Origin of the sequence: Paludibacillus litoralis (assembly GCF_037646705.1) — a bacterium.
Taxonomy (GTDB): domain Bacteria; phylum Pseudomonadota; class Alphaproteobacteria; order Rhodobacterales; family Rhodobacteraceae; genus Pikeienuella; species Pikeienuella litoralis.
Genome location: NZ_JBBHER010000002.1, coordinates 346,030 through 731,776, shown reverse-complemented (window position 1 = coordinate 731,776; position 385,747 = coordinate 346,030). Strand labels below are relative to the sequence as shown.

Here is a 385,747-nt window from a genome sequence, read left to right as displayed (position 1 = left end):
GACCGAATGGCTCGCCGCGCGCTCCGGCGCCCCCGTCGACCCGCCCCCGATCGGACGAAAAGGGAAAAAACCCCTCGCAAAAGCCCCGGGAACCTACGTCCTCCAGAAATAAGGCGCCCAAATGCGCGCGACCGGGCCGGATACAGGGAGACAAGGGCCGCAGGGCGGGCGGCGGGCCCTCGCGGTGGCGGCGGTCCTTGTCGCGCTCTTCGGCGTTCTGACGGTCTTCTCGGGGGGGCGGGCGCTCTTCGGCGGCCCGGAGGCGCGCGCCGCGGTCGGCGACGCGGTTCCCTTCGTGCTCTGGTTCAATTTCATCGCCGGCTTCGCCTATGTCGCGGCCGGCGCCGGCCTGTTTCTGCGGCGGCCCTGGGCGATGCGGCTCTCGATCGCGATCCTCGCCGCCACGATCGCGGCGATGATCGCCTTCGGGGTCCACACAGCCCTGGGCGGCGCCTACGAGATGCGCACGGTCGGGGCGATGAGCCTCCGCATCCTCGTCTGGGCCGCCGTCGCAGCGATGGCCCTGCGCGCGGCCGGATGAGCGCGGCTTGCGCGGCGAATTGGTTTCCGGGCCGTCCCGGATAAGAAATCCGCCGACCCCGAGGCCCCCCTCCCCGGGGTCGGCGGCGGGCCGCGGCGCTGAAGAGACGATCTTCGCGCCGCGGCCCTCATGGCGCCGCGCAAGCGGAGGCTGTTTTCGCGCTCAAGGCCCGATCCGAACGACCGGCTCCCTGTTCGCGCACGCCCCCGCCCGCGGGCGGGCCATTCGTCAAACCCGTCCTTTCCATGGAATGAAGATCCGCTCCATGTATCGGATCAGCAGGTCGAAGCTGAAGGCGAAGACGCCGATGACGATGATGCCCATGATCACGGTGTCGCTGGCGAGGTATTCGGCCGCGTTCAGCACCATGAAGCCGAGGCCGCGTCTCGCGGCGATCATCTCGGCGGCGACCAGCGTGGTCCAGCCGACGCCGATGCCGATCCGCATCCCGGTGAAGATCTCCGGCAGCGCCGCCTTCATGATCACCTGAGTGATGACCTGAGCGCGGCTGGCGCCCATGGCGTAGGCGGCGTGGATCTGCTCGACCGAGACCGACCGCACCCCGGAGCGGGCGGCGATGGCCATCGGCGCGAAAATCGCCAGATAGATCAGGAACACCTTGGGGAATTCGCCGATGCCCAGCCAGATGATCACCAGCGGCAGATAGGCCAGCGGCGGCAGCGGGCGGTAGAACTCGATGACCGGGTCGAAAAGGCCGCGCATCACCCGGTTCACGCCCACGAGGATGCCGATCGGGATCGCGGTCAGGCAGGCCAGCGCCAGGGCCCCGAACACGCGCCCGAGGCTCGCCAGCGTATGCTCGGTCAGGGTGGAGTTGGAGACGCCCTCGGTCATGGCGATGATGAACTTGTCATACACGGCGAAGGGCGACGGCAGGAACAGCGGCTTCACCCAGCCCATCCCGGTGATGAGAAACCAGAGGCCGATCAGAACCAGCGCGGTGACGATGCTGATATTGCCGCTGTAGCCGTCGCCGGGCGCGCCGTAGATCTTGCCGGGCTGCGCCGATTTCGCGCGCGTGAGACGCTCAAACATGGACCAGCCCCGGATTTTCCGACGCGCGCTCGTCGCCATAGATGATCCCCAGGATGATCTCCCGCATCTCGATGAAGTCGGGGCTGGACTTGATGGCGCGCGCGTCGCCGCTCTCGAGGAAGCGGCGGTTGAAGTCGAGGTCGTAGGTATGGGTGATGCGGCCGGGGCGCGGCGACATCACGATCAGGCGCGAGCCGAGGAACAGCGCCTCCTCCACGCTGTGGGTGATGAAGAAGAACATCTTGTGGGTGTGCCGCCACACGCGGAGCAGCAGTTCCTGGATGGTCTCGCGCGTCAGCGCGTCCAGCGCCGCCATCGGCTCGTCCATCAGGAGCATGGCCGGATCGCAGGTCAACGCCCGCGCCACGCCGACGCGCTGCTGCATGCCGCCCGAAAGCTGATAGATCATGTGGTGGTGGAAATCCTCCAGCCCGACCAGCGCCAGGTTCGCCGCCGCCCGCTCGCGCCGCTCCGCGCGCGGCACGCCCTGCAGCTTGAGGCCGAATTCGGTGTTGCCCATGACGTCGAGCCAGGGCAGCAGCGCGTGCTTCTGGAACACCACGCCCCGATCCGCGCCCGGCCCCGTGATCAGCCGGCCGCCGAGCGTGATCTCGCCGGCGCTGGGCGCCATGAACCCCGCCATCAGGTTGAGCAACGTGGTCTTGCCGCAGCCCGACGCGCCCAACGCCACCACGAAGTCGCCGCTGTTGATCGTCAGGTTGACGCCTTTCAGCGCGACGACGGCCTCATCCGAATGAAGACCCGGATAGGTCAGGTTCACATCGCTGACGGTGAGAGCTTCCATATCCTGCCTTCGCATCGCATCCGGCCCCGGCGCGAGGATGGGCGCGTCTCGCCGGCCTCGCACGGGCCTCCGGAGAGGGAGCGCCGGCGGCGTCGCCGCCGGCGCCTGACGTCCTGGTCCGTCTAGTTCGCGGCGGCGTTGGCGAAATCCGCGTTCACGAAGCCGCTATAGTCCGGCAACACCGAGTCGATCTGCTTCTGGTCGACCAGAAACTCGGCCAGCCCCATCAGCGCCTCGCTCGCGCTTCCGCCGAGCCAGCGCGCCGACACCTGCTCGTCCAGCGTCGGGAAGGAGAGCAGGCCGAGGGTCTCGACCGCATCCTCGGGGCTTCCCCCGATGATGCGCACAATGCCCTGAACCTCGGCGGAATCCGCGGTCCAGGCCGCGCTGTTGGCGTTGAAGCCGTTATAGTGCTCCGCCAGAACCGCGGTGAAGGCGTTCATGAAATCGGGATGTTCGGCGGCGAACGCCTTGCCGACGACGAGCGTGTCGAATGTCGGAATGCTCGCCGCGCCGATCTCCTCGGAATCGGCCAGGACGGAGCCGCTCTTCTTGATCTCCGAAAGCGCCGGCGGCCACACATAGGCGGCGTCGATGTCGCCGCGCTGCCAGGCGGCGACGATCTGCGGCGGCTTCATGTTGAAGATGTCGACCTCGCGCGGGTCGATGTTCCACATCTTCTCCAGCGCGACCAGCAGGTGGAAATGCGAGGTCGAGACGAACGGCACCGCCACCTTCTTGCCCTTGAGGTCCTCCGGCGTCTCGATGCCGGAGCCGTCGCGCACGACGAGCGCCTCCGCCTTGCCGATATTGTTGAGGATCCAGAACGCCTCCAGCTCGACGCCGCGGCTGCTGGCCGACACCACGCCCGGCGCCCCCATGACGCCGATCGCCACCGCGTCGGACGCCATCGCCGTGCCGACCTCGCCGGCCGAATTGAACTGCCTCCAGTCGATCTCGTACCCGATCTCCGCCGCGGCCTTGTCGAAGGACCCGTCGGCGATCGCGGTGATGAACGGCCCGACCACCTGTTGGTAGCCGACCACGACCTCGGTTTGCGCCTGCGCCTCCGCGTGAAGGAACAAGCCGGCGGCGGCGAACGCCGCAACGCCTCCAAGCAGCCTGAATGTCATGAGTTCGCTCCCTGATATTATTGTCATGAGACCAGGCGTTCGGCCGCGTCAGGCGGCCCTCCTCCCTAAACCCGAGCCTCTCTCATGAGACAAAACCAACAAAATTTGAAAGTCAATAGAAGCTATATATCTCTAGAGGACCGAAACACGCTCCTGGTCGTTCCGAAACGACGGGGCTCTCGCGCGCGCCGCGGCGCGATTTCGGGCCGGAATGAAAGAAAGGCGCGGCGCGGCGGGCGCAGGAGCCGCTCCGCGACATCCACCTCGGAGCGATCGACGCCCGACGCGGAACCTCCGCCGGCCCGGCCGCGCAGGGCTCCGGCGAAGGCGCGGAGATCCGGGGCGCGCGCCCTCCCCCCGGGCCCGGCCAGACGGCCGATTTTGGGCCTCCACGCCATGCCTCTCGAATCCGCTGTTTTAGATAATCGTCATATTACAATGGCTTAGATACCTTATCGCGTGCGATAACGCGCGATAACGCGCGATAACGCGCGATAACCCGCGCCGCGCGGTCCAGTTGACCCCGCCTCTCGCCCTCTCTAATCTCGCTCTCGCCTCGGGGAGCCGCTGAAGCGGCTGAGACGCGCCTTGCGAACCCGCAGAACCTGAACCGGACCATGCCGGCGTAGGAAAGGCCAGGGGGAGTCCCTCCCGCCGCTCTTGCGCTGCGGCAGAGGAGACCAAGATGCCCCGCCTCTCTCATGTCTTTTTCGCCGCCGCCGCCGTCTCCCTCCCCCTCTCCGGAGCCGCGTCCGCCGCCGAGACGCTGACGGTCTACACCTATGACAGCTTCGTCTCCGACTGGGGGCCGGGGCCGCAGATCGAGGCGAATTTCGAAGCGGTCTGCGGCTGCGATCTCGAATTCGTCAGCGCCGGCGACGGCGCCGCCCTTCTTGGCCGGCTGAAGCTGGAGGGGAAGCGGAGCCGCGCCGACATCGTGCTCGGCCTCGACGCCAACCTCGCCGCCGACGCCGCCGCGACCGGGCTTTTCGCCCCCCACGGGCTCACCCCCGAGACCGACGTTCCCGGCGGCTGGGCCGACCCGCATTTCCTCCCCTATGACTGGGGCTGGTTCGCCTTCGTCTATGACAAGACCCGGCTGGCGACCCCGCCCGCAAGCTTCGAAGAGCTGCTGGCCGCGCCGGACGACGTCACCATCGTGATCCAGGATCCGCGCTCCTCCACCCCCGGGCTCGGCCTTCTCCTCTGGGTGAAGCAGATCTACGGCGACGAGGCCGGCGCGGTCTGGGAGCGCCTCGCGCCCCGCATCGTCACCGTCACCAAGGGCTGGTCGGAAGCCTACGGCATGTTCCTGCAGGGCGAGGCGGCGATGGCGCTCTCCTACACCACCTCCCCCGCCTACCACGTCATCGCCGAGGACGACCGGACCAAGGCCGCGGCGATCTTCTCCGAAGGGCACTACCTCCAGGTCGAGATCGCCGGCAAGCTGGCCTCGACGAAGCAGAACGCGCTCGCCGATCAGTTCCTCGCATTCATGCTTTCGGACGGATTCCAGAGCGCGATCCCCGAGACCAACTGGATGTATCCCGCGAAAACCCCCTCCAGCGGCCTGCCCGAAGAGATCGCCGCCCTGCCCGTCCCGGCGAAGACGCTGATCTATCCGGTCTCGGACGCGAAGGCCGCGCGCGACGCCGCGCTCACCGAATGGCTGGAGGCGCTGAGCCGGTGAGGCCCGGCGTCGACCGGCGCCGCCTTCATCCCGCCGTCCTGCTGTTCGGCGGCGGGGCGCTTGCGTTCGCGCTGGCGCTCACCTTCGGCGCGGTCGCGGTGCTGGCTCTGGCGGCGGCGCCCGGCGGCGGGATCTCCGCCCCCGATTGGCGGGCGTTCCGGTTCACCGCGCTTCAGGCGTTCCTCTCCGCCCTCCTCTCCGTCCTGCTGGCCGCGCCGCTCGCCCGCGCGCTGGCGCGGCGGAGATTTCGCGGACGGGAGGCGGTGCTCAGCCTGCTCGGCGCGCCGTTCCTCCTGCCGGTGATCGTCGCCATTTTCGGCGTCGTCGCGATCTGGGGCCGCTCCGGGCTCGTCAGCCAGGCGCTTCTCGCCGCCGGCTTCGGGCGGCTCGACATCTACGGCCTCCCCGGCATCCTGATCGCGCATGTCTTCTTCAATCTCCCGCTCGCCACGCGGCTGCTGCTTCAGGGCTGGGCCGAGATTCCGGCGGAGCGCTGGCGGCTCGCCGCGCAGCTCGGCGTCGAAGGGCGGGCGCTCTTCCGGCTGCTGGAATGGCCGGCGCTCCGCGCGACGGCGCCGGGCGCGTTCGCGCTGATCTTCCTCATCTGCGCGACCAGTTTCGCGGTGGCGCTGGCGCTTGGCGGCGGCCCGCGCGCAACCACGCTGGAGCTCGCGATCTATCAGGCGATGCGCTACGATTTCGACCTCGCGCGCGCGGCCGAGCTGGCCGGGCTGCAGTTCGCGCTCTGCCTCGCGCTCGCGCTTTTCGCCGCGCGGGTCTCGGCGCCGGCGGGGTTCGGGCCCGGGCTCGGCGCCGCGCCGCGCCGATGGGACGGGCGGCGCCGCGCGGCGCGGATGATGGACGGCGCGGTGATCCTGCTCGCCCTGCTCTTTCTCGGCTCGCCGATCGCCGCGGCCATCGCGCAGGGGCTGCCGGGGCTGACGTCGATGGGCGCCGGGATCTGGGCGGCGGCCGGGCGCTCGCTGATCGTCGCGCCGCTCGCCGCGGCCATCGCGCTCCTGCTCGCGCTCGCGCTGGCGGCGTTCATCACCGGGCTGGAGCGGCGGCGGCCGGAGGCCGGCAGGTTGGCGGAGGCGCTCGGCCTTCTCACGCTGGCGGTCTCGCCCTTCGTCGTCGGGGTCGCGCTTTTCATCACGCTTCGGCCCATGATCAATCCGGCCAGCGCGGCGTTGCCGCTGATCGCGCTCGTCAACGCGATGATGGCGCTGCCGTTCGCGCTCCGTCTTCTTCTGCCGCCGCTTCGCGAAGCGGTCCGGGATTACGGCCCGCTCGCCGCTTCGCTCGGCATGACCGGCGGCGCGCTGGCGCGGCTCGTCTATCTTCCCCGGCTTCGCCGCCCGCTCGGCTTCGCCGCCGGGCTCTCCGCCGCGTTGGCGATGGGGGATCTCGGCGTCGTCGCGCTTTTCTCCGCGCCGGGCGCGCCGACATTGCCGCTTTACATGTACGGCCTGATGGCGGCGCATCGGCTGGAGGCGGCGGCGGGCGCCGCGCTCCTGCTGGCCGGGCTCAGCTTCGGGCTCTTCATCATCTGCGACCAATGGGGCCGACATGCTGAAACTTGAGGGCGCGGAAGCCGGGCTCGGCGCGTTTCGCCTCGCCGGGGACCTGTCGCTGGCGCGGGGGGCGCATCTCAACCTGATCGGCCCCTCCGGCGGCGGCAAGAGCACGCTCCTCAATCTCATCGCCGGCTTCGTCGACCTCACGCGCGGGCGCCTCCTCATCGACGGGCGCGACATGGCCGGCGTTCCGCCGGCGCGGCGGCCGGTGACGATCCTGTTTCAGGAGCACAACCTCTTTCCCCATCTCGACGCGGCGGCGAATGTCGGCCTCGGGCTCGATCCGGGCCTGCGGCTCTCGAAAGCGGAGCGATCGCAGGTCGCGGCGTCGCTGGCGGAGGTCGGGCTGGCCGGGCTCGGCTCCCGCCGCCCGGCCGATCTCTCCGGCGGCCAGCGTCAGCGCGTCGCCCTCGCGCGGGCGCTCCTGCGCGATCGGCCGGTGCTTCTTCTGGATGAGCCTTTCGCGGCGCTCGGGCCGGCGCAACGGATGGAGATGGTGGATCTCGTCGCCACCCTTCGCGCCCGGCGCGAGTTGACGACCATCATGGCCACCCACGCGCCGGACGACGCGCGCCGCGCGGGCGGCGCGCTCTCATTCATCGACGCCGGGCGGATCGGCGCGCCGACGCCCGTGGCCGAAGCCCTGGATGCGCCGCCGCCCGCGCTCGCCGCCTATCTTGGCGGCGAGGACCCCGGGAGATCGCCCTGACCGCGGGCGCCTGAGCCGAGACGCGCCCGCCCGCCCGCCGCCGTCAGGCGTGGATCGCGCCGTCGCAGAGCGCCAGCGCCGCCTCGCGCACCGCCTCGGAATAGGTCGGATGCGCGTGGCAGGTGCGGGCGATATCCTCCGCGCTCGTGCCCAGCTCCATGCCGACGCAGATCTCGTGGATCAGATCGCCCGCGCCCGGCCCGATGATATGCGCGCCGAGGAGCTGCCCGGTTTTCGCATCCGCGAGCAGCTTCACGAAGCCGTCCGTGGCGAGGTTGGCTTTCGCCCGCCCATTGCCGAGGAACTGGAACTTTCCGGCCTTGTAGGCCCGGTCCTGCTCCTTCAGCGCCTCCTCCGTCAGGCCGACGGAGGCGACTTCGGGCGAGGTGTAGATCACGCTGGGGATCACCGCGTAATTCACATGGCCGGCGCCCTTCGCGATCTGCTCCGCGACCGCCATGCCTTCATCCTCGGCCTTGTGCGCCAGCATCGGCCCCTCGGTCACGTCGCCGATCGCGTAGACGCCGTCGACATTGGTGCGCCAATGCGCGTCCGTCATCACGAATCCGCGCTTCATCTCGACGCCGAGATCCTCGAGCCCGAGCCCCTCCGTGTAGGGCCGCCGGCCGGTCGCGACCAGAACGATATCGGCCTCGATCATGTGCTCGCTCTCGTCCTTCCGGCGCTGGAAGGCGATCTTCAGCTTCGTCTTCAAGGCCTCGACGCCGGTGACCGCGGCGCCCAGCTCGAAGGCGATCCCCTGTCGTTTCAGGAACCGCCGAAAGGTCTTCGCCACCTCCGCGTCGGCGCCCGCCGCGATCTCGTCCAGATATTCGATCACCGTCACTTCGGCGCCCAGCCGGCGCCAGACCGAGCCGAGCTCGAGCCCGATCACCCCGCCGCCGATGACGACCAGCCGTTTCGGAACGCTGGCGAGCTCGAGCGCGCCGGTGGAGGAGACGATCCGCTCCTCGTCGATTTCGAGGAACGGCAATGTCGCCGGCTCCGAGCCGGTCGCGATGACGATGTTCTTCGCGTTCAGCGTCTCTTCGCCGACCTGCACCGTCCCGGGGCCGGTGATCTGTCCCCAGCCCTTGATGTAGTCGACCTTGTTCTTCTTGAAGAGGAATTCGATGCCCTTCGTGTTCGCCTCGACCACGCCGCTCTTGTGCTTCTGCATCTGGGCGAGATCGGCGGAGAGGGATTTCGCGTTGATCCCGAGCTTCGCGAAATTCGTCTCCGCCTCATGCAGCATCTCGGTGGCGTGGAGCAGCGCTTTCGACGGGATGCACCCGACATTGAGGCATGTGCCGCCGAGCGCGCCGCGCCCTTCGACGCAGGCGGTCTTCAACCCGAGTTGCGCGGCGCGGATCGCGCAGACATAGCCGCCCGGCCCGCCGCCAATGATGATGAGGTCGTAATCGGCCATGATCAGGCTCCTTCGTTTAACCGTGAATCAGCGCCGCGATGAGCATCAGCGCCGTCGCTCCGAATCCGATCCCCCAGATCGCGGAGCGAAGATAGGGAACGCCGCTGACATAAGCCGGAACGTACAAGATGCGAGCGGCGAGATAGACCCAGGCGCAGCCGGCTGTGAAGCCGGTCCCCGCGCCGCCGAGGGTCACCGCGACGACGGCGATGGTGAAAAGGATCAGCCCCTCGAAATGGTTCTCCATCGCCCGCTTCAGCCGCCCCGCGGCGCCGGTGAGAAAAAGCGGCTCGTCGCGCGGCCCCGTGGTCTTCTCGGCGCCGAGCTGGCGGTTCGCGGCGACGGCCATCAGCGCGAGCTGCGCGACCTGCACGAGCCCGGCGAGGGCGAGAGCGGTGAGCTCGCTCGTCATGGCGCCGCCCGGCCGACGCAGATCCGCCGGGGCGCGGACGCGTTCGGCCCGCCCCCCGCGATGACGAAGACGCCCGCCGCCGTCATCACAGATCCATCAGCAACCGGCGCGGATCCTCCAGCGCATCCTTGACCCGCACGAGGAAGGTCACCGCCTCCTTGCCGTCGACGACGCGGTGGTCGTAGGAGAGCGCGAGATACATCATCGGCCGCACCACGATCTCGCCGCCGATCACCATCGGCCGATCCTGGATCTTGTGCATGCCGAGGATGCCCGACTGAGGCGGATTCAGGATCGGCGAGGACATCAGCGAGCCATAGACGCCGCCGTTCGAGATGGTGAACGTGCCGCCCTGCATATCGGCCATCGAGAGCTTGCCGTCGCGGGCGCGGAGCCCGAGTTCGCTGATCACCTTCTCGATCTCGGCGAAGCTCAACTCGTGCGCGTTCCGCACGACAGGCACCACGAGGCCGCTCGGCGTGCCGACGGCGACGCCCATATGGACGAAATTCTTGTAGATGATGTCCGTGCCGTCGATTTCCGCGTTGACCGCCGGAATCTCGTTCAGCGCATGAACGCAGGCCTTGGTGAAGAACGACATGAAGCCGAGCTTCACGCCATGCTTCTTCAGGAACTCATCCTTGTATTCATCCCTGAGCGCCATGATCGCGCTCATGTCCGCCTCGTTGTAGGTCGTGAGCATCGCGGCGGTGTTCTGGGCGTCCTTGAGCCGGCGGGCGATGGTCTGGCGAAGCCGCGTCATCCGCACCCGTTCCTCGCGCGCCTCATCCTCGGCCGACACCGGGGCGCGGGGAACGGCGGCGAGGGAGGGAGTCGACGGCGCGGCGGCGGGCGCCTCGACCGCCCGGGGCGGAACGCCGCGGGCCGCTTCGGCCAGAACCTCGGTTTTCGACTTTACGCCGCCTTCCGATTTCGCAACGGGTTTCGCGGGCTCGGCTTCCTTCTCCGGCGTGGATTCCGGCTCCTTGGCTCCGGCGGCGGCCTCATCGCTCTCGGGCGCGGCCTTCGCCGGCGCTTTCGCCTTTTCGGCCGGCGCCGCGCCTTCGGTCATCGTCGCCAGAAGCGCGTCGCGGTCGACGGTTTCGCCTTCCTTCGCGACGATCTCGTCCAGGCGCCCGGCGACGGGGGCCGGCACCTCGATCGAGACCTTGTCCGTCTCAAGCTCGACGATCGGCTCGTCGGCGGCGACGCTGTCGCCGGTCTTCTTCAGCCATTTCGCGATGGTCGCTTCCGTCACGCTTTCACCCAGCGTCGGCACGCGAATTTCGATGCTCATCGGAACCCCTTTCTCAACCCGTCAACGCATCGGCGACGAGCGTTTCCTGTTCATGCTTATGCTGAGCCGCGAGCCCGGTGGCGGGCGACGCGGCGGCGTGGCGGCCGACATAGCGCGGGCGCGTATGCTTGGCGTCGATCCGCTCCAGAACCCATTCGATGTTCGGCTCGACGAAGCCCCACGCCCCCTGATTCTTCGGCTCTTCCTGACACCAGATCATCTCCGCTTTCTTGAAGCGGGAAAGCTCCTTCGTCATGCTCATCGCCGGGAAGGGGTAGAGCTGCTCGAGGCGGAGCAGATAGACATCGTCCAGCCCCTGCGCGTCTCTGGCGGCGAGAAGATCGAAATAGACCTTGCCGGAACAGAGAACGACGCGCTTGATCTTGTCGTCCTTCTTCAACTTCATCTGCGACACTTGGCCGGCCATCTCCGCATCGTCCCAGAGCACGCGATGGAAGCTCGAATCCGGCCCCATCTCCTCCAGTTTGGAGACGCAATGCTTGTGCCGCAGCAGGCTTTTCGGCGTGAACAGGATCAGCGGTTTGCGAAAGCTCCGATGAAGCTGTCGCCGCAGGATATGGAAATAGTTGGACGGCGTCGTGCAGTTCGCGACGATCCAGTTGTCCTCGGCGGAAAGTTGCAGGAACCGTTCGATCCGGGCGGAGGAATGTTCGGGCCCCTGCCCCTCGTAGCCATGCGGCAGGAGCATCACCAGCCCGGACATGCGGAGCCATTTCCGCTCCCCCGGGCAGATGAACTGGTCGATCATGATTTGCGCGCCGTTCGCGAAATCCCCGAACTGCGCCTCCCACAGGGTCAGGCCGTTCGGTTCGGCCAGCGTGTAGCCATATTCGAAGCCAAGGACCGCGTATTCCGACAGCATCGAGTCGATCACGTCGAAATCGGCTTGCCCCTCCCGGATATGCTTCAGCGGGTAATAGCGCTCCTCGGTCTTCTGATCGACCAGGACGGCGTGGCGCTGCGAGAACGTGCCCCGCGAGCAATCCTGCCCGGAGAGACGGACCGGGAAGCCCTCCAGTTGAAGCGTGCCGAAGGCCAGCGCCTCGGCGGTGGCCCAGTCGATGCCGTCGCCGCGCTCGATCATCTCGCGCTTCGCGTTCATCAGCCGGACCACGGTCTTGTGCGCGGAGAAGCCGTCGGGGATCCGCGAGAGCGCGGCGCCCACCTCCTTCAGCATGTCGATCGGAGCCCCGGTGACGCCGCGCTGGTACTCTTCGTTGCCGACGCCAAGATGCCGCCAGCGCCCGTCAAGCCAGTCCGCCTTGTTCGGCCGGTAGACCTTGCCGGCCTCGAACTCCTCGTTCAGTTTCGCCTGAAACTCCGCCTTCATCTCATCGACCACGCCTTCGTCGATCAGACCGTCGGCGACGAGCGTTTCGGAATACAGCTGAAGCGTCGTCTTGTGCTTCTTGATCTCCCGATACATCCCCGGCTGGGTGAACATCGGCTCATCGCCCTCGTTGTGACCGAAGCGGCGATAGCAGAAGATGTCGAGCACGACGTCCTTGTGGAACTTCTGGCGGAACTCCGTCGCGACGCGGGCCGCGTGCACGACGGCCTCGGGATCGTCCCCGTTCACATGGAAGATCGGCGCCTCGACCATCAGCGCGATATCCGTCGGGTAAGGCGAAGAGCGGGAGTTGTGCGGCGCCGTGGTGAAGCCGATCTGGTTGTTGACCACGATATGAAGCGTGCCGCCGGTCCGGTGCCCCTTCAGCCCGGAGAGGCCGAAACATTCGGCCACCACGCCCTGCCCCGCGAAGGCCGCGTCGCCATGAAGCAGAACCGGCAGGACCATCGTCCGGTCGTGATCGCCGAGTTGGGCCTGCTTCGCCCGCGCCTTGCCGAGCACGACCGGGTTCACCGCCTCCAGATGGCTCGGATTGGCCGTGAGGCTGAGATGCACGAGATTGCCGTCGAATTCCCGGTCGGAGGAGGCGCCGAGGTGATACTTGACGTCGCCGGAGCCCTCCACCTCGTTCGGTTTGGAGCTGCCGCCCTGAAATTCGTTGAAGATGGCGCGGAAGGGCTTGCCCATCACATTGGCGAGCACCGAAAGACGGCCGCGATGCGGCATGCCGATGATGACGTCCTTCACGCCGAGCGCGCCGCCGCGCTTGATGATCTGCTCCATCGCCGGGATCAGGGACTCGCCGCCGTCGAGGCCGAACCGCTTGGTGCCAAGATATTTCACGCCGAGGAATTTCTCGAACCCCTCCGCCTCCACCAGCTTTTGCAGGATCGCGCGTCGGCCCTTCTTGGTGAAGGCGATCTCATTGCCGTAGCCTTCGATCCGCTCCTTCAGCCAACCGGCCTGCTCGCCGTCGGAAATATGCATGTATTGCAGCGCGAACGTGCCGCAATAGGTGCGCTGGACGATGGCCACGATCTCCCGGATCGACGCGGTCTCGAGCCCGAGCACGTTGTCGATGAAAATCGGCCGGTCCATGTCGGCCGGGCTGAAGCCGTAGCTCGCCGGATCGAGTTCGGGATGCCGCACCGGCGGCGCCAGCTTCAACGGATCGAGATCCGCGGCGAGATGCCCGCGGATCCGGTAGGCCCGGATCAGCATCAGCGCGCGAAGACTGTCCAGCACCATCTGATGAAGGCGTCCCTCATCGAGGGTCACGCCGCCTTCATGCGCCTTGGCGGTCAGCTTCGCGCCGATCACATCCGCCGTCGGCTCGGTCGGCCACCGCCCGTCCAGCGCCGCGATCAGATCGCCCGACGGCGTCGGCGGCCAGTCGGCCCGGGCCCAGGATGGGCCGCGCGCCTCGGCTTCGACAAGGCCGGGCTCGTCGCCGAGCGAACGGAAAAACGTCGCCCATGCGTCGTCCACCGCCTTCGGGTCCTTCGCATAACGCGCGTGGAGCTGCTCCATATAGGCCGCATTGTGCCCCTGCAGGAACGACGAGTTCTGGAATAACTTGTTAGCGCTCTGCTCGCTCATGATCCGTCCTCACCCGATTTGGCCGAAAACTCCGGTTATCGTCCCATCGCCTTCAGCACCGCCTCGCCAAGTTTCGCCGGACTTTCGGCGACAGTGATTCCAGCGGATCTCATCGCCTCGATCTTGTCCTCGGCGCCGCCCTTGCCGCCTGAAATGATGGCGCCGGCATGGCCCATGCGCCGGCCCGCCGGCGCCGTGCGCCCGGCGATGAAGCCGGCGATCGGCTTCTTCACCTTGCTGGTCCGGATGAATTCGGCGGCGTCCTCTTCGGCCGAGCCGCCGATCTCGCCGATCATGATGATGCTCTCGGTCTCGTCGTCCGCCATCAGCAATTCCAGCGCATCGACAAATTCGAATCCCTTGATCGGGTCGCCGCCGATCCCGATGCAGGTCGACTGGCCAAGCCCCGCGGCCGTGGTCTGCCCGACCGCCTCATAGGTCAGCGTGCCTGAGCGCGACACGATGCCGACGCGCCCGCGCCGGTGGATATGGCCCGGCATGATGCCGATCTTGCAGGCGTCCGGCGTGATGACGCCGGGGCAGTTCGGGCCGATCAGGATCGATTTCGACCCCTGAAGCGTCCGCTTCACCTTCATCATGTCCAACACCGGGATGCCTTCGGTGATGCAGACGATCAGCTCCATCTCCGCGTCGATCGCTTCGAGGATCGCATCCGCCGCGAACGGGGGCGGAACGTAGATCGCGCTCGCCGTCGCGCCGGTCTGGGCGCGGGCGTCCGCCATCGTGTCGAACACCGGCAGGCCGATATGGGTCGAGCCGCCCTTCCCGGGCGTCACCCCGCCGACCATCTTGGTGCCGTAGGCGATCGCCTGCTCGGTATGGAACGTGCCCTGGGAGCCTGTCAGGCCCTGACAGAGGACCTTGGTGTTTTCGTCGACAAGTACGGACATTTCAGTTCCTTCTGTTTCTTACCGAGACGCATTTTCGGCCGCCGGAAAGTGCGACTTTAGTCTCATGTTTCATCGCGGCCAGCCCCCCCAAAACACTCCGCGCCCCTTCCCGACCAACATATATCGGAGGCGCGGTCACAGCATTTGATTTTCAGGCTCGATCGCATCGTTCGCTCATGGGGCCGCGGCGCCCGGATCGGCGCCGCCGGGGCGCCCGGATCATTCAAACGCCGTTCTGACCATACGCGAAATTCCGACCAGTTCCCCGCTCCTGATTCGTCAGACGCGCAAACGGCCGACAGTGCGGCAATCGGAAATCCGGCGCGCAGAGGCACGCTTACCCCCGCACCGCCTTCACGATCTTTTCCGCCGCATCGCCAAGGTCGTCGCCCGAGAGCACGTTCAGCCCCGAATTGGCGATGATCTCCTTGCCGAGATCCACATTCGTTCCCTCGAGCCGCACCACCAGCGGCACTTTCAGCCCGACCTCCTTCACCGCGGCGACCACGCCCTCCGCGATCACGTCGCAGCGCATGATGCCACCGAAGATGTTAACGAGAATGCCCTTAACCTGCGGATCGGACGTAATGATCTTGAAGGCTTCGGTCACCTTGTCCTTGGTCGCGCCGCCGCCCACATCGAGGAAATTGGCCGGCTCCGAACCGCAGAGCTTGATGATGTCCATCGTCGCCATCGCGAGCCCGGCGCCGTTGACCATGCAGCCGATCTCGCCGTCGAGCGCGATATAGTTCAGGTCGAACCTGGAGGCCTGAAGCTCCTTCGGGTTCTCCTCCGACTCGTCGCGGAGCGCCAGAATCTCGGGGCGCCGGAACAGCGCGTTGGAATCGAAATTCATCTTCGCGTCGAGGCAGTGAATATCGCCCGCCTTGTTCACGATCAGCGGATTGATCTCCAGAAGCGAGCAGTCCTTGTCCGTGAAGAGCCGATAGAGCTGGCCGATCAGGTTCACGCACTGCTTCACCGCCTTGCCCTGGAGCCCGAGGGCGAACGCGACGCGGCGGCCATGAAACGGCTGCACCCCGGACGCCGGATCGACGGAAAAGGTCAGGATCTTCTCCGGCGTCTCCGCCGCCACCTTCTCGATATCCATGCCGCCTTCGGTCGAGACGATGAAGGAGACGCGCGAGGTCTCCCGGTCGACCAGCAGAGCCAGATAAAGTTCGCGGGCGATATCCGAGCCGTCCTCGATATAGACGCGGTTCACCTCTTTCCCCGCCGGGCCGGTCTGGTGGGTGACGAGCGTCCGGCCGAGCATCTTCTCGGCCTCGTCCGCCGCCTCCCCCACGGAGCGCGCCAGCCGGACGCCGCCACCCTCGCCCGCCGAGGCCTCCTTGAACTTGCCCTTGCCGCGGCCGCCCGCGTGGATCTGCGCCTTGACCACCCATATCGGCCCATCCAGCGCGCCGGCCTGCGACTTCGCCTCTTCCGCGCGCGTCACGACGCGACCGTCGGAAACCGGCGCGCCGTATTCCTTCAGAAGATGCTTTGCCTGATATTCATGGATGTTCATGGGGTTCGGTCCGTCGTCAGATCATCGACCCCGCGGGGCCAGGTTTATGTCGAGGCGCGCGCGGCGCCTGACGCTCGGTTGCGAATAGTCCTCAGCGCCGGATTCTGCAACGCATATGGGCGGCGCCGCCTCTTAACCACCCAAAAGGGTGGGCTGCGAGATGGTTTTCATTCAAAAGTTTCGGGTCTGAGCCGGCCGGGCGGCCCGCCCATCGCCGCGACTCGAGACAGGACGGGCCGGCCGCGCCCAGTGGCGGAATCGCCTCCGGGAGCGGTCGGCCCGTCCTCATCCGTTCAGGTCCGGGGCCCGCCAGGCGCGTCTTACGCCAGCGAGCCGTCGATCTCCTTGCACGCGGCGACAAGCCCTTTCACCGCATCGACGGAGTTGTCGAACATCGTCTGCTCGTCCTTGTTGAGCTTGATCTCGATCACCTTCTCGACGCCGCCCGCGCCGATCACGGTCGGAACGCCGACATAGAACCCGTCCAGCCCATATGCGCCCTCGACATACGCGGCGCACGGCAGAACGCGCTTCTGGTCCTTGAGATAGGCTTCGGCCATCTCGATCGCGGACGCCGCCGGCGCGTAGAACGCGGAGCCGGTCTTCAGCAGGCCGACGATCTCGGCGCCGCCGTCGCGGGTGCGCTGGACGATCGTGTCGATCCGATCCTGCGTCGTCCACTCCATCTTCACCAGGTCGGGCAGCGGAATCCCGCCGACGGTCGAATAGCGCGGGAGCGGCACCATCGAATCGCCATGGCCGCCCAGAACGAACGCGTTCACATCCCGCACCGAAACGCCGAACTCCTCGGCGAGGAAATACCGGAACCGCGCGCTGTCGAGCACCCCCGCCATGCCGCAGACCTTGTTCCGCGGCAGGCCCGAGAACTCCCGGAGCGCCCAGACCATGGCGTCGAGCGGGTTGGTGATGCAGATGACGAAGGCGTCCGGCGCATGCTCGGCGATGCCTTCGCCGACCGCCTTCATCACCTTCAGATTGATGCCGAGCAGGTCGTCGCGGCTCATGCCGGGCTTGCGCGGCACGCCGGCGGTGACGATGCACACGTCGGCGCCGGCGAGGTCGGCGTAATCCGTTGTGCCCGAAAACGCGGCGTCGAACTTTCCGATCGGGCTGGATTCGGCCAGGTCGAGGGCCTTTCCTTGCGGTGTGCCGTCGGCGATGTCGAACAGGACGACGTCGCCCAGCTCCTTCAGCCCGGCGAGATGGGCGAGCGTGCCGCCGATCTGACCGGCGCCGATCAACGCGATCTTGGGTCGTGACATAGGAAGCGCCTTTCGTAGCTCGTTTCTAAGGTCGCGAGGGGGGATACTCCTTGCCCGCCACGCTCGCAAGAGCGGCGAGTCTCCGGAGCGGAGGGCGCGGGCGCGCGGCTGTTGCGAAGTATCCCGCGTCAGCGCGCGCCGCATCTGCTATGATCGCCGGAGACATACCGCCGTTCGACGAAGGAGACCGCCTCATGCGCACATCCATTCTCGCCGCCGCCGCCGCGTCCGTCCTCTTCGGCGCGCTGGCGGTCAACGCGGTCGCGGAGGACCGCGTGCTCACCCTGCCGGAAAATTATCAGACCACATTCGAAAAATATCTGATCGCCGACCGGATGCTGAACGAGGATCAGGTGATCGCGGTCTACGCCGACGCGAAGACGCGCGCCGCCGCGCGGGCGGGCGAGCCCATACCGGATGGGACGGTCATCGTCGCGGAGCTTTACAAGGCGAAGCTCGATGAGGATGGCGAGGTCGCCGAGAGCCTGATCGGGCGGCGCATCCCCGAAAAGCTCGCCGCGATCGTGACCATGGAGCGCAGGGCCGAATGGGCGGAGCAATATCCGGACGATCTGAAAGTCGGCGGCTGGGAGTTCGAGGTGTTCAGCCCCACGGGGGAGAATCTCGGCAAGGACACCACCGCCTGCCGCGAATGCCATCAGCCGCTCGCCGACAGCGAATTCCTTTACACCTACGACCTGATGGCCGGCGCAAACTGAGCGGGGCCGCCGGCGCGGCCGGCGGAAATTGCGCGCCGCGCCGTTTCCGTCTATGCGGTGCGCCTCGCCAGACGCCGTTAGGGAGACCGCCTTGCCCGCCACGCCACGCCCCCGCCGCTCCGTCCTCTACATGCCGGGCAGCCGCGCCCGGGCGCTAGAAAAAGCGCGCACGCTGCCGGCGGATGCGCTGATCCTCGATCTCGAGGACGCGGTGACGCCGGACGAGAAGGAGAACGCGCGCGCGCTCGTGGTCGAGGCGCTGGCCGCGGGCGGCTACGGCGCGCGGGAGCTGATCGTCCGGATCAACGGGCTGGACACGCCATGGGGCGCGGCCGACCTCGCGGCGGCGGCGAAAGCGGGGCCGGATGCGATCCTGATCCCGAAGGTCGAGAGCCCGGAGATGATCGAGGCCGTCGCCGCCGGAATGGGCGCGGCCCCGGCCCGCACCGCGATCTGGGCGATGATGGAGACGCCGAAGGGCGTGCTGAACGCCGCCGCGATCGCCGGGGCGCATCCGCGCCTCGCCGGATTCGTGATGGGAACGAACGACCTCGTGAAGGAGCTGCGCGCCAGCCACGCGCCCGGCCGCGCGCCGGTCGCGGTCTCGCTCGGGCTTTGCCTGCTCGCGGCGCGGGCGGAGGGGCTCGTCGCGCTCGACGGGGTCTGCAACGCCTTTCGCGACGACGCGCTCCTGCGCGCCGAATGCGAAGACGGCCGCGCGCTGGGGTTCGATGGCAAGACGCTGATCCATCCGGGCCAGATCGCCATCGCCAACGAGATCTTCGGCCCGTCGGCGGAGGCGCTGGCCGAAGCGGAGGCGCAGCTTGCGGCCCATGAAGCGGTCGTGGCCGAGGGCGGAGGCGTCGCCGTCGTCAACGGCCGCATCGTCGAGAACCTGCATGTGGAGACTGCGAAACGCCTGCTCGCGGAGGCCGAGGCGATCCGGAATCTGGAAAGCCAGTCCGGCTGACGCCGTGAGTCCTTATGTTTTCAACGGGAGTGACGCATGGTGATCCTGGCTTGCGGCGTCGCGCTTTGGTCCGCCGCCCATTTCCTGCCCTCGGCGGCGCCCGAGGCCCGCGCGAAGGCGATCGCCATGGCCGGGCGGCGCCCCTACCGCGGCGCGTTCTCGGCCGTCGTCGCGCTTTCGCTCGCGCTGATGGTCTGGGGATATCGCAGCGCGGACTTCACTCCCGTCTACCAGCCGCCCATCTGGGGCGTTCATGTCAACAACCTCCTGATGCTCTTCGCGGTCTATCTTGTCGGCGTCGGCGGGATGAAGGGCCGGCTCGCGACGAAGCTGCGGCACCCGATGCTCACCGGAGTCCTTGTCTGGTCCGCGGCGCATCTTCTGGCCAATGGCGACCAGGCCTCGATTCTCCTCTTCGGCGGCATGGGCCTCTGGGCGGCGGGGATGATGTGGATGATCAACCGGCGCGACGGCGCCTGGACGCCGCCGGAAGCGGGCGGGCTCGGGGCCGAGATCAAGCTGATCTTCATCACGGTCGCCATTTACAGCGTCATTGTCTTCACGCATGGATGGCTGCTCGGCGTCAATCCTTTCCCGGTGTGAAACCATGCTCGCCTACCGCTTGCTGACCGAAGACGACACATCCGCGTTCTGCCACAAGGTGACCGCCGCGCTGGCCGCCGGCTGGTCGCTGCAGGGCCCGCCCGTCTACGGCTTCGACGCCGCGCGCGGCGTCATGCGCTGCGGTCAGGCCGTGGTGAAGGAGGTGGACGGCGCCTACGATCCGGAAAAGAAGCTCGGCGCGCTCTGAACGGCTTGCGTCCGGCGGCGTGGGGAGTAAGTTCGCGCCCGCAACAAAGAGGCGCGCGGTGAGCAGGACCAACCCGGCGAACAAGACCAATCCCGGAAACTTCTTCGAAGATTTCCGCGTCGGGCAGGTCATCGACCACGCGACGCCGCGCACCGTGACCGAAGGGGATCGGGCGCTCTACGGCGCGCTCTATCCCACGCGCTTCGCGCTGTCGTCCTCGGCCGCGTTCGCCGCCGCCGCCGGCCTCGCGCCCGCGCCGGTCGAGGAGCTGATCGGCTTTCACATCGCCTTCGGCAAGACCGTGCCGGACATCTCGCTGAACGCCGTCGCGAATCTCGGCTACGCGGAATGCCGGTTTCACCGGCCCGTGCGCCCCGGCGACACCATCTCCGCGCGCTCGGAGGTGATCGGGCTGAAGCAGAACTCCAACGGGAAGACCGGCGTCGTCTGGGTCCGCTCGACCGCGCGGAATCAACGCGACGAGATCGTGATCGACTGGGCGCGCTGGGTGATGGTGAGAAAGAACCGGCTCGAGGCCGACGCGCCCGCGACGGTGATTCCGAAACTGGCGGAGGCCGTGGCGCCGGCCGATCTGATCGTTCCGCCGGGGCTGGATTTCACCCGCTACGATTTCAGGGCGGCCGGCGAGCCGCATCGCTGGCGCGACTACGCCGTCGGCGAGAAGATCGATCATGTCGACGGCGCGACGCTGGAGGAGGCCGAGCACATGATGGCGACTCGGCTCTGGCAGAACACGGCGAAAGTGCACTTCAACGCCGAGGCCCGCGACGGCGCGCCGCGGCTGATCTATGGCGGCCATATCATCAGCCTCGCGCGCGCGCTCTCGTTCAACGGCCTGGCCAACGCGCAGCCGATCGCGGCGATCAACGCCGGCGCCCACGCCGCCCCCGCGCACGCGGGCGACACCATCTACGCATGGTCGGAAGTGCTTGAAAAAGCAGAGATCGACGCGCCCGGCGTCGGCGCGCTTCGCCTCCGCCTCGTCGCCGTCAAGGGGCGGGATCCGGACATGACGCTGCGGACCGAAGACGGGGCCTACGCGCCCGGAGTTCTGCTGAATCTGGACTACTGGACGTTCTGCCCGACGTAAGCCGGGAACAAGGATCACCGGCGGCGCGCCCTGTTTGATCAAATTGATCAAAAAACCGGGATGCCGCCTTTGCGCTGGCCGCGATTGTCTCGTAATGTCCGGGCAGCCACATCTCTGGCGGGGCCCGGCGCGCGAGCCGCGGCGGAATCTAGGGGGAGCCGACATGGCGAGCACAACCGGGGGCAAACGCCCACTTTCACCGCATCTTACGATATATCGACCCCAGATCTCTTCGGTCATGTCCATCTTTCACCGCGCGACGGGCTGCTTCATGGCGCTCACGGTCACGCTGATCGTCTGGTGGTTTCTCGCCGCCGCGGCGGGACCCGACTATTTCGCCTGCGCGGAAGGCTTTCTGACGAGCTGGCTCGGCATTCTGATCATGGTCGCCTCCGCCGCCACATTCTCCTACCATCTGATGAACGGGATCAGGCATCTCTGGTGGGATATCGGCAACGGCTTCGAACTGCGCGAGATGGCCGTCACCGGCGTCATCGCTCTGATCGGCGCCGGCGTGCTGACCCTGATCATTCTTTTCGTCGCGATGTGAGGGCGCCATGAGCTATCTGACAGACCGCAAGCGCGCCACCGGCCTCGGCTCCGCCAAGGACGGGACCGGGCATTGGTGGACGCAGCGCATAACCGCCGTCGCGCTCATCCCGCTGGGGCTGCTGTTCGTCTTTCCGTTCGTCGGCGCGCTCGGCCGCGGACACGACGCGATGATCGCGCTCTACTCCCAGCCTTATCACGCGATCATCGCGGGGCTTTTCATCATCGTCGCCACCACGCATCTCCGGCTCGGCGTGCAGGTCGTGGCCGAGGATTACATGCATGGCTGGCAGCGCAACGCCGTGCTCATCGCGAATACGCTTCTGTGCATGTTTCTCGGCTTCGCCGGGCTTTTCGCTGTCGCGAAAATCGCTTTCGCAGGCTGACGATCCGCCGGGCCCGCATGCGGGCCGGCGGGTGAATTGAGGGATCTGGACCATGGCCGCTTACGAATTCATCGATCACGAATATGACGTCGTCGTCGTCGGCGCCGGCGGCGCCGGGCTTCGGGCGACGCTCGGCATGGCCGAACAGGGGCTGAAAACCGCCTGCGTCACCAAGGTCTTCCCGACACGCTCGCACACCGTCGCGGCGCAGGGCGGCATCGCCGCCTCGCTGTCGAACATGGGGCCGGACCATTGGCAGTGGCACATGTACGACACGATCAAGGGCTCCGACTGGCTGGGCGACACCGACGCCATGGAGTATCTCGTGCGTCACGCGCCGAAGGCGGTCTACGAGCTCGAGCATTACGGCGTGCCCTTCTCGCGCACCGAGGACGGGCGGATCTACCAGCGCCCCTTCGGCGGCCACATGACCGAATTCGGCGACGGGCCGCCGGTGCAGCGCACCTGCGCCGCCGCCGACCGGACCGGCCACGCCATCCTTCACACGCTGTATGGCCAGAGCCTGAAGAACAACGCGGAATTCTACATCGAATATTTCGCGATCGACCTGATCATGACCGAGGACGGCGTCTGCCAGGGCGTCGTCGCCTGGAAGCTGGACGACGGAACGTTCCACCGCTTCAACGCGAAGATGGTGGTGCTGGCGACGGGCGGCTACGGGCGCACTTATTTCTCCGCCACCAGCGCGCACACCTGCACCGGCGACGGCGGCGGCATGGCCGCGCGGCAGGGACTCCCCCTCCAGGACATGGAGTTCGTGCAGTTCCACCCCACCGGCATCTACGGCGCCGGGTGCCTCATCACCGAGGGCGCGCGCGGCGAAGGCGGCTATCTGGTCAACTCGGAAGGCGAGCGGTTCATGGAGCGCTACGCGCCCTCCGCCAAGGACCTCGCGAGCCGCGATGTCGTCTCCCGCTGCATGACGATAGAAATTCGCGAAGGGCGGGGCGTCGGCCCGAACAAGGACCATCTTCATCTCTATCTCAACCACCTGCCGCCCGAGACGCTGCATGAGCGCCTTCCCGGCATTTCCGAGAGCGCGCGGATCTTCGCCGGGGTGGACGTCAACAAGGAGCCGATTCCGGTTCTGCCGACGGCGCATTACAACATGGGCGGCATCCCGACGAACTATCACGGCGAGGTTCTGAACCCGACCGCGGACGATCCCGACCGGATCCAGCCCGGGCTCATGGCGGTCGGCGAGGCGGGCTGCGCCTCGGTCCACGGCGCCAATCGACTCGGCTCCAACTCGCTGATCGACCTCGTGGTCTTCGGCCGCGCCGCCGCGATCCGCGCCGGCGAGATCGTGGATCCGAACGAGCCGAACCGCCCGCTCAACACGGCGTCCGTGGAAAAGGCGATGGATCGTTTCGACGGGATCCGCCACGCGAAGGGCGCGGTTCCAACCGCCGACCTCCGGGGCAAGATGCAACGCGCCATGCAGCGGGACGCCGCCGTCTTCCGCACCGAGGAGACCTTGAAGGAAGGCTGCGCCGCGATGAGCGAGATCTATGGCGAGATCAAGGATCTGCACGTCACCGACCAGACGACGGTCTGGAACACGGACCTGATGGAGACGCTGGAGCTAACCAATCTCGTGGCGAACGCGATGGCGACCATCTACGGCGCCGAAGCGCGCAAGGAGAGCCGCGGCGCCCACGCGCGCGAGGATTTCCCCGACCGGGACGACGAGAACTGGCGCAAGCACACGCTCGCCACGGTCGACACGGAGACCGGAAACGTGAACCTCAGCTACCGCCCGGTTCATGTGGATCCGCTCACCCCTGAGGCGGAAGGCGGCATTGACCTGAAAAGGATCGTGCCGAAGGTGCGCGTATACTAGGCCCGGCCAAGCCGGGCGGAACGACAAGGCCCGCGCCGTTCGCCGATGAGGCCGCGGCGCGAGGAAGAGAAGACGCCGAGGCCGTGGACGAATAGCCCCCGGCAGACGCGAACGCATTGAAAGGTTCGGGACGACATGGCCGAGTTCACGCTACCGAAAAACTCGAAAATCACCAAAGGCAAGACCTGGCCGAAGCCGGAAGGCGCGACCAATATCCGGACATTCCGCATCTATCGCTGGAACGAGGAATCCGGAGACCTCCCGCGGATCGACACGTATTTCGTCGATATGGACACCTGCGGGCCGATGATTCTGGACGCGCTGATCAAGATCAAGAGCGAGATCGATCCCACCCTCTCCTTCCGCCGCTCCTGCCGGGAAGGGATCTGCGGGTCCTGCGCGATGAATATCGACGGGATCAACACCCTCGCCTGCATCTACGGCCTCGACGAGGTCAAGGGCGACGTGAAGATCTATCCGCTGCCGCATCTGGAGGTGGTGAAGGATCTCATCCCCGACCTCACGCATTTCTACGCGCAGCACGCCGCGATCCAGCCCTGGCTGGAGACGAAGACGAACCGCCCGGAAAAGGAATGGCGCCAGTCGATCGAGGACCGGAAGAAGCTGGACGGGCTCTATGAATGCGTGATGTGCGCCTGCTGCTCGACGGCCTGCCCGAGCTACTGGTGGCAGGGTGACCGTTATCTCGGCCCGGCGGCGCTGCTTCACGCCTATCGCTGGCTGAGCGACAGCCGCGACGAAGCGACCCCGGAACGGCTCGACTTCCTCGAGGATCCGTTCCGCCTCTACCGTTGCCACACGATCATGAACTGCACCAAGACCTGCCCGAAGGGGCTGAATCCCGCCAAGGCGATCGGCGAGATCAAGAGGATGATGATCGAACGGCAACTCTGAGCTGGCGGGCGTCGTCTTCAGCAGCGCGCGCCGCGCGCTGCTTCGCCCGCACATGCTCACGCCAGAAGGCGAACACGCCCGCGCCGATGACGATGGCGCCGCCGGCGATGGTCCAGGGAGAGATGACCTCACTGAAGACGGTCACGCCGATAAACGACGAGAACACGGTCTGAAAATACGCGAAAGGCTGGATCGCGGAGGCCTCGGCCGCTTCAAACGCGCGGATCAGCAGGTAATGACCGATCATCCCCGTGCAGCAGAGCGCCGCCATCATCAGGATCTCGATCGGCGTCATCGACGACCAGAACCATGGGCCGATCAGCGTCACCACCACAGCGCCGCAAACGCCAGTGTAATAGAAGCTCGTGATCGCCGCATCCGTCCGCGCGACGCGGCGCGTCGCGATGCCGTAGAGCGCGAACATCACCATCCCCACGAGCGCGACGCCCATCTCGTAGCTGATCGCCTCCGAGCCTGGCCGGATTATCAGCAACATGCCGAGAAATCCGGTTCCGATCGCGGTCCAACGGCGCCAGCCGATCTTTTCTCCGAGCAGAGGCCCTGAAAGCGCGACGACCAGCAGCGGCCCGAAGGCGAAGATCGCATGGCTCCGGGCCAGCCCGAGAATGTCGAACGCCAGGATCGCGATGCAGATCTCGAGCGCCAGCGTCACCCCGCGAAAGATCTGCAGCGCCGGCTGCCCGCTTCTCATCCCGTTCCGGAACCCTGTCCGCCAGAGCAGGATCAGACAGACCCCGCCGAAGGCCCAATAACGCCACATGGTGATGAAGATCGGCGAATGCTCCGCCGCCAGCGCCTTGGAAAGGCCGTCCTGAAGCGCGAAGATGACGGTCGTCGCCAGCATGAAGACGACGCCGCGAATATTATTGTTTTCCAAAGCAGCCATGCGCCGCCTATGCAGCGTTCCTCCAGTATGGGCAACGGCGTTTTTTGCAGATCAGGTATCCGCTTTTGCGGATCAGGTCTCCACGTCGGACGCCTCGTCGAAGCCGACGAAGAACCGGTTCCAGGTCGGGCTGATCATCACCTCGTTGAAACAGACATGCGCCGGCGCCTCCGCGATAAACCGGACCGTCGCGCCGAGATCCTCCGCTTGCAGCATCCGCGCCATGTCCGCCTCGCTCGGCGGCGTCGGACGGTCGCGCATGATCGGCGTCGCCACTTCGCCCGGCATCAGCGCGGTGCATCTGATTCCGTGCGCGCATTCCTCGATATTGATGGCGTGAGAGAGAGCGACGACCGCATGTTTCGACGCGGTGTACGCCGGCCCGGTCAGCCGCGAGATGTGCCGGCCGGCCCAGGACGAGGTCAGGATCAACGTGCCGCCCCCGGCGGCGCGCATTCCCGGCAGCACCGCGAGAACGCAATTCATCACGCCGTTCAGGTTGAGGTCGACGACCTGCGCGAAATCCCGCGCGCTGACGGCGGCGAGGGCGCGGTTCGGTATGTTCCGGCCGGCGTTGGCGACGAGGATATCCACCCCGCCCCGCGCCGAGGCGATCGCCTCGACCACGGCCTGCGCCGCGTCGGCGTCCACGACATCGAGCGGGGCCGCCTCCGCCGCGCCCCCCGCGGCGGCGATCTCGTCGACGACGCGGCCGAGCGCGTCCGCGCGCCGCCCCGAGACGACGACATGCGCGCCCGCCGCCGCCAGCGCCCTGGCGGCGGCTTCGCCGATCCCGCTACCGCCGCCGGTGATCCATGCGGTCTTGCCTTCGAGCATAGCCAAGGTCCGATCTCCTTCTTTTCATTCCCGCACCCTGCCCCGGCGCGGCCCGCCCCTCAAGCCGGGCGGCGCCCGAAAACGACGAAGGCCCCGTCGCCGGGGCCTTCGCTGATCTTTTCAGAGGCGCGCGCGCCGATCAGTCGGCGTGCTGCTCGCGCTTGATCTCTTCGCCGGTCGTCTGATCGACGACCTTCATCGAGAGGCGCACCTTGCCGCGATCATCGAAGCCCATCAGCTTGACCCAGACCTCCTGACCTTCCTTGACCAGCTCCTTCGGGTTGGAGCCGCGCTCGTAGGTCATCTGGCTGACATGGACGAGCCCGTCCCGCTTGCCGAAGAAGTTCACGAAGGCGCCGAAATCCATGATCTTCACGACCTTGCCGCGATAGATCCGGCCCTCCTCGGGCTCCGCGACGATCGAGTTGATCAGCTCGCGCGCCTTGTCGATGCACGCCGCATCGGCGGAGGCGATCTTGATGATGCCCTCGTCGTTGATATCGACCTTGGCGCCCGATTCCTCGACGATGGAGCGGATCACCTTGCCGCCCGAGCCGATCACTTCCCGGATCTTGTCCGGATTGATCTGCATCGTCTCGATCCGCGGCGCATGCGCGGAGAACTCCGACCGCCCGGCCGACAGCGCCTTGCTCATCTCGCCGAGAATATGCTTGCGGCCCGATTTCGCCTGAGCGAGCGCGACGCGCATGATCTCCTCGGTGATCCCTGCGACCTTGATGTCCATCTGCAGCGAGGTGACGCCGGATTCGGTGCCCGCGACCTTGAAGTCCATGTCGCCGAGATGGTCCTCGTCGCCAAGAATATCCGTCAGCACCGCGAACTGGCCGTCATCCTGCAGGATCAGCCCCATCGCGACGCCCGCGACCGGCGCCTTCAACGGGACGCCCGCGTCCATCATCGAGAGCGACGCGCCGCAGACGCTGGCCATCGAGGACGAGCCGTTCGACTCGGTGATCTCCGAGACGATGCGGATCGTGTAGGGGAACTCCGTCGCCGGCGGCAGAACCGCCTGGAGCGCGCGCCAGGCGAGCTTGCCATGCCCGATCTCGCGGCGGCCCGGGCCCATCATCCGCCCCGCTTCGCCGACCGAATACGGCGGGAAGTTGTAGTGCAGCATGAAGTTGCTGCGATACATGCCTTCCAGCGCGTCGATCATCTGCTCATCGTCGCCGGTGCCGAGCGTGGTCACGACCAGCGCCTGCGTCTCGCCGCGGGTGAAAAGCGCCGAGCCATGCGTGCGGTTGAGAATGCCGACCTCGGAGACGATCGGACGCACGGTGACGAGGTCGCGCCCGTCGATCCGCTTGCCGGTCTTGATGATGTCGCCGCGAACCACTTCGGCCTCGAGATCCTTGAAGAGCCCCTTGGCCGCGATCTCGGCCTCCTCCTCGGAGAGCCCGGCCTTGATCGTCTCGCGCGCGGCGGCGACGGCGGCCTGCCGTTCCTGCTTGTCGGTGATCGCGAAGGCGGCGCGCATCGCCGCCTCGCCAAGATCCTTCACCTTCGCGTAGAGCGCCGAATTGTCGGCCGGAACGAAGTCATAGGGCTCCTTGGCGCACTCCTCGGCGAGGGAGATGATCATGTCGATCACCGGCTGCATCGCCTTGTGCCCGAAGGTGACGGCGCCGAGCATCTCCTCTTCGGAAAGCTCGCTGGCCTCCGATTCGACCATCATCACCGCGCTCTTGGTGCCGGCGAGAACCATGTTCAGCCGGCTATCCTTCGTCTCGTCCTGCTTCGGGTTCTGCATGTATTCGCCATCGGCGTTGAAGCCGACGCGCACACAGCCGATCGGGCCGCGGAACGGCGCGCCGGAGATCGTCAGCGCCGCGGAGGCGGCGATCATCGCCACCACGTCCGGGTCATTCTCCAGATCATGGGAAAGCACGGTGCAGATCACCTGCGTCTCATGCTTGAAGCCCGGCACGAAAAGCGGCCGAATCGGCCGGTCGATCAGGCGGGAGGTCAGCGTCTCCTTCTCCGTCGGGCGCGCCTCGCGCTTGAAGAAGCCGCCGGGGATCTTGCCCGCAGCGTAGTATTTTTCCTGATAATGAACGGTCAGGGGAAAGAAATCCAAGCCGGGCTTGGGCTTCTTTTCAAAGACCACCGCGGCGAGGACCGAGGTCTCGCCCAGGGTGGCGACCACCGCGCCATCCGCCTGGCGAGCGATCTTGCCCGTCTCCAGCGTCAGCGTCTCGCCGCCCCACTCGATGGATTTTTTCGTGATATCGAACATGCGTATCCCTTTCGGACGGTCGGCGCCCCCTTGGGCGCGTTCCGCGTTGCGGCCTCATATGGGCCATGGCTCCCTGAAATGATGATGCGCGGCGCCGGGGGCCGAAGACAGCGCGCTCGTGACTATTCCCTGACATTGCGCGCCCCGCCGCGGCGGGGCGCGCCGCGCCGAAATCTCTGCCGGAAAAATGGAAAAGCGCGCCGCAGCGGCGCGCTTCAACCTTCCGCCTTCAGCGGCGAATTCCGAGCTTCTTGATCAGACTGAGATACCGCTCCTCGTCTTTCGATCGGGCGTAATCCAGCAACTTCCTGCGCCGGCTGACCATCTTGAGCAGGCCGCGGCGGCTGTGGTTGTCTTTCTTGTTGGTCCGGAAATGCTCCGTCAGCGCGGCGATCCGATGCGTGAGAATCGCGACCTGCACCTCGGGCGAGCCGGTGTCGCCTTCCTTGATTGCATATTCCTTGACGAGCGCGGCTTTCCGCTCCGGTGTAATCGACATCGGGGTCTCCTTGAGAGAATGGCCCTTGCGGGCGGTTTTCCCGATCCGCCCGGCCGTCACCGGGATGTCGTCCAGCGAGGTCGAAGCGGTCGGCTTCAGAAGCGCGGCTTATGGCGCCTTTCGGCGGAAATTGAAAGAGGGGCCGTTCCGCGCCGGCGCCGAGGGTCAGGAGAAGCGAAAGACCCGGCGGATTTTCGTCTCCCCCCCCTCGCACCCGAGGATGGCGACCGGAACGCCGGCGGCCGCCGCCCAGTAAACCGGAGCATCGAGGAGCGGAGCGGCGCTTCCATCGCCGGCGGAGAGCCGCGCCGCCGCCTCGGGGCCGACCTCCACGCAAGGCGCGCCCGCGAGCCCCGCCGAGACCGGAAGAAGGCGCGCCGATGCGGCCGGGTCGCCGCGAAACCCTTCGAGCGCCTCGAGCCCGACCGCGTCCGCCAGAGAAAACCCGCCGGACGCAACGCGCCGAAGCGCGGTCACATGGGCGCGGGTTCCGAGCGCCTCGCCAAGATCGCGCGCCACCGCGCGGACATAGCCGCCCTTGCCGCACACCATCTCGAAAACCGCATGGTCGGCGTCCGGCGCGTCGACGAGAGAGAGCGTCTCGATAAAAATCGGGCGCGCCGCCAGCGCGACGTCTTCGCCTCGTCGCGCCAGATCATAGGCGCGCGCCCCGGAGACCTTGATCGCGGAGAACATCGGCGGAGTCTGCATCACGTCGCCGATGAATTCGGGCAGGACCGCGAGGATATCGTCGACCCCGGGTCTGTGGGCCGAGCGCGCGAAGACCTCGCCCTCGCGGTCGTCGGTCGTCGTCGCCTCGCCCCAGCGGAGCGTGAAACGGTAGGTCTTCAATCCTTCCTGCGCATAGGGAACCGTCTTGGTCGCCTCGCCGAGCGCGACGGCGAGCAGCCCCGTCGCCAACGGATCGAGCGTGCCGGCGTGCCCAGCTTTCTGCGCATCGAACGCCCAGCGCGCCCGACCGACGACCTGCGTCGAGGTCACGCCTTCGGGCTTGTCCACGATCAGCCAGCCATCGATCGCCTGTCCGCGCTTCCGCCGCGCCATATCGGCCCTCCGTTCGGAAAGAAAACCCGGCATGAGGCCGGGGGCGTCCTATTCCAGATACGCCCGATCAGGACAAGAAGCCGCCATGGCGCTTCGCGCCGCCGCGCCGGATGGAGGATCAGTCCTCCCGCTCGTCTCCGGCGTCCAGGTCGCGACGCACGCGCGGGTCATTCAGAAGCCGGCGGGTTTCATCGAAATGGTCAAAGACGTCATCGAGCCGGAACCGGAGATCCGGCGTGAACTTGAGCTGCGTCTCCCTGCCGACAATCCGCCTCAACTCGCCCTTCGCGCGCGCCAGCGCCTTCACCGTCGCCTGCCCGTTCGCGCCGCCGAGCGGCATCACATACGCGGTCGCGATCTTCAGATCCGGCGAAAGCCGCACTTCGGTCACCGTGATCGACGCGCCGTCCAGCTCCGGCTCGTGGGTCTCGCCCCGGATCAGCGCGTCCGAAAGCGCGCGGCGCACGACCTCGCCGACCCTGAGCTGACGTTGCGAGGGTCCGGTCGCGCCGTCTCGTCTCTGTTTCGCCATACCGAGCCCTCCCGAACGCGAGAGAGCGGGCCTCGCCCGCTCTCTCTCATACATGCACCGTCGTCAGAGATCAGAGCGTGCGCTCGATCGTCTCCGTCTCGAAAATCTCGATCACATCGCCTTCCCGGATGTCCTCGTAATTCTCGAAGGCCATGCCGCACTCCTGGCTCACCTGCACCTCTTTCACTTCATCCTTGAAGCGCTTGAGGGTCTTCAGCTTGCCGGTGTGGATCACCACATCGTCGCGCAGCAGGCGCACGCCGGCGGAACGCCGCGCGACGCCTTCGGTGACGATACAGCCCGCGACCTTGCCCGTGCCGGTGATCTTGAACACCTCCTTGATCGTCGCGTAGCCGATGAAGGTCTCCCGCACCTCGTCCGAGAGAAGCCCCGAAGCCGCGGCCTTTATGTCATCCACAAGGTTGTAGATGATCGAGTAGTAGCGGATTTCGACGCCCTTCTGTTGCGCCGCGCTCCGCGCCTGCGCGTTGGCCCGCACGTTGAAGCCGATGATCGGCGCGCCCGAAGCCTCGGCCAGCGTGACGTCGGATTCGGTGATCGCGCCGACGCCGGAATGCAGCACCCGCACCCGGACCTCTTCGTTGCCGAGTTTGTCCATCGCCTGGGCGATCGCCTCGGCCGACCCCTGCACGTCGGCCTTGACGACGATCGGCAGCTCGGACATCGCCTCGCCCGCCTTGGCCTGCGCCAGAAGCTGGTCCAGCGTCACGCCGGAGCCGATATTGCCCTGGAGCTCGCGCGCCTTGCGCTGGCGGTAATCCGCGATCTCCCGCGCCTCGGTCTCTCCCGAGACGACGTTCAGAACGTCGCCCGCCTGCGGCGTGCCGTTGAGGCCGAGAACCTCGACCGGGACCGAGGGGCCGGCTTCCTTCACGCGGTGGCCATTGCTGTCGATCAGCGCGCGCACCTTGCCCCATTGTTCGCCGACGACGAAGATATCGCCGCGGCGGAGCGTGCCCCGCTGCACCAGCACCGTCGCCACCGGGCCGCGCCCGACATCGAGCTGCGCTTCGATCACCGCGCCTTCGGCGGCGCGATCCGGGTTCGCCTTCAGATCCAGAAGTTCCGCCTGAAGCACGATGGTCTCGACCAGCTTGTCGAGCCCGGTTCCCTTCAGCGCGGACACCTCGACATCGAGAACGTCGCCCGACATCTCCTCCACGATGACGTTGTGCCGAAGGAGGTCGGTCCGGACCTTCTGCGGATCCGCCGCGGGAAGGTCGATCTTGTTGATCGCCACGATGATCGGCGCGTTGGCCGCCTTGGCGTGGTTGATCGCCTCCACCGTCTGCGGCATCACCGCGTCATCCGCCGCCACGACCAGCACCACGATATCGGTGACATGCGCGCCCCGGGCGCGCATCGAGGTGAAGGCGGCGTGACCCGGCGTATCGAGGAAGGTGATCTTCTGCCCACCCTCCGTCGTGATCTGATAGGCGCCGATATGCTGGGTGATTCCGCCGGCTTCGCCGGTGGCCACGTTGGTCTTGCGCAGCGCGTCGAGCACGGACGTCTTGCCGTGATCGACATGGCCCATCACCGTCACCACAGGGGCGCGCGGCTGCAGGGCGTCTTCATCGTCATCATCGCTGGTGATCGCCGTCTCCACGTCGGATTCCGAAACACGGATCACCTTGTGGCCGAACTCGCTGACGATCAACTCGGCCGTGTCCGCGTCGATCGACTGGTTTTGCGTCGCCATCACGCCGTTCGCCATCAGCGCCTTGATCACGTCCGCGACCCGCTCCGCCATGCGGTTGGCGAGTTCCTGCACCGTGATGATGTCCGGGATCGTCACATCGCGGACCACCTTTTCACGTTCGCCGCCGCCGCCGCTCTTGCGCTTGCCGCGCTCCTGCCGGCGACGCATCGCCGCCAGGCTGCGCTGACGGCCCTGTTCGTTGTCGCCGGTCGCCTGCGCGATCGTGAGCTTGCCGGACCGGCGCCGATCGCCGCCGACGCGGGGCGTGCGGGCGGGGGTGGGCTGCTGGCGTTTCGCGTCGCCTCCGGGCGCGCCCGGAGTCGCGCGCCGCCTGCCGCCGCGATCGTCTTCGGGCGGCGGTCCGGACGGGTCCGGCGCGCTGCTCGATTCCGTGCGCGCGGCCGCAGCCGCGGCGCGCGCCTTGGCCGCCTCTTCCGCCTTCTGGCGCTCAAGCCGCTCGGCTTCCTCACGCTCGCGGCGAATCGCTTCCTCTTCCTCGCGGCGGCGCGCCTCCTCCAGCTCGGCGCGGCGAGCTTCCCGCTCTTCCTCGCGCCGACGCGCCTCTTCAGCCTCGCGCTCACGGCGCGCGCCTTCGTCCGCCTTGGCGGCCTGCAGCGCCTTGATCCGGCGCTCGTACTCTTCCTTGGACAGCGTCTTCAGCATCGCCGGTTTCTCGCCGCGCCCACGGACGCCGGCGCGTTTCGGATCCGCGCCGCGACGAGGAGCGCCGACCGGCGCCCTCTCCGCCTTCGGCGCCGGCCGCGCGGCGGGCTTCGCCGCGGGTTTCGCCGGGCGGGGCTCTTCAACCGCAGGCTTGGCCGCCTTCGGCTTCACCGGGGCGGCCGCCGCTGGCGGCGTCTCCGGTTTCGTCTCCGCAGGCTTGGCTTCGGCGGGTTTCTCAGCGGGCTTGGCCTCGCTCGCCGCCGGCGCCGGCGCCGGCTTCGGCGCGGGCGCCGGCGTTGGCGTTGGCGTTGGCGAAGACTTCGCCTCTTCCGTCGCCGCCGGTTCAGGCGCGGCGGGCGGCTTCGCCGGCGCCGCCGCGGGAGCGGCGGGGGCGGGCTTCGGAGCGACGGTCGCCGCCGGCTTCGGCGCGGCGGCCGGCGCGGACGGCGCGCTCTTCGGCGCCGGCTCCGGCGCCTTAGGGGTCGCCGCCGCCGGCGGCGGGGCCGCTGGCGCAGGTTTCGGGGCCGCCGGTTTCGGGACGAGCGGCGTTACGCCGCCGCTCTGGCCCGCCACCACGACCCGCTTGCGTTTCTTTTCGACGACCACCGATTTCGTCCGGCCATGGCTGAAGCTCTGCCGCACACGGCTCGTCTCCGTGCCGCCGCCCCGCAGGCTGATCGTCCTGCCGCCCTTGCCGCTTTCGTCTTCGTTGTCGCTCATCAGACATCCATATCACTGGGCGGAGCCGTCCCCGCCCGTTTCATCTCGTATCCGTCCCGCAGCATAGCCTTGCGCGACGTTCCTTACCCCGACCGGCGGAAACCGTCCAGCCGACGCGCCTCCCGGACCACGCGATCGGTTGCGCCGCCTTCATCGAGCACGGCGTGTATCACCGAATCGCGGCCAAAGGCCAAACTCAACTCATCGCCTCGCAGCGTCTCGACCAGCGGCGTCGCCTTTCGGCCCGCCTGCTCGAGCGCCTTCGCCAGCGCGGCCAGCTTCCGGCGCCCGTCTTCCGCCCCGTCCGCCGCCGCCAGAAGCGCGCCAACCGGCCTTTTCTTGAGCCGCGCGCGCGCCTTTTCAAACCCCGTCACCGCCAGACCCGCCTTCCGGGCGAGGCCCAGCGCCTCGATCACCCGCGTCGCCAGAAGCGCCTCGAGGCGATCGGCCAGGTCCGCCGGCGCCTCCACCGGCTGGCGAAAGCCCCGCGAAAACAAGCGCTTCTTCACCGCCCGGTCGACCAGGTCCCGCTCCGCCGTAAGCCAGACGCCGCGACCAGGCAGCCGGCCCGCGAGATCGGGCGTCAACCGACCCTCCGGATCAAGGACGAAGCGGATCATCCGCTCCGTTCCCCCGCTATCGCCCGTGGCGATACAGCGCCGCTCCGGTTCGTCCCGATTCTTCAAGACGCCGCCCCGGGTCACCAGCCGGCTCCGTCCGGCGCTCAGCGCCGCGCGAAAAGCGCGTCCGCCGCTGAGGTCGGCTTCGGCGCGGGGGCTGGCGCCTCCTCTTCTTCAGCGACGCTTTCATAGACCACATCGTCGGCGTTGACGATGCCCAGCGCGACTCGCGCGTTCATCACCAGATATTGCGCCTCTTCCAGGCTGACGTCGAACTTCTCCAACAGCCCCTCATCCTTCACCCGCTTGCCGCCTATGGTCGACCAGCCGCCAGCCAGTTCCCAGTCCGCGCATTTCGCGAATTCGTCCAGCGTCTTTATGCCGTCTTCGGCCAGCGCCAGAACCATCTGCGGGCTGAGCCCGTCGAATTCGATCAACGCCTCTTCGACTCCGAGGCTCCGCGCGGTCTCCACCGCCTTGGCGTTCAGCTCTTCGAGGCTTTCGCGCGCGCGCGCCTGCAGCTCTTCGGCGGTCTCCTCGTCGAACCCTTCGATCGCCGTCAATTCGTCCAGCTCGACGAAAGCGACCTCCTCCAGCGTCGCGAACCCTTCGGAGACCAGAAGCTGCGCGACCATCTCATCGACGTTCATCGCGTCCTGGAACATCGCGGTGCGTTCCGTGAACTCGGCCTGGCGACGCTCGGATTCCTCCTGCTCGGTCATGATGTCGATGTCCCAGCCGGTCAGCTGCGAGGCGAGGCGCACATTTTGCCCGCGCCGCCCGATCGCCAGCGAGAGCTGTTCGTCCGGCACCACCACCTCGACGCGCCCGGCCTCCTCGTCCATCACCACCTTCGTCACCTCGGCGGGCTGGAGCGCGTTGACGAGGAAGGTCGCCCCGTCCTCGGTCCAGGGGATGATGTCGATCTTCTCGCCGTTCAGCTCCGAGACCACCGCCTGCACGCGGGAGCCCCGCATGCCGACGCAGGCGCCGACCGGATCGATGCCCGAATCATACGAGATCACGCCGATCTTGGCGCGCGAACCCGGATCGCGGGCCACCGCCTTGATCTCGATGACGCCGTCATAGATCTCCGGCACCTCCATCTTGAACAGCGCGGCCATGAACTCCGGCGCGGTGCGCGAGAGGAAGATCTGCGGCCCGCGGGCCTCCTCCTTCACCTCGCGGATATAGGAGCGCACCCGGTCTCCGGCGCGGAACGCCTCCCGCGCGATCAGCTGATCGCGGCGGATGATGCCTTCGCCCCGCCCAAGATCGACGATGACATTGCCGTATTCGACCCGGCGCACGACGCCGTTGATGATCTCGCCGACCCGGTCCTTGAACTCGTTGTAGGTCCGCTCGCGCTCCGCGTCGCGGACCTTCTGCACGATGACCTGCTTGGCGGTCTGCGCCGCGACCCGGCCGAAATCCATCGCCGGCAGCGGATCGGTCATGATCGAGCCGAGCTCGGCCTCCGGATTCTTCGCGTGGGCCTCCTCGAGGCTGATCTCGGTCGCGTGGTTTTCGACCTCCTCGACGACCTCGCGCGCCCGGAACATGGTCATCTCGCCGGATTTCCGGTCGATATGCGCGCGAATGTCCAGCTCCGCGCCGTAGCGCGAGCGCGCGGCCTTCCCGAGACTGTCCTCCATCGCCTCGATCACCAGCTCGGGGTCTATCAGCTTCTCCCGCGCGACCGCATCCGCGATCTGCAAAAGCTCAAGCCGGTTGGCGCTGACGGCGCTGTTGCTCATTTCAGGCGTCCTCTCGCTTGCCCGCGTCGCCTTTGCGCGCGGATCCATCAATTTCGTCATCGGAACCCTCCGGCTCCTCGCCCGGATCGAAACCCTGAGCCTTCCGCGCCTTCAGGCTCAGCGCGATCAGTTCGTCCGTCATCACAAGCTTGGCGTCGGCGAGCCATTCGAATTTCAGGCCGACGATTCCTTCCTCGATCTCGATCAGGATCTCGTCATCCTCGACGCCGCGCAATTCTCCCTTGAAGCGCTTCCGCCCGGCCACAAGCTCATCGGTCTCAAGCCGGGCCGTCCATCCGGCCCAGCGGTTGAAATCCTCGGGGCGCGTCAGCGGCCGGTCGATGCCGGGGGAGGAGACCTCCAGCGTGTATTCGCCCGAGATCGGGTCCTCGACGTCCAGAATCGCCGAGATCCTGCGCGACAACTGAGCGCAATCCTCAACCTCCATGCCGCCGTCCGGCCGTTCGGCCATGATCTGCAACATCGGGACGCGGCCGCTCATCAGCCGCACCCGCACGAGTTCGAACCCCATGTCGGCGACTGTCGGCGCGATGATGTCGGCGATTCGCCGATCCATCGGGGACTTGGCGAGCATGTCTGCCAAGAGTATCTCCTGAAACGCAAAAAGCGGGCCCCGCGGCCCGCTCCGTATCCGGTTCGACCCCCGTCCGCTAAAGCCGGGGACGCCGCTATTTGTCGGACATATAGCCCTGTGGCCGAAGATGCGCAAGGGCCTGCGCCCGTCCGACTTCACCGGCGGTCCGCCGCGGGGCCGGAGCGGGGCCGTAGCGCGAAAAGGCCAGGCGTCTCCGCCCGGCCCCCCAACCAGTCAGCGCGCCCGAATCAGATTGATTCGCGGATCCAGCTTTCGATCGCGGTTTTCGCCGCCGCGCCCACCTTGGTGGACGTCGCCTGCCCGTTCTTGAACAGGATCATCGTCGGGATCCCCCGCACGCCGTAGCGCGACGGAGCGTTTGGATTGTCGTCGATGTTCACCTTGGCGATGATCACGTCATCGCCCATTTCGGCGGCGATTTCCTCCAGCGATGGGCCGATCTGCTTGCAGGGGCCGCACCACTCGGCCCAGAAATCGACCACGACCGGCTTGTCTGACTTCAGAACGTCAGCCTCGAAACTCGCGTCAGTGACAGCGACGGTAGCCATGAGGGCCTCTCTTTCTCGAACTTGCGCGTTGTTGGGGATGTATCGCGCGAGGGCTAAATTAGGTAGCGGCCTCGCCATGGTCAAGACGCGGCCTCCTCCAGATGAAGCGCGGCCAGCGCCGCGTCGAGCGCGGACGGCGCCGCCATGTCGAGCCGCGCCGCCGCCGTCCAGAGGATATGCGCCGTCACCCGCCGCCCCGGATAGACGCCGCGCAGCGCCTCCCGGTAAACGGCCAACTGGGTCAGATAGGCGGCCGGAATCTCCGCCCCGTCGGCCGGCGGGGTCGCGTCGGACTTGAAATCGACGAAGGCGACCTCGTCCGCCCCGACCACCAGCCTGTCGATCCGGCCCGCCACCCGCGCGCCGCCGATCTCGACGGAGACCGCCGCCTCCGCCACCGCGCCCGGCTCGAAAAACCGCGCCGCGCCCGGCGCGGCGCGGGCGCGGCGCGCCTCCTCCAGCAGCGCCGCCAGCTCCGCATCGCCGAACGCGTCCGGCGGGCAGGCTGCGGCGACAAGGCGCCGGAACGCCTCCAGATCCGCCGGCCCGTGCTCGAACGCGGCGTGGATCGCCACGCCGCGGAGCCGCGAGGCCTCCGCGCCGAGCCCGGCGCCGCCCGCGATCTCCGCCGGGCCGAGGCTGCTCGCGCTCCGCCGCCGGAGCGCGCCGCGGGCGGCGGCGGCGGGCGGCGGCGCGTTCATCCAGCCTTCCGCTTCCGGAGGCGCGGCGTCGGCGCCGACCGCGCCGCCGGTCGTCTTGCCCGCGCCGGCGCCCTCATGGACCAGCATCTCGCCCGCGCCCGTCGGCGCCTCGGACGCCGCCGCGTCGAGAGAGAGGAGCCCCTCGCGGACCTGCCCATACCAGGTCTCGGCCAGCTTGTCCGGGTCGTCCTCGCCGGCGCCGGCGACGATCAGCCAGTCCTCCGCGCGGGTCATCGCGACGTAAAGCAGCCGGCGATGCTCCGCCGCCTCCGCCGCCGCCTCTTCCTCGCGCCGCCGGGAGAGCGCCGCCGGCTCGTCGCCCTTCGCGCCGCGCCAGACCGCGCGCGGGCCGGCCGGCGTCGCCAGTTCCGCGACCGGGTCCGGCCCCTGGGCGCCGACTTTCCCCGTCGTGTCCGGCAGGATCACGATCGGCGCCTGAAGGCCCTTCGCCCCATGCGCGCTCATCACCCTCACTTCGCTCCGCGCCGGCGCCTGCTCGCGCTTGATCTCGACATTCCCGGCGGCGAGCCAGCCGAGAAAGCCCTCAATGCTCGGGATCTCCGTCTCCTCATAGGCGAGCGCCTGCGCCAGCAGCTCGTCGATCGGGTCCTCCGCGTCCCGCCCGAGCCGCGCGATCAGCCGGCGCCGCCCATCCCGGCCCGGCCCGTCCGGCGTCAGAAGCGCCTTTTCGAGAAACTCGTAAGGCCGGAGGAAATCCGCGTCCCGCGTCGCCTGCGCCAGCAGCCTCACCTCCCGCGGCCAGCGCGCCGCCTCCGCCTGAAGCGCCCGCCAGAGCGTCCCGTCCCGGCCATGCGCGAGAGCGAAAAGCGCGTCTTCATCGACATCGAACAGGGGCGAGCGAAGCAACGCCGCCAGCGTAAGGTCGTCATCCGGCGTCACCGCGAAGCGCATGAGCGCCAGAAGATCGCGCACCGCCAGCGCATCGGCCAATTCCAGCCGGTCCGCCCCCGCCACCGGCACGCCGCGCGCCTTCAACTCCCGGATCAGCGGCGCCATCATCGGCGCGCGTTTGCGCAGCAGGATGACGATGTCGCCCGGCGCGACCGGCCGCCCGCCCCCCGGCAGCCGCTCGCCGGCGCAAAGCGCCGCCACATGCGCCGCGACCGCCTCGGCCAGCTTCACGCGGGCGTCGCGCCGGTTCGGCATGTCGACCGGGGACCAGGGCGCCGGCGGCTCCGCCTTCGGATCTGGCGGCGTCAGCGGCCAGAGCTCAACCCGCCCGGCCCGGTCCGCGAAAAACGCGGCGTGGCGCGGCGGCGCGCCCCGCGCCGTCAACCCTTCGGCGCGGTCGGCGGCGAAGGTCGCGTCCACCGCTTCAAGGATTGCGGGCGCGGAGCGGAACGACGCCTCCAGCGCCTCCTCCCGCAACCCGCCGACCGGCGCCAGTCCGGCGGCGAAACGGGCGCGCATCGTCTCGAACATGCCCGGCGCGGCGCCCTGAAAGGAATAGATCGACTGCTTCTCGTCGCCGACGACGAAACTCGTCCGCCGGCCCGCCCGCGCACCGGCCCCGGCGCGGAACTCCGCCGCGATGGCGTCGATCACGTCCCATTGCTCCGGCGAGGTGTCCTGCGCCTCGTCGACGAGGATATGGTCCACCCCGCCATCGAGCCGGTAAAGCGCCCACGCCGCCATCTCCGATCGGGTCAGCAGCGCCCGCGCGCGCCCGACGAGATCGTTGAAGTCGAGGAGCGAGCGCGCCGCCTTCGCCGCCTGATACGCGCGCCCGAACGCGGCGCCGAACCGCGCCAGCCGGATCGCGCGCTCCGCCGCCGCCGCCGCCAGCCGGGCCTCGCGCGCCGCCAGCGCCGCCGAAACGAGATGACCGCACAGCGCCTCCCAGTCCGGCTCCGCCGCCTGCGCGCCTTTCGTTGCGAGCTTCTGGAACGGCTCGCCGGTTTTCTTCAGCATCGCGCTTTCGAGCGCCAGGCCGAGCGCCGCGCCGCCCGTCTCCGCCGCCGCGGCCAGCGCCGCCGCCTTCTTCTGATCGCCCGCGGCGCCCTCGCGCCAGGCCGCGATCATCCGCGCCATGATCGTCCGATCCAGCCGATCCAGCGCCGCCGCAACCGCCGCCGCCTCGTCCGGCGGATTCGGAACGCCGAACCCGGCGCAAAGCCCCGCCTCATCCGCCGGGTCGGGAAAGAGCGCCGGCCGCGCCGCGACGGCGGCCGCCAGATTCGCGATTCCGCCCTCGTTCTTTTCCGCCGCGATGGCGCTGATGGCGGCGCGCTCATCGGCGCGCCCGGCGGCCATGCCGGTCAGAACCTCCTCGATCAACGCCGCGCGCTCGCGCTCCTCCATCACGCGAAAGCCAGGCGGCGCCCCGGCCTCGAGCGGAAACCGCCGCAGGATCGAATCGCAGAATGCGTGGATGGTCTGGATCTTCAGCCCGCCGGGCGTCTCCAGCGCCTCCGCGAACAGGCGCCGCGCGCGGGAGAGATCGCCAGGCGCCCGGCCGCCGGTCAGCGCCCGGAGCGCCTCGTCCAGCCTGTCGTCCTCCTCCATCGCCCAGCCGCCGAGCATGCTGAAAAGGCGGCTTCGCATCTCCGCCGCCGCGGCCTTGGTGTAGGTGAGGCAGAGGATCTTCTCCGGGCGCGCGCCCTCCAGCAACAGCCGCGCCACCCGCTCGGTGAGAACGCGCGTCTTGCCGGAGCCCGCATTCGCCGCAACCCAGGCCGAGCCGCCGGGGTCCGCGGCGCGGCGCTGCGCCGCAATCGCGCGATGGGTTCCGTCCGCGCTCATGACGCGCCCGGCGGCGCCGCGTCGGGCGCCGCGTCCTCCCATTCGCCGAACCGCGAGAGATGATCGTAATCCGAGGCGAAGCCCATCATCTCGGGATAGGCGCGCGGGAGATAGGGCCGCTCCTCCGTCTCATACGCCTCGATCAGCCCGATCAGCCGCTCCAGCGCGTCCGGTTCGAGCGCGACGGCCCGCTCTTCGCCTCCAGCGCCGGCGCCGGAAAGGCTGAGATAGGCGAGCGCGCCCACCGGCGTCGGCGCGCGCGATCCAAGCCCCGCCTCGGACGCGATCAGCGCCAGAAGCGGCAATTGCTTCTGGAAGATCTTGATCTGCTCCTTGGTGGGAATCGTCTGCGCCTTGTAGTCATAGATCGCCAATTCGCCCGTGTTCAGGAGATCGACCCTGTCCGCCCGGCCGTTCAGGGAAAAATCCCCCCCTCTGGTCCGAAATGTCAATTCTCCCGCCGCCTCCTGCGCGATGGGCCGCCCGGCCGCGCGCCGCTCCGCCTCCTTCGCCAGAAACCAATCCCTGACCCGGCCGAGCCGCGCCCCCCAGGCCAGCGCCTGCACCGGCGCCGCGGTCGAGGCGGCGACGGTCTCCGCGGTGATCCGGTCGAAAAGCGCCGCCGCCGGGCCGGCGCCCGGCCAGCCCGCCATCGTCTCGGCGATGAAGCGCTCCATCACCTTGTGCAGCACCTCCCCGCGGTCGCGCTGATCGGCCGGCGCGCCGGGATCGTCCAGCACGCGCAGCTTCAGCACTTCGCGCGCGTAAATCGCGTAGGGGTCGCGGATCAGCGTCTCGATCCGCGTCACCGAAAGCCGCCGCGGGCGCGCCGCCGCCGGGGGGCGCGGCGCCGGCCGGGGGGCCGGGTCCATCCGGAAATCGGGCGCGCCGATCCGGGCCGCGAGGCCGGTCCAGCGCGCGCCTCGCCGGCGCATCTCGGCCAGGCGCGCGCCGCCGTCGACCGCGCCCAGAAGCGCCGTCAGCCGCGACAGCCAGCGCGCCGGAGTGGTCGGCGCGCCCCCCGCCCGCGCCGCAAAGCTGAGGATCGCCCGGGGCGCGGCGGCGCATTGCATGAAATCATGCGCCGAAAGCCCGATCCGGCGCTCCGGCGGCGGCAGCCCGATCCGCGCCCGCATCGGCCGGCTGAGCCAGGGATCGACCGCCGGCGCCACCGGCCAGGCCCCCTCGGTCAGCCCGCCGAGCACCACCGTCTCCGCCATCTGGCTCCGCGCCTCCAGCGGGCCCCAGATCTTCAGCCGCGGATGCGGCGCCCAGGGCTCTTCGCGAACCTCGCCGGCTTCGGCCAGCGCGGCGGCGAAAAGCGCCGGATACTCCGCCGCGTCCGCGTCGCCATAGGCCGAATCTTCGGCCGCGCGTGCGAAGCGTTCAAGCGCGGCCCGGAGCGCTTCGCCGGCCTCCTTCTCATAGAGCGCCGGCCCCGCCAGCGCGAACGCCGCCTCCTGATGCGCGCGCACCATCTCCGCCAGCGGCTGGCGCCCGCTCCACGGCCGAAGCGGGGCGAGCGCGGCGCGGAGCGCCGCATCGGCCAGCGGCGTCTTCTCCTCGCCCTCGCGCCCGACCATCGCCGCTTCGATCTCCGCGATCGAGCCGAGCCGAAGCGCGACCTCCCGCCGCCGCAACCCGCGTCGCTCGAGCCGCGAGACGCCGCGAAGATGCGCCGCCCGCCCCGCGCCCGCCGCCGCCAGCGGATGTTTCAGGAGCGCGAGCAACGCGACCCGGTCGAAGGGCCGGCAGAGAATCTCCGCGATCATCGCCATGAAGACGCCGGGCGGCGTGCGCGCCAGAGGCGGGCCGCTGGAATCGTCCGGCGTCACCCCCCAGCGCCCGAGCGCCGCCGAGACCCGCCGCGCGAGGTTCCGGTCCGGCGTCACCAGCGCGACCCGGCCCTCGGGCCGCTCCAGCGCCTCGCGCATGACCAGCGCGATCGCCTCCGCCTCCCGCGCCGGGCTCGACGCCTCGATCAGCTCCAGCCCGGCGGTCGCCGCCTCCGCCTCCGCCGCCAGCCGCGGCAGCGCGGCGCGCCAGCGATGCGTGACCGGCGCGGGGCGGAGCGCCTCGGCCAGAAGCCGCGTCCGCGGGCCGGCGGCGCCCTCCTCCGCCGGCGCCCCGGCCCACGGGCGCACGTCCGCGGGAGCGAGCCCGAGGCGCGCCAGAAGCCGCGCATGGCCGAATTGCGGATGATCCGGCGAGATCTCGGCCCAGCCATCCGCATCCAGCGCGAAATCAAACCCCGACAGCACGATCGCCCCCTGCGGCGCGCGGGCGATGGCGACGAGAAGATCGGCCGTGATCCGGGTGGAGCCGGTCGAGCCGGCGGCGATGACCGGCCGCGAAGGGGGCGACGCCTCCCATTCGGCGATCAGCGCCGCCACCTCGTCCCGCCGGCGCTGGACCGGGTCGCTCATGGCCGGCTCGGCGGCCAGCTGCGCCGGCCACGCGTCGCGGAGCAGCTTCAGGAAATCGAGCGTCTTCGACCAGTGCGCCGCCGGATCGTCCTCCGCCGCGCCGTCCAGCGCCGAAAGCGGAACGCCTTCGTTCTGGCACTCGTCGAGAAGCGCCGCCAGCGCCTCCGCGAGAGGGCCGGCCGCCGCGGGCGGGCCCAGCTCCGGCCGCCTGGCCAGCATCGCGCCGACGAGCCGCGTCAGGGTCAACCGCCGGGTCAACCGGTCCACGGGCGGCGGCGCGTCCGTCCGGCCCGCCGCGAAGCCCTCGACGGTCGCGAGACGGGGCAGGAACACGGCCGGCCCCGCATCCTCGAAGGCGGCCCTCACCGCCCGGAGGCCGCGCCGCGTGTTGATGAGGAGATCGACCTCGGCCAACGCCTCCGGCGGCGCGGCGCGGAGCCGCCCGCGGAGCCCCCGCGCCAGCTCCGCCGCGAAATCGACCCCGGGAGGCGCCGCGAACACCCGCGGCCCGGGCGTGTCGAAAAGCCGGATCACGCGAGCGCCTCTTCGGCGAGGCGCAGCCCCTCCGGCGTGCCGACATCGACCCAGCCGCCGGCGTGCGCCACGCCGAAAAGCCGCCCCTCCCCGATCAGCCTGTCCCAGATCAGATTGGTGGAGAACGCCCCCTCCGGCGCGTCTTTGAACGCCCCCGGCGCGATGATCTGCGCGCCGGTGAAGACGAAAGGCGCCGTTTGCGCCGCGCCGCGCCGCGTCAATCCGCCCGCCTCATCCATGAAGAAATCGCCGGCCCCGGCGTGGCCGATCGCCGCCGCGCGCGGGACCAGCAGCAACCGCGCCGCCATGCGCGCGCCGTCCCAGCCCGCCGCCAGCGCCGGCAGCGGCGCCGGCCCGGTCCAGATCGCGTCGGAGTTCATGGTGTAAAACGGCTCCGGGCCGAGAAGCGGCAGGGCCAGCGCCACGCCGCCCCCGGTCTCCAGAATCCCGGCCTCTTCGGAGAAGACCACCTCCGGCGCGGTCCGGCCCGCCAGATGGCGGCGGATCTGCGCGCCCAGGTAATGGAGATTGACCACCGCCCGCGCCACGCCCGCGGCGGCCAGATGATCCAGCGCGTGATCGATCAGCGCGCGCCCCGCGACGCGGAGCAGCGGCTTCGGGGTCCCGGCGGTCAACGCGCCCATCCGCGTGCCGAACCCCGCCGCGAGGACCATGGCCCGACGCGGCCCGATCATGCCCGCGCGCTCCGGATTCGCGCCAGCGCGGCCGCGTCGGGCGCCGGCAGATGGCGGCGAACGAACCCGCCGAGCGGCGCGAGCGCCGGATGCGCCAGGTCGCGCGACAGATGCGCCCAGACCCGCGGGATGAGAGCGAGATATCCCGGCTTGGCGTCGCGCAGCCAGAGCCGCGCGAATATGCCGATGATCTTGAGATTCCGCTGCGCGCCGAGCGCGGCGTACCCCGCGCGAAACGCCGCTTCATCCTCGCCGGTCGCCGCGAGGCGGCGCCGGATCATCGCCTCGCGAAGGTCGGGCGAGGTATCCCGCCGCGCGTCCTCCAGCAACGACACGAGGTCATAGGCCGGCGCGCCGGCCAGCGCGTCCTGATAATCGAGAAGCCCGACGCGCGCGTCGCCCCGCCGCTCCGGCAGCCAGATCAGGTTCTCCGCGTGATAATCCCGAAGCGCCAGCGCCCCGCGCGCGTCGGCGACCGGCGCGCAGGCGGCGGCGATCAGCGCGCGGTATTCGGCGTCGAGGTCGGCGGAGAACGCCGAGCCCGCGCCCTTCGCCCACCACGCGGGCGCGAGCGCCGCCTCGCGCGTCAGCGCGGCGAGATCATAGGGCGGCACATCGGCGCGCGCGCCGGCGCCCGTCACCGCCGCGGGCGGCGCGGCGAGGCGCGGCAGAAGATCGACCGCGGCCGCGTAGATCTCCCTCTCGATCAGAGGCTCCGCCGCCGCGACCCGCGCGAAAAGCGCGTCGCCGAGATCCTCGATCAGCGCGAATCCGGCCTGGATATCGGCGCCGTAGATCTCGGGCGCGCTCAGCCCAAGATCGCGGAGATGGCCGGTGAAGGCGAGGAAGCGGCCGATATCCTCCCCCCGCTCCGCCGGCGCATCCATCAGGACCGCGCGCCGGCGGCCCGCCTCGACGCGCTCATAGCGCCGGTTCGACGCATCCCCCGCCAGCGGCCGAAGCGCCGCCGCGCCCCAGCCTTCGCGGGCGAGAAACGCCCGCTTCACCTCATCCCGCGGCGCCGTCACGCCAGCCCCCGGAGCGCCGCCGCGACCCGCTCCCAGCCGCCGCCCAGCGCCCGCCAGGCGAGCGACCGCCCCCCCGTCTCCGGCGCCGCCAGGGAAAGCTCGAGCCGCCGCGCCGGCGCCAGCGCGCCGAGGCGCTCCGGCCACTCCACGAACACGATCGCCGCCTCGAACGCGTCGACCAGCCCCAGCTCCCAGACCTCGTCCTCGCCGGGAAGCCGATAGAGATCGGCGTGCCAGATCGGCGCGTCGGCCTCATAGATCTGCACCAGCGTGAACGTCGGCGACGGAATCTCCTCGGCCGGCCGTCCGGCCGCCGCGAGCCTCGACGCGATCGCCGCCCGCGCCAGCGCGGTCTTGCCCGCGCCAAGGCCGCCGGCCAGCATCACCGCGTCGCCAGGCCGGAGCGCCGCGCCGAGGGCGGCGCCGGCGCGCGCCGTCGCGGCGTCATCGGCGAGACTGAGACCCCCGGCGGCGGGGGGATCGGCGGGTTCTTGCGGCATCGGCGTTCCAGTTCCTTGAACGCCCTTGTTAGCCCGAAGACGCCCGCCACGCGAGAGGCGCCGTCGCATCCCCGGCGCCGCCGGCGATTCGGCAATGGACGACGCGCCGGCCCGCGTCGTCGCGGCTGATCGTCACCTCGCCGCCGTTCAGGCGGACGAAACGGCGCACCAACGCCAGCGCCATGCCCTGCCCCGCCTCCGACGGATCCTCATCGGCCGGGTAGCCGCATTCCAGCACGAGATCGCGCCCCTCGGACCGGATCGCGAATCCGACGCGGCCGCCGCGCTCCGTTCTGGAGAAAGCGTCCGCCGCCATGTTGAAGATGATCTGGCGAAACCGCACCCGGTGGCCGAAGATCCGCGGCGGCGCCGCCGCGGCGTCGATCTCGATATCGCCGCGGCGATCCGCCCGGCGCTCGACCAGCGCCGCCACCTCGCGAAGCGCCGCCGCCGGGTCGAACGCCACCCGGGCCTCGCGCGGCGCGTCGGCCCCCGTGGAGATCAGATCGGCCATCCCGTCGATCGCCTCCAGAAGCTCGCCCGAGCTGGCGACGATGCCGCGCACGTAATCCGTCTGCACCGGGTTCAGCGGGCCGACCCGCCCATCATCCAGAAGCTGGCCGAAACCGAAGATCGAGTTCAGCGGCGTGCGCATCTGGTGCGAGATCTGATCGACCATGGCGCTGCGCATCTCCTCGGCCTGCTCCAGCGCGTCGTTGCGTTCTTTCAGCGCGGCGGCGACCTGCACGCTCGCGGTCACGTCGGTGAACACCGCGAGAGTCGCCCCGTCCGGCATCGGTGAGACCCGCCCCGAGAGCGAGCGCCCGTCCGTCAGCGCGAAGGCGTCCACCGTCACGCGCCGATCGGCGCCGCCCGACGCCGCGGCCTTCAGTTCGTCCCAGAACGGCAGCGGACCCGTCCGCATCCGGCAGATGGCGATCACCTTGTCGACATGATCGCCTGGCGTCGGGTCCGAATCCGCAATCCCCCAGAAGCCGCGAAACGCTCCATTGGCCATTCGGAACCGGCCGTCGGGGCCGAAGACGACGATCCCCTCCTCCAGCATGTCGGTGGTCGCGTCACGCGCCGCGCGCTCCACCGCGTTGACCCGCCGGAGCGCCAGAGATTCCGTCACGTCCTCGATCACGACGGCCAGCCCGCCCGCGGCGTGCGGCCGGAAGATGGCCTTCAGCGCGCGGCCGTCCGGGAGATGCCATCTGACGTCGAAGGGCTCGGCGGCGCCATTCGACACCCGTTTCAGAAGGTTGGCGCGCCAGCCCGCGTAATCGACCTGCTCGGGAAGCGCGCGCGCGCGGCGCATTCGGTCCAGAACCTCCCGCAGGGACGGCCGCTGCGCCAGCCATTCGGGGCTTTCGTCGCAGAGCGCGACGGCCACCGGGTTGAAGAGGGAGAGCCGGCGATCGGCGTCGAAGATCATCAACCCGACCTTCAGATGCGCGAACGTCTCGGAAATCGTGTCGACAAGCCGGCTCATCGCCCGCTCCGTCGCCAGGGCGCGCCCCATGTCGCGCGCGATGAATAGACCGTCCTCCGTTCGCAGCAGATCGTAGGCGATCTCGCGTCCTTCGTCCGTCTTCAGCGTCACGCGCCGCGGCTCCCCAGGCGCGGAGATCGACTTCGCCGCAGCCGTCAGCGCGGTGCGGACACGGCCGTCCAGACCGCCATCATACCCGGCGTCGCCGTCGCGCCAGATGATTCCGCGCACGGCCCGCCGCGCCTGGCGATAATCCGCCAGCTCGCGCTCCACCGCGTCGAGCCGCCCCTCGGCCGCCTCGGCCCGCCGCCAGAGCGCGGTCTGGTCATGCAGAACGATCGTGGCGTCGATCCCGTATGGCGCGCCGGCCACGTCCAGCACCTTGCCGTCGCGGGTGCCGATGACGACCTGGAACGCCTCTCCATCCGCCAGCAGGCGCCCCAGCGCCGCCTCGAGAGCGGCCCTGCCGGACTCGAGCTGGCCAAGGACGGCGTCGGAGCTCAGCGCGCCGCTCTTGCGCAGACCAAGGAGCGCGCGCGCATCCTCGGTCGCTTCGATCAGGCCGTCATGGTTGAAACGCAGAACCGCCGCGGCCGAAGCGGCGGCGAAGCCCTCATCCCGGGCCGCCGCGCCCGGCCTCCCGGAAGCGGCCGCGCGCATGCGCGTCAGCAAGGCGAGAAAACCGCAGCCAGCGACGAATGCGAAACACAAGGCTCCAAGCGTCTCAAGCCACGTCCACTGATGCACTGAGCGCCCCCACTCGATCGAGGCCAGGTCACCACCCCTGATTGCTGACCGATAAATATTACACTTAGAGGCGAGCTTTCTTCTTGTCAAACATCTAGAAGTCGAGTGTTGCAGTGATGAAAGCCGTGGATTCGCGGCCTTTCTCCGATTGCGGAGTCCCGCTCAGATGTTGTCGGCGGTGAACCGCTCGTTCTCCCCGAGCGGCCCGCGCGCCTCCGCTTTCGAGGCGACGATCGCTCCTTCCGGCCAGACCGCGGCCACGACCGCGCCCGGCGGGCGTCTTCGCTCCGGCGGCTGGCCGCTGTTCTCGCGCCGGACCGCCTTCGCCGAATTTGCGAAGGACACCCGCGCGCCGGTGCGCTCCAAAAGGGTCTTGGCGATGAAAAGGCCGAGCCCCATGCCCGTCACCGGCTTTTCCGCGCCGCCCGTCCGCCCCGGGAGCGCCGCCGGGCGCGCGCGGGAGGTCACGTAAGGGTCTCCGAGGCGCTGCAGCAGATCTTCAGGGAAACCCGGCCCGTCGTCGCCCACCACGATCCTGAGCCCGGCGCCCGCTTCGGAAACGTCGATCCAGATCGTCGTCTCGGCGAAATCGACCGCGTTCTGCACCAGATTCCTCAACCCATGGATCAATTCCGGGCTCCGCCTGATGATCGGCTGCGCCGCGCCGACCGTCTCCGCCAGCTCGCCGCCGATCCGCAGGATGATCCGCCGGCCGCGGTCCGCGTGGGGCTCGGCCGCCTCCGCGATCACCGCCGAGACCGGCGCCCGGCGCACCTGCTCATCCGCTTTTCCGCCATGCGCGAGATCCGCCAGAATCACCCGGCATCGGTCCGCCTGCTCTCGAATCAGCACGGCGTCGGCGAGCAGGTCCGGCCGCTCGGCCAGTTCATCCGCGAGCTCCTTGGAGACCAGCTTGATGGTCGCGAGCGGCGTGCCGAGTTCATGCGCCGCCGCCGCCGCGAGCCCGCCGATCGCGGTCAGCCGCTGCTCACGCGCGAGCGCCGCCTCCGCTTCGCTGAGCGCGCGCGACATCCGGTATGTCTCCACCGCGACCCGCCGGGCGTAGAACGTCATGAACAGAACCGAGATCGTCAGCGCCGCCCAGACCCCGAAAATATAGATCGGCGGCGCCGTCAGCACATCGCCGGAATCGAACCTGAGCGGCAGGCTCCATTGCGCCATGGCCGAGATGAGCCCGAGCGCGGCCAGCCCGACGATGATCGTGGCGCGCAGCGTCAGCGCCGACGCGGAGATCGTCACCGGGGCCAGCAGCAGCATGACGAAAGGGTTCGTCAGCCCGCCGGTCAGGATCAGCAACGTCGAGACCTGGACGAGATCGAACAGCATCGACAAGGTCGCCGCCCGCGGGCTGAGCCGCGTCGTCGCCGGGAAGAGCTGCGTCGTGATCACGTTGAAGATCACCGCGGCTCCGATCGCCAGCGCGCAGAACGTGCGCGGCAGCATGACGCCGAAGGCCTGATCCGCCGCCACCACCGCCGTCGTCTGTCCGGCCACCGCAAGCCAGCGAAGGGTGGCCAGCGTCTCCAGCCGCACCCAGCGGCCGGACGCCTTTTCTCGCGTGACTTCCTGGAACAATGCGCTCTCCATCACGAACCGGTAACATCGGCGCGAACTCACGCCCAGCCCCGGCGCATATCGCCGCGCCCATCTGGCGCGCGGTCGCGCCGGCGGCTATCCCCCGGGCAGTATGATGAGAGGGTCCGGGTATGGCTAATATAAAAATCTATGCGATTTCCGCCGCGATCGCCGCCGTCGCCGGGCTTGGCGCGGGCGCATGGCATCTGATGAACCCGACCGGCTCCTTCTCCGAATGCGGCGCCGGCGTCGCGACCGGAACCGCCGCGATTGGCGGCCCGTTCGAACTGATATCCGAATCCGGCGAAACGGTGACCTCCGAGATGGTGATCGACGGGCCGACGCTGGTCTATTTCGGCTACACGTTCTGCCCCGACGTCTGCCCGGTGGACGCGGCCGCGATGGGGCAGGCGGCGGATATTCTGGTCGAGTCGGGGCGTTCGGTGAAGACCGTGTTCATCACCATCGACCCGGAGCGCGACACGCCGGAGGCGCTGGCGGACTTCACCGCGAACATCCATCCCGACATGATCGGCCTCACCGGCGCGCCCGAGGCGATCGCCGCGGCCGCGAAGGCCTACAAGGTCTATTACGCGAAGCCCGAATCCGACGACCCGGATTATTACCTGATGGACCACAGCGCCTTCGTCTATCTGATGACGGAAGGCGACCGGTTCCTGACGATTTTCCGCCATGGCGACTCGCCGGAGAAGATCGCGGACGGCGCGGCCTGCTATATCGACGCGCTGGCCGCCGGCGCCTGAGCGGCGCGCCGAAAGGCCGAATGCGGCGCCCCCGCGCGGGATGCGGCGTTTGCGCGCGCCTCAACGCCGCGTTATGAAGCGCGCGCAGGCCTCTCCGCAGCCGCATTAATGGGAAAACACCGCATGGCTGACGACCTTACCGCCAATATCGGCCCCGACAGGTCACTATTGATCCTTGATGACGACGAAGCGTTTCGTCGGCGCCTCGCGAGAGCGATGGAGAAACGCGGCTTCGAACCGATGATGGCGGAAAGCGTCGCGGAAGGGCTCGGCATCGTCAGCAGCGCGCCGCCCGCCTACGCCGTCGTCGATCTCAGGCTCGAAGACGGCAACGGGCTCGACGTGGTGGAGGCGCTGCGCGCGGCCCGGGCCGGCGCGCGGATCGTCGTGCTGACCGGTTACGGCGCCATCGCCACCGCCGTCGCGGCGGTGAAGATCGGCGCGACCGATTATCTCTCCAAACCGGCCGACGCCGACGATGTGACCGCCGCGCTTCTCACGCCGACCGCGGCGAAACCGCCGCCGCCGGAGAACCCGATGTCCGCCGACCGGGTTCGCTGGGAGCATATCCAGCGGGTGTTCGAGCTTTGCGACCGCAACGTCTCGGAAACCGCCCGCCGGCTCAACATGCACCGGCGGACGCTGCAGCGGATCCTCGCGAAGCGGAGCCCCAAATAGGGCCGAAAGGCCCGGCGCCTCAGCGCGCGAACGCGGGTCCGCCCACGCGCGGCGCGGCGCCATCCGTCGCCCGCGCGGGCCGCCGTGAAAACCCGGATGTCGGGCGGGCGCCGCGCGGCTGACGGCCTGCCCCCCCCCGCGAGGGCCGCTAACCGGCGTCCCCGCGCAGCACCCAGCCCGCCAGATAGAGCGAGCCGCAGATCAGGATCCGCGTCGCTCCCTGATCGAGCGCGCGGCGAAGCGCGCTCTCGACGCCGTCCGCCGGCGCGGCCGGCACGCCGGCGGCCTGCGCGGCGGCGGCGAGCCGCGCGGGCGCGATCGCGGCCGTGTTGGCCGGAATCGCCACCGCGTGAAGCTGCGCCGCGAGCCCGCGAAACGGCGCGATGAACCCCTCGGGGTCCTTGGTGTCGAGCATGCCGCAGATCAGATGCGTCTTCGCCGGCGGCAGGCTGGCGAAATGCGCGGCGAGCGCCTCGCCCGCAGCCGGGTTGTGCCCGCCGTCGAGCCAGAGTTCGGCCCCCGCGGCCGCCGCCGCTTCGGCGAAGGCGCCTGTCGTCAGCCGCTGGATTCGGGCCGGCCAGACCGCGCCTCCCGGCGCCGCGGCCGCCGCCGCGTCCGCGAGCCCAAGCGCGCGCAGGGCCGCGACGCCGACGCCGGCGTTCTGAACCTGATGCCCGCCCGGAAGCGCCGGCGCCGCCATCTCCAGGCGGCCCGCCGCGTCGCGGAAGACCAGCCGCCCCGCCTCCAGCGCGATCGTCCAGTCCCGCTCATGGACCGAGAGAGGCGCGCCGACCGCCGCCGCCCGCGCTTCGATCACGTCGAGCGCGGCGCGCTGCTGCGGGCCGACGACGCAGAGCGCCCCCGGCTTCAGGATGCCCGCCTTCTCCGCCGCGATCTCGGCCAGCGTCTCGCCCAGATATTGCTGATGATCGATCGAGACCGGCGTGATCACGGTCAGCGCCGGCGCCGCAATCACGTTCGTCGCGTCCAGCCGCCCGCCGAGCCCGACCTCCAGAAGCGTGAAATCCGCCGGGCTCCGCGCGAAGGCGAGGAAGGCCGCCGCCGTCGTGATTTCGAAAAAGGTGATCGGCGCGCCGGCGTTGGCCGCTTCGCATTCGGCCAGAATCGCCGCCAGCGCGGCCTCGTCGATCAGATCTCCCGCGAGGCGGATCCGCTCATGGAACCGCGCGAGATGCGGCGACGTGTAGACATGCGCCTTCCGCCCGGCCGCCTCCAGCCCGGCGCGGATCACCGCGACGCACGAGCCCTTGCCGTTGGTTCCCGCGACATGAACCACCGGCGGTAGATCGCGCTCGGGATGGCCGAGCCGAACCAGCAGCCGCTCCAGCCGCTCCAGCGTCAGGTCGATGATTTTCGGATGCAGCGTCAGCAATCTGTCGAGAATGACGTCGGATCCGGCGGCCGGCGGCCCGTCGCTCATTTGGTCGGCGCAGGCGCGGCCGCCGGGGCCGGTTTCCCGTCCGGCGCGGGCGCCGGCGCATCCGGTTTGTCTGGCGTTCGCTCCGGCGCGTCGGGCGCCGGCGCGTCGGCGTCCGGCTCCGGCGGCGACAACTGGCCCGAGATCCGCGGCGGCAGGTTCAGAAGCAGCCTGAGCGTCACCGCCAATTCATCCCGCATCTTCCGGCGATCGACGACCATATCCAGCATGCCATGATCCAGAAGGTACTCCGCGCGCTGGAACTCCTCCGGCAGCTTCTCATGGATGGTCTGCTCGATCACCCGCGGCCCGGCGAAGCAGATCAGCGCGTTCGGCTCCGCGATCTGAATATCGCCGAGCATCGCATAGGACGCGGTGACGCCGCCGGTCGTCGGATGCGTCAGGATCGTGATGAAGGGAAGCCCCGCCTCCTTCACCATCTCGACGGCGACGGTGGTGCGCGGCATTTGCATCAGGGAGAGAATCCCCTCCTGCATCCGCGCGCCCCCGGCGGCGCAAAAGACCAGAAGCGGCGCGCGCGCCTTGATCGCCGCCTCCGCCGCCGCGACCAGCGCGTTGCCGACCGCCACGCCCATGGACCCGGCCATGAAGCTGAAATCCTGCGCCGCGGCGACCGTGTCGACGCCGCCGATCTTGCCGAGGCCGACCAGCATCGCCTCCTGCTCGCCCGTCGTTCTTCGCGCTTCGCGGAGCCGCTCGGGATATTTCTTCTGATCGCGAAACTGCAGCGGGTCCGCGTTCGCCTCCGGCGTCTTCACCTCGGCGAAGACCCCGCCGTCGAAGAGCGCGGAGAGCCGCGCGCGGGGGCTGATCGGCATGTGATGGTCGCAGGCGGGGCAGACGTTCAGGTTTTCGGCCATTTCCCGATGAAAATTCATCTGGCCGCACTCGTCGCACTTCGTCCAGAGATTCTCCGGCATCTCGCGCCGGGAGAAAAGCGAGTTTATTTTGGGTCGAACGTAGTTTGAAATCCAGTTCATGGCGTCCCCCGCGGTCATTCTGGCTGGCGCGCCGCGCGTCGGCGGTAAATAGTCGGGGCGCGGTGGAAATGCAACGCGGAGGCCCTGTGCTGAAACTGAAACGAACCTGTCCGGGCGCCTGGGTCGATTTCAACGGACATATGCGCGACGCGTATTATCTGCTTCTCGTCAGCTTCGCGAACGACCAGACGATGGACGAGCTTGGCATGGGGCCGCGCTATCTCGCGGCGACGGGCCGGACGCTCTACAATCTCGACACGCGGGCCAGATACCTTTCCGAGGCGCGCCAGGGAGACCCCTTGCGGGTGGAGATGCGCCTTCTGGCCGCCGACGCCAAACGTCTCCATCTGCACTCGATCATCCGGCATGACCTGACCGACGCGGCGCTGGCGGTGGTCGAAGCGGTGCTGCTTCACGTCGATCAGGCCGCCGGCCCGGCCGCGGCGCCGTTTCCGCCGGAGATCGAGGCGATGGTCGCGGCGCGCCTCGCGCGGGACGCGGGGCCGCCCCCGGACCTCAGGGCCGGCGGCGTCGGGCTCCGACGCTGAGCGGTCAGGCGGCTCACGACCCCGTATCCCCCCCTCTTGCCCCGTTCGCCGCGCAGATCTAGGAACTTTCATCGCAGCGACGGGAGCGCATGATGAGCGGACAGCGGATCTGGACCTATTTCGAAGGCGAATGGCGCGAGGGCAACACGGCCATCCTCGGCGCCGCCGACCATGGCGCATGGCTCGGCTCCATGGTGTTCGACGGCGCCCGCGCCTTCGACGGCATGACCCCGGATCTCGCTCTCCACATGGCGCGGGTCAACGACAGCGCCCGGCGGATGGGGCTGGCGCCGCCGCTGACGGACGAGGAAGTCCTCGGCCTCGCCCGCGAGGGGGTCGCGAAGTTTCCCGCCGGAACCGGGATCTACATCCGGCCGATGCTCTGGGCGAGAAAGGGCGCCTCCTTCATGGTCGCGCCCGATCCCGAAAGCACCGCCTTCGCGCTCTGCCTCGAAGAGATGCCGATGCCGGAGCCGACCGGGATCAGCCTCTGCGCCACGCGCTTTCGCCGGCCGACGCCGGACTGCATGCCGGTCGACGCCAAGGCGGCCTGCCTCTATCCGAACAACGCGCGAATGCTGCGCGAGGCGGTCTCGCGCGGGTTTCAGAACGCCATCGTCGCGGACGCCATCGGCAATATCTCCGAGACCGCCACATCCAACATCTTCATGGCCCGCGACGGCGTGGTGATGACGCCGGTCCCGTCCGGCTGCTTTCTCAACGGCATCACCCGCCAGCGGGTGATCTCGCTCCTGCGCGAGGATGGGGTCGAGGTCCGGGAGCTGAGCCTCCGGATGGAGGATTTCATGGCGGCGGACGAGATCTTCACCACCGGCAACGCGCTGAAGGTGATGCACGCGACGCGGCTGGAAGATCGCGACCTGCGATACGGCCCCCTCTCGCGCCGCGCGCGCGAGCTTTACTGGGATTTCGCCGCCAGCGCCGCCTGACCGGGCGGAGCCGCCCGCGCGGCGAGCGAGATGCGCGGCGCATGAGCGAAGGAGACGCTTTCCGATGATCGACTTTCACTACTGGCCGACCCCGAACGGCTGGAAGGTCGCGATCCTGCTCGAGGAGCTGGGCCTCCCCTACCGGCTTCATCTGGTGAACATCGGCGCGGGCGACCAGCTCAAGCCGGATTTTCTCGCCATCAGCCCGAACGGGCGGATGCCGGCGATCGTCGACCACGATGGCGCCGGGGCGCCGGTCCCGGTGTTCGAGAGCGGCGCGATCATGCTCTATCTCGCGGAGAAGACCGGCCGGTTTCTGCCCGCCGATCCGCTGGGCCGGAAAGAGGCGCTGGAATGGCTCTTCTGGCAGACCGGCAATCAGGGGCCGATGGCCGGGCAGCACAGCCATTTCTTCAACTACGCGCCCGAAGGCCAGAAGCGCGAGGGCTACGCCTTCGAGCGCTACCGGCGGGAGACGGTCCGCTGCCTCGACGTGCTGGAGCGGCGGCTGACCGGGCGCGCCTGGCTGGCCGGCGACGCCTATTCCATCGCCGACATGATGTGCTGGCCATGGGCGCTGATCATGAAGGCGATGGAGATCCCGCTCGACGGGCATCCGAACGTCGCCGATTGGCGCGCGCGGGTGAAGGCGCGCCCCGCGGTCCAGCGCGGCGTCGCCCTCGGCGCGGAGTCCCGTCCAACCGCGCCGCATGACGAAAAGGCGCGAAAGATCCTCTTCGGCGGCTGAGGGCGCGTCAGCCCCCGTGCGCGCCCTTCGCCAGTTCGGCGACGAAGGCGAGCACCGTCGCGGGGGCGTCGCCCGCGCCGATCCGCTCGACGATGGCGGAGCCGACGACGACGCCATCGGCGATACGGCCGATCTCCGCCGCCCGCTCCGGCGTCCTGATCCCGAAACCGACGCAGACCGGAAGCCCGGTCGCCGCGCGGATGCGCGCCACTTCAGGGGCGACGGCGGCGGCGTCCGCCTCCGCCGCGCCGGTGATCCCGGTGATCGAGACGTAATAGACGAAGCCGGAGGCGTTCCGGGCCACCGCCGGCAGGCGGGCGTCATCCGTCGTCGGCGTCGCGAGGCGAATGAAATGCAGCCCCGCCCGCCCCGCCGGCAGGCAAAGCTCGTCATCCTCCTCCGGCGGCAGATCGACGACGATCAGCCCGTCCACCCCGGCGGCCCGCGCGTCCGAGAGGAACGCCTCGACCCCGTGCGAATAGATCGGGTTGTAATACCCCATCAGGATGATCGGGGTCGCGTCATCCTCCTCGCGAAAGGCCGCGACCATCTTCAGAACGCCCTTCAGCGTCTCGCCCGCGTCGAGCGCGCGGCCCGCCGCGAGCTGGATCGAGGGGCCGTCGGCCATCGGATCGGTGAAGGGCACGCCAAGCTCGATCACGTCGACGCCCGCCCCCGGCAGGCCGCGCATGATCTCGAAGCTCGCCTCCGGCGTCGGGTCGCCCGCCATGATATAGGAGACGAAAGCGGGCTTTCCCGCCGCCTTCAGCGCGGCGAAACGGTCTGTCAATCGGCTCATCTCATCCCCCTCCTGCGCGGCGGGCGCCGGCCCAATCCAGCGTCAATCGTCCTTGCGGAAGAACTTCTTCTCGCGTGGCTTGCCATCCCAACCGGTCTTGCCGCGCGGTTTGGAGTCGCCTCTGTCGCCGCCACGCTCGCCGCCGCGATCCGGCCCCCTGTCGCCGCCGCCCCGGAACGGCTTGCCGCCGCCCTCGCGGTCGCTGCGGAACGGCTTGCCGCCGCGCGGCGCGCCGTGATCTTCGCGCATCTCCCATTTCTTCAGGAGCTTCGCGTCGAAGCTGTCGCGCCCGATCACGCCTTCGTTGCACCAGACCACGGCGACCTTGTCGCCATCGGTGGATTCGACCGCCATCCGCATCGAGCCCGAGACGAGGACCACGAGGTCCCCCAGTTCATAAGCCATGGAATGGCCCTTTCTAGATGTCGTAGCCGAGAGCCTCGGCCACGGTGAAAATGTCCTTGTCCCCTCGGCCGCACATGTTCATCACCATCAGGTGATCCTTCGGCAGGGTGGGGGCCAGCTTCATCACATGCGCGAGCGCGTGAGAAGGTTCAAGCGCGGGGATGATCCCCTCCGTCTCGCAGGAAAGCTGGAACGCGTCCAGCGCCTCGCGATCGGTCACGGAGACGTATTCGACGCGCCCCATGTCATGCAGCCAGGCGTGTTCGGGGCCGATGCCGGGATAGTCGAGCCCGGCGGAGATCGACTGCCCCTCCAGGATCTGGCCGTCGGCGTCCTGCAGCAGATAGGTGCGGTTGCCGTGCAGCACGCCCGGGCGCCCGCCGCTGAGGCTCGCCGCATGCTCCATGCGCTCGTCGACGCCGTGGCCGCCCGCCTCGACGCCGATGATCCGGACCGATTTGTCGTCGAGGAACGGATGGAACAGCCCCATCGCGTTCGAGCCGCCGCCGATGCAGGCGACAAGACTGTCGGGGAGCCGCCCCTCCGCCGCATCCATCTGGGTCCGCACCTCCTTGCCGATGATCGACTGGAAGTCGCGAACCATCGCCGGGTAAGGATGCGGCCCCGCGACCGTGCCGATGCAATAGAACGTGTCGCGCACATTGGTCACCCAGTCGCGCAGCGCCTCGTTCATCGCGTCCTTCAGCGTTCCGCGGCCGGCGGTGACCGGAACCACGTCCGCGCCGAGCAGCTTCATCCGAAAGACGTTCGGCTTCTGGCGCGCGACATCGGTCGCGCCCATGAAGACGACGCATTTGAGCCCGAACCGGGCGCAAACCGTGGCGGTGGCGACGCCGTGCTGGCCCGCGCCGGTCTCGGCGATGATCCGGGTCTTGCCCATCCGCCGCGCCAGCAGGATCTGGCCGAGCACATTGTTGATCTTGTGCGCGCCGGTGTGATTCAGCTCGTCGCGTTTCAGATAGATCTTGGCCCCGCCGAGCCGCTCGGTCAGGCGCGGCGCGAAATAGAGCGGCGAGGGGCGGCCGACATAATGCGTCCAGAGATCGTCCATTTCCGCCCAGAACGCGGGATCGACCTTCGCGCGTTCATATTCCGCCTCCAGCGCCAGAATCAGCGGCATCAGCGTCTCGGAGACGAACCGTCCGCCGAAAATACCGAAGCGCCCGCGCTCGTCGGGCCCGGTGCGATAGGAATTCAGCATTTCGGAAGCCATGCGCGCCCCCTGTCTCCAACTGGTCGGGAAGCGCGCTGTTTAGCGCCGCGCGCGCGGCGCGTCGATGGCCGATTTCACCGCAGCTCGGCGTAAACCGCCCGCTCGACCGCATCATAGACCGCCATGCAGCTCTCGTCGATGAACGGAAGATGCTGCATCATGATCACGCAGGCGACGCCCGCCGCCGGATCGAACCAGTAATGCGTGTTCAGAACCCCGGCCCAGGACTGACTCCCGGCGCGGCGCTTGCCCTCGATATCCTTCGTGTTCATCAGGCAGCCGAGAGAAAACTTGTTCTCCTGCTCGGGAAAGAAATCCACATCGGCCGAAAGCGGCGGCGCGGTGGAGATCAGCTTTCCGGCGGAAAGAGCGCCGATCTGGTTGGCGCGGAACATCGCGACGGTCTCCGGCTTCAGAACCTGCTCGCCGTCGAGCGCGCCGTTCAGCAGCAGCATCCGGATGAACCGCAGATAATCCGGCCCGGTCGTATAGAGCGCATGGCCCATGCCGTAAAATTCGGGGTTCGCGGGCGGCGCGAGCTCATGCTTGCGCCAGCCGCCGTCCGGGGTGTGCATATGCGCCTGACAGAGCCGGTCGGCCATGTCGTCCTCCAGCTCGAACCTGGTGTCCTTCATCGCCAGCGGCTCGAGGATGGTCTTGCGGCAATAGGCGTCGATCCGCTCCCCGGTCGCCGCCTCGACCATCTGGCCGAGCCAGTCCGAGCCGGTGCCGTAATGCCATTTCTCGCCGGGATCGAACGCCAGAGGATAGGATTTCAGCGCCTTTTTCTGGCCGGTCAGGATGGTGGGCGCGCCGGTCGCCTTCATGTATTTTGTCTGGTTGGCGTCCCAGAACTCGTAGACGAGGCCGGAAGTGTGCGTCGCGAGATGCCGGAGGGTCGCCTTCACCTTCGGCGCGCGAAGCTTCGGCGCGCCGTCCGCGTCGAACCCGTCCAGCACCTGCACGTCGCGCCACTCGGGCAGCACGTCCTCGACCGGCGTCTCGAGCGTGAGCAGCCCATCCTCGATCGCCTTCGCCGCGGCCGCGGCGCCGACCGCCTTCGTCATCGAGAACGCGCGAAAGACCGTGTCCATCGTCATCTTCTCGTCGCCGCCGAAGGCGCGGACCCCGGCCGCGCCCTCATAGGCCACGCCGTCCCGCGTCGCGACGGAGACGACGACGCCGGGCGTCCGGCCCGCCGCGACGCATTCCTCCAGAATCCGGTCCATGGCTTTCATCGCATCCTCCATCCGATTTCGGTGACAAGCTGCCGGAGAGCGGCCGGGAAGTCGAGCGCCGGATCGTCTCTCCGCGCGGCGCGGCCCCCGGCCAGGCGGTTAGGCCAGAGCCGCCGCGACGAACGCGCGAATCAGGGCCTCGTCCTTGACGCCGGGCGCCGTCTCGACCCCCGAGGAGACGTCGACCTGGCGCGCCCCGGTCAGGCGCGCCGCCTCGGCGACATTGCCCGCGTTCAGCCCGCCGGCGAGCATCCAGGGCGTCGTCCAGCGCCTGCCGGCGAGCAGCCGCCAGTCGAAGGTCAGCCCGTTGCCGCCCGGGAGCCCGCCCCCCAGCGGCGGCTTCGCGTCGATCAGCAGTTGATCCGCGACGCCGGCGTAGGCGTCGACGGCGTCGAGATCCGCCGCCTCCGCCACGCCGAGCGCCTTCATCACCGGCAGCCCGGCGCGCGCCTTGACCGCGCGGACGCGCGCCGGGCTCTCGCGCCCGTGAAGCTGGATCATGTCGATGGGAAGCGCCGCGACCCGGTCGATCAGCGCGTCATCCGGATCGACGACCAGCGCGACCTTCATCAGTCCGGCCGGCGCCTCGGCGGCCAGCGCGCCAGCCTCCGCCGGGGTCACGTTCCGCGGCGACTTCGGATAGAGGACGAACCCGAGATAGCGCGCGCCGGCCGAGGCGGCCGCGGCGACGGCGCCCGGGGTCCGGAGCCCGCAAATCTTGACGATCATCGCGAGGTGAGCGCGGGCAGGTCGTCATCCTTGTCGCCCGAGAGCGCGTTCACCTTCGTCTTGAGCATCGCCGCCTCGCGCTTCGCCCGCCGCGCGGTCGCGCGCACGCGCCCCTCGCGCATCCACTCCCGCGCCGCGCCGAGCAGGAACCCGACCAGCCCGCACAGAAGCCCGAACGCGAAGAGCGGCAACGTCGCCGTCGGCGCCTGAACCACGCCATATTCCGACAGATCCGGCCAGAGCCGGACCGAGATGTCAGCGCTGTTCGCGACCGCCAGAACGCCGATCACGACGGCGACGACGAGCGCGATGAAGAATTTCAGCGTGCGCAAAAGCCTCTCCCTCCGGGAATGGCCCCGGTCAACTGTTCATCCGGTCCCGGAGATCCTTGCCGGTCTTGAAGAACGGCGCCCTTTTCTCCGGCACATGGACCGATTCTCCGGTGCGCGGGTTCCGCCCCATGCGCGCGTCGCGGTGTTTCACCGAAAACGCGCCGAAGCCGCGAAGCTCCACCCTGTCGCCCCGCGCCAGCGCCTCCGTGATCTCGTCGAAGACGGCGGAGACGATGCGCTCCACGTCCCGCTGGAAGAGATGCGGGTTCTCGTCCGCAAGCTTCTGGATCAATTCGGACTTGATCATCTGCAGTCCCTCGGCCTACCGGCGGAATCGCGTTGTGGAGGCGAGAATTGCACGTTGTGGCCGCGCCGGTCAACGTGGAGCCGCGGCGCGCCGCCGGGCGCGCGTTCCCTTTCAGCCCCGCCAGGACCTCCGCCGGCGGAGCCGGCGGCCATGGGGGCCCACGCTCCGCATGTGAAAGCGGCGGCCCCGAGGGGCCGCCGTTCGCTCATCTCAGTCCCCGCGCGGCGCGGAGGGCGAAGCTTATTCGCCTTCCCGCTCCTTCAGCGCGGCGCCGAGGATGTCGCCGAGCGACGCGCCCGAATCGGACGAGCCGAACTGCTGGACCGCCTCGCGCTCCTCGGCGATCTGCAACGCCTTGATCGAGAGGCCGAGCCGGCGCGACGAACGGTCGATGCTGGTGATTCGCGCATCCACCTTGTCGCCGACCGAGAACCGCTCCGGCCGCTGGTCGCTGCGGTCGCGGCTGAGATCGGAGCGGCGGATGAAGGCCTTCATGCCGTCATGCTCCACCTCGATGCCGCCATCCTCGATCTTGGTGACCGTGACGGTGACGACGGAGCCGCGCTTCACGCCGGTGGTCGCCTCGACGAACGGGTCGCCGTCAAGCTGCTTCACGCCGAGCGAGATCCGTTCCTTCTCGGTGTCGACATCGAGCACGACCGCCTTGACCAGGTCGCCCTTCTTGTACTCGGCCATCGCTTCTTCGCCCGACCGGTTCCAGTCGAGATCCGAGAGATGGACCATGCCGTCGATATCGCCTTCGAGCCCGATGAAGAGGCCGAATTCGGTGATGTTCTTCACCTCGCCCTCGACCGGGGTGCCGGCCGGGAAGTTCTCGGCGAAGAGATCCCACGGGTTGCCCTGGGTCTGCTTCAGGCCAAGGCTGACGCGCCGTTTGGCCGGATCGACGTCGAGCACGACGACCTCGACCTCCTGAGAGGTGGAGACGATCTTGCCGGGATGGACGTTCTTCTTCGTCCACGACATCTCGGAGACGTGCACCAGCCCCTCGACGCCGGGCTCCAGCTCCACGAATGCGCCGTAATCGGTGATGTTGGTGACCCGGCCGGTCCATTTGGAGCCGAGCGGATACTTCGCCTCGACGCCGTCCCACGGGTCCGCCATCAGCTGCTTCATGCCGAGGCTGATTCGCTGGGTGTCGTGGTTCACCTTGATGACCTGAACCTTCACGGTCTCGCCGATATTGACGATCTCGGACGGGTGATTGACCCGCCGCCAGGCCATGTCGGTGACATGGAGAAGCCCGTCGACGCCGCCGAGATCGACGAACGCGCCGTAATCCGTCACGTTCTTCACGATGCCGTCGATGACGTCGCCTTCCTTCAGCTTGCCGACGATCTCGGCGCGCTGCTCGGCGCGGCTTTCCTCAAGCACGGCGCGGCGGGAGACGACGATATTGCCCCGGCGCCGATCCATCTTGAGAATCTGGAACGGCTGCGGCTGGCCCATCAGCGGGCCGATATCGCGCACCGGGCGCACATCGACCTGAGAGCCGGGCAGGAACGCCACCGCGCCGCCGAGATCCACCGTGAAGCCGCCCTTGACCCGGCCGAAGATCGCGCCTTCGACGCGCTCCTGCTTGTCATTGGCCTTTTCGAGCCGGTCCCACGCCTCTTCGCGCCGGGCCTTGTCGCGGCTCAGAACCGCTTCGCCCTTCGCGTTCTCGACGCGGTCGAGGAACACCTCGACGGTGTCTCCGACGCTGATTTCCGAATCATGCCCGGGCTTGGCGAATTCCTTCAGCTCGACCCGGCCTTCCATCTTGTAGCCGATGTCGATGATCGCCTGTCCGGCCTCGATGGCCAGCACGGTGCCGCGGACGACGGCGCCTTCTTCAGGGGTCTCCAGCTCGAAGCTTTCGTTGAGGAGGGCTTCGAATTCCTCCATGGTGGCTTTCGCCATGCGGTGCATCTCCAATTTCGGTTCACTGGCCTGCCGGTTGTCTCCGGCGGTCTATCGTCGAGTCATCGCCCGACGCCCGGTAAACACGACGAAAGGCCCGGGAAATCCTCAGGCCTTGCGGAGTTGTTCGTTGATCCAGCGCGCCGCCAAGGCGACCGCTGCGTCTATAGACATTTCCGTGGTGTCTAGCAAGCGCGCGTCGGCCGCCGGGGCCAGCGGCGCGTCGGCCCTGCCGGAATCGCGCGCGTCGCGAATGCGGAGATCCTCGCGCACCTCCGCCAGCGTCCGCGGATCGCCCGCCGCCGAGAGTTCCGCATGGCGCCGGCGCGCCCGCTCCTCCGCCGAAGCGACGATGAAGAGCTTCACCTCCGCATCGGGGCAGATCACCGTGCCGATGTCCCGCCCGTCGAGCACCGCGCCGCCGTCCCGCGCCGCGAAATCGCGCTGAAACGCCAGCAGCGCCGCGCGCACTTCGGGGAGCGCGGCGACGCGGGACGCCGCCTCCGCCGCCCCGGAATCCCGCAGATCGGGCCGGGCGAGGTCGGCTTCGGCGAGCGCGGCCGCCGCCGCGCCGGGCGCGGCCCCGCTCTCGCGCGCCTTCACGCCCACCGCGCGGTAAAGAAGCCCGGTGTCGAGATGGGCGAAGCCGAACCGCTCCGCCAGCGCCCGCGCGATCGTGCCCTTGCCGGAGGCCGCCGGCCCGTCGATGGCGACCGTGAACTTCACGCCGACGCGCCGAGCCGGGCGCCGAGCGCGGTCATCAGGCGGGTGAAATCCGGAAAACTGGTGTCGATCGGCGAGGCGTCGTCCACGCTCACCGGCTTTTTCGACGCCATGCCGAGGCAAAGGAAGCTCATCGCGATGCGATGATCGAGCCGCGACGCCGCGACGCCGCCGCCCGGCGCGCCGCCCGCGCCCAGCCCGTGAACGGTGAGGCTGTCCTCGGTCTCCTCGACCTTCACCCCCATCGCCTCGAGCCCGCGGGCCATCGCGTCGATGCGGTCGCTCTCCTTCACGCGAAGCTCCTTCACCCCGCGCATCACCGTCCGCCCCTCCGCGCAGGCGGCGACGACGGCGAGAATCGGATACTCGTCGATCATGCTCGCCGCGCGCTCGGGCGGGGTCTCGATTCCCTTCAGGTCCGGCGAGAACCGGGCGCGAAGATCGGCGACCGGCTCGCCCCCTTCCTCGCGCTCGTTCTCGAAGACGAGATCCGCGCCCATCTCGCGAAGCGTGACGTAAAGCCCGGCCCGCGTCGGGTTGAGACCGATATTCGGGACCAGCACGTCAGAGCCTTCAACGATCAGCGCCGCGCAGACCGGAAACGCCGCCGACGACGGATCGCGCGGCACCCGGATCCGGACGGGCCTCAGCTCCGGCTGGCCGACAAGGCGGATCACCCGCCCCGCCGCGCCGATCTCCGTCTCCACCTCGGCCCCGAAGCCGCGCAGCATCCGCTCGGTGTGATCGCGGGTCGGCTCCGCCTCGATCAGCGTGGTGACCCCCGGCGCGTTCAGCCCCGCCAGCAGCACGGCCGATTTCACCTGCGCCGAGGCCACGGGAGAGCGATACTCCACCGGAACCGGGTCGCTCGCGCCGACCAGGGTCAGCGGCAGCCGCCCGCCGGCGCGGCCATGAGCGCGCGCGCCGAACAGCGCGAGCGGATCCGTCACCCGCCCCATCGGCCGCGCGCGGAGCGAGGCGTCGCCGGTGAACGTCGCCGAGATCGGGGACGTCGCCATCGCGCCCATCACCAGCCGCGCGCCGGTGCCGGAATTGCCGAAATCGATGACGTCGTCCGGCTCGCGGAAGCCGCCGACGCCGACGCCGCGAACCCGCCACGCCCCCTCGCCGATCCGCTCCACCTCGGCGCCGAAGGCGCGCATCGCATCGGCGGTGCCGAGCACGTCCTCGCCTTCGAGCAGCCCCTCGATCCGGGTCTCGCCGACGCTGAGCGCCCCGAGGATCAGCGCCCTGTGGGAGACGGACTTGTCGCCCGGGATCACAGCCTCGCCCCGAAGCGGCGACCCCGGTCGCGCGGTCATCGGTTTCACGGCTCCTGATCCCGACATCGGCGTTCTCCCTTCGCGCGGCTCCATCCGCGTGGTTCATATCGGCGCCCCGGCCCGCCGTCCATGCCCGGGCGCCCGCGCCCGGGCGGCGCCGGCGCCGCTTCGGACAAAATAACACGATATTCAGCGCGGAATCTCTTGCGGAGGGTCGCGCGGTCCGCCACCATCCCGCGAAAATGGGCGGAGAAGCTGGAGACGTTTTGGCGAACACGACCTTGAATCCGGCGGAGACGAAAACCGCGACGGACGAACACCTGATTGAATTTTCCGATAACCGACTTCTGATCGATCTTTGCGGCGGCTTCGACCGCAACCTCGCCGCGCTGGAGCAGGGCTTCGACATCGTGATCGCCCGGCGCGGCAACCAGCTTTCGCTCAGCGGCGACGCCGAGGGCGTCGAGGGCGCGGCGGCGGCGCTCAACGCCCTCTATCAGCGCCTCGAATCGGGCCGGAGCATCGAAAAGGGCGATGTCGACGCCGCGATCCGCCTGCGCGGCGCGGCGCGGCCCCCGGACCCCGGCCAGCTTGAGCTTTTTCGCGGCGGCAGGGTCGAGATCCACACCAAGAAAAAGGTGGTCGAGCCCCGGACCGCGACGCAGCGCGCCTATGTCCAGGCGCTGTTCCGGTCCGAAATGGTGTTCGGCGTCGGCCCCGCCGGCACCGGCAAGACCTATCTCGCGGTCGCGGCCGCCGTCTCCATGTTCATCGAGGGGAAGGTGGACCGCATCGTCCTCTCGCGCCCGGCCGTCGAGGCGGGGGAGCGGCTCGGCTTCCTCCCCGGCGACATGAAGGAGAAGATCGACCCCTACATGCAGCCGCTCTACGACGCGCTCGGCGATCTTCTGCCCGGCAAGCAGGTGCAGAAATACATCGAGGACAAGACGATCGAGATCGCCCCCCTCGCCTTCATGCGCGGGCGCACGCTCTCCGACGCCTTCGTCGTGCTCGACGAGGCGCAGAACGCCACCCAGATGCAGATGAAGATGTTTCTCACCCGCCTCGGCGAAGGCGGGCGGATGGCGATCACGGGCGACCCGAGCCAGATCGACCTGCCGCGCGGCGTGGGATCGGGGCTGGTGGAGGCCGAACGCGTGCTCTCCGGCGTCGAGGGGATCGAATTCGTGCGCTTCGGCGCTGAAGACGTGATCCGCCATCCGCTCGTCGCCCGGATCGTGAAGGCCTATGACAGGGAGCATGAGCGCGGCGCGCCCCATCCAGTCAGATGACCATTTCGATCGAGTTCAACATCGAGGACGAAGCCTGGGCCGAGTGCGCGCCGTGGTATCGGGAGATCGCGCTCCGCGCCGCTGAACAGGCGTTGATCGCGGCCGGGATCGCGCCGCGGGACATCGAGATCAGCGTCCTTCTTTGCGGCGATGAGCGGATCGGCGCGCTCAACGCCGGCTTTCGCGGCAAGGCGGGGCCGACCAACGTGCTGAGCTGGCCCGCGCATCCGCTCGCCCCGCCCAGCCCCGGCGCGCGGCCCGCCGCGCCGCCCGACGGCGGGCTCGGCGACATCGCGTTATCGCGAGAAACCATTGAAAAAGAGGCGCGGGCGCAACATCTGACGGCGGAGCGGCATTTCGCCCATCTTTTCGCCCATGGCGTTCTGCATCTTTTGGGGTATGACCACCAGACCGACGCCGACGCCGCCCTCATGGAGGGGCTGGAGCGCCGGGCGCTGGCGGCGATGGGGATCGACGATCCCTACGCGGCGGAGCGGGAGTGAGGTCCGCGGCGCGCCGCGGCGGAACGGAGATGATGACGGAAGAAAAATCGCCCGACGCGGGCGCAACGGGTCCGGTCGACGATCAGACCGATTCCCAGGAAGACAGCGACGGCCGAGAGCCTGGGTTCCTCGCGCGTTTCCTCGGCTTCGCAAATGGCGCGCATGAGGACGAGGCGGACGGCGCCGACTCCGGCCAGACCGCCAATGAGCGCGCGCTGCTGAGCAATATCAGGACGATGCGCGACCAGCGGGTCGAGGATATCATGATCCCGCGCGCCGACATCGTCGCCGTGGAGGTCGGGGCGAGCCTGACCGAGCTGGCGGAGGCGTTTCGCGCCGGCGCGCATTCCCGGCTTCCGGTCTACCGCGAGACGCTGGACGACCCGATCGGGTTCATCCATGTGAAGGACGTGGCGCTCGCGCGGGGGTTCACCAACGGCGCCAGCTCGGCGCCTTTCCGGATCGAGGAGTTCATCCGGGAGATGCTGGTCGTGCCGCCGTCGATGCTGACCGTGCGGCTGATGCAGCGGATGCAGCAGCGGCGCATCCACATGGCGCTCGTCATCGACGAATACGGCGGCGTCGACGGGCTCGTCACCATCGAGGACCTGGTCGAGCAGATCGTCGGCGACATCGAGGACGAGCACGACGAGGCGGACGAGGCGGCGTGGCGGCGCGAGGCGCCGGGCGTCTATGTCTGCAACGCGCGCGCCGAGCTGCCCGATTTCGAAGCCGAGGCCGGGGTCGATCTTCTGCCGGACGATCTCGACGAGGAGGTCGACACGCTCGGCGGGCTCGTCTCGATGATCTCGAACCGCGTGCCGGAGCGCGGCGAGGTGATCCGCCATCCCGACGGCCACGAATTCGAGGTGATCGACGCCGACCCGAGGCGGATCAAGCGGATTCGCGTCCGGCTCTGCGGCGCGGGGCGCGAGGCGGCGAAGGCGGAGGGCTGATCCTGGCCATGCGCGACGCCCCTTTCGCCCGGCTTTCCGCGCGCGCGCGCGCCGGCGCCGCGGCGCTCGCGGGGGGGGCGATGGCGCTGGCGCAACCGCCGCTCGGCCTCTGGCCGGCGTTCTTCATCGCCGGGCCGATCCTCTATCTTCTCTGGCTGGCCGCCGGGGCCGCGCCGCGGCCCGGCCGGGCCGCGTTCATCACCGGCTGGGCGGCGGGGGCGGCGCATTTCGCGCTGGCGCTCCACTGGATCGTCGAGCCGTTTCTGGTCGACGCCGCCCGCCACGGGTGGATGGCGCCTTTCGCGCTTCTCGGGCTTTGCGGGGGGCTCGCGCTGTTCTGGGGGGCCGGGTTCTGGCTCGCCTGGCGGCTCCGGCGCCTCGTCGCCGGGCCGCTCGCGCTGGCGGCCGCCTGGGCCGCGGCGGAGTTCGCGCGAAGCTGCGTCCTCACCGGCTTTCCCTGGGCGCTGCCGGTCTATGGCTGGATGGAGACGCCGCTGGCGCAGGCCGGGGCGCTGATCGGCCCCTACGGCCTCAGCTTCCTCACGCTCGCGGCGATGCTGGCGCCCGGGGCGCTCCTCGTCAGGCCGCGCGCGGCCGCGCCGGCGCTCCTCACGCTTCCCGCTCTCGCCGGCCTCTGGATCTGGGGCGCGGCGCGCGTTCCCGCGGAGACGGCGGACGCCGCCCGGCCGCTGATCCGGATTCTGCAGACGGATGTGGACCAGGCGAGCAAATGGGACCCGGAGCGGGTGAAGCCGGGCTTCGATCGGCTCATCGCGCTCTCCACGGCGCCGGCGGAGACGCCGCCCGCGGTGATCGTCTGGCCGGAAAGCGCGATCACGTTCCCGATCGACATGGCGCCGACCGCCCGCGCCGCGATCCACGCCGCGCTTGGCGACAGCGCGCTCGCCCTCGGCTCGCTCCGCGCCGACGCGGGGCCGGACGCGCCTGTAAAAATCGGCGCGCGCTGGCGAAACAGCCTGTTCCTTCTGGAGGAGGACGCCATCTCCCCGCCCTACGACAAGGTGCATCTGGTGCCTTTCGGCGAATATCTCCCCTTCAGCGCGCTTTTCACGCGGATCGGGCTTTCGGAGCTGGCCGGCCCGGGCGGCGGCATCGTCGCCGGGGCGCGCCATGTCAGCATGCGCCCCGAGGCGGCGCCGCCCTTCGCGCCTCTGATCTGCTACGAGATGATCTTCCCGCGCGAGACCGCGCGCGCCGCGAAAGGCGCCGACTGGCTGATCCTCGTCACCAACGACGCCTGGTTCGGGAACTGGGCCGGCCCGGCGCAGCATCTCGCCATGGCGCGGATGCGGGCCATCGAGACCGGGCTGCCCGTCGCGCGGTCCGCGAACCGGGGATGGTCGGCGATGATCGACCCCTATGGCCGCGCCATCGGCCGCATCGGTCTCGGGCGCGACGGCGTGATCGACGCGCGGCTGCCTGATTCGCCGGAAGCGCCGCCTTATTTCGAACAAGGAGAGCTAATTACAACTTTCATGATCTGCGCCGCCCTGCTCTTCTCAACCCAAAGCCGGCGCCGCGACGACTCATAGGCGAGCGTCGGCGGAAACCATTTGGCAACCACATTTCCAAAGGGCTAGTTGCCTCCAAATCAAAGCCGCCAAGCGGCGAAGAGAGGGAGGCAGTTGTGGCCAAGGCGCCAAATCCGATCGACGTGCATGTCGGCTCGCGCGTGAAGTTGCGTCGGATGTCGCTTGGAATGAGTCAGGAACATCTCGGGCGTCTGCTCGGCCTCACCTTCCAGCAGATTCAGAAATACGAGAAGGGCGTCAACCGGATCGGCGCCAGCCGGCTCTTCGCCATCGGCGAGGCGCTCGACGCGCCGATCCAGTTCTTCTTCGACGAGATGCCCGACACCGCGCGCGCCGATCTGGCGCGGATGGACGCGGGCGCCCCGCGCGGCGCGGCGGCCGACATCCGGGTCGCCGACTTTGTCTCCACCGCCGAGGGGCTGGACCTGAACCGGTCCTTCCAGCGGATCACGGATCAGGCGACGCGCCGGCGTCTCGCCGATCTGGTGCGCTCCGTCGCGGGGGAAAGCTGACTCCTCAGGTTGACCGTGCCTTGACGCGCACTTACACCCTCGCATGGCTCTCAGATGGATCCATGAGCAGGGATCGACGCTTCAGTGCAGAGGACGATCACGATGGCGCGCGGCGACTATTACTTCACATCCGAATCCGTGTCCGAAGGACATCCGGACAAGGTTTGCGACCGGATTTCAGACGCCGTTCTCGACGCGCTCATCGCTGAAGAGCCCGAGGCCCGCGTCGCCTGCGAGACATTCGCGACCACCAACCGGGTTGTGATCGGCGGCGAGGTCGGGCTTTCGGACAAGACCAAGCTCGCGACCTATATGGGCAGGATCGACGAGATCGCCCGCCGCTGCATCCACGATATCGGGTATGAGCAGAAGAAGTTCCACTGGCGGAACGTCGAGATCACCAACCTGCTGCATGAGCAATCCGCGCATATCGCCCAGGGCGTCGATGCGGCCGAAAACCGGGACGAGGGCGCCGGCGATCAGGGCATCATGTTCGGCTACGCCACCAACGAGACGCCGGAGCTGATGCCGGCGCCGATCCTTTACGCGCACGCGATCCTGAAACGCCTCGCCGACGCCAGGAAAAGCGGCTCGGAGCCTGCGCTCGGCCCGGATGCGAAATCGCAGATCAGCGTGCGCTACCGCGACCACAAGCCCGTCGGCGTCAGCTCGATCGTCCTGTCGACCCAGCATCTGGACGAGGCGCTCACCTCCGACGACATCCGCGAGATCGTCGAGCCGCATATCCGCGCGACCCTGCCGGAGGGATGGATCGACGCCCAGACCGTCTGGCACGTCAACCCGACCGGAAAATTCGTCATCGGCGGCCCGGACGGCGACGCCGGACTGACCGGACGCAAGATCATCGTCGACACCTATGGCGGCGCGGCCCCGCATGGCGGCGGCGCCTTCTCCGGCAAGGATCCGACCAAGGTCGACCGCTCCGCCGCCTACGCGGCGCGCTATCTGGCCAAGAACATCGTCGCCGCCGGCCTCGCGGAGCGGTGCACGCTGCAGCTCTCCTACGCCATCGGCGTCGCGCGCCCGCTCTCGATCTATGTCGACACGCATTGCGCCGGCGGGGTCCCCGAAGAGACGATCGAGAAGGCGGTGGCCAAGGTCATGGACCTCACCCCGCGCGGCATCCGCACCCATCTTCAGCTGAACCGGCCGATCTACGAGCGCACCGCCGCCTATGGCCATTTCGGCCGGGCGCCGGAGGCCGACGGCGGCTTCTCCTGGGAGAAGACCGACCTCGTGGAGGCCCTGAAGGCGGCGATCTGACCCGGCCATGGGAGAGATGACCGAGCGCGACGACGGCGCGCCCTGGCGCAATTTCTACGGCCGCCGCCACGGAAAGACGCTCCGCAAGGGGCAGAGGCAGCTTTTGGAGACGCGCCTGCCGGAGCTCGCCCCGCCCGGCGTCTCCTGGGCCTCGAACCCGGAGCGCCGGCCCGTCGATTTCAGCGCGATGGCCCCGGCCGCCCGCGAGGTCTGGCTCGAGATCGGCTTCGGCGGCGGCGAGCATCTGGTGGCGATGGCGGCCGCCAATCCGGATATCCTGATGGTCGGCTGCGAGCCGTTCGTGAACGGCGTCGCCATGTGCCTCGCCGCGCTCGACGGGGCCGGACTCGACAATATCCGCCTTCACGCCGGCGACGCGCGCGAGATTTTCGATGTCGCGCATGACGGCGCGTTTTCACGGATCTTCGTCAACTACCCCGACCCGTGGCCGAAGGCCCGCCACCACCGCCGCCGCTTCATCGGCCCGGAGAACCTGCCCCACCTCGCCCGCATCGCGGCCCCCGGCGCCCGGCTCCACATCGCCACCGACATCCCCGACTACACCCGCCACACCCTGGAGGCGATGCGCGCCTTCCCCGAATTCCTCTGGACCGCCGAGCGCCCCCAGGACTGGCGCCGCCCCTGGCCCGACTGGCCCGGCACCCGCTACGAAGCGAAAGCGCTCCGCGAGGGCCGGGCACCATGTTATCTGACATTTGTGAGGGGGTGAGGGCGGCAGAGGTCAGGGACGCATCCACAGGAAGGCACGGTGGATATGCGGACAAAGCAGCCGTTTGATTCAACAGCTGACTATGTTACGGAGGTCTAGATATTATGCTGTTGAGTGCTAGATGATAGAAATCGTGACGTCCGTATGGCGTAGCCATAAGGCAAAGCTAGCACTCAGTATCTTTTGTGTTGCGGTAGCAAGTTTCGATACCTTCTGGAAAACGCTTTCCCCGGTCGCGGCAGGTGCCCTAGCCGTAGCCATAGTTCCTTGGATGCTTGGCATTATTGAGCGGATCTCTGCTCCAGGTGGCTTCGAGGTCGTTCTTGCAAAAGCTGAGCGTCAACTTGATGCTTCTGGGACAGCCCCGGACGAGGACGACCTCAACGCCTTCAAATACTTCGAGGGGAGCGATCCTAATCTCGCAATCGCAATGCTTCGTGTCCAGGTAGAGAGGCGTCTTCGTGAGATAGCTGAAGAAGTAATGCTTAGCCCCAATACGCGTGGCGGAGTCCCGACTCTCCGACATCTTACTGAAGACCTTGCAAAAGAGGGAGCAATACCGAAGGAAGCAGCAGTCCTCTTGAATAACCTCATGCCCGTAATGAACGCAGCCGTTCATGGCGTGGAGTTGCAGCCGAACGCTTCCGATTTTGCGCTCACCTACGGCCCAAAAATTCTTGCAATGTTGAAGACCCAGAAGGATTAGAGCGAGGGCAATATTGGATTCGAAGCGTTCAACTGATGTCTCGAGTCAGTCGACCCCCCCTACAGCGGCCAGAACACCAATATCGACGGGATCGCCACCGCGATCACCAGTATCTCCAGCGGCAGGCCCATGCGCCAGTAATCGCCGAAGGCGTAGCCGCCCGGGCCGAGGATCAGCGTGTTGTTCTTGTGCCCGATGGGCGTGAGAAAGGCGCAGGAGGCCGCCACCGCCACCGCCATCAGGAACGGGTCGGGCGAGACGCCGAGCGAGTCCGCCATCGAGATGCCGACCGGCGCCGCGACGATCGCGGTCGCGGTGTTGTTGAGCACGTCCGAGAGCGTCATCGTCACCACCATCAGCACGGTCAGCGCCACCCAGACCGGCGCGCCCACCGTCAGCCGCGTCAGCGCGTCCGCGATCAGCTCCGTCCCGCCCGAGGTCTCGAGCGCCGCGCCAAGCGGGATCATCGAGCCGAGCAGCACCACGACCGGCCATTCGATGTGCGTGTAGATCTCGGAGAGGGGAACGATCTTGGTCAGCGCGTAGAGCGCGACGACGATTCCGAGCGCCACCGGCATGTAGATGAGGCCGAAGCTCGCCGCCGCCACCGCCGCGCCGAAGACGCCGATCGCCACCCAGGTCATCTTGTCCTGCGTCACCGAAAGCCCCCGCTCGGCCAGCGGCAGGCAGCCCAGCCATTCCGTCAGCTCGCCCGTGGTCTCCGCCGGCGCCAGCAGGAGCAGGATGTCGCCGGGGCGAACCTCGGTCTTTCGCACTCGTTCCGTGACCCGCCGGCCCTGACGGGAGATCCCCATCAGCACCGCGCCGCGCCGCCACGAAAGCCCGATCGACTGCGCGGTCTTTCCGGCGATGCGGGCCTGCTCCGTCACCACCACCTCGAAAAGGTCGAGCCCCTCCGCCGCCGCGTCGAGGCGCTCCTGCCGGTCGGGCTCGGAGAAGGCGAGCGAGAGCGCGATCCGGAATTCGTCCAGCGCTTCGGGCGTCGCCTCGACCACCAGCGCGTCGTCCGCCCGGATCACCGCGTCCCGCGCCGCGCCGTAGCGCCGCTCGCCGTCCCGCACCAGACCGATGATCGCGACATCGGCCTTTTCCGCCTTCTCGTAGAGCTCGTGAACGCGCCGGCCGATGATCTTCGCGCCCTCCGGCACGCTCAGTTCGGCGACATAGAGCTTCGACTCCATCAGGCTGACGCCGTCGCTGGCGTTCTCGCGCTGCGGGATCAGCCGCCAGCCGACCAGCGCGACGAAGATCAACCCCGCCAGCGCGGTCACGGCGCCCACCGGCGCGAAATCGAACATCGCGAACGGCGCGCCCAGCCGTTCATCGCGAATGGTCGCGACGATGATGTTCGGCGGAGTCCCGATCATCGTCACCATGCCGCCGAGAATGGTCGCGAAGGAGAGCGGCATCAGGCTGAGCCCGACATCGCGTTTGGCCTTCTTCGCGGTCTGGATGTCCACCGGCATCAGAAGCGCCAGCGCCGCCACGTTGTTCATGAAGCCGGAAAGCGCCGCGCCGACCCCGCCCATCACCACGATATGCCGGGCGAGCGGGCGGGCGCTGTCGACCAGCGTCCTCGTGATCAGGAACACCGCCCCCGAGCGCACCAGCCCCGCCGAGATGACGAGCACCAGCGCGACCACCAGCGTCGCGGGATGCCCGAACCCCGAGAAGGCGCGCTCCGCCGGCACGACCCCGGCGACGACCGCGACCAGAAGCGCGCCGAACGCCACCAGATCATAGCGCCATCGGCCCCAGATCAGCAGGACGAAAACGCCGCCGAAAATCGTGAAAAGAACGATCTGCTCGGTTGTCATGCCGCGCGCTCCCCTGATGCGCCGGATCCGCGGCGCGGTCCTGTCTCCGCTTCACTCATGCTCCGCCTTCGACAGTGGATGCGAGCCGAGGACCAACGCCTTCAGCCGCTCCTCCTGAACGTGGGTGTAGATTTCGGTGGTGGAGATGTCGGCGTGGCCGAGAAGCTCCTGAATCGATCTGAGATCGGCGCCGTTCGCCAGAAGATGCGAGGCGAACGCGTGCCGAAGCGTATGCGGCGAGACCCGCGCCGGATCGACGCCCGCCGCCGCCGCAAGCTCCTTCACGATCTGGAAAAACCGCACCCGCGTCAGATGCCCCGCTCCGGAGCCGCTCGGGAACAGAAACACGCTTCGCCGCCAGCGCGGATCCGCGTCCCGCGCCGCCAGCCATTCGGAAAGCGCGGCGCGCGCCGGATTCGAAAGCGGGACGAGCCGCTCCTTCCCGCCCTTCCCCTTCACCAGCAGCATCCGCGGATCTCCCCGCGCCGCCGCCGCCGGGAGAGAGACCAGCTCGCTCACGCGCATTCCGGTGGCGTAAAGCGTCTCCATCAGGCAATTCAGCCGCACGCCCCGCTCGCGCGCCGCATTCAGGAGCGCCTCGACCTCGGCCACGGACAGCGTTTTCGGCAGGGGCCGGCCCTTGCGCGGGCCGGAGATTCGCGCCGCCGGGTCGTCGCCGCGCCAGCCGTCCTCATAGAGGAACCGGTGAAGCTGGCGCGCGGCCGAGAGCCGCCGCGCCCGCGTCGCCGGGGCGCGCCCTTCCGCCTCCAGCGCCGCGAGCCAGGTCTCGAGCGCGCCGCGCCCGGCCGTCAGAAGCGTATCGCCCGCCGCCTCGACATGCGCCGCATAGGCGGAGAGGTCCCGGGCGTAGGCGGAGATCGTATTGTCCGCCGCGCCTCTCTCGGCGCGCATCGCGTCCAGAAAAAGCGCGATCAGGCGATGCGAAGGAACCGGCGTCTCCGCCCCGGTCATTCAGTCGCCAAAGCCGACGCCGGTGGCCGGCGTCTCGATCTGGCCGGTCACCGCGGGAAGATCGACGAAATACGCGTAGCCGATCAGCGCCACCGCCGCCAGAACGAGCAGAATGAACAGGAATCCGATCAGCCGCCGCACCATGGTTTCGCCCCGGTCATTCCGCTTCAACACTCGCCAGCGCGCGCGGAAGCGGGTAAACCCCGGCGCGCCGCCGCATCGATACGAGCGAGTCTAGCGGGCTCGGCGGAGCGGCGCAACGCGAGAGGGATGAGAGCGCATGAGCCAGGACGAGACGAACCTGCGGCTTCGCCGCCCGGTCGCGCTTGTCGGGCTGATGGGCTGCGGCAAATCGACGATCGGCGCGCGGCTCGCCACGCTGATCTCGGCTCCGTTCCGGGACGCCGACACGGAGATCGAAGCCGCCGCCGGCATGACCATTCCCGAGATCTTCTCCACGCTCGGCGAGGCGGCCTTTCGCGATGGAGAGAAACGCGTGATCGCGCGGCTTCTGGCCGGGCCGCCGCTGATTCTCGCCACCGGCGGCGGCGCCTACATGGCGCCGGAGACCCGCGCCGCGATCAGCGCCGCCGGCGTCGCCATCTGGCTCCACGCCGATATCGACACGCTCGTGAACCGCACGGCGAAGCGAAGATCCCGGCCGCTTCTGAACGCGGGCGACCCGCGTGAAATCCTCGCCAGGCTGATGGCGGAGCGCTATCCCGTCTACGCCGGCGCCGAGATCCGCGTGGAGAGCCGCGACGACGACCGGCCCGAGGATGTCGCCCACGCGGCGCTGGCCGCGATCCGCGCGCATGACGCCGCGGCGCCGCCGGCGCTGCGCATATTGGAGACCGCCGATGACCGCACCTGAAACGCTCACCGTCGCGCTCGGCGCGCGCGCCTACGACATCCGCATCGGCCCCGGCCTGATCGGGCGCGCCGGCGCGGAGCTTCTCCCCCTCCTCGCCCGCCCTCGCGTCGCCGTCGTCACCGACGAGACGGTCGCCGCCCTTCATCTCGGCGCGCTGGAGGCGGGCCTCGGCGCCGCCGGCGTCGCCGCCGCGCCGGTCATCCTGCCGCCCGGCGAAGCGACGAAATCCATGGCCTCCTATGAGCGGCTTCTCGGCGCGCTCCTCGATCTCCGGATCGCGCGCGACGATCTGATCCTCGCGTTCGGCGGCGGCGTGATCGGCGATCTCGCGGGCTTCGCCGCCGCGACGCTGCGCCGCGGCGTCGCCTTCGCGCAGATCCCGACCACGCTTCTCGCCCAGGTCGACAGCTCCGTCGGCGGCAAGACCGGGATCAACGCGCCGCAGGGGAAGAACCTCATCGGCGCCTTCCATCAGCCGAAGCTGGTCCTCGCGGACACCGACATGCTCACCACGCTGCCGCCGCGCGAATTTCTCGCCGGATACGCCGAGACCGTGAAATACGGCCTTCTCGGCGACGCCGAGTTCTTCGAGACGCTGGAGCGCGAGGGCCCCGCGCTGAAAGCCGGGGACGCGGCCGCGCGCATTCGCGCCATTCGCCGCGCCTGCGAGATGAAAGCCGAGATCGTCTCCCGGGACGAGATGGAGGCCGGCGAGCGGGCGCTGCTGAATCTCGGCCACACGTTCGGCCACGCGCTCGAAGCCGCGACCGGCTATTCGGGGCGGCTTCTCCATGGCGAGGGCGTCTCGATCGGCATCGGCCTCGCGTTCGAGCTGTCGATGCGCCTCGGCCTCTGCGCGCAGGAGGAGCCGAGCCGGGTTCGCGCGCATTTCCGCGCGATGGGCATGAAAACCACGCTCGGCGATATCGACGGCGCGCTGCCGGACGCCGACGCGCTGATCGCGCTGATGAGGCAGGACAAGAAGGTGAAGGACGGCGAGCTGATCTTCATCCTCGCCCGCGCCATCGGCGACGCGTTCATCGCGAAGGAGACCCCGCTCGACGCCGTTCGCGCCGTGCTCGCCGACGCGCTGGCCGAGGCGCGCTGACGCCCTCCCGGCCCGCATCCGCGGGGGCCGACGCGGACACGAGTGCGTGAAAACACGCCTTTTCCGCGTCGTAAAATGAACCAAACCGTTTCCCTGGCGTATCCTATGAGAGGAGATTGTCGACGGGAGGCGACGCGATGGCGAAACTGGACGCGCAGGCCGACGCCGCATTCACCCGAAACGCGATGCGGGCGGAGATGCTCGACGCGGAGACCGAACGCGCGCTCGCCACCGCATGGCGGGACGAGCGTTGCGCGAAATCGCTGCATCGGCTGATCAACGCCTATATGCGCCTCGCGATCTCGATGGCCTACAAATACCGCCGCTACGGCGCGCCGATGCCCGATCTCATTCAGGAGGCCGGCGTCGGCCTTCTGAAAGCGGCGGAGAAGTTCGACCCGGACCGCGGCGTCCGCTTCTCGACCTACGCCAGCTGGTGGATCAAGGCCTCGATCCAGGACTATGTGATGCGCGACTGGTCGATGGTGCGCACCGGATCGACATCCGCGCAGAAGGCGCTCTTCTTCAACCTCCGCCGGGTCCGCGCCCAGATCGAGAGGGAACGCGGCCCCGCCACCGACGGCAGGACGGCGCATGAGCAGCGCGTGCGGATCGCGGAGGAGGTCCGCGTTCCGCTGCGCGATGTGGAGATGATGGAGGCGCGGCTCGCCGGTTCGGATTTCTCGCTGAACGCCGCTCAGGGAGAGGGGGATGGCCGCGAATGGATCGAAACCCTGCAGGACGCCGCGCCGACCGGCGCCGAAACCGTCGCCCGGATCTCCGATCTCGCCGCGGCGCATGGCTGGATCGACGACGCGCTCACCTCGTTGACCGACCGCGAGCGGATGATCATCCGCCGCCGGAAGCTGACGGAGGAGCCGGACACGCTTGAGCGCCTCGGCGGCGAGCTTGGCCTTTCGAAGGAGCGCGTCCGCCAGCTGGAGGCGCAGGCCCTGCGAAAGATGAAATCCCGCCTTGAGGGACGACACGGGAGCGAGCCGGCGATCCTCGCCGGGGCGATCTGAACGCGGCCTCGCGGCGGCGAGCCGTGAGACGCATTGTCGCCTCTCGCGGCCCGGTCTATAGAACCGGGCGGTTAAAGCGAGGCGGACATGCGATATATTTCAACCCGTGGCGGCGACGAAGTTCTGGATTTCGAACAGGCGATGCTGGCCGGGCTCGCCCGTAACGGCGGCCTCTTCGTGCCCGAGACATGGCCGGCGATCGACAGGGATGAGATCGCGGCGCTGGCGGGCCAGCCTTACGAGGACATCGCGTTCCGGGTGATGAAACCCTTCATCGGCGACACGTTCGACGACGCCGAATTCCGCGCCCTGATCCAGGACGCCTACGCCGGCTTCAACCATCGTCTCCGCGCGCCGCTGGTCCAGATCGGCGAGGAGACCTGGGCGCTGGAGCTTCATCACGGCCCCACGCTCGCCTTCAAGGACGTGGCGATGCAGCTGGTCGGCCGGCTTTTCAACGCGGCGCTGACCCGGCGCGGGGCGCGCGTCACCATCGTCGGCGCGACCTCCGGCGACACCGGCTCCGCCGCGATCGAGGCGTTCCGCGGCATGGAGGCGGCGACGGCGGTGATCCTCTATCCGCATGGCCGGGTCTCCGAAGTGCAGCGCCGGCAGATGACGACGCCGACCGAGCCCAACGTGCACGCCATCGCGGTCGAGGGCGATTTCGACGATTGCCAGGCCGCCGTGAAGGCGATGTTCAACGATCACGCCTTCCGCGACCGGCTGAATCTCGCGGCGGTGAATTCGATCAACTGGGCGCGGGTTCTCGCGCAATCGGTCTACTACTTCACCGCCGCCGTCGCGCTCGGCGCGCCGGGCCGGGCGCTCTCCTTCGCCGTCCCGACGGGAAATTTCGGCGACATCTACGCGGGCTACGTCGCGAAGCGCATGGGGCTGCCGATCGACCGGCTGATCATCGCCACCAACCGGAACGACATCCTGCACCGGACCGTCCAGTCCGGCGCGCATGAGAAGCGCGGCGTCCAGCCGACGACGTCGCCGTCGATGGACATCCAGATCTCGTCGAATTTCGAGCGTCTTCTGTTCGACCTTTACGACCGTGAAGGGCCCGCCGTCGCCGGGCTGATGGACGAGCTTTCGCGCAAGGGCGGCTTCACCCTCGCCCAGGGCGCGCTCGGGCGGCTCCGCGAGGAGTTCGACTCGGCCAGCTTCGACGAAGATCAGGTCGCCGCGCTGATCCGCCGCTTCGCCGACGAGACCGGCGCGTTGTTCTGCCCCCATTCCGCCATCGGCGCCGGCGCCGCCAGCGCGCATTCCGGCCCGACGGTCGCGCTGGCCACGGCGCACGCCGCCAAGTTTCCCGACGCGGTCGAGGCCGCCACCGGAAGGCGCCCGGAATTGCCTGCGCGCATGGCGGACCTTTACGAACGCCATGAACGGATTACGGTGGCGCCGAACGACATCGACGCATTGAAACGGCTGATCTCCGAGAAGGCCACCCTATGAGCATCCGACTGTCCACTCTGCCGAACGGGCTTCGCGTCATCACCGAGTCCATGCCCGGATTCGGCTCCACCACGATCGGCGTCTGGATCGCCGCCGGCTCGCGCCATGAGGCCGAGTCGGAAAACGGCGTCGCGCATTTCCTCGAACACATGGCGTTCAAGGGCACGGGGCGGCGCTCCGCCCTCGCCATCGCCGAGGCGATCGAGGATGTGGGCGGCCATCTGAACGCCTACACCAGCCGCGAGGCGACCGCCTATTACGCGCGGGTTCTGGCCGCGGACACGCCCCTCGCGCTCGACATCATCGGCGACATCCTGACCGATCCCGCCTTCGCGCCCTCGGAGATCGAACTGGAGCGCGGCGTGATCCTTCAGGAGATCGGCCAGGCGCTGGACACGCCCGACGACGTGATCTTCGACTGGCTGCAGGAGACCGCCTATCCCGGCCAGCCGCTCGGCCGGCCGATCCTTGGCCCGGCGGAGCGGGTGAAGAGCTTCGGCGAAGCCGACCTCCGGAGCTTCGTCGCCCGCCACTACGCGCCGGAGCAGATGATTCTCTCCGCCGCCGGCGCGGTCGATCATGACACGATCCTGGCCGAGGCGGAGCGCCATTTCGGCCATCTGACGCCGGCCGCGGCCACGACCGGCGTCGCCGCCGCCTATCGGGGCGGCGAACGGCGCGAGGTGAAAAAGCTGGAGCAGGCGCATATGGCGCTGGCCTTCGAGGCGCCGTCATGGCGCTCGGAAGGCTATCACGCCATGCAGTTGATGGGCGTCGCGCTCGGCGGCGGCATGTCCTCCCGCCTGTTTCAGGAGGCGCGGGAGAAGCGCGGCCTCTGCTACACGATCTTCGCGCAGGCCGGCGCCTACCAGGACAGCGGCCTGCTCACCATCTACGCCGGAACCGGCGGCGCCGAGGCGAAGGCGCTGGCCGAGTTGACCATCGACGTGATCCGCGACGCCGCCGAGACGCTCCGGCAGGATGAGCTGGACCGCGCCCGCGCGCAGATACGGGCCGGGATCATCATGGGCCTCGAGAGCGCCTCGGCCCGGGCGGAGCGGCTCGCCCGGTCGTTGATGATCTGGGGCGAGGCGCCCGATCTCGAAAAGACGATGGCGAAGATCGACGCGGTGACGGTCGAGGATATCCGCGCCGCCGCCGCCCGGCTCACGCGGCCGACCCTCGCCTGGTACGGGCCGGTGGAGCGCGCGCCCGGCCTCGGCGCCATCGAGCGGCGGCTGGCCGCCTGAGCGGGTCCGCGGATGTTCGGCTTCAGGCGCGAGACGGCGCTCCTGACCGACAGGCTGGTTCTGCGGCCGCCGCGGATTTCGGACTATTCCGCCTGGGCGACGGCGCGGCGCGAGAGCCGCGACCATCTGAAAGCATGGGAGCCGGCCTGGCCTGACGATCATCTGAGCGTCGAGGCGTTCCGCCACCGCGTCCGCTGGGCGCGAAAGGCGATGCGGCTCGGCCGGGCGTGGCCGTTCATGCTGTTCGGCGCCGAAGACGGCGCGTTCATCGGCGCGATCACGCTCGACAATGTGCGCCGCGGGCCCGCCGACGCGGGGACCCTCGGCTACTGGACCGCCGCGCGCCACGCCCGCCAGGGCTACATGCGCGAGGCGCTGACGGAGCTTCGCCGCTTCGCCTTCGACGATCTCCGGCTCGGCCGGCTGGAGGCGGGCTGCCTGCCGGAGAACACCGCCTCGCGCGGCCTGCTGGAGGCGGTCGGATTCGAATATGAGGGCGTGGCCCGGGCCTACCTCGAGATCGACGGGCGCTGGCGCGACCATGTGCTTTACGCGGCCCTGCGCGAAGACCGCTGCCCCGCCGCCGCCCGCCCCTGACCCACGCTCAGGCGGAGCCGCCCGAAGCCGACAGCAGCATCGGATCGATCCCGAGTTTCGCCAGCGCCGCCGTCCATTTCTTCGCGTCCGCGCCGCCGAAGACGATCTCCTCGTCGGCGTCGCAGGTGAGCCAGCCGTTCTGGCGCAACTCGCCCTCGAGCTGCCCCCCCGCCCAGCCGGCGTAGCCGAGCGCGATCATGGAGCGCCGCGGCCCGGCGCCGGAGGCGATCGCCTTCAGCACGTCGATGGTCGCGGTCATCGAGATGGTCTGATCCACCTCCAGCGTGGCGTCCGGCAACCGCCAGTCGGCGGAATGGAGGACGAAGCCGCGCCCGGTCTCCACCGGGCCGCCGTAATGGACCGGGCTGGTTTCGCCGCCGGGCTCATAGGCGATGTCCAGCTGGCTGAAGAGGTCCTGCCGGCTGACGTTCCCGGCCCGGCGATTGACGACGATGCCAAGCGCGCCATCCGCGGAATGGGCGCAGAGATAAACCACCGCCTTCTCGAATCGCGGGTCGCCCATGGACGGCATCGCAATCAGCAGCTTGCCGCTCAGCCCCGCCTCCTCGGCCGCGCCGTCATTCGCTCGCGTGTTCTCGCAATCGCTCACCATCACGTAAAGGTGCGGCTTTCCCCCGATGCGATCAAGCCCTCTCTCGGCTATATGTGCTCCTGACGCCCCGGCGCCGGCCCGGCGCTCGGGCGGCATGGGGAGATTCAGAAAGGGAGCCGGCATGTTCAACCGGGTCATGGGGCGAATTCTGGCGGGCGCGGTCAGCCTCATGGCGCTCGGCGGCGGCGTGGCGGCGCAGGGGTTTTTCACCGATGACGCGCCGCCGAAAGCCGAGGCCCGCCTGCTCGCCGGATGGGCGGACCCGGACGGGAGCCGCATCGGCGCGCTGAGGGTGGATCTCGCCGATGGCTGGAAGACCTATTGGCGGACCCCCGGCGAGGGCGGCATCCCGCCGACATTCGACTGGGCCGGATCCGAGAATGTGGCCAACATCCAGATCTCCTGGCCGACGCCGATCGTCTTTGACACCTACGGGATGCAAACCATCGGCTACAAGCACCAGATGACGCTGCCTCTCCGTCTCACCCCGAAGGACCCGGCGCGCCCGCTCCGGCTGAAGCTCGCGCTGTTCTACGGCGTCTGCGACGAGATGTGCATCCCCGCCCGCGCGGATCTGGCGCTCGACATCGCGCCCGGCGCCGCCCCCGAGGGCGCGGCGGAGATCCGCGCCGCGCTGGCGGCCGCGCCCGCGCCCGCCGCCGCCGCCGGCCTCACCGGCGCGCAATGCGCCATCGAAGACGGCGTGCTCACCGCCCGCCTCGCATTCACGCCGGCGCCGACGCGCGCGCCCATCGTCATCGCCGAAGCGCAAAAGGGCGTCTGGATCGGCCCGATGGACGCGCGGCTCGACCAGGGGGAGATCCGCGCGAGCGGCGAGTTCCGCGCCGACCCCGGCGAGTGGATCGACCGGGGCGCGATCCGGCTGACGCTCATCGGCGGCGAGGGCCGCGCGCTGTCCCTCACGGGCTGCCCCGCCAGCGGCTGAGCCGGGCCGCCGGCCCTCCCCGCGCGCAATCGCGTTGCGCCGCGCCCGTCGCCCACCCATATTGCCACAGAACGAAAACAGGCGGGCAAGGACGATGTGATGGTGCGTTTTTTCGACTGGCTGGTCGAAGTCTGGGACAGGGTGCGCGGGTTTTTCGGTTTTCACCGATTGACCAGAAAGGGGCGCGGCGCGGATCTTGAGGGGCGCGGGCTCGTCCGGCGGGTCTATTATTTCATTCGCCCGCTCCTGATGCTGTTCATCCTGGTCTATGTCGGCACGATGATCTGGCGCTTCGGATGGGTGCGGGGCGAGGATCTCTCCTACCCGCAAGCGGTGATCGACGCGGCGCAGACGGTCTCCGCCGGCGCGAAGATCGGGCCCGAAGGCGCGGCCGGCGCCGCCGAAACCTGCGCCCCGAGCCAGATCGTCCGGGTCGAGCAGGCGCTGATCGACATGCTCGTCAACCAGAACGACTGGACCCCGGCGACGCCCCAATACAAGTTCGGCTTCTTCTTCGCCGTGCCCTGGGAGGCGACGCCGTTCTTCGACAACAAGGCGAGCTTCCAGAAGGGCGTGCACAGCGCGGTGAAGCGGTTCTCGATGGAGATGACCGACACGCTCGGGCGGGTGCGCGGCACCTCCGGCGCCGATCCCGATCTCGAAGCGGCGCGCGGGCTCCTGCAGATCGACGAGCGGACCTGGATCTTCAACCCGTTCGACGCGCGCCTGCCGCTGATGGCGACCAGCGCGGCGTCCTCCTATCGGAGGGCCATCGACCGGCTCGGGGACTACAATGCGCGGCTGGGCGCCTGCGACGCGCTTTTCGACGCCCGCGCCGACAATCTCTATCAGCTTCTGGATCGGATCACGAAGGAGATCGGCTCCAATATCGACCAGATCGCGAAACGCAGCCAGAGCCGGACCTATGACGTGGAGACCCACAGCTTCGTCGAGGCGGACGGCAACAGCCGCGGCTGGTTCGACTTTCGCGCCGACAATTATTTCCATGAGGCGCGCGGCCGGATGTACGCCTATCACGGGCTGATGCAGGCGGCGCGCGCCGATTTCGCCGATGTGGTGGTGCAGCGCAATCTCGCCGACGTCTGGGACCGGATGGAGGCGCATATCGCGGAGGCGGCGGCGCTCTCGCCGCTGATCGTCTCGAACGGGCGCGAGGACGGCATGTTCGCCCCGGCGCATCTCTCGGCCATGGCGCAGAACATGCTGCGCGCGCGCGCCAACATGACCGAGCTTCGCGACATCCTCGCGCGCTGAGCCCGCCCTGGTCCGCCGCCGGAAGGCGGCGGCGCCCCGCCGCGCCCTCAGCGCCGGGCGGCGCCCCTCTTCGCGAGGCTCAGTCGCCCGCGCCGGCGGCGTCCGCCAGGCCGGGCGCGGTCGGCTGAACGGCGCCGCCGATCTCGTCGGCCGCCTGGGTCAACCCGCTCGCCACGGTCGAGACCAACTCGTCGACGCCGTCTCCCTCCGGCCCGAACACCGCATAGGCGAGCCCGACCCCGATCACGACGAGGGCCGCGGCCAGCGCCAGCCAATCGACCGCCACCGCGCCGGATTCGCCAGCGACGAGCCCGCGAAGAGTCTTCAGGGAGAACCGCATGTCACCACCTCCGCGAATCACGAGTCGCCGATGAACGCCAAGGCTCCGGCGGCCGGAGTCGTTCGCTCCGCTTCGTCCTTATCGATACCATCTTGTTCGCCGCGCCACAAAGCGCGCTGTCCTCCGCGCCGCGGATGATCGTATGAACGGGGCGCGCCCGAGGCGAACAGGGATAGAAGAGCCATGCGAATTTCCCGATTCCGACCGCCGCTCGCAGCCCCCGGGCGCAGGCGCGGCGCCGGGGCGCGCCGGGCGGAAGGCGCGCGCGTCCGGCGTTCACGCTTCCCTTCGCACTCGGCCGGTAAGATGAGCGCATGATTCGCATCTGGCGTCCAATCGCTTTCACGCTCGTCGCGGCGGGCCTCGTCATCGGCCAATCGCCGGCCGCGGCCGCCGCGGATCTGGGCGGCGCGCGCAGCTTCAGGCTGGTCAAGCCGCCCAGCCTCGGCCCGAAACGGCGCCTCACGATCACCACCACCCGCAGCGCCATTCCGCAGAAACCCGCGCCGCGCGCGCCCCGCTACGGCTGGTTCTGGCGTGAAGCCGCGAGCGGGATCGGCGCCGCCGACCCGGCGCGGCTCGCCCCGCTCGTCGCCAGCGTCGCCAGCCGGCTCGGCGGGCCGACGCGGCGCGCCCTGGTCGAGGAGATCGGCGAGACCTGGCGCGCGGAGATCGCCGCCGCCGCGGACGCCGCGCGGATCTCGGAGGCGCTGCTGATCGCGGTCGTCGCCGCGGAGAGCGGCGGCGATTCCCGCGCGGTCAGCCCCGCCGGCGCGCAGGGGCTCGGCCAGCTGATGCCGGAGACCGCCCGCCGCTTCGCCGTCTCCGACCCGTTCGAGCCGGCGGAGAATCTCCGCGCCGCCGCGGATTATCTCTCTCTCCTGCTGACCATGTTCAAGGAAGACGCGCTTCTCGCGCTCGCCGGCTACAACGCCGGAGAGAACGCGGTCCTGCGCCACAAGGGCGTGCCGCCCTACGCCGAGACCCGCGATTACGTGCCGATCGTCCTCGGCTATTACCATGAGGCGCGGGGGCTGTGCCGGACGGCGCCGAGCGGGCCGCGCGCCGCATGCGCGATGGCGGCCGCCAACTGAGCCCGGTGCCCTCCGGCCGCGCGGCGCGGATCAGCCGACCAGCGTCGCCTCGGTCTTGGCGCGGACCTCGTCCATCGTCACGCCATCCGCCAGTTCGACCACCTTCAACCCGCCTTCGACCACGTCGAACACGCCGAGATTGGTGATGATCTTGTCGACCACCCCCGCCCCGGTCAGCGGCAGCGTGCATTTCTTCAGCAGCTTCGACTCTCCGGCCTTGTTCGCATGATCCATGATGACGATCACGCGCCCGACGCCGGCGACGAGATCCATCGCCCCGCCCATGCCCTTGACCAGCTTGCCGGGGATCATCCAGTTCGCGAGGTCGCCATTCTCGGCCACCTCCATCGCGCCGAGGATCGCCATCGCGATCTTGCCGCCGCGGATCATGCCGAAGCTGGTCGCGCTGTCGAAATAGGCGGTCCGGGCGAGTTCCGTCACCGTCTGCTTGCCGGCGTTGATGAGATCGGGGTCGACCTCATCCTCGGTCGGGAACGGGCCCATGCCGAGCATCCCGTTCTCCGATTGCAACGTCACATCCACGCCTTCGGGGATGTGGTTCGACACCAGCGTCGGAATCCCGATGCCGAGATTGACGTACATGCCGTCTTCAAGCTCCCTGGCCGCGCGCGCGGCCATCTGGTCCCGATCCCATGGCATTGCTCGATCCTCCTTAAGCGGCGCGCAGTGTGACTTTTTCGATCCGTTTTTCGTGCTCGCCCTGAATCAGGCGGTGCACATAGATGCCCGGCAGATGGATCTTGTCCGGATCAAGCTCCCCGCGCGGCACGATCTCCTCGACCTCGGCGACGCAGATCTTCCCGCACATCGCGGCCGGCGGATTGAAGTTCCGCGCGGTCTTGCGAAAGACGAGATTGCCGGTGTCGTCCGCCTTCCACGCCTTCACGATGGACAGATCGGCGACGATCCCCCGCTCGAGAATATAGGTCTCGCCGTCGAACTCCTTGTGCTCCTTGCCCTCGGCGATCACCGTGCCGACGCCGGTCTTCGTGTAGAAGCCGGGAATGCCCGCGCCGCCGGCGCGCATCCGCTCGGCCAGCGTGCCTTGCGGGTTGAATTCAAGCTCGAGCTCGCCCGCCAGATACTGGCGCATGAACTCGGCGTTCTCCCCGACATAGGAGGAGATCATCTTCTTCACCTGCCGGCTTTGCAGCAGAACCCCGAGCCCGAAATCGTCAACGCCGGCGTTGTTCGAGGCGATGGAGAGGTTCTTGACCCCGGAATCGCGGATCGCCGCGATCAGAAGCTCCGGGATCCCGCAGAGCCCGAAGCCGCCGGCGGCGATAAGCATGCCGTCGGACAATATTCCATCGAGAGCGGAAGCCGCGTCCTTGTAGACTTTCTGCATCGGGGAATCCTTTCCATTCGCGCGTCACGCGCCTCACCTTTCCCGCGTCCGCGCGCCGCTGTCAAACGCCCGGCCTTCTCACCCCGGCGCGCGGGCGAGAAAAAGGTGGCCGATGATCGGGGCGCCGCTTTCGCGCCGCACCATGATCTCCGTCGCCTCCAGCGCGCTCAGCCCCGCCGCCTCCAGCATCAGGCCCAGCGCGGCGGGGGCGTGCGCGAACCGCTGATGCGGCGTCACCGTCCAGGGGCGCCCGGCGAACGCCGCCTCCGGCGCCGTCTCGGTGGTGAAGATGAACAACGCGCCCGGCGCCGCCCGCGCCGCGACCGCGCGGAACAGGGGCGCGGCGTCGCCCAGATAGGGCAGAACGTCGGTCGCGACGATGAGATCCCACCGCTCATCCGCCTGTTCGAGGAACGTGACCGCGTCGCCGACGAAAAGCGCGGAGTACAGCTCCTTCTCGTCGGCGATCTCGATCATTCCCGGCGCGAGATCGACCCCGGCGCGCGCCTCCGTCATGTCCTCGAACGCCTCCGCCGCCAGCCCGGTGCCGCAACCGAGATCGAGCATCCCGCCGAACGGGCCGAGCCCGAGCGCCTGCACCCGCTCCCGCGCGAGCAGCGGCGCGCCGTATTCCAGCTGATCGACGAGAATCCCGTCGAACACGTCCGCATGCTGATCGAACAGCGTCGCGACATAGGCCGCCGGCGCCCGATCCGGCGCCGGCCCCGCGCCCAGCGCCGCGAGCCGAAGCGCGGCGCCGCCCGGATCCGCGTCGTTCATCGCCAGAACCGCCCGCCAGGCCGCCGCCGCGTCGGGCGCGCCCGCCTTCTCCAGTTCCAGCGCCCGCTCATACGCGTCCGCCAGCGCCTCTTCCTCCGCCTCGGTCATTCGATCGCCTCCACCTCGTCGCGCGCCGCCGCCGGCAACGCGGCCAGCATCTCCGCCACCGTCGCGCCGAGCAACGGATGGCGCCAGTCCGGCGCGATATCCGCCACCGGCGCCAGAACGAAACTTCGCTCCTGCATCCTTGGATGCGGCAGGATCAGCTCCGTCGGCGCCGGCGCGTCGCCCGCCCCCGCGCCCAGCGCCATCAACGCCCGGAGCGTCGGCTCGTCGGGCGCGATGCGCGCGCCATAGGCGATGAGATCGAGGTCGCAGACCCGGGGCGCCCAGCGCGTCCGCCGCTTCCGGCCCATGCGCCTCTCCACATCGTGAAGCCGCGCAAGCACCGCCTCCGGCGGCAGATCCGTCGTCAGCAGCGCGGCGCCGTTCACGAAATCCGGCCCCGACCCGGCCGGAAAGGCCGGCGTCCGCCGCCAGCGCGCCCGCGCCGACACCCGGACGCCGTCAACCGCCAGCAGCTCGAGCGCCGCCGTCAGGGTCGCGCGGGGCGCGCCGAGGGCCGAATCCTGATTGGCGCCGAGCGCGACGATCACTTGCGCGGGAGGCGAAACCCTATTTCCATCCATGGATGATCCAGCCATTGCATTGCGAAGATATAGTCTTATTTTCTCCGCGCTTGTGGTCGCCGGAACACGTCTTGTCCATCCATAGTCGGCGCCGCGCAACATTTCGAGGTACGCGTATGTTTTATCGTGACGAACGTCTGGCGCTTTTTATCGACGGCTCCAACCTTTACGCCGCCGCGCGAGCGCTGGGGTTCGACATCGACTACAAGCTGCTCAGGAGCGAATTTCTGCGCCGCGGCAAGCTTGTCCGCGCGTTCTATTACACCGCCCTGCTGGAGGATCAGGAATATTCTCCGATCCGTCCGCTCGTCGACTGGCTGGATTACAACGGCTTCTCGATGGTCACCAAGCCGGCGAAGGAGTTCACCGACTCGATGGGGCGGCGCAAGGTCAAGGGCAACATGGACATCGAGCTCGCGGTCGACGCGCTGGAGATGGCCGACCACATGGATCACATGGTGCTCTTCTCCGGCGACGGTGATTTCCGCTCCCTGCTCGCCGCGGTGCAGCGGCGCGGCGTGCGCGTCTCTGTCGTCTCCACGATTCGCTCGCAGCCGCCGATGATCGCCGACGATCTGCGCCGTCAGGCCGACAATTTCATCGAGCTGGACGAGTTGAGAGACGTGATCGGCCGCCCGCCCCGCCCCGTGCGGGAGGACGAGCTCCCCGACCTCGACATCGACACGGACGCCGACGCCGAGGACGCGTGACCCCCGAAGGGCGCCCGGAGGCGCCGCGGGACTGCCGGCTCTGCCCCCGCCTCGCGTCCTACCGCGACGAGGTCGCGGCGACCCACCCCGACTGGTTCAACGGCGCGGTCGCGAGCTTTGGCGACGAGGAGGCGGCGCTTCTCGTCGTCGGCCTCGCGCCCGGCGTCGCCGGCGCGAACCGGACCGGGCGCCCGTTCACCGGCGATTACGCCGGCGATCTGCTCTATGCGACGCTGTCGAGATTCGGCTGGGCGAACGGCGCCTTCGCCGCGCGCCCCGATGACGGGCTGAAGCTGACGGGGGCGATGGTGACCAACGCGGTGCGCTGCGTCCCGCCGCAGAACAAGCCCGTGGCCGCGGAGGTCAATCAATGCCGCGATTTTCTGACCGCGCGCATCAACGCCCTGCCCCGGCTCCGGATCATCGTCGCGCTCGGCGTCATCAGCCATCAGAGCACGCTGCGCGCGCTCGGCGCGCGGGTCGCGGCGCACCCGTTCAGGCATGGCGCCCGGCATGAGGTCTCCGGCCTCACGCTTTACGACAGCTACCATTGCTCGCGCTACAACACGAACACCCGGCGCCTGACCACCGCGATGTTCGAGGCGGTCTTCGCCGACGCGCGCGCGGAAATGGACGGGGCTGACAACGGGGCCGATCCGGACCGGCGGGCCTGAGCGCGGCGCCGGCGGGCCGGTTCAGAAACAGGCCTCGATCAGCGGCCGGAGATTCTCGCGCGTCAACGCCACCGGATTGCCGCCGCAGGACGGGTCCTTCAACGCCGCCTCCGTCAGCCGGTCGAGATCCGGGTCCGTCACCCCGAGATCGGTCAGCGTCGCCGGCACGTCGAGCTCCGCCTTCAGATCGGCGACGAAGCCGGCGAAGCCGTCAAACCCGCCCTCGATCCCGAGATAGGCCGCCGCGGCGGCGATCCGCGCGTCGATGGTCGGCCGGTTGAAGGCCAGAACCGGCCCCATCACCACCGCGTTGGTCATGCCGTGATGGGTGTGATGGATCGCCCCGACCGGGTGCGAGATCGCGTGGATCGCCCCGAGCCCCTTCTGAAACGCGACCGCCCCCATCATCGCCGCCGCCATCATCTGCGCCCGCGCCTCGATATCTTCCGGATCGGCGTGAACGACCGGCAGATTCTGCTTCACCAGCCGCATCCCCTCCAGCGCGATTCCCTGGCTCATCGGGTGGTAATGCGGCGAGCAATACGCCTCCAGACAATGCGCGAACGCGTCCATGCCGGTGCCGACGGTGATCGCGCGCGGCATCCCCACGGTCAGCTCCGGGTCCGCGATCACCACCGTCGGCATGAATTTCGGATGGAAGATGATCTTCTTCTCCGCCGTCGCCTCATCGGTGATGACCGAGGCGCGGCCCACTTCGGAACCGGTGCCGGCGGTGGTCGGAACCGCGATGATCGGCGCGATCGCGGCCGCGTCCGCCCGGGTCCACCAATCCTCCCGATCCTCGAAATCCCAGACCGGGCGCGTCTGCCCGGCCATGAACGCCGCCGCCTTGCCGAGATCGAGCGCCGAGCCGCCGCCGAAGGCGATCACCCCGTCATGCCCCCCGGCGCGATAGGCCGCGACGCCCGCCGCCAGATTCGCGCCGGTCGGGTTCGGATCCACATCCCGGAAAACCGCGCGCCCGAGCCCCGCCCCCTCCAGAAGAGCGAGCGCGCCCTCGGCGATCGGCAGCCCCGCGAGCCCGCGATCGGTGACGAAGAGCGGGCGCTTCATCCCCGCCTCGGCGCAGGCCGCCGGCAATTCGTCGATACGCCCCGCGCCGAACCGGATCGCGGTGGGATAGGACCAGTTTGCGAAGGGCGTCATGCTCAGACTTTCTTCAGATGGTAGGATTTCGGCCGCGTCAGGTTGTGGTAGCCGATCACCGAAAGCGCCCCGCCGCGCCCGCTGTCCTTGCAGCCGGTCCAGCAGAGCGCGGGATCGAGATAATCGCAGCGGTTCATGAACACCGTTCCGGCTTCGATCCGGGCGCCGAGCCGCTCCGCCCGCTCGACATCCCCGGTCCAGAGCGACGCGGTCAGCCCGTAATTGCTGTCGTTCATCAGCCTGACCGCCTCGTCGTCCGAGTCGACCTTCATGATGCCGACGACGGGGCCGAAATTCTCCTCCCGCATCAGCTCCATCGTATGATCGACGTCGACGAGGATCTGCGGCGCCAGATAGGCGCCCCCCGCCTCCGGAAAGCGGGCCGGGTCGATCAGCTTCCTGGCGCCGCCGTCCACCGCCGCCGCGACCTGCCTGCGCACCAGCTCGGCGAAGCGCTTCTTCGCCATCGGCCCGAGGGTGGTCTTGGGGTCGAGCGGGTTGCCGAGAACATATCCGTTCACGATGCCGACCGCCTTCTCGATGAAGCGGTCGAAAAGCGGCGCCGCCACGTAGATCCGCTCGATCCCGCAACAGCATTGCCCGGAATTGAACATCGCCCCGTCGATCAGCGTCTCCGCCGCCGCGTCGAGATCGGCGTCTTCGAGCACATAGGCCGGGTCCTTCCCGCCCAATTCGAGGTTGAGCGGAACGAAGGTCCCCGCCGCCGCCTTCTCGATCGCCCGGCCGCCGCCGACCGAGCCGGTGAAGCTGACCGCGTCGAACGCGCGCTTCGCAAGCAGGTCCGCCGTTCCCTGATGCGTGAGAAACACCGCCTGGAACACATCCTCCGGCATTCCCGCCTCGCGGAAGGCGGCGACCATGCGCTCGCCGGTCAGCAAGGTCTGCGCCGCCGCCTTGAGCAACACGGCGTTGCCCGCGATCAGCGCCGGCGCCACGGTGTTGATCGCCGTCAGGTAGGGGTAGTTCCAGGGCGCGATGGTCAGGGTCACGCCATGCGGCTCGCGCCGAATGACCCGGCGGACATGCTCATCGTCCGAGATCGTCATCGGCGCCAGCGCCGCCTCGGCGATGTCGGCCATATGGCCCGCGCGCTCGCGCACGCCGCCGAACTCCCCGCCATAGCGGACCGGCCGGCCCATCTGCCAGGCGATCTCCGGCGTCGCGTCCTCGGCCGTGGCCGCCAGCGCCTCGACGCCGGCGCGCACCAGGCTCGCCCGCTCCGCCAGCGGGCGCGCCGCCCAGTCCTTCTGCGCCGCGCGCGCGCTGGCGACCAGCGCGCCCGCCTCCTTCACGGTCGAGGCCGGCCGCTCCGCATAGAGCGAGCCGTCGACAGGCGAGATGCATCGGATCATGTCAGCCATGTTCAAGCCCTCTCAAAGCCGCGGGCGACCTCATGATCGGTCACCGCGCGATCGAATTCCTCCTGCTCCCACCGCGCCGCGCGAACATAATGGTCGATCACATCGTCGCCCATCGCCGCCCTGAGCATGGCGGACCCATCCAGCGCCGCCGCCGCATCGCGCAGCGTCGCGGGAATCTCCGGTTCAGTTTCCGCCGCATAGGCGTCGCCGTCAAAGGCCGGCGGCGGCGCCGCCGCGCCCTCGATCCCGGAGATCCCGGCGGCGATCTGCCCCGCCAGCGCAAGATAAGGGTTCAGGTCCGAGCCGCCAATCCGGCATTCCACGCGAATTGAACGGCTTTTTTCCCCGACCAGCCGAAAGCCCGCCGTCCGGTTGTCCACCGACCAGATCGCCCGGGTCGGCGCGAAAAGCCCCTTGGCGAAGCGCTTGTAGGAATTGACGTAAGGCGCGAGGAAAAACGTGACCTCGCCCGCATGCGCCAGAAGCCCCGCGAGATAATGGCGCATCAGGTCCGACATGCCGATCGGGTCGGCCGGATCGTGAAAGGCCGGCGCGCCCGCCGCGTCGATCAGCGACTGGTGAACATGGCTGGAGGAGCCCGCGGCGCCCTGACGCCATTTCGCCATGAAGGTCACCGCGCGCCCGTCCGCATGCGCGATCTCCTTCACCGCCTGCTTGACCAGCGCGTGATTGTCGGCGGCGTCGAGCGCGTCGGAGTAGCGCACGTTCACCTCGCCCTGCCCCGCGTCGGCCTCGCCCTTCGTGCATTCGACCGGAACCCCCGCGCCGACGAGCCCGTTGCGGATCGCCCGCATCAGCCCCTCCTCCTTCGCGGTCTGGAAAAGATTATAATCCTCGTTGTAGCGGCTGATCGGCGTCATGCCGCGATAGCCGGCGTCGCCCAGCGCCTCGAAGCTCTCGCGGAAGACGAAGAACTCCAGCTCCGTCGCCGCGGCCATCGAGAAGCCCATGGCCGCCAGCCGTTCGATCTGCCGCTTCAGGACCGCGCGCGGGGCGTGGCGGACCAGTTCGCCGTCATGGTCGAGAAAATCCGCCAGCACCAGCGCCGAGCCCGGCGCCCAGGGGATCAGCCGCAGCGTCGCCATGTCCGGCTTCAGCGCGTAATCGCCATAGCCCTGCGCCCAGCTCGCCGCCGCATAGCCCGGCACCGTCTCCATCTCCAGATCGGTCGCCAGCAGATAATTGCAGCAATGCGTCTCCCGATGCGCGGAGGCGATGAAATGGTCCGTGACGAAACGCTTGCCCATCAGCCGGCCCTGCATGTCGGGGGCGGCGACGACCACGGTGTCGATCTCGCCGGCCGCGGCGCGGGCTTTCAGATCGTCGAAACTCAAATTCCCGGGCATGGTCAAACTCGCAAAAAGGAATGGAGGCGCCGGAAGGCGCCGGAGATCCGGGCCGCGCCCGGCCGGCGTTCGGTCAGGCGCGCGGGTCGCTCGGCCGTCATCGTCGTCCTCATCAGCTTCGTCATCGGCGCCCGGGCGCGGGGGCGCCCGGCTATTTCAGGTAGGCGAACGCCTCATCCGCCGCCCAGCCGGGCTTTCCCGAATCCGCATCCCATTTCATCAGCAGGCAGGAGGTGCCGAGCCGCTGAAAATAAAGCGCCTTGATCTCGTACCATCCCGGCTCCGGGACCGTGACGTCCTGATAGCCGCCGCTCTCGCACGGGTGGCGCCCGTCATACCGCGAGACCTCCCGCCCGCCGATCTCCACCAGAAGCCCGTCATTCGAGTAGAATTCGATCTTGTGCGCGCCCGCCCGCTCGAATCGCACATAGCCCGAGATCTCGGCGACGACCCGCGTCTCCTGGCGCGACGTGAGCGCGACTTCGCCCTTGGCGGTGTCGATGTAACGCAGGCCGCTGAGAGGCGGGCCCGGGCGCGCGTCGTCGAGCCAGTCCTTCGCCTGCTGGAGCGAGCCGACCTCGGGCGGGTAGGCGTAGCTCACCGCCAGGCCCTGCGTCAGCGCCGCCGCGTCCGGCTGCGGGTCGGCCGGGGAGAGACCAAGCGTCTCCCCGCTGGCCGGAAGGCACAGCGCGGCGAAAAGCGCCGCAGTCGAAATCGTCCGCCTGATCGCTCGCATGGCCCGACCCTCCCTAACGGCGCAATCACTTTCAGCGGAGAGTTAAATCAACTTGGTCCGCGAAGTAAACGCGGCCATGCGCGCCCGCCCCCCGATCCGGGCGCGCGTATTTGACGGGCGCCGCGCATTTCCTGTCTATGGGGGGAGGATCGCCGGCGGCGGCGCGGCGAGTCTTCGCGCCGCGCCCGCGCGGCGGAGCCGGGACAAGGGATGATTCGAATGAGCAACGACCTGGCGGCGCATGACCGCGTGGTGGAGACCGCGCTGGAGTGGATCGACGCGGGAAAGCGCGCGGCTCTGGCCACGGTGATCCAGACCTGGGGCTCCGCGCCGCGCCAGGTGGGCGCGCAACTCGCGATCTCCTCGGAATCCGATCTCGCGGGCTCGGTCTCGGGCGGCTGCGTCGAAGGCGCGGTGGCGGCCGAGGCGCTGGAGGCGCTGGAGACCGGCGCGTGCCGGGTGCTGGAGTTCGGCGTCTCCGATGACGAGGCCTTCGCGGTCGGCCTCGCCTGCGGCGGCGAAATCAAGGTGATGGTGGAGCCGATCGGCGTCGGCCAGGGGCCGGACGAGGCGCTGATCCGCGCGCTCGCCGCGGCGCGGGCGGCGCGTCAGGCGGCGGTCTACGCCGTCAACCCGGAGACATGGGAGCGCCGGCTGATCACGCCCGGCGCGGGCGACCCGCTGCAGAAGGACGCCGCGCGCGTCCTGCGGACGGATCGCTCCAGCTTCACCGCGGATTCCGGCTGGTTTCTCGGCGCGCACAACCCGCCCCTGAAGATGATGGTGGTCGGCGCGGTCCACATCGCGCAGCCGCTGATGCGGATGGCGCGGCTCACCGGCTATGACGCGGCGCTGATCGACCCGCGCGAGGCCTTCGGCTCCGCCGCGCGCTTCCCCGGCGAGACGATCAGCAACGAATGGCCGGACGCGGCGCTGGCCGCGTTCGGCCTCGATGCGCGGACCGCCGTGGTGACGTTGACCCACGACCCCAAGATCGACGACGTCGCCATCGCCGCCGCGCTTCGCTCCCCGGTTTTCTATCTCGGCTGCCTCGGCTCCCGCCGCACCCATACGAAACGGGTGAAGCGCCTTCAGGAGGCCGGATTCAGCGCGGCGGAGATCGGCCGGATCAGCTCGCCCGTCGGGCTCGATATCGGCGCGAAATCGCCGGCGGAGATCGCCGTGTCGATCATCGCGGAGATCACCGAGCGGCTGCGAAAGGCGGTCTGATGGGCGCCGGCGCGCCGGTTTTCGTCTCCGCCGTGCTCCTCGCCGCGGGCGCGTCGCGCCGGATGCGCGGCGCGGACAAGCTTCTCGAAACCGTCGCGGGCGAGGCCCAGATCCGGCGCGCGGCGCGGGCGCTTCTCGGCAGCCGCGCGGCGGAGGTCGTCGTCGTCCTTCGCCCGGACGACGCCGCGCGGCGGGACGCGCTTTCGGGTCTGGGCGTCAGGATCGTCGAGAACCGGCTGGCGGCGGAGGGCATGGGCGCCTCGATCCGCGCCGGCATGGCCGCGCTCGCGCCCGAAGCGGATGCGGCGCTGATCGCCCTCGCCGACATGCCGGAGATCGGCGCCGAGGATATCGACGCGCTGATCGCCGGCTTCGCGCCGGATGACGGGCGCGAGATCGTCCGCGCCGCCGGGCCGGACGGCGCGCCGGGCAATCCGGTCCTGTTCGGGCGGCGGTTCTTCGCGCCGCTGCGCGCGCTGACGGGCGACGCGGGCGCCCGCGCGCTGATCGCGGCCAACGCCGATCTGACGGAGCTGATTCCGCTGCAGGGCGCGGCCGCGCGGATCGACCTCGACACGCCCGAAGACTGGGCGGCGTGGCGGGCCCGGCGCCCGGCGGCGGGATAACGCCCGCCGCGCGCTACTGCGCGAGATCGAGCACCCGCGCCTCGCCGCTCCGGGTGATCCGCATCGACGTCGCGTCGATCCGGCCGACGAGCCAGCCGTCCACGACGGTCCCGCTCGAGACGCGCAGCATCTTCCCGCTCGGCAGACGCACCAGCGCCCGCCGCGCCCCCTCCTCGCCGAACACGCCGAGCAGGTTCATGTCGTCGAGCGGAATCACGTCCTTGAGCGTCGCCGCGCCGGCGACTCCGGGCGCTCTCGGCGCGCCGCGCCGCGGCGTCTTCACCTCGCGCACGCCCTTGGTCCCGATCGAGAGCGCCGGCGCCGGGGCGGCGGTCGCGGGCGCATGCGGGCGGATCGATTTCGGCCGCGCCTTCGGCGCCGGCGCCAGCGTGGCGACCGACTCGGATGGCGACATGTCGAGCGCGGCGGGCCGCGGCGCCGGGCGCGGCGCGCGCGCGGCGGCGCCCGGGCCCGGCGGGTCCGGGTCCGCCTCCGCGGGGTCGGGCGCGGGAATGGGCGGCGGCGCCTCCGCGACCGCGCCCGGCCCGGGCGCCGCCGATGCGATCGGTTCGGCCCCGATCGCCGGATCGGAGCCCCGCGCGGCGGGAGCGGGCGCGACCAGGGTCGGGGCGGCGGCCGGCGGGTGCGGCGCATCCGGCGGCGGGGCGACCGGCGCCGCCTCCCGCCCCGCGCGCTCCGCCGGGCGCGGCGGCGCCGCGACGTCGAGCGTGAAGGACGGGGGCGGCGCGCCAAGGACGACGGGCCGCGCGGCGGGGGCCTCCGGCGCGCTGAACGCCGCCGCGATCACGCCCGCGGGGCGCCCGGCGGCCGGCGGCGGCGGCGGGGCGAACCCCTCCGCCACATCGGGCGCGGCCAGCGCCGCCGGCGCGCCGGCCATCGCGGGCGGCGCCTCGTCCGCAGGGAAGCCCGCTCCGAGCCAGATCCCCAACGCCGCGATCAGCGCCGCCGCGCCGGTCAGGATCGCGCGCCCTGGCCGGAACCAGCGCAAGGCGGACGGAATCGCGGGCGCGGCGCGCTCCGCGACCGGGGCCGGGGCCGGCTCGGGGAGGAATTCGGGACCGTCCGGAAAGAGCGCCAGCGCCGCCTGCGCGCCGACCCGCGTCGGCTCGAACCCGTGGCGGCGCGCGTAGGCCACCGCCTCATCGACCACCTCGCGCGCCACCGCCGCCGCGGCCGCGCCGTCCGGGGAGACGGCGATGCTCAGGGCCTCCGCGTCCTCCGCCTCGTCGAACGCGCCCTCCGGCGCCAGGCCCGGTTCGAGATTCGCGAACAGGATCCGCTCCGGCGGCAGCCACAGCTCGACCTCCGGCGGATCCGCCGCGCCGATGGCGCGCGCGGCGTCGGCGATGGCGGCGATGGCGGCGTCGAAATCGGGGGCGAGCGCCGCCTCCGGCAGCGGGGCGGCCGCCGCCTCCCGCCATGCCTCCGCGCCATCGCGGCGGTGAAGCAGAAAAGCGTCGGGCCGGAATTCGAGAGCGAGCCGCGTCACGCGGCTCGCTCGGATGTCGCTCGCAGACAGATCATTCACCGCGCCGGCTCCTCGTCGGCTTCGCCGGCGAGGATTCTATGCGGGCGGGCGTCGCCGCGCCAGACCGGCGGGCGCGTCTTTTCGCTCAGGCCGCGGCGGCCTTCGCCAGCGCCTGATCCAGATCGGCGATCAGATCGTCCGGATCCTCGATCCCGATCGACAGGCGCACGACCTCCGGCCCGGCGCCCGCCGCGACCATCTGCTCATCGGTCAGCTGCCTGTGCGTGGTGGAGGCCGCATGGACGATCAGCGAGCGCGTATCGCCGAGATTGACGACATGCGAGAAGAGATTCACGTTGTCGACCAGCTTCACGCAGGCGTCATAGCCGCCCTTCACGCCGAACGTGAAGAGCCCGCCCGTCCCCTTCGGCGTGTATTTCCTCGCCCGCGCCGCGTAGGGGGAATCCTCCAGCCCGGCGTAGGAGACATACTCCACCGCCTCGTGCCCCTGCAGATATTCCGCGACCTTCTTGGCGTTGGAGCAATGCCGCTCCATCCGCAGCGACAGGGTCTCCATGCCGAGCAGGGTCTGGAACGCGTTCATCGGGGCCGCGCAGCCGCCGAGATCCCGCAGGCCGACCGCGATTCCGTAGAAGGTGTAGGCGAGCGGGCCGAACGTCTCATGGAATTTCAGGCCGTGATAGGCCGGCTGCGGCTCGAACATCGCCGGATGCTTGCCCGAGGCCGTCCAGTCGAACTTGCCGCTGTCGACCACGATTCCGCCCATGGAGGTGCCGTTCCCCGAGAGATATTTCGTGGTCGAATGGACCACGATGCTCGCCCCATGCTCGAACGGGCGGCAGAGATAGGGGCTGGCCGAGGTGTTGTCGACGATAAGAGGAATGCGCGCGTCCGCCGCGATCTTTCCGATCACCTCGAGATCGGTGATGTAGCCGCCCGGGTTGGCCACGCTCTCGCAGAAAAGCGCCTTGGTGTTGTCGTCGATCGCCGCCCGCACCGCCGCGAGATCCTCGAAATCGACGAAACGGCATTCCCAGCCGAACCGCTGGAAGCTGCTGCCGAACTGGGTGACGCTGCCGCCGTAAAGCCGGGTCGAGGCGATGAAATTCGCCCCCGGCTCCATCAGCGGAAAGAGCGCCAGCATCTGCGCCGCGAGCCCGGACGCCGTGGCCACCGCGCCGACCCCGCCCTCCAGCGCCGCCACCCGCTCCTGCAGCGCGCTGACCGTCGGGTTGTTGAGGCGGGTGTAGATATACCCCACTTCCTGAAGGTTGAAGAGCGCCGCCGCGTGGTCCGCGTCGCGAAACACATAGGCCGTGTTCTGGTAGATCGGCACCTGCCGCGCCCCGGTCGAGGGGTCCGGGCGGGCGCCGGCGTGAATCTGGAGCGTATCGAATCCGTATGTGCGGTCAGCCATCCCGGCCTCCTTTTTGCATGAGAATAACTCGCGCTTAAATCAAGTAAGTCTCGAGGACAAGCGCCCCGTGTTGAATCCGCCCATCGCCAGCTCCCCGAAGAGACGCTGGTATTCCATCTTCGGACACAGATTCATCACCACGGTCACGCCCGCTTCGCGCGCCCGCGCTGCGGCGGCCTCGTCGATCACGCCGATCTGCATCCAGATCACCTTCAACCCATGGCCGAGGAGATGCTCCAGCGCCTCGTCGACGACGGCGCCGGCGTCTTCGGAGCGGCGGAAGATATCGACCATGTCCACCGTCTCTCCGGCCTCGGCGAGCGCCTTCAGCGAGGGCGCGATGCGGGCCCCGAAGACCTCCTGCCCTGCGGAGACCGGATTGACCGGAAGCACGCGATACCCTTTCAGGTCCAGATAGCGCGCGACATAATAGGAGGGGCGCACCGGATTGGTCGAAACGCCGACGATCGCGACGGTCTTGACGGAATCCAGAATGGCGCGAAGTTCGGCGTCGGAATGGGTCATGCGCGGATGATGCAGCAGGCGCGGCGCCTGTCCAGCCCTCGCCACGAAAAAATGCGCCCGTCGAAGCGGGCCCCTCGCCTCAAAAAAAATGCGCCCGCCGAAGCGGGCCCCCCTCACCTCAAAAAAAATGCGCCCGCCGAAGCGGGCGCAGTCAGAACGAGGGACAGTGAGTGGATGAAGGAGACCTTTCGAGCCCGCCTTCAGAACTCATGTGGGTCTTATAGCAGAGAATGGCCAGCCCGCGCTCTCATTTTTATGTCGGTTTGTTGCACTCGATGTTAGCTTTTGCACAGGCCCGCCGCCGCGGGGCGCGCGCCAGGCTAGAAAACCTCACGAAATCAACATCATGATCCGGGGCTGAGCAAAAAGGCGCCCCGCCCGCCCGCCAAGGCCGGATGATCACAACTTATTGTTGCAACAGCCCCCGGCGACCGCGCGTTGCTTTTGGCGCGCGGCGCGCGGCGCATAATCCGGCTTCAGCGCGAATCACTCCGGCGGCGACCGAATCGCTCAGCGCCGCGCCTCCCGCGCGCGGTGCAGCGCGACCGCGGCGGCGTTGGAGACGTTGAGCGAGCCGAAAGCGGCGGCGGAGGGAATCCGGGCCAGCAGGTCGCAGGTCTCGCGGGTCTTCTCGCGCAGACCCGGCCCCTCGGCGCCGAGAACCACGGCGAGCGGGCCCGGGGCCGCCGCCGCCGCGCCGATATCGGCCTCCGCCGCGCCGTCGAGCCCGACCAGCCGATAGCCGAGCCCGCGCAGGCTCTCCATCGCCGCCGAGAGATTCTTCACGCGCAGATAGGGCTGGCGCTCCAGCGCGCCGGACGCGGCCTTCGCCAGCGCGCCGGTCTCCGGCGCGGCGTGGCGGAGCGGGGCGATGACGGCGCGGGCGCCGAACACCTCCGCCGAGCGGAGAATCGCGCCGACATTGTGCGGATCCGTCACCCGGTCGAGAAAGACGACGAGCGGCGCGGGGTCGGAATCCGACGGCGCGCAGATCTCCGCGGCGGCGCCCCATTCGAGCGGCCGCGTCATCAGCGCCGCGCCCTGATGCACGGAGCCGGGGTCGAGCGGCGCGGGAAATCTGCGCGGATCCGCCATCTCCGGCTCGACGCCGGCGCGCTCGAACGCGTCGCGGAGTTTTTCGGCGGCGTTTCGCGTCACGATCAGCCGCTCATGCGTTCGCGCCGGATTGAGCAGCGCGTCGCGCACGGCGTGAAGCCCGAAGAGCCAGACCGGCGCCGGGCCGTCGCGCAGCGCGCGCTCCTTCTCGATCACCCATGCGGGCTTTTGCGGTCTCTTCTCGTTCATGGCCTCTCCTAGCGCGGGCCGCCGCGAAAGGAAACGGGCGCGGCTGGCTCCCGTCGCCGGTTCGGGCCATATACGTCTCCATGGCGCGCGACAATTACCATCACGGCAACCTCAAATCGGCCCTGGTCGAGGCGGTGCTGTCGCTGATCTCGGAGAAGGGCCCGAACGGGTTTTCCTTCGCCGAAGCGGCGCGGCGCGCCGGCGTCAGCCCGGCGGCCCCCTACCGGCATTTCAAGGACCGGGACGACCTGATCGTCGAGACCGCGCGGCGCGGCTACGAGCTTCTGGCGGCGCGGCTGGAGGCGGCGTGGGACGATGGGCGCCCCTCCGCCCTCTCGGCGTTCGAGCGGGTCGGGCGCGCCTATCTCGGCTTCGCCAGGGTGGAGCCCGCCTATTTCACCGCCATGTTCGAGGCCGGCGTCTCGCCCGAACAGGACCCGGAGCTTCGCGCCGCGTCGGACCGGGCGTTCCGGACGCTCGAACGCTCCTGCGCGGCGCTGGCCGCGAACCTGCCGGAGGGGAGGCGGCCGCCGGTCCTGATGATGGCCTATCATATCTGGGGGCTCACCCACGGCATCACCGCGCTGTTCGGCCGGGGCGATCACGCGCGGCGGCGCACCCCGATCGAGGCCGAGGACCTCCTCGAGGCGGCCGCCGCGATCTACCTTCGCGGGCTCGGCTTTCTCCCCGACGCGGACTGACGCGCTTTTTTTCGCGGCGCATTCTTGACGGCGGGGCGGCGTTCACCCACCTATGTGAATGTGATTAACATTAACATTGGGTGGAAGGAGACGGACAGGGTGAACAAGCTCATGGACTACCCGAGACGCGCGGAAGCCTGGCTCGACTCGAAGGGGCGGCCGGCGTGGATCGCCGCGATGGTGCTCGGCTTCATCTTCGTCTGGCCGGTCGGTCTGGCGATTCTGTTTTATATGCTCTGGAGTGGTAGGATGGGATGCAACAAAGGCGGCTGGGGCCGCGCTCACAGGAAAGCCGCGCCGGTCGAAGCGACGGGCAACGCCGCGTTCGACGAATATCGCGAAGCGACCCTGCGGCGGCTGGAGGAGGAGCGGTCGGCCTTCGTCAGCTTCCTCGACAAGCTGCGCCGCGCCAAGGACAAGGCCGAATTCGACCAGTTCATGGCCGATCGCGGCCGCGGAGACGGCGACAGCCCCGCGCCCGGCGGCCCCGTCTCCGCCTGAGCGGAGCCGGCGCGACGCCGTGATGGAGCCTGCGGCGCGGGCTCCATTCGCGCACGCCCCCCCCCGTCTCCGGTCACGTGAAGTCGGGGATCAATCCTTCGGTCCAGCATTTCAGGATCACCTGCGCCACCGCGCCCTTGCGCGCCGGCGCGATGCGGTCGGAGCGGCCGGCCAGCGCCTCCACGATCTCGGCCTTCGAGACCCACATCGCATCCTCCATCTCATGGATGTCGGCGGTGATCTTCGTGCTCTCGGCGCGCCCGACGCAGCCGATCATCAGCGACGCCGGGAACGGCCAGGGCTGCGAGGTGACGTAGCGCACCTCGCCGACGCGGATGTCCGTCTCCTCCATCACCTCGCGGCGCACCGCCTCCTCCACCGTCTCGCCCGGCTCCATGAAGCCCGCGAGAAGGGAGTACATCCGCTCCGGCCACACCGCCTGCCGGCCGAGAAGCACCCGGTCGCCGTCGAGAATCAGCATGATCACGACCGGGTCGGTGCGCGGGAAGTGCTGGCGTCCGCAATCGGGGCAGTCGAACCGCCAGCCGGCGTGGCTGGCGACGTTCTTGCCGCCGCAACTGGCGCAGAAGCCGTTGGTCGTGCGCCATTCGAAAATGCCCTTGGCCGCCGCCGCGATGCCCGCGTCGCGATGGTCGATATCGCCCATGATCGCGCGGAGATCGATGAATTTTCGCGTGGCGGAGAGATCCAGCGTCCGCCGGTCGACGAAGCTGGCCGGCTTCTCGTCCGGCGGCGCGATATGAGAGACGTCCGCGGTGAAATAGGAGACGCCGGCCTCGTCGATCCCCATGAAGATCGGCGCCTCCGGGCAATCGACGACCAGCGGCTCCGCGGCGGAGAGCCAGGCGAGGCGCGGCCCCGCCTCGGTCATGTCGAAGAGCGGCTTGCCGCGCCACAGGGGCGAGACCCGGCTGGCCGGATCGGCGAGACGGCGGGCGATATCGGCCTCGTCGCGGCGGAGACGGTCCGCCCGGTCGAGAAAGCTGCCGGCGAACGTGACTTCGGATTCTGGAATCATTCGCGGAGATTGCCCGCTCGCTCCGGGAGGAGCAAGTCCGCGAATCGTGATCGCGTCCGGGGCGCGAAATCCGGGCGGAGACGGTTTCATCGGAGGCGCGATCGGCTCTACGCTGTCCCGTCCCGCCGGGACGCACGCAGACAAGCCCGCAAGGAAGGCCCCCAATGACCGCTCCCGCAACCAACATACCGACGATCGACCCCGAGGAGATGCTCGCGGGGATTCGCGAATGGGTCGAGATCGAAAGCCCGTCCGATGATCGCGACGCCGTGAACCGCATCGCCGATCTGGTCGAAGCCCAGTGCGCCGAGTTCGGCCTCGTGGTGGACCGCATTCCCGGCGAGGCGGGATGGGGAGATCTCATCCGCGCGCGCAGCCCCGGCCATGACGGCGCGGCGCCCGGCCTCCTCGTGCTCTGCCACTACGACACCGTCCATCCGATCGGCGTGAAGGACGCCGAGAACCCGATCCGGCGCGAGGGCGACAAGTTCTACGGCCCCGGCTCCTACGACATGAAGGCCGGCGCCTATCTCGCGCTCTACGCCTATCGCCATCTCGCGCGAAAAGGCGAGCGGAGCCGGCTGCCGGTCACCTTCCTGTTCATGCCCGACGAGGAGGTCGGCACCCCGTTCGGCCGCAAGCATATCGAAGCCGAAGCGGCCAACGCGAAATACGCGCTGGTGACGGAGCCGGCCCGCGACGGCGGCCGCGTGGTTCTGGCGCGAAAGGGCGTCGCCCGGTTCACGATCCGCGCCACCGGCCGCCCCGCGCACGCCGGCGTGAATCACGAGGCGGGCCGGAGCGCGATCAGGGAGATCGCCCGCCAGATCCTCGAAATCGAGGCGATGACCGATTACGAGCGCGGCGTCACGCTCAATGTCGGCATGGTCGCCGGCGGCACCGGGGTCAACGTCGTCCCGCGCGAATGCCGAATCGATGTCGACATGCGGGTGCTGACCGAGGCCGACGGCGAGGAGATGACCCGGCGCATCTACGCGCTGACGCCGCACGACCCCGATGTCGCGCTGGAGATCGAAGGCGGGATGAACCGCCCGCCCTACGAGATGACGGCCGAATCCGAGGCGCTTTTCGAGATCGCCCGCGCGGCCAGCCGCGAGCATGGCCTCGACCTTCGCCACACCACGGTGAGCGGCGGCGGCTCGGACGGGAACTTCACCGCCGCGCTCGGCGTGCCGACGCTGGACGGCATGGGCGCGGACGGCGCGGGCGCGCATACGCTGTCCGAACATATCCTGGTCTCATCGCTGAAGCCGCGCGCCGAGACCTGGGTGAAACTGTTCGAACGGCTCGAATAATCGACACGCCCCCGGCGCGGCTTTCCAGGTCGCGCCGGGGGATGCGCCGCCGCGCGCGGCCTTTCCCGCGGCGCCGCGACGCCGCGCCAAGACATATTATTGTCATATCACAGTTACTTTCACGCACAACTCTTGATCACCGCGGCGAATTCTGTCTTTTTAACGGGAAGTCGCCGACGAACGCTCGGCCAGGACAAAACAGGGGGCCGAATTGTGACGGCGATTCTATCGCGCAACGTCCGTTCAGCACGATCATGCTCCGATCAGGACCTCAGCCCGTCAGAGGGCGGAGCCGAATGAGCGCGAACGGAGCGTCGACAGTCATCGCGGTGCGGGACGTCACGGTGCGTTTCGGCGGGATCGTCGCGCTGGATGAAGTCAGCTTCGACATTCTCGATGGCGAAATCCTCGGCCTGATCGGCCCGAACGGCGCGGGGAAGACCACGCTCTTCAATTGCCTCAGCCGGCTCTACACCCCCACCTCCGGCGATATCGAGATGGAGGGCCGCTCGATCCTGAAGCTGCCCGCGCACAAGATCGCCGGGCTCGGCATCGGCCGGACATTCCAGAACGTCGCCGCCTTCTCCAATCTCTCCGTCAGGGACAATATCCGCGTCGGCGCCCATTCCGCGACCGCGGGCGACCCGCTGACGGACGCGCTCCGCCTCGGCCGCGCCCGGCGCGAGCGCAGGAAGATCGACAGCGTGGCCGATGAGCTGATCGAATGGCTCGACCTCGAGGCGATCGCCGACCTGCCGGTCTCGGGGCTGCCCTTCGGCTGGCAGAAGCGGGTCGAGATGGCGCGGGCGCTGGCGACCAACCCGAAGGTCCTCCTGCTCGACGAGCCGGCGGCGGGGCTGAACCATGACGAGGTTCAGGCGCTGGACGGGTTGATCCGGCGGGTCCGCGACCAGCGCGGCGTGACCGTGCTTCTGGTCGAGCATCACATGTCGCTGGTGATGTCGATCTCGGACCGGGTCGTGGTGATGAATTTCGGCAGCAAGATCGCCGAAGGCTCGCCGGCGGACGTGCAGCAGGACCCGGACGTGATCGCCGCCTATCTCGGAGTGGAGGAATGAGCGCCATTCTCGAAGTGAACGGGCTGGATGCGTCCTACGGCAATCTCCAGGTGCTGCGCGGCGTCAGTTTCGAGGTGAAGAAGGGCGGCGTCACCGCCCTCCTCGGCGCGAACGGCGCCGGCAAGACCACGACATTGCGCGCGATCTGCGGCATGATCCGCGCCCAGGGCGAGATCATCCTCGACGGGCGGCCGATCCTGCGGCTCGCGCCGGAGGCGGTCGTCCGGCTCGGCGTCGCGCATATCCCCGAAGGGCGCGGCACCTTCTCCTCCATGACGACGGAGGAGAACCTGATGCTCGGCGCGATGAGCCGGCCGGCGAACTCGAACATTCAGGCCGATATCGACCGCGCCTACGATTACTTTCCCCGCCTCAGGGAGCGCCGCAAGCAGCAGGCCGGCACCCTGTCCGGCGGCGAGCAGCAGATGCTGGCCATCGCCCGGGCGCTGATGCTGCGCCCGAAGCTGATGCTGCTGGACGAGCCGTCCTTCGGCCTCGCGCCGCTGATCGTGAAGCAGATCTTCCAGATTCTGGCCGACGTCCAGAAGGACGCGGGCGTCTCCATGCTCATCGTCGAGCAGAACGCTTCGCTCGCGCTCGGGCTCGCCGATCACGCCTACATCATCGAGACCGGCGCCATCGTGCGGTCGGGCGACGCGAAATCCATCCGCGAGGACGACAGCGTCCGCGCGTCCTATCTCGGCTATTGAGGAGCCATAATGGAGCTTTTCCTGCAGCAGATCGTCTCCGGCGTCGCCAATGGCGGCATCTATGCGTGCATGGCGCTCGCGGTGGTGATGATCTACCAGGCGATCCATCACCTCAATTTCGCCCAGGGCGAAATGGCCACCTTCTCCACCTTCATCGCCTGGCAGCTTCTGACCTGGGGCCTGCCCTACGCCATCGTCATCCCGCTCGCCATCGTGATCAGCTTCATCGGCGGATTCATGCTGGAGCGGATCGTGTTCAAGCCGATCCAGAACGCGCCGGTCCTCAGCCATGTCGTCGTCTTCATCGCGCTCTTCGTCATCTTCAACTCGGCCTCCGGCTTCATCTGGAATTTCAGCATCAAGCCGATGCCGAGCCCGTTCGGCGAAGGCCCGCTCTACGCCGGCAGCCTGATGAGCAAGCATCAGGCCGGCATGATCGGGGTGACGCTTCTGGTGCTCGCGCTGCTCTGGGCGTTCTTCCGCTTCACCCGCGTCGGCCTCGCGATGCGGGCGGCGGCGGCCAACCCCGAAAGCGCGCGTCTGGTCGGCATCCGGGTCAACTTCATGACCGCGCTCGGCTGGGGCATGGCCTCCGCCATCGGCGCGGTCGCCGGCATCCTGATCGCGCCGGTCGTGTTCCTGGAGCCGAACATGATGCTGGCGATCCTGCTCTACGGCTTCGCCGGCGCCGTGCTCGGCGGGTTGACCAGCCCCGGCGGGGCCGTGCTCGGCGGCTTTCTGGTCGGGATCATCGAAAACATGTCGGGGACGTATATTCCCGTCGTCGGCGGCGAGCTGAAGCTGCCGATCGCGCTTTTCCTGATCGTCGTCGTTCTGGTGTTCAAACCGACGGGGCTCTTCGGCCGCCGCGTGGTGCAGAGGGTCTGAGATGGCGTCAACCAACGAAACCGCCCCGACCGCCGCGCCGCTTTTCACGCTGGCGCGGGCGGGCTATCTCGGCGTCCTCGTCGTCCTGATCGCGCTGCCGTTCTTCACGAAGAGCTTCTTCGTCTTCCAGGTCACGCAGATGCTGGTCTACGCGATCGCCATCATGGGGCTGAATTTCCTGACCGGGATCAACGGCCAGTTCTCGCTCGGCCATGGCGCGTTCTACGCCGTCGGCGCCTACACCACCGCGATCATGGTGGAGATGGCCGGGGTTCACTACGCGCTCACCCTGCCGGCCGCCGGCGTGATCTGCTTCATGGTCGGCTTTCTCTTCGGCCTGCCCGCGCTCCGGCTGGAGGCCATCTATCTCGCGCTCGCCACCTTCGCCCTGGCCGTGGCGACGCCGCAGTTCCTCCGGCTTTCGGTGCTTGAGGAGTTCACCGGCGGCGTTCAGGGCATCGTCGTCTTTTCCGAGACGTTCGACGCGCCGGTGCCGTTCGGCCTGCCGATCGACCCCGGAATCTGGACCTATTTCTTCACGCTCGGCGTCGGGATCCTGCTCTACTGGCTGGCGAAGAACCTCGTCGCCAGCAGGACCGGGCGGGCGCTGATGGCGATCCGCGACAACCCGATCGCAGCGCAGTCGATGGGCGTCAACACCGCGCTCTACAAGGCCGCCGCCTTCGGGATCAGCGCGCTCATCACCGGCGTCGCCGGCGGGCTGAGCGCCATCGTGGTCAAGTTCGTCGCGCCGGACAGCTTCACCTTCATGCTGTCGGTCGCGCTTCTGGTCGGGATCGTGGTCGGCGGCGTCGGCTGGCTGCCCGGCGCGCTGATCGGCGCGGCCTTCATCGTCTTCGTGCCCAATGTGGCGGAGGAGATCTCGAAAGGGCTCTCCGGGGCGATCTACGGCGTGTTCCTGATCCTCATGATATACCTCGCCCCGGAAGGCGCAGGCGGCCTGATCCACTCCGGAGCGGGCAAGCTCAGAAGGCTGTTCAACAGTCGATGACGACAAGATCCAAGGGAGACTGAAACATGATCACGAGACGAGAATCCCTCATCGGCGCGGCCGCCGGCGCGCTCGCGCTCCGGGCCGGCCCCGCGCTCGCCAACACGGTCGGCGTGAGCAAGACCTCGATCAAGATCGGGAACACCATGCCCTATTCCGGCCCGGCTTCGGCCTACGGCCAGATCGGCGAGACGATCGGCAAGTTCTTCGAGATGCTGAACGCGAACGGCGGCGTCAACGGCCGCACGGTCGAGTTCATCAGCTATGACGACGGCTACTCCCCGCCCAAGACCGTGGAGCAGACCCGCAAGCTGGTGGAGAGCGACGAGGTCGCGCTGATCTTCCAGGGCCTCGGCACCGGCACCAACACCTCGATCCACAAATACATGAACGCGAAGAAGGTGCCGCAGCTTTTCGTCGCCACCGGCGCGTCGAAATGGAACGATCCGAAACACTTCCCCTGGACCATGGGCTGGCAGCCCAACTACCAGACCGAAGCGAAGATCTACGCGCGGCACATCCTCGAGACCCAGCCCGACGCCAAGATCGGAATCCTCTATCAGAACGACGATTTCGGCAAGGATTACGTCGAAGGCTTCAAGCAGGGCCTCGGCGACAAGGTCTCGATGATCATCAACGAGCAGCCTTACGAGACCATGGACCCGACCGTGGACAGCCAGATGATCTCGCTGAAGGCGTCCGGCGCAGACGCCTTCCTCAACGTCACGACGCCGAAATTCGCCGCTCAGGCGATCAAGAAGGCCCATGAGATCGGCTGGAAGCCGACGCATTACGTCACCAACGTCTCGATCTCGGTCGGCGCGGTGATGAAGCCGGCGGGCTTCGAGGCCGCGCAGGGCGTCATGTCCGCCGCCTATCAGATGGACCCCTCCGATCCGCAATACGCCGACAACGAGGAGATGCAGGCCTGGCGCGAGTTCATGAACAAATGGCACCCGAACGGCGACCAGACCTCCAGCTTCACCGCCTATGGCTACTCCGTCTCCAGCACGCTGGTGAAGGTTCTGGAGCAGGCGGGCGACGATCTGAGCCGTGAGAACATCATGGCGCAGGCCGCCAACCTGCGGCAGTTGCGCATCCCGATGCTGCTGCCCGGCGTCACCGTCTCCACCTCGCCGGAAGACTTCGCCCCGATCGAGGCGATGCGCCTGCAGAAATTCACCGGCGAGACCTTCGAGCTTTTCGGCGACGTGATCGCCGCCGAAAGCAGCTGACCGGCGCCCTCTCTCCGGCCTCTCGTTCGCGGCCGCCCCTGTCCGGGGCGGCCGTTTTTCATGGCGCCGGGGCGGGCCTCAGGCCGAAAGCCGGTAGGTCTCCGCCGCGGTCGCGCGGAAAAGCTGGTCCTTTTCGGTCTCGGAGCACCCGGCGGCCAGCCGCAGGAACGCATTCCAGCAGGTCGTGTAGCTCACCTGCCCCTTGTCGACCGGAAAATTGCTCTCGAACATCGCCCGCCCGGGGCCGAAAAGCCCGATGCAGGTCTCGATATAGGGCCGCCACGCCGCGGCGAGCGTCTCCGAGGCGGGCGGCAGGTCTTCGGTCTCGAAGCCGAACCCGACCGTATGCATCGCCAGGCCGCCGAGCTTGACCCGCACATTCGGCAGCTCCGCCAGCGCCGTCATGTCGGCGCGCCAGCCGTCGAACGTCTCCTCCCGGCGCCCTTCGAACCCGCCGATGCCCAGCACCCCGCCGACATGATCGATCACGATCGTGGTGTCCGGCGCGCGGCGCGCGAGCGTCAACGCCTCCTTCAACTGCGTCTGGAACATCCAGATATCGAGCGCGAGCCCGCGCCGGCCAAGCTCGCGCACGCCTTCGGCCATGCTCTCCTCGCGCATCAGCCCCGCGGGCGGGGCGTTGACGCTGCCGACGATGTTCGGATCGCCCGATTGCGCCACCGGCATCCGGATTCCGCGCAGCCGCCCGTTCGCGCCCGCCTCCAGCGCGTCGAGCACATGCCCGAGCCGGGGCCCGAGGGTGAGATCGGCGGTCCCGACGATCCCTTCGCAGATCCGGCAGGGCCCGTAATGGCCGCTTTCCGCCATCGCCGCGGCGCCGGCGGCGAACTCCACCTCGCCGACCGGGGCCAGCTCCGGCGGCCCCTCCGCCCGGTGCATCGAGCGGCACTGAACATAGACCGTGGAGACGATGGTGTGGCCCGAGGAGACGTCCTCCAGCAGGTCATGGAACAGATAGCGCGCGTTCGGCCGCTCCCAGAGGTGATGATGCGGATCGATGATCCGCCGGTCCGGCTCCAGCGCCGCCTCGACCCGCTTCGCCAGCCAGTCCGGGCGCACGTCGAGATGCGGCATGATCACGTTCTCCATCAGCGTCTCCCTTTCCCCGCATAGAAGAGCGCTGCGCGCGCGCCGTCAAACGGAAACCGCGCGGAGGGCGGCGCGCGCCGCGATGGTGATTGCCCCGCTCCGCAGCCGCGTCTAGTCTCGGCGCAACCACATCACGGAGCGCCGAGGAGGAGCCTCAGAAATGTCAGAGAAACGCCGATTCCGATCACTCGAATGGTTTGACGCCCCCGAGCGCGCCGACATGACCGCGCTCTATATCGAACGCTACTGCAACAACGCCTTCACCTATGAAGAGCTGCGTTCCGGCAAGCCCGTGATCGGCATCGCGCAGACCGGCTCCGACCTTTCGCCCTGCAACAAGATCCATCAGCACCTCGCCCCGCGCATCCGCGACGGCATCCGCGAAGCCGGCGGGATCCCGATGGAGTTCCCGGTCCACCCGATCCAGGAGACCGGCAAGCGGCCGACCGCCGCGCTCGACCGGAACCTCGCCTATCTCGGGCTGGTGGAGCTGCTGCACGGCTACCCGATCGACGCCGTGGTGCTCACCACCGGCTGCGACAAGACCACGCCCGCGCTGCTGATGGCGGCCGCGACCGTGAACATCCCGGCCATCGTCCTCTCCGGCGGGCCGATGCTGAACGGCTATCTCGACGGCGACAACCTGATCGGCTCCGGCACCGCGATCTGGCGGATGCGCCGCGAGCTCGGCGCCGGCAAGATCACCGAGGAGGAGTTCCTGATCGGCGCCTCCGGCTCCGCGCCCTCGCTCGGCCATTGCAACACGATGGGCACCGCCTCCACCATGAACGCGCTCGCCGAGGCGCTCGGCATGTCGCTGACCGGCTGCTCCGCCATCCCCGCCCCGTACCGTGAGCGGATGGGCATGGCCTATGTCACCGGCAAGCGCATCGTCGAGATGGCGCATGAGGACCTGAAACCCTCCGACATCATGACGCGGGACGCGTTCCTGAACGCCATCGTGGTCAACTCCGCCATCGGCGGCTCGACCAACGCGCATCCCCATCTTCACGCCATCGCCAACCATGTCGGCGTGGAGCTGAAACCCTCCGACTGGCAGATCTACGGCCATGACGTGCCGCTTCTGCTGAACATGCAGCCGGCGGGAAAATATCTCGGCGAGCGGTTCTTCCGCGCCGGCGGCGTGCCCGCGATCATGTGGGAGCTGCGCGAGGCCGGGCTGCTCAAGGACGTGCCGACCGTGACCGGCGAGACGATGTTCAAGAATCTCGAAGGACGCGAGACCTGGGACCGGGAGATGATCCACACCTGCGCCGAGCCGCTCCAGGAGAAGGCCGGCTTCGTGGTGATGACCGGCAATCTCTTCGACACCGCGATCATGAAGACCTCCGTCATCTCCCCGGAGTTCCGCGACCGGTATCTGAGCGAGCCGGGCAATGAGGGCGTGTTCGACGCCCGCGCCATCGTCTTCGAGGATTCGGACGACTACCACCACCGCATCAACGATCCCGACCTGAACATCGACGAGCATTGCGTGCTGGTCATCCGCGGCGCCGGGCCGATCGGCTGGCCGGGCTCGGCCGAGGTCGTGAACATGCAGCCGCCCGACGCGCTGCTGAAACGCGGGATCACGTCGCTGCCGACCATCGGCGACGGGCGCCAGTCCGGCACCGCCGACAGCCCCTCGATCCTCAACGCCTCGCCCGAGGCGGCGGCGGGCGGCGGGCTCGCCTATCTCAAGACCGGCGACATGGTGCGGATCGACCTCAACAAGGGCCGCTGCGACGCGCTGGTCGACGCCGCCGAATGGGAGGAGCGCAAGAAGGCCGGCCCCCTCATCCCGCCCGCGAGCCAGACCCCGTGGGAGGAGATGGCCCGCGCCAACGTCACCCAACTGGCGGACGGCGCCTGCGTCGACATCGCCGTCAAATATCAGAACGTGCGCGCCGCGATCCCGCGCCACAACCACTGAGCCGCCATTCGCTCCGCCGCCGGAATTCGGCGGCGGAGCCCCGCCTTCGGCTCCGGCCCCGGCGCGTTATCGCGCCCGCGCCATGCGCGCGTTTTTCGATATTCCTTATATTTCAATATCTTGACCCCCTTATCGCGTGCGATAACGCAGCCCGGACGCCTCAGGCGTCGGCCCGCGCCGCCTCATAGGCCAGCATCGCCCGCTTGACGCCGAGCCCCCAGTGATAGCCGCCGAGCCCGCCGCTTTTCCGCAGCGCCCGGTGGCAGGGGATCAGCCAGGAGATCGGATTCCGCCCGACCGCAGTGCCGACGGCGCGCGACGCCTTCGGCCGCCCGATCACCCGCGCGATCTCCGAATAGGTGGTCACCCGCCCGGACGGCACGCTCAGGAGCGCCTCCCACACCTTGATCTGAAACGGCGCGCCGATCAGTTGCAGCCGCGCCTCTCCGCCGCCCCCGAACGCCGCCTCGACCCAGGGGGCGAGCGCCGCCCGGTCCTCGCGGTAGCCCGCCTTGGGCCAGCGGGCCTTCATGTCCGCGAAGGCCGCCTCGCGCCCGGTCTCGGCCGCGAACGCCATCCCGCAGAGCCCCCGCTCCGTCCCCATCGCCAGCGTCTCGCCGAACGGGCCGTCGAACCAGCCCCAGGCGATCTCCAGCCCGGCGCCGCCGGCCGCATATTCTCCGGGGCTCATCGCCTCCCAGCGGATGAACAGGTCATGCAGCCGCCCCGGAGACGAAAGCCCCGCCTCCATCGTCGCGTCCAGCACCGTGAAGCGGTCCGCCAGCAGCCGCTTCGCATGGTCGAGCTTCAGATACTGAAGATAGCGCTTCGGCGACACGCCGACCCATTCCGAGAACAGCCGCTGGAAATGCGCGGGCGAGAACCCCATCCGCGCCGCCAGCGCATCGAGAGAGAGCGGCTCCGCCGCGCCGTCCTCGATCAGCCGGATCGCCTCGGCGATCAGCTCGTAATGGAAGGTGGACGGCGCGGTCGGTTGGTTCATGGCGATCTCCTCTCACATCCCGGAAGATGGCGGCGCCGGGGGCGCGGCGCCACCCGTTTCATGCGCCGGCGGCGCGCCCCGCCGGTCGAAGAGCGCCATCTGGCTGGCGCCGCCCAGCGTCGGATGCCCGCCCCCGATCGTGGAGAGCGCGACGCCGTATCCCGCCCGCTCCGCGACCCCTTCCGCCCATTTCCGGAACCGCGCCCGCCCCCATTCGAAGCGATGGTCAGGCCGGCGAAACCCGCCCGGCCGCACCCCGAGCAGCGCGTTGAACTCCGCGTTCGGCGTGGTCATCACCACGCGCCGGGGCCTGAGCGCGCCAAAGAGCGCGTTTTCGAGCTTCGAGAGCTCGCCCGGGTCGAGATGCTCGATGGTCTCCACCAGCGCCGCGCAGTCGAACGCGCCGAGATTGGCGGGAGGCGCCGTCATCGAGCCGTGGATCAGCGAGACGCGCGCATCGCCGCCCCGTTTCTCAAGCGCGGCCCGCAGCCGCTCCAGCGCCGGAAGCGACAGATCGACGCCGACGACGCGCCGGATGTCCGGCTCGTCGATCAGGCGCAGCGTCAGATCGCCGTCGCCGCAGCCGAGGTCGATCACCGACCGCGCGCCCGCGGCGCGGATCGCCCCGATCACGGCCGTCAGGCGTTGGTCATGCAGCCAGCTGGTCATCGCAAGCCATGCTATCGGGCGCCCCGCGCGCCGCCGCAAGCGGCCATTGCGCGCCCGCGCCGCCCTTGCCATAAGCCGGGGATGCTGCGCCCGATGACCTACGCCGAGATTGACGAAGCCTTCCGCCGGTTCCGCGCCGCGGAGCCCGAGCCGAAGGGCGAGCTCGATCATCTGAACGCCTTCACGCTCCTCGTCGCGGTCGCGCTTTCGGCCCAGGCGACGGACAAGGGCGTGAACCGGGCGACCGCGAAGCTCTTCGCCATCGCCGACACGCCGGAGAAGATGCTGGCGCTCGGCGAGGAAGGGCTGATCGAGCACATCAAGACGATCGGCCTTTTTCGCAACAAGGCGAAGAACGTCATCGGCCTCTCGCGCATCCTGATCGAGGAGTTCGGCGGCGAGGTGCCGTCGTCCCGCGCGGCCCTGCAATCGCTGCCCGGCGTCGGGCGCAAGACCGCGAATGTGGTCCTGAACATGTGGTGGGGCCTGCCGGCGCAGGCGGTGGACACGCATATCTTCCGTTTCGCCAACCGCTCCGGCCTCGCGCCCGGCAAGGATGTCGCGGCGGTGGAGCGCGCGATCGAGGACCGGGTCCCCGCCGACTATCAACGCCACGCGCATCACTGGATGATCCTGCATGGCCGCTATATCTGCACGGCGCGAAAGCCCCGCTGCGCCGATTGCCTGATTTCCGATCTCTGCCAGTTCGAGGAGAAGACGACATGAAAACCTATGACGTGGTCGGGGTTGGCAACGCTCTCGTGGACGTTCTCAGCCATGTCGAGGACGATTTCCTCGCCGCGAACGGCGTGGACAAGGGCGTGATGACCCTGATCGACGCCGGCCGCGCCGCGGAGCTTTACGCCGCCATGGGCCCGGCGCGCGAGATCTCCGGCGGGTCGGCGGCGAACACCATCGCCGGGCTCGCGATGCTCGGCGCGCGCACCGCCTATGTCGGCAAGGTGGCGGACGATCAGCTCGGCGCGATCTTCGCCCATGACATCCGCGCCATCGGCGCCGATTACGAGACGCCGCCGGCCCCGGCGGGCCAGTCCCTCGGGTCCGGGCGCTGCCTCGTGCTCGTCTCGCCCGAGGGCGAGCGCTCCATGTCCACCTATCTCGGCGTGTCCGAAGCGCTCGGCCCCGACGACGTCGATCCGGAGATGATGGCGGCGGCGGCCTGGATCTATCTCGAGGGCTACCGCTTCGACGGCGCGGCCTCCGTCGCCGCCTTCGAAAAGGCGATCCGCGCCGCGAAACGCGCCGGCGGGCGGGTCGCCATCACGCTGTCCGACCCGTTCTGCGTCGACCGGCACCGGGACGCGTTCAGGGCGCTGATCGCGGCGGACGCCGATCTTCTCTTCGCCAACGAGTTCGAGCTGATGTCGCTCTATGAAACGAAAGAGCTTCACGTGGCGATGGAGCGGGTGAAGAGCGATATCGACATGGCCGTGGTCACGGTCGGGCCTCGCGGCGCCTATGTCGTGACCCCCGATGACGTCCGGCACGCGCCGGCCGTCGACGCGAACGTGGTGGACGCCACCGGCGCCGGCGATCTTTTCGCCGCCGGCTTTCTCTCCGGGCTGATCCAGGGGCGCGATCTCTCCGATTGCGCCGCGATGGGATGCGTCGCGGCCGGCGAGGTCATCAGCCATATCGGCGCCCGGCCGGAGGCCGATCTCGGCGACCTGATGAAGGCGCGCGGGCTCTGGGCCAGATGATCCGGCCGATCCGTCCCGAAGACCTTGGGTGGATCCATGCGTTGAACCGGGCGCACGAGGTGGAGCTTTCTCCGCTGACGCCGCCCGCGTTGCAGGCGCTGATCGCCGGCGCGACCTATGCGCGGGCGGCGGATGACGGCGCCTTCCTCATCGGCTTCGATCAGAGCGCCGCGTATGAGAGCCCGAACTTCCTCTGGCATCGCGCGCGGTTCGGCCGGTTTCTCTATGTCGACCGGATCGCCGTCGCCGCCACGCACCGCCGAAGCGGGCTCGCCGCCGCGCTCTACGCCGACCTCTTCGCCTTCGCCGCCGCGCGCGGCCTTGAGCGCGTCGTCGCCGAGGTCAACGCCGAGCCGCCGAACCCCGCCTCCGACGCCTTCCACGCCGGCCTCGGATTCAAGACCGTCGGCGAAGCGCGCCTGAAGGCGCGCGACAAGACCGTGCGCTATATCGAGCGCGTGCTGGACTGAGCCCTCCCGCCGCGGCCGATGTCAGGCGGCCGCCGCTTCTTGCGGCGCCCGCCTCCTCAAGCCTGGTCCGCGCGCCGCGTATGCCACGCGCCCCAGAAGAGGCTGGAGAAGAACCTCTCGGGCGCGGCGAAGCCGGCCTCGGTGAGAAGCAGGGCGACGGCGTCCTCGGACTCCGGCGGCGCCGCGCCCGCCTGGATTCGCGCGAGTTTCGTCCGCACCTCGTCCTCGGATGCGCCATGAAGGCGCCAGCGGTTCGCCCAGGCCGCCTGAAGAAGCGGCGCGCCGTCATAGCTCCCGCAGTTTCCGGCCAGGACGAGCGAGCCGCCCGGCGCAAGCCGGCGGGCGATGTCCTCCAGCAGCCGGGCCTTGTCACGGCGTTCGGGAACATGGTGCAGCACGCCGATCATCAGCGCGGCGTCGTAAGCCGGCTCCGGCGGCAGGGCGGACACATCTGCGCGGACAAAGGCGACGCGGTCCTCGATCCCTTCCTCGCGGACCCGCGACTCGGCGAGCGCGAGCATCGGCCCGGACGGATCGACCGCGACAAACCGCCAGCTCGGTTCGAGCCGGGCGGCGGCGGCGATCTCGCCGGCGGTGCCCCCCGCTCCGACGACGAGGACGCGCCGCTCCCCGCCGCCTTTCAGCGCCGCCGACAGGATGCAGGCCGAGAGCTCATGGCAGGCGTCATAGCCGGCGAGCCCGATCCGCGCCTCCTTCGCATATTCCTGCGCCCGAGCCGGGTCGAACTTGGCGTGCGAGAGGGACGTCATGGCGCCGGGCCTCCTGATCTTCGGGAAGGGTGTCGTCGCAACGCGACGCGGAACAAGCCTCGACGGGACGAAAACAGAAGAGAAATCACCATCGAAAACTCCACGGCGCCCCGAAAGCATGACCGACTGTCCGCGATCAGGGAAGTCCGGAATCGATGTCGAGGCGAGGCCCGGAAGGGCGCGGACAACCGCGTCGAAACGCGCCCTTCGGCGCGGTCACAGGCGCGAAATTCGTTGAAATCCGGTTAACGGAATTGGAAAGTCCATTATATATCAATATCTTGCTTCTTTTATCGCACGCGATAACGCACTCATATCGCGCCCTGCGCTACTCCGCCGCTTTCGGCAGCGCCGGCGCCGGCTCGTCAAACTCGAAACTCTCCAGCTTCTCCGCCCGGCTCCCGGCCTTGGACGCGCTGATCTTGATCTTCTCGACATCCTGCCGCGCCTGCTCAAAATGCCGGTCGAGCGCGGCCACCCGGTCGACCAGCCGCTCCATATCCTTGGTCAGCAGGCCAAGCTCGCGTCGGATCGCGCCGGACTGCTCGCGCATGCGCGCATCCTTCAGGATCGCGCGCATGGTGTGCAGCGTCGCCATGCAGGTGGTCGGCGAGACGATCCAGACCCGCCGCGCGAACCCTTCGCGCACCACATCCGGAAACGCGGAATGCAACTCGGCGTAGACCGCCTCGGACGGGAGGAACATCAGCGCCCCGTCCGCGGTCTCCTCCGGCTCGACATAACGCTCCGCGATGGCGCGGATATGGGTCTGGACCGCGATCCGGAACCCGCGCGCGGCTTCGGTCTTCTCCCGCTCGGATGCGGCTCCGCGCAGCGATTCATAGGATTCGAGCGGGAATTTCGCGTCGATGACGATCGGGCCGGGCGGATTCGGCAGATGAATCAGGCAATCCGCGCGTCTGCCGTTCGAGAGCGTCGCCTGGAACGCATAGGCGTCGGGCGGCAGCGCCTTGGAGACGATGTCGTTGAGCTGAATCTCGCCGAAAGCCCCCCGCGCCTGCTTGTTCGAAAGAATGTCCTGAAGCGAGAGCACATCGCCCGAAAGCCGCTCGATATTCGTTTGCGCCTTGTCGATGGCCGCGAGCCGCTCCTGCAGCTCCGCGAGGCTGCGCGTCGTTTTCTGCGATGTCCCATGAAGGGTCTCGCCCATGGATTTCTGCACCGTCTCGAGCCGGCGCTCCATCGTCTCGATCATCCGGGCCTGCGCCGCCGCCTGCGCTTCGGAGACATGCCTCAGGCCCCCGGCGAGCTGGTTCTGCCCCTGGTCGAGCGCGCGGACCGCGCCGCCAAGCTCCGCGATCGCCGCCGCGATCGGCTCCGTCGCGCGGATCCCGCGCCGCGCCGCGCGAAGCGAAAAGATCAACATCAGGAGAATGAGGAGCGTCAGCCCGGTCCCGATCAGAAGCGGGAGCGAATCCTGAAGGTTTGCGGCGAGGCTCGCGGCGTCCATCATCGCCGTCCGAACAGACGTTCGATCTCGGCGAGGCCAAGTTCGACATAGGTGGGCCTGCCGTGGTTGCACTGGCCGGAAAACGGCGTCCGCTCCATCTCGCGCAGGAGCGCGTTCATCTCGTCGCCGGTCAGCCGCCGGCCGGAGCGGACCGAGCCATGGCAGGCGATGCGCGAGAGAACCGCCTCGATCTTCTCGGCGACCCCGCGCGAGGGCGCGCCCTCGGCCAGTTCATCCGCCACATCGCGAATGAGCCGCGCGGGATCGCACGCCCCGAGGATCGCCGGCGTCTCCCGCACGCAGAGCGCGCCGGCGCCGAAAGGCTCCACCACCAGGCCGAGGCGGGCGAGGCTCTCGCCGATCTCCAGCACCCGCTCCGCGTCCTCCACGGAGAGATCGACGACCTCCGGCAACAGCAGCGCCTGCCCCGCCGCGCCGCGCGCCGCCAGCCCGGCCTTCAGCCGCTCATAGACCAGCCGCTCATGCGCCGCGTGCTGATCGACGATCACCATCCCGGTTTCGGTCTGCGCGATGATGTAATTCTCGTGAATCTGCGCGCGCGCCGCGCCCAGCGGGTTCCGCGCCGCCGCCTCGTCCATCTCCGCCGCCGGGCGCGCGGTCGGCGTCTCGATCGGCGCCGGCCCCTGAAAGCTGAACGCGGCGTCCGAGAGCCCCGCCGCAAGCCCGCCCCTCGGCGCGCCGTAGTCGCGCTGATAGGCGCCGGGCGGCGGCGCGGAGGGCTGGCCGAGCGCGCCCGGCGAAAACGCGCGGAGCGTCTCCGCCGCCACGGCGCCCGACGCGCGATGCCCCGCCTCCGCCAACGCATGGCGCAGCGCCGAGACGACCAGCCCCCGCGCGAGCGCCGGCTCGCGGAACCGAACCTCTGATTTCGCGGGATGGACGTTCACGTCCACCCGTTCCGGATCCGCCGTGAAAAAGAGCGCCGCCGCCGGGTGGCGGTCCCGCGGCAGAAGATCGGCGTAGGCCGCGCGAAGCGCCCCGATCATCAACCGATCCGAAACCGGCCGCCCGTTGACGAAGAGAAATTGCTGGCGCGACGAGCCGCGCGAATAGGTCGGCAACGCCGCCCAGCCGGTCAATCGAAGCCCTTCGCGCTCCGCGTCGATGGGAAGCGCGCTCTCCGCGAAGCTCGCGCCGAGAACGCGCCGAAGCCGGGCGAGCCGGGCGCCGAAAAGGTCGCCCTGCTCCGCCTCGGCGCGAAAGATCACCCGCGCCTCGCCGCCGGAAAGATCGCTGAGCGTGAAGCCCGCGCCGGGCGTCGCCATGGCGAGGCGCTTCACCACTTCCGCGATCGCCTGCGCTTCGGCCCGATCGCTCCGAAGGAATTTCAGCCGCGCCGGCGTCGCGTAGAAAAGATCGCGGAGCTCCGCCTCCGTTCCGGCGGCGCGCGCGGCGGGGCGGGGCCGGGTCGTCTCGCCGCCCCGCACCTCGACCGCCCAGGCCTCGTCGGCGCCCTCCGCTCGGCTGGTGAGCTTCATGCGCCCGACCGCCGCCATCGACGGCAGCGCCTCGCCGCGAAACCCGAAGGAGCGGATGTTCAGAAGATCGGAGCCGTCGATCTTCGACGTCGCGTGCCGCTCCAGCGCCAGCGGCAATTCGGCGGCGCTCATGCCGTCGCCATCGTCCGAGACGCGGATCAGCGTCTTGCCGCCATCGGCGAAATCGATCTCCACCCGCCGCGCCCCGGCGTCGAGCGCATTCTCGACCAACTCCTTCACCGCCGCCGCCGGCCGTTCGATCACCTCGCCCGCGGCGATGCGGTTGGCGGCCGCCGGCGACAAAAGGCGGATTCGCGAGTCGGGGCGGATCTTGTGGTCGAGAGAGCTCATGCCGCAAGGGATAGCATGAAATTCACCCGTTTCGCCATGCCCGGATGCGGCCTTCAGCGGGAATGACCCACCGTCCGCGCCCCTGGCGCGCGCCGAACCTGGCTCACGGCGCCGCAAAGCGCGTGATCCAGCTTCGGATCAGCGCGCGTTGCAACCGGCGCGCCCGCGCCGCCCAGGCCCGCGCGCCGGGCGGCGACTCGTCTTTGACGTCGGCGATGGCGGCGCGCGCGTCGAGATCCGCGGAGAGAATCACGAAAATCAGCCGCCGGCCCGCTTCCGGCTCGATATACCCGGCGAGCGCACTGACGAAATTCAGCGTGCCGGACTTGGCGCGGATGCTGGCCTCTATCGGGGGCGGCGACGCGCCGTCATCGAGATAGCGCACCTGCGGCAACAGCCCTTTCAGCTTCGCCGCCCTGCCGCCGTCCAGAGCCGGAAAGCCGCGCCGGTCCGCCGCCAGCAGGATATCGGCCAGCCGGCGGGCGCTGGCGCGGCTGTCCGGCGAAAGCCCGGAATGATTCAGCAACTGGAACCCCGGGTCCCCGGCGGGGAACCCGGCGAACCCGGCCGCCCAGACATTCATCGCCGCGGCGGAGGCGGCGAGAGATTCCGCCGAAGCGCCGCCGGCCTTCGCCGCCGCCATGCCGACCGCTTCGGCCGTCAGGTTCGTCGAGTAGCGGAGCATGCCGGCCAGGATATCGGCGAGCGGCCGGCTCTCGACCCGCGCCAGAACGTCGGAGACGAGCGGCGCCGCGCCGACGCTCGGCTCCGGCAGTTCGACCCCGGCGTCGGCTGAAAACCGATGCAGCATCTCGCCCGCATAGAGGCCGGGGCGGCGGACCGGAAGCCAGCGCCCGCCCGACGCGCCGAGCGCGCCGCGCGCGACGCGCCACTTTTCCGGCCCGTCATCGGCCGCGCCGAGATAATCGAACGGGCCAAGGGCGACCTTGTCGACGATCTCCACGGTCACCGCTTCGGTGGGCGGGCTCAAGCCCGCGCCGCGCGCCTCGACCGCTATGCGCTCCTTTCCGCCGGCGCGGCGCCACTCCGCGAACACCCGGTTGAAATTCAGGTTGAGCGCGCCGACCGCCGGGTTATAGGCGGCGACCTCGGGCTGGGTCGCGTCGATCCGCTCGATCAGAGGCAGAAGGCTGTCGTCGATCAGAAACCGCCCGTTCACCCTTTTCAGCCCCGCCTCGGCCAGATGAAACGCGAGCAGATCGAGCGCGGCGCTGTCCGTCTCCGGATCGCCGCCGCCTTGCAGCACGAGATCGCCCGCGAGCACGCCATTCTCCAGCGCGCCGACCGCGATGAGCCGGGTCTCGAATCTGTGGTCCGGCCCCAACGTATCCAGCGCGAAAAGCGCGGTCGGCGCCTTGGCGACGGATGCGGGCGGGAGCGGCCTGTCGATATCGCCGCCCTCGAGCGCCTCCCCGGTCTCCGCGTCGATGACGAGATAGGAGAGAACCCCGCTCAGACCCGCCTCCGCGGCCAGCGTCAGGGCGTCGGGCCCGCCCGCGTCGGGGCGCGGCGCCGGGGTTGGCGCGAAGGCCGGCGCGCCGGCGAAGGCCGCCGCCGCCGAGAGCGCAAGAAGCGCCGAGAGGACGGCGCGGCGAAGATGCGTCATGGCCAGTCCTTCCGCTCCCGGATCTTGGTGGAGGACGCGCCCGACATCGCGCCGGTCAGCAGCGCCCAGGCGGGCGGTCTCGCATAGCTGAGGCGCGCCGCCTTCACACCCTTCAACCGATGCCGCCGATATCGCCGCGCGGCCGGAGAGAACGCCGCCTTCGCCGCCGAGCCGGGCCGCGCGAGCACGCCCACCGGGAATGTCTCCATGATCCAGCGCCAATCCTCCCAGCGATGGAAATCGACCAGATTGTCGCCCCCCATCAGCCAGGTGAACCTCACCCCCGGATGCAGCCGCTTCAGGGCCGCCAGCGTCTCGGCGGTGTAGCGGGTGCCGAGATGCGTTTCGATATCGGTCGCCTCGACGCGCGGCATGTCGATCAGCTCCCGGCATGCGGCGAGGCGGCGCGCCATTTCGGCCGGTCCGCGCGTCTTCAGCGGGTTGCCCGGGGAGACGAGCCACCAGACGCGATTGAACCGGAACCGCCGCAGCGCCCACCGGGTGATGTGAAGATGGCCGTCATGCGGCGGGTCGAACGACCCGCCGAGAAGCCCGATCCGATATCCCGCAGGAGCGTCGGGCCCGCTCATCATGCCGTCCCCCCTCCGGCTGAAATCCATCTCTATCTCGCCTCGGCGCAGTCAGGAAGTCAACGCCGCGCGGCGCTGATTGAACGGCGCCCCGGTATCCGTTAACACCGCCCCGACATCCCATCAGCCTTCGGAGCAAAGCCCATGGCCTCTTACCAGTATGTTTATCACATGGACGGCGTCTCGAAAGCCTATCCGGGCGGCAAGAAACTCTTCGAGAACATCCGCCTCTCCTTTCTGCCCGGCGTGAAGATCGGCGTGGTCGGCGTCAACGGCGCCGGCAAGTCGACGCTGATGCGGATCATGGCCGGCATCGACAAGGATTTCACCGGCGAAGCCTGGCTCGCGGAGGGAGCGCGCGTCGGCTACCTGCCGCAGGAGCCGCGCCTCGACGAAAGCAAGACCGTCCGCGAGAACGTGATGGAGGGGGTCAGCGCGAAAACGGCGATCCTCGAGCGCTACAACGAGCTTGCGATGAACTATTCCGACGAGACCGCCGATGAGATGGGGCGGCTTCAGGACCAGATCGACGCGCAGAATCTCTGGGATCTCGACAGCCAGGTCGACGTGGCGATGGAGGCGCTGCGCTGCCCGCCCGACGACAGCCCGGTGACCAACCTTTCGGGCGGCGAATTGCGGCGCGTCGCCCTTTGCAAGCTGCTCCTCGACGCGCCGGACATGCTGCTCCTCGACGAGCCGACCAACCATCTCGACGCCGAGACGATCGCCTGGCTGCAAAGGCATCTGATCGACTACAAGGGCACGATCCTGATCGTCACCCATGACCGCTATTTTCTCGACAAGATCACCGGCTGGATCCTCGAACTCGATCGCGGGCGCGGCATGCCCTATGAGGGAAATTACTCCAGCTGGATGGAGCAGAAGGCGAAGCGGCTGGCGCAGGAGGCGCGCGAGGACAAATCCCGCCAGAAGACCATCGCGCGCGAGCTCGAATGGGTGCGGCAATCGGCGCGGGCCCGGCAGGCGAAATCCAAGGCGCGGATCTCCGCCTATAACGAGATGGCGGGCCAGTCCGAGCGCGAGCAGATCGGCAACGCGCAGATCATCATCCCGCACGGGCCGCGCCTCGGCTCCAGGGTGATCGAGGTCGAGAACGTCTCCAAGGGCTACGGGGACAACCTTCTCATCTCCGATCTCTCCTTTTCGCTGCCGCCGGGCGGCATCGTCGGCGTGATCGGCCCGAACGGCGCCGGCAAATCCACCCTCTTCCGGATGATGACCGGACAGGAGGAGCCGGATGCGGGCGAGATCAGGTTCGGCGAGACGGTGAAGCTCTCCTATGTCGATCAGTCGCGTGACGCGCTCGATCCGAAAAAGACCGTCTGGCAGGAAATCTCGGACGGGCTGGACATCGTGAAGCTCGGCGAAGCGGAGATGAACTCCCGCGCCTATTGCGGCGCGTTCAATTTCAAGGGCGGCGATCAGCAGAAACCGGTCGGCCTGCTCTCCGGCGGCGAGCGCAACCGGGTGCATATGGCCAAGCTGCTGAAATCCGGCGGCAATGTGATCCTGCTCGACGAGCCGACCAACGATCTCGACGTGGAGACGCTCCGCGCGCTCGAAGACGCGCTCGACCGGTTCGCCGGCTGCGCGGTCATCATCTCCCATGACCGCTGGTTCCTCGACCGGCTCTGCACCCACATGCTGGCGTTCGAGGGCGACAGCCATGTGGAGTGGTTCGAAGGCAATTTCGAGGATTACGAAGCCGACAAGATCAGGCGGCTGGGGCCCGATTCAGTGGAGCCGACGCGGATCAAATACAAGAAGTTCTCCCGCTAGGTCTCGGGAGAGCCGCACGAGGCCGTTCCGGCGCGCGCCGGAACGGCCCCTCGCGGGCGGCTACATCACCGCGCCGATCTGCCAGGGCACGAATTCGAAATCGCCGAGGCCCTGCGCCTCCGATTTCGTCACCTCGCCCGAGGCGACGCGGAGCAGGGTCTCGTAGATCTCGCGGCCCACCTCCTCCACCGTCGCGCCGTCGGTGACGATGCGGCCGGCGTTCACGTCCATATCTTCCGTCATCCGGCCGTACATCACGCTGTTCGTCGCGATCTTCAGCGACGGCGCCGGTTTCGCGCCGAAGGCGCTGCCGCGGCCGGTGGTGAACGCCACGAGGTTGCAGCCGGAGGCGATCTGCCCGGTGACGGAGGCCGGATCGTAGCCGGGGCTGTCCATGAAGGTGAAGCCTTTCGCGGTCACCGGCTCGCCGTATTTGAAGACGCCGTTGAGCGGGGTCGTGCCGCCCTTCGCCGCCGCGCCGAGCGATTTTTCAAGGATCGTCGTCAAGCCGCCCTGCTTGTTGCCGGGCGAGGGGTTGTTGTCCATCGAGCCCTTGTTGCGCGCGGTGTAATCCTCCCACCAGCGGATCAGCCCGACGAGCTTTTCACCGATTTCAGGGGTCGCGGCGCGCCGGGTCAGAAGATGCTCGGCGCCGTAAATTTCCGGGGTTTCCGCCAGAACGCCGGTCCCGCCCTGCGCCGCCAGGAGATCGCAGGCGTAGCCGAGCGCCGGGTTCGCGGTGACGCCCGACCACGCGTCGGAGCCGCCGCATTGCAGCGCGACCATCAATTCGGAGGCCGGGCATTCCTCACGCGTCGCCTGATTGGCGATCGGCAGCATGGCGCGCACCTTCTCGACGCCAAGCTCCACCGTGCGCCGAAGCCCGGCGACATCCTGAATGTTCATGGCCTGAAAGAGCGGGCCCTTCTTCAGGCCGTACGCCTCCAGCAACCAGTCGATCTGGTTCACTTCGCAGCCGAGCCCGACCATCAGCACCCCGCCGTGATTCGGATGGCGCGCATAGCCCCAGAGGACGCGCTGAAGCGCGGCGAACCCATCGCCGTCGCCCGCCATGCCGCAGCCGGTGCCATGGACGAAGGCGACCACCCCGTCGACATTCGGGTATTTGGCCATCTCCTCCGGCCCGAAGGCGGCCGCGATCCTCCGCGCGGCCGTGGCGGAGCAATTCACCGAGGTCAGAACGGCGATGTAGTTACGGGTGCCGACCCGCCCGCTTTCCCGCCGGAAGCCCATGAAAGTGTCGATCTTCTCCGCCTTCGGGACCGGGCGCAGATCGGTCGCGTATTCATATGTCACGCCCGTCGCGCGGAATTCGACATTGTGGGTGTGGACGTGGCTTCCCGGCGCGATGTCTTCGGTGGCGTAGCCGATCACCTGCGCGTATTTTCGCACCACGCCGCCTTTCGGGATCGCGGCGGTGGCGACCTTGTGTCCGCGCGGGATCAGCGCGGCGGCGGCGACGCCCCCCGCGTCCGCGCCCACTTCGAGCGGGCGGACCGCGATCACTACATTGTCGGCGGGGTCGAGACGAACGATATCGGCCATGGTGTCCTCATGCGCAGGCCGGGGCGCCAGCGTCCCAGCGGTGAAACGGGATATGGGGCCGGCGCGCGATCACAGCGGCTCAGACCGCGCCGCTGTGGTCGCGGCGGTGGGAAAGACGTTCCCGGCGGCCGGACGCTCTTTTTCATCCAGCCCGGGCTTCAATGCGTTCACCTGAACGCCTCCATCCATCCAAGGCTCTCGCCGGTCGCGCCCTTCGGCCGGTATTCCGCGCCGACGAATCCGCTCCAGCCCATCTCCGCGATCGCGGGGAGAAGCCGCTCATAGGCGATCTCGCCGGTGTCCGGCTCGCCGCGGCCGGGCGCGCCAGCGATCTGCACATGGCCGATCAGCGGCATGAGCGCCTCGAACCGGCGCAGCAGATCGCCCTGCATCACCTGGACATGATAGCAATCGAACATGATCCGGATGTTCGACGCGCCGGCGCGGGTGATGATCTCGGCCGCCTGCTCCACCTCGGTGAGGAAATACTCGGGCGCGTCGCGCGTGTTCAGCGGCTCGATCAGAATGGTCTTGCCCAGATCGCGCGCCTCCTCGGCGGCGTAACGGAGATTGGCGATATAGGTCGCCTCGTCGCCGCAGCGCCCGGCCATCACATGCACCATGCCGGCGCCGCTCGCATGCGCGTAGTCCAGCGCCTGATCGATGGCGGCGCGCGCCTCGATCTCCCGGCCCTTCAGCGCGGCGAGGCCGTTCTCCCCCTCGCCGCCGCGGATGGTGTTGATCCCGAGAAGCGGCAAGCCCGTTTCCGCCAGAGCGGCGACGACCAGATCAACCGGGACATCGTAGGGAAAATGCGCCTCCACCGCCTCGAAACCCGCCGCCTTCGCCCGGCGGATCGCGTCGGGAAGGGAAAGATCGGTCCAGAGAAAGCCGAGATTGGCGGAAAATCGCGTCATGCGTCCCACTCCACATCAAAATGCGCGCGCAGCCCTGCAATTTCGGCCGCGCCAAGTATTTTAGGCCCGAGACCGCGCGTCAACAGCGTGAGCTTCGCCGTCTCCTCCAGCTCCTCCATCGCCCAGACCGCCGCCTCAAGGTCGCGCCCGGCCACCACCGGCCCGTGATTGGCGAGAAGCACGGCGGAGCGCGTCCCCGCCAGCCCGCGGATCGCGTCGCCCATGGCCGGGTCGCCCGGCCGGAAATACGGCAGCAGCTTCACCCGCCCGAGCCGCATGACGGAATAGGCGGTGAGCGGTTGCAGCACGCAGTCAGGGTCGGTCTCCGGCAGGATCGAAAGCGCGACGGAATGCGTGGAATGCAGATGGACGACCGCGCCGGCCCCGCTCCGCGTCTCGTAAAACGCCTGATGCAGCGGCATCTCCTTGGTCGGCTTGTCGCCTGAAATCAGGCCGCCGCTCGGGTCGAACCGGCTGAGGCGCGCCGGGTCCAGCCCGCCGAAGCTCGCGCCCGTGGGCGTGACGAGAAGGCCGCCATCCTCCGTCCGCGCGGAGATGTTGCCCGAAGAGCCGGGCGTCAGCCCACGCGCGTAGAGGGACGCCGCGAACTGGCAGATCGCCTCCCTGAGCGCTGAATCGCTCATGCCTCCGCCTCCGGCCCGAGCGCTTCGAGCGCGCGGGAGAAGAAATCCTCGGCCCCGAAATTCCCCGATTTGAGCGCGAGCGCAAGATCGCGGCCCTCCGCCTTCAGCGCGGGCACGCCCGGGTCGATCTCCGGGCCGATCTCCAGCGCGGCGACGTCCAGCGCCTCGACCACGGCGCCGGAGGTCTCGCCGCCGGCGACCACCAGCCGCCTCACGCCGCCGGCGACCATCGCCGCCGCCGCCTCGCCCATCACCCGCTCGATCGCGGCGGCGACCGCCTCGCGGCCGTAGAGCTCCTGCGCCGCCTTCACGACCGCCGGGTCGGCGGAGGAATAGGCGAGCGGCGCGCCCTCTTTCGCGCTCAGCGCCCATGCGGCGACGCTGGCGCCGGTGATCTCTCCCGCCATGACGCCGGCGGCGGCGATCTCCAGTTTCGGGCCTCGATACGCCGCCACCTGCCCCCGCGTCGCGGCGGAGCAGGAGCCCGAGAGGATCGCCGCCGGCCCGGCGGCCCCGCGCCAGTCCGCGCCACCCCCCGCGAGAAGCCCCGCGCGGCGGAAATTCTCCGGAAGGCCGAGCGCGACGCCCGAGCCGCCGGTGATCAGCTTCAGATCCTCCGCCGCGGCGCCGATCGCCATCAGATCCTCATCCCTCACCGCATCGACGACGATGAGCCGCCGGCCCGCCTCGTCCTCCGCCGCGAGCGCCGCGCGGATCGCCGCCGGGCCCGCCGCCACCGCCGGCGCGGCGACATGGCCGACGCCGAGCCGGGTCTGCGGCCGGAGCCAGCGGCGCAGATCGCTGTCGGTCATCGGGGTGAGCGGGTGATGCTCCATCCCGCTTTCGGACAGGAGCTTGTCGCCGACGAAGAGATGCCCCTGATAGATCGACCGTCCTGTCGCCGGGAAGGCCGGGCAGACGATCACCCGATCCGCGCCGAGCGCCTCCGCCATCGCCTCCGCGACCGGGCCGATATTGCCTTCGGGGGTCGAATCGAAGGTCGAGCAATATTTGAAGAAGAACTGCCGGCAGCCCTGCGCGGCCAGCCATTCCAGCGCCATCAGCGAGAGGCGGACCGCCTCATCCCTGGGAATGGTGCGCGATTTCAGCGCCACCACCCCGGCCTCGACGCCCGGCGCGGCCGGCCCCGCCGGAACCCCGGCGTATTGCGTCACCCGCATCCCGCCCTTCGCGAGCGTGTTGGCGAGATCGGAAGATCCGGTGAAATCATCGCCGACGCAGCCGAGCAGCATCAGCGGTCTCCCGGCAGGGTCAGCCCGGCGTTTCGGGCGTAGACCTTGGCGATCGCGGCGTCATCCTCCCGCCCGAGGCCGGAGCCGGACGCGGCGACGAATTGCTGAAGCGCCGCCGCCGTCATCGGCGCGGAGAATTTCGCGCCCCGCGCGATGTCCAGCACGATGCCGAGATCCTTGGGCCAGATGTCCACCGCGGAAAGCGGCGTGTAATCGCCGGCCGCGATATGCGGCCCGCGATTCTCCAGCGCCCAACTCGCGCCGGCGCATTTCGAGATCACCTCCAGCGTCTTTTCCGGCGCGACGCCCTGCGTCATCCCGAAGGTGAGCGCCTCCGCCGCCGCGGCGATATGCACGCCGACCAGCATCTGGTTGATCGCCTTCATCGCGCTGCCGGCGCCCGGATCCTCGCCGAGCCGGAACACCGTCTCGGCCATCGCGTCGAGCGCCGGCTTCGCCGCGGCGAAGCCCGCCTCCGGCCCGGAGGCGAGAATAGAGAGCGCCCCGCGCGCCGCCTTGGCCGCGCCGCCGGAAATCGGCGCGTCGAGAAAGAACAGCCCCAGCGCCTCCGCCCTGGCGGAAAGGGCCCGCGCCTGTTCGGGCGCCATCGTGACGCAGCAAACGATCACCGCGCCTTTCCGAAGCGCAGGCGCCACGCCGGAAGGCCCGAAGAGCGCCGCCTCCGCCTGAGCGGCGTTCACCACCACGACGACGACGATGTCGAGATCGGCCGCCGCCTGCGGCGGCGCCCCCTGCGCGCCGCCATCCGCCTGAAACGCCGCCACGCGCGCGGCGTCCGTGTCGACGCCAAGCGTCTCCAGCCCCGCGGCGAGGCATGAGCGCGCCATACCGCCGCCCATCGCCCCGAGTCCGATCACCGCAACGCGCGCCATCGCTTCTCTCCCGTATCTCTTTTCGCAGTGAAACCCCGCCCGCGCCGCCGCGGGTTCAGGCGGCGCGGGCGGCGGCGCTCAGATCTGTTCGACCAGCGCCTCGCCAAGCGAACAGACGGCCTCGCCCGGCGCGCTCTCCACGTTCAGAACCTTCACGACCCCGTCCTCGACCAGCATCGAATAGCGCTGCGAGCGGGCGAGCAGCCCGGCCGGCGGCGCCGAAAAGTCGAGGCCGATCGCCTTGGTGAACGCGCTTTCCGGATCGGCCAGCATGCGGATCCCGGCTTTCGTCGCGCCCGTCGCCTCGCCCCAGGCCTTCATCACGAATGGATCGTTCACCGACACGCAAACGATTTCGTCCACGCCCTTGTCCGACAACGCCTTGGCGGCGGCGACGAAGCTCGGCACATGCGTGTTGTGGCAGGTCGGCGTGAACGCGCCCGGCACCGCGAACAGCGCGATTTTCCGACCCTTGGTCAGTCGCGACGCTGGGACCGGCGCCGGCCCTTCGGCGCCGAGTTCGATGAAATTGGCTTCGGGCAGTTTGTCTCCAACGGCGATCGGCATGGCGCGCGCTCCTTTGAGGTGTTTCAATTGGCTGAACTATGGGCCCGGCGGGCCGCGATGTCACCCGTTTCGGTCTCCGATCCGGGCGATGGTCAGCCTCGTTTCGCCATAGGCCCGCTCATCCAGAATGTCGAGCATCGGCGGGCGGGCGGCGCCGACGCTCTCCTCCAGAACGATCAGGGCATCCGGCGCGAGCCACCCCCCCGCGGCGGCGGAGGCGAGCGCCGGTCCGCCAAGATCCGCGCCATAGGGCGGGTCGAGGAAGACCAGATCGAACGGCGCTCCCCGGCAAGGGCCGAGCTTCGTCGCGTCGCGCCGCCAGATCTTGGTCGCGCCCGTCAGCCCGAATTTCTCGACATTCTCGCGGATCAGCGCGCGCGACGGCGCGCTGTCGTCGACGAAGACGGCGCGCGCCGCGCCCCGGCTCATCGCTTCGACGCCAAGCGCGCCGGTCCCGGCGAAGAGATCGAGAACGCGCATCCCCTCCGGCGCCCCGCCGTAGGGGCCATGGGCGAGAAGATTGAACAACGCCTCGCGCGCGCGGTCGGATGTCGGGCGAAGATGCGCCTCCCCGCCCCCGGCGGCGCCCGGCGCGGCGAGCCGACGCCCGCGAAACGCGCCGCCGACGACTCTCATGCCGGCCCCCTCGCCGGCTTCGCGCAGGAACGGTCTGGATGGATGGTCATATCGGACACCGGCTTTCGCGAAAAAGGGGCCGGCGGCGCCAGCCCCTCCGCATCATTGCCCCCGAATGGGCGCCCCGATCAAGCGAGGCCCCTGGGCGGGGGGCGGCGATCCGCCCGCCCTCCCGCAAAGCCGCCGGGGCCTGGACCGGGTCAGCCGTTGACGTCGACCACGACCCGGCCCTTGACGCCGCCTTCGAGGATCGCCGCGCCAAGGGTCGGCAGATCCTTGAGCACCGCGGTCTCGATCATGGATTCGAGCAGATCCATCGGCAGATCGCTGGCCAGCCGGCGCCACGCGGCCTGCCGCCCCTCGAACGGCTTCATCACGGTGTCGATACCAAGAATATTGACGCCGCGCAGCAGGAACGGCACCACGGTCGTCGGCAGCTTGGCGCCGCCCGCAAGCCCGACCGCCGCGGCGGAGCAGCCGTATTTCAGCTGCGTCAGCACCCGCGCCAGCATGGCGCCGCCCACCGCATCCACGCAGCCGGCCCAGGTCTCCTTCTCGAGGGGCTTGGTCGGCGCGTCGGCGAGATCGGCGCGCGGGACGATGGTCGCGGCGCCAAGATCGCGCAGGTATCCCTCCGCCTCCGGCCGCCCCGTCACCGCGGCGACCTCATAGCCGAGACGCGAGAGAACCGCGACCGCGATGGAGCCGACGCCGCCCGCGGCGCCGGTGACAAGAACCGGGCCCGCGCCCGGCTTCATCCCCTGCTGCTCGAGCGCCATCACCGCCATCATCGCCGCGAGGCCGGCGGTGCCGATCGCCATCGCCTGGCGCGGCGTCAGCCCGTCCGGCAGCGGCACCAGCCAATCCGCCTTCGCCCGCGCCTTCTGGGAGTAACCGCCCCAGACGATCTCGCCGACGCGCCAGCCGGTCAGCACCACCTTGTCGCCGGGTTTGTAGCGCGGATCGCTGCTCTCGGCGACGGTTCCGGCGTAGTCGATGCCGGGCACATGCGGATAATTCCGCACCAGCCCGCCCTTGCCGGTCAGGCACAGGCCATCCTTGTAATTCAGCGTTGAATATTCGACATCGACCAACACCTCCCCCTCGGGCAGCTGGTCGATCTCAAGCGAGGTCAGCTTCTGGCTGATCGCGCCGTCATCGGCTTTTTCGACGAGAAGGGCTGTGAAAGACATAGGGACTCCCGACGCTGGATATGACACGCGCGGAGGTAACGGGCCGAGCGCCGCTTTGTCAAACTGGCGCCGCGCGCGAAAGCCGCCGCGAAACGTGCGGCTCGGCCGCCTCCACTTCGCTGAAGAACCGGGCGAGCCGCGCGGCGATCCTCTCCGGATCGTCCACCGGACTGAGATGCCCGGCGCCCGGCGCTTCGAAGCGCTCCGCCCCCGGCAACAGCGCCTGCAACTCATCGAGGATCGCCTTCGCCGAGTCCCGCGTCTTCTCGCCCTGAATCAGCAGGACGGGCGCTGCGATGGCGGCCAGCGCCTCCCGGCTGATCTGGCCCGGCGGCCAGCCGCCCACCATGTCGAAATCCTCAGCGAGATAGGAGAGCGCGCGCGCCACCGCGTCCCGGGCCTTGGCCGGCATGCGGTCGAACTGGCCGGGCTGCCCCCATCTTTCCATGAACGCGCGGGCGCCGTCGTGAAAGCGGCCTTCGCGGCACGCGTCATGGACCGGCGCCATGGAATCGTCGTTCTCCGTCGAGATCGCGGACTCGCGCCCGGTCAGAAGATGGAAGAAAACCGGCTCGATCATCGTCAGCGAGCGGGCGAGCTCCGGCGCTTTGGCGGCGACCCGCCCCATCACCGCCCCGCCGAGTGAAAGGCCGACCAGATGGGCGCCGCCCGCCCCCGCCCCGACCTCGGCCGCCACGCCCTCGACATACGCCACCGCCTGATGCTGCAACGAGAGCGCCCGGTCGCCGCGATCCGAGACGCCGTGCCCCGGCATATCGACCGAAACGCAGCGCCAGCGATCGGCGAGGCGCGTCATCACGCCCTTCCAGAGTCCGCCGAACGCGAGCGAGCAATGCGCGAACAGCGCCAGCGGCGCGTCCGCCGGCCCCGCCTCCCAAAGGCCGACGCCATCGCCGTCGACCTCGATCCGCCGTTGCCGAATCTCCACCATCAGATACGCCCGGCGAGATGATCGTCGAGATAGGCGAGCCGGTCCTGCCCCCAGAATTTCTCCTCGCCGACGATGTAGAAGGGCGCGCCGAAAACTCCGCGCGCGATCGCCTCGTCGGTTAGGATTTCGATCCTCTCCTTGGCCGCGTCGAAATCGAGCGCGGCGGGATCGAAACCGGAGGCGCGGAGCGCCGCCTCGATCACCGCCGGGTCGGCGATATCCTTCTCCTCGGCCCAACAGGCGGCGAGAATCCGCCGCGCGAGCGCGCCCACATCGCCGCCGCCGGCGGCGTCCGCCGCCAGGATCGCGGCGGTCGCGGGGGCGCCGTCGGTCGGCCAGTGGGCCGGATGAAGCGTGATCGGCAGGCCGTTCCGCTTCGCGATTCGCGGCAGCTCCTGCAACCTGTACTCCTGGCGCGCGACCGGACGTTTCGACACCGGCAGGCCGCCCATCGCCGCCATCGCCCGGCCGAAATCGATCGCCTTGTAGGCGATGCTCGCCCCATGCGCCGCGGCGATCCGCTCCAGCCGGTCGCCGGCCAGATAGCAAAATGGAGAGAGCGGCGTGAGGTAATAGTCGATATGGGGCATCCTGCGATCTCTTTCCTGCTGCTCGGGTTCGACGCACCATGCGCCGGCGCGCGCACTTTGCAAGCCCGTATCCGGCTGTTAGACGAGCGGAGCGCGCTCACCAGAGGACCCCCCGATGAAGTCTGAAATTTCGATCCGCATGATCGCCGGCAATTCCAACCAGAAATTCGCCAAAGCGATGGCGCGGCGCATATCCGTCTATCGGGGAGAACCCGTGCGGCTCGCCGACGCGCGGGTCGAACAGTTCAACGACGGCGAGATCTTCGTCGAGATCTACGACAATGTCCGGAACGAAGAGGTCTTCGTCATCCAGTCCACGTCGAAACCGGCGAACGACAACCTGATGGAGCTTCTGATCATCACCGACGCGCTCCGCCGCGCTTCGGCGAGGCGGATCACCGCGGTGATGCCCTATTTCGGCTACGCGAGGCAGGATCGGAAGACCGCGGCCCGCACCCCGATCAGCGCCAAGCTGGTCGCCAATCTCCTGACCGAAGCCGGCGTCGACCGGGTTCTGACCATGGATCTTCACGCCGGGCAGATTCAGGGCTTTTTCGACAAGCCGCTCGACAACCTCTACGCGGCGCCGGTTTTCGCGCTGGATGTGAAGTATAATTTCAAGGATCTGAGCGACGTCATCGTCGTCTCCCCCGATGTGGGCGGCGTCGGGCGCGCGCGCGAGCTGGCGAAGCGGATCGGCGTCGGGCTCGCCATCGTCGACAAGCGCCGCGGCGCGCCGGGCGAGGTCGAATCGATGACCGTGATCGGAGACGTCTCCGGCAAACGCTGCATCATCGTCGACGATATCTGCGACACCGCCGGAACCCTCTGCAAGGCCGCGGACCTCCTGCTCGGCGAAGGGGCGACGGAGGTTCACTCCTACATCACGCACGGCGTGCTCTCCGCCCCCGCGGTGGACCGGATCACGTCCTCGGCGATGAAGTCGCTCGTCATCACCGATTCGATTCTCGCGACGGACGAGGTGAAGGCCGCGGAGAACATCCGCATCGTTTCCGTCGCGCCGCTCTTCGCCCAGGCGATGTTGAACGTCGCCGCCGGCAATTCGGTCTCGTCGCTGTTCAACGAGGCGATGCTGGGGCCGATCTACGAGGCGTTCTACAAACTCGACTGACCGCGCCTCACGCCGAAAGCGCGGCCGGATCGAAATTCGCGCCGCAGACCAGCACGCCGACATGGGCGCCCGGCTCCGGCGTCGCCGCGCCCGAGATCAGCGCCGCCAGCGCGCAGGCGCCGCCCGGCTCCGCCGCGACCGCGCAGACCCGCCAGAGAAGGGCCTGCGCCTCCCGGATCGCGTCATCCTCGACCAGCACGAGATCCTCGACATGCGCGGCGATCATCTCATGCGTGAGCGCGCCGAGCGCGGGCGCGCCGAGACTGTCCTTCGCGAAGGATGTCGGCGTCGCCTCCACCGGCGCCCCGGCGCGGCGCGCGGCGTGGGCGCAGGCGGCGCCGGTCGGCTCGACCCCGATCACCTTCGGGCCCGCCGCCATCGCTGCGCCGACGCCCGAAATCAGGCCGCCGCCGCCGATCGCGACGAGAACCATGTCCATCCCCGGCGCCTGCTCCATCCATTCCAGCCCCACGGTCCCCTGCCCGGCCACCGTCGCCGGCGCGTCATAGGGGTGGACCGGGCGAGCGCCGGTCTCCTCCAGATAGGCGCTGTAGGCGGCGATCGTCTCGGCGATGGAGGCGCCGGTGATCCGGAGATCCCGCGCATGGGCGCGGATCTTCTCGATCTTCTGGCGCGGCGCGTATTCCGGCACGAATATCGTCGCCTCCCGGCCCAGAACCCCCGCCGCATAGGCGACCGCGGCGCCGTGATTGCCGCCGGAGACCGCGGCCGCCGGCCGCGCGTCCCCCGGCGGGTCGAGCAGGGTCGCGAAGGCGCCCCGCACCTTGAAGCTCCCGGTATGCTGCATGCATTCCAGCTTCAGCGTCAGGCGGCCCCGCCAGCGAATCCCGAAATCCGCAGGGTCGATTTCGATCACCGGCGTGCGCCGGATATAGGGACGGATCATCGACTCGGTTGCGACGATATCGGAGAGGGTCACGGTCATGGGAAGCTCCTTCGCGTCGATCATCGTCCTGGACGCGCCGAAGGCAAGGGCCGCCCGACCAGGAACAGGCCTTGCCCGACCGCTCGGGTTTCTCTATAGGCCGCAGTTCGATGCGAGGCGTGGGTCGGCAATCCGCGCCGGAAATCAGGACCGAGACAGATGAAAAAAGACATTCACCCGGACTATCACACCATCGACGTCAAAATGCTGAATGGCGATGTCGTGAAGATGCGCTCAACCTACGGCGCCGAGGGGGACATGCTCACGCTCGACATCGACGCGTCCGTGCACCCGGCCTGGACCGGCGGCAACCAGAGGCTGATGGACACCGGCGGCCGCGTCACCCGGTTCAAGAAGAAGTTCGAAGGCTTCGGCTTCTGATCAGGCGGCCGCGGCGGGAAACCGGCGTGGCGCCTTCGTCTCTCCGAACATGACCGTTCAGAACCCGGAGGGGGTCATGGCCCGCGCTCATGTCATCGTGCTCGGCAATGAAAAAGGCGGCTCCGGCAAGTCGACGACCGCGATGCATATCTTCGCCGCGCTCAGCCGGCAGGGGAAACGCATCGGGGCGATGGACCTGGATCTCCGCCAACAAAGCTTTTTTCGGTATCTCGACAACCGCGCCGCCTACGCCGCCAAGAGCGGCGAGGCGCTGACGACGGCGGAGCGCCGCGACATCAAGGCCTCCCGCGCCGACAACCGGCGCGACGCCCGCGAGATCGACGATGAAACCTTCGGAACCGCGCTCGAAGAGCTTCAGGAGCGGTGCGACTTCATTCTGATCGACTGTCCGGGCGCCCACAGCTATTTCGCGCAGCTCGCCCATGCCAGCGCCGACACGCTGATCACGCCGATGAACGACAGCCTGATCGATTTCGACCTTCTGGCCCATGTCGACCCGGGGACGGAAAAGGTGCTCGGCCCCTCCGTCTATTCGGAGATGGTCTGGCGCGCGCGCCAGCTTCGCGCCAAGGCCGGGCTGAAATCGATCGACTGGATCGTCACCCGGAACCGGATGTCGAACCTTCAGGCCCGCAACAAACGCAAGGTCGGCGGGTTTCTGGAGGATCTCTCCCGGAGGATCGGCTTTCGAATCGCGCCGGGCTTTTCGGAGCGGGTGATCTTCCGCGAGCTGTTCCTCGACGGGCTGACGCTGATGGATCAGCCCGGCGGCGCGATGTCGCTGTCCCATGTGGCGGCGCGTCAGGAAGTGCGGGATCTTCTCAAAACGCTCGCGCTGCCCGGCGTCACCGCCGCGATCTGAACAGGCGCCGCGCGGCGAGAGAGGGCGATTTCACGCTCGATCTGAGAGGCGTCGCCTGGTCCGCGAACGCCGCGGCCGCGGGATTTTCCCGCAGCTCAATCGGGCGGTCATGGCCGCCGCCCGAAGGTCTTTCAGCGCGCCGCGCGGGCGACCGTCAGGCAATCGCCGCCATGGCCCTGAATCGCGGCGCAAGCGGCGAGCGCGGTCGGCCGGTCGAACCCGGTCAGACGCGCGCGATAGGCGGGGCGCCCGGAAAGCGTGAAGGCGTCCACCTCTCGTCCGGCCGACTCGAGGCCGCCGATATCGCCGAGCGCGGCGGAGGCGAGTTCGGCGATCGCCGTCTCCTCATGCGAGAAGACGCCAAGTTGCACCGCCCAGTCCACCGGCTCGCTCGTGAGCGCCGCGCGCTCGTCGGAGCCGGGGGAGCCGGGGCGCGGGATCGGCGCCGCAGCCATCGACATGCCGGGCCGAAGCAGGGGCGTCGGGCTCCGCTTCGGTGAGAGCCGGGTGTAGACGACCGGGCTTTCCGAGGCCTGCGCCGAGGGGATGATCGCCTCGCCCGCCTTCGCCAGCAAGCTCTTCTCCTCCACGGCCGGCGAATCGCCGGGGCGCGGCATCGGCGCCGGGCTGGCGCTCACCGCCGCGACCCGCACCGCGTTCGATGCGCCATAGCGCGCGGCCATCGCCGCCGTCGAGACCACCTTGGCCCGATGCGGGACCTTCTTGAATCCGAGATCGAGAAGCTCCGCCACGCGCGCATTGCGCGATTTCGAGGATTTTCCGCCGAAGACCACCGCGATGACGCGGTCGCCGTTCCGCTCCGCCGACGAGACGAGGTTGAAGCCGGCGGCGTTGGTGAAACCAGTCTTGATTCCATCCGCGCCCTTATAGCTCCGAAGCAGACGCCGGTTGGTGTTGTAGACCGTGCGGCCCATCGTCGGCGTCGATATCCGGCTGAAAAGATTGTAATATTGCGGGAAATCGTAGAACAGCGCCCGCCCCATCAGCGCCATGTCCCTGGCGGTGGAGTACTGGCCCTTCGCCGTCAGCCCGGAGGCCGTGCGAAAGCGCGTGTTCATCATGCCGAGTTTTTTCGCCTTCTCGGTCATCATCTTCGCGAACTCGGCCTCGCTGCCGCCCAGCACCTCGCCCAGCGCCACGGCGGCGTCATTCGCCGATTTCACGGCCGCCGCGCGAATCAGATCCCGGATCGTGACCCTTTGTCCGGTCCGAAGCCCGATTTTCGACGCCGGCTGCGCCGCCGCGTGACGCGAGATCCTGACCCTTTGGTCGAGCTTGATCTGGCCTGACGTCACCGCTTCGAACGTCAGATAGAGCGTCATCATTTTCGTGAGCGAAGCCGGGTGCAGCTTCCTGTCCGCGTCATGTTCGTGAAGAATGGCGCCCGAGCGGGCGTCCATCACCAAGGCCGCATAGGGCGCTGCCGAAGCGACGCCCCCTACCGTGCAAACAATCCCCAACGCGATCACGCATCCGGCGATCACCATGCGCAGCCTGTCCATCTTGCCCTCGCGCCCGTAATTTCGATTCGCGCCTGACGAAGCTCTTTTTCCCGGTCCGCCTCGGCGCATGCTCTGACGTGATGCTAACATCGTCTGACAGTTGATGGAAACAAAAAGTAATTTCGATATGGTTAACCATCCGTTTCCCGGCGTCGATAATTTATGTTGCGCCGCAACATAGATCTTGACGCAGCGCAACATTCGCGCCATATTCACAAAAGTGATCCACGGGAAGCCTTATCAGGACGGATTGGGCCCCGCTCAAAGGAGAGTTGACATGGCTAACCCTAAAGACGCCGCCGCCAAAGTTGAATCGCTCGCCGCCGACGCTCAGAAGGCCGCGACCGACCAGTTCGAAAAGATCTCCAAGTCCTTCGAGGACGCGGCCGCTTTCAGCCAGGACAACATGGATGCGTTCATGAAGTCCTCCAACATCGCGACCAAGGCCGCTGAAGAGTTGAACGCCGCGTTCATGACGTTCTCGAAGCGGGCCGTCGACGAGAGCGTCGCCGCGACGAAGGATCTGTCCTCGGTCAAGACCGTTCCCGAGTTCGTCGAGAAGCAGGCCGCCTTCGCGAAGTCCACGCTCGACACCTACATGAAGCAGGCTGCGAAGTTCAACGAGATGTTCATGGCCGCCGCCAAGGACGTCGCCGAGCCGATCAACGCCCGCGCCGCCGCGGCCGCGGATCTGGTGAAGTCCTACCGGGTCTGAACCTCGCCGGACAAGCTTGAATGGAAGAGGGGGCTTCGGCCCCCTTTTCTTGTTGCGGCCACATATTGTATCATCGCCGCGACGACGCGGCGCGTCCGACCCGGATGCGCCTTCATGAGATATGCCGTCACAGGACCAGCGATGACCAAGAACTCCGTCACTCCTCCTTTCACCGCGATCCGCGCAGCGGATGACGATGATGATGGCGTGCGCAAGGGCGGCGTCGACACGGCGATCATCGCGAAGACGAAGCCGAAGACGCAACGTCCCTCGCTCTACAAGGTGATGCTCTTGAATGACGACTACACTCCGATGGAGTTCGTCGTACATGTGCTGGAGCGTATTTTCGGCCTCACCAACCCGGAGGCGGTGGAGCTGATGCTGACCGTTCACCGGCGCGGCCTCGCCGTTGTCGGTGTGTTTTCGTTCGAGGTCGCCGAGACCAAGGTCACACAGGTCATGGATTACGCGCGCCGGAACGAGCATCCGCTGCAATGCACCATGGAAAAGGAGTAGAGGCGCACAATTTTTTCAGGCTCCTGACGCGTTCGCTCACCGATAAATTACACTTTGCGCGCAGCGTCACCTTGATCGGGTGCTGACAAGCCCGACATAAAGTGGTGTCATCCGAAGACGGCGACATACAGACGCCGCCAATCTGACGAACGGAGCTAACATGCCGTCCTTCACCAAGTCGCTCGAAGAAGCCATTCACAGGGCGCTCGCGCTCGCAAACGCGCGCCGCCATGAATTGGCGACGCTGGAGCATCTGCTTCTCAGCCTGGTTGACGAGCCGGAGGCGGCGGGCGTCATGCATGCCTGCGGCGTCGACACGGAGGCGCTCCGAACCGCCCTCATCCGTTTCGTGGACGAGGAGCTGGACACGCTGGTGAGCGAGATCGAGGGCTCGGAAGCCGCGCCGACCACCGGGTTCCAGCGCGTGATCCAGCGCGCCGCGATCCATGTGCAGTCCTCCGGCCGATCGGAGGTCACCGGCGCGAACGTGCTGGTCGCCATCTTCGCGGAGCGCGAAAGCCACGCCGCGTTCTTCCTGCAGGAGCAGGACATGACCCGCTACGATGCGGTCAACTACATCAGCCACGGCGTCGCCAAGGACCCGGCTTACGGCGAGCCGAGGCCGGTCCGGGGCGCCGAGGAGACGAACGAATCCGAGTCGGCCGCGCCCGAGGGCAAGGCGGAGGAGACGGCGCTTTCGAAATACTGCGTCGATCTCAATGTGAAATCCCGGCAGGGCAAGGTCGATCCGCTGATCGGGCGCAACGACGAGGTCGAGCGCTGCATTCAGGTGCTTTGCCGGCGGCGGAAGAACAACCCGCTCCTGGTCGGCGACCCCGGCGTCGGCAAGACCGCCATCGCCGAGGGCCTCGCGAAGAAGATCGTGGAGGGTGAGACGCCGGACGTCCTCGCCGGGGCGACGATTTTCAGCCTCGACATGGGCGCGCTTCTGGCCGGCACCCGCTATCGCGGCGATTTCGAGGAACGGCTGAAATCCGTGGTGAAGGAGCTGGAGGAGCATCCGGACGCGATCCTCTTCATTGACGAGATCCACACCGTGATCGGCGCCGGCGCGACCTCGGGCGGCGCGATGGACGCCTCCAACCTGCTGAAGCCTGCGCTTCAGTCGGGCACGCTTCGCTGCATGGGCTCCACCACCTACAAGGAATATCGCCAGCATTTCGAGAAGGACCGCGCGCTCTCGCGCAGGTTCCAGAAAATCGACGTGAACGAGCCGAACCTTGACGATGCGGTGAAGATCATCCGCGGCCTGAAGCCGTATTTCGAACGGCATCACGACATCCGCTACACCGGAGAGGCCGTGAAGCTCGCGGTGGATCTCGCGCATCGCTACATCAACGACCGCAAGCTCCCCGACAGCGCCATCGATGTCATCGACGAGGCGGGCGCGGCGCAGCATCTTCTGTCCGAGTCCAAGCGCAAGAAGACCATCGGCGTGAAGGAGATCGAGGCCGTCGTCGCGAAGATCGCGCGGATTCCGCCGAAAAGCGTCTCCAAGGACGACGCCGTGCTCCTGAAGGATCTCAGCGGCAAGCTGAAGCGGGTCGTCTTCGGCCAGGATTCCGCGATAGAAACGCTGTCCTCGGCGATCAAGCTCGCGCGCGCCGGACTCCGGGAGCCGGACAAGCCGATCGGCTCCTATCTCTTCGCGGGCCCGACCGGCGTCGGCAAGACCGAGGTCGCCAAGCAGCTCGCCGATATTCTGGGCGTGGAGCTTCTGCGCTTCGACATGTCGGAATACATGGAGAAACACTCGGTCAGCCGGCTGATCGGCGCGCCGCCGGGCTATGTCGGCTTCGATCAGGGCGGGCTCCTGACCGATGGCGTGGACCAGCATCCCCATGTCGTGTTGTTGCTCGACGAGATCGAGAAGGCGCACCCGGATGTCTTCAACATCCTCCTTCAGGTGATGGATCACGGCAAGCTGACCGACCACAACGGCAAGTCCGTCGATTTCCGGAACGTCGTTCTGATCATGACCTCCAACGCGGGCGCCGCGGAACAGGCCGCCGCCGCCATCGGCTTCGGCCGCGATCGGCGCGAGGGCGAGGATATCGCCGCGATCGAAAAGGCGTTCAGCCCGGAGTTCCGCAACCGGCTCGACGCCATCGTCAGCTTCGGCCCGCTGCCGCATGAGGTGATCCTGCAGGTGGTGGAGAAATTCGTCCTGCAGCTGGAGGCGCAGTTGCTGGATCGAGGCGTCGCGATCGAGCTTGGCGTCGGCGCCAGCGAATGGCTGGCCGAAAAAGGCTATGACGACCGGATGGGCGCGCGCCCGCTCGCACGGGTCATCCAGGAGCACATCAAGAAACCGCTCGCCGAAGAGCTGCTCTTTGGCAAGCTCGCCAAAGGCGGCCTCGTGCGGGTTGAAGTTCGGGACGGCGCGCTCGTTCTCGATGTGACGCCGTCGGAGACGAAACGCCTCTCGGGAGACCGTCCGCCGCTGTTGACGGCGGAATGACATCTGGAGACGACGCGGTGAGCGGAGATTTTTTCCGCTCGCTTCCCGTGCGCGAACGATTCGAGGAGCTGACGCAGGCGGCGTCCTATACGCCGCTGCCCGATGACTGGCTTGTCGGCGCGGCCGATATCGAAGGCTCCACGCGGCTGATCGATGAGGGCGCCTACAAAACGGTGAACACCATCGGCGCCGCCGTGATTTCCGCGCAGATCAACGCCCACAAGGAGCGCGCCTTCCCCTTCGTCTTCGGCGGCGACGGCGCGGTTTTCGCCGTTCCTCCGGAGGAAGCCGCCTCGGCCCGCACGGCGCTGGCCGCGGTAAGCCGCTGGGCGAGGGATGAATTCGACGTCACGCTCCGCGCCGCCGCCGCCAATGTCGCCGAAATCCGTGATGAGGGGCGCGATGTGGCGGTGGCCCGCTACCGCGTCTCCAAGAGCGCGGATTACGCGATGTTCGCCGGTGGCGGGGCCTCATGGCTGGAGGCGGAGATGAAGGCCGGGCGGTTCACGGTGCCGCTCGCGCCCGAAGGAACCCGCCCCGATCTCACCGGGCTCTCCTGCCGTTGGACGCCGATGGAATCCCGCTTCGGCGCGATCATCTCTCTCGTCGTCGCGCCGATGCCCGGCGCCGATCCGACGCTGCTGTCAACCGTTCTCGGAAAGCTGATCGCGCTCGAAGAGAAGCTGGAGCGGACGGGGAACCCCACGCCGGAGACCGGGCCGCGCTATCGCTGGCCGCCCACCGGGCTCGCCCTCGAAGCCAAAGCCAGCCGCGGCGAGACGCCGCTCTGGAAGCGGAAGACCCAGCTCTGGGTCGAGACGTTCATCGCGCTGCTTTTCTTGCGGATCGGGCTGAAGGCCGGGGGATTCGACCCCAAACATTACTGCCGGACCACCGCGGCCAACGCCGATTTTCGGAAATTCGACGACAGCCTCAAAATGACCATCGACTGCGATCCGGAGACCCGTCGGCGGATCGAGATCCTGCTGAAGGATGCGTCCGAAAAGGGTCTGCTTCGCTATGGGCTCTTTGAACAGGACGCCGCGATCATGACCTGCATCGTGCCGTCGGTCGTCCAGGACGACCATATTCATTTCATCGACGGCGCCGCCGGCGGCTATGCGGCCGCCGCGACGATGATCAAGGACGCCGCCGGGCCGCATTGAGCGCGCTCATTCCTCTTCCTCGCCTCGCGGCGGGCGTTCCGCGAATTTCAATTCGATGCGGCGGTTCCGCGCCCGGGCGTCCGGCGTGTCCGCCGTATCCACCGGCTGGAATTCGCCATACCCGAGCGCGGCGAGCCTCTCGGCCGGCACCTCCTCGAATTCCTGCAGGAAGCGCACGACGGAAAGCGCCCGCGCCTGGCTCAGCTCCCAATTGTCGCGATAGCGGCCGCCGGAAATCGGCACATTGTCGGTGTGCCCCTCGACGATCAGCAGCCAGTCGATGGTTTTCGGAATCCGGGCGATCGCCTCGCGAAGCGCGCCGCCGAGCTTGGAAAGCTCCGCCCGGCCGGCGGAGCCGAGTTCCGCCGAGCCGGTGTTGAAGAGCACCTCGGACTGGAAGATGAAACGGTCTCCAACGATGCGGATATCCGGCTGATCGCCGAGCGCCTTTCGCATCTCTCCAAAAAATTCGGAGCGATAACCGGCGAGGCTCTCATTCTCCCGCCGGAGCCGGGCCGCCTCCCGCGCCTCCAGTTGAACCTTCCGAGCGAGCGCGGCGTTGAGCCGCGCGCCGAGATTGGTGATCTGCGCCTGCGCCGCCTCATCTTTCGCGTCGGACGCGTCAAGCTGGGCCGAGAGCGCGCCAAGCTGCGCGCGAAGCTCCGCCGCCTGTTCGTTCAACAGCGCGAGCGCCTTCGCCTGCTCTGAGGCCTCTTCCTGCTTTTCCGCCAGTTTCGAGCGCGCCAGCGCCAGCAAGGCGGCTTCGCGCTGACGCGCCGCCTCCTCTTCCGTCAGATCGGAGGCGAGATCCTCGCTCCGGGCGCTGAGTTCCGCCTTCGCCGCTTCGGCCGCGGCCAGCAGGGTCAGCGTCTTCTCCGCCTCGCGCCGCTGCTCCTCGAGCGCCAGCGTCATCGAGGTCAGCTCCGAATTCGCGCTCTGGAGCTTTTCTCTGAGCGCTTTCGCCGCCGCGAACGACGCGAGCCGCAGCCGTTCCGCCTCGCTCAGCCGCGTCTCGAGCGCGCCTATTCGCGCCAGAGCCCGGTCGCGCGCCTCCGCCTTCGCCGCCGCGTCCTCCTCCGCCGCGGCCCGCGCCGCTTCAAGCGCGGCGATCCGGTCGAGGCTGTCCGCGCGCTCGCCCTCCAGATTGGCGATGAGCGCGAGATTCGCGGCCTCCTCCGCCTTCAGCGCCGAGATCGCGGTCTCGCCTTCAGCCTTTTCCGCCTTCAGCGACGCGACCAGCGATTCCAGCGCCTCGCGCTCCGCCGCCGCGCGGCGAGCCGCCTCCGCCCCCGCGTCGATCTCTTTCCGCGCGCGCGCCAAGGCGAGGCTCAGCGCCTCCTTCGCATCGATCTGACTGTCGAGATCGGCTGTCAGCGCGGCGACATTCCGCTGCAATTCGCCCCGCTCGGCGAGAAGCGACGCGACCTGAGCCTCGAAGCTCGCCACCTTGCTCCGCAACCCCTCGCGCTCCTCGTTCAGCGAGTCGACGACGCCGCCGAGGCGCTCGATCTCCCCCTCCCGGTCGATCAGCGTGGCGCGGGCGACGGTCAATTCGCGGTCCAGATCCTCGCTCCGCGTCACCTCCATCGCCAACACGTTGGACAGCTGCGACAGTTGGGCGTTCAAGGCGCCGATCCGGTCCTCCTGCGCCTCGATCAGCGTTTCCTGCCCTGTCAGCTGCATGCGGAGCACGAATTGCAACAGCATGAAAATAGAGAGCACGAACATCAGGACCAGAAGAAGCGCCGTCATCGCATCGACGAATCCGGGCCAGATGGCGGCGCTGGTGCGCGCCCGGTCGGAAAGGCGGCCGACGGCCACGGATCAGGCGCGCCCGGCCTGCTCGGCGAGCATGCCAAGGGCCCGCGACAGGCCGCCAATCTCCGCGCGAAGTTCGCTGATGGCGTCCTGGCGTCCTGTCGCCAGTTCCTCGGTGAGTCGGAGCAACTGCCGGTCGATGTTCCGGATCCGCGCCTGCGTCTCGTCGTCGAGCCCGCCCGCCGCGACGGTGGGCGGCGGCGTATCGAGACGATCCGCCATCCGGGCCAGAAGCGCGGTCTGGCGCGCACTCTCCTCGCGCCCGACGGCGGCGGCGGCGATGCTCTCCTCCGCTTTCGCCACCATTTCGGCCACGAGCGCGGCCAGCTCCAGGATCTGACCGGAGTTCTGTTCGATCAGCGCGGCGGCGGCGGCCACCTGATCGCCGTCCGCGGCGTCGCCGGCGATCGAGATCCGGGTGATCGTGGCCAGCCAGTCCTCCAGCTCCCGGAAGAACTGGTTCTGCGCCCGGGAGGCGAATAGCTCGACCAACCCGACCACGAGAGACCCCGCGAGCCCGAGCAGCGACGAGGCGAAAGCCGTGCCCATGCCGTCCAGCTGGCTTTCGAGCCCACTCATCAATTCATCGAAATTGATCCCGCCGCCGGCGGTCGGCTTCAGCGAGCGGATCGTGTTCACCACCTCCGGCACGGTCAGCGAGAGCCCCCAGAACGTGCCGAGAAGGCCGAGAAAGATCAGCAGGTTGATGATGTAGCGGGTGATATCCCGGCTCTCGTCGATCCGGGCCGCCACCGTATCGAGAATCGAGCGGGTCGAAGAAGAGGTCAGCGCGCGCCGCGCCCGCTGATCGCGCAGGAGCGTGGAGAGGGAGCGCAGAAGCCGCGGCGGCTCCACGAATTCATGTCCCGGCCGGTCGATCGCGAAGCCTTCGATCCAGCTCACCGACCGCGCCAGCGCCAGCACCTGCCAGAACGTCGCGATCAGGCCGATCACGAACACCGCGCTGATAAGCCCGTTGAGGCCGACATTGGCGAGGAAAACCCGCTCGATCGGCTTGTAAAGAAAAAACGCCGCGACGCCGACCGCAGCCAGCGCGAGGAGCATGGCCAGCACCTGCCGGACCGGCTGCTCGAACTCGACCTCGGTCCGGCTTATCGCCGCCATGCGCTGGCCCCTGCCTCTTTCACTTCTGCTCGCCATGTCGCGGCGCATCATGGGGCGGCGCGCCGCAGGCCGCAAGCATCCTCGCGGCGAGGATGAACAGAAAATGGTTAACCCTTCGAAACGGTCTTTCTTCCGAACGTCGGCGGCCGGTCCATCACGCCTCGGCGAGAAGAGCGCCGAACCGCTCGAACACCTCGGGGTTGGCCGCGATGATCCGGCCCTCCCCGACAGGATCGTCGGCGCCGTCAAGCGCCCCGATCAGCCCGCCCGCCTCCCGGACGAGAAGCGCGCCGGCCGCGATATCCCAAGGCTGAACGCCGCGCTCCCAGTAGCCGTCGTAGCGGCCGCCGGCGACATAGGCGAGGTCGAGCGCCGCGGCGCCCCAACGGCGCAGCCCGGCGCAGCGCGGCATCAGGATCGCGATCTCCCTCAGGGTCCGGGGCAGATTTTTCGAGCCGGCGAAGGGCACGCCGGTCGCGAAGATCATCTCGATCATCTCGCGCCGCCCGGACACCCGAAGCCGCCGGTCGTTCATCCAGGCCCCCTGCCCCTTCTCCGCAGTGAACATCTCGTCCTTCGCCGGATCGAAGACCACGGCGGCGATCACTTCGCCCTTTCGCTCCAGCGCGATGGAGATCGCCCAATGCGGCAGGCCATGGAGATAGTTCGTCGTGCCGTCGAGCGGGTCGACGATCCAGCGATGCATGCCGTCCGCGCCCTTCACCTCTTCGCTTTCCTCGCCGAGCCAGCCATAGGCGGGGCGCGCCTCCATCAGCACGCTGCGAATGGTCTCTTCGGCCTTGATGTCGGCGCGGGAGACGAAATCGCCGGCGCCCTTCATCGAAACCTGAAGATTCTCGACCTCGCCAAAATCACGGTTCAGACCGCGCGCCGCACGCCGCGCGGCCTTGATCATCACGTTGAGATTGGCCGAACCGGTGGTCACGGACGCGCTTCCTTCAACTCGGTCTCGACAAAGACGAGCGGCCCCGCGCCCGCGTTGACGACATCGTGCGCGACGCCCGCCTGGCGGAAATACGACGTCCCGACGACCATCTCGACATTCGCTTCCTTGCCGTCTCCGTCGATCATCACCACCATGGATCCGACGATGGGCGTGACGACGTAATCGTATTCATGGACATGCCACCCAGTCGCCTCCCCGGGTTTGAACGACCATTTCGTCACCCGGACCCGGTCATTGTCGACCAACGTCTCCGGCGTCGCAGATTCACGCTCTTTCGACATATTCCCCAGTCTCCGTGTTAACGATGATCTTTTCGCCCTGCCCCACGAATGGCGGCACCAGCACCCGCACGCCGTTGTCCAGAACCGCGGGCTTGAAACTGTTGGCCGCGGTCTGCCCTTTCACCACCGGCTCAGTCTCGGCGATCTCGCAGATCACCTTTTCCGGCAGCTCGCAGGAAAGCGCCTCTTCCTCGTGGTACTCGACCTTGACGACCATGCCGTCCTGCAGAAAGGCGCGCCTCTCTCCAAGAATGTCCGAGGGAAGTTCGACTTGCTCGTAAGTGTTGGAGTCCATGAAGACCAGCATGCCATCATTCTCATAGAGAAATTGCTGATCCTTCTGCTCCAGCCGCACGCGCTCCACCTTGTCGGCCGAGCGGAACCGCTCATTCAGCTTGGATCCGTTGCGAATATTCTTGAGCTCGACCTGCGCGAACGCGCCGCCCTTGCCCGGCTTCACGTGCGCCGTCTTGACGGCGATCCAGAGCCCGCCATTGTGCTCGATGATGTTGCCAGGGCGGATCTCGTTGCCGTTGATTTTCATTGAATGCCTCGCCGTCAGGCGTCGGAGCGCCGAATTTAGGGTTCACGCGGCGTATATCCGGCGGCGCGAGGGGTGGCAAGGCGCCGGCCCGGCGCGCGCTCGGGGGCTCTCGATCCTCCCCACGCGGAGGTGTAGGGTTCTCCGCCACCGCATCAAGGAGCCGTTCGCATGCCGTCTGCGCCGCTTTTAGCCCTGCTCTCCCACATTCGTCAGACCGCCGCGCTGGAGCAGGCGGCCGGGATCCTCTCCTGGGATCAGGAGACGATGATGCCGCCGAAGGGCGCCGCGCAACGCGCGGAGCAGGCGGGAGCGATGGCCGCGGTCATCCACGCCCGCAACGGCGATCCGCAGATCCCCGAATGGATCGACGCGATCGACAGGCGCGCGCTTTCCGCCTTCGACGCCGCCAATATTGAGCAGGCGGAACGGGCGTACCGCCTCGCCACCCGTATTCCGGCGCGGCTGGCGGAGGAGATGGCGAAGGCCGCCTCAAACGGGCACCGCATCTGGGCGGCGGCGCGTGAAGCGAAGGATTTCTCCCTGTTCGCGCCGGCGCTATCGCGGATTTTGACCCTGAAGCGGGAGGAGGCCGCATGCCTCGCGGCCAGCGACGCGCCCCACGCGCTTTATGACGCGCTCCTCGATCAATACGAGCCGGGCGCGACGACCGCGGAGATCGGCCCGATGCTGGAGGCGATGCGCCCGCGCCTGTCCGCTCTCCGCGCCGCCATCGCCGAGAAGCCCGCGCCGGCGTCGCCGACGGGCCGCTTCGAGGCGGGCCGGCAGCTTCGTCTGGCGGAGAAGATCGCGCGGCGGCTCGGCTATGATTTCGGCGCCGGGCGGATCGACACCGTCGCCCATCCGTTCTGCTCCGGCGTGGGCGGCGATGTCCGCATCACCACGCGAACGGATGAGGCGGACCCGTTCAACTGCCTTTTCTCCACCATCCACGAGGTCGGGCACGCGCTCTACGCGCAGGGCGCGCCCGACCCGTTCTTGCCTGCGGCCGACTATTGCTCGATGGGGGTGCATGAAAGCCAGTCGCGCTTCTGGGAGAACCAGGTCGGCCGGTCGCGGCCCTTCGCGGACTGGCTTCACGCGGCGATGATCGACGCCTTCGGCGAGACCGGGCTCTCGGGCCCGGACGCGCTTTACGCCGCGGTCAACCGGGTGGAGACCGGCTTCATCCGCACCGAGGCCGACGAGGTGCATTACAATCTCCATGTCCTCCTCCGGTTCGAGCTGGAGCGCGACCTGATCTCCGGCGCGCTGGAAGTGAACGCGCTCGAGGCGGAGTGGAATGCGCGCTTCGCCCGCGACTTCGCGCTGACGCCGCCGGACCCCTCGCTCGGCGTCCTGCAGGACGTGCATTGGGCGGCGGGGCTTTTCGGCTATTTTCCGACCTACGCGCTCGGCAACATCTACGCCGCATGCCTCGACCGGGCGATGCGCGCGGCGATTCCCGAACGGGACGAGCTCGCGCGGAGGGCGGAGACCGGGCCGATCCTCGACTGGCTCCGCTCCGCGATCCACGTTCACGGCCGGCTTTCGCCCGCGCCCGCGCTGATCGAGCAGGCGACCGGCGCACCGCCCGAAGCGACGCCGCTGCTCGATTATCTCGAGGCCAAGTTCGGGGCGCTCTATGACCTCTGACCGGATCGAGGCGCTGGAGATCGCGCTCACCCACGCCGAAGCCGCCATCATCGATCTTTCGGACATCTGCCGCGCGCAGGGGCTTGAGATCGACGCGCTGAAACAGGAAATCGGCAAGCTGACGCGCACGCTGAACGCGGTGGCGTCCGATAGCGGCGGAGACGCCCCGGCCGCCGATCAGCGCCCGCCGCACTATTGATGGCTGGCGCTCTGGTCGCGCGCGATGATTCTCTCTGAAATTTGAAGGGACAGGAGGTGCTTTCGCGCGATCCGCCGGCTACATTGCCGGGCCGCCCCGCGCGGAGAAGCGCCGCCAGCTTCGCAACGGTCGGCGCGCCCCGGAAGCAGAGGAGACCTGAATGCCCAATCCAATCGCAACTCTCGGCGTGGCCGCCGCCATCTTCATCGGCGGCGCCGGCCTCGTCGCAGCGCAGGATCTCGAGCGCGCCGTGCAGGCGCGCCAGTCGCTGATGACGCTCTACGGACATTATCTCGGCCAGCTCGGCGCGATGGCCAAAGGCGAGACTCCTTACGACGCGGCCAAGGCGGAGGCCGCCGCGACGTCGCTCGCCGGGCTGGCCACGCTCGATGAATCGGCGATGTGGCCCGAAGGGTCCGACAATGGAGCCCTCGGCGACAAGACCCGCGCGCTTCCGGTGATCTGGACCACATATCCCGCGATCACCGAGAAGATGCAGGCCGCCGCCGACGCGACGGCGGCGCTCGCCAAGGTCGCGGGGACCGACCTCGACAGCCTTCGGGCCGGAATTGGCCCGGTCGGCAAATCCTGCGGCGACTGCCACGAAACCTACCGGGCGCCGAAGGATTGAGACGCCCGATGGGCGCGGCGTTCAAGGCGCTGATCGCCGCCGCGGCGATCGGCGCGCTCGGCGGAGGCGGATTCCTCTGGGCGACCGCGCCCGAACAGGTGGACCCGGCCGCGCTCGCCGGCCTTTCCGGCGACGCCGCGCGGGGCGAGCGGATCTTCAATATCGGGGGCTGCGCCTCCTGCCACGCCGCGCCCGGCGCCGGGGAGGACGACCGGCTCGTCCTGGCCGGCGGCCAGGCCTTCGCCACCGATTTCGGGACCTTCCACGCGCCGAACATCTCCCCCGGGCCGGCCGGAATCGGCGGCTGGAGCGCGCTCGACCTCGTCAACGCCATGATGAAGGGCGTCTCGCCGGACGGCGCGCATTATTATCCGGCGTTCCCCTACGCCTCCTACGCGCGGATGAAGCTGGCCGATATCGTCGACCTGAAGGCCTATCTCGACACGCTGCCGGTCTCGGACACGGCGAACCTGCCGCATGATGTCTCGTTCCCGTTCAACATCCGGCGCGGGGTCGGCCTCTGGAAGCTCATCCACGTCGACCCGGCCCCCGTCGTCCCGGCGGAGGATCCTCTTGTTCTGAAAGGGCGCTATCTGGCGGAGGGGCCGGGCCATTGCGCCGAGTGCCATACGCCGCGGAACATGCTCGGCGGGCTTGATCTCGCACGCTGGATGGCGGGGGCGCCGAACCCGGAGGGCAAGGGCCGGACCCCCAATCTCACACCCGGCGAGGGTGGGCTCGACTGGAGCGCCGCCGACATCGCCGAGTATCTGAAATCGGGATTCACGCCCGAATATGACGTCGTCGGCGGCGCGATGGCGGATGTCGTTCGCAACACGGCGCGTCTCGCCCCCGAAGATCGCGCCGCCATCGCCGCCTATCTGAAGGCGCTGCCGCCACTTCCCCGGGAACGCTGAGCGCGGCCGGATCCTTGCATTCGGCCGCGGACCCTGTTCCATGACGCGAACGACGGGGGGATGAAATGGAGCGCAAGGACAGGATCGACCTTCTCGGCGGGGTCGTGCTCGTCGTCCTCTCTGCGGGCTTCGGGCTCAACCAGGCGCTGGTGAAGCTGGTGAATGTCGGTTTCGCGCCGATCTTCCAGGCCGGGCTTCGCTCGGCTGTCGCTTTCATCCCGGTTCTTCTCTTCGCGCTTCTGATACGTCGGCGGCTTTCTGTCAGCGACGGCTCGCTCGGGCCGGGTCTGGTCTGCGGGTTGCTGTTCTCGGCCGAATTCATCCTGGTCTTCCAGTCGCTCGACTTCACCACGGTTTCCCGTGTTTCGATTCTCTTCTACACGATGCCGGTCTGGCTGACCTTCGCGGCGCATTTCCTGATCCCGAACGAGCGGATGACCTCGGTGAAGGCGATCGGACTCGCGCTCGCGGTCGGCGGGGTCGCGCTCGCCTTTCTCGGCAAGGAGGAAAGCGCCGGAGAGCTGGCTCTGATCGGCGATCTGATGAGCCTTGTCGCCGCGATGTTCTGGGCGGCGATCGCGCTGGTCGCGAGGACGACCACGCTCTCGCGCTCGACGCCCGAAATGCAGCTTCTCTATCAGCTCGCGGTCTCCGCGCCGCTTCTGCTCGCCATCGCCGTCCTGACAGGCGAGACGCTGCGCGAGCCGACGGCGTTTCATCTTGGCGTTCTCGGCTTTCAGGGGATCGTCATCGCCGCCGGCGGCCTTCTGACCTGGTTCTGGGTGCTTTCGATCTATCCGGCGTCCAACATGGCGAGCTTCGGCTTTCTCTCGCCGGTCTTCGGCGTCTTCTTCGGCTGGCTGATCTTCGACGACCCGATCACCTTCAGGCTGCTCGGCGCGCTGCTGCTGGTGGGAGCCGGCATCGTTCTGGTGAATCATCGACAAAAGCCGGCCGCCTCCGGATGATTTATCCGGCCCCGACCGGCGCAACCCTTGCGGCGCGCGCGGGTGGCGGCTACCTGAAACACGCTAGGACCGGAGACGCGCATGAGCTCATTCGTCATGATCTTCAATATGGTGGTCAGCATCGCCTGGTGGATCATCATCATTCAGGCGGTGATGAGCTGGCTCATCTCGTTCAACGTGCTGAACATCCGCCAACCCTTCGTCTATCAGGTCTGGGCGGGGATGAACCGGCTGACCGAGCCGGTCTATCGCCCGATCCGCAATCTCCTGCCGTCGATGGGTGGCCTCGATCTCTCCCCGGTCGTCGTGCTTCTCGGGCTCTCCGCCCTGCAGGTGATCGTCAACAACAACCTGTGAGCGCGCCGCCGCCATGGAGCGCTGCGCCCGGCGGGCTGCTCCTGAACGTCCGTCTCACGCCCAAAGGCGGCCGCGACCGGATCTTCGGGGTCAGCGAACTCCCCGAAAGCGGCGCCGTTCTGCTCGTGCGGGTCTCGGCGGCGCCGGTGGACGGAGCGGCCAACGCCGCCCTGATCCGGCTGATCGCCAAGACCGCGGGCGTCGCCAAATCGGCGGTGGCCCTCGTCTCCGGCCCGAAGGCCCGAGTGAAGCGGTTGATGATCGAAGGCGAAGCGGCGGCGATCGAAGCCCGCCTCCGGCGTGCGCTCGAAGATGGCGAGGCGCGGCGGGCGACGTGACCCGCGCGCCAGCCCTTCACCCCTTCAGGCGCTTGTCCCGCATCGCCAGCAGCCGCAGCCGCAGCGCGTTGATCTTGATGAAGCCGGCGGCGTCCTTCTGATCATAGGCGCCGGCGTCGTCCTCGAAGGTCACATGCGCCTCCGAATAGAGCGAGCGGTCGGACCAGCGGCCGACGCATTGCACCGACCCCTTGTAGAGCTTGAGGCGGGCCACGCCCTCCACATGCTCCTGGCTGCGGTCGATCGCGGCCTGCAGCATCTCGCGCTCGGGGCTGTACCAATAGCCGAAATAGATCAGCTCCGCGTATTTCGGCATCAGCTCATCCTTCAGATGCGCCGCGCCGCGGTCGAGGGTGATCGATTCGATCCCGCGATGCCCTTCGAGCATGATCGTCCCGCCCGGCGTCTCGTAGATCCCGCGGGATTTCATCCCGACATAGCGGCCTTCGACCAGGTCCAGCCGCCCGACGCCGTGCTTGCGGCCAAGCTCGTTCAGCGCCGTCAGCATCGACGCCGGGGAAAGCGGCTTCCCGTTCAGCGCGACCGGATCGCCCCTCTCATAGGCGATCTCGATGAACTCGGGCTCATCGGGCGCGGATTCCGGATCCACCGTCCGCTGATAGACATAGTCCGGCGCGGCGCTGGCCGGATCCTCGAGCACCTTTCCTTCGGAGGACGTGTGCAGAAGATTGGCGTCAACCGAGAACGGCGCCTCGCCGCGCTTGTCTTTCGGCACCGGCACCTGATGCGCCTCGGCCCATTCGATCAGTCTGGTGCGGCTGGTCAGATCCCATTCCCGCCATGGCGCGATCACCTTGATGTCCGGCTCCAGCGCATAGGCGGCGAGCTCGAAGCGAACCTGGTCGTTACCCTTGCCGGTCGCGCCGTGGGCGATGGCGTCGGCGCCGGTGCGCCGCGCAATCTCCACCAGATGCTTCGAGATCAGCGGGCGCGCGATCGCGGTGCCGAGAAGATAGAGCCCCTCGTAAACCGCATTGGCGCGGAACATCGGGAAGACGAAATCGCGCACGAACTCCTCGCGGAGATCGAGAATATTGATGTTTTCAGGCTTCACGCCCAGAAGCTCCGCCTTCGCGCGCGCCGGCTCCAACTCTTCGCCCTGGCCGAGATCGGCGGTGAAGGTCACCACCTCGCACCCGTAGGTGGTCTGCAGCCATTTCAGAATGATCGAGGTGTCGAGGCCGCCCGAATAGGCGAGAACGACTTTCTTCGGCGCGTTGGCTGCGGCTGCTGGCATCTCACGATCCTCTCGATTGGCCCCTCGGCGGGCTCAGCGCGGCTTTATCGCGGCCTTGGCGGTGTTGCAATCGGGGCGCGCCATCTTGACCCTGTCGGCCAGGGTCTGCTCTCATCGGCGCATGGCACGCGTTCAGCGCCCCGCTTCTCTCCCGCGCCTGGTCCGAGCATGAATCGCGCCCGGTTCGACGAGGTCTGCGCCGCCTTCTCCGGGGCGCGGAACGTCATTCAATGGGGCGGCGCCTCGGTGTGGAAAATCGGCGGCAAGGTCTTCGCCATTCATTCCGAATGGGGCGATGGCGAGGGCGTGGTGCTGAAACCCTCGGAGATGGCGCGGGAGATCTGGCGAGACGCGCCCGGCGTCGGTCTCGCGCCCTATCTCGGCCGCGCGGGCTGGATCAGGATCGCAAGCGGCGCGATGCCGGAGCCGGATCTGATCGGGCTGATCGGCGCCAGCCACGCGCTCATCGCCGCCAGGCTGACGAAACGGGCGCGCGCCGAACTCGGCATCCTGTGACGCGGCGCCGTCACGCCTTGCCTGATCGGCCGCGCCGCGCTAGTCGGCATGAACAGTTTCCGGGAATACGCTCAATGTTCGCTCGTCCAATGATGTTTGGCGTCGCCGCGATGGCCGCGGTGGTCGTCTCGTCGAATATTCTGGTTCAGCACCTCTTCGGCGATTGGCTGACCTGGGGCGCGTTCACTTATCCGGTCGCTTTTCTCGTCACCGACCTCACCAATCGCGCGCTGGGCCCCCGCGCCGCGCGGCGGGTCGTGTTCGCCGGGTTCATGATCGGCGTGATCTGCTCTCTGGTCGCCAGCCGCTTCGCGAACGAGTTCGGCGCGCCGCTCGTCACGCTGCGGATCGCGCTCGGCTCCGGCGCCGCCTTTCTCGCCGCGCAGCTTCTCGATGTCGCGGTGTTCGACCGGCTCAGGTCCGGGCGGTGGTGGCGCGCGCCGCTCGTCTCGTCGCTGCTTGGGTCCGCGCTCGACACCGCGCTTTTCTTCACCATCGCCTTCTCCGCGGTTTTCGCCTTTCTCGACCCGGCCGATCCGAACGGCTGGGCGCGGGAGGCGATCCCGCTCCTCGGCGTAGGGCCGGCGCTGCCGCTCTGGGCCTCGCTCGCGGTGGCGGATTTCTCGGTGAAGCTGACATTGGCGGCGCTCGCGCTGATTCCATTCCGGGCGCTTTCGGCGCGGCTCGCATAAGCGCTTGCCTTTCAACCGACGCGCGGCCATCTTCCTTTCATCCGCAACAACTGAAAGGAGGTGGTCTGATGTATCATGAGATCGTCGGAACGTCGGACGGAACGCTGCGCGCTGACGGGAAGGGGCGACCCTCTTTCAGTTGATGCGCGCGGCCGTCGGGGAAGAACCCGCGCCGGCCGACGCCCGAGATACTCAGGAGGGCCGCCCGAAACCGGGCGGCCCTTTTCGCTTGACGCCGCCCCGCGATGGAGCCGCCGATGATCCGCGTGACGGATGAAATTGAAATCGCCGAATGGGAGCTGACGGAGAGTTTCATCCGCGCCTCCGGCCCCGGCGGACAGAACGTCAACAAGGTCTCGACCGCGGTCGAGCTCCGGTTCGAGGCCGCCCGCTCGCCCAATCTCCCGCCGCCGGTCAAGGCGCGGCTTCGCAGATTGGCCGGGCGGCGGTGGAGCAATGAAGGCGCGCTGATCATCACCGCGGCGCGTCATCGCCTTCAGTCGCGAAACCGGGAGGAGGCCATGGAGAAACTGATCGCGCTGATCGCCGCCGCCGCCGTGAAGCCGAAGCCCCGCCGGCCCACGCGCCCGACGCTCGCCTCCAAACGCCGGCGGCTGGCGGCGAAGACGCAGCGCGGCGCGCTGAAGACGCTCCGCGCCAGTCCGGGCGGCGAGGATTGATCCGGCTCAGACCAGCCGCGATTGCTCCACCGCCGCGCGCACGAAATCGGCGAAAAGCGGATGCGGATCAAACGGTTTCGACTTCAACTCGGGGTGAAACTGCACGCCGATGAACCATGGATGATCGGGGATCTCGACGATCTCCGGCAATTCCCCGTCGGGCGAGACGCCCGAGAAATGCAGGCCGGCGGCTTCGAGCCGCGTCTGGTATTTCTTGTCGACCTCATAGCGGTGGCGATGGCGCTCCATGATGGAGAGCGCGCCGTAGATCTCCGCCACGCGGGAGCCGGGCGCCAGCACCGCCTCATACGCGCCAAGCCGCATGGTGCCGCCCTTCGCGTCGTCGGCTTTGCGGCGCACCGTGCGGTCGCCCTCGACCCATTCGGTCATGTGATAGACGACATGCTCGAACCGGGACACGCTGGAGTCGCCATCGAACTCCTGGCTGCCGGCGCGCTTCATCCCCGCGAGGTTCCGCGCCGCCTCGATCACCGCCATCTGCATGCCGAGACAAATGCCGAGATAGGGGATCTTTCGCTCACGCGCGAAGGTGACCGCCCTGATCTTGCCCTCGGTTCCGCGCTCGCCGAAGCCGCCGGGCACCAGGATCGCGTGGAAGCCGTCGAGATGCGGCGCAGGGTCTTCGCGCTCGAAGATCTCCGCGTTGATCCATTCCGCCCGCACCTTCACCCGATTGGCGAAGCCGCCATGAGTCAGCGCCTCCGCGAGGCTCTTGTACGCATCCTCCAGCTTCACATATTTGCCGACGATCGCGATTCGGACCTCGCCGTCGGGATTGTCGATGCGCTCCGCGACAGTCAGCCAACGGTCCAGCTGCGGCTTTGGCGCGGGCGTGATCGCGAACGCATCGAGCACCGCCTGATCGAGGCCGACGGAGTGATAGGCCAGAGGCGCCTTGTAGATATTGTCGAGATCCATCGCCGCGACCACCGCGTCCGAGCGGACATTGCAGAAAAGCGCGATCTTCGCGCGCTCGCCTTCGTGGAGCTCATGCTCGGTGCGGCAGACAAGAATATCCGGCTGAAGCCCGATCGAACGCAGCTCCTTCACCGAGTGCTGGGTCGGCTTGGTCTTCAACTCGCGACTCGCCGCGATATAGGGCAGCAACGTCAGATGCATCAGCACGCAGTCGCCTCTCGGGCGCTCCTGCATGAATTGGCGGATCGCCTCGAAAAACGGCAACCCCTCGATATCGCCGACGGTGCCGCCGATCTCGCAGAGCATGAAATCGCTTTCTTCGTCACCGATCGAAAGCCAATCCTTGATCTCGTTGGTGACGTGCGGGATCACCTGGATCGTCTTCCCGAGATAATCGCCCCGCCGCTCCCTATCGAGCACGTTGGTGTAGATGCGCCCCGCGCTGACGCTGTCGGTCCGCCTGCAGGGAACGCCGGTGAAGCGTTCGTAGTGCCCGAGATCCAGATCGGTCTCCGCGCCGTCGTCGGTGACGAAAACCTCGCCATGCTCAAACGGGCTCATCGTGCCCGGATCGACGTTGAGATAGGGGTCCAGCTTCCTGAGGCGCACGGAATACCCCCGCGCCTGCAAAAGCGCGCCGAGCGCCGCCGAAGCGAGTCCCTTGCCGAGGGAGGAGACGACACCGCCAGTAATGAAGATATAACGCGCCAAGAACAGGTGCCCCCCGTGTTTTATTCAACGCCATGGTCTCGCGGCCGGAACGCCGCTATCCGCGAGACGCGGCTTCACGGGGTTTGAGGGATATAACATTCAAATCCGCCGGACAACCGGAAGCGGCCCGCAAAGAGCCTCGCAACTCGCGGCCGCGCGGCCGCGAGGTTCAGATTCAATCCGTCGGCACGCGGGAAGGCGCCGGCTGAACGGAGACAACGGTGAGGTTTCGCTCCTCGCCGGAGCGCGTCGCCCAGAAAAACGACGCCCCCTCCGCCAGCCCCAGAAGAGCGACGCCGATTGGCGTCATGAGCGAGATCCGCCCCTCCTCGATATTGGCGTCCTTCGGGAAAACGAGCGAAACCGTGCGCTCCTCGCCCGAGGTCTCATCCCGAAAGGTGACGAAATTGCCGATGGTCACGACATTGGCGGGCAATTTCGCGGTCGGGACGATTCGCGCGCGACCGAGCTCCTCGAGAAACCGCTCGGAAATTTCCGGCGTCCGCGCCGCCGCCGCGAGAGCCATCGACTCGAATCGGTCGGCAAGGGCGGCGTCCAGCACGATACGCGGTCCCTTCCCACGGCGTTTCGTCGACTTGGGCGCGGTCGTCGTCTTCATTTTCTTCTCCTGTGAGAAAACTCGATTGCAGGCGGCGCACGCCGCCATGAAGCGGAGCGCCGGAATAAAAAACCGCCGGACGTACGGCGGCTCAGCGATCAGCGGGAGGTGTTGTTTCGGCTCTTTCGCGCCTGTTCTCGTTCTGGATCAGCCCCGGGCGGCGGGCATTCCGCACGCAATTACGCCGCGCGGGGTTGCGGGCGCACGAGAAGTATAAACCAGATTCCTTTGGCGGAAAGTCTCATACGTTAAAGTATGGGTGGAGGGTCGGAAAAAGTCAACTTCTCCCGCCGCGATAAACGTGGCGCGCTTACTTGAACGCGCCCGAGGCGGCCCCCTCGCGAGGGGCCGCCTCCGCGCATCTCACTTGACCGCGGTCAGCTTCAGGCTTTCAAACGCCAGCGCGACGCCGAGGCCCTTTTGCGTCGTCATCGCAATCGGCTGAAGGGCCACGGATTCCCGCAATCCGCCCACCAGCACCTTGCCGCCCACGCCGACGCCGAGAGCCGCGTCGGCCGAGACGCCCGCGTATTCGCCCTCAAGGACGCCGGCGCGATACTTGTCCGCCGGAGCGAAAACCGCCCAACGGAGCGTCTCGGTTTTTGTCTTGGAAAGATCGAGACCGAACTTGCTGACCGTCCCGGTGTACTGTTCATCCGGGCGTCCATCCTCGGCCGGGTCGAAATGGCAGGTGAACTCCTGCTCCGACACGATGATGTTGCCTTCATCGGTCAGAAGCGAACATTCGAGATAACCGATCTCGATCCGCCCTTCCGAGGACTCGTCTCCCGAAGCCGCGGAACCGCTCGCGCCGGCCGCCAGCGCCGCTCCGCCAAGCGCCGACGCGCCCAGCAGGCCGGCGGCGAACGCCTTCGTAATGTCTCGAAGCATGAAATTCTCCATCTATCGTTCAGTCTCGGCCCGGCGACGGCTTCGCCGGACATCTCCCATGAAACGATGCGCGTCCGCGATCGGTTCCAGTCGGCGTTCATTTCGCATCGTCCGACTCCAGAGGAGAATCCTCCGCGCCAAGAAAGGCGCCGATCGGGGTCAGCGGCGAAACATTATCACAGATAACTTTGAACGCCACCAGCATCGGCACCGCGATCAGCGCTCCCGCGACGCCCCAGATCCAGCCCCAGAACATCACCATCAGAAACACCGAGACCGTGTTGATCTCCATCCGCCGCCCGATGATCGCCGGCGTCACGACCTGCCCTTCCAGCGCCCCCCAGAAAAGATAGGCCGCCGGAGCGAGCGCCGCGTAGGAGAGGCTGTCGAACGAGACGAGCGCAACCGCGCCGACCAGCGCCGTGCCGACGACCGTCCCGATGAAGGGCAGGAAGTTGAGCGCGAACACCAGCGCCCCCCAGACCGGCGCATAGGGCATGCCGATCAGATGGAGCGACGTTCCCACAACCACGCCGAGACCGAAGTTTATCAAGGCGATCGTGAACAGATAGCGCGAGATCCGCCGCTCGATGTCGTAAATGACGCGCAGCGCGTTCTTCTTGTCGCTGAGACGTGGATAGAAGCGCAGAAGCTTCGCGTAGAAAAGCTGGCCCGACGACAGGAGAAAAAGCGCCAGAACCAACGCGACCGCAAGCGAGGTGCCGGCCGCCGCGAGCCCGCCCGCCACATTGGCGAGCAGGTTCGATTCCTTGACGACGACCTGGTTGTCGCTTTCGGAGGATCCGCCGCCGGTCACGTCGTCAACGTCGTCCGCCGCCTTCTTCACCGCCTCGAACGAGCGGCTGACGCCCTCCAGGCGCCGCTTGACCTCGTAGCCGAGGGTGGGCGCGCGATCCAGCCAGCCGCTGACCGTGCCGCTCATGGAATAGGCTGTGAGAAAGCCTCCGGTTCCGAGAGCGACGACCAGAATCACCGCGGAGAGGGGCGCGGGAACGCCGCGCCGGCCGGCGGCGCGCACGATCGGGCTGAGCGTCATCGCCAGCAGGAAACCCATCATGATCGGCATGATGATCTCCTGCGCCAGCGAAGCCGCCGCAAGCGCCGTCACCACCGCGACGACGGTCAGGCGCCGCCTGATCGCGCGGAGTTCAGCCAGCCCGGGATCCGGATTGGGCGCCCCCGCCGCTTCGTCGACCGGTGGAACAGCCTCTGGCGGCGATGGGCGCAAGATGTCAGGCTTTCCCGCCGCGGGGGCCGAAAATCAGCCAGAGAATCAGGCCGAGAAGCGGAAGCAGGAGCACGATCAGCACCCAAAGGACCTTGGAGCCGGTCGAGGCGCCTGAGCCGACGATCGAAACGATCGCCCAGATATCCAGGGCGAGAAGGATAAGCCCGCCGACGCCGGAGACTTCAACACCCATTGCGCATTCCTTCCTTTGACGCGGGTGACCGGAGCGCTGAAGAAATCGGCGCCCCAGGCCGCATAGGATTTGAAGCCGCGCAGGATGCGATGTCACGCTCAGGTCGTAGGCATGGAACGACAAGCGCGCCAACTCGTTCCCAGAGAAGAGCGAAATAATTCAAACCGCGGGCGACCCGGAGAAATCGAGACACCTTGTCAGATCAGACGGCGGCCGGCCCCGCTCAGAGCGCCCGCCCAGCGGCGGGCGGCCCCGCGCCGCACGGACCGGATGGAGACGTCCAGCCGCTGATCACGGCGGCGGAGGCGTGTCCGGTTCTCGAGAGGCGCGCGATCGCGGCGCGCGAGTCGATCCTGCTCTCGTTCCGGATTTTCGACACGCGCGCGACGCTCCGGACCGCCGAAGCGCGCGCCGTCGCCGATGGCGAGGACTGGGCCGCGCTGCTGGTCGCGCTGGCGGCGAAGGGGGTCAGGATCCGGATGCAGGTCTCGGATTTCGACCCCATCGCCTGCGCGGGGCTGCATCAGGCGGCGTGGGCCTCGCTCCGTCACCTGGCGGCCAGGGCGGCGGCGAACTCGGACGCCGAAGGCCGGATCGAGGCGATGGCCGCGCGGCATCCGGCGGAGGTCGGCGCATTCTGGCGACGGGCCCTGGCCGGCCGCGCCCGCCGGGAGCTGGAGGCGATCCGGCGGAGCGCCGACGGCCCTCTGGAGGACAGCCATCCCGGGCTTCGGCCCGCCCTCGCAGGCGAAACGCCGCGGCTCTTCCCCGCGACGCACCATCAGAAGCTGGCGGTCATCGACGATGATTTCGCGCTCGCCGGCGGGCTGGATATCGACGACAGGCGCTGGGACACGCCCGACCATGACCGGCCCGCCGAAGAAACATGGCGCGACGTGAGCCTCGCGATCACCGGGCGCGCCGCCGAAACGATCCTGAGCGCGGCGGCCCGGATCTGGAACGATTGCGTAAACGACTGGGCCGCGCGCGAAGATGTCCCGAGCCGCATTCCCGGTCTCGCCCGCCCCGCCCCCTGCCCTCTCGCCGCCGACGATTCCCCGGGCGGCGGCGGCCCCCGGCGCATCGAGACCGTCACCACCCGCTCCGTCCCCCGGCGCGGCCCGTTCGCATTCTCGCCCAGAACCGTCAGCGACGCGACGGAGCGCGCGGCGATCGAGATCATCTCCGGGGCGAGGCGCTTCCTATACATCGAGACGCAATTTCTCCGCTCCCCAGCCATCGCCGCCGCGCTCAGCGCGGCCGCGCGGACCTCGCCCCGTCTCGAACTGGTCGTCATCCTGCCCTTCGCGCCGGAGCGCCTGGCGTTCAAGGGCGCGCGCGGGGCGACGATTCGCCATGGAGAAGCTCTGCAAGCCCGGGCGCTCAGACGGATAGACCGGGCGTTCGGACCGCGCGCGGCGCTCCTCAGCCCGGCGAAGCCCGCCCGACGGACGCCGGCCGACGCCTTCGTCGCCTATGGCGCCGGAATGATCTACGTGCATTCGAAGGTCATGATCGCGGACGGCGCCGAAGCGCTGGTCGGCTCAGCCAATCTCAACGGTCGGTCGATGCGCTGGGACACCGAAGTCTCCGTGCGCTGGCGCGATCCGGCGGCGGTCGCCGCGTTTCTCGAAAGGTTGGCCGACAAGTGGATTGGCGTCCGCGCCGGGCCGGCGGACCGGCTCGCGCCATGGCGCGCGTCGGCGGAGGCGAACGCGGCGGTCGTCCCGGACCTGCGCGAAGGGTTCCTCCTGCCGCATGACCGGCGCCGGGCCGCCCGTTTCGGGCGGCCGACCTTCTGGTTGCCGAATGAGCTTTTCTGACCTCGCGGGTCAGCGGCGGCGAAGCGCCCGCCCGATGTCCAGCGCAACGAGGAACGCCTCCGCGAGCGGCGGCTGAGGCGGCCGGGCGCGCGCCGCAGCCGCCGCCGCCTCGGCCGCCTTTCGGCGCTCCGCCGCCGCGAGACGATCCGAGGCGTAGAGCGCCAGCGCGATGAACAGGAACCCCGCCGCCATGATCAGCGACGCCGCCACGGAGCCGAGCGCCCCTGCGAGAGCCGTCCAGAGCGCGGCGATGGCGAAGCCGCACGCGAGGCACCCGGCGACGCCGATGAGCGCGGCGAAGATCAGGCGCGGCGCCGCCGCCGACAGAAAATCGGCGGCGGCGTGCTGAACTGGCGCGAAAATGGCCCTCACGAGATTACCTTCTCGGCGCGGAGAGATATCCGACCAGCAGCCCGAGCCCCGCGGCCGCGGCGAGCGCCACGACCGGCTTCTCACGCGTGTAAGTCGTGAGTTTCTCTCCATTGCTCGACGCCCAGTCCGCCGCCGATTGCGCCGCCGCCGCGCCGGCGTCGCCCGCCGCCCGGGTTTTCGACGCGGCGGCGGACGCCGCGGCGTCCGCGCCCGACGCGGCAAGCTTCTTCATCGACGACGCGATCTCGGCCAGATCGCGGCGCAGCGTCGCGATCTGATCGGAAAGATCCGCCTTCGCCGCGTCGAGATCCGTGTTCTGCTTCGTTTCGGTGGCCATATTGTCCGCTCCTTGGTTTAAACTCCCTGGCTGAACGCGCTGAAGCGAAAATGGTTCCATCAGGCGGGGCCGCCGACGATCTGAAAGGAACCCGAAGCCCGCGCGCGATTTGGGACCCGCCCCCGCGGGAGCGGTCTTTGACGCCGCGCGGCGCGAGGAACGTTTCTCGCCGGAGACCGATATGTTAATGTTCGGTCAATCTCGCTTAATGGCGGCGTGTAGACGCGCGATGATGATCAAGGCGCAATGGATACGATCAAGGACCCGCGTTTCCCGGTCGACGCGCCCGCCGCCATCGAAGGATGCGACGGGAGGCGCCCCGCGCCCCCGTCGGGCGATGATCCGGGCCCGAAGCAGGAGACCCGGGGTCGGCGCCTCCGCCGCGCCCTGGCCGCGGCCGATGTCGGCTTCTGGGAATATCGGCGAAGCGCGGACGGCGTCTGGCTGGACGCGCGCGCGAGCGACCTGGTCGGGCTTTCCTCCTTCGACCAGACGGTTCCGCTCGGCGCGCTGATGCGCGCCATTCATCCCGACGACGTTCCCATGTTCCGGGCCGGCGTCGAGGGCGATGACGCGCTCCGCATCACGTATCGGACGAACGGGAACCGCGCCGCGCCGCGCTGGCTCCGATCGTTTGGCGACTGGTCGAGGCCGCGCGGCGGCGACAGCCTGACCGGCGTCACGCTCGACGTCACCGAAGAGATGGCCCATCGCCGGGAGGCCGACCTCCTGCTGCAGGAGATGCGCCACCGCACAGGCAACCTCTTTTCCATTCTCGGCGGGCTGACGGCGCTGAACGCCGCATCCGCGACGAGCGCCGCAGATCTGGCGCGGACGCTCCGCGGCCGGCTCGCCTCTCTCGCGCGGAGCCATGCGCTCAGCATCGGCGGAGACCCCTCCCATGACATCGGCGAGCTGAGAGCGCTGGTCGAGACGTTGATCGCGCCCTTCTCGCACGGGGGCGCGCAGTTCCTTCTCGACGGGCCGGACGCGCCGCTCTCGGAAGACGCCCGGACCTCGCTCAGCCTGGTGATCTACGAATGGGCGACGAACGCGGTGAAATACGGCGCGTTGTCGACCACGAATGGACGGGTCGCGATCCGCTGGCGCTGGAAAGACGACATGCTGCGCCTGACCTGGAGCGAGACCGGCGGCCCTCCGGTCGCCACGCCGACAAAATTCGGTTTCGGAAACCAGTTGCAAACTCTGGCTCTGGCGCGGATCGGCGGCGCCGCGATGGCCGATTGGCGGCCGTCCGGGGTCGTGATCACGCTGCGCGCGAAAGCCGGCCTCACACGCCCATGATCCGGGATGCGCCGAGCGCGTCGCGGCGCCCGGCGCATGGCCTCAATCCAGATCGTGCTTTTCATCCGTCAGCGCGCCCGCGCCCGCGCCCAGCGCCCCGCCGATGACCGCGCCGGTCACGGCGGATCCGCCGAGAACCGCGCCGCCGACCGCGCCCGCCCCCGCGCCAAGCGCGCCGCCGGACAGGGCGCGCTCGCCGCGCGTGTCTCCGCACGCCCCGAGCGCCAGCGCCGCGGCGGCGATGAATGTCAATGTCAGCCCGGTTTTCATGTCATTCTCCTTTGAATGGAGCGATTCACTCCGCCGTCTTCACGGCGTCGCCGATCTCTCGAAGATCTTCTCCATCGGGCCGTGCGATCATTCCGATCATCCCCGGCCCGCCCATCCCGGCGTCTTTCAGTCAACGGTGTCTGAACGCGTGGTGGCCGGTATTGGTTCCCGGCGCGCGCCGCGATCAGGCGTCCGACACGCGCCGCCGCACCTGGAAGAGTTCCGCCGGCGGCGCGATCGGCCCGCTCAGGCAGGCCTCGAACGCACCCGGCAGGTTCGTGACCTTCAGATCGCCGTCGATCTGCCTGGCGAACCCCTCCATCAGACGAATGCCGAGCCCCGATCCATCCGGCTCATCGCGGAATTCGCCGTCGACGCTGTTGCGGATCGTCAGGAAGAACATCTCGCCCTCCCGTTTCAGCGTAATCTTCACCGTCGGCGTCTTTCCGCCATGTTTGAACGCGTTGCTGAGGGTTTCGGACAGGAAAAGCGCCACCGGCGTCGCGATCGCCGTCGGAACGACGACGGGGTCCAGGTCCGTTTTCACACTGTCTTCAGCGCCAGCCGCCGCGAGGGACGCGACGATATGCGCGCTGATGTCCAATGTGAGTTGGTCGAGCGCGACCTCCTCCAGATTTTTCGTCGCGTAGAGGTTCTGATGAACCATCGCGAGGCTGTGGATCCGGTCCTGGATCACGCGAAGCGCGTGGCGGCTCTCCGGGTCGCGCGCGCGCCGGCTTTCGAGGTTCATCATGCTGGAGATGGTCTGCAAATTGTTCTTCACGCGATGATGCACCTCCAGCAGCAGCCGGCGCTGCACGTCCAAAGTGTCCCGCAGCCGATTGTCCCGCTCGCCGAGATTGACCGCCATCGCCCCGATCGCGTCCGCCAGCGCGCGGATCTCCGCCGGCGCGTCGCGAAAATCGCGCATCGGCGCGTCCAGCTCTCCATGCCCGATCCTCACCGCCGTGCGGCGGAGCGCTCCCACATGGCGCGTGACCAGGGCGTCGATCGCAAAGTAGGCCGCGATGACGGCGATCAGCCAGAGCGCCAGCGGCGTGAGGATCACCCGCCCTTCGGGCCCCAGAAGAATCGCGCGCCAACTCGGCTCGAGCGCGCTGGTGACCGCCCAGAGCTGCCCCGGCTCGAGCGCGCTTGAAAAGTAGGTCCGGTTGAGCCCGTCGCCGCCCACCGCGTCGAACTGACGGTCGTTGTAGGGCAGAAGCCGCGCTCGGTTTTCAGGGAGCCGCGCCGCGCCGGCGTCCTCGCCGGGGAATACGGCCTCGCCGACACGGTTGAGCAGCGTGACCGCCGGCTGGCCCGGCCCGGGATGCGCGAGGCGCCGCAAATAGTCGAAATCGACGCCGACCGCCAGCGCATAGGTCGTCTCGCCTCCGCCCCAGAGGGGCTGAAAAATCATGAACGAGCGGGCGCCGATCGCGCTTTCGCGTTGCTGCGTGGAGATGAAATATCTCGGGTCGCTCAGAAACGAGTCCCAGTCGGCGTCGCCCGCCAGAGTGACCGGCGGCCCCTCCCCGCAAGCCGACTCGCCGTTCCGCTTCAGGATCAGCGCGCGCGTCGCCCAGTCATGTTTCGCGCCAAGCTCCGCAAACGACTGCGCGCAGCCGCCGGTCTCGCGCATCTCGGTGCGCAGCGCCGCCGCCGTGAGCCTTACGGCCTGCCGGATCTCCATGACCGCGGCGCGCTCCTTGTCGATCGCCGCAAGCGATTGCGCCTTCAGTTGTTCGGACCGGCGCTCGGCCGCCGCGTCGATTCCATTCACCCCCTGCACGAGGGCCAGCATCCCGGCCGGCGCCAGCGCGACGGCGATGATAAGCGCGAGCCGCGAGCGAAGCCGCGTCAACCCGATAAGCCGAAATGGGTTCACCGCCGGAACATGGGCTAGGACGCGCGCCGGGCGGTCTTCAGGGGCGCGCCGGGCGGCGGCGCCTCCACAGGCCGGACGTCGCTCATCAACTCCTCCAGCCGCGCGCGCGCGCGGCTCACCCGGCTTTTCACCGTGCCCGCCGCAACGCCGATCACCTCGGCCGCCTCATCGTAGGAGAAGCCGGCCGCTCCCACCAGGATCACCGCTTCGCGCTGATTGTGCGGCAACTCGGCGAGCGCGGCGCGCAGATCGAGCATCGCCATATGCCCTTCCTGCCGCCCGCGCTCAGACAGGCCGGCCGTCATCTCGCCATCGATATCCTCGACCTCGCGCTTCTTTTTCCGGTACTGGGAGATGTAGGAATTTCGCAGGATGGTGAAGAGCCAGGCCTTCATGTTCGTGCCGGCCTTGAACCGTTCCCGGCTCGCCCAGGCCTTGACCATCGTCTCCTGAACGAGATCGTCGGCGCGGGCCGCGTCCCGTTCGAATGTGCGGGCGAATCCGCGGACGGCCGGCATGGTCGCCATCAGCTCGTCCCGGAACGCGCCGCTCATCGGTTCTTCTCCGCCCGATCCAGCTGTTCGAGAAGATCGATCAGATCGTCCGGAAGCGGCTCGTTCGCCACATCCTCATAGAGCCGTTTCAACGGCCCGAAGATCGGATCTCCCTTGGTGGCGTCGCCATCCCGCGGCCGTTGCGCCCGGCCCGACGCCTCTCGCTCATTTCCCATCGCGCTAACACTTTCCAAATTGCACCGGATCATGGCAGATCACACTCGTCGGGGAACCAACGCGGATGCTGGGCGTTGGTTCCCGGAGCGATAGCGTCTTTTCCCAATGTTACGAGGATTGCATGGCCGAACAAACGAAGGACCAGATGAATCTCGCGACGCTTATCGCGCCCCACCTGCCCTATCTGCGGCGCTATGCGCGCGCGCTGACCGGCGCGCAGGCGGCCGGCGACGGCTTCGTCGCGCAGACGCTCGAGACGCTCATCGCCGATCGCGACGCGATCGACCATGACGCCTCGCCGCGGGTCGGCGTCTACCAATTGTTCCACACGATCTGGTCTTCCGCGACGGTGGCCGGGATCGGCCCCGAGGAGATCCCCTCCCGCTCCCGGCAATTTCTGCTGTTGACGGCGGTGGAGGAATTCACCATCGAGGAGGCCTCCGCCGTCATGAGGATCGCCCGCGAAGAAGCGGAGATTCTTCTGCGCGCCGCGAGACAGGAACTGGAGGAGGCCCGGCGCGCGCGCATCATGATCATCGAGGACGAGCCGATCATCGCGCTCGACATAGAGAGCATCGTGACCGGCATGGGCCACACGGTCTCCGGCGTCGCGCAGACCCACAGACAAGCCGTCGCCAGGGCGCTCGAAGGCCGGCCGGATCTGATCCTCGCCGACATTCAGCTCGCGGACGGCTCCTCCGGCGTCGAGGCGGTGGACGAAATCCTGACGTCGATGACGGTTCCGGTGATCTTCATCACCGCATATCCGGAGCGATTGCTCACCGGGGATCAGGTCGAGCCGCCGTTCCTGATCACAAAACCTTTCAGACCTGAAGCCGTTGAGGCCGCGATCGCTCAGGCGCTTTTTCATGATCCTTCGTCGGCGGCGTGACAATGGCGGCCTCGGCGCGGAGATGGCGATCACGAACCGTCCCCGCGCCCGCCCGTCGCGCGCCGCGCGAAAATTGCCGGCGCCGCGCGCGCCCTGTTAACGATTTGGCCATGTCTTTTTCACCATGGAGTCTCTGATTGTGAATCGGCGTCGTTTCATGACCATGGCGTCAGCGCTTCCGCTTGGCGGGGTGTTCGCCGCCGCTGCGGAGGGCGCGGAGCCGTTCAGCCGCTCGACCGTCATCGAGCGGGCCCGCGCGCTCGCCGCGGAGGCCTTCGCCGCGCCGAAGCCCGGCGTCCCGGAGACGCTGACCTCTCTCTCCTACTCGCAATATCAGGGCATCAGATTCCGCGAGGATCAGCGGCTCTTCACGAACCCGCCCAGCGGGTTCTCCGTCGATCTTTTTCATTCCGGCTTCATCTTCAACGTCCCGGTCGAGATTTTCCGGGTGCGGGACGGCGAGGCGGAGAAGATCGTCTACAGCCCCGATCTCTTCACCTTTCAGGACATGGAGCCGCCGGCGCCCGATCTGGATGTGGAGTTCGCCGGCTTTCGCGCGCGGACCGCGATCAACCGGCCCGACGTCATGGACGAGTTCCTCGTCTTCGCCGGAGCCAGCTACTTTCGCGCCGTCGCGAAAGGGCAGGTCTACGGGCTGAGCGCGCGCGGCCTCGCCATCGGCACCGCGGAAGCGGAGGGGGAGGAATTCCCCTTCTTCCGCGCGTTCTGGCTGGAGCGGCCGAGCGACGGGCGGATGGTCGTGCACGCGCTTCTCGACAGTCGCAGCGCCTCGGGCGCCTACCGCTTCACCGTAAGGCCCGGCGCCGCGACGCAGATGGATGTCGAGGCGACGCTCTTCGCGAGAAAGGAGATCAGGCATCTCGGCGTCGCGCCGCTCACCTCGATGTTTCTTTTCAACGCCAAGGACCGGGTCGGCCATGACGATTTCCGCCCCTCCATCCACGATTCGGACGGGCTTGCGATCTGGAATGGCGGCGGCGAGCGCATCTGGCGGCCGCTGAACAATCCGCGCCTGCTGCAGATCAGCGCCTTCACCGATAACGGCCCGCGCGGATTCGGATTGATCCAGCGCGAGAGACGCTTCTCCGAATACGAGGATCTCGAAGCGCATTACCACAAGCGCCCCAGTCTCTGGGTCGAGCCGATCGGCGATTGGGGCAAAGGCGACGTCAACCTGGTGGAGATCCCCACATCCGAGGAGATCCACGACAATATCGTCGCCTACTGGCGGCCCGCCGACCCGCTGGCCGCCGGAACCGAGACCCATTTCACCTATCGGCTCACCTGGGGCTGGGACGCGCCGGCCGACCCGGACATGCTCCGCGTCGTCCGCACGCTGGAAGGCGCGGGTTCGAAGAGCGGCTGGCGGCGGTTCACAGTCGATTTCGCGCGCCCCGAAGGCGCCGCGACGACCGATGGCCTCACGCTGGAGATCAGCGCGTCCGTCGGCGCTCTGGAGCGCGCGATCATGATGGACAACCCTGAAATCGGCGGCGTGAGGGTGGCGTTCGAGCTGGACCCGGGCGCGCATGACATCGTCGAGATCCGCGCGGGCCTGCGCCGCGAAGGCGCCGCCGCCTCAGAAGTCTGGGCGTTCGGATGGACGGCCTGAAAAAACCGCGACAGACGGAGGACCCGCCGCCGCTGCCGGCGTCCGCGCCCCTCGAGATGCCGACGCAGGATCTCCGACGTTTCACACGCCGGCGCCTGGCGGCGCCTCCCCCCGATACGGCCACGATCCGGGCCCGCCTGGCGCTCGGCTTCGGCGCGGCGCTCGTCACGGCGGCGCTCGCGCATGAAATGTGGCGGGTCCTCGCCGTCGGCGAACTGAACACGATCGAGCTTGCGATGCTCGTTCTTTTCATCCTGAACATCGGCTGGATCGTGTTCGGAACCGCATCCGCGCTTCTCGGTCTTGTCCGGCCCCCGGCGGCGCAACCGACCGAGGGCGAACACTCCGGGCGGACCGCGCTCCTGATTCCGATTTACAACGAAGACGCGACCCAGGTCGTCGCCGCGGCCGCCGCGATGCTTCGCGCGCTGGCGACGGACAGGCCGGGCGACGCGAATTTCGACGCTTATCTGCTCAGCGACACCACCGATCTGTCGGTCTGGCTCACCGAACAGGCGCTGGTCGACGCCGCGCGCGCCGATCCGCTCTTCGGGGCGCGGCTCTTCTACCGGCACCGACTGCGCAACGCCGCGAGAAAATCGGGCAATGTGCGCGATTGGGTGGAGCGCTGGGGCGGCGCCTACGGGGCGTTCATCATTCTCGACGCCGACAGCCTGATGGAGCCGGAAACGATTCAGGAGCTCGCGCGGCGGATGATGGCGGACGGGCGCGCCGGAATCATCCAGACATCGCCGGTCCTGGTCGGCGGCAGAACCCCTTTCGGGCGGTTGCAGCAATTCGCGAGCCGCGTCTACGGGCCGCTGAACGCGCATGGATTGGCGCGCTGGTTCGGCGACGCGGGCAATTACTGGGGCCACAACGCCATCATCCGCACACGCGCCTTCGCCGCCAGCGCCGGGCTTCCGGTTCTGGGCGGCGCGCCGCCTTTCGGCGGTCATATCCTCAGCCATGATTTCGTCGAGGCGGCTCTGGTGCGCCGGGCCGGCTACAGCGTCCGGATGGCGGATGATCTGCGCGGCAGCTATGAACACGCGCCGCCCAACCTGATCGAGCTGGCGGCGCGCGACCGGCGCTGGTGCCAGGGCAATCTCCAGCATGTCCGGCTGCTGTTCGCGTCCGGCCTGCATCCGCTCAGCCGCATGCATTTCGCGATGGGCGCGTTCGCCTATCTGGCGTCGCTGATCTGGCTCTTGTTTCTGCTCGCCGGCATGGCGCTGGCGCTTTACGCCTATCTCACGCCGCCGGATTACTTCGCCGACACCTGGTCGCTGTTTCCCACCTGGCCGCGGATCGACTCCGAGCGGGCGATCACCCTTTTCGGGCTCTGCATGTTCGTGCTTTTCCTGCCGAAATTCGTCGGGCTCGGGCTTTTTCTCCGCTCTGAAGAGTCACGCGGCGGGCGGGCCCTCGCGGTGGTCGGCTTTTTCATCGAGACCATTCTCTCCGCGCTGATCGCGCCGGTGACCATGCTGACCCAGACGCGGGCGATTCTGGAGATCGTCAGCGGCCGCGACAGCGGCTGGGCCGCGCAGGCGCGGGACGCGGCGCGGCTCCGCCTTTCGGCGCTCTGGCGGTTTCACCGGCTGCACATGGCGGCGGGGGTCGCGCTCGCGCTCGCCGCCGGCGCAATCTCGTGGTCCTTGCTCGCATGGATGAGCCCGGCGCTGATCGGGCTGGTGTTCTGCATTCCGATCGCCGCGTTTCTCGGCGACGCCCCCGCTGGAGACGCGATGGGCCGGCTCGGGCTTCTCGTGACGCCGGAGGAGAAGGATCCCCCCGCCATCACGCGGGCGGTCGAGGCGGAAAAGCTGGCGCTGCTTCGCCGCCTCGCCGCGCACCCTGTCGATCTCGCGGGGCTTCTCGCGTCGCCCGGCGCGCGGCGGCGGCATCTCGCCTGGCTCGACCGCGCGACGGCGCGCCGTCCCGGTGAAGACGATCCCCAACTTGCGAGCGCGCTCCTGAAATTCGTCGACGGCGCCGAGCCCGCGGCCCTGAACCCGCGGGAAGCCTACGCTGTGGCCGCCTCGGCGGGGACGTTCGAGAAGCTCGCCTGAGCCCCGCCGCCTCGCTCCTGGGCGGCGGGCTTGCGCGAAGCCCGAGCGCTCGTGCTAAGGATGACGCGTTGAACAACCGGCGGCGCGCTGCGCCGCCAGACCGCGATGGGAGCAGAGCATGGTCAAAGGCATGGTGTCGGCGCCGCAACCGGAAGCGGTTGAGGCGGGGCTGGACATTCTGGCCAGCGGCGGAAACGCCGTCGACGCGGCGATCGGCGCGGCGCTGGTTCAGACCGCCGTCGACCCGCAAATGTGCGGCATAGCCGGGTTCGGATCCTGCCACCTGCACCTCGCCGAGGGCACGCATACGCTCATCGACTTTCACGGCCGCGCCCCCGCCGCCACCCGGCCCGACATGTGGGCGGACCGGATCGTGCGCGAATGCGACGACGGGTTCGGCTTCGTCCTGAGAGACGAGGTGAACGAGATCGGCTACCAGTCGATGACGACGCCGATGACGCTGAGGGCGTTCGACGAGATACTCACCCGCTTCGGCTCCCGCCCCATGGCGGAGGCGCTCGCCCCCGCGATCGCCTATTGCGAAGAAGGATTCGCCGTCCGGCCGCATGTGCATGACTTCTGGTCCCGCGGCCCCGACAACGGGCGCATCGCCCGCATTCGCGGATTGACCGACTATCCCGCCACCGCGAAAATCTACGCCAAACCCGATGGAACGATCCGGGGCGTAGGGGAGATTCTGCGCAATCCGGACATGGGCCGCACCTATCGGCGGATCGCCGAGCACGGGGTCGAGGATTTCTATTCCGGCGAGATCGCCCGGCGCATCGCCGAGGACATGGCGGCCAATGGCGGCCTCATCACGATGGCCGATCTCGCCGCCTGCGCGACGGTGGAGACCAAACCGCTCGTCACCACCTATCGCGGCCACAAGGTGGCGACCAATCAGCCGCCGGGCGGCGGCCTCGTCATCGCGCTGATGCTGAACATTCTGGAGCGGTTCGATCTCGCCGCCATGGGCCACAATTCGCCGGACTATATCGCCACAGTGGCGGAGGCGATGAAGATCGCGACCGTCGACAAGGACACGCGGATGGGCGACCCCGCCTTTTTCGACATCCCCTTCGACGAATTGCTGTCCGACGCCTACGCCGATCGGATGGCGGAGCGGATCAGACGCGGCGAGAAGACCACCGTTCCGCGCATGAACTCGGGCGGCGACAGCAAGGAGACCACGCATATCTGCGTCGCGGATTCCGCCGGGAACTGCGTGACGATGACCCATTCGCTCGGCTCGTCGTCTGGCGTCGTCACCGAGGGGCTCGGCTTCATGTACAACAACTGCATGATGGTGTTCGACCCGAGGCCGGGCCGCGCCGGCTCGCTCGCGCCGGGGAAGGCGCGGTTCACCGCCCTCTCCCCGACCATCGTGTTCAAGGGTGAAAAGCCCTTCCTGCTGCTCGGCGCGCCCGGCGGCACGACGATCACCATGGGCAATCTCCAGGCGATCCTGAACGCCGTCGATTTCGGCATGGATGCCCAGGAGGCGGTCCACGCGCCGCGCTTCACCGCCACTTCGGATGTGATCGAACTGACCAACCGCATCCTCCGCTCGACCGAGCGCGAGTTGCAGAGCCGCGGCTATCCGACCCGCCGCCACGCTTCCAGCTACATGATGCCGACGGTGCATACGATCCGGATCGTGGACGGCGTCATGGATGGCGGCGCCGATCCCTCGGGCGACGGGATGGCCGCCGCCGTCTGAGCAAACGCCGGCCGGGCGCCGACGCGAATCCACCATCTTGTCGATTGGGAACGCTCTCGACGAAACCGCAAGCGTCCAGCATTTCCGGGGCCGCCGACCGTTCTGTCGCACCAAGCATGACACTTTGCGGCGGCGCTCCCGCCATGAAGCTGAAGGCGACGAAACCGGCGGCGTAGGTCCACCAGAAAGGTCCCGCAGAATCGGGGGATCGCCTCACGCGCGCCATGCGAAGAATAATGTGGCCTCCGGTCGCCATGGAAGTCGGGATGCGCGCAAATCGAGTGTCTTGCGGCTTGCAAACGACAGACGTTCATCATCTCGTTTATTTGGATGTGATTTCCTCCACCATCGCAATTATACTCTCCACACTCCGATTTCTTCGGCTCTTATGTCGGATAGCGAACACCGGCTGGCGCTCAGGCGCCGGTTTGACATCGATGAGCCTCACCGCGCCCGTCGCAAGGTAGGGTTGAACCGTATTCACGGGAAGGATTGAAGCGCCGACCCCCATGCCAATCAGGTGGGCGATAATGGCGACACTGCTGCAAGTCGTAATTCTCGGCAGAGGGATATTCGCCACCGCGAACCAGTCGAAAGTGACCTTGTGCATGCTGGAGGGCGGCGGCTGAGTGAGGATTTCAAGTCCGTCGAGCGCCACGCTTATCTGGTCGCTATCCGCCACGTTTGGCCGAACGGGAACAGCCCATGCTGTATCCAAGAAATAGAGCAGATCGGCCTTCAAGTCGTGGCTGATTTGCGAGTGGGCGGCGATCGCCGCATCGAGGTCGCCCGACATGACCCCGTCAACCAGTGAGCGGCTGGTGTCGACCACAAGGTTCAGTTTTAGTTGTGGTGTGCGCGCTTTCGCGAGGGCGAGAAGATCGGAAAGCGGCCCAAGGGCGAAACTGTCGAAGACGCCAAGGGTGATCTGGCCATGCAAGTTCGATTGCGCGGCGAGGCGCGCTTCCACGTCGTCGACCAGATCGAATATCCGCTCGACATAGGTCAGGATCGAATGGCCCCGCACCGTCGGCAGGATCGGTCGGCTGCGGCGTTCGAGCAAGACGGTATTCATGCTGCGTTCAAGTTCACGGATCCGACTAGATATGGCGGGCTGCGTCAGGCCCAGCTGCGCGGCGGCGGCTCGGAAGCTGCCTAGGCGCGCGACCCAGTAGAACGCCTCCAAATGCCCGAGATTCTTCAACATCACCATCGTGACGCCCCCTGTCGTTCGCTCCCACCGAACGCAACCGCGGAAAGCTGTCCGGCCGCGCGGTTTCCAAGCCCGGCGGCGCGGGTCCAGTCCGAATTCGACGGCAGGGCGATAAATCAAGTTAATCAAAAACCTGCAAAATTCAATTGGCCCGCCGTTTCAACGCCACCTATCCTTCGCGTTAAGGATTCCCAATTGAAAGGCCTGTGATGCGATACGTGAGTTATAAATCTGATGTGAGCAAGGCGACGCTCGACAGCGTGATCGAAGACCTCCCGGAAATCCAAAATATCAAGGACGACAAGCTGCGCGATCGCGTCACTCATGCTTGGGCATTCGCTCTCACCAACTCCAGCTTCTCACGGATCAGTGACATTCAGGGCGCCGGGAACCCGGATCAGATCGTTCTAGTTTCCGGCGATCAGTCTGCGCACTTGCGCGGAGTCGCAACCATCGCCATGGCCCTCGTCGATGAGTTTGAAACGCGGTTCCCGCAAGTAGCGATAAACAGAGACATCGTCCTGGCCGGCGCCCTCTGCCACGACATCGGAAAGCCCTGGGAGTTTGACCCGGAGAACCTCAAGCGCTGGCGCGGCGATCCTTCCGCAAACGGCGAACCTTCGCTGCGACACTCGGTTTACGGCGCGCATATCTGCCTGATGAATGGCTTGCCCGAGGAGGTCGCTCATATCGCGCTTGGCCATTCGATGGAGGGGCAACATATCGGCCTGAGCACCGAATGCCTGATCGTGCGCGCCGCCGACCACACCTGGTGGCAAGTGGCGAATTCGCTCGGTCTGATCAAGGCCGGGACGGCGGACCTGCTGCCAAACTATATCCGGCCGCGGACCTCCGGCGTCGCTCCCACCTGACAGCAGGCCCACGCCATTTAGGGTGACGGTCACGGTTTTCGGACAAAAGGACACCAGCCCATGTGGAATCCGCTACTGGCCATAGTCCGAAGCATGTCCAAATGGGCCGCCTGGGGTGGCGGGGGTCTGCTGATGACCACCGCCCTCCTCATTTGCGCGGATATCATACTGCGCAACTGGTTCTCGACCAGCCTGCCTGGCACAGACGAACTGGCGGGCTATGCGCTCGCCGCCGCTGCGGCCTGGTCGCTGTCTTTCGCCCTGCTCGAGCGGGCGCACATCCGCATCGATTCAATCTATATCCTGCTGCCGCGCCGCATCCAGAGCGGGCTCGACCTCTTGGCCGTCGGGCTGATGCTGATCTTTTTTGGGCTCATCGCCTATTATGGCTGGGGCGCGCTGATGCAATCCGCCGAGGTGGGCGCGCGTTCACAGTCCGAGCTCGCCATGCTCCTCGCCTATCCACAGGCGGTCTGGGTCTGCGGGTTGGCCTACTTCGTGCTCAGCTGCGTCGTCGTGCTCGGCGCGGCCTCGGCGAGGTGTTTCGCCGGCGATCAACAAGGCGTGCGGGCGATCGCCGGAGCCAAGTCCGTCGATGAGGAGGTGGCCGAGGAAGCGGCTTCGCTCGAGATCCCCGCCTCCACGACGGAGAGATAGCCATGCTCTACACGGCGCTCACCGTCTTGCTTGTGATGCTCGTCGCCGCCGTGCCGGTGACGGCCGGGCTCGGCTGGCTCGGCCTCATTCTCGACGGGGTCTACTCGCCTTTTTCGATGCGCGCGATGATGGGGCAGGTGGCCTGGTCGACCTCGACATCCTACCTGCTCATCACGATCCCGTTCTACGTCATGCTGGGCGAAATCCTCCTCAAATCGGGGATCGCGGCGCGCATGTACAACGCCATCGCCCCAGCCGTCTCCTGGCTCCCCGGCGGCCTAATGCATTCCAACGTCGCGGTCAGCGGCATGTTCGCGGCCGTATCGGGGTCGAGCGCTGCGACGGCCATCACCATCGGCACCGTGGCGATGGAGCAAGTCGAGAAGCGCGGCTACAACGAGCGCCTGTTCCTCGGAACCATCGTGGCGGGCGGAACCCTCGGCATCCTCATCCCGCCGTCGATCAACCTCGTCATCTATGGGGTCATCACCGAGACGTCGATCCCGCAGCTCTATCTCGCGGGCATCATCCCCGGCGCCCTGCTGATGATCCTGTTCATGGCGACAGTGCTGGTGATCTGCCTGATCCGTCCGAACTTCGGCGGAAACCCCATGGAGTCAACCGGCGTCGGACTGCTCAAGGTCTTGCCGGATCTGATCAGGCCCGTTGTCATTTTCGTGGCTGTGATCGGCTCCATCTACGGAGGATTCGCCACGCCGACGGAGGCGGCCGCTCTCGGGATCCTGATCGCCCTGATTCTCACTGCGATGGACGGCGCGCTGAGCCTGCGGATGCTTCTCTCGGTCTTCGAATCGACCATGCGCACGACCGGCCTGATCATGGCGATCCTGATCGCCTCCTACTTCCTCAACGTCGTCATCACAATGCTCGGGATCCCGAGGGCCCTCGCCTCAGCCGTGGCGACCGCGGACCTCGGGCGGACCGAAATCATCCTGATCGTGATCGCACTCTATCTGGTCGTTGGCATGTTCATGGAGACGCTGTCCATGATGATCGCCACCGTTCCGATCACGGCGCCGATCGTCATCGCTGCAGGCTGGGACCCGATCTGGTTCGGGATCCTGGTGGTGCTGCTGATGGAGACCGCTCTGCTCACACCTCCCGTCGGAATGAACCTCTTCATCGTTCAGGGCATCCGCCCCCGCGGTGACCTTCGCGACGTGATCATCGGCTCCCTGCCCTTCCTGGTGGCGCTGCTGCTCATGGTCGCCTTGGTCACCATCGCCCCCTCGATCGTGCTCTGGTTGCCGAGCCTGCTCCCATGATTGGCAAACCGCTAAACTGGAAAAGGAGACTTCCATGAAACACCTTCTCGCCGGACTGCTTGCAACCTTCGCAATCGCGCCCTTCGGCATAGCCCACGCCGAGTTGCAGGAACAAAATTTTCGGGCGCTTCTTCATCATACGCCCGTTCCGCAGTCGAAGGACGTAGAGGTCCCCTTCTGGACAGAGACGATCCCCCAAGCGTCCGGCGGCAAGATCACCGCCGCCATGACCTTTACCGATCAGGCCGGTCTCGCCGACGCTGACCTGCTGCGCTATCTCAAAATCGGCGCCTTCGATTTCGCCAGCTTCGACCTCTCCAAGATGGCCGGCGACGACCCGCGGTTCGAAGGCTGCGACATCGCGGGCCTCACCAGCGACCTCGAGTCGGCGCGCGCGGTCTGCGACGCCTACCGGCCGGTGCTGGCCCGAATGCTCGAAGAACAATGGAACGCCAAGCTCCTCGCCATCGGGACCGCCCCGCCGCAGGCTGTCTGGTGCAGAACCGAGATCAACGGCCTCGCCGATCTCGAAGGCAAGAAGATCCGCGTTTTCAACCGCACGATGAACGACTTCGTCAAGGCTGTCGGCGCAATTCCTATCAACATCTCCTTCGCCGAGGTCGTGCCCGCCCTCCAGCAGGGCGTCGTCGATTGCGGAGTCACCGGCAACGCAGTCGGAAACGCCGCCGGATGGACGGAGGTCACCAGCACCATCCTTCCGCTGGCGCTCGGCTGGTCGATCAATATCCACGCCGTGAACCTCGATGCATGGAATCGGCTCGACGCGGAGACGCAGGCGTTCTTCGAGGGTCAGTTCCCTGTGCTTGAGGAGCGGTTCTGGACCTTTTTCGCGGAGGCCGTCGCAGACGCCGACAATTGCAACTTCGGACGTGAGCCCTGCCGGATGGGCAACCCCGCCAATATGACGCTCGCTCCGTTCTCGGACGAAGATCGCCAGCGCTATGCGGAGATCCTCGAGAACGTCGTCATCTCGGGCTGGGCGGAGCGGGTCGGACCCGCCGCCGCCGCGGAATGGAACGATACCGTCGGCAAGGCGCTTGGCCTGACCGCACCCACCGAGTGACGCCTTTTGAGCCCTGAGGCGCGAACGGCTCCTGCTCCGTCGGAATCTTCAAACGAAAATCCGGCCGAGCGGTATGCCTTGGGGGCGCCGATGCTCGGGCGGGCGGCGCCAAGTTCTCCGGGTCCGGATTGCTCCGGACCCGGATTTCAAGCGTCCGCTCGTACGGTCAGGCGATATCCAGCCAGACGCTCCCGCCGAAGAGCACGTCCACAGAGGTATGGGCTCCGATGAGCAGGGCGACATCCTGACCATCCACCGAGAGCAACGTGTCGTCGCCGGCCGAACGGAGCGCGACGGCGGCCTCCACGTCCACCGCGTTGTTTCCAGCGCCCGCCTCGGTCAGCAGCGCGCCGAGATCGACGCGGTCAGCGCCGTCGCCATAGTCCATGATGGTGTCTAGGTTCCCTGCGCCGTCATGCGTGAAGACGAAGCTGTCGGCGCCTGCGCCGCCCGTCAGGGCGTCATTGCCTTCTCCGCCTCCGAGCCGGTCATTGCCGCCGAGCCCGAAGATATTGTCGCCCCCCGCCGATCCGGTGATCACGTCGTTCGCGGTGTTGTCGCCGCCATAAATGCCGGCGATGTCGGTCAGCGCCGTATCGGTGAAGTCCCAATGGTTGTGGAAATGTCTGGAGCCGACGATCGTCACGTCGTCGTGCCCGCCCCCGTCGATCGCATCGACGCTGTTCGCGCCGCCATAACCGTTCGCCAGCCCGATTGTCACGCCATCGTCTTCGGCGAGGATCGTGTGCTGCGCGTCGCCATTGTCGGTGAAGTTGTCAAAGCCGCCATTGTCCGCCGAGGATGCGAGCAGACGGGTGTCCTGCGTTCCGAAATGGAAGCTATCGTTGCCCATGCCGCCGCGATACGCTTGGCCGCCGGCCGCGTCGCTGTCGCTGGAGGTCCAGATGACGTTGTTCGCGGCGCCGGCGTACACCTCGGCGATGTCGGTCAGGGTGGTGCCGGACAGGTCGAGCGCGACATGCGCCTGGTCGGTGCCGACCAGGAGCGCCCCGAACCCGTTGCCGTCGATCTCTTCGATGCCGCTCAGCGACCGAACCCGAATGTCCGAGCCGTCCGTCGACAGGATGGCGTCGGTCCCGCCGTCGCCGAAGAACCAGTCGAAACCGTTCGCGGGCGAAGTGGCGCTGACGCCGAAAGTGTCGTCTCCGTCGCCGCCGCGCATCACGTCGTTGCCGCCCTCGCCATTGAGGAAATCGGCCCCTGCGCCGCCGGTGATGACGTCGTCGCCGCCGCGCCCGAAGATCGCCCATGATTCATCGCTCGGGGCGGTCAGCTCCGGCGCGTAGGCGGGATTTCCATTGTCGTGGTTTGCGGTGCCGTAGAGGAAGTTCAGCGGCTGGAAGTCGCCGCCGATATCGACCTGGACCTCGAAGTTCTCGAAGTTCTCCGCGGTGAGGCGCACCCCGGCCGCGTTCAGCGTCCCGTTCACGACGCTGCCGGGCGTCAACGCCGCGATCTGGTTGATCAGGGTCGAATCCGCCGCCTGCGCCGCGGTAAGCGAGATGACGAGCGTATCGCCGTTATAGGCGCCGCCATCGTAGGTGACATGGGCGCCGCCGGTGTCGAGCGCGGTCTGGACCTTGTCGTTGCCGCCGCCGGTTTCAACCGAGACGATGTCGTTCAGCGTGGTGCGCGACAGATCCCATACATCGTGCTGCCCCGAGGAGCCGACGATCGAAACGTTCGCCATGCCGCCGCCATCGAACACATCGACATCGTTGTCGAAATGCCTGCCGACGCCGATCTGCGTCCCGGCGTCTCCGGCGATCACGCGATGTTCGACGCCGTCGCCGACCGTGTTGCCGTCGAAACTGTCGAAGCCGCCATTGTCGTCAGAGGAGACCAGCAACCGCGTGTCCTGATCACCAAGATGGAAGCTGTCGTGCCCCTTGCCGCCGCGATAGGCTTGGCCTCCGGCCGCGTCGCTATAGTTGGACGTCCAGATCGTATCGTTGCCGCCGGCGGTATCGACCACATCGATCCCCCTCAACACGGTCTCAGACAGATCCCAGACATTGTGTTGACCCGAGGAGCCGACGACCGAGACATCCGCCATGCCGTCGCCGTCGATGACGTCGACATCGTTGTTGTAAATCTTCCCGACGCCGATCTCCGTCCCGGCCGTCTCCGCGAGGAGACGGTGGGTCGCAGCGGCGGTGTTGCCGTCGAAACTGTCGAAACCGCCGTTATCGGCCGCGGAGACCCGAAGCTCCGCATCCGCGTCGCCGAGATGGAAAATGTCGTGGCCGGCGCCGCCGCGATAGGCTTGGGCGGTCAGGTCGGATGTTGAGATCACGTCGTTGCCGCCGAGCGCATCGACCACGCCGATCCCGCTGAACGTCACGCCCGAGAAGTCCAGCGTCTGGTGGTTCGCTGTGCCGACGACGTCGACGCCGGATTTGCCGTTCCCATCGATGCGCTCGATCCCGCTGATCGTGGAGACGCCGATGTCGACATGGCTGTTGGTGGCCAGAATGGTGTCGGTGTCGCCGGCGCCGCCGGCATCGTTGAACCTGTCGGCGCCATGACTGCGGTCGACAAGGTAGGTGTCGGACCCATCGCCGCCGTCCATCGCATCGTTGCCGGTATTTCCGCGGATCTGGTCATCGCCGGCGGCGCCGGTGATGACGTCGTTCCCGCCGGCGCCGTCGATGACGAAATTGGTTATCGTGTAGCCGGCGAAATCGAGCGTGTCGTGGTTCGAAGTGGCGATGATCGTGTTGCGGCCGGGCGTGGAGTCGCCGCCGTCGATGACCTCGATGCTGGTCAGGTTCGCGAGGTTGTTGGTGACGTGCAAGACGTCCTTGGCCCAGCCGCCGACGATGCTGTCGATCCCTTCGCCGCCATCATAGACGTCGACGCCGTTGTTGTCGCCGTCGCCGCCGGTGATCAGCAGGAACGTGTCGTCGCCGGCGCCGCCGTTCAGCGTGTCGTCGCCGGCGCCGCCGCGGATCTGGTCATCGCCGGCGGCGCCGGTGATGACGTCGTTCCCGCCGGCGCCGTCGATGACGAAATTGGTTATCGTGTAGCCGGTGAAATCGAGCGTGTCGTGGCTCGATGTGGCGATGATCGTGTTGCGGCCGGGCGTGGAGTCGCCGCCGTCGATGACCTCGATGCTGGCCAGGTTCGCGAGGTTGTTGGTGACGTGCAAGACGTCCTTGGCCCAGCCGCCGACGATGCTGTCGATCCCTTCGCCGCCATTATAGACGTCGACGCCGTTGTTGTCGCCGTCGCCGCCAGTGGCCAGCAGGAACGTGTCGTCGCCAGCAGTGCCATTGAGGATCTCATCCCCGGGCGCTCCATTGATTACCGCCATGGTCAACCTCCCTTATCCAAATCCGAAAGACGCCGATTCCACACCCGTGGACCGGTCGCCTGGAGAACACCCTCCAGCACAGAACGTACTTCTACGGAATTCCGCCTCAGGCACGAAAGTTAATCTGAATTAACTTATTATTAATGTTAAATTGACTTAGCCGAAGGTGGGTGATTCGACTTTTCAAGTCAAGTAACGCCTGACCGCCATCTTCACCTATTCACGAACGGCGACCCAAGCGCCGAAAAAGGCGCCGGGCGCCGCCGGAGCCCGCCCCGAAATGAGACGGGCGCATTTGGAGGCTTGTGATTTCAAAGAGTTGCGATTCACCTCGGCGGGGGTCCGCCAAGCCTGGCGACCCGGGATCCGCGCCAACGCGTTGCGCCCCTCAGCCAGTCGGAGGCGGACCGACGGGGCCCGTCATCGCCCGAAGGCGACATGGGGCGCTGGCGCCGATCCGCCGAGCGTGGCCGGCCATGGGTCCAGGCCGACGCCAAGGCCGCACGGCCGATCTACTTTCCCGCTTCAACCACTTAATCCTGGATGAACCTGGCGTTCTCCCCTTTCGCCCAGACCGGCGGTCAGTTCCCGCTCCACCCGATCAGGCGCTCATGAGTGCTGAAAGCGCGCCGGTCAGCCAGCTCTATCGTCCGACAAAATTTGGCGTTCGCTTTTCGAAGAACGCCTCGATGCCCTCCTCATAATCCCGGGTCGCTTCGAGCGGCCGTCGGAGCGCGTCGTTGAGGTCGCTCGCGGCGTGAAGGGGCAAGTCGGCGCCCTGATTGATGAGCGTCTTCACGGCGGCCGTCCCCAGCGGGCTCGACGCCTGGAACGTCGTCGCCAGGGCCACGGCCCTCTCCGAAAGCTCTTCGTATGGGACGACCATGTCCACCACGCCAAGGCTCAACGCCTCATCCGCCGCGACCCGGCGCGCGGAAAGCAGGATCTCCTTGGCGCGCGCCTTACCGATATTCTTCGCCAGCATTATCGGGCCGCCGGCGCCCGGGTAGGCGCCGAGACTCATTTCCGGGAACGAGAACTGCGCATCTGGCGTCGCGATCCTGTAATCGCAGAACAACGCCAGCTCGAATCCGCCGCCGAGGCAAAATCCGTGGATCGCCGCGACAACCGGCTGCGGCAGGCGCCAGATGGCCTGATTCACGTTGAACAAGCGCGTCCGCTGGGCCCATTTCTCATCCGGCCCGACGCCGCGCCTCTCCTTCAGATCGGCGCCGGCGCAAAAGGCGCGGTCGCCAGCGCCTCTGAGGATCACGCTGCGGATGTCGCGCCTTTGCGATATCGCGTCGAGACGGTCCAGCAATTCGGTCGCCAGCGCATTCGAAATGGCGTTCATCGCATCGGGGCGATTGAGAGTCAGGGTGGCGATTCCACCGGCCTCTTCCTGCAACAGAATTGTCACGTTCCCTCCTAATTTGCGGTTTTGCGATCGGATGACGCGCCGACCGGCTCGGGCTGAGACGTCCCCAGCCATTCGTCCAGAACGCGATCGGTGTCGGCGCCCAGAAGCGGCGGAGCCGTCCAGTTCGCCGAGACGTCGAATCCTGAATATTTCACCGCCGGGCCAAGCGTCTTGAGATCGCCATATTCAGGATGCGCGACCGTTTGGATCATCCCTCGGTGCAGCGCCTGCGGGTGCGTCAACGCTTCCGCGATCGAGTTGACGGGCGCGCAGGGGACATCGGCCTCGCGAAGCGCCGCGAGAAGAGCGTCCGTCTCCCATTTCAGAACTTCCGCATCCAGAATGGCGTGCAGGTCGTCCCGGTTCGCCGACCGGTCGGCCACGCTGAGGAAACGTTCGTCGGCGATCAGATCCTCGCGATCGATCACGCGCATGAACCCCTCGAAGAGATTCTGTATCCCCGCTCCGATAACGATCCATCCGTCCGCCGATTTGAAGGCCTTGTACGGAGCCTGGCTGGAATGCTCGGATCCCCATTTCCCGCGACTGTCCCCGGTTGAGAAGTATTCGACGGCGGCGTCGACCAGGAAGGTGATGCAGCCCTCGAACAGGCTCGTCTCGATCAGCTGTCCCTTGCCCGTCCTTTCGCGATCGAAAAGCGAGGTGACGATGGCGCCCATCGCGTATTGACCGCAGATCAGATCGAAGGCCGAAGTGCCCAGCTTGATGGGCGCGCAGCCACGCTCGCCGGTGATGCTCATGTACCCGGCCTCGGCCTGGATCGTCAGATCGAAGCCGCCGGTGTCCTTGCCTGGCCCATCCGCGCCCATTCCCGACATGCTGGCGTAGATCAACCGCGGGTTCATCGCGCTCAACTCACGAAAGCCGAGCCCGAGGCGCGCCATCACGCCGGGGCGGAAGTTCTCGACAAGCACATCGCATTTTGCGGCGAGCTTCTGCGCCGCCGCCCGCCCCTCGTCCGACTTCAGGTCCAGCACGATCGACCGCTTGTTTCGGTTCGCCGCCAAAAAGCTCATGCTCTGGCCTTTGTGGAACGGCGGCCCCTGGCGCCGGATCGGATCGCCCCCGGGCGCCTCGACCTTCACGACGTCTGCGCCCAGGTCTCCCAGGAGCATGGTGCAGAACGGGCCCGCATAGAGTCGCGTGAAGTCTAGAACCTTCACATCTTTCAGTGGTTTTCGCACCGTGTGTTGCCTCCGGTTTGCTGAGGTTGACTGGATCTGACCGGGCAAGGCTCATGCGCAAGCTCGCCGGTCGAGCTGAGGCGGAAGGCGATATGTTTTCGCCAGTGTTCGTCGTCGCGTTCCGGATGATCGCGCCGCTGGTGCGCGCCGCGACTTTCCGTTCGAAGTGTCGCCGCCTTGCTTACGACCCTCGCCGTCAACAGGAGATCCGCCGCCGACACCGCCTCGACCAGCTCGTCGGGATTGGCCGCGGCGGGCTGGCCCGCCAGGGCGCTGGCGATCTGATCGAGCGTGCGGGTCGCCACGCCGAGCCCGTCCGCATCGCGGTAGATCCCCACGTTTTCAGAGAGCGCGCGGCGGATCGTTTCAGCAACTTCCGCGGGCCGGAGGGCGCCCTCTCCAAGGCGCGCGATATCGGTCACCTCGTCGAGCGCCCGCCGTTCGATCGAGAGCCAGTCCCTGTCGCGGGCGCGCGGCAGATCTCTGGCCGCCGCATCTCCGGCGATCCCGCCGAACACAAGGATATCCGCGCCGCCATTGCCCGCCAGCCGGCTCGCGCCGTGCACGCCGCCGGCCGCCTCCCCGCCCGCGTAGAGCCCCGGAACGCCTGTCCATGCGTCGCTGTCGATCCGGGCGCCGCCCATCATGCTGTGCGCCGCCGGCCGGACGCGCGGCGACACGACCGCCGGGTCGACGCCGGCATTCAGAAGGCGCTGCCGGTGCGTGACATATCCTTCGAGCACATCCGCCGGCAGCGCCGTGCAGTCGAATTCGACCGTCTTGTCGGGGAAGCCCCGCCCCTCATCGATTTCCTTCTGGATGCAGAGCGACAGGCGGGCCTTTTCGATCCGCCTTTCGCCGCCGTCGGGGTTGTAGTCCAGCATGAACCGATGGCCATCGACATTCCGCAGAAAGGCGCCGTCGCCGAGCATCGCGGTCGGCATCTCCATGCCCGCGCATTTCGCCGGAAAAACCGTCACGGTTGGCTCGAACTGGACGAACTCCATATCGATCAGGCGGGCCCCGGCCCGAAGCAACACCCCATATGAGGTGGATCCCACGTCTGGCGGATAGGTGCTGTCGCCATAGGCGCGCCCCAGCCCGCCGAGCGCGACGACCACCGCGCGCGCCCGCACTGAAATGAGCCGTCCCGCGGAATCGACGACGATCGCCCCCGTCACCTCCTCGCCGTCGCGCAGCAGGGTCAGCGCCTTGGTCGCCTTGAGCTCGCGCAGCCCTAGGGCGCGCCCCGTCCGCGCGAGAGCCTGGATGATCGCGACCCCGGTCCCTTCCGCGACGAACCATGACCTCGGATGGCGATTGCCCGACAGGTGGCGGAGGGCGGGTTCGCCATTTCGCGCCGCGAAAGGCACGCCCATGTCCGACACGTCCCGGATCGCGGCGGGCGCGCCATGGGCGAGGCGCTCGACCAGATCGACGTCGTTGATGCGGTAGCCGCCCTGAATGGTGTCCTCTGCGTGATGCCGGGGCGAGTCCGCGCTGTTCTCGCCCGAATATGCGGCGTTGCAGCCAAGCAGATAGGGCGACGCGCCGCGGGCGTAGTAGGCGATGACGACGTTCGCGCCCCTCCTTGCGGCGGCGATCGCGGCGCGCCGCCCCGACACGCCGCCGCCGAGAACCAGAACATCGGTCTCGAGGGACGTCATGGAATGATGCAATCCGTCAATCATCGGCGGTCAACCTTTCGCGCTCGGGCCGGCGGTTCACGCCCGGGATCAGGAAGCGCGTCGCGACGGCGAGCCCGATCATGGCGAAACCGGCGAGATCGGTGCTCACGCCCGACATGATGAGCGTCAACGAGCCGCCCAGAAGCAGAAGGCGCTCGAACCAGCGCGCGTTTCCGAACAGATAGCCCTGGACCGCGGCGGCCAGCGAGATGATGCCGATCGTGGCCGTCAAGACCGCAATCGCAATCTGAAGGGGCGCGCCATCCAGAATGATCGCCGGATTGTAGACCCACATGAAGGGAAGGATGAAACCGGCGAGCGCGATCCGGAATGCGATGACCCCGGTCTTCATCGGGTCGGCGCCGGCGATCCCCGCGCCGGCGAACGCCGCGATGGCGACCGGCGGCGTCACATTGGCGAGGACGCCGAAATAGAAGACGAAAAGATGCGCCGCCATCGGATCAACGCCGACCGCGGTCATGGCCGGCACCACCATGGTCGCCAGGACGATATAGACCGCGGAGGTGGGCAGCCCCATGCCGAGGATCAACGAGATCACCATGGTGATCAGCAGCAGCGGCATGAGATTGCCGCCGGACCAGTCGACCATGAGCGAGGAAAGGCGCAAGGCGAGTCCGGTCAGCAGCATGACCCCGACGACGATTCCGGCGCTGGCGCAGGCCGTGGCGACCTCGAGCATTGACTTGCCGCCCTGCCGAAGCGCCTGAAATATGCGCGCCGGCCCCATGCGGGTCCGACCTCGCATCCAACTGATCGCAACCACCGCCACAACAGACCAGAAAGCCGACTTGATCGGTGTGTATTCGACGTAGATCAACAGGTAGAGCAGGAGAATCAAAGGCAGGATCAGATGCCAGCCTTCCTTGAATATCTCCCACGCGTCGGGCAATTCCTGCTTCGGAATACCCTTGATCCCCTGCTTGGCGACCTGAAAGTCGATCATGCAGAAGACCGCGAGAAAATAGAGCAGCCCGGGCACGATCGCCGCCTTCATGATCGAGGTGTACGGCGCGCCCATGATCTCGACCATGATGAAGGCGGCCGCCCCCATCACCGGCGGCATGATCTGCCCTCCCGATGACGCGGCCGCCTCCACAGCCCCGGCGAAGGCCTTCTTCAGGCCAGCGCGTTTCATCACGGGAATGGTGAACGTCCCCGTCGCCGCGACGTTGGCGACCGAGCTTCCCGAAACGGTCCCCATCAGCGCGCTGGCGATAACGGCGACTTTCGCGGGGCCGCCGCGCATCCAGCCGAGCCCGGCGAAGCTCCAGTCTATGAAGAACTTTCCCGCGCCGGACGCGTCGAGAAAGCCCGCGAAGATGACAAAGATCGCGACATAGCTCGCCGATGTCTGGAGCGGCGTGCCCGCGATCCCCGACGTCGTGGCGTAGAGCATCGACACGACGCGCTCCAGTCCGTATCCGCGGTGCGCCAGCGCGCCCGGCAGATACGGGCCAAGGAACGCGTAGGCGATGAAGATCGCCGTGATGATCGGAAGCGCGAGGCCCATCATGCGCCGCGTCGCTTCGATCGTCAGCAGGACCGCGACGCCGCCAAGAACGACCGTCGCCATCGAAGGATCGCCGCCGCCGCGATCTGCGATATCCATGAAATTCAAGGTCATGTGGGCGCCGAGCAGGATCGCCCCGATGATGCAGGGCAGATCGACGGCCCACCGCAGATGCGCCAGGCGCGAGCCGGCGGCGAAGGCGGGCTTGATCAGGAAGATGATCACCAGCGCGAATGTCAGGTGAATATAAACCTGCTGCAAGGTGGCCAGAACACCAATGACGCTGAGCCAGAGATGGAACAGCGAGTAGGCGGCCATGACGACGCCGGAGACCAAGATCGAAATGTCTTTGCCGCCTGTGACCGGCCGGAAATTCGCGAACATGAAAGCCCCATTCCTCTTACTGAAGAAGCCGCCATCATTGCGTTGAGGGGCGCCTTCGTTCAGGCGGGAGTTTTTCAAACGACGGGACGGGCGCGGCCCGCCCCGATGCGCCGGAGCGGACGCAGGTTCGTGGGCGCTTACATCAACCCGTTATCGCGGTAGTATTTCTCCGCTCCGGGATGAATGGGGATCACGCCTTTCAGCGGTCCGACGGCGTCGTCGCGGCTCCAGTATTTTCCCAACGCGTTGGCGCTCGTCAGCGCGGCGTTGTTCTCGATCAGCGCCTTTACGACAGCATAGGCGACCTCATCGGACACGTCCTTGCTGGCGCACAGCAGGACCGCGAGCTTGAACGTGCCGGTGATGTCTTCGTCGTGACCGTTATAGGTCCCGGCCGGTATCGCGCCTGCAGACCAGTAGGGAAACTGATCCAGAAGACCTTTGAGCACCTTGGGGTCCGGATTTACGAAAACGACCTCGTCGCCATTCGTGCTGGTGATGTCCGTCACCGCGGATGTCGGCGCCGAGCTGAGTATCAGCACCGCATCCACACGGCCGTCGCGCAGGGCGCCGGGACCATTGCCATGGCTGATATACTCCGGCCTCCAGTCCTCATTCATCTTCAGGCCGTGCGCTTCGATCACGAGCTTGCCGATGGAGTTGCCGTCGGACCCCGTCGCGCCGAGCGAGACGGTCTTCCCTTTCAGATCGTAGATCGTCTCTATGCCGCTGCTTTTCAGCGTGTAGAGTTGCCAGAAGTTTCCGTGACCCGCCATCAGCGCGCGGTGACTCTCCAGCGGCCCGGTGCTCTCGAATTTACCTAATCCATGGTACCCTTGATACGCCGGCTGCGCGGAGATCAGCGCGAGTTCGAGCTGGCCATTGTGGATCAGCTTCACATTGTCGACCGATCCGCCCGTGATTTCGGCGTTGATCTTGAGTTGCGGATAGGCCTTTCCGATGACGTTCGCCATCGCGCCGGCGAGCGGAAAAAACGACCCTCCCGCGCTCGACGTCCCCATGGACATGAACTGCTCGTCTGGCGGCGCCATGTCGGCGCTGGCCGGTTGCCCGTGCGCAATCAGCATCGAAACGCCGACCGTCAGCGCCGGCAGAAATCGATTGAACCAGGATTTGGTCATATCTTCGCTCCTCCTACATGTGGTCGAACATGCTTGTCTCCTCTCTGAAACAGAGACGGACGCATGAGTTTTTCTTCTTTTTTGTTCCAGTCTTTCACTCGAGCTTTCTCATTTGGCACGCGGAAAAATCAGTCTCACTCTTGATACTGAAAGCTCGCAGGTGATACTATGTGATTCGAACAATGATCGTCAACACATTGAAAGCCCCGCCGCGCGCGTCCGGGCCGGATTCTTCATTCCGGCGGACAAGACAGATTCGAAGAACCTCACCCCATGAAACAAAACGGAAAACAATCTGAGACGTATTCAGTGCCGGCTCTGAAACGTGGCCTGGCGATATTGAAATTGTTTTCGATTGATCGCCCTATTATTACTGTTGCGGACATATCTCGCGAACTGCAGATACCGCGAGCGACGGCGTTCCGACTTGTCGCAACGATGACGACCGAAGGATTTCTGCAACGCGAAAAGGACCATCAGGGCTTGCTGCTGGGGCCTCAGGCGGTGAATCTCGGATTCACTTCGCTTCACAGTCAGGACCTGTTGCGCACCGCCCGTCCGCACCTGAGCGCGCTCCGCGATCAGCTTGGAACGAGCACGCATCTCGCAATTCTCGATGGCCGCTTCGTGGTTTACGCGTTTCGGATACGATCAGAGCGCCAGACGGGCGGCTGGAGCCGGACAGGCCACCGGCTTCCGGCCCACGCCTCCGCCTGCGGCAGAGCTCTGCTGTTCGACCATTCGGCGAAGCAGCTCGCGGCCCTGCTCGACGGCGTCCAGTTCGAGCTTTTCTCAGATCAGACTCCGGCCAATCTCGACGAACTCATCGAAAGATTGGAACGGGAGCGGGAACGGGGATTCGTGGCCTACCGCTCTGCGGTCACGCCGGGGGTGGCGGCCTGCGCGGCGCCGGTGCGGGATTTTTCAGGCGAGATCATAGCTGCGATCAGCGTTGCGGACATGCAGACCGCGCCGTCCCTGGCCGACCTCGAGGGCGCCGTGTCCCGAAGGATAATCTCGGTGGCGCAAGTGATCTCGAAAGAACTCGGATATCGTCCGCTTTGATACCGCGCGACACCCGGAACCCCGTCCCGCGTCAGCGCTGGCTTTCGCTCCGCCAGCCCGCGAAAGGTCAGGCTTTCCGCGGGCCGAGGTCGTTCGCCGTCAGAAAGTCCCGCATTTTCGCCATCTGCGCATCGGTCAGCGGCCACGCCGAAGGCGGGCGCGTGGCGCCGCAATCATGGCCGATGGCTTGCAGCGCCGCCTTGACGGCTGTGACATTGGCGCCATTCAATTCTTCGGCGCGGATATCCTCGAAGCGGCGCATCCCCGCGATCAATTCGCGCGCCCGCGCGTAATCGCCGGCCTCGAGAGCCGCGTGAATCGCGAGCGAGCGTTCGGGCCAGACATTGATAAGCCCTGACGTGAAGCCTCTAGCTCCGACGGCGTAGAATGCTGGCGCCCAGACTTCCGCGAGTCCGCCAACCCAAACGATCGACGGATCGCACGCGGCGCGCGCCGCCGCCAGATTCATCGGATTGGGGGTCGCCCATTTCACACCTTTGACGCCCGGCAATTCACAAAGCTTGACGATCTCGCGGGTGCCGATCGCGTCGTTCCGCAGGTAGAGCATTATCGGCAGCCCCGCCCCCGCGTCGCTGACGGCGCGCACATAATCCACGACCCCTCTCGGCGCGACAAAGGGGTCCGGCGGCTGGTGAATCATGAGCGCGACCGCACCGGCGTCAGCCGACGCGCGCGCCAGTTTGCAGGCGTCTCGAACGCCGCGCCCGACGCCAGCCAGCAGAGGCGCGCGGCCATCCATCAAACCGGCGACTTCTCGCACCATCACGCAGGCTTCATCGGTGGTCAGAGCATAAAATTCGCTCGTATTTCCGTTCACAACCGGAAGATGAACACCGGCGGCGAGCACGCGATCGAGAATCGGCTTCAGCAGCATCGGAGCGATTTCGCCCATTTCATCATAGGGCGTGACAAGAATTCCGGAAACGCCAGTAAGCGCAGCATCGAGATCGTGCTTCATTGATATCTCCTCACGCGCTGAAGATATCAGGATATCCGGCGATTTCAATTTCCTTCCCCAGTTCTGGCGTGCACTTCACCCTGACTTCAGTCGATCCTGAAACATAAATATTGGCAGTTAAATATATCAATTATGATGCACGTTATGGTAACAATACCAATTAACCAACATACTTAATGTAAATAGTGTCTAATTATTCTTATATGCGAAATTATTATTTTCACCATTTAAGTTTTATCATTTACGAACGGACAGGACGCTCGGCGATCGACATGTCAAGAATTTTTGCTCTTCGTTGACACCCCTCTAGATAACTGCATGACGACATCAGACTGGCGGTGGCGGGGATCCTCGGTGATGGAACATGCAAGCGCAGCCAGATCTTCGGGTCGCCGCAGTCGCATGACCTCTTCGACGACAGGCTCGGTCGACCAGGTTTCGGCAACGGCAAAGGAACGGTGGAGGCGATGGTGGGCTTCACCCGCCGGACCTTCATGGCTCCGATCCCGTCGGCGCCCGATAGCGAGGCGCTGATCGCAACGCGTCCCGAGCGCCGCCGAGATCGCCTGACAGCGGCGCCGCGTGGCGCGAAAGGCTCCAGTATCAGCGCCCGGGTCGGATCGGCAGCCAGACTTGGGTCCGCTATCGGAACACCTGCTATTCGGTTCTCGTCGCTTTCGCACATCGGGACAACATAACCAGAGCCTAAGTGGATGAGCTCTTCGTGGAAACCGGCGCCAAACCGGCGCCGAGGAGAACTCGGGTCACGGGCGATACCCCGCCAGGCTGGTCGAATTGAAGCCGCTGGACCGGTAGGTCCGGATGATCGAGCGTCGGATCGGGGCCGCCACGCCCCCTGCACTCAAAAGCCTCGAGACCTTCGACGTCGACGCCATCCCGGTATTGAACAAAGGGCCGGCCCTCGATCTGGCGCGCGGTGACTTCGCCAACCGTCGGGAAACGTCATCGCCCCTGGACCATCCGGCGCCGACCAGCAGCCACCCGACCGGTCATCGCTCCATCAGCAGGCCGGGATCGACGAGACGTTCGCGCTCTCCGAGATAGCTGCGGACCGCCATGACATGATCGCGCATCACTGCGGCGACCTCGGCGCTTTTCCCGCGCCGCAACAGGTCGATCAGCTTGCGATGCGAACTCAGGCATTCCGCGCCGAAGTCATCGTTCTCCGTGTCAATGATGTTTCGATAGCGGACGTAATCGATCAGCAGGTCGGAGACGAAAAGCGAGGTGAAGCGCAACATCGGGTTCGGGCAGCGCTCGGCGATGATCCGGTGAAAATTCCCCTCCTCGAGCCGCTGTTCGGCGCGGGAGATGCGCTCCACACGGCCGTCGACGCAACGGTGGATCGTGTTCTCCAGCCGCTCGAAATCCTCATCGGTCAGATGCGGCGTCGCCAGCTCCGCGGCGGCCGGCTCGATCTGAAGCCTGAAATCATAGACCTGCCGCCACGAAAGCGACCGGAAATAGAAGAAGTTCTTCAGAAGATGATTTGCGTTCTCATAGGAAATCAGCGCGACGCGGGCGCCGCCCCCCGCCCCCGCGGTGATCTGCACCAGCCCCTGCGCCTCGAGGATCTTCAGGCCCTCGCGCACGCTGCCGCGGCTGCTGGCCATCGCCCGGATCAGCTCCTTCTCCGTCGGCAGCCGGTCGCCGGGGCGCAGATCCTGGCTGACGATCCAGTGGCGGATCTCGTCGGCGATCAGTTCGGCTCTCTTGGGTTGCCGCAGTTCTCTGAATTCGAAATCGGGCCTGACCGGCCGTGCGACCCCCTTCGCCAGCGCATTCGTTCGTTCGCTCTCGTCCTTGATCGGCATCTTCAGGTTATTGCTCCGGTTCTGGGCGCCTGTCCAGCGGCGTCGACACGGGCCGCGCCTCAACGCGGGCGTAGACAATCTCAAATAGGCTAAATATCATGATAATACGAATCATACCAAGCGAAGATCGTCTCAGAGATCGACGATGGGATGCGGGCCACTAGGGAGGAACGGATGAACCGGACGACACGTATATGCGGATGGACGGCGGCGGCGACAGCGCTGACGGCGGCGCTCACCGGCGGACAGGCGGTTGCGGAGCCGGTCGAAGCGCAGATCGGCATGATCTTTTCGCCCGCGGCGCCGATGGTCCGCTGCGGCGCGGATTTCGTCGCCGCCGACGCGGCGCTGAAAGAGGCCGGACTGAACTTCACCGTGGTCCATTCGAGCCAGCTCGGCTCCGAGGTGGAAATGGTTCAGCAAGTCTCCTCGGGCGAGCTGGAGGCCACGATCGGCACCGCTTCGATCCTCGGGTCCTATGTCGACGGACTGTCCGTGCTGGAGACCTATTATCTCTATGACACGGTCGACGACGTCATCAAGGTCCACGCGACCGATGTCGCCGGCAAGCTCTTCGACGAGTTGCTCGAAGTCGCCAATATCCGCCGCATCGGCGAGCCGTGGCTTTATGGCGAGCGCCACATCTTCGGGAAAAAGGCGTTGCGCGAGCCCGCCGATTTCGAGGGGCTGCGCCTGCGCGTCCCGCAGACCAGCGTCTCGATCGCCGGCGCGCAATCGCTCGGCGCCAGCCCGACGCCAACCACCTATGGCGAACTCTATCTCTCGCTCCAGCAGGGGATCGTCGACGCGGCCGAAGCGCCCGCCGCGGTGGCGAACGCGGAATCTTTCCATGAGCCGTCCGACTACTTCAACAAGACCGGCCACCTGATCACCGCCGTTCCGATGATCGTCAACGAGGACTTCTGGCGGAGCCTGACGCCCGAACAGAGGACCGCGCTCAACGAGGCGGCCACCGCGGCCGCGGCCTCGGTCCGCAAATGCGTCGAAGAGGCGGATGAGGAGGCTTACGCGGAGTGGCGCGAGAGCGGCGCCGTCGAGATCGTGGACGACGTGAACCGCGAGGCGCTCAAGGCCAATGCGCGGGCGTTCTTCTCCGACGGGTTCGACTGGAGCCCCGTCTATGTCGACCTGATCGCCGAGCTCGAGAATTGACGCCCCCGACCGGCGCCGTGAACGACCGACCCGAAGAGAGAGAGCCGGGAGACCGGCCCTCTTTCCCCCGGCGCGCGTTGCAGGCGCTGGTCGCCGCCGAGAAGGGCGTAAGCGTGGCGCTTCTGCTCATCATTCTGGGGCTGGTGGTCACACAGGTGGTGATGCGGTTCGTCTTCCACAGGCCGCTTTTCTGGAGTGATGAGTTGGCGCGCTATTGTTATGTCTGGCTCTCCTTCATCGCCGCCATCGCGGTGACGGCCGAGCGCGGCCATATCCAGATCGACGCGATCAACAGGTTCCTCCCTCCCGGTGGGCGGCGGTTCATCGAATTGCTGGCCAACCTTATCGTGATCGGAACCTGCGTGCTCCTCACCTATGGCAGCTGGAAATGGCTGCAATCGACCATCCGCCCGGTCTCCCCCGCGCTCCGCCTCCAGATGGTCTATGTCTACGGCGTGGTCTGGATCGCCTTCGCGGCGATGGCGCTGCACACCGTCGTCAATATCGCGCTTTTCCTCGCCGACGAGGACAAGGCCCCGCGCATGACGCCGGGACGTTAGGCCGCCATGGAGATGCTCTGGCTCATCGCCGCGCTGGTTTTCCTGCTCGCCATACGCGTTCCCGTCGCCTTCGCGCTGCTGCTGCCCTCGCTGGTCTATGTCGCGCTGGAGGACCGGATCACGGTCGGGGTCGCCTTGCAGCGCGTCACCGCGCTTCTGGACTCATTTCCCCTCCTCGCGGTGCCGCTCTTCATTCTCGTCGGGTCCGTCGCCAACGCCGCCGGCCTTGCGGACCGGCTGATCCTCGCGCTTCTCGCGGTCATGGGGCGGGTGAAGGGCAGCCTCGCCTATGTGAACGTGAACGCGAGCCTGGTCTTCTCGTGGATGAGCGGCTCGGCGATGGCGGATGCGGCGGCGCTCGGCTCGGTCCTCGTGCCGTCGATGCGGCGCAACGGCTACGATCCGGCCTTCGCCGCCGCGATCACCGGCGCGGCCTCGATGCTCGGGCCGGTGATGCCGCCGAGCATTGGCGCGGTCATCTACGCGGTGCTGACCGGCACGTCGATCGCCGAGCTTTTCGCCGCCGGCGTCCTTCCCGCCCTCGTGATCTTCATCGCGCTCTGCATCTACGTCTATTTCTATGTCCGCCGCCGCCCCGGCCTCGTCGTCGAGCCGCCGCCGCGTCGCGAAGCGGTGCGCGCCTGCTTCAACGCGATCCCCATCCTGGCCGCCCCGGTCATCCTTCTCGGCGGGATTCTCGGCGGCGTCTTCACGCCGACCGAAGCGTCCGGCGTCACCGTCGCCTATCTGGTGGTGGTCAGCCTCGCCGCGCGCTGGGTCACGCTGCGCGGCCTCTACACCGCATTCAGCGAATCCGCGTTCACCACCGGCCAGGTGATGCTGATCGCGGCCGCCGGAGGTCTCTTCTCCTATGTTCTGGCGCGCGAATCCGTGCCGCAGCATATCGCGGACTGGCTTCAGGGCGTCACCACCAACCCGTATCTCTTCCTGCTGCTGCTCAACATCTTCCTCCTGCTGGTCGGGATGATCCTCGAGCCGGCGGCGGCGCTGCTGATCACCGTTCCGGTGTTCTTCCCGGTGGCGGCGGCCTACGGCGTCGACCCGGTGCAACTCGGCATCGTCGTCATCTTCAACCTGACCATCGGGCTGCTGACGCCGCCGATCGGGCTCGTGCTCTACATCCTCAGCTCGGCTGGCGACGTGCCGTTCCAGGACGTGCTTCGCGCGACGATTCCGCTTCTGATCCCGCTGTTCATCGCGCTTCTGCTCATCACCTATATCCCGTGGCTCACGCTCTTCCTGCCTGACCTGGCGGGGTACTGACCATCACACCCGCAAGGAGAGGCGCTCCGATCATGACCGACCCTGAAATGAAACTGGCCATCGTCCAGATGAATTCGACCGACGACCTCAAAGACAATCTCGCCAAGGCCGAGGCTTTCGTCGCCGAGGCCGCGACGAAGCACGGCGCCAGGCTCGTCGTCCTTCCCGAGTTCTTCAACATTCCCTATGTGTTTCAATACCGCGATTACGCGCATATCGACCGCGCGGAGCCCGCGGACGGCCCCACGATCACGCTGATGCGCAAGCTGGCGGCGGCGCACAAGGTCGCGATCGTGGCGACGATCTTCGAAGAGGAGGCGGCCGGGCTCTGCTATGACACCGCCTATTTCATCGAGGCGCGGGGAGAGATCGTCGGCAAGTACCGAAAGACCCACCCCGCCGCGGTGCAGAGTCTGGAGAAGATCTATTTCCGCCATGGCTCCCATTTCCCGGTCTTCAAGCTTCAGGGGATGAAGGTGGGCGCGATCATCTGCTACGATACGCTCTTCCCTGAAACCGCCCGCTGCGTGGCGCTGAACGGCGCCGAGGTCGTCGTCGTTCCCTTCGCGGCGCCCGAATTGCCGGCCTGGAAGCCGATAATGATCACGCGCGCCTTCGAGAACGGCGTCTGGTTCGCCCCCACCAACAAGGTCGGCGCCGAAGGCGAGTGGACCTTTGGCGGCAGGTCCATGATCGTCGACCCGACGGGCGCGGTCGCGGCCGAGTTCGACGACAGGGAGGAAGGCGTCCGGTCGACGCTGATCACCCGCCGCGCCGTGGTCGAGGCGCGCCGGGTGAAACCGATGTTCAGGGACCGGCGCCCGGATCTCTACAGTTCGATCACGACGCAGACCGAAGACATCAAAGCGTATGTCTAGACGCCGGCAAGGAGGCCATTCATGACCGTTCAGAACCCGCGCCCCGCCCTTGGAAAAAGTCCAAGCGGAGAGCCGATCCAGGTGTTCCTGGCCAAGACCGGCGCCCCGCGCCGCCCGCGGGTGGTGCGCGGCGAGGGGATCTATTTCTGGGACGATCAGGGACAGCGCTATCTCGACACGTCCTCGGGGCCGGTGGCCAACAACCTCGGCAGCGGCAATCCGCGCGTGCTTGAAGCGATGCGCAAGCAGGCGGAAGCGGTCGCCTTCGCCTTTCCGGGACAATTCGAGAGCGAGGCGAACGAAAATCTCGCCAATCTGCTCACGAGCCTGGCCGGCCCCGGCCTCGATCGCGCCTTCTTCGTCTCCGGCGGCAGCGAGGCGACGGAGTCCGCGATCAAGTTCTGCCGCCAGTATTTCTTCGCCAAGGGAGAAACCGCGCGCTGCAAGATGATCAGCCGCGAGCCGGGGTATCATGGCGGCACGCTGGGCGCGCTGGCGGTCACCGGGGACGAGCGGCAGCACGAAATCTTCGGCCCGCTGCTGCGCGAGATGCCGAAGGTCCCGACGCCGTTCACCTACCGCCTGCCGCCGAACCACACGCGGGAATCCTATGCGCGCCACTGCGCCGAGGCCCTCGAGGCCCGGATCGTCGCGGAGGGCCCGGAGACGGTGATGGCGTTCATCATGGAGCCGGTCGGCGGCCTCGCCACCGGGGCGCTGGTGGCGGAGGACATCTATTTCAGCATGGTGCGCGAGATCTGCACCCGCCATGGCGTCCTGCTGATCTTCGACGAAGTGATGAGCGGCGCCGGACGCACGGGCAAGTTTCTCGCCGCCGATTACTGGCCCGACGCCCGGCCCGATCTCGTCATCCTCGCCAAGGGCATCGCCGCCGGGTACACGCCGATGGGCTGCCTGCTCGCGCCGGCCGAGATGGTGCGCGTTGTCGCCGATTCCGGCGGCTTCGTGAACGGCTTCACCTATTTCTCCAACCCGCTCTCCTGCGCCATCGGCCATGCGGTCCTGCAGGAGATGGTCGAGCATGACCTGATCGCGAAAGCCGACATTCGCGGGCGGCGGCTGAAGGATCGGCTTAACGCCATCGCCGACCGCAGCCGCATCATCGGCGACGTGCGCGGGCTTGGCCTGCTGCTGGCGATGGAGTTCGTCTCGGACAAGGCCGAGAAGACGCCTCTGCCGCTCGAGCTGAACGCGCCGCTGCGCTTCCAGACGATCGCGGCCGAGTTCGGCCTGGCGGTGTATTGCCGGCGCACCAGCGGCGGCGTCTATGGCGACTGGCTGATGATCTCGCCGCCGCTGATCATCACCGACGCCGAGGTCGACGAACTCTCCGAACGGCTGGAGAAGGCCCTGGCCGCGTTCGAGCGCGAACTCGCCTCCGAAGGCGTTCTGAAGGATTGACCGAGAGATGGGAGACGAGACGAACATGAGCACCGCGGTTCTGCCGATCACAGGGTACACGGATCGAATCTCCGCCCGTCCGGGCGAACGCCTGGCCGTCAAGGTGAGCGCGAAGGGCGAGGGCGCCTACGACGCCGACGTGATCCGCATCCGCCACGCCGACCCGAACCCGGAGGGGCCCGGGGTGAAGTTCGAACCGGTCGCGGGGCTCGGCGGGCGCTATCCGGCCCGGCGTCAGCCGGCGCGGCCCGGCTCCTACGCGCGGGTTCCGGCCAGCCCGCATTTCGCCGCCCCGCGCCTGCTCGCCAGTCTCTATGTCGAGCCATGGCTGCTGCGCGAGACGCCCTCGACGCTGATGGCCGTCGACGGCGGCTGGCGGCTCGAAGCCTCCGCGACGAAGCTCCGGCTCATCGCCGCCAGCGGCGCGGAGGTCGTGCTCGAGACGGAGCTCCGGCGGCGGCGCTGGTATCGGATCTGGTGCGGCGTCGACGCGGACGCGAAGCGCTTGCTGCTCGGCTGCGCCGCCGCTACGGGCGAGACGATCGGCGCAGCGACGGGAACCGGCGAGATCGCCCCGGCGCAGGGCGAGCTGACCCTGGCGGCGCATCTTTCCCCCGACGGCCCTTCGGGGTTCTTCAACGGCCGCCTCGAAAGCCCGGCGCTGCACGCCGTATGGCCGGAAGGCGACGCCGCCCCGCCGCCCCCCGCCGCCGACATGCAGGCCCTCGTCGCATGGTGGGATTTCAGCCGCGCGATGGAAAGTCAGACGATCCTCGACCGCGGCCCGCACGCTCTCGCCGGCCAGCTCGTGAACGCGCCGACGCGCGCGGTGCGGGGCGCGCGCTGGAGCGGCGACGAACTGGTCTGGAAACACGCGCCCGAAGAATTCGCCGCCATCCATTTTCACGAGGATGACCTCTACGATTGCGGCTGGGACACCGATTTCGACCTCGTCATCCCCGAGGATATGCGGAGCGGCGTATACGGTCTGCGCCTCCGCCATGACGGCGCGGAGGACATCGTTCCGTTCTACGTCCTGCCGCCGCGGAACCGGCCCTCCGCGCGGGTCTGCTTCCTGGCGCCGACCTTCACCTACCAGGCCTACGCCAACCACGCGCGCGGGAATTTCGCCGGGGAGCTGGAGGCGCGCGCGCGGGAATGGAGCGCCTCGCCCTACAACCCGGATGACTATCCGACCTATGGGCGCTCGACCTACAACTTTCACCCCGACGGCTCCGGCCACGCCTTTTCCTCGAGGCTCCGCCCGGTGCTCACCTTCCGTCCGAATTATCTCACCTTCCCCGATCCCCACGGCTCCGGCCTGCGGCACTTTTCGGCCGACACCCATCTGCTCGACTGGCTCGAGGAGAAGGGCGTCGCCTATGACGTGATCACCGACGAGGATCTCGACAATGAAGGCGTCGAGCTGATCCGCGACTACGCGACGGTGCTCACCGGGTCTCACCCCGAATATCACACCTCCGGCACATGGGATGCGCTCGAAGCCTACACCGGATCGGGCGGAAAGCTCATCTATCTCGGCGGGAACGGGTTCTACTGGCGGATCGCGCGGTCCCCGGGTCTCCCGGGCGCCATCGAGCTTCGGCGGGCGGAGGGCGGCATCCGCGCCTGGGCGGCCGATCCCGGCGAATACTATCACCAGCTCGACGGCGCCTGCGGCGGGCTCTGGCGCCGGAACGGCCGCCCGCCGCAGCGGTTGTGCGGCGTGGGGTTCTCTGCGCAAGGGCTGTTCGAAGGGTCCTATTACCGCCGGACCCAGGCGGCCGAACGGCCGGAGCTCGCCTGGGTCTTCGACGGGGTCACGGAAGAAAAGCTGGGCGATTACGGCTTGAGCGGCGGCGGCGCGGCCGGCTTCGAACTGGATCGCGCCGATCGCGAACTCGGGACCCCCGACAATGCGGTCGTCCTCGCACGGAGCGAAGGGCACAGCGATTCTTTCATCGTCGCCCCTGAGGAGCTTCTCTCGCATCTCGCCACCGTGTCGGGCGAGCAACCCTCCGACCTCGTCAGAGGGGAAATCGTCTATTTCGAGCGCCCGGGCGGCGGCGCGGTCTTTTCCGTCGGATCGATCACCTTTTGCGGCAGCCTGTCTCATGACGGGTATCGCAACGGAATCTCCCGCATGCTCGAAAACGTGATCCGGCGCTTCAGCGAAGGCTGACGCGCCGGGTCTCCACCTCAAGGGTGGAGGCGCATCCCCCCGCAGGGCCGATTCCGCAATGGGCGATCACATTGCGGCTTCGGCCTTGCGGGCGCGGCCTTGGCCAAGCCGGCGACCCACGCCATTCACCTCGAGGATATCTCCGGGCGCCTCATCCGGCGGCGCCGCGACCATGCCCTCATCCGAAAGGGTGCGCTCGCCGCCCCCGCCCATCGGCTTCCGGATCTGCGGCGCGGCCGGCGTCCGGGGCTATTGGCGGCCGCGCCATTCATTCTGCGGCACGGCGAGAAGCTGATCGCGCAACCAACGCCCGGCGCGGCCCAGGGCGCGTCTTTCGGTCCAGACGACATCGATCCCTTCGAGCTCGTCGCTCTGCTGGAAGGCGCAGGCCATGCGCAGCAGCGTTCGCTCCGCGAGATGGCGGCTGACCGAAGGCATGGGCAGCTCCGCCCAGCCAAGGCCCCGCAGGACGAGAGCGACGATCAGGTCCGGGCTCTCGGCCCGCCATATCTTTGGACTTTTGACCTTATCGGTCAGGTCGTCCGGCGTCCGGTAACGGCTGCGAAGGACGATCTGCCGATGCTGGCGAAGCTCTGCGTAGCCGGAATTCGAACAGCCCGCGAGCGGATGATCCGGGGAGCAGACCGGCACGATCTTCGCGTGTCCGACGCCCCGGAACTGAAAGCCGACCGGATAGCTTTCCTGTTCGATCATCAGGCCAAGGTCGGCGCGTCCAGCCTTCAGCAGGGCGCCGGTATCGGCGGGTCCCGTGGTGAATATTTCAAGCGACACCATCGGAAACGTCTCGCTGAACCTGTCCAGCGCGGCGTAGAGCGGCGCGACGTTGACGCCCTGTTCGACCACGAGGCCCAGGCGATCCTCCGTCCCTTCGGCCATCGAGCCGGCCTTGGCCATGAACTCGCGCGCGCCGAGCAGGACGCCCCTGGCGTGCGGCAGCAGCGCGCGGCCCTCGGGAGTGAGCGTGGGCGAGCGGGTCGTGCGGTCGAAAAGCTGGAGGCGGGTATCGATCTCAAGGTTGGCGATGGCTGTGGAGACGGCCGATTGCGCCTTGTTAAGGCGGCGGGCTGCGGCGGAGAAGGAGCCGAGCTCGGCGGCGAGGACGAAGGCCTGGAGGCTGTCGGAGGAGATCATCAACCTATCTGCATTTCAGATACTATCCAACTTTATATCCCGCAATCAGGTGATAGAAGCAACGCCGAACACCATGGAGAGCGTCATGACAGACCAGACAATTCTCAGATCCGGGCGTGACAGGCTCCGCTGCACGATCAGTTTCGAGATGATCCTGATGGCGATGCTCATCCCGGCGGGCGCCGCGTTCTTCGACAAGTCGCTTTCGGAGATCGGCCTGCTGGGGATGGCGCTGTCGCTCAAGGCGATGGTCCTGAACCTCGCCTACAACTGGGTTTTCGACCGAATCGACGCCCGCTCCGGCCGCATCTCCAGCGAAAGGTCGCATCTGGGACGCATCCTCCACGCCGTCGGGTTCGAGTTTTCCCTCATCTTCACGTCGCTGCCGATCTACATGCTCTGGCTGAAAATCTGCGCCCTCGAAGCCCTCGCCGCCGATCTCGTCGTGACGACCTTTGTGGTCGGCTACACCTATGTCTTCACGCTGGCGTACGACAAGGCGTTTCCCCTTGTCCGCCCGCAGGCCGCCGGGGCGTAGGCGAGCCCAGACCTCGGACTCAAGAGCCTGCGCACCGCATGCGCCCCTCTCGCGCATGCAGGCATGCGCGAGAGGGGCGCCAAAATGATCGCCGGCAACCCGCCATTCGGCGAAAGGACCGAAACCTTCGGCGCTCGACGCCTGACCGGCGCGCTGCTTGATCGGCGATCTCGCCACGTCAATATCCTCGAGATGAAGGGGGGCGGCGATCGGCCCGGCGGTTGGCGCTTCCGGCTCGACCATCAGATCGCGAACCGATCATGTGAGCGCCCTCGCGAGGCCCAGGCGCGGCGGGAATCGCATGGCGCCACGGAAGCTCTCGCTCTTTGTTGGTGGATAATGCGGGATTCACTTCGTCAAATGCTGGTCAAACGATGGCGCTTGAGCAAATCGATGAGCATCTGTTTCGCCGCGATCCGATGGCTGCGGTGGATCGAGGCGGCGGCCTCGCCGTCGCCGCGGGCGATCGCGTCGAGAACACCGCGGTGGTCGGCGTTCGATTTCACCGGCAGCGGGCGCATGTGAAGCGTGATCGCGCGGGCGCGGCGGACCTGGTCGGACATCATCGCCACGATGCTCTGAACACGGCTGTTTCCGCCCAGCAGAACCAGTTCCGCATGAAAGTCATCGTCCGCGACCGCCCAGGCTTCGAGATCGGGAACCGCCAGCGCGGCGTCCATGCGGTCGATGGCGCCGGACAGTTTCGCAAGCGCGCGCGCCGAGTAGGCCTTGAGCGCCGCATCGCGCGCCGCCATGCTTTCGAGTTCGGTCAGGACATCGTAGATCTCGGCCATATCGTGGAGCGAGACGGGCAGGATGCGAACCCCTTTGCGCGGGCGCACGTCGAGCAAGCCCTGCGCATCGAGGATCAGCAGGGCCTCGCGCACCGGCGTGCGCGACATGTTGAGCCGCAGAGCCAGCTCGCTTTCCAGATGATCGGAGCCGGCGGCGAGGCTGCCGTCGAAGATCAGCGCGCGCAACCGCTCCAAAGCGGTGGCGGCGTTCGATTTCGGCTTCTGGTCCATCTCGGCCATCAGAGTTTCAACTTTCGTCCTTCGGAGGCGGCGCGATAGGTCGCCTGCTCGATCTCGATCACGCGCAGATAGGCGCGCGCCTCGTTCTCGAACGCGCCGCCGTCCAGCAGGCCGGCGACGACGTGACTTTGCAGAGCGCGCACACAATCACCGCCAAAACCGTCATGGGCGGCGGAGGGCAGCAGGGTCGTCGCTTGTCTCTCGCCAAAGGACCGCAGCGTCACAACCCCATCCCCCGTCAGCGTCAACGACCCGCCCGTTCCCTCGAACAAACCTTCCCCCATTGTGCGGCGCAGGTTGTCCGCGGCGTGGTCAAGGCTGCGATCGGCGTCGAAGAGGGCGCGCACCCCGTTCGGATGATCATAGACCACGAGTCCCGCATCCTCGCCCGCGAGCGCCGGATTGACGCGGCGCAGATCGGCGTAGACATGCGTGGGATCGCCGAACAGATACCGGAACGTATCGATCCAGTGCACGCCCGTCTCGTGGATCAGGAACCGCCGCATCCGCTGGAAGTAGGGTTGCCGGTCGAGATAGGCGTTCGGCCCCTGACCGTCTCCCGGGCGCAAGCGGAACGTGGCGCGCAGCGGCGCGCCGATCCGGCCTTCGTCGATCGCGGCGCGGATCGCGCGGTACCATGGCTGAAAACGGAAATTCTCGTGGACGATCAGCGGAATGCCGGCGGCATCCGCGAGGGCCGCCATTTCCCGCGCCTCCGTCAGAGACACGCAGAACGGTTTCTGACAGATGATGGCGCGCGGGCGGGCGGCGAGAGCGGTGCGGATCGAAGCGGCGTGCGCTTCGGGCGGCAGGATGATGTCCACGATATCCGGATCGAGATCGAGCATGGCCTCCAGACGATCGAATGCGGGCGCTCCGGTTGCGCGCGCCTTGTCCATGTCGCAATCCGCGACACCGATCAGGTCGGCCCGGCCGATGCGGCGCCAGCCGTCGATATGAAAGCGGCTGAAATAACCAGCGCCAAGACAGACGACGCGCAGACTCATGGCGTCCTCATGGCTTCAGCGCGTTCTGGATGGCCGCGACAGCTTCAATCGTCGTCGCGGCGCCGCCGATGTCGGCTGTGAGCGCGGCGCCGTCATCGATGACCCTATCCACGGCCTCGCGCAGGCGCGCCGCATCCCTGACAGCCGCGGGAATGTCGTGGCGCAGGCCGAGCCAGTCGAGCATCATCGCCGCCGACAGGATCATCGCCATGGGGTTCGCCCTGCTCTGACCCGCGATGTCGGGGGCGGATCCGTGGCAGGGTTGGAAAACCGCATTATCCGCGCCGATGTCGGCCGAGGGGGCGAGGCCGAGGCCCCCCATCAGGCCCGCGCCGAGATCCGACAGGATGTCGCCGAACATGTTCTCGGTCACCAATACGTCGAAGTCCCACGGCTTCTGCACCATCCAGAGCGCGGTGGCGTCGACATAGGCGTGATCGGCGCGCAGGTCAGGCCACGCTTTCGCTTCCGCGTCGAAGATGCTGCGAAAGAAAGCGAAGGCGCGGAACACGTTGGCCTTGTCCACACAGGTCACGCGGCCCGGGCCGAGCCCGACGGCCTTTCTATCGCGCGCGACCCCGAAGGCGAAGCGGAAGAGCTGCTCCGACACCGCGCGGGTGATGCGCAGCGTTTCACGCGCTTCGTCCGCCATCACCTCGCCACATCCCTGACTGTAGAACAGCCCTTCGGTGCTTTCCCGGATCAGCACAAAATCGACGGCGCGGTCCTGCGGCAATTTCAGCGGCGCGAGCGGCCCGGGCCGGATCCGCACGGGGCGGACGCCGGCAAACAGGTTCAGACGCTTCCGCAATTCGATCTGCGGCGAAATCTCGGTGCCGTCCGGGTAGCGCACGTCCGGGAGCCCCATCGCCGACAGCAGAATCGCATCGGCGGCCCGCGCCGCTTCGAGCGAAGCCTGTGGCAGGCTTTCCCCCGTCCGGGCGTAATGGGCGGCGCCGGCGGGAACGGGATTGAAGCGCAGCTCATAGGCGGCCGATTCCGCGGCGAGACGAGCAAGGATTTCGAGTGTCGGCGCCATGATCTCCGGGCCGATGCCATCCCCCTCGAAAACAGCGATATCAAAGTTTTTCACGTGCGCCCGCCTGCTCTTCAACTATGCTTCTTGACATGCATGATTGACGATCCAAAGATGTTAACGTATACGTTAACAGATACGACAACGAATGCAACAAAGATTCCAAGGGAGGAGAGGACCAATGAGAAGGGGCTTCACACAGCTGGCCGCGGTCGCGGCTATAATCGGCGGCTCCGTCGGGGCCGCATACGCGCAGGACTACCCGTTCCGCGACATCACCGATGTCGTGGTCTGGGGCGCCGGCGGCGGCACCGACAGCATCAACCGCATGATCATGGCCGAGATGGAAAAGCACCTGCCGGTCAGCATCGACGTCATCAACAAGACCGGAGGCGTCGCCGGATCGAACGGCATGGTCTATGTCATGAATCAGCCCGACGACGGTTACACTCTCGCCGGGATATCCGAATCGAACGTGACCGCCGCGGTCCAGGGCGGCTGGGACCAGAAATTCGATTTCTGGCATCCCTTCATCATCGGCGGCTCGCCCGACATCATTTCGGTGCCCGCAGACAGCCCCTATGGCTCGCTCAAGGAGCTGGTTGACGCCGCGAAAGCCGCGCCGGGCTCCATCCCCGCCGCCGCGTCGGGCGCAGGCTCCATCCACCACCTGAACCTGCTTGCGCTTGAAAAAGGTTCGGGCGCCGAGTTCAAGTTCATTCCCTACAAGGGCTCCGCGCCTGGGCAGGAGGCCGCGATGGCGGGCGAGGTCGCGCTGGTCATCACCTCTCTGGCCGAGCAGGCTCCGCTGATCGAAGGCGGCAAGCTGAAGCCGCTGGCGATGCTGACCCCCGAGAACGCCACGCTGGGCGACATCACGATCGAGTCGGCTTTCGGCATGTATGACGGGCTGGACGCGTATCTGCCGCTCAAGCAGTCGATCGGTTTCGCTGTCGCCAATAGCGCCAGCGACGATGTGAAATCGGTGCTGACCAAAGCCTTCAACGCTGCGATGGGATCGGACGCGGTGGCGGAATGGGCCAGGAGCAACCATTACGACATCAGCGGCAAATCGGGCGATGACGCGCATGAGATCTTTGCAAATCTCGAATCGACCTTCGCCTACGCGCTGAAGGATCTGGGCGCGACCACGGTCGACCCGGCCACCCTCGGCATCGAGAAGCCCTGACGCCACGACCTGCCCGGGGCGCCCGCACGGCGCTCCGGGCCTTCCGGATCAGGAGCGTTTCATGAACGCCGACGAAAAGGCCAAACTGCGCGCGCGCGATGTCTGGGGAGCGGTGGCGCTGATCGCCGCCTCATTGTTCTTCCTCTGGCGCACAAGTTACATCCCGCTCTTCGGAGGAAATCGCGCCGGCGTCAGCGACGCCGCCTGGTACAACTCCGCCGCCATCGTGCCGCTCGGCATCTGGAGCGCGATGCTTGTGCTTGGCGTCGGCCTGCTGATCGCGTCGCTGAAGGAAGCCGGGAGGGCCGCCCTCACCGCCGCCGGCCTCGGCTGGAACATCGCCGAAATTCGCCGCGTCGGCGCCATCGCCGTCATCCTTCTGTTCTACATCTTTGGCCTGGCGCCGCGCGTTGATTTCATCATCGCCAGCGGGCTGCTGATCACCGCGCTGATCTATGGCTATCATGACGGGATCGCCGGCCGCATGATGCTGTCCGCGGCCGCCGTCGCGCTGGCGGGCGGGTACGCGCTGATCGCGCATTTCCCGCAGAGCCAGTGGAACAAGCCGCATGACGACGATTGGGCGGCGCTGGCCATCTGGGTTCTGCTGACGCTCTGGATGCTGCGCCACGGCGAGGGCCGCGTGATCCGCGCCGTGCCATATGTCGCGGCGCTGCTGCCCTTCGCGTTGGTCTGCGCCATGGCTTTCGGCTTTCGCCAGAACGTGCCGAACCGCGGCGGGTTGCTGTTCAGCCAGATCGAGTATCAGTACTACGTCACCGTCAAACCGCTCTGGGCCAGATGATGGATTTCCTTTTCCACCAGATTCTCGGCTTTGGCGCGACGTTCTACGAACTCGTCACCGACCCGATCACCTATCTCTACATGATCAGCGCGATGTTCCTGGGCATCACCTTCGGCGCGTTGCCGGGGCTGACGGCGACGCTGGCCGTGACCATTCTCACCGGGTTCTTCGGCAACAAGATCCCGCTCGATTATTCACTGATCGCGCTGCTGGGCGCCTATGTGGGCGCGATCTACGGCGGCTCCTACCCGTCGATCCTGCTGAACATTCCGGGCACCGCCGCCTCGGCCGCCACGGCGATGGACGGCTACCCCCTGGCCCGGGCGGGGCGCGGCGGCGAGGCGCTGGGCCTGACCACCACGTCCAGCTTCATCGGCACGTTGATCGGCACGATGGCGCTGCTGGCCTTTGTCTGGGTGCTGCTGCTGATCAGCCAGAGCATCGCCAGCCCTGAAAAGGCGCTGCTCGCGCTCTTCGGCATCCTGCTGTCGGGCACGCTGATGAGCGAGGATATGGTCGTGAAAGGCTGGATCGCCGGGCTGCTCGGCCTCGCGATGGCGATGGTCGGCCTCGACCCGCTGCTGAGCGAGCCGCGCTACACCTTCGGCTGGTCTTATCTGTTTTCGGGTTTTCAGATCGTGCCCGTCCTGATGGGGGCCTTCGCCGTCCCGCAGATCATCGACGGGCTGCGCCATGTCGAGATGGGCAAACTGGTCATGCTCACGGGCCGTATCGCGCCAAACATGACCGCCATACGCCGCCATCTCCCCACCATCGTGCGCTCCGGCGTAATCGGCACAGGCGTCGGGGCGTTGCCCGGCGTCGGCGAGGACGTCGCGGGCTGGGTCAGCTATGGCGTCGGAAAATCGGTCAGCCCGGACGGGAAGAACTTTGGCAAGGGCTCCATCGAAGGGCTGCTGTCCTGCGAGACCGCAAACAACGCCTGCATCGGCGGCGCGCTTATTCCGCTTCTGGTGTTGGGCATCCCGGGCTCGCCGCCGGCCGCGGCGCTGATGGGCGCCTTCATGGTCAACAACATCATACCCGGGCCGACCATCGACCCGGCGATCGTCATGCGGGTTTGCGCGATCATGGTGCTGGCGTCGTTCACCATGTTCGTCATGGGGCTTTTCACCGCGAAGGTGTTCATTCAGATCCTGCGCCTCCCACAGACCGTCTTCCTGCCTGTGGTCATGGTGCTGACCACGATCGGCAGCTTCAGCGTCGGCGGCGGGATCAACGACCTGTATCTGATGCTGGGGGTCGGCGCGCTCGCCTATTTCATGGCCTTGCTGAAATACCCCATTGCGCCGCTTGTCATCGGAGTGATTCTCGGCGGGTTGTTTGACGAGACGTTTCGCCGGTCCCTCTTGTTGTCGGACGGCGACTTGTCGATCTTTGTCTCGCGTCCGGCGGCGGCCATCCTGCTGGCGTTGAACGTCGCGCTGATCGCCAGCCAGTTGCCGCCCGTGCGGCGCGCGTTCGCCGCACTGAGGAGCCGCTGATGCATGCCGTGGTCCCGCCTTTGCCCCTGCATCCGGGACCGGTGAAGGATGTCTTCACTCCCATGGTCCGGAGCGCCCCGGTCTCGCCGGCTCAGGAGGCGGGGCGCCGTCGCTCCGCCGCGCACACCGCCCCTGCCCGGCCGGATGAGGTGTTCCCCTGCGATTTTCGCATCGGCGCCGCCGCTTTCGACGCGCGCCGCGCGGCCCTGCATGTCGCGGTTGCAGAGGCGGCGACAGCGGACATCGCCGCGGACACGGCCGTCATGCGCGATACCGAGGCGCGGCCATGAGCGAATGGGAGGTCCACGCAGTCAAATACGCCGATCGCAACGCACGCGTGCGCGGCGACAGTTTTATCTTCGACGACCGCCACGATGTCGCGCATCCGATGGACTATTTCATCTGGGCGCTGCGCCAGGGCGACCGGGTGATCCTGGTCGATACCGGCTATGACGCGGATGAGGCCGCCGCGCGCCGACGGCCGATACGGCTGGACCCTCGCGCGGCGCTGGCGCCTCTCGGCGTCACGCCCGACGCGATCCGCGACGTGATCGTCACGCATCTGCACTATGACCACGCAGGTGGGTTGCATCTGTTTCCGAACGCGACCCTGCATCTCCAGACGGCTGAGATGGTCTACGCCACGGGACCGTGCATGAGCCACGAAACCCTGCGCTCGCCTTTCAGCGCCGGACATGTCTGCGAGGCTGTGCGGCGGCTCTATGCCGGTCAGGTCCAATTCCATGATGGCGACGCCCAGGTGGCGGATGGCGTCACCATCCATCGTATCGGCGGTCACAGTCGGGGGCTTCAAGCCGTTCGAGTGCGAACCGCCGCCGGCTGGCTCGTTCTCGCGTCGGACGCCGCGCATTTTTACGAGAATTTTCAGGCGAAGAAGCCCTTCCCCATCGTCGTGGACCTTCAGGACATGCTCGACGGCTTCGCCACGCTCGAACGGCTGGCGAGCGCGCCCGGGCTGATCATCCCCGGCCACGACCCGCTCGTGATGACGATGTTCCCTGGGGGACCTGCGGAGCATATCGTCCGGCTCGACCACGGGCCATTGTCGGATGACGCCCGCTAAGCATCCCTGTCGTCGAAGACGGCTCCACGGGCCTCCCGGACAGGGTGCTTGCTCTGTTCCGGCTCTTCCGCCGCGAGCAGTTCTTCCGTCCGCCAGCTCGCGTGAGCGTGGATGCGCCGGCTACCAGTTCACTCGACTGTCGTAGAGCAAGCTCCAGTAATCCGGGTCTTTTTCCGCTCTCCGTGTGTGCCATGGAATTGAGGAGAACGCCTCTTTCAAGCGTTCGGCCCCCCGCGCGCGCCGTTCGAGCTCTTCAACCTCCATGCCACCCGACTCATAAAGCTTCATGAGACCGGGGTGGGCGCGAAGCGTCTCGGATGGCGGCGGCTTCGGGAGCAGGGATTCGACTCTTGTATCGAACATGACCGGCGGAGGCTGCTTGTTCGCCTCGCACCATTCTCGCGCGGCTGCGACCGTCGCGAATGACAGGCGACGATACTCACCTCGGCTGAAATATCGGAGTTCGAAATACCTCTCGGGCGGCATGATGTCGTCGCCTTCGAACAATTTCTTGCGCAGTTCGGTGTGGTCGCACGGGCGATAGGCATCGTCGCGCATTTCATCTCCCGAGGCTGTTCCTCGCGCCGCATCGTCGGTTGCCCCCACCCATCCTGGCCAGCGATTCCTGCGCCCTGTCCATATGACTGTCGCAACAGAGCGCATCAAAAAGCCGAAAGCGGCTTCCGGTTTGTCGCGAAAGTCCAAGGCGATGCGTCCCGGCCAGCGGCCCATGAGAACGAGAGTGGAACATTGGCCGCTCGCAGGCAAGCGGCGACGCTGAAATGCCCCCCAAATGTCCCTCCAACAGGCACGGATGCCGCGACCAATTCCACGAATCCAACACGAGTCATTGAAAAGATTGGTGAGCGGGGTGGGGATCGAACCCACGACCAGCTGATTAAAAGTCGCCGCGCCTCTCGGCTTGCACTACTTCCGCTGTTGCCTGCCACGTTCCATAGTGTGCCGAGTGGCGAGTAATTTACACGGTAAATCAACAACTCTTTGATTGTCCCCTGATCAATAAGGGTCCATATAGGCCCATGAAGGGCCGGGATGTTCCGGCTGAAATTGTCCCCCAGATGTCCCCCAAAGGCGGCGCCATGAAAATTGACCTTACAGACGCCTTCCTCAAAAATGTCGAAGCCTCGGATGACGGGCGGCTCGAAATCGCCGATGCGAAACGACCTGGCCTTGTGCTTCGCGTCTATCCCGGCGGACGGAAGATCTGGATGTTCGAGAAGCGGGTGAAGGGCGGGGCGAAGCGCAAGCACACGCTCGGCGAGTATCCGAAACCGGTTTCCCTCGCGGACGCACGCCGCACGGCGCAGGAGATTGCAGCGGAGGCTGCTCGGGGCTTCGACCGGATAGTAGAGGCCGAGAAGTCGGAGCGGGCGGCGGAGGCGGCGGAGAAAGCCAGCGTCGCAGCGGAGGCGGCAAAGGTATCCGTCGCCAGCGTCATCGAACGCTATGACGCGCTCCACCTGTCTCCCAACCTTCGCACGGCTGCGGATCGCCGTCGCCAGCTGGAACAAGCGCTCGCCCCCTTCCTCGAAAGCGCGCTCTGCGACCTCACCCGGAAAGAGCTTCAAGGCCGGATCGACGAGAAGGCGAAGGAAGGCCGCATCGTTATGGCAAATCGTATCAAGTCGGCGCTCTCGGCCTTCACGAAATGGGCGTGGCGGCGCGGTTACACTGAAACCGATATCGGCGCTGGGCTTTCCAAGGCGGCGAACGAGAAGCCGCGCGACGTGGTTTTAAGCGTTTCACAGGTGCGGGAGATTTGGAAGGCGACGCAAACACTCGGCGACATTTGGGGGCCGCTCTTTCGGCTTCTCATCATCACGGCGCAGCGCCGGGGCGATATCGGCGGGCTACGGTGGAGCGAGGTGGAGGAAACCCGCCTCGTCATTGGTGGCGACCGGACCAAGAACAGCAAGCCGCATGTCGTCCACCTGTCGGTCCCGGCCAAAGCTGAGTTGGACGCCCTTCCGCGAGATGGGGCGCTTGTCTTCACTACGACCGGCTCAACGCCTGTCAGCGGATTTAGCAAGGCCAAGGCGCGGCTGGACGCCCTTCTCAAACCTGATTTCCCAGCTTGGCGGCTTCACGACCTGCGGACGGCGTTCGCGACGCAGATGGCGGAAACGGGAGAGAGCGAAGCAGTGGTAGACCGTATCTTGAACCACGTCGCCAGCGTATCGGCGGCTTCGGCGGTGGCGCGTGTTTACAACCGAGCGGAACAGCTTCCGCAGCGGGCGCGCGCGCTGGATCGGTGGGCGGCTTTGATTATTTCAACACTTGGCGCCGCTGTTCACATGCGAAAACTTTAGCGCAGCACAGATATGGCAGATCATAATGCACCATTTTGCATCCGCGACATTCCATATAGCTCGGGCTAATTCGGCAGTTTCATACATTGGCACTTGAATTTCTGGTGCCGACCGCTTCACGATCCGACGAAATGAGGGAAGTAAGTTGGGATGAATTCGATATGGTCGGGAATACTTGTGTACAGCTCGCCACGCGCATGGAGATGCGGCGGCCACGTCGAGTGCGGCTTTTCCGGCGCGCTCTCACCTTTTTGAACGCCGCGAAAAAGCCGGACGACGAGTCAGGGTTGGCTTTTCTCGGCACGAAGCCGGGCCGGCCGCTTTCGGATATGACACTTTCCAAGCTGGTGAAGGAACTTGGCTACAACGCCGATGTCCACGGGTTCCGCACGCCATTCCGCACGTGGGCGCATGAGCGCACGAACTTCCCGCGCGAGGTGGCGGAGGCTGCTCTGGCGCATTTGTCCGGTGACGCCGTGGAAAGGGCCTACTCCCGCTCTGATGTGTTCCAGAGGCGACACAAGGTGATGGGTGCGTGGGTGGCCTGTCTGGGCGAGAAGCGCAATAGCGTCGTGAGAATTGGATAATGTCCCATCCCGATGGCTACAGATATGCGAAAGATATCAGGCTCTCGTTCCAACTAAGGTCACTAGATGATGCTACGTCATCCGATTTAATTAAACGTATGAAAATACGAAAATTAATAGATATAAGGAAAAAAGAAACGAATGGAGGAATTTACTGTATTCCCACTACTGAAGAGGCAGAATGTATAATATCTGATGATCAAATATATGAGCAACTCTATCAGCACTTTGATTCTTCATTCCAAATTTACCTCAGACATGTTAGCCTATTTTTAATAGAGCCGTCTGGCTCTACGATACCTGCATCCAAGTTGTTAATTGAATACGACACACATAGCCGTCAGGAAAGATATGTAAATATCAACTGGTCATTCCTTGACGATCGAAATCTTTCAGTAAATGTTGGACCGAGGCTCAATCTGGTCGAGTCTGCCAGAAAGATTATTTCTGCGAGAAGGCTACTTGGGCTTTCATCTTTAGCAAGTAAACATTTAGAAAATATTGTTAATCGAGAGGCATTTTACAAATCTCTTGAAAAGTATGATGGCTACTTTTTAGCAGTGAAGACAGATTCTCTCCCCGACAGAAAGACAATCAGAAAATGTCTCGGGCTCTGGGATGATGAGATCCCGACAGGCAACCCCAAACCACCCTTGGTTGCCTCGAAAGAACTAGGCGCTGGCCTGCGAAACGCCTACGACTGCTATGTTCGGGCGTATCCTCAAGGGAAGGACGCGGCAGGCGCGACTTGGCACGAAGTGGTCGCAGTCGTTGGTTATTCACGACGACATATTAAGCGCGCCTTGGCCACTTTCGGTGGGCAAGAGAGTGGGCGAGATATGGGCGACCAAAGCTAAAGGTCGTCGCCCATCGACCGCCCACCTGCCCAGATTTACCAAGCTCAAAATGCCGTCCACCTTTCCCGCATGTTCTACAACATGCAGAGGAAAGCCGACATGGCAGAGAAACACTATCGCCGCCGCACCGTTGAGGAAATCACCGGCCTGAGCCGCAGCACCATTTACGACATGATGAGCCGAGGCTTGTTCCCGCGCCCTGTGAAGCTGACCGGCAAGGCCGTCGCGTGGCCGGAAAGCGCCATCGCCGATTGGCTGGCGAGCCGTGAGAAATCCGCCACTTAAAGAGAAGCCCCGCCGCAAAGGACGGGGCCGCAAGGCTATTCGCAATTTCCACAAGCATGATAGCCCCCGCCCGTCCTCTGGCGCAACAGACAGAGGCATGAAAATGCAGAAATCCGAACGCTGGTATTCCAGCCCGACGCAAATCTACTGGGCCTGCAAGGCTTTGATCGAGGGGCGCACCCTCACACACAAAACCGAAATCCGCGAGGCGAAGGGCTGGCGGCTCGCGGCCATCACGGAGAAGCTGCGGAAGCGGTATGGCTGGCCCATCGTGACCGAGTATTGCGGCCCTGAAAACGTGGCCCATTATCGGCTGGAGCCCGGAGCCGACATTTCCCGGCTGCGATTTCCCCCCAGCGCGGCGCCGCTTGCGAAAGGCGGTGCGCGATGACGGAGGCGCAACGCATCACCGGCGCGCTCAAGGGCAAATGGTATGGACGCTACGGCGTCGCGTGCTGCCCGGCGCATGGCGACCGCAACCCCAGCCTGACGCTTGCTGACGGCTTGAACGGGCGGCTCCTGGCGCACTGCAAGGCCGGGTGCACCTTCACGAGCATTCTGGACGCACTGCGGAGCCTTGGCGTCATCGAGGGCGCGGGCAAGCCACCTAAAGCCGATCCGCGAGAGATGGCCGCGCAGGAGGAGCAACAGCGTCGCGAGGCAGAAAAGCGCGAGCGGCAGGCGGTGGCGTGCTGGAATGAGGCCATGCCCATTCGCGGCACGATAGCCGAAATCTATCTCCGCCAGCGCGGAATATCCTGCGACCTGCCCGACGCTCTGCGCTTCCACCCCGAATGCTGGCATGGGGCGACCGCAAGGCGCATCCCGGCGATGGTGGCGCTGGTGGAGGGCGGAGCGCGCTTCGCGGTGCATCGGACATACATTCGCTCCGATGGGACCGGGAAGGCTGACGCTGCGCCCTGCAAGGCCATGTTGGGAGCATGCGCCGGGGGCGCTGTGCGGCTCACGGAGGCGCAGCATCCGCTTGTCGTCGCGGAGGGCGTGGAAACCGCCATGAGCCTCGCCAGCGGCCTTCTGTGCGGCCCGGCGACGGTATGGGCCGCCCTGAGCACTTCGGGCATGTCCGGGCTTCGCCTTCCCGGCGGCCGACCCGGCAAGCTGACCGTCGCGACGGATGGTGATGCGCCCGGCAGAACCGCCGGTAGCACGCTCGCTCAACGCGCCAGCGCGCTGGGCTGGACCGTCAGCATCCTGCCTGCGCCTGATGGGCGCGACTGGAACGATATTCTGCGATTGAAGGGGGCCGCCGTATGAATGCGATGCCCAAACCGGTTCCGTTCAAGGCCGATGGACCGCAGCCGCTCCTGCGGGAAATCCCGCCCGGCGCGCCGTATCCCGTTGAATCGCTGGGGCCGCTCAGAGGCGCGGTGGAGGCGGTGCAGGGACAGACCCTCGCTCCTGTCGCCATTCCCGCCGCGTCGGCCCTGGCGGCCGCCTCGCTGGCGGTGCAGGGGCATGTTGACGTGACCACGCTGGCCGGAATCAGCCCGGTTTCGCTCTACGCCCTGACCATCGCAAAATCAGGCGAGCGCAAATCCTCCTGCGACGCCCCGCTGATGGCCGCTGTTCGCACCTTCGAGAAGGAGCAGGCCAACGCCCAGCGCGATGCCATGGCGTCATGGGAGAACTCTCATGCGCTCTGGAAAGGCGAGCGGGACCGCATCCTGGCCGAGGCGAGAAAGAGCAAGGGAGAGAAGCGCACGGCCGCCGAGGCGGATTTGCGGGCGATGAGCCGCGAACCCGCCGCTCCGCCTTCCACTGACCGCACGGTGACGGAGCCGACTTATGAAGGGTTGACCCGGAAATTCGCGGAGGGAATGCCGACGCTTGGCATCTTCTCCGATGAGGGCGGCCAGTTTCTCGGCGGCTTCGCCATGTCGCGCGACAATCGGCAAAAGACGCTGGCGGCTCTGAACGACCTTTGGCAAGGCAACGCCATCCGCCGCACACGGCAGGGCGAAGGCTCATTCACGCTTCATGGGCGCAGGCTTGCCGTTCACCTCATGGTGCAACCCGGCGTCGCCCGCGCGTTCATGGCTGACCCGATGGCCGGAGATACCGGCTTCCTGCCGCGATTCCTGCTCTGCGAGCCGCCCAGCGCCATGGGAACGCGATTGCAATCCAAGGTGCGGCGGGACGGATACGCGCTCTCTTCCTTCTCGGACCGGATGCGAGAGGTGCTGGAAACGCCGCTGCCGATGGACCTCGATACCCGCGAACTGCAGCCGCGCGCCCTGCCGCTGTCGATGGACGCCCGTGCCCTTCTGGCGACCTATGCGGACCATGTGGAGGCGGAGCAAGCCCCAGGCGGCGTTTACGCCCATGTCACCGGCTACGCATCCAAGGCCGCCGAGCAGGCCGCTCGCATCGCCGGTGTTCTGACCGCATGGGCTGACCTGGGCGCGCGCGATGTGACGGCGGAAACTATGGCCGAGGCCATCGAGCTGGCAGGCTTCTACCTGTCCGAAGCGGCCCGGCTCTCGGACACTGCAACGGTATCGGCCGAAACCGAGAAGGCCGAGACCCTGCGCCGATGGCTTCTCACGCGCTGGCCGCATTCGGAAATCACTCCGTCGGAAATCGTAAGACATGCGCCCGCCCGCGCCTTGCGGGAAAGCAGGGCGGCTCGACCGGCTATCGCGATGCTGGCGCAACACGGCTGGCTCGCGCCCCTTCCCGATGGAACCGAGGTGCGCGGCGCGGTGCGAAAGGAAGCCTATCGGATCGTGAGGGGTGGGGATGATGACATTTGACGCCGACGTCTTCCTCGTAAGGCCCAATGCGAAAGGGGTAGGGCGTGCTATTCATGCTATCCGTGCGATTCCGGCCGGCTCGAATAGCCATAATAGCACGAATAGCGCGCATCCGGCTCCGCAGTCCAAACCCGCGAACGTCGCTGACCCGGCCGCGTGGAGATGGCGCGCGCTGCGCAAACGCCATGTTTCGCGCAGGCGTGACGCGCCGATTTATGGCGCTGGAACTAGCTGCTTGCCGTCCTTTGTCCGCTTGGAGAAAGTTCGTGTAGCGCTACAGTTTCCCAGGAGAAACGCTGTCGTAAAGCCCGGAGAGGTTAATCATAATTTTCCATAGGATCGCAATATCTTAACGGATTTAATAACGGGATCTAATCCATGACTGGGGCAGAACTTGCTGCGCTTCGGAAGGCCGCGAGATTATCGCAATCGGCGCTCGCCCAACGCGCGGGGATAGGCCGTCACTCCGTCAGCTATTGGGAATGCAAAGCGCAGATTGACCCCCGAGCGTGGGCAGTTGAGCGGATGGGTGAAGTGTTGACGCTGCCGGATATTCGTCCGGTCAAACATGCGCGCGCGACATGGGCTGAAACGATAGCGGCGGAAGAAGCGCGGGCTTTCGCGGCGATAGAGGCGCGATTCCGGGCGCGACTGGCAGACGAGAGAGCATTGCGCCGCGTGCGCTGTGGGGCGCGAACGCGAAAGGGAACGCCCTGCAGTGCCAAGTCGATACCGGGGAAAAGGCGCTGCAAGTTTCATGGCGGGCTTTCAACGGGCGCGAGAACCTCCGAGGGGCGCCAGCGTATCGCAGAGGCGCAGAGGCGGCGTTGGGCGCGAAGGCGCGCCGAACGAACATATGAGGACTAGTCGGAGCGAAGCGGCTTGCCGTATTTAGGGACCATAACACGCACTATTACGCGCGCGCGTGATGGGGTGATATCAGCACTGCGATAGACACCACTCTCTCAGATGCACCGCAAAGGCAATGTTATACTTCGTACACCTGACGCCACATCTAGCAGGCTGCTGAAAAAGTCCGAGACCGCTCATGGTGACGCCGATCGAGGCCGATTTTCGCATCCTCTCGTCGAGATGATGAAAATGTATCGCGACGGGCAACAAGCAGCTCGGCGAAAACGGCGCTCCAGAGCCCTTTGTCAGCAGCCTGCTAGGCTCACCCGCCCCGGCGTGACGCTCGCGCCTTAGCCGCGTTTCGGCTTGTCGTCGTCCTTCTTGTCTTCGGGCTTCCGCTTCAGCGTGCCGAACGCCTTGTCCAAGGCATCGTCACACTCGTCTGCGCCGAACTTGCGAGCGATCTGCTTGAAGCGTTCGAGTTGGCCGCTTTCCAAAGCTCAACCTTTGACTCCTTCACGCCATTTTGCACTATCGCGAAATGACGGATGTGACGACTGAAGAAATATCAGAATTTTTGTCGGCAGACAAATTCCTGGACGGGCTTCTTCCCGAATGGGGCGATGGGTATTCGGGCGTCTTGCAGGCGCGGTGGGGCCTCTTGAATGGGGTTGGGATTGGAATCTCGTCGCATATTTGCATCAGCCTAAAACCGTCACTTGATCGACCTTCAATCACGCTCATCTATCGTCAGCATCCAGTCTACCGGCTTGATATAGTCCCGATGGATGAGGAGAAGCCAAACCCGCCATGGGCGTCTAAACACGGCCTTCCAAATTATGTAGCGGGGCCACACACTCACCCATGGGATGCAAACATGGAATACGTTAATCTCAATTGGGATAAATCACTTCCCTGCCGGAAGCCTTTGCCGCACAATATTAACGAACTGGAACATGCTCTAGCCCAAGCGGTGAGTGATCTGAATATCACGATCACAAGCGAGCAGAGGGTTGTGAATTTGCCCAAACAGGGTAGATTCTTTTCCTAAGGGAGGCTGACCGTGGACTGTTCTACATTGAAGAATTTAGTCCAACGCTTGGACCGCTGCGTGACCTCTGAGTATGGGGCCACGATGAAGACCCATTGCCTGTATCCATCGTTTTCACCGGTAACAGTCCACGTCTCTCGCTGGAATGCTCATAACAGTTTTCGTATCACAGACGGCGGGGGAGCCGCAGAGGAAATCCTTCGTCAGGGCTTCAGCCACGATGTGCTGGCACCATCGTTCAAAGCCGCGACCAGCAAATTCATGCTTGAAGAGAGCGGCGGCGCGCTTTGGGTCGAAGTGGAAAGCCGAGAGTGGATAGAGAATGGAATTTTGGCAGTCGCAAATGCGTCGGCTTTAGCTGCATCTACTGCTTTCGCCTATAGTGCCACCAAACAAGCAGAAAACTTCATCCCTGAGATTATGGAGGCGATATTGCGAGTGGTGCCTCCCCAACGGATTGCGACAGAATTTTCTATGCGTGGCGCTAGCGGAAAGCATCGCAAGTTTGACCTTGCCGTGCTTGGTGCTCGTCCACTTTTGATTAAGTCTGTCACGCCTTATGCGGCATCAGTGAACGCCAATTTCGTGAGTTTTTCTGACGTCTCCAAAGACTCTCAAGGCGACCGACCTGACGTGAGAGGCTTTTGCGTGTTCAAGAAAGAAATCCCGCGGGAAGACCGTGCACTTTTGAGCGAAGTAGCAATGCTTGTACCTCTTGGCTCTGTTGAAGCGGGAGCGCGACAAGAAATCAATCTCCGCTCTTAAGTCCTGTGTTACATCAGGCGCTTGCCGGCCTCGCCCACAAGCGCGTTATCCGCGCGGGGGCTATCATCAATGCCCTGCGCGATGCGGTTGTTGTAGCGGAAATCGAACTCCGCCAGATAGCGGTGCAGGTGCTTCTCGCGGCAATGCTGATAGACGCCCTTCATGCCGCGCTTGAAGATCGAGAACACGCCTTCAATCATGTTTGAGTGCACGGGACCGTAAACGTATTCGCCGGAGCCGTGGTTGACCTAATGGTGAGCGGCGTAGCCTTTGCCGATGCTCTGATACTGGTGCAGTTCGTCGGTTAACAGGAACGCCTCGCGCGCCGCATTGGCATTAACGATTGGGCCTATCTCTCCCGCCTTCGTTGTCTCGCCTTTCCTAGATTTGTCGCGACAAACTCCGGTCCAGCGAACTTAAGCGCTGCACGTCCGCCAAACTTACCTAGACTTACTTGAATCGCCTCCGCACAACTCTCGCGACGTCCGGCCCGGCGCTCCAACCCCAGAAGACCCCTATCAACGTGAACACCACCACCCCGGCGACAGCGCCAAAGACTCCGCCCACGATGCCGGTTCCTGACCCGACTAGAAAACCTATCACGCCACCAGCCAAAGCTCCCAAGAGCCGTGATTTGTCCATGACTAGATCCTTTCAGGATATGCGCTCCGCGAATGGGAACGGCCGAACGTCGCGCTTCAATGTCGTCTACGCCAATCCCAAGGCATTTCAAACTCGCCCTGCCAGACGCCGCGTTTCTCCGCTCGCGCTGCGGCTTCGGCCGCAACAAAGTCCTTGCTGTAGCGCCGATAGGCGACGGCGTGGCCGGCGATGACCATCAGGCCATTGGCCGAAACCGGAGCGCCGTCCAGGTTCACGAAGCACTCGCCGACGATCCGGCCGTAGCGGTCCACGTCCTTCTCGTCGCACCGCACGGTTCTGCCTTCAAGCATCGCATCCAGATAAAGGGCGGATTGCTGGCCGCAGCGGTATCTAGCGCCATCAGCTTTCTCGCAAAGCTGGCGGCTTTCAGGCGCGTCAATCCCATGGAGGCGGATGCGCTGGCCGTGAATGTCGATGGTGTCGCCATCGATTACGGATGCGCGGCCAACAAGGTCAGCTGACCACGTGGGCGTAACAAGCAGGAGGGCGAGGGCAACGGGCAGGAATGGAATTAAGCGCATCGGTCAATTCATGGCGAGCCAATACCTTGGCGGAAACTGGTTAGTCGGTAGCGAGCATCTCTAGGCGGCTTGCCGGATGCGTAGCTCGAACGGGGACTCCGTCGCGCCATCGATATTAGCGCGAACTAGTAGCAGCGCATCGTCCCAAGACTATCGGTTCTGCAAGTTGTACCGTCCGAGCCGCGGGTAGTGCCCAAGCTATCGGTGCGCCAACTATTTCCATGATTATCTCTCGTCGTTCCTAGAGAATTTGTTTGGTACGTGGTGCCGTCCGATCCGCGCGTTGTGCCAAGCGAGTCAGTCCGCCAAGTATTTCCGCGATTGTCGCGCGTTGTACCGAGCGAGTCAGTTCGAAATGTTTGCCCATTGCTGCAACGAGTGTTGCCCAATGTGTCGGTCCGGCAGGTCTGCGCGTGAACCGATGCGCCGAAAAGCAGCATAAATATTGCGCTTGTGGCAAAGATTTTAAGCATCCTAATCGCCTCAAATTTGAACCGGCATTCCCCATTTAGCCTGCCGTACGTGAGATTACGGACTCTAGGGTTACGATTTCAAGAATTTTCTTTTCGGTTTATTGTGGTTCGATTTTTCTTCATTTAGCAGAATCTTCGAGGTAAATAAGTCGGGGCGGGTAGTGATGCCTTAAGGCTGGGCAGCTAGCCAAAAGTCATGAACGCCAAGAGCGATAATACGAGCGAGCCCCCCCCCGCCCCTGCGAGACATTGGCACAGGCCGCCAGAAACGGCGCGTCAGCGGGCGCGGCGTATCATCGGTGATGCACTGGCGCTATGCGTGGGGTGCGCGCTCTGGGGCCTGATGCTGGCCGTGTTGTGGCGGGCGATCTAAACTGCATCGATTATCCGCACCAGCACTTCGTGAGAACGAGCGGCTGAAATCGGCAGCTTCGCGCCAAGCAACAGCGCTGAAATGTCCCCCAAATGTCCCCCATACCGAAAGGAGCAACCCGAGCGCCATTGCGCATTTAAAGTAACTCTTTGAAAACATTGGTGAGCGGGGCGGGGATCGAACCCGCGACCAGCTGATTAAAAGTCAGCTGCTCTACCACTGAGCTACCCGCCCCACCGTGTGATCGGCTCGCCACGCGGAGATCGCTCCGGCGAGGCCGTTTCACATGTCGTCGCACAACTCCCTCGCCGAACGACAAATGAGGCGTCCGTCGGCGGCTTTGCGGTGCGGAACCTAGGGAGAGCGCCGGAACGGGTCAAGATGAAAACATTGGCGGCGCGGCGGCGCTGGCGCTCGGGCGCGGCTGACATTATACACCGCCCATGTCTACGCTCGACGCCAGCGCCGCCCTCGCGTTTGAAAAGATGCACGGGCTTGGAAACGACTTCGTCGTGATCGACGCGCGCGAGCGCGCCGATCCGATGACGCCTGCGCTGGCGCGGGCCATCGGCGACCGGCGCCGCGGCGTCGGCTTCGACCAGCTTGTCGTGATCTTCGAGGATGCGGAGGCTGACGCGCGGCTCGTCTTCTGGAACGCGGACGGCGGCACGGCGGGCGCCTGCGGCAACGCAACGCGCTGCATCGCCGCGCGGCTGATGAAAGCCGCGGGCCGCGAGCGGCTCAGGCTTCGGACGGAACGCGGCGTTCTTGCCTGCGAGGCGTTGAGCGACGGGCGGGTGCGGGTCGACATGGGGGCGCCCCTGCTCGACTGGCGGGACATTCCGCTCTCGCGGGAGGCCGACACGGCGCATCTGCCCCTGCCGGGCGATCCGGCCGCGTGCTCGATGGGCAATCCGCATTGCACTTTCTTCGTCGAAAGCGCGGAGGCCGCGCCGCTGACGACGCGGGGCCCGGCGGTGGAGCGCGACTCGCTCTTTCCGGAGCGGACCAATGTCCAGTTCGTCGAGATTGTCGCGCGCGACCGGGCGCGGGTGAAGGTCTGGGAGCGGGGCGTCGGCGTCACGCTCGCGTCCGGCTCGTCATCCTGCGCGGTGCTGGTGAACGCCGTCAGGCGCGGATTGATGGACCGGAGCGCGGTGCTGACGCTCGACGGCGGCGAGATCGAGGTGGCCTGGCCGGAAGGGGCCGGGGTTCTCATGACCGGCCCGGTCGCGAACGTGTTCGAGGGCCGGCTCTCGGCCGAATTTCTCGAAGCCGCGCGATGAGCGCGCCGCTGTTCGAGACGTTCGGCTGCCGTCTCAACGCCTACGAGACCGAAGCGATGAAGGGCCTCGCCGCCGAATCCGGGCTGGAGGGGGCGATCATCGTCAACACCTGCGCGGTGACGGCGGAGGCGGTGCGCCAGGCCCGCCAGCGGATCCGCCGGCTTCGGCGCGACCATCCGGAGGCCCGGATCGTCGTCACCGGCTGCGCCGCGCAGGTGGAGCCGGAGACCTTCGCCGCCATGCCGGAGGTCGATCTGGTCCTCGGCAATCTGGAGAAGATGCGCAAGGAAAGCTGGACCGCGCTCGCCGCGCCTGACTTCCGCCCGCCGACCGAGAAGATCCTCGTCGACGACATCATGGCCGTGAAGGAGACGGCCGGGCATCTGATCGACGGGTTCGGTTCGCGCGCGCGCGCCTATATTCAGGTGCAGAACGGCTGCGATCATCGCTGCACCTTCTGCATCATTCCATATGGGCGGGGCGATTCCCGCTCGGTTCCGGCGGGAGTGGTGGTCGAGCAGGTCCGGCGCCTGATCGATTCGGGCTACAACGAGATCGTCCTGACCGGGGTCGACATGACCTCGTGGGGCGCGGATCTGCCGGGCGCGCCGCGCCTCGGCGATCTCGTGCAGCGAATCCTGCGGCTCGCGCCGGATCTCCGGCGGCTCAGGATCTCATCCATCGACAGCATCGAAGCGGACCCCGCGCTGATCGACGCGGTGGCGTCCGAGCGCCGGCTGATGCCGCATCTCCATCTCTCGCTTCAGGCGGGAGACGACATGATCCTGAAGCGGATGAAGCGGCGCCATCTCCGGGACGACGCGATCCGGTTCTGCGAGAACATGCGCCGCGCGCGGCCCGAAATCGTCTATGGCGCCGACCTGATCGCCGGCTTCCCCACGGAGACCGAGGCGATGTTCGAGAACTCGCTGAGGCTGGTGGAGGAATGCGGCCTCACATGGCTTCATGTCTTCCCCTATTCGAAGCGAAAGGGCACGCCGGCCGCGCGGATGCCGCAGGTCCCCGGAGCCGAAATTCGGGAGCGCGCCGCCCGTCTTCGCGCGCTCGGCGAGGCGCGCACGGCCGCCTATCTGACGCGGGAGATCGGCGAAACGCGCGAAGTCCTGATGGAAAGCCCGCGGCGCGGGCGGACCGAAACCTTCGCCAAGGTGGATTTCGCGGCCGATCAGCCGGTCGGCGCCCTCGTCGCGGCGCGCATCACGGCTGCGGCGGCGGGGCGGCTTTCGGCCGAGCCGCTCTGAAGCCGGCGAAGAGGCGAATCCCGATCCCCGTGACGACGATCAGCGCCAGACCGGCGGCGGCGAGCGCATCCGGAAAGTCGCTGAAGACGGCGAGGCCGATCAGCGCCGCGCTCGGCAATTGCAGATAGATCAACGGCGAGAGCACCGCGGCGCGCTCACGCGCGTAGGCGGCGACGAGGCAGAAATTCGCCGCCGCCGAACCGAGCCCGGAGCCGAGAAGGAGCCATGGCCCCTCGGTCGCGGCCCCCATCCCGCCGAGCGCGAAGGGGAACGTGATGAGCGTTCCGATCACCAATTGCGAGGCGATCTGCGCCAAGGGCGGCGTGAAAGGCGCGCTCCAGCGCGTCGCTGCGTTGAAGCACCCGTAGGACGCGCCGCCGGCAAGCGCCCAGAGAAGCCCCACGTTCATGCCCGCGCCCGGGCGCGTCACCATGAGCACGCCGACAAGGCCGAAGAGCAGCGAGAGAAGGTCGAGGGCCGTCACCCGCTCCTTCAGGACCGTCGCGGCGAGAAGCGTCGCGATCGCCGGGGCGATGAAGAACGCTCCGAACACATCCGCCAACGGCGCGTAGGAGACCGCGGTCACCATCGAAACGATGCCGCCGACCACGAACATCCCGCGCAAGAGTTGCGCGACGACGAAGCGCGGCGTCAGCGCCGGAAACTGTCTCCGCGCCAGCGCCAGCGGCAGGAAGATCGCCGCACCGACGGCGAACCGGAAAAAGGCCACCACGATCGGCTCGATCGATGTGGCCTGCGCCACCACCTTCGCGAAGGCGTCGCCGACCGGAATCAGGAGCGCGCTCATGGTCATCAGCAGAAGCGCGAATGTCGTTGGGCGCATCTCAGCCTCGCCAGAACGCGGATGTGAACATCACCAGCACCGCGAGAAGCTCCAGCCGCCCCAGAAGCATCGCCACCGACAGCACCCATTTCGCCGCGTCGGGCAACTTCGCGAAGTTGCCGGACGGCCCGATCTCCGGCCCGAGCCCCGGCCCGATATTGGCGATGGCGGTCGCCGCGCCGGAAATCGCGGTGATCGGCGCCAGCCCGATCATCGACAGCATGATGGCGATCAGCCCGAAACTGACCAGAAAGAAGAACAGGAAGCTCATCACCGAGGAAATCACGTCCGGGTCCACCGGCCGGCCGGCGTATCGCGGCGTAAAGACGCCGTTCGGCGAGTGGAGCCGGCGAATCTGCGACACGACCGCCGCCGCCAGAATCTGGAGCCGGAAAATCTTGATCGAACAGGCCGTCGAGCCCGAACAGCCGCCGATGAAGCCGATGATGAAGATCACCGTCACGGGGAACGCGCCCCAGGCCTGATAATCGACGCTGGCGAACCCGGTGCCGGTGATGATCGAGAGCGAGTTGAACAGGGCTTCGCGGACATTCGATTCCCGGAAGACGCCCCCCTCGACGACGAGATAAGTGGTCAGGAGGCCCGCCGACACCAGAACCGCCCCCAGAAAGGCCCGGATCTGCGGGTCGACGAACAGCGGGCGCGTGGAGCCGTTCACGACCTGGACATACCGCACGAACGGGAGCGCGGCGAGAAACATGAACGCCGAGGCGACATATTCCGCGCCGGGCTCATACGCTCCGAAAGACGAGTCGCTGTTCGCGAATCCCCCGGTCGCGATCGTGGTCATCGCGTGGACCGTGGCGTCGAACGCCGACATGCCCGCCGCGGCGTAGCCGACCATGCAGAACGCGGTGAGGGAGACATAGATCCAGCCGATCGATTGCGCGATCTCCACCGCCCTCGGCAGGATCTTGCCGAGCGTGTCGAACGCCTCGGACCTGAAGAACTGCATGCCCCCGACCCGCAGCGCGGGCAGGAAGACCATCGCGAACACGATGATGCCGACGCCGCCGAACCACTGCAGCATCCCCCGCCAGAGAAGCACGCCCTTCGGAAGCGTCTCCAGCCCGGTGAAGACCGTGGAGCCGGTGGTCGTCATCCCGCTCATCGCTTCGAAAAACGCGTCGACGAAACGGGCGTTCGGCTCGCCCAGCATGAACGGCAGCGCGCCGAAGAACGGCAGCGCGATCCAGGTGAGGTTGGCCAGAAGAAAGCTCTGCTGGAGCGAGAGGCCCGCGCTTCGCTGCTCGCGGCAGGCCCCGGTCAGCGCGCCCCCGAAAAACATCGCGACCGCGCCGCAGAGCGCAAAGACGCGCCAGCCGCCGGCGCCATGCGCCGCCTCGACCACGGCCGGGGCCGCCATCGCGACGCCGAGCCCGAAGATGAAGATGCCGACGACGAAGAATACGGGGCGCGGGTCTAGCATGGCGGAGCGTTGGCTGGGCCGCTCGACGCTGTCAAGGATGGCCACCGCGCGCCGGAATCAGGCCGCGGTCCATTCCGGCGCGTGTTCGGAGCCCTCGCACAGTCGGAGCCCCCGCGTCCGGAGCGCGCCAATCGCCGTCATTTCCTCCGGCTCCAGCGAAAAATCGAAAACCGAGAGATTCTCCTCCAGACGCGCCGGGTTGGTCGTGCGCGGAATCGCCACGACGCCGTCCTGCTGCACATGCCAGCGAAGGACGACCTGCGCCGGCGAGACGCCGAGGCGCGCGGCGGGCGACGCCACCGCCGGCTCCTCGAAAAGCGCCCCGCCCCGCGCCAGAGGGCAATAGGAGGTCGTGGCGAGGCCGAGCGCCCGGTTCGCCGCCATTATCCGCTCCTGATCCAGAAGCGGATGGTTCTCGATCTGGTTGCAGACGAGAGGGTGCGCCGAAAGCCGCGCCGCCTCGCGCACCCGCGCGGCGTTGAAATTCGACACGCCGATATGCCGGGTCAGGCCCTTCGTCCGCGCATCGTTCAGCGCGCCGATGCTCTCGGCCAACGGAATGGTCGGCGACGGCCAGTGGATCAGCGCAAGATCGACCATGTCGAGCCCAAGCCGCGTCAGGCTTCCCTCAAGCGCCGCCTGAAGCGCGCCGTCCGCGATCTGGTCCGGCCAGATCTTCGTGGTCACGAAAACCTCGTCCCGCGCCACCCCGCCCGCGCGGAGCCCCGCGCCGACGCCGGTCTCGTTCCCGTACATCACCGCGGTGTCGATATGGCGATAGCCGACGCCGAGCGCCGCGCGCACCATCGCCTCCGCCGCCGCATCGTCGAGCGTCCATGTGCCGAGGCCGATCGCAGGAATCCGCGCGCCGTTCGCTTCCACCCGATGCATTGTCCGCGTCTCCCCTCATCCGTTCCGGCGGAAGATTACCCCCGATGGATCAGGCTGTCGAACAGATGCGGCGCCAACGTCGCGCCGGCGAAATAGTCGCCCTCGGTCAGAACGGAGATCGCATCGTGGCTGTGGAGCGATTCCTGATGGCTGGCGGCGACGCGAAAATCGCCGATCCGCGCGTCCGCCGACAGGACGTCGGCCAGAAGCCGCGCCGCGTCCTCGACGAAAATCGGATTGGAGCCGTTCAGCTCCGCGAAGGCCTGCTCATCCTCGCGCTTCACCATCACCTGCGTCTCCGTCGGGATCGCGGCGCGGCACATCCCGATCAGATCCTCCAGCCAGAGCCGCTCCCCCTCGCCATCCAGAAGCGCGGAGATCCGCGCGACCGAGCGCTGCGAATGCGGCGTCGCGATCTGGCCGCGGCTCGCGCGCGCGTGCTCCGCCAGCTCCAGCGAGCAGGGGCAGGTGGAGGCGTAGACATAGTCGAGATGAATCGCGCGGATCGTCTCCGCTTCGGTGCGCGCCATCTCGTAGGTCGCGTCATAGTACTGATACCCGGCGAGACCGGAGCGCAGGCTGTTCTTCAGCATCGGAAACCGGATCCGGAGCGCGAGGCGCGCGTCCAGCCCGCCGATATCCGTGGCGTAACTGTCAAGGATGGCGCCGATCGCGTCGAATCCGAACGGCCGGTCCGCGCCCGCGTAGAAGGACCGCATGATGCGACTCATGTTGATGCCCTTCTTGGTCGCGTCGAGCGAGACCGATCCGGTCACCGAAGTCTCCAGCGTCACGCCTTCGCCGGACCGGGTCGCCCAGTGCAGCGGCAGCCGGAAATTGGAGATCCCGACATGCTGGATCGGCGCGCGCCGGCCCTTGATCAGGCTCGCCGGGCCATTTTGCAGATCGGGCAGCGTGGCCCGATAGGCCTCGTCCGCTTCGAACCCTTCGGGGTAGGCGCGGCTGAGCGCGCCGCCCCCCAGCGCGCCCGAAAGCGCGGAGAGGCCCAGCGCCGCCGCCTCCGCCGGGTCCTCCGCCACGAGCCGGCGAAGCAGATCCAGCGCCGCGACGGCTTCGCTCCGGCCCGGCGCCGCCGGCTCGCTCTCCCGTGCGATGGTGTTCGCGCGCATGTTCATGGCTTACTCCTTCGAGACGACAACCCAGATATGGCGCCGAACGGCGCCCCGTCCAAGGCGCCCGTGGCCCACGACCGGCGATCCATGGCGGCCGCTCCGATCAATGACAGTTGGACGCGGCCCGAGCCGAAAGGTTTCCTCGCGCGTCAAATCGGCGAATCCGGGCCTGCGAATCTCCGGCGCCCCGCAGCTCCACGCCGCGCCTAGACGCAGCCCAGCGCGCCGACGACATCGGCGATCAGATCCTCCGGCGCTTCGAGCCCGACGGAGAACCGCAGGAGCCCCCGCCCGATCCCCAACGCCTGGCGTCGGCTCTCCTCCAGCCTCTGATGGGTCGTCGTCGCCGGGTGCGTGATGATGGATTTGGCGTCGCCGAGATTGTTGGAGATGGTGACGATCCGAAGCGCGTTCATGAACCGGAACGCCGCCGCCTTGCCGCCAAGGTCGAAGGCGATCATCGTCCCGCCGGTCTCCATCTGCCGCGCCGCGATCTCGCGTTGCGGATGGTCCTCCCGGCCGGGATAGAACACGCGGGCGACCTTCGGATGGGCCGCGAGCCGATCCGCGATCAGGGCCGCGGAGGCGGCCTGCGCCCGGGCGCGGAGGTCGAGCGTCTCCAGCCCTTTCAGCATGACCCAGGCGTTGAACGGGCTGAGCGCGCCGCCGGTATGCTTGAGATAGGGCTGCAGGATATCGCAGATGAACCGCTTCGTGCCGAGCACGACCCCGCCGAGGCAGCGACCCTGCCCGTCCATATGTTTCGTCGCGGAATAGACCACGACATCCGCGCCGAGCGCCAGCGGGCGCTGAAAGATCGGCGACGCGAACACATTGTCCACCACCACCCGCGCGCCGACGCCGTGCGCGATCTCCGAGACGGCGGCGATGTCGATGATCTCCAGCGTCGGATTGGCCGGCGTTTCGAGAAAGACGGCGACGGTCTCGGGCCGCATCGCCGCCCGCCACTGGTCGAGATCGGGCCCGTCGACCAGCGTGGTCTCGACTCCGAACCGCGGCAGAAGCTTTTCGAGGATATAGAGACAGGAGCCGAATAGCGCGCGCGCCGCGACGACATGATCGCCCGCCTTCAGCTGCGCGATCAGCGCCCCGCTCACCGCCGCCATTCCCGATGCGGTGGCGAAAGCGTCCTCGGCGCCCTCCAGCGCGGCGATCCGGTTCTCGAACATCCGCACCGTCGGATTGCCGTAACGCGCGTAGATGAACCCCTCATCCTCGCCGTTGAAGCGCGCCTCCGCCGCTTCGGCGCTGGGATAGGCGAAGCCTTGCGTCAGGTAGAGCGCCTCCGACATCTCGCCGTGACGGCTCCGCTCGATCCCGGCGTGAACCATGCGGGTCCGGGGAGAAAGCTCTCGTTCCATCGTGTCTTCTTTCGGCGAAGCGTGGCGCGCCACGGAAAAGCCGGGCCGAAACGGTCCGGGCGCGCCCGGGACCTCTTTAGCGGAATATTTTACGTGACCCGCAAGCCGGCCGACCAAATCGTCACATCAAGTTCGCCCATGGTAGAGGCGCGAAAGCCGCAAGACAATCACGCTCGACAAGCCGCCGGCGCCTCGGCCATGCTGGTCCGGCGGGTCGGAGCCGAAGACGCGGTGAGGAGGGCGTATGGGATTGCGGAAACGCGTGCTGGCCGGGGAGCAGGTTCCCGGCGCGATGGTGTTCGAGTTCTTTTCTCCCGGCGTCTCTCAACTTTTGCGCGTCGCCGGCGCGGAATTCGTGATCTACGACATGGAGCATTCCGGCGTTGGGCTGGAGACGCTGAAGGCGCAGGCGGCGGCTTGCCGCGGCTTGCCGATCACGCCGCTCGCGCGCCCCCCGGCCGGCGATTATCACTTTCTCGCGCGGCTGCTCGATATCGGCATGAAGGGCGTCATGGTGCCGATGGTCGATAGCGGCGCGGCGGCGGCTTCGATCGTCGAAGCCTGCCATTATCCGCCGCAGGGACGGCGCGGCGCGGCGTTCGGCTTCTCCCATGACGACTTCGAGCCCGGCGCGCCGGCGGACAAGATCGCGGCTTCGAACGAAAACGTGCTGATCATCGCCCAGATCGAAACCGAACGCGGCCTCGCCCATGTCGACCAGATCGCCGCGACGGAGGGGATCGACGTGCTCTGGATCGGCCAGTTCGACCTGACCAATTTCCTCGGCGCGCCGGGGGATTTTCAGGCGCCGGCCTATCTCGACGCCTGCGCGGAGATCGCCGCCGCCGCGCGCCGCCACGGCAAGGCCCTCGGCGCGATGGCGATGAACGCCGAGGGGGCCGCGGACTACCGCCGCCAAGGCTTCGAGATGATCGCCGCGGGCACCGACCAGGCGATGCTGATCCAGGGGGTGAAGGCGGTGCTGGGCTGAGCGCCCGCGCCCGCTACTCCTCCCGCCGGCGCTTTTCCGCCAGTGCCCGGATCAGGCCGTGCAGCGTCCGGACGTCCTGGTCGGTCAGAGGCGCCCGGTGGAACATGCTTCGGAGATGCACCAGCATCGACGCCCGCTTCGTCTCCGGGAAGAAGAATCGCGCCTCGTCCAGCTCCTCCACCAGATGATCGATCATCCGCTCCACGTCGCGCTGCGCGGCCGGGGGCGTATCCAGCGCCACGGCGCGGGGCGCCTCCCGGGCCTGCCGGCGCCATTCGTACGCGACCAGAAGAACGCATTGCGCGAGGTTGAGCGACGCGAAGTCCGGGTTCACCGGCACGGTGACGATGGTGTTGGCGCGGACGATGTCCTCCGTCTCCAACCCCGTCCGCTCGCGCCCGAACAGCACGCCGACGCGCTCTCCATCGGCGATCCGGGCCGCCGCGTCCCGCATCGCGGCCTCCGGCGTCAGAACCTGCTTGGTCATGCCTCTCGGGCGGGCCGTGGTGGCGTAGACATGGGTGAGATCGGCGACCGCGTCGGCGGTTCCGCCGAAATTCCGCGCGCCGTCCAGCACCCGCCCCGCGCCCGACGCCACGGCGACCGCCTTCGGGCTCGGCCAGCCGTCGCGCGGCGCGACGACCCGCATGTCCTTCAGGCCGAAATTCCACATGCCCCGGGCGGCGGCGCCGATATTCTCCGCCATCTGCGGCTCGACCAGGATGAAAACCGGCGCGCTCACGCTTTCACCGCCCAGAGACTGGTCTCCACCGCGCCCGCGTGGAGCGGCAGCCGCGACAGCGCGCCGGTCTCCGCAGCCCGCATTCGGGTGACGGCGTAGCGGCTGGAGAAAAGCGGCCGCATCCCGCCCGAGAGCAGCCATGGGCCAAAACCGTTCTGCTCGGCGTAGCCGCGCCATTCCCACGTCTCGGGATAGGGATCCGGCAGCAGAATGTCATGAAAATGGACGAGAACGCCGGGGCGGAGGGCCGGCAGGATCCGGTTGAGAATCATGTCGACATCCGAGCCGGGGACGAGCACATGGCTCGAATCGAAAAACGCGACATCGCCCGGCGCCAGCGCCTCGAACAGCGGCAGATGCCGCTCGGAAAGCAGCGCGCCCACCCATTCCACCGGCAGATCGCCGAGCGCGGCGCGCGGCGCGGGGTCGATGCAGGTGATCCGGGCGCCCGTCCCCTCGGCCCGCGCCGCCTCGGCCATGAAGCGGGTCGAATGGCCGGAGCCCACCTCGATGATCCGCGCGGGCCGGCGCGCGGCGACGATGGCGTACGCCGCGGCGCCGTCGGCGCGCGGAAACCAGTCCTGCCCCCAGCGCGGCCGCGGCGGCGGCCCGTCCAGCGCGGCCAGCGCGGCGCCGCGCCGCTCGATCTCCGCCAGGATGGTGCGGAATTCGCCCTCGGCCGCCGCGAACAGCGCCTCGAACGCCGGATAGGGCCCCGGAGGCGCGACCGCGTCGGCATGGCGGTAGGGGATGAAGAACCCCTCCCGCGCCGCGCCGCTCAGCGTTCGCTCCGCCATCTTTCGCGCCCGCTCCGGCAATATCATCGCGTCATCCTTGTATCCGCGCGCATACGACGCGCTTTTTCACGCCTTCGGGGCCTGTTGGCGCCCGCTCCGGCGGGGTATAGCCTCCGCGCAACGCCAAACGCCACCTGAGAGGCCCATTCATGGACAAGATCAAAGTCGCCAACCCCGTCGTCGAGCTCGACGGCGACGAGATGACCCGGATCATCTGGGATTTCATAAAGCAGAAGCTGATCCTGCCATATCTCGACATCGACCTTCATTATTACGACCTCGGCATCCAGGAGCGGGACCGGACCGACGATCAGGTCACGGTCGACGCGGCCGAAGCGATCAAGAAGTATGGCGTCGGCGTGAAATGCGCCACCATCACCCCGGACGAGGCCCGCGTCGAGGAGTTCAAGCTGAAGAAGATGTGGCGGAGCCCGAACGGCACCATCCGCAACATCATCGGCGGCGTGATCTTCCGTCAGCCGATCATCTGCCGGAACGTGCCGCGGCTGGTGCCGGGCTGGACCAAGCCGATCGTCATCGGCCGTCACGCGTTCGGCGATCAGTATCGCGCCACGGATTTCCTCTTCCCCGGACCGGGCAAGCTCACGATCAAGTTCACCGGCGAAGACGGCGCCGTGATCGAGAAGGAGGTCTTCCAGGCGCCCAGCTCCGGCGTCACCATGGCGATGTACAATCTCGACGCGTCGATCATCGACTTCGCCCGCGCGAGCATGAATTACGGCCTCAATCTTGGCTGGCCGGTCTATCTTTCGACCAAGAACACCATCCTCAAGGCCTATGACGGCCGCTTCAAGGATCTCTTCCAGAAGGTTTACGAGGAGGAGTTCGAGAGCAAGTTCAAGAAAGCCGGCATCACCTACGAGCACCGGCTGATCGACGATATGGTGGCGTCGGCCATGAAATGGGAAGGCGGTTACGTCTGGGCCTGCAAGAACTATGACGGCGACGTTCAGTCCGACACCGTCGCGCAGGGCTTCGGCTCGCTCGGCCTGATGACGTCGGTTCTGATGACGCCGGACGGCGCGACGGTTGAGGCCGAAGCCGCGCACGGAACGGTGACCCGCCACTATCGGGAGCATCAGAAGGGCAACCCGACCTCGACCAACTCCATCGCCTCGATCTACGCTTGGACCGGCGGGCTGAAGCATCGCGCCAAGCTCGACGACAACGCGAAACTCCTGCATTTCGCGGAAACGCTGGAGAAGGTCTGCGTCGACACGGTCGAGAGCGGCAAGATGACCAAGGATCTCGCGCTCCTCGTCGGCTCGGATCAGAAATGGCTCACCACCGAAGGCTTCCTGGACGCGGTGGACGAGAATCTGCAAAAAGCGATCGGATAACCTGATCGTCGCCTGACGCGCGCGCGCAAGCGCTTTTGATCGCCGCGGAGCTCCCAGCCGGAGTCCCGCGGCGATCTTCGCTTGCGCTCACATTTGAAGCCTGTTTTTAGTGTATTAAAGCCGCGCGAGCGACGCGGTTCCATGGAGGATCCTATGAAATTCGTCACTATCGCCGCCGCCGCCGCGCTCGTCGCGGGCCCGGCTCTGTCTTTCGAATTGCCCGACCAGATGGCCTGGACCGCCTATGACACCGGCTCCGCCGGCTACAATCAGGCGGTGGCCATCGGCGCCGCGATGCAGAACGCGACGGGGATGAGCCTTCGGGTTCTGCCCGGCAAGAACGACGTCTCCCGCACCGAACCGCTCCGTCAGGGCAAGGTCCAGTTTTCGGCCACCGGCGTCGGCGGCTCCTTCATGGCGCAGGAGGGTGTGTTCGAATTCGGCGCGAAGAACTGGGGCCCGCAGAAGGTGCGCGTCCTCGTCGCGAATAACGACAGCTCGACCGGGCTCGCGGTCGGCGTCGCCGGCGATATCGGAGTCAAAGAGTATTCCGATCTCAAGGGAAAGCGCATCGCCTGGATCAAGGGCGCGCCCGCGCTCAACATCAATACGGTGGCCTATCTCGCATATGCCGGCCTCACGCTCGACGACGTCGAGGTTGTCGAGTTCGGCGGGTTCGGCGCCGGCTGGAAAGGGCTCACCAACGGCCAGGTCGACACCGGCTTCGCCTCCACCAATTCCGGTCTCGCCTATGAGGCCGCCGCCGGCCCTCGCGGCCTGATCTGGCCCCCGATCGACCCGGACAACGCCGAGGGCATCGCCCGGATGCGCGCGGTCGCGCCCTTCTTCGACCCGGCGGTCGCAACCGTAGGCGCCGCGATCGACGGCGGCCCCGGCACTCCGACGGCCACCTACGCCTATCCGGTGCTGACGGCGATGGACACCCAGGACGAAGACCTCGTCTACAACATGACCGCCGCGATGGTTGAACTCTTCCCGGAATATGACGGCAACTCCCCGGGAATCGGCGGCTGGGCGCTGGAGAAGCAGAACTTCGAGTGGGTGGTGCCCTATCACGCCGGCGCCGTTCGCTACTTCAAGGAGCGCGGCGTCTGGAGCGACGCCGCGGACGCGCACAATGAAAACCTCATCGCGCGGCAGGACGCCCTCGCCGCGGCCTGGGAAGAGTTGAAGGCGGAAGACCCGGACGATTGGGAAGCCGCCTGGGGCGCGAAGCGCAAGGAAGCGCTTAAGGCCGGCGGTTTCAATATCGTCTTTTGACCTCAGCCGGCGCGGCGAAGCCGCGCCGGCTCCTAGCTCAAACCGGAGAACCAGTTGATGGACGCATCCGAGCGCCGCGAATTGGAGGGCGTCGCCGCATCGCCCTTGCCGCTCTCCGCACGGGCCGTGATCGGGACGCTGACGCTGGCGGGGATCGCCGTCTCGATCTACCAGCTGTTCAATATCCAGATTTTCGGAATCGTCCTGATCGAGGGGCGCTATCTCTACGTCCTCGCCGGCGTGTTTATCGCGCTCACCTTTCTCGCCTTCCCGCTTCAGCGCGCGCGCGGCCCCCGCTGGCATGACTGGGCGCTCTTCGCGCTGACGCTCATCGCCAGCGCCTATTTCGTCTGGACCGCGGAGAGCTCGCTCGAAATGGGCTGGGAGTTCGCGGCCCCGGACGAGGCGCGCTGGCTCTCGATCCTGCTCTACATCCTCATCCTGGAGGCGACGCGGCGCGCAGGCGGACTGGTTCTGTTCATCATCGTCCTGCTTGTTTCGCTCTACCCCACGGTCGCCGACCAGATGCCGGGTCCGATCTCGGGCTTCGCCTCGCCTTTCTGGGATCTCGCCCCCTATCACATGATCTCCTCCGAAAGCTCCTTCGGCATTCCGATGCGCGCTTTCGGCGAACTGGTGATCGGGTTCATCGTCTTCGGCGCCGTTCTCCAACAGACCGGCGGCGGCAAATTCTTCAACGATCTCGCGCTGGCCCTCGTCGGGCGGTATCGCGGCGGCGCGGCGAAAGTCTCGATCTTCGCCTCCGGTTTCATGGGCTCGATGTCGGGATCGGTGATCTCGAACGTCCTGACCACCGGCGCGGTTTCGATCCCCGCGATGAAGAAGACCGGCTTCTCCGCCCGTTACGCCGCGGCCACGGAGGCCTGCGCCTCCACCGGGGGCGTGCTGATGCCGCCGATCATGGGCGCGACCGCCTTCGTCATGGCCTCGTTCCTCTCGCGGCCCTATGTCGATATCGCCGTCGCAGCCGCGATCCCGTCTCTCCTGTTCTATTTCGGGCTTTTCGCGCAGATCGACTCCTATTCCGCGCGACGCGGGCTCCGCGGGATGGCGCGCGAAGACGTGCCCCGGCTTCTCGCCGCCTTCCGCGAGGGCTGGCTCTATGTTCTGGTTTTCGCGGTCCTGATCTACATGATGATCGCGCTGAGGATGGAGCGGCTCGCGCCCTTCTACGCGACCGGGCTTCTTCTGCTCATCAATCAGCTTCTGCCGCAGCATCGCTTCAGCCTGGCGAGCTTCGGGACGATGATCGTCGGGGTCGGCCGCTCGCTGGCGGAGCTGACGGCGATCCTGGTCGGGGTCGGGCTCATCGTCGGCGCCTTCGCCGCCACCGGACTTTCCGGCACGCTGGTGAACGAGCTGATTTTCATCGCCGGCGATTCCACCATCGCGCTGATCCTGATGGGCGCGCTCACCGCCTTCATCTTCGGCATGGGGATGACGGTGACCGCGTGCTACATCTTCCTCGCCGTGGTGCTGGCCCCTGCGCTGGTGCAGACGGGGTTGAACGAGCTCGCCGTGCATCTCTTCATTCTTTACTGGGGAATGGTCAGCTACATCACGCCGCCGGTCGCGCTTGGCGCTTTCGCCGCGGCGACGATGGCCGGCGCGACCCCGATGCGGACCGGGCTCGAGGCGATGCGTCTCGGCGGCGTGATCTATATCGTGCCGTTCTTCTTCCTGCTCAATCCCGCCCTGATCGGCGAAGGCTCCGCCAGCCAGGTGGCGTTGACGTTGAGCACCGCGCTCCTCGGGATATGGCTGATCTCGGCCGCGTTGCAGGGCTATGTGAGCCTCATCGGCGGGCTTGGCTCCGGGCCGCTCGGCATGACCCTCCGGGTCACGCTCGGGATTGGCGGGTTCTGCCTCGCGATGCCGGGCGGAGGCGTGCTCGGTCTTTCGCAAGGGCTTCTCTTCGGCCTTGGCGTAGCGCTCTCGGCGCCGGCTGTGATCATCGCCGCCATGAACGGGCGCGCGGCGCGCGCCAACCCGGCCTGACGGCGATTCTCACCACCCTGTCGTCCGCCGGTCGGCGGGCGAAGCTCTCAGTCTGACAATTGACGACGCCCACCCTGCTTCCCGCCCCGCGAGCCGGATGGGCGCCGCCCACATCCCCCTCCGACGCATCAATGACCGAATCGGCGATTCGGCGCAGTGTGAATTGTCACATGCCCCTCCCGGCGACCGGTCAGGCGGCGGCGACCTCAGCCGCGATCGCCGCGACGACGGACCGGATCAGCGCCTCGTCGTCGCCCTCCGCCATCACCCGGATCAGAGGCTCGGTGCCGGATTTCCGGATCAGGAGCCGCCCGGACCCGACGAGACGCGCCTCGCTTTCGCGGATCGCGGCGCGGACCGACACCGCTTCCAGCGGGTCGCCATTGCTGGCGTCGAAACGGATATTCTCCAGAATCTGCGGCATCGCCGTGAACATCGCGCAAACCTCCGAAGCCGGGCGCCCCCGCGCCTGCATCGCCGCCATCACCTGAAGCGCCGCGATCAGCCCGTCGCCGGTCGTCGCATAGTCGGAGAGAACCACATGGCCGGACTGCTCGCCGCCGACATTCAGGCCGCGCGCGCGCATCTCCGCCACGACGTTGCGGTCCCCGACCGGGGTGCGGAACAGGTTGAGGCCGACCCCTTCCAGCATCCGCTCCAGCCCTATGTTCGACATGACCGTCGTCACCACTCCGCCCCCGACCAGGCGTCCGTCTGCGCGCCAGGCGTCCGCGATCAGGCCGATGATCTGGTCGCCATCGACGACGCGCCCGGTCTCGTCGATCAGGATCACGCGGTCGGCGTCGCCATCCAGCGCGACGCCGATATCCGCGCCATTGGCGACCACCCAGTCGGCGCAGGTCTTCGGATAGGTGGAGCCGCAATTGCGGTTGATATTGCGCCCGTCCGGGCTGACGGCGAGCGGCAGCACCTCGGCCCCCAGCTCCCAAAGCACGGTCGGCGCGGTCTTGTAGGCGGCGCCGTTGGCGCAATCGACCACGATCTTCAGCCCGTCGAGCGACAACGTTTTCGGAAAGCTCGCCTTGGCGATCTCGATATAGCGGCCCACGGCGTCCTCGATCTGGATCGCGCGGCCGATATCGGTCGCTGCGGCGAGACGGGGCGTGTCCATCAACGCCTCGATCGCCAACTCGTCCTCATCCGAGAGCTTGTAGCCGTCAGGGCCGAAGAACTTCACCCCATTGTCGGTGTAGGGGTTGTGCGACGCCGATATCATCACGCCGATATCCGCGCGCATCGAGCGGGTCAGCATGCCGATGCCGGGCGTCGGGATCGGGCCCGTCAGCAGGACCTCCATGCCGACGGAGGTGAAGCCGGCCTCCATCGCGCCTTCGATCATGTAGCCCGAAAGCCGCGGGTCCTTGCCGATCACCACCCGGTGGCGATGCGTCCCGCGGGTGAAGTAGCGGCCGGCGGCCATGGCCAGCTTCATCGCCGTCTCCGCCGTCATCACCCCGCGATTGGCCTCGCCCCGAACTCCGTCCGTCCCAAAAAGCCCGCTCATTCGCCCGTCTCCTCAAAGCCTGACGCCGCACGCCATACCATGAGCGCATCCCGTGTGGCCGCGACATCATGCACACGGAGAAAGTGCGCGCCCCGCTCCGCCCCGGCCAGCGCCGCGCCGACCGAGCCTGTCGCGCGCTCCGCCGCCGTCTTCACCCCGGTCACCCGGCCGATGAACGCCTTTCGCGAGGCGCCGAGCATGACCGCGCAGCCAAGCCCGTGAAACGCGGCGAGACCGCCGATGAGCGTGAGATTATGCGCCACCGTCTTGCCAAAGCCGATGCCCGGATCGACGACGAGTCGCTCGCGCGGGATTCCCGCGTCGACGCAGGCCGCGACCCGCGCCTCGAGCCATTCGTAGACCTCGATGAGCACGTTGTCGTAGCTCGGCGCGTCCTGCATGGTTTTGGGATCGCCCTTCGCATGCATCAGGCAGACCGGGCCGCCGAGCGCGGCGGCCGTGGAGAGACTGTCGGCGTCATGGGTCAGCGCGGAGACGTCGTTCAGCATCCGCGCCCCGGCGGCGAAGGCGGCGCGCGCCGTCGACGCGTTGCGCGTGTCGATCGAGATCGGCGCCCGGAGCCCGGCGCGCAGCAAGCCCTCGATCACCGGCAGGACGCGCTCCTGCTCCTGATCCGGCGTGACCGGGTCGGAGCCTGGCCGGGTGGATTCGCCGCCGATATCGATGAAATCCGCGCCCTCCGCCTCAAGGCGCAACCCGCGCGCCACCGCATCGGCCACCGTCTCGCCGGGCCGGCCGTCCGAGAAGCTGTCAGGCGTCACGTTTAGCACGGCGAAAAGTCGCGGCCGGGTCAGGTCCACCCCGGCGATCGGAGGGCGCGGCGCCGTGAATACGGCGTGCGCATCTGCGGAAAGCGCCGACGCGGGGATCCGCCGCGCGGTTCCGTCGAGGCGCGCTTCCTCCACATCGTGAAACCGGACCGCGCCGCCGGCGAGACGCATCCCTCCGGCCACGGCGCCAGCCTCGCAGATCGGTCGCAACAAATGATCCCGCACGCGTTGTATCCTCCGTAGCCGCGGCTCGCCGGTTATCCGATTCAAGACGGCGGGGTAAACTACGGCTCATCTTTCGGGGGCGCAATTTCAACATTCGGTTGAGTGTCGGCGCCAATCGACCACCGCTCGAAGGACGCCCGCCCGCATCTCAGCGCCGGGTCCGGTTTCGTCGGGCCGCATCCCGCCTCTCCGGAGAGTCCTCCCAGTGTTCGGCCCGAATCTGCGCCCATGTCAGCACCGTGAAGAAAACCGTGCCGCCAAGGATATTCCCGATGAGCGCCGGCGCGACGAAGCCGAAGAGAGCCTCAGCCGCCGTCCGGTCGCCCGCGAAAACCAGAAAGGCCGCCTCGGTCGCGCCAGCGATCACATGCGCGAACTCGCCGAGCGCGATCAACCAGGTGATCAGGATGATCATCAGCGTTTTCGAGTTGCCGGCGTTCGGCATGATCCAGACCAGAGTCGCGATCAGCCAGCCCGCGCCGACGCCGCGAAACATGGTCTCGGTCCAGCCATAGCTCACCGCATGCCCGGCGATATCGCGGACCGCCGCCCAGACATCGGGCTGGTAGGCCCTGGTCACGTGGAGAACGTAGCCGAAAATCGAAGCCCCGATCAGGTTCGTGGCGAACACCAGCGCCCAGAGCCGGCCAAGGCGCAGGAACGTCTTCCGGTCCCGCGCGTCGAGCGCGGGGCAGACCGCGGTGATGGTGTTCTCGGTGAAAAGCTGCATCTGGCCGAGGATGACCACGACGAAACCGACGGAGTAGCCGAGGCTCTCGACCAGCGGCCGCCACCCGGCGTCGGGAAGATGGGTGCGAAAGAGCGCCTCGCTCATGACTGAAAGCCCGAGCGCGAGCCCCGCGATCAGCCCGGAGAGCATCAACGCCAGCGCCGGGCGCGCCAGCTCCGACTCGCCCTGCCGACGAACGACCTCGAAGATCGCCGGAGCGCGGAACGGAGTGTTCTCCTCCATCGCGTCGAGTTCATGCTCCTCGAACGCCTCTTCGCGCCGGGCGCCCTCGGGAGCGGATTCTGGGCTGGGTTCGGTCATTTCTACTCCGACATTGACTGGAAACGACGCGTCCCCGCGCCAAGCGTAACTCCGCGCGCCGGGTTCCGTTCCCGATCCGCCGGGCGAACGTCCCGCCCGCGCGCCGGAAAAGAGAGGAAGGGCGTTCAAGTCGCCGGCCACGAGCCCGCCCCCGCCCATGATCGGGGCCCGCGCAACGGTCAGTCCTGTCGGCCGATCGCCGACACCCAATCATCGACGCCGGCGTTCTTTTCAGATGTGGGCGCGCGCCGCGCCTGTCCGCGCCCCTTCAAGCGACGGTCGGCGGCCTCCGCCGCCGACGGCCCGCGTTCACCGGGCGGCTACGCCGCCGGCGCATATGCCGGCCATGGTTCAGCCTGCCGCCATACCGCCGTCGACCGGATATTGCCCTCCGGTGATGAAGGCGGATTCATCGGATGCGAGGAACAGCACCAGCTTGGCCACGTCGCCTGATTCGCCGTATCGCCCGAGCGGGATCGTGGCGGCGAGCCGTCTTTGCGCTTCCTCCGCCTTGCCGGGGCTGAACCCCTCCTCCAACGACCGCATCATGCGCGTGTTGATTGGCGACGGGTGCACCGAATTGACCCGAACGTTCGCGTGAGCGGCCTCGATGGCGGCGGCGCGGGTCAGGCCGACGATGGCGTGTTTCGACGTGATGTAAGGCGCGACATTGGGGCTGCCCTGCAATCCCGCAATGGAGGACATGTTGATGATGCTGCCGGATTTCCGCTCGATCATGCCGGGCAGGACATGTTGCAGGCCCAGGAACGCGCCGCGCACATTGACGGCCATGACCCGGTCAAAGTCCTCGATCTTCTGATCCGCCAGCGGCGCGACGCGCCCCTCGATCCCGGCGTTGTTGAAGAAAACGTCGATGCGCGCGAAACGGTCCAGCACCGCCTTCACATAGGCGGCGGTGTCCTCGGATGACGACACGTCAGCGGCCACCGTCAGCACGTCGTCCGGCGCTCCGAGGCTTTCGGCGGCCGTGTCCAGATCTGCTTCCTTCAGATCGACGAGCGCGACCTTCGCGCCTTCGTTCAGAAACAGTCGAGCCGTTTCAAGCCCGATCCCGGCCGCGCCTCCGGTGATAAGCGCAATCTTGTCCTGCAGGCGTTTCATGTGCTTTCTCCTTTGCGTCCCAGAATGGCGGCCGGCGAGCACGCTGGGGCGGAAGCCGCGCTTTCGCGCCGCCGGAGCAGCCCCGGACCGACGCGCGACACGCCAGCCGCCGAAGCCGCTTCCGGACCGCGAAGGCCGTCCCGAAGACTCCCCCGGCGATCGACCATGCCGCACAAACTTCAGCAACAAGATGATGGCGACGCCCCGCGCCCGCCGCTAGGCGCCGAGATCCCGATTTCGGTGAATCAGGCCGTCCTCATTCGCAATCTCCTCGGGAAATCCGCCGAGAAAATTCCTCTCTCGCCCTAATCGCGGAGGGCGCCCCCGCGTCGGGCGAAGCCCACGTTGCGAATCGATTTTGAAGAAGAAAAGCTCCGCGCGCATGCGGGGTCTGCCATCCCCGGGCGGAGCAAGCGCGCGAATCGCGCCCGCCAGAGCATGGCGCCGAGGGGCGCTATGCTGATTTTACGCCGCCCGACACGTACTGAAGTTCAGCCACCAGATCCTCGCGCGCGGCGTTGCGGGCGTCGGCCCACGCGGCGCTTCGGCGTTCATCCCGATTGGCCTCGCGCAATGCGGACGTCCAGACGCCTGACAGGGTCATGATGACATAACTCAAGGGCGCGCCCGTGAGCATCACCGCGCGATCGACGCCGGGCGCCTCCGTCTTGAGGTTCGCCAGCGCGCAGGAGATCTGCTCCCCCGCACATTCCTCATCGTAGAGCCGCATTCGGAGCGCATAGGTAAGTTGCTGAAATGCGAGCGTATAGCTGTCCCGCTCGCCTCGCAGATCGACGAGCGCGGCGCGGATCGAACAGTCGGAGCCATTGATCCGGCTCAGCATGAAACGTGTCTCGACCGTCCGGAAATCCGGCTTCAGGCGTATCGCCTTCTCGACGAGCGAGAGGAAAGATCCGGCCTCGAAACCGGTGCTAGCGGTTTCGTGCAGCTCACGAACCAGCATTCCGACCCAATAGGGCGCGTCATGGATAAAGTCGCCGATCGCGGCGCTCGGCCGTCTCGCGCCCAGGAACGTGGTCGCCCCCTGTTCCTCTGGCAGAGTTGAAAAATATGTCGACATACCCGGTACAATCTCCGTCCCACCCAAGCTCCGATGGCTCAATCGCATCGCGCCCGAAAGCTCTTTCGTCGAGAAGAAATTTGCCAAAGCGGCAAATTGAACTTTTCTTTAGCACCAAATTGGCCTAAACGGCAAGTGTGTCAAGCAGCAAGAACAATCTCGGGTATATCGAACATGTCGCTCTCCATGAGGCACCTCGCCGATGACGATCTGCGGCCTCTGCTCCGCCACAACCTTCGCAAGTCATGCGCGACGGCTGGAATCGGGATGGCGCGCCTCGCTGATGAATGCGGCCTCACGGAGCGACACCTTGCGGATGTGATGGACGGACGCGGACATCTTGACGCCATCGATCTCTTGCGCGTGATGGTCGTTCTCAAAATCGACGTCGACGATCTGATGAGGCCTACGACCGAGATGTTGAACCGCCGCACGCCATTCATCATTCACCGGGATTCGAATTCTCTCTCAAAGCTCGTGGGCTTCGTCGGCGCGGATCAGATGAACCGGGAGGCGTGACGTGACGACATCCCTCACCCTGGATTCGATCAAGCGCCGCCTCCACGCCATTTCTCATCGCGGAATGGCGGTGGGGTTCTCGTTTCAGGACGACGTGCCGGGCGAGCGGTTCTACACCTACGATCAAGCTTGGCTGAATCACTATCAGACCAATGGATTGGTCGAACGCGACCCGACGATCATCTTCGGGTTCAGCACGAACGGCGTCCGAAGCTGGCGCGAGCTCGAAGCCGACGGCTTCGACACCTATGTTTTCGAGGAGGCGCGGAAGTTCGGGATCGAGAATGGAACCGCGTTCTCGCTTCGCGTCAACGGATCCAAAACGATCGCCAGCGTCTCTCATGAGAGCGCGGAAATGGAGGAGGAGGCCAAACTGGAGGTCTATTCGCTCCTCGCAAGCGGCACGGTTATCGTGGATTCAAAGAGAGGCGCGCCGACATTACGTTTCGATGAGGAGCAGAAGGCGCTTATCGCCTACATCCTTCAAGGCCGCTCCGACGACGAAATCTGCAAGATGCTCGGTATTCCCGCGCGCACATTTCGTTATCGGCGCAGTTCAATAATCAAGCAGGCGGGCGCTTCATCACTTCCGCATTTGATTCACATTCTTCACGTTCACGGAGTGCTCTGACCTCGTCAAGCGCTTTAGAGCGGACTTGTAACCAAAATCGGTTATCCATGAGAAATCCCCATTGTAGAGGAGTTCTCATGATGAAATGCGTAATTCTGGACTGGTCAAACCTTCACATGCATGGCGACCTCTGGTGGCGCCTTCTTTCGCATCGCTACGATGTGTTCGTGGCGGGCCTGGGCTGGGAGGTTCCGACCGCCACCAAACGCCGCCTCCCCCATGGCGAGGCCGTCGCGTCCGTCGAGTTCGATCAGTATGACGGCCCGTTCGCGACATATGTCGTCGCGCTCGACGACGCGGGAGAGATCCAGGCGTCGGCCCGGCTTTTGAGGACAGACACGAGCTATCGCTTTGGACCATATAACGTTTCCTACATGATCAAGGATGCGTGCGCGGGACTTCTCGACAACATCCCGGCGAATCTGATGGATCAGGAATGCCCGGCGACGACGGATACGTGGGAGCTCACCCGCTACACCAGCCGCAGCCGACAAGCCTCCAAGGCGCTTTTTGAGGCCCTCAACAGGTTTCTCGCCAACGCAAACGCGCGGAATGTCCTGACGCTTTCAGCGCCGTCATTCGTGCGCTGGCTCAAGGCGATCAAGTTCAAAGGCGAGTTGATCGGACCCGAGATCATGATCGACGGTCAGGGGTTCGCCGTTGTTTCGACAGCGGTGGATTATGTCGCCGCCGGGCTTTCGGAATCTGTGCGGCCAATGGTCGCAGAGCGGGCGGGCGAAGCTCTTCAGGACGCCGATTCTATGGCCGATCTGTTGCGCGAGGCCGCGTAAAAGGCCGGGCCGCGCCCTCATTCGCCCTCACCTCTCATCAGGCTGCGGCCTGGATAGTGAGGCGAGGCTCGCGCGGCCATGGAGTGGCGGCGCGCACTGCGTTGGCGGTGTGAAAGCGGCGGTGCGAAACTCGTTTAGGGGATTGGCGAGTTGACCCCGCCGCGGACGGCGCCAAATGGCATCCACCTTCCCCCTCTCTGGAGACAGGGAGGGGGCGTCGTGGAGCGTCGTGCGCTCACGACGGGGGGGTATGTCCGCCGTCTTCACTCAACCGGCTTGAGCGGGAGGCCCGCCCCTTCTTCCGGGGCGGGCGACGCAGGCGTCTCGGGCCGGGGAAACGACCAGACTCTCCGGGTCTCCACAATTTGCCGAACCAGCGCGAACTGCGTATGAGTCGCGGTATTCCGCTCACACGCCAAGGAGCCATCCGGAGATGGATCAGATCGCAGCCGGCCCCGTGGCCTCCCGCCCCGCTTTCGCCAGCTGGTTGGGGACGACGAACGACATCACCCGCATGTTTCTCGCCGCCGGGCGGATTCAGGGGCTGATCAACCTCGCCGGGGGCCTGCCCGATCCCGCGGTCTATCCGGTGAGGGAGATTGCGGCGCTGGCCGAGGAAGCCGTCTCGGCCCACCCTGGGGACAGCCTGAATTACGCGCCGATCGAAGGGCTGCCGGAGTTGCGCGACCTGATCGCGGAACGCTTCAGCGACCAGCGCGTCCGGCTCGGGCGGGAGAATGTCCTGATCATTTCCGGCGGCATGCAGGGGCTCGACCTGATCGGAAAGGTGCTCCTGGACGATGGCGGCCTGATCGCGGCGCAGGCGCCGACCTATGTCGGCGCGCTGGACGCCTGGCGGCCTCGGAACCCGGTTTTCCGGCCATTCGACCTGGGGCGGCCGGAATTCGACGCCGTCCAGGCGCTTCAGGGCGCGCAATTCGCCTATACCGTCCCGAACTTCTCCAACCCGAGCGGCCGGCTCGTCGGCGCGCCGGTCCGCGAGGCGCTGGTCGGCGCGGCGGATCAGACCGGCGTCTGGCTGGTCGAGGACGATCCCTACGGCTCGCTCCATTACGACGGCGCGCCTCAGCCCCGAATGTTGTCGCTGTCCGGCTCGGCCGAGGGCGACGCTCTTTATCGCGGACCGGTGATCTATCTCGGCACAATATCGAAATCGCTGGCGCCGGGTCTCCGGGTCGGCTGGGTCATCGCCGCGCCCGAAATGATCGAGGCGCTGACCATGGCCAAGCAGGGCTCCGACATATGCGGCAGCGGCCTCAGCCAGCGCATCGCGCTGAAGGCCATCGAAACAGGGCTGATCGACAGGATCCAGCCGGAGATTGCGGCGCTCTACCGTCAGCGGCGCGACACGCTCATCGCGGCGATGAACACGCATCTCTCCAAGTGGTTCGACTGGGAGACGCCTGTCGGCGGCATGTTCGTCTGGGCCGTCGCGCGCGACCCATCGCTCGACACCAACGCGTTGCTGCCCGCGGCGCTCGACGCCGGCGTCTGCGTCGCGCCCGGCAGCGTTTTCGACCCGCTGGGGAAGGATCGCCGCGCGTTCCGCATCAACTTCACCCTCAACCCGCCGGAAAAACTCGCCGAAGGGATCCGGCGTCTCGCCGGGGTGTTGCAGCGCCGGGACGAAGAGACCGCCTGAGGCGGGCGCGGCTCCGGCATGGACCGCGCCGACGCTCCGCGCTACGGTTTTCCGCACGCGCTCCGCGCGCGGCGCGCAACAAGGGGTCACGGCGATGAATTCGACACGGGATCAACAAGACAGCGATCATGACCGTCTGGAAAGGCTGGTCCTGCTTCCGGCGTCCCGGGATGCGGTCTGGGCGGTGATCGGCGATTTCGGCTCGATCGCGGAGTGGCACCCGCTGATCGCGTCGGCGGAAGTGACGGAGATGGACGGCTCGACCTATCGCCGCCTCGTCAGCGTCGACGACGAGTCCTTCTTCGAGCGCCTGATCGAAGCCGGCCCCCATCATGTCACTTACGAGGTCGTCGAAGGCCCGCTGCCCGTCACGGATTACCGCGCCACTCTGAGTTGCGTCGCCGAAGGCGAGGGGTGCCGCGTCTTCTGGTCGGCGTTTTTCGTGCCCGCCGACGACGCCGGCCGCTTGTCCGAAGGCATCGTCGGCAAGTTCTACGAAATCGGCCTCAGGGCGCTCAGGGAACGGTTCTCCTGAGCGCCCGCGCCGGTCCGGCTCATCCCGGCGCCGACGCCTTCATGAACGTTTGAACCACGCCCTTCGCCTGGCGCGCGATTTCCGCCGCGTCGGGTCGGGGCAACCCCATGATGGCGGCCGTCAGCGACGGCGTGTTGCACATGCCGAGGAAACGCCAGGCCGCCGCGTCCGGATCGTCGATCGTCAGCACCCCTTCCTTGGTCAGCGCCGCGAGATAGGCCGCCAGCCGGCGCGCGCCAAAAGCCGGGCCGCTCTCGTAAAATGTGCGCCCCAATTCGGGGAAGACCTCCGCCGCGCCGATGACGACCCGCATCAGCGCGACATGCGCGGGGTCGGTCAACTCCCCGATCAGCCGGATGGCGAAGCTGGTCAGCACCGCCGCGACATCGCGATCGGACGGATCGAACTCCGCCAGCTTCTCCGCGGTGTTGCGTTTCTGCTCTTCGATCAGGGAATGAAACAGCGCCGTCTTGCTTTCGAAATAGACATAGAGCGTCCCCTTGGAGACCCCGGCCGCGCGCGCGATTTCACCCATGCTGGCGGCGGCGAATCCATGCGCGAGAAAGACGCGCCCGGCGCCGGCCAGAATTTGCGCCCGCTTGGCCCCTCCCGCGCCCGCCTCGCGCGCGGCCGGCTCGGCGCGCCTCGTCTCGGTCAATTCACCCATATCACCCCTGCGCTCGCACTGGCTCCGCGCCCCTGGCCCGGATGGCCCGGCGCCGCGAAAAAATTATGACCGAACCGTTCGGTCACCTTGATCTGGGCGCGCCGCGCCTCTATGTCAAGCGCCCGACCGAACGGTTCGGTCAGCTATCGAAGGACGGGCCCGATGGCGCCTAAGGATCTGGAGTCCGAAAGCAGCCGGCGCCCCGAAGCATCGGCGCCCCAACGCGCGATCACGCCGCCGGAAACGGCGAAACGCCGCCCGCCATTGGCGCGGCGCGCCGCGCCGTGGCTCCTCGCCCTGATCCTGATCGTCGCCGGCGGCTGGTATGGCTGGACCTGGTGGACCACCGGCCGGTTCGCCGTCTCCACCGACGACGCCTATGTCGGCGCGGACTTCGCGATTCTCGCGCCCAAGGTCTCCGGCTATGTCGCCAATGTCGCGGTGCGGGACAATGACGTCGTCCGGACCGGCGACCCGCTGATCGTTCTCGATGACGGCGATTACCGCGTTCGGCTTCGCATCGCCGAGGCGACCGTCGCGTCGAAAGAAGCCGCCATCGCCCGCATCGACAGCCAGATCGGGCAGGCCCGCGCCGCGATCGGCGGCGCGACCGCCAATGTCGCCGCCGCCGACGCCGTCCTGGCGCAGGCCGAGGCCGATCTCAGCCGCTACGAGAATCTCGCGCAGTCCGATTTCGCCTCCCGTCAGCGGCTGGAGGCCGCCCGGGCCGCGCAGGCCACCGCCCACGCGGACCTCGCCGCCCGCAAGGCCGGGGTCGAGGAGGCGGAAGCCGCGCTCGCCGTCGCCGTCGCCAGCCGCGACGAGGCGGTGGCGGCGCTGGAGGGCGCCAGGGCCGCGCGCGACCAGGCCATGCGCGACCTCGACGCCGCCACGATCCGCGCGCCCTTCGCCGGCGTCGTCGGCAATCTCGCAGCCGCGACCGGAGATTACGTGCAACCGGGCGCGCGGCTGCTGGCGCTGATGCCGCTGTCCGACGTGTATATCGACGCGAACTTCAAGGAGACGCAGCTGGAGCCGATCGCCATCGGCGCGCCGGTGACGGTCGAGGTCGACGCCTATCCGGATCGCTCGTTCATCGGCCATGTCGTCAGCTTCGCCCCGGCGACGGGGTCCGTCTTCAGCCTTCTGCCGCCGGAGAACGCCACCGGGAACTTCACCAAGGTCGTGCAGCGCCTGCCGGTCCGGATCGCGGTTCCGGCGGAGGTGGCGAAGCAGGGCTGGCTCCGGCCCGGGCTTTCCGTCACCGTCACCGCCGACAGCCGCGACGCCGGAAGGAGCGACGCCCCGCCCGCCGCCGCCGAGCGCTGAGCCGGCGCCGTGGAGGAGGCTCTCGAACAGCCGGTGACGCCCCGCAGGCTGATCGCGTTCTTCGCGCTCGTCTTCGGAATGTTCATGGCGATCCTCGACATTCAGATCGTCGCCTCCTCGCTTGCGGAGATCCAGGCCGGGCTTTCCGCTTCGCCGGATGAGGTCTCCTGGGTCCAGACCAGTTATCTGATCGCCGAAGTGGTGATGATCCCGCTCTCGGGATTCCTGGCTCGGGCGCTCTCGACGAAGGTGCTCTTCACCGCTTCGGCCGCCGGCTTCACCATCGCCAGCGCGCTCGCGGCGACGGCGACCTCGATGAACGAGATGATCGTCTATCGCGCGCTGCAGGGCTTCATCGGCGGCGGCATGATCCCGACCGCCTTCGCCGCCGCCTACATGATCTTTCCGAGGCGGAAACAGGGGCAGGTGATGGCGCTGATCGGGCTGACGGTGACGTTGGCGCCGACCATCGGGCCCACGGTCGGCGGCTATCTCACCGACTACTTTTCCTGGCACTGGCTCTTTCTGGTGAACATCGTCCCCGGCGTGATCGCCAGCGTGCTCGCCTGGTCTCTCGTGGATTTCGACGAGCCGGATCACGCGCTTCTCGCGCGGTTCGACTGGATCGGGCTCGCGACGATGGCGGTTTTTCTCGGCAGTCTCGAATATGTCCTCGAAGAGGGGACGCGAAACGACTGGTTCCAGAGCGAGATGATCACGGGGCTGGCGGCGCTGGCGGCGGTGAGCGGCGCGCTTTTCTTCTGGCGGGTTCTGACGGCGGCGACGCCGATCGTCGACCTTCGCGCGTTCCGCGACCGGAATTTCGCCGTCACCTCGCTGATGACCGCCATTCTCGGCGCCGGGCTCTACGGGCTGACCTATCTCTATCCGCTCTATCTCGCATGGGTGCGCGATTTCACGGCGCTTCAGGTCGGCGAGACGGTTTTCGTCACCGGCGCGTTCATGTTCCTGACCGCGCCGGTGGTCGGCGTGCTGTCGCACAAGGTGGATCCGCGATGGATCATCTTCTTCGGGCTGACCGGCTTCGCGCTGTCGTCCTGGATGCTGACGCCGATCACCTCGGACTGGGCCTTCGGCGAATTGTTCTGGCCGCAGGCGCTTCGCGGCGTCTCGTTGATGATGTGCATGATCCCGATCAATCTTCTCGCGCTCGGAACCCTGCCGCGCGGCGAGGTGCAGAACGCGAGCGGGCTCTTCAATCTGATGCGCAATCTTGGCGGCGCGGTCGGCCTCGCCGCGATCAACACGATGCTGACGGCGCGGACCGACATCAACGCCTCGCGGCTCGCGGAGCATGTCTCCTGGGGCGCGCCGCCGGCGGAGGAGCGGCTGGAGATGATGACCCGGGCGCTGGCGTCGAGGCTCGGGCCGGACGCGCCGCTCGCCGCGCTGAGCCGGCTCGGCGCGATGGTTCACCGGGAGGCGCTCGTGCTCTCCTTCTCGGAGGTGTTCATGGCGCTCGCCATGCTCTTCGCGCTGATCGTCGGGCTGACGATCCTGCTGCGGCGGCCGGCGATGGACGGCGCGCCGGCGCATTGAAGGCCGGCGCGCCCGGCCCTCTCGACGGGACGCTTGGATTTCGCGGTGGAGCCGAGTATCACCGAACGACCAGCACGCCCGATACCCCACCCATTCAGCGAGGCCCAGCATGAGCCGCCGACCGGACCTGGCGCCGCCGCGATGAGCGCGGGGATCTTCTTCCTCGTCCTCGGCGCCGCCGCTCTCCACGCGACGTGGAACGTGCTGGTCAAGAGCGGGGCCGACAAGCTGGCGGGGATCGCCGCGGTGGTGATCGGCCAGGGGCTTTGCGGGGTGGTCGCGCTGCTCTTCGCGCCGGCGCCGGCGCCGGCCGCGCTCCCCTTCATCCTGTCGGGCGTCGCGCTGCATATCGGCTATCAGTTCTTTCTGATGAACTCCTACAAGATCGGGGATCTGACGCAGGTCTACCCGATCGCGCGGGGCGTCGCGCCGATGCTGGTGGCGGGGATTTCGGTGGCCGCGCTCGGCGCGGATCTCAGCCGGGTGGAGATGCTCGCGGTGCTGGTCATCGGGGCCGGCATCCTGAGCCTCAGCCTGACGCGCCAGGCCGACGGGCTTCGGAACGGGAAGGCGGCGGCGTTCGCGGTCGGCACCGGGTGCTTCATCGCCGCCTATACGCTGGTCGACGGCTACGGCGCGCGGGCGGCGGGCTCTCCGCTCGGCTTTTACGGGTGGGAGTCGATCGGGAACGCGCTCGTCTTCATGGCGCTGATCGGCGGCATGAGGCCGGCGTCGCTCAAGGCGGCGCTGCGGGCGCGGGTCGCGCTTTTCATCGGCGGCGGCGCCTCCTTCGCGGCCTATGCGCTGGCGATCTACGCCTTCACGGTCGCGCCGATCGCGCTGGTCGCGGCGCTGAGGGAGACCAGCATCGTCTTCGCGCTGCTGATCGGGGTGTTCTTCCTGAAGGAGCGGCTGAACCTGGTGAAGGTCGCCTCCACCGCGATCACGCTCATCGGGGCGGCGCTGCTGAGATTCTCGAAAATGTGAGCTTCGGGTGCGTTATCGCACGCGATAACATAGTTAAGCCATTGATATAAAATGATAATCGAAAAGTAACGCAGTCCGGGCGCCGCGATATGGGGGGTGAGGCCGCGGCGCGCCGGTCAGGATTTTCTGAGCAGCCACCCCGTCGTCGCCAGCATCAGCGCGGCGATGACGACGAGAAGGGACGACATCGCGAGGATGGTCGGCTCGATATTGTCGCGGAGCCCCTCGAACATCTGGCGCGGCAGGGTCTTCTGCTCCGGCCCGGCGATGAAGATCGCGACCACGACCTCGTCGAAGGACGTGGCGAAAGCGAAGAGCGCGCCCGAGATCACCCCCGGAGCGATGTTCGGCAGGGTCACGCGGCGGAACGCGGCGAAGGGCGACGCGCCGAGCGACTGCGCCGCGCGAACCAGATTGGCGTCGAACCCGCGCAGCGTGGCGAGCACCGGCACCACGACGAAAGGCACGCCGAGAACCGTGTGCGCCAGGATCAGGCCCGGAAACGTGGCCACCAGCCCGAGCTTGGCGAGGAAGAAATACATCGCGACCCCGGAGACGACGAGCGGAACGATCATCGGCGAGATCACGATCCCGAGGATCCACTGCTGCGCGACCACGTCCCCGCGCGACAGGCCGAGCGCGGCCAGCGTCCCGATCAGCGTGGCGAGGACCGCGGAGGAGACGCCGACGACCAGCGAATTCCGCAGGCTGGTCAACCATGGGCCGAACTCGAACAGCCGCTCATACCATTGCAGGGAGAACCCCGGCAGCGGATAGCTCAGAAAGCCGCCCGAGCTGAACGAGATCGGGAGCACCGCGAAGATCGGCCCCAGCATGAAGACCGCCGCGAGAAGGCAGAACACGGTCTGCACCCGGCGCAACGTGATCGGATTCCTGAGCCTCGGACGCATGGCGCTATTTCTCCAGCCCGGCGAGACGGCCGACGCCCACATAGCGCCCGACCGCCGCGTAAAGAACGATGATGCAGGTCAACGCGATGAAGCTGAGCGCCGAGGCCATGCCCCAGTTGAGCTGCTGGTTGGTGAAGAACGCGATGAAATAGCCGATCATCTGATCCTTCGCGCCGCCGACCAGGGCGGGCGTGATGTAATATCCGACCGTGAGGATGAAGACGAGCAGACACCCCGCGCCGACGCCGGGCATGGTCATCGGCAGATAGACCCTGAGGAACGCCCGCGCCGGATGCGCGCCGAGCGAGGTCGCGGCGCGCATATAGGCCGGCGAGATCCCCTTCATCACCGAATAGAGCGGCAGCACCATGAACGGCAGAAGGATATGCACCATCGCCACGTAGACCCCGAACCGGTTGAAGACCAGTTCGAGCGGATCGTCGATCAGCGTGAGCCACATGAGCAGCTCGTTGATCAGCCCCTCGCGCTGAAGCACCACGATCCAGGCGCTGGTGCGCACCAGAAGCGAGGTCCAGAACGGCAGCAGGATCGAAAGCGCGATGATCGCCCGCAGCCGGGGCGAGGCGACGACCATGAAATTCGCGACCGGAAACCCGACCAGAAGGCAGACCGCCGTCACCACCGCGCTGACCCAGAGCGAGCGCATGAGGATCTCGACGAAGATCCGCTGCTCCGGCTCCGCGCGCGCGACCGCGCCGTCATCGGTCATCTTCAGGTCGAGCGCGGCGAGAAGATAATAGGGCGTGTAGGCGCCGGAGGCGCGCCTCAGCGCGTGCCAGTAGGCGGGCTCCGCCCAGCGCTCGTCCACCTTCACGAGCGCGGCTTTCGGATCTTCGAGCGCGGCCGCGTCCATCCGGCCGATCTTGCGGGCGCTCTGCATCACGAGGCTGCGATAGCCCGCGATCTCGTAATTCAGCCGCTGCGCCGCCGACGCGCGCTCGAACCGGAGATCCTTGTTGCTGAAATCCTCGGTCAGGGCCCGAAACACCGCCGGCGGCGGCGCGCCCTCGCCATCCCACCGGCTGATCGCCGCCGCCGTCGCGGGAAGACCGGCGGAGACCTCCGGATTGTCGACCGCGCGGGTCAACATCGCCGCGATCGGCCCGATGAAGAAGCTGAGAATGAAAAGCAGAACCGGCGCCACCAGCAGGTGCGAGACGATGCGGTGGCGGCGCTGGCTCCGCCGGATTCGCCGCCGGAGGCCGGGATCCGACCCGGATTTCGACTCCAGGCCAGCTGCGGGCTGTGTCATGCGGTCCACTCCGGTCGGCCCTTTCCCCAGTGGGGGAGCGCGGGCGAACCCGCCCGCGCCCCGCCCGTCGTCAGACGCCTAGTTGGCGAGCCACTGGGTGAAGCGGGTCTGCAGCTCCGCTTCATTGTCGACCCAGAACTCCACGTCGATCGGCAAGCCGCTCTTCAGGTTGGCTTCGCCGGTCGGCAGCTGGGACGCGCGCTCCGGCGCGATCAGCTCGTTGGCGCCGGTGTTCACGACGCCGTAGGGGATCTCGTCGGTGAAGTTCTTCTGGTTCTGCGGGTCCAGCGTGAAGTTGATGAACTTCATGCCTTCCTCGAGATCGCCGCCGCGCACCACGGTCCAGAAATCCATCGCGTAGATCTGGTTGGTCCAGACCATGCCGAAATTCCGCCCCGACTGGTTGGCCGAGTCGAGCCGGCCGTTATAGGCGGCCGCCATCACCAGATCGCCCGACGCCAGCCATTCCGGCGCCTGCGCGCCGCTCTCCCACCAGATGATGTGATCCTTGATCTCGTCCAGCTTGGCGAAGGCGCGGTCCACGCCCTCATCGGTCCCGAGCACGTCATAGACCTCGTCCGGCGCGACGCCGTCCGCCATCAGCGCGATCTCGAGCGTGGTGCGCGCGCGCTTGCGCAGCCCGCGATCGCCCGGCCAGGTCTCCAGGTCCCACATGTCGGCCCAGCTGGTCGGCGCCTTTTCAAGCTTGTCGGCGTCATAGCCGAGCAGCAGCGACCAGACGAAGAAGCCGACGCCGCAATCGCCGTGGCGGGTGGCCTGCCCCATCAGCTCGCCCTTGATCTCCAGCGTGCCGACATCGACCGAGTCCAGGAGCCCCTGCTCGCAGGCGAGCAACATCTCGTCCTCATCCATCTGGACCACGTCCCAGACGACGCTGTTGGTGTCCACCATGGCCTTGATCTTGGAGATTCCGCCGAGATAGCTGTCCTCGGTGAGGGTCACGCCCGACTGTTCGGCGTAGGGCGTGAAATAGGCGCCGCGGAGCGCATCCTGCATCGCGCCGCCGAAGCCGGTGACGGTCAGGGACTGGGCCGAGGCGGCCCCTCCGAGCCCGGCGGCCAGCGCCGCCGCGACGAGCGCGCCGCTTCTCGAGATCTTGTGGTTCATGATGTTCCTCCTCTTTTGTTTTCGTTGGGGATCAGACGGCTTCCCCTGTAAGCCGTGTTGAAACGGATGCGGCCGGCCCATGCCGCCGACTCTCTTCTGTCGGTCTTCGCGAATTCCCCTCTTCGAGAAGGCCCTTGCGGGAAAACGATATATCGCCGCCAGCGCCGCATGGCCAACCGCGCTGACATGTCAATTCCTATCGCGCGCCAAACGCGGTTTCAAGCGCGCGGCGCCCCGAATGGGGGGCGCGGCGATCGGGCGGCGGCTCAAAGGTCGCGCCAGCAGGGGAGGAGGTCTCCGGGCTCCGGCGTCGCCTCATAGACCGCGCGGGCGATGGCGCGGGCGAGGCAGAGCGCGGCGGCGTGGCCGATCTCGACAAGCGCGCCGAGCCCGTCCGCCAGCGGCCGCGCGCCGGTCGCGGCGGCGAAGACGAGATCGCCGTCCATCAGCGTGTGCGCCGGAACCAGCGCGCGCGCCATGCCGTCATGCGCCGCCCAGGCCACGCGCGTCGCCTGCGCCTGGGTGAGCGCGGCGTCGGTGGCGACGATGGCGATGGTGGTGTTGCTCCCCGCCTCCGCCGCCCGCATGTCGAGCTTGGAGCGGAAGGTGAGCGCCGCCGCCGGCGGCTCCGGCGCCGGGCCGAGCCCGCCGAACTCCGCCCCGATCTCGAACGGCGCGGCCCAGAAATTGCGCCCGCCCGGAACCGTCGCCGCGCCGAGCGCGTTGACCGCCGCCAGCGCGCCGACCATGGCGCCCGAACCGGTCATGAGCGAAGCCGAGCCGAGCCCGCCCTTCAGCCCGGCCACGGTCGCGCCGGCGCCGGCGCCGGCCGTTCCCAGCCTGAAATCCGCTCCCGCGGCGGCCAGCGCCCGGCGCCCGAGATCGGCGTAGGGCGGGTGCGCGCCCCAGTCCTTGTCGCCGCCGTTCAGAAGATCGAAGAGGATCGCCGCCGGCGTGATCGGCACCGCCGCGGCGCCGATGCGGTGGCCGCGGCCCAGCGCCGCCAGCGCCGCCATCACCCCGCCCGCCGCGTCGAGCCCGAAGGCGGAGCCGCCCGAGAGCACCAGCGCGTCGACCTCCTGCACCAGCTTGTCAGGCGCGAGAAGCTCGGTCTCCCGCGTGCCGGGCGCGCCGCCCATCACCGCCACGCCGGCGGTGAACGGCCGGTCGGCGGTGAGGACGGTGACTCCCGTTTTCACACGCGCGTCCTCGGCGCCGCCGACCTTCAGGCCGGCGACGTCGGTGATCAGGTTGCGCGGGCCGGGGCGATAGGCGGCGGTCACGGGCCCGACTCAGATGCAGCGGCCGCCGTCGACCTCCATGGCGACCCCTGTCACCATCGAGGCCTCGTCCGAGCAGAGGAACGCGGCGCAATTGCCGAGATCGGAGGGCTGCGAGAACCGCCCGAGCGGGATGGTGGCGAGGAATTTCGCCCGCATCTCCGGCGTGTCCTCGCCGAGGAAGGATTTCAGCAGCGGCGTCTCCCCCGCGACCGGGCAGAGCGCGTTGACCCGCACGCCGAAGGGCGCGAGCTCCACCGCCATGGTCTTGGTCGCGGTGATCACCCAGCCCTTGGAGGCGTTGTACCAGTTCAGGTTCGGCCGCGGGCTCAGCCCGGCGGTGGAGGCGACGTTGAGGATCGTCCCGGTCTTTCGGCCCTTCATGTGCGGGACGATATGGCGCGCCGCGAGATAGATCGACTTGGCGTTGACCGCGAGCACCCGGTCGAACACGTCCTCGGCCACCTCCTCCAACGGCTGCGGCTTGTGGGTGATTCCGGCGTTGTTCACGACGATGTCGACATGGCCGAAGGCGTCCAGCGCCGTCTTCATCATCGCTTCGACGCTGGCGCCCTTCGCGACGTCGACCGCGCAATGGAGCGCCGCGCTCCCGGCCTCCTTCGCCTTGGCGGCGGCTTTCTCGCCCTGGATGTCCGCCACAAGGACGCGCGCGCCCTCGGCGATGAACTTGTCGACGATGCCGCCGCCGAACCCCTGCGCCCCGCCGGTGACGATGGCGGTCTTGCCTTCAAGTCTCATGTGCCCTGACCCTTTCCTGTTCCGATGCGCGGGGATGATGCGCGCCGGCCCCTCCGGGCGCAAGTCCGCGCGCAGGCTCAGAGCCCGAGCAGCGCCGCCGTCTCCTCGTCGAGCGCGCCGGTCGCCGGCACGCCCCATTCGCGCTGAAAGGCGCGGAGCGCGCGGTCCGTCCTCGGCCCGAAAACGCCGTCCACCTCCGCGCTCCCGAGATAGCCGAGCCCGGCCAGCTCCTGTTGCAGCGCGCGGACCGGCGCCCCGGTCATCATCGGCGAGGTCAGGCGCAGCTCGCGCGGCGCGGCCGGCAGGGGCCGGGCCGGCGGGGCGGCGAGATCCTCCTCGTCGGAGACGATCTCGTAGACCACCTCGCGCTGATATTCGGTCGGGCGGTAGAGAACCCCGTCGCAGGCGTAGAGCCGCTCGCCCTCGTAATAATAGCTCTCGCAGGGCCGGTCCGCGGGAAGCGTCGCGACATAGACCAGCGTCGCGGTCGCCAAGGGCGCGACGAAATACCAGTCCCAGAACGGGGAGTAGTAATACCGGCCCCAGCGCGGATGCGGGCTGCGCCAATAGGGCGCGCGATACGCGTGATGCGGCCGCCAGTCCCGCCCGCGCCAGCGCGCCGGCCGCCAGCCATGCGGGCGGCCGTTATGATAGGCGCCGCCCGCGCCGCCGTAGCGGCGCCCGGCCGCGCGCCGGCGCTCCACGCGCTGTCGGGCCGCCCGCCGCTCGATCTTCGCCCGGTCGGCGCGCTGGCGTTCGGCGCGCTGGCGCTCCGCCCGCCCGGCGGCGGTGGTCCGGGTGGTGGTGGTCCGGGCGGCCCGGCGCTGCTGCTCGGCTCGGCGCTCCTGGCGCTCGTTGCGGGTGTCCTGACGTTGGGGCGCGGCGCCCCGCTCCTGGCGCTCGTTGCGGGTGTTCTGACGCTGGGGCGCGGCGCGGCGTTCTTGCCGCTCGTTCCGGGTGTTCTGACGCTGGATCGCGGCGCCCCGCTCCTGGCGCTCGTTGCGCGTGTTCTGACGCTGGGGCGCGGCGCGGCGTTCTTGCCGCTCGTTCCGGGTGTTCTGACGCTGGATCGCCGCGCCGCGCTCCTGGCGCTCGTTCCGGGTGTTCTGGCGCGCGGTCTCGGCGCGGCGGCCTCGCCGCTCGGCGGCCGCGGCGCGGGCGACCCGGCGCTGCTGCTCGGCGCGGCGCTCCTGGCGCTCGTTGCGGGTGTCCTGGCGCTGAGGCGCGGCGCGGCGGCCCTGATTGTCCGGCCGGCCGCCGTTGCTTTCAATTCCCTCCGCCGCCGCCCGGCTGACGGAAAACCCGACCGCCGCCAGCCGATCCGGCGACGGGGCCGCGCCCACGCAAAGAAGCCCGAGCGCCCCGGCGAATAGAATCCGTCTCATGTCGTCGCCTCCTCCGTCTTTCGTCGCAGGTGCGCCATCGCCCGCCGGAGGCGGGCGTGCGGAGGCGCATATGAGGTTATACGCGGCGGGGCGGAGTTCCGGCGCGCGGCGCGAAAAATATCGGCGTGAGCGCCCCCCGAGGGGCCCGCCCGGACCGCCCCGCTGAAACCCGGGTGTCTCATTGGCGCCACGTCCGGCCCAATTCGCGTTTTACGTTAACCAAGATTACTACACAACCGGACCGGACGACACATGTAGAGGGCGAGAGACGAAGCGCGCGGCCCCAGACGCGACCCTGTCTTCATCTCCAGACACCGCCTCAAGCCCAAAGGACCGAAACACATGAGATCCCATACGACCCTGTTCGCCGCCGGGCTGCTCAGCCTGTCGGCCTACGCCGCTCAAGCGCAGACGCAGAGCTATGACGTCCTGTTCGCCACCAACAGCGCCGCCCTCGACAGCGCGGCGCGAAGCACGCTCGACATGGCGGCGCAGGACTATCAGCGCACCGGCGCGGCTTCGGTGATGATCGAAGGCCACACCGACACCGTGGGCTCGGCCGATTACAACCGCCGGCTTTCCGAGCGCCGCGCGGACACGGTGCGCGCCGCGCTCTCCGATCGCGGCGTCCCAGCCTCGGCGATGAGCGTCGGCGCCGCCGGCGAGACCGACCTCGCGGTGCAGACCGGCGACAATGTCGCACAGCCGGACAACCGCCGCGTCACCGTCAACATGGTCGCCCCCGCCCCGGCTCCGGCGCCCACGCCGAAGGCGGAGTTCAAGCAGATGGAGACCGCCACCGGCCTCAGCTTCTCGATCGCGCCCTACGGCGCCGTGAACATGGAGGATGGCGACGACAGCTATTTCGCCGGCGTGAACCTGTCGGCGGACTACGCCTTCACCGCGCATGTGGTCGGCTCCGCCGAGCAGGCGGTCTTCTATGAGTTCGGCGATGGCGACGAGGGCATCGGCGGGCGCTCCGCGCTCGGTCTCGACCTGATGCTCCGCCCCGACGGGCTGGGCCCCTATATCGGCGGCAATGTCGGCTACATCTACACCGACGGCCAGTTCGGCTCCGAATTCTTCGCCGGCCCTGAATTCGGCGTGAAGCTCGACAACAACATCACGGCGAAGGTCGCCTACGACATCCCCTTCGACCGGAGCCTCGATCACGGCGTTCTCTCCGCCAGCATCGGCTACCGTTTCTGAGGCGCGCCCCGAGCGAAGCCGGCCCCCCGGCTTCGCTCTCAAGTCACGATCGGCGGCGCGTCATCCGTGGCGCGCCGCCACCGTTTTCAGCGCCGAGAAGCCGTAGAGGGCCTCGAATCCCTTCTCGCGCCCATGGCCGGATTTGCCGACGCCGCCGAACGGCAGCTCGACCCCGCCCCCCGCGCCGTAATTGTTGAGGAAGACCTGCCCCGCGCGCAGCGCCTTCGCCAGCCGCATCTGCCGCGCGCCGTCGCGGGTCCAGACCCCGGCGACCAGCCCGAACTCGGCGCCGTTGGCGATGGCGACGGCCTCCGCCTCGGTCTCGAACGGGATCACCACCTGCACCGGCCCGAAAATCTCCTCCTGCGCGAGCTTGTGATCAGGGCGCGCGCCCGAAAGCAGCGTCGGGCGGACGTAATGGCCGCCCTTCGGCGCGCCCTTCACGATCTCGCCTTGCGCCGCGACCTCGAGATCGCCGGCCGCGCCGAGGAACCCCTCCACGATCTCCTTCTGCCGCGCCGAGATCAGCGGCCCGACATCGAGATCGTCGATCGCCGGCCCGACCTTCAGCGCCCGGTAGCGCGCCGCCATCTGCGCCAGCACCTTCTCGTAGACCCCGCGCTGGATCAGGATCCGCGAGGCGGCGGAGCAGGTCTGCCCGGCGTTCTGGATCCCCGCGTTGACGAGGAAGGGCAGCGCCGCCTCCAGATCCGCGTCGTCGAAGACGATCTGCGGCGATTTTCCGCCAAGCTCCAGCGTCACCGGGACGATGTTCCGCGCCGCCGCCGCCTGCACCATCCGCCCGACCGAGACCGAGCCGGTGAACGAGATATGCCGGACGCCGGGATGGGCAGAGAGCGCGGCCCCCGCCTCCTCCCCCAGCCCGGGCACGACATTGATCGCGCCGGCGGGAAGCCCGGCCTCCTCCGCGATGGCGGCGAAGGCGAGCGCGGTGAGGCAGGCCTCCTCGGCCGGCTTCAGCACACAGGCGTTGCCCATCGCCAGCGCCGCGCCGACCGAGCGGCCGATGATCTGCATCGGGTAGTTCCAGGGCACGATATGCCCGGTGACGCCATGCGGCTCGCGGAGCGTGTAGACGGTGTAGCCGTCGAGATAGGGGATCGTCTCGCCGGTCACCTTGTCGGCGGCGCCGCCGTAGAACTCCAGATAGCGCGCCAGCGCCAGCGCGTCCGCCTTGGCCTGCTTCAGCGGCTTGCCGACATCCGCGGCCTCGATCCGCGCCAGCGCGTCGGCGCGCTCGGCGACGATCCGGCTCATCTTCATCAGCGCCCGGCCGCGCTCGACCGCGGCGGCGCGGCCCCATTCGCCGGCCAGCGCCGCCTCCGCCGCTTCGACCGCCGCGTCGATATCGGCGGCGCCCCCCCGCGCGATCTCGCCCACTTCGGTCCCGTCGGACGGATTTTCGAGCGGCAGCCGCGCGCCGCTCTCGGGCGCGCGCCAGCGCCCGGCGATGAACACGGCGTCGGCGCCGAACCAGAGGTCGGGGTGAGCGTTCATGGTCGTCTCCTTTTGAGCGCCGCGTCGATATCGGGCGCGGCGGCGATCAGCGCCTTGGTGTAGGGGTGCGACGGGGTCTCGAAAACCGCCTCGGCCTCCCCCTGCTCGACGATCCGCCCGGCCTGCATCACCATCACCCGGTCGGCGATGGCGCGCACGACCGAGAGGTCATGGCTGATGAAAAGATAGGAGAGATTCAGCCGCGCCGAAAGCCCGGCCAGAAGATCGAGGATCTGCGCCCGGATCGACACGTCGAGCGCGGAGACCGCCTCGTCGAGGATGATCAGATCCGGCTCGATCGCCAGCGCCCGCGCGATGGCGATTCGCTGGCGCTGGCCGCCGGAAAACTCGTGGATGAACCTGTCGCCGTCCTCCGGCGCGAGCCCGACCTCGCCGAGCGCGCGCGCCACCCGCGCGCGCCGCGCCGCGCCGACAGGGGGCGCGTCCAGCAGGTGAAACGGCTCCGCCACCAGCTTCGAGACCCGCCAGCGCGGATTGAAGCTGCCGTATGGGTCCTGGAACACCACCTGCATCCGGCGCCGGTCGGCGCGCGGAAGATCCGGCGTGACGGGCCGCCCCAACAGCCGGATCTCGCCGCCCTGGATCGGGTCGAGGCCGAGAATGGCCCGGCTGAGCGTGGATTTGCCGCAGCCCGATTCGCCGACGAGGCCCAGCGTCTCGCCCCGCTCCAGCGTGAAGCTGACGCCGTCCACCGCCCGCTGGGCGCGCGCCCGCGCGAAGAGCCCGGCCCCCGGCGCGGCGTATTCACGCACGACGTCGCGCACCTCCAGAACCGGCGGCGCGCCCCCGCCCCGCGCCGGCGCGCCGCGCGCCGGCCGATGCGCGGAGGCGGCGAAGAGCGCGCGCGTGTAGGGGTGGCGCATCTCGCGGAAGACCGCCCCGGTCTCGCCCGCCTCCACCACCTCGCCCCGGCGCATGATGGCGAGCCGCTCGGCGGCGCCCGCGACCAGCCCGAGATCATGCGTGATCAGCATCAGCCCCATGCCGAACTCGTCCACCAGCCCGCGAAGCAGCCGGATCACCTCCGCCTGGGTGGTGACGTCGAGCGCGGTGGTCGGCTCGTCCGCGATCAGCAGCCGCGGGCGGAGCGCGATCGCCATCGCGATGGCGACGCGCTGGCGCTGCCCGCCGGACAGCTCATGCGGATAGCGGTCCGCCGGAACCCGCGCCTCCGGCAGGCCGACCCGCGCCAGCATCTCCCGCGCGCGCCGCGCCGCCTCCCGCCGGCCGGCGGCGCGGTGGATCAGCAGCGTCTCCGCGACCTGATCGCCGATGGTCCGGACCGGGTTCAGCGCCGTCATCGGCTCCTGGAACACCATGCCGATCCGGGCGCCGCGGACCGCGCACATCTCGCGCTCGCTCTTGCCCGCCAGATCCTCCCCGTCGAGCCGGATCGCGCCGGCGATCTCCGCGCCCTGCGGCGGCAGCCGCATCACGGAGAGCGCGGTCAGCGATTTCCCCGAACCCGATTCGCCGATCACGCCGAGGATCTCCCCCTCGCCGACCGAAAGATCGACGTCGCGCAGGATCGGCAGCCCGTGGATCGCGAGCGACAGCCGCTCGACCTCGAGGATGCTCATCGGACCCGCCTCAGCCGCGGATCGAGAAGGTCGCGCAGCCCGTCCCCCATCAGGTTGAGGCCGAGCACCGTCAGCACGATGGCGACGCCCGGATAGACCGCGACCATCGGGGCGCTGTAGATCAGGGTCTGGCTTTCAGCCAGCATCCGGCCCCAGCTCGGCGTCGGCGGCTGCGCGCCGAGCCCGAGATAGGAGAGCCCCGCCTCCGCCAGAATCCCGAGGCTGAACTGGATCGTCCCCTGCACGATCAGGAGATTGGCGATGTTCGGCCCGATATGTTCGAGCGAAATCCGCGCCCGGCTCTTCCCCGCCACCCGCGCCGCCAGCACGAAATCGCGGGTCCAGAGCGACAGCGCCGCCCCCCGCGAGAGCCGGGCGAAGACCGGGATGTTGAAGATGCCGATGGCGATGATCGCGTTCAGCGCGGAGGGCCCGAACACCGCGGTGATCAGGATCGCGATGACCAGCGCCGGGAAGGCGAAGATGAGATCGTTGAGCCGCATGATCGTCTCGTCCAGCAGCCCGCCGCGGCGCGCCGCCGCCGCCAGCCCGAGCGGAACCCCGAGGCCGACCCCGATCCCGACCGCGACCAGCGCCACCGCGATCGAGACCCGCGCGCCGACCATGATCATCGAGACCATGTCCCGCCCGAGATGGTCGGTCCCGAGCCAATGGCTGGCGGAGGCGGGCGCGAGCTTGGTCCCGATCGCCAGCGTCTCCACGTCATAGGGCGTCCAGAACAGGGAGAGCAGCGCCGCGCCGATGAAGAGCGCGCTGAGCGCGCCGCCGATGATGAGGCCCCGGTTCCACATCGCTCAGCGCCTCCGCAGCCGCGGGTCGACCCACGCATAGGCGAGATCGACGAGGAAGGTCACCATGATCACCGCGAAGACGAGGAGCATCACCACGCTCTCGACCACGATCAGGTCGCGCTGGGTGATCGCCTGAAAGATCAGCCGCCCGAGCCCGGGAAGGAAGAACACGTTCTCGATGATGATCGCGCCCGCGATCAGGAACGAGAACTGGAGCCCGACGATGGTGAGAACCGGGATCAGCGCGTTCCGGAACGCATGGCGCCAGAGCGCCTGGCGGCGGGAGAGGCCCTTCGCCCGCGCCGTGCGGATGAAATCCTCGTTCATCACGTCGAGCAGCGCGGAGCGCATGACCCGCGCGAGGATCGACGCCTGCGGCAGCGCCAGCGCGACCGCCGGCAGCGTCAGCGCCGTCAGCGCCGGCAGCGCGCCCGTCTCCCAGCCCGGAAAGCCGCCCGCCGGAACCCAGCGGAGATTGATCGCGAAGATGATGACGAGAAGGATCGCGAACCAGAAATTCGGCACCGCGACGCCAAGCTGCGTCGCCCCCATCACCCCCCAATCCGCCGCCCGCCCGCGCCGGGAGGCCGCCAGAACCCCCGCCGGAACCGCGATCAGCGTCGAGAGCGCCAGCGCGTAGACCGTGAGCGGCAGCGAGACCCAGAGCCGCTCCGCGACCAGCTCCGCCACCGGGGAGCGATAGGTGTAGCTCAACCCGAAATCGCCGCTCGCCATGCCGAGAACCCAGCCGAGATAGCGCGCGCCGAGCGGCTGATCGAGGCCGAGATCGGCCCGGAGCGCCGCGACCGTGTCCGGCGCCGCGTTCATCCCGAGCATGTAGGAGGCGGGATCGCCCGGAATGACCTCGACCACCGCGAAGATCGCCACGCTGGCGGCGATCAGGCTGAGGCCGAGCGAGAGAAGGCGCTGGAGCGTGTAGCGAAGCATGAGGAATCCCCCGGCTCGTAGGCCGTTCCGGCTACGGCGCCCCCGCGCCGAGGGCAAGCGATTTTCGCGCGCGGCGCCCGCCCGTCTTGAGCGCGCCCGATTGCATCGGGCGCAGCGATTTCGCATATTGCGCGCATAGTGCGCCGGGATGGGAGGCCTTTGCGATGAACCGAAGGCTGGCAGCCATCCTCGCCGCCGATATCGCCGGTTATTCCCGGCTGATGGGCGCGGACGAGACCGCGACGCTCAGCGCCCTTCGCCTGTTTCGCTCCGACATTTTCGGCCCGGCCGTCGGCCGCGCGCGCGGCCGGATCGTGAAGAGCATGGGCGACGGCTGGCTGGTCGAATTCGGCAGCGCCGCCGACGCCGTGACCTGCGCGCTCGAGGTGCAGGACCGGCTGGCGGCGCATGAGACCATCCGCCTTCGCATCGGCGTCCATCTCGGCGACGTGACGCATGAGGAGGAGGACGTCTTCGGCGACGGCGTCAACATCGCCGCGCGGCTCGAAGCGCTCTCGGCGCCCGGCGGAATCGCCATCTCCGACGCCGTCCGCTCCAGCATCGACGGCGTGCTGCGGGCCGGCTTCGCGGACGCCGGCGCCCGGAGGCTGAAGAACATCGCCGACCCGGTCCGGGTCTGGGCGCGCGCGCCGGACGGCGCCGCGCCCGCGGCGGCCGCGCCGGCGTTCTCCGACCGGACCTCGGTCGCCGTCCTGCCGTTCCAGAGCGCGGCGTCCGACCCGGATCACGCGGCGCTGGCCGAGGATCTCGCCGAGGACGTGGCGACGGAGCTCGCCCGCTTTCGCTGGCTGCATGTCGTCGGGGAGGCGTCCGGCGCGCGCTATCTCGTCGAGGGCGCGGTCCGGCGCGCCGGCGCGCGGCTTCGCGTCACCGCCCATCTGACCTCCACGGCCGACGGCCGCCGGCTGATCTCCGAGCGCTGGGACCGCGACGCCGGCGACCTCTTCGCCATTCAGGACGAGCTTCGCGCCGTCATCGTCTCGCGCGTCGTCGCCGAGATCGACGCCGAGGAGCGGACACTGGTGCGCGCGAAGCCGCTCGACAGCCTCACCGCGCGCGAACTCGGATATCGGGCGAATCTCGCGATTTTCGCGACCGGCGACGAAAACCTCGCCGAGGCGGAGGCGACCATCGAGCGGGCGCTCGCCGTGGACCCCGACGACGCTCAGGCCCATGTGCAGAAATCGGTCATCTGCATCTACAAGGCGCTGAGCGGCCGCTGGCCGCCGCGCGAGGCGCTGGAGGAGGGGGCGGCGGCGGCGCGGCGCGCCATCGCGCTCGATCCGCGCACCGCCAACGCCCACAGTCTTCTCTCCCTCCATTACGCCGTGCTGGGGGAGACCGACCGCGCGCTCGAAAGCGCGGAGCGGGCCCGCGCGCTCAATCCCAACGGCTGGGGCGCCTATCAGAGCCGGGCGATGGCGCTGCTTTTCGCGCCGCCCGGCTGGGCCGCCGATCCCGCCGCCATCGCCGAGCGGATGGTGGCGGACGCGCGCGATACGCTGCGCCTCGCGCCGAACTCGCCGTTATTCGCTCAGCACATCTGCCTCGAAGGGATCGGGCTCCTTCTCGGGGCGGAAGGCGGCGACCCGACCGCCGCCGTCGTCACGCTCGAGCGCGCGGCGGGCGAGACCGGGGCGCCGTGGTGGACCTGCCTCTTCGCGGCGATCGGCGAAGTGCGCCGCGGGCGCGAGGACGCCGCCCGCCGGCGCGTCGCCGACCTCCTCCGCCTCGCGCCGGGCATGACGCTGACGGCGATCGAGGCGATCTTCGGCGCGACCTACGTCTTCCAGCTCTGGCGCGCGGAGATCGCGCGCCTGCCGGATCTCGGCCTCCCCGCCGGCTGAGGCCCGCTACTCCCAATACGCTCCGGTCAGGTCGTTCGCCTGGGTCGGCGAGTTCTTCCAGAGCCCTTTCAGTTTCGCGTTCTGCACGTTCAGCCGCGGCAGCTGGAACAGGTAGCCGTTCACGTAATCGTCCGCGATGATCCGCTGCAGACCCTGCAGAAGCGCCGCGCGCTCGTCCTCGTCGATGGTCTTCTCCAGCAGCGCGAAGACGGTTTTAAACTCCTCGGAGGAATAGCCGAAATAGTAGTCGTCCCGCGCGTAGACGCCGATATCCATCGGCTCGGTGTGGCTGACGATGCTCAGGTCGTAATCCCCGCCCTTGAACACCTGTTCGAGCCAGCCGGCCCATTCGAGATTGACGATCTCGGTCTCGATCCCGACCTCGCGGAGCTGCGACGCCACGATCTCCCCGCTCCGCCGCGCATAGGAGGGCGGCGGCAGCTTCAGCCGCAGCTTCAGCCCCTCGGCGTGGCCCGCCTCCTTCAGCAGCCGCCGGGAGAAGGCCGGGTCATAGGCGGATTGCAGCGTCAGATCGACATAGGCCGGGTTATGCGGCGCGAAATGCGTGCCGATCGGCGTCCCGTAGCCGAACATCGCCCCGTCGATCAGCGCCTGCCGGTCGATGGCGTGGGCGATCGCGGCGCGCACCCGCACGTCCTTGAGCGCCTCGGTCCGGTTGTTCATCGCGAGGATGGTCTCGCCCTCGGTCGAGCCGACGATGACGATGAAGCGCGGGTCCTGCTCGAACTGGCTCAGGATCTCCGGCGCGGGGAAGCCGGGAAAGGCGTCGATATCCCCGGCCATCACCGCGGCGAAGGCGGCGTTCGGGTCGGAGATGAACTTGAAGGCGGCCTTGTCCAGCTTCGCCGGCGCGCCCCAATAGGCGTCGTTCTTCACGATCTCGACGCTGTCGCCCTTGGCCCAGCGCGAGAATTTGAACGGGCCGGTGCCGACCGGGTTGGTGGCGTTCGTCTCCGCGCTCTCGGGCGCGACCATCACCGCGTCGCCCCAGGCGAGGTTGAAGAGAAAGGCGCCGGTCGGCTGGCTGAGCGTCACCCGGACCGTCAGGGGATCGACCACCACGGTTTCGAGAATCGCGGCGTAGAGCGCCTTTTGCGCGTTCGCGCTGTCATCCGCGCCGATCCGGTCCAGCGAGAATTTCACGTCCTCTGCGTCGAAGGTCGTGCCGTCATGGAAGGTGACGCCCTCCTGAAGATGAAACGTGTAGACGAGGCCGAAATCGCTGATCTCCCAGCTTTTCGCCAGGCCGGGCTTGACCGAGCCGTCCTGGCCGAAGCGCACCAGCCCCTCGAAGACGTTGGCGTAGACCACCTCGTCGATCGCCGCCGCCGCGCCCGCGGTCGGGTCCAGCATCGGCGGCTCGAGCTGCATGCCGAGCGTGACGTCGGCGCCGAGCGCCGGGGCGGCGGTCAGCCCCCACGCGCAGAGCGCGCCGGCGGCGAACTTGAAGACAGGTCTCATCATTCTCCTCCTTGCCGGCCGGGCCCGGCCGGCGGCTTTCCTTCGCGCCCGGAGGGGCGCCGCGCGAACCATATCCGGAATTTCAGCGATTGCGACCGCCCGTTGCGCCGCGCCCGTCGCTTTCCGCCGGCGCGAGCAACGCCAGAAGCCGGGCGACGCCGGCCTCCACCGTCCCGTCGTTGACGATGACGCCCGCCCCCGGAGGCGGAGCGCCGAGGGGCGCCAGCGCCGCCCGCGCGAGCCGGGCGCGGATCTCGGCGGCGTCCTCGCGCCCGCGCGCCGCGAGGCGCGCCGCCAGCACCGCCTCGGGCGCGGTGACGAAGATCGCCCGCAGCTCCGGGAACGCCCGCCGCGCGTCCGGGAGCGCGGCGCGCGAGCCGTTGAAGATCACCGGCCGCCCCGCGGCCAGCGCGTCGCGGATCGAGGCCGGAACCCCGTAAAGGCGCCCATGCGCCGCCCAGTGCAGCGCGAATTCCCCGGCCGCGCGGCGGCGAAGGAATTCGTCCACCGTCAGGCTCTCGAACGGCTCGCCCCCCGCGTCCGGGGGCCGGGTGACGGCGCGCCGCGCCCAGACCAGATCCGGCCGCGCCCGCGCCGCGCCCGCGATCAGCGTGTCCTTGCCCGCGCCCGACGGGCCGAGCACGGCGATGAGGGCGCCGCGCGCCCCGGACCCGCGCGTCCCGCTCAGAGCCAGCCCTTCCGCTTGAAGAAATAGAGCGGCCCCACCGCCGAGGCGACCATCGCGACCAGCGCCGCCGGATAGGCGTAGGGCCAGGAAAGCTCCGGCATCACCGCGAAATTCATCCCGTAGATCGACGCGATCAGCGTCGGCGGCAGGAACACCACCGCCGCGACGGAGAAGACCTTGATGATCGCGCTCTGCTCGATGTTGATCAGGCCGAGCGTCGCATCCAGCAGCAGCGCGGTCTTCTGCATCAGGAACCCGGCCTGCTCGCTGATCGCGCGGATGTCGCGGATCTGGCTTCGCAGCATCAGCCGGACATCGGCCGGGGCCTTCCTCTGGTCCATCACCGGGCCGAGAAAGCCCAGGATCCGCTCCAGCGTCAGCAGCGACTCGCGGACCTGCATCACCGTGTCGTCCTTCCGGCCGATTCCGCGCAGGGTCTTGCGCATGTCGCGCCCGGCGTTGGCGTCGGAGCGGAACGCCGCCAGCGACATGCCCTCGATCTCCCGGCCCACATTCTCGGTGATGTCGGCGAGGCGGCCGATGATCTCGTCGACGAGCCCGATCAGGATGGTCCCCGGCGAATCGCAGCCGAGCGGCGCCCGCGCGGCGAATTTGGGAAAGGTCCGGAACGGCTGCGGATCGTGCCGGCGGAGCGTCACCAGCCGGTCCTGCGTCAGGATGAAGGTCACGGGCGCCAGCACCGGCGCGTCGCTCAGCGCCTGCGCCGGCACGATCGCGGTCATGAACGCCGCGCCGTCCTCGATGTAGAGCCGCGAGGAGCGCTCGATCTCCTCCTGATCCTCCCGGCTCGGCAGGGTCGCGCCGATGAGCTCGGAGACGCGCGCCCTCTCCGCCTCATCCGGCCGGAAGAGATCGATCCAGCCCGCATCCTCGATCGCGGGGGCCTCCGCCAGCCCCGCGCCCTCCCGCCTGTAGCCGATGATCATGCCATGCCTCCCCCTCGTCCTGGCGCCGAAGGCGCGGCGGCGCCCGGTCGGTCGGTCGGCGCCGCTTTTACCAGAGAGCCGGCGCTATCGCCATCTGCGGGGCCGATGGGGCGAAACGCCGGGAGCCGACGAGCGGGCGAAGCGGGATGTCGCCGCGCCTGCGCGAAAAGCCCGTCCGGGGAATTTCGCCGGTCGGAACCGATCGTCGTCGCCGGCGGCGCGGCCGCCAGCCGGCGCCCGAAATTAAGTGCTTGCCAGAATATTGTCGGACGACATAACCTTTCCGGGGAGATCCTTCTTGGGATGTCGCTTCGAAACGCCTGACCTTGAGGATCTCATGTTCCGACTTTCCACGCCTTTCCTTGTCGCCGCCACTCTCGCCCTGAGCCCGGTATTGGCCAGCGCCGCCACCTATTATGGCGAAAGCAGCCGGGGGATCGGGACCGAATTCATCCAGCCCGACGGCGATTTCGGCTTCAACGCCCTGAATCCCATTTACCTGCCCAACGGCATTCTCACGTATGACGATTTCGTCGGCCCCATTCCCGCCGGCATCGTCAGCTTCAGCGGCGCGATGAGGGTGGATTGCACGATCGATGGATGCGCCGGAGACAGCGGCGATCGCCTGCTTTTCGAACTGGCCAGCGGCTTTGAAATCACCGGGGCCTCCGTGTCGATGGAATTGAACGTGGTCGACCAATTCGACCCATTCGATTTCTATGGGATCGGCATGAAGGAAATCACGAACGGCGCGCCGTCGATCGACGTGCAGTTCGCCAAGGACATCACGACCGGCGTATCGGGCGAGAGAATCAGCGAAGAGATCGTCGGCGGGACCTCCGGGATCGAGCGCCTCGGCGCGGGCGTCTTCGCGTTGAACCCGTTCATCGACACCCCGGACTTTGGCCGGCGGAGCGCGGAGGCGCGTTGGACCGTAAGTTTCGATGTCGTCGACAACAATCCGCCAGTGAGCCAGGTTCCCCTGCCCGCCTCCGTTCTGTTGCTCGGGGCCGCGGTCGCGGCGCTTGGCGCGCTGGGACGGCGCAAACCGAGCTGACGGACGCCCCCGGTCGCGCAAGGCTTGAAACGTCGGCCAGGCGGCTCGGGCGGCGTTTTCCCCGATGGTCAGCCGGCCGAGGCGCCGAGGGCCGCGAACGCCGCCAAATGGACCGGCGCGGCCACGCGCGCGCGCCCCTCATTTCTCCCCCGCCGCGCCCCTCCCGAGGCCGCCGGCGCCAACGCCCTCACCGCTTCAGAACAAACCGGCTCGTCACCACGCCTTTTGCGACCAGAGCGCCGGTCTGGTCGCGGATGTCGATATCGGCGACGGTCTGGCGGCGGCTGCGCTGGATGATCGCGGCTTCGGCGGTCAGGTCCGCGCCGTCGGCGGCCGCGAGGTAGGAGATGTTCATGCTGGCGGTCGCGCCGCCCGCCACCTCGCCGTCCCTGATCCCGGAGGCCGACGCGCTCGCCGCGGCGATGTCGATCAGCGTCGCGATCGCGCCGCCGTGCACGATGGCGCCGACCGTGGTGAACTCCTCGCGAAACGGCATTTTCAGCACCACCCGGTCGGGTTCCGCCTCGACGACCTCGATCCCGAGCGCCTGCGCGAATTTCGAGCGGGTCAGCACGAGGTGTATCCAGGCGTGCGCGTCCTCACCCAAGTCCATCCGTGGCTCCTTTCCTCGATGCGGTTGCGCCCCTGCGGAAGATCCCGGGTAGAAAAACAGCCCGCGCCGCGCGATGATTCCGGCTCCGCGGCCGCGCCTCTCCCGCAGGCCGCGGCCGGAGCCGCCCCTTGCCCTTTGGCCGCTTCGCAACCATATGTAGAGCCCCAGCCGCCGAAATGGGCGATATTATTCATGACGACAATCCAGACGGTCAAGTCTCCCGAATAGATCATCTTCCGCTTCCGGCGTGTATTTTACGCCTTCGCATAGCACCGCGCTCATCGCTCCGGCCTAGAGACCTGTGAATACTTAGGCGTGCGAGGGGCGACCTCCCGCTTAAGACCGTCGTGACCGCGAGGCGGATCGCCGCCGATCCGCCCTGTCGGCGCCGGCCTGTTGGACGTCGCGCGCGCCCCGGAGCCTTCCCCGTCAACACCGTCCGAGAGGGACATGTTCGATAATGAGATACGAGACCAAACGTCCGCCCGTAGCCGTCATTCTGGCGGCCGGCGCCGGATCGCAGCCGCGCCCGCTGAACGACGCCCCCCCGAAAAGCCTTCTCTCCGTCGGCGGCTCGGCCATCCTCGAGCGGACCATCCGCAACTGCCTCAGCTGCGGGATCTCGCAATTCGTGCTGGTGCTCGGCGACCGGTCCGATGAGGTCAAGCGCTTTGTCGACAAGGCCTTTCGGGGGGTCCGCATCACCTATGTCGCGACCGACCGCCACCACGGCGGCGACACGGCCCATTCCCTGCTGCTGGCCGCGCCCGCGATCGGCGGCGCCGAATTCGTCAGGTTCGACGCGAACGTGGTGTTCGACGTCGCGATCCTGAGGCGGCTCGTCGACTGCGAGATCCCCGACATCCTCTGCGTCGACCGCGAAATCCCGCTTGAAGATCGAGAGGCGAGGGTCATAGTGGACGGCCAGATGCGCGTGCTTGAGATCGGCGAATCTGTTGATCCCGGGTCCGCCACGGGCGAGGCGATCGGGATCGAAAAGATCAGCGCCAAGACCGGACCGCTGCTTTTCGCGGAGCTTGCGCGGATGATGGACGACCCGGCGTATGATCAGGCCCGTTGCGAAGCCGCCTATGCGCGGCTGGCGGCCGGGGGAGCCGCGTTTCACGCGCTCGATATCACCGGCTCGACCTGGATCGAGATCGACAGCGCCGAAGATCTCGACGCCGCCAACATCATGTTCAAATCGCCGATCACGACCATGCCGCGCGGCCTGCAGCTGACGCGGGGCGCGACCACGGCGAAAGAGACCACGCCAGGCTGAACCGGACCGGACGTCACGCGACCGCAGGCCTTCTGAAGGCGATCGATGAAGGACCGCAGCCAGACCCCCGCCATCCCGGCGCCGGATCGCTGCGAATTGGAAGGAAAGACCATGGGCAAAGGCAACAACAAGCGCGGCAACAAGGAAGCCAAGAAACCGAAGGCGGAGAAGCCGAAAGTCTCCGCGACCGCGAACACGCTCGCCGGGAAATCCGTATCCTCGCTTGGCGCGAAAAAGATGAGATAGGCGGGAGGCTCAGACCCGGGCCGACGGACCGCCCCGCCGGGCATATCCCTGACGGGATCCTCGCCAGGACCGATTGCGGAGCCCTCCGCAATCGGCGCCGCCCATGGCCGCGCGCCCACCCGGCGCGGCGCGCGGCATGGTCATCTCCGACCGGGGTTCGGGCGGGAGGCGAAACGGCCTCGCGGAGCGCCGATCATGTCGGGCGCCGATCCGGCTTTCCGCCCATGAAGCCGGACGCCGGCGCCTCTTCGACGGAGCGCAGGCCAGTGTCGCCGAAATTCAGGGTGAATCTGTCGGGCGGGGCCGCCTCGTCCCGCCGAAGGCTCACCTCCAGCCGCCCGCCGCACAGCCGCGCGCTTTCGAGACGGGCCTCCTTTCCGGCCAGTTCGGCGGTTCCGGAGACCTCCTGATATTTTTGCCGGAGGTCGACGCGGCACCGCGCGCCGTCCGCTCTCTCCCATTCCCAGACGCCCGCGACCCGGGCCGGCGCGATCCATTTGTAAAGGCTTGCGTCGCCCAGCCTGAGCCAGTCGTCCGCCTTCCAGTCGCCCATGCCGAAGGCGTGTGAAACGATGCGGGCGCCCGGGCGCAACTCGCTCAGGAGGCGGGGGCGCAGCGCCGTGTTGACCGATTCCAGAAGATAGAGCGTGACGACGGTCGCTTCGCTGAAGTCGACATCGAAGATGTCCTCCTCGATGAAATCGACGAACCGCTCGACGCCCGCCGATCCGGCCTCCTCCATGGCGTCCGCGATGCGCCGCGGATCGATCTCGACGCCGACGCCGCGCGCGCCCCGATCTCTCGCGGCGGCGATCACGATGCGGCCGTCGCCTGACCCCAGATCAAAAAGCGCGTCCTTCGGGCCGACGCCGGCGAGGTCCAGCATCGCCTCCACCACGGCCTCTTCAGTAGGCACGAACGGGACATTCAGGAATATTTCCGGGTCCGAGGAATAGTTGTCGATATCGTCAAGAAAATCTCTAAACAACGAAATTTCCATCGATATAAGACTTGAAAACTCGCTCGACGCTCATTTGCGATATCTCCGGCAGGACACGCTCCAATCCTTGCTCATGATTGCGGGCTTATAGAACGGGGCGAGCGAACGGGGCAAGGATCTGCGCGCGTCGCTTTGGTCGATCACCTGCAATGATGCGGTATTCGGCGCGCGCGGCGCGATGAACGGTGAACCGGAGCGGCTCCGCCGGGATGAGGAGGGCCCGGCGCGCCCCACACGACGCCGGACCCTCTCTGGCGCCGCGGACGGGGCGACACAACACACCCCGCGAGCGGCTCGGAGTCGCTTTCCCCCAGCGCCTCCCCCACCTGACTGGACGCAAGGCGCGTGCCAAAACCATTGCGGGCAGATCCGGCGATTGCGCCACTTCAACGTGCGCGGGCTAATCGGTTGTATTTGATGAAAAACATTATCTATACGCGAACAAGGCGCGATCGGCCGCTGGCCGCGCCCGCCGCTTCGCAATTCGCGAATCCTTCTCGGTTCGCAATGGCGGAATGCGACTCTTCCCGGCCATGCGCGCTGAGCGGCCCCCGGGGGTCCCCGCCCGGTCCCGGCGTCCGGTCGGGCCGCCCGGCGCAGGCGAGAGCGGCGGCCTCCGACCGACGATCGCGCGTCAGAACAGCGACCAGAGCGTCACCGAAACCTCATAACCCGGCGAGATTCCGCGCGTCAGCACGTCCCGCGCGACGCCGATCAGAAGGGTCTTTTCGCCGAAGATCCGCCGCCCGACCGAGACCTGCGCCTTGAGGAGATCGAAATCGACGCCGCCGAACGCGGCGTTGCGGAGGCCGTAGGTTCCGAAAACCTGGGTCATCAGAACCCAGTCCTCATCCGGGCGGGCGCCGAAGGTGAGGTCCAGCCGGAGCTCGTCCGCCCGGTCTCCGATGAACTTGGCGAAGCCGAACGCGCCGTCGATCCAGCCGAGGCCGAGCGGCGTCTCCACCCCGCGGCCATAGAGCGCCAGCGCCCGGATCTCCTTCGAATCGTCCCCGCCGGGCGCCGCCGGCGAGGCGAGGTCCGAGAGCGGCCAGTCGCCGCCGATCTCCACCGAGAAGACGTCGCTCTCGCCCTTGGCGAGCCGGGCGCGCAGGAATCCGCCGATCCATCCGTCCTGCGCGCCATAGCCGACATCGTCGAGCCGCAACCCCTGGTCGAGATCGGCCCCGATGGTCACCACGTCGCTCAGCCCGTATTCGACATAGAGGCCGAGAGACGCCTTGGCGAAGTCGACGGAGGACGAGGTGGACACGTCGGTGGAGAAATAGCGCACGGACTGGGCGGCGAATCCCTCGCCCTCGGCGCGCGTCCACGCGCCGGCGGCGGCGTCGCCCCCCGCGAGAAGCTCCGCGAGGAGCACCGCCGCCACGCTCAAAAACCCGCGCCACGCCATTGGCCCATGGGCCGCGAACATGGTTAACAAATCGTAAAGGCGAGACGAAATCGGGGCGCGGCGCGGCGCATTTTCGCAAGCCGGCGCCGCGCCCTCCCCGTGTGACTCTCGTCACTTGCCTTCCCGCCGCATCAAGCCATCTTCCACCCAGGAAAGGAGATCGCCATGACGCGTTTCGCCGTCGCTCTCGTCGCCGCTTCGCTTTCGCTCGGCGCGCTCATCGGCCCCGCGGCCGCGCAATCGGTTGAGGACGCCGCCGGGATAGAGGCCACGATCCACGCACAGATCCAGGCGATGCGGGCCGATGACTGGGCCGGGGCCTTCGCCTACGCCTCGCCCGCGATCCAGGGGCTGTTCCGCGACCCCGAGGGTTTCAGCCGCATGGTGACGACCGGCTATCCGATGGTCTGGCGGCCGAGAAACGTCACCACCGGCGCGCTGACCCAGACCCCGCGCGGCCTGCAGCAGACGATGCTGTTCGAGGATCGCCAGGGGCGGCTCTTCATCGCGGACTATCTGATGCAGCTGGTGGACGGCGCATGGCGGATCAACGGCGTCGCCATCCGCCCCGCGCCGGCTGAAAGCGTCTGACGCCGTTTACCTCGCCCTAACCGGGACGGGGTCATGTGGAGGCGGGCGGCGGACGGCTCGGCATGTCGAGCCAACCTCCTCTCCGCCGCCCGTCTCCACATGACCCTCGGCGCGCGCGCCGAACGGCCGGGCCGGCCATCTCCGGGCGCCGCCGGACCGGCCCGCCGGCTGGACAAGCGCCCCGTCTTTTGAGACCACTTTCCGCCTGAGACCGCTTGGCGCCGGACGCGCGGGCGCTGTTCAGATTCAGAGGAGAACGCCGATGTCACCCAGGCTCCATATCGTGATCTGTTCGACCCGGCCCGGGCGGGTCGGCCCGTCCGTCGCGCGCTGGTTTCAGCGATTCGCCGAAAACCATGGCGAGTTCGACGCCCGGCTCGTCGATCTCGCGGATTTCAATCTGCCGGTTTACGACGAGCCGTTTCACCCGGCGCAGCAAAAATACCAGAACCCGCACACCAAGGCCTGGTCGGAGAGCGTCGCCGCCGCGGACGCTTATGTATTCGTGACCCCGGAATACAATTACAGCCCGCCGCCGTCGCTGGTGAACGCGCTGAACTACGTTTACCGGGAGTGGAATTACAAACCGTGCGGCTTCGTCAGCTATGGCGGCGTCTCGGGCGGCCTGCGCGCGGCGCAGGCGGCCAAGTTGCAGATCACGACGCTGAAAATGATGCCGATGATGGAGGGCGTCATGGTGCAGATGGTCTCCAACCTGATCGGCGAGGACGGCGAATTCCACCCGACCGAGCCGATCGACAGGTCCGCCGCCACGCTGCTCGACGAATTGCTGCGCTGGACGCTCGGCCTCAAGGCCATGCGCGAGGCCGGCTGAGGGCGGCGGCGCTCTCTCAGGTGGACTGGCTCTTGCCGCGATAGGTGCGCGTGCCCGCCTTGCCGGAATGGGAGCGCCCGCGCGGGGCGCCGGGCGTGCGCGCGGCCTCCGAGGCCGCCGCCACCGCCGATTGCCGCGCCATCGGATCGTCGGCGATGGCCAGCTCCACCGCCTCGAGCCGCCGCAGCTCGTCCCGGAGCCGCGCCGCCTCCTCGAATTCGAGATTCTCCGCCGCGCTCAGCATGTCCTTGCGCAGCCCGTCGAGATGGGCCTTCAGATTCCCGCCGACCAGGCCTTTCACGCCCGTCGCCTCCGGCGTCACATGGTCCCGCTCATAGACGCCGCTCAGGATATCGCCGATATTCTTCTTGATGCTCGCCGGGGTGATCCCGTGCGCCTCGTTATAGGCCACCTGCTTTTCGCGGCGCCGGTCGGTCTCCCCGATCGCCCGCTCCATCGAGCCGGTGATCCGGTCCGCATACATGATCACCTTGCCGTCGACGTTCCGCGCGGCCCGGCCGATGGTCTGGATCAGCGAGGTCTCCGAGCGGAGGAAGCCCTCCTTGTCCGCATCCAGAATCGCGACCAGCGCGCATTCGGGAATATCCAGCCCCTCCCTGAGAAGGTTGATCCCGACCAGAACGTCGAACGCGCCGAGCCGAAGATCGCGCAGGATCTCGATCCGCTCCAGCGTGTCGATATCGGAATGCATGTAGCGGACGCGCACGCCCTGCTCATGCAGATATTCGGTCAGATCCTCCGCCATCCGCTTGGTCAGCACGGTGACGAGCGCGCGGTACCCCTCTTTCGAGACCCGCCGCACCTCGTCCAGCAGATCGTCGACCTGGGCGGTCACCGGGCGCACCTCCACCGGCGGGTCGATCAGCCCGGTCGGCCGGATGATCTGTTCGGTGAAGACGCCGCCCGTCCGCTCCAGCTCCCAGCGGCCCGGCGTCGCCGAAAGGAAGATCGATTGCGGGCGCATCGCGTCCCATTCCTCGAATTTCAGCGGCCGGTTGTCCATGCAGCTCGGAAGACGGAAGCCATGTTCGGCCAGCGTCGATTTCCGCCGGTAGTCGCCCTTGTACATGGCGCCGAGCTGGGGCACCGAGACATGGCTCTCATCGGCGAAGACGAGGGCGTTGTCGGGGATGTATTCGAACAGCGTCGGCGGCGGCTCGCCCGGTTTGCGCCCGGTGAGATAGCGCGAATAATTCTCGATCCCCGCGCAGGAGCCCGTGGCCTCCATCATCTCGAGGTCGAAATTGGTCCGCTGCTCGAGGCGCTGCGCCTCCAGAAGCCGCCCTTCCTCCCTGAACTGGGCGAGCCGGTGCGCCAGCTCCACCTTGATCTGCTTGATCGCCTGATTCAGCGTCGGGCGCGGCGTCACGTAATGCGAATTGGCGTAGATCCGCACCCGGTCCAGCGCGCCGGTCCGCTCCCCGGTCAGCGGGTCGAATTCGCTGATCGCCTCCAGCTCGTCGCCGAAAAACGCGAAGCGAAGCGCCCGGTCCTCCATATGCGCCGGCCAGAGGTCGAGCGTGTCGCCCTTCACCCGGAAGGAGCCGCGCTGAAAGGCCGCGTCGTTGCGCTTGTATTGCTGCGCCACCAGCTCGCGGATCACGTCGCGCTGGACGTAGCTCTCCCCCGCCCGCAGGTCCTGCATCATCGCGCCATAGGTCTCGACCGCGCCGATGCCGTAGATGCAGGAGACCGAAGCGACGATGATCACATCGTCCCGCTCCAGCAGCGCGCGGGTCGCGGAGTGGCGCATCCGGTCGATCTGCTCGTTGATCTGCGCCTCCTTCTCGATATAGGTGTCCGAGCGGGCGACATAGGCTTCCGGCTGATAGTAATCGTAATAGGATACGAAATACTCGACCGCGTTATTCGGAAAGAACGACTTGAACTCTCCATAAAGCTGCGCCGCCAGCGTCTTGTTCGGCGCGAGGATCAGCGCCGGCCGCTGCGTCGCCTCGATCACCTTCGCCATGGTGTAGGTCTTGCCGGTGCCGGTCGCGCCGAGGAGAACCTGGTCCTGCTCGCCGGCCTCCACCCCCGCCGTCAGCTCCGCGATCGCCGCCGGCTGGTCGCCCGCCGGGGTGAACTCCGTCTCCATGACGATCTTCACGCCGCCTTCGAGCTTGTCGCGAAGCGGGGGCTGGGCGGTCGAGACGAGCGTGTCTGCCATATCTGCGGTCATGGGCGCGGCCTTTCCTCAGCGTGACAGTTAGGCGCGACAGCCGGGTGCGGCAACAGCGCGCGCGCCGCTCCGCGCGCCCGATCGCCTTGCGCCCCGGCCGACGATCCGACATAAACTCGGGCGACATCAATTCGCTCGAGGACGCCATGCTCGCCCGTATTTATCAACCCGCCCGCAACGCCATGCAAGCAGGTAAGGCGCGGACCGACTGGGTGCTGGAGTTCGACCCCGCCGAGGCGAAGCGGATCGACCCGCTGATGGGCTGGACCGGCTCCGGCGACATGCGCCGCCAGGTCCGGATGAAGTTTCCGACGAAAGAGGCCGCCGTCGCCTACGCGGAGGGGCGCGGCCTCCCCTATCAGGTGGAGAACCCGAAGCGCGGCCGGCATATCATAAAGCCCGGCGGCTACGGCGGAAACTACGCCTATAACCGGCGCGGCGCCTGGACCCACTGACCCGGCCCGCGCGCGTGAACGACGACCGCCGGCCCCGGCCTTCGCCGCCCGGGTCCGCCGATGGATCAAGTCCGGCCCCGTAGCTCAACCGGATAGAGCAAGGACCTTCTAAGTCCGAGGTTGCAGGTTCGAGTCCTGCCGGGGCCGCCAGCTTGCGATTTTCCCCCTGTTTATCAATGCGCTTTCGAGTTTGCGCGGGTGTTTTGCGAGCTGTGGCCCCGCCAAACCGCAGCCCGTCAATGGCCCGTCAACCTCCGCCGTAGCGGGTGCAGCGGCTTTTCGAGCCAGCGATAGGACGCCGCCGCGAACGTGATGGAGAGCGCAGCCGCCGCCGCGATCAGCAGCGGATCTCCTGACGCCGCGACGCCGTTATAGATCAGGGCCGAGATGATCACATAGTGGACCAGGTAGATCGTATAGGACCACTGCCCGATCCGGCGCAGCGCAGGCCAGTTCAGAGGACGAAACCAGGGGTCGGCCGGATTCGTGACCGCGTAATGGAAGATCGGCATCAAGGCCAACCCCTGGAGGCTGTATCGCAGGATGGAGCGGAAAGCCGGGTCGCGGATCAGAAGGCAGGCCAGCGACACGACGAGGCCGACGGCGAGCCACCCCACGCGGGCGACGACGCCGGGGCGGAATATCCTGGCCGCATACCCGCGCCACGTCAGCAGCGCGAGAAGGCATCCATAGAGCAGGCTGTCAAACCGCGTATCGGTGGAGATGTAGATCGTCCACTCATCGGAGCCGAACCAGGCGTAGCGGACGCCGCGCCAGATCAGGATCGCAACAAGCAGAGCCACCTGGTGGCGAACGCCGAAGCGGCCGGCGGCGAGAAGGATGAACAGCGCCGGCCAGACCAGGTAAAAATGCTCCTCGACGGCGAGAGACCACAGGACGTTGAGCCCCGTCGCCGTCTCGACGCCGGCGTCGGTGAGAGAAAAGTAGTTATAGAAGAAGAATATCTGGCTCATGGTCGTCATGAAGTCCGGGCGCCCATCGACAACACCCAGAAAGACAAGCAGAGAGCTGACACATATGGTCATGAGTATTGGCGGCCCAAGGCGCAGGACGCGGCGAAGGTAAAACGCCTCCAGCGATATGGAGCCGTAGCGGCCCCACTCCCGCGCCAGAAGCGTCGTGATCAGATATCCGGACAAGAAAAAAAAGACCGTGACGCCGAAGCCGCCCGGGATGATATATCCGTATCCCGCATGGGCTATGAATACTATAGAGATTGATACAGCCCTCAATCCATCTATTGATGGAATATTAAATTCTTCTTTCATTATTTATTAAATCCGATAACTTTTGACTATTTCATATCCCCTCCGCCTACTTTCATGTGAAAAGTATATATCGCAAGATAATATATCTTACCACTTTACCTATTTGACATATTTGCACGACTATCACATATCTATTCGACTCTTATTTACGATATGTCATATATCGCTGGACATTTTCATGGCTATGATTTCATGAGACCATGTCCACCGAATGGAGTGCGGGCGTCTCCACCATGGCTTATTTCAGATCGTGGCGGAGCATCGGCCGGCCAGACGGCGGATCAATCATCCGCCGATACGCGACCGGCGCGGACCATGGCTTCCGATCCGGCCTCCAACCTATTGATGCTCCTTGTGGGGCAATGGGTGGCAACGGGCGGAGGTTCTTGTTATGTGGCGGGGGATTAGCCTGGATTTGGGCGCTCCCGCCGGGGGCGCGGAAGGCGCTTGCGCGGGGGGCGCGCCGAAGCCGGAGCGCGCGTCATGAGAAGGGGTTTCTGGTTCGTCGTCGGCTGTCTCGCCCTCGCTCTCGGGGCGGTCGGCGCGGTGTTGCCGGTCATGCCGACGGTCCCGTTCCTCATCCTGGCCGCATTTGCGTTCGCGCGCTCGTCGCAGCGGTTCTATCGCTGGCTGCTCGACCATCCCGCCTTCGGCCCGCCGATCGCGGACTGGCGCGCGCATGGCGCGATCCGGCGCCGGGTGAAATGGATCTCCACCCTCTCCATCGCGGCGGCGATCATCCCCGCGGTGGTTCTCGCGCTCCCGCTCTGGCTGATCGCCGCGGAAGCCGCGATCCTCTCCTGCGTCCTCGTGTTCATCTGGACCCGGCCCGAGGGGCCCCGCTGCGGGAAGGCCTGAGGCGCGCTCAGCTCCCGGCGGCCGCCTTCAGGCGATAAAGCGCCTCCAGCGCCTCGCGGGGCGTGAGATCGTCCGGTGAAATCTCCGCCAGCGCCGCCTCGAGCGGCGACGGCCCGCTCGGCGCGGGGGCCGGGGCGGGGCGGGCGGCGAACAGCGGCAGATCGTCGATCAGCCGCGCGGCCTTCGCGCCGCCGTCCCGCTCGCCCGCCTCCAGCATTTCGAGAACGGCGCGCGCCCGCGCGACCACCGGCGCCGGCAGACCCGCCAGCCGCGCCACCTGCACGCCGTAGGAGCGGTCGGCGGCGCCGGGGCGCACCTCATGCAGGAAGACCGCCTCGCCCTCCCATTCGCGCACCGCCATCGTCGCGTTGGCGAGCGAGGAGAGCCGCGCCGAGAGCGCCGTCAGCTCATGGTAATGCGTCGCGAACAGCCCGCGGCAGCGGTTCACGTCATGGAGATGCTCCAGAACCGCCCAGGCGATGGAGAGCCCGTCATAGGTGGCGGTGCCGCGCCCGATCTCATCGAGAATCACCAGCGCGCCCGGCCCCGCCTGATTGAGGATCGCCGCCGTCTCGACCATCTCCACCATGAAGGTGGAGCGCCCCCGCGCCAGATCGTCCGCCGCGCCGACGCGGCTGAACAGCTGATCGACGACGCCGATCCGCGCCGCCGCCGCCGGCACCCGGCTTCCCATCTGCGCCAGCACCGCGATCAGCGCGTTCTGCCGGAGAAAGGTCGATTTCCCCGCCATGTTCGGCCCGGTCAGCAGCCAGAGCCGCGCGTTTTCGGAGAGGTCGGCGTCATTGGCGATGAAGCCGCCCTCCCCCGCCCGGCGCAGCGCCTGCTCGACCACCGGATGGCGCCCGGCCTCGATCACGAAGGCGCGCCCCTCCTCCACCACCGGGCGCGTCCAGCCTTCCTCGGCCGCCAGCGCCGCCAGCGCCGCCGCGAGGTCGATCTCCGCCAGCGCCGCCGCCGTGGCGGCGATCGCGGCCGCCGCCACGGTCACGGCCTCCCGCAGCCGGGCGAACAGGCGCTGCTCGATCTCCAGCGCGCGGCCCCCCGCCTCCAGCATCCTGGTCTGCATGTCCGAGAGCGGCCGCGTCGTGAAGCGCACCTGCCCGGCCAGCGTCTGGCGGTGGATGAACGTCTCCGAGAGCGGCGGCGACATCATCTTTTCGGCGTGGCCCGCCGGCGTCTCGACGAAATAGCCGAGCACGTTGTTGCGCCGGACCTTCAGCGCCGAGACCCCGGTCAGCTCCTGGTATTCCGCCTGCATCGCCATGATGACGGAGCGGCCCTCGTCGCGGAGCGTCCGCGCCTCGTCCAGATCGCCGTCGAACCCGGCGCGGATGAAGCCGCCGTCGCGGGCGAGAAGCGGCGGCGTCTCGACCAGCGCGCCGGAGAGCAGCGCGATCAGATCCTCATGCCCGCCGAGCGCGGCCGCGGCGTCCCTGACGATCGCGGCCTCCGCCTCGCCGAGCGCCGCCTTCAGCGCCGCCGCCTGCTCCAGCCCCGCCCGGATCGCCGCCAGATCCCGCGGCCCGCCCCGCTCCAGCGCCAGCCGGTTCAGCGCGCGCTCGATATCCGGGACCCGGCCGAGCGCGTCGCGCGCCGCGTCGCGCGCCTGCGAATCGGCGACGAACATGTCCACCCCGTCGAGCCGGCGGCGGATCTCCGCGACATCGGTCGAGGGCGCCGCCAGCCGCGCCGCCAGAAGCCGCGCGCCGGCGCCGGTCCGGGTCCGGTCGATCGCGTGGAGGAGGGACCCTTCGCGGCCGCCGGAAAGCGCGCGCATCAGCTCGAGATTGCGCCGCGTCGCGGCGTCGATCCGCATCGCGCCCGCCGTCCCCTCCCGCAGCGGCGGGCGCAGGAGCGGCAGCGCCCCCTTCTGGGTGATCTCGATATAATCGGCGACCGCGCCCAGCGCCGCCGTCTCCGCCCGGCTGAACGCGCCGAAGCCGTCGAGGCTCCCCACCCGGTAGAGCGCCTTCAGCCGCGCCGCGCCGGCCGCGCTGTCGAAGGCGGCGGCGGAAAGCCGGGTGGCGACGGCGCCGCACTCCTCGATCAGATCCGCCAGCGCAGGGTCGTCCTCCGCCGCCGGTCCGACCAGAACCTCCCGCGGCGCGAGCCGGGCGAGGAGCGGGCCGAGCCCCGCGCGGGGCGTGGCGGCGACGCGCACCTCCCCGGTGGAGAGATCGCACCAGGCCAGCGCCCCCTCGCCCCGGATCTCCGCCCACGCCGCCAGCCAGTTCGCCGCCCGCGCGTCGAGCAGCGCGTCCTCGGTCAGCGTGCCCGGCGTCACCAGCCGGGTGACGCCCCGCGCCACCACGGATTTCGCGCCGCGCTTCCTCGCCTCCGCCGGATCCTCGAGCTGTTCGCAGACCGCGACGCGGAATCCCTTGCGAATCAACGTCAGGAGATAGGCCTCGGCGGAATGGACCGGCACGCCGCACATCGCGATGTCCTCGCCGAGATGCTTGCCGCGCTTCGTCAGCGCGATGTCCAGCGCGGCGGCGGCCTGACGCGCGTCGTCGAAAAAGAGTTCGTAAAAGTCCCCCATCCGATAGAAGAGCAGCGCATCCTGATGCTCGGCCTTGATCGTCAGGTATTGCGCCATCATCGGCGTCGCGTCGGCGGGAATGTCGGGATTCTCGGTCTTCGTCACTTTGCCCTCGCTCTGCGCTCCGCCTAGCATGGCGCGACGCCGTGCAAAAGCAGGAGGAGAGAGATGCAGATCCAGCGAGCGCGCCCTGAAGACGCGGCGCCGATCCGCGCCGTCGCGGTCGCCGCATATACGCCTTATATTCATCGGATCGGACGAAAGCCCGCGCCCATGCTCGCCGACTTCGCGGCCCTGATCGCCGCCGACGAGGTCTGGGCGCTGGCGGAGTTCGCGGAGATTCTCGGCTTCATCGTCATGCGTCGATCGGCTGATTCTCTTCATATCGAGAATGTCGCCGTTCATCCGGAGCGGCATGGCGAGGGCCATGGCCGCGCGCTTCTCGATTTCGCGGAGACGGAGGCCCGCCGGCGCGGCCTCCGGCGGCTCGATCTCTACACCAACGCCGCCATGACCGAGAACCTCTCCCTCTATGCGAATCTTGGCTGGTGGGAGACCGGGAGGCGGCGCGAAGCCGGCTTCGACCGGGTCTATTTCACCAAATCCGTCTCCCCTCAGGCGGCCTGAAATCCACACTCGAAATTCATTCCGCCCGGCGCGAAAACTTTGCTTGCATTTGGCCGCGAAGCGCCTCAAATCCTGACGCACGACGCCAACGCACGCGCCTCTGGCCCGTCGAGGATTCCGGTCCTCATTCGGTTACGTAGCGACGGTAACGTCTCTTTTGGACGCCGCGCCCCGGAAGGGCGCCATCTGACGGAGATGACCATGAACGCCAACGTAGCCGGGCTCGCGCCCGTAGAGCGTATCATTGCACCCTGGAGACGGGCGGAGGCTTACGCCCGCGCCCAGGTTTTCGGCCGGCCGACGCTGGTCATCGACCTGGACGAGGTCGCCGCGCGCTATCGCGCGTTCCGCCGCGGGCTCGGCCGCGCCGTCATCCATTACGCGGTGAAGGCGAACCCGGCGCGCGAGGTCATCGCGCGGCTGGTCGAGGAGGGCGCGCATTTCGACGCCGCGTCCCGCGCCGAGATCGAGCTTTGCCTCTCCCTCGGCGCACGGCCGGAGGATGTCTCCTTCGGCAATACGGTGAAAAAGCCCGCCGACATCGCCTTCGCCTGGAGCGTCGGCGTCGGCGTCTTCGCCGCCGACGCGGATGAGGAGCTGGAGAAGATCGCCGAGAACGCGCCCGGCGCCGAGGTCTATATCCGCCTCCTGGTCGAGCGCTCGGAGGCGGACTGGCCGCTCAGCCGCAAGTTCGGCGTTCCCGCGGCCGGCGCCGCGCCGCTGCTGCGCCGCGCCCGCGAGCTTGGGTTGAAGCCGGTCGGCTTCAGCTTTCACGTCGGCTCGCAGACCCGCCGCGCCGCGATGTGGCGCTCCGCGCTCGAAGATCTCGCGCCGGTCTGGGCGGCGGCCCGCGCCGAGGGGTTCGATCTCGACCTCGTGAACATCGGCGGCGGCTTCCCCGCCTTCTACGAGGAGGAGATCGACGAGCCGGAGAGCTACGCCGCCGAGGTCATGACCATGATCGAGGCGAGCTTCCCCGGCGCGCGCAGGGTGATGGCGGAGCCCGGCCGCGGCCTCGTCGCCGAGGCCGGCGTGATCGCGGCCGAGGTCGTGCTGGTCTCGCGCCGGTCGCCGGACGACATCCATCGCTGGGTCTATCTCGACATCGGCAGGTTTTCGGGCCTCGCGGAGACCGAGGGCGAGTCGATCCGCTATCACATCGCGACCCCGCATGACGGGCTTCCGGGCGGCCCCTGCGTTCTGGCCGGGCCGAGCTGCGACAGCGCGGACGTTCTCTACGAGAAGCGCCCGATGGAGATGCCCCTGGCGCTGAAGTCCGGGGACCGGATCTTCATCCGCGCGGCCGGCGCCTATACGACGACCTACTCATCGGTCGGCTTCAACGGCTTCCCGCCGCTGGACGTGATCTGCATCTGACGCCGGGGGCGACGCGCTCTGCGGGCCGGGCCAGATTCGATGGCCCGGCCCGCAGAGATATGAAAAACATGATCCGTTAACGATTTTTACATGAACCATTAACTATTCGCTTGCGCGTTTACTTGATGAGAGTATGCCGATTACCGGCTTGATCTGATCAAAAGGAATCGCCGTGAGCATCTCTCCATCAACCGACGTCGCCCTCCTCCGGCCCCGGCTCCGGCCAGCGTCGGTCAGGCGCGCCGCAGGATATCTCCTGTCGTCCGGCGTCGCTCTGACGGCGGCGTTCGCGCTTTCCCCGCAGGCGGCGAGCGCCGCGCCGCTGGCCTACGCCCAGTCGACGGTGATGAGCGGCCTTCTCAACCCGCGCGGGCTCGTGATGGGGCCGGACGGCGCGCTCTATGTCGCCGAGGCGGGGCGCGGCGGCGACGGGCCCAGCCTCCCGGCGAATGGCGGCGCGCCGGAGAGCCGATACGGGACGACCGGCGGGATCAGCCGGCTTCTGAACGGCGTGCAGAGCCGCGTCGTCTCGGGCTTGCCGTCGCTCGCTCCGGCGGGCGGCGCGGAGGCCACCGGCCCGCAGGGCCTCGCCTTCGGCGCGAATGGCGGCCTCTACGCGACGATCGGGCTCGGGAGCGCCCCGGCGAATCGCAGCCTCCTCGCCGGTCAGCCGAATGTCGGCCTGCTCGGCACGCTCGCGGCCATCGACACCGCCGCCGGCACGGCGACGGCGTTCGCCAATCTTGCGGATTTCGAAGCCGCGAACGATCCGGGAGGAGAAGGCGCGGACAGCAACCCCTATGGCGTCGTCGCTTCTGGCTCCGGGTTTCTGGTGACCGACGCCGGCGGCAACAGCGTGATTTCGGTGGACATGACCGGCGCGATGACCGCCGTCGCGACCCTCCCGGCCGCGCCGACGCCGGCCGGCCTGCCCGGCGGGCCGTTCTATCAGGCGGTGCCGACCGGCGCCGCGATCAACGCGGACGGGGCGCTGTTCTTCGGGCAGTTGACGGGCTTTCCATTCCCGGTCGGCGGCGCGAACGTGTTCAGCCTCGACAATGGCGATCTTTCGATCGTCGCGGGCGGCCTGACCAACATCATCGACGTCGCCTTCGGCGCCGATGGAACCCTCTTCGCGCTCGAACTCGACAGCGACAGCCTCCTCGGGCCGGGAACCACCGGCGCGATCCATTCGATCGGCCTCGATGGCGCGACCGCGCTGATCTATGGCGGCATCGAAAATCCCACCGGCTTCGCCGCGGGGCGGGCCGGAGAGTTCTTCGTCTCCGTCTACGGCTCCTCGCCGACGGACGGCGCCGTCATGCGGCTGTCGCCCGTGCCGCTGCCGGCGTCGGCCGCGTTTCTGGTCTTCGCCGTCGGCCTTCTCGGCTGGGCGTCGTCGCGCGGCGCCCGCCGCCCGCGGCTGGCGTGAGGACGGGCCCGCTCAGCGCCGCGCGCGCGGCTTCGCCCGCCGCGTCGGCGCGGCGCTGAGCGGATCCTCCGGCCAGGGATGGCGCGGGTAGCGCCCGCGCATCTCCTTGCGCACATCCGCATAGGACGACCGCCAGAACCCCGGCAGATCCGCCGTCACCTGCAGCGGGCGCCCCGCCGGCGAAAGCAGCGAGACGCTGAGCGCCTCGCCCCCCGCCGTCGGATGCCGATCCAGCCCGAAGAACGCCTGCAGCGGCGCCGCGATGGCGGGCGCCGCCCCGTCGTAATCGATCCGGCAGACGCCGCCGTCCGGCGCGGTGAACGCCTCCGGCGCGACGCGGTCCACCGCCCGGCGCCCCTCATGGCCGAGCCGCGCCGAGAGGAGCGCGTGAAGATCGAGCCGGGTCAGATCCTCGAGCTTCCGGCAGCCCGGCAGATAGGGCGCGAGCCAGTCCTCCAGCTCGGCCAGCAGATCCTTCGGCGCGAGCGACGGCGCCGCCGCGCCCCGAGCCCGCGCCCATTCGCCCCGCGCCGCCAGCCGCCGCGCCGCCGGCGTCCATGGCAGCGCCTCCAGCCCGAGATCGCGTACCCCCTCGATGAGCGCCGCCGCCAGCGCCGCCTCCGGCGCCTCCGGCCATGGCCGCTCCTCCAGCGCCAGCGCGCCGAGCGTCAGCCTGCGCCGCGCGCTCACCCGTCGCTCCCGGCGGTTCCAGCGGCAGGCCGCCGTCTCCTCGATCCGGTCGGCGAACAGCGCGTCGATCTCCGCCCGCCCGATCGGCGCGGCGAGGCGGATCCGCGCCTCCGTCGCGTCGCCGTCGAGATCCGCCGCCACCAGAAACGGCTCCGCCGCCAGCGCGTCCTCCGCCGGCAGCCAGGCCCCCTTCCCGCTCGCAAGAAGATACCGCGCCGCGCCCGTCGGCCCGGCGCCCGGCCGGCGCATCGCGACCCGGTCGGGGAAGGCCCGGGCGAGCAGCGGGCCCGCCGGCGCGCGCCCGCCGCCCCGCCAGGGCGGCGGCGCGCCGACGCGCTTCGCGAGCCGCTCCGCCTCCGCCCGGATGCGGCGGAGCGCGCCCTCCGCCGCGCCCGCCCGCCCGGGCGCGGACAGCGCGTTCAGCCGCGCGCCGATATCGGCCCCGGCGCCGATCATCGGGTCCCGCGCCTCGATCAGCGCCGCCAACGCGGCGGCCGCGCCCCGCTCCCCGGCGGGCGCGCTCAGCATCATGTGCGCGAGGCGGGGATGCGCCGGCGCCGCGGCCATCGCCCGGCCATGGCCGGTGATCCGCCCCGCGCCGTCCAGCGCGCCGAGCGCGCCGAGAAGCCGGCGCGCCGCGGCGAGCCCCGCTTCGGGCGGCGGGTCGAGAAACCGGAGATCCCCCGGAGCGGCCCCCCAGTTCGCCAGATCCAGCGCGAAGGGCGCGAGATCCGCCGCCGTGATCTCCGGCGGCGCGAAGGGCGCGAACCCGGCCTCCTCCCCCCTGGTCCAGAGCCGGATGCAGAGCCCGGGCCCGAGCCGGCCCGCCCGGCCGCGGCGCTGGTCGGCCTCGGCCCGCGTCACCCGCTCCGTCACCAGCCGGGCCATGCCGGCGCCGGGGTCGAACCTCGAGCGGCGCGCCAGCCCGCCGTCGATCACCACCCGCACCCCCTCGACCGTGAGCGAGGTCTCCGCGATGGCGCTCGCCAGCACGACCTTCCGCCGGCCCGGCCCCGCGGGCGCGAGCGCCGCGCGCTGCGCCGCGAAGGACAGCGCGCCGTGCAGCGGACGGATCTCCGCCTCCACCCCCTCCAGCAGGCGAAGGGCGCGGCCGATCTCGCGCGCGCCCGGCAGGAAGATCAGGATATCGCCCTCCTCTCCGGCCAGCGCCCGGCGCGCGGCGGCGGCCGCTTCGGCCTCCACCCGGCCCGCCGCGGACCGGTCGAGCCAGCGCGTCTCGACCGGGAAGGCGCGGCCTTCGGCGTGGACCATCGGCGCCCCGTCCATCAGCGCCGCCACCGGCGCCGCGTCCAGCGTCGCCGACATCGCCACGATCCTGAGATCCGGCCGGAGCGCGCCCCGCGCCTCCCAGGCCAGCGCCAGCCCGAGGTCGGCGTGGATCGAGCGCTCGTGGAATTCGTCGAAGATCACCGCCGCCACGCCCTCGAGCGCGGGGTCGCTCTGCAGCATCCGGGTGAGGATTCCTTCGGTCAGCACCTCGATCCGGGTCCGCCGCCCGATCTTCGCCTCGCCCCGGACCCGGTAGCCGACGGTCTCGCCCACCCGCTCCCCGAGAAGGGCCGCCATCCGCTCCGCCGCCGCCCGCGCCGCCAGCCGGCGCGGCTCCAGCATCAGGATCCGCCCCTCGGCCCAGTCCGCGCCAAGAAGCGCGAGCGGGACCAGCGTCGTCTTTCCCGCCCCCGGCGGCGCGGTCAGCACCGCGCGCCCCGCGCCGGACAGCGCGCAAAGGAGCGCCGGCAGCGCGGCGGCCACCGGCAGGCCGGACGAGGCGGCGGCGAGATCGATCTGAGCGCGCGAGGTCATCGCCCCCGCCTACGCCATTTCCGCCGCCGCGCGAAGCCCGCTGGCCCCGCCATTGCCCAAGCGCCGGATTTCGGCCAGAACCGGGAGGATCACGGTGGGAGGCGGCATGAGCGCGGCGGACGATTTGCGGAAGCGGCTGGTCAGCGGCGAGAGGCGCGCCCTCGCCCAGGCGATCACATTGGTCGAATCGACCCGCGAGGACCACCGCGCGACCGCGAGAGAGTTGATCGACTCGCTCTATTCCGATTCCGGCCACACGATCCGGCTCGGCCTGACCGGCACGCCGGGCGTCGGAAAGTCCACCTTCATCGAGGCGTTCGGGCTCAAGATGATCGAGCGCGGCCTGAAGGTCGCGGTGCTCGCGGTCGATCCCTCATCGACCCGCTCGGGCGGCTCGGTCCTCGGCGACAAGACCCGGATGGAGCGGCTGAGCCGGGCGCCGGGCGCCTTCATCCGCCCCTCTCCGTCCCGCTCCGCGCTCGGCGGCGTGGCGCGGCGCACCCGCGAAGCGATCATTCTCTGCGAGGCGGCCGGTCACGATGTCGTCATCGTGGAGACGGTCGGCGTCGGCCAGTCCGAGACCATGGTCGCGGACATGACAGATCTGTTCCTCCTGCTCCTCGCCCCCGCCGGCGGCGACGAATTGCAGGGCGTGAAGCGCGGCATCATGGAGATCGCCGACCTCATCGTCGTCAACAAGGCGGATGGCGACCTGAAGGCCGCCGCCGTCCGCACCGCCGCGGATTACGCCGGCGCGCTCCGCCTGATGCGCCGCCGCGAAGGCGACCCGAAAGACGTCCCCGCCGCGATGACCGCCTCCGCCCTCACCGGCGACGGGCTGGAGAGGGTCTGGGCGCGGCTGACCGCGCTCGACGCCTATCGCCGCAAGAGCGGCTTTCACGCCGCGCGCCGCCGGGCGCAGGCCGTGCGCTGGATGCGCTTCGAGCTGGACGAGGGCCTCAAGGCCGCCTTCGCCGCCGATCCGCGCATCGCGCGCGCATTGCCGGAGGCGATCCGGCGCGTCGAAGCCGGAGACGCCGCCCCGAGCCTCGCCGCCGAAGAACTGCTGGCCCTTTTTCTCGAACCCACCAAACCTCCGGATCCGATTTCCAAACCCATGAAAGCATGAACTCCAATGCATAACGAGACCAAGGCCGCGCGGGGCGCGGACGCCCGGGATCCGGACGATATCTTCGACAGCGGCTATTCCTGGGCCCGCCTTCTGGTCACGATGCTGATCGCCATCGCCGGCGGCGTCGGCATCTGGTCCTATATCGCCGTGCTGCCCTCGGTGCAGGCTCAGTTCGACATCGGCCGGGGCGAGGCCAGCATCCCCTATGTGTTCTCCATGATCGGCTTCGCGGTCGGCAGCGTGGTCGTCGGCCGCGCGGTCGACCGGTTCGGCGTCGTCATCTCCGTCTGCTGCGCCGCAACGCTTCTCGGCCTCAGCTACGCGCTCGCCACCATCGCCCCCAATTTCGTGTTTCTGACCGCGATCCATTTCCTGATCGGCTGCGGCTCCTCGGCCAGTTTCGCCCCGGTCATGGCGGATATCTCGCACTGGTTCATGCGCCGGCGCGGCGTCGCCGTCGCGCTGACCGCGAGCGGAAACTACTTCGCCGGCGCGCTCTGGCCCTGGGCGCTCTCGGACCTTCTGGCGGACGAGGGCTGGAAGGCGGTCTATCTCGCGCTCGCGGTGATGGTGCCCGTGCTCTCGATCCCGCTCGCGCTGCTGCTCCGCCGGCGCCCGCCGGCCGGGGCCATGAACCTGGCGAGCCAGCGCGCTCAGACCGCGGCGATGACCGCCGGATTCACGCCGCGCCAGCTGCAGATCCTGCTCTGCGTCGCCGGGATCGGCTGCTGCGTCGCCATGTCGATGCCGCAGGTGCATATTATCGCCTATTGCGTCGATCTCGGCTACGGCGCCGGGGTCGGGACCCAGATGCTGTCGCTGATGCTGCTCGGCGGGGTCTGCAGCCGGATCGCGTCGGGCATGCTGTCGGACGTGATCGGCGGCGTGAAGACGCTTCTCATCGGCTCGCTCCTGCAATGCACCGCGCTCTTTCTCTATATCCCGTTCGACGGGCTCACCTCGCTCTTCGTCGTCAGCGCGATCTTCGGCCTCAGCCAGGGCGGGCTGGTCCCGTCCTATGCGATCATCGTGCGTGAATATCTGCCGCCGGCGGAAGCGGGCGCGCGGGTCGGCATCGTCATCATGTCCACGATCGTCGGCATGGCGCTCGGCGGCTGGATGTCCGGCTGGATCTACGATGTCACCGGCTCCTACGGCATGGCGTTCCTGAACGGCATCGCCTTCAACCTGATCAACCTCGCCATCGTGCTCACGCTGATCTACCGCTCGCGCCCGCACCGGCCGCGTGGAGCGCCCGCGGCGGCCTGAGCGGCGCCGCGCGGTTGAACGAAACCGGGCCCCGCCAGCGAATGGCGGGGCCCGGATGCGCGGCGGCGACGGAGAGCGGGAGGCGGCGCGCCCCCCCTACTCCGCCGGCTCCATGGCGGGCGCTTTCCCTCCAGCCGCGGCCACGGGCGCGACGCCCCGCGCGTTGAGCGAACTCAGGAAGCGCGAGACGAAGAGCAGCGTCACCAGGAACAATCCGGAATACCCCACCCCGCCCAGGAGATAGGGCAGACCCGGGCCGCCGGCGCGCACGCTGGAGAGGTTGAAGCTGAGCAGGCCCATCGTGATGATCCCGCCGAAGACCCACATCCCGAGCAGCCAGAGCCCGGCCTCCCAGCCGGTCAGCAATCGCCGGAAGCCGGCGGCGCGCAGCGGGGCCGGGTCCGCCTGCGGCCGCGGGATGGCCGCGCGAAAACCGATGGTGAAGAGGTCATAGACGAGAAGGAGGACGCCGGCGGCGAAGATCAGGCCGAAGATCGGCGTCAGCAGCTTGAAGATCCGCATCGCGGACGAGACATCGCCGCCGAACCAGTCGAGGCCGAGCGCGCGGTAGACGAAGACCTGGACCGTGCCGCCGATCGCGAAGGCGAAGGCGAGCCCCAGCATCCCCGCGAACACCAGCCAGAAGGCCAGGAGCCCGGGGCGCTGATCGAAATCCCGGGCGCCGCGCATCAGCGGAACCGCATAATAGGCTGCGGAGAGGCCCAGCATTCCGAACGTGCCGAAGAGCGCCAGATGCGCGTGGCTCAGCGTCACCCAGGTGCCGTGCGACCAGACATTGGTCAGCGCGAAGGTCATGCTGAAGCCGAGGATTCCGGCGCCCACCTGCTCCAGCACCACCGAGCCCAGAAGAAAGGCGAAGGCCGGCTTGTTGGAGATCGGTTTGCGGTCATGATGGGCGTCGAGATAGATATGCCAGAAGCAGAAGATCAGCGGCAACGGCTCCAGGGCGCTGAAAAGCGAGCCCCAGAATTGCCAGAACTCCGGCGTGCCCACCCAGAAATAATGGTGCGCGTTGCCAAGAAGGCCCGAGAGCCAGACCAGCGTGATCCCCCAGAAGACCGCGTAGCCGACCTCCTTGACGGTCGCGTTGAACATCAGCACCACCAGAAAGCCGACGAGGCTGATATGGATGACCTCCCAGACCCCCTCGACCCAGTAGTGCACGACATACCAGCGGAAATACTCCTGAAGATCGAGCCGCTCGATGAAGAAGAGCCCGAACACCCAGACCGCCGTCAGCGCCACGACGCCAAGCCCCAGCCCCCAGTGAATCTCATTCCATTGCGAGACCGGCGGGAAGGTGCGCAGGACGACGTAGCAGAGGATCCCGAACCCGATCAGGATCACGAGATCGGCGACGCGCCCCGCCTCCAGATACTCCAGCCCCTCCTGCAGCATGGGCTGGCCCATCCACCAGCCGGCGACGCCGTCCTGCGCGAGATACTGGGTCATGACGTTCCAGATCACGACGGCGACCAGCGCGTAGAACAGGATCTTTATCAGCCAGGGCGCCGCCAGCTCGCGCTTGGAGAGCAGCGGCCCGATGAACAGGATCGTGCCGATGAAGCCGGCGAGGATCCAGAGGATGCCGAGATTGGTGTGCTCGGCCCGCGCCACGTTGAAATTGAGCACGCCCGAAAGCAGCATCGGGTCGATGTGCTGCGCCGCCAGAAGCAGGCCGAATCCGGTCTGGACCGCGAACAGGATCAGCATCACCAGGAAGAAACGCAGGCTCAGCCGTTGGGTCTGATATTCGATCCGGATCATTGGTCCTCTCCCCCGAGGCTGCGGATATAGGCGACGATGGCGACGATCTCGTCATCGCTCAGAATGTCGGCGTAGGGCGGCATGACGTCCGCATCGAACCCGGCGGCGACCTGCGCGTTGGGATCGGTGATGGCCGTGGTCAGATAGGCGTCGTCGACATGGGCGTTCGAGCCGTCGGCGAGCGTCACGTCCTCGCCATAGAGCCCGCCCCAGCCGGGACCGACCACGACGTCGCCGGTCGGCGCGTGACAGGCTGTGCAGCCATTGTCCTCGACCAGCGCGGCGCCGAGCGCGGCCGGATCGGCCGGCGCCGCCGGCGCCGGGCCGGGAGACGGCGCCGCGGCGGCCTGAACGGCGGCGGCGGGCGCCTTGATCGCCTGGCGGAACGTCAGCCCGTCGACGCGCGGCGCCGGCGGCCAGCCCTCGGTGTCCATCATCGACGTGTATTTGAGAAAGGCGATGACGTCGCCGATCTCGTCGCGGCTGAAGGGCAGGTTCGGCATGATCGTCTTGTGGCCGGCGCGCCGCTCGATCCGTTCGGCGGCGGCGGGATACTTCGCGAGATAGGCTTCGATCTCGTCGACGCCGGCCTCCTCCGCGACCTCCGATTTCTGCAATTGCACCTGAACGGCGGCGCGCGTGGGCCAGGCGCCGGCCGAAGGCAGGAACGCCTCGAGCCAGGCCGGGCCGACCTTGGCGTAGACCTGCGTCAGGTCCGGCCCGAGATACGCGCCGTTGCCGACGATCGTATGACAACCCATGCAGTTATAGGCCTGAAAGACCCGCTTGCCAGAGACCGCGTCGGACCCCGCGTATTCGACCTGATCCGGGATCGCCTGAACGCGCGACCCGAGAAAGGACATCAGCGACAGCGCGATGAAGATCAGCGCCATCACCCCGAGCATGCCGATCGCCAGCCGCCGCTTCTTGCCCTCTTCGCAGGGCTCGCCCGGGCGGCAGCTCATGGCCGGCCCCCGTCGCCGTCGGCCTCGGCCAATCTGGCGCGCTCGATGGCGTCATGCTCGAAAAGCGTCCCGAGCACGCCGAGGAAGACGTGGAACACATAGATCGCCAGCAGGAACCCGACGACGAAATAGAGCATCCACATGGGCTTCGATTCCGGCCAGTAGCTGAAGTCGCGCCAATAGGGCCAGGACAGGAAAAAACTCACGGCGCTGGCGACGACCGCCACCGCAAGCCGGATGATCCATCGCGCCTTCGAAGGTGAAATTCCCCCGCCCGGGCCGGACGGGGGCGCGCCTCTCTGTTCATTCGAACGATCCATCACCATCTTTCTCCTCGCGCGATGGTCGAAATTTCGACCTCGCCACATATACGGTATTTGCAATACGCATTTCCGTCCCCATATTACGCATTGTCAATACTGATTATGAATGGAGCGACCATGCGTCTCGCCGCCGTCACCGACTTTCGCGCCCCGGCGCCGGATGGCCGGCGCGGAGGGCGCGCCGCTTTCAACCGGCGGGAGCGCCGCGGAGCGCCCCTTTCACCCACCCCGGGACAGGAGGACATCCGATGATCAGGATCGAAATCTCAAACGACAGGAACACGGTCGACACGGCCGCCGTCGCCGAGGCGTTCGGGATCACCCCGGCCGAGCTCGAACAGCGCATGCGCCTTGGCTCGATCAGCAGCTGGTTCGAGCGTGGGGAAGGCGGTTTCCATGAAAGGAAGCGGCTGATCTTCTTCTCCGCGGATCGGGGAACGCGCGTCGCCGTCGACGCGGACGGGACCATCCTCGCATCCGCCGACGCCGGCTCAAGAGGGTCGCCGCGCCACATCCCGTCCACGGGCGGCGCGCCCGCAGAAATTGGAGGAGATGAAAATGTTGGAGCCCTGGCGTGAGGCTCGCGCGAGCCCGCAGGACGGAGGCGTGGCTGAAGCGGCCCGGAAGGCCCGTCTCGACGCGCTTCTCGACGAGGCGTTGAGCGCCACCTTCCCCGCCAGCGACCCGGTCGCCGTCAGTCTCTCGGATATGTCGGCGCGCGCCGCCGGCGCCGATGCGAAGCCGGCTGCGAGGTGACGCGTATCCGCCGATCCCGGGGCCTCGCGCAACGGCGCGATGGCCAGGGGATCGGCGGCGGCCGCGCCGAAATCAGGCGGCGCTTGCGACCTTCCTGATCTCGATGCGCCAGTTCGCAGGCCCCTGCTCGAGATAGGTCCACGAGAACTCTTCAGGATACATGGCGTCGAGCTGCGCGTGGAGCGGTCTCGGATCATGCGTGTTCACCAGAATGAACGCCGCGCCCGGCTCCAGCGCGTCGGCGATCTCGAAAATGCGCGCATGGCGCTCGAATGGCGCCAGGCTCTGCGCATCGACAACCTGCATCGTCGACGCCTCTCCCGATGTCGTCATTGGAAACTCTCCCTCGGTCGCATGAGAAAATGCATCCGCGGGGCGGTTGCGACACCGAACCGCCGCCGACGAAACCGCCCGGGCGCGCCGCAGCGGCCCGGAACCGGCGCCGCCTTTCTTCAGGTCATATTCGGTATTGTCAATACCTATTAATGGCGCGTCAGCTGAGCCATCTCTTGCGGCGCCGGTAATGGCGGACGGCGTGGTAATCCACCCGCCCCGCGCCGCCGAGATAGAATTCCTGCACGTCGGGATTTTCCTTCAGCGTCTCGGCCGGGCCGCTCATCACCACCTGGCCGTTTTCGATCAGATAGGCGGCGTCGACGATATCCAGCGTCGCCGCCGCGTTCTGCTCGACCAGGAGGACGCCAAGCCCGTCCCTCCGGTTGATCTCGCGGATGATGGCGAAGATGTCACGCACCAGGATCGGCGAAAGCCCGAGGCTGGGCTCGTCCAGCATGATCAGCTTCGGCTGCGTCATCAGCGCCCGCCCGATCGCCAGCATCTGTTGCTCGCCGCCGGAAAGATAGCCCGCTTTGGAGCGGCCGCGCTCGCGAAGGCGCGGGAAATACTCATAGACCCGGTCGCGGATCTCGTCGAAGCGCCCGCCGCCGCCGCCATGCCAGGCCGCGATCAGGTTCTCGTCCGGCGTCAGATGCCCGAAGACCCGGCGCCCCTCCAGCACATGCACGATGCCGCGCGCCACCCGTTGCGGCGCGCCCATCCGCAGGAGATCATCCTCCCCGAAGCGGACCGATCCGCGCGTGACCAGCCCGCGCTCCGGGCCCAGAAGGCCGCTCACCGCCTTCAGCGTGGTGCTCTTGCCCGCGCCGTTGGCGCCGAGGAGGGCGACCATGCCGCCCTCCTCAACCTCAAGCGAGACGCCCTTGATGGCAAGGAAGACCTTGTCATAGATAACCTCGACATTCTCGAGCGTCAGTTTCGGCATGCTCAGTCGCCTTTCTTGTAGGCCGCCGCGCCTTCCGCGATCTCCTTCCAGACCACGTCCTGATAGGCGGCGCCCCATTCGGACACCGGCTCCCAGGCCTCGCCGTTCCAGCGCGAGACGCGGCCCGCGCCGCCGCCCTGGTGATCCGCGGGCGTGATCGTGATCTTCGGCATCAGCCCTTCGGCGTCGAAGTCCTTGATCTGCTCGAACCCGGCCTTGAGCTTGGTCCCGTCGAGCGGGGCCCCCTCGGATTTCAGCGCCAGCCGCGCCGCCTCGACCGACACAGCCATCGAGGCCACGCCGATATTGTAGTAAGAGGAGCCGACATTGGCCTTGTCGCCCGCGCCGTTGCCGGGCTCCACCACCTTTTCAAGAATGCGCTGGATGATCGCCGGTTCGGTCCCGCTCGAGACCGCCTCGAACCGCTTGACGCCGGTCATCACGTCCACGCCCACGTTCCGCGCGTCCGTTCCCGCCAGCCAGACGACCGAGAGGATATTCTCCGGGTCGATGCCGTTGCGGATCGCCTCGCGCACGGAGACCGACTGGCCGCCGCCCGCGCCCCAGATCAGCACCGCGTCGGGCTTGTACCGGCGCACCTCGGACCAGGTCGCGCTCTGCTCGTTGCCCGGGCTGGCGTAGGGGAACGCCTGCAGCTCGAAGCCCTCCTGGCTGGCCAGCTCGGTCAGCACCGGCAGCGGCTCCTTGCCGAAGGGGCTGTCGATATGGACGAGCGCGATCTTCTTGCCTTCGAGCCCGCCATTGTCCTTCAGATAGTTGATGAGGACCGTCGACTGGCTCCAATACGTCGCCATCATCGGAAAGACGTAAGGGAACACCTCCCCGTCGCTGGCGTCGCCCCGGCCGTGGAGCGCGGTGATCAGCACCACCTTGTCCTTCATCACCTGATCGACCAGCGCCCGCGACACCGGCGTCGAAAAGAAATCGAACAGGATCGCGCCGTCCGCGCGGGCGCGGTTATAGGCCTCGATCCCGCGCTGCGGCTGGTTGCCGTGGTCGCGCACGATCGCCTCGACCATGTGGCCCTCCACCCCGCCCTCGGCGTTGACCAGAGCCAGATAGTCCTGCTGCCCCTGATTGTATTCGCCCGAGACGAAGGTGTAGACGGCGGTGAAATCCTGCAGCAGCCCGAACTTGATCGGCGCGTCCTGCGCGGCGGCCGCCCCCGCGCCAAGGCCCGCGGCGAGCGTCGCCGCCGCCAGCTGCGCTGTTCTGCGTTTCCAGTTCATGAGTCTTTTCCTCCCGTTATGAATGCCCCCGAAGAGGGCGTCAGCTCCTGGAATGGCGAAACGGCCAGACCAGAAAATACTTCCGAATGTTGTCATGGATCTTGGCGAGGCCCAGCGGCTCGAAGAGCAGGAAGCCGATGATCATCGCGCCGTAGATGATGAGCGGCAGATGCGCCATCAGGTTCTGCGACACGTCCAGGATCCCCGCCGCGCCCAGCATCGCCACGAAATTGGTCAGCACGATCGGCGCCAGCAGCACGAATCCCGCGCCGAGAAACGCGCCGATCACGCTGCCGAGCCCGCCGACCAGCACCATCGCCACCAGCTGGATCGAGACGTTGAAGCTGAACTGCTCCGGCGTCACCGCCCGGTAGTAGCAGAAGGCGAGCAGCGCCCCGGTCACGCCCCCCATGAACGACGCGGTGAGGAACGCCAGCAGCTTGTAGCGGAACGGGTCCACCCCGATCACGGCGGCGGCGAAATCCTTGTCGCGGATGGCGATCAGCGCGCGCCCGAAACTGGTGCGCCGCACATTGAGGAAGAAGACCGTGAGCAGCACCGCCCAGGCCAGCGCCAGATAATAGCGCGCCTCGAGCCCGGCCACCGGAAGCCCGAAAAACGACACCGCCGGGGTGCGGAGCGTCGCCTGCGCGCCGCCCGAGATCGCCGGCACGTTGATGATCACCCAATCCACCAGATACTGCATCGCCAGCGTCGCCATCACCAGATAGAGCCCCTTCACCCGCAGCGCCGCGAAGCCGAACCCCGCGCCGATCACCGCCGCCGACAGGCCGCCGCCCAGCAGCGCCAGCTCGAACGGCAGGCCCGCGCGGGTGAGGTGGATGGCGCTGTAGGCGCCGATCGCCATGACCGCCGCGAAGCCGAAATGAAGCTGCCCCGCCAGCCCCATCAGCAGCGTCAGCGAAAGCGCCGCCGCGCTCCAGATCATCCAGGGCAGGAGATAGCTGCCGAGATAGAGCGGCGAGAGAAAGAGCGGCGCCGCCAGCGCCAGAACCAGCAGGCCGATCACCTGCCAGCGGTCCGCGGGCAAGGGCCAGAGCGCGCGCGCGCTCTGGTAGCGGGTGTGGTGGACGCCGGAGAGGCGATAGAACATGGCTCAGATCCTCTCGATGTCTTCGCGGCCGAAAATGCCGTAGGGCCGGACCAGAATGGTCAGCAGGATGATGAGCGACGTGACCACCTCGCGCGTGCTGCCGCCGACGGCCGAGTCGAGATAGCCGGGAATCACGCTGCCGAGGATGCCGACCAGCAGCCCGCCGACCAGCACGCCCGGGATCGAATCGAGCCCGCCGAGGATCACCACGGCGACGGCGGGAAAGAGGAGGCTGGAGAGGGTCCAGTCCACGCCCTGCACCGACCCCCAGAGCACCCCGGCCCCGACCGCCGCGATCCCCGCGACTCCCCAGCTGAGGCCGATGATATGCTCGACGCTCAGGCCCACCGCCCAGCTCGCCACATGATCGTCGGAGACCGCGCGCATCTTGGTGCCGAGCCGCGTGCGGAAGAACGCCAGCGACAGGCCGATCAGCGCCAGCGCCAGCACGCCGCCCCAGAGATAGGCGCGGTTCACGAACACGTCTCCGATGATGACCGGCGCGAGGCCGACGCCGATGCTGAGCGGCTTCGGCGCCGCGCCGAGAACGCCAGGCGCCAGCCCGCGCAGCAGGATCTCGAGGCCGAGCGTCAGCATCACGACCATGATGATCGGCTGCCCGACCATCCGGCGCAGCAGCACCCGCTCGACCAGAAGGCCGAAGCCGAACATCGCGACGCAGCCGATCAGCACCGCCGCCCAGAGCGGCGCGCCCATCGCCGCGACAAACCAGACCGCATAGGCCGCCAGCATCACCAGCGCGCCCTGCGCCAGATTGGCCACGCCCGAGGATTTGAAGATCAGCACGAAGCCGAGCGCGACGAGCGAATACATCAGCCCGACCAGCGCCCCATTGGCCAGAAGTTCAAGGAAATACCACATGTCAGGCCCCTCCCTTCCCCGGCTGAAGCGTGGCGATGGCGAGCGTGCGCGTCATCGTCCCCTGCTGGCCGGTCTCGTAGGTGATCTGCGCCTCGAAATCGGCGCTGTCGCGGCCATCGTAGAGCGCGGCGATGATCGGCGCGTAGGTCTTGTCGATCACGCTCCGGCGCAGCTTGCGGGTGCGCGTCACCTCGCCGTCGTCCGGGTCGAACTCCTTGTGAAGATTGACGAAGCGCCGGATGCGCGGCCCGTCGGGGAGCTGCGCGTTGACCGCCTCGATCTCGGCCTCGATCATCTTCACCACCTCCGGCGCCTGCGCGAGATCCGCGTAGGAGGCGTAGGCCACGGCGTTCTCCTGCGCCCATTGCCCCACGGCGGCGAAGTCGATGCAGACGATCGCCGAGAGAAAATCCCGCCCCGCGCCGATCACGCACGCGTCGCGGATATATGGCGAGAATTTCAACCGGTTCTCGATATAGGTCGGAATGAAGCGCTCGCCCCGCGCCGTCTCGATCATTTCCGAGACGCGGCCCAGCACCATGAGCTGCCCGTCCTCGACCCAGCGCCCGGCGTCCCCGGTCAGGAGCCAGCCGTCGCGGAAGGCCTCGGCCGTCGCCGCGTCGTTGCGGAAATAGCCGTCGAACACATTGTCGCCCTTCAGCAGGATCTCCCCATCCTCGTCGATCCTGACCTCGGTTCCCGGAAACGGATGGCCGACGCTGGTCAGGCTGATGTCGTCGGGGCGCTGCGCGACCGCGAGCCCACAATTCTCGGTCTGGCCGTAGAACTGCCGGAGGTTGAGCCCCAGCGCCCGGAAGAACAGGAACACATCCTCGCCGATCGCCTCGCCGGCGGTGTAGGGCCGCCGGACCCGGCGGAGCCCCAACTGGTCGCGGAGCGGCGCATAGATCAGCGCCTCGCCCACAAGCCGCCAGAGCCGCGCGCCGAGGCTCGGCTTCCGGCCCCCCAGCCGCCGCCGCTCCAGCTCGATGGCGAAGGGCATGAAATGCTCGTAAAGCGCGCGTTTCAGGCCGCGCGTCTCCGCGATCCCGACCTGGATCCGCGTCAACATCGACGACCAGGCCCGCGGCGAGGCGAAATAGAGCGTGGGCGCGATCTCGCGGAGATCATGCTGCGCCGTCTCCTGGCGCTCCGGCACGTGAACGACGAACCGCAATTCGAGCGCGGCGGCGATGGAGAAGATGAAATCCCCCACCCAGGCCATCGGCAGATAGGCCATATGCGCCTCGCCTTGCGCGAAATATCCCGCGGCTGAGGCGTTCCGCACCGCCGCCAGCACATGCCCGTGCTTGAGCGGGATGCCCTTCGGCGCGCCGGTGGTGCCCGACGAATGCAGGAGCGCGGCGACGTCATGCGCGCACGCCCTCCCCTTCAGGTCCTCGGCCAGCCCCGGCTCCGCCGCCAGCCGGGCGCGGCCCCGCGCGGCGAGATCGGTCAGCGCGACGACGCCCTCATCCTCCATGCCGCCGAGCCCGCGCGGGTCGTCATAGGCGATGAGCGCGAGATCGGGATGATCGCTCCGGAGCGGCAGGAGCTTGTCCACCTGCTCCTGATCCTCGACGAGGGCGGCGCGGATGCCCTCGCGCCGCATCTGGCCGAGGATCTCGGTCTGCGGCGCATCCGGATAGGCCGGCGACGGGATCGCGCGGAGGCAGATCGCCGCCAGCATGGCGATGTAGAGCTGCGGGCGGTTGTCGCCCACCACCAGCACCACCTCGCCCGGCCCGACGCCCGCCGTCTCCAGCCCGGCGGCCATGTCCAGCACCCGGGTCAGATACTCCGCCCACGTCACCTCGTTCCAGATGCCGTGGTCGCGCTCGCGCATCGCGACCTCGCGCGGATGCATCGACGCGTTCCGGGCCAGCGCCGCGATCAGATGGTCGTCCGCCTTCCAGTTCGGATGCAGATGCGCCTCGTCCGGCATCGGCGCGCCATCAGGCCGCATCGCGCTTGCCCCCGATATAAGCCTCCACCACCACCGGATCGGCGATCGCCTCCGCCGGCGGGCCCATGGCGATGGTCTCGCCATTGTTCAGCACGAGAATCCGGCTGCAGATCGCCGTGACCACGTCCATGTGATGCTCGATGATGACGACGGTCACGCCCAGCTGCTCATGCGCGTCGAGGATGAAGCGGACCATGTACTCCTTCTCCTCCTGGTTCATGCCGGCCATCGGCTCGTCCAGCACCAGAAGGCGCGGCTCCGCGCTCAGCGCGCGGGCCAGCTCGACCCGCTTCTGAAGCCCGAGCGGGATCACGTCCACATGCTCGTCGCGCACGCTTTCGAGTTGCAGCAGGTCGATCACCTCCTCGACCTGCTTGCGGTGCGCGACCTCCTCGCGCCCCGCCCACCACGGATAGAACAGCGAGGCGAGCGGATTGGGCTGCATGTAGATGTGGCGGCCCATCAGGATGTTGTCGAGCACGCTCATGCCCCGAAAGAGCGCGACGTTCTGAAAGGTGCGGGCGATGCCGGATTTCGCGATCCGGAACGGCTTGACGCCGGTGATGTCCCGGCCTTCGAAGCGGATCCGGCCCTCTTGCGGCGGGTAAAACCCCGTCACCGCGTTGACCAGCGTCGTCTTGCCCGAGCCGTTTGGCCCGACCAGCCCGAAAATCTCGCCTTTGGCGACGCTCACCGACACGTTCTGCAAGGCGCGCACGCCGCCGAATCTTCGGCTGACATTGTCGCATTCCAGTATCAACGCGCCGGTCGACATATGCGTTCCTCCCCAGAAACATTCGCGATGGCGCGGTCGGGACGTCACCGCCGCCAGTCACCGTAACAATAACATTTTATTTGGTAAATGGCCCACCAACCTTTGACTCCTTTGCCCGCGACCCACAAGTCGCCAGTAAAGCCGAGTCTTCAAGCGTTGGATTAAGGTGGGCCGCATGGCGCCGGCGCGCGCTTGTCTCATGAAGCGCCGCGTCACGCCGAGGTCAGCGCCCCGCGCGGGTCACCTGCGCGGGGCCTCGGCCTCCCGGCCCGCGGAATAATGCGGCTCGAACAGGCGCCCGCGCTCCGCGATGGCGACCAGCATGAGCGAGCAGAGAGAGAGGATGAAGAACCCGGCGAACAGCGGGATGATCGTGCCGTCATAGGCGTAGCCGATGATCGCGCCGATGAACCCGCCCCCCAGCGTCTGCCCGAAGCCGAGCACCGAGGACGCGGTGCCCGCCACATGCCCGAGCGGGTCCATCGCCAGCGCGTTGAAATTCGTGCCGATGAAGCCGAAGAGGCAGAAGGTCGGCGTGATCAGCACGTAGAACAGCCAGAACGGCGTCGCGCCCCCCGCCATCCACGCAAGCGCGAGATGAAACCCGCTGAGCAGGCAGAACCCGATCAGCGCGCCGTGCGCGAGCCGCCGCATGCCGAACCGCCCCACCAGCCGCGAATTCAGGAAGCTCGCGGCCGACATCAGCACCGCGACTCCCGAAAAATAGAGCGTGAACTCCGGGCCGATGCCGTAGACCTCGGTGTAGAGCTGCTCGGCCTGGTTGATGAAGGCGAACAGAACCCCGAAGATCGTCGCCGTGGCGGCGGTGTAGCCGAATGCGACGCGGTTCGACAGCACGAGCCTGAACGCCATGGCCGTGTGCCGCACGGTCAGCGGGCGCCGGTCCTCCGGGTGCAGCGTCTCGGGCAGGCGCAGCGCCGACCAGACCAGCACCGCGACGCCAAAGAGCGCGACGACGAAGGAGATCTCCCGCCAGGTTCCGAACAGCATGATCAACTGCCCGATATTGGGCGCGATCACGGGGATGGCCATGAAGATCATCATCACCAGCGACATGACGCTGGCCATCCGGCGGCCGCCGAAACAGTCCCGCACGACGGTGACGGCGATGACGCGCGTCGCCGCCGCGCCGACGCCCTGAACCGCGCGAAGAGCGAGAAGAGCGCCGAAGGTCGGCGAAAACACGGCGGCGAGCGCCCCCAGGGCGTAAAGCCCGAGGCCGAAGAACAGCACCGGCCGGCGGCCGAAGCGGTCCGCGAGGGGGCCGTAGATCAACTGCGCCGCGCCAAAGCCGGCGAGGTAGCTGGTGATCACGAACTGGCGCTGATTCTCCGCGTCGACGCCGAGCGCCTCGCCAATGTTCTGAAGCGCCGGGATGAAGATGTCGATCGCCGCCGCGTTGAGCGCCATGAGGCTGGCGACCAGGGTGATCAGCTCCCACCGGGGAAGCCCCCTCGTCTCAGCGCGGCTGACGTCCGACATGACAACCCTCTCCAAAAGAAGCGAGTCCATAGGCGAGGCCGGAGCCGGGCGCAATGCGCCGGGCCTCGCGCGCCGCCGCCAGGCCAGCCCATTCGGACGGGGCCGAATGCACCGGCGCCCGCGCCGCCCGCCCGCGCAAGCCGCCGATTTTCAACGAGGCGTCACCGCGCGCTCCGCCGGCGCCCGCGTTCCGTCTTCAATTCCTCCTTCAACTCTTCGAAGGGGCGAGGTGGGCCGAGTCAGCGGCGCCTCTCCCGGCGCCAGGCCTCGAATTTCCGGAGATTCTCCTCCTTCGTCGCCGGGTAGAGGCCGACGATCGTCGCGCCGGCCTTGACCTGCTCGACCACGAAATCCTCATAGGCGGTCATCTCCACCGCCTCCGCCGCGACTTCGTCGGCGAGATGGGCGGGGATGACGATCACGCTGTCATCGTCTCCGACGAGCACGTCGCCGGGGAAGACCGCGACATCGCCGCACCCGATCGGCCCGTTGATCTCGATCGCCTCGTTGATGGTGAGATTGGTCGGGCTGGAGGGGCGATTGTGATAGGCGGGGATCTCCAGCTCGCCGATCCGCATCGCGTCCCGAAACCCGCCATCGGTGACGACGCCGGCGCCGCCGCGCATCATCAGCCGCGTGATCAGGATATCCCCGGCCGAGGCGGCGCGCGGATCCTTCCGGCCGTCCATCACCAGAACCGCGCCCTCCGGGCAGGTCTCGATCGCCTTGCGCTGCGGATGGTCGGGGTTGCGGAACTCGGCCAGCGTGTTCCGGTCCTCCCGCGCGGGAATATAGCGGAGCGTGAAGGCGGGGCCGACCATGTTGCGCCCCTTCGCCGCCACCGGCCGCACGTCCTGAATCACCTGATTGCGCAGCCCCCGCTTGAACAGCGCGGTGGCGAGCGTGGCGACGGACACGCCCATCAGTTTCTCTTTCGTCTCCGGGTTCATCGCACTCATCTCAGAAAATCTCCGGCTCGGGCGTCTCGGCGCCATATTCGGTCAACAGAAAATCGAAGTCGCAGCCCTTGTCCGCCTGCTCCACATGCTTGCTGAACACCAGGCCGTAGCCGCGCTGGTAGCGGGGCTCCGGCGGCGTCCATTCGGCGCGGCGGCGCGCCAGCTCCTCATCGCTCACCCGCATGTTGAGCGTGCGGTTCGGGACGTCGAGATCGATGATATCGCCATCCTTCAGGAGCGCGAGCGGCCCGCCGATGAACGCCTCCGGCGCCGCATGAAGGACGCAGGCGCCGAAGGCGGTGCCGGACATCCGCGCATCCGAAATGCGCACCATGTCGCGCATGCCCCGCTTCAGGAGCGCCTTCGGCATCGGCATCATGCCCCATTCCGGCATCCCCGGCCCGCCCTGCGGCCCGGCGTTTCGGAGCACCAGAACCGTGTCCGGCGACATCGGATGGTTCTCGTCGTCGACGATCTTTTTCAGTTCGGGATAGCTGTTCGCGATCAGCGCCGGCCCGGAATGGACATGGAGCGCCGGGTCGCAGGCGGCCGGCTTGATCACCGAGCCGTCCGGCGCGAGATTGCCGCGAAGCACCGCGAGCGAGCCTTCATGATAGACCGGGTTCGACAGCGGCCGGATCACGTCGTCATTATAGACCTCCGCCCCCTCCAGCCCTTCGCCGAGGGTTCGGCCGGTGACGGTGATCGCGCCGAGATCCAGCTTGTCGCCAAGCTGCTTCATCAATCCGCGCAGCCCGCCCGCGTAGAAGAAATCCTCCATCAGATATTTGTCGCCCGATGGGCGGATATTGGCGATCACCGGCGTCTCCCGGCTGGCCCGGTCGAAATCGTCGAGGCCGATCGGCGCCCCGGCCCGGCGCGACATGGCGATCAGGTGGATCAGCGCGTTGGTGGAGCATCCGGTCGCCATCGCCACGGTCAGCGCGTTGCCGATGGCGGCGGGGGTGACGATCTTCTCCGGGGTGAGATCCTCCCAGACCATCTCGACCGCGCGCCGCCCGACCGCGGCGCTCATCCGTTGGTGATTGGCGTCGGCGGCGGGGATCGAGCTCGCGCCCGGCAGGGTGAGGCCCAGCCCCTCCGCGATCGCGGTCATGGTCGAGGCCGTGCCCATGGTCATGCAATGGCCGTAGGAGCGCGCGATGCCGCCCTCGATCCCGGTCCATTGCTCCTTGGTGATGGTCCCGGCGCGCCGCTCGTCCCAGTATTTAAGCCCGTCGGTTCCCGAGCCGAAAATCTTTCCGGCGTAATTGCCGCGCAGCATCGGCCCCGCCGGCAGATAGATGAACGGCAGCCCCATGGAGAGCGCGCCCATGATCAGCGCCGGCGTGGTCTTGTCGCAGCCGCCCATCAGCACTGCGCCATCGACCGGATGGGAGCGCAGGAGCTCCTCCGCCTCCATCGCCAGCATGTTGCGATAAAGCATCGTCGTCGGCTTCACGAAGCTTTCGGAGAGCGAGAGCGCCGGCAGCTCCATCGGGAAGCCGCCCGCCTGCAGCACCCCCCGCTTCACCCATTCGACGCGATCCTTGAAATGCATGTGGCAGGGCTGCGCATCCGACCAGGTGTTGATGATCGCGATGACCGGCTTGCCCTCCCAGTCCTCGGGGGCGTAGCCCATCTGCATCGCGCGCGAGCGATGCCCCGAGCCGCGGAAATCATCCGGCGTGAACCAGCGGGCGCTGCGGAACTCGGCGTAGGTCTTCTTGCTCATCTCTCGGTCCAATCCTCGTTGTCGTCGGCGCCGTCGCCGCGCTAGCCGTCCTCGCGCTCGGCGCGGAGATCCGCAAGGATGATCCGCGCCGTCTCCAGCGCGCTCCGCGCCGGGTCGAGCGTGCGGCGCGTCTCCGCGCCAAGCGAAGAGCGGTCCAGAATCTCATAGAGCCGCGCGGCGCCCTCATGCAACTCGCCCGGCAGGCCGCGAGAGGCGAAGCTTTGCGAAATTTCGCGCATTTCCGGCGCCCAGCGGCCCGCATCGGCGTGAAGACGGGGCCCGCCCGTCTCCAGCCGCCGGGAAAGCCCGCTCTGGCTCGCGGAGAGTTCCGCCATGAACGGCTCAGCGAGATCGAAGCCTTCCGCCGTCAGGAGCGCCGCCATCAGGATGGCGTTCACGCCCTTGGTGACGCCGCCATAGCACATCTTGATCGCGGACGCGGCGCCCGGCCGAACGCCAAGCGGGCGGATCTCGAAGGCCACGCCGTCGAGATGCGCCAGCGCCGGACAGGGCGGCCCGGAGATATAGAGCCGGGGCCGGCGCCCGCCATGCGGCGGCATGCCGATGATCCCGCCGTCGACAAACGCCTCCGCGTCGAAGAGCGCGCCGATGCCGACGAGGTGATCCGGCGAGATCGCGTTGCATTCGACGAAGGGCGGGCGCGCGCCGGTCCGGCGCATCGAGGCCGCCGCCGCCTCGGCGAGCGGGAGCGCCGCCGCGGGCGGCGCGATGGAGAGAAAGAGGTCGCACCCGGCGACCAGCTCGTCCAGATCGGCGCAGGCGGTCATCCCCGCCTCCGCCGCCCGTTCGCGGCTTTCCGCGCTCCGCCCGGCGAGAACCGTCAGCGCCGTCCCGCCCGCGCGGACATACGCGGCCGCGACCGCGGCGCCCATCTCGCCCGGCGCCGGCGCTCCGATCACCGGAAGCCCGCTTTTCTGCGTCATCGAAGCAGCGGCTTCTCCGGCGTCATGCGTCGTCGTCTTCATCTTCGTCTTCCTCGATCGGATCGCGCGTCACTCTTTCATCCGCGCCGCTGGTCCAGATCACCAGCGCGAGCGCGACGGCCGAGACCGCTGTAAGCCCGATGACGAAGAGATTGAAATCGGTGACGTGAAGACGCGCGAGCCCCGCGCCCCATCCGAGTCCCGCCAGCACGGCGACGATCAGCCAGTGGGCCGGCTTGCCGAGAAAGATATCCCTCATCGCGCCGCTCCTTCCCGCGCCAGCCGCCGCGACGACAGGAGCCTCGGCCCGATGCAGATCGCGGCCAGCCCCACGCCCGCCAGCGCCGCCCACCAGCCCGAGACGCCAAACAGCGTCAGGACCGGCGGATAGAGAAGAAGCCCCGCGGCGACGAGCACGCCGATCCGCCGCCCGATATGGAGCCGCCCCTCGAACCAGCCCTCGAGCCCCATGGTCAGGATCCAGAGCCCGCCGAGCGCGAGGACGGAGGAAACGGCGGTCAGCCAGAGCGGGCCGACGAAGAGCAGCGACGGATTATAGACGAAGATCAGCGGCGCGATGTATTTCGCGATGCCGACGCGCGTCGCCTCCACCGCCGTCGCCATTGGCGGCGTCTTGGCGATCGCGGCCCCGGCGAAGGCCGCCAGCGCGACCGGCGGCGTGATCGCGGAGACGACGCCGAAATAGAAGGCGAACATATGCGCCGCGATCGGCTCGATCCCCATCCGGATCAGCGCCGGCACGATCAGCGCGGCGACGGTGATGTAGACCGCGGTCGTGGTGATGCCCATCCCAAGGATGATCGAGGCGACGCCGGTCAGCGCGAGGAGGATGAGCAGGTTGCCGTCCGCGAGCACGATCGCCGACTGGGTGAATTTCAGCCCCAGCCCGGAGACGAAGACCGAGCCGATGATCAACCCGGCGCAGGCGCAGGCGATCGAGACCGCGATCGAGGAGCGCACGCCCGCCTCGAGCGCCGCGAGAAGATCGACCGGGCTCATCCGCGTCGCGGGGTTGATGAAACTCAGCCCGACGAGCGCGACGAGACCGTAGAACGCCGATTTCATCGGCGTGAACCCGTAGAGCAGGAACGCGATCAGGATCACCAGCGCGATGAGAAGATGCCATCCGCGCCGCAGAACTTCGCGGGTCTTGGGCAGCATTTCGCGCGGGATCGAGCCGATCCCGTCCTTTTCCGCCTCCAGGTGCACCATGAAATAGACCGTCGCGAAATAGAGCACGGCGGGGATGATCGCGGCGATGATGATCGTGGTGTAGGGCACGGCCAGAAACTCGGCCATGATGAACGCCGCCGCGCCCATGATCGGCGGGGTGATCTGCCCGCCGGAAGAGGCGCAGGCCTCCACCGCCGCGGCGAATTTCCCCCGATAGCCGACCTTCTTCATCAGCGGAATCGTGAAGGAGCCGGTGGTGACGACATTGGCGACGGCGGAGCCCGACACCGTGCCCATCAGCGCGCTCGCCACCGTCGCCGCCTTGGCCGGGCCGCCGATCTTGTGCCCGGTCAGCGATATGGCGAGATCGATGAAGAACCGCCCCGCGCCCGAGCGGATCAGCACCGCCCCGAAGATGATGAAGAGGATGATGTAGGTGGCCGCGACGTGAAGCGGGATCCCGAAAATGCCGTCCGAACTCATGAAGAGAACGTCGACGAACTTGCTCCAGCTCACCGGCGGCCCGTAGAAGAACCCGAAGAAATAGTCGGCGAAAAGCGTGTGGATCATGAAGATCCCGGTGATGATCACCATCGCCCAGCCGACCGCGCGGCGCGTCCCCTCGAACACCAGGAAGATCAGGACCCCGCCCATCAGAAGATCGCCCGGATCCTTGTCGCCCATGCGCATCTGGAAGGCGCTGACATCCGAGATCGTCCAGATCTGCACCGCCAGCACCAGTGCGACCAGAAGCAGGTCGATCCCGAGACCGAGCGCGCGCAGACCGTTCCTGGGGTCGCCCGGAATGATCACCGGATCGCGCATGGTCTTGCGGAAAAGCGGGTTCATCAGCACGGCGAGCGACAGCATCACCGTCAGATGGGTGGAGCGGAAAGACCGGCCCTCCGGCGCGCCGAAGACGGCGGCGTAGAGATGAAAGACCGCCAGCGCGAGGCTGATCGCGGCGCAGAAGAACAGCAGCGCGTTGACGAGATTGAGGCGTCGATCGAGGAGAAGCCGCTCCAGAAATCCGAGTTCCGGCTTCTCGTGATAGGTAATCTGGTTCGCTTCGCTCATCGCCATCCCGGTTTATCGCGGTCTCGCGCCGCTTGAAGTCGGGGCCGGGCGCCGATGGGGCGCCCGGCCCGCGGTTCTGCAGGCCCGGCGGGCTCAGCCGCCGACGCCAAGCTCGTCATAGCAGCGCTGCGCGCCGGGATGGACCGGGATCGCGGCGCCGTTGAGCGCGGTTTCGAGCTTCACTGCGTTCCAGGTGCCCTTCACCTCCGCGAGCGCGGCGTGATTCGCCCAGAGCGACTTGCACATCTCGTAGGCGATCTCGTCGGGCACGTCCTTGTTGATGACGAGCACCGCCGCCGCGCCGAGCGTGTGGATGTCCTCCTTGATGCTCTCATAGACGCCGGCCGGCATGACGCCGGTGATGAAGCCCGGATTGACGTCGATGATCTTCTGAAGGTCATCCTGGGGGATGCCGATGAAGCGGATGCCGGGGCTTTGCTCAAGCTCGATGAACGACGCCTGCGGCATCGAGGTCACCGCCATGTAGACGTCGATATGCCCGTCCTTCATCAGCGCCACGGATTCGGTGTAGCTCGCGTGGCTGACCGTGCCGCCGTTCGCCTTCACGTCGTCGAAGCCGAAGCCGTAATATTTGAGGATCGACTCCGCGAACGCGGTGCCGGTGAATCCGGCCTGACCGGGGCTGATATTCTTGTCCTTCATGTCCGGATAGGAGTGAATATCGCTGTCGGCGGGCACCGCGGTCTGGAAGAAGGAGGGGTAGAGCGTGGCGAAGTGACGAATATTGTCATATTTCTTGTTGAAGGTTCCCACGCCGTTATACCCGTTCGCGGCGGTGTGCGCGTAGGACCAGCCGAGCTCGGCGTCGCCGTCGCTGACCGCCTTCACGTTTCCGACGCCGCCGCCAGAGGTGTTCGACGTCGCGATCCCGTCAACATCCTCCTGAAATAGCTGCATAATCTTGGCGCCGAGCGGATACCATGATCCCCCCGCCGGGCCGCTCAGCATGCGGACGAACTGATCCGCGTGAACCGGAGCCGCGCTCAGCGCGAGCGCCGCCGCCGGCGCCAGAAGGCCTAGAAATAAACGCATCATCTTCTCCCTTGATCTTCTTATACCTCGCCAACTTGTCCGCTAGCGGCGCGCATGTCTAGACGGCCTCGCTCATTTCTGATCCGCGGGCGCCGATGGTCGAGACCCGGCTTCGGCCCGCCGCGCGGGCGCCGTCCGCCCCGATCCGCGGCTCATATCGGTGATTTCGGGGCCATCCGGCCGCGCGCCGGCGCGCCGGACGGGCGTTCGGCGGGATGGGCCGCCTCGCCTTCGGGCGCTTTTTTCGCGCCGGGCGCGAGTGTCGCAGGGGCGATCCGCCCCGCTCCCGTCAGATGAACGCCCCCCCGTGTCCGCCGGCCGGCGGATGATCGGCGAGGCTGCGGCTTGAATGGCGGACGGCGGTGAAGGGCGCGGCCGTCAGGCGCCGTTCGTCAGCGCCTCTTCCCTGCGGGCGGCGCCGGCGGCCCTTGTGTTTGAAATCCCGCTCATGGACGCGGATGCTCTTCCCGGCCGGCTTCAGAGTTCCAGCCGGCACGGTCGCCCTTGGGGAGTTCCGCCATTGCGCGCCCCCCCTTTCAATCAGGAGACGGGCGCCCGGCGGGGCGGCGCCCGCCCCGCGGGGGAAGAAGGCGCGTTCAGCGCGTCGGCGTCGGCTTGTCGCCGCGATAGTCGTAGAAGCCGCGATTGGTCTTCCGGCCGAGCCATCCCGCCTCCACATATTTGGTCAGCAGCGGGCAGGGCCGGTATTTCGTATCCGCCAAGCCTTCGTGCAGCACATTCATGATCGCGAGGCAGATATCCAGGCCGATGAAATCGGCGAGCGTCAGCGGCCCCATCGGGTGATTGGCGCCGAGCTTCAACGAAAGATCGATGCTCTCCACCGTGCCGACGCCTTCATAGAGCGTATAGATCGCCTCGTTGATCATCGGCATCAGAATGCGGTTGACGATGAAGGCGGGGAAATCCTCCGAGGTCGCGTAGGTCTTGCCCAGCCTGTCGACCACGCCTTTCAGCGTCTCGAAGGTCTGCTCGTCCGTCGCGATGCCGCGAATCAGCTCCACGAGCTGCATCAGCGGCACGGGGTTCATGAAATGAACGCCCATGAATCGCTCCGGCCGGTCGGTGCCGGAGGCGAGCCGGGTGATGGAGATCGACGACGTGTTGGTGGCGAGGATCGTCTCCGGCTTCAGGTCGGGCAGCAGCGCGGAGAAGATCCCCCGCTTCACCTCCTCCTTCTCGGTGGCGGCCTCGATCACGAGGTCGGTCCGCGCGACATCCGCCAGAGCCGCGGTCGGCGTGATCCGCGCCAGCGCCGCCTTCCGGTCCACATCCTCGATCAGCCCCCGGCCCACCTGCCGGCCGAGATTCTCTTCGATCCGCTTGATGGCCTCCTTCACGCGCTCGGCGTCGATATCGTTCAGACGAACCTCGAACCCGGCCAAGGCGAAAACATGAGCGATGCCGTTGCCCATCTGCCCGGCCCCGATCACGCCAACCGTCTTGATCGTCATCTCAATCCCCTAAGCGGGCGCATCGCTCGCATATTCCATGTTGCGTTGCGATAAAGCCTATGCGCCCGCGCGATTTTCGGCAAGAGGGCGCATGCTCCGGACACCTCCGCCATCAGCCGAAACCGCCGCCCGCCGCGAGGTCGCTCATCGCGATCAGACGGCTATCCGCGACAGCGGCCTGCCGATGATGGACGATCGCCTGATAGCCCGGATCCGTGACCATCTCGAGGAAGGCGCCCAATGTCGGATAGCGGGCGATGAAGGCGATGTCCCAGGCCTCGTCCGCCGGCCCGATCAGCACCGTCTCCGGCGCGCCGCGCCATGTGATCTCACCGCCGACGCGGGCCAGAATCGGGCCGCTTTCCCGGCCGTAGGCCGCATAGGCCTCCCGTCCGGTCGCGTCTCGCCCGTCGGAATACGCCGCCTTTTCGCGCAGCTTCACGAGGTTCAGCATGTTCACCGGCTGATCGCGCGGCAGCGCCTTGAACGCCTCGAATTGCTGGCGGGTGGGGTCGACATTCATGGGCGGCTCCTTTTCGAATCCGGGGACTTCCATTCCCTTGGGCGCGGAGGCTAAACTTTCCGTCGCCAAATTCCACCTCCCTGCGATTGCGTCAGGCGCGAAAAAGGCCAGAATGCGCGGATGCAGGTCTCAAAATTTTCAGATTACGCGCTGCGACTCCTTCTGCATCTCGCGCAGGCGGACGGCGCGAAGCGCACGACGCGCGAAATCGCGGCGCAGCAACGGATTTCCTTCAACCATCTCGCCAAGGTCTCTCAATGGCTCGCCGCCGAGGCCTATATCACGACGTCGCGCGGGCGCGGCGGCGGCATGGTGCTGGCGATGGACCCGGCGGAGATTTCGCTCGGCGCGCTGCTCCGAAAATCCGAGGAGGGCTCGGCCCTTCTGGAATGCATGCGGCCCGACGGCGGAAATTGCCCGCTTACGGCCGCATGCGGCCTCTCGCCGATCCTCGCCGAGGCGCAGGAGGCGTTCTTTCGGCATCTCGACAAGGTCTCGCTGCAGGACGCGATCGAGCGGCGGCGCGGCGTCGGCGCTCTGATTGAGGGGCTGGAGAGCGAACATCGCCTGCGGCAATAATACGACTTCCATTTGCCTATTTGATGCGTAGATAATGCGTCCGAGCTTTAATGGAGGACGTCATGGGTTTCCTGAGACTCCTGCTCGGAATCGTCCTGTGGCCAGGAAACAGATTCTGCGCGATGGTCGGGCAAGACGTGCGCGAAGACAGCGGCATGCTCCGCGGCTTCATCAACAACCTTTTCTGGGGAGCCGTGATCGTGGCGACGCTGGCGATACTTCTTTGACGGCGGTCCCGGACAAGGACGGCATGACCCGGGCCGATATCCGGCGCCTGATCGAGCCGTTTTACAAACGTGTCCGCGCCAATCCCCGGCTCGGGCCGATCTTCGAGGGCCGGATCGGCGTCACCGACGAGGAATGGGCGGAGCATCTCGCGACGATCGAGGCGTTCTGGTCCAATGTGATGCTTCGCGAACGCGCCTATCAGGGCAACCCGATGGCGGTCCATCTCTCGGTTCCCGAGATTCGGGGCGAGGATTTCGAGATCTGGCTCGACCTGTTCGAGGAGACCGCGAAAGAGGTGCTGCCGGAGGCGAAGGCCGCCGCCTTCACGATTCTGTCGCGGCGAATCGGCGCCAGCCTCAGGATGGGGGTCGAGCAGGCCCGGGGCGGCGCCGTTCCGCGCCTGCGGCGCGCCTGAGCTCCGAACAGATCCGAATAAGAAAAGCCGCCCCCGGATCAGGGGCGGCTTTCCATCGTCCGTCGCGCCCAGCTCAGCCGAGCGCCTCCTCCAGTTCCGGGATCGCCTTGAAGAGATCGGCGACGAGGCCGTAATCGGCCACCTGGAAGATCGGCGCCTCCTCGTCCTTGTTGATCGCGACGATCACCTTCGAGTCCTTCATCCCGGCGAGATGCTGGATCGCGCCGGAGATCCCGACCGCGATGTAAAGCTCGGGCGCCACGACCTTGCCGGTCTGTCCGACCTGCCAGTCGTTCGGCGCAAAGCCCGAATCGACCGCCGCGCGCGAGGCGCCGACGGCGGCGCCCAGCTTGTCCGCGACCCGCTCGATGATGGCGAAATTCTCCTTCGAGCCCATGCCGCGCCCGCCGGAGATCACGATCTTCGCCGAGGTCAGCTCGGGCCGGTCGCTCGACGCCATCGAGTCCTCGACCCATTCGGAAAGGCCCGGATTCTCGCCGACGGAGACCGTCTCGACCGCGGCCGAGCCGCCGGTTCCCGCCGCCTCGAAGGCCGAGCTCCGGATCGAGAAGACCTTCTTCGCATCGCCCGACTTCACCGTCTGGACCGCATTTCCGGCGTAGACCGGCCGCTCGAACGTCTCGGCGTCGAGGACGGCGGAGACATCGGAGATCACCATCACGTCGAGCAGCGCCGCGACGCGCGGGAGGATGTTCTTCGCATCGGTCGTCGCCGGCGCGCAGATATGCTCGTACTCGCCGGCGAGAGAGACGATCAGCGCCGCGGTCGGCTCCGCGAGGCGATGGCCGAGAGAAGAATCCTCGGCGACCAGCACCTTGGTCACGCCGTCGATCGTCGCCGCGGCTTCGGCGGCCTTCGCGGCGCTCGCGCCGGCGCAGAGCAGCGTGACCTCGCCGAGCGGCTTCACCGCCGTCACCGCCTTCGCGGTCGCGTCGAGGCCAAGCTCGCCATTGGTGACTTCCGCGAGAAGAAGAACAGCCATCAGAGCACCCCCGCTTCGTTTTTCAGCTTCGAGACCAGTTCGGCCACATCCGCGACCATGACGCCGGCCTTGCGGGCGGCGGGCTCGGTCGTCTTCACGACGGTGAGCCGCGGCGCCACGTCGACGCCGAAATCTTCCGGCGTCTTCGTGTCGAGCGGCTTTTTCTTCGCCTTCATGATGTTCGGGAGCGACGCGTAGCGCGGCTCGTTCAGCCGCAGATCGACGGAGATGATCGCCGGCGTCTTCACCTTGATGGTCTGCAACCCGCCGTCGACTTCGCGCGTCACCGTCGCGCTGTCGCCGTCGAGCTCCACCTTGGAGGCGAAGGTCGCCTGCGACCAGCCGAGAAGCGCCGCGAGCATCTGCCCGGTCGCGTTCATGTCGTTGTCGATCGCCTGTTTCCCGCAGAGCACGAGATCCGGCTTCTCCTCGTCGACCACCGCCTTCAGCAGCTTCGCCACCGCGAGCGGCTCGATATCGGTGTTCACGTCATCGGTCGCGACGATCAGGATCGCCCGGTCGGCGCCCATCGCCAGCGCGGTGCGAAGGGTTTCCTGCGCCTGTTTCACGCCAATGGAGACGGCGACGACCTCCTCGGCCCGCCCCGCTTCGCGCAGCCGGATCGCCTCCTCGACGGCGATCTCGTCGAAAGGGTTCATCGACATCTTGACGTTGGCGAGATCGACTCCGGTGCCGTCCGACTTCACTCGGACTTTCACGTTGTAGTCGATCACGCGTTTAACAGGCACAAGCACCTTCATTGCGCGTCTCTCCATATTGCGGTTCACGGGTCGGCCATGAGAACGGCCGGACGGGCGATTCACTCAGCGGGGTTCTACGCCCGATCCACGTTCAGGTCATCGTCTGAATCCGGCGCCCGGGCCACTCCGCCGCCGAAATCCGGTTCACGCGCCTTATAAATTGGCGTTGACGCAAGGGTCAATTCAGCCCTCTTTCGCCGTCGAAGCCGAATCCGCACCGTCGCCGCCGGCTTTTCCCGCCGGAGGCTCGAGCGGCGCGCGCGAGACGACATGCACCGGCGGCGCGTCGCCGTTCTTGTCCACGCCGAAATAGATCGTCTGGTGGGGAAAGGCGATCTCGATGCCCCGCTCGTCGAAGATCCGCTTCGCGACCTCGTTATAGCCGCGCCCGACGGCCCATTGCATGCCCGGCGCGCATTTGATCCGCGCCCGGAGGACAACCTTGCTGTCGGCCAGCTCCTGAAGGCCGGACCATTCCAGCCCGCCGAGGATGGCCGGCTCCAGCGCGGGGTTCTCCATCAGCTCGGTGAAGGCGTCATGCATCGCCTGTTTCGCCTCCGAGACGTTCTCCCGATAGGCGATGCCCATGTCGCAGACGAAATACCCGTATTCGCGCATGTAGTTGGAGACCATGTCGACCGAAGAGAACGGGATGATGTGAAAGCACCCGTCGACGGCCCGGAGACTGACCGAGCGGATCGTCAGCTTCTCCACCACGCCGGTCGTGCCGTTCAGCGTCACCACGTCGCCGACATTCATCGCGTTCTCGAACTGGATGAAGACGCCGGTGATGATGTCCTGCACCAATTTCTGCGCGCCAAAGCCGATGGCGAGGCCGAAGACCCCGGCCGACGCGATCAGCGGCGCGATGTTCACGCCGATCTCCGAGAGCGCGAACATCAGCGTCAGCACCATGATCACCACCGTGGCGGCGTTCCTCAGGAGCGACAGCAGCGTCATCTCGCGCGCCGTGGCCTTCCGCCCGAATTCGGGGTTCAGCCGGAAATCCACCCAGGAGGCCAGCGCGACCCAGAGCGCGAAGGCGATCACCGCGATCACCGCGACGGAGAAGAACATGTTCAGAATCGCGCCGCCGGAGCCGGTCTCCAGCCAGCCCCTGATGTCGAAAAGGCCGAGCGCGTCCACCGCGAAGCCGACGACGGCGATGGCGATCAAGAGCCGGATCAGCCAGAGCGCGCGCGGGACGAACCCGTTCAGCCGTCGCTCCAGCAGGGGAAGGCGCGCGCGCACGGACTCCGGCAGGCGGACGCCGTGCGCGATCGCGCGCGTGATCGCGCCCGATGCGACCACGCCGACGACGACCGCGCCCAGCACCTCGGCCGAGCGGATCAGCACCGGCCAGAACACGCCGTCCGGGCGCGCCGCGACGACGAGAAAGAGCCCGACCAGATACAGCAGCGCCGGGATATGCCAGTTGGCGATCAGGAGCGCCGCGGCGCCGCGCCTCTCCCTCCCGCCGGAGAGCCAGGCCGCCACCGGCCGGCGCCCGTAAAGCGTCAGCCCGGCGACGATCAGGATCGCCAGCAGCGCCAGAATGGTGGAGACCCCCGCCCCCGCCTGGGCCGAGATCAGCCGCGCCGCGATCGGCGCGAGAAGAAGCTGACCATATCCGAGCACCCCCGCGACCACCCCGAACCAGATCGCCATCGCCCGCGCGCCGCGATCGGGGATCGCGACGAGGCGGAGCGTGGGCGTCGACGGGGAGAGGACCGCGCGAATCGCCACATTGATCAGCCCGACCACGGCGAAGGCGTTCAGATAGAGCGCCTGGCGCACGCCGACCCCGCCGGATGCGCCCGCGAAGGCCAGCGCCGCGACATAGCCCGCGGCCATCGCCGCCAGAACCGCGGCCGCGTCCATCGCCGCCATCGCCGCCAGAACCGCCAGAACCCGCGCCGCGCCGCCGTCATGCGCCCGGGCGCCAAGGCGCCGATAGACCCGCCCGAGCCAGAACCGAAGCAGCGCGAGGGCGACCACCGTCACCGCGATCACCAGCGCCAGATCGCGCAGCGCCCCGAACAACTGGTCGATCTCCTCCAGCGAAAGCCGCGAGAACGCGGCCGGCGCCGCGACCGCAAGATCGCGGAGCGCGGCGAACCCGTCCGCGAGATCCTGGGCCGCGCCGGCGCTCCATTCGGCGATGCGCGCGCCGGTGGAAAGCTCGGCCGCCTTCGCGCCCTCCTCGCCGGCCGGCGCGCCCCCGCCCGCGCGCTCCAGCTGCGCGATCAGCGCGGCGCGCTTGTCGTCATCCTTCAGAAGATCGGCGAGCAGCCGCGCCTCGTCCGGCGGCAGCGCGCCCTCCGCCGCCTCAGCCGGCGCGGGCGCCTGAGCGCGCGCGGGGGCCGCCGCCATGAAAGCCGCCGCCAGCATCAGGAGAAAAAACGCCGCCGCCGCGCATATGCGCCGGGCCGATCCGGTACGGGTCAAAATCGTCCCTCTCTTCAGTCTCATCCGCCCCGCGCGGCCCGCCGAACCCCGGCGCGATCGCGAGAGGCGCGGCGCCGCTCCGCGCTCATCCAGGCCGGGCGACGGAAATGAAAACAGCCCTGAGCGGAAAACCGGGCTCCGCTCGCCGGCCAGACGCGGGCGTCAGCGATTCGCCCCGGGAACCCAAAGCACATCGCCGGCGCCGTTCCCGTTCGCGGCGCGGGCCGCGACGAAAAACCAGTCGGAAAGCCGATTGAGATATTTGAGCGCGGAGGCGTTCACCTCCTCCGCGGCGGCCAGCTCGGTCGTCAGCCGCTCCGCCCTGCGGCACACGGTGCGGCAGAGATGAAGATGCGCCGCGAGCGGCGAGCCGCCCGGCAATATGAAGCTCCGGAGCGGCGAGAGCGCCGCGTTCATCTCGTCGATCTCCGCTTCGAGCCGCTCCACCTGGCTTGCGCTCATCCGGAGCCGCGGATGCTTCGCCTCGGCGTCGCCGGCGAGATCGGGGACGCAAAGGTCCGCCCCGAGATCGAACAGGTCGTTCTGGATCCGGGCGAGCGCCGCATCCATCTCCCCCTCCGCGTGCAGCCGGGCGAGGCCGACCGCCGCGTTCGTCTCGTCCGACGTGCCGTAGGCGGAGACGCGAAGCGCGTGTTTGGGGGTTCTGGCGCCATCGCCGAGCGCGGTGTCGCCGCCATCGCCGGTGCGGGTGTAGATCCGGTTGAGAACCACCATGGCGCCTAGGCCCCCATCTGGGCCGTCAGCACGGCGGCGAGAATCAGCGCCACCGCGATCGCCTGCGTGAGGATGCGCAGCCGCATGATCTTGTTGGCGTATTTGCGGTTGAATTCGCCCCCGCGCGCAAAGCAGAGCACGCCGAACATCAGCACCGCGAGGACCACGAAGCAGGCGCCGGCGGCCATATAGAAAAGCACCAGGGACATGGGCTCTTCTATACGCCGCCGCGCCAACCGTGACCAGCCCGATGACGCCGCGCCCGCTCAGAGCCCGAGCGAGCGATAGGCGGCGGCGACCCGGCCGATCGAGACCAGATAGGCCGAGGTCCGCAGGTCGCGCGCCTCCGGACGCGCGCGCCAGACCTCCGCCATCGACTGATACGCGCCCCGCATCGTGTCCTCGAGGCCGGAGCGCACCAGCGTCAGCTCATCCGCGCCCGCGGTGTATTTCTCGCGGAACGCGTCCGAGACCTTGCTGCCGGTGATCCGCTCGATCTCGTCGATCAGGAGCCGGTTTCGGGCCTCTTCCTGCCGGCGCTGCATCCGGCCGAAGCGGATATGGCTGAGGTTCTTCACCCACTCGAAATAGCTGACGGTCACGCCGCCCGCGTTCGCGTACATGTCCGGGATGATCAGCACGCCCTTCTTGCGCAGAATCTCGTCCGCTCCGGCCGTCACCGGGCCGTTCGCGGCCTCGATGATGACCCCGGCCTTGATCCGATCGGCGTTGGAGAGATTGATCGCCGCCTCGAACGCCGCGGGGATCAGGATGTCGCACTCCTCCTCCATCATCGCCGCGCCGTCGGCGACATAGGCGGCGCCGGGGAACCCGCGCACGCCGCCGTGCTCCATCAGATGCTGGCGGACCTTCTCGACCGGCAATCCGGCCGGATCATGCAGCGCGCCATCGCGCTCGACGATCCCGATGATCTTGCAGTCGTCCTCCTCCGACAGGAACTTGGCGGCGTGATAGCCGACATTCCCGAGGCCCTGAATGATGATCCGCTTGCCGGAGAGCCCGCCGGTCAGCCGGGATTTCGCCACGTCCTCGGCGTGGCGGAAGAATTCCTGAAGCGCGTATTGCACGCCGCGCCCCGTCGCCTCGACCCGCCCGGCGATGCCGTTCGCCGTCAGCGGCTTGCCGGTGACGCAGGCGCGGGAGTCGATCTCGGTCGTGTTCATCCGCGCGAACTGGTCGGCGATCCAGGCCATCTCCCGCTCCCCGGTGCCCATGTCGGGCGCCGGCACGTTCTGGCTCGGATGGATCAGATCGCGCTTGATCAGCTCATAGGCGAAGCGGCGGGTGATCCGCTCCAGCTCGTCCTCCTCCCAGTCGGCCGGGTTGATGCGAAGCCCGCCCTTGGCGCCGCCGAAGGGCGCCTCGACCAGCGCGCATTTATAGGTCATCAGCGCCGCGAGCGCCTCGACCTCATCCTGATTGACGCTCATCGCGTAGCGGATTCCGCCCTTGGTGGGCTCCATATGCTCCGAATGGACGGAGCGATAGCCGGTGAAGGTGTGGATGGCCCCGCGCAGGCGCACGCCGAATCGCACCGTATAGGTGGAGTTGCAGACGCGGATCTTCTCCTCCAGCCCCGGTGAAAGATCCAGCAGCGACGCTGCGTGCGTGAACATCATGTCGACGGATTGACGGAAGCTCGGCTCGGTCGTTGATTCCAACATCTGAGATATTTCCTTTCCCCTCTGGCCGCGCGCTGCGACGCGATCGCACCGCATTAGACCACATGTGTATCCCAATAATGAAGAGCCGGCTTCATCCGTGTTTCACGACATATCGGATTCACACATTGATGACATGAATAGTATATTCCATGGCTCAGACGAGCGGATCGGAACGCTCCGTCTTTGCGAACGAGAGCGATGAGGGGCGCGACGTGAATTCATGACGGCGACAACGCAACCACGACGACACGGCCGGATCTCGCTCAAGATCAGCCTGATCGCGATCCTGATCGGCACGGTCGCGCTGACATCGGCGGCGGTTCACCTGCCCTGGCTGATGGTCAGCCGCGAGAACGTCTCCGACATCGCCGGCCAGCTCAACGGCGAGATCATCGGCGGCGTCAACCGCGAGGTCGCCGCGCTCTTCAGCTCCGCCGCCGCCGCCCAGGCCGCCCTTCACGACACGCTCCGCGACCACGTGATCGACATCAACGACGCGGCCAGCCGCGAGCGGCTCTTCCTCGCGTTCCTGAAGGCGAACCCGCATTTCTCCTGGGTGAGCTTCGGCGCGCCGAACGGCGATTTCTTCGGGGCCCAGCGCCGGGGAGACGACAGCCTCCGCCTGGTCGAAAGCCGCTGGGACCCCGTGCGCGCGGAGGCCGATCGCGCCGAGACCCATGTGGTGGAGGACGAAGGCCGCGTCAGCCAGACCGCAATCGACCGGGAGACCAACGATTACTACGCCCCCGGCCGCGCCTGGTATGTCAAGGCGCTCCAGTCGCCGGGGCGGGATATCTGGACGGACATCTACATCTTCAGCGATTCGCGAAAACCCGGCCTCAACACGGCGATCACGCTGAGCGCGCCGGGCGCCGGGCCGCTGATCGGCGTCATCTCCATCGCGATCGAGCTGGATCAGATCTCGAATTACCTCGCGGAGCTGCCGACCGTGCGCAGCGGCGCCGCGTTCCTGATCGACCGGCGGGGCGGCCTCATCGCCTTTTCCGATCCGGGCGAGCTGGTCGATCAGCACCCGCTCTCCTCCGACGCGGCGCTGACGCCGCTCTCGCAAAGCCGGCACCCGATGCTCCGCCTCGCGCAGACCGGGCTGACCGCGAACCATGTCGTCTTCGCCGATGTGAACGAGCGCCTCCAGACCACCGTGACCAACGCGGAGGGCGAGCGGTTCTTCCTCTCGCTCGCGCCGACGGCGCGCGAAGGCTGGCTGCTCGGCACCCTGATCCCTGAGGCGGATTTCATGGGGGCGATCTACGAGAATTACATCCGGCTCATTCTGATCGTCATCGGCGCGCTGATCTTCGTCACCGTGATCGCGCTTCTGGTCTCACGCTATCTTCTGGTCCGGCCGCTGCAGAACCTGGTGGCGGAGACCCGCAAGATCGCCAGCTTCAACCTCGACGACGTCCGCCCGGTCAGGAGCCCGCTGATCGAGGTGGCGGCGCTGTCTGACGCCGTGGAGCAGATGAGCCGCGGGCTGTCCTCCTTCCGCCGCTACATCCCGACCGACCTGGTCCGGATGCTGCTGCATCAGGGCGTTCTCGCCGAGATCGGCGGAGAGCGGCGCACGCTGACCATCATGTTCATGGATCTCCAGGGCTTCACCAGCGTCTCCGAGCGCCTCGGCCACCGGATCGTCCCGGTCCTCGGCGAATATTTCAGCGCGATGAGCACGGCGATCAAGGCGCATCACGGCACGATCGACAAATTCATCGGCGATGGCGTGATGGCGTTCTGGGGCGCGCCCAAGCTCGACGAGGACCACCCTCTTCAGGCCTGCCGCGCCGCGCTGGACTGCCAGGCCGCGATGGAGCGGCTCCGCGAAGATTGGGCCGAGCGCGGCCTGCCGGCGCTGAAGCTGCGCATCGGCATGACCACGGGCCGCGTCGTCGTCGGCAATATCGGCAGCCCGGAGCGGCTGAACTACACGGTGATCGGCGATCCGGTCAATCTGGCGGCGCGGCTGGAGGGGATGAACCGGGAGTTCGGCACCGGCGTCATGATCAGCCAGCACACCTACGAGCTGGTCAAATACGACATGCTGGCCCGCCCGCTCGACACCGTCAGGGTGAAAGGGAGGGAGGAGCCGGTGGCGGTCTACGAGCTGCTGGCCCCGCTGGACGAATCCGGCGAGGCGCCCGGTTTCGAATGGGCCGCGCATTACGAAAACGGCTTCAATCTCTTTGCGGCCGGCAGGCTCCGCGAAGCCTCGGAGGCGTTCCGCCTCGCGGTGGAGCTGCGCGGCGACGACCCGGTCAGCCGTGACTTTCTGGCCCGGATCGAGGCGCGCCTCGCCAACGACCCGGCGCCGCGCATCCACGCCATCGACCGCGAGCCGCCGAGCGCCGGGTGAACCGGCGCCGACATCCGCGCCGCCCGCCTGCGGGCGGCGTCAGTCCGCGCGGGGCGGCGGCGGGGCGGAGCGGCCGCGCACCCGGAGCGGGGCGCCTTCGGGGCCGTAGATATAGGTGGCCGCTTCGAAAAAGGAGAACGGCGTCTTCAGCCCGATCGCGCGCGCGCGCATGAAGTTCACCGCGACGTCCGGCGGCGAGACCACCCCGACCGGCAACGCCCCGGCCTCGGCCCGGCCGGCGAGAATATCGGCCCCGTAAACCGCCGCGAGCTGCGCGTTCGATTCGAAGCCGACCCCGATCGACAACAGCGCGCTGTCCGGCCCCGCCCGGACCACGTCCGGCGCGGCGGAGAGCACCGCCGCGCCGCCGGCATGGGCGTTGATCGCCCTGATCTCGGTGAAGACGCTGGTCGATCCGGTGATCCAGAAGGCGCTGTTCTTCAGGTCCGGGTCGGAGCGGCGCATCCGCGCCACCGCGTCGGGGATGAGCGCGGACAGCTCCGCGCGCGCCCGCCCCGCATCGGTCACCGCCGCTTCGAAGGCGTCGACGCCGGCCGCCCGCATCGCCTCGATCATCGGCCGCGCCTGCGTCTCCACCGCGCTGATGTTGCCGGCGTCGACGAGGATCGCGAGGTTCTTCAGCTTCGGCATCAACTCGCGCAGATACTCGACCTGAACGTCGATCCGCGGATTCAGCGAGGTGAAGGCGATCAGGGCGCCGCTGCCATCGGTGTAATTCGGCGTCTGGCCGAGCAGAACCGGGTCCTTCGCGCAGACCGTCACCACCGGCGCCGGCAGGGCCTCGCGCATCCCGTTGATCCACTCGACGGTCTCCGAGCCCATCGCATAGATCAGCGCATAGGCGCCTCGCCGCGCCTCCTCCAGCAGAGCCGCGCCCCGCGCCGGATCCTGACCGAAATTCACCGCCAGAAACTCCAGATTCTCCGACCGGCCGGCGAAATCCTTCAGGAGCGTGGACATGGCGATGTCATAGGCGCTGGATTTTCGCGGATAGATGACCAGCACGGTGCGGGCGGGGCCGTCGGGCGCGGTTTTCATGCGCATGAGAACCCGCCGATCGTCCGCCGGGTCGGGCGCCGACACCGTCCAGTCCGCCCGCGCCTCCGCGTCGATGGCGAACCAGTCGCTCCCCCCCGCCGCGCGGATCTCCGCCGCCGGCGAGAGCGCGGCGAGAAGCGCGAGGACGAGGATCAGCCGGCGCATTTCAGCCCCCCTCGACACGCCGGCGGGGCGCGCGCCCCGCGCCGAAGAGCAGCGTGAAGATCAAAAGCGCGCCCGCGATCCAGAGGAACGCCGCGCCGCCCCCCGCCGCCGCCAGCAAAAGCCCGACCAGCATCGGCCCGGCGACATGGCCCCCCCGCTCCATCAGCCGATAGACCGCGGTCGCGGCGGGCCGGCCCAGCCGGTCCGCGGCGCTGGTCTCGCCGATGAAGGAGACCACCGGCGCGTTCACGCAGCCATGCGCCAGACCGATCAGAAAAACCCCGCCCGCCGCCAGCCCCGCCTCGGCGGCGGGCGCCAGCGGCCAGAGCCCGCCGCAACCGATCATCGCCAGCCCGGCGGCGGAGCCGAGCCCGCCAAGGGTCAGAACCCCGCGGCTCCCCCCGGTCATGTCCACGCGGCGCGACGCCGGCCCGGTCGAAAGCAGCACGCCGACCGCATAGAGCATGATGATCTGGCCGATATCCTCCGCCGCCCAGCCCTGACTGCTGAGGAAAAGCGGCGCCGCGAACACGATGACGCCGGTCAGCACCGCCTTGGCCGGCGCCCCGATCAGCAGAAACGCGCGCATGAAGCCGAGGCTGCCGAAGACGCGCGCCGCGTCCCTCAGGAACTCCGCAAAGCTCATCGCCCGGCCGGCGCCGCCCGGCGCCATCCGCGGGATCATCCAGGCGGCGTAGGCCGACAGCGCCAGCCCGACCAGCGCCGAGAGCGCGAAAACGCCCGATGGCGTCAGATCCTCGACAAGCAGCGCCCCGATCGCCGCGCCGGAGATCATCCCGCCGTTGAAGCCGATGACGATGATCGCGGTGGCGCGGGTCCGCATCTGCGCCGTCGCGCTGGTCAGCACCGCGGTCTGCACCCCGATGAGAAGCATCCCCTGCCCGATTCCGGCCAGCGTCCGCGACGCGACCAGCACCGGAAAATCCAGCGCCAGCGCGGGAAGCGCGCTGGCGACGGCGGCGAGGGCGGCGCCGGCGATGATCGCGCCGCGCGGCCCGCGCCGCTCCACCCACACCGTCGCCGGCATCAGCGCGGCGGCGAACGCAACGAAATAGGCGGTGAACGCCAGCGAGGCGGCGCTCCCGCCCATACCCATCGCCGCCGCCTGATCGCGAAGCAGTTGCGGCAGGAACCCCGCCGACAGGAAATCGGTGAAGATCGCGGCGAAGAATATCGGCCGCATCACCAGAAGCACGCGCGCGTCCGCGTCCCCCCTCTCCCGGCCGAACGATCGCGCCACGTTCAGGAACACCGCCGCGAAAAGCCCCGACGCCAGAAGCAGCGCGGCGAAATTCTTCACGCTCCGCCCGATCGCCTTCCAGACCACGACCGCCGGCAGCGCGACGCCGACGCTGACCGCGTCGTCGCCCTGACCAGGCGCCACCGTCACGATAAATTCATAGGATCCCGCCGCCGGCCGCCATGGCGCCCCCACCCGCTCCGGGTCGGAATGCGCCACGACGCGCCCGCCCCGCATCAGCGCGACCTCGGCGATATCGCTGTCGGCGCGGCGGTAATCGGCCAACATGGCGTCGATCCCGCCGACATCGTCCAGCGTCAGCCCATAGGCGAAAAGCGGCGCGATCCGTTGGCCGAGAGAGACCGAGAGCGCCTTCGCCTTCGCCTGCGCGCCATCGGCGTAAAGCGAGACGAGCCCGGCGGCGACCCCGGCCGCGGCGAGCACGAAGATCAGCGCGTAAACGCCGACGATCCGCGAGGCGAGCCCGCCCGCCCGCTCCCGCGGCGCCGCCCGGTGCGCGAAGACCCCGAACGCCAGCGCCAGCGCGCCGGCGAGCCCGGCGAGGCGCGGAAACAGCGCGTCGATCGGCCCGGTGAGATCGGCGCGCGCCATCGCCACCTCCAGCTCCCCGACCTTCTCGAACCGGTTTTGCAGCGGCAGCGCGACCCGCGCCCAGTCCGCGTCGCTCCGATCGGCGCCCGGCCCGGTCAGCGCGGCCGCCGCGGGGCCGGCCGCGAACACCGGCGCGCCGGCGACGTCCCGGACGATGATCGCGGCGACGGCCGAATCGGTCTTGAGGATCGGCGCGGCGATCCGCCCAAAGCCGGGATACGCCCGCAGCGGCAGGCCCGCCCGAAGGTGGCTGTCCATCGCGCTCCGCACGATCTCGGCCTCCGCCGTCATCTTGTCGATGATGAACCCCGGATAGGTCCGCTTCGCCTCGCCCCAGCCGACAAAGACCAGAAGCGCCAGCGCCAGCGCCGCCATCCCGCCGAGAAAGAGCGCGCTCCGCAGCCTCGCGCCGCCGTTCATTCGAGCAGGGCGGCGATGTGACGTACCACGCCGGCGCGGTTCCGGAGATAATGCGTGAGCCGATCCGCGAAGAGCGTGAGGATCAGATCCTCGTAACTCATGTCATGCTGGGAAAGCCCGGCGCAGACGAGGCTGATCCGGTCCCCCTTCGGGCGCTTCAGATCCGGCTTCGGATTCGCTTCGAGGATGAAGAGCTCGCCCGCCTCGTCGGCGCGAACATCGAGCCGGACGAGGCTCCGGAGCTGGAATTCCGCATGGACGCGCCGCGCCAGATCGACAAGCCGGCGCGCGGTCGGCTCCTCGGGGTCGAGAAGCCGCACCCGGTCGCTGGTGAACGGGCGGACGTCCATCGAGGTGAAGATCCGCTCGCCCGGATCCGCCAGCCGCTCGAGCACGGAAAAGGCGAACGGCCCGTCGAGCCGCTCCGCCGCCCCGCCCCGCACCACGACCGGCCCCGAGACCGCGACGCAATATTCCGGCCCGCCGACGAAGCTCTCGATCTGCACCTGGTCGAGGGTCTGGCGATAGACCTGCTCCACCACATCGGGAAGCTCCGCCCGGTCCGCCACGAAAAACACGTTCTGCGAGGCGCGCCCGACCACCGGCTTGACCACGAAACCGCCGGACCAGTCCCCGAAAACCGCCCGGAACCGCGGCTCCGTCTCCGGGTTCAAGCGCCCGCGCACGCTGTCCCAGACCATGAAAGGCGGCGTCGGCAGCCCCACCGCCTGACATTCGCGCTTGAACACATGCTTGCTGTCCAGCGTCAGCGCGAGGAGCGGACGATGGCCGATATAGGGAACGCCGCTCATCTCCAGGATCGACGGCGTATGGGCGATGGCGTCATAGCCCTGCACGCCGGCGGTGTTGAGCCAGGCGAGATCGATCCCCTCGTCGCGAAGCCGCCCGGGAAGGGAGAGATCGTCCGGCAGGACGCTGACCCGCCGAAAGCCCGCTCCCCGGAGCCCCGCCGCGATATCCTCCGCGACCGGTTGATACGATTTTTCCGAGCGCGAGTTGCGCCCCTGATGGATCACCGCGCCTGGGCGCGTGCGGTCGCCGTTATGAATCACGCCGACATGCAGGCGCTCGCGAAGCCTGTCGAGTTCGGCGCCCGAAAGAGGCGCATTCCCGGCCCCGCTCACAGAAGCCGCGCCCTGATCAAGCAGTTTCCGCATCCGCAGTCTTTCCCCTTCGTCATACCCATCCCCGGCGCCGACCGCCCCGCCGTCATCATAACCGGGAGCGGTCCGGCAAATGCGTTAACATCCGGATTATTTCACCCGCGCCATGTCGCTCTCGGGCCTCACTTCAGGTCCACCCAGACCAGACGATGATCCGAACTGGCCTTCCCGCCCGTTTTCACCAGCCGGCGGAGCGGGTCGCCCTTCGCCGGCCAGAACACGCCGGCGCCGACCACCCGCCATGACCTTGACGGCAGGACATAATCCACACGCAGATTCCCCGGCCCGCCATCCTCCCGCCAGTCGGCGGTGTGCAGCGCCGGATCGCCGCTCTTGCGCGCGCCCGGCGCCGCGGCGGCGCCGGCGCTTTTCGGCGCCGGATCCTGCGCCAGATCGAGAAGCGCATGGAGCGCGCCGCGCCGCGCGTCGCCATCGGCCGGATCGGCGTTGAGATCGCCGAGAACCACGAAATCGGCGCCCGCGGCCAAGCCCCCGGCGCGGCCCGAATCATCCGTCATCCAGCCGGCGCCGGAGATATAATCGACCCAGAACCGGATCTCGTCATGGTTCCGCCGGCCATTGGCGTCCTCCGGCCCGTCAAAGACCGGCGGCGTCGGGTGGGAGGCGAGCAGATGCATCCGCCGCCCGTCCGGCAGGATCACCGGCGCGTCCCAATGGCTTTTCGACGAGAGGCGCAGCATGTCGGCCGCCGCGCCAAAATGGGCGCGCGGCAGCAGATTGTCCGGCATCTCCGCCCAGCGCTGCAGGCGGAAGGTGCGGATCGCGCCCTCGTCGAACGGCAGCCGCGAGAGGATCGCCATGCCGTACTGGCCGGCGAAATACCCGAAGCCGAACGCGTCCGCCGGCCCGTCGCTCCTTCCGTCGCCGTCGAGATCGCGGCCGGTGGGCGCGCCGGTGTTGACCGGCGCGGTGAAGAGGTGCGGATAGTCGATCCCGTCGGCGTCGCCGCGCCCGGTGGCGAGATAGGCGCGAAACAGGCTCGCCGCGATCTCGCGCTCGTCATGATCGAGCTCATTGATCAGGATCACGTCGGGGCGCACGCGCTGGATGATCTCGGCCACAGCCGCGAGCTGGGCCGAGCCGCCGAGCCGCAGCTCCTGCGCCAGCTGGCCGGGATTGCGCCGGTTGAGCGCGGCGTTGAAGGTCGCGACCCGCGTCGCGCCCTCGGCCGGCGGCGCCGGATCCGCGCCCACGAGCGGGGCGGAAACCGCCAACGCCGCGGCCAGAGCCAACGCCCGCCTCATCGGCCCGCCGGAATCGAACCAGGCCCGAGCCGGGCGAAAGCGCCCGTCAGCGCGAAAGCCCCACCGGCGTCTTCATTTCGGCGCACCGTCATCTCCCCTTCAACCTGAACGGGAGCCTACATGCCCGAATCCCTTCTGGCGAGAGCCGCGCGCCGCCAGGCGCGTCAGGCCCCCGCGAGCCAGGGTTGACGCTTGGCCCGCGCGGATTCGAACGCGTCGATATCGTCGGCCTTCTCCATCGTCAGGCCGATATCGTCGAGCCCGTTCATCAGGCAGTGCTTGCGGAAGGCGTCGACCTCGAAGGAGATCTCGCCGCCGTCCGGGCCGGTGATCACCTGCCGTTCCAGGTCGATGGAGAGCCGCGCGTTCGCTCCGCGCGAGGCGTCGTCGAGCAGCTTGTCGACCTCGTCCTGCGGCAGCGCGATCGGCAGGATGCCGTTCTTGAAGCAATTGTTGAAGAAGATGTCGGCGAAGGAGGGCGCGATCACGCAGCGGATGCCGAAATCCAGCAGCGCCCAGGGCGCATGCTCCCGGCTCGAGCCGCAGCCGAAATTCTCGCCCGCGACAAGGATCTTCGCATCGCGGTAGGCCGGCTTGTTCAGCACGAAATCCGGCTTTTCCTCGCCGTTCTCGTCATAGCGCATCTCGTCGAAGAGATTCTTGCCGAGCCCCGTGCGCTTGATGGTTTTCAGAAACTGCTTCGGGATGATCATGTCGGTGTCGATATTGATCAACGGCAGCGGCGCGGCGACGCCGGTCAGGGTGGTGAACTTGTCCATCGCGATTTTCCTTATGCTCCTGCGCGCGCCGCCCGGCGCGCGGTCATTTCCATTGGGTCGGGCCCCCGAGCGCGCGGGCGAAGAACGCCAGCGCGATCATCGCGAAGCCGTCCAGGATCATCTCGATCCCCATCAGGATCCCGAGGAGCGAGCCCGACACGGCGCCGAAATTCGCGATGATATAGAGCGCCAGAAGCACCGAGAGGCCGCCCGATATCAGCATCGACCAGAAGAAGGGCGTATTCTTCATCCGATAGGCGAGCGCGATGCGCACCACGCCGCTCGCCGCCAGGATGATGGTCACGATCGACACCAGCGAAATGACGCCGTGAAGCGGGTTGGCGAGGAACGAGACGCCGAGAACGACCGCAAGCGCGCCAAGCGCCACCGATGCGATCCTGGACCAGAACCGGTCCTCCCGAAAGGCGGCGACGATCTGGAACGCGCCGATCAGCAGGAAGAGCAGGCCGACCAGTTGCTCGATCGCGAGCGACGCGGCGAAAGGGTTCGCAAGCACGAACAGCCCGAAGACGACGGAGAGAACGCCGAGCAACAGCCACTTCAGCCATCTTCGCATATCACGCTCCATCGGCGCATCCGGCCGCTCCGGGCGCGCGCGCCGCGGCCCGCCCGACGGATGAGAACTGTCGAATGCGCGAGGTAAAGCACGCCTCATTTGCAGGCGCAAGTTCGCCATTGCCAATCGCGCCCCGAATGGCGAGTCTTCTCCCGGACGCCGCAAACGCGCCAGCCGCCGCGCCGGCGCGCGCCCCCGCAGGGCCGATCACGCGGCGATAACGAGACAATCCCCCCGCGCCGCCGGCCGGGCGAGACCCGAGGTCGGCCGATGGCGTTCACGTTCACGACTTTTCTTCGCCGCGAAGCGCCCTGGCTCGGCGCGGGCGCGCTGATGACCTTCGCGTCCAGCTTCGGGCAGACCCATTTCATCTCGATCTACGCCGGCGTCTGGCGGGAGGAGTTCGCCCTCAGCCATGGCGAGTGGGGCGCCATCTACATGGTGGCGACGCTGGCCTCCGCCGCTTTCCTGACGCAGGCCGGGCGCCTCGCGGACGTCATCCCGGCGCGGCGGCTGGCGCTGGGCGTGCTCTTTCTCTTCGCCGGGGTCTCGCTTGGCGTCGCCGTCGCGCCCGGCTGGCTCGCGCTCGGGGCGCTGGTCTTCGGCCTGCGGTTCTGCGGGCAGGGCATGATGACCCATATCGCCATCACCTCGATGGGGAAATGGTATCGCGCGCAGCGCGCCCGCGCCGTCGCCGTCGCCTCGCTCGGCATCGCCGGCGGCGAGGCCATTCTTCCCGCGGCCGGTCTGGCGGCGATCGCCTTTCTCGGCTGGCGCGGAAGCTGGCTCCTGATCGCGGCGATCATCGTCCTTCTGTTCGCGCCGGCGCTCTTCTTTCTGCTTCGCCGGGACCGGACGCCGCTTTCGGTCGCGGAGGCGGGCCATTCGCCGGGAATGGAGGGGCGGCACTGGACCCGGCGCGACATGGCGCGCCACTGGTTGTTCTGGGCCCTCATTCCCGGAATCGTCGCCCCGTCCTGGATCGGCACGGTGATCTTCTTTCAGACCGTCCACCTCGCCGAGGTCAAGGGCTGGGATCTCGTCGCCTACACCGGGCTCGCCTTCCCCGCCTTCTCCGCGACCACGGTCGGCGCCAGCTTCCTGATCGGCTGGGCGGTGGACCGGTTCGACGCGCTGCGGCTCCTGCCGGTCTATCTTCTCGGCTGGGGGCTCGGCTCGATCCTGCTCGGCCTCGCCGACGGTCTTTCGGCCGGCGTCGCGGCGATGGCGGTGGCGGGGTTGAGCTCGGGCGGCGGTTCGGTGGTGATGGGCGCGCTCTTCGCGGAGCTTTACGGCGCGCGCTGGCTCGGCTCGATCCGGGCGATCATCGCCGCGATCGTGGTCTTCGCCTCGGCGCTCGGCCCCGGCGCGAGCGGCGCGCTCCTCGACGCCGGAGTCGGGATCGAAACGCAATGCCTCGCGATGGGGATGTATCTTCTGGCGATCTGCCTCTGGTTCGCGCTCGTCTCGCACCGGGCGCGCTCATTGAAGGCGGCCCGCGCCTGAGCGGAGCGAAAACGCCAGCCGCCGGCGCCCCGGCGGCTGGCGTCGGATCTTACGCCGTCCGGCGGCGGCGAAGGAGCGCCAGCCCGCCGATCCCCGCCAGCAGCAGCGGCAGCGTCGCCGGTAGCGGCACCGCGCCGACGCGGATATCGATCGAGCTCGAAGCGAGCGCCGTCTGGCCGTCGAAGGCCGAAAGCCGGATCGTGTAGACGCCCGATTCATTCGGATCGAACGCCGACAGCTGGGTCATCGTCGTGTTGAAGAAATCGTAGCGCCAGGAGTTCTGCGCGACATTGTTCGCCGCGATGAGCGCCGAGTATTCCCCGATGCTGGTCGCGGCGACGCCATCGCCGTTCCCCGTGGTGTTGTCGCCGATCGCATGGTCGAAAAACGGCGCGTTGATCGGATCGAACGATCCGAAATCCGTTCCCGCGCCCGGATCTCCATCCAGCTCAAGCAGATAGGTGAACTGATCCAGCGCGCCTCCGGAACCGTCGACATTCGAGTTGATCGACCACTCGAAGGACCAGACCGGCGTCGCGGCGCCGCCGGCGCCCATCGGCGGATTGCCGGCGTCGAAGCTGTAGCCGCCAAGGCCGTTGGAGTTGAACACATTCTGCGGCTGGTCGTTCGCGTCGAACCGCAACTTGCCGCGAAGGCCGATCTCGACCCCGTTCGCCGTGTCGACGGTGAAGCCGCCATTCGCGTTCCCGTCGCCGAAAATCACGTCGGGCGTGACGTTCTGATCAAAACTGAGCGCAGACGCGCCAAGCGGCGCGGCGAAAGCGAAAATCACCGCAAGCGCGGCGGAACTACAATATCCTGTCATGACATTCCCCATATATCTCAGAAAAGGGAGCCGACAAAACAAGACACGCCGCTATAAGTTCCGCACGACCAACCGGATCCCCAACGCCGGGACACTAGATCCGTCGCCGCTTCAACTGCAAACGATTTTTCGAATATTTTCGGCTAACCCCGCGCATCTCGCGCGGGGCTCAGTTTCAGCCGATTTCGCGCACGTCCGTCAGCCGCCCGGTCAGCGCGGCCGCCGCCGCCATTCCCGGGCTCATCAGATGGGTGCGCCCGCCCCGGCCCTGCCGGCCCTCGAAATTCCGGTTCGAGGTGGAGGCGCAGCGCTCCCCGGGCGCCAGCTTGTCGGCGTTCATCGCGAGGCACATCGAGCAGCCCGGCTCGCGCCAGTCGAATCCGGCGGCCTTGAGGATTTCGGCGATCCCCTCCTCCTCCGCCTGCGCCTTCACCAGCCCCGAGCCCGGCACGATCATCGCCCGCAGCCCGGCCTTCACGCGCTTGCCCTCGACGACCTTCGCGACCTCGCGCAGATCCTCGATCCGGCCATTGGTGCAGGAGCCGATGAACACGGTGTCGATCTCGATGTCGCGCAGCGCCGTGCCGGGGGTGAGGCCCATGTATTCGAGGCTCCGCGCCGCCGCCGCCTGCTTGCCGGGATCGGCGAAGCTGGCCGGGTCCGGCACCGCGCCGGTGATCGGCAGCACGTCCTCCGGGCTGGTCCCCCAGGTGACGACGGGCGCGATATCCTCGCCCTTCAGGATCAGCTCCTTGTCGAAATGGGCGCCTTCGTCCGAATAGAGGCCGCGCCAGTCGGCCATCGCCATCTCGAACGCCGCGCCCTTCGGCGACATCGGCCGGCCTTTGACATAGGCGAAGGTCTTCTCGTCGGGCGCGATCAGCCCGGCGCGGGCGCCGCCCTCGATCGCCATGTTGCAGACCGTCATCCGGCCTTCCATCGAGAGCGCGCGAATCGCCTCGCCGCAATATTCGATGACATGGCCGGTGCCGCCGGCGGTTCCGGTCGCGCCGATGATCGAAAGCGTGATATCCTTCGCGGTGACGCCGGGCGGCAGGGCGCCGGTCACCTCCACCTTCATGTTCTTGGCCTTGCGCGCGATCAGCGTCTGCGTCGCCAGCACATGCTCGACCTCGGATGTGCCGATGCCATGCGCGAGCGCGCCGAAGGCGCCATGGGTCGCGGTGTGGCTGTCGCCGCAGACGATGGTCATCCCCGGCAGCGTCCAGCCCTGCTCCGGGCCGATGATGTGGACGATGCCCTGCCGGATGTCGGTCACGTCGTAATAGGTGATTCCGAACTCTTCGGCGTTCGCCTTCAGCGTTTCGACCTGGATCCGGCTCTCCTCGTCGGCGATGCCGGCGGCGCGGTCCGAAGTCGGCACGTTATGGTCCGGCACCGCCACGGTCATGCCAGGCTGGCGCACGGTGCGCCCGGTCAGCCGCAAGCCTTCGAACGCCTGCGGGCTGGTCACCTCGTGGACGAGGTGGCGGTCGATATAGAGCAGGCAGGTTCCGTCCTCGCCCTGATGCGCGAGATGGGCGTCCCAGATCTTGTCATAGAGCGTTCTGGGGGAGGTGTTTGGCGCGGTGGACATGAGCGTGTCTCTTCCGTTGTGCTGTACAAGTGCGGCGGGCGGCCCGGTGGGCGGAGGGAGCTTATCCCGCCGCTCCGCGCGCGCGAAGCCCCGCGAAGAACCGCGAGGGCAGGCGGGCCCGGTCGGCGATGTTCACGATCCGCTTCATGCGAAGTCGTCTAGCTGGGAATCGGCGCCGGGGGCAAGCCGCCGGTCGCCGCGCGCGCGCCTCAGCGCGCGGCCTCGACCCCCTCGAACCAGTCGAGCGCAAGCGCGGACCACCCCGCCGGAACCGCGTGGCCGCCCGGATGCAGCGCGAATTCGAGCGTCCCGCCCGGCGCGCAATCGGTCCAGCGCCGGATGAGAAAGGCGCCGGCCGCGCCGTAGCTCTCGGGCGCGTCGCGCGCGCAGCCGAACGCCTCGCGCATCAGCTTCAGCCCGGCGAAAAGATCGCCCTGAACGAGCCGCCCGCCCGCGACCGCGCGCCCCTCCAGCGGCACCACCGGATCGGCCCAGCCATGCGTATGCAGCAGCGCCGCGGGGCCGGCGCATGTCTCCGGCAGCGGCCGCCAGAACAGGCCCGAGACCGGCGCATAGGCCGCGAAGCGCGCCGGCGCGGCGCAGGCCGCGCGCCAGGTCATCATCCCGCCGCCCGAAAACCCGGCGAGCAGCATCGCGTCGCGGGCGATCCCGAACCGCGCCGCCGCGTCATCGGCGACGCCGGCGAGAAAGGAGACGTCGTCGCGCCGGCCCGCGGCGGCGGAGCTGTTCCAGCCGCCGCCGCTCCTGTTTTCGCCGAGCGGCTCGCCCTGGGGCGCGATGACGGCGTAGCCCCGGTCGAGCGCGCCGCGCACCCATGCGCCGCGAAGGACGCGGGCCCCGGTTCCGCCATAGCCGTGAAGGAAGATCACCGCCCCGCGCGGCGCCCCGCCCTCCGGGAGCGCGACGTGATAGATCCCGCCCGCCGCGCGGCAGGGCGCCGCGCCCGCGCCGCAGCTTTCGGCGGGCGCGGGCGAGGCGAAAAGGAGGAAGAAGAGGGCGACGGCGAGCGATCTGATCATCGCGCCACACTGCATGCGGGCCGCGCCGCGCGCCATCACAATTCCGTTGTCCCACAAACGAAAAGGGCGGCCCCCAGGGCCGCCCGCTTCATCCGTATCGGCGCGCCTTATTTGGCGGCGGCTTCCTTCGGCGCGCGATAATTCGTCTTCTCGGCGATCCGCGCGGATTTCCCGCGGCGCTCACGGAGATAGTAGAGCTTCGCGCGCCGCACCTTGCCGCGGCGAACCACCTCGATCTCGGCGATCGCCGGCGAGTAAAGCGGGAACACCCGCTCCACGCCCTCGCCGAAGCTGATCTTGCGGACGGTGAAGGAGGCGCCCAGCGTCGAGCCGCCCCTGCGGCTGATGCAGACGCCCTCGTAATTCTGCACGCGGTGGCGCGCGCCTTCCGTCACCTTCACGCCGACGCGAATGGTGTCGCCCGGCGCGAAGTCCGGGATGGTCTTGCCAAGCTCGGCGATATGCTCGGCTTCAAGCTCTTGCAGCAGGTTCATGGCCTCAGTCCTTCTCAGGCCCGCCTTTGGCGGCGGTGGTGTGCGCGTCCGAGAGCTCCTGGCCATCCATCGGGTCCGCAGCGGAGGCTCTCGCCTCATGCGCCCGCCAGAGATCGGGACGTCGTTCCTTCGTCAGTCGCTCGCTCATCGCGGCCCGCCATTCGGCGACCCGGGCGTGATGGCCGGAAAGGAGGACCTCCGGTATCTCACGCCCCTCCCAGAGCGGGGGCTTGGTATAGTGCGGCGCCTCCAGAAGACCGCCCGCAAAGCTTTCCTCCGCGACGCTCGATGCGTTGCCGAGGACGCGGGGTATAAGCCGAACCGTGGCGTCGATCAACGCCATCGCCGCGATTTCGCCCCCCGTCATGACAAAATCGCCGAGACTGACCTCCTCCACCGCCCGCGCGTCGAGCGCGCGCTCGTCCACGCCCTCGAAACGGCCGCATAAAAGCGTGATTCCCTCACAGGCGGCGAATCGCTTCGCCATCGCCTGATCGAAGGGCGCGCCGCGCGGCGAGAGATAGACCAGCGGCCAGCGCGCCCGGTCGGCCGGCGCGCCGCGCATCGCGTCATCCATCGCCGCGGCGGCGATGTCGGGGCGCATCACCATGCCGGCCCCGCCCCCGGCCGGCGGCGCGTCAACCGTGCGATGGCGGTCGGTCGCGAATCGGCGGATGTCGATGGGGGTGAGGTTCCAGAGCCCGCGCGCGCGCGCGCGCCCGATGAGCGACAGCCCGAGCGGGCCGGGGAACATCTCCGGAAAAAGCGTGAGGACCCGCGCGGTCCAGGCGCCCGCGACCTCCTCCCCCTCGTCGATCAGCGGCCGCGGGCCGAGCGACGGGCGCGGCGCGATCCGCCCATGCGAGCGGCCGGGCGGCGCGCCGCTCATCCGCCCGGCTCCGGCTCGCCGCCTTCCGCCACATCCTCGGGCGGGTCGATCACGATCCGCCGCGCCGCGAGATCCACGGTCGGCGCCGCGGCGCGGGTGAACGGGACCAGAAGCCGGCCCTCCGGCTCCAGCGCGATCTCGAGAAAATCGCCCGCGCCGTAATTCTCGACCCCGAGAACCCGCCCGACCGGAGCGCCGCCCACATCGACCACGTCGAGGCCGACCAGATCGGCGTGGTAATATTCATCGTCCCCCGGCGCCGGCATCCGCTCACGCGGCGCGAACAGGCGCACGCCCCTCAGCGCCGCCGCCTCCTCGCGGGTCGCGACGCCGCCGAGCCGGGCGGCGAACCCGCCCGCGACCGGGCGGGTGATCCGCACCGTGAAGCTCCGCGCGCCATCCTCGGTGAAAAGCGGGGCGTAGCGCGCGATATCCTCCGGCTCCGCGCAGAAGGACTTGATCCGCGCTTCGCCCCGCACGCCGAAAGCGCCGGCGATGGCGCCGACGCAGATCAGATCCTTGCCATCTTCGCTCATCATCGCGTTCCCAAGCGCCGCGTCAGGGGCGCGCGGGGGCCGCCCGGCGCCGGGCGGCCGACCCGCGCGCCGGGAGGATCACTCCGCCGTGGCTTCCGCGGCCTCGGCGGGGGCCTCCTCCGCCGGCGCCGCGGCGGCGGCCTCGGCCTTTTCCTTCTTCGCGTCCGCGCGCTCGACCGCCTTCTGGCCCGGCTTCGCCTTCTTCGGGTTGTTCCGAACCTTTTTCTCCATCGCGCCGGCGGCCTCGAGGAAGCGGCGGACGCGGTCGGTCGGCTGCGCGCCCTGCCCGATCAGCTCCATGATCCGCTCGACATTCATCTTCACGCGGTTCTCGTCATCCTTGCCGAGAAGCGGGTCATAGGTGCCGAGCCGCTCCATGAAACGGCCGTCGCGCGCCTTGCGGCTGTCCGCCGACACGATCGTGTAATGCGGCCGCTTCTTCGAGCCGCCGCGAGCCAGTCTGATCTTCACCGCCATGTTCGTCTCCTGTGTATGGCCGAGGCGCGTTGGCCCCTATTTCTGCATGCGTTCGTGATGCCTGATGACTTCGGAAATGATGAAGTTCAGGAATTTCTCCGCGAAAACCGGGTCGAGATCGGCGTCATGCGCGAGTTGGCGCAGCCGGTCGATCTGGCGGGCCTCCCGCGCCGGGTCGGAGGGCGGCAGGGCGTGCGCCGCCTTCAGCGCGCCGACCGACTGCGTCGCCTTGAACCGCTCCGCGAGCGTGTAGACCAGGATCGCGTCGAGATTGTCGATATGGCCGCGCTCCTTCTCGAGAAGCTCCGCCGCGCGGGCCGCGTCATCGGTCACGCCGCCGCCCCCGGCCGCCGGCGCGCCCGTTTCGGATGCGCGGCGCCCCTCATCGCCCGCCGCTTCGGGTCCGCGCCCGCTCATTTCTTCTTTCCAAAGCCGGAGAGGCCCGGCGGCAGCGCGCCGCCGCCAAGACCGGGGAGCCCGCCGCCCGCCATGCCGCCGCCGGGGAGCCCGCCCGGCGCGCCGCCGCCGGCGCCGCCCATCATCGCGGGGTTCATGCCGCCCTTGCCCAGCATCTGCGAGAGCGCGCCGCGCATCAGGCCCTTCTTTCCCATCCGGCCCATCTTCTTCATCATGTCCGCCATCTGCCGATGCATCTTCAGAAGCCGGTTCAGCTCCTGCACCTCCAGCCCGGCGCCGGCGGCGATGCGCTTCTTGCGGCTCGCCTGCAGCAGCGCGGGATTGGCGCGCTCCTTCTTCGTCATCGACTGGATCAGCGCGATCTGCCGGCGCAGGACCCGGTCGTCGAAATTGGCGTTCTCCATCTGCTTGGTCAGCTTGCCCATGCCCGGCAGCATGCCCATCACGCCCTGCATGCCGCCCATCTTCAGCATCTGCTGAAGCTGCCCGGCGAGATCGTTCATGTCGAAGCGGCCCTTCTGGAACCGCTTCATCATCTTCTCGGCCTGCTCGGCCTCGATGGTCTCCTGCGCCTTCTCGACGAGGGAGACGATATCGCCCATGCCGAGGATGCGCCCCGCGATCCGCGCCGGGTGGAACTCCTCGAGCGCGTCGAGCTTCTCGCCGGTCGCGACGAACTTGATCGGCTTCCCCGTCACCGCCCGCATCGAGAGCGCTGCGCCCCCGCGCCCGTCGCCGTCCATCCGCGTCAGCACGACGCCGGTGACGCCGATGCGCCCGTCGAATTCCGAGGCGACGTTCACCGCGTCCTGCCCGGTCAGCCCGTCGACCACGAGGAGCGTCTCATGCGGCTTCGCGACGTCGCGCACCGCCTCGACCTGCGCCATCAGCTCCTGATCGATATGGAGCCGGCCGGCGGTGTCGAGGAGATAGACGTCATAGCCGCCCATCGTCGCCTGCTGCTTGGCGCGGCGCGCGATCGCGACCGGGTCCTGCCCCTTCACGATCGGCAGCGTGTCCACCCCGATCTGCATGCCGAGGATGCCGAGCTGCTCCATCGCCGCCGGGCGGTTGACGTCGAGCGAGGCCATCAGCACCCGCTTGCCCTCGCGCTCGGTCAGGCGCTTCGCGATCTTCGCGGTCGTCGTCGTCTTGCCGGAGCCCTGAAGCCCGACCATCAGGATCGGCGCCGGCGGGCTGTCGACGCGGAGCCGCCCGGCCTCGGCGTCGTCCCCGGCCAGCATCGCGGTCAGCTCGTCATTGACGATCTTCACCACCTGCTGGCCAGGCGTGACCGATTTCGTCACCGCCTGCCCGGTCGCCTTTTCCTGCACGCGGGCGATGAAATCGCGCACCACCGCGAGCGAGACGTCGGCCTCCAGCAGCGCGACGCGCACCTCGCGGAGCGCGGTTCCGACGTCATCCTCGGAAAGCGCGCCCTGCCGGGTGAGCTTGTCGAACACGCCCGAGAGGCGTTCGGACAGACTTTCGAACATACCGCGTCTCCTTTCCGTCCGGCGCCTGAACGCGCATCGCCCCGGCGGGCGCAACGCGCTGACCGGGGGCGATCCCCGCACGATGCGGGGACCGGAAGCATTCGGGCTTCCGGGAAATCCGCGCGGAACCTAAATCCCCCGCGGATCAGAGTCAAACGGGCGCGCGCCGCGCCGCGCCTGCGCCCGGGCTTGCCAGAATCCCGCCGATTCTGCAGTAAAAGGCGCGCAGCTCGGGGACTCTCCATGCATGACGGACCGCTGAAAAGATATCGTGACCTGATCGCCTCCGGCAAGCTGACCGACGACACCGCGCAACGGCTGGCGCTGGAGAAGCTCCAGATCCTTCACGACCGCCTGAAGGATTACGACCCCGGCAAGGGCAAGCGCGTCGCGCGCGGGTTCTTCGGCTGGGGGCGCGAGGGGGCGAAGAAGGACGCGGACCTCAACGGCCTCTACATCTATGGCCGCGTCGGGCGCGGCAAATCCATGCTGATGGATCTTTTCTTCGAGACGGCGCCGGTGGCGAAAAAGCGGCGCGTCCACTTCCACGCCTTCATGCAGGAGATCCATCGCGGCGTCCACAAGGCGCGCCAGGCCGGAGACGAAGATCCGATCAAGACCGTGGCGAAAGAGGTCGCGCGGAACCTGACCCTGCTCTGCTTCGACGAGATGCAGATCTCAGACATCACCGACGCGATGATCGTCGGGCGCCTGTTCGAAAAGCTTTTCAAGCGCGGCGTCGTCATCGTCACCACCTCGAACCGCCCGCCGGACGATCTCTACAAGGACGGGCTGAACCGGCAAATCTTCCTGCCGTTCATCGCCATGCTGAAGGACAAGCTGGACCTTCACGCGCTCGAAAGCCCGACCGATTATCGCCAGTCGCTGCTGCGCGGGCGGGAGGTCTACCACACGCCGCTCGGCCCCGAGGCCGCGGCGGCGATGGACGCCACCTGGGCCGACCTCACCGATGGCCGCGGCGGCGAGCCGCTGACGCTGGAGGTCACCGGCCGGCGGGTGACGATCCCGCTGTTCCAGTCCGGCGTCGGGCGGGCGGATTTCCGCGATCTCTGCGCGACGCCGCTCGGGCCGGCCGATTATCTCGCCATCGCCACCCAGGTCCGGACCCTGCTCCTCGACAACATCCCCCGCCTCGGGGTCGCGAACGCCAACGAGGCGAAGCGGTTCGTCACCCTGATCGACGCGCTCTACGAAGCGAAGACGCGGCTGATCTGCTCGGCCGAGGCGTGGCCGGAGGCGCTCTATCCCGAGGGCGCGGGCGCGTTCGAATTTCAGCGCACCGCCTCGCGCCTCGCGCAGATGCGCTCAGCCGACTGGATGGAGGCGGCCTGATCCGCCCCGCTCAGCCCGGCGCGGCCGCATCGGGAAAGACGATCGCCTCGCCTTCCGGGCGCGCGGCCAGCAACCGGCGAACCGCGCCGGCGTCGCGCTCGCCCTCCAGAAGATCGGTCCAGACCCGGAAATATCTGAGGTCGTACGCGCCGAACGACATGATCATCGCGACATCGGCCGCGTCGCGCCCGCGCACCATCAGGATCCGGCCGATGCGCCGTTCATTGTAGCGCGCGTCGAACGTGAACCAGCGGCCGCCGAGATAGACCTCGAACCACGCGCAGAAATCGCCGGGGCCGCTGTCGGGCGCGCCGATATCGCCGAGATAGCCGCTGGCGTAGCGCGCCGGGATGTTCAGCGCCCGGCAGAGCGAGATGGCGAGATGGGCGAAATCCCGGCAAACCCCGGTCTTCTCGAAATTCACCTCCGACGCCATCTTGTTCGGCCGCCCGAACTTGTAGCCGAACGTGATCTGCGCATGCACGTAATCGCAGACCGCCTGCACCCGCATCCATCCCGCCGGATGCCCGCTGAACCGCTCCCAGGCCATCGTCGTCAGGTTGTCGCTGTCGCAATAGCGGCTGGGGAGGAGATAGACGAGCGCCTCGTCCGGGAGCTCTTCGACCGGATGTTGCCGCGCCCCCGGCTCGAACGCGTCCGGCGCGCCTTCGATCGCGACGACGCAGTCCGACCAGAGCCTGAGCGGCCCGCCCGGCGCGACGAGGCGCGTCACGCGATTGCCGAACCCGTCGATATAGGCGTGAAGGGGGATGTCCGGCTCGGCTCTCACCCGATCCTCGCCGAGCATGCGGCCCTCGGCCGCCGCGTGCGTCGAAAGCGCCGCCAGCATCGGAACCGGCTTCGCGCAGTCGATCTCGATCTCGAAGCCAAAACGGATCTGCATCGGCACACCTCCAGGGCTGGACACGGGCGGAGCCGGGCAAGGGGCCGGATCCGGGGCCGGGCCCGGCGTCCATGCTGGAGATAACGGGCCAATGGCCGGAAAGGTTCCCGCGCCGCCCGGCGGCTAGAGCGCGCGGCGCGCCCGCATCGCCGCGAAGATGGTGCCGTCGTCGAGATAATCCAGCTCGCCGCCGACCGGGACGCCCTGCGCCAGCGACGTCACCGCGACCCCCGCGCCCGAGAGCTGGTCGGCGAGGTAATGCGCCGTGGTCTGGCCGTCGACCGTGGCGCCGAGCGCCAGCACCACCTCCGTCACCTCCGGCGCCCCGGCCCGCGCGACGAGCCGCGGAACCCGCAGCGTCTCCGGCGTGACCCCGTCAAGCGCCGAGAGAACCCCGCCGAGAACGTGATACCGGCCCCGGAACACCGCCGCGCGCTCCATCGCCCAGAGATCGGCGACATCCTCGACCACGCAGAGAAGCGCGTCGTCGCGCCGCGGGTCCCGGCAGATCGCGCAGATATCCGCCGTATCGATATTGCCGCATTCGACGCAGATCCGCGCGCGCTCCGCCACTTCGGTCAGCGCCCGCGCGAGCGGCAGGAGCATCAGGTCCCGCTTCTTCACCATCTGCAGCACGGCGCGGCGCGCGGAGCGCGGGCCGAGCCCCGGCAGCCGCGCCATGAGTTCGATCAACCGGCCGATCTCGCGCCCTGCGGCGTCGTCGCCCCGCTCCGATCCGTTCATCTTCATCCTCGCTGACCTTGCGCGCGAAGGTCGCGGCGCGCGCGCGCGAGGTCAAGCGCCGGCGCGGTCGAAGGCCGCGAAATCGGGCCGCAGCCCGCCGATCCTGCGCCGGCAGACGAAAACGGCCAGCGCGAAGGCCAGCGCGAACCCGCTCCAGACCGCGGCGAAGAGCCCGGCCCAGACGCCCGAAAGGCCCCAGCCGAGCGAGACGAACAGCGCCGGAAAGAGCGTCAGCGCCACAACCTGCCGGTAAAGCCCGATCACGGCGCTCCAGACCGGGCGGCGCAGCCCCTGAAACAGCGCCGTGACCAGAAACATCAGCGCATAGGCCGGCATCATCAGAGCCGCCACCCGAAGATAGGCCGCGCCCGCCGCCACCGCCGCCGGATCGCCGGTGAAAAGCGTCACCATGGCGGCGCCCCCCGCCGCCAGCGCCAGCCCGCCGATGAGCGACAGCGACAGCGCGACCACCGCCGTCAGCGTCGCCGCCTGCCGCACCCGGTCATGATCCCCGGCGCCGAAATTCTGCGAGACCATCGGCATCAGCACGAACGAGATCGAGAGGATCGGCAGGAGAATCAGCTGCTCGACCCGGAACGCCACGCCGAACCCCGCCACCGCCGCGGCGCCGAAGGGCTGGAGATGCGCCTGGATGATCAGCCCGCCGATCATCATCACCAGCATCGTCAGGCTGGACGGGGCGCCCTGCCGGACGAGCGCGTCGAGCACCGGCGCGCTCGGGCGCGCGTCGCGAAGCCCCGCCCCGGTCAGCGCCCGCGTCCGCAGCGCCTTCGCGACCAGCCAGGCCGCAACCCCGATCTGGATCAGCACCGTCGAGAGCGCGATGCCGTCGAAGCCGAATCCGGGCAGGCCGAACACCCCGTAGATCAGGATCGGGTTGAGCGCGAGATTGGCGCCGAACGCCGCGATCTGCGCGGTCCGGTTGGCGGCCATATCGCCCTGCGCGGTGAGCACGCCATTCGCCGTCAGGCCGACGAGAAATCCGGGCAAACCGAAAAACAGCAACCTCAGGTAGTCCGACGCGGCCGCCGCCACGTCGGGCGCCGCCCCGATCGCCGCCATGGCCGAATCACTGACCGCGACGCCGATCGCGGCCAGAGCGACGCCGAGCAGCGCCGCCAGCGTCAGCGCCTGCGCCGCCAGCGCGCGCGCATGCTCCAGCCGCCCGGCGCCGAGCGCGCCGCCGATCAGCGCGCTCGCGCCCTGACTCAACCCGAAGCCGATCGCCATCAGCGCCATGAACACCGTGAAGGAGATCGCCAGCCCCGCCTGAGCTTCGGTGGAGATCCAGCCCGCGTAAAACGTATCCACGACGTTATAAAGCGTCGTGAACGCCATGCCGAGCGCGGCCGGCCCGATCATCGCCCGCAGATGCGCGGCGAGCCGCCCGGTCGTCAGATCGCGTTCCGCCATTCACGCCCTTCACGCATCGCCGCCGACGCCGCCGAAAAAAGAACTTGCACGTCGATGAGAATTCGTCTTCGTTACAACCGTAAGCGGCATCGTCCGCTTCGTGTTTGACTAACGAGTTCCGTATGACAAAGCGCGCCCACCCGACATTTGGGACGAGGACGCTTGCGTGGCTGCGTGCGTACCGCCGCGTACACTTCATCGCCTCCCGAGCGGCGGCGTCTGGAGGAGAGTCGGCGCACGCGTGGAGGGGTGCGCCGGCGCTTTCCGCCCCCGTCTCGAGTCGCCCCTCATCCCGGCCCTGACCGCCGCGTCAAAAGAGCCGCCCGCCGATCGGCGTCTCGCGGTCGGGCGCGATCAGCACGACCTCGCCATCCTGATCCGGCGCGCCGAGCACCAGAATCTCGCTCATGAACTTGCCGATCTGGCGGGGCGGAAAATTCACCACCGCCATCACCTGCCGCCCGACAAGCCCTTCGGGCGTGTAATGCCGGGTGATCTGGGCGGAGCTTTTCTTCACTCCGATTTCGGGGCCGAGATCGACCCAGAGCTTGATCGCCGGCTTTCGCGCCTCGGGGAACGGCTCCGCCGCGACGACGACGCCGACCCGGATATCCACCTTCAGAAAATCATCGAATTCGATCAACGCCATATCCCGCTCCCGCATGAATTTCCGGGAGGATAGGGGCAGGCGGCGCGCGGCGAAAGAGGCCGCGCGGCCCTGTTCAGCGCATCGACGCGGCCAGATCCTTCATGTTCTCCTCGATCCGCGCCCGGACGATTTCATAGGTCTCGACATTGGTCCGCTTCGCCGCCTCGGCCAGGTCGCGCGCGTTCGCGACCGCGCTCTCGAACGCCTTGGAGGTGAATTCGGTCTGCTTCGCCGCCGTTTCCGGGCCCGGATCGGAGCGCGTCATCTCGGCCAGCTGCGCCTGCGCCGCCTGCATCGTCTCCTGGAAGATCTTGACCTGTTTCTCGAACAGATCCTGATACCCGGAGGCGGCCGCCTTCTGCGCGGCGACCAGCGCGTCCATATTCTTGCGCTGCGCCTCGTAGAGCGCGCTCTGATCAAACCCCTTCATCGCGGAGGGATCGAAAATCTTCGTCATGTCCATCGATTTGAACATGTCGGCGTACATCTTGAGATCGAACGGGTTTGCGCCAGAGCCAAACATCATGTCCTCCTGAGCGGAACGAGTCGCGGCGTTGGAGCCGCTGCGGAACAGTATATTGTGCGGCGCAGCAAAATATCAATGAAATACGCGGCTGCGCCGCCCGTTTCCCGCTCAGGCGCGGCCGATGGAGGGCGCCATCGCGATCGCCAGCGCCGCGGCCGCGTCGTCATCGCCCCAGGCGACGAGCTGGAACGCGGGATAGAACCGCTCCGCCGCCGCCACCGCGCCGCTCAGCATCGCGTCGATCTGCGCCGGCGTCGCCGGCGCCCCGCCCGCGAGCGTGAGCCCATAGCGGAACACCAGCAGCTTTTCCTCGTCCCAGAGGCTGAAACAGCCGGACCAGATCAGGTCGTTGGCCTTCTCGATGAGGAGCGCCAGCTCCCCCCGCCGCTCCGGCGGCGGCTCCATTGCGAAGGTGCAGATCAGCCGGAGCGTCTCGTCCGCGCCGCTCCAGGCGAGGGTGAGCGAATACGTGCTCCAGACGCCCTCCACGGCCATCGCGATCTGATCTTCGCCGACGCGGTCGAACTCCCAGTCCCGCCGCTCGGCGAGCGTCTCGACAATGTCGATCGGGTGGAGATCGTCTGAATTGATGTCGTGCTCGACGGCTTCCATGCCTCACGCTCCCGTGGTTGCGCCCGGCGAGGCTCACCCCGCAAGGCTTTGGTGGCATGCCATTCAGTCGTGGATTTCATCCCATGACGCACCAAATATGGTGCCGCACCCCCGGCGCCGCGTCCAGCCATATTTTCGATCGCGGCGCGGATGAGCGCGCGGCTCAGGAAACGCGCATCCATTTGGCCACCATCTGATGGCGGACGCCGGCTTCCGCGGCTTCGCGGTAGAACGAGATCAGCTGGCGCACGGGATCGGCCAGCCGGCTGAAGCCGCCGACGAAGGCGACGACGATCCCGACCGACGTCTCGCCCGCGATCACCATGGCCCCGCCGCCGACGATGACCGCGATCGGCGCCGCGCCGTTGAGCAGGTTGAGCCCGGCCTTGAGAAGCATCTTCCACCAGACAAAAACCATCCGGAGCTGGAACAGGCGCTCCGCGCGCGCTTTCACCTCGGCCTCCCCGGGCGCGGTCTCGTCGTCGAGGGTCGAGACGAACCGGCGGCGCAGCCGCACCTGGACCGAGATCAGCCGGTTCAGCCGCCGCTGCATCAGCGGCGCCAGAACCACCTGCGGCGCGAGCAGCAAAAGCCCCATCAGCGCCACCGTCGGTTGCACCCAGAACATGTAGGAGAGCCCGCCGACCAGCATCGCCGCATTCGCCAGCGCCTGGCTCGGCCCGGCCCCCGCAAAGCCGCCGAGCGCCTCCACCTCCGTCGTCAGCACGGAGATGATGTCGCGGCCTTCGCCGTTCACCCGCCGCTCGTCGCCTCTCAACTTCCAGAGATGCCGGCGGGTGTAATAGATCGCGCTTTCGCTCATCCAGCTTTGCAGCAGCGCCAGCGCGAACTTCGCCACCTGATGAAAGCCGATGACGCCGAGATAGATCAGCCCGAGCGCCGCCATCAGCGTATTGTCGCCGGCGATGATGGCGTCGTCGAAGAGCCGGCGCTGCAATTCGATCGGCGCCAGCGCCAGCAGGGTCGCGACAAGGCTCAGCGCGCACGCGGCGACCTGCCAGCCGCCGGTCATGCGCAGGACATACCCCGCCAGCCCGGCGGCGGGCGTGTCGTCTCCGGTCCGTTCGATCCGGCGGGGCGAGAAACGGCGAGGCGGCGGCCTCATCCGCCGGAAACCGTCAACCGGCGTCCTTCGCTTCGAGCGCGGCGATGCGCGCGGAGAGCGCCTCGTTCTCCTCCCGCGCCTTCTGCGCCATCTCCCGCACGGCGTCGAACTCCTCGCGGGTGACGAGGTCCATATCGTTCAGCAGCCGCTCGAAGCGCTGACGCATGACCGTCTCGGCCTCGGTCTTCACGCCCTGCGCGACGCCGGCGGCGTTGGTCATCAATTGGGATATGTCGTCGAGTATCCGGTTTCGGCTCTGCATCTGGTGATCCTTTCGTCGTCGCCGCTCTATATGGCGCGGGCCGGCCCCGGCGCCAAGCGCCGCCCGCTTGACCTCGGCGAGGCCCCGCCCCAGAACCCCCGCCGAAGGAGAAAGCGCATGCCTCTCGTCATTCCCTACCCGGACATCGACCCCGTTCTGGTGACGATCGAGCTTTTCGGCCTCAGCCTGCCGATCCGCTGGTATGCGCTCGCCTATCTCGGCGGGCTTCTGATCGGGCTCGCGCTTTTCCGGCGGCTGATATCGCGGCCCGCTCTCTGGCCGGAGGAGCGCGCGCCGCTCGACCGCGAGGCGGCCGAGGCGCTGCTCACCTGGATGGTGTTCGGGGTCATTCTCGGCGGCCGGCTCGGATATGTTCTCTTCTACCAGCCCGGCTATTATCTGGCGCACCCGGCCGAGATCCTGCAGGTCTGGAGCGGGGGCATGTCCTTTCACGGCGGCTTTCTCGGCGTGATCCTCGCGGTGATCGTGTTCTGCCGGCTGCGCAAGGCCCCCCTGCTCTCCGTCGCCGACGGCGTCGCCGTCGCGGCGCCGGTCGGGATTTTCCTCGGGCGGATCGCGAATTTCATCAACGGCGAGCTCTGGGGCCGCCAGAGCGACGCGCCATGGGCGATGGTCTTTCCCGGCGCCGGCGATCTCCCGCGCCATCCGAGCCAGCTTTATGAAGCCACGCTCGAGGGGCTCGCGCTGTTCATTCTGCTCTGGCTCCTCGCGACCCGGCGCGGCTGGTTGCGCCGGCCGGGCGCGATCACCGGGCTGTTCTTCATCTTCTACGGGGCCGCGCGCGCGGTCATCGAGCTTTTCCGCGAACCTGACGCCCAGTTCTTCGGGCCGGACAACCTCGCCGGCCACGCGCTCCGCTTCACCGCGGATTACGGGCTGACGATGGGGCAGATCCTCTCGCTGCCGATGATCCTGATCGGGCTCGGCTTCTGGGCGGCGGCCCGCCGGCGCGGATGACCCCGCTCGGCGCGCTCATCCGCCGGCAGATCGCCGCGACCGGCCCGATGACGCTTCACGACTACATGGCGCTCTGCCTCGCGCATCCCGAGCATGGCTATTACATGACGCGCGACCCCCTCGGCGCGAAGGGCGACTTCACCACGGCGCCGGAAATCAGCCAGATGTTCGGCGAGATGATCGGCCTCGCGCTGGCGCAGACGTGGCTCGACGCCGGCGCGCCCGCCCCCGCCCGCCTGGTCGAGCTCGGCCCCGGCCGCGGGCGGCTGATGGCGGACGCGCTCCGCGCGGCGCGGGTCGCGCCCGGCTTCGCCGAGGCGGCGGAGCCCTGGCTGGTCGAGATCTCGCCGGCGCTCCGCGCCGAACAGGCGCGGCTCCTTCCCGGCGCCCGCTGGGCGGAGCGGCTGGAGGAGGTCCCCGAGGGGCCGCTCTTCCTGATCGCCAACGAATTCTTCGACGCGCTCCCCGTCCATCAATACGAGATGACCGCGAAGGGCTGGGCGGAGCGGATGGTCGGCCTGAGCGAGGGGCGGCTCATCCTCGGGCTGCAGCCGTCGCCGCTGCCGCTCGGCCCGGCCCCTCTCGGCGCGATCCGGGAGCGAAACCCCGCCGCCGAAGCCGCCGCCGCCGGGATCGGCGCCCGCATCGCGCGGGATGGCGGCGCGGCGCTGATCGTCGATTACGGCTATGGCGAGACGCCGCCGGCCGGCGCCGACACGGTGCAGGCGCTCCGCAAGCATCGGTTCGCCGACCCGCTGGACGCGCCGGGAGAGGCCGACCTGACCGCGCATGTCGATTTCGGCGCGCTGAGGGCGGCGGCGACCGGCGCGGGCGCCGCGGCCTCGGCGCTGATCGCCCAGGGCGACTGGCTGGCCCGGCTCGGGATCGGCGCGCGGGCGGCGGCGCTGGCGGCGGCCCGCCCCGATCAGGCGGCGAGCGTCGCCGCCGCGCTTCACCGCTTGACCGACCCGGGCGAGATGGGGACTCTCTTCAAGGCGCTGGCGCTCTTCCCGCCCGGGGGGCCGCCGCCGCCCGGCTTCGACACGGAGGGCCCCCGATGACGCCGACCCCGATCCGCGCCCGCGAGATCCGCGCGCCGCATGGTTTTTTCACCCGCGCCGGCGGCGTCTCCACCGGGATCTACGCGGGGCTGAACTGCGGGCCCGGCTCCGGCGACGCGGCGGAGGCGGTCGCCGCGAATCGCGCCCGCGTCGCCGAGGCGCTCGGCGCGGAGACGCTGCTTTCGCTCCATCAGGTTCACTCGGCCGACGTCGTCGTCGTCGATCGGCCATGGGAGGGCGCGCGCCCGCGCGCCGACGCGATGGCGACCCGCGCGCCCGGGCTCGCGCTCGGGGCGCTCACCGCCGATTGCGCGCCGGTGCTGTTCGAGGACGCGGAGGCCGGCGTGATCGGCGCCGCCCATGCGGGCTGGCGCGGCGCGCTCGGCGGCGTCACCGATCGGACCCTCGACGCGATGGAGAGCCTCGGCGCCGCGCGGCGCCGGATCCACGCGGTGGTCGGCCCCACGATCAGCCAGCGCGCCTATGAGGTCGGCCCCGAATTCATGGACGAGTTCATCGCCGACGACATGGAGACGGCGCGTTTCTTCGCCGGCGGCGCGGGGGACCGGATGCAGTTCGATCTCCCCTCCTATCTCCTCTGGCGGCTCCGCGCCGCCGATGTCGCCTCCGCCGCCTGGACCGGGCATTGCACCTTCTCCGACCCGGAGCGGTTCTATTCCTATCGCCGCTCGCGCCGCGACGGGGAGCCAGATTACGGCCGGCTCGTCGCCGCCATCGCCCTGCCCCGGCGCTGACATGGCGCCGGGACCGCGGAGCGCGCCGGCCCGCATCGGCGCCCTCGCCCTGCTCGCGGCCGCGGCGATGCTCCGGCCCGCCGCGCCCGCCGCCGGCGAGATCACCTATTGGACCGGCGCCGCGCTCCGGACCGCGCCGGACCCGCGCGCGGTTCCGCCCGCGCGCGGCGCCGGCCCGCAGAGCTTCGGCGCCCTGATCGCCGAGGATGTCGGTCTGTTCATCGAGCCGGAGGCCGGCGCGCCGGCCCACGCCTTCAATCTCGTCGCGGGGGCGGTCGTCCGGCGGTTTTCCGGCCACATCCCGCTTCACCGCGTGCTCGGCGCCGAGCGGATTCTGACGCTCAGGGCCGCGCTGACCGCCGCCGGGCCGGACCTCGCCGCGACCTGGCGCCTGGTCGATTCCAAAGGCGCCCGGCTCGAGACGTTCCGCATCTCCGTCAGGATGCGCGGCGCGCCGGCGCCGGGCCGGCCTTTCGCCGCCCTCACCGCGGAGGATGCGGAGCGAATCGCCCTTCAGGTCGCGGCGACGCTGGACGGCTCGGCCGAGATCGACGCCGCCAAGGTCCTGGCGCGGCTCGACCGGGCGCCGACGCCCGCGCCGCGGCCCGAAGCCGCCGCCGACGACCCTCCGCTCAGCTTTCCGCCGCCACCCGCGCCTCGAGAACGTCGAACGGCACCCCCGGCTCCGCTTTCGCGCCCCGGATGACCAGCGAGGTCTTCACGCTGGCGACATTCGGCGCCGAGGTCAGATGCCCGGTGAGGAACGACTGGAAGGTGAGAAGATCCGGCGCGACGCATTTCAGCAGAAAATCGATCTCGCCGTTCAGCATGTGGCATTCGCGGACCAGCGGCCATTCCAGCGCCTGCGCCTCGAACGCGCGCAGATCCGCCTCCGCCTGGCTGGAGAGGCCCACCATCGCGAAGACCGCGACCTCGAAGCCGAGCGCCCGCGCGTTGACCCGCGCGTGATAGCCCTCGATCAGCCCATCCACCTCCAGCGCCCGGACCCTGCGAAGACAGGGCGGAGCCGAAATGCCCAGCCGCTTTGACAGCTCGACATTCGTCATCCGTCCGTCAGCCTGCAATTCGGCGAGAATCTTCCTGTCGATCGCGTCGATTTTTCCGGCCGCCATTCCATCCCTCGCTCGCGGGTTCGCGCCCGCCCTTTCAATTGCAGCGGGATTACCCAATCCGCACGAGCTACGCAATAAAATTACGCAGATCGCCCCGCATCGAGGGGCCGAGGCGCGTCTTGGCCCCGGCGCGCCGTGCGTTTAGAGAGAAGCGCCACACCTGGATGAAACCTGGCCCGGCCCGATCCGGGCCGAGCTCAGCGAGGATGAGATCATGCCCGAACCGCGCGCCACGAAACTCCTGATCATCGGCTCCGGCCCCGCCGGCTACACCGCCGCGATCTACGCCGCGCGCGCGATGCTGGAGCCGGTCCTGGTGCAGGGGATTCAGCCCGGCGGACAGCTGACCATCACCACCGAGGTCGAGAATTACCCCGGCTTCGCGGAGATTCAGGGGCCCGAGCTGATGGCGAAGATGGAGGAGCACGCCCGCGGCGTCGGGACGGAGATCATCTCCGACATCATCGTCTCGCTCGACCTCTCGAAGCGGCCCTTCATCGCCACCGGCGATTCCGGCGCGGTCTACGCGGCCGAAGCGGTGATCCTCGCGACCGGCGCGGAGGCGAAATGGCTCGGCCTGCCGTCGGAGGAGAAATTCAAGGGATTCGGCGTCTCCGCCTGCGCCACCTGCGACGGGTTCTTCTATCGCGGCCGCGACGTGGTGGTGATCGGCGGCGGCAACACCGCGGTCGAGGAGGCGCTGTTTCTCACCCGCTTCGCGGACAAGGTGACGCTGATCCACCGCCGCGACAGCCTGCGCGCGGAAAAGATCCTCGAGCATCGCCTGCTGAACAATCCCAAGATCGAGGTGATCTGGAACACGACCCTCGAGGAGGTCGTCGGCGCCGAGAACCCGCTCAGCGTCGAGGCGGCCCGGGTGCGGAACGTTCTGACCGGCGAGGTGAGCGAGATCGCCTGCGCCGGCGTCTTCATCGCCATCGGCCACGCGCCGGCGTCCGACCTCGTCTCCGGCCAGCTCGAGACGCATATGGGCGGCTACATCGTCACCCGGCCCGATTCGACCGCGACCTCGATCCCCGGCGTGTTCGCCGCCGGCGACGTCACCGATCATGTCTACCGGCAGGCGGTCACCTCCGCCGGCATGGGCTGCATGGCGGCGCTGGAGGCGGAGCGCTTTCTCGCGGAAGCCGGGTAGCCCGCCCCGGCCGGCGCGAACTCCCGTCGCGGCGGACCGAGTCGCGCCGCCGGCCCCCAGAAATTTTTACTTGTAAAACGGCGCGTTGGCGCCGACGAGTATTTTGCGCCCATTAGGTTCCCGCACATTTTATTGACCCGGCGATCCGCTGAATAATATTGAAAAACATATGGAATGTGTCAACTTCTCGTAAACATACACGAATCTCTCAATACTCGGAGATTTTCTTATGTTGACATGTATAAATGCATGATCTCATCAAATCGGGGAGAAATTGACATGACTATGTACAGTAAAAATATCGCCATTACCGCCATTCTGACGCTTGGATTGGCCGCGCCCGCAAGCGCCGCCTCCTATTTCGTCCAGCATTCGATCAGCGCCAACGGCCCCGTGGCCAACGGATCCGAGGTCGACGGCGCGACGCGCCAGAGCGGCGGCCATGTCGACGGCGCCGGCGCCATCGCCGTGGACGCGAACCTCGCGAACGGCTCCTTGAGCGGAACGCTCTCGAGCAGCGGGGAGCGCGCGATCCGCGGCATGAGCGCCAGATTCGGCGACCGGGTGACCATCAGCGGCGGCGCGGGAACGAATGTGGATTTCAACTTCAAGGTCGACGGCGGAATCGACATGACGGCCGATTCCCTCGGCGCCATTCCGATCCTGCTGTCGGGAAGCTTCCGCTACGCGATCTTCGATCCCTCGGCGGGCGCGAACATCGGAAACTGGACCGCGATGAGCTTTCCCCTTTTCAGCGGGACGGATCGGAGCCTCGGCAAGGACATCGTGAGCTTCGGCTACAGGACGGACGCCCTTCCGGTCTCGGATCTCTTTGACGAGCTGCTTTCCGTCACGCTGCCGGTGCTGTCCGACGATCAGAGCTTCGACATCTTCGGCAGCCTGAACGCGACCCTGCTTTCGGGCGACAACGAGATCAACCTCGATCTGACCCTGACCGGCATGGCGAGCCTCGGCCTCGCGAGCGGGGTGACGATCAGCTCCGCCTCCGGCGCGTTCCTGACCGAAGGGCCGAACGCCGCGCCGCAATCGGTCGCGGCGGTGCCGCTCCCGGCCAGCGCGCCGCTGCTGCTCGGCGCTCTCGGCCTGCTCGGCTGGCGGAAGGCGAAAGCCGCGCGCGCCGCGGCCTAGAGGTCCAGCGTCCCCTGCCCGGGCTTCGGCTTCGGCGCGGCGCTCGCCTTTCGCGCCGGCTTCGCGGCGCCGGCCACCACGGCGCCGACGTCGCCATCGGCGAGCTGAATCCGAAGCGCGTCCCCCGGGGAGGCCGCCTTCGCGGACATCAACACCCCGTCCGGGCCGTGGACGATGGCGTAGCCGCGCGCCAGAACCGCCTCGGGACCGAGGCTCGCCAACAGGCGCGCCGCCTTCTCAAGCCGCGCGCGCGCGGCGTCGAGGGCGGCGCGCCCATGCAGGGCCAGGCGCCGCGCCGCGGCCTGATGCGGGCGGCGCCCTTCGCTCGAAAGCCGCCAGGCGAGCTGCGCGGGCTGCGCCGCGAGGCGCCGCGCCGGCCCCGCCAGGCTTTCCGCCGCGCGCGCGGCCCGGCGCTCGAGAGCCGGGCGGAGCCGCCGGGCGTGATCGCCCAGCCGCTCCCGGCGGCGCGTGATTCTCTCCACGAGGAGCGCGGGCCCGAACCGGCCCGCCGGCCCCGACGCGAGCGCGATCCGCTTCTGATCGGCGGCCCGGCCGAGCGCCAGCGGCAGCCGCTCCCCCGCTCCGTCCAGCCGCTGGCGGCGCTCCGCGACGATCGCATCCGCCTGCGGCAGCGCCCGCGCCAGATCCCGGAGCCGCCGGCGGCGCTCTTCGATCAACCGGGCGAGCGCGCGCGCGCGCCGCTCCTCCAGCCCGGCCAGCGCGGCGAGCAGCTCCCCCCGCACCGGAACCGCCATCTCGGCCGCCGCGGTCGGCGTCGGCGCGCGGCGGTCCGCGGCGAGGTCGATCAGCGTCGTGTCGGTCTCATGGCCGACCGCCGAAATCAGCGGAATCGCGCTGTCCGCCGCCGCGCGGGCGACGATCTCCTCGTTGAACCCCCAGAGATCCTCGACCGAGCCGCCGCCCCGCGCCACGATCAGCACATCGGGGCGCGGCAGCCGCCCGTCATCCGCCGCGTCCCCGCCCAGCGCGTTGAAGCCCCGAATCGCCGCCGCGACCTCCGCCGCGCAGGTCTTGCCCTGAACCGCGACCGGCCAGACCAGCACATCCGCCGGAAACCGCTCCGCCAATCGGTGCAGGATATCGCGGATCACCGCGCCCGAGGGCGAGGTCACCACCCCGATCACCCTTGGAAGATAGGGCGGCGGGCGTTTCCGCTCCGCCGCGAAGAGCCCTTCCGCCGCCAGCGCGGCCTTCCGCTTCTCCAGCATCGCCATCAGCGCGCCCACCCCCGCGGGCGCGAGGCTCTCCACGATCAGCTGATAGCGGGACTGGCCGGGATAGGTGGTGAGCCGCCCGGTGGCGACCATCTCCAGCCCCTCCTCCGGCGCCGCCTCCAGCCGCGCGGCGACGCCCTTCCAGCAGATCGCCGCCAACACGGCGCGGTCGTCCTTCAGGTCGAAATAGAGATGCCCGGAGCGCGGCCGGGAGACGCGGCCGATCTCGCCCCGCACCCGCACATGGCCGAACGCGCCCTCGATCGCGCGCTTCACCGCGCCCGAAAGCTCGGAGACGGTGAATTCGGGCGCGTTGCCGGGCGGGTCGTCGTCGATCAGGTCCATCGCGTCTCTCTAGCAAAGCGCGCCTTGCCGGTCACGCGCCCGTTCGCTAAACGGGCCGCGACAGAGCGGAGCGACGATGGACATCCTCATTCTTGGCGGCGGCGGGCGCGAACATGCGCTGGCCTGGGCGATCCGGCGGAGCCCCGATTGCGGGCGGCTCATCGTCGCGCCCGGCAACGCCGGGATCGCCCAGATCGCCGAATGCGCCCCCCTCGCCATCGAGGACCCCGCGTCGGTGGTCGCCTTCGCCCGGGCCGAGCGCGTCGACTTCGTGGTGATCGGCCCGGAGGCCCCGCTCGTCGCCGGCGTCTCCGACGCGCTCCGCGAGGCCGGGATCCTCACCTTCGGCCCGTCGCGCGCCGCGGCGATGCTGGAGGCGTCCAAGGCCTTCACCAAGGAGATTTGCGCCGCGGTCGGCGCGCCCACCGCGGCCTATGGCCGGTTCACCGATCTCGCCGCGGCGAAGGCCTATGTCCGGGAGAAAGGCGCGCCGATCGTCGTGAAGGCCGACGGGCTCGCCGCCGGCAAGGGCGTCACCGTCGCCGCGACGCTGGACGAGGCGGAGGCCGCGCTCGACGATCTTTTCAAGGGCGCGTTCGGCGCCGCCGGCGCCGAGGTGGTGATCGAGGAGCTGCTGACCGGCGAAGAGGCGAGCTTCTTCGTCCTCTCCGACGGCGCGGAGGCGCTCGCCTTCGGCACGGCGCAGGATCACAAGCGCGCCTTCGACGGCGATTCCGGGCCGAACACCGGCGGCATGGGCGCCTATTCCCCCGCGCCGGTGATGACGCCTGCGGTCGAGCGCCGGGCGATGGAGGAGATCATCCGCCCCTGCCTCCGGGAGATGGCGCGCCGGGGCGCTCCGTTTCAGGGCGTGCTCTTCGCCGGCCTGATGATCGAGGACGGCGCGCCGAAGCTGGTCGAGTTCAACGTCCGATTCGGGGATCCGGAGGCGCAGGCGCTCATGCCGCGGCTCGGCGCCGGCCTCCTGCCCGCGCTTCTGGCCGCGGCGCGGGGCGGGCTCGGCGCGGCGCCGGCCCCCGATTGGCGGCCCGAATCCGCGCTCGCCGTGGTTCTGGCTGCGAAAGGCTATCCGGGCTCCTATATGAAGGGCGAAGCGATCGGCGGGCTCGCCGACGCCGCGGCAGTCCCGATGGTGGAGATCTTCCACGCCGGGACCGCGCTGGAGGGCGACGCGATGGTCTCGAATGGCGGGCGGGTGCTTTCCGTCGCCGCGCTTGGCGAGGATCTGGCGGCGGCGCGCGCGCGCGCCTACGCCGCCGTCGCCCGGATCGACTGGCCCGGCGGCTTTCACCGGGCCGATATCGGCTGGCGCGCCCTCCCTCCGGACGAGTAACCGGCCGCCTGCGCCGACCCGGCGCCGCCGACCGTCTCTTCGCAGTCGCACATTTTCTCTCGCCAAACCGGCGTGGAGTCCCTAGACCGCGCGCACAAGAAACAGGAGCCCAGTCGTGGACCTCAGGAATATCGCCATCATCGCCCATGTCGATCATGGCAAGACCACGCTCGTCGATGAGATGCTGAAACAGTCGGGCGCCGTCCGCGCCAATCAGGCGATGGACGAGCGGGCGATGGACAACACCGATATCGAGCGCGAGCGCGGCATCACCATTCTCGCCAAGTGCACCTCCGTCGAATGGAAGGGCTCGCGCATCAACATCGTGGACACGCCCGGCCACGCCGATTTCGGCGGCGAGGTGGAGCGGATCCTCTCGATGGTGGACGGCGTCGTCCTTCTCGTCGACGCCGCCGAAGGGCCGATGCCGCAGACCAAGTTCGTCACCTCCAAGGCGCTCGCGCTCGGGCTTCGGCCCATCGTCTGCCTCAACAAGGTCGACAAGCAGGAGGCCGAGCCCGACCGCGCGCTCGACGAGGTGTTCGATCTCTTCGTCGCGCTCGACGCCAGCGACGAGCAGCTCGATTTCCCCGTGCTCTACGCCTCGGGCCGCTCCGGCTGGGCCGATCTCGCGCTCGACGGGCCGCGCGACAGCCTCGCGCCGATGTTCGAGACGGTGATGAAGCACGTTCCCTCTCCGGCGCAGGTCGGCCGCACGGGCGAGCCCTTCACCATGCTCGCCACCACGCTGGAGGCCGACCCCTTTCTCGGCCGGCTTCTGACCGGGCGGATCGAGACCGGCGCGGTCAGCCCCGGCGACACGCTCCACGCGATCACCCATGACGGCGCGCAGGCCGAGCGCTTCCGCGTCTCCAAGGTGCTCGGCTTTCGCGGGCTGAAGCGGACCCCGGTGGAGCGGGCGGAGGCCGGCGACATCGTCGCGCTCTCCGGCATGGCGAAGGCCACCGTCTCCGACACGCTGGCCGCGCCCGAGATCACCGCGCCGCTCCCCGCGCGGCCGATCGACCCGCCGACGATCTCGATCACCTTCGGCGTCAACGACAGCCCGCTCGCCGGCAAGGACGGCGCCAAGGTGCAGTCGCGGGTGATCCGCGACCGACTGATGCGCGAGGCGGAAGGGAACGTGGCGCTCCGCGTCGCGGTCACGCCCGAGGGCGACGCCTACGAGGTCTCCGGCCGCGGCGAATTGCAGATGGGCGTCCTGATCGAGACGATGCGCCGCGAAGGGTTCGAGCTTTCGGTCTCGCGCCCGCGCGTGCTCTTTCGCGAGGAGAACGGCCAGCGTCTGGAGCCGATCGAGGAGGTCACGGTCGACGTCGACGAGGAATACGCCGGCGCCGTGGTCGAGAAGCTCACCATGCGCAAGGGCGAGATCCGCGAGATGCGCCCCGGCGGCGGCGGCAAGACCCGGATCATCGCGCTCGCGCCGTCGCGCGGGCTGATCGGCTATCACGGCGAATTCCTGACCGACACCCGCGGCGCCGGGGTGATGGCGCGGATCTTCCACTCATGGGCGCCGCATCGCGGCCCGATCCAGGGGCGGCGCAGCGGCGTCCTGATCTCGATCGAGCAGGGGCAGTCCGTCGCGTTCGCGCTGTTCAACCTTGAGGGGCGCGGGCGCCTCTTCATCGGCCCCGGCGAGGCGGTGTATCAGGGCATGATCATCGGCGAGAACGCGCGCCCCGGCGACCTCGCGGTCAACCCGCTGAAGGGGAAAAAGCTGACCAACATGCGCGCATCGGGCAAGGATGAGGCGGTCGTTCTGACCACGCCGCTGCGCATGAGCCTGGAGCAGGCGATCTCCTATATCAGCGATGACGAGTTGCTCGAGGTGACGCCGAGCCACCTTCGGTTGCGAAAGCGGTTGCTCGATCCGCACGAGCGCAAGCGTGAGTTGCGAAATGCGAAGGAGTAAGTCCTTTACGTTGCAAATTGCTTCGCGTTTTGCAATTTATGCAAATATTGCGTGACATTTGCCAAATCTGATTTCCGCCCATCGCCCGGGCGGGAAAATCGGATCGAAAATTTCCCGCGCACTTACAACCCATTAGGGTACGCCACCCATCATAGACTCGGATTTGGAGAGCGCCGCCGACGGTTTGGCACACGGATTGCATGACAACCAGCAGGAGTGATCAGTGTGGGAGATCGAAATGAAACATCCTGTCGACGTTCATGTGGGAATGCGCGCGCGTCAGAGGCGCTGGATGGTGGGGATGACCCAGCAGCAGCTGGGTGAGAAGGTGGGGATCAAGTTTCAACAGATCCAGAAATACGAAACCGGCATGAACCGCATCAGCGCGAGCCGGCTCTGGGATATCGCCAGCGCGCTGGACGTGCCCATCTCCTATTTCTTCGACGGGATTGAGGAAGCCGAAGACGCGGGCGTTCAGCCCGGCGCGCGGCAGAAGGGCGATCTGCTCGCCGACAAGGAGGCCCTTGAGCTGGTTCGCAGCTATTACTCCATCCCGGAAGCGCAACGACGTCGTCTGTTCGATCTGGCCCGGGTTCTGTCCAACGCGGCCTGAGACGTATGTGTGTCTGTGTGTGCCCGACCGGCCGCTTGACTGGCCGGCGCGCTTCAACGAAAGGTCCGGCGGAATGCTCCGCCGGACCTTCTAATTCATGACGCCCAATTCATGACGCCCAACTCATGACGACCGCCGAAATCGAGAGCTTGCTGGACACGGCGCACGCGCTGGCCGACGCCGCGCGCGCGCCGATCCTCTCTCGTTTCCGGTCGACGGATCTCGTCGCGGACAACAAGCGGACCGAAGGGTTCGATCCGGTCACGGCGGCGGACCGGGAGGCGGAGGCCGCGATGCGCGCCGTCCTCGCCGCGCGCCGGCCAGACGACGCGATCCTCGGCGAGGAGGCCGGAGAGACGGCGGGAACCAGCGGCCTCACCTGGGTTCTCGACCCGATCGACGGCACCCGCTCCTTTCTCTGCGGCGCGCCGGTCTTCGGCGTGCTGATCGCCGTGCATGACGGCGCGCGCCCGATCATCGGCCTCATCGACCAGCCCTATACCGGCGAGCGGTTCGTCGGCGTGAAAAGCGCGGGGCTGGCGGAGATGACCCGCGGCGCGGCGCGCCGCCCGCTCAAGGTCCGGCGCGGCCGGCCGCTCGACCAGGCGATCCTGCTCTCGACATTTCCGCAGATCGGAACCCCGACCGAGCGCGCGGGGTTCGAGGCCGTCAGCGCGCGCGCGCGGCTGACCCGCTTCGGGCTGGATTGCTACGCCTACGCGCTGCTCGCGCTCGGCCAGATCGATCTGGTGATCGAGGCCGGGCTCCACGCCTATGACATCCAGGCGCCGCTGGCCGTGATCGAGGCGGCGGGCGGCGTCGTCACCGACTGGCGCGGCGGCCCGGCGGACCGGGGCGGCCAGGTGATCGCCGCCGGAGACCCGGCGCTTCACCGGGAGACGCTCGCCCTGCTCGCGCCCTTCGCGCGCTGAGCCCCGCCCCGCCTTCAGGCCGCCCCGCCTTCAGACCCCCGAATCAGCCAGGAACGCGTCGATCTCCTCCCAGACCCTGTCGCGGATCGCCGGCGTCTCGAACAGCGTCTCGTGGCGCCCGCCGGGAAGCTCGACCAGCCGGCAGGACCGGGCCTTCGCCGCGAACGCCCGGATCGCCTCCGCCGAGACCACCGCCTCCTCGCCGCCAAGAAGCGCCAGCATCGGGACGGCCGGCGCCGGCGCGGCCCTGAGCGCGGTCGTCTCCTCCAGCGCCTCCGCCAGCCAGCCGAAGGTCGGCGCGCCGAGCGCGAATCCCGGCTCCGCCTCCAGATGCTTGCGGAACCAGCCGTAATGATCCGCGTCCCCCGTCAGCACATTGCCGGGGAAGGCCTGACGCTCGACATAGGGGCGCGCCCCCTTCGTCACGGCGGCGAAGGAGGTCTCGAAGCCGAACCGGCGCGAAAGCGCGATCAGCGCCTCCAGGGCGCCATGCGCCAGCGGCGACAGCGCCAGCCCGAGCATCGGCGCCGAGAGAATCGTCGCCGCCGGCTCGAGCCGCTCCTCGAGGAGCGCGCGCACGCCGACGCATCCCCCCATCGAATGGCAGATCAGCACCCGCTCCCCCTTCAGCCCGGCGACCTCGGGCGCGGCGAGAAAGGCGCCCACGTCGCGCTGATAGGCGGCGAAACTGGCGACATGGCCCTTCATCCGGTTCGCCAGCGGCCGGTCGGAAAGCCCCTGCCCCCGCCAGTCCAGCGCCGCGACCGAAAACCCCCGCTCGGTCAACGCCGTGACGACCCGGCCGTATTTCTCGATATATTCGGTCCGCCCGGTGAAGATCAGCGCCACGCCGCGCTCTCCGCCGCCCCAGACGGCGGCGCGAATCCGCCGGATTCCGGAAGCGATCCAGAAGGCCCGGCCATGCTCGGGCGCCTCCGCCAGTTCGGTGTAGAGCGGGGCGGGTTCGGCCAGACGGCTCTCAACAGGATCGGCCATGGCGTTCCATCTCATCGATTCCGGCGGCGCGGACATGCGCTCCCTTGCCTTGGCCGGCGGGCGCCCCCATCATGCTGAACATGGACCGCGTTGCAATCCGCTTCATCGCCGCCGGCCTGGCCCTCGGGGCGCTGCTCCCGATGGCGTCCGCCGCGCAATCGGCGGGGGGCGGCGCCGGGGCGGACCTCGCCGCCGCGCCCGCGATCGAGACCCGCGCGGAGAAGCTGGACCGGCTCTTCGGCGAACTCGCCACGGCGGAGCCGGACGAGGCCGCGAAGATCGCCGAGGAGATCAGGGGCGTCTGGGCGCGCTCCGGGTCGGACAGCATGGACCTCCTGCTGAAGCGCGCGCGAAGCGACATGAGGCTCCGCCGGTATGACCGCGCGCGCGCCCATCTCTCCGCGCTCACCCGCCTCGCGCCCGATTTCGCCGAGGGCTGGAACGCGGCCGCCACGCTCGCCTATCTTCAGGAGGATTTCGCCCGCGCGATGGCGGATATCGAGCGCGCGGTCGCGCTGGAGCCGCGCCATTTCTCCGCTCTGGCCGGGCTCGCGATGGTTCTCGAAAGGGTTGGCCGGCCGGCCGCCGCGCTGAAGGCGTGGCGCGAGATCGAACGGCTCCACCCGACGCTCGACAAGGCGAACGAAGCGATTGAACGTCTCTCCCCCGAAGTCGACGGCCACGCGCTCTGACGCCGCCCCGCAGATCGGCGCTGAAGGAGCCGCATTCTTCATGACCGCCCCGCCGGCCGCAGGCCGTGACGACACCGTCGAGGCCGTTCTCGGCCCCACCAACACCGGCAAGACCCACTACGCGGTCGAGCGGATGCTCATGCACGCCTCCGGCGTGATCGGCTTTCCGCTTCGCCTTCTCGCGCGCGAGATCTACGACCGCGTGGCCCAGCGGCGCGGGCGGGCCTCGGTCGCGCTGCTGACGGGGGAGGAGAAGATCACCCCGCCGACCGCGCAGTTCTATATCTGCACGGTGGAGGCGATGCCGCTGGACTGGGGCGCCGACTTCATCGCGGTGGACGAGATTCAACTTTGCGCCGACCCGGACCGCGGCCATGTCTTCACCGACCGGCTGCTCCGCGCCCGCGGCCGAAGGGAGACGCTCTTTCTCGGCGCGGAGACCATGCGCGGCCCGATCTCGGCGCTGTTGCCGGGCGCGCGGATCACCACGCGGCCGCGGCTCTCGACGCTGTCCTACACCGGCCCGAAGAAGATCAGCCGCCTGCCGGCGCGCTCCGCCATCGTCGCCTTCTCCACCGATCAGGTCTACTCGATCGCGGAGCTGATCCGCCGGCGCAAGGGCGGCGCGGCCATCGTCATGGGCGCGCTCAGCCCGCGCACCCGCAACGCGCAGGTCGCGATGTTCCAGAACGGCGATGTGGAGCACCTCGTCGCCACCGACGCCATCGGCATGGGGCTCAATCTCGATCTCGCCCATGTCGCCTTCGCCGGGCTGACCAAGTTCGACGGCCGCCACGCCCGCCGCCTCACCCCGGCCGAGATCGCCCAGATCGCCGGGCGCGCCGGGCGCCACACCGCCGACGGCACCTTCGGCGTCACCGGCGACGCCGCGCCGCTCGACGACGCGACGGCGCTGGCCGTGACCGAGCACCGGTTCCGGCCGGTCGCCACCCTCGAATGGCGCAACGCCGCGCTGGAGTTCGGCACGGTTCCCGCGCTGATCGCGGCGCTGGAGGCGCCCGCCCCGATTCCCGGCCTCCGCCGCGCGCGCGAGGCGGACGACCTGATCGCGCTCCGCACCCTCTGGGCGGATCCCGAGACCCGCGACATCACCCGCGGCGGCGGCGCCGTCCGCCGCTTGTGGGATTGCTGCCAGCTTCCGGACTTCCGCAAGGTCGCGCCCGCCGAACATGCGGCGCTGATCGGGCGGATTTACAGGTTTCTCCGCTCCAAAGACGGCGCTATACCTTCAGACTGGATCGCGGCCGAGATTGCGCGGCTGGACCGGACCGAGGGCGGCATCGACGCGCTCTCCCGCCGGCTTGCGCATATGCGGACATGGTCCTACGTCGCGAATCGCGGCGGATGGATGGCCGAGCCCGGGGAATGGCGCGGGCGCGCCCGCGAGGTGGAGGACAGGCTCTCGGACGCGCTTCATCTCGCGCTGACGCGGGAGTTCGTCGATCGGCGCACATCGGTTCTGATGCGCCGGTTGAAACAGAAGGAGGGCCTCTTGGCCGAAGTGACTGAAACCGGCGATGTGACCGCCGAAGGCGAACATCTGGGGCGGATCGACGGATTTCGCTTCATCGCGGATCCGGGCGCCGACGCCGAGGAGCGGAAGCGGCTCCGCGCCGCCTCGCTCGGCGCGCTGCAGGGCTGGTTCGCGCATCGGGTCGACAAGCTCTACAACGCGCCCGACACCGAGATCGACGTCACCGAGCAAGGCGGGCTGATGTGGGGCGAGGTCGCCGTCGGCCGGCTGGAGCCGGGCGCCGACGCGCTGTCGCCTTCGGTCCGCGCCTTCGCCGACGAGACGCTGGACCCCGCGCTCGTCCAGAAGATCGAGCGGCGCCTCTCCCATTGGGTGGACCGGCGCATCGCGCTGCTGTTCGCGCCGCTGGTGGCGCTTCGCGACGACGAATCGCTGAAGGGCATGGCGCGCGGCGTCGCCTTCCAGCTGGTCGAGGGGCTCGGCGTGCTGGAGCGCCGCCCGATCGCCGAGGACGTGAAAGCGCTCGACCAGGACGCGCGCACCCTCCTCCGGAAGCACGGCGTGCGCTTCGGCCAGCATTCCGTCTTCATGCCGCTGCTCCTGAAGCCGGCGCCGACGCGGCTTCGCCTCGTGCTCTGGGGGCTCAAGGAGAAGCTGGAGGAGATCCCCCCCGCGCCGCCGCCCGGTCTGGTGACGATTCCCGCCTCCGACGACGCGCCGGAGGGATTCTACATCCGCTCCGGCTACCGGTGCGCCGGCGCGCGCGCGATTCGCATCGACATGCTGGAGCGGCTCGCCGACATGCTGCGCGAGCGCGACGCCCGCGCCGGGTTCGAGGCGACGGCGGACATGCTCTCGATCACCGGGCTCACGCTGGAGCAGTTCGCCGACCTGATGAGCGGCCTCGGCTTCATCGTCGAGAAGGGCGAGCGGGCCAAGCCGCCGAAAACGGCCCCGGCCGACGCCGCCGCCTCGGCCGACATCCCGCCCCCTCCCGCGCCGGAAGCCCCGCCCGCCGCCGCCGAGCCGGCCGAAGCCGCCGCGCCCCAGTCCCAGCCCCAGCCCGGAGCGGAGGCGGAGGCGACGCCGCCTGACGCCGCCGAGCCGGCCCCCGCCGAGCCGGAGCAGGCGCGCGCCGAACCCGAACCCGAACCCGCGGAGGCGGAGCCGGCGGAGGCCGCGAAGAGCGCCGCGCCCGCCGCCGACGCCCCGGCGCCGGAGATGGAGGTCTTCTACGTGTTCACGACCGCGCGCCGGCCGCCGCGCGGCGCCAAGCGCCAGGAGGCTCAGCCCCGGCGCCCGCAGAAGAAGCGCGGCAAGCCCAATTCCGGCGGCGACCGGGCCGACGCCCCCAAGGAGAAGGCCGGAGCGGCGGCGGGCGGACGAAAGCCTCGCCCGGAGCGGGCCCCGGACCCGGACAGCCCGTTCGCCATTCTGAAAACGCTGAAACGCTGACCTTTGGCCGAGGCGACGCCGGGCCTGAGGGTCGACAAATGGCTCTGGCATGCGCGATTCTTCAAGACGCGCGGCCTCGCCGCGAAAATGGCGGAGAAAGGCTTCCGTCTGAACGGCGAAAGGTCGCAGAAGGCGCATGCGCTGGTGCGGCCGGGCGATGTTCTGACCTTTCGGCAGGCCCGCGCCGTGCGTGTGATCAGGGTGCGCGCGCTTGGGGTTAGGCGCGGCCCCGCGCCCGAGGCCGCGCTGCTTTACGAGGATCTGGACCCGCCCGCCGCCGCGCCGCGCGAATGAGGCCGCGCTTGCTCCGCCTTGCGCGCAAGATTACATGGCCGGCGGGGCGTCCATACGGGTTGAATACGGGAAGACGCGAATGACCTATATCGTCGACGACAACTGCATAAAGTGCAAATACACCGACTGCGTCGAGGTATGCCCCGTCGATTGCTTCTACGAGGGCGAGAACATGCTCGTCATCCATCCCGACGAATGCATCGATTGCGGCGTCTGCGAACCGGAATGCCCGGCGGAAGCCATCAAGCCCGACACCGAACCGGGCCTCGAGCACTGGCTGGAGGTCAACGCCAAGTTCGCCGAGGTCTGGCCGAACATCACCCTGAAGAAGGAGCCGATGGAGGACGCCGAGAAATTCGACGGCGAATCAGGCAAGTTCGAAAAGTATTTCTCCGAGAAGCCGGGGTCCGGCGACTGACCGCGCCGCGCCCCGCGCGGGCCGAAAGACCTATATAAGCCTTGGAAAGGCCGATTTTTTCGCACCCGCGGCCACGCTGCGCGGGAGAGTGGCGAGGGGTCGGATTTTCTGCTATACAATCTGCGTATTCGCGTCGCCTGACGCCATGCGCCGGACTTTAGGCTTAGCCGGCGGGGGAGACGCGCTCTCGCACCCAGCCACCTTCACCGCCCGCGGCGGGTCGGGAGGGTGGTTCGTTGTCGCGCGCCGCAGCGCAGCGACTCTGATACAGAGGACTGGAAAGAACACCAATGACATCCCCCCTGAAGACCAAAGGCGACTTTCGCGCGAATGATTTCGTGGTCTATCCGGCGCATGGCGTCGGACGGATCATCTCGATCGAGGAGCAGCAGATCGGAGGGGTCGGCCTCGAACTTTTCGTCATCTCCTTCGAGAAGGAGAAGATGACGCTCCGGGTGCCGACCGCGAAGGCGAATTCGGTCGGGATGCGCAACCTCTCCAGCCCGGAACTGATCGGCAAGGCGCTCGAGACGCTGCAGGGCCGCGCCCGCGTCAAGCGCGCGATGTGGTCCCGCCGGGCGCAGGAATACGAGCAGAAGATCAATTCCGGCGATCTGATCTCGATCGCGGAGGTGGTCCGCGACCTGCACCGCGGCGAGGATCAGCCCGAGCAGTCCTATTCCGAGCGCCAGCTCTACGAGGCGGCGCTGGAGCGGCTGACCCGCGAGGTCGCGGCGGTGGAGCGGCTCGACGAAGTGAAGGCCGCGCGCCGCGTCGACGAGGCGCTGGAGAAGAAAGCCGCCTGAGCGCGCCAAGCGCCGAAAGAACGCCAGAAAGAAGGAGCGCCCCGCCGCCGCGGGGCGCTCTTTTCGTCTTCAACCGGCGCGCCATGCACGCGCTGAGTGGCGGATCGCTTTCAAATCGGGAAGCGAAGCCTCGTGCAAGGCGCGTTTTTGCAACGAGCAGCCACGACTCATTCAAGTGCCGCGGAAGAATGTTGAGTCTTTAGAATCACTTAGTGGATATTGACTAACTATCTGATTATGCTACTAATTTACTATGGACACGACATACAATCTAAATGGCGGCTTCAAACCGACAACCAAGCGTTTTGCTGACTTGGACGGGCCGGATTTCTTTCCAACACCCGCTTGGGCGACATACGCCCTAATCGATAACGAGAGTTTTCGCGGTGATATTTGGGAAAGCGCTTGCGGCAACGGCGCGATGTCGAATGTTCTCGCCGAGACGGGTCAGACGGTTCGTAGCTCCGATCTCTACGACAGGGGATTCGGCGAATCTGGCGTAGATTTCATCAATGCGGAGAGTCGGGCCGATAACATCGTGACGAACCCACCATACAACGCCGCCGAAGGTTTCGTCAGGTCTGGATTAGCCGCAGCGCACCGCAAGTTTGCGCTTTTGCTCCGCCTCGCTTTCTTGGAAGGAGCAAACCGCCAGCGCTCAATTTATTCGACCACTCCACCGTCACGTGTATGGGTTTTCAGCGAGAGAATTACTTTCTACCCTGCAGGCGCAACTGTCAAAGGTAGTGGAACCACAGCGTACGCTTGGTTTGTCTGGGATAAGGATGCATCAGGCAGCGAACTGAAGTGGCTCAAGCCAGGATACAAGGCTAAATACTCCTAGGTAGAGACCTGCTTCGCTCCGATAGCGGTGAGCTTATACCCAATCTTAGGAACGTGCACCAACCACCCTTCGTATATCGCGTTACCCTCCACTTTATCGTGTGACTTAATATTGCGAACTATTTGATACCACATTGGCTCGCCATTTCGTGTGATAGAAGGCGATAAATCCGATACAGAAAGCTTAATCTCGTTCGGAATTTCTGCATAGAGTTGCTTGAACGTCGCTATACCTTGCGGGTGCCTGGCTGCAACCCGCATAACAGCAATCGTCATATTATACTCTGTTGTTCCAGACATATGTGCTTCCCCCATACATCTGAGAACCCTGTCACCATTTTTTCTGCGCGGCAACAACTTCATACTGACCGATACTGAGGTTTTTTCTCGGAAGAAAACTTCCAAGGACCATCGCCGCGCGATGTCGCGCCGCACGGTGAACGAATTTTCAGAATGGTCCCGAAGCCGCCATCAGCCGACGCCAGCGCCGCCGCACCCGGCCCGCGCCGCTCACCCCAAAGCGCCCGTCACTCCGTCCGCGCCACGCCGGATTTCACCCGGCGGAGCGGGATCGAGGATTCGATCGAGGCGACGCCGCGCACCCGCGTCAGGCGGCCGACCAGGAACCGCTCGAACTCGCGCATGTCCCGCGTCGCGACCCGCATCAGGTAATCCCGGTCGCCGGTCATCAGCCAGCAATCCACCACCTCCGGGAAGCCGGAGACCGCCGCCTCGAACGCCGCGAGCGCGTCGTCCACCTGCCGGTCCAGCTTCACCGAGACGAAGACCGAGACCCCGAAGCCCAGCGCGTTCTCGTCGATCAGCGCGCAATAGCCGGTGATCACCCCGTCCTTCTCCAGCCGGCGGACGCGCCGCGCCACCGGCGTCGGACTGAGGCCGACCGCGGCGCTGAGATCCAGAATCGACATGCGCCCGTCGCTCCGCAACGCCTGCACGATCTTCCTGTCGAATGCATCCAGCCTGACCGGATCCGCCATGATACGCCGCCGTCTTGGTGAAATTCGCTGAAATCTCCGCCGCCGCCGCGCGAAAAGCAAGGACTCTCCCCGCCGTTCGGCTAGAATACCCGCGCGTATTCCTCCGCTGAAGGCTCCCGCATGACCCGCTCGCATCTCAAGACCGCCGAACAGCGCATCCTCTGGCTCTCGCACTGGATGATCCATCACGCCAACCACATCCGCCCCAAGGTGGACGGGATCAAGGTGGGCGGGCATCAGGCCTCCTCCGCCTCGATGGTCTCGATCATGACCGCGCTCTATTTCTCCGTGCTGCGGCCGGAAGACCGGGTGGCGGTGAAGCCGCACGCCTCCCCGATCTTTCATGCGATGCAATATCTGATGGGCGCCCAGACCCGCGAGAAGCTGGAGGCGTTCCGCGGCTATGGCGGCGCGCAATCCTACCCGAGCCGGACCAAGGACGCCGACGACGTGGATTTCTCCACCGGCTCGGTCGGGCTCGGCGTCGCGATCACCGCCTTCGCCTCGCTGGTTCAGGATTACATCCGCGCGAAATCCTGGGGCGAGGGCGTTCGCCCCGGCCGGATGATCGCGCTGATGGGCGACGCCGAGCTTGACGAGGGCAACATCTACGAATGCCTTCAGGAGGGCTGGAAGAACGACCTCCGGAATTGCTGGTGGATCGTGGACTACAACCGCCAGTCGCTCGACGGGATCGTGCATGAGGGGCTCTGGCGGCGGGCGGAGAAGGTCTTCGACGCCTTCGGCTGGGACATCGTGACCATCAAATACGGCGCCCTCCAGCGCGCCGCCTTCGCCGAGCCGGGGGGCGAGGGGCTCCGCCGCTGGATCGACGCGTGCCCCAATCAGGATTATTCCGCGCTCACCTATATGGGCGGCGCCGTCTGGCGGAAGCGGCTGATGGACGATCTTGGCGATCAGGGCGACGTCTCGGCGCTGATCGAGCGGCGGACGGACGCCGAACTGGCGGAGCTGATGGAGAATCTCGGCGGCAACTGCGTCGAGACCATGGCCAGCGCCTTCGCCGCCGTGGACCATGACCGGCCGACCTGCTTTCTCGCCTACACCATCAAGGGCTGGGGCACGCCGATCGCCGGCCACAAGGACAATCACGGCGGCCTGATGACCTCCGCGCAGATGGAGGAATGGCGGGCCGACATGGGCGTCGCCGAGGGCGAGGAATGGGACCGCTTCGCGACGGTGGAGGATGTGCCGGGCTTCCGGAAATTCCTCTCCGAGGTCCCCTTCTTCGCCGGCGGGTCGCGCCGCCACCATGACGCGGCGATCCCGGTGGAGGCGGTCCCGGCGCCGAAGGACGAGGAGATCTCGACCCAGCTCGCCTTCGGCAAGATCCTCGACAACCTCGCCCGCGGCGACAGCGCGCTGGCGGAGCGGATCGTCACCACCTCGCCCGACGTCACCGGCACCACCAGCCTCGGCCCCTGGGTCAACCGCCGGAAGCTCTTCGCCCGGAAGGCGCGCGCCGACCGGTTCCGCGCCGAAAAGATCCCCTCCACCGCGAAATGGGATTTCGCGCCCGAGGGCCAGCATATCGAGCTCGGCATCGCGGAGATGAACCTCTCGCTGCTGCTCGGCGCGGCCGGCCTCTCGCACTCCCTCTTCGGCAAGCGGCTGATCCCCATCGGCACGCTCTACGACCCGTTCATCAGCCGCAGCCTCGATGCGCTGAACTACGCCTGCTATCAGGACGCCCGCTTCATCATCGTCGGCACCCCGTCCGGGGTCACGCTGGCGCCGGAGGGCGGCGCGCATCAATCGATCGGAACGCCGCTGATCGGCATGAGCCAGGACGGATTGGCCGCCTTCGAGCCCGCCTTCGCGGACGAGCTGGCGGTGATCATGGAATGGGCCTTCTCCTATCTGCAGAAAAGCGGCGAGGGCGAGCCGGACGAGCGCACATGGCTGCGGGACGAGACCGGCGGCTCGGTCTATCTCCGGCTTTCGACCAACCCGGTCGAGCAGCCGGGGATCCGCGTCGACGACGCCTTCCGCCAGGGCGCGATCGACGGCGGCTACTGGCTGCGCAAGCCCGGGCCCAACGCCGAGGTCGTCATCGCCTATCAGGGCGTCGTCGCGCCGGAGGCGATCAAGGCCGCCGGCGCCATCGCCGAGCATCGGCGCGATGTCGGCGTTCTCGCCGTCACCTCTGCGGACCGGCTCAACGCCGGCTGGACCGCGGCGCAGCGCGCGCGCTCCCGCGGGCGGGCGGACGCGCGCAGCCATGTCGAGACCCTGCTTCAGGACCTGCCGCGCGACTGTCACCTCGTCACCATGATCGACGGCCACCCCGCGACGCTCTCCTGGCTCGGCGCGGTCGCGGGGCATCGCACGATCCCGCTCGGCGTCGAGCATTTCGGCCAGACCGGGACCATCGGCGACCTCTACCGCCATTACGGCATCGACGCCGCCGCCGTGGTCGAGAAGATCAGCGGCCTGACCAGCGGCCCGAGACTGGCGGCGCTCCGCGCGTAGGAGCGCCGGCCCGCCGGCCCGTCTCTCTCCCCCGGCGGGCGCGCCGCGCTTTCGCTGCGCAGAGCGCCGATTCCGTGTTAAAGTGGTCGCGCGTCGCCCCGCTCATGGGAGATACGACCATGAAAACGCTTGTTTTCGCCGCCGCCCTCTGCGCCCTCGCCGGCGCCGCGCCGGCTCAGGACAATCAGCCCAGCCCCCAGGATGTCGCGGCCATCGACCAATGCGTCGCCGCCGCCGCCCGGACCGGCTCGGCGGCGCAGACGATCGACGCCTGCGTCGGCCTTCTGTCGGCGAATTGCCCGGACCAGACCACGCTCGGTCTCGTCGAATGCATTCAGCGCGAGCATGGCGCCTGGGACGCCTGGCTGAACGCCTGGTGGAAGCCGATGAAGGCCCGCGCGCAGGCCGCCGGAGACTGGCCGCGCCTGCTCGCGTCGCAGCGGCGCTGGATCAGCGACCGCGATTCGGAATGCCGGCGCGCCTATGAGGCCGGCGAAGACGGCAGCATCCGCTATATCTGGGCCGCGGAATGCCAGCGCGACCTGACGGCCCGAAGAGCGGTGGAGTTCTACTACACGCTCTACAAATAGGGCGCCCGCCCCCTCAGCGCCGGGCGAGCGCGGCGAAGCTCGCCTCCAGCGCCGCCATCACCGGCTCGACATCGTCATGCGAGAGGCAGAGCGGCGGCGTCATGCGCAGGATATTCTTGAAATTGCCGGATTTCGACATGACGAGCCCGTTCTCCCTCGTCCGCTCGAAGACATAGGCGGTCTCGTCGGGCGCCGGCTCCTTGGTCTCGCGGTCCTTGACCAGCTCGATCGCCAGCATGAAGCCGCGCCCGCGCACGTCGCCGATGATCTCGTGCCGCTCCTTCAGCGCGAGAAGCCCCTCGTGGAGCCGCGCGCCGACGGTGCGGGCGTTGTCGATCAGCTTCTCCTCCTCGATCACCCGCAGCACCGCGCGCCCGGCGGCGCAGGCAACCGGATTGGCGCCGTAGGTGTGAAAGAGGAACTTGTCGGCCATCGCGTCGGCGACCTCGCGCTTCGCCACCACCGCGCCGAGCGGGATGCCGTTGCCGATGCCCTTGGCGAGGACCACGATATCCGGAACCACGCCATGCGCATCGAAACACCAGAGCGCGTCTCCGGTCTTGCCGAAGCCCGATTGCACCTCGTCGACGATGCAGAGCCCGCCGGCCGCGCGCACCCGCTCGAACGCGCCCTTCATGTAGCCCTCGGGCATCGGCACGATGCCGCCATAGCCCTGCACCGGCTCGATCAGCATCGCCGCCAGCGCGCCGCTGGTGGTGTAGGCGATCGTGCGGTCGAGATCGTCGAGATAGGGCTGGGTCCCTTCGCCGAAGGCGCCGCGATACTGGTTCGGCTCCGCGGCGAAGGTGATGTTCGACAATTGCGCGATGTTATGGCGGAAATTCCGCACCCCGGTCACGCTCTGCGCGCCATAGGTGGCGCCGTGATAGGAGTTCCGGAGCGAGATCACATCCTGATTGCCGGTGCTGGAGCGCGCCATCATCAGCGCGAGATCGATGGCCTCCGCCCCCGAATTGGTGAAATGCGCCACCCAGTCGCTCCCCGCCGGCATGGTCGCGGCCAGCTCCTCCGCCAGATGTCCGGGCGCCGGATGATAGAACATCGTCGTGCAATGGGTCAGCTCGCCCGCCTGCTCCCTCACCGCCTCGACCACCGCCGGATGCGCGTGACCGACGCTGATGCAGAGATTCATGCCGAGAAGGTCGATCAGCCTGTCGCCATTCTCGTCCCAGAGATACTGGCCCTGGCCGCGCTTCAGGATCAGCGGCGTCTCATAGGGCGTGAACGCGCGCTGCGTCGCCGCGAAATACCGCTCGCGCCGGGCGATGATCTCCTCCCTCCCCCATGAAAGGGCGAGCTTCGATTCGGTGGGGCGCGCTCCGTCCATCATATCCATCGTCCCTTTTCGCTTCGGTTCCGCGACCCTAGACCGGCGGCGCGCTCTCCGGTAAGAGCCAGATATGGATTTTCGTCGGGACAGGCCGCGCCTTCCGGCCCCCCGGCGCTTGACGCTTCTCCGACTCGCGCCTAAAAGGCGCACTCTGTTTTCAGGCGCGCCCATCGGGGCGGCGCTCCCATTCTGACCGCCGAGGAAAACCGATGTCCCGTCGCTGCGAACTCTCAGGCAAGGGTGTGCTGACCGGCAACCGCGTCAGCCATTCCAACATCAAGACGCGCCGGCGCTATCTGCCCAATCTGGGCAAGGTCACGCTGGGGAGCGAGACGCTCGGCCGGGCGTTCCGGTTCCGCATCACCACCTCCGCGCTCCGCACGGTCGATCATCGCGGCGGGCTCGACGCCTATCTCGACAAGGCCCGCGACGAAGATCTCTCGCCGCGCGCGCTGAAGGTGAAGAAGGAAATCGCGAAGGCCCGCGCCTCCGCCTGACGTCCGCCGCCCGGGCGCTTCGCGGCCGCCGCGATGCGGCGCCGCGCCGCTTGTCCGGGGGCTTGTCCGGGTCCGGCCGCGCGGCCATCATCGCACCATGCGGCCTCACCTCCTTCTTCGGCTCTGCCTCGCTCTCCTGATCGGGCTCGCCACCGGCCCGCGCCCCGCGCTCGCGGCGGGCGGGGAGGTGATCTGCGGCCTCGGCCTCGCCACCTATGATTTCGAGCTTGGGGCCCCGCGCCCCGGCGCGCCCGCCCCCGGCCTCGTCGCCTGCGACGACTGCCTCGCCGCCGCGCCGCTGATCCTGGCGGCGCCCGCGCTCCAGCCCGCTCCCCGCATCCGGATCCGCGCCGCGCCCGCGCCGGCGCTCCCGCGCGCCGCGCCGCGCCGCGCCGCGCTCACCGCGCACCATCCCCGCGCGCCCCCTGCGAAAGCCATGTCCTGACCGCGCTCACGATATGCTTTTGCAAGGAAGATCACATGAAAACCCGCCTTCTCGCCGCCGCCTTCGCCGCGGCGCTCCTGCCGCTGTCCGCCGCCGCCGACGCCATCATGGCGGTGGACCCCTTCGCCTTCGCGCCCGCCGCGAGCGCGAAGACCAGCGGCGCCTATGTCAGCCTGAAGAACACCGGGCCGGCCGACACGCTCATCGGCGTCGCCTCCGACGTCGCCGCGCGCACCGAGCTTCACGAAAGCCTGATGCAGGACGGCGTGATGAAGATGCGCGCGGTCGAGTCCGTCGATCTCCCCCATGGCGGCGAGATCGTGATGGCCCCCGGCGGCTATCACATCATGCTGATGGGGCTGAAGCGCCCGCTCCTCCCCGGCGACAGCGTCCCGATCACGCTCACCTTCGGGAGCGGCGCGACGCTGGTGGTGGACACCCCGGTCAAGGCCCGGGACGGCGCGCCCGCCCATTCGGGCCACGGCCATTCGGATCACGGCCATTCGGGCCATGACGCCCCGGATCACGCCGATCACGATCGCCACGATCATGGCCACGGCGCGCCGAAGACCGACGACTGAAGGGCGATCACCCGTCAGACCGGCCCCGCCGCCCGAGCAGGCGGCGGGGCCTTTTTCAACTCAGGCGAACCACCAGCGGCTCGGCGCCCGCGCGCCGTCGCATTCCCAGTTCGCGGCCTGTTCGGGTCCGTGCCGAACCTTGCTCGAACGGGCGTAGACGAAATTGTTGAAGAACGGGATGATCGTGCCGCCGTCGTCGCGCATCAGCATGCACATCTCGCGGTACATCTCGGCGCGCTTCGCGTCGTCGAGCTCGGCCCGCGCGATCGGCAGCAGCTCGTTGAACCGCTCGTTGTCCCAATGGCTCTCGTTCCAGACCGCGCCGGCCTGATAGGCCTGCGTGAAGATCACGTCCGGCGTCGGCCGCGGCCCCCAGGCGGCGGTGGTGAACGGCTGCTTCATCCAGACATCGGCGTAATAGCCGTCATTCGGGGCGCGGACCGGCGTGATGTCGATCCCCGCCTTCTTCGCCTGCTCGGAATAGAGCACGCACATGTCCACCGCGCCCGGAAGAACGTTGTCCGCCGCATGGAGGCTGATCGAGAGCCCCTCGGCCCCCGCCTTCTTCAGCAGGAACTTCGCCTGCTCCGGGTCGTATTCGCGCTGCGGAATGTCCGCGGGGAAATAGGGCTGCCCCGCCGTCAGATGGAAATCATTGCCGATCGTGCCGGCGCCGAAGGCGATCTTCTCGACGATCTCCTCGCGGTCCATCGCCAGCTTCAGCGCCATGCGCACGTCCGGATTGTCGAAGGGCGCCCGGTCGCAGAACATCGGCATGGTGATCGCCGAGCCGGAGGCCACATTGTCGATCTCGATATTCGGCGCGCGCTGCAGCAGCGACAGCGTCTTGACCTCGACCAGCGAAATGCAATCGACGTCGCCGGTCATCAGCGCGGTCTGGCGCGCGTTGGCGTCGTTGAGGATCAGCATCACGACCTTGTCGAAATACGCGCCCTCGCCGTGCCAGCCGTCGAACCGGCTGAGGTCCCAGCGCACGCCGAATTCGCCGTTGTCGATCCTGTAGGGGCCGCTGCCGTCGCCGGAGCGCCACTCGATCGAGCCGTCGGTGTTGGCCGGGCAGATCACGAAATGATAATCCGTCAGCAGCCACGGCAGGTCGGCGTTGCCGCCGGAGAGCTTGATGGTGACGGTGTGCGCGTCATCGGCGACGATCTCGGTGACGGCGCCGAGCAGCTCCTTGGCGGCGGAGGTCGAATCCGCGCCCCGGTGATGGTTGAGCGAGGCGACGACGTCCTCCGCCGTCAGCTTCCTGCCGCTGTGAAAGCTGGCCTTGTCGGTGATCTTGAAGGTCCACTCCGTCGCGTCCGGCGTCGCGCTCCATTCGGTCGCGAGGTCGCCGGCGAGCGTGTTGTCCGAGGCGATCATCGTCAGCGTGCTTCGATGCTGAAACGCGAGAAACGCCTGCTGGCGGGTGGTGTAGGTGGCCGGATCATGGCTGTCGGTCGTGTTGCCGTCATGGATCCCCCACCGGAAGGTCCCGCCCCGCTTCGGTTCGGCGCGCGCATGGGTCGCCCAGAGGCCGCTCGCGGTCGCCGCGGTCACGCCGGCGGCGGTCGCGCTGCCGAGGAAGCCGCGCCGCGAGAGCCTGCCCGCCTTCGCCGCCGCCGCCAGCCGATCCATCATCTCCGAATCGCCACTCATCGTCATTTGACTCCAGTTGTTTCGAGAACGCCTTTCATTTTATCCGGATGACCGCCAGATTTCAACGTCGCGCCCGATGAGGACCATAAATATACGCTCCACTTCATCCTTGACATATAAAATCATAATACTTTCTGTTTATTTCATATTTTGAATCGTCAATTTACCTGTTAACCTATTCGCCAGATAAATATCTTATCACCGATAAAAATTCGGACGCCATTTATCGCCAATAACTCCCGCTCCGCCCCTCGGGAGCCCCGCCTCCGCGCCGTCCATCCGGCCCGATAGCGGCGATATTTTCGCGTCGGAGCGGTTTTCTCGCCCCGCGCGTCTTGGCCTGCCGGCGCCGGTCCGGTCTAATCGGCGCGCGGCGATGGAGGCGGCATGCGGCGGACCTATTACGATTTCTTCGCGGGAGGCGGCATGGCCGGGGTCGGGCTCGGCCCCGGATGGGACTGCCTGTTCGCCAACGAGATCGACCCGAAGAAAGCCGCCAGCTACCGCGCCAATCACGGCGCGGGGGCGCTTCTGGTCAAGGATGTGGCGCTGGTGGCGCCCGAGGAGATTCCGGGGGCGGCGGACCTGATCTGGGCCTCCTTCCCCTGCCAGGACCTCTCCCTCGCCGGCAAGGGCGCCGGCCTCGCCGGCCGGCGGAGCGGCATGTTCCGCCCGTTCTGGCGCCTCGTTCGCCAGCTTCACGCCGAGGGGCGCGGCCCGAGGATGATCGCCCTCGAGAATGTCTGCGGCGCCATCACCAGCAATGGCGGGCGGGATTTCGCGACCCTCGCCGCCGCCTTTTCCGGCCTCGGCTATCGCTTCGGCGCCGTCGTCGTCGACGCGGCGCATTTCCTGCCGCAATCGCGCCCGCGCTTCTTCATGATCGGGGCGCGGGGCGACCAAAGCCTGCCGGCCGGGCTTCAGGGCGCCGCCTCCCCGCTCTGGCATCCGCCCGCGCTTCTCGCCGCGCATCGGCGCCTGTCGCGCGCGGCGGCGGCCCGGTGGGTCTGGTGGCGCCTCCCCGCGCCGCCGCCCCGCAACAGCACGCTCTCCGGCCTGATCGAGGACGCCCCCGAAGGCGTCGCCTGGCACAGCGCCGACGAGACCCGGCGCCTGCTGGAGATGATGACCCCGCATAACCGCGCCAAGGTCGAGGCGGCGAAGCGGTCCGGCGCCCGGCTCGTCGGCGCGGTCTACCGCAGAACCCGGGCCGACGCCGACGGCGTGAAGCGCCAGCGCGCGGAGGTCCGCTTCGACGAGGTCGCCGGCTGCCTCCGGACCCCGGCCGGCGGCTCCAGCCGCCAGACGCTGATGCTGATCGACGGCGCGCGCGTGCGCACCCGCCTCCTCTCGGCGCGGGAGGCCGCGGCGCTGATGGGCCTGCCCGAGAGCTACGCCCTCCCGCCCCGCTACACCGACGCCTACAAGCTGGCGGGAGACGGCGTCGCGGTGCCGGTCGTCCGCTATCTGGCCGAGCGGATCTTCGAGCCGGTCCTGGCCGAAAACCCGCTCAGGCGCGCCGCGTGACCGCCGTCACCTGACCTTGAGATTGCCGCGGGTGAGATCGCTGATCTTCGACGCGCCCATCAGGCGCATGTCGCGCAGGAGCTCGTCCCGCATCAGGCCCAGCGCCCGCTCGACCCCGGCCTGGCCCGCGCCCGCCAGCGGGAAGAGGTAATAGCGCCCCGCCCCCACCGCCTTCGCGCCGAGGCTGAGCGCCTTCAGCACATGGCTTCCCCGCTGCACGCCGCCATCCATCAGCACGTCGATCCGGTCGCCCACCGCGTCGACGATCTCGGCCAGCTGGTCGAACCCGGTCCGCGACCCGTCGAGCTGCCGGCCGCCATGATTCGAGAGCACGATCGCGGTGCAGCCGATCTCGGCCGCGCGCCGCGCGTCCGCCACCGACATGACGCCCTTGAGGCAGAACTGCCCGTCCCACTCCGCCACCATCTTCGCCACGTCGTCCCACGAAAGCTCGGGGTCCAGCATCTCGGTGAAATAGCGCCCGATGGAGAGCGCGCCGCCCCCCATGTCCACATGCTCGTCGAGCTGCGGCAGGCTGAATTTCTCATGCGTGAGATAGTTGATCCCCCAGGCCGGCTTCACCGCGAAGGCGGCGATCCCCCCCAGCGTCAGCCGGAACGGGATCGAGAATCCGGTGCGCAGATCGCGCTCGCGGTTGCCCCCGGTTATGCTGTCCACCGTCAGCATCATCGCGTCGACGCCGGCGGCCTTGGCCCGCTCCATCATCACCGCGTTCAGCCCGCGATCCTTGTGGAAATAGAACTGGTAGACCTGCGGATTGTCGAACTCCTTGCGGAGCGCCTCCATGCTGTAGGTGGCGAGCGAGGAGACCCCGAACATGGTCCCGAACTTCGCCGCCGCCGCCCCCGCCGCGCGCTCCCCCCCATGATGGAACAACCGCTGCAGCGCCGTCGGCGAGCAATAGAACGGCATGGCGAGCGTCTTGCCCATCACCGTCACCGAGAGATCGATATCCGCCACCCCCCGCAGGACGTTCGGCACCAGGTCGACCTCGTCGAACGCCGCCGTGTTCCGCGCCTTGGTGCGCTCATCGTCGGCCGCGCCGTCGATATAATCGAAAATCGGCCGCGGCAGCCGCCGCCGCGCCAATTCGCGGAAATCATGGAAGTTGTGGCACTGATTCAGACGCATGGCGACCTCCGTCCTCCGCGCAGTTACGACTCGCGGCGCGGGAAGAGCAAGGGCGTGAGGGAAAAAGCCGCGGGGGATGCTGCGGGGGTGAGGGTGGGGGCCGGAGCGACTTCACGGCTGACCCATGTGGCAGATGATGAGTTTCGTCACGACAACGCAAACGCGAATAGTGGGTGGTGTTTAGTCAGAAATTGCGCGCCAATTTTGGGGTTGCCTGAAAAAATTCGAAATAAGCGCTGCGCAAGTTCACGCCGAAAAGGAAAAGCGAGCGAGATTCTCTACCCATGATCTCACCAAATTGCATCCAACACATAGTCCCCAAAAATGGGTGATCGTATACATTGCAAACACACTAGAAATCGGGGCATGATTTCCTCATTAATCGTGGAGGGGCTTGATGGTTGCTGAATCGTTGGCCGCTATCGGCAGTGCAATATCAATAATGAAATCCGCGAAGGACGGCCTCAGCGCGGCGATTGCGACGCGGGATTCCGCCGTCCTTCGAGAGAAGGCCATCGAACTGAACGGACAAATCATCGCTGCCCAAGAGCTCGCTCTCTCGGCCCAAGCGGCGCAGTCGGCGCTGATTGAGCGCGAACGCCAACTTGAAGCAGAGATCGTGCGCCTGAAAGACTGGGAGGCCGAGAAGGCTCGTTACGAACTTTCCGAAGCCGCACCCGGATGCTTCACCCGCGCGATTAAGGCCGGAATGGAGAATGGCGAGCCACCGCATCAGATTTGCGAGCAGTGCTACCAAGACGGGCGAAAATCGATCCTCCAATATACGCTCCTCCGTGTAGGGCGCGCCGAAACTCTCGACTGCCACAGTTGTGGGTCTCGAATTTACCTTCGCGGAAGCCCACTCAAAGACCATCCTGCGCCGGTCAAGCGCGCCGGACCTAAATAGCAAGTGCGTTAATCAGGCGGGAGATTTCAGATGGCTCTTGGATTGGGGTTAGGGCTTGGACTTGGGGCCGGCCGCGTCGGAGCGCCGAGCCAAAGCGACGCGCTCTGCAAAGCGATCAAAGAACGAAAGAACGTTGTCGCCACCATCGCAGGCGGGGCTATGCGACCGAAGCTCTTCAAACGGCAATCGTCATCCTCGACGGCAATACGATTCAAGGCCTGAGACAGATCGAGGAAGATCGAGAAAGAGCCTAGGCGAACCGTTTGGCATCTCATCACTCCTCGCCTGAGGTTGGGTTCTTGGGGCGGCCAACCTCTCCCGCCGAGATCTTCCGCAGCGCCTCTTTCAGTCTCTCTCCGCCCAGGTCCACGCCTAGCTCACGCGCGGCTTCCTCGAACCTGTCGACTTGCTGCTTTTTGTCATTCCATCGCTAAAAAATGGTTAATAAATCCGCCAATCTATTGGCGATAAACATAATTTCAGAATTATCGCACGCGATAACGCACCCCGCGCCCCAGCCAACCCGCCTCCCCTCGCCGGAGCAGATTGACCGGCCTTCGAAAACCAAGCATATCGCGCTCCATGATCGATCTCGCCCATATTCGAAATTTCTCCATCGTGGCGCATATCGACCACGGGAAGTCGACCCTCGCCGACCGGCTGATCCAGCTGACCGGCGCGGTCTCCGACCGCGACATGAAGGCCCAGATGCTCGACGCGATGGATATCGAGCGCGAGCGCGGCATCACCATCAAGGCCAACACCGTCCGGCTCGAATACAAGGCGAAGGACGGCGAGACCTATATCCTCAACCTGATCGACACGCCCGGCCACGTCGATTTCGCCTATGAGGTCTCCCGCTCGATGCGCGCCGTCGAGGGCTCGCTCCTCGTCGTGGACGCCAGCCAGGGCGTGGAGGCGCAGACCCTCGCCAACGTCTATCAGGCGATCGACGCGGATCATGAGATCGTGCCGGTCCTGAACAAGGTCGACCTCCCCGCCGCCGAGCCGGAAAAGGTGCGCGAGCAGATCGAGGACGTGATCGGGATCGACGCCTCCGAGGCGGTGATGATCTCCGCCAAGACCGGGCTCGGCGTCCCCGACGTTCTCGAGGCCATCGTCACCCGCCTCCCCGCCCCGAAGGGCGACCGCGCCCTGCCGCTGAAGGCGATGCTGGTCGACAGCTGGTATGACGCCTATCTCGGCGTCGTCGTCCTGGTGCGCATCATCGACGGCGTCCTGAAAAAGGGCGACCGGGTGCGGATGATGGCGAACGGGACCGTCCATCACGTCGACCGGATCGGCGTCTTCCGCCCCGGGATGCTCCCGGTCGAGGAGCTCGGCCCCGGCGAGATCGGCTTTCTCACCGCCTCGATCAAGCAGGTCCGCGACACAAGGGTCGGCGACACGATCACCCATGAGAAGAAGGGCTGCGCCGCCGCGCTCCCCGGCTTCAAACCCTCGCAGCCGGTGGTCTTCTGCGGCCTCTTTCCGGTCGACAACGCCGAGTTCGAGGATCTCCGCGAGGCGATCGAGCGGCTGGCGCTGAACGACGCCAGCTTCTCCTACGAGGTGGAGACCTCCGCCGCGCTCGGCTTCGGCTTTCGCTGCGGCTTTCTCGGGCTTCTGCATCTCGAGGTGATCCGCGACCGGCTGGAGCGCGAATACGATATCGATCTCATCACCACCGCCCCCTCGGTGATCTACCAGATCCACCTGACCGACGGGACGACGCTGGAGATGCACAACCCGGCCGACATGCCCGATCCGGCCCATATCGACCATATCGAGGAGCCGCGGATCAAGGCGACGATCCTCGTGCCCGACGAGCATCTCGGCGACGTGCTGAAGCTCTGCCAGGATCGGCGCGGGATCCAGCTCGATCTCACCTATGCGGGCGCGCGGGCGCTGGTGGTCTATGATCTGCCGCTGAACGAGGTGGTGTTCGATTTCTACGACCGGCTGAAAAGCGTCACCCGGGGCTACGCCAGCTTCGACTATCAGATCATCGGCTACCGCACCGATCAGCTGGTGAAGATGCAGATCCTGGTGAATGACGAGCCGGTGGACGCGCTCTCCACCATGGTCCACCGCGACCGGGCGGACGCGCGGGGGCGGGCGATGTGCGAGAAGCTGAAGGCGCTGATCCCGCAGCACATGTTCAAGGTGCCGATTCAGGCGGCGATCGGCGGGCGGATCATCGCCCGCGAGACCATCTCGGCGCTGAGAAAGGACGTGACCGCGAAATGCTATGGCGGCGACGTCAGCCGGAAGCGCAAGCTGCTCGACAAGCAGAAGGCGGGCAAGAAGAAGATGCGCCAGTTCGGCAAGGTCGACATCCCGCAGGAAGCGTTCATCAGCGCGCTGAAAATGGACGACTGACGGCGCCCCGGACCGCGTTATCGCACGCGATAAGGGGGTTATCTTGTTGAAATATAACGATTTTCAGAATCTACCGCGTGCGATAAGCCGCCAGAACGCGGCGGCGACGGCTCTTGATTCGAGCCGGCGCCCCCCTGACCCGCGCGGCGCGGGGCCTATTTGAAGGTGAAGGTTCCGACCCGGCAGACATCGACGTTTTCCTCCATCACTTCATCCCCATCCTCGAAGACCGCGAGGAAATCGAAGATGCAATGGCCGGTGCCGTCGTCGAAGTCGACCGCGACCGTGGCGCCGTGCGGCAGCACGTCCGCGCCGAGCACGTCCTCTTCCCAGGAAGTTGTCCCGGCGTTGGATCCATAGAACTCGACCATCGAATAGCCGGTCATGTTTTCGATGGACACCACCCTGTCGGCCGCCATGGCCGGCGCAACTGCGCCGCACGCAAAGGCCAACATGATTCCGGCGAATGTATACTTATGCATTTTCGTCACCTCTCCGTAACAATTCAGGCCGATATATCGAGCATATCGGGCTCCCCTCGTGAACGGATCAGGAGATAGGGACCAAACATTGAAAGGCGGATGAATTTTTCATCTCGAACATGAAACTTCACCGGCGCGCGGCCGCGCGGGCGCCGCCGAAATCGAGGGCGGTGCGCGCGACACGCGCCGCGCCGCCCGCACCGTCAAGGGGGCGCCGGAGGATCGAGGCTTGAGGGGCGGGGCGCGCGCATCTAACCTCCGCGCATGACGAGACGCGGCGCTTCAGACGGCTTCAGGATCGGCCCCGCGCCCCTCCGCCCGGCGGCGGCGGCGTGACCGGAACCGGCGGCGCCGATCCGGCGCGGCGCCGATGACCACCTCCGCCGAGAAGATGCGCGCCTGGTCCGGGCCCGCCATACTCGGCTTCGCGATCCGCCCGTTCTTTCTCCTCGGCGCGATCTGGGCGGCGCTGGCGATGGCGCTCTGGGCGGCGATGCTGAGCGGGCGGGACGTGCTGGCGACCGCGTTCGATCCGGTCTCGTGGCACGCGCACGAATTTATCTTCGGCTATCTCGGCGCCGTGCTGGCGGGGTTTTTGCTGACGATGACGCCGAACTGGACCGGGCGGCTGCCGGTCGTCGGGTGGCCGCTGGCGGGTCTGGTCTCGCTCTGGCTGGCCGGGCGCGGGGCGGTCGCGGCGTCGCAATTCGCGCCCTGGGGGCTGGTGATGGCGGTCGATCTCGCCTTTCCGGTCGTTCTCGTGGCGGCGCTCTTGCGGGAGGTCGTCGCGGGGCGGGCGTGGACGAGCCTCCCGGTTCTGGGGCTCGCGGCCGGCATGATCCTCGGCAATGCGCTCTTTCACCTCGCCGCGGCGCGCGGCGGCGATCCGGCCGGCGGGGCCGGCCTGCGGCTCGGGGTCGGCGTGGCGGTGATGCTGATTTCGCTGGTCGGCGGGCGGATCATTCCGAGTTTCACCCGCAACTGGCTCGCGCGGCGGGGCGGCCGGGATCTTCCGGCGCCGCATGGCCGCGCCGACGCCGCGGTTCTCGGGCTGACGCTGGCGGCGCTGGCGGTCTGGGTCGCGCGGCCGGAGCACCCGGCCATCGTCGCCGTCTTCCCGCTGGCCGCCGCCGCGCAAGGCTGGCGGCTGTCGCGCTGGGCGGGGCGGCGCGCCCGCGCCGAGCCGCTCATCCTGGCGCTGCACGCCGGATACGCCTTCGCGCCGCTGGGGTTTCTGGCGGTCGCGGCGGGGCGGCTCGCGCCGGGCATGGCGCCGGCGGCGCTGCATGTCTGGATGGCGGGCGCGGTCGGCCTGACGACCCTCGCGGTGATGACCCGCGCCGGCCTGCGCCATGCGGGGCGGCCCCTGCGCGCCAGCCGGCCGATCGCCGCGCTTTATGGCGCGCTGATCGTTTCGGTTCTGGCCCGGCTCGGCGCCGGGGCCTTTCCCGCGCAGGGCTGGCTGACCTATCTGGCCGCCGCCGCGTGGATCGCGGCTTTCGGCGGGTTCGCGGCGCTCTTCTGGCCGATCCTCGCCCGGCCGCGCCGCGCCCGGCCGGGCCGGGAGTGAGCGGGGGCGCCCGCGCCCGAAACCCGCATGGCGGAATCGGGTCCGGGCCGATATGGAGAATGTTGACATTTTGAAAGCGCGAATGGTAGCGTGCCGCGATCGTATCGAATGACCCCCTTGACGGTCTGCAGACGAGTCGGGGCGCTCTCCGCTGACGGCGAGACCTGGTGAGGAGGAGGCATGGGACGGTGTTTGATCCAGTCGGAATAGAGTCCTCGACTCGCCGCATGCTCTCCGTCGTTCGCGCCGCCGCCTGACCCCATGGACAGCATTCTTCTGATCGCCGGCCTCGTGTTTCTGATCATCGTCGGCGCGCCGATCGCGCTGGCGATGATCGTGCTGCCGGTGGTCTATATCCTCGTCACCGGCGCGGCGCCGCTCCTGACCGTTCCGCACCAGATGTACGAGGCGCTGGCGAAGTTTCCGCTGGTCGCGATCCCGT

The 385,747-nt window shown here is 67.8% G+C and carries 362 protein-coding genes, 2 tRNA genes, 4 pseudogenes and 2 riboswitches (1 of these 370 cut by a window edge); of the genes and pseudogenes, 164 read left to right on the top strand and 204 right to left on the bottom strand.

Features of this window, described 5'->3' with window-relative positions; all coding sequences use genetic code 11:
- Positions 1–121 precede the first annotated feature (121 nt).
- Positions 122–541: a hypothetical protein gene (locus WG921_RS04445; RefSeq protein WP_340107996.1), complete on the top strand. Its 420-nt coding sequence runs from the start codon at positions 122–124 to the stop codon at positions 539–541.
- A 228-nt stretch (positions 542–769) separates the two neighbouring features.
- Here the strand turns inward: WG921_RS04445 and WG921_RS04440 are convergent, their stop codons facing one another.
- From WG921_RS04440 to tauA, 3 genes are all read right to left on the bottom strand, one after another.
- Positions 770–1,597, bottom strand: coding sequence for an ABC transporter permease subunit (locus tag WG921_RS04440; protein ID WP_340107995.1), 828 nt, complete (start codon positions 1,595–1,597; stop codon positions 770–772).
- Positions 1,590–2,402 (bottom strand): taurine ABC transporter ATP-binding protein, encoded by an 813-nt coding sequence (locus tag WG921_RS04435; RefSeq protein ID WP_340107994.1) that lies wholly within the window; start codon positions 2,400–2,402, stop codon positions 1,590–1,592. The genes WG921_RS04440 and WG921_RS04435 overlap by 8 nt, the downstream gene beginning before the upstream one ends.
- Before the next feature lie 122 nt (positions 2,403–2,524).
- Positions 2,525–3,535 carry a taurine ABC transporter substrate-binding protein gene (gene tauA / locus WG921_RS04430; protein ID WP_340107993.1) on the bottom strand — a complete coding sequence of 337 codons (1,011 nt, stop codon included), beginning with the start codon at positions 3,533–3,535 and terminating at the stop codon, positions 2,525–2,527.
- A 547-nt stretch (positions 3,536–4,082) separates the two neighbouring features.
- Positions 4,083–4,184, top strand: a riboswitch (TPP riboswitch).
- A gap of 36 nt (positions 4,185–4,220) precedes the next feature.
- Between tauA and thiB the strand changes: the two genes are divergently transcribed.
- From thiB to WG921_RS04415, 3 genes are read left to right on the top strand one after another with little or no spacing between them, the layout of a single operon-like run.
- Positions 4,221–5,225, top strand: a complete 1,005-nt coding sequence (gene thiB / locus WG921_RS04425; protein ID WP_340107992.1) for a thiamine ABC transporter substrate binding subunit — start codon at positions 4,221–4,223, stop codon at positions 5,223–5,225.
- Positions 5,222–6,808, top strand: a complete 1,587-nt coding sequence (locus tag WG921_RS04420) for an ABC transporter permease family protein (protein WP_340107991.1) — start codon at positions 5,222–5,224, stop codon at positions 6,806–6,808. Before thiB ends, WG921_RS04420 begins: the two co-directional genes overlap by 4 nt.
- Positions 6,795–7,511 (top strand): thiamine ABC transporter ATP-binding protein, encoded by a 717-nt coding sequence (locus WG921_RS04415; protein WP_340107990.1) that lies wholly within the window; start codon positions 6,795–6,797, stop codon positions 7,509–7,511. Before WG921_RS04420 ends, WG921_RS04415 begins: the two co-directional genes overlap by 14 nt.
- A gap of 43 nt (positions 7,512–7,554) precedes the next feature.
- Here the strand turns inward: WG921_RS04415 and lpdA are convergent, their stop codons facing one another.
- The 7 genes from lpdA to mdh form a co-directional block, all read right to left on the bottom strand.
- On the bottom strand, positions 7,555–8,940 hold the full coding sequence (gene lpdA, locus WG921_RS04410) for a dihydrolipoyl dehydrogenase (RefSeq protein ID WP_340107989.1): 1,386 nt from the start codon (positions 8,938–8,940) through the stop codon (positions 7,555–7,557).
- A 16-nt stretch (positions 8,941–8,956) separates the two neighbouring features.
- Entirely contained in the window at positions 8,957–9,352 is a 396-nt protein-coding gene (locus WG921_RS04405; protein ID WP_340107988.1) for an MAPEG family protein, read from the bottom strand.
- Positions 9,353–9,437: 85 nt separating this feature from the next.
- Positions 9,438–10,649, bottom strand: coding sequence for a 2-oxoglutarate dehydrogenase complex dihydrolipoyllysine-residue succinyltransferase (gene odhB / locus WG921_RS04400; protein ID WP_340107987.1), 1,212 nt, complete (start codon positions 10,647–10,649; stop codon positions 9,438–9,440).
- A gap of 13 nt (positions 10,650–10,662) precedes the next feature.
- The gene (locus WG921_RS04395) at positions 10,663–13,620 is read right to left on the bottom strand and encodes a 2-oxoglutarate dehydrogenase E1 component (RefSeq protein WP_340107986.1); all 2,958 of its coding nucleotides are present in this window, start codon (positions 13,618–13,620) and stop codon (positions 10,663–10,665) included.
- A 35-nt stretch (positions 13,621–13,655) separates the two neighbouring features.
- Positions 13,656–14,531 carry a succinate--CoA ligase subunit alpha gene (gene sucD / locus WG921_RS04390; RefSeq protein WP_340107985.1) on the bottom strand — a complete coding sequence of 292 codons (876 nt, stop codon included), beginning with the start codon at positions 14,529–14,531 and terminating at the stop codon, positions 13,656–13,658.
- A 337-nt stretch (positions 14,532–14,868) separates the two neighbouring features.
- The gene (gene sucC, locus WG921_RS04385) at positions 14,869–16,062 is read right to left on the bottom strand and encodes an ADP-forming succinate--CoA ligase subunit beta (protein ID WP_340107984.1); all 1,194 of its coding nucleotides are present in this window, start codon (positions 16,060–16,062) and stop codon (positions 14,869–14,871) included.
- A 320-nt stretch (positions 16,063–16,382) separates the two neighbouring features.
- Positions 16,383–17,345, bottom strand: coding sequence for a malate dehydrogenase (mdh, locus tag WG921_RS04380; protein WP_340107983.1), 963 nt, complete (start codon positions 17,343–17,345; stop codon positions 16,383–16,385).
- Positions 17,346–17,539: 194 nt separating this feature from the next.
- On the opposite strand from mdh, the gene WG921_RS04375 reads away from it, so the two are divergent.
- From WG921_RS04375 to WG921_RS04335, 9 genes are all read left to right on the top strand, one after another.
- Complete coding sequence (locus WG921_RS04375) at positions 17,540–18,064, top strand: cytochrome P460 family protein (protein ID WP_340107982.1); 525 nt, start codon at positions 17,540–17,542, stop codon at positions 18,062–18,064.
- Between the two features lie 52 nt (positions 18,065–18,116).
- Positions 18,117–19,034, top strand: a complete 918-nt coding sequence (locus tag WG921_RS04370; protein ID WP_340107981.1) for an HpcH/HpaI aldolase/citrate lyase family protein — start codon at positions 18,117–18,119, stop codon at positions 19,032–19,034.
- 36 nt (positions 19,035–19,070) lie between these two features.
- On the top strand, positions 19,071–19,637 hold the full coding sequence (locus tag WG921_RS04365; RefSeq protein WP_340107980.1) for an NnrU family protein: 567 nt from the start codon (positions 19,071–19,073) through the stop codon (positions 19,635–19,637).
- Positions 19,638–19,641: 4 nt separating this feature from the next.
- Entirely contained in the window at positions 19,642–19,845 is a 204-nt protein-coding gene (locus WG921_RS04360; RefSeq protein WP_340107979.1) for a DUF1737 domain-containing protein, read from the top strand.
- Between the two features lie 58 nt (positions 19,846–19,903).
- A complete protein-coding gene (locus WG921_RS04355; protein WP_340107978.1) occupies positions 19,904–20,956 on the top strand; it encodes a MaoC family dehydratase in 1,053 nt (350 codons plus the stop codon).
- A 163-nt stretch (positions 20,957–21,119) separates the two neighbouring features.
- Positions 21,120–21,506: a succinate dehydrogenase, cytochrome b556 subunit gene (gene sdhC, locus WG921_RS04350; protein WP_340107977.1), complete on the top strand. Its 387-nt coding sequence runs from the start codon at positions 21,120–21,122 to the stop codon at positions 21,504–21,506.
- A gap of 7 nt (positions 21,507–21,513) precedes the next feature.
- On the top strand, positions 21,514–21,891 hold the full coding sequence (sdhD, locus tag WG921_RS04345) for a succinate dehydrogenase, hydrophobic membrane anchor protein (protein ID WP_340107976.1): 378 nt from the start codon (positions 21,514–21,516) through the stop codon (positions 21,889–21,891).
- Between the two features lie 52 nt (positions 21,892–21,943).
- A complete protein-coding gene (gene sdhA, locus WG921_RS04340; RefSeq protein ID WP_340107975.1) occupies positions 21,944–23,755 on the top strand; it encodes a succinate dehydrogenase flavoprotein subunit in 1,812 nt (603 codons plus the stop codon).
- Positions 23,756–23,890: 135 nt separating this feature from the next.
- Positions 23,891–24,670 (top strand): succinate dehydrogenase iron-sulfur subunit, encoded by a 780-nt coding sequence (locus WG921_RS04335; protein WP_340107974.1) that lies wholly within the window; start codon positions 23,891–23,893, stop codon positions 24,668–24,670.
- Here the strand turns inward: WG921_RS04335 and WG921_RS04330 are convergent.
- The 19 genes and pseudogenes from WG921_RS04330 to WG921_RS04245 all read right to left on the bottom strand — a co-directional run bounded on the left by WG921_RS04330 (position 24,639) and on the right by WG921_RS04245 (position 49,899).
- Positions 24,639–25,577, bottom strand: coding sequence for a DMT family transporter (locus tag WG921_RS04330; protein WP_340107973.1), 939 nt, complete (start codon positions 25,575–25,577; stop codon positions 24,639–24,641). The genes WG921_RS04335 and WG921_RS04330 overlap by 32 nt on opposite strands.
- Before the next feature lie 72 nt (positions 25,578–25,649).
- Entirely contained in the window at positions 25,650–26,414 is a 765-nt protein-coding gene (locus WG921_RS04325) for an SDR family oxidoreductase (protein WP_340108010.1), read from the bottom strand.
- 139 nt (positions 26,415–26,553) lie between these two features.
- Positions 26,554–28,671 (bottom strand): polyribonucleotide nucleotidyltransferase, encoded by a 2,118-nt coding sequence (pnp, locus tag WG921_RS04320; protein WP_340107972.1) that lies wholly within the window; start codon positions 28,669–28,671, stop codon positions 26,554–26,556.
- A gap of 229 nt (positions 28,672–28,900) precedes the next feature.
- Complete coding sequence (gene rpsO / locus WG921_RS04315) at positions 28,901–29,170, bottom strand: 30S ribosomal protein S15 (RefSeq protein ID WP_340107971.1); 270 nt, start codon at positions 29,168–29,170, stop codon at positions 28,901–28,903.
- A 165-nt stretch (positions 29,171–29,335) separates the two neighbouring features.
- Positions 29,336–30,235 (bottom strand): tRNA pseudouridine(55) synthase TruB, encoded by a 900-nt coding sequence (truB, locus tag WG921_RS04310; protein ID WP_340107970.1) that lies wholly within the window; start codon positions 30,233–30,235, stop codon positions 29,336–29,338.
- A 118-nt stretch (positions 30,236–30,353) separates the two neighbouring features.
- Complete coding sequence (gene rbfA / locus WG921_RS04305; protein ID WP_340107969.1) at positions 30,354–30,767, bottom strand: 30S ribosome-binding factor RbfA; 414 nt, start codon at positions 30,765–30,767, stop codon at positions 30,354–30,356.
- A 70-nt stretch (positions 30,768–30,837) separates the two neighbouring features.
- The gene (gene infB, locus WG921_RS04300) at positions 30,838–33,324 is read right to left on the bottom strand and encodes a translation initiation factor IF-2 (RefSeq protein ID WP_413788555.1); all 2,487 of its coding nucleotides are present in this window, start codon (positions 33,322–33,324) and stop codon (positions 30,838–30,840) included.
- 411 nt (positions 33,325–33,735) lie between these two features.
- A pseudogene (locus tag WG921_RS17890) lies at positions 33,736–33,873 on the bottom strand (translation initiation factor IF-2 associated domain-containing protein); the annotation flags it as partial.
- A gap of 83 nt (positions 33,874–33,956) precedes the next feature.
- Positions 33,957–34,577, bottom strand: coding sequence for an RNA-binding protein (locus WG921_RS04295; protein ID WP_340107967.1), 621 nt, complete (start codon positions 34,575–34,577; stop codon positions 33,957–33,959).
- A 20-nt stretch (positions 34,578–34,597) separates the two neighbouring features.
- Entirely contained in the window at positions 34,598–36,250 is a 1,653-nt protein-coding gene (gene nusA, locus WG921_RS04290; protein ID WP_340107966.1) for a transcription termination factor NusA, read from the bottom strand.
- A gap of 1 nt (position 36,251) precedes the next feature.
- Positions 36,252–36,854, bottom strand: coding sequence for a ribosome maturation factor RimP (rimP, locus tag WG921_RS04285; protein WP_340107965.1), 603 nt, complete (start codon positions 36,852–36,854; stop codon positions 36,252–36,254).
- Positions 36,855–37,093: 239 nt separating this feature from the next.
- Positions 37,094–37,414, bottom strand: coding sequence for a thioredoxin (gene trxA / locus WG921_RS04280; RefSeq protein WP_340107964.1), 321 nt, complete (start codon positions 37,412–37,414; stop codon positions 37,094–37,096).
- Positions 37,415–37,494: 80 nt separating this feature from the next.
- Entirely contained in the window at positions 37,495–40,878 is a 3,384-nt protein-coding gene (gene addA, locus WG921_RS04275) for a double-strand break repair helicase AddA (protein ID WP_340107963.1), read from the bottom strand.
- Positions 40,875–43,838 carry a double-strand break repair protein AddB gene (gene addB, locus WG921_RS04270; protein WP_340107962.1) on the bottom strand — a complete coding sequence of 988 codons (2,964 nt, stop codon included), beginning with the start codon at positions 43,836–43,838 and terminating at the stop codon, positions 40,875–40,877. The genes addA and addB overlap by 4 nt, the downstream gene beginning before the upstream one ends.
- On the bottom strand, positions 43,835–44,533 hold the full coding sequence (locus WG921_RS04265) for a nucleotidyltransferase family protein (protein WP_340107961.1): 699 nt from the start codon (positions 44,531–44,533) through the stop codon (positions 43,835–43,837). Before WG921_RS04265 ends, addB begins: the two co-directional genes overlap by 4 nt.
- The gene (locus WG921_RS04260; RefSeq protein WP_340107960.1) at positions 44,530–45,561 is read right to left on the bottom strand and encodes an aminoglycoside phosphotransferase family protein; all 1,032 of its coding nucleotides are present in this window, start codon (positions 45,559–45,561) and stop codon (positions 44,530–44,532) included. The genes WG921_RS04265 and WG921_RS04260 overlap by 4 nt, the downstream gene beginning before the upstream one ends.
- Positions 45,558–46,061, bottom strand: a complete 504-nt coding sequence (gene tsaE / locus WG921_RS04255) for a tRNA (adenosine(37)-N6)-threonylcarbamoyltransferase complex ATPase subunit type 1 TsaE (RefSeq protein WP_340107959.1) — start codon at positions 46,059–46,061, stop codon at positions 45,558–45,560. Before tsaE ends, WG921_RS04260 begins: the two co-directional genes overlap by 4 nt.
- A 28-nt stretch (positions 46,062–46,089) precedes the next feature.
- Complete coding sequence (locus WG921_RS04250; RefSeq protein ID WP_340107958.1) at positions 46,090–48,216, bottom strand: sensor histidine kinase; 2,127 nt, start codon at positions 48,214–48,216, stop codon at positions 46,090–46,092.
- Between the two features lie 249 nt (positions 48,217–48,465).
- Positions 48,466–49,899 (bottom strand): ActS/PrrB/RegB family redox-sensitive histidine kinase, encoded by a 1,434-nt coding sequence (locus tag WG921_RS04245; protein ID WP_340107957.1) that lies wholly within the window; start codon positions 49,897–49,899, stop codon positions 48,466–48,468.
- 131 nt (positions 49,900–50,030) lie between these two features.
- Between WG921_RS04245 and WG921_RS04240 the strand changes: the two genes are divergently transcribed.
- Both WG921_RS04240 and WG921_RS04235 read left to right on the top strand, forming a co-directional pair.
- The gene (locus WG921_RS04240; protein WP_340107956.1) at positions 50,031–50,663 is read left to right on the top strand and encodes an SCO family protein; all 633 of its coding nucleotides are present in this window, start codon (positions 50,031–50,033) and stop codon (positions 50,661–50,663) included.
- A gap of 123 nt (positions 50,664–50,786) precedes the next feature.
- The gene (locus tag WG921_RS04235; RefSeq protein WP_340107955.1) at positions 50,787–51,341 is read left to right on the top strand and encodes an ActR/PrrA/RegA family redox response regulator transcription factor; all 555 of its coding nucleotides are present in this window, start codon (positions 50,787–50,789) and stop codon (positions 51,339–51,341) included.
- Positions 51,342–51,489: 148 nt separating this feature from the next.
- Here WG921_RS04235 and WG921_RS04230 read toward each other — a convergent pair whose 3' ends face one another.
- Both WG921_RS04230 and accD read right to left on the bottom strand, forming a co-directional pair.
- Positions 51,490–52,782, bottom strand: a complete 1,293-nt coding sequence (locus WG921_RS04230; RefSeq protein ID WP_340107954.1) for a bifunctional folylpolyglutamate synthase/dihydrofolate synthase — start codon at positions 52,780–52,782, stop codon at positions 51,490–51,492.
- Positions 52,779–53,780, bottom strand: coding sequence for an acetyl-CoA carboxylase, carboxyltransferase subunit beta (gene accD, locus WG921_RS04225; RefSeq protein WP_340107953.1), 1,002 nt, complete (start codon positions 53,778–53,780; stop codon positions 52,779–52,781). Before accD ends, WG921_RS04230 begins: the two co-directional genes overlap by 4 nt.
- An 86-nt stretch (positions 53,781–53,866) precedes the next feature.
- Between accD and WG921_RS04220 the strand changes: the two genes are divergently transcribed.
- The 3 genes from WG921_RS04220 to WG921_RS04210 all read left to right on the top strand — a co-directional run bounded on the left by WG921_RS04220 (position 53,867) and on the right by WG921_RS04210 (position 56,026).
- Positions 53,867–54,328, top strand: a complete 462-nt coding sequence (locus tag WG921_RS04220) for a thioesterase family protein (RefSeq protein ID WP_340107952.1) — start codon at positions 53,867–53,869, stop codon at positions 54,326–54,328.
- A 92-nt stretch (positions 54,329–54,420) separates the two neighbouring features.
- Complete coding sequence (locus tag WG921_RS04215) at positions 54,421–55,278, top strand: branched-chain amino acid aminotransferase (protein ID WP_340107951.1); 858 nt, start codon at positions 54,421–54,423, stop codon at positions 55,276–55,278.
- Between the two features lie 64 nt (positions 55,279–55,342).
- Complete coding sequence (locus WG921_RS04210; protein ID WP_340107950.1) at positions 55,343–56,026, top strand: glutathione S-transferase N-terminal domain-containing protein; 684 nt, start codon at positions 55,343–55,345, stop codon at positions 56,024–56,026.
- Positions 56,027–56,033: 7 nt separating this feature from the next.
- Here WG921_RS04210 and trpA read toward each other — a convergent pair whose 3' ends face one another.
- The 10 genes and pseudogenes from trpA to aroA form a co-directional block, all read right to left on the bottom strand.
- Positions 56,034–56,825: a tryptophan synthase subunit alpha gene (gene trpA, locus WG921_RS04205; RefSeq protein WP_340107949.1), complete on the bottom strand. Its 792-nt coding sequence runs from the start codon at positions 56,823–56,825 to the stop codon at positions 56,034–56,036.
- Between the two features lie 42 nt (positions 56,826–56,867).
- Positions 56,868–57,230, bottom strand: a complete 363-nt coding sequence (locus WG921_RS04200) for a hypothetical protein (protein ID WP_340107948.1) — start codon at positions 57,228–57,230, stop codon at positions 56,868–56,870.
- A gap of 13 nt (positions 57,231–57,243) precedes the next feature.
- Positions 57,244–58,464: a tryptophan synthase subunit beta gene (gene trpB, locus WG921_RS04195; protein ID WP_340107947.1), complete on the bottom strand. Its 1,221-nt coding sequence runs from the start codon at positions 58,462–58,464 to the stop codon at positions 57,244–57,246.
- Between the two features lie 74 nt (positions 58,465–58,538).
- Entirely contained in the window at positions 58,539–59,702 is a 1,164-nt protein-coding gene (locus tag WG921_RS04190) for a serine hydrolase domain-containing protein (protein WP_340107946.1), read from the bottom strand.
- A 99-nt stretch (positions 59,703–59,801) separates the two neighbouring features.
- A complete protein-coding gene (locus tag WG921_RS04185) occupies positions 59,802–60,431 on the bottom strand; it encodes a phosphoribosylanthranilate isomerase (protein ID WP_340107945.1) in 630 nt (209 codons plus the stop codon).
- Positions 60,428–60,763: a LapA family protein gene (locus tag WG921_RS04180; protein ID WP_340107944.1), complete on the bottom strand. Its 336-nt coding sequence runs from the start codon at positions 60,761–60,763 to the stop codon at positions 60,428–60,430. Before WG921_RS04180 ends, WG921_RS04185 begins: the two co-directional genes overlap by 4 nt.
- A 28-nt stretch (positions 60,764–60,791) precedes the next feature.
- Positions 60,792–61,070 (bottom strand): integration host factor subunit beta, encoded by a 279-nt coding sequence (gene ihfB, locus WG921_RS04175; RefSeq protein ID WP_340107943.1) that lies wholly within the window; start codon positions 61,068–61,070, stop codon positions 60,792–60,794.
- Between the two features lie 240 nt (positions 61,071–61,310).
- Positions 61,311–63,014: pseudogene (gene rpsA / locus WG921_RS04170) on the bottom strand (30S ribosomal protein S1); the annotation flags it as partial.
- 87 nt (positions 63,015–63,101) lie between these two features.
- The gene (locus WG921_RS04165) at positions 63,102–63,719 is read right to left on the bottom strand and encodes a (d)CMP kinase (RefSeq protein ID WP_340107942.1); all 618 of its coding nucleotides are present in this window, start codon (positions 63,717–63,719) and stop codon (positions 63,102–63,104) included.
- The gene (gene aroA / locus WG921_RS04160) at positions 63,716–65,065 is read right to left on the bottom strand and encodes a 3-phosphoshikimate 1-carboxyvinyltransferase (protein WP_340107941.1); all 1,350 of its coding nucleotides are present in this window, start codon (positions 65,063–65,065) and stop codon (positions 63,716–63,718) included. Before aroA ends, WG921_RS04165 begins: the two co-directional genes overlap by 4 nt.
- 200 nt (positions 65,066–65,265) lie before the next feature.
- On the opposite strand from aroA, the gene WG921_RS04155 reads away from it, so the two are divergent.
- The 8 genes from WG921_RS04155 (at position 65,266) to WG921_RS04120 (ending at position 72,535) form a co-directional block, all read left to right on the top strand.
- Positions 65,266–66,291 carry a PhoH family protein gene (locus WG921_RS04155; RefSeq protein ID WP_340107940.1) on the top strand — a complete coding sequence of 342 codons (1,026 nt, stop codon included), beginning with the start codon at positions 65,266–65,268 and terminating at the stop codon, positions 66,289–66,291.
- Positions 66,288–66,794, top strand: coding sequence for an rRNA maturation RNase YbeY (gene ybeY, locus WG921_RS04150; RefSeq protein ID WP_340107939.1), 507 nt, complete (start codon positions 66,288–66,290; stop codon positions 66,792–66,794). The genes WG921_RS04155 and ybeY overlap by 4 nt, the downstream gene beginning before the upstream one ends.
- Positions 66,795–66,826: 32 nt before the next feature.
- On the top strand, positions 66,827–67,750 hold the full coding sequence (locus WG921_RS04145; protein ID WP_340107938.1) for a hemolysin family protein: 924 nt from the start codon (positions 66,827–66,829) through the stop codon (positions 67,748–67,750).
- A gap of 8 nt (positions 67,751–67,758) precedes the next feature.
- Positions 67,759–69,303 (top strand): apolipoprotein N-acyltransferase, encoded by a 1,545-nt coding sequence (lnt, locus tag WG921_RS04140; protein WP_340107937.1) that lies wholly within the window; start codon positions 67,759–67,761, stop codon positions 69,301–69,303.
- Positions 69,304–69,398: 95 nt separating this feature from the next.
- Positions 69,399–69,815, top strand: coding sequence for a helix-turn-helix domain-containing protein (locus WG921_RS04135; RefSeq protein WP_340107936.1), 417 nt, complete (start codon positions 69,399–69,401; stop codon positions 69,813–69,815).
- A gap of 102 nt (positions 69,816–69,917) precedes the next feature.
- Positions 69,918–71,099 (top strand): methionine adenosyltransferase, encoded by a 1,182-nt coding sequence (gene metK / locus WG921_RS04130; RefSeq protein WP_340108009.1) that lies wholly within the window; start codon positions 69,918–69,920, stop codon positions 71,097–71,099.
- A 16-nt stretch (positions 71,100–71,115) separates the two neighbouring features.
- The gene (gene trmB, locus WG921_RS04125) at positions 71,116–71,829 is read left to right on the top strand and encodes a tRNA (guanosine(46)-N7)-methyltransferase TrmB (RefSeq protein ID WP_340107935.1); all 714 of its coding nucleotides are present in this window, start codon (positions 71,116–71,118) and stop codon (positions 71,827–71,829) included.
- 121 nt (positions 71,830–71,950) lie between these two features.
- Positions 71,951–72,535: a hypothetical protein gene (locus WG921_RS04120; RefSeq protein WP_340107934.1), complete on the top strand. Its 585-nt coding sequence runs from the start codon at positions 71,951–71,953 to the stop codon at positions 72,533–72,535.
- 59 nt (positions 72,536–72,594) lie between these two features.
- Here the strand turns inward: WG921_RS04120 and WG921_RS04115 are convergent, their stop codons facing one another.
- From WG921_RS04115 to WG921_RS04105, 3 genes are read right to left on the bottom strand one after another with little or no spacing between them, the layout of a single operon-like run.
- Positions 72,595–74,373: an SLC13 family permease gene (locus WG921_RS04115; RefSeq protein ID WP_340107933.1), complete on the bottom strand. Its 1,779-nt coding sequence runs from the start codon at positions 74,371–74,373 to the stop codon at positions 72,595–72,597.
- A 51-nt stretch (positions 74,374–74,424) separates the two neighbouring features.
- Positions 74,425–75,345: a site-specific tyrosine recombinase XerD gene (locus tag WG921_RS04110; protein ID WP_340107932.1), complete on the bottom strand. Its 921-nt coding sequence runs from the start codon at positions 75,343–75,345 to the stop codon at positions 74,425–74,427.
- Positions 75,346–75,519 carry a hypothetical protein gene (locus WG921_RS04105; RefSeq protein ID WP_340107931.1) on the bottom strand — a complete coding sequence of 58 codons (174 nt, stop codon included), beginning with the start codon at positions 75,517–75,519 and terminating at the stop codon, positions 75,346–75,348. It lies immediately after the preceding gene.
- Positions 75,520–75,625: 106 nt separating this feature from the next.
- Between WG921_RS04105 and WG921_RS04100 the strand changes: the two genes are divergently transcribed.
- The 6 genes from WG921_RS04100 (at position 75,626) to WG921_RS04075 (ending at position 81,669) form a co-directional block, all read left to right on the top strand.
- On the top strand, positions 75,626–76,219 hold the full coding sequence (locus WG921_RS04100; RefSeq protein ID WP_340107930.1) for a shikimate kinase: 594 nt from the start codon (positions 75,626–75,628) through the stop codon (positions 76,217–76,219).
- A complete protein-coding gene (gene aroB, locus WG921_RS04095; RefSeq protein WP_340107929.1) occupies positions 76,206–77,327 on the top strand; it encodes a 3-dehydroquinate synthase in 1,122 nt (373 codons plus the stop codon). The genes WG921_RS04100 and aroB overlap by 14 nt, the downstream gene beginning before the upstream one ends.
- A gap of 137 nt (positions 77,328–77,464) precedes the next feature.
- Positions 77,465–78,352 carry an RNA polymerase factor sigma-32 gene (locus WG921_RS04090; RefSeq protein WP_340107928.1) on the top strand — a complete coding sequence of 296 codons (888 nt, stop codon included), beginning with the start codon at positions 77,465–77,467 and terminating at the stop codon, positions 78,350–78,352.
- An 87-nt stretch (positions 78,353–78,439) separates the two neighbouring features.
- The gene (gene thrC, locus WG921_RS04085; protein WP_340107927.1) at positions 78,440–79,822 is read left to right on the top strand and encodes a threonine synthase; all 1,383 of its coding nucleotides are present in this window, start codon (positions 78,440–78,442) and stop codon (positions 79,820–79,822) included.
- Positions 79,819–81,072: a M16 family metallopeptidase gene (locus WG921_RS04080; RefSeq protein ID WP_340107926.1), complete on the top strand. Its 1,254-nt coding sequence runs from the start codon at positions 79,819–79,821 to the stop codon at positions 81,070–81,072. The genes thrC and WG921_RS04080 overlap by 4 nt, the downstream gene beginning before the upstream one ends.
- A 12-nt stretch (positions 81,073–81,084) precedes the next feature.
- Positions 81,085–81,669: a GNAT family N-acetyltransferase gene (locus tag WG921_RS04075; protein ID WP_340107925.1), complete on the top strand. Its 585-nt coding sequence runs from the start codon at positions 81,085–81,087 to the stop codon at positions 81,667–81,669.
- Positions 81,670–81,676: 7 nt separating this feature from the next.
- On the opposite strand, the gene WG921_RS04070 is transcribed toward WG921_RS04075, so the two are convergent.
- A complete protein-coding gene (locus WG921_RS04070; protein ID WP_340107924.1) occupies positions 81,677–82,420 on the bottom strand; it encodes a YqgE/AlgH family protein in 744 nt (247 codons plus the stop codon).
- Here WG921_RS04070 and WG921_RS04065 point away from each other — a divergent pair.
- Together WG921_RS04065 and WG921_RS04060 are read left to right on the top strand one after the other, a co-directional pair.
- Positions 82,404–83,228: a protein-disulfide reductase DsbD domain-containing protein gene (locus tag WG921_RS04065; protein WP_340107923.1), complete on the top strand. Its 825-nt coding sequence runs from the start codon at positions 82,404–82,406 to the stop codon at positions 83,226–83,228. The genes WG921_RS04070 and WG921_RS04065 overlap by 17 nt on opposite strands.
- A gap of 99 nt (positions 83,229–83,327) precedes the next feature.
- Positions 83,328–84,503: a DUF2333 family protein gene (locus tag WG921_RS04060; RefSeq protein WP_340107922.1), complete on the top strand. Its 1,176-nt coding sequence runs from the start codon at positions 83,328–83,330 to the stop codon at positions 84,501–84,503.
- Between the two features lie 79 nt (positions 84,504–84,582).
- On the opposite strand, the gene WG921_RS04055 is transcribed toward WG921_RS04060, so the two are convergent.
- Positions 84,583–84,843, bottom strand: a complete 261-nt coding sequence (locus tag WG921_RS04055; RefSeq protein ID WP_340107921.1) for a hypothetical protein — start codon at positions 84,841–84,843, stop codon at positions 84,583–84,585.
- A 314-nt stretch (positions 84,844–85,157) separates the two neighbouring features.
- Here WG921_RS04055 and WG921_RS04050 point away from each other — a divergent pair, with 314 nt between their 5' ends.
- Positions 85,158–85,937, top strand: a complete 780-nt coding sequence (locus WG921_RS04050) for a lytic transglycosylase domain-containing protein (protein ID WP_340107920.1) — start codon at positions 85,158–85,160, stop codon at positions 85,935–85,937.
- Between the two features lie 30 nt (positions 85,938–85,967).
- Here the strand turns inward: WG921_RS04050 and WG921_RS04045 are convergent, their stop codons facing one another.
- The 4 genes from WG921_RS04045 to folK form a co-directional block, all read right to left on the bottom strand.
- A complete protein-coding gene (locus tag WG921_RS04045) occupies positions 85,968–86,597 on the bottom strand; it encodes a CoA transferase subunit B (protein ID WP_340107919.1) in 630 nt (209 codons plus the stop codon).
- Positions 86,598–86,610: 13 nt separating this feature from the next.
- Positions 86,611–87,306 (bottom strand): CoA transferase subunit A, encoded by a 696-nt coding sequence (locus WG921_RS04040; protein ID WP_340107918.1) that lies wholly within the window; start codon positions 87,304–87,306, stop codon positions 86,611–86,613.
- 78 nt (positions 87,307–87,384) lie between these two features.
- On the bottom strand, positions 87,385–88,194 hold the full coding sequence (locus WG921_RS04035) for a class I SAM-dependent DNA methyltransferase (protein WP_340107917.1): 810 nt from the start codon (positions 88,192–88,194) through the stop codon (positions 87,385–87,387).
- Positions 88,191–88,775: a 2-amino-4-hydroxy-6-hydroxymethyldihydropteridine diphosphokinase gene (folK, locus tag WG921_RS04030; protein WP_340107916.1), complete on the bottom strand. Its 585-nt coding sequence runs from the start codon at positions 88,773–88,775 to the stop codon at positions 88,191–88,193. The genes WG921_RS04035 and folK overlap by 4 nt, the downstream gene beginning before the upstream one ends.
- 116 nt (positions 88,776–88,891) lie before the next feature.
- On the opposite strand from folK, the gene WG921_RS04025 reads away from it, so the two are divergent.
- Together WG921_RS04025 and WG921_RS04020 are read left to right on the top strand one after the other, a co-directional pair.
- Positions 88,892–89,485, top strand: coding sequence for a LabA-like NYN domain-containing protein (locus WG921_RS04025; RefSeq protein WP_340107915.1), 594 nt, complete (start codon positions 88,892–88,894; stop codon positions 89,483–89,485).
- Positions 89,482–90,159, top strand: coding sequence for a uracil-DNA glycosylase (locus tag WG921_RS04020; RefSeq protein WP_340107914.1), 678 nt, complete (start codon positions 89,482–89,484; stop codon positions 90,157–90,159). The genes WG921_RS04025 and WG921_RS04020 overlap by 4 nt, the downstream gene beginning before the upstream one ends.
- Positions 90,160–90,180: 21 nt before the next feature.
- On the opposite strand, the gene WG921_RS04015 is transcribed toward WG921_RS04020, so the two are convergent.
- From WG921_RS04015 to WG921_RS04000, 4 genes are all read right to left on the bottom strand, one after another.
- Positions 90,181–91,326 carry an iron-containing alcohol dehydrogenase gene (locus tag WG921_RS04015; protein ID WP_340107913.1) on the bottom strand — a complete coding sequence of 382 codons (1,146 nt, stop codon included), beginning with the start codon at positions 91,324–91,326 and terminating at the stop codon, positions 90,181–90,183.
- Between the two features lie 2 nt (positions 91,327–91,328).
- Positions 91,329–92,708, bottom strand: coding sequence for an aldehyde dehydrogenase family protein (locus WG921_RS04010; RefSeq protein ID WP_340107912.1), 1,380 nt, complete (start codon positions 92,706–92,708; stop codon positions 91,329–91,331).
- Positions 92,709–92,710: 2 nt separating this feature from the next.
- Complete coding sequence (locus WG921_RS04005; RefSeq protein ID WP_340107911.1) at positions 92,711–94,075, bottom strand: glutamine synthetase family protein; 1,365 nt, start codon at positions 94,073–94,075, stop codon at positions 92,711–92,713.
- Between the two features lie 151 nt (positions 94,076–94,226).
- Entirely contained in the window at positions 94,227–94,811 is a 585-nt protein-coding gene (locus WG921_RS04000; RefSeq protein ID WP_340107910.1) for a hypothetical protein, read from the bottom strand.
- A gap of 219 nt (positions 94,812–95,030) precedes the next feature.
- Between WG921_RS04000 and WG921_RS03995 the strand changes: the two genes are divergently transcribed.
- Positions 95,031–96,041 carry an XdhC family protein gene (locus WG921_RS03995; RefSeq protein WP_340107909.1) on the top strand — a complete coding sequence of 337 codons (1,011 nt, stop codon included), beginning with the start codon at positions 95,031–95,033 and terminating at the stop codon, positions 96,039–96,041.
- Positions 96,041–96,667 carry a nucleotidyltransferase family protein gene (locus WG921_RS03990; protein WP_340107908.1) on the top strand — a complete coding sequence of 209 codons (627 nt, stop codon included), beginning with the start codon at positions 96,041–96,043 and terminating at the stop codon, positions 96,665–96,667. The genes WG921_RS03995 and WG921_RS03990 overlap by 1 nt, the downstream gene beginning before the upstream one ends.
- Positions 96,668–96,680: 13 nt before the next feature.
- On the opposite strand, the gene WG921_RS03985 is transcribed toward WG921_RS03990, so the two are convergent.
- The 4 genes from WG921_RS03985 to WG921_RS03970 form a co-directional block, all read right to left on the bottom strand.
- Positions 96,681–98,216, bottom strand: coding sequence for a hypothetical protein (locus tag WG921_RS03985; protein WP_340107907.1), 1,536 nt, complete (start codon positions 98,214–98,216; stop codon positions 96,681–96,683).
- An 85-nt stretch (positions 98,217–98,301) separates the two neighbouring features.
- On the bottom strand, positions 98,302–99,594 hold the full coding sequence (locus WG921_RS03980) for an O-acetylhomoserine aminocarboxypropyltransferase (protein WP_340107906.1): 1,293 nt from the start codon (positions 99,592–99,594) through the stop codon (positions 98,302–98,304).
- Between the two features lie 39 nt (positions 99,595–99,633).
- The gene (locus WG921_RS03975; RefSeq protein WP_340108008.1) at positions 99,634–100,119 is read right to left on the bottom strand and encodes a CoA-binding protein; all 486 of its coding nucleotides are present in this window, start codon (positions 100,117–100,119) and stop codon (positions 99,634–99,636) included.
- A 510-nt stretch (positions 100,120–100,629) separates the two neighbouring features.
- Positions 100,630–101,424: a TrmH family RNA methyltransferase gene (locus WG921_RS03970; protein ID WP_340107905.1), complete on the bottom strand. Its 795-nt coding sequence runs from the start codon at positions 101,422–101,424 to the stop codon at positions 100,630–100,632.
- Positions 101,425–101,504: 80 nt separating this feature from the next.
- On the opposite strand from WG921_RS03970, the gene WG921_RS03965 reads away from it, so the two are divergent.
- Positions 101,505–102,125 carry a TetR/AcrR family transcriptional regulator gene (locus WG921_RS03965; protein WP_340107904.1) on the top strand — a complete coding sequence of 207 codons (621 nt, stop codon included), beginning with the start codon at positions 101,505–101,507 and terminating at the stop codon, positions 102,123–102,125.
- A 111-nt stretch (positions 102,126–102,236) separates the two neighbouring features.
- A complete protein-coding gene (locus tag WG921_RS03960) occupies positions 102,237–102,626 on the top strand; it encodes a DUF2852 domain-containing protein (protein ID WP_340108007.1) in 390 nt (129 codons plus the stop codon).
- Positions 102,627–102,699: 73 nt separating this feature from the next.
- Here the strand turns inward: WG921_RS03960 and nudC are convergent, their stop codons facing one another.
- Complete coding sequence (gene nudC, locus WG921_RS03955) at positions 102,700–103,665, bottom strand: NAD(+) diphosphatase (RefSeq protein WP_340107903.1); 966 nt, start codon at positions 103,663–103,665, stop codon at positions 102,700–102,702.
- A 164-nt stretch (positions 103,666–103,829) separates the two neighbouring features.
- Between nudC and WG921_RS03950 the strand changes: the two genes are divergently transcribed.
- The 6 genes from WG921_RS03950 to WG921_RS03925 all read left to right on the top strand — a co-directional run bounded on the left by WG921_RS03950 (position 103,830) and on the right by WG921_RS03925 (position 109,905).
- The gene (locus WG921_RS03950; RefSeq protein WP_340107902.1) at positions 103,830–104,981 is read left to right on the top strand and encodes a M20 family metallopeptidase; all 1,152 of its coding nucleotides are present in this window, start codon (positions 103,830–103,832) and stop codon (positions 104,979–104,981) included.
- A 296-nt stretch (positions 104,982–105,277) separates the two neighbouring features.
- Positions 105,278–106,060 (top strand): ABC transporter ATP-binding protein, encoded by a 783-nt coding sequence (locus WG921_RS03945; protein ID WP_340107901.1) that lies wholly within the window; start codon positions 105,278–105,280, stop codon positions 106,058–106,060.
- Positions 106,057–106,770: an ABC transporter ATP-binding protein gene (locus WG921_RS03940; RefSeq protein WP_340107900.1), complete on the top strand. Its 714-nt coding sequence runs from the start codon at positions 106,057–106,059 to the stop codon at positions 106,768–106,770. Before WG921_RS03945 ends, WG921_RS03940 begins: the two co-directional genes overlap by 4 nt.
- Positions 106,771–106,779: 9 nt before the next feature.
- Positions 106,780–107,658: a branched-chain amino acid ABC transporter permease gene (locus tag WG921_RS03935; protein ID WP_340107899.1), complete on the top strand. Its 879-nt coding sequence runs from the start codon at positions 106,780–106,782 to the stop codon at positions 107,656–107,658.
- Position 107,659: 1 nt separating this feature from the next.
- Positions 107,660–108,670, top strand: coding sequence for a branched-chain amino acid ABC transporter permease (locus WG921_RS03930; protein ID WP_340107898.1), 1,011 nt, complete (start codon positions 107,660–107,662; stop codon positions 108,668–108,670).
- 26 nt (positions 108,671–108,696) lie between these two features.
- Entirely contained in the window at positions 108,697–109,905 is a 1,209-nt protein-coding gene (locus WG921_RS03925) for an ABC transporter substrate-binding protein (protein WP_340107897.1), read from the top strand.
- A 78-nt stretch (positions 109,906–109,983) separates the two neighbouring features.
- Here the strand turns inward: WG921_RS03925 and WG921_RS03920 are convergent, their stop codons facing one another.
- Entirely contained in the window at positions 109,984–111,015 is a 1,032-nt protein-coding gene (locus WG921_RS03920) for an amidohydrolase family protein (protein ID WP_340107896.1), read from the bottom strand.
- 160 nt (positions 111,016–111,175) lie between these two features.
- Between WG921_RS03920 and WG921_RS03915 the strand changes: the two genes are divergently transcribed.
- Positions 111,176–112,948 carry an IlvD/Edd family dehydratase gene (locus tag WG921_RS03915; RefSeq protein ID WP_340107895.1) on the top strand — a complete coding sequence of 591 codons (1,773 nt, stop codon included), beginning with the start codon at positions 111,176–111,178 and terminating at the stop codon, positions 112,946–112,948.
- Positions 112,949–113,108: 160 nt separating this feature from the next.
- On the opposite strand, the gene WG921_RS03910 is transcribed toward WG921_RS03915, so the two are convergent.
- Together WG921_RS03910 and WG921_RS03905 are read right to left on the bottom strand one after the other, a co-directional pair.
- A complete protein-coding gene (locus WG921_RS03910) occupies positions 113,109–113,951 on the bottom strand; it encodes a bifunctional helix-turn-helix domain-containing protein/methylated-DNA--[protein]-cysteine S-methyltransferase (RefSeq protein ID WP_340107894.1) in 843 nt (280 codons plus the stop codon).
- 12 nt (positions 113,952–113,963) lie between these two features.
- Positions 113,964–114,620 carry a methyltransferase domain-containing protein gene (locus WG921_RS03905; RefSeq protein WP_340107893.1) on the bottom strand — a complete coding sequence of 219 codons (657 nt, stop codon included), beginning with the start codon at positions 114,618–114,620 and terminating at the stop codon, positions 113,964–113,966.
- Positions 114,621–114,701: 81 nt separating this feature from the next.
- Between WG921_RS03905 and nth the strand changes: the two genes are divergently transcribed.
- Genes nth through WG921_RS03890 form a run of 3 tightly spaced genes read left to right on the top strand, consistent with a single transcriptional unit; the run spans position 114,702 to position 116,811 of the window.
- A complete protein-coding gene (gene nth / locus WG921_RS03900; protein ID WP_340107892.1) occupies positions 114,702–115,346 on the top strand; it encodes an endonuclease III in 645 nt (214 codons plus the stop codon).
- On the top strand, positions 115,343–116,341 hold the full coding sequence (locus tag WG921_RS03895) for an adenosine kinase (RefSeq protein ID WP_340107891.1): 999 nt from the start codon (positions 115,343–115,345) through the stop codon (positions 116,339–116,341). Before nth ends, WG921_RS03895 begins: the two co-directional genes overlap by 4 nt.
- Positions 116,338–116,811, top strand: a complete 474-nt coding sequence (locus WG921_RS03890) for a GNAT family N-acetyltransferase (protein ID WP_340107890.1) — start codon at positions 116,338–116,340, stop codon at positions 116,809–116,811. The genes WG921_RS03895 and WG921_RS03890 overlap by 4 nt, the downstream gene beginning before the upstream one ends.
- Positions 116,812–116,867: 56 nt before the next feature.
- Here the strand turns inward: WG921_RS03890 and WG921_RS03885 are convergent, their stop codons facing one another.
- From WG921_RS03885 to WG921_RS03865, 5 genes are all read right to left on the bottom strand, one after another.
- Entirely contained in the window at positions 116,868–117,581 is a 714-nt protein-coding gene (locus WG921_RS03885; protein ID WP_340107889.1) for an SAM-dependent methyltransferase, read from the bottom strand.
- Positions 117,582–117,909: 328 nt separating this feature from the next.
- A complete protein-coding gene (locus WG921_RS03880) occupies positions 117,910–119,055 on the bottom strand; it encodes a DNA recombination protein RmuC (protein ID WP_413788553.1) in 1,146 nt (381 codons plus the stop codon).
- Positions 119,052–120,902: a DNA mismatch repair endonuclease MutL gene (gene mutL / locus WG921_RS03875; RefSeq protein WP_340107887.1), complete on the bottom strand. Its 1,851-nt coding sequence runs from the start codon at positions 120,900–120,902 to the stop codon at positions 119,052–119,054. Before mutL ends, WG921_RS03880 begins: the two co-directional genes overlap by 4 nt.
- 103 nt (positions 120,903–121,005) lie before the next feature.
- Positions 121,006–122,529, bottom strand: coding sequence for a D-alanyl-D-alanine carboxypeptidase/D-alanyl-D-alanine endopeptidase (gene dacB, locus WG921_RS03870; protein WP_340107886.1), 1,524 nt, complete (start codon positions 122,527–122,529; stop codon positions 121,006–121,008).
- Positions 122,526–123,119 (bottom strand): nicotinate-nucleotide adenylyltransferase, encoded by a 594-nt coding sequence (locus WG921_RS03865; protein WP_340107885.1) that lies wholly within the window; start codon positions 123,117–123,119, stop codon positions 122,526–122,528. Before WG921_RS03865 ends, dacB begins: the two co-directional genes overlap by 4 nt.
- 144 nt (positions 123,120–123,263) lie before the next feature.
- Here WG921_RS03865 and ettA point away from each other — a divergent pair, with 144 nt between their 5' ends.
- The gene (gene ettA / locus WG921_RS03860; RefSeq protein ID WP_340107884.1) at positions 123,264–124,919 is read left to right on the top strand and encodes an energy-dependent translational throttle protein EttA; all 1,656 of its coding nucleotides are present in this window, start codon (positions 123,264–123,266) and stop codon (positions 124,917–124,919) included.
- Between the two features lie 60 nt (positions 124,920–124,979).
- Here the strand turns inward: ettA and WG921_RS03855 are convergent, their stop codons facing one another.
- The 10 genes from WG921_RS03855 to WG921_RS03810 all read right to left on the bottom strand — a co-directional run bounded on the left by WG921_RS03855 (position 124,980) and on the right by WG921_RS03810 (position 134,130).
- Positions 124,980–126,485: a UxaA family hydrolase gene (locus WG921_RS03855; RefSeq protein ID WP_340107883.1), complete on the bottom strand. Its 1,506-nt coding sequence runs from the start codon at positions 126,483–126,485 to the stop codon at positions 124,980–124,982.
- Between the two features lie 167 nt (positions 126,486–126,652).
- The gene (locus tag WG921_RS03850) at positions 126,653–127,402 is read right to left on the bottom strand and encodes a hydroxypyruvate isomerase family protein (protein ID WP_340107882.1); all 750 of its coding nucleotides are present in this window, start codon (positions 127,400–127,402) and stop codon (positions 126,653–126,655) included.
- A complete protein-coding gene (gene otnC / locus WG921_RS03845) occupies positions 127,399–128,046 on the bottom strand; it encodes a 3-oxo-tetronate 4-phosphate decarboxylase (RefSeq protein ID WP_340107881.1) in 648 nt (215 codons plus the stop codon). Before otnC ends, WG921_RS03850 begins: the two co-directional genes overlap by 4 nt.
- Positions 128,043–129,299 (bottom strand): 3-oxo-tetronate kinase, encoded by a 1,257-nt coding sequence (otnK, locus tag WG921_RS03840; RefSeq protein WP_340107880.1) that lies wholly within the window; start codon positions 129,297–129,299, stop codon positions 128,043–128,045. The genes otnC and otnK overlap by 4 nt, the downstream gene beginning before the upstream one ends.
- Positions 129,299–130,192: an L-threonate dehydrogenase gene (ltnD, locus tag WG921_RS03835; protein WP_340107879.1), complete on the bottom strand. Its 894-nt coding sequence runs from the start codon at positions 130,190–130,192 to the stop codon at positions 129,299–129,301. The genes otnK and ltnD overlap by 1 nt, the downstream gene beginning before the upstream one ends.
- A 78-nt stretch (positions 130,193–130,270) precedes the next feature.
- Entirely contained in the window at positions 130,271–130,759 is a 489-nt protein-coding gene (locus WG921_RS03830; protein ID WP_340107878.1) for a peroxiredoxin, read from the bottom strand.
- Between the two features lie 60 nt (positions 130,760–130,819).
- Positions 130,820–131,395 (bottom strand): 16S rRNA (guanine(966)-N(2))-methyltransferase RsmD, encoded by a 576-nt coding sequence (rsmD, locus tag WG921_RS03825; RefSeq protein WP_340107877.1) that lies wholly within the window; start codon positions 131,393–131,395, stop codon positions 130,820–130,822.
- Positions 131,396–131,595: 200 nt separating this feature from the next.
- Complete coding sequence (locus WG921_RS03820) at positions 131,596–132,588, bottom strand: MDR family oxidoreductase (protein WP_340107876.1); 993 nt, start codon at positions 132,586–132,588, stop codon at positions 131,596–131,598.
- A gap of 58 nt (positions 132,589–132,646) precedes the next feature.
- Positions 132,647–133,540, bottom strand: a complete 894-nt coding sequence (locus tag WG921_RS03815) for an alpha/beta fold hydrolase (RefSeq protein WP_340107875.1) — start codon at positions 133,538–133,540, stop codon at positions 132,647–132,649.
- Positions 133,540–134,130: a 2-hydroxychromene-2-carboxylate isomerase gene (locus WG921_RS03810; protein WP_340107874.1), complete on the bottom strand. Its 591-nt coding sequence runs from the start codon at positions 134,128–134,130 to the stop codon at positions 133,540–133,542. The genes WG921_RS03815 and WG921_RS03810 overlap by 1 nt, the downstream gene beginning before the upstream one ends.
- Before the next feature lie 115 nt (positions 134,131–134,245).
- On the opposite strand from WG921_RS03810, the gene WG921_RS03805 reads away from it, so the two are divergent.
- A complete protein-coding gene (locus WG921_RS03805; protein ID WP_340107873.1) occupies positions 134,246–135,262 on the top strand; it encodes a ribose-phosphate pyrophosphokinase in 1,017 nt (338 codons plus the stop codon).
- A gap of 7 nt (positions 135,263–135,269) precedes the next feature.
- Here WG921_RS03805 and WG921_RS03800 read toward each other — a convergent pair whose 3' ends face one another.
- A complete protein-coding gene (locus WG921_RS03800; RefSeq protein WP_340107872.1) occupies positions 135,270–136,208 on the bottom strand; it encodes a serine/threonine dehydratase in 939 nt (312 codons plus the stop codon).
- A gap of 159 nt (positions 136,209–136,367) precedes the next feature.
- Between WG921_RS03800 and rpmE the strand changes: the two genes are divergently transcribed.
- Both rpmE and WG921_RS03790 read left to right on the top strand, forming a co-directional pair.
- Complete coding sequence (gene rpmE / locus WG921_RS03795; RefSeq protein WP_340107871.1) at positions 136,368–136,589, top strand: 50S ribosomal protein L31; 222 nt, start codon at positions 136,368–136,370, stop codon at positions 136,587–136,589.
- A 76-nt stretch (positions 136,590–136,665) separates the two neighbouring features.
- Positions 136,666–137,472, top strand: coding sequence for a division plane positioning ATPase MipZ (locus WG921_RS03790; protein ID WP_340107870.1), 807 nt, complete (start codon positions 136,666–136,668; stop codon positions 137,470–137,472).
- A 131-nt stretch (positions 137,473–137,603) separates the two neighbouring features.
- Here the strand turns inward: WG921_RS03790 and WG921_RS03785 are convergent, their stop codons facing one another.
- A complete protein-coding gene (locus tag WG921_RS03785) occupies positions 137,604–138,995 on the bottom strand; it encodes a serine hydrolase (RefSeq protein WP_340107869.1) in 1,392 nt (463 codons plus the stop codon).
- A 277-nt stretch (positions 138,996–139,272) separates the two neighbouring features.
- Here WG921_RS03785 and WG921_RS03780 point away from each other — a divergent pair, with 277 nt between their 5' ends.
- The 4 genes from WG921_RS03780 to WG921_RS03765 all read left to right on the top strand — a co-directional run bounded on the left by WG921_RS03780 (position 139,273) and on the right by WG921_RS03765 (position 143,874).
- Positions 139,273–139,710, top strand: a complete 438-nt coding sequence (locus WG921_RS03780; RefSeq protein ID WP_340107868.1) for a phasin family protein — start codon at positions 139,273–139,275, stop codon at positions 139,708–139,710.
- A gap of 141 nt (positions 139,711–139,851) precedes the next feature.
- A complete protein-coding gene (gene clpS, locus WG921_RS03775; RefSeq protein WP_340107867.1) occupies positions 139,852–140,226 on the top strand; it encodes an ATP-dependent Clp protease adapter ClpS in 375 nt (124 codons plus the stop codon).
- A 160-nt stretch (positions 140,227–140,386) separates the two neighbouring features.
- Complete coding sequence (gene clpA, locus WG921_RS03770; protein ID WP_340107866.1) at positions 140,387–142,708, top strand: ATP-dependent Clp protease ATP-binding subunit ClpA; 2,322 nt, start codon at positions 140,387–140,389, stop codon at positions 142,706–142,708.
- A gap of 17 nt (positions 142,709–142,725) precedes the next feature.
- Positions 142,726–143,874 carry a DUF3095 domain-containing protein gene (locus WG921_RS03765; protein ID WP_340107865.1) on the top strand — a complete coding sequence of 383 codons (1,149 nt, stop codon included), beginning with the start codon at positions 142,726–142,728 and terminating at the stop codon, positions 143,872–143,874.
- 6 nt (positions 143,875–143,880) lie between these two features.
- On the opposite strand, the gene WG921_RS03760 is transcribed toward WG921_RS03765, so the two are convergent.
- The 5 genes from WG921_RS03760 to efp form a co-directional block, all read right to left on the bottom strand.
- Positions 143,881–145,695, bottom strand: a complete 1,815-nt coding sequence (locus WG921_RS03760; RefSeq protein ID WP_340107864.1) for a peptidoglycan -binding protein — start codon at positions 145,693–145,695, stop codon at positions 143,881–143,883.
- Between the two features lie 3 nt (positions 145,696–145,698).
- Entirely contained in the window at positions 145,699–146,817 is a 1,119-nt protein-coding gene (locus WG921_RS03755; protein ID WP_340107863.1) for a biopolymer transporter ExbB, read from the bottom strand.
- Between the two features lie 154 nt (positions 146,818–146,971).
- A complete protein-coding gene (locus tag WG921_RS03750; protein ID WP_340108006.1) occupies positions 146,972–147,733 on the bottom strand; it encodes an inositol monophosphatase family protein in 762 nt (253 codons plus the stop codon).
- Positions 147,734–147,759: 26 nt separating this feature from the next.
- Positions 147,760–148,065, bottom strand: coding sequence for a cupin domain-containing protein (locus tag WG921_RS03745; RefSeq protein WP_340107862.1), 306 nt, complete (start codon positions 148,063–148,065; stop codon positions 147,760–147,762).
- Entirely contained in the window at positions 148,049–148,609 is a 561-nt protein-coding gene (gene efp / locus WG921_RS03740) for an elongation factor P (RefSeq protein ID WP_340107861.1), read from the bottom strand. Before efp ends, WG921_RS03745 begins: the two co-directional genes overlap by 17 nt.
- Before the next feature lie 168 nt (positions 148,610–148,777).
- On the opposite strand from efp, the gene WG921_RS03735 reads away from it, so the two are divergent.
- The 7 genes from WG921_RS03735 (at position 148,778) to WG921_RS03705 (ending at position 153,672) form a co-directional block, all read left to right on the top strand.
- Positions 148,778–150,262: a carboxypeptidase M32 gene (locus WG921_RS03735; protein WP_340107860.1), complete on the top strand. Its 1,485-nt coding sequence runs from the start codon at positions 148,778–148,780 to the stop codon at positions 150,260–150,262.
- Positions 150,252–150,461 (top strand): SlyX family protein, encoded by a 210-nt coding sequence (locus WG921_RS03730; RefSeq protein ID WP_340107859.1) that lies wholly within the window; start codon positions 150,252–150,254, stop codon positions 150,459–150,461. Before WG921_RS03735 ends, WG921_RS03730 begins: the two co-directional genes overlap by 11 nt.
- Positions 150,462–150,621: 160 nt before the next feature.
- Complete coding sequence (locus tag WG921_RS03725; protein WP_340107858.1) at positions 150,622–151,092, top strand: c-type cytochrome; 471 nt, start codon at positions 150,622–150,624, stop codon at positions 151,090–151,092.
- A gap of 8 nt (positions 151,093–151,100) precedes the next feature.
- Positions 151,101–152,009: a cytochrome c gene (locus WG921_RS03720; protein WP_340107857.1), complete on the top strand. Its 909-nt coding sequence runs from the start codon at positions 151,101–151,103 to the stop codon at positions 152,007–152,009.
- Positions 152,010–152,074: 65 nt separating this feature from the next.
- Positions 152,075–152,977 carry a DMT family transporter gene (locus tag WG921_RS03715; protein WP_340107856.1) on the top strand — a complete coding sequence of 301 codons (903 nt, stop codon included), beginning with the start codon at positions 152,075–152,077 and terminating at the stop codon, positions 152,975–152,977.
- 81 nt (positions 152,978–153,058) lie between these two features.
- A complete protein-coding gene (locus WG921_RS03710; RefSeq protein WP_340107855.1) occupies positions 153,059–153,334 on the top strand; it encodes a YggT family protein in 276 nt (91 codons plus the stop codon).
- A complete protein-coding gene (locus WG921_RS03705) occupies positions 153,331–153,672 on the top strand; it encodes a DUF167 family protein (protein WP_340107854.1) in 342 nt (113 codons plus the stop codon). The genes WG921_RS03710 and WG921_RS03705 overlap by 4 nt, the downstream gene beginning before the upstream one ends.
- A gap of 16 nt (positions 153,673–153,688) precedes the next feature.
- Here WG921_RS03705 and WG921_RS03700 read toward each other — a convergent pair whose 3' ends face one another.
- A complete protein-coding gene (locus WG921_RS03700; RefSeq protein ID WP_340107853.1) occupies positions 153,689–154,930 on the bottom strand; it encodes an argininosuccinate synthase in 1,242 nt (413 codons plus the stop codon).
- A 168-nt stretch (positions 154,931–155,098) separates the two neighbouring features.
- Here WG921_RS03700 and WG921_RS03695 point away from each other — a divergent pair, with 168 nt between their 5' ends.
- From WG921_RS03695 to arfB, 3 genes are all read left to right on the top strand, one after another.
- Positions 155,099–155,446, top strand: a complete 348-nt coding sequence (locus tag WG921_RS03695; RefSeq protein WP_340107852.1) for an MmcQ/YjbR family DNA-binding protein — start codon at positions 155,099–155,101, stop codon at positions 155,444–155,446.
- A 74-nt stretch (positions 155,447–155,520) separates the two neighbouring features.
- On the top strand, positions 155,521–156,138 hold the full coding sequence (locus WG921_RS03690) for a queuosine precursor transporter (protein ID WP_340107851.1): 618 nt from the start codon (positions 155,521–155,523) through the stop codon (positions 156,136–156,138).
- A gap of 257 nt (positions 156,139–156,395) precedes the next feature.
- On the top strand, positions 156,396–156,818 hold the full coding sequence (arfB, locus tag WG921_RS03685) for an alternative ribosome rescue aminoacyl-tRNA hydrolase ArfB (RefSeq protein WP_340107850.1): 423 nt from the start codon (positions 156,396–156,398) through the stop codon (positions 156,816–156,818).
- A 6-nt stretch (positions 156,819–156,824) separates the two neighbouring features.
- Here arfB and WG921_RS03680 read toward each other — a convergent pair whose 3' ends face one another.
- The 5 genes from WG921_RS03680 to WG921_RS03660 form a co-directional block, all read right to left on the bottom strand.
- Positions 156,825–158,468, bottom strand: coding sequence for a CTP synthase (locus WG921_RS03680; RefSeq protein WP_340107849.1), 1,644 nt, complete (start codon positions 158,466–158,468; stop codon positions 156,825–156,827).
- A 175-nt stretch (positions 158,469–158,643) separates the two neighbouring features.
- Positions 158,644–159,087: a nucleoside diphosphate kinase regulator gene (gene rnk, locus WG921_RS03675; protein ID WP_340107848.1), complete on the bottom strand. Its 444-nt coding sequence runs from the start codon at positions 159,085–159,087 to the stop codon at positions 158,644–158,646.
- 363 nt (positions 159,088–159,450) lie between these two features.
- A complete protein-coding gene (locus WG921_RS03670) occupies positions 159,451–159,978 on the bottom strand; it encodes a DUF992 domain-containing protein (protein WP_340107847.1) in 528 nt (175 codons plus the stop codon).
- 97 nt (positions 159,979–160,075) lie between these two features.
- Positions 160,076–161,227: an AI-2E family transporter gene (locus tag WG921_RS03665; protein ID WP_340107846.1), complete on the bottom strand. Its 1,152-nt coding sequence runs from the start codon at positions 161,225–161,227 to the stop codon at positions 160,076–160,078.
- A 4-nt stretch (positions 161,228–161,231) separates the two neighbouring features.
- Positions 161,232–161,420, bottom strand: a complete 189-nt coding sequence (locus WG921_RS03660; RefSeq protein ID WP_340107845.1) for a PLDc N-terminal domain-containing protein — start codon at positions 161,418–161,420, stop codon at positions 161,232–161,234.
- 194 nt (positions 161,421–161,614) lie between these two features.
- Between WG921_RS03660 and WG921_RS03655 the strand changes: the two genes are divergently transcribed.
- Positions 161,615–163,243 carry a phospholipase D-like domain-containing protein gene (locus WG921_RS03655; RefSeq protein WP_340107844.1) on the top strand — a complete coding sequence of 543 codons (1,629 nt, stop codon included), beginning with the start codon at positions 161,615–161,617 and terminating at the stop codon, positions 163,241–163,243.
- A 9-nt stretch (positions 163,244–163,252) separates the two neighbouring features.
- Here the strand turns inward: WG921_RS03655 and WG921_RS03650 are convergent, their stop codons facing one another.
- Both WG921_RS03650 and WG921_RS03645 read right to left on the bottom strand, forming a co-directional pair.
- Positions 163,253–163,615 (bottom strand): hypothetical protein, encoded by a 363-nt coding sequence (locus tag WG921_RS03650; RefSeq protein ID WP_340107843.1) that lies wholly within the window; start codon positions 163,613–163,615, stop codon positions 163,253–163,255.
- A 4-nt stretch (positions 163,616–163,619) separates the two neighbouring features.
- Positions 163,620–163,952, bottom strand: a complete 333-nt coding sequence (locus tag WG921_RS03645) for a hypothetical protein (RefSeq protein WP_340107842.1) — start codon at positions 163,950–163,952, stop codon at positions 163,620–163,622.
- 246 nt (positions 163,953–164,198) lie between these two features.
- Here WG921_RS03645 and WG921_RS03640 point away from each other — a divergent pair, with 246 nt between their 5' ends.
- Positions 164,199–165,257 (top strand): sensor histidine kinase, encoded by a 1,059-nt coding sequence (locus WG921_RS03640; protein WP_340107841.1) that lies wholly within the window; start codon positions 164,199–164,201, stop codon positions 165,255–165,257.
- Between the two features lie 42 nt (positions 165,258–165,299).
- On the opposite strand, the gene WG921_RS03635 is transcribed toward WG921_RS03640, so the two are convergent.
- The 4 genes from WG921_RS03635 to WG921_RS03620 all read right to left on the bottom strand — a co-directional run bounded on the left by WG921_RS03635 (position 165,300) and on the right by WG921_RS03620 (position 168,145).
- Positions 165,300–165,527, bottom strand: a complete 228-nt coding sequence (locus WG921_RS03635; RefSeq protein ID WP_340107840.1) for a hypothetical protein — start codon at positions 165,525–165,527, stop codon at positions 165,300–165,302.
- A 184-nt stretch (positions 165,528–165,711) separates the two neighbouring features.
- Positions 165,712–167,415 carry a sensor histidine kinase gene (locus WG921_RS03630; RefSeq protein ID WP_340107839.1) on the bottom strand — a complete coding sequence of 568 codons (1,704 nt, stop codon included), beginning with the start codon at positions 167,413–167,415 and terminating at the stop codon, positions 165,712–165,714.
- 14 nt (positions 167,416–167,429) lie between these two features.
- The gene (locus WG921_RS03625; RefSeq protein WP_340107838.1) at positions 167,430–167,969 is read right to left on the bottom strand and encodes a sigma-70 family RNA polymerase sigma factor; all 540 of its coding nucleotides are present in this window, start codon (positions 167,967–167,969) and stop codon (positions 167,430–167,432) included.
- Complete coding sequence (locus WG921_RS03620) at positions 167,966–168,145, bottom strand: NepR family anti-sigma factor (RefSeq protein WP_340107837.1); 180 nt, start codon at positions 168,143–168,145, stop codon at positions 167,966–167,968. The genes WG921_RS03625 and WG921_RS03620 overlap by 4 nt, the downstream gene beginning before the upstream one ends.
- Positions 168,146–168,267: 122 nt before the next feature.
- On the opposite strand from WG921_RS03620, the gene WG921_RS03615 reads away from it, so the two are divergent.
- The 4 genes from WG921_RS03615 to WG921_RS03600 all read left to right on the top strand — a co-directional run bounded on the left by WG921_RS03615 (position 168,268) and on the right by WG921_RS03600 (position 174,469).
- Positions 168,268–169,038, top strand: coding sequence for a response regulator (locus tag WG921_RS03615; protein WP_340107836.1), 771 nt, complete (start codon positions 168,268–168,270; stop codon positions 169,036–169,038).
- A gap of 157 nt (positions 169,039–169,195) precedes the next feature.
- Positions 169,196–170,671 (top strand): OpgD/OpgG family glucan biosynthesis protein, encoded by a 1,476-nt coding sequence (locus WG921_RS03610; protein WP_340107835.1) that lies wholly within the window; start codon positions 169,196–169,198, stop codon positions 170,669–170,671.
- Positions 170,659–172,746 carry a glucans biosynthesis glucosyltransferase MdoH gene (mdoH, locus tag WG921_RS03605; RefSeq protein WP_340107834.1) on the top strand — a complete coding sequence of 696 codons (2,088 nt, stop codon included), beginning with the start codon at positions 170,659–170,661 and terminating at the stop codon, positions 172,744–172,746. The genes WG921_RS03610 and mdoH overlap by 13 nt, the downstream gene beginning before the upstream one ends.
- A gap of 118 nt (positions 172,747–172,864) precedes the next feature.
- Positions 172,865–174,469, top strand: coding sequence for a gamma-glutamyltransferase family protein (locus tag WG921_RS03600; RefSeq protein WP_340107833.1), 1,605 nt, complete (start codon positions 172,865–172,867; stop codon positions 174,467–174,469).
- A gap of 322 nt (positions 174,470–174,791) precedes the next feature.
- Here the strand turns inward: WG921_RS03600 and WG921_RS03595 are convergent, their stop codons facing one another.
- Positions 174,792–175,682, bottom strand: a complete 891-nt coding sequence (locus WG921_RS03595) for a LysR family transcriptional regulator (protein ID WP_340107832.1) — start codon at positions 175,680–175,682, stop codon at positions 174,792–174,794.
- 209 nt (positions 175,683–175,891) lie between these two features.
- Between WG921_RS03595 and WG921_RS03590 the strand changes: the two genes are divergently transcribed.
- The 4 genes from WG921_RS03590 to WG921_RS03575 all read left to right on the top strand — a co-directional run bounded on the left by WG921_RS03590 (position 175,892) and on the right by WG921_RS03575 (position 179,581).
- A complete protein-coding gene (locus tag WG921_RS03590; protein ID WP_340107831.1) occupies positions 175,892–176,554 on the top strand; it encodes an HD domain-containing protein in 663 nt (220 codons plus the stop codon).
- A gap of 132 nt (positions 176,555–176,686) precedes the next feature.
- Positions 176,687–177,211, top strand: a complete 525-nt coding sequence (locus tag WG921_RS03585) for a TRAP transporter small permease subunit (protein ID WP_340107830.1) — start codon at positions 176,687–176,689, stop codon at positions 177,209–177,211.
- 2 nt (positions 177,212–177,213) lie between these two features.
- On the top strand, positions 177,214–178,497 hold the full coding sequence (locus WG921_RS03580; RefSeq protein ID WP_340107829.1) for a TRAP transporter large permease: 1,284 nt from the start codon (positions 177,214–177,216) through the stop codon (positions 178,495–178,497).
- A gap of 34 nt (positions 178,498–178,531) precedes the next feature.
- On the top strand, positions 178,532–179,581 hold the full coding sequence (locus WG921_RS03575; protein ID WP_340107828.1) for a TRAP transporter substrate-binding protein: 1,050 nt from the start codon (positions 178,532–178,534) through the stop codon (positions 179,579–179,581).
- A 166-nt stretch (positions 179,582–179,747) separates the two neighbouring features.
- Here WG921_RS03575 and WG921_RS03570 read toward each other — a convergent pair whose 3' ends face one another.
- From WG921_RS03570 to WG921_RS03545, 6 genes are all read right to left on the bottom strand, one after another.
- Entirely contained in the window at positions 179,748–182,918 is a 3,171-nt protein-coding gene (locus tag WG921_RS03570; protein ID WP_340107827.1) for a beta strand repeat-containing protein, read from the bottom strand.
- Positions 182,919–183,561: 643 nt separating this feature from the next.
- On the bottom strand, positions 183,562–184,338 hold the full coding sequence (locus WG921_RS03565) for an enoyl-CoA hydratase/isomerase family protein (protein ID WP_340107826.1): 777 nt from the start codon (positions 184,336–184,338) through the stop codon (positions 183,562–183,564).
- An 8-nt stretch (positions 184,339–184,346) separates the two neighbouring features.
- Positions 184,347–185,543: a CaiB/BaiF CoA transferase family protein gene (locus tag WG921_RS03560; RefSeq protein ID WP_340107825.1), complete on the bottom strand. Its 1,197-nt coding sequence runs from the start codon at positions 185,541–185,543 to the stop codon at positions 184,347–184,349.
- A complete protein-coding gene (locus WG921_RS03555) occupies positions 185,528–187,210 on the bottom strand; it encodes an FAD-binding protein (protein WP_340107824.1) in 1,683 nt (560 codons plus the stop codon). The genes WG921_RS03560 and WG921_RS03555 overlap by 16 nt, the downstream gene beginning before the upstream one ends.
- Positions 187,211–187,226: 16 nt before the next feature.
- A complete protein-coding gene (locus WG921_RS03550; RefSeq protein WP_340107823.1) occupies positions 187,227–189,146 on the bottom strand; it encodes a TRAP transporter permease in 1,920 nt (639 codons plus the stop codon).
- A gap of 137 nt (positions 189,147–189,283) precedes the next feature.
- Positions 189,284–190,288, bottom strand: coding sequence for a TAXI family TRAP transporter solute-binding subunit (locus tag WG921_RS03545; RefSeq protein WP_340107822.1), 1,005 nt, complete (start codon positions 190,286–190,288; stop codon positions 189,284–189,286).
- A gap of 273 nt (positions 190,289–190,561) precedes the next feature.
- Here WG921_RS03545 and WG921_RS03540 point away from each other — a divergent pair, with 273 nt between their 5' ends.
- Positions 190,562–191,353: an IclR family transcriptional regulator gene (locus WG921_RS03540; protein ID WP_340107821.1), complete on the top strand. Its 792-nt coding sequence runs from the start codon at positions 190,562–190,564 to the stop codon at positions 191,351–191,353.
- Positions 191,354–191,420: 67 nt separating this feature from the next.
- On the opposite strand, the gene WG921_RS03535 is transcribed toward WG921_RS03540, so the two are convergent.
- Complete coding sequence (locus WG921_RS03535) at positions 191,421–192,332, bottom strand: dihydrodipicolinate synthase family protein (protein WP_340107820.1); 912 nt, start codon at positions 192,330–192,332, stop codon at positions 191,421–191,423.
- A gap of 1,010 nt (positions 192,333–193,342) precedes the next feature.
- Positions 193,343–194,167, bottom strand: coding sequence for a FadR/GntR family transcriptional regulator (locus WG921_RS03530; RefSeq protein ID WP_340107819.1), 825 nt, complete (start codon positions 194,165–194,167; stop codon positions 193,343–193,345).
- Between the two features lie 174 nt (positions 194,168–194,341).
- Between WG921_RS03530 and dctP the strand changes: the two genes are divergently transcribed.
- From dctP to WG921_RS03500, 6 genes are read left to right on the top strand one after another with little or no spacing between them, the layout of a single operon-like run.
- On the top strand, positions 194,342–195,340 hold the full coding sequence (gene dctP, locus WG921_RS03525; RefSeq protein ID WP_340107818.1) for a TRAP transporter substrate-binding protein DctP: 999 nt from the start codon (positions 194,342–194,344) through the stop codon (positions 195,338–195,340).
- 17 nt (positions 195,341–195,357) lie between these two features.
- On the top strand, positions 195,358–195,900 hold the full coding sequence (locus WG921_RS03520) for a TRAP transporter small permease (protein WP_340107817.1): 543 nt from the start codon (positions 195,358–195,360) through the stop codon (positions 195,898–195,900).
- Between the two features lie 6 nt (positions 195,901–195,906).
- Positions 195,907–197,184, top strand: coding sequence for a TRAP transporter large permease (locus WG921_RS03515; RefSeq protein ID WP_340107816.1), 1,278 nt, complete (start codon positions 195,907–195,909; stop codon positions 197,182–197,184).
- A 32-nt stretch (positions 197,185–197,216) separates the two neighbouring features.
- On the top strand, positions 197,217–198,062 hold the full coding sequence (locus WG921_RS03510; RefSeq protein WP_340107815.1) for a carbon-nitrogen hydrolase family protein: 846 nt from the start codon (positions 197,217–197,219) through the stop codon (positions 198,060–198,062).
- 21 nt (positions 198,063–198,083) lie between these two features.
- Positions 198,084–199,484, top strand: a complete 1,401-nt coding sequence (locus WG921_RS03505) for an aminotransferase family protein (RefSeq protein ID WP_340107814.1) — start codon at positions 198,084–198,086, stop codon at positions 199,482–199,484.
- 7 nt (positions 199,485–199,491) lie between these two features.
- The gene (locus WG921_RS03500) at positions 199,492–201,666 is read left to right on the top strand and encodes a N,N-dimethylformamidase beta subunit family domain-containing protein (protein WP_340107813.1); all 2,175 of its coding nucleotides are present in this window, start codon (positions 199,492–199,494) and stop codon (positions 201,664–201,666) included.
- 249 nt (positions 201,667–201,915) lie between these two features.
- Here WG921_RS03500 and WG921_RS03495 read toward each other — a convergent pair whose 3' ends face one another.
- A complete protein-coding gene (locus tag WG921_RS03495) occupies positions 201,916–202,818 on the bottom strand; it encodes a LysR family transcriptional regulator (RefSeq protein ID WP_340107812.1) in 903 nt (300 codons plus the stop codon).
- Between the two features lie 85 nt (positions 202,819–202,903).
- Between WG921_RS03495 and WG921_RS03490 the strand changes: the two genes are divergently transcribed.
- Both WG921_RS03490 and WG921_RS17915 read left to right on the top strand, forming a co-directional pair.
- Positions 202,904–203,356, top strand: a complete 453-nt coding sequence (locus WG921_RS03490) for a PACE efflux transporter (RefSeq protein WP_340107811.1) — start codon at positions 202,904–202,906, stop codon at positions 203,354–203,356.
- 69 nt (positions 203,357–203,425) lie between these two features.
- Positions 203,426–203,557, top strand: a pseudogene (locus tag WG921_RS17915) (ATP-binding protein); the annotation flags it as partial.
- A gap of 155 nt (positions 203,558–203,712) precedes the next feature.
- Here WG921_RS17915 and WG921_RS03485 read toward each other — a convergent pair.
- From WG921_RS03485 to WG921_RS03475, 3 genes are read right to left on the bottom strand one after another with little or no spacing between them, the layout of a single operon-like run.
- Complete coding sequence (locus WG921_RS03485) at positions 203,713–204,390, bottom strand: GntR family transcriptional regulator (RefSeq protein ID WP_340107810.1); 678 nt, start codon at positions 204,388–204,390, stop codon at positions 203,713–203,715.
- On the bottom strand, positions 204,390–205,397 hold the full coding sequence (locus tag WG921_RS03480; RefSeq protein WP_340107809.1) for a Gfo/Idh/MocA family protein: 1,008 nt from the start codon (positions 205,395–205,397) through the stop codon (positions 204,390–204,392). The genes WG921_RS03485 and WG921_RS03480 overlap by 1 nt, the downstream gene beginning before the upstream one ends.
- A 7-nt stretch (positions 205,398–205,404) precedes the next feature.
- Positions 205,405–206,490 (bottom strand): isocitrate/isopropylmalate dehydrogenase family protein, encoded by a 1,086-nt coding sequence (locus tag WG921_RS03475; RefSeq protein WP_340107808.1) that lies wholly within the window; start codon positions 206,488–206,490, stop codon positions 205,405–205,407.
- A 124-nt stretch (positions 206,491–206,614) separates the two neighbouring features.
- Between WG921_RS03475 and WG921_RS03470 the strand changes: the two genes are divergently transcribed.
- The 5 genes from WG921_RS03470 to WG921_RS03450 all read left to right on the top strand — a co-directional run bounded on the left by WG921_RS03470 (position 206,615) and on the right by WG921_RS03450 (position 211,016).
- Positions 206,615–207,622 (top strand): Bug family tripartite tricarboxylate transporter substrate binding protein, encoded by a 1,008-nt coding sequence (locus tag WG921_RS03470; protein ID WP_340107807.1) that lies wholly within the window; start codon positions 206,615–206,617, stop codon positions 207,620–207,622.
- 61 nt (positions 207,623–207,683) lie between these two features.
- The gene (locus WG921_RS03465) at positions 207,684–208,427 is read left to right on the top strand and encodes a hypothetical protein (RefSeq protein WP_340107806.1); all 744 of its coding nucleotides are present in this window, start codon (positions 207,684–207,686) and stop codon (positions 208,425–208,427) included.
- A complete protein-coding gene (locus WG921_RS03460; RefSeq protein WP_340107805.1) occupies positions 208,427–209,932 on the top strand; it encodes a tripartite tricarboxylate transporter permease in 1,506 nt (501 codons plus the stop codon). The genes WG921_RS03465 and WG921_RS03460 overlap by 1 nt, the downstream gene beginning before the upstream one ends.
- A complete protein-coding gene (locus tag WG921_RS03455) occupies positions 209,932–210,222 on the top strand; it encodes a hypothetical protein (protein WP_340107804.1) in 291 nt (96 codons plus the stop codon). Before WG921_RS03460 ends, WG921_RS03455 begins: the two co-directional genes overlap by 1 nt.
- Positions 210,219–211,016, top strand: coding sequence for an N-acyl homoserine lactonase family protein (locus WG921_RS03450; RefSeq protein WP_340107803.1), 798 nt, complete (start codon positions 210,219–210,221; stop codon positions 211,014–211,016). The genes WG921_RS03455 and WG921_RS03450 overlap by 4 nt, the downstream gene beginning before the upstream one ends.
- Positions 211,017–211,136: 120 nt before the next feature.
- Here WG921_RS03450 and WG921_RS03445 read toward each other — a convergent pair whose 3' ends face one another.
- Complete coding sequence (locus WG921_RS03445; protein WP_340107802.1) at positions 211,137–211,574, bottom strand: hypothetical protein; 438 nt, start codon at positions 211,572–211,574, stop codon at positions 211,137–211,139.
- A 542-nt stretch (positions 211,575–212,116) separates the two neighbouring features.
- Here WG921_RS03445 and WG921_RS03440 point away from each other — a divergent pair.
- The 8 genes from WG921_RS03440 to WG921_RS03405 all read left to right on the top strand — a co-directional run bounded on the left by WG921_RS03440 (position 212,117) and on the right by WG921_RS03405 (position 218,716).
- Entirely contained in the window at positions 212,117–213,346 is a 1,230-nt protein-coding gene (locus tag WG921_RS03440) for a tyrosine-type recombinase/integrase (RefSeq protein ID WP_340107801.1), read from the top strand.
- An 86-nt stretch (positions 213,347–213,432) separates the two neighbouring features.
- On the top strand, positions 213,433–213,933 hold the full coding sequence (locus tag WG921_RS03435; RefSeq protein WP_340107800.1) for a tyrosine-type recombinase/integrase: 501 nt from the start codon (positions 213,433–213,435) through the stop codon (positions 213,931–213,933).
- Positions 213,933–214,790 (top strand): hypothetical protein, encoded by an 858-nt coding sequence (locus WG921_RS03430; protein WP_340107799.1) that lies wholly within the window; start codon positions 213,933–213,935, stop codon positions 214,788–214,790. Before WG921_RS03435 ends, WG921_RS03430 begins: the two co-directional genes overlap by 1 nt.
- 99 nt (positions 214,791–214,889) lie before the next feature.
- Positions 214,890–215,075, top strand: coding sequence for a helix-turn-helix transcriptional regulator (locus WG921_RS03425; protein ID WP_340107798.1), 186 nt, complete (start codon positions 214,890–214,892; stop codon positions 215,073–215,075).
- A gap of 97 nt (positions 215,076–215,172) precedes the next feature.
- Positions 215,173–215,466, top strand: coding sequence for a hypothetical protein (locus WG921_RS03420; RefSeq protein ID WP_340107797.1), 294 nt, complete (start codon positions 215,173–215,175; stop codon positions 215,464–215,466).
- Positions 215,463–216,350: a DUF7146 domain-containing protein gene (locus WG921_RS03415; protein ID WP_340107796.1), complete on the top strand. Its 888-nt coding sequence runs from the start codon at positions 215,463–215,465 to the stop codon at positions 216,348–216,350. The genes WG921_RS03420 and WG921_RS03415 overlap by 4 nt, the downstream gene beginning before the upstream one ends.
- Complete coding sequence (locus WG921_RS03410; protein ID WP_340107795.1) at positions 216,347–217,849, top strand: YfjI family protein; 1,503 nt, start codon at positions 216,347–216,349, stop codon at positions 217,847–217,849. Before WG921_RS03415 ends, WG921_RS03410 begins: the two co-directional genes overlap by 4 nt.
- A gap of 378 nt (positions 217,850–218,227) precedes the next feature.
- Positions 218,228–218,716, top strand: coding sequence for a helix-turn-helix transcriptional regulator (locus WG921_RS03405; protein ID WP_340107794.1), 489 nt, complete (start codon positions 218,228–218,230; stop codon positions 218,714–218,716).
- A 335-nt stretch (positions 218,717–219,051) separates the two neighbouring features.
- Here WG921_RS03405 and WG921_RS03400 read toward each other — a convergent pair whose 3' ends face one another.
- Complete coding sequence (locus tag WG921_RS03400) at positions 219,052–219,198, bottom strand: hypothetical protein (protein WP_340107793.1); 147 nt, start codon at positions 219,196–219,198, stop codon at positions 219,052–219,054.
- 638 nt (positions 219,199–219,836) lie between these two features.
- Between WG921_RS03400 and WG921_RS03395 the strand changes: the two genes are divergently transcribed.
- Positions 219,837–220,517: a hypothetical protein gene (locus WG921_RS03395; protein WP_340107792.1), complete on the top strand. Its 681-nt coding sequence runs from the start codon at positions 219,837–219,839 to the stop codon at positions 220,515–220,517.
- An 8-nt stretch (positions 220,518–220,525) separates the two neighbouring features.
- Here WG921_RS03395 and WG921_RS03390 read toward each other — a convergent pair.
- From WG921_RS03390 to WG921_RS03380, 3 genes and pseudogenes are all read right to left on the bottom strand, one after another.
- A pseudogene (locus WG921_RS03390) lies at positions 220,526–220,870 on the bottom strand (IS1595 family transposase); the annotation flags it as partial.
- Between the two features lie 345 nt (positions 220,871–221,215).
- Positions 221,216–221,701: a thermonuclease family protein gene (locus WG921_RS03385; protein ID WP_340107791.1), complete on the bottom strand. Its 486-nt coding sequence runs from the start codon at positions 221,699–221,701 to the stop codon at positions 221,216–221,218.
- 1,005 nt (positions 221,702–222,706) lie between these two features.
- Positions 222,707–222,781: transfer RNA gene (locus WG921_RS03380), tRNA-Lys, on the bottom strand.
- A gap of 209 nt (positions 222,782–222,990) precedes the next feature.
- Between WG921_RS03380 and dapF the strand changes: the two genes are divergently transcribed.
- Complete coding sequence (gene dapF, locus WG921_RS03375) at positions 222,991–223,833, top strand: diaminopimelate epimerase (RefSeq protein WP_340107790.1); 843 nt, start codon at positions 222,991–222,993, stop codon at positions 223,831–223,833.
- Positions 223,830–225,095 (top strand): tRNA (N(6)-L-threonylcarbamoyladenosine(37)-C(2))-methylthiotransferase MtaB, encoded by a 1,266-nt coding sequence (gene mtaB, locus WG921_RS03370; protein ID WP_340107789.1) that lies wholly within the window; start codon positions 223,830–223,832, stop codon positions 225,093–225,095. The genes dapF and mtaB overlap by 4 nt, the downstream gene beginning before the upstream one ends.
- On the opposite strand, the gene WG921_RS03365 is transcribed toward mtaB, so the two are convergent.
- The 5 genes from WG921_RS03365 to metZ all read right to left on the bottom strand — a co-directional run bounded on the left by WG921_RS03365 (position 225,052) and on the right by metZ (position 230,795).
- Entirely contained in the window at positions 225,052–225,939 is an 888-nt protein-coding gene (locus tag WG921_RS03365; RefSeq protein WP_340107788.1) for a DMT family transporter, read from the bottom strand. The two genes, mtaB and WG921_RS03365, sit on opposite strands and share 44 nt — an antisense overlap.
- A 1-nt stretch (position 225,940) precedes the next feature.
- Positions 225,941–227,389: a TrkH family potassium uptake protein gene (locus tag WG921_RS03360; protein ID WP_340107787.1), complete on the bottom strand. Its 1,449-nt coding sequence runs from the start codon at positions 227,387–227,389 to the stop codon at positions 225,941–225,943.
- 57 nt (positions 227,390–227,446) lie between these two features.
- Positions 227,447–228,280: an aldo/keto reductase gene (locus WG921_RS03355; protein ID WP_340107786.1), complete on the bottom strand. Its 834-nt coding sequence runs from the start codon at positions 228,278–228,280 to the stop codon at positions 227,447–227,449.
- A 35-nt stretch (positions 228,281–228,315) separates the two neighbouring features.
- A complete protein-coding gene (folE2, locus tag WG921_RS03350) occupies positions 228,316–229,416 on the bottom strand; it encodes a GTP cyclohydrolase FolE2 (RefSeq protein ID WP_340107785.1) in 1,101 nt (366 codons plus the stop codon).
- A 203-nt stretch (positions 229,417–229,619) separates the two neighbouring features.
- Positions 229,620–230,795 (bottom strand): O-succinylhomoserine sulfhydrylase, encoded by a 1,176-nt coding sequence (metZ, locus tag WG921_RS03345; RefSeq protein ID WP_340107784.1) that lies wholly within the window; start codon positions 230,793–230,795, stop codon positions 229,620–229,622.
- Between the two features lie 55 nt (positions 230,796–230,850).
- Positions 230,851–230,930: riboswitch (SAM riboswitch) on the bottom strand.
- 109 nt (positions 230,931–231,039) lie between these two features.
- Here metZ and WG921_RS03340 point away from each other — a divergent pair.
- Complete coding sequence (locus WG921_RS03340; RefSeq protein WP_340107783.1) at positions 231,040–231,786, top strand: HpcH/HpaI aldolase family protein; 747 nt, start codon at positions 231,040–231,042, stop codon at positions 231,784–231,786.
- Between the two features lie 13 nt (positions 231,787–231,799).
- Here WG921_RS03340 and WG921_RS03335 read toward each other — a convergent pair whose 3' ends face one another.
- Both WG921_RS03335 and WG921_RS03330 read right to left on the bottom strand, forming a co-directional pair.
- The gene (locus WG921_RS03335; RefSeq protein WP_340107782.1) at positions 231,800–232,528 is read right to left on the bottom strand and encodes an RNA methyltransferase; all 729 of its coding nucleotides are present in this window, start codon (positions 232,526–232,528) and stop codon (positions 231,800–231,802) included.
- Positions 232,525–233,352, bottom strand: coding sequence for a class I SAM-dependent methyltransferase (locus WG921_RS03330; protein ID WP_340107781.1), 828 nt, complete (start codon positions 233,350–233,352; stop codon positions 232,525–232,527). The genes WG921_RS03335 and WG921_RS03330 overlap by 4 nt, the downstream gene beginning before the upstream one ends.
- 122 nt (positions 233,353–233,474) lie before the next feature.
- On the opposite strand from WG921_RS03330, the gene WG921_RS03325 reads away from it, so the two are divergent.
- From WG921_RS03325 to WG921_RS03315, 3 genes are all read left to right on the top strand, one after another.
- A complete protein-coding gene (locus WG921_RS03325) occupies positions 233,475–234,686 on the top strand; it encodes an NADP-dependent isocitrate dehydrogenase (protein WP_340107780.1) in 1,212 nt (403 codons plus the stop codon).
- Between the two features lie 153 nt (positions 234,687–234,839).
- Positions 234,840–235,967, top strand: coding sequence for a TAXI family TRAP transporter solute-binding subunit (locus WG921_RS03320; RefSeq protein ID WP_340107779.1), 1,128 nt, complete (start codon positions 234,840–234,842; stop codon positions 235,965–235,967).
- Positions 235,968–236,024: 57 nt separating this feature from the next.
- Positions 236,025–237,986: a TRAP transporter permease gene (locus WG921_RS03315; RefSeq protein WP_340107778.1), complete on the top strand. Its 1,962-nt coding sequence runs from the start codon at positions 236,025–236,027 to the stop codon at positions 237,984–237,986.
- 190 nt (positions 237,987–238,176) lie between these two features.
- Here the strand turns inward: WG921_RS03315 and glmM are convergent, their stop codons facing one another.
- From glmM to WG921_RS03285, 6 genes are all read right to left on the bottom strand, one after another.
- Positions 238,177–239,511: a phosphoglucosamine mutase gene (gene glmM / locus WG921_RS03310; protein WP_340107777.1), complete on the bottom strand. Its 1,335-nt coding sequence runs from the start codon at positions 239,509–239,511 to the stop codon at positions 238,177–238,179.
- Positions 239,508–240,527: a dihydropteroate synthase gene (gene folP, locus WG921_RS03305; protein ID WP_340107776.1), complete on the bottom strand. Its 1,020-nt coding sequence runs from the start codon at positions 240,525–240,527 to the stop codon at positions 239,508–239,510. The genes glmM and folP overlap by 4 nt, the downstream gene beginning before the upstream one ends.
- Positions 240,528–240,675: 148 nt before the next feature.
- A complete protein-coding gene (locus WG921_RS03300) occupies positions 240,676–241,578 on the bottom strand; it encodes a formate/nitrite transporter family protein (RefSeq protein WP_340107775.1) in 903 nt (300 codons plus the stop codon).
- A 351-nt stretch (positions 241,579–241,929) separates the two neighbouring features.
- Positions 241,930–242,700 (bottom strand): SDR family NAD(P)-dependent oxidoreductase, encoded by a 771-nt coding sequence (locus tag WG921_RS03295; protein WP_340107774.1) that lies wholly within the window; start codon positions 242,698–242,700, stop codon positions 241,930–241,932.
- Positions 242,701–243,154: 454 nt separating this feature from the next.
- Positions 243,155–243,808, bottom strand: coding sequence for a hypothetical protein (locus tag WG921_RS03290; RefSeq protein ID WP_340107773.1), 654 nt, complete (start codon positions 243,806–243,808; stop codon positions 243,155–243,157).
- A 216-nt stretch (positions 243,809–244,024) separates the two neighbouring features.
- A complete protein-coding gene (locus tag WG921_RS03285) occupies positions 244,025–244,231 on the bottom strand; it encodes a hypothetical protein (RefSeq protein ID WP_340107772.1) in 207 nt (68 codons plus the stop codon).
- A gap of 70 nt (positions 244,232–244,301) precedes the next feature.
- Between WG921_RS03285 and WG921_RS03280 the strand changes: the two genes are divergently transcribed.
- The 4 genes from WG921_RS03280 (at position 244,302) to WG921_RS03265 (ending at position 247,920) form a co-directional block, all read left to right on the top strand.
- Positions 244,302–244,931, top strand: a complete 630-nt coding sequence (locus tag WG921_RS03280; RefSeq protein WP_340107771.1) for a helix-turn-helix transcriptional regulator — start codon at positions 244,302–244,304, stop codon at positions 244,929–244,931.
- A gap of 80 nt (positions 244,932–245,011) precedes the next feature.
- Complete coding sequence (locus WG921_RS03275; protein ID WP_340107770.1) at positions 245,012–245,722, top strand: acyl-homoserine-lactone synthase; 711 nt, start codon at positions 245,012–245,014, stop codon at positions 245,720–245,722.
- 433 nt (positions 245,723–246,155) lie between these two features.
- Complete coding sequence (locus WG921_RS03270; RefSeq protein ID WP_340107769.1) at positions 246,156–247,385, top strand: aminotransferase-like domain-containing protein; 1,230 nt, start codon at positions 246,156–246,158, stop codon at positions 247,383–247,385.
- A 94-nt stretch (positions 247,386–247,479) separates the two neighbouring features.
- Positions 247,480–247,920 (top strand): SRPBCC family protein, encoded by a 441-nt coding sequence (locus tag WG921_RS03265; protein WP_340107768.1) that lies wholly within the window; start codon positions 247,480–247,482, stop codon positions 247,918–247,920.
- A 19-nt stretch (positions 247,921–247,939) separates the two neighbouring features.
- Here the strand turns inward: WG921_RS03265 and WG921_RS03260 are convergent, their stop codons facing one another.
- Positions 247,940–248,587 (bottom strand): TetR/AcrR family transcriptional regulator, encoded by a 648-nt coding sequence (locus WG921_RS03260; RefSeq protein ID WP_340107767.1) that lies wholly within the window; start codon positions 248,585–248,587, stop codon positions 247,940–247,942.
- Between the two features lie 87 nt (positions 248,588–248,674).
- Between WG921_RS03260 and WG921_RS03255 the strand changes: the two genes are divergently transcribed.
- The 3 genes from WG921_RS03255 (at position 248,675) to WG921_RS03245 (ending at position 252,463) form a co-directional block, all read left to right on the top strand.
- Positions 248,675–249,916: an HlyD family secretion protein gene (locus WG921_RS03255; protein ID WP_340107766.1), complete on the top strand. Its 1,242-nt coding sequence runs from the start codon at positions 248,675–248,677 to the stop codon at positions 249,914–249,916.
- Between the two features lie 9 nt (positions 249,917–249,925).
- Positions 249,926–251,476 (top strand): DHA2 family efflux MFS transporter permease subunit, encoded by a 1,551-nt coding sequence (locus tag WG921_RS03250; RefSeq protein ID WP_340107765.1) that lies wholly within the window; start codon positions 249,926–249,928, stop codon positions 251,474–251,476.
- A gap of 141 nt (positions 251,477–251,617) precedes the next feature.
- Positions 251,618–252,463: a DMT family transporter gene (locus tag WG921_RS03245; protein ID WP_340107764.1), complete on the top strand. Its 846-nt coding sequence runs from the start codon at positions 251,618–251,620 to the stop codon at positions 252,461–252,463.
- A 116-nt stretch (positions 252,464–252,579) separates the two neighbouring features.
- Here WG921_RS03245 and WG921_RS03240 read toward each other — a convergent pair whose 3' ends face one another.
- The 6 genes from WG921_RS03240 to WG921_RS03215 form a co-directional block, all read right to left on the bottom strand.
- Positions 252,580–253,374: an ABC transporter permease gene (locus tag WG921_RS03240; RefSeq protein ID WP_340107763.1), complete on the bottom strand. Its 795-nt coding sequence runs from the start codon at positions 253,372–253,374 to the stop codon at positions 252,580–252,582.
- 4 nt (positions 253,375–253,378) lie between these two features.
- Complete coding sequence (locus WG921_RS03235; protein ID WP_340107762.1) at positions 253,379–254,647, bottom strand: ABC transporter permease; 1,269 nt, start codon at positions 254,645–254,647, stop codon at positions 253,379–253,381.
- 78 nt (positions 254,648–254,725) lie between these two features.
- Positions 254,726–255,775 carry an ABC transporter substrate-binding protein gene (locus WG921_RS03230; protein ID WP_340107761.1) on the bottom strand — a complete coding sequence of 350 codons (1,050 nt, stop codon included), beginning with the start codon at positions 255,773–255,775 and terminating at the stop codon, positions 254,726–254,728.
- A 266-nt stretch (positions 255,776–256,041) separates the two neighbouring features.
- Positions 256,042–257,058 (bottom strand): P1 family peptidase, encoded by a 1,017-nt coding sequence (locus tag WG921_RS03225; protein ID WP_340107760.1) that lies wholly within the window; start codon positions 257,056–257,058, stop codon positions 256,042–256,044.
- Between the two features lie 9 nt (positions 257,059–257,067).
- Positions 257,068–257,814 (bottom strand): glucose 1-dehydrogenase, encoded by a 747-nt coding sequence (locus tag WG921_RS03220; protein ID WP_340107759.1) that lies wholly within the window; start codon positions 257,812–257,814, stop codon positions 257,068–257,070.
- Between the two features lie 77 nt (positions 257,815–257,891).
- Positions 257,892–259,199 carry a peptidoglycan-binding protein gene (locus WG921_RS03215; RefSeq protein WP_340107758.1) on the bottom strand — a complete coding sequence of 436 codons (1,308 nt, stop codon included), beginning with the start codon at positions 259,197–259,199 and terminating at the stop codon, positions 257,892–257,894.
- Between the two features lie 342 nt (positions 259,200–259,541).
- Here WG921_RS03215 and WG921_RS03210 point away from each other — a divergent pair, with 342 nt between their 5' ends.
- Positions 259,542–260,408, top strand: a complete 867-nt coding sequence (locus tag WG921_RS03210; protein WP_340107757.1) for an OmpA family protein — start codon at positions 259,542–259,544, stop codon at positions 260,406–260,408.
- Positions 260,409–260,468: 60 nt separating this feature from the next.
- Here WG921_RS03210 and WG921_RS03205 read toward each other — a convergent pair whose 3' ends face one another.
- The 4 genes from WG921_RS03205 to WG921_RS03190 are packed head-to-tail and all read right to left on the bottom strand — an operon-like array spanning position 260,469 to position 265,287.
- On the bottom strand, positions 260,469–261,926 hold the full coding sequence (locus WG921_RS03205; protein ID WP_340107756.1) for an aldehyde dehydrogenase family protein: 1,458 nt from the start codon (positions 261,924–261,926) through the stop codon (positions 260,469–260,471).
- Entirely contained in the window at positions 261,923–263,527 is a 1,605-nt protein-coding gene (locus WG921_RS03200) for an ABC transporter ATP-binding protein (RefSeq protein ID WP_340107755.1), read from the bottom strand. Before WG921_RS03200 ends, WG921_RS03205 begins: the two co-directional genes overlap by 4 nt.
- Positions 263,524–264,339: an ABC transporter permease gene (locus tag WG921_RS03195; protein ID WP_340107754.1), complete on the bottom strand. Its 816-nt coding sequence runs from the start codon at positions 264,337–264,339 to the stop codon at positions 263,524–263,526. The genes WG921_RS03200 and WG921_RS03195 overlap by 4 nt, the downstream gene beginning before the upstream one ends.
- Before the next feature lie 3 nt (positions 264,340–264,342).
- A complete protein-coding gene (locus WG921_RS03190; protein ID WP_340107753.1) occupies positions 264,343–265,287 on the bottom strand; it encodes an ABC transporter permease in 945 nt (314 codons plus the stop codon).
- Between the two features lie 164 nt (positions 265,288–265,451).
- Here WG921_RS03190 and WG921_RS03185 point away from each other — a divergent pair, with 164 nt between their 5' ends.
- The gene (locus tag WG921_RS03185; protein ID WP_340107752.1) at positions 265,452–267,155 is read left to right on the top strand and encodes an adenylate/guanylate cyclase domain-containing protein; all 1,704 of its coding nucleotides are present in this window, start codon (positions 265,452–265,454) and stop codon (positions 267,153–267,155) included.
- 6 nt (positions 267,156–267,161) lie between these two features.
- On the opposite strand, the gene WG921_RS03180 is transcribed toward WG921_RS03185, so the two are convergent.
- The 3 genes from WG921_RS03180 to WG921_RS03170 all read right to left on the bottom strand — a co-directional run bounded on the left by WG921_RS03180 (position 267,162) and on the right by WG921_RS03170 (position 270,272).
- Complete coding sequence (locus WG921_RS03180; protein ID WP_340107751.1) at positions 267,162–268,640, bottom strand: ABC transporter substrate-binding protein; 1,479 nt, start codon at positions 268,638–268,640, stop codon at positions 267,162–267,164.
- Between the two features lie 79 nt (positions 268,641–268,719).
- Positions 268,720–269,325 (bottom strand): phosphonate metabolism protein/1,5-bisphosphokinase (PRPP-forming) PhnN, encoded by a 606-nt coding sequence (gene phnN, locus WG921_RS03175; RefSeq protein ID WP_340108005.1) that lies wholly within the window; start codon positions 269,323–269,325, stop codon positions 268,720–268,722.
- Entirely contained in the window at positions 269,322–270,272 is a 951-nt protein-coding gene (locus WG921_RS03170) for a magnesium transporter CorA family protein (RefSeq protein WP_340107750.1), read from the bottom strand. Before WG921_RS03170 ends, phnN begins: the two co-directional genes overlap by 4 nt.
- Before the next feature lie 337 nt (positions 270,273–270,609).
- Between WG921_RS03170 and WG921_RS03165 the strand changes: the two genes are divergently transcribed.
- Positions 270,610–271,329 (top strand): VPLPA-CTERM sorting domain-containing protein, encoded by a 720-nt coding sequence (locus WG921_RS03165; RefSeq protein ID WP_340107749.1) that lies wholly within the window; start codon positions 270,610–270,612, stop codon positions 271,327–271,329.
- 187 nt (positions 271,330–271,516) lie between these two features.
- Here WG921_RS03165 and WG921_RS03160 read toward each other — a convergent pair whose 3' ends face one another.
- Positions 271,517–271,942 carry a PaaI family thioesterase gene (locus WG921_RS03160; protein WP_340107748.1) on the bottom strand — a complete coding sequence of 142 codons (426 nt, stop codon included), beginning with the start codon at positions 271,940–271,942 and terminating at the stop codon, positions 271,517–271,519.
- A 460-nt stretch (positions 271,943–272,402) separates the two neighbouring features.
- Between WG921_RS03160 and WG921_RS03155 the strand changes: the two genes are divergently transcribed.
- Complete coding sequence (locus WG921_RS03155) at positions 272,403–273,224, top strand: phosphocholine cytidylyltransferase family protein (protein ID WP_340107747.1); 822 nt, start codon at positions 272,403–272,405, stop codon at positions 273,222–273,224.
- 45 nt (positions 273,225–273,269) lie between these two features.
- On the top strand, positions 273,270–273,470 hold the full coding sequence (locus WG921_RS03150) for a hypothetical protein (RefSeq protein ID WP_340107746.1): 201 nt from the start codon (positions 273,270–273,272) through the stop codon (positions 273,468–273,470).
- Positions 273,471–273,663: 193 nt separating this feature from the next.
- Here WG921_RS03150 and WG921_RS03145 read toward each other — a convergent pair whose 3' ends face one another.
- Together WG921_RS03145 and WG921_RS03140 are read right to left on the bottom strand one after the other, a co-directional pair.
- Complete coding sequence (locus WG921_RS03145; protein WP_340107745.1) at positions 273,664–274,458, bottom strand: SAM-dependent methyltransferase; 795 nt, start codon at positions 274,456–274,458, stop codon at positions 273,664–273,666.
- A gap of 646 nt (positions 274,459–275,104) precedes the next feature.
- A complete protein-coding gene (locus tag WG921_RS03140) occupies positions 275,105–275,857 on the bottom strand; it encodes a hypothetical protein (RefSeq protein WP_340107744.1) in 753 nt (250 codons plus the stop codon).
- Between the two features lie 189 nt (positions 275,858–276,046).
- Between WG921_RS03140 and WG921_RS03135 the strand changes: the two genes are divergently transcribed.
- Both WG921_RS03135 and WG921_RS03130 read left to right on the top strand, forming a co-directional pair.
- Positions 276,047–276,472, top strand: a complete 426-nt coding sequence (locus WG921_RS03135; protein WP_340107743.1) for a DUF4864 domain-containing protein — start codon at positions 276,047–276,049, stop codon at positions 276,470–276,472.
- A 262-nt stretch (positions 276,473–276,734) separates the two neighbouring features.
- Complete coding sequence (locus WG921_RS03130; RefSeq protein ID WP_340107742.1) at positions 276,735–277,307, top strand: NADPH-dependent FMN reductase; 573 nt, start codon at positions 276,735–276,737, stop codon at positions 277,305–277,307.
- Between the two features lie 16 nt (positions 277,308–277,323).
- On the opposite strand, the gene uvrB is transcribed toward WG921_RS03130, so the two are convergent.
- Entirely contained in the window at positions 277,324–279,510 is a 2,187-nt protein-coding gene (gene uvrB, locus WG921_RS03125) for an excinuclease ABC subunit UvrB (protein ID WP_340107741.1), read from the bottom strand.
- A 146-nt stretch (positions 279,511–279,656) separates the two neighbouring features.
- On the opposite strand from uvrB, the gene WG921_RS03120 reads away from it, so the two are divergent.
- Both WG921_RS03120 and WG921_RS03115 read left to right on the top strand, forming a co-directional pair.
- Entirely contained in the window at positions 279,657–279,965 is a 309-nt protein-coding gene (locus WG921_RS03120) for an ETC complex I subunit (protein WP_340107740.1), read from the top strand.
- Between the two features lie 73 nt (positions 279,966–280,038).
- Positions 280,039–280,115, top strand: a tRNA-Arg gene (locus WG921_RS03115).
- 86 nt (positions 280,116–280,201) lie between these two features.
- On the opposite strand, the gene WG921_RS03110 is transcribed toward WG921_RS03115, so the two are convergent.
- Positions 280,202–281,254 (bottom strand): acyltransferase family protein, encoded by a 1,053-nt coding sequence (locus tag WG921_RS03110; protein WP_340107739.1) that lies wholly within the window; start codon positions 281,252–281,254, stop codon positions 280,202–280,204.
- A 483-nt stretch (positions 281,255–281,737) separates the two neighbouring features.
- Between WG921_RS03110 and WG921_RS03105 the strand changes: the two genes are divergently transcribed.
- A complete protein-coding gene (locus WG921_RS03105) occupies positions 281,738–282,112 on the top strand; it encodes a YbaN family protein (protein WP_340107738.1) in 375 nt (124 codons plus the stop codon).
- Positions 282,113–282,119: 7 nt separating this feature from the next.
- Here the strand turns inward: WG921_RS03105 and mutS are convergent, their stop codons facing one another.
- On the bottom strand, positions 282,120–284,735 hold the full coding sequence (gene mutS, locus WG921_RS03100) for a DNA mismatch repair protein MutS (RefSeq protein WP_340108004.1): 2,616 nt from the start codon (positions 284,733–284,735) through the stop codon (positions 282,120–282,122).
- Between the two features lie 108 nt (positions 284,736–284,843).
- Between mutS and WG921_RS03095 the strand changes: the two genes are divergently transcribed.
- From WG921_RS03095 to WG921_RS03085, 3 genes are all read left to right on the top strand, one after another.
- Positions 284,844–285,302: a GNAT family N-acetyltransferase gene (locus tag WG921_RS03095; protein WP_340107737.1), complete on the top strand. Its 459-nt coding sequence runs from the start codon at positions 284,844–284,846 to the stop codon at positions 285,300–285,302.
- 201 nt (positions 285,303–285,503) lie between these two features.
- Positions 285,504–286,679, top strand: coding sequence for a type III PLP-dependent enzyme (locus WG921_RS03090; protein WP_340107736.1), 1,176 nt, complete (start codon positions 285,504–285,506; stop codon positions 286,677–286,679).
- 172 nt (positions 286,680–286,851) lie between these two features.
- Complete coding sequence (locus WG921_RS03085) at positions 286,852–288,111, top strand: ScyD/ScyE family protein (RefSeq protein ID WP_340107735.1); 1,260 nt, start codon at positions 286,852–286,854, stop codon at positions 288,109–288,111.
- Between the two features lie 12 nt (positions 288,112–288,123).
- Here WG921_RS03085 and hrpB read toward each other — a convergent pair whose 3' ends face one another.
- On the bottom strand, positions 288,124–290,625 hold the full coding sequence (hrpB, locus tag WG921_RS03080) for an ATP-dependent helicase HrpB (RefSeq protein WP_340107734.1): 2,502 nt from the start codon (positions 290,623–290,625) through the stop codon (positions 288,124–288,126).
- 106 nt (positions 290,626–290,731) lie between these two features.
- On the opposite strand from hrpB, the gene meaB reads away from it, so the two are divergent.
- Positions 290,732–291,754, top strand: coding sequence for a methylmalonyl Co-A mutase-associated GTPase MeaB (meaB, locus tag WG921_RS03075; protein WP_340107733.1), 1,023 nt, complete (start codon positions 290,732–290,734; stop codon positions 291,752–291,754).
- A gap of 6 nt (positions 291,755–291,760) precedes the next feature.
- On the top strand, positions 291,761–293,026 hold the full coding sequence (locus tag WG921_RS03070; RefSeq protein WP_340107732.1) for an MFS transporter: 1,266 nt from the start codon (positions 291,761–291,763) through the stop codon (positions 293,024–293,026).
- A 96-nt stretch (positions 293,027–293,122) separates the two neighbouring features.
- Here WG921_RS03070 and WG921_RS03065 read toward each other — a convergent pair whose 3' ends face one another.
- Genes WG921_RS03065 through WG921_RS03055 form a run of 3 tightly spaced genes read right to left on the bottom strand, consistent with a single transcriptional unit; the run spans position 293,123 to position 296,099 of the window.
- On the bottom strand, positions 293,123–294,814 hold the full coding sequence (locus WG921_RS03065) for a cbb3-type cytochrome c oxidase subunit I (RefSeq protein ID WP_340107731.1): 1,692 nt from the start codon (positions 294,812–294,814) through the stop codon (positions 293,123–293,125).
- The gene (locus WG921_RS03060) at positions 294,811–295,779 is read right to left on the bottom strand and encodes a cytochrome c (protein ID WP_340107730.1); all 969 of its coding nucleotides are present in this window, start codon (positions 295,777–295,779) and stop codon (positions 294,811–294,813) included. The genes WG921_RS03065 and WG921_RS03060 overlap by 4 nt, the downstream gene beginning before the upstream one ends.
- Positions 295,776–296,099, bottom strand: a complete 324-nt coding sequence (locus WG921_RS03055; protein WP_340107729.1) for a hypothetical protein — start codon at positions 296,097–296,099, stop codon at positions 295,776–295,778. The genes WG921_RS03060 and WG921_RS03055 overlap by 4 nt, the downstream gene beginning before the upstream one ends.
- Positions 296,100–296,350: 251 nt before the next feature.
- Here WG921_RS03055 and WG921_RS03050 point away from each other — a divergent pair, with 251 nt between their 5' ends.
- Both WG921_RS03050 and WG921_RS03045 read left to right on the top strand, forming a co-directional pair.
- Complete coding sequence (locus WG921_RS03050; protein ID WP_340107728.1) at positions 296,351–296,680, top strand: DUF6522 family protein; 330 nt, start codon at positions 296,351–296,353, stop codon at positions 296,678–296,680.
- A gap of 28 nt (positions 296,681–296,708) precedes the next feature.
- Complete coding sequence (locus WG921_RS03045; protein ID WP_340107727.1) at positions 296,709–296,858, top strand: hypothetical protein; 150 nt, start codon at positions 296,709–296,711, stop codon at positions 296,856–296,858.
- Positions 296,859–296,930: 72 nt separating this feature from the next.
- On the opposite strand, the gene WG921_RS03040 is transcribed toward WG921_RS03045, so the two are convergent.
- The 16 genes from WG921_RS03040 to WG921_RS02965 form a co-directional block, all read right to left on the bottom strand.
- Complete coding sequence (locus WG921_RS03040) at positions 296,931–297,191, bottom strand: DUF2249 domain-containing protein (RefSeq protein ID WP_340107726.1); 261 nt, start codon at positions 297,189–297,191, stop codon at positions 296,931–296,933.
- A gap of 160 nt (positions 297,192–297,351) precedes the next feature.
- Positions 297,352–298,140, bottom strand: coding sequence for an ABC transporter ATP-binding protein (locus tag WG921_RS03035; protein WP_340107725.1), 789 nt, complete (start codon positions 298,138–298,140; stop codon positions 297,352–297,354).
- 2 nt (positions 298,141–298,142) lie between these two features.
- The gene (locus WG921_RS03030) at positions 298,143–299,390 is read right to left on the bottom strand and encodes an ABC transporter substrate-binding protein (protein WP_340107724.1); all 1,248 of its coding nucleotides are present in this window, start codon (positions 299,388–299,390) and stop codon (positions 298,143–298,145) included.
- A gap of 40 nt (positions 299,391–299,430) precedes the next feature.
- On the bottom strand, positions 299,431–300,504 hold the full coding sequence (locus WG921_RS03025) for a branched-chain amino acid ABC transporter permease (protein WP_340107723.1): 1,074 nt from the start codon (positions 300,502–300,504) through the stop codon (positions 299,431–299,433).
- Between the two features lie 3 nt (positions 300,505–300,507).
- Positions 300,508–301,386: a branched-chain amino acid ABC transporter permease gene (locus tag WG921_RS03020; protein WP_340107722.1), complete on the bottom strand. Its 879-nt coding sequence runs from the start codon at positions 301,384–301,386 to the stop codon at positions 300,508–300,510.
- A gap of 1 nt (position 301,387) precedes the next feature.
- On the bottom strand, positions 301,388–303,352 hold the full coding sequence (locus WG921_RS03015) for an AMP-dependent synthetase/ligase (RefSeq protein WP_340107721.1): 1,965 nt from the start codon (positions 303,350–303,352) through the stop codon (positions 301,388–301,390).
- Positions 303,342–304,127, bottom strand: coding sequence for an ABC transporter ATP-binding protein (locus tag WG921_RS03010; protein ID WP_340107720.1), 786 nt, complete (start codon positions 304,125–304,127; stop codon positions 303,342–303,344). Before WG921_RS03010 ends, WG921_RS03015 begins: the two co-directional genes overlap by 11 nt.
- A gap of 240 nt (positions 304,128–304,367) precedes the next feature.
- Entirely contained in the window at positions 304,368–305,630 is a 1,263-nt protein-coding gene (locus WG921_RS03005) for a multidrug effflux MFS transporter (RefSeq protein WP_340107719.1), read from the bottom strand.
- 239 nt (positions 305,631–305,869) lie between these two features.
- The gene (locus tag WG921_RS03000) at positions 305,870–306,580 is read right to left on the bottom strand and encodes a ribonuclease activity regulator RraA (RefSeq protein WP_340108003.1); all 711 of its coding nucleotides are present in this window, start codon (positions 306,578–306,580) and stop codon (positions 305,870–305,872) included.
- A gap of 10 nt (positions 306,581–306,590) precedes the next feature.
- Positions 306,591–308,324, bottom strand: a complete 1,734-nt coding sequence (gene araD, locus WG921_RS02995; protein ID WP_340107718.1) for an L-arabinonate dehydratase — start codon at positions 308,322–308,324, stop codon at positions 306,591–306,593.
- A 41-nt stretch (positions 308,325–308,365) separates the two neighbouring features.
- A complete protein-coding gene (locus tag WG921_RS02990; protein WP_340107717.1) occupies positions 308,366–309,310 on the bottom strand; it encodes a DUF1932 domain-containing protein in 945 nt (314 codons plus the stop codon).
- Complete coding sequence (locus WG921_RS02985) at positions 309,291–309,527, bottom strand: hypothetical protein (RefSeq protein WP_340107716.1); 237 nt, start codon at positions 309,525–309,527, stop codon at positions 309,291–309,293. Before WG921_RS02985 ends, WG921_RS02990 begins: the two co-directional genes overlap by 20 nt.
- The gene (locus tag WG921_RS02980) at positions 309,524–311,539 is read right to left on the bottom strand and encodes a TRAP transporter permease (protein WP_340107715.1); all 2,016 of its coding nucleotides are present in this window, start codon (positions 311,537–311,539) and stop codon (positions 309,524–309,526) included. Before WG921_RS02980 ends, WG921_RS02985 begins: the two co-directional genes overlap by 4 nt.
- Positions 311,540–311,632: 93 nt before the next feature.
- Positions 311,633–312,592, bottom strand: coding sequence for a TAXI family TRAP transporter solute-binding subunit (locus tag WG921_RS02975; RefSeq protein WP_340107714.1), 960 nt, complete (start codon positions 312,590–312,592; stop codon positions 311,633–311,635).
- A 596-nt stretch (positions 312,593–313,188) separates the two neighbouring features.
- On the bottom strand, positions 313,189–314,064 hold the full coding sequence (locus tag WG921_RS02970) for a 3-hydroxybutyryl-CoA dehydrogenase (protein WP_340107713.1): 876 nt from the start codon (positions 314,062–314,064) through the stop codon (positions 313,189–313,191).
- 112 nt (positions 314,065–314,176) lie between these two features.
- On the bottom strand, positions 314,177–314,587 hold the full coding sequence (locus WG921_RS02965) for a DUF1330 domain-containing protein (RefSeq protein ID WP_340107712.1): 411 nt from the start codon (positions 314,585–314,587) through the stop codon (positions 314,177–314,179).
- A gap of 120 nt (positions 314,588–314,707) precedes the next feature.
- Here WG921_RS02965 and WG921_RS02960 point away from each other — a divergent pair, with 120 nt between their 5' ends.
- The 3 genes from WG921_RS02960 to WG921_RS02950 all read left to right on the top strand — a co-directional run bounded on the left by WG921_RS02960 (position 314,708) and on the right by WG921_RS02950 (position 315,809).
- Positions 314,708–315,166 (top strand): RrF2 family transcriptional regulator, encoded by a 459-nt coding sequence (locus WG921_RS02960; protein WP_340107711.1) that lies wholly within the window; start codon positions 314,708–314,710, stop codon positions 315,164–315,166.
- Positions 315,167–315,228: 62 nt separating this feature from the next.
- Positions 315,229–315,393 (top strand): hypothetical protein, encoded by a 165-nt coding sequence (locus WG921_RS02955; RefSeq protein ID WP_340107710.1) that lies wholly within the window; start codon positions 315,229–315,231, stop codon positions 315,391–315,393.
- A gap of 23 nt (positions 315,394–315,416) precedes the next feature.
- Positions 315,417–315,809: a group III truncated hemoglobin gene (locus WG921_RS02950; RefSeq protein ID WP_340107709.1), complete on the top strand. Its 393-nt coding sequence runs from the start codon at positions 315,417–315,419 to the stop codon at positions 315,807–315,809.
- Positions 315,810–315,882: 73 nt separating this feature from the next.
- Here the strand turns inward: WG921_RS02950 and WG921_RS02945 are convergent, their stop codons facing one another.
- The 6 genes from WG921_RS02945 to WG921_RS02920 form a co-directional block, all read right to left on the bottom strand.
- Positions 315,883–316,812, bottom strand: a complete 930-nt coding sequence (locus tag WG921_RS02945; protein WP_340107708.1) for an electron transfer flavoprotein subunit alpha/FixB family protein — start codon at positions 316,810–316,812, stop codon at positions 315,883–315,885.
- Positions 316,812–317,573: an electron transfer flavoprotein subunit beta/FixA family protein gene (locus WG921_RS02940; RefSeq protein WP_340107707.1), complete on the bottom strand. Its 762-nt coding sequence runs from the start codon at positions 317,571–317,573 to the stop codon at positions 316,812–316,814. Before WG921_RS02940 ends, WG921_RS02945 begins: the two co-directional genes overlap by 1 nt.
- A gap of 183 nt (positions 317,574–317,756) precedes the next feature.
- The gene (locus tag WG921_RS02935) at positions 317,757–320,021 is read right to left on the bottom strand and encodes a mechanosensitive ion channel domain-containing protein (RefSeq protein WP_340107706.1); all 2,265 of its coding nucleotides are present in this window, start codon (positions 320,019–320,021) and stop codon (positions 317,757–317,759) included.
- A gap of 162 nt (positions 320,022–320,183) precedes the next feature.
- A complete protein-coding gene (locus WG921_RS02930) occupies positions 320,184–320,756 on the bottom strand; it encodes a cob(I)yrinic acid a,c-diamide adenosyltransferase (RefSeq protein WP_340107705.1) in 573 nt (190 codons plus the stop codon).
- Positions 320,757–320,761: 5 nt separating this feature from the next.
- The gene (locus WG921_RS02925; RefSeq protein WP_340107704.1) at positions 320,762–320,965 is read right to left on the bottom strand and encodes a twin transmembrane helix small protein; all 204 of its coding nucleotides are present in this window, start codon (positions 320,963–320,965) and stop codon (positions 320,762–320,764) included.
- 57 nt (positions 320,966–321,022) lie between these two features.
- Positions 321,023–322,438, bottom strand: coding sequence for a Glu/Leu/Phe/Val family dehydrogenase (locus WG921_RS02920; RefSeq protein ID WP_340108002.1), 1,416 nt, complete (start codon positions 322,436–322,438; stop codon positions 321,023–321,025).
- A gap of 223 nt (positions 322,439–322,661) precedes the next feature.
- Here WG921_RS02920 and WG921_RS02915 point away from each other — a divergent pair, with 223 nt between their 5' ends.
- A complete protein-coding gene (locus WG921_RS02915) occupies positions 322,662–324,812 on the top strand; it encodes an adenylate/guanylate cyclase domain-containing protein (protein ID WP_340107703.1) in 2,151 nt (716 codons plus the stop codon).
- Between the two features lie 39 nt (positions 324,813–324,851).
- Here the strand turns inward: WG921_RS02915 and WG921_RS02910 are convergent, their stop codons facing one another.
- The 6 genes from WG921_RS02910 to WG921_RS02885 form a co-directional block, all read right to left on the bottom strand.
- On the bottom strand, positions 324,852–326,036 hold the full coding sequence (locus WG921_RS02910) for a type 1 periplasmic-binding domain-containing protein (protein ID WP_340107702.1): 1,185 nt from the start codon (positions 326,034–326,036) through the stop codon (positions 324,852–324,854).
- A gap of 1 nt (position 326,037) precedes the next feature.
- Complete coding sequence (locus WG921_RS02905; RefSeq protein WP_340107701.1) at positions 326,038–328,329, bottom strand: MFS transporter; 2,292 nt, start codon at positions 328,327–328,329, stop codon at positions 326,038–326,040.
- Positions 328,326–329,507 (bottom strand): D-alanine--D-alanine ligase family protein, encoded by a 1,182-nt coding sequence (locus WG921_RS02900; RefSeq protein WP_340107700.1) that lies wholly within the window; start codon positions 329,505–329,507, stop codon positions 328,326–328,328. Before WG921_RS02900 ends, WG921_RS02905 begins: the two co-directional genes overlap by 4 nt.
- A 128-nt stretch (positions 329,508–329,635) precedes the next feature.
- Positions 329,636–330,766, bottom strand: coding sequence for an endonuclease/exonuclease/phosphatase family protein (locus WG921_RS02895; protein ID WP_340107699.1), 1,131 nt, complete (start codon positions 330,764–330,766; stop codon positions 329,636–329,638).
- 176 nt (positions 330,767–330,942) lie between these two features.
- Positions 330,943–331,557 (bottom strand): 3-isopropylmalate dehydratase small subunit, encoded by a 615-nt coding sequence (gene leuD, locus WG921_RS02890; RefSeq protein WP_340107698.1) that lies wholly within the window; start codon positions 331,555–331,557, stop codon positions 330,943–330,945.
- Between the two features lie 43 nt (positions 331,558–331,600).
- Positions 331,601–332,134 carry an HdeD family acid-resistance protein gene (locus WG921_RS02885; protein WP_340107697.1) on the bottom strand — a complete coding sequence of 178 codons (534 nt, stop codon included), beginning with the start codon at positions 332,132–332,134 and terminating at the stop codon, positions 331,601–331,603.
- A 270-nt stretch (positions 332,135–332,404) separates the two neighbouring features.
- On the opposite strand from WG921_RS02885, the gene WG921_RS02880 reads away from it, so the two are divergent.
- Positions 332,405–333,640 (top strand): MFS transporter, encoded by a 1,236-nt coding sequence (locus WG921_RS02880; protein WP_340107696.1) that lies wholly within the window; start codon positions 332,405–332,407, stop codon positions 333,638–333,640.
- A 49-nt stretch (positions 333,641–333,689) separates the two neighbouring features.
- Here WG921_RS02880 and WG921_RS02875 read toward each other — a convergent pair whose 3' ends face one another.
- The 9 genes from WG921_RS02875 to ffh form a co-directional block, all read right to left on the bottom strand.
- Complete coding sequence (locus tag WG921_RS02875) at positions 333,690–334,466, bottom strand: VPLPA-CTERM sorting domain-containing protein (RefSeq protein WP_340107695.1); 777 nt, start codon at positions 334,464–334,466, stop codon at positions 333,690–333,692.
- Positions 334,467–334,641: 175 nt separating this feature from the next.
- Entirely contained in the window at positions 334,642–336,063 is a 1,422-nt protein-coding gene (gene leuC / locus WG921_RS02870) for a 3-isopropylmalate dehydratase large subunit (protein ID WP_340107694.1), read from the bottom strand.
- Positions 336,064–336,272: 209 nt separating this feature from the next.
- A complete protein-coding gene (locus tag WG921_RS02865) occupies positions 336,273–337,139 on the bottom strand; it encodes a CE1 family esterase (RefSeq protein ID WP_340107693.1) in 867 nt (288 codons plus the stop codon).
- A 71-nt stretch (positions 337,140–337,210) separates the two neighbouring features.
- Positions 337,211–337,597: a 50S ribosomal protein L19 gene (gene rplS, locus WG921_RS02860; RefSeq protein ID WP_340107692.1), complete on the bottom strand. Its 387-nt coding sequence runs from the start codon at positions 337,595–337,597 to the stop codon at positions 337,211–337,213.
- A 4-nt stretch (positions 337,598–337,601) separates the two neighbouring features.
- A complete protein-coding gene (gene trmD, locus WG921_RS02855; protein WP_340107691.1) occupies positions 337,602–338,486 on the bottom strand; it encodes a tRNA (guanosine(37)-N1)-methyltransferase TrmD in 885 nt (294 codons plus the stop codon).
- Positions 338,483–339,022: a ribosome maturation factor RimM gene (gene rimM / locus WG921_RS02850; protein ID WP_340107690.1), complete on the bottom strand. Its 540-nt coding sequence runs from the start codon at positions 339,020–339,022 to the stop codon at positions 338,483–338,485. The genes trmD and rimM overlap by 4 nt, the downstream gene beginning before the upstream one ends.
- A gap of 78 nt (positions 339,023–339,100) precedes the next feature.
- Positions 339,101–339,499 carry a 30S ribosomal protein S16 gene (rpsP, locus tag WG921_RS02845; RefSeq protein ID WP_340107689.1) on the bottom strand — a complete coding sequence of 133 codons (399 nt, stop codon included), beginning with the start codon at positions 339,497–339,499 and terminating at the stop codon, positions 339,101–339,103.
- A gap of 36 nt (positions 339,500–339,535) precedes the next feature.
- Complete coding sequence (locus tag WG921_RS02840; RefSeq protein ID WP_340108001.1) at positions 339,536–339,832, bottom strand: chorismate mutase; 297 nt, start codon at positions 339,830–339,832, stop codon at positions 339,536–339,538.
- An 80-nt stretch (positions 339,833–339,912) separates the two neighbouring features.
- A complete protein-coding gene (ffh, locus tag WG921_RS02835) occupies positions 339,913–341,412 on the bottom strand; it encodes a signal recognition particle protein (protein WP_340107688.1) in 1,500 nt (499 codons plus the stop codon).
- 243 nt (positions 341,413–341,655) lie between these two features.
- On the opposite strand from ffh, the gene zapE reads away from it, so the two are divergent.
- Complete coding sequence (gene zapE, locus WG921_RS02830) at positions 341,656–342,765, top strand: cell division protein ZapE (protein ID WP_340107687.1); 1,110 nt, start codon at positions 341,656–341,658, stop codon at positions 342,763–342,765.
- 10 nt (positions 342,766–342,775) lie between these two features.
- On the opposite strand, the gene WG921_RS02825 is transcribed toward zapE, so the two are convergent.
- The 8 genes from WG921_RS02825 to WG921_RS02790 form a co-directional block, all read right to left on the bottom strand.
- Positions 342,776–343,669, bottom strand: coding sequence for a transglutaminase-like domain-containing protein (locus WG921_RS02825; protein WP_340107686.1), 894 nt, complete (start codon positions 343,667–343,669; stop codon positions 342,776–342,778).
- 123 nt (positions 343,670–343,792) lie between these two features.
- Positions 343,793–344,413: a recombination mediator RecR gene (gene recR, locus WG921_RS02820; RefSeq protein WP_340107685.1), complete on the bottom strand. Its 621-nt coding sequence runs from the start codon at positions 344,411–344,413 to the stop codon at positions 343,793–343,795.
- A 51-nt stretch (positions 344,414–344,464) separates the two neighbouring features.
- Positions 344,465–345,847, bottom strand: coding sequence for an MATE family efflux transporter (locus tag WG921_RS02815; protein WP_340107684.1), 1,383 nt, complete (start codon positions 345,845–345,847; stop codon positions 344,465–344,467).
- Between the two features lie 310 nt (positions 345,848–346,157).
- Positions 346,158–346,496 (bottom strand): tRNA-binding protein, encoded by a 339-nt coding sequence (locus WG921_RS02810; protein WP_340107683.1) that lies wholly within the window; start codon positions 346,494–346,496, stop codon positions 346,158–346,160.
- A gap of 73 nt (positions 346,497–346,569) precedes the next feature.
- Positions 346,570–347,019, bottom strand: a complete 450-nt coding sequence (locus WG921_RS02805; RefSeq protein ID WP_340107682.1) for a phasin family protein — start codon at positions 347,017–347,019, stop codon at positions 346,570–346,572.
- Between the two features lie 111 nt (positions 347,020–347,130).
- Entirely contained in the window at positions 347,131–347,634 is a 504-nt protein-coding gene (locus WG921_RS02800) for a type III secretion system chaperone family protein (protein WP_340107681.1), read from the bottom strand.
- 163 nt (positions 347,635–347,797) lie between these two features.
- Positions 347,798–348,760: an ABC transporter ATP-binding protein gene (locus tag WG921_RS02795; RefSeq protein ID WP_340107680.1), complete on the bottom strand. Its 963-nt coding sequence runs from the start codon at positions 348,758–348,760 to the stop codon at positions 347,798–347,800.
- Positions 348,761–348,773: 13 nt separating this feature from the next.
- On the bottom strand, positions 348,774–349,022 hold the full coding sequence (locus WG921_RS02790) for an accessory factor UbiK family protein (protein WP_340107679.1): 249 nt from the start codon (positions 349,020–349,022) through the stop codon (positions 348,774–348,776).
- Between the two features lie 117 nt (positions 349,023–349,139).
- Here WG921_RS02790 and lgt point away from each other — a divergent pair, with 117 nt between their 5' ends.
- The 4 genes from lgt to WG921_RS02770 are packed head-to-tail and all read left to right on the top strand — an operon-like array spanning position 349,140 to position 352,522.
- The gene (lgt, locus tag WG921_RS02785) at positions 349,140–350,000 is read left to right on the top strand and encodes a prolipoprotein diacylglyceryl transferase (protein ID WP_340107678.1); all 861 of its coding nucleotides are present in this window, start codon (positions 349,140–349,142) and stop codon (positions 349,998–350,000) included.
- Positions 349,997–351,061, top strand: a complete 1,065-nt coding sequence (locus tag WG921_RS02780) for a class I SAM-dependent methyltransferase (protein ID WP_340107677.1) — start codon at positions 349,997–349,999, stop codon at positions 351,059–351,061. Before lgt ends, WG921_RS02780 begins: the two co-directional genes overlap by 4 nt.
- Complete coding sequence (gene pgeF, locus WG921_RS02775; protein ID WP_340107676.1) at positions 351,058–351,816, top strand: peptidoglycan editing factor PgeF; 759 nt, start codon at positions 351,058–351,060, stop codon at positions 351,814–351,816. Before WG921_RS02780 ends, pgeF begins: the two co-directional genes overlap by 4 nt.
- Before the next feature lies 1 nt (position 351,817).
- Entirely contained in the window at positions 351,818–352,522 is a 705-nt protein-coding gene (locus WG921_RS02770) for a hypothetical protein (RefSeq protein WP_340107675.1), read from the top strand.
- Here the strand turns inward: WG921_RS02770 and WG921_RS02765 are convergent.
- On the bottom strand, positions 352,449–352,949 hold the full coding sequence (locus WG921_RS02765) for an Lrp/AsnC family transcriptional regulator (protein WP_340107674.1): 501 nt from the start codon (positions 352,947–352,949) through the stop codon (positions 352,449–352,451). The genes WG921_RS02770 and WG921_RS02765 overlap by 74 nt on opposite strands.
- 214 nt (positions 352,950–353,163) lie before the next feature.
- Between WG921_RS02765 and trxB the strand changes: the two genes are divergently transcribed.
- Together trxB and WG921_RS02755 are read left to right on the top strand one after the other, a co-directional pair.
- Entirely contained in the window at positions 353,164–354,105 is a 942-nt protein-coding gene (gene trxB / locus WG921_RS02760; protein WP_340107673.1) for a thioredoxin-disulfide reductase, read from the top strand.
- Positions 354,106–354,384: 279 nt separating this feature from the next.
- Complete coding sequence (locus WG921_RS02755) at positions 354,385–355,254, top strand: hypothetical protein (RefSeq protein WP_340107672.1); 870 nt, start codon at positions 354,385–354,387, stop codon at positions 355,252–355,254.
- Here the strand turns inward: WG921_RS02755 and xseA are convergent.
- Positions 355,251–356,834: an exodeoxyribonuclease VII large subunit gene (xseA, locus tag WG921_RS02750; protein ID WP_340107671.1), complete on the bottom strand. Its 1,584-nt coding sequence runs from the start codon at positions 356,832–356,834 to the stop codon at positions 355,251–355,253. The two genes, WG921_RS02755 and xseA, sit on opposite strands and share 4 nt — an antisense overlap.
- Before the next feature lie 76 nt (positions 356,835–356,910).
- Here xseA and purD point away from each other — a divergent pair, with 76 nt between their 5' ends.
- The 4 genes from purD (at position 356,911) to hisN (ending at position 361,669) form a co-directional block, all read left to right on the top strand.
- Positions 356,911–358,188 carry a phosphoribosylamine--glycine ligase gene (gene purD / locus WG921_RS02745; RefSeq protein ID WP_340107670.1) on the top strand — a complete coding sequence of 426 codons (1,278 nt, stop codon included), beginning with the start codon at positions 356,911–356,913 and terminating at the stop codon, positions 358,186–358,188.
- A gap of 115 nt (positions 358,189–358,303) precedes the next feature.
- On the top strand, positions 358,304–360,124 hold the full coding sequence (gene typA, locus WG921_RS02740) for a translational GTPase TypA (protein ID WP_340107669.1): 1,821 nt from the start codon (positions 358,304–358,306) through the stop codon (positions 360,122–360,124).
- Between the two features lie 238 nt (positions 360,125–360,362).
- Positions 360,363–360,737, top strand: coding sequence for a helix-turn-helix domain-containing protein (locus WG921_RS02735; protein WP_340107668.1), 375 nt, complete (start codon positions 360,363–360,365; stop codon positions 360,735–360,737).
- Positions 360,738–360,862: 125 nt separating this feature from the next.
- Complete coding sequence (gene hisN / locus WG921_RS02730) at positions 360,863–361,669, top strand: histidinol-phosphatase (RefSeq protein WP_340107667.1); 807 nt, start codon at positions 360,863–360,865, stop codon at positions 361,667–361,669.
- A 30-nt stretch (positions 361,670–361,699) separates the two neighbouring features.
- Here the strand turns inward: hisN and WG921_RS02725 are convergent, their stop codons facing one another.
- On the bottom strand, positions 361,700–362,665 hold the full coding sequence (locus WG921_RS02725) for an alpha/beta hydrolase (protein ID WP_340107666.1): 966 nt from the start codon (positions 362,663–362,665) through the stop codon (positions 361,700–361,702).
- Between the two features lie 71 nt (positions 362,666–362,736).
- Between WG921_RS02725 and WG921_RS02720 the strand changes: the two genes are divergently transcribed.
- The 6 genes from WG921_RS02720 to WG921_RS02695 all read left to right on the top strand — a co-directional run bounded on the left by WG921_RS02720 (position 362,737) and on the right by WG921_RS02695 (position 368,669).
- On the top strand, positions 362,737–363,357 hold the full coding sequence (locus WG921_RS02720; RefSeq protein ID WP_340107665.1) for a tetratricopeptide repeat protein: 621 nt from the start codon (positions 362,737–362,739) through the stop codon (positions 363,355–363,357).
- A 40-nt stretch (positions 363,358–363,397) separates the two neighbouring features.
- Positions 363,398–366,307 carry a helicase-related protein gene (locus tag WG921_RS02715; RefSeq protein WP_340107664.1) on the top strand — a complete coding sequence of 970 codons (2,910 nt, stop codon included), beginning with the start codon at positions 363,398–363,400 and terminating at the stop codon, positions 366,305–366,307.
- Between the two features lie 3 nt (positions 366,308–366,310).
- Entirely contained in the window at positions 366,311–366,601 is a 291-nt protein-coding gene (locus WG921_RS02710) for an RNA-binding S4 domain-containing protein (RefSeq protein ID WP_340107663.1), read from the top strand.
- A gap of 79 nt (positions 366,602–366,680) precedes the next feature.
- Entirely contained in the window at positions 366,681–367,019 is a 339-nt protein-coding gene (gene fdxA / locus WG921_RS02705; RefSeq protein ID WP_340107662.1) for a ferredoxin FdxA, read from the top strand.
- A 290-nt stretch (positions 367,020–367,309) separates the two neighbouring features.
- On the top strand, positions 367,310–367,825 hold the full coding sequence (locus WG921_RS02700; RefSeq protein ID WP_340107661.1) for a CarD family transcriptional regulator: 516 nt from the start codon (positions 367,310–367,312) through the stop codon (positions 367,823–367,825).
- A 253-nt stretch (positions 367,826–368,078) separates the two neighbouring features.
- Positions 368,079–368,669 (top strand): hypothetical protein, encoded by a 591-nt coding sequence (locus tag WG921_RS02695; protein ID WP_340107660.1) that lies wholly within the window; start codon positions 368,079–368,081, stop codon positions 368,667–368,669.
- A 526-nt stretch (positions 368,670–369,195) separates the two neighbouring features.
- Here WG921_RS02695 and WG921_RS02690 read toward each other — a convergent pair.
- Positions 369,196–369,666 carry an Lrp/AsnC family transcriptional regulator gene (locus tag WG921_RS02690; protein WP_340107659.1) on the bottom strand — a complete coding sequence of 157 codons (471 nt, stop codon included), beginning with the start codon at positions 369,664–369,666 and terminating at the stop codon, positions 369,196–369,198.
- 120 nt (positions 369,667–369,786) lie between these two features.
- Here WG921_RS02690 and WG921_RS02685 point away from each other — a divergent pair, with 120 nt between their 5' ends.
- Entirely contained in the window at positions 369,787–372,159 is a 2,373-nt protein-coding gene (locus WG921_RS02685) for a transketolase (RefSeq protein ID WP_340107658.1), read from the top strand.
- Positions 372,160–372,278: 119 nt separating this feature from the next.
- Positions 372,279–372,749, top strand: coding sequence for a lysozyme inhibitor LprI family protein (locus WG921_RS02680; RefSeq protein ID WP_340107657.1), 471 nt, complete (start codon positions 372,279–372,281; stop codon positions 372,747–372,749).
- A 13-nt stretch (positions 372,750–372,762) separates the two neighbouring features.
- Here WG921_RS02680 and WG921_RS02675 read toward each other — a convergent pair whose 3' ends face one another.
- Positions 372,763–374,100 (bottom strand): aspartate aminotransferase family protein, encoded by a 1,338-nt coding sequence (locus WG921_RS02675; RefSeq protein WP_340107656.1) that lies wholly within the window; start codon positions 374,098–374,100, stop codon positions 372,763–372,765.
- Between the two features lie 209 nt (positions 374,101–374,309).
- On the opposite strand from WG921_RS02675, the gene rpmB reads away from it, so the two are divergent.
- The 3 genes from rpmB (at position 374,310) to WG921_RS02660 (ending at position 375,623) form a co-directional block, all read left to right on the top strand.
- Positions 374,310–374,597 (top strand): 50S ribosomal protein L28, encoded by a 288-nt coding sequence (rpmB, locus tag WG921_RS02670; protein ID WP_340107655.1) that lies wholly within the window; start codon positions 374,310–374,312, stop codon positions 374,595–374,597.
- Between the two features lie 97 nt (positions 374,598–374,694).
- Positions 374,695–375,042 (top strand): hypothetical protein, encoded by a 348-nt coding sequence (locus WG921_RS02665; protein ID WP_340107654.1) that lies wholly within the window; start codon positions 374,695–374,697, stop codon positions 375,040–375,042.
- 35 nt (positions 375,043–375,077) lie between these two features.
- On the top strand, positions 375,078–375,623 hold the full coding sequence (locus WG921_RS02660; RefSeq protein WP_340107653.1) for a copper chaperone PCu(A)C: 546 nt from the start codon (positions 375,078–375,080) through the stop codon (positions 375,621–375,623).
- Positions 375,624–375,683: 60 nt separating this feature from the next.
- Here WG921_RS02660 and WG921_RS02655 read toward each other — a convergent pair whose 3' ends face one another.
- The gene (locus tag WG921_RS02655; RefSeq protein WP_340107652.1) at positions 375,684–377,285 is read right to left on the bottom strand and encodes an ABC transporter substrate-binding protein; all 1,602 of its coding nucleotides are present in this window, start codon (positions 377,283–377,285) and stop codon (positions 375,684–375,686) included.
- A 387-nt stretch (positions 377,286–377,672) separates the two neighbouring features.
- Between WG921_RS02655 and WG921_RS02650 the strand changes: the two genes are divergently transcribed.
- Positions 377,673–378,812, top strand: a complete 1,140-nt coding sequence (locus WG921_RS02650; RefSeq protein WP_340107651.1) for a DNA cytosine methyltransferase — start codon at positions 377,673–377,675, stop codon at positions 378,810–378,812.
- A 6-nt stretch (positions 378,813–378,818) separates the two neighbouring features.
- Here the strand turns inward: WG921_RS02650 and WG921_RS02645 are convergent, their stop codons facing one another.
- Positions 378,819–379,964 carry an alpha-hydroxy acid oxidase gene (locus WG921_RS02645; protein WP_340107650.1) on the bottom strand — a complete coding sequence of 382 codons (1,146 nt, stop codon included), beginning with the start codon at positions 379,962–379,964 and terminating at the stop codon, positions 378,819–378,821.
- 397 nt (positions 379,965–380,361) lie between these two features.
- Here WG921_RS02645 and WG921_RS02640 point away from each other — a divergent pair, with 397 nt between their 5' ends.
- Both WG921_RS02640 and lepA read left to right on the top strand, forming a co-directional pair.
- The gene (locus WG921_RS02640; protein WP_340107649.1) at positions 380,362–380,871 is read left to right on the top strand and encodes a hypothetical protein; all 510 of its coding nucleotides are present in this window, start codon (positions 380,362–380,364) and stop codon (positions 380,869–380,871) included.
- A gap of 582 nt (positions 380,872–381,453) precedes the next feature.
- Positions 381,454–383,253 carry a translation elongation factor 4 gene (gene lepA, locus WG921_RS02635; protein ID WP_340107648.1) on the top strand — a complete coding sequence of 600 codons (1,800 nt, stop codon included), beginning with the start codon at positions 381,454–381,456 and terminating at the stop codon, positions 383,251–383,253.
- A 155-nt stretch (positions 383,254–383,408) separates the two neighbouring features.
- Here lepA and WG921_RS02630 read toward each other — a convergent pair whose 3' ends face one another.
- Complete coding sequence (locus WG921_RS02630) at positions 383,409–383,735, bottom strand: hypothetical protein (RefSeq protein WP_340107647.1); 327 nt, start codon at positions 383,733–383,735, stop codon at positions 383,409–383,411.
- A 370-nt stretch (positions 383,736–384,105) separates the two neighbouring features.
- Here WG921_RS02630 and WG921_RS02625 point away from each other — a divergent pair, with 370 nt between their 5' ends.
- Both WG921_RS02625 and WG921_RS02620 read left to right on the top strand, forming a co-directional pair.
- On the top strand, positions 384,106–385,305 hold the full coding sequence (locus tag WG921_RS02625; protein ID WP_340107646.1) for an NnrS family protein: 1,200 nt from the start codon (positions 384,106–384,108) through the stop codon (positions 385,303–385,305).
- 261 nt (positions 385,306–385,566) lie between these two features.
- A protein-coding gene (locus WG921_RS02620) for a TRAP transporter large permease (protein ID WP_340107645.1) crosses the window boundary here: on the top strand, positions 385,567–385,747 show its start. Its footprint extends 1,106 nt past the window's final position; the window shows 181 of its 1,287 coding nt (coding positions 1–181); its start codon is at positions 385,567–385,569; the stop codon falls past the right edge of the window.

Bases quoted from the DNA above. Each gene is read 5' to 3' on its own strand.
- WG921_RS04445 (WP_340107996.1), top strand. From the start codon at position 122: ATGCGCGCGACCGGGCCGGATACAGGGAGACAAGGGCCGCAGGGCGGG.
- WG921_RS04440 (WP_340107995.1), bottom strand. From the start codon at position 1,597: ATGTTTGAGCGTCTCACGCGCGCGAAATCGGCGCAGCCCGGCAAGATC.
- WG921_RS04435 (WP_340107994.1), bottom strand. From the start codon at position 2,402: ATGGAAGCTCTCACCGTCAGCGATGTGAACCTGACCTATCCGGGTCTT.
- tauA (WP_340107993.1), bottom strand. From the start codon at position 3,535: ATGACATTCAGGCTGCTTGGAGGCGTTGCGGCGTTCGCCGCCGCCGGC.
- thiB (WP_340107992.1), top strand. From the start codon at position 4,221: ATGCCCCGCCTCTCTCATGTCTTTTTCGCCGCCGCCGCCGTCTCCCTC.
- WG921_RS04415 (WP_340107990.1), top strand. From the start codon at position 6,795: ATGCTGAAACTTGAGGGCGCGGAAGCCGGGCTCGGCGCGTTTCGCCTC.
- lpdA (WP_340107989.1), bottom strand. From the start codon at position 8,940: ATGGCCGATTACGACCTCATCATCATTGGCGGCGGGCCGGGCGGCTAT.
- WG921_RS04405 (WP_340107988.1), bottom strand. From the start codon at position 9,352: ATGACGAGCGAGCTCACCGCTCTCGCCCTCGCCGGGCTCGTGCAGGTC.
- odhB (WP_340107987.1), bottom strand. From the start codon at position 10,649: ATGAGCATCGAAATTCGCGTGCCGACGCTGGGTGAAAGCGTGACGGAA.
- WG921_RS04395 (WP_340107986.1), bottom strand. From the start codon at position 13,620: ATGAGCGAGCAGAGCGCTAACAAGTTATTCCAGAACTCGTCGTTCCTG.
- sucD (WP_340107985.1), bottom strand. From the start codon at position 14,531: ATGTCCGTACTTGTCGACGAAAACACCAAGGTCCTCTGTCAGGGCCTG.
- sucC (WP_340107984.1), bottom strand. From the start codon at position 16,062: ATGAACATCCATGAATATCAGGCAAAGCATCTTCTGAAGGAATACGGC.
- mdh (WP_340107983.1), bottom strand. From the start codon at position 17,345: ATGTCACGACCCAAGATCGCGTTGATCGGCGCCGGTCAGATCGGCGGC.
- WG921_RS04375 (WP_340107982.1), top strand. From the start codon at position 17,540: ATGCGCACATCCATTCTCGCCGCCGCCGCCGCGTCCGTCCTCTTCGGC.
- WG921_RS04370 (WP_340107981.1), top strand. From the start codon at position 18,117: ATGCGGTGCGCCTCGCCAGACGCCGTTAGGGAGACCGCCTTGCCCGCC.
- WG921_RS04365 (WP_340107980.1), top strand. From the start codon at position 19,071: ATGGTGATCCTGGCTTGCGGCGTCGCGCTTTGGTCCGCCGCCCATTTC.
- WG921_RS04360 (WP_340107979.1), top strand. From the start codon at position 19,642: ATGCTCGCCTACCGCTTGCTGACCGAAGACGACACATCCGCGTTCTGC.
- sdhC (WP_340107977.1), top strand. From the start codon at position 21,120: ATGGCGAGCACAACCGGGGGCAAACGCCCACTTTCACCGCATCTTACG.
- sdhD (WP_340107976.1), top strand. From the start codon at position 21,514: ATGAGCTATCTGACAGACCGCAAGCGCGCCACCGGCCTCGGCTCCGCC.
- sdhA (WP_340107975.1), top strand. From the start codon at position 21,944: ATGGCCGCTTACGAATTCATCGATCACGAATATGACGTCGTCGTCGTC.
- WG921_RS04335 (WP_340107974.1), top strand. From the start codon at position 23,891: ATGGCCGAGTTCACGCTACCGAAAAACTCGAAAATCACCAAAGGCAAG.
- WG921_RS04330 (WP_340107973.1), bottom strand. From the start codon at position 25,577: ATGGCTGCTTTGGAAAACAATAATATTCGCGGCGTCGTCTTCATGCTG.
- WG921_RS04325 (WP_340108010.1), bottom strand. From the start codon at position 26,414: ATGCTCGAAGGCAAGACCGCATGGATCACCGGCGGCGGTAGCGGGATC.
- pnp (WP_340107972.1), bottom strand. From the start codon at position 28,671: ATGTTCGATATCACGAAAAAATCCATCGAGTGGGGCGGCGAGACGCTG.
- rpsO (WP_340107971.1), bottom strand. From the start codon at position 29,170: ATGTCGATTACACCGGAGCGGAAAGCCGCGCTCGTCAAGGAATATGCA.
- truB (WP_340107970.1), bottom strand. From the start codon at position 30,235: ATGGCGCGGCGGAAGCGCGGACAGGCGATCGATGGCTGGCTGATCGTG.
- rbfA (WP_340107969.1), bottom strand. From the start codon at position 30,767: ATGGCGAAACAGAGACGAGACGGCGCGACCGGACCCTCGCAACGTCAG.
- nusA (WP_340107966.1), bottom strand. From the start codon at position 36,250: ATGAGCAACAGCGCCGTCAGCGCCAACCGGCTTGAGCTTTTGCAGATC.
- trxA (WP_340107964.1), bottom strand. From the start codon at position 37,414: ATGGCTACCGTCGCTGTCACTGACGCGAGTTTCGAGGCTGACGTTCTG.
- addA (WP_340107963.1), bottom strand. From the start codon at position 40,878: ATGAGCGCGGACGGAACCCATCGCGCGATTGCGGCGCAGCGCCGCGCC.
- WG921_RS04265 (WP_340107961.1), bottom strand. From the start codon at position 44,533: ATGATCGGGCCGCGTCGGGCCATGGTCCTCGCGGCGGGGTTCGGCACG.
- tsaE (WP_340107959.1), bottom strand. From the start codon at position 46,061: ATGCCGCAAGAACCCGCCGATCCCCCCGCCGCCGGGGGTCTCAGTCTC.
- WG921_RS04250 (WP_340107958.1), bottom strand. From the start codon at position 48,216: ATGCGCGCGGCCGCTTCCGGGAGGCCGGGCGCGGCGGCCCGGGATGAG.
- WG921_RS04240 (WP_340107956.1), top strand. From the start codon at position 50,031: ATGGCTAATATAAAAATCTATGCGATTTCCGCCGCGATCGCCGCCGTC.
- WG921_RS04235 (WP_340107955.1), top strand. From the start codon at position 50,787: ATGGCTGACGACCTTACCGCCAATATCGGCCCCGACAGGTCACTATTG.
- WG921_RS04230 (WP_340107954.1), bottom strand. From the start codon at position 52,782: ATGAGCGACGGGCCGCCGGCCGCCGGATCCGACGTCATTCTCGACAGA.
- accD (WP_340107953.1), bottom strand. From the start codon at position 53,780: ATGAACTGGATTTCAAACTACGTTCGACCCAAAATAAACTCGCTTTTC.
- WG921_RS04215 (WP_340107951.1), top strand. From the start codon at position 54,421: ATGAGCGGACAGCGGATCTGGACCTATTTCGAAGGCGAATGGCGCGAG.
- WG921_RS04210 (WP_340107950.1), top strand. From the start codon at position 55,343: ATGATCGACTTTCACTACTGGCCGACCCCGAACGGCTGGAAGGTCGCG.
- trpA (WP_340107949.1), bottom strand. From the start codon at position 56,825: ATGAGCCGATTGACAGACCGTTTCGCCGCGCTGAAGGCGGCGGGAAAG.
- WG921_RS04200 (WP_340107948.1), bottom strand. From the start codon at position 57,230: ATGGCTTATGAACTGGGGGACCTCGTGGTCCTCGTCTCGGGCTCGATG.
- trpB (WP_340107947.1), bottom strand. From the start codon at position 58,464: ATGGCTTCCGAAATGCTGAATTCCTATCGCACCGGGCCCGACGAGCGC.
- WG921_RS04190 (WP_340107946.1), bottom strand. From the start codon at position 59,702: ATGAAAGCCATGGACCGGATTCTGGAGGAATGCGTCGCGGCGGGCCGG.
- WG921_RS04185 (WP_340107945.1), bottom strand. From the start codon at position 60,431: ATGATCGTCAAGATTTGCGGGCTCCGGACCCCGGGCGCCGTCGCCGCG.
- ihfB (WP_340107943.1), bottom strand. From the start codon at position 61,070: ATGATCAAGTCCGAATTGATCCAGAAGCTTGCGGACGAGAACCCGCAT.
- aroA (WP_340107941.1), bottom strand. From the start codon at position 65,065: ATGTCGGGATCAGGAGCCGTGAAACCGATGACCGCGCGACCGGGGTCG.
- ybeY (WP_340107939.1), top strand. From the start codon at position 66,288: ATGACCATTTCGATCGAGTTCAACATCGAGGACGAAGCCTGGGCCGAG.
- WG921_RS04145 (WP_340107938.1), top strand. From the start codon at position 66,827: ATGACGGAAGAAAAATCGCCCGACGCGGGCGCAACGGGTCCGGTCGAC.
- lnt (WP_340107937.1), top strand. From the start codon at position 67,759: ATGCGCGACGCCCCTTTCGCCCGGCTTTCCGCGCGCGCGCGCGCCGGC.
- metK (WP_340108009.1), top strand. From the start codon at position 69,918: ATGGCGCGCGGCGACTATTACTTCACATCCGAATCCGTGTCCGAAGGA.
- trmB (WP_340107935.1), top strand. From the start codon at position 71,116: ATGACCGAGCGCGACGACGGCGCGCCCTGGCGCAATTTCTACGGCCGC.
- WG921_RS04120 (WP_340107934.1), top strand. From the start codon at position 71,951: ATGATAGAAATCGTGACGTCCGTATGGCGTAGCCATAAGGCAAAGCTA.
- WG921_RS04115 (WP_340107933.1), bottom strand. From the start codon at position 74,373: ATGACAACCGAGCAGATCGTTCTTTTCACGATTTTCGGCGGCGTTTTC.
- WG921_RS04110 (WP_340107932.1), bottom strand. From the start codon at position 75,345: ATGACCGGGGCGGAGACGCCGGTTCCTTCGCATCGCCTGATCGCGCTT.
- WG921_RS04100 (WP_340107930.1), top strand. From the start codon at position 75,626: ATGAGCCAGGACGAGACGAACCTGCGGCTTCGCCGCCCGGTCGCGCTT.
- aroB (WP_340107929.1), top strand. From the start codon at position 76,206: ATGACCGCACCTGAAACGCTCACCGTCGCGCTCGGCGCGCGCGCCTAC.
- WG921_RS04090 (WP_340107928.1), top strand. From the start codon at position 77,465: ATGGCGAAACTGGACGCGCAGGCCGACGCCGCATTCACCCGAAACGCG.
- thrC (WP_340107927.1), top strand. From the start codon at position 78,440: ATGCGATATATTTCAACCCGTGGCGGCGACGAAGTTCTGGATTTCGAA.
- WG921_RS04080 (WP_340107926.1), top strand. From the start codon at position 79,819: ATGAGCATCCGACTGTCCACTCTGCCGAACGGGCTTCGCGTCATCACC.
- WG921_RS04075 (WP_340107925.1), top strand. From the start codon at position 81,085: ATGTTCGGCTTCAGGCGCGAGACGGCGCTCCTGACCGACAGGCTGGTT.
- WG921_RS04065 (WP_340107923.1), top strand. From the start codon at position 82,404: ATGTTCAACCGGGTCATGGGGCGAATTCTGGCGGGCGCGGTCAGCCTC.
- WG921_RS04070 (WP_340107924.1), bottom strand. From the start codon at position 82,420: ATGACCCGGTTGAACATGCCGGCTCCCTTTCTGAATCTCCCCATGCCG.
- WG921_RS04060 (WP_340107922.1), top strand. From the start codon at position 83,328: ATGGTGCGTTTTTTCGACTGGCTGGTCGAAGTCTGGGACAGGGTGCGC.
- WG921_RS04055 (WP_340107921.1), bottom strand. From the start codon at position 84,843: ATGCGGTTCTCCCTGAAGACTCTTCGCGGGCTCGTCGCTGGCGAATCC.
- WG921_RS04050 (WP_340107920.1), top strand. From the start codon at position 85,158: ATGATTCGCATCTGGCGTCCAATCGCTTTCACGCTCGTCGCGGCGGGC.
- WG921_RS04045 (WP_340107919.1), bottom strand. From the start codon at position 86,597: ATGCCATGGGATCGGGACCAGATGGCCGCGCGCGCGGCCAGGGAGCTT.
- WG921_RS04040 (WP_340107918.1), bottom strand. From the start codon at position 87,306: ATGCAGAAAGTCTACAAGGACGCGGCTTCCGCTCTCGATGGAATATTG.
- WG921_RS04035 (WP_340107917.1), bottom strand. From the start codon at position 88,194: ATGACCGAGGCGGAGGAAGAGGCGCTGGCGGACGCGTATGAGCGGGCG.
- folK (WP_340107916.1), bottom strand. From the start codon at position 88,775: ATGGATGGAAATAGGGTTTCGCCTCCCGCGCAAGTGATCGTCGCGCTC.
- WG921_RS04025 (WP_340107915.1), top strand. From the start codon at position 88,892: ATGTTTTATCGTGACGAACGTCTGGCGCTTTTTATCGACGGCTCCAAC.
- WG921_RS04015 (WP_340107913.1), bottom strand. From the start codon at position 91,326: ATGACGCCCTTCGCAAACTGGTCCTATCCCACCGCGATCCGGTTCGGC.
- WG921_RS04010 (WP_340107912.1), bottom strand. From the start codon at position 92,708: ATGGCTGACATGATCCGATGCATCTCGCCTGTCGACGGCTCGCTCTAT.
- WG921_RS04005 (WP_340107911.1), bottom strand. From the start codon at position 94,075: ATGCCCGGGAATTTGAGTTTCGACGATCTGAAAGCCCGCGCCGCGGCC.
- WG921_RS04000 (WP_340107910.1), bottom strand. From the start codon at position 94,811: ATGCGAGCGATCAGGCGGACGATTTCGACTGCGGCGCTTTTCGCCGCG.
- WG921_RS03995 (WP_340107909.1), top strand. From the start codon at position 95,031: ATGAGCAACGACCTGGCGGCGCATGACCGCGTGGTGGAGACCGCGCTG.
- WG921_RS03990 (WP_340107908.1), top strand. From the start codon at position 96,041: ATGGGCGCCGGCGCGCCGGTTTTCGTCTCCGCCGTGCTCCTCGCCGCG.
- WG921_RS03980 (WP_340107906.1), bottom strand. From the start codon at position 99,594: ATGGCTGACCGCACATACGGATTCGATACGCTCCAGATTCACGCCGGC.
- WG921_RS03975 (WP_340108008.1), bottom strand. From the start codon at position 100,119: ATGACCCATTCCGACGCCGAACTTCGCGCCATTCTGGATTCCGTCAAG.
- WG921_RS03970 (WP_340107905.1), bottom strand. From the start codon at position 101,424: ATGAACGAGAAGAGACCGCAAAAGCCCGCATGGGTGATCGAGAAGGAG.
- WG921_RS03965 (WP_340107904.1), top strand. From the start codon at position 101,505: ATGGCGCGCGACAATTACCATCACGGCAACCTCAAATCGGCCCTGGTC.
- WG921_RS03960 (WP_340108007.1), top strand. From the start codon at position 102,237: ATGGACTACCCGAGACGCGCGGAAGCCTGGCTCGACTCGAAGGGGCGG.
- nudC (WP_340107903.1), bottom strand. From the start codon at position 103,665: ATGATTCCAGAATCCGAAGTCACGTTCGCCGGCAGCTTTCTCGACCGG.
- WG921_RS03950 (WP_340107902.1), top strand. From the start codon at position 103,830: ATGACCGCTCCCGCAACCAACATACCGACGATCGACCCCGAGGAGATG.
- WG921_RS03945 (WP_340107901.1), top strand. From the start codon at position 105,278: ATGAGCGCGAACGGAGCGTCGACAGTCATCGCGGTGCGGGACGTCACG.
- WG921_RS03940 (WP_340107900.1), top strand. From the start codon at position 106,057: ATGAGCGCCATTCTCGAAGTGAACGGGCTGGATGCGTCCTACGGCAAT.
- WG921_RS03935 (WP_340107899.1), top strand. From the start codon at position 106,780: ATGGAGCTTTTCCTGCAGCAGATCGTCTCCGGCGTCGCCAATGGCGGC.
- WG921_RS03930 (WP_340107898.1), top strand. From the start codon at position 107,660: ATGGCGTCAACCAACGAAACCGCCCCGACCGCCGCGCCGCTTTTCACG.
- WG921_RS03925 (WP_340107897.1), top strand. From the start codon at position 108,697: ATGATCACGAGACGAGAATCCCTCATCGGCGCGGCCGCCGGCGCGCTC.
- WG921_RS03920 (WP_340107896.1), bottom strand. From the start codon at position 111,015: ATGGAGAACGTGATCATGCCGCATCTCGACGTGCGCCCGGACTGGCTG.
- WG921_RS03915 (WP_340107895.1), top strand. From the start codon at position 111,176: ATGTCAGAGAAACGCCGATTCCGATCACTCGAATGGTTTGACGCCCCC.
- WG921_RS03910 (WP_340107894.1), bottom strand. From the start codon at position 113,951: ATGAACCAACCGACCGCGCCGTCCACCTTCCATTACGAGCTGATCGCC.
- WG921_RS03905 (WP_340107893.1), bottom strand. From the start codon at position 114,620: ATGACCAGCTGGCTGCATGACCAACGCCTGACGGCCGTGATCGGGGCG.
- nth (WP_340107892.1), top strand. From the start codon at position 114,702: ATGCTGCGCCCGATGACCTACGCCGAGATTGACGAAGCCTTCCGCCGG.
- WG921_RS03895 (WP_340107891.1), top strand. From the start codon at position 115,343: ATGAAAACCTATGACGTGGTCGGGGTTGGCAACGCTCTCGTGGACGTT.
- WG921_RS03890 (WP_340107890.1), top strand. From the start codon at position 116,338: ATGATCCGGCCGATCCGTCCCGAAGACCTTGGGTGGATCCATGCGTTG.
- WG921_RS03885 (WP_340107889.1), bottom strand. From the start codon at position 117,581: ATGACGTCCCTCTCGCACGCCAAGTTCGACCCGGCTCGGGCGCAGGAA.
- WG921_RS03880 (WP_413788553.1), bottom strand. From the start codon at position 119,055: ATGATGGACGCCGCGAGCCTCGCCGCAAACCTTCAGGATTCGCTCCCG.
- mutL (WP_340107887.1), bottom strand. From the start codon at position 120,902: ATGAGCTCTCTCGACCACAAGATCCGCCCCGACTCGCGAATCCGCCTT.
- dacB (WP_340107886.1), bottom strand. From the start codon at position 122,529: ATGACGCATCTTCGCCGCGCCGTCCTCTCGGCGCTTCTTGCGCTCTCG.
- WG921_RS03865 (WP_340107885.1), bottom strand. From the start codon at position 123,119: ATGAGCGGGCCCGACGCTCCTGCGGGATATCGGATCGGGCTTCTCGGC.
- ettA (WP_340107884.1), top strand. From the start codon at position 123,264: ATGGCCTCTTACCAGTATGTTTATCACATGGACGGCGTCTCGAAAGCC.
- WG921_RS03855 (WP_340107883.1), bottom strand. From the start codon at position 126,485: ATGGCCGATATCGTTCGTCTCGACCCCGCCGACAATGTAGTGATCGCG.
- WG921_RS03850 (WP_340107882.1), bottom strand. From the start codon at position 127,402: ATGACGCGATTTTCCGCCAATCTCGGCTTTCTCTGGACCGATCTTTCC.
- otnC (WP_340107881.1), bottom strand. From the start codon at position 128,046: ATGAGCGATTCAGCGCTCAGGGAGGCGATCTGCCAGTTCGCGGCGTCC.
- otnK (WP_340107880.1), bottom strand. From the start codon at position 129,299: ATGCTGCTCGGCTGCGTCGGCGATGATTTCACCGGATCTTCCGATCTC.
- ltnD (WP_340107879.1), bottom strand. From the start codon at position 130,192: ATGGCGCGCGTTGCGGTGATCGGACTCGGGGCGATGGGCGGCGGTATG.
- WG921_RS03830 (WP_340107878.1), bottom strand. From the start codon at position 130,759: ATGCCGATCGCCGTTGGAGACAAACTGCCCGAAGCCAATTTCATCGAA.
- rsmD (WP_340107877.1), bottom strand. From the start codon at position 131,395: ATGAGAGTCGTCGGCGGCGCGTTTCGCGGGCGTCGGCTCGCCGCGCCG.
- WG921_RS03820 (WP_340107876.1), bottom strand. From the start codon at position 132,588: ATGTCTTTCACAGCCCTTCTCGTCGAAAAAGCCGATGACGGCGCGATC.
- WG921_RS03815 (WP_340107875.1), bottom strand. From the start codon at position 133,540: ATGGTGGAGATTCGGCAACGGCGGATCGAGGTCGACGGCGATGGCGTC.
- WG921_RS03810 (WP_340107874.1), bottom strand. From the start codon at position 134,130: ATGCCCCATATCGACTATTACCTCACGCCGCTCTCTCCATTTTGCTAT.
- WG921_RS03805 (WP_340107873.1), top strand. From the start codon at position 134,246: ATGAAGTCTGAAATTTCGATCCGCATGATCGCCGGCAATTCCAACCAG.
- WG921_RS03800 (WP_340107872.1), bottom strand. From the start codon at position 136,208: ATGACCGTGACCCTCTCCGATATCGTCGCAACCGAGTCGATGATCCGT.
- rpmE (WP_340107871.1), top strand. From the start codon at position 136,368: ATGAAAAAAGACATTCACCCGGACTATCACACCATCGACGTCAAAATG.
- WG921_RS03790 (WP_340107870.1), top strand. From the start codon at position 136,666: ATGGCCCGCGCTCATGTCATCGTGCTCGGCAATGAAAAAGGCGGCTCC.
- WG921_RS03785 (WP_340107869.1), bottom strand. From the start codon at position 138,995: ATGGACAGGCTGCGCATGGTGATCGCCGGATGCGTGATCGCGTTGGGG.
- WG921_RS03780 (WP_340107868.1), top strand. From the start codon at position 139,273: ATGGCTAACCCTAAAGACGCCGCCGCCAAAGTTGAATCGCTCGCCGCC.
- clpS (WP_340107867.1), top strand. From the start codon at position 139,852: ATGACCAAGAACTCCGTCACTCCTCCTTTCACCGCGATCCGCGCAGCG.
- clpA (WP_340107866.1), top strand. From the start codon at position 140,387: ATGCCGTCCTTCACCAAGTCGCTCGAAGAAGCCATTCACAGGGCGCTC.
- WG921_RS03755 (WP_340107863.1), bottom strand. From the start codon at position 146,817: ATGGCGGCGATAAGCCGGACCGAGGTCGAGTTCGAGCAGCCGGTCCGG.
- WG921_RS03750 (WP_340108006.1), bottom strand. From the start codon at position 147,733: ATGATCAAGGCCGCGCGGCGTGCGGCGCGCGGTCTGAACCGTGATTTT.
- WG921_RS03745 (WP_340107862.1), bottom strand. From the start codon at position 148,065: ATGTCGAAAGAGCGTGAATCTGCGACGCCGGAGACGTTGGTCGACAAT.
- efp (WP_340107861.1), bottom strand. From the start codon at position 148,609: ATGAAAATCAACGGCAACGAGATCCGCCCTGGCAACATCATCGAGCAC.
- WG921_RS03735 (WP_340107860.1), top strand. From the start codon at position 148,778: ATGCCGTCTGCGCCGCTTTTAGCCCTGCTCTCCCACATTCGTCAGACC.
- WG921_RS03730 (WP_340107859.1), top strand. From the start codon at position 150,252: ATGACCTCTGACCGGATCGAGGCGCTGGAGATCGCGCTCACCCACGCC.
- WG921_RS03725 (WP_340107858.1), top strand. From the start codon at position 150,622: ATGCCCAATCCAATCGCAACTCTCGGCGTGGCCGCCGCCATCTTCATC.
- WG921_RS03720 (WP_340107857.1), top strand. From the start codon at position 151,101: ATGGGCGCGGCGTTCAAGGCGCTGATCGCCGCCGCGGCGATCGGCGCG.
- WG921_RS03715 (WP_340107856.1), top strand. From the start codon at position 152,075: ATGGAGCGCAAGGACAGGATCGACCTTCTCGGCGGGGTCGTGCTCGTC.
- WG921_RS03710 (WP_340107855.1), top strand. From the start codon at position 153,059: ATGAGCTCATTCGTCATGATCTTCAATATGGTGGTCAGCATCGCCTGG.
- WG921_RS03700 (WP_340107853.1), bottom strand. From the start codon at position 154,930: ATGCCAGCAGCCGCAGCCAACGCGCCGAAGAAAGTCGTTCTCGCCTAT.
- WG921_RS03695 (WP_340107852.1), top strand. From the start codon at position 155,099: ATGAATCGCGCCCGGTTCGACGAGGTCTGCGCCGCCTTCTCCGGGGCG.
- WG921_RS03690 (WP_340107851.1), top strand. From the start codon at position 155,521: ATGTTCGCTCGTCCAATGATGTTTGGCGTCGCCGCGATGGCCGCGGTG.
- arfB (WP_340107850.1), top strand. From the start codon at position 156,396: ATGATCCGCGTGACGGATGAAATTGAAATCGCCGAATGGGAGCTGACG.
- rnk (WP_340107848.1), bottom strand. From the start codon at position 159,087: ATGAAGACGACGACCGCGCCCAAGTCGACGAAACGCCGTGGGAAGGGA.
- WG921_RS03670 (WP_340107847.1), bottom strand. From the start codon at position 159,978: ATGCTTCGAGACATTACGAAGGCGTTCGCCGCCGGCCTGCTGGGCGCG.
- WG921_RS03660 (WP_340107845.1), bottom strand. From the start codon at position 161,420: ATGGGTGTTGAAGTCTCCGGCGTCGGCGGGCTTATCCTTCTCGCCCTG.
- WG921_RS03645 (WP_340107842.1), bottom strand. From the start codon at position 163,952: ATGGCCACCGAAACGAAGCAGAACACGGATCTCGACGCGGCGAAGGCG.
- WG921_RS03640 (WP_340107841.1), top strand. From the start codon at position 164,199: ATGGATACGATCAAGGACCCGCGTTTCCCGGTCGACGCGCCCGCCGCC.
- WG921_RS03635 (WP_340107840.1), bottom strand. From the start codon at position 165,527: ATGAAAACCGGGCTGACATTGACATTCATCGCCGCCGCGGCGCTGGCG.
- WG921_RS03625 (WP_340107838.1), bottom strand. From the start codon at position 167,969: ATGAGCGGCGCGTTCCGGGACGAGCTGATGGCGACCATGCCGGCCGTC.
- WG921_RS03620 (WP_340107837.1), bottom strand. From the start codon at position 168,145: ATGGGAAATGAGCGAGAGGCGTCGGGCCGGGCGCAACGGCCGCGGGAT.
- WG921_RS03615 (WP_340107836.1), top strand. From the start codon at position 168,268: ATGGCCGAACAAACGAAGGACCAGATGAATCTCGCGACGCTTATCGCG.
- WG921_RS03610 (WP_340107835.1), top strand. From the start codon at position 169,196: ATGACCATGGCGTCAGCGCTTCCGCTTGGCGGGGTGTTCGCCGCCGCT.
- mdoH (WP_340107834.1), top strand. From the start codon at position 170,659: ATGGACGGCCTGAAAAAACCGCGACAGACGGAGGACCCGCCGCCGCTG.
- WG921_RS03600 (WP_340107833.1), top strand. From the start codon at position 172,865: ATGGTCAAAGGCATGGTGTCGGCGCCGCAACCGGAAGCGGTTGAGGCG.
- WG921_RS03595 (WP_340107832.1), bottom strand. From the start codon at position 175,682: ATGGTGATGTTGAAGAATCTCGGGCATTTGGAGGCGTTCTACTGGGTC.
- WG921_RS03590 (WP_340107831.1), top strand. From the start codon at position 175,892: ATGCGATACGTGAGTTATAAATCTGATGTGAGCAAGGCGACGCTCGAC.
- WG921_RS03585 (WP_340107830.1), top strand. From the start codon at position 176,687: ATGACCACCGCCCTCCTCATTTGCGCGGATATCATACTGCGCAACTGG.
- WG921_RS03580 (WP_340107829.1), top strand. From the start codon at position 177,214: ATGCTCTACACGGCGCTCACCGTCTTGCTTGTGATGCTCGTCGCCGCC.
- WG921_RS03575 (WP_340107828.1), top strand. From the start codon at position 178,532: ATGAAACACCTTCTCGCCGGACTGCTTGCAACCTTCGCAATCGCGCCC.
- WG921_RS03570 (WP_340107827.1), bottom strand. From the start codon at position 182,918: ATGGCGGTAATCAATGGAGCGCCCGGGGATGAGATCCTCAATGGCACT.
- WG921_RS03555 (WP_340107824.1), bottom strand. From the start codon at position 187,210: ATGACGTCCCTCGAGACCGATGTTCTGGTTCTCGGCGGCGGCGTGTCG.
- WG921_RS03550 (WP_340107823.1), bottom strand. From the start codon at position 189,146: ATGTTCGCGAATTTCCGGCCGGTCACAGGCGGCAAAGACATTTCGATC.
- WG921_RS03545 (WP_340107822.1), bottom strand. From the start codon at position 190,288: ATGACCAAATCCTGGTTCAATCGATTTCTGCCGGCGCTGACGGTCGGC.
- WG921_RS03540 (WP_340107821.1), top strand. From the start codon at position 190,562: ATGAAACAAAACGGAAAACAATCTGAGACGTATTCAGTGCCGGCTCTG.
- WG921_RS03535 (WP_340107820.1), bottom strand. From the start codon at position 192,332: ATGAAGCACGATCTCGATGCTGCGCTTACTGGCGTTTCCGGAATTCTT.
- WG921_RS03530 (WP_340107819.1), bottom strand. From the start codon at position 194,167: ATGCCGATCAAGGACGAGAGCGAACGAACGAATGCGCTGGCGAAGGGG.
- dctP (WP_340107818.1), top strand. From the start codon at position 194,342: ATGAACCGGACGACACGTATATGCGGATGGACGGCGGCGGCGACAGCG.
- WG921_RS03515 (WP_340107816.1), top strand. From the start codon at position 195,907: ATGGAGATGCTCTGGCTCATCGCCGCGCTGGTTTTCCTGCTCGCCATA.
- WG921_RS03510 (WP_340107815.1), top strand. From the start codon at position 197,217: ATGACCGACCCTGAAATGAAACTGGCCATCGTCCAGATGAATTCGACC.
- WG921_RS03505 (WP_340107814.1), top strand. From the start codon at position 198,084: ATGACCGTTCAGAACCCGCGCCCCGCCCTTGGAAAAAGTCCAAGCGGA.
- WG921_RS03500 (WP_340107813.1), top strand. From the start codon at position 199,492: ATGGGAGACGAGACGAACATGAGCACCGCGGTTCTGCCGATCACAGGG.
- WG921_RS03495 (WP_340107812.1), bottom strand. From the start codon at position 202,818: ATGATCTCCTCCGACAGCCTCCAGGCCTTCGTCCTCGCCGCCGAGCTC.
- WG921_RS03490 (WP_340107811.1), top strand. From the start codon at position 202,904: ATGACAGACCAGACAATTCTCAGATCCGGGCGTGACAGGCTCCGCTGC.
- WG921_RS03485 (WP_340107810.1), bottom strand. From the start codon at position 204,390: ATGGCCGAGATGGACCAGAAGCCGAAATCGAACGCCGCCACCGCTTTG.
- WG921_RS03480 (WP_340107809.1), bottom strand. From the start codon at position 205,397: ATGAGTCTGCGCGTCGTCTGTCTTGGCGCTGGTTATTTCAGCCGCTTT.
- WG921_RS03470 (WP_340107807.1), top strand. From the start codon at position 206,615: ATGAGAAGGGGCTTCACACAGCTGGCCGCGGTCGCGGCTATAATCGGC.
- WG921_RS03465 (WP_340107806.1), top strand. From the start codon at position 207,684: ATGAACGCCGACGAAAAGGCCAAACTGCGCGCGCGCGATGTCTGGGGA.
- WG921_RS03460 (WP_340107805.1), top strand. From the start codon at position 208,427: ATGGATTTCCTTTTCCACCAGATTCTCGGCTTTGGCGCGACGTTCTAC.
- WG921_RS03455 (WP_340107804.1), top strand. From the start codon at position 209,932: ATGCATGCCGTGGTCCCGCCTTTGCCCCTGCATCCGGGACCGGTGAAG.
- WG921_RS03450 (WP_340107803.1), top strand. From the start codon at position 210,219: ATGAGCGAATGGGAGGTCCACGCAGTCAAATACGCCGATCGCAACGCA.
- WG921_RS03445 (WP_340107802.1), bottom strand. From the start codon at position 211,574: ATGCGCGACGATGCCTATCGCCCGTGCGACCACACCGAACTGCGCAAG.
- WG921_RS03440 (WP_340107801.1), top strand. From the start codon at position 212,117: ATGAAAATTGACCTTACAGACGCCTTCCTCAAAAATGTCGAAGCCTCG.
- WG921_RS03430 (WP_340107799.1), top strand. From the start codon at position 213,933: ATGTCCCATCCCGATGGCTACAGATATGCGAAAGATATCAGGCTCTCG.
- WG921_RS03425 (WP_340107798.1), top strand. From the start codon at position 214,890: ATGGCAGAGAAACACTATCGCCGCCGCACCGTTGAGGAAATCACCGGC.
- WG921_RS03420 (WP_340107797.1), top strand. From the start codon at position 215,173: ATGAAAATGCAGAAATCCGAACGCTGGTATTCCAGCCCGACGCAAATC.
- WG921_RS03415 (WP_340107796.1), top strand. From the start codon at position 215,463: ATGACGGAGGCGCAACGCATCACCGGCGCGCTCAAGGGCAAATGGTAT.
- WG921_RS03410 (WP_340107795.1), top strand. From the start codon at position 216,347: ATGAATGCGATGCCCAAACCGGTTCCGTTCAAGGCCGATGGACCGCAG.
- WG921_RS03405 (WP_340107794.1), top strand. From the start codon at position 218,228: ATGACTGGGGCAGAACTTGCTGCGCTTCGGAAGGCCGCGAGATTATCG.
- WG921_RS03395 (WP_340107792.1), top strand. From the start codon at position 219,837: ATGAAGACCCATTGCCTGTATCCATCGTTTTCACCGGTAACAGTCCAC.
- WG921_RS03385 (WP_340107791.1), bottom strand. From the start codon at position 221,701: ATGCGCTTAATTCCATTCCTGCCCGTTGCCCTCGCCCTCCTGCTTGTT.
- dapF (WP_340107790.1), top strand. From the start codon at position 222,991: ATGTCTACGCTCGACGCCAGCGCCGCCCTCGCGTTTGAAAAGATGCAC.
- mtaB (WP_340107789.1), top strand. From the start codon at position 223,830: ATGAGCGCGCCGCTGTTCGAGACGTTCGGCTGCCGTCTCAACGCCTAC.
- WG921_RS03365 (WP_340107788.1), bottom strand. From the start codon at position 225,939: ATGCGCCCAACGACATTCGCGCTTCTGCTGATGACCATGAGCGCGCTC.
- WG921_RS03360 (WP_340107787.1), bottom strand. From the start codon at position 227,389: ATGCTAGACCCGCGCCCCGTATTCTTCGTCGTCGGCATCTTCATCTTC.
- WG921_RS03355 (WP_340107786.1), bottom strand. From the start codon at position 228,280: ATGCATCGGGTGGAAGCGAACGGCGCGCGGATTCCTGCGATCGGCCTC.
- folE2 (WP_340107785.1), bottom strand. From the start codon at position 229,416: ATGAACATGCGCGCGAACACCATCGCACGGGAGAGCGAGCCGGCGGCG.
- metZ (WP_340107784.1), bottom strand. From the start codon at position 230,795: ATGGAACGAGAGCTTTCTCCCCGGACCCGCATGGTTCACGCCGGGATC.
- WG921_RS03340 (WP_340107783.1), top strand. From the start codon at position 231,040: ATGGGATTGCGGAAACGCGTGCTGGCCGGGGAGCAGGTTCCCGGCGCG.
- WG921_RS03330 (WP_340107781.1), bottom strand. From the start codon at position 233,352: ATGATATTGCCGGAGCGGGCGCGAAAGATGGCGGAGCGAACGCTGAGC.
- WG921_RS03325 (WP_340107780.1), top strand. From the start codon at position 233,475: ATGGACAAGATCAAAGTCGCCAACCCCGTCGTCGAGCTCGACGGCGAC.
- WG921_RS03320 (WP_340107779.1), top strand. From the start codon at position 234,840: ATGAAATTCGTCACTATCGCCGCCGCCGCCGCGCTCGTCGCGGGCCCG.
- WG921_RS03315 (WP_340107778.1), top strand. From the start codon at position 236,025: ATGGACGCATCCGAGCGCCGCGAATTGGAGGGCGTCGCCGCATCGCCC.
- glmM (WP_340107777.1), bottom strand. From the start codon at position 239,511: ATGAGCGGGCTTTTTGGGACGGACGGAGTTCGGGGCGAGGCCAATCGC.
- WG921_RS03300 (WP_340107775.1), bottom strand. From the start codon at position 241,578: ATGACCGAACCCAGCCCAGAATCCGCTCCCGAGGGCGCCCGGCGCGAA.
- WG921_RS03295 (WP_340107774.1), bottom strand. From the start codon at position 242,700: ATGAAACGCCTGCAGGACAAGATTGCGCTTATCACCGGAGGCGCGGCC.
- WG921_RS03275 (WP_340107770.1), top strand. From the start codon at position 245,012: ATGAAATGCGTAATTCTGGACTGGTCAAACCTTCACATGCATGGCGAC.
- WG921_RS03270 (WP_340107769.1), top strand. From the start codon at position 246,156: ATGGATCAGATCGCAGCCGGCCCCGTGGCCTCCCGCCCCGCTTTCGCC.
- WG921_RS03265 (WP_340107768.1), top strand. From the start codon at position 247,480: ATGAATTCGACACGGGATCAACAAGACAGCGATCATGACCGTCTGGAA.
- WG921_RS03260 (WP_340107767.1), bottom strand. From the start codon at position 248,587: ATGGGTGAATTGACCGAGACGAGGCGCGCCGAGCCGGCCGCGCGCGAG.
- WG921_RS03245 (WP_340107764.1), top strand. From the start codon at position 251,618: ATGAGCGCGGGGATCTTCTTCCTCGTCCTCGGCGCCGCCGCTCTCCAC.
- WG921_RS03240 (WP_340107763.1), bottom strand. From the start codon at position 253,374: ATGCGTCCGAGGCTCAGGAATCCGATCACGTTGCGCCGGGTGCAGACC.
- WG921_RS03235 (WP_340107762.1), bottom strand. From the start codon at position 254,647: ATGACACAGCCCGCAGCTGGCCTGGAGTCGAAATCCGGGTCGGATCCC.
- WG921_RS03230 (WP_340107761.1), bottom strand. From the start codon at position 255,775: ATGAACCACAAGATCTCGAGAAGCGGCGCGCTCGTCGCGGCGGCGCTG.
- WG921_RS03220 (WP_340107759.1), bottom strand. From the start codon at position 257,814: ATGAGACTTGAAGGCAAGACCGCCATCGTCACCGGCGGGGCGCAGGGG.
- WG921_RS03215 (WP_340107758.1), bottom strand. From the start codon at position 259,199: ATGAGACGGATTCTATTCGCCGGGGCGCTCGGGCTTCTTTGCGTGGGC.
- WG921_RS03210 (WP_340107757.1), top strand. From the start codon at position 259,542: ATGAGATCCCATACGACCCTGTTCGCCGCCGGGCTGCTCAGCCTGTCG.
- WG921_RS03205 (WP_340107756.1), bottom strand. From the start codon at position 261,926: ATGAACGCTCACCCCGACCTCTGGTTCGGCGCCGACGCCGTGTTCATC.
- WG921_RS03200 (WP_340107755.1), bottom strand. From the start codon at position 263,527: ATGAGCATCCTCGAGGTCGAGCGGCTGTCGCTCGCGATCCACGGGCTG.
- WG921_RS03195 (WP_340107754.1), bottom strand. From the start codon at position 264,339: ATGTGGAACCGGGGCCTCATCATCGGCGGCGCGCTCAGCGCGCTCTTC.
- WG921_RS03190 (WP_340107753.1), bottom strand. From the start codon at position 265,287: ATGCTTCGCTACACGCTCCAGCGCCTTCTCTCGCTCGGCCTCAGCCTG.
- WG921_RS03185 (WP_340107752.1), top strand. From the start codon at position 265,452: ATGAACCGAAGGCTGGCAGCCATCCTCGCCGCCGATATCGCCGGTTAT.
- WG921_RS03180 (WP_340107751.1), bottom strand. From the start codon at position 268,640: ATGATGAGACCTGTCTTCAAGTTCGCCGCCGGCGCGCTCTGCGCGTGG.
- WG921_RS03170 (WP_340107750.1), bottom strand. From the start codon at position 270,272: ATGATCATCGGCTACAGGCGGGAGGGCGCGGGGCTGGCGGAGGCCCCC.
- WG921_RS03165 (WP_340107749.1), top strand. From the start codon at position 270,610: ATGTTCCGACTTTCCACGCCTTTCCTTGTCGCCGCCACTCTCGCCCTG.
- WG921_RS03160 (WP_340107748.1), bottom strand. From the start codon at position 271,942: ATGGACTTGGGTGAGGACGCGCACGCCTGGATACACCTCGTGCTGACC.
- WG921_RS03155 (WP_340107747.1), top strand. From the start codon at position 272,403: ATGAGATACGAGACCAAACGTCCGCCCGTAGCCGTCATTCTGGCGGCC.
- WG921_RS03150 (WP_340107746.1), top strand. From the start codon at position 273,270: ATGAAGGACCGCAGCCAGACCCCCGCCATCCCGGCGCCGGATCGCTGC.
- WG921_RS03135 (WP_340107743.1), top strand. From the start codon at position 276,047: ATGACGCGTTTCGCCGTCGCTCTCGTCGCCGCTTCGCTTTCGCTCGGC.
- WG921_RS03130 (WP_340107742.1), top strand. From the start codon at position 276,735: ATGTCACCCAGGCTCCATATCGTGATCTGTTCGACCCGGCCCGGGCGG.
- uvrB (WP_340107741.1), bottom strand. From the start codon at position 279,510: ATGACCGCAGATATGGCAGACACGCTCGTCTCGACCGCCCAGCCCCCG.
- WG921_RS03120 (WP_340107740.1), top strand. From the start codon at position 279,657: ATGCTCGCCCGTATTTATCAACCCGCCCGCAACGCCATGCAAGCAGGT.
- WG921_RS03110 (WP_340107739.1), bottom strand. From the start codon at position 281,254: ATGAAAGAAGAATTTAATATTCCATCAATAGATGGATTGAGGGCTGTA.
- WG921_RS03105 (WP_340107738.1), top strand. From the start codon at position 281,738: ATGAGAAGGGGTTTCTGGTTCGTCGTCGGCTGTCTCGCCCTCGCTCTC.
- mutS (WP_340108004.1), bottom strand. From the start codon at position 284,735: ATGATGGCGCAATACCTGACGATCAAGGCCGAGCATCAGGATGCGCTG.
- WG921_RS03095 (WP_340107737.1), top strand. From the start codon at position 284,844: ATGCAGATCCAGCGAGCGCGCCCTGAAGACGCGGCGCCGATCCGCGCC.
- WG921_RS03090 (WP_340107736.1), top strand. From the start codon at position 285,504: ATGAACGCCAACGTAGCCGGGCTCGCGCCCGTAGAGCGTATCATTGCA.
- hrpB (WP_340107734.1), bottom strand. From the start codon at position 290,625: ATGACCTCGCGCGCTCAGATCGATCTCGCCGCCGCCTCGTCCGGCCTG.
- meaB (WP_340107733.1), top strand. From the start codon at position 290,732: ATGAGCGCGGCGGACGATTTGCGGAAGCGGCTGGTCAGCGGCGAGAGG.
- WG921_RS03070 (WP_340107732.1), top strand. From the start codon at position 291,761: ATGCATAACGAGACCAAGGCCGCGCGGGGCGCGGACGCCCGGGATCCG.
- WG921_RS03065 (WP_340107731.1), bottom strand. From the start codon at position 294,814: ATGATCCGGATCGAATATCAGACCCAACGGCTGAGCCTGCGTTTCTTC.
- WG921_RS03060 (WP_340107730.1), bottom strand. From the start codon at position 295,779: ATGAGCTGCCGCCCGGGCGAGCCCTGCGAAGAGGGCAAGAAGCGGCGG.
- WG921_RS03055 (WP_340107729.1), bottom strand. From the start codon at position 296,099: ATGGATCGTTCGAATGAACAGAGAGGCGCGCCCCCGTCCGGCCCGGGC.
- WG921_RS03050 (WP_340107728.1), top strand. From the start codon at position 296,351: ATGATCAGGATCGAAATCTCAAACGACAGGAACACGGTCGACACGGCC.
- WG921_RS03040 (WP_340107726.1), bottom strand. From the start codon at position 297,191: ATGACGACATCGGGAGAGGCGTCGACGATGCAGGTTGTCGATGCGCAG.
- WG921_RS03035 (WP_340107725.1), bottom strand. From the start codon at position 298,140: ATGCCGAAACTGACGCTCGAGAATGTCGAGGTTATCTATGACAAGGTC.
- WG921_RS03030 (WP_340107724.1), bottom strand. From the start codon at position 299,390: ATGAACTGGAAACGCAGAACAGCGCAGCTGGCGGCGGCGACGCTCGCC.
- WG921_RS03025 (WP_340107723.1), bottom strand. From the start codon at position 300,504: ATGTTCTATCGCCTCTCCGGCGTCCACCACACCCGCTACCAGAGCGCG.
- WG921_RS03020 (WP_340107722.1), bottom strand. From the start codon at position 301,386: ATGTGGTATTTCCTTGAACTTCTGGCCAATGGGGCGCTGGTCGGGCTG.
- WG921_RS03015 (WP_340107721.1), bottom strand. From the start codon at position 303,352: ATGCGGCCTGATGGCGCGCCGATGCCGGACGAGGCGCATCTGCATCCG.
- WG921_RS03010 (WP_340107720.1), bottom strand. From the start codon at position 304,127: ATGTCGACCGGCGCGTTGATACTGGAATGCGACAATGTCAGCCGAAGA.
- WG921_RS03005 (WP_340107719.1), bottom strand. From the start codon at position 305,630: ATGTCGGACGTCAGCCGCGCTGAGACGAGGGGGCTTCCCCGGTGGGAG.
- WG921_RS03000 (WP_340108003.1), bottom strand. From the start codon at position 306,580: ATGAACCCGGAGACGAAAGAGAAACTGATGGGCGTGTCCGTCGCCACG.
- araD (WP_340107718.1), bottom strand. From the start codon at position 308,324: ATGAGCAAGAAGACCTACGCCGAGTTCCGCAGCGCCCGCTGGTTCACG.
- WG921_RS02990 (WP_340107717.1), bottom strand. From the start codon at position 309,310: ATGAAGACGACGACGCATGACGCCGGAGAAGCCGCTGCTTCGATGACG.
- WG921_RS02985 (WP_340107716.1), bottom strand. From the start codon at position 309,527: ATGAGGGATATCTTTCTCGGCAAGCCGGCCCACTGGCTGATCGTCGCC.
- WG921_RS02980 (WP_340107715.1), bottom strand. From the start codon at position 311,539: ATGAGCGAAGCGAACCAGATTACCTATCACGAGAAGCCGGAACTCGGA.
- WG921_RS02975 (WP_340107714.1), bottom strand. From the start codon at position 312,592: ATGCGTTTATTTCTAGGCCTTCTGGCGCCGGCGGCGGCGCTCGCGCTG.
- WG921_RS02970 (WP_340107713.1), bottom strand. From the start codon at position 314,064: ATGACGATCAAGACGGTTGGCGTGATCGGGGCCGGGCAGATGGGCAAC.
- WG921_RS02965 (WP_340107712.1), bottom strand. From the start codon at position 314,587: ATGAATGTCGACCCCACCCGCCAGCAATTCGAGGCGTTCAAGGCGCTG.
- WG921_RS02960 (WP_340107711.1), top strand. From the start codon at position 314,708: ATGCAGGTCTCAAAATTTTCAGATTACGCGCTGCGACTCCTTCTGCAT.
- WG921_RS02955 (WP_340107710.1), top strand. From the start codon at position 315,229: ATGGGTTTCCTGAGACTCCTGCTCGGAATCGTCCTGTGGCCAGGAAAC.
- WG921_RS02950 (WP_340107709.1), top strand. From the start codon at position 315,417: ATGACCCGGGCCGATATCCGGCGCCTGATCGAGCCGTTTTACAAACGT.
- WG921_RS02945 (WP_340107708.1), bottom strand. From the start codon at position 316,812: ATGGCTGTTCTTCTTCTCGCGGAAGTCACCAATGGCGAGCTTGGCCTC.
- WG921_RS02940 (WP_340107707.1), bottom strand. From the start codon at position 317,573: ATGAAGGTGCTTGTGCCTGTTAAACGCGTGATCGACTACAACGTGAAA.
- WG921_RS02930 (WP_340107705.1), bottom strand. From the start codon at position 320,756: ATGGTGGTTCTCAACCGGATCTACACCCGCACCGGCGATGGCGGCGAC.
- WG921_RS02925 (WP_340107704.1), bottom strand. From the start codon at position 320,965: ATGTCCCTGGTGCTTTTCTATATGGCCGCCGGCGCCTGCTTCGTGGTC.
- WG921_RS02915 (WP_340107703.1), top strand. From the start codon at position 322,662: ATGACGGCGACAACGCAACCACGACGACACGGCCGGATCTCGCTCAAG.
- WG921_RS02910 (WP_340107702.1), bottom strand. From the start codon at position 326,036: ATGCGCCGGCTGATCCTCGTCCTCGCGCTTCTCGCCGCGCTCTCGCCG.
- WG921_RS02905 (WP_340107701.1), bottom strand. From the start codon at position 328,329: ATGAACGGCGGCGCGAGGCTGCGGAGCGCGCTCTTTCTCGGCGGGATG.
- WG921_RS02900 (WP_340107700.1), bottom strand. From the start codon at position 329,507: ATGCGGAAACTGCTTGATCAGGGCGCGGCTTCTGTGAGCGGGGCCGGG.
- leuD (WP_340107698.1), bottom strand. From the start codon at position 331,557: ATGGACAAGTTCACCACCCTGACCGGCGTCGCCGCGCCGCTGCCGTTG.
- WG921_RS02885 (WP_340107697.1), bottom strand. From the start codon at position 332,134: ATGCGAAGATGGCTGAAGTGGCTGTTGCTCGGCGTTCTCTCCGTCGTC.
- WG921_RS02880 (WP_340107696.1), top strand. From the start codon at position 332,405: ATGGCGTTCACGTTCACGACTTTTCTTCGCCGCGAAGCGCCCTGGCTC.
- WG921_RS02875 (WP_340107695.1), bottom strand. From the start codon at position 334,466: ATGACAGGATATTGTAGTTCCGCCGCGCTTGCGGTGATTTTCGCTTTC.
- leuC (WP_340107694.1), bottom strand. From the start codon at position 336,063: ATGTCCACCGCGCCAAACACCTCCCCCAGAACGCTCTATGACAAGATC.
- WG921_RS02865 (WP_340107693.1), bottom strand. From the start codon at position 337,139: ATGGCGCGCGGCGCGGCCCGCATGCAGTGTGGCGCGATGATCAGATCG.
- rplS (WP_340107692.1), bottom strand. From the start codon at position 337,597: ATGAACCTGCTGCAAGAGCTTGAAGCCGAGCATATCGCCGAGCTTGGC.
- trmD (WP_340107691.1), bottom strand. From the start codon at position 338,486: ATGAGCGGCGCGCCGCCCGGCCGCTCGCATGGGCGGATCGCGCCGCGC.
- rimM (WP_340107690.1), bottom strand. From the start codon at position 339,022: ATGAGCGAAGATGGCAAGGATCTGATCTGCGTCGGCGCCATCGCCGGC.
- rpsP (WP_340107689.1), bottom strand. From the start codon at position 339,499: ATGGCGGTGAAGATCAGACTGGCTCGCGGCGGCTCGAAGAAGCGGCCG.
- ffh (WP_340107688.1), bottom strand. From the start codon at position 341,412: ATGTTCGAAAGTCTGTCCGAACGCCTCTCGGGCGTGTTCGACAAGCTC.
- zapE (WP_340107687.1), top strand. From the start codon at position 341,656: ATGCATGACGGACCGCTGAAAAGATATCGTGACCTGATCGCCTCCGGC.
- WG921_RS02825 (WP_340107686.1), bottom strand. From the start codon at position 343,669: ATGCAGATCCGTTTTGGCTTCGAGATCGAGATCGACTGCGCGAAGCCG.
- recR (WP_340107685.1), bottom strand. From the start codon at position 344,413: ATGAACGGATCGGAGCGGGGCGACGACGCCGCAGGGCGCGAGATCGGC.
- WG921_RS02815 (WP_340107684.1), bottom strand. From the start codon at position 345,847: ATGGCGGAACGCGATCTGACGACCGGGCGGCTCGCCGCGCATCTGCGG.
- WG921_RS02810 (WP_340107683.1), bottom strand. From the start codon at position 346,496: ATGGCGTTGATCGAATTCGATGATTTTCTGAAGGTGGATATCCGGGTC.
- WG921_RS02805 (WP_340107682.1), bottom strand. From the start codon at position 347,019: ATGTTTGGCTCTGGCGCAAACCCGTTCGATCTCAAGATGTACGCCGAC.
- WG921_RS02800 (WP_340107681.1), bottom strand. From the start codon at position 347,634: ATGGAAGCCGTCGAGCACGACATCAATTCAGACGATCTCCACCCGATC.
- WG921_RS02795 (WP_340107680.1), bottom strand. From the start codon at position 348,760: ATGAGGCCGCCGCCTCGCCGTTTCTCGCCCCGCCGGATCGAACGGACC.
- WG921_RS02790 (WP_340107679.1), bottom strand. From the start codon at position 349,022: ATGCAGAGCCGAAACCGGATACTCGACGACATATCCCAATTGATGACC.
- lgt (WP_340107678.1), top strand. From the start codon at position 349,140: ATGCCTCTCGTCATTCCCTACCCGGACATCGACCCCGTTCTGGTGACG.
- WG921_RS02780 (WP_340107677.1), top strand. From the start codon at position 349,997: ATGACCCCGCTCGGCGCGCTCATCCGCCGGCAGATCGCCGCGACCGGC.
- pgeF (WP_340107676.1), top strand. From the start codon at position 351,058: ATGACGCCGACCCCGATCCGCGCCCGCGAGATCCGCGCGCCGCATGGT.
- WG921_RS02770 (WP_340107675.1), top strand. From the start codon at position 351,818: ATGGCGCCGGGACCGCGGAGCGCGCCGGCCCGCATCGGCGCCCTCGCC.
- WG921_RS02765 (WP_340107674.1), bottom strand. From the start codon at position 352,949: ATGGCGGCCGGAAAAATCGACGCGATCGACAGGAAGATTCTCGCCGAA.
- trxB (WP_340107673.1), top strand. From the start codon at position 353,164: ATGCCCGAACCGCGCGCCACGAAACTCCTGATCATCGGCTCCGGCCCC.
- WG921_RS02755 (WP_340107672.1), top strand. From the start codon at position 354,385: ATGACTATGTACAGTAAAAATATCGCCATTACCGCCATTCTGACGCTT.
- xseA (WP_340107671.1), bottom strand. From the start codon at position 356,834: ATGGACCTGATCGACGACGACCCGCCCGGCAACGCGCCCGAATTCACC.
- purD (WP_340107670.1), top strand. From the start codon at position 356,911: ATGGACATCCTCATTCTTGGCGGCGGCGGGCGCGAACATGCGCTGGCC.
- WG921_RS02735 (WP_340107668.1), top strand. From the start codon at position 360,363: ATGAAACATCCTGTCGACGTTCATGTGGGAATGCGCGCGCGTCAGAGG.
- hisN (WP_340107667.1), top strand. From the start codon at position 360,863: ATGACGACCGCCGAAATCGAGAGCTTGCTGGACACGGCGCACGCGCTG.
- WG921_RS02725 (WP_340107666.1), bottom strand. From the start codon at position 362,665: ATGGCCGATCCTGTTGAGAGCCGTCTGGCCGAACCCGCCCCGCTCTAC.
- WG921_RS02720 (WP_340107665.1), top strand. From the start codon at position 362,737: ATGCTGAACATGGACCGCGTTGCAATCCGCTTCATCGCCGCCGGCCTG.
- WG921_RS02715 (WP_340107664.1), top strand. From the start codon at position 363,398: ATGACCGCCCCGCCGGCCGCAGGCCGTGACGACACCGTCGAGGCCGTT.
- fdxA (WP_340107662.1), top strand. From the start codon at position 366,681: ATGACCTATATCGTCGACGACAACTGCATAAAGTGCAAATACACCGAC.
- WG921_RS02700 (WP_340107661.1), top strand. From the start codon at position 367,310: ATGACATCCCCCCTGAAGACCAAAGGCGACTTTCGCGCGAATGATTTC.
- WG921_RS02695 (WP_340107660.1), top strand. From the start codon at position 368,079: ATGGACACGACATACAATCTAAATGGCGGCTTCAAACCGACAACCAAG.
- WG921_RS02690 (WP_340107659.1), bottom strand. From the start codon at position 369,666: ATGGCGGATCCGGTCAGGCTGGATGCATTCGACAGGAAGATCGTGCAG.
- WG921_RS02685 (WP_340107658.1), top strand. From the start codon at position 369,787: ATGACCCGCTCGCATCTCAAGACCGCCGAACAGCGCATCCTCTGGCTC.
- WG921_RS02680 (WP_340107657.1), top strand. From the start codon at position 372,279: ATGAAAACGCTTGTTTTCGCCGCCGCCCTCTGCGCCCTCGCCGGCGCC.
- WG921_RS02675 (WP_340107656.1), bottom strand. From the start codon at position 374,100: ATGATGGACGGAGCGCGCCCCACCGAATCGAAGCTCGCCCTTTCATGG.
- rpmB (WP_340107655.1), top strand. From the start codon at position 374,310: ATGTCCCGTCGCTGCGAACTCTCAGGCAAGGGTGTGCTGACCGGCAAC.
- WG921_RS02665 (WP_340107654.1), top strand. From the start codon at position 374,695: ATGCGGCCTCACCTCCTTCTTCGGCTCTGCCTCGCTCTCCTGATCGGG.
- WG921_RS02660 (WP_340107653.1), top strand. From the start codon at position 375,078: ATGAAAACCCGCCTTCTCGCCGCCGCCTTCGCCGCGGCGCTCCTGCCG.
- WG921_RS02655 (WP_340107652.1), bottom strand. From the start codon at position 377,285: ATGAGTGGCGATTCGGAGATGATGGATCGGCTGGCGGCGGCGGCGAAG.
- WG921_RS02650 (WP_340107651.1), top strand. From the start codon at position 377,673: ATGCGGCGGACCTATTACGATTTCTTCGCGGGAGGCGGCATGGCCGGG.
- WG921_RS02645 (WP_340107650.1), bottom strand. From the start codon at position 379,964: ATGCGTCTGAATCAGTGCCACAACTTCCATGATTTCCGCGAATTGGCG.
- WG921_RS02640 (WP_340107649.1), top strand. From the start codon at position 380,362: ATGGTTGCTGAATCGTTGGCCGCTATCGGCAGTGCAATATCAATAATG.
- lepA (WP_340107648.1), top strand. From the start codon at position 381,454: ATGATCGATCTCGCCCATATTCGAAATTTCTCCATCGTGGCGCATATC.
- WG921_RS02630 (WP_340107647.1), bottom strand. From the start codon at position 383,735: ATGCATAAGTATACATTCGCCGGAATCATGTTGGCCTTTGCGTGCGGC.
- WG921_RS02625 (WP_340107646.1), top strand. From the start codon at position 384,106: ATGACCACCTCCGCCGAGAAGATGCGCGCCTGGTCCGGGCCCGCCATA.